The organism is Streptomyces sp. NBC_00316, from assembly GCF_036158715.1.
In the GTDB taxonomy this organism is placed as follows: domain Bacteria; phylum Actinomycetota; class Actinomycetes; order Streptomycetales; family Streptomycetaceae; genus Streptomyces.
The window spans coordinates 5,964,389-6,425,761 of sequence record NZ_CP108023.1; the positions used below are offsets into that span (position 1 = coordinate 5,964,389).

The following is a 461,373-nucleotide window of genomic DNA, read 5'->3' on the forward strand; positions in this document are numbered from 1 at the left end:
CTGTTCCAGCGACTGAGCGTGCACGGGCAGGAGCTCGACGAGGAGCTGAAGAGGCTGGAGCGCGAGCCCGACCGGGCGACGGTTGCCTCGCTGCTGCCGGGCCTGAAGCAGCGCACGGAGCGGATCACGCGCTCGGCGGACTCGCTGCGATGGGCCGCGCGCGACCGGGCCCAGCGGTTCGCCGACGACGACCTGGCGGCGCTGAACGTGCAGATCGATGTGGAGGCGGGGGCGCTGCGGCACTGGACGGTGGAGGAGCCTCCGGGTGCTGCCGGTGCCGGTGCCGGTGCCGGTACCGGGGGTGCGGGGCCTGCGGGTTCGGGCGCCGGCGCGGAGGGGCCGGACGCGCTCACGGCGCGGGACCCACGGACACAGACCGGCTACCCGTGGCAGAAGACCGTCCGGCCCGAGACGACCAACTGAGCGGGCGGGGTGGAGCGAGCGGAGCGCTCGGCTTCTGCGCCGGGCCTCCGTCGGGCGGCTGCCGAAGCGGAGCCAGGCTCGAACCGATGTGATCGGTGGTGGCAGGATGCGGCTTGAAGCGATCGGAACTGATCATTCGGTCGGGGTCGGACTGCCGAGCCGACGCCCAGGCAGGTAACCTCCCGCTCATGTCCCGCCATGTCGCGATCGTCACCGATTCCACGGCCTACCTGCCGCCCCAGGCGATGGAGCGGCATGGCATCACCGCAGTGCCGCTGACCGTCGTCCTCGGTGATCAGGCGCTGGAGGAGGGCACCGAGATCTCGGCCCGCTCCCTCGCGCTGGCGCTCCAGAAGCGCCGTCCCGTGACGACGTCCCGGCCCAGCCCCGAGGTCTTCGCCGGCACGTACCGGGCGGTGGCCGAAGCGGGCGCGGCTGCCATCGTCTCGCTTCACCTCTCGGCCGAATTCTCGGGCACCTTCGACGCGGCGCTGCTCGCCGCGAAGGACGCCCCGGTACCGGTACGGGTGGTGGACACCGGGATGGTCGCCATGGCCCTGGGGTTCTGCGCCCTGGCGGCGGCCGAGACCGCGGAGACGGGCGGCAGTCTGGAAGAGGCGGTCGTGGCCGCGGAGAAGCGGGCCGCGGGCACCGCCACGTACTTCTACGTCGACACACTGGACTACCTGCGCCGCGGCGGACGCATCGGTGCGGCCCAGGCCCTGCTGGGATCGGCACTCGCGGTGAAGCCGCTGCTGCAGCTGGACGGTGGCCGGATCGAGCTGCTGGAAAAGGTGCGGACGGCCTCGAAGGCGATCGCGCGGCTGGAGGAGATCGTCGCCGAGCGGGCGGGCAACGGCCGGGTGGACATCGCCGTGCATCACCTGGCGGCGCCCGAGCGGGCCGAGCGGCTGGCGGAGCGGCTGCGCGAGCGCGTTCCGGGGCTTGTGAATCTGCATGTCAGCGAGGTGGGGGCGGTGATCGGCGCGCACACCGGTCCCGGTCTGCTCGGAGCGGTGGTTTCGCCTCGCTGATCTCACTCGTGGGAGTGAGGGAGTTGTCCACAACTGGCTGGTTGTCCACCGGAATTGGGGCCGCTCAGCGGATCCGGGGCGATGTGCCTAGCGTCGTGAGGCATGGCTCCCCGATCAGATCGTGCACCTCGTGAGCGTCGTGCGACCAGCGTAAGTGGACCCGGCCGCGCTGCGGCCTCGGGCGTGCGCGCCCGGCGTGGACCCGGAACCGGCCCGCGGCCCGGGTCCGGACCCGGGCGGCGACGGGCGTTGCGTGGGCGCGCCGCCGTTGTCGCGGCGGCTTCGCGGCGACGCGCGGACGCGCTCATGGCGGGTGCCTACGGGGAACGCGTCGCCCGGCCGGTGGTGGGCCCGGCACCACCCCCGGTCACGGTGCCGGCCGTGCCCCCGGCAGCCGCCGCGCCGGAGCCTGTCGATCCGGCCGAGGAGAGCGTGCGGAGGGCGGCCACGGATGCGGCGGCGACCGTTCCCGCGGGGGCCGTTCCGGCGGCATCGGTTCCGGTGGCGCCATCTCCGGTCGCGCCAGGGTGGTGGGAGCGGCTGGTTCCGGCAGTGCGGGAGCGGCTGCCGATGTGGTTGCAGCTCAGATGCGGTCTCGAACCGAGAACTCTCGCTGCTCTGGCCGTCCTTCTGGTGGCTGCCGCGGTGTTCGCCGCTGTCCACTTCTGGTCCGCGCGCCCGCAGTCCGTCCGTGCTCCCGATCCGGTCAGCGAGGGCGTGCACCTTCCGGCACCGGAATCGGCCGCGGACCCGGCCATGGATCCGGGCACGGGCCGGGCCCGCACACCCGAGCCGTCGCCCGGTCCGCCGCCCATCGGCGGGCCGGGTGGGCAGATCGTCGTCGATGTGAGCGGCAAGGTGCGGCGGCCCGGCATCTACCCCCTGCCCACGGGTGCGCGGGTCGCCGACGCGCTGCGGGCGGCCGGCGGAGTGCGGCCCGGCGTGGATCTCACGGGGCTCAACCGGGCGCGGGTGCTGATGGACGGGGAACAGGTCGTGGTCGGCGCGCTGCCCGGGTCACCCGTCCCCGGCGGCCCGGGAGGAGCCGCCACGGGCGGCGCGTCCACCGGTGGCTCCGCGGCCGGACCGGTCAGCCTCAACAGCGCGACGGTGGAACAGCTGGACACGTTGCCCGGTGTCGGCCCGGTTCTCGCCCAGCACATCGTCGACTACCGCACGCAGCACGGCGGCTTCCGGTCCGTCGGCGAACTCCGTGAGGTCAATGGGATCGGCGACCGCCGGTTCGCCGATCTCCAGCCGCTGGTGCAGCCATGAGCCGCCCGGAGGACGTGCGACGGGACGTCCATGCGATGCCGGGCCGGAGGCCGGGCGTCTGTGACCCGCAACAGGAGGGCCCGGTCGATCTGCGGCTCGTTCCGCCGGCCCTGGCGACCTGGGCCGCCGCGGCCCTCGCTGTGGGAGCGCAGGGCCGTGGGACGGCCGTGGGGGCGGCGTTCTGTCTCGTCGCCGGCCTGGTGCTCCTGGGCCTGGCACGGTCATCGGCGGCCCGGAGCGGGCCCGCTCGGCCGGCCGACGACGAGAACGGGTCCGGCTACGGGGACGCCCGGGACGCCCGGGAGAGCGCCTCACGGAAGCGGCGGCGGCTCCACACCACCGCTGCAGCCGCCACACTGCTCTGTGCGGCCGCCGGGGCGACGGCCGCCGGGCTGCACACCGCGTACGTACGCCAGCAGCCGGTCCATGGCCTTGCGCAGCGCTTCTCGAAGGTCGAGGCGGAGGTGACCGTCACGTCCGACGTGCGGCAGACCCGGCCCCAGGTCCGCGGGGACCACAGCACCCGGGCCGCCCTTCTTCTGGACGCCGAGATCACCCGGTTGACGGCGCCCGACGGTACGGTCACCAGGCTGCACACGCCGGTACTGGTGATCGTGTCGCCCGGTGGTTCAGTGGCCCGGTGGCAGCAGCTGCTGCCGTCCACCCGGCTGCACCTGCACGGACGCCTCTCGCCACCCCTGCACAGCGGAGAGCGCAACGCCGCCGTCCTGCGACCGGACGGAAAGGGCCCGCCCCGCGTCACCGGGCCTCCCACCCTCCTCCAGCGCACAGCGGGCGGTCTGCGCGCCGGGCTGCGCAGGGCGACCGAGGGGCTGGCCCCCGATGCGCGGGCGCTGCTGCCGGGGCTGGTCGTCGGTGACACCTCACGGGTCACCCCCGAACTGCACGATGCCTTCCGAGCGGCCGACCTGACGCATCTGATGGCCGTATCCGGCGCCAACCTGGCGATCCTGCTCGTGCTGCTCATCGGGCCGCCCGGCACTGCGCTCCGGGCCGAACGCCGCGGTCTCGCGCCCCGGCTGGGCATCCCGCTGCGGATGACGGCGCTGCTCGGCGGCGGGCTCACCCTCGCGTTCGTTGTTGTCTGCCGGCCGGAACCGAGCGTGCTGCGCGCCGCGGTCTGCGGGCTGATCACGCTGCTGGCCATCGGCACGGGGCGCAGGCGGTCCCTGATTCCCGCACTGGCAGCCGCTGTTCTGCTGCTGGTGCTGTACGACCCGTGGCTGTCGCGCAGTCATGGCTTCGCGCTCTCCGTCCTGGCCACCGGGGCGCTGCTCACCGTCGCGCCGCGGTGGAGCGACGCGCTGCAGCGGCGCCGGGTGCCGCCCCGGCTGGCGGAGGCGCTGGGTGCGGCCGCGGCGGCGCAGGCGGTGTGTGCGCCGGTGGTCGTGATGCTCGCCTCCCGGGTCAGCCTGGTGGCGATCCCGTGCAATCTGCTGGCCGAGTTCGCGGTGGCACCCGCCACGGTCCTCGGGTTCGCCGCGCTGGCCCTGGCGCCGGTGGCCATGCCGGTGGCCGAGCTGCTCGCCCGCGTCGCGGGATGGCCGGCCGGGTGGATCGCCTCCGTGGCCCGCGCCGGAGGGTCCCTGCCCGGCGCGGAGGCCGACTGGCCCGGCGGCCGGCGGGGAGCCTTGCTGCTTGCCGCTCTCACGGTACTCGTGGCGCTGTCCGCCCGCCGCGTCGCGCGCCACCCCTGGATCTGTTCGGCCGTGGCCCTACTGCTGATCCTCGCGGTGCTGCGACCGGTGCCGCTGACCCGCATACTGACCCGATGGCCGCCGCCGGACTGGGCGTTCGCGATGTGCGACGTGGGCCAGGGGGACGCCACGGTGCTCGCGGCCGGGGACGGCGAAGGCGTGGTCATCGACACCGGGCCCGACCCGCGGCTCGCCGACCGGTGCCTGCGCGACCTGGGCATCACCCGGGTTCCCCTGCTGCTCCTCACCCACTTCCACGCGGATCATGTCCGGGGCCTGCCCGGCGTGTTGCGAGGCAGAGCGGTGGGCGCGATCCAGACGACGGGTCTGGACGAACCACCGGACCAGGCCGCGTTCGTACGCAGAACGGCCGTCGCGGCCCGGGTCCCCGTGGTGCGGGCGGTCGGTGGAGAGCGGCGCCGTATCGGTCCGCTCGACTGGCGGGTCCTGTGGCCGACGGGCGGTGCGGCCGCCGCGCCCGTACCGCAGGATCCGAACGATGCAAGCGTCACGCTGTTCGTACGGACCGGCGGACTGACCCTGCTGCTCCTGGGGGACCTCGAACCACCGGCCCAGCAGGGGTTGTTGCGGCAGTACCCGGCGCTGCCACGGGTGGATGTCCTCAAGGTCGCGCATCACGGCTCCGCCCACCAGGACCCCGCGTTGCTGCGCAGCGCCCGTCCGCGGCTCGCGCTGGTGAGCGTGGGCAGGGACAACCCGTACGGGCACCCGGCGGCCCGTACCGTCCAGGCGCTCAGATCCGGGGGAGCGGCGGTGCTGCGCACGGACCGGGACGGAGCGATCGCGGTGACCGGCGCCGGGCCGGGGCTGCGGGCGGTGGCGCGCTCATGACCACTGCCCGGCCGGAACGCATCCGTCCCGGACCAGCCACCTGCCGTCGGTCATCAGTTCACGCCGGGTCGGTTCGTTCTCCTCCCGCCACGCCCCGACGGCTGCCGGGTGAAGCGGGAGTACACCCAGGGCGTGCGGCCGCGCGGGCCCCGTTGAGTTCCGTCGCGAGGCGTCGCCCGATTCCACGGAAAGTTCCGCGCCTTCCACCACCTCGGCGGTCGCGTCGATGAGCACCACATGGCGGGTGTGGCCCGGACCGACTGGCGGGTGTGGCCCGGACCGGCCTCGACCCCTGTCCGGTCCGCGTCACGACGTGCGCGGTCGGGCGGTGCGCCGGGCGGCCGGCAGGAGCGTCGGCCGGTCCCACACGAACCCACGGTCCGCAAGACGGACAAGTCAGGCCCGAACGGCTGATGCACACAAGCGGAACGTTCAATTCGGACCTTCGGTAACACCTCTACCCAAGCCACGTCCAGACCCTCCGTTTGCCTCGAACGCCCCAAGGGTGATCGAATGCATGCTCGTCGGCGGGCCGCTGCTCCGACAACGACGTCCAGCCGTCAGGCCCCAAGGTGAATCTCCCCCGGGGGTACTGAAGATGTTCGGCCGTTGGCTCGGAAGCAAGAACGCGACCCGCACGGCAGGCGCCAACCCGCTCACCGGGCTCGCGGTGCCGCGTACTGCGGGAGTGCTGAGCTGTCGTGTGCTCGACCCGGTCAACGTGGCTGTGCAGCAGGCCGAGTTCGTGGTCACGGACAGCGCGGGCCGAAAGGTCGTCGGGGGTGAGACGGACCCCTTCGGCAACGTCCTGGCCACGGTCCCGGCGGGCGACTACCGGCTGGCCGTCACGGCGGACGGCTTCACTCCGTTCCACGGCGCGGCCACGGTCGACGAGGGCGGCCACGCGGGCCTCGGCGACGTGATGCTCCAGGTCTCGCCACCCCCGCAACTGCCCGCCCCCGGGGACTGGGAGATCGAGCCGAACCACTCCCAGATCGGTTTCACGGCCCGTCACATCGGGCTGGCCCGCATCCACGGCCGGTTCAACACGTTCGCCGGTGCAGTACGGATCGCCGACCGCATGGAGGACTCCGCCATGCACGTCATCATCGATGCCGCGTCGATCGACACGAACGTGCAGATGCGCGACGACCATCTGCGTTCCGGTGACTTCCTCGACGTCGGGCGCTACCCGACGCTGGAGTTCTACAGCGACCGCTTCATCCACCGGGGCGGCAGCCGCTGGGGTGTGAGCGGCGCACTCACCCTGCACGGCGTCAGTCGTACCGTGACGCTGGACACCCAGTACCTCGGCCTCGGCAACGGGCTCGAGGGCGAGACCCGGGCCGCCTGCCGGGCCACCACCGAACTGCACCGCGAGGACTTCACCCTCACCTGGCAGACGATGCTGGCCCGCGGTATCGCCGTCGTCGGGCCCAGCATCGAGATCGACATGGACATTCAGATCGTCCCCAAGAGCTGAGTCCGGATGCACCGCCTCCGGAGGCGGTGCATCCGGCGCGGGCGGGGTGGCCCGCGATCGCTACGGCACTTCCAGCCAGCCCTCGTACTCCGCCGCGAACGCATCGAGCGCCGCGGAGTCCAGCCGGCCGGACGGGTCCTCGACGACCACCAGCCACTGGGCGTCCTCGGCGTCGTCCTCGCCTGCCAGTGCGTCACGTACGAGCTGGGGTTCCTCGGCGACCCCGAAACGGTCGGCGAGCTCTCCGGCCACCTCCTCCGCCGTATCGCGGTCGGGCAGCACCAGCACATGTCTCACGTCGCTCACCTGCCCATTCTCCGATACGGGGACAGGTGCGGGGGCAAGCCGTCGAAACCGGGCTGTCAGTGGGCCGTGGGATGCTGGACGGCGATGGCCACCAGAAGGAATTCCACCGACGATCCGCTCGCCCCCCTCACGCTCGCCGTGGGGCAGGAGGACCTGCTCCTCGACCGCGCAGTGCAGCAGGTGGTGGCGGCGGCCCGTGCGTCCGATGCCGACACGGACGTCCGCGACCTCACCTCCGACCAGCTCCAGCCGGGCACGCTTGCCGAGCTGACGAGCCCGTCGCTCTTCGCCGAGCGCAAAGTGGTGATCGTGCGCAATGCGCAGGATCTCTCCGCCGACACGGTGAAGGACGTCAAGGCGTATCTGGACGCACCGGTCGAGGAGATCACGCTTGTGCTGCTCCATGCGGGCGGGGCCAAGGGCAAGGCGCTGCTGGACGCGGCGCGCAAGGCGGGTGCGCGGGAGGTCGCCTGCCCGAAGACGACGAAGGCCGCCGAGCGGCTCTCGTTCGTACGGTCGGAGTTCCGGGCACTGGGGCGCTCCGCGAGCCCCGAGGCGTGCCAGGCGCTGGTCGATTCCATCGGCAGCGATCTGCGCGAGCTGGCGAGTGCGGTGTCGCAGCTGGTCGCGGATGTCGAGGGCACGATCGACGAGGCGGTGGTCGGGCGCTACTACACCGGCCGTGCGGAGGCGTCCAGTTTCACGGTCGCCGACCGGGCGGTGGAAGGGCGAGCGGCGGAGGCGCTGGAGGCGTTGCGCTGGTCGCTGTCGACCGGGGTGGCGCCCGTGCTGATCACCAGCGCGCTTGCGCAGGGCGTCCGGGCGATCGGCAAGCTGTCCTCGGCGCGCGGGGGCCGGCCGGCGGATCTTGCGCGCGAACTGGGGATGCCGCCGTGGAAGATCGACCGGGTGCGGCAGCAGATGCGCGGGTGGACACCGGACGGCGTCGCGATGGCGCTGCGGGCGGTCGCGGAAGCGGATGCGGGGGTGAAGGGGGGCGGCGACGACCCCGAGTACGCCCTCGAGAAGGCCGTCGTCGCTGTTGCGCGGGCTGCACGGGCAGGGCGCGTGCGGTGACCGGGCGCGGGACGGGGACGAGCACCCGGGGCGGCCGGGCACTGCTTCGTCCTCGGTCTCTCCCTTGGCATCGAGGCGGCGGGGGACCCCCTCGAGGGGCTTGAACACGCCGGGTGGACCTTGGAACGGCCACGGCATGCCGAAGGCCCCGCTCGTAGCTCTGGGGAGAGCGACGAGCGGGGCCTCGGTTCATGCTGTGTGCGCCGCACCCGCGTGGCGAACGCAGGTTCGGTGTGCGGCACGGGGGCCGGGCAGGGGCGGGAGAGAGGGCCCGCTGGTCCGTTCCGGCAGTTACATCAGAAAGCTCAGCCCTGGAGGGCGGCAACCTTGGACGACAGCGCCGACTTCTTGTTGGCGGCGGCGTTCTTGTGGATGACGCCCTTCGAGACAGCCTTGTCGAGTGCGCGCGAAGCGTCGCGAACGGCCACGGTGGCCTTCTCGACGTCGCCCGCCACGACGGCCTCGCGGGCCTTGCGGATCGCGGTCTTGAGCGAGGACTTGACGGCCTTGTTGCGCAGGCGCGCCTTCTCGTTCGTCTTGTTCCGCTTGATCTGGGACTTGATGTTCGCCACGAAAGAGCCTTTTCAGGTTCGTTGGATCTTCGATGTGCGCCCCGCCGCCCGTAAGAGCCACGAGGCACAGCTGTCAACGGTACCAGCCGCGCTCGGACCGGCCCAAACCGGTCTCTGCCCCGCAGCCGTGGGACGATGGAAGCTACGTATCGATCCGACCGACCCGACATCGACCCGAGACACGGCGTTCGGCGTCTCAAGAATCAGGACCCTGCGTGCCCGCGACTCCTATCCACGTGCCCGAGCCGAGCCGTACCGACCCGGCGCTGATCCGCAACTTCTGCATCATCGCGCACATCGACCACGGCAAGTCGACCCTTGCCGACCGGATGCTCCAGCTGACGGGCGTGGTCGACCAGCGGCAGATGCGCGCTCAGTACCTCGACCGGATGGACATCGAGCGCGAGCGCGGCATCACCATCAAGTCCCAGGCGGTCCGTCTGCCCTGGGCGCCCACCACGGGCGAGGGCCAGGGCAGCACCCATGTCCTCAACATGATCGACACCCCGGGCCACGTGGACTTCACGTACGAGGTTTCCCGCTCGCTCGCCGCCTGCGAGGGCACGGTGCTGCTGGTGGACGCGGCGCAGGGCATCGAGGCCCAGACGCTGGCCAACCTCTACCTGGCGATGGAGAACGACCTCACCATCGTCCCGGTGCTCAACAAGATCGACCTGCCGGCCGCGCAGCCGGAGAAGTTCTCCGAGGAGCTGGCCAACCTCATCGGCTGCCAGCCCGAGGACGTGCTCAAGGTCTCCGCGAAGACCGGCATCGGCGTGGACGCCCTGCTGGACCGGGTGGTCAGGGACGTTCCGTCGCCGGTCGGCAAGGCCGACGCCCCCGCCCGCGCGATGATCTTCGACTCGGTCTACGACTCGTACCGTGGTGTCGTCACCTACGTCCGTGTCGTCGACGGCCAGCTCAACAAGCGCGAGCGCATCAAGATGATGTCCACCGGCGCCACCCACGAGCTGCTGGAGATCGGTGTCTCCTCCCCGGAGATGACCCCGGCGGACGGCCTCGGTGTGGGCGAAGTGGGCTACATCATCACCGGTGTGAAGGACGTCCGGCAGTCCAAGGTCGGTGACACGATCACCTCCCTCAGCAAGGGTGCGACCGAGGCGCTGGGGGGCTACAAGGACCCCAAGCCGATGGTGTTCTCGGGTCTGTACCCGCTGGACGGCTCGGACTACCCGGACCTGCGCGAGGCCCTCGACAAGCTCCAGCTCAACGACGCCGCCCTGGTGTACGAGCCGGAGACCTCCGCGGCCCTCGGCTTCGGCTTCCGGGTCGGCTTCCTCGGTCTGCTGCACCTCGACGTGATCCGTGAGCGGCTGGAGCGCGAGTTCGGCCTGGAGCTCATCGCCACCGCCCCCAACGTGGTCTACCGCGTCGAGATGGAGGACGGCAGCGAGCACACCGTCACCAACCCGAGCGAGTTCCCCGAGGGCAAGATCGACAAGGTGCACGAGCCGGTCGTGCGTGCCACCGTCCTCGCCCCCAGCGAGTTCATCGGCGCGATCATGGAGCTCTGCCAGAACCGGCGCGGCACCCTGCTCGGCATGGACTACCTCTCCGAGGACCGGGTCGAGATCCGGTACACCCTGCCCCTCGCCGAGATCGTCTTCGACTTCTTCGACCAGTTGAAGTCCAAGACCCGTGGCTACGCCTCGCTCGACTACGAGCCCACCGGCGAGCAGTCCGCCCAGCTCGTCAAGGTCGACATCCTGCTGCACGGCGACAAGGTCGACGCGTTCTCCGCCGTCACGCACAAGGACAAGGCGTACGCGTACGGCGTGCGGCTCGTCGCCAAGCTGCGCGAGCTCATCCCGCGGCAGAACTTCGAGGTGCCGATCCAGGCGGCCATCGGCTCCCGGGTCATCGCGCGTGAGACCGTCCGCGCCATCCGCAAGGACGTCCTCGCCAAGTGCTACGGCGGTGACATCTCCCGTAAGCGGAAGCTGCTGGAGAAGCAGAAGGAAGGCAAGAAGCGGATGAAGATGGTCGGCAATGTGGAGGTTCCGCAGGAGGCCTTCATCGCCGTGCTGTCGACGGACGAGTCGGGCGGGGAAAGCAAGGGCAAGAAGTAGCTCCCGGTGGATCCCCGTTCCGGACCCGGCTCTGCCCGCGGCCTCCGGTCCGCCGCTCCACCAGCCGGTAGTCCGGCCGACCCCTGCGTCGCAGCAACCCTGCGGCGTGGGGGTCCGTTCGTTATGAAGCGGCGTCCGATTCCCTCTTACGCGGCGGACGCGGGCGCTCTACCCTGATCACGGCTTCGTAGTTACTCGCCAGTTAAACAAGCGGGATCAAGCACGCAGACGGACGCACGTAAGCAGGAACAAGCAGCAGCACGCAGCAACCAAAAAACAACCGGTCGTGAAGCACTGCCGCAGGCCCGGAGGATGTCGTGAGCGACACACAAACCCTGATCGATAACCGGCCGCCCTCCGTGGCGACCCTCTTCATCGACCGCGTTGCGGCCACTCCGGACGGGGAGGCCTACCGCTACCCGGTCCCCTCGGCCACCGGACAGGGCGCCGACGAATGGAAGTCGCTGAGCTGGGCACAGGCCGCGGAGCGCGTGTACGCGATCGCCGCAGGGCTCATCGGTCTGGGGGTGGAGCCGGAGGAGCGGGTCGCGCTCTCCTCCGCCACCCGCGTCGAGTGGATCATCGCCGACCTCGGCGTGATGTGCGCCGGCGCCGCGACCACCACGATCTACCCGTCGACCAACGCCGAGGAATCGTCGTTCATCCTCGCCGACTCCGAGAGCCGTGTGCTGATCGCCGAGGACGCCGCCCAGCTGGCCAAGGCCCGCGAGCGCCGCGCCGATCTGCCGAACCTCACCCATGTCATCGTCATCGACCCGGATGGCGTCGAGCCCGACGCAGCCGACCCCGAGGGCTGGGTCCTCTCGCTGGCCGATGTGGAGGCCCGGGGCGCCGAGCTCCTGGCGAAGAACCCGGGCGCGGTCAAGGAGCGGGTCGACGCGATCACCGCCGAGCAGCTGGCCACCCTGATCTACACCTCGGGCACGACCGGCCGCCCCAAGGGCGTACGGCTGCCGCACGACAACTGGTCGTACATGGCCAAGGCCACCGTGGCGACCGGGCTGATCACCAAGGACGACGTCCAGTACCTCTGGCTGCCGCTCGCGCACGTCTTCGGCAAGGTCCTCACCTCGGGCCAGATCGAGGTCGGCCATGTCACCGCCGTCGACGGCCGGATCGACAAGATCATCGAGAATCTGCCGGTGGTCCAGCCGACGTACATGGCCGCGGTGCCCCGTATCTTCGAGAAGGTCTACAACGGGGTCGCGTCCAAGGCGCGGGCCGGTGGCGGCGCCAAGTACAAGATCTTCCAGTGGGCGGCCGGGGTCGCCCGCGAGTACGCGAAGGTGTCCCAGGACAACTTCCGGCGCACCGGCACGGCCTCCGTCCCGTTCGGCCTCGGCGCCAAGCACAAGGTCGCCGACGCCCTCGTCTTCGCCAAGATCCGTGAGGCCTTCGGCGGCCGGCTGCGCGCCTGCGTCTCCGGCTCCGCGGCGCTCGCCCCCGACATCGGCTACTTCTTCGCCGGCGCCGGCATCCACATCCTGGAGGGCTACGGACTCACCGAGTCCAGCGCCGCATCCTTCGTCAACCCGGGCGAGGCGTACCGCACGGGCACGGTCGGCAAGCCGCTCCCCGGCACCGAGGTACGGATCGCCGACGACGGCGAGATCCTGCTGCGCGGCCCCGGCATCATGCAGGGCTACCACCGGCAGCCGGAGAAGACGGCCGAGGTGCTGGAGGCCGACGGCTGGCTGCACAGCGGCGACATCGGCGAGCTGTCCGTGGACGGCTACCTGCGGATCACCGACCGCAAGAAGGACCTGATCAAGACGTCGGGCGGCAAGTACGTCGCCCCGGCGGAGGTCGAGGGGCAGTTCAAGGCGGTGTGCCCGTTCGTCTCCAACATCCTGGTGCACGGCGCGGACCGCAATTTCTGCTCCGCCCTGATCGCCCTCGACGAGCCGACCATCCTCGGCTGGGCCGCCGAGAACGGACTGGCGGGCAGGCCGTATGCCGAGGTGGTCGCGTCCCCGCAGGTCGTGGAGCTCATCAACGGCTATGTGAAGCGGCTCAACGAGGGCCTGCAGCGCTGGCAGACCATCAAGCAGTTCCGGCTGCTGCCGCGCGACCTCGACGTCGAGCACGGCGAACTCACGCCGAGCCTCAAGCTCAAGCGGCCGGTCGTCGAGCGCGCGTACAAGGGCCTCATCGACGAGATGTACGCAGGCGCCCGCGAGGCGTAGGCACGGCCATGGTGCGGACGGGGCGGACCGCCCCGTCCGCACCGCTGTTCCTGATGCCCGTTCCTGCTCGTCGTTCCTGTGTCTTCTCCTCCCACTTCGGTAACTCGGTGCTTCTGGGGAGGGCCGGTCTGTCACTCTGTCCGTGTCGTCAGCGGCACACGGCGCAAACAGGCCGTGCGAGAACAGGTCAGGAGCGGCGCCATGGGGCCCATTCCCTTGCAGCGGGACACCGTTCAGCATCCCGGTAACCACGTCGGGCGGACGGACGCACAGCCGGTCGCCCGGACGAGCCTGCCGGGGAACCTCCTCGCCCCGGCCGCCGCGCGCCGGTTCGTCCGGGTCGCCCTCGCCGAGTGGACCGGGCTCGGGCTGCCCGCGGCGGTGGGCTTCAGCGACCGGCTGGCCGACGACGCGGTGACCGTCGCCGACGAGCTCGTCACCAACGCCGTCGTGCACGCCGGAACCACCGTCGAGCTGCTCTTCCGGCTGGAGGAGGCGGCCGGGGACGAGGCCGCAGCCCTGGTGCTGGAGGTCGCCGACCACCACCCCGCCCGGTCCGTACGCAACGAACGCCCCGACCTGGTGCTCGAGGCCGACCCGTACGACCCGGCCGAGGCCGGGCGCGGGCTGCAGGTCGTCGCCGCACTCGCCGAGCGCTGGGGCATCACGTACCGCACCGGCCTCAAGACCGTCTGGGCCCGGCTGCCCGTCGACGACTGGACCGTGCTGCCCGGGGCGGCCGCGGAGCCGGAACTCCGCAGCGGCCTGCGCACCGCCGAGCTGCTCGCCCCCACCGCCCGGCGCGCTCTGCGCGACGACGCGGACTGGGCGGGCCGCGGTGCGCTCTCGTTCCTCGCCGAGGCATCCGATCTGCTCGCCGGCCAGCTCGACGAGGACATCGTGGCGGCGCTCGCCGGGCAGTTACTCGTGCCCAGACTCGCCGACTGGTGCGCGATCTGGCTGGAGCCGGAGAACGGCGGGCCCGCAGCCGTCCCCCGGCTCGCGAGCGTCTGGCACCGTGACGAGGCCGAGACCGGGCAGCTGCGTACGGTGCTGGAGCAGGACCCGATCCGGCTGCCGGAGCGGGTGGGCACCGGACCCGTCTCCATGCCGTGGCCCGGGGCCGACGAGGACGGGGCAGGACCGGGCGCCGACGGGCGCTCCAACGGCCGTGCGGGGGCCGCGCTCGCCTATCGGATAACCGCCGGCGGCCGCACGCTCGGAGCCGTACTTCTGGGACGGGAGGGCATCGCCCGCGTCCCGCACGAGGTGACCGCGCTGGTCGAGGACTTCGTACGCCGGGTGGGACTCGCCGTCGGCGCCGCCCGCGCGTACACCCGGCAGGCCACCATCAGCCGCGTCCTGCAGCGCGGACTGCTTCCCAGCAAGGTCGCCGACATACCCGGAGTCACCAGCTCACTGGTGTACGAGCCCAGCGACGACGGGGTCGTCGGCGGTGACTTCTACGACATTTTCTCGTGCCCCGGCGATCGCTGGTGCTTCATTCTCGGCGACGTCCAGGGCAGCGGCCCCGAGGCCGCCGTCGTCACCGGCCTCGCCCGGCCGTGGCTGCGGCTGCTGGCCCGGGAGGGCTTCCGCGTCGGCGAGGTGCTCGACCGGCTCAACCGGTTGCTCCTCGACGACGCGATGGAGACCGCCGAGGCCGCCGCCCTGATGGTCGCGGCGGCGGGCGGGCAGCCCCTGCCGGACGGCGGCCAGCACCTGCGGGAAGGCGCCCAGCAGCTGACGGACGGCGGGCAGCCCCGGTTCCTCTCCCTGCTGTACGGGGAGATGGTGCCGCTCCCCGGCGGCGGCGTGCGCTGCACGCTGGCCAGCGCGGGCCACCCGCTGCCGCTGCTGCTGCACCCGGACGGCACCGTGCGCGCAGCCGCCGAGTCGCAGGTGCTGCTCGGGGTCGTCGAGGACGTCGCCTACGAGAGCCAGAGCTTCGACCTGGCGCCGGGCGACAGCCTGCTCTGCGTCACGGACGGGGTGACGGAACGGCGCTCCGGGCCGCTGATGTTCGACGACGGGGACGGTCTGGCCCGGGCGCTGGCCGGCTGCGCCGGGCTGACCGCGGAAGGGATCGCGGACCGGATCAAACGGGCCGTCCACGAGTTCGCGGAGCGGCCGCCGGACGACGATCTGGCGCTGGTCGTGCTGCAGGCCCAGTGAGTGTGGGCCGGGAACATCCGGCGGCGAGTGACAATGGACGGTATGCCTTCCGTACTGCCCGATGGTGAACCCGTGCCCGACGACGGGGCGCTGCCCCGCCATGCCCTGGAAGGCGCCGCCGACCGGCCGCTCGGCTTCTACCTGCATGTGCCGTACTGCGCGACCCGCTGCGGCTACTGCGACTTCAACACGTACACCGCGACCGAGCTCCGTGGCTCCGGCGGTGCGCTGGCCTCCCGGGACAACTACGCCGCCCACCTGATCGGCGAGGTCCGGCAGGCCCGCAAGGTGCTCGGCGACGACCCGCGGCCGGTCCGCACGGTGTTCGTCGGTGGCGGCACGCCCACGTTGCTGGCCGCGGGGGATCTCGTACGGATGCTGGCGGCGATCCGTGACGAGTTCGGTCTCGCCGACGACGCGGAGATCACGACCGAGGCCAATCCGGAGTCCGTCGGCCCGGCGTATCTGGCGGAACTGCGGGAAGGCGGCTTCAACCGCATCTCGTTCGGGATGCAGAGTGCGCGTCAGCACGTGCTGAAGATCCTCGACCGCACGCATACGCCGGGGCGGCCCGAGGCGTGTGTCGCGGAGGCGCGGGCGGCGGGCTTCGAGCACGTCAACCTCGACCTGATCTACGGCACCCCCGGGGAGTCCGACGACGACTGGCGGGCGTCGCTGGACGCGGCGATCGGGGCGGGCCCGGACCATGTGTCCGCGTACGCGCTGATCGTCGAGGAGGGGACGCAGCTGGCGCGGCGGATCCGGCGCGGCGAGGTTCCGATGACGGACGACGACGTCCACGCGGACCGCTATCTGATCGCCGACGAGGCGATGGCTGCGGCGGGCTTCTCCTGGTACGAGGTGTCGAACTGGGCCCGGACGCCGGAGGGCCGCTGCCTGCACAACGAGCTGTACTGGCGCGGCGCCGACTGGTGGGGCGCCGGGCCGGGAGCGCACAGCCATGTGGGCGGTGTGCGGTGGTGGAACGTGAAGCATCCCGGTGCCTATGCACAGGCGCTGGCGGAAGGACGGTCTCCGGGGGCGGGCCGGGAGATTCTGTCGGCGGAGGACCGGCGGGTCGAGCGGATTCTGCTGGAGCTGCGGCTGGTGGACGGGTGTCCGCTGTCGTTGCTCGCTCCTGCGGGGCTGGCGGCGGCGGGGCGCGCGGTGCAGGACGGGTTGCTGGAGGCGCTGCCCTATGCGAAGGGGCGGGCTGTGCTGACTCTGCGGGGGCGGCTGCTCGCGGATGCGGTGGTCAGGGACCTGGTGGACTGAGGGGGCGGGGCGCGGTTGCGCCGGCGGTGTGCCTGTTCCCCTGCCCGCCCCTTTCCCGGACCGGGGCCTCGCGACCCCGGTCCTCGAAACGCCGGACGGGCGGGCAGGTGCCCGGCGCCGGCGGGAAGGCCGGGCACCTCCGGCGAGTGCGGAGCGGCGTCCGGTGCGGCCCCGGACAGCCGCCGTACAGCCCCGCCTACCCCCTCGGTGCCGTGACGAAGTCGATCAGCTCCTCCACCCGGCCCAGCAGCGCCGGCTCCAGGTCCCGGTAGGAGCGGACCGTGGACAGGATGCGCTGCCACGCCGCCCCCGTGTTCTCCGGCCAGCCCAGTGACCGGCACACGCCCGTCTTCCAGTCCTGGCCGCGTGGCACCACCGGCCAGCCCGCGATGCCCACCGACGACGGCTTCACCGCCTCCCACACGTCGATGTACGGGTGGCCCACCACCAGCACGTTCGCGTCCGTGACCTCGCTCGCGATCCTCGACTCCTTGGAGCCGGGGACCAGGTGGTCGACCAGGACGCCCAGCCGCGCGTCCGGACCGGGGGAGAAGTCGCGGACGATGGCCGGGAGGTCGTCGATGCCCGCCAGGTACTCGACGACCACACCCTCGATGCGCAGGTCGTCGCCCCAGACCCGTTCGACCAGTTCCGCGTCGTGCCGGCCCTCCACATAGATGCGGCCCGCGCGTGCCACCCGTGCCCGCGCCCCGGGGACCGCCACCGAGCCGGAGGCCGTGCGGGTGGGGCGGACCGGGCCGGGCGCCGACGGGCGTACGAGGGTGACCACCCGGCCCTCCAGCAGGAAGCCGCGCGGCTCCATCGGGAACACGCGGTGCTTGCCGAAACGGTCCTCCAGGGTCACGGTCGGCCCCTGGGCCGTCTTCTCGCAGCGGATCACCGCACCGCAGAAGCCGGTGGAGACCTCCTCCACGACCAGATCGGGTTCGGCGGGGACCTCGGGGACGGGGGCGGACTTCTTCCACGGTGGGGTCAGGTCCGGGTGGTAGCTGCGCATCGCACGACGATAGGACGGGAACGCGTCACGACACGCCGAAGGCGCCGGACAGTTGATCGCGCTGCGCACGTACGAACGCGGCGTCCACGACCGCGCCGTGCCCCGGTACGTACGCCGCGGACTCACCGCCCAGTGCCAGCAGCCGGTCCAGCGCGGCCGGCCAGCGTGACGGGATCGCGTCCGGGCCCGCCTGGGGCTCGCCGGACTCCTCGACCAGGTCGCCGCAGAGCACGACGGCGGGGGAGCCGGGCACCAGGACCGCGAGATCGTGGCCGGTGTGACCGGGACCCACGTTCGCCAGCAGCACCTGGCGGCCACCACCCAGGTCGAGCGTCCACTCACCGCACACCTCGTGGTGCGGCGCCACCAGCACGTCTACGGCCTGCGCCGCGTCCTCCCTGCACATGCCATGGCGCACCGCGTCGGCGCGCAGCCCGTCCGCCCCGCGGGCGAGGAGATCCGCCATCCCGACCGCGCCGTACACCTCCGCCCCGGCGAAGGCCGCGGTGCCGAGCACATGGTCGAAGTGCGGGTGGCTGAGTGCGATATGCGTCACCCTGCGGCCGATCAAGGACTGCACCTGGGCCCTTGTCTCCGCGCCTTCGCGCAGCGTCGATCCGGTGTCGAAGAGCAGCGCCCCGTCCGCTCCGACCACCAGTGCGACCGTCGCGTCCCAGCGGGGAAGGCGCCGCCGGCCCACACCGTTGCCGAGTCGCTCCCAGCTGAACTCTTCCCAAGAGGCGTCCATACGGCGACGCTATCGGCAACGACCTGCGCAGTCTCGCGGTAGCGTGGCCGGTCGCCCTTGCTTGGGCCCCACCCGGCCGCCGTACACTTGCGGGGGATCGCTGGCACTCGTACGCATCGAGTGCCAGGGCCCTTCGAGGGACGACCGGAATCCGCCGAGGAACACAGCTGGAGGTGTGCGCCATGCTCAGCGAACGCAGACTCGAAGTGCTGCGCGCCATCGTCCAGGACTATGTCGGCACCGAGGAACCCGTCGGTTCCAAGGCGCTCACCGAGCGGCACAAGCTGGGGGTCTCCCCGGCCACCGTCCGCAACGACATGGCGGTGCTGGAGGACGAGGGCTTCATCGCCCAGCCCCACACCAGCGCCGGACGCATCCCGACGGACAAGGGCTACCGGCTCTTCGTCGACAAGCTGGCAGGGGTCAAGCCCCTGTCGTCGCCGGAGCGCAGGGCCATTCAGAACTTCCTCGACGGCGCGGTCGACCTCGACGACGTCGTGGGCCGCACCGTACGGCTGCTCGCGCAGCTGACCCGGCAGGTCGCCATCGTGCAGTACCCCTCGCTGACCCGGTCGACGGTGCGGCATGTGGAGCTGCTGTCGCTGGCGCCCGCCCGGCTGATGCTCGTGCTGATCACGGACACCGGCCGGGTCGAGCAGCGCATGATCGACTGTCCCGCGCCGTTCGGTGAGACCTCTCTCGCCGATCTGCGGGCCCGGCTCAACAGCCGGGTCGTCGGACGCCGTTTCTCGGACGTCCCGCAGCTGGTGCAGGACCTGCCGGATTCCTTCGAGAGCGAGGACCGGGGAACCGTGTCCACCGTGCTCTCCACCCTGCTCGAAACCCTCGTCGAGGAGACGGAGGAGCGGCTGATGATCGGCGGCACCTCCAACCTCACCCGCTTCGGGCACGACTTCCCTGTGATGATCCGGCCGGTGCTGGAGGCATTGGAGGAGCACGTCGTGCTGCTGAAGCTGCTCGGCGAGGCCAAGGACTCGGGCATGACCGTACGTATCGGGCACGAGAACGCCCACGAGGGGCTCAACTCCACGTCCGTCGTCGCGGTCGGCTACGGTTCGGGCGACGAGGCAGTCGCCAAACTCGGCGTGGTCGGACCGACCCGCATGGACTACCCCGGAACGATGGGAGCGGTACGCGCAGTGGCACGTTACGTCGGACAGATCCTGGCGGAGTCGTAAGTGGCCACGGACTACTACGCCGTACTCGGCGTGCGCCGCGACGCATCTCAGGACGAGATCAAGAAGGCCTTCCGGCGGCTCGCACGCGAGCTGCATCCGGATGTCAACCCGGATCCGAAGACCCAGGAGCGGTTCAAGGAGATCAACGCCGCCTACGAGGTGTTGTCGGACCCGCAGAAGAAGCAGGTCTACGACCTCGGCGGCGACCCGCTGTCCGCCTCCGGCGGCGGTGGCGCGGGCGGATTCGGACAGGGTGGCTTCGGCAACTTCTCCGACATCATGGACGCGTTCTTCGGTACGGCGTCGCAGCGCGGACCCCGTTCGCGCACCCGGCGCGGCCAGGACGCGATGATCCGGCTGGAGATCGATCTCGCCGAGGCGGCGTTCGGTACCACCAAGGACATCCAGGTCGACACGGCCGTCGTCTGTACGACCTGCAGTGGTGAGGGCGCCGCGCCCGGCACCTCCGCCCAGACCTGTGACATGTGCCGCGGCCGCGGTGAGGTCTCCCAGGTCACCCGGTCGTTCCTCGGCCAGGTCATGACGTCGCGGCCCTGCCCGCAGTGCCAGGGCTTCGGCACGGTCGTGCCGACCCCGTGCCCGGAGTGCGCCGGCGACGGCCGCATCCGCTCGCGGCGGACGCTGACCGTGAAGATCCCCGCCGGTGTCGACAACGGCACCCGCATCCAGCTCGCGGGCGAGGGCGAGGTCGGCCCCGGCGGCGGACCGGCCGGCGACCTGTACGTCGAGATCCATGAGCTGCAGCACGCGGTGTTCCAGCGCCGCGGTGACGATCTGCACTGCACGGTCACGATCCCCATGACGGCGGGTGCGCTCGGCACCAAGGTGCCGCTGGAGACGCTCGACGGCCTGGAGGAGGTCGACATCCGGCCGGGCACCCAGTCCGGCCAGTCGGTCCCGCTGCACGGCCGCGGCATCACCCACCTGCGCGGTGGCGGGCGCGGCGATCTGATCGTGCACGTCGAGGTGATGACCCCGTCGAAGCTGGACCCGGAGCAGGAGCGACTGCTGCGGGAGCTGGCGAAGCTGCGTGGCGAGGAGCGGCCCACCGGTCAGTTCCAGCCGGGGCAGCAGGGGCTGTTCTCCCGGCTGAAGGACGCGTTCAACGGCCGCTGAGGCCGACCCGTCCTGTCAGCGCCCTCTGCATGGCCCCCGCCCGCCGGTCCCGGACCGGCGGGCGGTCGGCTGGAGAGGTGCCTCCTCCGGTTCCCTCGGACGGCTTTCTGGCCACCCCTGGCTGATTCGGCGCGGTGCACCGGACGTGACACGATGCGCTCATGTCATCCGCGTTGACCGATCTCTGCCGGTATCCGATTGTGCAGGCCCCGATGGCGGGCGGTGTGTCCTGTCCGCAGCTCGTCGCGGCCGTCGCCGAAGCGGGCGGGCTCGGCTTCCTGGCGGCCGGGTACAAGACGGCGGACGGCATGTACAACGAGATCAAACAGCTGCGCCGGCTGACTGGTCAGCCGTTCGGCGTCAACCTCTTCATGCCGCAGCCCGACCTTGCCGACCCGAGCGCCGTCGAGGTGTACCGGCACCAGCTCGCCGGTGAGGCCGCCTGGTACGAAACCCCGCTCGGCGACCCGGACCCCCACGGAGACGACGGCTACGAAGCCAAGCTCGCCATCCTTCTGGAGGACCCGGTTCCGGTGGTCTCCTTCACGTTCGGCTGCCCCACCCGGGACACCCTCGACGCGCTCGCCGGCGTCGGTACGTACACCGTCGTCACGGTCACCACGCCCGAGGAGGCGCAGGCTGCGCAGTGGGCGGGCACCGACGCGGTCTGTGTCCAGGGCATCGAGGCGGGCGGCCACCAGTCCGCCTTCCGCGACGACCCGCAGACCGACGGCAGCGGCACGGGTCTGCTCGCCCTGGTGGCGCAGGTCCGCGAGACCGTCCAGGTGCCGGTCATCGCGGCGGGCGGGATCATGCGCGGCTCCCAGATCGGGGCGGTGCTCGCGGCGGGCGCGGAGGCGGCGCAGCTCGGCACGGCGTTCCTGATCTGCCCCGAGTCCGGCGCCCATCTGCTGCACAAACAGGCGCTGACGAACCCCTTGTTCGCGCGGACGGCACTGACCCGGGCGTTCTCCGGGCGTCCGGCGCGCGGCCTCGTCAACCGCTTTGTGCGCGAGCACGGCCCGTACGCCCCCGCCGCCTACCCGCAGGTGCACCATGTCACCAGCGGGCTGCGCAAGGCCGCCGCCAAGGCCGGTGACGCCCAGGGCATGGCCCTGTGGGCGGGCCAGGGCCACCGGATGGCCCGCGAGCTGCCGGCCGGCCGGCTGACCGTGCTGCTCGCCGAAGAGCTGGATGCCGCGCGCGCGGCCGTGAGCACAAGGAGCAAGCAGTGACCGCACCGGTCTTCGTCGTCGAACAGGTCCCCAGCGGGCCCGGGTTCGTTCTGGAAGGGCCCGAGGGGCGGCACGCCGTATCGGTGAAGCGGCTGCACGCCGGTGAGGGGGTCGTCCTGACGGACGGGCACGGCCGCTGGGCGGAAGGCGTCGTGCAGACCACCGAGGGCAAGGACCGGCTCGTCCTGACGGGCCTCGGCACGGTCCACGAGGAACCGCGGCCCGCGCCCCGGATCACCGTGGTCCAGGCGCTTCCCAAGGGCGACCGGGGCGAGGTGGCCGTCGAGACGCTGACGGAGACCGGCGTCGACGCGATCGTGCCGTGGCAGGCCTCGCGCTGCATCACCCAGTGGAAGGGCGACCGCGGTCTCAAGTCCCTGGCGAAATGGCGGAACACGGCCCGCGAGGCCGGCAAGCAGTCGCGCCGGGTGCTGTTCCCGGAAGTCACGGACGCCATGACGACCAAACAGGTTGCCGCTCTTCTGGCCACAGCGGACTTCGCGGCCGTCCTGCACGAGGAACGGGAGTACGACAGCGAGCCGCTGGCCACCGTCGGACTCCCCGCCGTGGGCGAGATCATGCTGGTCGTGGGCCCCGAAGGCGGCGTCTCGCCGGACGAGTTGGCTGCCTTCGCGGACGCGGGCGCCCGGACCTGCCGGCTCGGCCGGAGCGTCCTGCGCACCTCCACGGCGGGCACCGCGGCAACGGCGCTGCTGCTGGGACGCACCGGCCGCTGGGCGTGACCACCGCATACCGCATGCCGGGTGTGGCCGTAGGCGGTCTACCGCACCGCGGGGGTGTGGTGGGACGCTGTCACGTATGGGGACATTGAGGGCATCAAGTCCAGGGGGTCACGGCCGGACCCGTCGTATTCCGGCCGTACTCTGCCTCGTCGGTGCGGCGGTCGCGGGCGCAGTCGCCTGTGAGCCGGTATACGGGATGAACTCCGCGTCCGTCGCTCTGACCACCGATCAGACCGGCACCCGGGCGCTGGAGCGCGCAGGTGTCGACGTGCAGTGGCTCAACTGCGCGGCCGATGTCGAGGGTGGCGCCACGAGGCCGTATCCGGCCTCGCCCGCGCCCTCCGCGTCCGTGCGGCAGGTGGCACGGGTCGACTGCCGTGGCCGGACCGCGGGCGGCAAGGAGATCACGCTCACCGGCAAGGTCACGAAGGAGGTCAACGGGCAGTGTGTCCGGGGAGACCTGACCGGGAAGGCCGGCGACAAGGTCGTCCTGCGGGCCGATGTGCTCGGCGACTGCGACGCCGCCCCCACGGCCGTTGGCGTGACACCGCCGACGGACGTGGGCAACGGCGGCGGTGGCGGTGTCCGGCCGACCGTGACCGTGACCGTCACGGTGACCGGCTATCCCCGGGGCAAGTGAGTGTATTCGCCACCCGGTTGTGCGGCGGACTCCGGCCAACCCCGTTCCCCGAAGTGTGACCGGGGCCTAGGGTGATCGATGTGACACAGCCTGCCTATCTCCGGTACCCCCATGTCCAGGGCGAGTTGATCGCCTTCACCGCCGAGGACGATGTCTGGCTGGCGCCGCTCGACGGCGGCCGCGCCTGGCGGGTCAGCGCCGACAACCGACCCGTCAGCCAGCCACGCATATCGCCCGACGGCGCTCACGTCGCCTGGACGTCCACCCGGGACGGCGCCCCCGAGGTGCACCTCGCACCCGTCGACGGCGGACCTTCGAAGCGGCTGACGTACTGGGGGGACGCCCGGACCTCCGTACGCGGCTGGACCCCCGACGGCGACGTCCTGGTCATCAGCACCCAGGGACAGGTGTCGCTGCGCCGCAGCTGGGCCCGGGCCGTCCCGGTCGACGGCGGGCCCGCGCGGACCCTGCCGTACGGACCGGTCGGGTCCCTCGCGTACGGGCCCGCCGGACGGATCCTGCTGCTCTCGGCCACCATGGGGCGCGAGGCCGCCACCTGGAAGCGCTACCGCGGCGGCACGGCGGGCAAGCTGTGGCTCGAGCAGGCACCCGGGGAAGGCCAGGGACCGGAAGGCGCCGCGGAGTTCGTACGGATCCACGAGGACCTCGACGGCAACATCGAATGCCCGATGTGGGTCGGCGACCGGCTCGCCTTCCTCTCCGACCACGAAGGCGTCGGCGCGCTGTACTCCTCGCTTCCCGACGGCTCCGACCTGCGCCGGCACACCGCAGTCGACGGCTTCTACGCCCGCCACGCCACGACCGACGGCATCCGCGTCGGCTACGCCTCGGCCGGTGAGCTGTGGCTGCTCGACGACCTGGAAGGCGCCGCACCGCGCCGCCTCGACATCCGCCTCGGAGGCCAGCGCGCCGACCTCCAGCCGCACTCCGTCCACGCCGGGAGCCACCTCGACTCGGCGTCCCCGGACCGTACCGGCCGCGGCAGCGCCGTCGGGACGCGCGGCGCCGTCCACTGGGTCACCCACCGCGAGGGCCCGGCCCGCGCGCTGGCCGTCGAACCCGGCGTACGGGCCAGGCTGCCCCGTACCTTCCAGGCCGACGGCGAGCAGTACGTCGTCTGGGTGACCGACGCGGAGGGCGACGACGCCCTGGAGTGCGCACCCGCCACCGGGACCGCGCCCGGCACCGCACCGCGCCGGCTCGCCGCCGGCCGGCTCGGCAGGGTGCTCGACCTGGCGGCGGCCCCCGACGGCAGCCGGTTCGCCGTCGCCTCGCACGACGGCCGGATCATGATCGTCGAGCAGGAGAGCGGCGAGGTCCACGAGGTCGACCGCAGCGGCCACGGCGACGCCTCCGGACTCGTCTTCTCGCCCGACTCGGCCTGGCTCGCCTGGTCGCACCCCGGGCCCGACCCGCTGCGCCAGCTCAAGCTCGCGCACCTCGCCGATCTGTCGGTCGCCGAGGCCACCCCGCTCCGTTTCCGCGACTACGCCCCGGCGTTCACCGTCGACGGCAAGCACCTCGCCTTCCTCTCCGAGCGGGCCTTCGACCCGGTCTACGACGCGCACGTCTTCGACCTGGCCTTCGTCGGTGCCTGCCGCCCGCACCTGCTGACGCTCGCGGCCACCACACCGTCCCCGTTCGGGCCGCAGCGCCACGGCCGCCCGGCCGAGAAGGAGAAGGGCTCCGGCGACGGCGACCAGGACAACCCGACCGCGCTGCCCGTCACCCGTATCGACCTCGAGGGGCTCGCCGACCGGATCGTGCCGCTGCCCGTCGAAGCCGCCCGCTATTCCATGCTGCGCGCGGCGAAGGACGGACTGCTGTGGCTGCGGCACCCGGTGACCGGGGTGCTCGGTACGGCAGCGGCGACGCCGGACGACCGGGGGCCGGAGACCGTCCTGGAGCGGTACGACCTGGAGAAGCTGCGCGGCGAGGAACTCGCCTCCGACGTCAGCCGGTTCGCCGTCAGCGGGGACGGCAGGCGGCTGGTCCTGCACACCCGGGGCAAGCTGCGCGTCGTACCCGCCGACAGCCGTGTTTCGGCGGGCTCCGACGACGACCACGACGGAGGCAGCGACACCAACGTCACCGTCGACCTCTCCCGGATCCGCCGGACCGTCGAACCTGCCGCCGAATGGCGCCAGATGTACGACGAGGCCGGCCGCATCATGCGCGACAACTTCTGGCGGCCCGACATGGGCGGCGTCGACTGGGACGCGGTCCTCGACCGCTACCGGCCGGTGCTGGCGCGCGTCGCCACCCATGACGACCTCGTCGACCTGCTCTGGGAGGTGCAGGGAGAGCTCGGCACCTCGCACGCGTATGTGACGCCGCCGGGCGGCCGGCACGACGACGCGACCCGGCAGGGGCTGCTGGGGGCCGACATCTCCCGTACGGACGAAGGTGATTGGTGCATCGACCGGATCCTGCCGTCCGAGACGTCCGACCCGGCGGCCCGTTCGCCGCTCGCCGCGCCCGGCGTCGCGGTCCGCGTCGGGGACGCGATCCTCGCCGTCGACGGACGGGAGATCGACCCCCTCACCGGGCCCGGCCCGCTGCTCACCGGCTCGGCCGGGAAGCCGGTCGAGCTGACCGTCGCACCGGCGGACGGCGGCAACCTGCGTCATGTCGTCGTCGTACCGACCGCGGACGAGGAGGCGCTGCGCTACCACGCGTGGGTGGCGGACCGGCGGGCGTACGTGCACGAGCAGTCCGGCGGCCGTCTCGGCTACCTCCACGTCCCCGACATGGTCGGCTCCGGCTGGGCGCAGCTCCACCGGGATCTGCGGGTCGAAGTGGCCCGTGAGGGGCTGCTGGTGGACGTACGGGAGAACCGCGGCGGCCACACGTCGCAGCTGGTGGTGGAGAAGCTGGCGCGCCGCATCGTCGGCTGGGACCTGCCGCGCGGCATGCAGCCGTACAGCTACCCCGGAGACGCGCCGCGCGGACCGGTGGTGGCCGTGGCGAACGAGTTCTCCGGCTCGGACGGCGACATCGTGAACGCGGCGATCAAGGCGCTCGGGATCGGGCCGGTGGTCGGTACGCGGACCTGGGGCGGTGTGGTCGGCATCGACAGCCGGTACCGGCTGGTCGACGGCACGTCGGTCACGCAGCCCAAGTACGCGTTCTGGCTGGAGGGGTACGGCTGGGGTGTGGAGAACCACGGGGTGGATCCGGACGTGGAGGTCGTGACGGCGCCGCAGGACCATGCGGCGGGGCGTGATCCGCAGCTGGACACGGCGATCCGGATCGCGCTGGAGGAGCTGGCCCGGACCCCGGCGAAGACTGCACCGGGGCTGCCGGAGTAGGTGGGCGGGGCGGGGCGCCGACGGCGCGCCCGCCCCGCCCACCACAGCCTCGCCGACCGTGCACCCCTGCCGGATAGCATGCCGGTGTAGAAGATCGACCACGCGACCGAGGAGCCCGGCCATGGCGGGAGAACCGCAGTCCGACTGCCTGTTCTGCAAGATCGTCTCGGGAGACATCCCGGCAACCATCGTCCGCGAGACCGAGACGACCGTCGCCTTCCGCGACATCAACCCCCAGGCCCCCACCCACATTCTCGTCATCCCCCGCGTCCACCACCGGGACGCCGCCACCCTTGCCGCCGCCGAACCGCAGATCGCCGCCGACATACTGCGTGAGGCCGGGCACGTGGCCGCCGACGAGAAGATCACCGACACCGGATACCGGGTCGTCTTCAACACCGGCAGCGGCGCCGGACAGACCGTCTTCCACGCGCACGCCCACGTCCTGGGCGGCCGCGGGATGCAGTGGCCCCCCGGATAACGGGCTGCCGCACCATGTCCGTACGCGAACTCGTCGTCCTCGGCACCGCCAGTCAGGTGCCCACCCGGCACCGCAACCACAACGGCTATCTGCTGCGCTGGGACGGAGAGGGCATCCTCTTCGACCCGGGCGAGGGCACCCAGCGCCAGATGCTGCGGGCCGGCGTCGCCGCGCACGACATCAACCGGATCTGCGTCACGCACTTCCACGGTGACCACTCCCTCGGTCTGGCGGGCGTGATCCAGCGGATCAACCTCGACCAGGTCCCGCACCCCGTGACCGCGCACTACCCGGCGAGCGGCCGGCACTTCTTCGAGCGGCTGCGGTACGCGACCGCCTACCGCGAGTCCGTCGAGCTGGCCGAGGCCCCGGTCGCCGCCGACGGGATCATCGCCGAGACGGACGCGTACACCCTGTACGCCCACAAGCTCTCGCACCCCGTCGAGTCGTTCGGCTACCGCCTCGTCGAGCCCGACCGGCAGCGCATGCTTCCCGCCAGGCTCGCCGAGCACGGCATCAGCGGGCCGGACGTCGGACGGATCCAGCGCGAGGGCTCGCTGCGAGGGGTCGGTCTCGACGAGGTCTCCGAGCGCAGGCGCGGACAGCGCTTCGCGTTCATCATGGACACGAGAATCTGCGACGGCGTGTACACGCTGGCCGAGGGGTGCGACATGCTGGTCATCGAGTCGACCTTCCTCGACGAGGACGAACGGCTCGCCACCGACCACGGTCATCTCACCGCGGGCCAGGCCGCCCGGGTGGCCCGGGCCGCGGGCGTACGGCATCTCGTACTGACGCACTTCTCGCAGCGGTACGCGGAACCGGACGACTTCGCGGACCAGGCGCGCGCCGCCGGGTTCGAGGGCGAACTGACCATCGCCCAGGACCTGATAAGCGTTCCCGTCCCCACCCGCCATCAACAGCAGTGACCGCACCACCATCCGTGAGTGAGAAGACCGTGCACATCCCCAAGGCCGAACTCCACCTCCACATCGAAGGAACCCTCGAACCCGAGCTGGCCTTCGCCCTCGCCGCACGCAACGGCGTGCAGCTGCCGTACGCGAACACCGAAGAGCTGCGCACCGCCTACCTCTTCGACGATCTGCAGACCTTCCTCGACCTGTACTACGCGCTGATGGCCGTCCTGCGCACCGAGGACGACTTCGAGCAGCTCGCCGACGCCTACCTCACCCGCGCCGCCGCCCAGGGCGTCCGCCACGCGGAGATCTTCTTCGACCCGCAGGCGCACACCGCCCGCGACGTCCCGATCGGCACCGTCGTCGAAGGACTCGGCCGGGCGCTCGACCGCAGCGAGGAGGAGCACGGCATCTCCACCCAGTTGATCATGTGCTTCCTGCGCGACCAGTCCGCTGCATCGGCCCTGGAGACCCTCGACGCCGCCAAGCCGTATCTGCACCGGATCAGCGCCGTGGGTCTCGACTCGGCGGAGGTCGGGCACCCGCCCGCGAAGTTCCGCGAGGTGTACGAGGCGGCCGCGGCACTCGGGTTGCGGAAGGTCGCCCACGCCGGCGAGGAGGGGCCGCCCGAGTACATCCGGGAGGCACTCGACGTCCTCGGCGTCGAACGCATCGACCACGGGCTGCGCTGCATGGAGGATCCGCAGCTGGTGAAGCGACTCGTCGCCGAGCGGGTGCCGCTCACCCTCTGCCCGCTGTCCAACGTACGGCTGCGCGCTGTCGACACCCTGGAGCAGCATCCGCTGAGGGCCATGCTGGACGCCGGACTGCACTGCACGGTGAACTCCGACGACCCCGCCTACTTCGGCGGATACGTCGGAGACACCTTCCACGCCGTCCACGAGGCGCTCGGCCTGGAGCGCGAACAGCTGCGCACGCTGGCCAGGAACTCCTTCGAGGCGGCCTTCCTCGACCACGACGAGGAGCGCAGGGCGCGCTATCTGTCCGAGGTCGAGGCGTACGCGTTCGACTGACCGCCCGCACCCGAGGGACCGGCCGTCCGGAACGCGTTCCTGCCCAGGCGCCTGCGGCGCAGGGCGGGCATGCTGATCTCCGCGACGGCCTGTTCGGGCGCACCCAGCTTCGGCACCGCACCGGGCAGCGTGCCGGTGGTGGCGGCGAGCAGGGCCGCGGGTGCGCCACCGCGGCGGCGGACCGAGCCGGGCACCAGCGGACGGCCACCGGCGTGCAGCGCGACGGCCGTGACCGGGGCGGCGACCAGCAGCGTCACGGCGCCCAGGACCAGCCCCATCGCCGGATAGCCGGCCAGCTCGGACAGCACACTGCCGAGGACCGGGCCGCAGGCCACGCCGACGGACGACGCGGAGCCCGCAAGGACCGCCCAGCGTCCGCGTACGTCCAGGGCCGCGGCCAGACCGATCAGATACGACAGGACCACCGGGTAGACGGTGTTCCACGTGATCTCGCCGGTGGCGAACGAACCGAGCCCGTCCGCCGACGAGCTGAGCACGATGCTGGCCGCGATGACCACCGTGCCGAGACCGATCGGAACGGCCCGGCCGAGCCGTGCGCCCAGCACCCCGGCGCCCATCACGCCGAGCAGCGCGGCGCCGAGGGCGGCCGCGAACACCGCGCCGACGGTGACCTCGGAGAGCCCGGCCTGGACCACCCCGATCCGGCTGCTGACCCCCCACAGCGCGTTCTGTGCCATGGACCAGACGAGCATGCCGCCCGCCAGCACCAGACCGGAGCGGCGGTGCGGCAGCCGGCCGGAGGCGGGCGCGCCGGCACCGGTGTGCGCCGAGCCGCCGAGCCGCGCGGTGGCGGGCCAGACGAGCAGGGCGACCAGCGCGATCGAGGCGAACGGCAGCCGGTGACCGCCGCCCAGGTGCGGCATCGTCAGGTAGAGGGCGCCCGCGGTCGCGGAGACGCTGAGCAGTCCCAGGGACGAGGTGCGGTGCGGATCGCGTTGTGCGGCGATACCGGCCGCGGCCACCGCCGTCGCCGTACCGGAGCCCAGACCGCCGATCATCGCGCCCAGGACGACCAGCGGCACGGAGCCCGCCAGCGCGGCGCAGCCGTACCCCAGGATGGCCAGGGCCAGCCCGATCCGTGCCGGTCCTCGCAGCCCGTACACCTCGACCCGGCCCGCCAGCGAGAACCCGGCCGTGGCCGAACTCAGCAACAGCGCACTGCCGACCAGGCCGGCCTGGGCCGGGCTGAGCCCCAGATGGGTGGAGAGACGGCCGACGAGGGTGGGGAGCAGATAGGCAGCGAGGTAACCGGCGGTGAACACGGCGACCAGGGGCCATGCGGCGCGAGGGCGCGAGGACATGGGCGTTCCTGAAGACATGCCGAAGAAGGCAGGGGAGGGCGACGAGGGAAAATGCGGGGGAGGCGGCGCACACGTCGGTGACGTCGACGGCGGCGCTCGCGCGCCAATTTGTATCAAGTGCGCACGGCTGACCGAAAGGCGCCTCTGTGTGATCTGAGTCACTTATGCGTTTACAGGCTTATGGGTCGGGTAAAAGCGCATGTTTACGCAGGTCAGCGCCCTTGCACACAGACCCGGCGCACGCCCTTCCGGCACGGCGGCGCGAACCCCCCGGATGCGTACGCACATCGGGCACACTGGCCGGATCTGCCACGACCGGGGAGTGCAAGGTGAGCACAGACATTCCAGACATCGACCCACTGGACGGGCTGCGCGCCCCGCAGGACCCCGACTGCGATGTGTTCCTCACCGGCACGGTCTTCCTCGACATCGTCTTCACCGGCCTGGACAGCGCCCCGGTGCGCGGTACCGAGTCCTGGGCGCGCGGCATGGGGTCCAGCCCCGGCGGCGTTGCCAACATGGCCACCGCACTGGCCCGGCTCGGACTGCACACCTCGCTCGCCGCGGCGTTCGGCGACGACCACTACGGGGAGTACTGCTGGGACGCCCTCGAACAGGGCGAGGGCATCGACCTCTCCATGTCGCACACCGTCCGGGGCTGGCACTCGCCGGTGACCGTCTCGATGGCGTACGAGGGCGAACGGACGATGGTCTCGCACGGGCACGAGGCCCCGCCCCCCGCCACCCCCGCGAACCGGACCTTCCCGCACTGTCCGCCGCGCGCTCGCGCGGCCATCGCCTCCCTGGTCCCCGGCCGCAGCGAACCGTGGGTCGCCACCGCCGCCCGGCACGGCGCCCGGATCTTCGCCGACGTCGGCTGGGACGAGACCGGCCGCTGGGACCTGGACGCGCTTCCCGACCTGGAGCACTGCCAGGCCTTCCTGCCCAACGCGGAGGAGGCGATGCGCTACACCCGCACCGACTGCCCGCGCGCCGCCGCCCACGCCCTGGCCGAACGGGTACCGCTCGCTGTCGTCACGCTCGGCGCTGAGGGTGCGTACGCGGTGGACGCCGCCACCGGTGTCACCGCCGAGGTGCCCGCGATCGAGGTCGAGGCGCTCGATCCGACCGGAGCGGGTGACGTCTTCGTCGCCGGATTCGTCACCGGGACCCTGGCGGACTGGCCGCTGGCCGACCGGCTGGCCTTCGCCGGACTGACCGCGGCGCTGTCCGTCCAGGAGTTCGGCGGGTCCCTTTCGGCGCCGGGCTGGGCGGAGATCGCCGCCTGGTGGCAGCAGGTGCGCACCTGCGACAGCCAGGAACCGGCGGCGCTGCAGCGGTACGCGTTCCTGGAGAGCCTGCTGCCCGCGGCCGCCCGGCCCTGGCCGCTGCGCCGGGCCGTACCGACGATCGGCTTCCGCCGCCCGGCGTGACAGCCGGACGGATGGGCGTCGGGCGGGTCGGGCGTACGCGCGCAGTGGTGTACGTGCGTGCGAAAAAGCTCTCGGTGTTGTCGGTGCGGAGTCGTACGCTTGGTAATCCAGAGGTTGTCGAGCAGCGAGAACCCTGCAACGGGAGGTATGTGCAGGCCTGAAGGCCGGCCCATGACTCAGACACCCACACAGCCGCAGGCCAGTGCCCAGATCAGGATCCCTGCCGCACACCCCATGGTGATGCTCCTGGGATCGGGCGACTCGCTGTTGCGCGTGATCGAAACGGCGTTCCCGGCGGCCGATATCCATGTCCGGGGCAACGAGATCAGGGCTACGGGCGCCGCAGCCGATGTCGCTCTGATCCAGCGCTTGTTCGACGAGATGATGCTCGTGCTCCGCACCGGGCAGCCGATGACGGAGGACGCAGTGGAACGCTCGATCGCCATGCTCCGGGCGAGCGGCAACGGTCAGGGGGAGCCGCAGGGCGAGACCCCCGCCGAGGTGCTCACCCAGAACATCCTCTCCAGCCGCGGCCGCACGATCCGCCCCAAGACGCTCAACCAGAAGCGGTACGTCGACGCCATCGACAAGCACACGATCGTCTTCGGCATCGGACCCGCGGGCACCGGCAAGACGTATCTCGCCATGGCGAAGGCGGTCCAGGCCCTGCAGTCCAAGCAGGTCAACCGCATCATTCTGACCAGGCCCGCCGTCGAGGCCGGCGAGCGGCTCGGCTTCCTGCCCGGCACGCTCTTCGACAAGATCGACCCGTACCTGCGGCCGCTCTACGACGCGCTGCACGACATGCTCGACCCCGACTCGATCCCGCGGCTGATGGCGGCGGGCACGATCGAGGTGGCGCCGCTGGCCTACATGCGTGGCCGCACGCTCAATGACGCGTTCATCATCCTCGACGAGGCGCAGAACACCAGCGCCGAGCAGATGAAGATGTTCCTGACCCGCCTCGGCTTCGACTCGAAGATCGTCGTCACCGGTGACGTCACCCAGGTCGACCTGCCGAACGGGACGAAGAGCGGTCTGCGTCAGGTCCAGGACATCCTCGAGGGCGTCCAGGACGTGCACTTCTCCCGGCTCACCTCCCAGGATGTCGTCCGGCACAAGCTGGTCGGCCGTATCGTCGACGCGTACGAGAAGTACGACAACCGAGACAGCCACAACGGGAAGTAGTCGCAGCGCACCATGTCGATCGACGTCAACAACGAGTCCGGAACCGAGGTCGACGAGCAGGCGATCCTCGACATCGCCCGCTATGCGCTCGCGCGGATGCGGATCCACCCGCTCTCCGAACTCTCGGTGATCGTGGTGGACGCCGACGCCATGGAGCAGCTCCACATCCAGTGGATGGACCTGCCGGGTCCCACGGATGTCATGTCCTTCCCGATGGACGAGCTGCGTCCGCCGGCCAAGGACGACGAGGAGCCCCCTCAGGGGCTCCTCGGCGACATCGTGCTCTGCCCGGAGGTGGCGAAGAAGCAGGGCGAGGACGCGCCGACGCAGCACTCCATGGACGAGGAGCTCCAGCTCCTCACCGTCCACGGCGTGCTGCACCTGCTGGGGTACGACCACGAGGAGCCGGACGAGAAGGCCGAGATGTTCGGTCTCCAGGCGGCGATCGTCGACGGCTGGCGCGCCGAACACGGCCTGACCGGTCCGTCGCCCGCCCCGACCGTGTCGTGAGCGTCGCCCTCATCACCGGAGCCGGCCTGCTGATCGTCGTCGGCTGGCTGGCGGCGTGCGCCGAGGCGGGCATCGCCCGGACGTCGAGCTTCCGGGCCGCCGAGGCGGTCCGGTCCGGGCGGCGTGGCAGCGACAAGCTGGAGCAGGTCGCGGCGGACCCGACCCGCTATCTCAACGTCGCCCTGCTGGTGCGGGTCGCCTGCGAGATGGCGGCGGGGGTGCTCGTCACATACGCCTGCCTGCAGGAGTTCCCGGAGACCTGGGAGGCGCTGGCCGTCGCGATGGGCGTGATGGTCCTCGTCTCGTACGTCGCCATCGGGGTCTCGCCGAGGACCATCGGCCGGCAGCACCCGCTGAACACGGCGACGGCGGCGGCGTACGTGCTGCTGCCGCTGGCCAGGATCATGGGCCCGATCCCGCAGCTGCTGATCCTGCTGGGCAACGCACTCACACCCGGCAAGGGGTTCCGCAAGGGCCCGTTCGCGAGCGAGGCCGAACTGCGGGCGATGGTCGACCTCGCCGAGCAGGAGTCGCTGATCGAGGACGATGAACGGCGCATGGTGCACTCCGTCTTCGAGCTCGGCGACACGCTCGTACGCGAGGTGATGGTGCCGCGGACGGACCTGGTCTGCATCGAGCGGTACAAGACGATCCGGCAGGCCCTGACCCTGGCCCTGCGCTCGGGGTTCTCGCGGATCCCGGTCACCGGGGAGAACGAGGACGACATCGTCGGGATCGTCTACCTGAAGGACCTCGTCCGCAAGACGCACATCAACCGGGAGTCGGAAGCGGATCTGGTGTCCACGGCGATGCGGCCGGCGGCGTTCGTGCCGGACACGAAGAACGCCGGAGATCTGCTGCGCGAGATGCAGCAGGACCGAAGCCATGTCGCCGTCGTCATCGACGAGTACGGCGGTACGGCGGGGATCGTCACGATCGAGGACATCCTGGAGGAGATCGTCGGTGAGATCACCGACGAGTACGACCGCGAACTGCCGCCCGTGCAGGAGCTGGAGAACGGCTGCTTCCGGGTGACCGCCCGACTCGACATCGGCGACCTCGGGGAGCTGTTCGGCTTCGACGAGTACGACGACGAGGACGTGGAAACGGTCGGCGGGCTGCTCGCGAAGTCGCTGGGACGGGTACCGATCGCCGGGGCGTCAGCGGTCGTGGACCTTCCCGACGGACGCCGGCTGCGGCTCACCGCGGAGTCTCCGGCGGGACGCCGGAACAAGATCGTCACGGTGCTGGTGGAGCCGGAGGAACCGCGGGAGCCCCAGGGGCCGGAGGGGGCGAAGACGGAGTGACTCCCCAGGAGCTGAGGGCGTTCTGTCTGGACTTCAACGCGAGCGTCGAGGAGTTTCCGTTCGGACCGGAGGCCTCGGTGTTCAAGGTGCTCGGCAAGATGTTCGCCCTGAGCGCGCTGGATGCGCGGCCGCTGACGGTCAATCTGAAGTGCGATCCGGATGACGCGGTGCGGTTGCGGGAGGAGTACACGGCGATCGTGCCGGGCTGGCACATGAACAAGCGGCACTGGAACACGGTGACGGTGTCCGGGGTGCCGGGGCGGGTGCTGCGGGAGCTGATCGAGGACTCGTACGACCTGGTGGTGGCGGGGTTGCCGCGGACGGAGCGGCTGCGGCTGGACCGGGGGTAGCTGCCCTGCCCGCCCCGTCCCGGAACCGGGGCCGGGTCGCGGACCCTCGTGGTCCTCACACGCCGGACGGGCAGGATTCTCGGGGCTCGTCCCCGGACCCCGGTGTTCGATCGCCGGGCGGGGCCCCGTCGTGCCCCGGGCGTCGGGCGTGAGCGGGTCGGGGCACGGCCCCGGTCGGCAGGTGCCGGGCGGGCTGCGTCAGGGCCGGGGACCGCCCGCGTGCCCTTCCCGTCCGGCCGGTTCGTATGCTCGGCACATGACTGAGAGCACCGACCTCGGCCCCGAGGACCGCAAGATCGTCACCCTGGCGCGCAGCGCCCGCGCCCGCAACGGTGTGCCGGAGGGTGCGGCCGTGCGGGACGAGACCGGACGTACGTATGTCGCGGGCACCGTTCAGCTGGAGTCGCTGAAGCTCAGCGCCCTGCAGACCGCCGTTGCGATGGCGGTGGCCAGCGGTGCCACCTCTCTGGAGGCGGCGGCGATCGTCTCCGAGGCCGAGACCCCGTCGGATGCGGACCGGGCGGCGGTACGGGACCTGGGCGGGCCGGCCACCCCGGTGCTGCTGGCCGGGCCGGACGGTGTGCTACGGGTCAGCGTGACGGCCGGCTGACATCGGGCGGGAGGGTGAGGCCCCCTCCCGTGCACCGTGCACATCCGTGGATTCGTGCCCGCCGGAGCCGTGCCCGTGCGGCCCGGGACGACGCCCGGCGAGCCGTCCCGGCGGCCCGCTGTGCGGCGGGGGCCCCGGGATCGGGGACAATGGGCGCCATGAGCGCTCGACCGAACCCAGAAGCTGCTGCGCAGCAGGCTGAGAACAACGCCCCCCACCGGGCCGGCTTCGCCTGCTTCGTGGGCCGCCCCAACGCGGGCAAGTCCACCCTTACGAACGCTCTGGTCGGCCAGAAGGTGGCAATCACCTCCAACCGGCCCCAGACCACCCGGCACACGGTGCGTGGCATCGTGCACCGCGAAGACGCGCAGCTGATCCTGGTCGACACCCCAGGTCTCCACAAGCCGCGCACCCTGCTGGGCGAGCGGCTCAACGACATCGTCCGCACCACCTGGGCCGAGGTCGACGTCATCGGCTTCTGCCTGCCCGCCGACCAGAAGCTGGGTCCCGGCGACAAGTTCATCGCCAAGGAACTCGCGGGCATCAAGAAGACCCCGAAGATCGCGATCATCACCAAGACCGACCTGGTCGACTCGAAGCAGCTCGCCGAACAGCTGCTCGCCGTCTCCCGCCTCGGCGAGGAGCTCGGCTTCGAGTGGGCCGAGATCATTCCGGTCTCCGCCGTGAAGGACGAGCAGGTCGACCTGCTCGCCGATCTGATCGCCCCGCTGCTGCCGGAGAGCCCTCCGCTCTACCCGGAGGGCGACCTCACCGACGAGCCCGAGATGGTCATGGTCGCGGAGCTGATCCGTGAGGCCGCGCTCGAAGGCGTACGCGACGAGCTGCCGCACTCCATCGCGGTCGTCGTCGAGGAGATGCTGCCGCGCGAGGACCGGCCCGCGGACAAGCCGCTGCTCGACATCCACGCGAACGTCTACATCGAGCGGCCCAGCCAGAAGGGCATCATCATCGGCCCGAAGGGCAAGCGGCTGAAGGAGGTCGGCACGAAGTCGCGCAAGCACATCGAGGCGCTGCTCGGTACGCCGGTCTTCCTGGACCTGCATGTGAAGGTCGCCAAGGACTGGCAGCGCGACCCCAAGCAGTTGCGCAAACTCGGGTTCTGAGCGCTGCCACGGTCCGGTGGCCGGAGGCCGGCGCAGCTGCCCGAAGCCGCTGAGGCCCCTGGGGCCGAGGGGTGCGAGGGCGGCCGTGTGGACGGGCCCCCAAGCAGTGCGCAAGCTCGGGTTCTGATCCGGCGTCTCTCTGATCCGGACGCCACTGGCCCGTTCAGTCGTGCACCCGTCTCACGCGCCCTCCTTGAGGACGCGTGAGATCAGGGCGCGCTGGGCGTCGGTCAGGTGCGGATCCGCGCAGTGGACCGTGCGGTCACCGACCGTGATCCGGTACTGGAAGCCGTCCGGCACCCCGGTCGGCGCGGTGGCCCGGCCGTCCGCGAGCGCCGCGTGGGCCAGGGCCTCCCACTCGGCCGCGTCGGCCCGGCCCGCGGTGTCGATCTCGCAGTGGCGTGCGATGCCGGCGAATCCGCCGGTGCGACGTACCTGGATCCGCATGGTTCCTCCTCCGCCGGGGGTACGCAGCCTACGGCCGAGGCCGCAAGGGGCCTACGCGGACGGCACGCCGACCTCCGACCATGCCTTCCGGACCGCTTCCCGTTCGTCGCCCTCGCCGTAGCGGTCCCTGGCCGCCTCGACCGTCAGGCGGGCGAAGTCCGAGAAGTCCGCGTCCCCGGCCAGCCTGTCGCCCGTGAGCACGTCGAACCAGAGCTGGCCCGCCCGCTCCCACGCGTTGCCGCCGAGCGCCGCGGCCAGCAGGTAGAAGGCGCGGTTCGGGATGCCGGAGTTGAGGTGTACACCGCCGTTGTCCTCGGTGGTGTGGATGTAGTCCTCCATCGACGCGGGCTGCGGGTCCTTGCCGAGCACATCGTCGTCGTACGCCGTTCCCGGTGCCTTCATCGAGCGCAGCGCCTCGCCCTGTACCCGGGGGGCCAGCAGTCCGGCGCCGATCAGCCAGTCCGCCTGGTCGGCGGCCTGGCCCAGCGAGTACTGCTTGACCAGGGAGCCGAAGACGTCCGACATGGACTCGTTGAGCGCGCCGGACTGGCCGAAGTAGCTCAGGTTGGCCGTGTACTGGGTCAGCCCGTGTGTCAGTTCGTGGGCGATCACGTCGATGGCGACGGTGAAGTCGAGAAAGATCTCGCCGTCCCCGTCGCCGAAGACCATCTGCTGGCCGTCGAAGAAGGCGTTGTTGTACTTCTCGTCGTAGTGCACGGAGCCGATCAGCGGCAGTCCGTTGCCGTCGATCGAACGACGGTCGTATGCCTTGAGCAACAGTTCGAAGGTGGCGCCGAGCCCCGCGTACGCGCGGTTGACGCTCGCGTCCTGCGTCGGCTGCTCTCCCTCGGAGCGGACCTTGAAGCCCGGCAGCTGCGTGCCGTTCCGGCAGTCGTACAGCGTGCGCTCGGGCTTGTCGGACTCCGTCCCCACGGGCACGGTGCGCACGGACGGGACGAGGGTGGTCATCTGGCGGCGCGTGCGCCGCGCGGCGTCGCCCTCCAGTGTGCGGCGGGCCGGACCGGCGAGATCGGGGTCGTCGGACTGCGACAGCTTGTCGAGAACATGGGGCGGCACGATCGTGCAGAAGACGGGACGGAACCCGTGCTGAGGTCGAGGCTGCATGGGTTCGACTGTGGCATTGCGTCACCGTCATGTCACTGGCTGGCAGCAGGATTGACGAAATGGAGTGATTGATCACTCTTTACCCGTTACCGGTCTTCGGTCCCGCATACTGATACGGACCGACGTCCCAGGCGCCTCTCGGTTAGTCTCATCGCATCATGCGTTTCGGGCTGCTTCTTCTTAGCTGCCGCGGCGAGGGCCTGTAGTCGTAGGCCGACCCCCTCCCCGCGGAGTCTGGCGTTGCAGCGACACAGTCGGCCGTCCCGTTGCTGGACCCCGAGGAGCCCTACGTCATGACCGCCGTGAATCCCGCTCGGATCGCCGCTGAGAACTCCGTCGGCCGCCCCACGCCGATCACCAACGCCACCGCGATGCAGAAGCCGTCCGGGATGCCGATCCACAAGTACGGCCGCTACGAGGCCGTCGAGATCCCCGACCGCACCTGGCCGGACAACCGGATCACCGTGGCACCCCGCTGGCTGTCCACCGATCTGCGCGACGGCAACCAGGCACTGATCGACCCGATGTCGCCGGCCCGCAAGCGCGAGATGTTCGACCTGCTGGTACGCATGGGCTACAAGGAGATCGAGGTCGGTTTCCCGTCCTCCGGCGAGACCGACTTCGCGTTCGTCCGTTCCATCATCGAAGAGGGCGCGATCCCCGAGGACGTGACGATCTCCGTCCTCACCCAGGCCCGCGAGGAACTGATCGAGCGGACCGTCGAGTCGCTGCGCGGCGCCCACCGCGCCACCGTGCACCTGTACAACGCCACCGCCCCCACCTTCCGCCGCGTGGTCTTCCGCGGTTCGCGGGAGGAGGTCAAGCAGATCGCGGTGGACGGCACCCGCCTGGTGATGGAGTACGCGGAGAAGATCCTGGGCGACGAGACGATCTTCGGCTACCAGTACAGCCCGGAGATCTTCACCGACACCGAGCTGGACTTCGCCCTGGAGGTCTGCGAGGCGGTATGTGACGTCTGGCAGCCCGAGGAGGGCCGCGAGATCATTCTCAACCTGCCCGCCACCGTGGAGCGTTCGACGCCGTCCACGCATGCGGACCGGTTCGAGTGGATGTCGCGCAACCTGTCGCGCCGCGAGTACGTCTGCCTGTCGGTACACCCGCACAACGACCGCGGCACCGCCGTCGCCGCCGCCGAGCTGGCGATCATGGCCGGCGCCGACCGGATCGAGGGCTGCCTGTTCGGCCAGGGCGAGCGCACCGGCAACGTCGACCTGGTGACTCTGGGCATGAACCTGTTCTCGCAGGGCGTCGACCCTCAGATCGACTTCTCGCAGATCGACGAGATCCGCCGCACCAGTGAGTACTGCAACCAGATGGAGGTCCACCCGCGCCACCCCTACGCGGGCGACCTGGTCTACACCGCCTTCTCCGGCTCCCACCAGGACGCCATCAAGAAGGGCTTCGACGCCATGGAGGCCGACGCGGCCGCCCAGGGCAAGACCGTCGACGAGATCGAGTGGGCGGTGCCGTACCTGCCGATCGACCCGAAGGACGTCGGCCGCTCGTACGAGGCCGTCATCCGGGTCAACTCGCAGTCCGGCAAGGGCGGAATCGCCTACGTCCTGAAGAACGACCACAAGCTGGACCTGCCGCGCCGGATGCAGATCGAGTTCTCCCGGATCATTCAGGCCAAGACCGATGCCGAAGGCGGCGAGGTCACGCCGACCCAGATCTGGTCCACGTTCCAGGACGAGTACCTGCCCAACCCGGAGAACGCCTGGGGCCGCGTACAGATCCGCTCGGGTCAGACGACGACCGATTCCGACGGCCGGGACACGATCACCGTCGACGCGACCGTGGACGGCGCGGAGACCGTGCTGTCCGGTACCGGCAACGGTCCGATCTCCGCGTTCTTCGAAGCGCTGCAGGCCATCGGCATTGACGCCCGTCTGCTGGACTACACCGAGCACACGATGAGTGAGGGTGCCAGCGCCCAGGCCGCCTCGTACATCGAGTGCGCGATCGACGGAAAGGTCCTGTGGGGCATCGGCATCGACGCCAACACCACCCGGGCCTCGCTGAAGGCGGTCGTCTCCGCGGTCAACCGCGCGACCCGCTGACCGGACGCCCGTCAGGGCGCAGTGTCACATGATCGACGAACCCCGTCCCCCGGCTCATGGGGGGCGGGGTTCGGCCATCTCCGGGCGGTTGTGACGATCGAGGTGCTGACGTGACATCACGACTGTGGTTAACATCACGTCAACACGGCAATGTTGCCGGAGCGTTACGGAGGTGTACGACGTGCGGTCAGCCCTGGGACAACGCGCCACAAAGCTGCGTATCTGCGGCATCCGCACCGTTTGGGACACCGTCGCCGACGGCGAGTTCTTCTGCCCCGGCTGCGGCGGCGACCGCAACTACCGCCGTCTCACCGGCCGTCGCCGTTTCGCCGTGCTCGGCGTGCCGGTGCTGCGCCGCGGCACCGTGGGGCCCGTCGTGGAATGTGCCGCCTGCCGGACCCACTTCGACACCGACGCGCTCGACCACCCCACCACCACCCGCTTCTCGGCGATGCTCCGGGACGCCGTCCACACCGTCACGCTCGGCGTCCTCGCCGCCGGTGGCGCCACCTCCCGCACGGTGCTGGAGACCGCGGTGGCCACCGTGCGCGGCGCCGGGTTCGACGACTGCACGGAGGACCAGCTCTCCACCGTCGTCGAGGTCCTCGCCGCCGACATCGGGCACGGCTCCGCCTTCGACGCCGCGGCCGAGGCGTGCGGTGCCGCGCTCGCCATCGAACTCCACGAGGCGCTGGAACCCCTCGCCCCGCATCTGGCGTCCACCGGACGTGAATCGATCCTGCTGCAGGGCGCCAGGATCGCGCTCGCCGACGGGCCGTACAGCCAGGCCGAGCGCGAGGTGCTGACGACGGTCGGTGCGGCGCTCCAGCTCTGCGCGGGCGACACGGCCCGGCTGCTCGCCGCGGCGGCGCGCATGCCGTCCTGAGCGACTGCTCGCGGCGGCCCGGCGCGCCGGTGTGAGCGGCTGCTCCCCGTGGCCCGGGCGCCCGTGATGGAAGCCGTGACGCACCACGGCGGCACCCGGCCGTGACCGGGTGGCCTCAGGCGTGTGGCTGCCCCGGGCGGCCGGACAGGAAGGCTGCCACGGCCGCCGCGGCAGCCACACCCCGCTCCCGGTCCGAGAGACGGTCCGGACCGCCCTGCGCCGCCCCGCAGCGGTGCCGCGGGCCGGCGCAGGACCATGGGCGAGCCGGGTGCCCGGGACCGGGCGCAGCCGGTCATCGAGGCGTACGGGCCGGGGCTCGCGGTACCGGCGGGCGGAACCCGAACCGAACGGTCTTCGGGGGCGGGCCCGCCGCGGTGGCCGCGTACAGGAGAATGGACGCATGAGCTTGTTCCGGGACGACGGCGTGGTGCTGCGCACGCAGAAACTGGGCGAGGCCGACCGGATCATCACGATCCTGACCCGCGGCCACGGCCGGGTACGGGCCGTCGCACGCGGTGTACGGCGCACGAAGTCGAAGTTCGGCGCCCGCCTCGAACCGTTCTCCCATGTGGACGTGCAGTTCTTCGCCCGCGGCAGCGAGCTGATCGGCCGCGGGCTGCCGCTCTGCACCCAGAGCGAGACGATCGCGCCGTACGGCGGCGGCATCGTGGCCGACTACGCCCGGTACACCGCGGGCACCGCGATGCTGGAGACCGCCGAGCGCTTCACCGACCACGAGGGCGAGCCCGCGGTCCAGCAGTATCTGCTGCTCGTCGGCGGGCTGCGCACCCTGGCCCGCGGGGAGCACGCGCCGCACCTGATCCTCGACGCCTTTCTGCTGCGTTCCCTCGCCGTCAACGGCTACGCACCCAGTTTCGAGGACTGCGCGAAGTGCGGAATGCCCGGACCGAACCGTTTCTTCTCCATGGCGGCGGGCGGCATCATATGCGGCGACTGCCGGGTGCCCGGCAGCGTCGTACCCTCGGCTGAGGCCGTCGGCCTGCTGAGCGCGCTGCTCACCGGTGACTGGGAGACGGCGGACGCGTGCGAGGCACGGCATGTCAGGGAGGCGAGCGGGCTGGTGTCCGCCTATCTGCACTGGCATCTGGAGCGCGGACTGCGCTCGCTGCGATACGTGGAGAAGTAGCAACGGCACGGCACAGGCTCGCTCAGCACGCACAGGCACCACACGCACAGGCACAGCACGCACAGGGAGACGAGACAGCTCATGGCAGTACGCGGGATCCTCGGTGGCCGTAACCGGCGCGACTACAAGACCCCCGAGCCGCACCCGTCCGGTGCCACGCCGCCGAAGATCCCCGGCGAGCTGGTGCCCAAGCACGTCGCCGTCGTGATGGACGGCAACGGCCGCTGGGCCAAGGAGCGCGGCCTCCCGCGCACCGAGGGCCACAAGGTCGGCGAGGGCGTCGTCATGGACGTGCTCAAGGGCTGCATCGAGATGGGCGTCAAGAACCTCTCGCTGTACGCCTTCTCCACCGAGAACTGGAAGCGCTCGCCGGAAGAAGTGAAGTTCCTGATGAACTTCAACCGGGACGTCATCCGCCGCCGCCGCGACGAGATGGACGAACTGGGCATCCGCATCCGCTGGGTGGGCCGGATGCCGAAGCTGTGGAAGTCCGTCGTCCAGGAGCTCCAGGTCGCCCAGGAGCAGACGAAGGACAACGACAAGATGACGCTGTACTTCTGCGTCAACTACGGCGGCCGGGCCGAGATCGCCGACGCGGCGCAGCGCATCGCCGAGGACGTTGCGGCCGGAAGGCTGGACCCCGCGAAGGTCAACGAGAAGACCTTCGCGAAGTACATCTACTACCCGGACATGCCCGACGTCGACCTCTTCGTCCGCCCCAGTGGCGAACAGCGCACCTCCAACTACCTGATCTGGCAGAGCGCGTACGCCGAGATGGTCTTCCAGGACGTGCTGTGGCCGGACTTCGACCGCCGCGACCTGTGGCGGGCCTGCCTGGAGTACGCCCAGCGCGACCGACGGTTCGGCGGTGCGGTGGAAGCGACGGGAAACACGGAACCGACGGCCTGATCCGCCGGTGATGTCACTGCTCCTCGCGCCGGTTCCGGACCGCCGGCGTCGAGGAGCAGGGCCGGCGGCGGAGCCCGCGCAGGGTCAGCCCGCCGCCGTCGCGCACTCCGCGCACGTACCGAAGATCTCGACCGTGTGCGCCACATTCACGAAGCCGTGCTGCGAGGCGATCGTCGTCGCCCACTGCTCCACGGCCGGGCCCTCGACCTCGACGGCCTTGCCGCAGACCCGGCACACCAGATGGTGGTGGTGCTCGCCGGTCGAGCAGCGCCGGTACACGGACTCCCCGTCGGTGGTGCGCAGGACGTCGACCTCGCCCGCGTCGGCGAGTGACTGCAGGGTGCGGTAGACGGTGGTCAGCCCGACCGAGTCACCGCGGTGCTTGAGTACGTCGTGCAGCTCCTGGGCGCTCCGGAACTCGTCCACCTCGTCGAGCGCCGCCGCCACCGCGGCGCGCTGCCGGGTCGACCGGCCGCGTACCGGGGATGCGTTCGTTCCACTGATCGGCGCCGTCGCCACAGGTGCCTCCTCATGTCGCCCGTACATGTGTCGCGCCATTGTGCCAGCCCGCCCCGGCGCCGGGGTCAAACCCGGACGTCATCGGTGGCAGGGTGGGCAGCGGGTGCCTCCGGCGTCGTCGCTTCCGGGGCCGCCCCTTCCAGGGTGCACTGCGCCGATCCCGATTCGCCCCGGCGTGCGCGCCGTGCGGCCAGCGGTGCGGCGAGCAGGGTCAGGGCCACGAAGACGCCGATGGCCAGCAGCACGATCGTCGCGCCGGGCGGTACGTCCTGGTAGTACGAGGTGACGGTGCCGGCCAGGGTCACCGCCGTACCGATGACGACGGACAGCACGAACGTCACCTTGAACGACTTCGAGATCTGCTGCGCGGCAGCGACCGGCACCACCATCAACGCGCTGACCAGCAGCAGACCGACGACGCGCATGGCGACGGTGACGGTGACCGCCGCCGTGACCGCGATCAGCAGATTCAGCGCGCGCACCGGCAGTCCGGTGACCCGGGCGAACTCCTCGTCCTGGCTGACCGCGAACAGCTGCCGCCGCAGTCCCAGGGTCACCAGCAGCACGAAGGCGGCCAGCACACAGATCGCGGTGATGTCCTCGGACGAGACCGTGGACAGCGAGCCGAAGAGGTACGAGGTGAGGTTGGCGTTGGAGCCGGTGTCGGAGAGGTTGATCAGCAGCACACCGCCCGCCATACCGCCGTAGAACAGCATGGCCAGCGCGATGTCGCCGCGGGTGCGCCCGTACCAGCGGACCAGTTCCATGATCACCGAACCCACGACGGCGACGGCCGTGGCCATCCAGACGGGGCTGGTGGACAGCAGGAAGCCGAGGCCGACACCGGTCATCGCGATATGGCCGATTCCGTCGCCCATCAGGGCCTGGCGGCGCTGCACGAGGTAGATGCCGACGGCGGGGGCGATGACGCCGACGAGTACGGCGGCGAGCAGGGCCCGCTGCATGAAGGGGGGCTGGAGGAATTCCGTCATCAGGTCAGCAGTCCCGTCCGGGCGGGCTCGGAAGCCGCGTGGGGGTGTACGTGGTCGTGGCCGGGCAGCGCGTGCTGGCCCAGGGCCTTCGGGGGCGGTCCGTCATGCATCACGCAGCCGTCGCGGAGCACGATCGCACGGTCGATGAGGGGCTCCAGGGGGCCCAGCTCGTGCAGCACGAGCAGCACGGTGGTGCCGGAGGCGACCTGCTCGCGCAGCGTCTCGGCGAGAATCTCCTGGCTGGCCAGGTCGACGCCCGCCATCGGCTCGTCCATGATCAGCAGCTCGGGTTCGGCGGCGAGGGCCCGGGCGATCAGCACGCGCTGGTGCTGGCCGCCGGAGAGGGCGCTCACCGAGTCCTTGGCCCGGTCGGTGAGGCCGACGAGCGCGATGGCCCGGTCGACGGCGTCCCGGTCCGCCCTGCGCAGCAGGCCCAGCCTCGCACGGGACAGCCGCCCGGCGGAGACGACCTCGCGGATCGTGGCGGGCACTCCGCTCGCCGCCGTGGTGCGCTGCGGTACGTAGCCGATCCGCGCCCAGGTGCGGAAGCGGCGCAGGGGGGTGCCGAACAGCTCGACCGAGCCGTCGGTGAGCGGGACCTGGCCGATGACGGACCGGACGGCGGTCGACTTGCCGGAGCCGTTGGCGCCGAGCAGCGCGACGACCTCACCGCGGTGCACGGTGAGGTCGATGCCGCGCAGTACCGGGCGCGCGCCGAGCGTGGCCGTGGCTCCGCGCAGGGTGATCACGGGGTCGGGCTTGGTGCTCCGGGGCTCGGGCATGAGCGCCTCCGATGCTGCTGTGGCGAGTGTTGCGTGGGTCACTTCGCGCCGAGCGCCTTCTGGAGCGCGGCGAGGTTGGACTGCATGACCTCGATGTAGTCAGCGCCCTTGGACTTGGCGGTGATTCCCTCGAGGGGGTCGAGGACGTCGGTCGTCAGTCCGGTGTCCGCGGCGACGGTCTTCGCGGTCTTGTCGCTGGCGAGCGTCTCGAAGAAGACGGTGGTGGCGTGGTTCTTCTCCGCGATGGTGTGGATCTCGTTGATCCGGGCGGGGCTGGGCTCGGCCTCGGGGTCGATGCCGGCGATGCCCTCCTGGATGAGCCCGTAGCGCTCGGCGAGGTATCCGAAGGCGGAGTGGGTGGTGAGGAACGTCTTGGTGGCGGTGCCGCTCAGGCCCTTGCGGTACGACGTGTTCAGCGCGTCGAGCTTCTTGACCAGGGCGTCCGTGTTGTTGCGGTAGTCCGCGGCGTGGTTCGGGTCGGCCTTCTCCAGGGACTTTCCGACACCCTTGGCGACCTCGGCGTACTTCACCGGGTCCAGCCAGATGTGCGGGTCGGCCCCGGCCCCCTCGCCCTTGTGCACATGACCGTGCTCGTCGCCGCCGGTCTCGGTGCCGTGGTCCTCCAGCGTGGTGAGCGTCGCCGCGTCGACGGTGTTCCTGACACCGGACTGCGCGATCGCGTCGTCGACGGCGGGCTGGATACCCTTGAGATACAGGACGTAGTCCGCGTCGCTGAGCCCGCCGATCTGCCGCGGGCTGAGTTCCAGATCGTGCGGCTCGACACCCGGCTTGGTCAGCGTGGTGACCGAGACATGGGCCCCGCCGATCTCCTCGGCCAGGAACTGCATGGGATAGAACGACGCCACCACATCCAGTTTGTCGCCGTTCTTGCCGTCGGCGGCGTTGGAGGCTGAGCAGGCGGAGAGCGCGGTGAGACCGAGGGCGACTGCTCCGGCGACTGCGGCGGTGGGTATGAGACGGCGTACGTTCATGACAGTCATTTTCAACAAAAGTGGAAACGATTGTCAACAAGCCTGATGGGATGCCCCTCGGACCAACTGTCCGCCCACCGATTTGATCCCAGGGGCGTGCCCGCCGGTAATCTGAAGCATTCGCCGTTCGTCGTCGTCGTAATGAAGAGAGCACCGTGGCCGCCGACAAGATCGACTCCATCGTCAGCCTCAGCAAGCGCCGTGGCTTCGTATTCCCCTGCAGCGAGATCTACGGTGGCCAGAAGGCCGCCTGGGACTACGGGCCGCTGGGCGTGGAGATGAAGGAGAACCTCAAGCGCCAGTGGTGGCGCTACATGGTCACCGCGCGCGAGGACGTGGTCGGTCTCGACTCGTCGGTCATCCTGGCCCCCGAGGTGTGGGTCGCCTCCGGCCACGTCGCCACGTTCACCGATCCGCTGACCGAGTGCACCTCCTGCCACAAGCGCTTCCGCGCGGACCACCTGGAGGAGGCGTACGAGGAGAAGCACGGCAAGCCGCCCGTCAACGGCCTCGCCGACCTCAACTGCCCCAACTGCGGCAACAAGGGCACCTTCACCGAGCCCAAGCAGTTCTCGGGTCTGCTCTCCACGCACCTCGGCCCGACCCAGGACTCCGGCTCGGTCGCCTACCTGCGTCCCGAGACCGCGCAGGGCATCTTCACCAACTTCGGTCAGGTGCAGCAGACCTCGCGCAAGAAGCCGCCGTTCGGCATCGCGCAGATGGGCAAGTCCTTCCGGAACGAGATCACTCCGGGCAACTTCATCTTCCGCACCCGCGAGTTCGAGCAGATGGAGATGGAGTTCTTCGTCAAGCCGGGCGAGGACGAGCAGTGGCACGAGTACTGGATGGAGCAGCGCTGGAACTGGTACACGGACCTGGGCATGCGCGAGGAGAACATGCGGTGGTACGAGCACCCGAAGGAGAAGCTCTCCCACTACGCCAAGCGCACCGCTGACATCGAGTACCGCTTCCGCTTCGGCGGCAGCGAGTGGGGCGAGCTGGAGGGCGTCGCCAACCGCACGGACTACGACCTCAAGGCCCACTCCGCCGCTTCCGGCACGGACCTGTCGTTCTTCGACCAGGAGGCCGGCGAGCGCTGGACTCCTTACGTCATCGAGCCCGCGGCCGGTGTCGGCCGCTCGATGCTCGCCTTCCTCCTCGACGCCTACATCGAGGACGAGGCGCCCAACGCCAAGGGCGTCATGGAGAAGCGCACCGTGATGCGTCTTGACCCGCGCCTCGCGCCGGTCAAGGTCGCGGTGCTGCCGCTCTCCCGCAACCCGCAGCTGTCGCCGAAGGCCAAGGGCCTCGCCACCGACCTGCGGAAGAACTGGAACATCGAATTCGACGACGCGGGCGCCATCGGCCGCCGCTACCGTCGTCAGGACGAGATCGGTACGCCGTTCTGCGTCACCGTCGACTTCGACACCCTCGACGACAACGCGGTGACGGTGCGCGAGCGCGACTCCATGAAGCAGGAGCGCGTCTCGCTGGACCAGATCCAGGCGTACCTCGGCGCCCGGCTGCTGGGCTGCTGACGCACCACGGTTCCACGGCGAAGCCCCCGGTTCCTTGTACGGAACCGGGGGCTTCGTTGCACACTGGGCGCACACGCGACCATGCGTCGACAGGAGGCTCGGATGCCGTCCATGACCACCAGCAAGGTCAGCAGATGGGATCAGCACGGCCGTGAACACGTCGTCCACGTACGGAAGTCGGGCATTCAGCGGCAACTGAGCTGCGACACCTGCGACTGGCGCAAGGGTGTGCAGTTCCTGCCGTGGCTCAAGGCCGAGGAACACCTCGCCGAGGCCCACCAGGCCACGGTCGACCCGACCGCCTGACGGCTGCCCGGCGGCTGCCACGTCCGAGCGAGGGCCCGGACGCCCCAAGGTGTCCTGCGCGTCGGGGTGCTACGCGCGCAGGCCGCGCAGCAGCAGGTCCGAGACGGCGGTGAACTCGGCGCCGATGGTGGGGTTCTGCCACTCCGCGGCGTACGCCGGGTCGTGGAAGCGTGCCGTCGCGTCGAAGACCGCCTGCGCGGTGACCGCCGGATCGTCCACCGCGAACTGCCCGCTGCGCACGCCTTCCTCGACGATCTCCCGCAGCTGGCCGACCAGTTCACGGATGTGCGCCTCGACGACCGTGCTCTCACCCATCAGCACGATGTAGGTGGCGAACAGCTCGGGGTCGTCACCCGCCTTGTGGCGCTTGGCCTCGAACAGCGCTTCCAGCCAGTGCTGCAGCTTGGTCGGGGCGGGGTCCTCCGAAGCGTTGATGATCTCCGTGAGGGCCACCTCGGTCCGGGTCAGCCAGCGACCGGTCACCGCCTCGCGCAGCGCCGCCTTCGTGCGGAAGTGGCGGTAGACGCTGCCGTGGCTGACGCCGAGCACGCGGGCCACGTCGACCACCGTCGCCTTGGCGGGGCCGTAGCGGCGCAGCACGTCCTCGGTGGCTTCGAGAATGCGCTCGGGGGTCAGCGGGTCGGCTGGCGTCATGGTGTCTCTGCTGCCTTTCGGGGGGCGCCGTTCGGGGCGCTGCCCGGCAAGGGGCGCCCCGACGACCGTACCCGGAGCTCAGCGCTCGCTGTCGAGGTGGGCCATCTGGTTCTCCGGGTAGCGCGGACCGGCGGCCGCGCCTGCCGGGACGGCCTCCTCGATGGCGGCGAGATCGGCGGCGTCCAGCGTGACATCCAGGGCGCCGAGGGCCTCGGCGAGCCGGTCACGACGGCGGGCGCCGACCAGCGGCACGATGTCCGTCCCCCGGCTGAGCACCCAGGCGATGGCGATCTGGGCGACCGACGCGCCCTTCTGCTCGGCGATCTTGCGCAGGGCGTCGACCAGGTCGAGGTTGTGCCGGAGGTTCTCACCCTGGAAACGGGGACTCATGGCACGGAAGTCGCCCGGACCCAGCTCGCGGTCACGGGTGAAGTGTCCGCTGATCAGGCCGCGCGAGAGCACCCCGTACGCCGTGACGCCCACGCCCAGCTCGCGGCAGACCGGCAGGATCGCGTCCTCGATGGACCGGGAGATCAGCGAGTACTCGATCTGCAGATCGGAGATCGGGGCCACGGCGGCCGCCCGCCGGATCGTTTCGGGGCCGACCTCGGACAGGCCGATGTGGCGGACGTGGCCGGCCTCGACCAGCTCGGCGATGGCGCCGATGGTCTCCTCGATCGGGACATCGGGATCGAGGCGGGCGATCCGGTAGATGTCGATGTGGTCGGTGCCGAGCCGCTGGAGCGAGTACGCGGCGAAATTCTTCACGGCGGCCGGGCGGCCGTCGTACCCCGTGAAGGCGCCTTCGACCGTACGCAGCGCGCCGAACTTCACGCTGGTCAGTGCCTGTTCGCGAGCGGCGGCGGGGGCGGTGCGCAGCGCCTCGTTGATCAGCAGTTCGTTGTGGCCCATGCCGTAGAAATCGCCGGTGTCCAGCAGCGTGATGCCGGCGTCGAGCGCCGCGTGGATGGTGGCGATCGACTCCGTGCGGTCGCTCTCGCCGTACAGCGCGGACATGCCCATGCAGCCGAGGCCGAGTGCGGAGACCTGCGGGCCGGTGGAGCCGAGGGTGCGGATGGCGGTCATTGAAGAACTCCCGTGGTGGTGGGGGAACGGCTCTGGTGCAGCCATGGCAGAACTATGGCATACGAGATGACAGATTTCAATATCTGTCAGTCCACTGTTGTGAGGCCTTGCCCGGCCGGGCCGAAAAGCGCGTGCCGCGCCCGGTCCGGCCGGGTACGGTTCCCGCATGTCTTCGTTCTTCCAGATCTACGAGTGAGAGCGCGGCGGGTCCGGATCGTTGCCGCCCGCCGCCCATCGGATCGAACTCAGGTCGCTCACGACCTTCACGACTCACCACGCATGGGAGAACCCCGTGGCCAAGAGCCGCAACAACCTTCTCGGTGTCGGTGGACAGCGCAAGAAGCTGTCCCGCGCCGATCAGCAGGGCGAAGGCCCTGCCCGTAACGCCGACCGCAAGACCGTGGCCGACCAGAAGCAGGAGCTGCTGCGCAAGATGCGGGAGCGCGCCCGGTCGGCCGAGTCCGCTCGGTCCGAGCAGCCGGCGGCCGAGGGCGACACCGCCCCGCAGGGCTGACGCCTCCTCGCGCGCGCCGAAGCATCCGGGAGGACGTGGAGGCCCGGAAGTACTCGGACGCATCCGTACGACCGTGGGCCCGGATCACCAGTCGGTGATCCGGGCCCACGCACGTTCCCGTACCCCGTCCGCCCTTTCCCGCTCACGCCGTGCGTACGGCAATCAGAGGGATCCGCCCGCACGCGCCGGCTCGCTGCCCGATCCGGTGGAACGCGAGCGTGGCGTACGGGAACGGCCCCGGCGAGACCCGCGCGCGGCACACCGGCCGGCCCGCGGGCCGCCCCTCCGCCGGCAGCGTCATCAGGGACACGGCGAGTGGCAGCGCGCCCGATGGGAGCGCATCACCCCCGAGCGGGTCGGACTCTCGCGCGGCCGCCGCAGGCGCACCCCCGGGCCACGCCACGAGGAGGTCGCCCGGCTCCGCCGGCGTACGTCCCCGTCGTCCCCTGCGGCGAGGAGTCCCGGGAACGGCTCGAACCCCTCACGCCTTGGCGCTCGCCGAAGCCTGGCCCCCGGCCCCGGTCCGGCCGCGGTCACCCGTATGGCTCGGCGCCTCCAGCCGTGCGGCGGTCCTGCGTGCCGTCTCGCGGGCCCAGTGTCCGCTGGTCAGCGCCCCCATCAGGAGAACCGCCAGACCGCAGCCGGTCATGATCCACCACGCGGGTTTGCTCGCGTCGGCGAAGGCGGTGGCGTACCCGGCGCCGCGCGGGGAACCTGCACCCGCCACGCCTGCCGCCAGCACCGCACCGATCACCGCGACGCCCAGCGTTCCGCCGATCTGCCGGCTGGTCGAGGCGACCGCCGCCGCCACGCCCGCCTGCGAGCGCGGCATCCCGGAGACGGCGGTGTTGGTGATCGGCGCGTTCACCATGCCGAAGCCGACACCGAACAGCACATAGCCGGTGAACAGCAGCACATTCCGTGTCTCTGCGTCGAAAGCGGCGAACAGCAGCCCGCACGCCGTCATGGCCGCACCCGCCACGAGCAGCGAGAGCCGAGGCCCCCGGCTGCCGACGAGCCGCCCCGACAGGGGGGCGCAGGCAAAGGTCATCGCCGCCATCGGCAGCATGTAGAGACCGGCGTGCAGCGCGCTCAGGCCGCGCACGTTCTGCAGATACAGCGTGTTGAGGAAGAGGAAGCCGCTCAGCGCGGCGAAGGCGCAGACCGCGATGGCGGTGGCGCCGCTGAAGGGGGCGCTGCGGAAGAACCGCAGGTCGATGAGGGGTTCGGTGCGCCGCGGCTCGTACAGCAGCAGTCCGGTCAAGGAACAGGCGGCGAGCGCCGCGAAGGCCAGGATCCGCGGCGAGGTCCAGCCCGCCGAGGAAGCCTCGATGATCGCGTACGTCAGTGAACCGAGGAGCGCGATCACCAGGAGCTGTCCCACCGGATCGGGTCGGCGGGGCTTCGGGGCGCGGGACTCGGGGACGTACCGCCAGGTGAGCAGCAGCGCGGCGAGGCCGACCGGCAGATTGATCCAGAAGATGGACCGCCAGCCGACCGAGTCCACGAGCAGACCGCCGACCACCGGTCCCGCCGCCATGGAGATGCCGACGACACCACCCCACACACCGATGGCGCGGGCGCGCTCGCGCGGGTCGGTGAACGTGTTGGTGATGATCGACATCGCGACGGGGTTGAGCATCGAGCCGCCCACCGCCTGCACCATCCGGAACGCGACCAGCGACTCCAGATTCGGCGCCAGGGAGCAGAGCACCGAGCCGAGAGTGAACAGGACGAGGCCGATCTTGAAGACCTTCGCCCGTCCGATCCGGTCGGCGGTGGAGCCCGACAGCATCAGCAGCGAGGCGAGGACGAGCGTGTAGGCATCGATGGTCCACTGCATGCCGGCGACGGTGGCGTGCAGTTCCCGCTGCATGGCGGGCAGGGCGACATTGAGGACCGTGTTGTCGAGACTGACGATCAGCAGACTCATGCAGCAGATCGCCAGAACCAACTGCCGACGGCGGTGGCTGAGCTCGGGCATACATAGATAGTACGGTTAACTAATGACTTGCGCTCCGAGGAAGACCGGCCGTGCCGCGGAAAGGCCCCGGACGCCGCCCGAAGCGATACCGCCCAGGGTCTTTCGTCCGGATCCGGGCCGCGCGCGCCCCATGTGATCCGAACGGGGCCCGAAGCCGCTTCCGCCGTACGCGACAATGGAGCAATGACCACGCTCGCCCCCTCGCTCCCCCTGCTCCGGATCGGCCCGCACACCGTGCAGCCTCCCGTGGTGCTCGCACCCATGGCCGGTATCACCAACGCGCCGTTCCGCACCCTGTGCCGGGAGTTCTCCGGCGGCAAGGGGCTGTTCGTCAGCGAAATGATCACGACGCGGGCGCTGGTCGAGCGCAACGAGAAGACCATGCAGCTCGTCCACTTCGACGCGAGCGAGACTCCGCGCTCGATCCAGCTGTACGGAGTGGACCCGGTCACGGTCGGCAAGGCCGTCCGCATGATCGTCGACGAGAACCTCGCCGACCACATCGACCTGAACTTCGGCTGCCCGGTACCCAAGGTGACGCGCAAGGGCGGTGGCTCGGCGCTTCCGTTCAAGCGCCCGCTGCTGCGCGCGATCCTCAACCAGGCGGTCTCCAACGCCGGTGACCTGCCGGTCACCATCAAGATGCGGAAGGGCATCAACGACGACCACCTCACCTACCTCGACGCGGGGCGGATAGCGGTGGAGGAGGGCGTCACGGCCGTCGCCCTGCACGGCAGGACCGCCGCCCAGCACTACGGCGGCACCGCCGACTGGGACGCCATCGCCCGTCTCAAGGAACACGTTCCCGAGATCCCCGTCCTCGGCAACGGCGACATCTGGTGCGCGGACGACGCCCGCCGGATGATGCGCGAGACGGGATGTGACGGCGTGGTCGTGGGCCGCGGCTGCCTGGGACGGCCCTGGCTCTTCGGTGACCTCGTGAGCGCCTTCGAGGGTACGGAGACGAGGCAGGCGCCGTCGCTCCGGGAGGTCGCCACCGTCATGCTGCGGCACGCGACGCTGCTGGGGGAGTGGATCGGCGACGAGACCCGTGGCGTGATCGACTTCCGCAAGCACGTGGCGTGGTACCTCAAGGGCTTCTCGGTCGGCTCCGAGATGCGCAAGAAGCTCGCGGTCACCTCGTCACTCGAGGAGCTGGGCGCGCAGCTGCACGAGCTCGACCTGGACCAGGCGTGGCCTGACGGTGCGGACGGACCGCGCGGGCGCACCTCGGGCAACAACCGTGTCGTGCTGCCGGACGGCTGGCTGAAGGACCCCTACGACTGCTCGGGCGTGAGCGCGGAGGCGGAGCTCGACACATCGGGCGGCTGAGGCGGCGGCGCCGGTTCGGACAGGGCCCTGCGGAGGGTGGCACTCCACCCCCGCGGGGCCCTTTCGCGTCTCCGGCCCCGGGCACCGGGTGCCCTCATTCCAGCCTCGCTCATTTGAGCGCCCGCGAGGCATGGATTCGAGGTCAACCGGTCGACTGGGGGTGCATCGGAGGGCGCCGGCCGCAGCTTGGTGGCAATTCATTCGCCCCCTGCGGTCGTCGAGTGACCGTACGTAGCTCTTGGGTCGTCCGGATGGTGACATCTGAGCGCCCTTCGCGGCGTGATTCTCGCCACCTTGAGACATCCATCGCTCAGATGAGCGGGTTTTCGAGGGATGCATTTCTCAAATGATGGCACTGGGTGCCACGGGGCTTTACTTTGATCGATCGATGCATCTGTTACCCAGCGTGCGGGATCTATGACAGGTAGGGCACGCTATGTAGTAATGAGTTCATAAGTTGAACGAATGTCCTTTGAGGGGTGGACTCGTACGCAACTTTCGATCTGCTGGCGGACGAGTGGTTAAGGCCGCATGACGCGCAAGTGGACGTACCCAGGCACCTTCGATCTGGGTATGTTCCTGGCCGTCAGGGCAGCCACCCGCGTCCTCGAGGAGTCGAGACCCGTGTCGGAAAACAAAGATCTCCACGTATCCACCCCGGAGCTCCAGGGTCAGAAGTTCGTTTATGACTTCACCGAGGGCAACAAGGATCTGAAGGACCTGCTCGGCGGGAAGGGCGCCAACCTCGCCGAGATGACCAACCTCGGGCTGCCCGTCCCTCCGGGCTTCACGATCACCACCGAGGCGTGCAAGGTCTACCTCGACAGCGGCAACGAGCCGACGGAGCTGCGCGACGAGGTCAGTGCACACCTCGACGCCCTCGAGAAGCAGATGGGCAAGAAGCTCGGCCAGTCCGACGACCCGCTGCTGGTCTCGGTCCGCTCCGGCGCGAAGTTCTCGATGCCCGGCATGATGGACACGGTTCTCAACATCGGCCTTTCCGACGAGTCCGTCGTCGGACTCGCCGCCCAGGCCGGCGACGAGCGGTTCGCCTGGGACTCGTACCGCCGCCTCATCCAGATGTTCGGCAAGACGGTCCTCGGTGTCGACGGCGACCTCTTCGAGGAGGCGCTGGAGGCCGCGAAGGAGGCCAAGGGCGTCACCGTCGACGTGGATCTCGACGCGGCCGACCTGAAGAAGATCGTCAAGCAGTTCAAGAAGATCGTCACGCGCGACGCCGGGCGTGACTTCCCGCAGGACCCGCGTGAGCAGATGGACCTGGCCATAAAGGCCGTCTTCGACTCGTGGAACACCGACCGGGCCAAGCTCTACCGCCGCCAGGAGCGCATCCCCGGCGACCTCGGCACGGCCGTCAACATCTGTTCGATGGTCTTCGGCAACCTCGGACCGGACTCCGGTACGGGTGTCGCGTTCACCCGCGACCCGGCCAGCGGCCACGCCGGTGTGTACGGCGACTACCTGCAGAACGCGCAGGGCGAGGACGTCGTCGCCGGTATCCGCAACACCGTTCCGCTCGCCGAGCTCGAGTCGATCGACAAGAAGTCGTACGACCAGCTGATCCAGATCATGCAGACCCTCGAAACGCACTACAAGGACCTGTGCGACATCGAGTTCACCATCGAGCGCGGCCAGCTGTGGATGCTCCAGACCCGGGTCGGCAAGCGCACCGCCGGTGCCGCGTTCCGGATCGCCACGCAGCTGGTCGACCAGGGGCTCATCGACGAGGCCGAGGCGCTGCAGCGGGTCAGCGGGGCGCAGCTGGCGCAGCTGATGTTCCCGCGCTTCGACGAGAACGCCAAGACGCAGCTGCTCGGCCGTGGCATCGCCGCGTCGCCGGGTGCCGCGGTCGGCAAGGCGGTCTTCGACTCGTACACCGCCGTCAAGTGGTCCCGTTCCGGCGAGAAGGTCATCCTGATCCGCCGGGAGACCAACCCCGACGACCTCGACGGCATGATCGCCGCCGAGGGCATCCTGACCTCGCGCGGCGGCAAGACCTCGCACGCCGCCGTCGTCGCCCGCGGCATGGGCAAGACCTGTGTCTGCGGCGCCGAGGAGATCGAGGTCGACACCAAGCGGCGTCGGCTCACCGTCGGCGGGACCGTCGTCGAGGAGGGCGACATCGTCTCCGTGGACGGTTCGACCGGCAAGGTGTACCTCGGTGAGGTCCCCGTCGTCCCGTCCCCGGTCGTCGAGTACTTCGAGGGCCGGATGCACGCGGGTGCCGACGACGCCGACGAACTGGTCGCCGCCGTGCACCGGATCATGGCGTACGCGGACCGGGTCCGCCGACTGCGGGTGCGGGCCAACGCCGACAACGCCGAGGACGCGCTGCGGGCCCGCCGCTTCGGCGCCCAGGGCATCGGTCTGTGCCGCACGGAGCACATGTTCCTCGGTGAGCGCCGCGAGATGGTCGAGAAGCTGATCCTCGCGGACACGGACGACGAGCGCGAGAGCGCGCTGGCCGCGCTGATGCCGCTGCAGAAGGCCGACTTCATCGAGCTCTTCGAGTCGATGGACGGGCTGCCCGTCACCGTACGGCTGCTCGACCCGCCGCTGCACGAGTTCCTGCCGGACATCACCGAGCTGTCGGTGCGGGTCGCGCTCGCCGAGTCCCGCAAGGACGCCAACGAGAACGATCTGCGCCTCCTGCAGGCCGTGCACAAGCTGCACGAGCAGAACCCGATGCTCGGCCTGCGTGGGGTACGGCTCGGTCTGGTCATCCCCGGCCTGTTCGCGATGCAGGTCCGGGCGATCGCCGAGGCCGCCGCGCACCGCAAGAACGCCAAGGGCGACCCGCGCCCCGAGATCATGATTCCGCTGGTCGGCACGGTCCAGGAGCTGGAGATCGTCCGCGAGGAGGCCGACCGGGTCATCGCCGAGGTCGAGGCGGCCACCGGCACCGAGCTGAAGCTGTCCATCGGCACGATGATCGAGCTGCCGCGTGCAGCGCTGACCGCCGGTCAGATCGCCGAGGCCGCGCAGTTCTTCTCCTTCGGCACGAACGACCTGACCCAGACGGTGTGGGGCTTCTCCCGTGACGACGTGGAGGCCTCGTTCTTCACCGCGTACCTGGAGAAGGGCATCTTCGGGGTGTCGCCGTTCGAGACGATCGACAAGGACGGCGTCGGCTCCCTGGTCCGCAGCGCCGTCGCGGCCGGCCGGGCCACCCGCCCGGACCTCAAGCTCGGCGTCTGCGGCGAGCACGGCGGCGACCCGGAGTCGGTGCACTTCTTCCACGAGGTGGGACTCGACTACGTCTCCTGCTCGCCGTTCCGGATCCCGGTCGCGCGCCTCGAAGCGGGCCGCGCCGCCGCGGAGTCGAAGGGCAGCGACAGCCGCTGACCTGAACCCACCCCCGGCCTCCGGGGCCGTCGTCGGCCCACTCGACCCTCATCGACCCGACGGCGGCTCCGGACTACCTGGAAGCGGCGGCACCCTGTGCGGGGGTGCCGCCGCTTCCTGCATCATCTGCGGAGCCTGTCAAGCTACGTCGCTGACCAGGCCAAACGGTGTTTGCTGGCGTTGGTTGCCGTTGAACCCGCGTGACGCCGTTGTGCCCTCCATGGCGGCATGGCTGGGTCCGTCACGCGTCAGCGGGGCAACTTGCGCTGGCGTCGAAGCCGGCCGCCTTAGCGTGGTTTCACAGTCGGATCGGTCATCGTCGAGCCAAGCGTCTGTTTCCGGGGACGATGATCGCCGTCATTGCTCTGGCGTGGCCAGCCGTGCCGATTGAACGTGCTCCTAGCCTGTCCACGCCGGAATCAGAGCTCTAAGAGGTCGCACAGATAGGCGCGGTGGGGGAGCCCAGCGGCAGAACGGGCACAGACCCTGGTGATCATGGAGCTGCGACGCTCTGTGATCACTGGGCAGACCTGTGCTCGCGCTGTCCTCATGGTGACAGAACTGCTCTGGGACCATTCGCGGCCCTGCTGCCCAAGCGGCCGGTATACCACCCGGACCATCCGCTCGGCTGCCACTGCCCGCGCATCAGCGACCCGACATCTTCGACAAACTCCTGCAACTCCTGCGCAGAAATCTCTCGACGGCTGCAAGACAGCTCACTCAACAGCGTCCAATGCCGGGGCAATTGTGGCGAAGGCCCGATCGGTCAGTTCGGCGGGGTCCTCCGCACCGTCGCTGCCGCTCCACCGTTGCAGCACGGTGTCGAAGGCGGTGAGCGCCATCCCGGCGGCTAGCTGCGGGTACAGATCGGTGTCGGGGCCGAGCCCGAGGCGCTGCGCCAACTCTGCTGCCAGGTCGTCGCGCCACTGGTCCTGGCGCTCCAGGAAGCGTGCGCGCAGTGCGGGCGTGCGCAGAATCAGCTGAACCACGCGCAGCGTCCTGTCGGAATGGTCGGCGCAGGCGGCCATGGAGACCCAGACGGTGTGCTGCAGGGCCACAGAAGGCTGCTCCTCGATGGGGCGAGACGCCAGCGTTGCGCGCATGCCGGTGCCCATGTCGGCCAGGAACTGGACGACCACGTCCTCCTTGGAAGCGAAGTACCGGAAGAACGTTCGCTTGGACACGCCGGCGGTGGCCGCAATCTCGTCGATGGTGACCGCTTCGAACCCCTTCAGCGCCAGTAGCTGCAGCGCCGCTTCGCTCAGCTCGTTGGAGACGAGCTGGCGTTTGCGCTGGGCCATGGTGACTTCAGGGTGGGGGCTCACCGGGCAATCCTATCGCTTTGCCATCCATGGCACTCGGTAACTGCTTGACATCAAGTGTCATGGACGGCAACGTATGCCGCATGACGGAGAACCAGCGCTGGACTGCCGATCAGATCCCGGACCAGGCCAAGCGGATGTTTGTCGTCACCGGAGCCAACAGCGGCCTCGGCCTGGCGACCACCCGGGCACTCGCCCGCAAGGGCGGGCACGTGATCCTCGCGGTACGCGACGAGGCCAAAGGCCACCTGGCCGCCGCAGAGATCACCGCTGAGCAGCCTGGCGCCGCCCTTGAGGTGCGCCGCCTCGACCTGGCCGATCTCGATTCGGTCCGAGCGTTCGCCGATCAGTTGCGCGCCGATCATCCGCGGCTGGACGTGCTCGTCAACAACGCCGGCGTGATGGCGCCGCCCCGCTCACTGAGCGCCCAGGGCCACGAGTTGCAGTTCGCCTGCAACCACCTCGGCCACTTCGCGCTCACTGGTCTACTGCTCGACTTGCTGACCGACGGCAATGACCCCCGCGTGGTCACAGTAAGTTCGACCAACCACCGGCAGGGGCACCTCTACTTCGACGACCTTTCCGGCCAGCGCAAGTACTCGCCCATGGGGTTCTACAACCAGTCGAAGTTCGCCAACGCCGTCTTCGGATGGGAACTCCACCGGAGGCTGACCGCGGCCCACAGCTCGGTGCGCAGCCTGCTCGCCCACCCCGGCTACACCTCCACCAACCTCCAAACAAGCGCGCCGGTCGGCATGGTGAAGGTGCTGTTCGGCCGCGTCCTCACCCCGCTCGCACAGTCCCCGGAGCAGGGTGCATTGCCCCAGCTGTACGCGGCCACCGCCCCGGACGTGAAGGGCGGTGAGTTCATCGGGCCGGACGGCTTTGCCGAGCTGCGAGGCGGCCCCACGCAAGTGAAGTTGTCCACCGCGGCAGCCGATCCCCAGACCGGCCGCCGTCTGTGGGAACTGTCAGAACAACTCACCGACGTGCGGTTCCTGTTTGCCACTTCCTAACGAACAGCTCGCGCGGACGAGCGTGAGGTCATGGCCGGCGATTCGGGCGTTCGGCCCAGCGGTGGGTTGTCCACGCCTGTCGGATCAGACTCCGCACGGTGATGATCGTGTCGGCGAGATCGAAAAAGGCGTTGATGACGATGGCCCGGCGCTCATAGCAGCGGGCGTGCCGCTGCGGCTCGTACAGGCTGTGGCAGCCGAGCAGTACGTGGGGCTCGTGCTCGACGACTCGGCAGCGAGCGAATAGCTGAGCGTTCGGCTACGCCGCTTCGTACCGGTGGGCTCGTCCGCCGCGCCATTCGATCCAGTGCGGGTCGTCGAGGATGTCCCAGGCGTCGTCGAGGCCGGCCCGCCGCAGAAATTCGACGAGGTCGCGATCGTCGTGGGCAAGCCCGACGATCTGCCCGTTGATGGTGACCCTTCGCCCACCGGTGGCGGAGAGGCCATGGACGACTATCGGCGCGCTCATGCCTCCAGGGTGCGACTGGTGGCAGGTCACCGCATGCGCGTCACGGTTAGCGTCCCGTGCCGGCCTGATCCGGCAAGCACCTTCGTCGAACTGGCGGCGGCAGCACAGCTGCGGCACACGTGTGACGTGAGCGCGGCGATCAGGTGATGCGGCGACCGCACCCGTGATCCGGCAGCACCCCGGCTTGTTCCCGGGTGTGCACATATCCGTCGCGACGGATTTTCACCTGAAGGGGAAGGCCACCATGAGCATCCACATGTTGAAGCGGCGTATCGCCGCGCTCGGCACCGTCCTGGGGCTGGGCGTCGCGCTGCCGTTCACCCTCGGGGTCACCCCCGCCCAGGCGCAGGCCCAGCTGGACATCACCAAGACCCATGTCGGGGACTTCTCCCGCGGTGGGGAGGGGATCTACCGCATCACCGTCATCAACAGCGGCACCGAGGCGACCCCGTCCGGGACTCGGATGACGGACGTCCTCCCCACCGGGCTCACTTCCCCGGGGGTGCGGTTCCTCAGCAACTCGGCCCCGGTTAACTGCACAAGCCCCGGCGGAGACCGGTTGGTCTGCGACACCGGCGTGCTGCAGCCCGGTGACAACTACACGCTGGAACTCGTCACCGACGTCGCCGCCGACGCTCCCTGCACCATCACCAACATCGCCACTGTCGTCGGCGCCACCGGTGGCATCAGCGACTCGGCCAGCGACTCGACCAACATCCCCGGCTCCAACTGCAACGGCGGAGGCGGCGGAGGCGGGTCGCTGCTCCCCATCAGCCTCAGCGGCGTGATCCCGATGTTCAACAACATCAGCACGAACACCAACATCAACAGCCCCGGCGCCACCAACACCAGCAAGCAGCACTTCAAGGAGACCGCGCCGACGGATCAGTAGGCCTCCACCACCTTGACCTCCTACTCCGTGACCTCCCCTTCCAAGACCCGGAACGAGCGGAACTGGCACGCGCGGTACGTGCAGTTGAGGCACCGCACTCTCCTGGCACAGGAGTAGGGCGAGAGCGGCGGCCGTACATGCCAGCATCGGTGGATCGTGCGCGGGCACTGGCGCAACCACTACTACTCCTCGCGCAAGGCCAACCGGCCCATCTGGATCGACCAGCACATCAAGGGCCCGGACGGTGCGCCAATCCTGGACCCGGAAAAGCTCGTCAACCTCCTGCGCCGCTGGCACCCACCAGACGCACCGGTGCCCGCCTCTCCGTGCAGGGGACGCGGGCACCTTGCGAAATCCCCGGACCCGCGCGTGCCGGGCACGCGCTACTGCTCCTCATGAACGTAGCCACTTGCCCATCACCGCATCCGCGTCACGGTCAGCGTCCCGTGTCGGCCCGACCCGGCAAGCACCTCGACCACCAGGCCGGTGTCGAGCCGGGTATAGATCTCCTGGTCGGCTCTCCCGGCGCCGGCCTCGGGAGCGTCTGCGAGTACCTGGCCGATGTGGGCGGCGAGGCCAGCCGTGAGCCTGGCGGTCAACCGCACCCGGTTCTCCCCTGCGGCTACTACCGCCAAGTTACGCGGCCGATGCCTCGGCCCGGTGTGCCCGACGACCTGGGCGTTGATGGTGTCTGCGTGCCTGACCTTCACCCATCCGCGGCGCCCGAACGGATACCCGCCCTCGGCCCGCTTCGCGACGATCCCCTCAATGCCTTGCGCTTGCAGCGCCCGGTACCAGTGCTCTGCCGTCTCGTAGTCGTCCGTGGCCGGCGCAGCCTGAATCGGCGGGTCGACATCGGCGAGCAGGTCCAGGAGCAGCGCGCGCCGCTCTGTGTACGGGCGTCTGGCGACGGCGCCGTGCACGGGGTGCTGCAGGACATCCCAGACCACATACGAAGCCGGATACTGGGCGGCCAGCTGGCGGGCCCGCATCAGGGATGATGCTGCTCTCGACTGTGCAGCCCCGAAGTCGATTCGGCCGTCCCGCCACACCACCGCCTCCCCGTCCAGGACCGTCCCCCGCAGCAGGGCGGTCATCCCGGCGGTGGCCAGGTCCATCCAGTGCGTGGTGACGACCCGACCGGACCGGGCGTACAGGGTGACGGTGTCCTCGGTGCGCGCCATGACGGTCCGGTGCCCGTCGAACTTGGGCTCGTACCACCACCCGGGCCCGTGCGGCACGGTCGGGACGGGGTAGGCCAGTGCCACCTTGCGCTGACGTCCACGGGTGTTCGCGGTTTTGCGCCGTGGGTGTCACGCAGTTAGACACTCAGTGTGCCTAGCTCGCATCGCTCTAGAGGTGGGCTACGCGAGCAGTGGCACGGCCGCTGGCAGCCCGTCAGCCAAGCGTGTATGCGGTTGGCAGTGCCCTCATCTAGGCACCTCAACCCCACGCCGGAACCGCTCCGTAGTAGAGAAGCAGGAAGCGAGCCACAAGGCCTCCGGCATGTTCAGGATCACGCCACTGATGACCGGGATTGGCGAGCTCCGCCGCAACTCCTCGGGGAAGTCTTCGCCGAAATCAAGTCCCTGAGCCCGTGCGCCCGGCAGGAGCAACCCGCTAGGCATGATAGGGATCGGATCCCAATCGAGGTCACTGTGCAGAAGCGTGGCGTAAAATTCCCCGGGGCGCTGCCAGAAGATCAACTGCTCATCGAACTCATTGACCCAGTGCAGTACGTGGTCTGAGCGATCGAAGACGACGCCCGCCATCTCTCCGAGGTGACTCAGGACAGCGTTCCGCCCCCGATACCCGCCGACGTACGCACGGGCTTCATTCACGAAGTCCGTCACGGTGTTGGTGTCCAGCACCGATGTCCCAGACAGCTTGATGGTGCGGGGCCGGCGGCCCTTCTGCCCTCCAACACGGAGTTGCTTCGTAGCGTTCGCCCAGTACAGTTTCTCTGTTTCCGGGTCAAAGACGACACAGAACACGGGTACGTTGCCGTTTGCCCAGGTCTCGGAGTGCTGCCGCACCGGTACTGCGTAGCCGTACGAACGTCTCCATGAGACACCACCCTTCACCTGAATCTTGATGACGTCGTTGGTCACCCGCCCGGAGTCGGCGAAGGTGACATACAGGTCCTCGCCATAGTCGTTCTGCCCAGAGATTTCCTCTACGACGTGATCGTGACTTTGCAGGAGAGTGCGCAGAGCGTTCACTGCCGCCTGTTCCACCCGTCGCCCACTCGGAATAACCGTCATGTCCCACCCCCATCAGCATGGTTGTCCGTCTACCGTGCCATCCGGGTCTGACACTGGGGCGTTGAGAGAGCTGCATGCGGAAGCTCGCACCTGCGCCATGAGCTTGGGTATCACAGCTCTTCGGGCATCGATTGTGGCTCCGACTAGCTCCGACAGTCAGCTGCCGCCCCTGTGGCCTCTGTTGTGGGACACCCATGTTGACTGTGGTTCACCGTTCGATCTGGCACGTACCTGGCACGCCGACACCTGCTTTGCAGGTTTGATCAAGCAGCTCGCTGGACGGTCGCCGCGCAGCCAGCGTTGGCACCGTTGCCCGCCCGAAGTTGCTCACCTTCAGCGCCGTTGATGTCAGCCGATGGCCCCATTCGGTTGCGCCGGTGGTGGACAGTGCGGTCGGTTTCGGGCCCCCGGGCCGGTCCCGAGACCTACATCAGATCCGGTAGATGCTTTTAAGATAGGCCTTGGCGACGCCTGACACGCTCGGCCTCCATCCGAGCACCCCAGCCAATCGCTCACATTCCGTCGCAGCCCTGTCTCGTAGGTGCTCATCGGCCCGCACATTCAACACGAGTTCTCCGTTGAGGTTGTCGTGGAGATGGGCGCTGTGGTCCTTCAGCCCGAGGATCTCGACTTCCGTGCCGCGCTCGAGGGGCATAGGCGCCTCCATGGGGACGGACGCTCCTCTTCAACCATCTCTCCAATGTGCCGGGTTCACGCCTGACCAGATCGAACCAACGGATCACGTGCGGAAATCGGCTGGCTTCTCAGTCGCCAGGATGATGAAGCGTTGACGCCTGCCCATTTCACAGCAGGCAGAACTGGTCGCCACCTCGCCGTCTCGGACCCCCACTGACTATCTGCATGTCCATGCCACTTATACTTCCAGTTCTGTACATCGTCACGGAACTAAGGAGCCACCAGCCCATGCGTAAATCCCGGATCGCCGTCACCCTCGGCGGTGCAGTCGCCGCCACCGTCCTCACCATCAGCACGGCCTCCGCCATCACCTTGGAGGTGGATGTGGCTGGAACCACCCCATGGCCCGGTGGCGCCGTTACCGCCAGGTGTGCGTCAACCGAGGAGGCCGTGGGCTGTTTCCGTAGCGATGGCGACTGGTTCAGTCTCGTGGACCAGAAGTCCGACGGACACTCCGTCGTCATCCGTTGGGCCACATATGACCCCAAGAGCAACGTGATGCAACGCGAGGGCATCATCTGGAACACGGCTGGCCTCAACGCATACCGCTACATGAACAAGAACCTCGCCGAAGGCGACTTCCTTGAGTTTTCGATGTGTGCCGCCGAGTGGTCCACCAAGCACATCATTGAGAACACCTGTGCTGGTACGACCAGCGCGACTGCCTAACCTCGATCGTTCATGACGGGCCGAGCGGCTTGCTGACGGGCCCTTTGTGGTGTGACTGATGGTGGTTTCGGGATCCAGGCAGGAGGACGCCCCGGCTGCAGCGTCGGGTGGGCTCCGGGTTCCACGGCTCCGGTGGGGTTGTCCAGGCTCGTCGGGACGGTTGGGTCCGCTGGTCAGCCGGGGTTCGGCAGGATCTGGAGCCGGTCGAGGGCGTCGGTGATCACATTGGTCCAGGGCCAGGTGCGGGCGAGCCTGAGTCGGCGGCGCCGGCCGGTGGTGACCAGCTGGCCGGCGGTGGAGAACAGCCGCAGACGGAGCTTTTTGACCTCCCAGCGGCGGGTGGCACCAGTCAGCGCGAGCATCGGCATCCAGGCGAGCAGGTCCAAGGCGAGCGAGACAATCTCCAGCCAGAGCTGGTTCTGCGCGAAGTCGTGCAGCGGCAGGTTGCGCAGGCCGGTCGCGCGGGCGGTCCTGATGCGGTCCTCGCAGCGAGCCCGGCGGCGGTGCCACAACTCCAACTCGGCCATCACGCCCGCGGCGGTGTTGGTGGCGAAACAGGTGAGCCGGTTGCCGTCGACGTCAGTGAAGCGCAACTGGGCTCCGGGATGAGGCCGTTCCTTGCGGACGATCAGCCTCATCCCGGACGGCCATCCCTTGAGAACGTCCCCGGCGAGTTCAGCGACCCAGGCACCGTCACGGACTTGACCGTCCGGCTCGATGGCTGGCGTCCACGCCGATGCCGGGATCGTCAGCACCGCCTGGTGGATGGCATCGGTGATCGTCATCCCGACGGAATACGACAGCCATCTCCCTGGCGTGGAGAGCCAGTTGACGAACTCGTGGGTGCCACCGCCGGAGTCGGTACGGATCAGTGTCTGCCGGCCGCGCCGTAGCGGTTTCGGCAGCTGGGCCAGGGCGATCCAGGCGGCTTCGATGTGATCGGCAGCGGTGTTGGAGCCGGCGTTGCCCGCCCGCAGCAGCGCGGCCACTGGCTCCCCGGAACCGTCCTGGCCGTGGTCGACGAACGCCAGCAGCGGATGGTGCCCGAAGGACTTCTTCCAGGTCGGCGCCGTGTCCTGCTTCTCCGAGTGCGCGATGACGAGCACGCCGTCGATATCCACCGTCGCCTGCCCGTCTGCAGCCGGGCTTCTCGCCCCGGCCAACTGCCACACGTGTTCGCGGACTTCAGCCCGGGCGGAACGGATCGCGGCAAGGGCCTTCGGCCCGGACCTGGCGAGCGTGGCGATCAGCCGGGAGACGGTGGGGTCGGAGGCCACCGTCCCGAACACGTCCGGCTCGGACCTCAGCATCCCGACATCGGACAGGCAGTCCCCGCCGAGTGCCACCGCGAGCGCGACATCGAGCAGGATCTTGCCCGGATCGTGGACCGCCCGCGGCTTGCGCCACGGCGCGAGCGCCGCCGATATCGCGGTGTCAAGGCCGCACCTGCGGACCGTCTCCACCAGCAGCACGGCCCCGGCCTGGGAGACCACCCCGCGACTGCAGCCCTCGACGCGGACACGCGGATAGCACCCGATACGCTTCTTCACCCGAGAAGTGCTTCTTTCCTCGCGACTGACTGGACCCTAGACAAGTCCCATCGTTGCAGGTCAGGAGCACTTCTTGCTTTTCTGATCAAGCCTCGGACAGCTCGTGCGGTGAACCGAGGCCAAGTCGTTGCCGGTCACGCGCGCAGCCAATCACGTCGCCGTGAGGGAGCACATCGGGGGAGCTGCTTCACGCCTGGGCGAGGGGAGCGACGGGCACGGTGGCACCGAGCGCAGAGCTCTGCAGCGCCGTGATGCGCTCGATGACGAGTCCCATCAGCACGGCCGCCGCGATCATGAGCGCCTCCGCCACCACGAGGAGGGCCACCGACCCCGGGGCCACCTGGCCCGCCACCACGACCACCAGCGCGTGCGTGATCCAGGCGACCCACCACAGGTTCACCAGTGTCGTGTCTCGCTTCTGCTCCCACGACGCGGAGCTGGCGCGCCCGATGTCGAGGACGAACCGGCGAGGGATAAAGAGGTTGACCACCGGTATGAACCACGCGCCGATCGTCCAGCCCCGACTCGGGAGCGAGGCCTGGGGGGACAGCTCCTGGGCGTTGTGCCGGGACCGGGCGAGCCACACGAGGAACAGCACGATCGCAAGAGTCATCAGATAGCCGAAGATCATGGAGGTGAAGCCCGACTTGTGTAGGGACGCATCCGTGTGGTGCAGGTAGTGATCCCGGACTGCCGCCGTGCGGAACGCGTCCGCCACGGCGGCCACCGCTATCGCCACCTGCGCAGAGCGGGCGAGGATCCAGGGAGCTTTGCGGGCGGTGCTCGTCATCGTCTTGGCCTGTCTCGGAGGCGTGTGCGGCCCAGCGGACGCTGGGGCGCAGTGATCATAGGGTCTGCTCGCCGCACGCGCGTACGACTTTCGAGTCCTCGGTCGCGGGATGCGCATCCCCGACAGCAGATGGCCGTAAGTGCACGGGGACCGGCTGCGGGCAGCATGCCGATCAGGCGGGATGCGGTCGAATCGGAGGCAACCGGCCCACCGCACGCCGCTGTCCGCAAGGCAGTCCCCCCAGAGCACCGCCCTGCGAAACCACTCCACGGCCGTCACCCTCGACGCGGACACGCGGGTACAACCCGACACTCTTCTTCACCTGAGGAGTGCAGCTTTCCTGACGACGAACAAGACCCTGGACAAGTCCCGTTGCCCCAGGTCAGAGGTACTCCTCGCTTATTCGATCACGCCTCGGATACCCCTGCTGGTGAAAGCGCGAGGCTAACCCCCACCCCACGTGCTACAGCTTCTGAGGACCGACGGTGTCCAACGAAGCGTCGGCGGCCGTCTGCCTTGGCTGAGCACGTCGAGGTAGTCGCTGCTTGACGAGGCGTCAGCGGACATGGTCGAGCAGGTCGGCGACGTCCGCGATGACCCTTTCTCCCGCCTCCGTGACGGCCCGGAATGGCCCTTCGGGACGACGTTGAGCCGACCTCCGCCGAACAGGACGTCGCCCCGGATGCCGATCGCAGCTACCTGGCACCGCTCGAACCCGCGTAGCGGGTGCGGATTGACGGGCGGGAGGGGCGCGCGGCGGCGCTGCAGCGCCGCGACTACTTTGACGGGCGGAGCGTCTTCCGGCTCGGCCTGTGGTCGAGCCGGAGCTCTGTGGTTCCGGGTGGCACTGTGTGGGTGTGGGGCGATAGCCGGGCGATGCGCCTCAGGGCGCTGGGGTCTGACCCGGATGAGCCACGACCGCAGCCCGGCGACGCGCTGCCCGGACGGCATGCACCCCGCCCGGGTGGACCGCAGCCCACACTGTGCCGCCGTGCCGCCCGGTTGGGTGTCCGGGTGGGCGGCCGTTGGAATCCTGCGGAGGCCACTCTGCTCGTCCAGTACCGCGAGGGTGCTGCCGTGGTCGTCCGGACCGAACTCACCGAGGCTAGCCCCAATACCGGTAACTTAGGGCGTTTTTATCCGCTTGACCCGTTTGGGTTTGGTGGCATTGACAATGGTGATGGCCGGGGCGGGCGGGTGTTCTGCACCATGGTGGGCTGCGCGTTTGAGGGGCCAGTTGGCCATTTTGCGTTTGATGACACGGGGGTTGGCTCGGCGGCGTCGTGGTGGCAGGAGTCGTTCGAGGAGTTCAGCGTGGGTTGCTTTGACCGCACGGGCGAGTCTGCCGGGGGGAAAACGCCGCCTGGTCGGTGACCTGGCGGCGCACGACGCGCAGTGAGCGAGTGAAGGAGATCCGGTCGGGATCGTGGTCGGCTTGTCGAGCGGCCTGGTGCATCAGACGCCTGATGGCGTGGTGGACGAGCAGGAAGCCATAGAGTTCCTGCTCGGCTCCGTCGGGGTGCTGCGAACGCAGCACCAGGTGGGAACCGCCGAGGTGGGTCTTGATCTCGTCGAGAGTGGACTCGAACTCCCATCGCTGGGCGTAGAGTCCGGCCAGTTCCGCGGCTGGGGCCTCGTCCGGGTCGAGGACCGTGGTGAGGAGCCGGTAGACGCCCTCGTGGCCGGCGATGGCGTACTCCACCGCGCGTGCCGGGACCCCGCGACGGACGTGATGGATGTCGCTGCGGTCGAAAATCTCCGTGAGATAAGAACCGTCCGGGAACTGCTCGACCACGGGCAGCACGAGGTCCTTGCGGACTCTCCACAGCAGGTCGGCTCCGGTCGCAGCGGCTTTGCACCACAGGTCCACGCTGTAGAAGCCACGGTCAGCCAGCAGCAGTATCCCCGGCCGCAGGGACGGCAGGACCGCCCGGGCCAGGGCCTGCTCTCCGGTCCGCAGAGGGCCGATCGCGGCGTCGCAAACGGCGTGGGTGCCGCACTCCACCAGGCCGACCATGCGGATCTGCGGGTAGCCGACGTTCTGCTCGCCCCGCCCGGAACGCGGTGGACGGCCGAACGCCTCCACGTTCGCCTTCGTGTCGGGCAGATCGAACGTGGTGCCGTCGATCGCGGTCAGCCGCCAGTCTCGGTAGAAGGCACCCTGAGTACCCGGTGTGGCAACCGGACGGCACACCCGCGCGAACAACTGCCGCAGCGGCGCCACCCCCAACCGTGACCTGGCTTTCCAGATCGCCGCCGTACTCGGCACCGCCCACGACGCACGCCAGCGCCGCTCACCCTGCAAACCCATGGTCAGCAGCCGGGCGACCTCCTCGTAGCTCTGCCCCGAGAAAAGGCACATCGCCAGCACGAAGTAGACCACCAGCCGGGCCGGCAACAGCCGGTTTCGCTGCTGCACCCGGCCCGTCTCCGCCAACACCTCGTCCACGAGCCGCGCAGGAAACGCCTGCGTCAGCACCCCGACCGCGACCCGGTCCGACAGACGCTCACCAGATGACTTCAGCTGACCCGCTCTCGGCATACCACCAGCAACGACCAGATTGCACCTAAGTTACTGGTATTGAGGCTAGCCCATGACTGACCTACCGCTGCTCCCATGGGTCGGCCGGCAGTACCTGACCGTTCGCGGCGAGTGCGCGACGCGGAATAACCGGTGGGCAGCCAACGGGCAGGGTCGGGTTAAGTGCCCTGAGAGTGCCCTCGGGCACGAGGGAAGTGCTGACTTCCCAGCTCAGGAAGTCAGCCGTACACCCTGTGCGGGGGTGCCGCCGCTTCGCCGTGTCCGGAAGTCGTGCCAGGTGCCGTGTGCCCGGCGCCGGATGCTGTGCGGATACGGTTGGTCATGGGTGGCCATGAGCGACCGCGGACGTATGGGTCACCCGGCACATACAAAGAAAAGGGGCGCGTAAGCGCTTTCGGCGTTCACCGTCCGTTCGCCGGCCCATTGCTTCGTTCAATACGCAAAGATATAGGCGGTGAACGGACCGGGGTGCGGCCCATGGATCCCCATCCATGGGCCGCACCCGGCTTACCCCCGTCGGGCGCGGAGCCGCACCGTCCGCCGACCGCCGCCGAACGAGCAAAACCCCCCACGGCCTTCACTCGTTCATCCGGTCGGCGTCGGTTTCGTGCCCGACGCCGTACAGTTTTTCGGCTGCCGATGGGGTGCGGCGAGACGTTTCACCTCTGGCCGAAACCCCGTGGTGACGTCCTGTGACCGTGCGCATACCCTTGGGCGGGGGGAATTGCGGATGCAACAGGTGGGGGTTCGGTGCTGCGTATCCATGTGTCAGGAATGGACCTTTCCCAGGTGCGGATGGCCACCCGGCCGGATGCATTGTGGGAAACCATTCTGAGTTTTCACCGGCTGAGGGACCGGCGTGCCTCCACGGTGTTCGGCAAATGGCGTGCGGAAACCCGGCCCCGGCTGAATGGGGAGACGCGCCTGCTGGCTGCGCTGGTGCCACCCCGCGGCTATTTCCCGGACTTCCTGACGCCCTCCCGGGCCGGCAGCGAGCCCCATGGCTTCGACGCCGGAATGGAGGCGCTGCGCGACACACCGCCCGAGCGGCTCCACGCCGAACTCGGCCTGCTGCGCGCCGACCGCCGCGAGCCCGGCCGGCCGTCGTCGCTGGGCGGGCGGCACGGTGGCGGGCATGCGGGCGGGCGCCCGGGGCGGACCGGTGGTGTACGGCCCGCGGGCGGTCGGCCGGGGGACGCGCGGCCGGTGCCACCCGTCCGGCTGGACGCACTCGGCGAAGGGCGCGCCGAACCTCTCGGGCGGCTCATCTCCGCCCTGCGCGGCTACCACCGTGCTGCCGTCGAACCGTACTGGCCGCACATCCGGGCCAGCATCGAGGCCGACCGCGCCGTCCGTGGCCGCGCACTCCTCGACGGCGGCGCCGAGGAACTCCTCGCCTCCCTCCCGCCCATGATCCGCTGGCGGGCCCCGGTGCTGGAGGCGGACTACCCCGTCGACCGCGAACTGCATCTGGACGGGCGGGGGCTGCTGCTCCAGCCGTCGTTCTTCTGCCGCTCCACCCCGGTGGTCTACCGCGACCCGACGCTCCCGCCCGTGCTCGTGTACCCGGTCACCCACTCCGCCGCCCCGGTCTTCGCCGAGCCGGGCCCGGGCCCCTGGCTGGGCCGGCTCCTCGGCAACACCCGGTCGACGGTCCTCCAGGCCATCGGCGCGGGCTGCACGACCAGCGAGCTCGCCCGCAGGGCCGGAGTGTCCCTGGCCTCCGCCAGCCAGCACGCCTGTGTGCTGCGCGAGGCGGGGCTCGTACGCACCCTGCGGCACGGCAGCTCGGTCCTGCACACGCTCACCCCGCTGGGCGGTTCGCTGCTCAGGGGAGGCGCGCCGCTCGCGCTCTCCTGAGGGACCGTGACACTCTCCTGACGGGCCGGAACGGGCCGCTCCGGAAGATTGTGCCGGCGCCGGCGATGAGTTCCGGGACGCCTCACCGTCTACCCCTCGAAGGCGCTCGGACCGGGCGCCACCGAAGAGAAGAGAGAGACGCACATGCCTCAGATGATCTTTGTGAATCTGCCGGTCAAGGACCTCGAGACGACCAAGGGCTTCTTCGGCAAGCTCGGCTTCTCGTTCAACCCGCAGTTCTCCGACGAGACCACCGCGTGCCTGGTCATCAGCGACACGATCTTCGCCATGCTCATCACCGAGCCGCGCTTCAAGGAGTTCACCAAGAAGGAGATCGCCGACGCCTCGAAGACCACCGAGGCGATCATCGCGCTCAGCGCCGAGAGCCGCGAGGAGGTCGACGTGCTGGCCGATACGGCGCTCGCCTCCGGAGGATCGCCCGCCAACGAGCCCATGGACCACGGATTCATGTACGGCCGGTCCTTCCAGGACCCCGACCACCACATCTGGGAGGTCGTGTGGATGGACCCGGCCGCCGTCCAGGCCCAGGGCTGAGCGCCCGGTGAGCCCGGGGCCTCACCCGGAGGTGAGGCCCGGCCAGGTCACGCCCGTGAGCTGCTCGGACGCCACCCACAGCCGTTCGCCCGCCGCGTCGCTGCGCGTCCAGCCCGCCCGCCAGGACGGGGCGGGCGCGCCTCGCCAGCCCAGCAGCTTCGGGCCGGTGAACGAGTCGGGGCGTACGCCGGGGGCGGTGGCCGCGTACAGCGTCGGCAGCGCCCCGGACGACGCGGGCTGGGCGACGATCCGGTTGCCGATGTCGAAGATCCGCTCCGCGGCCCTGCGGTTCTCCATCCGGGCCGCCACGGTCTGCAGATTGGTCGCCGCGTAGCCGGGGTGCGCGGCGGCGGCCACGAGACCGGATCCGGAGGCGGTGACCCGGCGCGCCAGCTCATGGATGAAGAGCAGGTTCGCGGTCTTCGAGCGGCCGTACGCGATCCAGCGGCGGTAGTTGCGCTCGCTGTTGAGATCACCGATGTCGATGTTGGACGCGGCGTGCATCGCGCTGGACACACTCACCACGCGGGCCCCGGGGGTGTCGAGGAGCTTCGGCAGCAGCAGGTTGGTGAGGGCGAAGTGTCCGAGGTGGTTGACGCCGAACTGGGTCTCGAAGCCGTCGGCCGTCCGCCCGTACGGAAGGGCCATCACCCCTGCGTTGTTGATCAGCAGATCCAGCCGGTCGTACGGGTATGCCGCGGCGAACTCCCGTACGGACGACAGGTCGGCCAGGTCCAGGGGCGCGCACTCCACCTCCGCGCCCGGCGCGGCCGCCCGGATGTGCGCCTCGGCCTCCTTGCCGCGGCTCGCGTCGCGACAGGCGAGCAGCACCCGTGCGCCGCTGCGCGCCAACTCCTGTGCCGTGACCAGCCCGATGCCGCTGTTGGCTCCGGTGACCACCGCCGTACGGCCGCTCTGGTCGGGGATGTCGCTCGCGTTCCAGACCTTGGTCATGGATCAAGCGTACGGCCGGAACGGGTTGGCCGGAATCGGCTGGGAGGCGGTTCCGTCGCCCCGGCCGGGGCGACGGTCCTGCCGCCCCGGCCGAGAAGCGACCCTGTCACACCGTCAGACGGCGCGCACCGCGAAGACCTGGACCGATACCTCGTCGTCGTCCAGGCAGACGCCTGTCGCCAGGTCGAAACGCTGTTTCAGCAGCGGCGAGGCGACGAACGGCCGCCCGCCGTCCGATCCGACCAGGCCGCGGGAGAGGACGTACGCCCCCGTGAACGGGTCGCGGTTGTCGATCGCGTACACCTGCCGCGCCCGGTCGACGAAGAGTGCCACCTGCCTGCCGTCCGGGAGTAGGGCGGCCACACCGCGCCCCGGTGTCAGGAGTGACAGCTTGCAGACCGTGAACCACGCTTCCCCGCAGGCGAGTTGGACTGACAGGTGCTGCGCTGTCGTCACTGTTGTCGCGGTCATCGGGAAACGCTCCCTTCGAGAGTGCGGACGGCGAGCACCGGTCCGGCGAGGATCTCCAGGTCGGGCCTGACCTGGTCGCGCTCCGGAACGAACCGCACCGACGGGTCCGGTGCGTCCGGTGCGTTGACGAACGTGACGAACCGGCGCAGCCGCTCCGGGTCGTTGATGGTCTCGGCCCATTCGTCGCGGTAGCCGGCGACGTGGTCGGCCATCAGCCGCTCCAGCTCGTCGCAGAGCCCGAGCGAGTCGTGGACGACGACGTCCCGTACGTGGGCGAGGCCGCCCTCGATGCGGTCCAGCCAGGTCGACGTGCGTTCCAGACGGTCCGCGGTACGGATGTAGAACATCAGGAACCGGTCGATGAGCCGCACGAGTTCGGCATCGGACAGATCCTGGGCGAGCAGGTCCGCGTGGCGCGGTGTGGCGCCGCCGTTGCCGCCCACGTACAGGTTCCAGCCGCTCGCCGTGGCGATGATCCCGAAGTCCTTGCCGCGCGCCTCCGCGCACTCGCGGGCGCAGCCCGAGACCGCCGACTTCAGCTTGTGCGGCGAGCGCAGCCCGCGGTAGCGCAGCTCCAGGTCGATCGCCATCTTCACCGAGTCCTGCACGCCGTACCGGCACCAGGTCTGCCCCACACAGGATTTGACCGTGCGCAGCGACTTTCCGTACGCGTGCCCGGACTCGAACCCGGCGTCCACGAGGCGCGTCCAGATCAGCGGCAGCTGTTCGACGCGGGCGCCGAACAGGTCGATCCGCTGCCCCCCGGTGATCTTCGTGTACAGGCCGAAGTCGCGGGCGACCTCGCCGATCACGATCAGCTTCTCCGGAGTGATCTCCCCGCCGGGGATGCGCGGCACGATCGAATAGGAGCCGTTGCGCTGGAGGTTGGCGAGGAAGTGGTCGTTGGTGTCCTGCAGGGCGGCCTGTTCGCCGTCCAGCACGTAGCCGCTCGCGCCGAGCGTCGGGGCCAGCGAGGCGATGATGGAGCCGACCGCCGGCTTGCAGATCTCGCAGCCGTCCCCGCCGCGCGCCGCCTCCCGGCCGTGCGAGTCGAGCAGTCGCGCGTACGACGTGACGCCGAGGGTGCGGACGATCTCGTACAGCTCGCTGCGGGAGTACGGGAAGCAGCCGCACACACCCTTGTCGGTGCTCTGCGGCAGCAGCTGCCCGATCACCTTCACGCAACTTCCGCAGCCGGTACCGGCCTTGGTGCACTTCTTCACCTCGGGCAGCGCGGTGTGTGCACAGATCGCGCCCTTGGTGACGTTGTGGCAGGAGCAGATCACCGCCTCGTCAGGCAGCGCGGACGGGCCGAGTGCGACCGGGCCGCCCGCACCGGCCGGCAGCACCAGCTGCTCGGGGGCGACCGGCAGGACCGTCCCCGTCATCGGCCGCAGCGTGCCGTACTGCTCGGCGTCCCCGACCAGCACCCCGCCGAGCAGGGTGCCGTCCTGCCCGATCACCAGCTTCTTGTACACGCCGGAGCGGGAGTCCGCATACACCACGTCGAGGCAGCCCTCGGCCGTACCGTGCGCGTCACCGAACGACGCCACGTCCACCCCGAGGAGCTTCAGTTTCGTCGACAGATCGGCGCCGGTGAATGCCGCCTCCTTGCCGGCGATCACCTCGGCGGCCGTCTGCGCCATCTCGTAGCCGGGCGCGACGAGCCCGTACACCCGGCCGTCCGAGGCCAACGCGCATTCGCCGATCGCGAAGACCGACGGATCGGAGGTGCGGCACTCCTCGTCGACGATGACGCCGCCGCGCGGGCCGACCGCCAGACCGCAGTCGCGGGCCAGCTGGTCGCGGGGGCGTACGCCCGCCGAGAAGACCACCAGGTCGGTGGCGAGCGAGGAGCCGTCGGACAGCGACATGCCGTTCACCGCGCCGTCCTCGCCCGTGGTGACCGCCTGCGTACCGACGCCCGTGTGCACGGTGAGGCCCATCGACTCGATGGTGCGCAGCAGTGCCGCGCCGCCGCCCTCGTCGACCTGCACCGGCATCAACCGGGGCGCGAACTCCACGACGTGCGTGTCGAGTCCGAGTCCCTTCAATGCGCCCGCCGCCTCCAGCCCGAGCAGCCCTCCGCCGACCACCGCGCCGGTCCGTGCCGTCCTTGCGTACTCCTCGATCGCGAGGAGGTCCTCGATGGTGCGGTAGACGAAGCACCCCTCGGCGTCCTTGCCGGGGACCGGCGGGACGAACGGGTACGAGCCGGTGGCCAGCACCAGCGTGTCGTACGTGAAGGTCTCCCCGGAGCGTGCGGTGACGGTACGGGCCTCGCGGTCGAGGGACTCGGCGGGGTCGCCGAGGTGCAGCTCGAAGCCGTGCTGCTGCATGAATCCGGGCTCGACGAGCGAGAGATCTTCCGGGGTCCTCCCGGCGAAGTACGAGGTCAGCTGGACCCGGTCGTAGGCGGCGCGCGGCTCCTCGCAGAGCACGACGACCCTGGCCGTGCCCGCGGTCGTGGTCAGGCCGCGGTCGGCGAGCGCCTCCAGGAACCGCTGGCCGACCATGCCGTGTCCGACGACCACAATCGTCGGGAGGGCGGAGGTACGGTCGGTCGGGAGAGTGGACACCGGCATCTCAGAAGCCTCCGTCGTGGGTGAGGAGATGGAGCAGGGACGTTTCGGCGGGGAGCGGTTCGTCGTCCTCCCAGGTCCGGGCGAGCGTGCCGACCGCGGCGAGATCGCCGAGCAGCACACCGCCCGCCAGCCGGTCGCCACGCACGACGACCGAGCGGTACGCGCCACGGGTGGCGTCGGCCAGCCGGACGACGTCGTCGCCGGGCAGCGGCCGGGAGTCCCCGAACGCGGCCAGGTCGAACGGGCCCGTGGGCCCGGCCGCCGGACCGTGCAGCGTGAGACGGGTCAGGGCGCGGGTCCCCTCGTAGCGGGCGGGCCGCCCGGCCAGCACATCGACGAGCACATCGGCCTGCTCCAGCGCCGGGCCCGCCAGCCCATACACGGCGCCGCGGTGCTCGGCGCAGTCGCCGACCGCGTGGATGTACGGATCGGAGGTACGCAGCTCGTCGTCGACGACGATCCCGTTGCGCACCTCCAGGCCGGCTGCCCGCGCGAGCCCGGTCCTGGGACGTACGCCGCAGGCCAGCACCGTGATCTCGGCCGCCAGCTCGTAGCCGTCGGCGAGCTCCACCGCCCGCACCGCTCCGTCGGCGCAGCGCAGCCCGCGGACCCGGCACTCGGTGTGCACCTCCACGCCGAGGCTCTCCAGATGGCGCCGGAGCAGCCCGGCCGATTCGGCGTCCAGCTGCCGCTCCATGAGGTGCTCGCCCTGCTGGGCCAGCACCACCTGGGCGCCGGACGCGGCGAGGGCGCGGGCTGCGGACACGCCGAGCAGGCCGCCGCCGATGACGACGGCGCGCACGCCTGCAGCGGTGTGCTGCCGCACGGCCTCCCGCAGAGCGAGGCAGTCGTCGAGCGTGCGGAACGCATGCACCCCCTCCGGCATCGTGTCGCCGAGCCCGCGCAGCGGCGGCAGCACCGGGTTGGACCCGGTGGCCAGCACCAGCCGCTCGTACCGGACGACGCCTCCGTCGTCGCAGTGCACCAGCCGGTCCGCCCGGTCGATCCGCACCACCCGCACCCCGCGCCGCACCTCGGCCGGGGGCAGCGCGATGACCTCGGCCGCGTACCGCCCGGCCAGTACCTCGGCCAGCAGCACCCGGTTGTAGGGGGCGTGCGTCTCCTCGCCGACGACGGTGACGCCGGGCACCCGGGCGGCGAGCCGTGCGCCCGCCATCCCGGCGCCGATCACCACCACACGCGCCGCGTTCTCCGTCTTCGTCCTCATGGTGAGCAGCTTGTGCGGTGGGTGTTACCCGACCGGATCCCCGCTGTTTCCCGGGCGGAACCTTGCGCTCAGCGCCTGCGGACGCGCTCTGTGAGGGCGCCGTGCCACGGGAACCTCAGAGTTGGCTCAACTTTCCCGCGATCCGGACGAGACAGTTGGACGGGACACGTATCTCGTCCATACAGTCGCGACCATGCCCGACATCACGCTCACCACCCTGGTCGTCCTCTGCCTCGCCGCTGCCGCCGCGGGCTGGATCGACGCGGTGGTCGGCGGCGGCGGGCTGCTTCTGCTGCCCGCGCTGCTGCTCGGCCTGCCGCACGTCCCCGCCGCGCACGTCCTCGGCACCAACAAGGCGGTCGCGATCGTCGGCACGTCGGGCGCGGCCGTGACGTACGTACGCAAGGCGCCGGTGAAGGTCGGGACGGCCGTCCGGATCGGGCTCGTCGCGCTGGCCGGATCGATGACCGGGGCCTTCTTCGCCGCCGGGATCAGCAGTGACGTACTGCGCCCGGTGATCATGGTGGTGCTGCTGGCGGTCGCGGCGTTCGTGATGCTGCGTCCCCAGTTCGGCAGGGAGGCCGCCGGGGACACGGACCGCAAGGTCACCCTGGCCCGTACCGCCACCGCGATCGTGCTGGTCGGCGGCGGCATCGGCTTCTACGACGGGCTGTTCGGGCCGGGCACCGGCACGTTCCTGGTACTCGCCCTGACCGCCGTGCTCCACCTCGACCTGGTGACGGCGTCCGCGACCGCAAAGATCGTGAACGTCTGCACCAACGGTGGCGCCCTCGCGATGTTCGCCTACCAGGGCAGCGTGATGTGGCAGCTGGCCGCTCTGATGGCGGTGTTCAACCTGGCGGGCGGGCTGCTCGGCGCGCGGATGGCGCTGCGCAAGGGCAGCGAGTTCGTCCGGGGCGTGCTGCTGGTCGTGGTGTTCTCGCTGGTCGCGAAGCTGGGCTTCGACCAGTGGGCGTGAGGGTGCGGGTCACCGCACGCCGGTGAGGTGTGCGTAGGCCACCACATTGCCCTGGTAGCCGGTGGTCGGCGAGAAGCCGCCGCCGCAGGTGATCAGACGCAGCGAGGCATGCGGCGAGGCGCCGTACACCCGCTGGTCGGGGAAGTTCTTGTTCTCGTACACCTCGATGCCGTCGAGCGAGAAGACGGCGGTGTGCCCGTCCTGGCGGTCGACCTCGATGGTGCTGCCCTTCTGGAGGGACCCCAGGTCGTAGAAGACGGACCGCCCCTGCGCGTTGTCGACATGACCGGCGACGAGCGCGGTGCCCTTGGCACCGGGCGGGGTGCCGTCCTTGTACCAGCCGACGACGTTACGGTTCTCGGCCGGCGGCACGTCGAGACTGCCGTCGGAGCCGAGCCCGAGCCCGATCATCGGGGCGCTTACCCGGATGCTGGGGATACGGAGGCGGACGGGCGCCGAGGGACGCAGCGGTTCGGCGACGGGTGAACCGGGCTGCGGTTCGGGCCCGGCGGCGAAGGCCTGGGCCGCGGTCGGCTGCGGCGGCACCAGCTGGGTGTCGGCGCCGTTCTGGATCATCCAGATGCCGGTCAGCGCGGCGACGGCGACCAGCCAGCCCTTGGCCTTCTGGAACACGGTCATCCTCCGGTGGGGGGAAGGTGGGGGTGGGTCCCGTCCCGGTGGCACGAGGCCACCGGGACGGGATCCTGGCGGTGACGGGGGACGTGGATACGTCCCCGTCAGTTGCCGGCCTGCGTGCCGCTCGCCCGACGACGCAGGAGCCAGGCTCCGCCGACGGCGGACACGGCGAGAACGCCGGCGCCCGCCGCGATCTGGGTGGTGTCAGGACGGACGCTGCCGCCTACACCAGTTTTGACGTGCCCGGAGGGCTCGAGGGGGGAGTCGGAGCCGTCGCCTCCGTTGTCACGGCCGCCTTCGTCGCCCCCGTTGTCGCGGCCGCCGTCGTCGTTCCCGCCGTTGTCGCGTCCGGAGCCGTTGCCGTTGTCGCGTCCGTTCCCGTTTCCGTTTCCGTTCCCGTTGTCGCGTCCGGACTCGTTTCCGTTGTCGCGTCCGGAGCCGTTGCCGTTGTCCCGTCCGTTCCCGTTCCCGTTCCCGTTCCCGTTGTCGCGTCCGGACCCGTTGCCGTTCTCCCGCCCGGACCCGCTCCCGCTGTCGCGCCCCGTAGGGGAGTCGTCTTCGGGGGAGGACTGACGACCGAGGATCGTGTCGTCCGTGGAGAGTGCGTCCAGTGGGCTCTCGTTCCCGAAGAGGTCCCCGTTCCCGGTGAGCAGCGAGTCGAGGGAAGGAATCTTGCCCCCGCCGCCCCGGTCGTCGCCGGGGGCGTCGTCCTGTCCGCCGACCTTCTCGGTGGCCTGACCTCCGGCCTGCCCGGTGTCCGCAGCTCTCACCGCGAGAGCTCCTGTGGCCTCCTTTCCGTTCTCACAGGACACACCGATGCTGTACGGCCCCGCATCGGCTGCCTCGGGCACCTTGAACGTGCCCACGAGTACCTGCTTGCCGGTGGCCGGCGCCAGCGTGAACTGCCCTGCCTCCAGGGAGTTCGCATCCCCGACGGCCCTTGCGCCACTTCCACAGGCGGCGGTGTTCACCACCACCGTGGTGCCCGGAGCCGCGGTCGCCGGGGATATCTCCAGCGCGCCGAGGTCGCCTGCATACGCCGGCGATGCGGCGGTGGAGAGGCCGAGCGCGGCAACGGCGAGTGCCGCAGCGGCGGTGCCGTTCACGAGGCGGGCAGGACTGCGCATGGGGGATTCCTTTGAGCGACGGCGCTGGCTGGTGTGTCCTGACTCCGAGCTAACGGTCGGCCTGCCCCCCATGCCTGCTGACGTCGAGTCAGCTTTCACTCGATCGGTCCGGTCCCGCTTCCTTGCCGATCGGTGTTTGTGCAGGTCAGTGCCCCGTTGAAAGGGGTTCGTCCCGCCTTGCGACACGCCGTGCCGATTGGGTGACGAGTTCTGGGGTGCGAGTGGTGTACGTCACACGCATGACTTCGCCGGCCCCGGGCACACGACATCACACCCCCCCACGGGTCGGCTCTCCCCCCTGCCGCCCGGCCGCTGCCCTCGCCGGGCCCCGGGGGCCGGCGAGGGCGGCTCCCTCTGTACTCCGGGGCGGGGGTGAGCGGCCTCAGACGGTGTCCCGGGGTGCGCCCTCGTATGCCAGCCCCACTCGCTTCATCAGCTCCTCATCGACGGTGAACTCCGTGTCGTCGATCCGCCGGACCGGGGCGATGCCCTGGGAGTTGGTGAGGAACGCCGACCGGAAGGCGCCGATCCCGTCCAGCGTCACCGGCCGCCGTACCGACGTCAGTCCGGCGCCCGGCAGTTCCTGCTCCAGCAGGGCCATGGTGATACCGAGAAGTGATGGCGCGGCGGGCCAGACCACCGAAGTGCCGTCCCAGAAGGCGATGTTGGTGATCGCGCCCTCGGTCACGGCCCCGTCCGGAGCGGTCAGCAGTGCCTCGTCGAAGCCCGAGCGCTCGGCGAGCCGGCCGTAGTAGGTCTGGCCGAATTCGCCCGGACGCTTGATGTGCGGCACGGTGCGGACGTACGGGACGGACATCAGGCTGTGGGGCGCGGGGGACTTCCGGGCCGGCTCGCGCACGGTGACCATGACCGTCGTCTCCGTGTCGCCCGGCGGCAGGAAGGCGTACACCCGGGTCGAGGCGTCCTGCGTCTCCGCACCGGCCAGCGCGTGCCGGATCAGTCCGCGCACCCGGTCTCCGTCCAGGCCGTGGCCGAACAGCTCCCGGTTCGCGGCGGCGAGCCGGTTCAGGTGCAGGGTGAGGCCCCGTACCCTCCCGTCCCTGACCTGCATGGCCGTGAAATGGCCGAAGCCGGAGAAGGCGGGGATCCGGAGATCCGCTTCCGTGGCTGCGTGTCCGTTGAACTCGACGTACGGCGGCGGCTGCGGTGCAGGGGTCGTCATGTGCTCCACCGTATGCCGGAGGGTGTGCGGAAAGGCAGGCGGAGAGCTTGACCTCAACTTTGGTTGAGATACGAGTCTCGGTGCATGGACCTCATCACGTCTCCCGTATCCGACGCATCCGTCACCACTGCGCCCCTGAAGGTCGCGGTCATCCTCGCCAGCAATCGCGAGGGCCGGTTCGCCCCGGTGGTCGCCGACTGGTTCCTCTCCCGCACGGCGGACCACCCGGACGTCGAGACCGACCTCGTCGACGTCGCCGCACTCGATCTCCCGACGGCTCTCGGCCACCGCCCCGGCCCCGACGCACAGGCGCAACTGGCCGAGGTGTCAATTCGGTTGGCTGCCGCCGACGCCTTCGTCGTCGTCACTCCCGAGTACAACCACTCCTACCCGGCCCCGCTGAAGAACCTCATCGACGGGTATCGCGCCGAATGGCAGGCCAAGCCCGTCGCCTTCGTCTCGTACGGGGGAGTGTCCGGCGGTCTGCGGGCCGTCGAGCACCTTCGCCAGGTCTTCGCCGAGCTGCACGCCGTCTCCATCCGCGACACCGTGTCGTTCCACAACGCGGGCGCCCTGTTCGACGACGAGGGCAGGCACCGGGACCCGGCGGGTGCCGATGCGGCGGCGAAGACGCTGCTCGACCAGCTCGTCTGGTGGGGGCGGACGTTGCGGGACGCCAAGGCGGTACGTCCGTACGGTGGCTGACGGGCCGCCCTGTGGCTGCAGGTCCCGGAGCGATCACCCGCTCCGGGACCTGCTCCGGGTCAGGCGACCGAGACGGCCGACCAGGCCGCGGCCACCGCGTTCTGCTCGGCGCTGCCCGCGCCGTACAGGTCCTTCGCCGCGTTGAGCGTCGCCGTACGGGCGCCCGCGTACTTCGTCGAGGACGTCATGTAGACGGTCAGTGCCCGGTACCAGATCTTGCCGAGCCTGTCCTTTCCGATGCCGCTCAGCGTTGCGCCGTTGCACGTGGTGCCGTTGTGCTGGACGCCGCCGATGACCTTCGGGCCGCTGCCCTCGGCGAGCAGATACGCGAAGTGGTTGGCCACACCGGACGAGTAGTGCACATCGAGATTGCCGACCGAGGAGCTCCAGCAGTCCGCCGAGTTGCCGTCCTTGGAGGGCTGGTCCATGAACCGCAGCGCGGCCTTCCCGAAGCCGGGCTTCACGATCTTCTCGCCGATGAGGTAGTCGCCCGGGTCCTGCGGGTTGTTCGCGTGGAACTCCACCAGCGTGCCGAAGATGTCGGAGGTGGCCTCGTTGAGACCGCCCGACTCACCGGAGTAGGTGAGGCCCGCCGTCGTGGACGTCACGCCGTGCGACATCTCGTGCCCGGCCACGTCCAGCGCGACCAGGGGACCGAAGGTCGAGCCGTCGCCGTCGCCGTACGTCATGCAGAAGCAGCTGTCGTCCCAGAAGGCGTTGTTGTAGTTCTTCCCGTAGTGCACGCGGTTGTAGGAGCCCTTGCCGTCCCCGGCTATGCCGTTCCGGCCGTGCACGTTCTTGTAGTAGTCCCAGGTGCTGTCCGTGCCGTACTGGGCGTCGACCGCCGCCGATGCGCGGTCGGAGGTGGTGCCGGTGCCCCAGTGGTTGTCGGCGTCGGTGAACAGCACCGCGGGCGCCCGGCTCCAGCAGATGGTGAGGATGCAGCCGTCGGTCTTGTTCTGCGCGTCCCCGGAGTACGTGTTGCCCCGCGTCGCGTCCTTGAGCTGGTACGTCGCCCCGGACAGGGTCGTCTCCAGTGCGACCGTGCCGCTGTACAGCGAACGGCCGTCGCCGGACGCCGTCTCCACGCTGTCCCAGGCGTCGATCTGGCGGCCCGTCCGCGCGTCGGTGAGCACGACGCGGGCGACCGGGTTGCCCAGCGAGTCCTTGCCCGCCGCCTCGGTGCGCCAGGCCAGCTTGGGTGCGCCGTGCAGGGCGTCCACGACGAGCTGCGGCCGGGCGGCGACCTTGGTGAGCTGCTCGCCGCGGTGGGCTGTGCGCAGGGCGGCCGCGCCCAGGTCGGCGGCGCCCGAGGCGGACAGTGACGGTGTCACGGTGGGGACGGCGAGATCACCGCCGACGGCCCGGTCGGCGCTGCGGTACGCCCCGCCGGGTGCGAGATGGACGATGAAGTCGCCGCCGAGGACGGGGAGATGGCGATAGGTGCGGTCATAACGCACATGCTGGCTGCCGTCCCTGTCGACGACCACATCGCGCACCGCGGTGTCCTGGGAGCCGGTGAGGCCCAGGGCGGTGGCGTGCCCGATGAGCGCGGCCGCGGCGTGTTGGATGGCGGTGTCGCGGCTCGGGGCCGGGTGACCGGCCGCGGCTGCGCCCGCGGTGGCGGTGAGGGTGGAGGCCAGCAGAGTGGCGGCGGCCGCGGCTGCGCCGAGCAGGGTGAGGCGCGATGCATGCCGAATCGATCTCATCGGACTCCTCGGAGTGCGTGGGGGGACGAAGGCTGGTCCGGGCTGCGGTTCTGAGCCCGCCTCAGATTTAAGGGTGCATGACATGTCATGTCCATACCGCGACGCTGGTGGAGGGCGACACGGCACCGAACCGCCCCGACAATCGACGAGAAGGACACGCCACAGGCACAAGATCCGAAGAAACAAGAGCCGAAGAGCTGAGGAGATCCGACGGTGACGACGCCGGCATGGCTGACAGTGATGACCACCACGGACAGCGAGGAGAAGGCCCACGACCTCGCCCAGGGCGCGGTGGAGGCGCGGCTCGCGGCATGCGCGCAGATCTCCGCGCCCGTCACCTCCGTCTACCGGTGGCGGAACGCCATCGAGACCACGGAGGAGTGGCAGGTGCTGTTCAAGACGGTGGCCGAGCGCTACGACGAGCTGGAGGAACACCTTCTGGCGGTGCACGACTACGAGACCCCGGAGATCATCGCGACGCCGGTGGTGCGGGGAAGCGAGCGCTACCTCGCCTGGGTGACCGCGGAGACGGTCCCGGTCACGGCCCTCTGACCATGCCGCCGACCGACCCCGAACTGCCCTTCTTCGTCTACGGCACGCTGCTCCCCGGCGAACGCAACCACGACCTGCTCCTCCGCGACCGCGCGGTCGCCGAACAGCCGGCGGTGCTGCCGGGTGCCCTGCTGTACGACGGCCCCGGCTACCCGTACGCGATCGACGGCCCCGGCGCCGTGCGCGGCACGCTCGTCACGGCCGCGCCCGCCGTGTACGCGGAACTGCTCGTCCTCCTCGACCGGCTGGAGGAGTACGGCGGACCGGGGCACCCGCGCAATCTCTACGAGCGGGTCGCCCGCGAGGTCCGCCTCCCGGGCGCGGTCCCGCCCGCCCCCGCAACCGCCCGCGCCTGGGTCTACCTCGCCGCCGCCCCCGTCACCCGCTCCCTGCGCACCGGCGGCATCCCCATCCCCGGAGGCGATTGGCTCACCCGGCGGCCGCCTCCACACGCACCGCGCACACCTTGAACTCCGGCATCCGCGACACCGGGTCCAGGGCCGGGTTCGTCAGTGTGTTGGCCCGGCCCTCACCCGCCCAGTGGAACGGCATGAAGACGGTGTCCTGCCGGATCGTCCCGGTGATCCGGGCCGGCGCCACCGCCCGCCCCCGCCGCGAGGTCACCGCCACCGGATCGCCCTCGGCCACCCCGATCCGCTCGGCGAGCCGCGGATGCAGCTCGACGAACGGCCCGGGGGCGGCGGCGTTGAGCTCGTCGACCCGGCGGGTCTGCGCCCCCGACTGGTACTGGGCGACCACCCGTCCGGTCGTCAGCACCACCGGATACTCCCTGTCCGTCTCCTCGGCCGCCGGACGGTGCGTCACGGGTACGAACCTCGCCCGCCCGTCGCCCGTCGCGAACCGGTCCAGGAACAGCCGCGGCGTACCGGCGTGTCCCTCGTCCGGACACGGCCAGAACACCCCGTCCTCCGCCGCGATCCGCTCGTAGGTGATCCCCGCATAGTCGGCGGGACCGCCCGCCGAGGCTCGCCGCAGCTCGCCGAAGACCTCCTCCGGGTCGGTGGGGAACCCCTTGCCGTGCCCGAGGAGCGCGGCCAGCCCGTGCAGGACCTCCAGATCGCTGCGGACGCCGTCCGGCGCGGTGACCGCCCGCTGCCGCAGCAGCACCCGGCCCTCCAGATTGGTCGTCGTCCCGGTCTCCTCCGCCCACTGCGTCACCGGCAGCACCACATCGGCCAGCGCCGCCGTCTCCGACAGCACCACGTCCGCGACCGCGAGGAAGTCCAGCGACCGCAGCCGCCCTTCCACATGCGCGGCGTGCGGCGCCGACACCACCGGATTGGACCCCATCACCAGCAGCGCCCGCACGTCCGTCCCCAGCGCGTCGAGGAGTTCGTACGCACTGCGTCCCGGCCCCGGCAGCGAGTCCGGGTCGACCCCCCACACCCCGGCCACATGGCGGCGCGCGGCCGGGTCGGTGAGCTTGCGGTAACCGGGCAACTGATCGGCCTTCTGGCCGTGTTCACGGCCGCCCTGGCCGTTGCCCTGCCCGGTCAGGCAGCCGTATCCGGACAGTGGTCTGCCCGCCCGGCCGGTGGCCAGGCAGAGGTTGATCCAGGCGCCCACCGTGTCCGTCCCCTTGGACTGCTGCTCCGGTCCGCGCGCGGTCAGCACCATCGCGTTCCGCGCATCGCAGAACATCTCGACGGCCTCCCGCAGCTGTGGCACCGGCACTCCGGTCAGCCGCTCCACGAGCTCCGGCCACTGCGCCATCACGGCGGTCCTGGCCTCGTCCCAGCCACGCGTCCGGTCGCGTACGAACTCCTCGTCCACCCGCCCTGTCGCGACCACCAGATGCAGCATCCCGAGCGCCAGCGCCAGGTCGGTGCCTGGCCGGGGTGCCAGATGCAGATCGGCCTGCTCGGCGGTCCGGGTCCGGCGCGGGTCGATGACGATCAACCGGCCTCCGTTCTCCCGCAGTTCGGTCAGATAACGCAGTGCGGGAGGCATCGTCTCGGCGAGGTTCGACCCGACGAGAATCACGCAGCCGGTGCGCGCGATGTCCTCCAGGGGGAACGGCAGCCCGCGGTCGAGGCCGAAGGACCGCTGGTGCGCGGCGGCCGCCGACGACATGCAGAAGCGCCCGTTGTAGTCGATCTGCGAGGTACCGAGCACCACCCGGGCGAACTTCCCGAGCGCGTACGCCTTCTCGTTGGTGAGGCCGCCACCGCCGAACACCCCCACCGCGTCGGGCCCGTGCACGGATCGGGTACGGCCGAGTCCGCCGGCGATCCGTTCCAGCGCCTCGTCCCAGCCGGCCGGCTCCAGCTCGCCACTGCCGGGATTGCGTACCAGCGGTCCGGTCAGCCGTACGCGTGAGGACAGCACGGCGGGCGCGGTCCGGCCCTTGCCGCACAGGGCGCCGCGGTTGACGGGGAAGTCGGGGCGCTCGAGGACCTCGGCCACCGCACCGCCGTCGGCCGGTCGCAGATTCATCCCGCACTGCAGCGAGCAGTAGGGGCAGTGGGTGGCGGTGGGAGCGGTCTCGGTGCGGGTCATGGGACCCAGCGTGCGAGCCGGGTGTTACGGAGGCGCCCGCGACCGGTTACGCCACCGGAACGTGCACCTCAGCCTGCGTGCACGGGCCCGGTGAGGTCGGCGCCCACCGGCCCGTGGGGCCGGCCCGCACCGAAGCGGCGAGGCGGGCCGCGGCTCCCCGCCCGCCGGCCGCCCGGTGCCTCATCGCCCGCCCGTCGCCAGCGCCTCCCCGACCCCGGGCTCCCGGGGCCCCAGGAAGTGCGGATCCGGCTTGAACACCGCGTCCAGCGCCGCCTTTCCCGCCGCGAACACCTCCCGCGTCCCGCCGTAGTACCAGGTCGCATCGTGCTTGGCGTCGACCCCGACCCCGTACGCATCGATCCCCGCGGCCCGGCACAGCGCGATCGCCCGCCGGATGTGGAACCCCTGGCTCACCAGCAAGGCCCGGTCCACCCCGAAGATCTTCTTGGCCCGCACACAGGAGTCCCAGGTGTCGAACCCGGCGAAGTCGCTGACGATCCGCTTGTCCGGCACCCCGCGCACCACGAGATACGTCCGCATGGCATCCGGCTCGTCGTACTCCTTCCGGCTGTTGTCACCGGTCACCAGCACGACCCTCACCTTGCCGTCGCGGTACAGCCCGGCGGCCGCGTTCAGCCGGTTCGCGAGATACGGCGACGGCTTCCCGTCCCACAACCCGGCCCCGAACACCACGGCGACCTGCTGCGCGGGCGCGTCCGCGGCCGTTCGGACCCGGGCGCCGGCCACGGAGTACATCCACGTGGCCGGTGCCAGCCCCAGCACACACGCGGCCATCACCCCCTGTACGAGGCGGCGTTGCCCACGCCGCGTGCGCGGCAGCCGGGGCCGCAGCCGTCCGGGCCGGCCCATCCATCGCGGCCACTTACCTCGCATCGGAGCCCCTTGGTCGGTGTCATCGCGTCACCTGGTCGGACGAGTACCGGGGCAGAAGGGTTCTCCGCCCCGCGCCTTTTTCCGCCGGCGCCGTCTGCCGTGCTGCCGGGCATCATGGGCCCATGAACCGTCCGAGTTCCCCCGCAAGCACCGGCACCGGCACCGACGGCCGGGTGACCGTCGCCTCGTACGTGAACACGAAGGGCTGCCCGCGCCCGGCGGCCGCCGTCCGCGCCTGACTGCGGGACCGGGGCATCGACCGGATGCCGTTCCCCCTCGACGACGTGCGCTGCGACCTGGCCTGCGGCCCCGGACCGGACGGGCGTTGGCGTGGCTGGATCACGGTCCGCGTCCGGGCAGCCGCGCTGCGACCGCTGGGGCTCCACCCGGACCAACCCGGGTCACAGCCGAGAGCGCCGTCGCCGCCGCGCCGGTGGCATGCGGCGGCGGAGCGCGTCGTACGCCCACCGGGTGCGGACCGCGCCCAGTAGCATCGGCCGATGCTGCTACCCCGGCTGATCGCCTCCGATCTCGACGGCACTCTTCTGCGCCGCGACGGCTCCCTCTCGCCCCGCACCCTCCGCGCCCTGCGCTCGGCCGAGAGCGCCGGCGCGGAGGTCGTCCTCGTCACCGCCAGGCCCCCCAGGTTCGTCGACCGGATCGCCGAGGCGACCGGGCTGACGGGGACGGCGGTGTGCAGCAACGGCGCCCTCGTCTACGACATCGGGACGCGTACGGTCGTCTCCTGGCGTGCCCTGGCCGTCAGCGTCGCCCAGCGCGTGGCCACCGCACTCGCCGTCGTTCTGCCCGAGGTGGGTTTCGCGCTGGAGACCGGAAACCACATCCTGTACGAACCGGCGTACCGGCTGCGCATGTCCGAGGACATCGATGCCGAACGGCCCGTGCCGTCCCTGGCGGATCTGTGGCTGACCGACGTACCCGTCACCAAGCTCCTCGCCTGGTCGGCCCGGCTCGACGCGGACACCCTGCTGGCCACGGCCCGGCAGGGGGCCGGCCCGGCGGGCAGTGACGTGCAGTTCACCCACTCCGGCGGGCGCGGGCTCCTGGAGATCAGCGCATCCGGTGTCACCAAGGCGGGCACCCTCGCCGAACTCTGCGCCGGACGCGGCATCGACGCCACGGAGGTCATCGCCTTCGGGGACATGCCCAACGACCTGACGGTCCTCGACTGGGCGGGCACCGGCTACGCCATGGGCAACGCCCACCCGGACGTGCTCGCCGCCGTACCGTCGCACACGGTGTCCAACGAGGAGGACGGCGTCGCCCTCGTCCTGGAGCGGTTCTTCGGACCGCCCACCGCGCCGTGAGCGCACAGCAAACACCCGTCACCCGTGCGCAACGACCCGGCAACCTGCGCCCGTCACCATCGGTCCATGACGGAGTCGGCATCGGCACAGCCCCGTGAATCCCTGCCTCTCGACAGCACAGCGCAACTGTTGACCCGCATCACCGCACAGCTCGGCACCCAGCTCAGCCATGTCTCCCTGAACGGAACGCGCAGACCCATGCACCACCGCACCGGCCGGCCCGCACCGAGCACCACCCCGCCCCCGGCACCCGCGCTCGTCGCCGTGGCCCACGGCAGCCGGAACCCGCAGGCGCTGCGCACGGTCACGGAACTGCTGGAACGGGTACGGGAGCTGCGCCCCGGCCTGGACGTCCGGCTCGGCCACATCGAGCTGAACGAACCGCTCCTGCCGTCGGCCCTGGCCGGCCTGGGCTCCGGTGACGCCGTCCTCGTGCCGCTGCTGCTCGGCCGCGGCCACCACGTCAAGCGCGACATACCCGCGGCGGCGGCCGCCGCCGCACCCGCCCTGCGGGCCACGATCGCCGCGCCGCTCGGCCCGCACCCGCTGCTCGTCGAGGCGCTGTACGGGCGGCTCGTCGAAGCCGGCTGGCCGGCCGGGGAGACCGGCGGCCGCAGCTCCGCCGTGGTCCTCGCCGCCGCCGGATCGCGCGATCCCGACTCGGCCGCCGACACCCGCCGTACCGCGCGGATGCTCAGCGAACGGCTCGGCGGGGTGCCCGTCGTCCCGGCGTACGCCTCCGCCGCCACACCCACCGTCCCCGTCGCGGTGCGCGCCCTCGCCGCCCGCGGCCGCAGCCAGGTCGCCGTCGCCTCGTACTTCACCGCGCCCGGCCGCTTCGCGGCGGCCGCCGCCGCTGCCGCCCCCGGTGCCGCGGCGGCCCCGCTCGGCGCGCATCCGGCGATGGCACGGCTGCTCCTGCGCCGGTACGACCAGGCGCTGGCCGGTGTGCTTCCGGCATCTGAAGCAGGGAGGAACAACCATCTCCTGGCGTCCGCCTGAGCCGTCCTGTCGGTCCGGCCGTTTACTGTCGGGACCATGGACGGTACGCGGGGCACACAGGAAAACGGCACCGCGCCCTATGGCGCGGCCGACACCGAGCGCTGGGACACCGAACCCGACAAACGGCCGGGCCGCACCGCGTTCCAGCGGGACCGCGCCCGCGTGCTGCACTCCGCCGCGTTGCGCCGGCTCGCCGGGAAGACCCAGGTCGTTACGCCGGGCACCCGCAGCCTCGCCTGGGACGCCAGCCCCCGGACCAGGCTCACCCACTCCCTGGAGTGCGCCCAGGTCGGCCGGGAGCTCGGCGCCGCGCTCGGCTGCGATCCCGACCTGGTCGAGACGGCCTGTCTGGCGCATGACATGGGCCACCCGCCGTTCGGGCACAACGGCGAGCAGGCGCTCAACGACTTCGCCTCGGACTGCGGCGGCTTCGAGGGCAACGCGCAGTCGCTGCGGCTGCTGACCCGGCTGGAGCCGAAGCGGTTCGTGCGCGACGTACAGAGCGGTGAGCTGGCCAGCGTCGGGCTCAACCTGACCCGGGCGGCGCTCGACGCCGCCACCAAGTACCCGTGGCCGCGCGGCGGCCACCCCAACGGGCCCGGCTCCCCGAAATTCGGGGTGTACGAGGACGACCTGCCGGTCTTCGAGTGGGCCCGCACGGGCGCCCCGCGACACGGCAAGTGCTTCGAGGCCCAGGTGATGGACTGGTCCGACGACGTCGCGTACTCGGTGCACGATTTCGAGGACGGGCTGCACGCCGGTCACATCGATCCCAACTGCCTCTTCGCCGAGCCGGAGCGCCGCGACATCTGGGAGGTGGCGATCGGGCGGTACGTGCCGCCCGACACCGACCCGCAGGAGCTGGCCGAAGCCCTCGACCGGCTCATCGGCCAGGAGTGGTGGCCGCACGGCTACGACGGGTCCGCCGTCGCCCAGGCCCGGCTGAAGGATGCGACGAGCCAGCTGATCGGCCGGTTCTGTCTCGCCGCCGAGACCGCGACCCGGGAGGCGTACGGCTACGGCCGCCTCGGGAGGTACAGGGCCGAACTCGTCGTCCCGCGCGAGGCGCGCAACGAATGCGCGGTGCTGAAGGCGGTCGCCGACCGCTATGTGATGCAGCGCGCCGAACAGGAAGCGATCCGCGCCGATCAGCGGATCGTCATCGCGGAGCTGGCCGCCGCGCTGACCGCGCGTGCCCCGGAAGGGCTGGAACCGCAGTTCCGCGCGCTGTACGACCACGCCCGCGACGACCGGGCCCGCAAGCGCGTCCTGGTCGACCAGATCGCTGCCCTCACGGACGCCTCGGCCCGCTCACTGCACGCCTCCCTCACGTCGCGGGGCAAGTGAGGGGCGCTCCACCGCGACCGCCTCGGACCACCGCCGGGGTGAGCCCCGCCGTCGCGTCCCCTTGTCCGGCCGCCGGACAAGTCCTGGCGCCGTGGGGCGCGGCGGGGGCGGCCCCGCACGGACACAGGTGATGTGCTGGGAGCACATGCCGCGCCGGGCGGGTCCGCGGCTGCGTCCGCGGCCCTGCTCATCGCGGCGCCGGCCACGGTCGGCACCCCGGTCTCCGGCCACCCCGGGTGACCTGATCGGGGTACACCCTCTTTCGCCATCACGCTGCGTGCGGGACGCTCGCAGTTGGCGGCGCCGCGCAGCAAGCACCGAGGAGGCATCAAGTGGTCGACGCACATCGGACGTTCGTCATCGTCGGCGGGGGACTGGCAGGAGCCAAGGCGGCCGAAACGCTCCGTTCGGAGGGTTTCAGCGGCCGGGTGATCCTGGTCGGCGATGAGCGTGACCATCCGTACGAACGGCCTCCCCTCTCCAAGGGCTATCTGGCCGGCAAGGAGGCCCGGGACAGCGTCTTCGTCCATGAGACGGCCTGGTACGCGGGCGCGGACGTGGAGCTCCACCTCGGCCAGCCCGTCGTCGGTATCGACCGGGGCGCCCGCTCCGTGGAGCTCGGCGACGGCACCGTCATCCACTACGACAAGCTGCTGCTCACCACCGGCGCCGAACCGCGCCGCCTGGACATCCCCGGAACGGACCTGGCAGGTGTCCACCATCTGCGCCGCCTCGCCCACGCCGACCGTCTGAAGAACGTGCTGTCCGCGCTCGGCCGCGACAACGGCCATCTGGTGATCGCCGGAGCCGGCTGGATCGGTCTGGAGGTCGCGGCGGCGGCCCGTGGATACGGCGCCGAGGTCACCGTCGTCGAACCGGAGGCGACCCCGCTGCTCCGGGTCGTGGGCCCCGAGCTCGGCCAGATCTTCACCGAGCTCCACAGCGACCACGGCGTCCGCTTCCGCTTCGGTGTCAGGCTCACCGAGATCGTCGGCCAGGACGGCATGGTCCTCGCCGCCCGCACCGACGACGGCGAGGAGCACCCCGCCCACGACGTCCTCGCCGCGATCGGTGCCGCCCCGCGCGCCGCCCTCGCCGAAGCCGCCGGTCTCACGCTCGCCGCCCGCACCGACGGCGGCGGCATCGCCGTCGACGCCTCGCTGCGCACCTCCGACCCGGACATCTACGCGGCCGGGGACGTGGCCAATATGCAGCACCCCCTGTTCGGTACCCGGCTGCGGGTCGAGCACTGGGCGAACGCGCTGAACAGCGGCCCGGCCGCGGCCCGCGCCATGCTCGGCCAGGACGTCGGCTACGACCGTGTGCCGTACTTCTTCTCCGACCAGTACGACCTGGGGCTGGAGTACTCGGGCTGGGCGCCGCCGGGCTCGTACGACCAGGTCGTCATCCGCGGCGACGCGGGCAAGCGGGAGTTCATCGCGTTCTGGCTGAAGGACCGCAGGGTGCTGGCCGGGATGAACGTCAATGTGTGGGACGTCACCGAGACCGTGCAGGAACTGATCCGGACAGGCGGACAGGTCGACCCGGACGTGCTCGCGGATCCGTCGGTACCGCTGGAGTCCCTGATCTGAGCCGCCCGCCGGACGGCGTTCGCACCGCGTTCCCCGCCGCCGGACGGTCGTGATCATGGTCCCGTCCGGCGTCCGCGTCGCCGACCGTGCCCCCGCGCCGCTCGTCCTCCCCCGTAGACTTCACCCGTGGCAGGCAGGATCAATGACGACGATGTGAAGGCGGTACGGGACGCGGTCCCGATCGACGCCGTCGTTTCCGAGTACCTCCAGCTGCGGAACGCGGGCGGAGGCAACCTCAAGGGTCTCTGCCCGTTCCACGACGAGAAGTCGCCCTCCTTCCAGGTCAGCCCGAGCAAGGGACTCTTCCACTGCTTCGGCTGCCAGGAGGGCGGCGACACCATCGCGTTCGTGATGAAGATCGACCATCTCTCCTTCTCCGAGACGGTCGAGCGGCTCGCCGCCAAGGCGGGCATCACCCTGCGTTACGAGGAGGGCGGCTACAACCCCTCCCATCAGCGCGGCGAACGCATCCGGCTGGTCGAGGCGCACAAGATCGCGGCTCAGTTCTACGTCGAGCAGCTGGACGGCCCCGAGGCGGAGATCGGCCGGAAGTTCCTCGCCGAGCGCGGCTTCGACCAGGCGGCGGCCGCCCACTTCGGCGTCGGCTACAGCCCGGCCGGCTGGGACCACCTCACCCGCTACCTCCGCGGCAAGGGATTCAGCGACCGGGAGCTCATCACCTCCGGACTCTCCCAGGACGGCCGTCGCGGCCCCATCGACCGCTTCCGCGGCCGGCTGATGTGGCCGATCAGCGACACGTCCGGCGAGGTCGTCGGCTTCGGCGCCCGCAAGCTCCGCGACGACGACAACGGGCCGAAGTACCTCAACACCCCCGAGACCGCGATCTACAAGAAGTCGCAGGTGCTCTACGGCATCGACCTCGCGAAGAAGGACATCGCGAAGGCCAGCCGCGCCGTCGTCGTCGAGGGCTACACCGACGTCATGGCCTGTCACCTCGCCGGCGTCACCACCGCCATCGCCACCTGCGGCACGGCCTTCGGCGGCGACCACATCAAGATCCTGCGCCGGCTCCTGATGGACAACGGCAGCGCCCGCGTGATCTTCACGTTCGACGGTGACGCGGCCGGCCAGAAGGCCGCCCTGCGCGCCTTCGAGGACGACCAGAAGTTCGCCGCGGAGACGTACATCGCGATCGCCCCGGACAACATGGACCCGTGCGATCTGCGCCTGGTCAAGGGCGACGAAGCCGTCCGCGACCTGGTCGAGCCCCGCACGCCGCTCTTCGAGTTCGCGCTCCGCCAGATCGTCGGGCGGTACGACCTGGAGACCCCGGCGGGCCGCGGCGCCGCACTCGACGAGGCCGCCCCCGTCGTCGCCCGGATCAAGAACAGCTCCTCGCAGCACGAGGTCGCCGTCCAGCTGGCCGGGATGCTCGGCATCCTCGACACCCAGTTCGTCGTCAAGCGGGTCGCCCAGCTCGCCCGCTGGGCCCGCGACCGCGGCGACCGGGGCCCCGCGCCCGCCTCCTCCCGCACCGGCCCCCCGCAGCACCAGCAGGTCCGGCCCACCGCCGGCCCCTCGGGCCCCGCACTCAATCTCCGCAGCCCGGCCCACCGCACCGAGCGCGAACTGCTCAAGCTCGCCCTACAGCGGCCCGCCCTGGTCTCCCCGGCCTTCGACGCCTACGGGGCCGACGAGTTCACCGCCCCGCCGTACGCGGCGGTGCGCCAGTGCATCGCGGAGTCGGGGGGCGCCGAGCAAGGCCTCGCCGACACCCGCGAGTATCTGGTCGGCATCCTCGACGCCGCCCCCAACGACACGGTGCGCAAGCTGGTCACCGAGCTCGCCGTCGAGGTCTTCCACGGCAAGTCCATCGACGAGGCGTACGCGGGCGAGCATCTGGTCAAGGTGCGGCTGCGCGCCGTCGACCGCCGCATCAACGACGTCCAGGGCAGCCTCACCCGCCTCGGCAGCAATGTGGCCCCCGACCATCTGGCGGCCGCGCAGAACGAGGTCTGGGTCCTCCAGCAGTACGCCCAGTCCCTGCGGAACAACGGCGCCGACGCGCTCTGACGCGCCCGCGCCCCTCACGGACCCCGCTCCGGGCCCGCGGACCCGGTCCCCATGCGTAACGGCCTCCCGTAACCGACCGGTCACGGAACGGACTCAGAAAGTCCGCGCACGCCCCTCGTGGCGGCGATGTGTCTTCCCCCACACTGGGTGGCGGTGCCTGAGTCATCGGAGCGCGGTCGGCCCACCGGACGGTGGGCCTCCCATCCCCGCGATCCGGCAGCGATCACCTGGAGGTCGCCCCCGTGCAGACCCGGACCGTGACCACAACCGAGCGTGTCTCGGCCGTCCCCGCGCAGAACCGGGCCACGCGTCATCCGGAGGCGGCGGTGGACCCACCGACACCCCACGAGCCCGAACCGCCCGAGGCGGCCGTCCCGGAAGACGCCCTCGTGGAGGAGCAGGCGGAGGTGCCCGAACTTCCGGAGCCCCGTGGCCGCCCCGACACCGGCGGCCCGTCCTCCGACCTCTTCCGTCAGTACCTGCGGGAGATCGGACGGGTCCCGCTCCTCACCGCCGCCGACGAGGTGGAGCTCGCCCGCCGCGTCGAAGCCGGCCTGTTCGCCGAGGAGCGGCTCGCGTCCACCCCGGACCCCGACTCCCAACTCGCCGTTGATCTCGACCGGTTGGTGGTCATGGGGCGGATGGCGAAGCGCCGCCTGATCGAGGCGAACCTGCGGCTCGTCGTCTCCGTCGCCAAACGCTACGTCGGCCGCGGCCTGACCATGCTCGATCTGGTCCAGGAGGGAAACCTCGGACTGATCAGGGCCGTCGAGAAGTTCGACTACGCCCGGGGCTACAAGTTCTCGACGTACGCGACCTGGTGGATCCGGCAGGCCATGTCCCGCGCCCTCGCCGACCAGGCACGCACCATAAGGGTCCCGGTCCACGTCGTCGAGCTGATCAACCGCGTCGTGCGGGTCCAGCGCCGGATGCTCCAGGAGCGCGGCTACGAGCCGACGCCCGAAGAGGTCGCCGCCCAGCTCGATCTGACGCCGGAACGGGTCGGCGAAGTGCTGCGGCTCGCCCAGGAACCCGTCTCGCTGCACGCGCCGGTCGGCGAGGAGGACGACGTCGCGCTCGGCGACCTGATCGAGGACGGGGACGCGGCGTCCCCCGTGGAGTCCGCCGCGTTCCTGCTGCTGCGCGAGCACCTCGAAGCGGTGCTCTCCACCCTGAACGAGCGCGAGCGGAAAGTGGTCCAGCTGCGCTACGGGCTGGCCGACGGGCGGCCCCGCACACTCGAAGAGATTGGCCGGATCTTCGGCGTGACACGCGAACGCATCCGCCAGATCGAATCCAAGACCCTCAACAAGCTGCGGGACCACGCCTTCGCCGACCAGCTCCGCGGCTACCTGGACTGAGGACGTACCGAAGCGGTCAGTCGACCTCGGCGACCGCCTGCGCGAACTGCGCCGTGTACAGCCGGGAGTACGCCCCCTGCGCATCCAACAGCTCGTCGTGCGTGCCCTGTTCGACGATCGCCCCGTTCTCCATCACCAGGATGACGTCCGCATCCCGGATGGTGGAGAGCCGGTGCGCGATCACAAAGCTCGTACGGCCGTGCGCGAGGCGGGCCATCGCCTTCTGGATCAGCACCTCGGTACGGGTGTCGACGGAGCTCGTCGCCTCGTCGAGGACCAGGATCACCGGGTCGGACAGGAACGCCCGCGCAATGGTGATCAGCTGCTTCTCGCCCGCGCTGACCCCGGTCCCCTCGTCGTCGATCACCGTGTCGTAACCGTCCGGCAGCGTACGGATGAAGCGGTCGGCGTGGGCCGCCCGGGCCGCCTCCTCGATCTCCTCCCGGGTGACCTCGCGCGCAGCGCCGTACGCGATGTTGTCCGCGATCGACCCGCCGAACAGCCAGGTGTCCTGCAGGACCATGCCGATTCCCGACCGCAGCTCGTCGCGCGACATCTTCGCCACGTCGACCCCGTCGAGAGCGATCCGGCCGCCCGTCACGTCGTAGAACCGCATCAGCAGGTTGACCAGCGTCGTCTTGCCGGCACCGGTCGGGCCGACGATGGCGACCGTGTGGCCCGGCTCGACGTTCAGCGACAGGTTCTCGATGAGCGGCTTGTCCGGGTCGTAGCGGAACGACACCTTCTCCAACGAGACGCTGCCGAGCAGCTCCGCCGGGCGCGTACCCGTCTCGGGGTCGGGATCCTGCTCCTCGGCGTCCAGCAGCTGGAAGATCCGCTCGGCCGAGGCGATACCCGACTGCACCAGGTTCGCCATCGAGGCGACCTGCGTCAGCGGCATCGAGAACTGCCGCGAGTACTGGATGAACGCCTGCACGTCACCGATCGACAGCGCACCCGACGCCACCCGCAGCCCACCGACGACGGCGATCAGTACATAGTTCAGGTTCGACACGAACATCATCAGCGGCTGCATGACCCCGCTGTTGAACTGCGCCCGGAAGCTCGCCTCGTACAGTGCGTCGTTCTGCTCGGCGAAGTCCTTCGCGGACTCCTCCTGCCGCCCGAAGACCTTCACCAGGGTGTGCCCGGTGTACATCTCCTCGATGTGGGCGTTGAGCTTGCCCGTCACCTTCCACTGCTGCACGAACTGCGGCTGCGACCGCTTGCCGACCTTCGTCGCCACGACCACCGACAGCGGCACCGTCACCAGCGCGACCAGCGCCAGCAGCGGCGAGATCCAGAACATCATGATCAGCACGCCGACGATGGTCAGCGCCGAGTTGATGAGCTGCCCCATCGTCTGCTGCAGCGTCTGCGAGATGTTGTCGATGTCGTTCGTCGCCCGGCTGAGCACCTCGCCGCGCTTGGCCCGGTCGAAGTAGGACAGCGGCAGCCGCGAAAGCTTCGACTGGATGTCCTCGCGCAGCTGGAACACGATCCGGTTGATCACCCGGATCGACAGCCGCGTCGACACCAGCATCAGCAGACCGGCACCGACGTAGACCGCCAGTGCCGTCAGCAGGACGTTGCCCACCGCATCGAAGTCGATGCCCTGGCCGGGGGTGAAGTCGACCCCGGAGAGCAGGTCGGCCAGGCCGCCGTTGGTCTTGCGCAGGCCCTCGACGGCCTGCTCCTTCGTCGTCCCCTCCGGCAGTCGCCGGCCGATGACCCCGGCGAACACCAGGTCGGTGGCCTTGCCGAGGATCTTCGGCCCCACGACCGAGAGCGCGACGCTCAGCACGCCGGCCGTCAGCATCACGTACAGCGTGGTCTTCTCCGCCGCGAAGCGCCGCAGCAGCCGCTTCGACGACCCCTTGAAGTCCATGGACCGGTCGGTCGGCGCCCCGCCCGCCATCATGCGTCCGCCAGGCCCGGCCATTACGCGGCCTCCGCTTCCGTCAGCTGGGAGAGCACGATCTCCCGGTATGTTTCGTTGCCGTCCATCAGCTCGTGATGGGTGCCGGATCCGACGACCCGCCCCTCGTCGAGCACCAGGATCCGGTCCGCGTCACGGATGGTGGACACCCGCTGCGCCACTATCACCACGGTCGACTCGGCCGTCTCCTGCGCCAGCGCCCCGCGCAGTGCGGCATCCGTCGCGTAGTCGAGCGCGGAGAACGAGTCGTCGAAGAGATAGATCTCCGGCCGCTGCACCAGCGTCCTCGCGATCGCGAGGCGCTGCCGCTGTCCGCCGGAGACATTGGTGCCGCCCTGCGCGATCGGTGCGTGCAGGCCGTGCTCCAGCTCCTCGACGAACTCCTTGGCCTGCGCGACCTCCAGCGCGTGCCAGAGCTCCTCGTCGGTCGCGTCCGGGTTCCCGTACCGCAGGTTCGTCGCGACCGTCCCGGAGAACAGATAGGGCTTCTGCGGAACCAGGCTCACCGTCTTCGCCAGCAATGCCGGCTCCAGCGTCCGCACGTCCGTGCCGTCGACCAGCACCTGGCCGTCGGTCACGTCGAAGAGCCGCGGCACGAGCCCGAGCAGCGTCGACTTCCCGCTGCCTGTCGACCCGATGATCGCCGTCGTCTCGCCGGGCCGCGCCACCAGATCCACCGACCGCAGCACCGGCTCCTCGGCGCCCGGGTAGCGGAAGTCCGCACCCCGCACCTCCAGATGACCGTGGGCGCGCAGCTCCCGCACCGGTGCGACCGGCGGCACCACGCTCGAATCGGTCTCCAGGACCTCCTGGATGCGCTCGGCGCACACCTCGGCACGCGGCACCATCATGAACATGAAGGTCGCCATCATCACCGACATGACGATCTGCATCAGATAGGAGAGGAACGCGGTCAGCGCGCCGATCTGCATCCCGCCGCTGTCGATCCGGTGCGCTCCGAACCAGACCACGGCGATCGACGACACGTTCACGACCGTCATCACGGTCGGGAACATCAGCGCCATCAGGCGCCCGGTGGAGAGCGCCACATCGGTCAACTCGGTGTTGGCGCCGTGGAACCGCTTCTCCTCGTACCCGTCGCGGACGAAGGCGCGGATGACCCGGTTGCCGGTGATCTGCTCGCGCAGCACCCGGTTCACCGTGTCGAGCCGCTCCTGCATCGTGCGGAACAGCGGCCGCATCCTCCTCACGATGAGGCTCACCGCGATGCCGAGCACCGGCACCACCGCGAGCAGCACCGCCGACAGCGGAACGTCCTGGCCGAGCGCCAGGATGATGCCGCCGACACACATGATCGGCGCCGAGACCATCATGGTGAACGTCATCAAAACCAGCATCTGGATCTGCTGGACGTCATTGGTCGTACGGGTGATCAGCGTCGGTGCGCCGAAGCGCCCGATCTCGCGTGCCGAGAACGACTGCACCCGGTCGAAGACCGACGCCCGGACGTCGCGGCCCAGGGCGGCGGCGGTGCGTGCGCCGTAGAAGACGGCCCCCATGTTGCAGACGACCTGGGCGATGGAGACGGCGATCATGATGCCGCCGTACTCCAGGATGTAGCCCGTGTCCCCCTCGACGACACCGTTGTCAATGATGTCGGCGTTCAAGGAGGGGAGATAGAGGGTGGCGCAGGTCTGCAGCAGCTGGAGCGCCACCAGCAGCACGATCGGTTTCTTGTACGGACCGAGATAGGCCCGCAGGAGTTTTATGAGCACGCGTGTCTCTCGGAGTCGGCAGGTGGGTCGGGAACCGACTTATTTTCCGGCACGGCACACCGCGGTCGCGAACGATTTTCCTCAAGCCCAGGTCAAAATCGTGACCCGGTCATCCACGGCCGCGCTCCATGTCACCGAGAGCGCCGGGCTCAGAGCGCGGAGCCGAACGCCCCAGGGTGGATCTGGTCCCGCGTCGCCCTGTACTGCTGCCGCACCGCCTGGCCGACCGGCAGATCCTCACCGGGCTCCAGCACCTGCGCCGCCGCACCCTGCCAGGCCGGCGGAGTGTGCGGGTCGAGCCGCCCCTGCGAGACCCCGAGCGCCCAGGCCGCCTGCCGGGCCGCACCCAGCGCCGCGTACTCGGCCGGCTGCGGCACGACGACCTGCGCACCGAACAGCGCGGGCGCAATCGCCTGCACCGCCGGCAGCTCGGCGGCCGCCCCCAGCAGGAACATCCGCCGCACCTCGACCCCACGGCCGCGCAGCACGTCGAGCGCGTCGGCCAGCGAGCACAGCATCCCCTCGAACGCCGCCCGCGCCAGGTGTTCCGGCTTCATCGACTCGCGCCGCAGTCCGCTCAGCGTGCCCGCCGTGTGCGGCAGCTGCGGGGTGCGCTCGCCCTCCAGATACGGCAGGAGCACGAGTCCGGAGGAGCCCGGCGTCGACTTCAGAGCCAGCGCGGACAGCTCCTCCAGATTCTCCAGACCCAGCATCTCGGCGGTGCCCCGCAGCGCCCGTACCGCATTGAGCGTGTGCACGACCGGCAGATGCATCCCGGTGGCATCCGCGAACGAGGTGATCGTCCCGGACGGATCGGCCAGCGCCTCGTGGTGCACCGCCATCACCGACCCCGAGGCCCCCAGCGACACCACCGCGTCGCCGGCCCCGACCCCGAGCCCGAACGCCGCGGCCATCGTCTCGCCGGTACCTGCCGAGATCAGCAGGCCCTCGGGCGTCGTCCCGGCAGCCTCGGCGGGACCCAGCACCTCCGGCAGCGCGGCCTGCTGCCCGAGGGCGAGCTCCACCAGATCGGGCCGGTACGCACCGGTCCCCGCCGACCAGTACCCCGTCCCGGACGCGGCGCCCCGGTCGGTGGTCCGCCGGTTCGGCCGGCCCAGCAGCTGCCACACCAGCCAGTCGTGCGGCTGCAGCACCGAAGCGACCCGCTGAGCCGCCTCCGGCTCGGTCCGCGCCAGCCACCGCAGCTTGGCCACCGGCTGGGCGGCCTGCGGTACGGACCCGACCGCCTCGGCCCAGGCCTGCCGCCCGCCGAGCCCGTCGATCAGGTCGGCCGCGGCGACCTGCGCCCGCTTGTCGTTGCCGAGCAGCGCCGGACGTACGAGGTTGCCCTGCCGGTCCAGCGGCACCAGACCGTGCTGCTGCGCGGACACCCCGATGGCCTGCACACCTTCGAGCAGCCCGCCGGTGGCCGCCTCACCGAGTGAGAGCAGCCACACCTGCGGGTCGGCCTCGGTGGCCTTCGCCTCGACGGGATGCGCCGCGTACCCCTGCCGGAGTACGGCACCCGTGTCCGCATCGCAGACGACGATGTGTGTGAAGGCCGAGGAACTGTCCAAGCCGGCGACTATGCCCATGATGAAGATTCTGCCGCACCGGCGGAGCTTTCCCGTACGGACGGCGGGCCGTCGCCCCTGTCACGTGTTGCTGGTGCCCCAGTCGTCCTCGAGGCCCTGACCCCGTTCCCGCACCGACCGCACCCGGGCGGCCACCGACGCGGGCACCTTGTCACCGACCTTCACGCTCACCGCGTGGTACGCCTTGCCGGCGAACTCGCGGCTGCTCTGCGCCGCGGACTCGGCGGTATTGCGCACAGCCGGGTTCTGGGCGAACTGGCGTGCGGACTTCTTCAGCTGTTCGTAGCGCTCGCGTCCGGCCCGTGTGCCGAGTACGTAACCGAGGGCCAGTCCGGCGATGAACGTGAGCCGGTACCGCATGGCTGCCACCCTTCTCCTGCTCCCGTGCTTGCTGCGGAATGCTGCGTGCGACGTGTGCTGCCCGCCTACCCGTCGGCACCCGAGATCACCCGGGGAGATACCGATTGGCGGAGCACCCCCCTGCTTGCGCTAATGTATGTGTCGCAGCGAACGCGCGCCGCCCGGCAGCAGCCAGGCAGGTAGGGTTCGGTGCAAACGCAGCAATCCCCTGTAGCTCAATTGGCAGAGCAGCCGGCTGTTAACCGGCAGGTTACTGGTTCGAGTCCAGTCGGGGGAGCGCGATCCCCTGTAGCTCAATTGGCAGAGCATTCGGCTGTTAACCGGAGGGTTACTGGTTCGAGTCCAGTCGGGGGAGCAGAACGGAAGAGGACCCTTCGGGGTCCTTTTTCGTGTGCCGGGCCGGAGGCCGGTTCGCAGGCCGTTCCGGACTCTTTTGCATCTTCTTCGCGGTGTCCGGAACCGGGCGGCGAGCAGCGAAGTCCTCATGGTCAGGCGAAGCCGACCATCCGGAGCGGGAGATCGTATGACCGGCTATGCTGCGGCAGACGGCGCGCACACATGTACGCGCCACGCCGAAAAGGGGCGGTAGCTCAGCCGGTTAGAGCAGCGGACTCATAATCCGTCGGCCGTGGGTTCGAGTCCCACCCGCCCCACCACGACGGCCGCAGTGCAGGATCGTTCCAGCCTCTTGGGACAAGGATGCACGTGCGGCCGCGTCAGGCGTGCAGGACACGCCAGGGAGTGTGCGCAAGCCCCCCGTCGGCCCCCGAGTTGATCGATCAGAGCGTGGCGGAGCTGCGTTCGCAGGGGTGTGGTGTGCCGGGTCGGTCCCGGCGTTGATCGATCAGAGCGTGGCGGAGCTGCCTTGGCAGGGGTGTGGTGTGCCCGGTGGGTCCCGGCGTTGATCGATCAGAGTGTGGTGGAGCCGCGTTCGTAGGGGTGCGGTGTGCCCGGTCGGTCTCAGAGTTGATCGATCAGAGGTGCGGAGCTGCGGTCGCAGCGGAGCGGAGCGCCCGGTCGCAGCGATACGGCAGCCCGAGAGCGAACCGGTCTTCGCGGGGGTGGTCGCCACCGTCAGCCCCGGTACGGATGTGCCCAGTTGTGCCTGTGAGCTGCACAGACAGCCGTTTCGCGGCTGAGAGTCACCCCGTACGAAGCTCCGGAAATTTACGGTGTTCTACGACTTTTGCCCGAATTCGTACGCGTACGACTTGTTGGTCCCGTTGAGGCGTCGTAGTGTCGATAGTGCCGCGGCAGAAACAGGGAGCGGCATACCAAACTTCCCAAAGGAGGCGAAGATGAACGTTCGTGACATCTTCCGCCATGGGGGTGGCAGGGATCGCTGGGGCGGCTGGGGCGGCTACGGCGGTTACGGTTACGGCTACGGACGCGGCTTCGGACGCGGCTTCGGACGTGGCTACGGACGCGGCTACGGACGTGGCTACGGACGCGGCTTCGGACGCGGCTTCGGCCGTGGCGGCTACGGCTACTGACCCGCCCACCCAGAATCCCGAAAACCCCAAAACCCCTACACGAGGCTGGCCCGCGCAATCGCGCGGGTCCGCTTCGTGGTTTTGGGGCCCGCGCCCCAGAGGCCTCCCGTTCGGACCATGTCGGCCTGCGGCCTCTGGCGGGCGCTCCTCAAGGCTTGAATCACGACGGCATCACAGTTCGCGCCGCGATCCGGCCCGATCCGGGAAGAGGCTCTGGCGGCGGTCCGCATTCCGCACTTCTCAGTGATGTGAGGCCCATGCGTCTTCTCGGCCCCCTTGCGCGCCCCGACGAGCCGCCCCCGGAATCGGTGACGGACGTTCCGATCCGTACCGACCCCATCAGCGTGGTGCGGTCGTTCCGGCGGTTCTGGCCGCTCACCTACGGCGACCGGCGCTGGCTGCTGCTCATCTGCGTCCTGGCCATGGTCTCCGCGGTCGCGGAGACCATCACCATCCTTCTCTTCGCGGACCTGACCGACAACGCTCTGCAGCAGGGATCCGTCAGTGCCTTCTGGAAACCTGCTGGTCAGTGGCTCACCGTGGCCGTCATCGGTGGGATCGTGGGGTATCTGTGCAGCTCGCTCGCGGTCTGGACCGCCGAACGCTTCGTGATGCGGCTGCGGGCCAAGGTCTTCAGTCATCTGCAGACGCTGCCGCCCCACTTCTACCAGCGCAATCGCCGCGGTGACCTGGTCGAGCGGCTCACCGGCGATGTCGAAGCCATCGAAGCCCTCGTGGTCTCCGGCATCGTCGGGGCTGCGACCGCTCTCTTCAACGCCGTCTTCTACGCTGCCGCAGCTGTGTGGCTGAGCTGGAGGCTGGCCCTCGCCACCTTTGCCATGGTCCCCCTCTTCTACCTCACCACCCGCCTGTTCACGGGGCCGCTGCGCGCGGTGTCCCGGCGCGGACGTGCGGCGGACGGTGCCATCACCGCCGTGGTCGAGGAGACGTTGGTCAACGTCGTCATGACCCAGGCGTACAACAGGCAGCAGGACGAGGAGGAGCGGCTCCTCGGCAAGGCGCGTGCCCGGTTCAAGGCGGCGGTGACCGGCACCCGGCTCGCCGAGCTCTACGAGCAACTCGTAGAGGTTCTCGAAACCGTGTGCGTCCTGGCGATCATCGGCCTGGGTGCGTGGCAGATCTCCACGGGACGGATGACGATCGGGCAGCTCCTCGCCTTCGCCGCCTTCGTCGGTTCCCTCTACCCGCCGATCCGCTCGCTGGGCCAGCTCGGTCTGACGGCCACCGCCGCGACCGCCGGAGCCGAGCGGCTTCTTGAGATCCTCGACACCCGGCCCACCGTCACCGACCCGGGCGCGTCCGTCGCGACGCCCGCCCGGCCGCGCGCGATCGGTCAGGTCGAGGCGCGGCAGGTCGACTTCCGCTACCCCGGCAACCATGAGCCCGTTCTCCGGGAACTCTCGTTCACCACAGTCCCCGGCGAACTGCTGGTCATCACCGGTCCCAGCGGCGCCGGCAAGTCGACGCTGGCCGCTCTGCTGCTCAGGTTCTACGACCCGGACTCCGGCAGCATCCGGCTGGACGGCGTGTCCGTGGACCAACTGCCGCTGACGTATCTGCGCCAGAACATCACGCTGCTGCCGCAGGACACCCTCGTCCTGCACGACACCATCGAGGAGAACATCGCGTGCGGGCGCACCGATGCGACCCACAGCGATGTCGTGGAAGCCGCTCGCGCGGCCGACGCGCACACCTTCATCCGTGCCCTCCCCGACGGCTACGACACCGTGGTCTCCCCGGGCACATCCCGGCTCTCCGGAGGCCAGCTGCAGCGCATCGCCATCGCCCGTGCCATGCTCCGCGACGCGCCCGTGCTCCTTCTCGACGAGCCCACCACGGGCCTCGACGCCCTGGCGGCGCAGCGCATCCTCGGCCCGCTGCGACGCCTCGCCGAAGGGCGCACCACCATCGTCATCACGCACGACCTGGCGCTCGCCGCCGACGCCGACCGCATCCTGGTGCTGGACGAGGGCCGTCTGGTGGAGTCGGGCACGCACGCCCAACTGCTCGGCCGAAGCGGTCTGTACGCCACGCTGTTCGACGCCAAGCCCAGCCGGAACGGCACCGTCAATTCCAAAGCCCGGCATGCCCGCCCGTCCGGAATCCACTGGCGGTAGGTGCGGCAGCAGCTGCTCACGCGCGGGCCGTTACCATCCGTTGTGACCGAAACGACCGAAGAACCTGTACACCGCACACGCATACTCGTCGATCTGACCCCGCTGCGGACCTCGCCCGACTACCGGCGGCTCTGGTTCGGGAACATGGTCTCCTGGATCGGGCAGGGGATGACGGCCCTCGCCGTCTCGCTCCAGGTGTACGACATCACCGGGTCCGCCTTCTCGGTCGGACTCATCGGGTTCTGTTCGCTCCTGCCGCTGGTCGTCTTCGGGCTGTACGGCGGGGCCGTCGCGGACACCTTCGACCGGCGCAAACTGGGTCTGGCCAGCTCCTCCGGTTCGTTCGTGCTCTCCGTCGTGCTGGTCGTCGCCACCGTCGCCGGGGTGGAGCAGGTGGGGCTGCTGTACGCGGTCGTCGCCCTGCAAGCCGTCTGCTTCGCGCTCAACTCACCGGCCCGCAGTTCGATGATCGCCCGGCTGCTGCCGGCCGATCAGCTGCCCGCTGCCAACGCCCTCAACTCCATGACCAGCACCACCGGTGCGCTGGTCGGGCCGATGCTCGGCGGACTCATGGTCGGCTGGTGGGGGTACCGGTCCGCGTACACCGTCGATGTCATCACCTTCACCGCCTCGCTGTACGCGATGTGGCGGCTGCCCGCGATGCTTCCCGACCGTGGCGACGACGTGAAGAGCGAGAAGGAGGGCGCGAAGAGCGGGGAGGACGGCGAGAAGCGCGAGAAGCGGGCGTCCGTGGTGGACGGGCTGCGGTTCCTGGCGGGCCGGCCCAATCTCCGGATGACCTTCTTCACCGACCTGTGCGCCATGGTCCTGGCCCAGCCGCGGGCGCTCTTCCCGGTCGTCGCCGTGGTCTGGTACGGCGGGGACGCGAAGACCGCCGGGCTGCTGGTCGCCGCTCCGGGGCTGGGAGCTCTGCTGGGCAGTGTGTTCTCCGGCTGGCTGGGCCGGGTCAGACGGCACGGGCTCGCGGTGATCGTCGCCGTCAGCTGCTGGGGCGGTGCCATCGCCGTCTTCGGGCTGACCCGTCAGCTCTGGCTCGGGCTGACCCTGCTGGCGCTGGCCGGGTGCGCGGACACCGTCTCGATGGTCTTCCGGAACACCATGCTCCAGACGGCGGTGCCGGACGCGATGCGCGGGCGGCTGCAAGGCGTGTTCATCGTGGTGGTGGCCGGCGGGCCGCGGCTCGGGGACTTCCTGGCGGGTTCTGTCGCCGATCTGGCGTCCCCGTCCGTCGCGGCCACCGGCGGCGGCATCGCGTGCGTGGTCGCGGTGTCGCTGCTCGCGCTGCGCTGGCGGGGGTTCGCCCGGTACGACGCCCAGAACCCGCAGCCATGACCGAGGAACAGGGCCGGGGCCGACCGCCTGCGGGCGAGTGACTCCGGCCCCCTGCAGTTCAGGCGGACGGGTCCGAGAACTTCGGCATCTCGCCCCCGGTCGTCTTGACGTCGATCACCGAGAACGCCGCGCCCTGCGGGTCGCTCAGCGCCGCGAACCGGCCGAACGGGCTGGTCATCGGACCGAACCGGAGGATCGCCCCGCGCTCCGCCGCCTTCGCCACAGCCGCGTCGCAGTCCTCGACGGTGAAGTACACGTTGAGGTAGGACGGAACCTCGGGCGGGAAGTCGTCCGTCATCTTCATCCGCCCCAGCACCGGGTCGGCGCCCAGGTCGTAGAGCGCGAAGTCGATCGCGTCGTCCTGCATCTGCTTCACGCGGTACGGGAAGACGGCGGGGAAGAAGGCGTCCGACTTCGCCGGGTCCCGGGTGAACACCTCGGCCCAGCAGTATGCGCCCGGCGTGGCCCTGGCCTCGAACCCTTCGTGCTGCCCCGCCTGCCACACCCCGAAGACCACCCCCGCCGGATCGCGCGCCAGCGCCATCGAGCCGAAGTCGCCGACCTGCATCGGCTCCATCAGCACCTCACCGCCGTTGTCACGGATCTTCGCGGCGGTGGCGGCGGCGTCCGGCGACGCGAGGTACAGACACCAGGCCGACTGGCCTTCCTGGCCGGGCATCGGAGGTACGACGGCGGCCACCGCCCTGCCGTTCGCGTATGCCTGCGTGTAGTAGCCGAACTCCGACGACGCCTCGCCGAACGTCCACCCCAGCACGTCACCGTAGAAGCTCTTCGCCCCCTCGACGTCGGTGAACATCGCATCCGCCCAGCACGGGGTGCCCTCTGGTTCCACAGCCATGACTCTGCGCTCCCGGTTCGGTGATCGGTCCGGTTCCTCACGCTAACCAGCGCTCTCGCACCCCGCGCGCCGAACCGTCACGTCGTCGTGAACCCCGCCTCGCCCCGGAGCGGCTACCGTCCGAGCGACCGCTTCATGATCTTGCCCATGTCGTTGCGGGGCAGCTCCGCCAGGTGACGGACCGTGCGGGGGCGTTTGTGCGGGGCCAGCAGGGCGGCCACATGGTCCGCGAGCTCGGCCTCCGTGGGCGGCGCCGCCGGGTCGGCCGGCACCACCCACGCGACGATCCGCTCGCCCAGGTCAGGGTCCGGCTCCCCGGTGACGGCGGCCTCGCGGACGCCCGGGTGGTCCAGCAGCGCGTTCTCGATCTCACCCGTGCCGATCTTGTGGCCGCCGCTCTTGATCAGATCGGTGGCCTTGCGTCCGACGATCCGTACATAGCCGTCGGTGTCGAGCGTGGCCATGTCGCCCGTACGGAACCAGCCGTCCTCGGTGAAGGCGGCCGCCGTCGCATCGGGGCGGTTCAGATAGCCGGTGAAGAGGTTCGGGCCGCGCACCTGGATCTCACCCACCGCGCCCTCGGCCGCCGGGTCGGCGAGCGGCGTGCCGTCCTCCTCGACGAGCCGGAGGCCGACGCCCCGCAGCGGTGCGCCGACCGTCCCCGGGCGGGGGTCGCCGTCCGCCCGGACGGCCGTGTTCATCAGGGTCTCCGTCATGCCGTACCGCTCGATGACCCGGCGGCCGGTCGCCGCCGCGATGCGCTCGTGGTCATGGACCGGAAGGGCGGCCGACCCCGACACCAGCAACCGGGCCCCCGCGAGCGCCTTCGCCAGGTCGGCCGCGTCCGGTGAATCCGTACCGAGCGTCTCCGCCAGCCGGTGGTACATCGTCGGTACGCCGAACAGCATCGTGGAGCCCGACGACAGCTCCCGGGCCACCCCCTCGGTGGAGAACCGGCCCAGATGGCGCACGGAGCCGCCCCGGCGCAGCGGCCCGAGGACGCCCAGGATCAGGCCGTGCACATGGAACAGCGGCAGGGCGTGCACGAGGACGTCGTCGCCGGTCCACTGCCAGGCGTCCGCCAGCGCGTCCAGGGAGGCGGCGATCGCCCGGCGGGGCAGGACGGCGCCCTTGGGCGGGCCGGTGGTGCCGGAGGTGTAGACGATCAGCGCGGGGGACTCGGGGGAGGGTTCGGGGAGGACGGAGCCGTTCGCCGCCGCCGAGGTGCCGACATCCGTACGGTCCAGCGCGGCGAGTTCCGGCGGGAGCACGTCGCCCGCTGCGGCCAGCACCGCCGACGGCGCGCTGTCGGCCACGATGTGTGCCAGCTCGCGGGTGCCCGTCCTCGGGTTGAGAGGGACGGCGGGCACTCCGGCCCGCAGTGCCGCCACCACCGCGACCACCGTCTCCACGGTCGGCGTGGCCCAGACGGCGACCCGCCCGGCGCCCGCGAGCTGCGTGGCGAGCGCGCCCGAGGCCGCGGCCAACTGTGCGTACGTCAGGGTGTGTTCACCGAACCGGACGGCTTCGCGGGAGGCCGCGGGGCCGGATCTGTCATGCAGCGCAGGCAGAAGAGAAGTCACCCTCCGACCATAAGGGCTGTCCCGTAGTCCCTGGCGGGCGCACGACAATAACTGCGGCACCTCGCTGCGTTGTCGGAACGCTCGCATACGCCCCTCGAGGACGTCCCTCCGCCCTGCGATGCACCGCATCCGACGCCGCGCGCCGATCCGCCAGGGATCACGGGACAGCCCGTGGACGAGCGAGTCCGGAGTCCCGCCTTCCCGCGACGTCCGGCAGGACTTCCGGGCCTACCGGTCCGACGCTGCCGGTTCGGCCTCGCCCGTGGTCCCCCGAATGTTCCGCATCCGGCCGTACGCGTACACGCATCCGGCCAGCGCGAGATCCGACAGCAGCATGAAGCCGATCGAGTACGAGCCCTTCGCGCTGTAGATCGCGCCCATGATCAGGGGCGGTACGAAGCCGCCGAGTCCGCCCATCGCGCCGACGATTCCGGTGACGCTGCCCACCTTCGGCTGCGGTGTCACCTGCGAGACGAGGGCGAAGATGCTGCCGCTCGACGTGCCCAGACCGGCCGCCATGCACAGCAGCGCGATCGTGCCGCCCGGTGACAGCTGTGGGTCGAAGGCCTGGACGATCGCCATCAGCGCGGCCAGCCCCAGCGCCGCCGAGGTGACCAGTGCCGGGTGCATGTGGTCCGAGAGCCAGCCGCCGATCGGCCGGAAGACGACGGTGACCAGCGCGAACCCGGCGGCCTTCGTGCCGGCGTCGGTCGGTGAGAGGTCGTACCAGGTCTTCAGATACGTGGGCAGATAGACACCGAACGCCACGATGCCGCCGAAGCCGATCGCGTACAGCGCGGAGAGCTCCCAGGTGACCCGCAGCCGACCGGCCTCGCCCAGCCGGCGTGCGAGTGACGCGGTCGGCACCTTCCGGTCCGGATGGTCGCTGATCAGCGCCGCGGCCAGGGCCGCGTACACCACCAGTGCGGCGGCGACGACGAGGAACGGGAGGTTGTCACCGTGCTTGGCGATCCGTGGCGTGAAGTATCCGGAGAGCGCGACACCGCCCATGCCCATCCCGAACACACCGAGTGCGAGCCCTCGGTCGGAGGGCGGGAACCACGAGTTGACCAGCGGGATGCCGATCGCGAACGTGGTGCCGCCGAGCCCCAGCAGGAAGCCGACGACGAGCATCGCACCGTACGAGTTCCGCGCCGGGATCAGCAGCAGGACAGGAATGACGGTCAGCGCCGAGACCAGCGGGAACATCAGCCGGGCGCCGTACTTGTCGGTGAACGCCCCCGCCGCGATCCGGCCCAGCGAACCGACCAGCACCGGCACGGCGACCAGCAGCGACTGCTCGAACGAACTCAGCCCGAGCCGTTCCTTGTAGTCCCCGGACAGCGGCGCGATCAGATTCCATGCCCAGAAGGTCAGTCCGAAACCGATCGTGGCCACCACGAGGTTGCGGTATGCGGCCGCGGGCTGCCGCTCCGCGGGTGCGGGGGACTGCTTGACGGCTGTTTCCACCCTGTAAGTCAAGGCCGGACGGTGTCTGCGGGCCCCTCAGGTTACGCCATGCGCGGTACGGGTCCCGGGGCGGGCCGACGCGGTCTTCGCAGTCATCATCCGGCACAAGCTGCGACAATCGCAGTATGGACCGTCTGGACAGGGAAATCCTCAGCGTCCTTCAGGAGGACGCGCGGATCTCGTACCGAGATCTGGGCGTACGGGTCGGCCTCAGTGCCAACGCCGCGGCCGACCGGGTGCGCAGGCTGCGCCGTGACGGTGTCATCCGCGGCTTCACCGTGATCATCGACCCGGCTGCCGACACCCGAACGGGTCTGGTGGTCTTCATCGATGTGACGCTGCGTATCGACACCACCAACGAGGTGTTCGAACGGGCGGTGCTCTCGCTGCCCGGCATCACCGAAGTGGTGCATGTGACCGGCGGACACGACTATCTCGTACGGGCCACGGTCGCGGACACCGCCGCCCTGGACGGGCTGCTGCGCCGGCTCAAACGGGAGGCGGGCGTCGCCCACTCCAGCACCAGGGTCGCGCTCAGAGCGGCGCCTGCCAGGTGAACGTCGTGGAGCGCGAGCCGTCGTCGTTCCTCCCGTCGTCGGCGACCGCCAGCCGGACCGATGCCCGCCCGTCCGGCAGCCGCGCCGTCGCGTCCACCTCCACCTCGATGGCCGACACCCCGGTCCGCCGGTGCGCCGCCGCGAGGGCGCCGCGCAGCGCCGCAAGGAGCTGAGCGTCCGCAGGCTGCCGCACGAGCGAGTCGACCGCTCCGGTGAACTGCACCGACGGCTGGAAGCCCAGCACGGCGGCCGCGCCCCGGGTCTCCCGGAGCACCCGGCCCCGGAAGGTGGCGGGTGCCTCGGCGGGCGGCTGCTGGAGTGCGAAGATCGCGGTCCGCACTTCCTGAATGGTCGAGTCCAGCTCGTCGACGGCCCGGGTGAGCAGCTCGTCGGTGTCCGGGGCGGCGGCCCGGCGGCGGGTCGACTCCAGCATCATCTCGGTCGCGAAGAGCCGCTGGACGACGAGATCGTGCAGATCACGGGCGATCCGGTCACGGTCCTCGTACACCGCGAGCTGTTCCCTGTTGTACTGGGCGTCCGCCATCACCAGGGCGAGCGCGGCCTGCGAGGCGAACTGGGAGGCCAGCAGCCGTTCCACGGCCGTGTACGGGCGGCCGCCGCGCCGGCGGGGCAGAGCGAGCGTGCCGATGAGCCTGCCGCCGCTCTGCAACGGCAGCATCATGCTGGGGCCGAACCGGGTCCGTACATGCGTCGTCATCCGCGGGTCGGTCGCCGAGTCGTTGAGGAAGACCGGCTCACCGCCCAGCAGCTGCACCAGCACGGGCGCGCCCGCCTCGATGACGGTGCCGACGAGGCCGGCCGGGTCGTCCAGGGTGGACGCGGTGACGATCTCCATGCCGCCGTCCTCGGTCGGCTGGAGGATCACCCCGGCCGCGGCGTCGGCGAGCATGCGGGCCTGCTCGGCGACGGTCATCAGCGCGTCCGTCGCGCCCGTCCCGCTCAGCAGGGCCGTGGTGACGGCCGCCGCGCCCTCGATCCAGCGCTCCCGCTGCTGGGCCGTCTCGTGCAGCCGGGCGTTGCCGATCGCGCTCCCGGCCTGCGAGGCGAGGACCCGCAGCAGCGCCATGTCCGTGTCGGTGAAGTGACCGGTGTGCTTCTCGGCGAGATAGATGTTGCCGAACACCTCGCGGTGCACCCGGATCGGCGCCCCCAGGAAGGATCGCATCCGCGGATGGCCGGGCGGCTCTCCACTGGAGCGCGGATCGGCGGTCAGGTCGTCGCAGCGCAGTGGTTCCGGCTCCTCGACGAGCACGCCGAGCAGCCCCGCGTGCCCGTCCGGGAAGCCGCGGATGCGCTGCCGCTCGGTGTCGGTCAGGCCGGAGGTGAACAGCTCGGTGATGGTGTTGCGCTCGGGGTCGAGCACGCCGAGTGCCCCGTACCGGGCCCCGGCGAGCGCGGTGGCGGTGTCCACGATCTGCTGCAGGGTGGCCCGCAGCCCGAGATCGGTACCGACGCTGAGCACCGCCTCCAGCAGCATCGGCAGTCTGGGGGGTTTGCTGCTCGGCGGGCCGTCCGCGGCGCCCGGGCCCTCCTCCGTCATCCGCCGTTTCCCCCGTGGTCGTCAGGCGGCCAGCGGGTTGAGGACCATCGGCTGGACCTTTCCGTCCAGCATGGCGCCGAGCCCCAGGACGGAGCAGACATCGGGGCGCTCCGCGATCTGGACCGGCATGCCCGTCGCATCGCGCAGCATCTGGTCGAGACCGGGCAGCAGCGCGCTGCCGCCGACCATCATGATCCCGCTGTCCACGAGGTCGGCGACCAGATCGGGCGGGCAGTCGCGCAGCACCTTGCCGAGGCCGTCGAGGACCGCGGTCAGCGGGGTGTGGATGGCGCGCCGTACGGCGGCGGTGTCGACCTGCACGGAGCGGGCCAGTCCGGTCGCCACGTCACGGCCGTGGATCTCCGTCACCGCGGGTCCGTACGGGGTCAGGCCGTTGCCGCTGAGCGCCACCTGCAAGGGCCGTACGGACTGGCTCCGCATCATCAGCTCGTGGTGCTGGCGCAGATGCTGGATCACCGCGTGGTCGATGGCGTCGCCGCCGATCGGGATGCGGGTGGCGGTCACGATCGAACCTAGCGAGAGCACCGCGATCTGCGTGGTGGCGGCCCCGCACACCATGATCATGCTCCCGATCGGCTGCTCGACCGGGAGCCCGCAGCCGACGGCCGCCGCGAGCAGGGTGTCGACCAGCTCGACCCGCCGGGCGCCGAGCCCGACCAGGGTCTCGACGGCGGCACGCTGGGCGAGCGGATCGCTGTCGTGCGGGGTGCAGGCGGCCGCGCGCAGCCGCGGCTTGCGGCGCAGCTGGCGGCGGAGCTTCTCGCCGAGCAGATGGCGGAGCATCCGCTGGGCCATCTCGATGTCGATGACGGTTCCGCCGGATACCGGACGGGTCACCCGGATGTAGTCGGGGGTGCGGCCCGTCATCTGCTCGGCCAGCTCGCCGACGGCGATGAGCGAGCCGGTACGGGTGTTGATGGCGGCGACACTCGGCTCGTCGACGACGACCCCGAGTCCCTTCACGTACACGCGGGTCCGGGCGGCCCCGAGGTCGACGGCGACGTGGCAGCGGCGCAACTGCTCAAGACTGACGGTCACGGCAGGTTCTCCCGGGAGCGCTGATGTGGGGGTGCCGGCGGGAGCCGGTCCTCCTCTGCATCGTGCGGTGCGCGGGGGCCCGCCGCGCGCTGGGCTGGGCCGTAGGAGGGTACGGAGGTGACGACCTGCCAGGTCACGGCGTCAGCAGTCGCTGGAACAGTCCCCACGTGAATTCGGCGACGTACGGCGCTCCCGTTCCGGGGTCGATGATCGCCAGCGCCCACCGGGTCGGCGCGGTGCCCTCCATCGGGCGGGCAGGTGCGAAGGCCCGGGCGACCTCGTCGACGGTGCACGACCAGGGGACCAGATCACCGATGGCGCGCAACTCGGGGCCGGCTGCTCCCGGGGCCCTGACCAGCCATTCGTTCCATACGGCACCGCCCGGCGCGACCATCACCTCGAACCGCAGATCCGGCCAGAGCGGTACGGGCCAGAGCAGCGCGTCGCACTCCAGGTCGCCGATTCTGCGATGTGCGGAGGACTCGGGTTCGCCCAGCACCGACCGGTAGCGGCGCAGCGATCCCCGCCCGCGCGGTGCCCGCACCATCGCCTGCCACCGCCGGTTGGCCTCCCGCATCTCGGCGAGCGAGGCGCTGAGTTCGTGACGGGCGTCCTCGACGAGGTCGGGCTGATGGTCGGCCATCCGGCGCAGCAGGACAAGTTGAAATTCGAGTGGGCCAAAAGGGGCGACGGTCATGGAATCAACGTTTCCACACAAGATCCTCACCTGAGCGGGTTTCTCTGTTGTCCCACCGGCACATAATCTGCGGGCGCCATGGACTACTGCCACCCGTGTCAGCGGCACCTCAACGGCGCGCTCGCCTGTGCCGGGTGCGGAACCCCCGCAGAGGCGCTGAGCCACTACGCAACGCCCGCCTTCTCCGGCCACGAACCGGACGCGGAGCGCGAGAAGACAATGCCGCCCCCGCCGGGCGGACGCCGCCGCAGGTCCCGCGGCGCCGCCGAGCCGGACCGGGGCGGGCGCGGTGCGCGCGGATCCGGGAGCAGGCGCGGGGCCGCGGATGCGCGCGCCTCGGCCGGCTCACGCCGGGCGCGCAGGGACGAACGCGGCGCACCGGACGAACGAGGCGGCCGGGGAGGGCGTGGCCGTCGTGCGCACCGCCGTCGTGGCCGCACCGCTCTGCTCGCCGTCCTCGGTGTCGTGCTCGCCGCCGGTGCGCTGAGCCTTGCCGAGCTGGCCATCGAGCCGAAGGGTGACGACGGCGCCTCGGACTACGTACGCGAGGCCACCGGCGTCACGACCCCGCCGGCGCCGGAGCCCTCGTCGAGCCATGACATCGACAGCCCCGGACCGGTGGACAGCCCCTCCGTCGTCCCCGCCACCGATGCGCACGCCTCGAGCACCGGCCGGCCGGCCGGTTCGGCCGGCAGCGGAGCCCCCAGGGGTGTGGGTTCCGTATCGCCCGGGGTCTCCGTCTCGCCGTCGGACGGCGTCACGTCCCCCGCGGATCCGGGTCCCTCGGGATCGCCCGGCGGCCCGTCGGAGTCGGGGCAGCCGAGCGGCGCCCCGTCGACGCCCGGGTATCCGGCATCACCCACGCCGAAGCCCACGCCCAGCCCGACCGAGTCCGATACGTGCCGCTGGGTGATCTTCTGCTGGTGAGCGGCGCCTGCACCACCGCCGGGACCGGGGATCGCAGGACAGCCCTCAGGCCTCCGTGCCGACGTCCATGCCCAGCATCCGTCGCAGCAGATCCCGCAGCACCGCACGGTCCGCGGGCGACAGCTCCGCCAGCGGCTCCCGGGCGAAATTGAGCGACTCGCGCAGCTCGCGCGCGGTCCGGGCACCCTTCTCCGTGGGCGCGGCCAGCTTCACCCGCCGGTCGGCGGGGTCGGGCCGGCGCTCCACCAGGCCGCGCGTCTCCAGCCGGTCGACGATCCCCGTCACGTTCGACGGCTCGCACTTCAGCTTCTGCGCGATCTTGCGCATCGGCATCGGCTCCAGGGAGAGCAGCCCGAGCACCCGGGCCTGTGCGCCGGTGAGCGAGTGCGCGGCCGCGGCCTGGTCGTACTCCTCGTAGTAGCGCGCCACGACCGTGCCGATGAGCTCGACGACTTCGAGGGACAGAGGGTCTGTTCGCGGGGTGGCCATGACACCCAGGATAGCCGGTTACTTGACAACATGAAATATTCAGGCGCATGGTTGTTTCACGTCGTGAAGCTTTTTTCGGCGGGACCGGACGGAACCCGATGGGGCCGACCCGGTGAAACCCGGCGACATGCTTCCTCCATCCGTAGGACATCGAGGAGACCCCGAGCCCATGTCTGCAGCACTTCCCACGTCCGGCCGCGAATGGCACCTTGTCGCCCGCCCCCACGGCTGGCCGAAGGCCGAGGATTTCGCTCTGCGTGAGGCCCCGGTCGCCGCTCCGGCCGAGGGCCGTGTCCTCGTTCGCAACCTGCACTTCTCGGTCGACCCGTACATGCGGGGCCGGATGAACGACGTGAAGTCGTACACCCCGCCCTTCAAGCTGGACCACCCCATGGAAGGCGGCGCGGTCGGCGAGGTGATCGCCTCGAACGCCGAGGGGATCGCGGTCGGTGACCACGTCCTGCACGGTCTGGGCTGGCGCGAGTACGCCGACGTCCCGGCCCAGCATGCGGTGAAGGTCGACCCGGATCTGGCCCCGCTCTCCGCCTACCTCGGCGTGCTCGGCATGACCGGGCTCACCGCTTACGCGGGTCTGTTCGAGGTGGCGTCCTTCAAGGAGGGCGACGCCGTCTTCGTCTCCGGCGCCGCCGGCGCCGTCGGCAGCCAGGTCGGCCAGCTGGCGAAGCTCAAGGGTGCCTCGCGGGTCATCGGCTCGGCCGGTTCCGACGAGAAGGTCAAGCTCCTCGTCGAGGAGTACGGCTTCGACGCGGCCTTCAACTACAAGAACGGCCCGGTCGCCGAGCAGTTGCGTGCGGCCGCCCCCGACGGCATCGACGTCTACTTCGACAACGTCGGCGGCGAGCACCTCGAAGCAGCGATCTCCTCGCTGCATGTGCACGGCCGCGCCACCATCTGCGGAATGATCGCCCAGTACAACGCGACCGAGCCGACCCCCGCCCCGCGCAACCTCGCGCTCGTCATCGGCAAGCGACTGCGCCTGCAGGGCATGCTCGTCGGCGATCATGCCGCTCTGCAGCCGCAGTTCGTCCAGGAGGTCGCCGGCTGGCTGGCCTCCGGCGAGCTCAAGTACCGCGAGACCGTCGTCGAGGGCATCGAGAACGGCTTCGACGCCTTCCTCGGCCTGATGCGTGGCGAGAACACCGGAAAGATGATCGTTTCCCTCGCCTGACAGCTGTTCGGTCACACCCGTCAGTCCCATTCACCGGCCGTCGCGACCGTGGACGCGAGTCGCGGCGCACCAGCAGGAGGAATCCTCAGCATGGCTATTTCGGACATCACCGTCGCCTACACCGCCGTCGCCACCGCGGAGAACGGCCGTGACGGCCGCGTCGCCTCCGACGACGGCAACCTCGACGTCGTCGTCAACCCGCCGAAGGCGCTGGGCGGCAGCGGTGCGGGCACCAACCCGGAGCAGCTCTTCGCGGCCGGCTACAGCGCCTGCTTCCAGAGCGCCCTCGGCGTGGTGGCCCGTCAGGAGAAGGCCGACATCTCCGGCTCCACCGTGACCGCCGCTGTCTCCATCGGCAAGACCGCCGAGGGCGGCTTCGGCCTGGAGGTCGCGATCAGCGCGACCATCCCGAACGTCGACACCGCCACCGCGCAGTCGCTCGTCGAGAAGGCCCACCAGGTGTGCCCGTACTCGAACGCGACGCGCGGCAACATCAAGGTCGAGCTGTCGGTCGTCTGACCGTCCGCACCACCCGCACGACCGGCCCGTCCGGCGTTTGAGGACAAAACGTCCTGCCGGACGGGCTCGGCCCAACTCCCCCCGGATGCTGCGCATACAGCCCCCGTTACGCTGGCGCCATGCGCGATCTAGGGGCGGGTTTCAGCTATTTGATCAAGGGGCAGCGCTGGGTCGCCCAGCACGGACGCTGGTTCGGCTTCGGCCTGATCCCCGGCCTCATCACGCTCGTCGTGTACGCCGGAGCACTCACCGGTCTCGGCTACGGCGCCGACGACCTGGTGACCTGGGCGACGCCGTTCGCCGACGACTGGTCCTCGCCCTGGCTCGGCCTGCTCCGCGGCACGCTCACCGTGCTGGTCTTCGGACTCGGGCTGTTCCTCGCCGTGATCACCTTCACCGCGGTGACCCTGCTCGTCGGCCAGCCGTTCTACGAGTCGCTCTCCGAGCAGGTGGACCGTACCGAGGGCGGGGACGTACCCGGGTCCGGGCTGCCGCTCTGGCGCGAACTGTGGATCTCCGCCCGCGACAGCCTCCGCATCCTGGTGCGTGTCACGCTCTACGCGATCCTGCTCTTCGCCCTCGGGTTCATCCCGGTCGTCGGCCAGACCGTGGTCCCCGCGATCGGCTTCTGCGTCACCGGCTACTTCCTCGCCGAGGAGCTCACCGCGGTCGCACTCCAGCGCCGCGGTCTGGTCCTGGCGGACCGGCTCGCCCTGCTGCGCGGCCGTCGCATGCTGACCCTCGGCTTCGGTGTTCCGCTGGGCCTCGCCTTCCTCGTCCCGTTCGTCGCGGTGTTCCTGATGCCGGGCGCCGTCGCCGGGGCCACCCTGCTCGCGCGGGATCTGGTGGCGCCGTCCACCGACGACGAGGACGCGGTCCCGTCGCCCTCCCCGGCCCCGTACAGCTTCGACAAGCACTGAGGGCCGAGGAGACCCCGAGCCATGACCGAGATCATCGCCGTCGCCGTCATCACCGTCCTCGCCGTCATCAGCCCGGGCGCCGACTTCGCGATGGTCGTGCGCAACAGCTACCTCTACGGCCGGACGACCGGGCTCCTCGCGGCCGCCGGTGTCGCCGCGGGCGTCCTCGTCCATGTCACGTACACGATGCTCGGCGTCGGGCTGCTGATCGCGTCCTCGACCGCCCTGTTCACCGCGATCAAGCTGGCGGGCGCGGCGTATCTCGTCTACATCGGGGTCCGGACGTTCTTCGCCCGCAACGACCTCACCGTCGATCTGGAGTCGAAGCCGGCCCTGACCCGGCTCGGGGCCCTGCGCACCGGCTTCTTCACCAATGCGCTGAACCCCAAGACCACGCTCTTCGTCGTGTCGACCTTCACCCAGGTCGTCGGGCCCGGCACCGGACTGTGGCGGCAGGCCGGCTACGGACTCTTCATGTCCGCCGCCCACCTCGGCTGGTTCGCCCTCGTCGCGCTGTTCTTCTCGCACGCACAGCTGCGCACGGCGATGCTGCGATGGCAGAAGGTCCTCAACCGGTCCATCGGTTCGGTGCTCGTCGGACTGGGTGTCACCCTGGGCCTCGCCCGCTGAGCGACGCCCGGCCCGCTCGTGTCGGCCGCTGTGCCCTCCCGGTGCCGTGCGGACGGCCGACGCCCACGTCCCCCGGCCCGGGCCGCGTGGTCGAGGGCGCCGCGTCAGCGCACCGAGAACCCGTACACCGTCGCCGACACGTACTCCTCGCCCGGCCGCAGCACCGTGCTCGGGAACTGCGGCCGGTTCGGCGAGTCGGGGAAGTGCTGGGTCTCCAGCGCGATGCCGGCGCAGGGCCCGTACGGCCGCCCGTCGAAGTGGTCGGCGGTGTACAGCTGCAGCCCCGGCTCGGTCGTGGTGATCGTCAGGACGCGACCCGACACGGGATCGCACAGCTCGGCCGCGGGGCCGTCGGCGTCCGCATCCAGAACGAAGTTGTGGTCGTACCGGGTGCCGACGGTCCTCGGCTCCCGGAAGTCGAACCGGGTCCCGTCCACGGGCAGGAACTCACCCGTCGGCAGCGACTCGTCGTCCGCCGGGGTGATCCGCCCGGCCGCGATCCGCAGCGTGTGCCCGCTCGCGCTGCCGCTGTCGGCGCCGGCCAGATTCCAGTACGTGTGATTGGTCAGGTTCAGCACGGTCGGCGCGTCCGTCGTCGCCCGGTACGTGATGCGCAGCGCCCCGTCCCCGTCCAGGGTGTACGCGGCCGAGACGGCCAGCCTCCCCGGAAAGCCCTCCTCGCCGTCCTCGGCGACCAGGGAGAGCTCCACGCCACCGGAGACCTCCCGCGCCTGCCACACGCGCTTGTCGAACCCACGGGCCCCACCGTGCACATGGTTGCGGCCCTCGTTCCGGGTCACCCGGTGCGTCCGCCCGTCGAGCACGAAGGAACCGTGCGCGATCCGGTTCGCGTACCGCCCGACCAGCGCCCCGAAGTAGGGTCCTGAGGACGTCGTGTACGCCGCGAGATCCGGCAGCCCGAGCGCCACATCGGCCCGCACGCCGTCCCGGCCCGGCACCTCGACCGACTGGACGACGCCGCCGTAGGTCAGGACGCGTACCCGAGTACCGGCCCGCTCCAGCGTCCAGCGGTGGACGGCGGTGCCGTCCGCGAGGGTGCCGAAGAGTTCCGTGCGTATCGCCGTGCTCAAACCCGTTTCCATGATCACGGACCTTAGACCACGGGACCGCGGCTACGCGGGGGGCCTGCGTGCCGTCACATTGCGGTACGCGATCTCCGCCAGGCGCGCCTGTCCGTTCCGCCCCGGATGGAACCAGTCCCACGGGCTGAGCTGTTCACCGGTGAACCGGTAGTCGAAGACGGCCCCTCCGTCGTACCGGCAGCGCCGATCCTTCGCGCAGACATCCCGCAGCACCTCGTTGTAGGCCACGACCCGCTCCTGCACGGCGGTACGGCGCGCCACGGCTTCGGCACTCATGTCGTCGGCCCGGCCCAGCATCGACTTGCAGATCCCCAGCTTCCAGATCTGCATGCCCAGCGGGTTGCCGCGCCCCGTCGACCAGAGGCGCTTGAGGTCCGGCACGCTCGACACGTACACCTGCGTCTTCGGGGCCCTGCTGCGCAGCTGACGCATCGAAACCTGGAACGACGCCCGGAAGTCCGCCACCGGCGTCATCAGCTTCACCGAGTCCCGGCAGGCGTCGTTGGCGCCGATCATCACCGTCACCAGATCGGGTTTCTGCTCCGCCGCGAGGGCCATCTGCTCCGGCAGCCGGTCGATCCGGGCGCCCGTCTCGGCGTGGTTCCAGCTGCGCGAGGCCGCGCCCGAGGCGCCGAGCAGCCGCATCGCGAGGCTCCGGACCGCGCTGTCCGTACCGGTCGCCCAGGACACCTCCGGGCAGTCGGCCAGAACCGAACAGGCATCGAACCCGCGTGTGATGGAGTCCCCCACGACCGCGACCGACCTGGGACTGCGGTCCCAGATGCGGGCGGGTGCGGCGGGGCGGCGCTGCTGTTCGGCGGCCGGGCCGTTCGTCGTCGCGTCCCGCTCGGCATCACAGCCGGTCAGCGCGGCCACGGCGATGACCGGAAGCACCGTCAGCACGGCGGCAGCGGTGCGCGTGCGATGGCTTGCGGAACGATTCTGCATCCGTGGTTCCCTCCCGTTTATGCCCCCGGCAAAACCCCGAAGCCCCAGGCGACAGGCCTGGGCGCTCCGCCGGGTGAAAGCTGAGCGAATCATGGGTCCAGGACCGACCGTACGTCACACCTCGGGCTCCGCCGCACGGTAGCTTTTCCCCGTCGAACCAGTGCCGCGCTGCGCCGCCCGGCTCCACTCGGGTGGAATCGGAAAATCACATCACGTCACATACTGTCCCTTTTCAGGAGATTCACTCCCGATGCTGTTTACTGACGACAACCTCGGGAACCGGCCGAGAAGAGACGGTACGGGCGCGAGGCCGCTGGGGAAGGCGAAGCTCGTCCCACACTGGAGGTCCCGGTGACGACACGTGGAGTTCTGTACGTTCACTCCGCACCGCGCGCGCTCTGCCCACATGTCGAGTGGGCGGTGGCGGATGTCCTCGGTGCGCGGGTCCAGCTCGACTGGATCAGGCAGCCGGCCGCACCCGGCACCTGGCGGTCCGAATTCTCCTGGAAGGGCGCCCCGGGCACCGCGTCGAAACTCGCCTCCGCGCTGCGGGGCTGGGATCTGCTGCGCTTCGAGGTGACCGCGGAGCCGTGCGCCACGGCGGAGGGCGAGCGCTACAGCTCGACGCCCGGGCTGGGCATCTTCCACGCCGTCACCGGCATGCACGGCGACATCCTGGTGCCGGAGGACCGGCTGCGGGCTGCGCTGGCGCGGTCGGTCCGCGGGGAGACGGAGCTGGAGGCGGAGATCGCGAAGCTGCTCGGCAAGCCGTGGGACGACGAGTTGGAGTCGTTCCGGCACGCGGGGGAGGGGGCCCCCGTGCGGTGGCTCCACCAGGTGGTGTGACGGGGCGGGACGTTCCTCCTCTGCCCGGCCCCGCGCAGCGATGAAGCCCGCCACCCCCAAGGGGTGGCGGGCTTCATCGCGGTGGGGGGTCAGACGCTGCGGAACGCCAGCACCACGTTGTGCCCCCCGAACCCGAACGAGTTGTTGATCGCAGCGATCGAACCCTCCGGCAGCGGCCGCGGCTCATCACGCACGATGTCCGCCTCCACCGCCTCGTCGAGGTTCTCCACGTTGATCGTCGGCGGAGCCATCCGGTGGTGCAGCGCCAGAACCGTCGCGACGGTCTCGATGCCGCCCGCGCCACCGAGCAGGTGACCGGTCATCGACTTCGTCGCCGAGATCGCGACATGGTCGAGGTCGTCGCCCAGGACCTTGCGCAGAGCCTTCAGCTCCGCGACATCGCCCTGCGGCGTCGACGTGGCGTGCGCGTTGAGGTGCACGACCTCGGACGGCTTGAGATCCGTCTGGTCCAGCAGGTTCTGCATCGCGGCAGCGATGCCGCGCCCGGTCGGCTCGGGCTGCGCGATGTGGTGGGCGTCCGCGGACAGCCCCTGTCCCAGCACCTCGCAGTAGACCTTGGCGCCCCGCGCGGCCGCGTGCTCCGCGGACTCGAGCACGACGACACCGGCGCCCTCGCCGAGCACGAAGCCGTCACGGCCCGTGTCGTACGGACGCGAGGCCTTCTCGGGCTCGTCGTTGTTCTTGGACATCGCCATCATGTTGGCGAACGCCGCGATGGGCAGCGGGTGGATGGCAGCCTCGGTGCCGCCGGCGAGAACCACATCGGCACGGCCGGTGCGGATCATCTCGACGGCGTACCCGATGGCCTCGGCACCCGACGCGCAGGCGGAGACCGGCGTGTGGACACCGGCCTGCGCGTTGACCTCCAGGCCGACGTTGGCGGCCGGGCCGTTGGGCATGAGCATGGGCACGGTGTGCGGGGAGACGCGGCGTACGCCCTTCTCCTTCAGCACGTCGTACTGGTCGAGCAGGGTGATCACGCCACCGATACCGGAGGCGATGACCGAACCGAGCCGCTCGGGCTGGATCTTGTCGTCCTCACCGGCCTTGCCGGTGAAGCCGGCGTCCGCCCACGCCTCGCGGGCCGCGATCAGCGCGAACTGCGCCGAGCGGTCCAGCTTGCGGGCGAGCGGGCGGGGCAGGACGTCGCCCGGGTCGACGGCCGCGAGGGCGGCGATCCGGACGGGCAGTTCGGCGAAACGTTCGCCCTCGAGAGGCCTGACACCGGAACGACCGGCCATCAGTCCTTCCCAGGTCGACGCGGAGTCGCCACCCAGCGGAGTGGTTGCGCCGATACCGGTGACGACCACGGTGCGATTGGTCGAGTTCACTGGAAAATCTTCTCCACGTGTAGAGGGTCGTGAATCAGCGGCGCCACCGCCGGGTGGCGACACACGAGCCGGCTGGATCAGGCCTGGTGCTTCAGGATGTAGTCGGCAGCGTCGCCGACCGTCTTGAGGTTCTTGACGTCCTCGTCGGGGATCTTGACGTCGAAGCGCTCTTCGGCGGCGACGACGACCTCGACCATGGACAGCGAGTCGACGTCCAGGTCATCGGTGAAGGACTTGTCCAGCTGGACGTCCTCGACCGGGATACCGGCGATCTCGTTGACGATCTCGGCGAGACCGCTGACGATCTCTTCCTGGGTGGCGGCCATGTGGCGCTCCTTCGATGTGTTTCTGCAGGGTTCTGACGTCCGGACCGGAAGGTCCGGTGTGCCTAGGGGAGAGTAACGACCGTCGCGGCGTAGACGAGACCCGCCCCGAAGCCGATGACGAGCGCGGTGTCGCCGCTCTTCGCCTGACCGGTCGCCAGGAGCCGCTCCATAGCGAGCGGAATCGAGGCGGCGGACGTGTTGCCGGTGGTCTCCACGTCACGGGCGACCGTGACGTGCTCCGGCAGCTTCAGGGTCTTCACCATCGAGTCGATGATCCGCATGTTGGCCTGGTGCGGGATGAAGACGTCCAGGTCTTCCGGGGCGATCCCGGCCGCGTCCAGCGCCTGCTGGGCGACCTTCGCCATCTCGAAGACGGCCCAGCGGAAGACCGCCTGACCCTCCTGCGTGATGGCCGGGAACTTCTCCGGACGCTCGGCGTGGAACTCGTCCCACGCCACGGTCTGCTTGATCGTGTCGGACTTGTCGCCCTCGGAGCCCCAGACCGTCGGGCCTATGGCAGGCACGTTGGAGGGGCCGACGATGACCGCACCGGCGCCGTCACCGAAGAGGAAGGCCGTTGCCCGGTCCTCCAGGTCGGTCAGGTCGCTGAGCCGCTCCACGCCGATGACCAGCACGTACTCGGCCGAACCCTCGACGATCATGCCCTTGGCGAGGGTCAGGCCGTAGCCGAACCCGGCGCAGCCGGCGGAGATGTCGAAGGCGGCGGGCCTGCCCGCGCCGACCTTGTGGGCGATCTCGGTCGCGATGGCCGGAGTCTGCTTGAAGTGCGAGACGGTCGAGACGACGACCGCGCCGATCTGCTCGGGCCCGATCCCGGCGTCGGCGATGGCCTTGCCGGCCGCCTCGACGGACATCGCGGCCACGGTCTCCTCCTCGGAGGCCCAGTGGCGACTGGCGATGCCGGACCGGGAGCGGATCCACTCGTCGGACGAGTCGATCGTCTCGAGAATCACCTCGTTGGGCACGACACGGGTCGGGCGGTAGCCGCCGACACCCATGATCCGTGCGTACGGGGCGCCCTGGCTGGGCTTGATCTTCGACATGCTCTCGGGCTCCTTAGGCGGCTGCGTGCTCGGAGATGAGCGCGCGAGCGGCATCGAGGTCGTCGGGGGTCTTCAGCGCGAGGGTCTGCACACCGGGTAGCGCGCGCTTGGCGAGGCCGGTGAGAGTCCCGCCCGGGCACGCCTCGATGAGTGCCGTGACGCCCAGTGCCTTGAAGGTCTCCATGCACAGGTCCCAGCGGACCGGGTTGGCGACCTGGCCGACGAGCCGGGAGATGACCTCGTCGCCGGTGGCGACCGTCTTTCCGTCGGCGTTCGAGACATACGTCACGGTCGGGTCGGAGACCGCGAGCGCCGAAGCGGCCTCGCGGAGACGGTCGACCGCGGGAGCCATGTGATGCGTGTGGAAGGCGCCGGCGACCTTGAGCGGCACGACACGGCGCACGCCCTCGGGCATGTCCTTGGTCAGCGCGGCGATCTGCGCGGCGGTGCCGGCGGCGACGATCTGGCCGCCCCCGTTGACGTTCGCCGGGGTCAGCCCGAGCATCTCCAGGTGCGGGACCGTCACCTCGGGGTCGCCGCCGAGCAGCGCCGCCATACCGGTCTCGGTGACCGCTGCGGCGTCAGCCATGGCGAGCCCACGGGTGCGGACCAGGCGGAGCGCGGCCTCGTCGTCGATCACCCCGGCGAGAGCGGCAGCAGTGATCTCACCAACGCTGTGACCTGCGACGACAGCGGGCGACGCGGCAAGCGCGGAGGCGGACAGCAGACCCGCGGCGACCAGCAGCGGCTGCGCCACCGCGGTGTCGCGGATCTCGTCCGCATCGGCCTTCGTGCCGTAGTGGGCAAGGTCGAGCCCGATGGCGTCGGACCAGGCCGCGATGCGGTCGGTGGCACCGGGGAGGTCGAGCCAGGGAGTCAGGAAGCCGGGCGTCTGAGCGCCTTGGCCGGGAGCGACGAGTACGAGCACCCTCACACTCTCTCTTGTGAACGGTCCTGAACGCCCGTGGGGACAGGGACGAAGAACCGTAGGGGGAATTGTTGATGTCCGACAAAAGTCTAGGACTGGGTATCTCTGTCGGCCAGACGCCCCAGAATCAGGGCGATCCGCAGCGTGAACGCGGAGCGGACATCGGAGGGCGACCATCCGGTGACGTCCGTCACACGTCGGAGCCGGTAGCGCACGGTGTTGGGGTGGACGAACAACATCCGGGCTGCGCCCTCCAGGCTGCTCGCCTGCTCCAGATACACACTCAGCGTTTCCAGCAGCGCGGAGCCCGCCTCTTCGAGCGGTCTGTAGATCTCCTCCACCAACTGGTCCCGTGCGGCGGGGTCGCCCGCGATGGCGCGCTCCGGCAGCAGATCGTCCGCCAGGACCGGCCGCGGGGCGTCCTGCCAGGCGCTGCACGCCTTGAGCCCGGCGGCTGCGGCCTGCGCGGACCGGGTGGCCGCCAGCAGGTCGGGCACCACCGGTCCGGCCACCACGGGACCGGCCGCATACGGGCCGATCAGGGCCTTCGCGACGTGCAGCGGGTTGTCGCTGCCGCCCGCGACGACGACCAGCCGGTTGCCGAGCACCCCGGTGAGCACCTGGAGCTTGGCGTGCCGGGCGGCCCGCCGGATCGCCTCGACGGTCAGTTCGCTGTCGCCGTCCGGGGCCGTACCGAGCACCACACAGACATGCTCGGGGGAGTTCCAGCCGAGCGCGGCGGCCCGTGACACGGCGCCCTCGTCGGCCTCGCCGGACAGCACCGCGTTCACCACGAGCGATTCGAGCCGGGCGTCCCAGGCGCCGCGCGCCTCGGCGGCCTGCGCGTACACCTGGGCGGTCGCGAAGGCGATCTCCCGCGCATAGACGAGCAGCGCCTCGCGCAGCACGGACTCGTCGCCGGGGGCGGCGACCTCCTCGATCGCGGCCTCCATCACCTCGATCGTCGTACGCACCATCTCGACGGTCTGGCGCAGCGTGATCGCCCGGGTCAGCTCGCGCGGAGCCGTACCGAACACATCGGTGGAGATGGCCTGCGGCGTCTCCGGGTGCCGGAACCACTCGGTGAAGGCGGCGATCCCGGCCTGGGCCACCAGACCGATCCAGGACCGGTTCTCCGGGGGCATCGCCCGGTACCACGGCAGCGACTCGTCCATGCGGGCGATCGCGTTCGCGGCCAGCCGGCCGGAGGACTGCTCCAGTCGCTTCAGGGTCGCGGCATGCAGGTGGGCGTCATTCGCAGCGGGCTGCTCAGGATCGGGTCGGGGCACGGACACAAGACTGCCTTATCGGGGCACGAGCACGGAGGGCCGGGGCGGCCGCGGGTCGTACTGCCCGGTAGAAGGCGGACATCTTCTGCCCGGCCGCACGTGCGCCGCGCCGGGATACCGTGGAGCCGTGATTTCCGTACAGCGCGCGGACGACCGGTATCCGGGCGGGGACGAGGCCGCGGGCATCGTGTCCCGGCACGCCTTCTCCTTCGGCTCCTTCTACGACCCGGACAATCTGCGCTTCGGCGCGATCCTGGCCTGCAACGAGGAGCGGCTGGCGCCCGGTGCGGGCTTCGACGAGCATCCGCACAGTCACACGGAGATCGTGACCTGGGTCGTCGAGGGCGAGCTGACCCACCGGGACTCGGCCGGTCATGCCACGCGCGTACGGGCCGGGGACGTCCAGCACCTCAGCGCGGCGGCTGGTGTGCGTCACGTCGAACGCAACGACGGGGACGTGCCGCTGACGTTCCTTCAGATGTGGCTGGCGCCGCTCGAACCGGGCGGCGAACCCTCGTACACGACCGTCGCCGGCATCGCCGACTCCACCCCGTACGCCCTCCCGGAAGCCGCCGCGATGCTGCACGTGCGCAGGCTGGCCGCGGGGGAGCGCACGGCGGTGCCGGACGCGGCGCGGGCGTATGTGCATGTGGTGGCCGGAGAGGTGCGCCTCGACGGCGAGACGCTCGGCCCGGGGGACGCGGCGCGGATCACGGGGGCGGTGGGGCTGGAACTGGCGGCGGAGATACCGGCGCAGGTGCTGGTGTGGGAGCTGTCCAGCTGACCGGGGCCGCGCGCCGTCACCCCCGGTCGCTCCACCGCCGTCGCCCTGCGGGCACTACCGCGCCGAACGTCCGAGCTCCGAGAGCACCGCGTCCGTGAAAGGCGACCACACCTCGGCCGCCCACGGCCCGAAGGCCCGGTCCGTCAACGCGACGCAGGCCGCACCGGCGGCGGGGTCGATCCACAGGAACGTACCGGACTGGCCGAAGTGCCCGAAGGTCGCCGGGGACGAGGAAGCGCCCGTCCAATGCGGCGACTTGTGGTCGCGGATCTCGAAACCGAGCCCCCAGTCGTTGGGGTTCTGGTGACCGTAGCCCGGCAGGACGCCCTTCAGGCCGGGGTGCACGACGGTCTGCGCGGCGAGCACTGTCCGCGGGTCGAGCAGCCGCGGAGCCTGCACCTCCGCCGCGAACCGCACCAGGTCGTCGACGGTCGAGACGCCGTCCCGGGCGGGCGAGCCGTCCAGCGTGGTCGACACCATGCCGAGCGGCTCCAGGACCGCCTGGCGCACATACTCGGGGAACGGGATGTCGGTGGCCTTGGCGATGTGGTCGCCGAGCACCTCGAAGCCCGCGTTGGAGTACAGGCGCCGGGTGCCGGGAGCGGCCGTCACCCGGTGCTCGTCGTAGGCCAGCCCGCTGGTGTGGGCGAGCAGGTGCCGGACGGTGGAACCCTCCGGTCCGGCCGGTTCGTCGAGGTCGACCGCACCTTCCTCGTACGCCACGAGCGCGGCATAGGCGGCGATCGGCTTGGTCACGGAGGCGAGCGGGAAGCGGTGCGCGGTCGGCCCGTGGGTACCGACGACGGTGCCGTCCGCTCGCAGTACGGCGGCCGCCGCGGTGGGGACGGGCCAGTTCTCGATCATCGCCAGGCTCTGCATGCCTACGAGACTAAGACCTGCCGCCGAAGCCCCGGCATCCGGCCGGTGGCCGGAAAGCCTGCCACCGATTGTGCTTGCTTCGAGTGCACTCCAAGGTTCTAGCGTGGAGGTCATGACGGTGATGGAGAGCACTTCCGCAGCGACGGACAACTGTGCATCGGCCCCGCGGGCGCATCCGCGCCCCGAGGGCCAGGACCGCTACACCATCAGCGAGGTCGTCGCCTTCACCGGGCTCACCGCGCACACCCTGCGCTGGTACGAGCGGATCGGACTGATGCCGCACGTCGACCGGTCGCACACCGGACAGCGCCGCTTCACCAACCGGGATCTGGACTGGCTGGCCTTCGTCGGCAAGCTGCGGCTGACCGGGATGCCGGTCGCCGACATGGTCAGGTACGCGGAGCTGCTGCGTGAGGGCGAGCACACCTTCGAGGAGCGGCAGGAGCTGCTGGAGGCGACCCGCCGCGATGTGATGACGCGGATCGCGGAGCTCCAGGACACCCTCGCCGTTCTCGACTACAAGATCGACTTCTATGCGAGCGCCCGCCGGGCGCCGGAAAGGCCTTGCGGCTGATGACTGACAACAAGATCGCCACCGTGGAGCTCGGCGACGGCGGCCCGCAGGTGGGCGTGCAGGGGCTCGGCTGCATGGGCATGAGCGAGTTCTACGGGGACACCGACGAAGCCGCCGCCCGGGACACCCTGGAGGCCGCGCTGGAGGCGGGCGTCACGCTCTTCGACACCGCGGACATCTACGGGAACGGCGCCAACGAGACGTTCCTCGCCCCGTTCGTCGGGGCGCACCGGGACGAGATCACGCTCGCCACGAAGTTCGCCATCGAGCGGAAGGCCGACGACCCGCAGTACCGGGCCGTGCGCAACGACCCCGCGTACATCCGGCAGGCCGTCGAGGACAGCCTGCGCCGGCTCGGCACCGACGTCATCGACCTGTACTACATGCACCGCCGCGACCCCGCCGTCCCGCTGGCCGAGTCCGTCGGCGCGATGGCCGAACTGGTGCAGCAGGGCAAGGTCAGGCAGCTGGGTCTGAGCGAGGTGACCGGGGCGGAGCTGCGCGAGGCGTACGCCGTGCACCCGATCGCCGCCCTGCAGTCCGAGTGGTCCCTCTTCAGCCGGGACGTCGAGCGCAGCGCCGTGCCCGCGGCGGTCGAACTCGGGGTGACCTTCGTGCCCTACTCGCCGCTCGGCCGCGGCTTCCTGACCGGGGCGTTCGCCGACGCCGCCAAGGACCTGTCGAAGGGCGACTTCCGCCAGTACCAGCCCCGCTTCACCGGCGACAACGCAAGGACGAACGCCGCCCTCCTGGAGCCCGTCCACAAGATCGCGGCGGCACACGGGGCGACGGCCGCGCAGGTGGCGCTCGCCTGGGTGCAGCAGCGCGCCGAGGTGCACGGCCTGACCGTGGTCCCGATCCCCGGCACCCGTAAGCGCAGCCGGCTGCTGGAGAACGTCGGGGCGACCCGGCTCACCCTCACGCCGCAGGAGCTGGCCGTGCTGGAGCCGATCGCGGGCCAGGTGGCGGGCGACCGCTACCCGGACATGAGCTCGACGTCCGCAGCGCGCGAATAGGGCCTGCGCACGCCGCCTACAGTTCCGCGAGGAGCTCGGCCTTCTTCGCGCTGAACTCGTCGTCCGTCACCAGACCGGCCTGGTGCAGTTCCCCGAGGTGCCGGATCCGCTCCGCGATGTCCGCCGGATCGCGCCGCCCCGCAAGCGCCAGTGCGGTGGCCGGTGCGCCGGCCGCGGAGTGTTTCCGGCGTACGGACTCCAGTACGGCAGCGGCGAACGGCAGTGACTCGTGCACCGGGCCGTAGCCGAGACCGAAGATCACCGCGGCCGGGTCCTGATCGGCCTGGGTGGGCCGGGGGGCCACCGCCTGCGGACCGGGCGGCACGGCGTCGGTACGGAGTGCCGCACCCGGCTCCGTGACCCCGCCGGCTCCCGTGCCCACGCTCTCCGCGCCCCGTGGCACCAGCCGCAGATAGCCGTCGAAGGCCTCCGGCGAGCGCCACTCGATCCCGCTCAGCTCGCTGACCGGAAAGGTCTGGTCGCCCGCCTTCCACTTCGCCGTCGAGGCGCCCGTCCAGAACCACCGGAACGAGATCCGGTCCCCGTCGAAGCTGGCCCTGCCGTCGTACGCCTTGAACTGCATCGGTGCCACGGGCGCCGCGACCAGGAAGCGTTCGGCGGGCTCCGCCGCGTCCGGCCCGAGCAGGGCGCGCAGCTCGTCCGCGTAGTACTCGGCGAGCGTCTCGCGTTCGGCCGGCAGGACCAGCCGGTAGGGATCGCAGCCGTCCTTCAGCTGCCCGGCCGCCGCCTCCAGCAGCGGATCGGCGCCGGGTCTCGGCACCGCGTGCAGCACCACCGTGCCGCGCTTGCCCGGGGTCAGCGTCACCGACGACAGCGCCGCGTGCGGAATGCGGCGTTCACGCAGACTGTGGAACAGCTTCGGCGTGCGGATCCCCCGTTCGAAGCGGATGAGCACGGAGTCGGTGTCGAACTCCCAGGTGGCATGAATTCCGGCCAGCACATCACCCATGTGCCTCATCGTATGCGGCACTTGCCCGCACGTCCCCCCTCGGAGTACGCCGCAGTTCATGGTCCGTTGCGGCTTTCTACGCGCGTCAGACGTCTCAGGCGCCGGAAATTCCCTCGCGACAGGCGCTGTCGGCGCTCGCACAGGTCACCGAACCGTAGGCGCCGACACCGATGGCCGCGAAGTTGCTGAGGCTCTCGGTGCCCGGCTCGAAATAGCCGCTGTGCCCTCGCGCGTCGCCCGCCGAGGCGACGCGCGCGCCGAACCCCCGGTCCACCGGATCGGCCCCGTGGCCGAGCCCGCCGACCTCCATGTTCGGTACGTCCTCGATCCAGTCGTCGCGGTCCCGCATCGCCCAGACATCGGCTGTGGTGTGCAGCTGCGCGGCGTTCTGCACCCGCATGCCGGGGCTGCCCGCGACCGCGATGTCGGTGACCCGGGAGGGCAGTTCGTGCGCGGCGACACCGCACAGCACGGAGCCGTAGCTGTGGCAGAACAGCGAGACCTTCGACGTGCCGGGCAGCGCGCCGACGAGCGCGCGCAGCCGGACCGCACCGCGCTCGGCGAGGTTTCCGAGGACGGCGTCCATCCCGATGCCGGCGGGCGCGGTGTAGTCGGCCCAGGCGATGACCGCGGTCCGGGTGGCGGGCCTCGCGGTGCGCTCCGCCGCGTACAGCGATTTCGCCATGCCGACGGGGGCGGCGTTGGTCTTCGCCCCGGACCGCTCCAGCGTCATCAGGTTCGTGTCGACGCCGGGCACGACCAACGAGACCCGCTGGGCCCTGTCGAGATCGCCGAAGACCTCGGCGGCGTGGCCCCTCCCGGACGGGTCGAAGGCCAGGAAGTGCCGGCCGTGGGCGAGCATCGACTCGAAGCGCTGCATCCGCCGGAACGCGTCGTCGCGGCCCTCGGGGGAGAGCCGGGCGTCGTGCATGCGCTCCTGTTCGACCGTCCGTGCCTGCTTCAGAGCCCGCCGGTTGGCGTGGTAGCGCAGGGTGACCGGGGCGCCGTTCAGGTTGCCGACGACCAGGGGGTAGGTGTCGGCGAGCGCGGTGCGCTGCGCAGCGGTGAGCGACGCGAAGAACGTGGCCAGCCGGCGCGGCGGCGCATCGACGTCCGGCAGGGCGTGACCCGCTATCCGGCCCCGCGCCCAGGAGGTGAGCGCGATGTCGCGTGGCTCGTCGGAGCGTTGGTGACGCACGGCGGTCCAGCCCGTGGTCGCCAGCATCACGAACACGACCGCGACGGCGAGGAGTGCGCGCCATGCGGTCAGCGTGGGGGAGGAGTCGAAGGAAGTCACTGCCGCCCACCCTAGGAGACGCACGGCGACTGCTGTGAAGCGGGTGACGCACGTCACCCGACAATCGGGAATCGAGGGGGAGTTTCCTTACGCTCCGTGCGCGCGCCGCGCACGCTCCGCCGCACTTCCACGCCTCGTGGGTACTCCATGTGGCGGTCGTGGCACGGCTGTTGTGAAGTCCGTCATGCTCGCTTGTGAGGCATTCGGCACACGGGTGCACGGAATTGGACTAATTGTCAGGTTTGTTCGTTGTGGGTCGTCGGCCTCTCGGCGGTCCGTTCGACCGGCGTGCGCCAGTTCTCCGCAAGTGCTGGTCCGAGATGGTCCAGGTAGCGCTCGGTCAGTGCGCGCAGCGACTCGATACCGGTGTCCTGCCCCTGTCCCCACAGCTGCCCGGTCACCCGCATCACTGCGGAGAACGCGGCGACGGCGACCCGCGGCCGCGGGTCCGTCGCGACGTCGAGACCCTCGCGTGCGGCCACCACCTCGGCGATCTGGTTCTCCAGGTCGATGCTGCGTCGCAGGTGGGCGGCGAGCAGTGGGGGCGTCGACTCGATCATCCGGTACGTGCGCATGTGGAGTTCGACCGTGACGAGCTCCTCGATCGCCTCTCCGATGCTGTTCCAGGCGCACAGCACTGCGCTGCGCATGGCCGTGAACGGATTCTCCGCGGCGGGCCGTCGGCGCAGTTCCGAGAGGAAGCGCGACTCCACCATCTCCTGGACGGCGAAGGTGACCTCCTCCTTGCTGGCGAAGTAGCGGAAGAAGGTGCGCTGCGAAACACCCACGGCGTCGACGATCTCGTCGACGGTGGTCTCTTCGTACCCCTGGGTGGTGAAGAGTTCCAGGGCGGCGTGCAACAGGGCGTCCCGGGTGTGCCGCTTCTTGCGCTCGCGCAGTCCGGTGGGGTGCACCACGGCTCGCTGCCCCTCGGTCACTGAACTGGTCCTCTTTTCTGCTGTTTTGTTCCGCTCAGCGTACCTGTGGGCTACATGTGGGTTACCGACTCGTGAAATGGTTTGTCAACTGTCAGTGGCTGACACTAATCTCCCCCGCATGACTAGTCAGACCACCGTAGAAAAGGCGTCGCGGGAGCCGCAGGACACCCTCGCTCCCGCCCCGGCCAAGGGGCTGCGCGGCCACCCCTGGCTGACGCTCTTCTCCGTGGCCATCGGCGTGATGATGGTCGCGCTCGACGGCACGATCGTCGCGATCGCCAACCCCGCCATCCAGCAGGATCTCGGTGCTTCGCTCGCCGAAGTCCAGTGGATCACCAACGGCTACATGCTGGCCCTCGCGGTCTCCCTGATCACCGCGGGCAAGCTCGGTGACCGGTTCGGTCACCGCCAGACCTTCCTGATCGGTGTCGTCGGCTTCGCCGCGGCATCCGGGGCCATCGGCCTCTCCGACAGCGTGGCCCTGGTCATCACCTTCCGGGTGCTGCAGGGCCTCTTCGGCGCCCTGCTGATGCCCGCCGCGCTCGGCCTGCTGCGCGCCACCTTCCCGGCCGAGAAGCTGAACATGGCGATCGGTATCTGGGGCATGGTCATCGGCGCCTCGACCGCGGGCGGCCCGATCCTCGGCGGTGTGCTCGTCGAGCACGTCAGCTGGCAGTCCGTCTTCTTCATCAACGTGCCGGTCGGTGTGGTCGCGCTCCTGCTCGGCGTGGTGATCCTCAGGGACCACCGGGCGGACAACGCGCCGCGCTCCTTCGACATCGGCGGCATCGTGCTGCTGTCGCAGGCGATGTTCTGCCTGATCTGGGCACTCATCAAGGGCGCCGAGTGGGGCTGGGGCGACTTCAAGACGGTCGGCTTCCTGGCGGCCGCCGTCGGCCTGTTCGTGGTGTTCGCGTTCTCGCAGAAGAACGTCAGGGAGCCGCTGATCCCGCTGGCGATGTTCCGCTCGGTGCCGCTGTCCGCGGGTGTGATCCTGATGGTGCTGATGGCGTTCGCCTTCATGGGCGGACTGTTCTTCGTCACCTTCTACCTGCAGAACGTGCACGGCATGAAGGCCGTCGACGCGGGTCTGCACCTGCTGCCGCTGACCGGCATGATGATCGTCGGATCGCCGCTCGCGGGTCTGCTGATCACCAAGCTCGGCCCGCGCGTCCCGCTCGTCGGCGGCATGGTGTGCACGGCGGTCGCCATGTTCGGCATGTCCCAGCTGAACACCGGCACCGGCACCCTGGCCATGTCCATCTGGTTCGGTCTGCTCGGCCTCGGCCTCGCGCCGGTGATGGTCGGCGCCACCGAGGTCATCGTGGGCAACGCCCCGATGGAGCTCTCCGGCGTCGCGGGCGGTCTGCAGCAGGCCGCCATGCAGGTCGGCGGCAGCCTCGGTACGGCGGTGCTGGGCGCGGTGATGGCCTCGCAGGTCGACTCCCACCTGGCCGACAACTGGGCGGCCGCCGAGCTTCCGCCGCTCTCGCCCCAGCAGCTGGACCAGGCATCGTCGGCCGTCGAGGTCGGCATCCCGCCGGTGGCATCCGACCTGCCTGCGCCGGTCGTGGAGAAGATCACGAGTGTCGCGCATGACACGTTCGTGTCCGGCATGAGCACCGCGTTCATGGTCGCCGGCATCGTCGCGGTGGTCGCGGCACTGGTCGCCACGCTCACCAAGCGTGGTGCGAACGCCGAGGCAGGCGCGGGCGCGGGCCACATCTGATCCCGTCACCGGCCTTCGCCGGCCCTCGCGCGCCGACGGCGCCCGAGCGTCAACATCGTGCATACGACAGCCCCGCCGGACCTCTCCGGCGGGGCTGTCGCCTATCCGGGTGGTCTCGCCCGGGACCTCTTCCGGTGGCTCTGCGCCGCAGGTCAAGGTCGGTGCAACTGATCCACATCACCACGGGGGTTGATTGACATGCGTACGACCGTGCTTGCCGCCGCACTGGCCGCCACCGCCCTGATCCCACCGGCCGCGTCCGGGGCCGCCGCACCGGCCGCGCACGCCGCGCCCGTCCGCCTCGGCACCTGCGAGAGCGGTCAGCTCTGCCTCTGGGAGAAGCCGGACTTCACCGGCGCCCGGCAGATCCACGAACTGTCCGGCACCGACATCGACAGCTGTGTCCCGCTGCCGCCGGGCAGGAAGGTGCAGGCGCTCGCCAACCGCACCGGCCGCCCCGTCACCACCTATCAGTCGGCGGAGTGCGCCGAGACCGGCGAGTTCGAGACGTATCCGGGCGGTGGGACCTGGGTGCCGCAGTCCCCGTACCAGGTCAGGGCGTTCAAGATCTGGGAGAGCTGACCGGAGGAGCGGCCGCAGGACCGGCCGGAGACCGGCGAAGGGCGGCGGACCAGGAGGTCCGCCGCCCTTCGGCTCACCCGTCGGTCGTTCTTACGGGGCGGTCGTGCTTACGCGTCGCCGCCGGCCGCGCCGGGATCGGCCGCGGCCACATCCAGCAGGTCGTACCGGTCGATCGCCGTCTTCAGCACCGAACGGTCGATCCTGCCCGCCTTGGCGAGCTCGGTGAGCACCGCGAGGACGATCGACTGCGCGTCGATGTGGAAGTACCGGCGGGCCGCTCCCCGCGTGTCGGCGAAGCCGAAGCCGTCCGCACCCAGCGACTGGTACGCGCCGGGCACCCAGCGTGCGATCTGGTCCGGTACGGAACGCATCCAGTCCGAGACCGCCACGAACGGGCCCTCGGAGCCGGAGAGCTTCTGCGTGACGTACGGGACGCGCTGCTCCTCCTCCGGGTGCAGAAGGTTGTACCGCTCCGTCTCCACCGCCTCGCGGCGCAGCTCGTTCCAGGAGGTCGCCGACCAGACGTCGGCCCTGACGTTCCACTCGTCGGCGAGGATCTGCTGCGCCTCGACCGCCCACGGGACCGCCACACCGGACGCCATGATCTGCGCCGGGATCGCGCCCTTCTCGCCGCTCCTGAAGCGGTGGACGCCCTTGAGGATGCCCTCGACGTCCACGTTCTCCGGCTCGGCCGGGTGCTGGATCGGCTCGTTGTAGACGGTGAGGTAGTAGAAGACGTCCTCGCTGTTCTCGCCGTACATCCGGCGCAGGCCGTCCTTGACGATGTGCGCGATCTCGTACCCGAAGGCCGGGTCGTACGCGACACAGGCCGGGTTCGTCGAGGCGAGCAGCTGCGAGTGGCCGTCCGCGTGCTGGAGGCCCTCACCGGTCAGCGTCGTCCGGCCGGCGGTCGCGCCCAGCACAAAGCCGCGCGCGAGCTGGTCGGCCATCTGCCAGAACTGGTCACCGGTGCGCTGGAAACCGAACATCGAGTAGAAGACGTACACCGGGATCAGCGGCTCGCCGTGCGTGGCGTACGCGGAACCGGCGGCGATCAGTGACGCCGTGCAGCCGGCCTCGGAGATGCCGTCGTGCAGCATCTGACCGGTCGGCGACTCCTTGTACGCGAGCAGCAGATCGCGGTCCACCGCCTCGTACTGCTGGCCCAGCGGGTTGTAGATCTTCGCGCTCGGGAAGAACGCGTCCATGCCGAAGGTGCGGTACTCGTCGGGCGCGATCAGCACGAAACGCTTGCCGATCTCCTTGTCCCGCATGAGGTCCTTCAGGATGCGGACGAACGCCATGGTCGTGGCGATCGACTGCTGACCCGAACCCTTCTTCGCGGTCGCGTACGTCTTGTCCTCGGGGAGGACCAGCGGCTTCGCGCGCACCACACGGGTCGGGACATAGCCGCCCAGACCCTTGCGGCGGTCGTGCATGTACTGGATCTCTTCCGAGTTGCGGCCCGGGTGGTAGTACGGCGGGTAGCCCTCGTCGAGCTGCTTGTCCGTGATCGGGATGTGCAGCCGGTCGCGGAACCGCTTGAGGTCCTCGACCGTGAGCTTCTTCATCTGGTGGGTCGCGTTGCGGCCCTCGAAGTTCGGTCCGAGCGTCCAGCCCTTGACCGTCTGGGCGAGGACCACCGTCGGCTGGCCCTTGTGCGCCTTGGCCGCCGAGTACGCCGCGTAGACCTTCCTGTGGTCGTGGCCGCCTCGGCCCAGGTGCAGGATCTGATGGTCGGACATGTCCTTGACCATCTCGCGCAGCCGCGGGTCGTCGCCGAAGAAGTGCTCACGGATGTACGCGCCCGTCTCGGTGGCGTACGTCTGGAACTGGCCGTCCGGAGTGGTGTTCAGCTTGTTGACCAGGATGCCCGTGCGGTCCTGCGCGAGCAGCGGGTCCCAGGTGCGGTCCCAGACCAGTTTGATGACGTTCCAGCCGGCACCGCGGAACTGCGACTCCAGCTCCTGGATGATCTTGCCGTTGCCGCGCACCGGGCCGTCGAGGCGCTGCAGGTTGCAGTTGACCACGAAGGTCAGGTTGTCCAGGCCCTCACGGGCGGCGATGGAGAGCTGGCCGAGCGACTCGGGCTCGTCCATCTCGCCGTCGCCGAGGTACGCCCAGACGTGCGACTGGGAGGTGTCGGCGATGCCGCGCGCCTCCATGTACCGGTTCATCCGCGCCTGGTAGATCGCACCCAGCGGGCCGAGGCCCATCGAGACCGTCGGGAACTCCCAGAAGTCCGGCATCAGCCGCGGGTGCGGGTAGCTGGACAGACCGTTCGGGGCCTTCGACTTCTCCTGGCGGAAGGCGTCGAGCTGCGCCTCGCTCAGCCGGTCCAGGAGGAACGCGCGGGCGTAGATGCCGGGGGAGGCGTGCCCCTGGAAGAAGATCTGGTCGCCGCCACGGCCGTCGTCCTTGCCGCGGAAGAAGTGGTTGAAGCCCACGTCGTACAGCGAGGCGGAGGAGGCGAACGTGGCGATGTGGCCGCCGACGCCGATCCCCGGACGCTGTGCGCGGGACACCATCACGGCCGCGTTCCAGCGCGTCGCGTTGAGGATCCTGCGCTCGATCTCCTCGTCGCCGGGGAAGAACGGCTCGTCCTTCGTGGCGATCGTGTTCACGTAGTCCGTGCTGCGCATCTCCGGCACGGCGACACGCTTCTCACGTGCGCGTTCGATGAGTCGGAGCATCAGATAGCGGGCCCGCTCACGGCCGCGCTCGTCGACGGCGGCGTCGAGGGAGTCGAGCCATTCCTGGGTCTCTTCAGGATCGAAGTCCGGGACCTGGCTGGGAAGGCCGCCAATGATGATCGGGTTGCGATCGGATCCGGAAGCCACGCTGTTCCTTCGCTGTTCGGTGGTGCTCTACGGGGCCTGGTAACGGGAGGCATGCCCCCGGGATGTATGCACGTACGCCCTCACCATCGTGTACCGCGAGGACGCAAACGTCACCTCTACCGAGGGGTAACCCTCAGGTCGTGAGACATCACGTCCGGTGCACGGGGAAGGTCCGGCAGGCGGGGCGGGACCAAACCGCAACCATACGCCCAAGCCGTCCAAGCGTTCCCAAAGGCTGTTCGACTCCGATTGGCGGACCGAAACGGCATAAGCTGTTCAAGGACGTAAAGGGTGTGGACGGGCGGCGCCGATGCCCGCAGCGAGACATGCCGATCGTGCGGCGACGTGGCAGGGAACGTCACCGTTTAGGCGGTCTCGCACGCTGGGTACTTGCGCGATCCGCCGCGCCCGTGTGGACTACGGCCAACGCCCCGCGCACGCGCGTGGCTGAAGCATTTTCCGAAACATGATCAGGAGGCAACCCGTGAGCGCGACCGCGGACCACGCGGAGGAACGGACCAACTCGGCTGCACGGCTGGGGTTCGAGCCCGGACAGGTGGTCCAGGAGATCGGCTACGACGACGACGTCGAGCAGGAGCTCCGTGAGGGCATTGAGGCCACTACCGGCCAGGAACTCGTCGATGAGGACTACGACGACGTCGCTGACGTCGTTCTGCTGTGGTTCCGCGACGAGGACGGCGACCTTACGGACGCGCTGGTGGATGCCATTGGTCTGATCGAGGACGGCGGTGCGGTCTGGCTGATGACGCCGAAGACCGGCCGCGAGGGATACGTCGAACCGAGCGACATCAACGAGGCTGCTCAGACAGCCGGTCTTTCCCAGACCAAGAGCATCAATGCGGGCAAGGACTGGACGGGCAGCCGTCTGGTCACCCCGAAGTCGGCCAAAGCCAAGCGCTGAACCGCACTCATCACGAGGCCCCCGCCGGTCGTGCACCGGCGGGGGCCTTCGTATGCCTTCGTGTCCCTGTGCCGGGGTCCCCCCGCGCCGTCTTCGTGCGCTCCCCGGGTGCCGCGCGGGCCGCCGACGGCTCCGCACAAGGGCTCTGCGTAGGGTGGGAGTCCACCCGGACAGCCCAGCCCGGTGAAGCAGTGAAGGGACGCGTTTTCATGGCGATCGAGGTCGGTACCAAGGCCCCGGATTTCGAGCTCAAGGACAACCACGGCCGGACCGTGAAGCTCTCCGACTTCCGCGGCGAGAAGAATGTCGTGCTGCTCTTCTACCCGTTCGCCTTCACCGGCGTGTGCACGGGTGAGCTCTGCGCGCTCCGCGACGAGCTGCCGAAGTTCGAGAACGACGACACGCAGCTGCTCGCCGTCTCCAACGACTCCATCCACACCCTGCGCGTCTTCGCCGAGCAGGAAGGCCTCGAGTACCCGCTGGTCTCGGACTTCTGGCCGCACGGCGAGACCTCGCGGGCGTACGGCGTCTTCGACGAGGAGAAGGGCTGCGCGGTGCGCGGCACCTTCATCATCGACAAGGAGGGCGTGGTGCGCTGGACCGTCGTCAACGGCCTGCCCGACGCGCGGGACCTGAACGACTACATCAAGGCCCTCGACGCGATCTGATCCGGCTGAGGCGGGTTCTTCGGCGACGGCCGGAGACATTCCCGGCGGCGATTCGGGCGATCTCCCGGCGCCCCGGCCAAAAGCCTGTTTTGGCCGGGAACCGGTCACTAGGATCCACTCGTTGATCCGATGCCAACGCACGATGCAGGCGCCGGCACCTGTCGGCCTCTAATGAAACCAATGGGAGGACTCGTGGGAGTCAGCCTCAGCAAGGGCGGCAACGTCTCGCTGACCAAGGCCGCGCCCAACCTGACCGCGGTCATCGTCGGTCTGGGCTGGGATGCTCGTACCACCACCGGCGGAGACTTCGACCTCGACGCCAGTGCCCTGCTGACGAATGCGGCGGGTAAGGTCGGCAGCGACGGGAATTTCGTTTTCTTCAACAACCTCAAGAGCCCCGACGGCTCCGTCGAGCACACCGGTGACAACCTCACCGGTGAGGGCGAGGGCGACGACGAGGTCATCAAGGTGAACCTGGCCGGCGTTCCGGCCGATGTCGACAAGATCGTCTTCCCGGTCTCGATCTACGAGGCCGAGTCCCGCCAGCAGAGCTTCGGCCAGGTGCGCAACGCGTACATCCGCGTGGTCAACCAGGCCGACAACAGCGAGCTGGCGCGGTACGACCTGAGCGAGGACGCCTCGACGGAGACCGCCATGGTCTTCGGCGAGCTGTACCGCAACGGCGCGGAGTGGAAGTTCCGTGCCATCGGCCAGGGCTACGCCTCGGGTCTGCGCGGCATCGCGCAGGACTTCGGCGTCAACGTCTGACCACAGCCCACAGGGCGTGCCCGGGCCGTGCCTGCGAAGGCGCCACGGCGCGGGCCGCGCCCCGCACGTCCTTGTCCGGCGCCGCACCCAGTGCGGCGCCGGACGCGCACCGCAGACGGTTCACCGGCAGACCGTTCACCGGCGGACCGTTCATCGACACACGGTTCATCGACTCGGGGAGGACACACACCATGGGCGTCACGCTCGCCAAGGGAGGCAATGTCTCCCTCTCCAAGGCCGCACCCAACCTCACCCAGGTGCTCGTCGGCCTCGGCTGGGACGCACGATCCACCACGGGGGCCGACTTCGACCTCGACGCCAGCGCACTGCTGTGCCAGTCGGGCCGGGTGCTCGGAGACGAATGGTTCATCTTCTACAACAACCTCACGAGCCCAGACGGCTCCGTGGAACACACGGGCGACAATCTCACCGGTGAGGGTGAGGGCGACGACGAGTCGGTCATCGTGAACCTCGTACAGGTGCCCGCCCACTGCGACAAGATCGTTTTTCCGGTCTCGATCCATGAGGCCGACGCCCGCGGTCAGACGTTCGGTCAGGTCAGCAATGCGTTCATTCGCGTGGTGAACCAGGCCGACGGACAGGAACTCGCCCGCTACGACCTGAGCGAGGACGCCTCGACGGAGACCGCGATGATCTTCGGCGAGCTCTACCGGTACAACGGCGAGTGGAAGTTCCGTGCAGTGGGACAGGGGTACGCGTCGGGTCTTCGCGGCATCGCTCTAGACTTCGGGGTCAACGTTTCGTAAAGCCGCGCACGGCGCGGGGGAGCCCCGCACACACCCGGGGGAGACCCGTTACATACACGATGGGGTAGCCAGTGCTTCTGAAAACCTTCGGCTGGTCGTTCGCGATTACCGCGCTCGGCCTGGTCGCAGCGGTGTTCTACGGGGGGTGGGAAGCCTTCGGTGTCGTCGCGATCCTTTCCGTCCTGGAGATCTCGCTGTCCTTCGACAATGCGGTGGTCAACGCCGGAATCCTGAAGAAGATGAATGCCTTCTGGCAGAAGATCTTCCTCACGGTCGGTGTGCTCATCGCGGTCTTCGGTATGCGGCTGGTCTTCCCTGTCGTGATCGTGGCCATCACCGCCAAGATCGGGCCCATCGAGGCAGTCGATCTCTCCTTCAACCAGCCCGAGCGCTACCAGGAACTGGTCACGGACGCCCACCCGGCGATCGCCGCCTTCGGTGGCATGTTCCTGCTGATGATCTTCCTCGACTTCATCTTCGAGGACCGGGACATCCAGTGGCTGCGCTGGATCGAGCGTCCGCTCGCCAAGCTCGGCAAGGTCGACATGCTGTCGGTCTGCATCGCGCTCATCGTCCTGCTGGTCTCGGCCATGACCTTCGCGACCCAGGCGCACCAGCACGGCGGCGCGCACGCGAACAAGGCGGAGACCGTCCTGCTCGCGGGTGTCGCGGGTCTGATCACGTACCTCATCGTCGGCGGTCTCTCCGGCTACTTCGAGAACAAGCTCGAGGAAGAGGAGGAGCGCGAGCACGAGGCCGAGGAGGAGGCCAAGAAGACCGGCAAGAACGTCTCCGCGGTGGTGCTCTCCGGCAAGGCCGCGTTCTTCATGTTCCTGTACCTCGAGGTGCTCGACGCGTCCTTCTCGTTCGACGGTGTCATCGGCGCCTTCGCCATCACCAACGAGATCGTGCTGATGGCCCTCGGCCTCGGTATCGGCGCGATGTACGTCCGTTCGCTCACGGTCTACCTGGTCCGCCAGGGCACCCTGGACGACTACGTCTACCTGGAGCACGGCGCGCACTACGCCATCGGCGCGCTGGCCGTCATTCTGCTCGTCACCATTCAGTACGAGATCAACGAGATCATCACCGGTCTCGTCGGCGTCGTGCTGATCGGCTGGTCCTTCTGGTCGTCGGTCCGGCGCAACAAGGCGCTGGAGGCCGGCGGCGACGACAGCTCGGGTTCCAAGGCGGAAGTCCCGTCCGGGGTGTGACCCGGTAGGGATTGAGGAACGCTCTCAGCGGGGCGGTCCGTACGGCGACGGTTGTCCGGGAACACCCGGATCCGGCCCGGCGGCCGCCCCGCTGTGATGTGTGCGGGGCCCGGACAGTACCGAGACGTGTGGGGGTTGGGGATGGCGTTCTGGGACGGCCTGTGGCCGAGGCGGGAAGCGCAGTTCGAGGCGGGCAACGCGGCGACCAACTCCATCGTGCTCTCCAAGCGGCACGCCACGGTCTCCCTGACCAAGCAGGGCGCGCTGACCGGCAACCTCCGGGTCAACCTCTCCTGGCGGATGCGTACGTCCGACATCGAGGGCAGATCGCGGCAGAGCGGGCGGCTGCTGCGGCCCTTCAAGCTCTTCCAGCCCGATGTGGTCCAGGCGCACACCCAGGGCGTGGTCAACGTCGACCTGGACCTGGGCTGCATGTACGAGCTGAAGGACGGCACCAAGGGGGTGGTGCAGCCGCTGGGCAACCTGATCGGCGACCTGAACGGGCCGCCGTACGTCAGGCTCAGCGGGGACGACCGCTTCGGGGCGCCGTCGGGGGAGACCGTGTACGTCAACCTCGACCAGCGGGACCAGATCAAGCGGCTGCTGTTCTTCGTGTACATCTACGACCAGACGCCGGCTTTCGACCGTACGCACGCCAAGGTGACGCTCTACCCGGGCAACGGGCCACGGATCGAGATCGAGCTCGACGAGAGAGCCCCCCAGGCCCGCTCGTGCGCCGTGTTCACGGTGGAGAACATCAAGGACGAGCTGATCGTGCGGCGCGAGGTGAAGTTCGTCTACGGCTTCCAGTCGGAGCTGGACCGGCTGTACGGCTGGGGGATGCAGTGGGGGCGCGGCTACAAGTCCCGGGCCTGAGCGCCTGCCCCGGCTCCGGGCCGGGCGCGCGGCGCCTGAGCGCCCGCTCCCGTCCCCCGGCCGGGCGCGCGGCGCCGGTGCGGTCAGGAACGGACGAACTGCGGGCCCTGCGGCGGCAGGACGAAATTCGGGTCGGGGGCGGGCGCCGCGGCGGCCGCGGGCTGCGGATAGCCGTACGCGGGCTGCGCGGCGGCCGGCTGCGGGTAGCCGTACGCGGGCTGCGGAGCCGGGGCGGGTGCGGCGGCCGTCGCGGCCTGCGGATAGCCGTACGCGGGCTGCTGGTGCTGGACCGTGGCCTGTATGTCGGGGGCGGGCGCCGGTGCGGGAGGGAACGCCGGGGCGGGGGCCGGATCGGGCTCGGCCGCGGCTTCCGCCTCGTCCACCGAGATGCCGAACGCGGTCGCGAGGCCGACCAGACCGGTCGGGTAGCCCTGGCCGACCGCCCTGAATTTCCAGCCATCGCCGCGCCGGTAGAGCTCACCGCAGATGATCGCGGTCTCCTCGCCGGTCTCCGGCCGCACATCGAACACCGCGAGCGGATCCCCGCCCGCCGACGCCGCGTCGTACAGCAGGATGCGCAGATCACGGACCTGCTCGAAGGCGGCTCCGTCCGAGGACGCGGCGATGACCACCTGTTCGACCGAGGGGTCGAGTGCGCCCAGGTCGGCCTCGATGGTGTCGGTCAGGCCCTCGGCGACGCTGCGCTTGGGCAGCCGTCGTACCAGGCCGGAGGGGTGCCGGGGCTGGTTGTAGAAGACGAAGTCCTCGTCGGAGCGCACCCGGCCACCGGTGCCGAGAAGCAGGGCCGAGGCGTCCACATCGGGGATCCCGGCGCCCGGGGTCCAGCGCAGCACGGCCCGTACGGCCGTGGCATCGAGGGGGACGTTCGAGCCCTTCAGCATCGCGTGCGTCATGGCGGTCATCCTGCCTGCTGGCTGCCCGTGCAGACAACGTGGGGGCGCATCCCCTGTCTCCGACGTGCGTCGGAACCGTGGCCTCCGGGCCTCGGGAACCGTCGGGAAATGGACGAGTTACCCGAAATTCACGCACGCGGGGAACTGTCGACACCGGTCCGTACGTACTATTACCGGCCACACGTTGTCCGGCCTGTCAGGCAGTACGGGGGAATCACATGCGTCATTTCGGGCACATCTCGCCCGCTGCGCGGAAGGGCCTGTTCCACCGGGAGCCGATCGAATTCGATGCCGGCTCACCCGCCCGCACACTTTCGGCCGCTCTGGGAGCCACCCTGTACTCCCCGGCCACCCGGCCGCGGCTCGCGGACGACATCATCAAGCAGGCCGGTCGCGGCGTCGTCTCGATGGTGCTGTGCCTGGAGGATTCGATCAACGACTCCGAAGTGGCGGCGGCCGAGGAGAACCTGGTCAGGCAGTTCGCCGACCTCGCGGCGCGCGGCGTCGAGCTGCCGCTGCTCTTCATCCGGGTCCGTGAACCGGAGCAGATCACGGACCTGGTGAACCGGCTCGGCAGCTCCGCCTCATTGTTGTCCGGTTTTGTACTTCCCAAGTTCACCGAAGAGCGTGGTGTGCCGTTCATGGAGGCACTCACCAAGGCCGAGACGGCCAAGGGGCTGCGGCTTTTCGCCATGCCCGTCCTCGAATCCCCGGAACTCCTTCATCTCGAGTCCCGCCGCGAAACGCTGCAGGGAATCGCCCGCACCGTCGACACGTACCGGCACCAGGTGCTGGCACTGCGCCTCGGGGTCACCGACTTCTGCTCGGCGTACGGACTGCGCCGGGCGCCCGACATGACGGCGTACGACGTCCAGCTCGTCGCCGCGGTCATTGCGGACGTGGTGAACATGCTGGGCCGGGCGGACGGCACGGGCTTCACCATCACCGGACCCGTGTGGGAGTACTTCCGCCTCCAGGAGCGCATGTTCAAGCCGCAGCTGCGCCGCAGCCCCTTCATGGAGGGCAGGGCCGAGGAACTGCGCACCGAACTGATCGAGCACGACCTGGACGGGCTGCTGCGGGAGATCGAGCTCGACCGGGCCAACGGGCTGCTGGGCAAGACCTGTATCCACCCGTCGCACGTCGCGCCCGTGCACGCCCTGTCCGTGGTCAGCCACGAGGAGTACAGCGACGCGCAGGACATCCTGCGGCCGGAGCGGGGCGGCGGCGGTGTCATGCGCTCCGCATATACGAACAAAATGAATGAAGTGAAGCCGCACCGCGCGTGGGCCGAGCGCACGCTGCTGCGGGCCGAGGTCTTCGGTGTGACGAAGGAAGACGTCGGGTTCGTGGAGCTGCTGACCGCGGGCGTCGCGGAATGAGCGTGTCTCGATGAGCGAGCGCGCAGCGAGGAAAGAGACGGCGAACGTGGTGTGGTCGGGTAGCTGGGTGTCGGAGCGACTGGGAGTCGAGCTCGTCGGCAACGGGGAGCCCGAAGGCGACGGCGAGCTCCGGGAGCTGCTGGGCCTCGCTCTGCGCCGCAACCCCAAGCGGGCCCATCTGCTGGTCTCGAATGTGCTGGGCAAGCATGTGCCGCAGCGCCCCTCCGTGGTGTACGGCACGGGATTCGAGCTCGGCCGGCGGGTGCGTGAGCTCCTCGGGGACGACGCGGCGCGCCGGGCGGTGGTCCTCGGGTACGCGGAGACCGCCACCGGTCTCGGCCACGCGGTCGCCGACGGGCTGGGCGTGGCGCCCTACCTCCACTCGACGCGGCGCCCGGTCGAGGGCGTGGCCCGGGCGGGCGGCTTCGAGGAGTCGCACTCGCACGCGACCTCGCATCTGCTCCTGCCGGAGGACCCGACGCTGCTGGGCGGCGTCGGTGACGGCGGGTGTGCCGGGGAACCGCTCGTTCTGGTGGACGACGAGTTCTCCACGGGCAACACCGTGCTCAACACGATCCGCGCGCTGCACGAGCTGTACCCGCGCGACCGGTACGTCATCGTGGCCCTGGTCGACATGCGGTCGGCGGCCGACCGCGGACGCCTGGCCGAGCTCGCCGAGGAGATCGGCGCACGCGTCGACCTGGTGGCGCGGGGAACGGGCACGATCCGCCTGCCGGACGACGTCCTGGAGAAGGGGCAGGCGTTGGTCGCGGCCCATGAGCCGACGCAGGCCGCCGCCGAGGCCGGTGCCGGAGCGCCGGTGCCGCAGCGGCCGGCCGACGGCCCCTGCACCAGGGTCGAGCTGGAGTGGCCCGCGGATGTACCCGACGGCGGGCGGCACGGCTTCACCCCCGCACACCGCGCGGCCCTGGAATCGGCCCTGCCCGCCATGGCCACCCGCATGGCCGAGGCCCTGGGAGCCGACACCCGTCGCGTACTGGTCCTCGGCTTCGAGGAGCTGATGTACGCACCGCTCCGGCTGGGCACGGCCCTGGAGGAGCGCACCGACGCCGAGGTGCGGTACTCGACCACCACGCGTTCCCCCGTCCTCGCCGTCGACGACCCCGGGTACGCGATCCGCAGCCGCCTCGTCTTCCCGGCCCACGACAACCCCGCCGACGGCCCCGGTGACCGCTTCGCCTACAACGTCGCGGGCGCCGGCTTCGACGCCGTGGTGGTGGTCGTCGACTCCGTCGCCGACACCCCGGAGCTGCACGCACCCGGCGGACTGCTGGTGGAGCTCGCCGCGCACACCTCCCACGTCCTGCTGGCCGTCGTCCCCTCGTACGTCCCGTCGTACGCCCCCACGCCCGCCCCCGAACGGCAGGAAACCCCCATGCTGCCCGAGCCCCTCCGCGGCCCCGCCTTCTCCTCGTACGCCCCGGACGAGGTCGGCTGGCTGCTCCAGGACCTTTCGGACACCGAGCTGGAGGCGCCGACCGAAGAGCGCGAGGAGGCGATACAGAGCGGTGGCGCGCACTACGCCGAATCGCTGCCTGTCGAATACCAGCCGTCCGCCCAGTACCAGGAGCTGTTCAAGGCGGCCCTGGACCTGTCGGCCGCCCGCATCGCACGGGCCGTCGGCGTCGTCACCGAGACGGTCCTCGCCGAGCGCACCCCCCGCCCCGTACTCGTCTCCCTCGCCCGGGCCGGAACGCCGGTCGGTGTGCTGATGCGCCGCTGGGCCCAGCACCGGCACGGACTCGATCTGCCGCACTACGCGGTCTCCATCGTGCGCGGACGCGGCATCGACGCCAACGCCCTGCGCTGGCTGGCCGCCCACCACGACCCGGCGGACGTCGTCTTCGTCGACGGCTGGACCGGGAAGGGGGCGATCACCCGCGAACTGTCCGCGGCACTCGCCGAGTTCGAGGGGTTCGATCCCGAGATCGCGGTCCTGGCCGACCCGGGCGGCTGCGTTCGGACCTACGGCACCCGCGAGGACTTCCTCATACCGTCGGCCTGCCTCAACTCCACGGCATCCGGACTGATTTCGCGTACCGTCCTCCGCTCCGACCTGGTCGGCCCGGATGACTACCACGGCGCGAAGTTCTACCGGGAGCTCGCGGACTCCGATGTGTCCGGCCACTTCCTCGACACCGTCGCCGCGTACTTCGACGAAGTCGTCGACGCGGTGGACGCCGAGGTCAAGGAGCTGCTCACCGCCGACCGTGCCCCCACCTGGGACGGCTGGGCGGCCGTCGAGCGCATCAGCGAGGAGTACGGCATCCACGATGTGAACCTGGTCAAGCCGGGCGTCGGCGAGACGACACGCGTACTGCTGCGACGCGTCCCATGGAAGATCCTCGCCAAGCGGGGCGCGGGCGCCGACCTCGAACACATCCGGCTGCTGGCCGAACAGCGCGGCGTGCCGGTCGAGGAGGTCGACGGACTCCCGTACACCTGCGTCGGACTGATCCACCCGAAGTACACCCGGGGAGCGACGGGCGCGGACGGCAAGTCGGTGGCGTCGCAGTGACCGTTTCGAGGCCCACGACGACGCTGGTCGCCAGCGACCTCGACCGCACCCTCATCTACTCGAGGGCGGCGCTCCAGCTCCTCATGCCGGACGCCGAATCACCCCGGCTGCTCTGCGTCGAGACGTACGACCGCAAGCCGCTCTCCTATCTCACGGAGACGGCCGCCGCACTTCTCGAGGAGCTGGCCCGCACCACGGTCTTCGTGCCCACGACCACCCGCAGCCGTGAGCAGTACGAGCGCATCCATCTCCCGGGCCCCGCACCGAAGTTCGCCATCTGTGCCAATGGAGGGCACCTCCTGGTCGACGGCGTCTCCGACCCCGGCTGGCAGACGCAGGTGGCCCGCCGGCTCGCCGACGAGTGCGCCTCGCTCGAGGAGGTCCGCACCCACCTGGTGGCCGCCGCGGACCCCGCCTGGCTGCTCAAGGAGCGGGTCGCCGAGGATCTCTTCGCGTATCTCGTCGTCGAACGCTCGCTGCTGCCCGCGGACTGGGTGAGGGAGCTGGCCGCGTGGGCGGAGCCCCGCGGCTGGACCGTGTCCCTCCAGGGCCGCAAGATCTATGCCGTTCCCATGCCGCTCACCAAGAGCGCCGCGATGAAGGAAGTCGCCCGCCGCGCCGGTGCCACGCTCACCCTCGCTGCAGGTGACTCGCTCCTCGACGCCGATCTGCTGCTCGCCGCCGACCGCGGCTGGCGTCCCGGCCACGGCGAACTCGCCGACACCGGCTGGAGCGCCCCGCACATCGACGTACTGACCCAACGGGGTGTCGTGGCGGGCGAGGAGATCCTCCGGCGTTTTCTGCGGGCCGCCGCCCCGCAGCCGGCCCTCTGACGGGGGAGAGTGGAACCCGACGACGCGACGGGTCTGCCCGGCAGGCCGGAGAGAGTGGGCCATGAGCAAGGGAAACGAAACCAAGATCACGGACGAGCTGTACGCGTACATGCTGGCGCACAACCCGCCGCTCGACGCGGTACAGCGCGACCTCGTCGAGACCACGTACACACGCCTTCCCGAGCAGGCCGGGATGCAGTCCGCCGAGGAGCAGGGCCCGCTGCTCGCCTTCCTGGTACGGCTGACGGGCGCCCGGCACATCGTCGAGGTCGGGACGTTCACCGGGTTCTCGGCGCTGGCCATGGCGCAGGCACTGCCCGCCGACGGGCGGCTGATCGCCTGCGACATCTCCGAGGAGTGGACCGCCTACGGTCGACAGGCGTGGGAGAAAGCAGGCGTCGCCGACCGGATCGAGCTGCGCATCGCCCGCGCACTCGACACCCTGCGGGCGATGCCGTCCGAGCCGCACATCGACCTGGCCTATCTGGACGCGGACAAGGGCAACTACATCCCGTACTGGGAGGAGCTGGTGCCCCGGATGCGGCAGGGCGGGCTGATCGTCACCGACAACGTGCTGTTCCACGGCGGCGTGACCGATCCGGGGGCGACCGGGGGAGCAGCGGCGATCAAGGAGTTCAACGACCATGTGGCCGCCGATCAGCGGATGGACAGCGTGATGCTCACGGTGGCGGACGGGCTGACCCTGTCCCGCAAGCGGTGACGACCGGGCGGCCTTTGCCGGGCACCGGCCGCCCGGCCCGGGTCAGCCGCAGCAGCCCCCACCGCAACAGCCGCCCCCGCCGCCACCCGACGGTGCGGCGGGCGCGGACTTGGCCGACCCCCCGCCCACGGCCACGGTGGAGAGGAGCTTCACGGTGTCCTCGTGCCCGGCGGGGCAGGAGGCAGGGGCCGAGGACTCGGCCATCGGACGGCTGAGTTCGAACGTGTCTCCGCAGGAGCGGCAGCGGTATTCGTAACGAGGCATGCGCCCAGGCTATCCGGCAGCCGTGACGGCCACCGCGCACTACGGCTCCTGCCGGGCGACCGGCATCGACGAACCCCGGTCGCGGTGCAGTTCCCTGGCGGCCTCTTCGGGATGGCGGGCGCGCCAGTACGGATTGTCGTGCGGGAGCCCGCCGCTGACCCTTCCGTACATCCCGAACATCATCAGCATCAGCCCGACGACAAAGCTGAACAGGACGTTCTGCATACGGAACGCAAGGAAGTTGAAGTCGGTGTCGAGCAGCGCGAGATTGACGAAGCCGCTGAGGATGAACGCGATACCCAGAACCATGTTGAGCGTCGAGGCGAAGTTGCCGCCGATCACCATCCCGACGAACAGGAGCAGGCCGACGCAGATGGAGAGGACGCTGAGCGACCCGTTGGTGTTCAGGCCCGCGACGGTGGCGTCGCCCGTGTCGAAGAAGCCGATCTTGTTGATCAGTCCCAGGATGCCGAAGGCCAGCAGCACCAGCCCCATCAGCCCCGCCCCTACGCGGTAGACGCTGCTGAGCCGGTGATCGACCGGGAGATGATCGTCGAGCCGGGCGGCTCTGCTGCGCGGTGCGGGCTTCCGTACACGTCGCCGCGGGGGATGCACTGCATGGGTGGCCATGGTGTTCTCCTTCGCGATACCACCAGGATCCGCCCCGCGCACGGCGGCGACAACTCGGCTCAGCCGCCCGAGCCCCGCTCCTCCCGGATCTCGGAGACCACCCGCGCCGCCGTCCGCCGCACGGCTTCGGTCTCGGTCAGAAAGTGCCAGTAGTCGGGGTGGCGCCCCTCCAGTCCGGCGATCGCGCGCTCCAGCCGGGCCACGGCGTCGTCCAGCGGCCGGGCATGACGCGGCTCGGGCGTATTGCGCCCCGCCATGGCCAGGCGCTGGGCGTCCCGGATGGCGAACCGGGTCCGCTGGATCTCCTGCTGGGGGTCCTTGGCCACGTCGTCGAGACGGCGCAGCCTGTCACCGGCCGCGGACACGGCCTCGTCCGTCGCGTTCAGCAGGGCCCGTACGGTGGACAGCCGCGACGTCGCATCGGCCCAGCGCTGCTCGTCCCGCGCCTTCGCGGCCTCCTTGAGCTTTTCCTCGGCCTGCCGCACATTGACCGCGGCCTGCTCCGGCACGGACTGGAGGTCCTGCCAGCACGCGGCCGTGAAGCGCCGCCGCAGCTCGCTCAGCACCGGTTCCACCGAGCCCGCGCGGGTCGTCAGCGCCTCGGCCCGGGTACGCAGCGACACCAGCCGGTGGTCGATCTCGGCAGCGCGCCCGGGAAGCTGCGCCGCCTCGGCCCGCAGGGCTTCGCCGGCGCGCAGCACCTGGTCGGCGCGTTGCAGCGTCTCCGGTACGCCGTGCTGTCCGGCGCCCTGGTTGAGCTTGGTCAGTTCGGGGGCGAGCGCCGCCAGACGCGCGGCGAGATCGTCCGCCCGCAGTCCGGACGCGCGCACCGCATCGAGAGCATTGCTCGCGCCGAGGAGCGCCTGCCGGGCCCGCTCGACGGCGGGCGCGAGCCGGGCCAGCTGCGTCTCGGCGTTCCCCAGCAGCGGGCCGAGTCCCTGCGCGAACCGATCCAGCTCGGCCTTGACCCGCACGAGCTCGTCCTTGGCGCCGGTCAGCTCCGTGCGGGCACGCGAAGCGGCCGCCGACTCAAGATCGTCCCGGTCGAGGTCATGGGCGTCGACCGCCGTAATGTACGCATGGCTGGCCTCGTCGATCCGGCGCCCCAGCGCGGCGAAATCGTCCGCGGCCTTCCGCGCGGCGGGCGAACTGTCCACCGCGGTGATCGTCTCGATGGAGATCCGCAGATCACGCTGAGCCGAGTCCAGCTCGTAGAAGGCCTCCGCGGCCGCGTCCTTCGCCGCCTGCGCGTCGGCGCGCTGGCTCTCCCCGCGCCCGCCGAACCAGCGCCGCGTACCACCACCGGCGAAGGCGGCCGGCAGCGCGGCCGCGAGCAGCGGCACCGGAAGCAGCATCAACCCGAGGACATCCCTGACGGCGGTTCTGCCACCCGCTCCTGCCTGCGGCCGCGCGTGTGTCGCCGTCACATCCCTCTCCCGTGCCGTATCGCCCTGCCCGGTTCATTCTCCCACCAGGTAAGGACGAACACACGGGCCGGTTAGTTCACACTTCGCGCTGTGATTTCCCCGTTGTCGCCGCGCGTCCGCAGCACATGCGGACTGCTGCCGCTGCTTGCAGGCACGGCGCCGGGCGGGGACGGGGACGGACCGCCCGGCGCCGGGGCAGGGGAGTCACTCCCGTACCGGCATCGGGTACCTGCTGAAGGACGGGGTCGGACAGGCCGAGGAGTTCGTGGACACGCCGTGCGAGGTCGCGGACGGCGGTACGGTCATCGACGCCGAGGCCGTACGCCAGTTGCTGCGCCGCCGCCGCGACCCGCCGGAGCGGCTCACCCCGCGGGAGCGGGAGATCCTGGCCCTGATCGCGGACGGCAGGTCGAACGGGGCGATCGCCTGGTGAACCGGTGGTGTCCGAGGAAGCCGTGGGCAAGCACATCAGCAGCATCCTCACCAAACTGGACCTGCCGCCGGCGGACGACACCCATCGCAGGGTGCCGGCGGTCCTCGCCCACCTGCGGGCCTGACCCGGAGAAGCCGCTCCCTTCCCGGGTGTTTCGGGGAGTTGCGGGGACGGGCTTCGCGTGCCGGCCCGGGTATCACAGGGCGCTCCGGGGAAGGGCCCGGCGTGCCCGCGCCCGCTTCGACGCGCACACGGGCCGGTCAGTTCGCGCTGCGCACCGTGATGCGACCGTTGTCGCTGCGCGCCTTCACCACATGAGGGCTGCTGTCGCTGCGCGGCACCTGCACCGAAACGTCCCCGTTCCCGGAGGCGGCAGTCACCGCGTACGCCGCCGCCCCCTTCGGCAACTCGACCGTCACCTCGCCGTTGTCGGTGATGCTGTCCACCAGATCCGGCACAACGGTGAACCCGAGCCGGATGGCTCCGTTGTCCGACTGCGCGGAGACGGACCTGCTGGAGATCCGCTCCGCGACGACGGCCCCGTTGTCGGTCTCCAGCTTGAGCCGCCCGCTTGAGTCACGTACGGTCACCTGCCCGTTGTCGGACTGGACGGTCAGAGGAGCGTCGAACCCGGAAGCGACGACGTTGCCGTTGTCACCGTCCACCGTCACCGCGACCCCACGCGGCACCTTCACCTGATGCCGGGCGGCGCAGTTGCTGATCATCGCCGAGCACTTCACCCGGAGCGTGAGCGTGCCGTCCCGCATCGTCCACCGGGCATCGGGCCCGCTTCCGAGGACCACCCATCCGTCGACGCGGCGGGTCACCTCGATGCTGTGCACATCGGCCGGTACGAGCTCCACATCCGTATCACCGGCATCGATCCTCAGGGACTTCCCCCCGAACGCGAACGACTTGTGCTCGACCGGGGCACTGCCCACGTCCGTACCACCGCAACCGGAGAGACAGAGGCCCACGACCACAGCCCCGACGGACGCGACGAGCGCGCGCGCGGGCGTGCGGGTGGCAGTGCTGGTGCTGGTGTGGAGTGCCACGGCGATCGATCCCCCGTCCGGCCCGGGGGGGCTCTCCCACCGGTGTGCGTCCACCGTAGGGAAAGCGGCGCCGGGCGAGAATCCGGGCGGCCACCGGATGCGGGGTGGGGATATCCCCCGGTGTCCCACAGGCCCGAGGAACCGTTTGTGAGCATGGGCCATGGGCCATGTAGGCTGTTCCTTCATCCACGGGTGCGTAGCTCAGGGGTAGAGCGCTGCTCTTACAAAGCAGATGTCGGCGGTTCGAAACCGTCCGCGCCCACCAGCAGGAAGCACGACAAAGGCCCAGGTCACCGGCATCGAACCGGGAGCCTGGGCCTTGATCGTTCCTCCGCCATTCCGGCGGGGGAGCGGCGTCGTGCCACTCACGTGCCAGATGCCTCCTCCGGACCATCACCGGCGGGCTCAGCCGAGCGGACCTTTTTGATCTGCTCATCGACATGAGCGGCGATCGCATGGTCCCGTCCCTTGACCAGGTGCTGATGGGTCAGCGCGGCCGGCTTCTGCTGATCGTGGCCGGGCTGGCAGTGTTGGCGACCAACCCGGCCCGACAGCGAGCCGCTTCCCACTTGGTAACGCAATCAATTCCAGGACGTGCTGTGGAGCGGACGCCCCGGACCGTGGCCCGGTGCCACGGTCCGTACCGGCGGTGCAGCGCTCCGGTGGTCAGCGGGATGGTTCACCGTCCCCCAGGCGTGCGCGAGTCCGGCGGCCCACAGTTGGTCGACACTCGAGCGCTCGGTGGCGTTCGGATAGCGGTTGGTGCAGGACGGGCCGGGGCCGCCGCCCGACATCAGCTCACTGCACGGCCCGCTGTAGTCGTCCGGCAGGCCCAGCACGTGCCCGGTCTCGTGGGTGACGACGCGGACCGAGTCGTTCTGCTGGTTCTGGGCGTAGTCAAGGAAGATGTTGCCGCCTCCGTGGCCGTTGGTGGTGGCGTAGGAACCGCGCGGGTAATTGCCCTCGTGGTAGGAGAAGTCGGCACCGCTCGAAGCCTCCTGGAGCTTGACGTTGGACTCGGAGCTGTTCCAGATCGAGGCCGCGCTCGATATCTGCGATCGGAAGCTCGGTGCCTGGGAGGCGTTGTAGTAGACGGTCACCGCCTGCGCGTTGGGCTGGGCGGCGCGCTTTTCGGCGACCGACTTGAGCACAGCCTCGAAGAACGCCTTGTTGTTCGCGGCCTCCTCAACCGACCCGTTGTAACGCGCCACGGAGGTACCGGAAGCGGACGGGGTGGCGGCCGTCTGGGCGCTCGCCGGCACCGCCGCGCCCACCGCGCTGGAGGCCAGACCCAGGCCGAGAGCGAGGGCGAGGAGTCTCGCGGACGTTCGGGACGACTTCATGTGGGGGCTCCTACTCACTCGGTGACGCCGAGCGCCCGGTGCGCGGTCGACCTGCGTGAACACCGGTTCCGAACTGCAGCGACGTCCTGTGGGTCGTCATTCTTAGGACGGCTCGACAGGGAGCGCAATGAGTCCCGCCACTACGTCGCCTCGTAGCTCCCAGGGCCTCGCCAGGGCAGTGCGCGGGCCTCCAGTCCGCACATGGCGGCGGGAGGAAAAGCTGTCGCGACGTCAGAAGCCTTACATCACAGGGCAGCGGCCGGGCGGGTCGAACGGGCAGAAGTCCGGGACGCGCGGCAAAATCACCATCTAGGTCAAAACGGGCAAATAGTCAGATATCTGCCACACCGCGTCTACTAAGTACGTCGGTTGGTTGCCGGAGCGCTGTGACCGACGTCATAAAATATGGGCTTCCGTCTCTTTCGCGCTCCACCGGCCCCGAGTCGCCCCCCCCAGGGAGTCACCCTCGGCGCTGGGCAGCACCCCTCACCGCTGAGTTGCGGCCGCTCAGTCCTGATCAGGATGGAAGCCGGGCCCGCCGTGCAGCCCGGCGAGCGGCGTGGGGGAGAAGAGGTCAAGCGCAGGGCATTGAGGGGATTTTGCAGCCAGGGTTTGGTATTGACCGATTGGCCACCATGTGGCCGGTCCGCAGTTCTACCTGTCACGACCGCCTCTGTTCCTGAACCCTGCGCAGGTCACGCCGAATCCTGTAGCAACGGCTGCATTCGGTCTCTACAGTCGCCACATGGCCACCGAGGACGAGAGCCCAAGTCCGCCCGACATCACCGTGATGCTCAAAGAGCAACCACTGCCTGCAAGGCAGCACGCGACGCCATCGCCGCCGGCGGCGAGGTGGTGCTCTACGACGGACAGCCGCCACAGTGGATGGTCGTCGGCATCGCTGCGACAAGGCTGAAGCGGTCGTTGAAGATCGGCCTGACGGCCCTCGGCCTCGACGAGACCGTTGAGATCCTCCGCGCTCGGCACCGCGACGAGCAATTGCGCACCGGCAACATCGTCGCAGCAGACCGATCTTGGTTCTTCACCCTGTACTTCGACTCCACCGGGACCGAGCTCTTGGCATGCAGTGGCCTCAAACGAGCGTCCCTCGCAGGAGAATGGTCAGGAGCTCCAGCTGTAGAGGCCGCCACCCGTGTCCATCGCAGACGCCGCAAGCCGGGCAACTCCCTGCAGGACCGCCAGTAGATCATCGTCGGTCATGTCGTCCCCGTCCTCAGACCGGACCCGCGTGGTCCAGCGGCCTGCAAGCTCTTCCAGCTCGGTGGAGCTCGCGTTGGCCAGCGCCCCGGTCCACCGCTGCGGCAGAGCGAACACCTCAACGCCGTCGTTCAAGGCTCCTCGCTCCGCTCGTCGCGCGCTCCCCGGCTCACCGCCGGGGCCCTGCGCTCCTAATGGCGTCGTAAGACGTTGGTCTTGATTCTGCTGGCGAACGTCTTGAGTGAGCTGGCATGCGGTGATCCGTAGCCGCTCCTGAGGCCTGACCTCCCGAGACAGAGTCGGCCCCGCGTGCCGGTTCGTTCGTTCTTCATCGTGCGGAGGGGGCAGGGACGACCCGCGCGCCTGCCTTCGTCCCGCGCGGACCGCCCCGGCCCCGATGTAGCGTGCTCGCAAGGGCGGCACAGGGGGGAGCACAACGTGAGCCGCAGACGGTACGTGGCCAGAGGGGTCCCAGGCGGCTTCCGCATCTGGGACAACAAGGGGCGCCGGCGGTGGGGCGACCACTGCGAACTCTCCCCTGATGATCTCCTCACTGAACTGGACGGCGGCGCCAACTACACGCAGATCACGGCTCTCCTCGAGCGGTACAGGGCCCAGAAGCGCTGAACCGCCGTGCCCAGCACGTGCCCGATCAGTACGAAGCTTCGAACACCTAGCCCGCTAGGGATCACGGAACTAGTCCACCCCCGACGACCGGGACGCTTTGACTCTGCTCAGGCGACTGCGGCACCGAAACGTTCCGGGTGTGCCACCTATCGGACCTTATCTTTGTGATAGACCAATATTTGGCTGGATACACCACGAGGAACATCATCAACGTGTACAGGGGCGCAAACAATGGTGCCGCGAAACGTTCGATGAGACTGAGCCCTGGCCTAAGAATTCACGACAGGGATGGCGCCGCTCCACTGGCCGCCGGCACCACGCGGGTCAGTCTTCGGCTTCGGCCACTGGCTTCTGCCATGGCCACCGCCCGGTGATCTCGAGCTCGAGAGAAAAGCTGAGGAAGGTCCGGATGCCCACGATCACGGCCAGCACTCCGACGCTTGCGTACGTCGGTGCGACGGCGACTGTACGGATGATATCGCCGGCTACGAGGAACTCCAGCCCCAGCAGGATCGACCGCCCGACGCGACGGCGATAGCCGCGGTACACACCCGCCTGTCGGCGACTGAGCCGGATAGCCGCGAGAACGGTCGCAAAGAGCGTTCCCACGACTATGATGGCTACGCCGGCGGCGTCAACGGCTCGACCGACCAGCTCCACGATGTCCTGGAACTCCACAGTATTCCCTCTCGCGCCGACCCGAATCCGCTCGTTTGTGGTCCACAACCTCTGTTGCTACCGACACGTCGTTCCGAGCACCGGCTACAGTCGGGCTAGACGTGTTTCCACGGCACTCTCCGCGCAGTAGACCGGCGACCGTCGACGGCGCCTGTTGAAGGCGTAACTATCGGACGGACGCGAGCGCTATTTCCCGGCTGCGAGCTCCTCAGTGCATTCGATCGAGTACTTCGTCAGTCGACAGCAACGCATGGGCGAAGAAGCGGTAGTTGATGATGGCCGCCTGATAGCCGTCGCCCCAGACCGGGTGCCGGGGTCCAGCTGTTGCATCCCTGACCACGGCGACCTCAAATCCCTCCTCGATTAGGTGACGCATGTGGGACTCGACGCACATGTTCGCCAGCATCCCTCCAAGAATAATCCTTTGTATTCCCCGCTTGCGCAGTTGCAGTACCAAATCGTTGGTTTCCGGTCCGAATACCTTGTGCGGGCTGGCGACCACCGTTCTGCCGTCTTCGATATAGGGCTTGAAGCGGTCCAGCCAGTCTGCCCCGGAGTTTCGGAACCCGGTCAGATCGAGCTGTCCCGTCCGTGCGAACGTGTGGGTCTCGAGCTCGCTTGTCTCGAGCGGCCCGTTCATCCGCCATCCGTTGTCGGTCGGGTAGAAGTAATGGGGCGAGATGAAGACCTCGTATCCGCCCGCCTTAGCCGCCTCGAAGATTCTCTCCATATTCTCGACGGTCCTGTTCTCTGTGACGCTCGCTCCCACCGCGTCCCAGTTCGCTCCGCCCTCGCTCAGCACGTCGTTCTGGGGGTCAATGAACACAACCGCCGTGTCGGTCTTCTTGATTTCCACCTGGCGCTCCTCACGCGATAACAAACCACTGGCGTGACAAGTATTCGGTACAGCGGATGTCCTTCCGAATCACATTCCGGTCCGGTGACGCGAGCTCTCTTCCTGAGCCGGTGTGGATTGTTCCGACACCAAGCAACATCACTCGAGTGCCGTGCTCACCTTCGGGGTGTGTGCCTTGAGGAGGCGCTGTCCCGGTCATTCGGCCCTCCGCTCCACTGTGCCCCATCGCGGGGCGTTCTGCAGCGGTGGTCAGGCCGGACCAGTAGCCTGTGACCAGCGGCCACGAACGGCCCGCGCAGACGGCCGAGGACCCCTAGAAACCGCCCTGATGGGGGCGGGGCCTTTGTCGCCCCCAAGGGCGTGAGTGACATCCACGGCTGACATCAACGTCGAGGAACATCAGTGGTCCGGGGCAGTCAGACGTGACCGTTCCCTTCCGCGGGGAAGCGCCTCCAGGCGACCCGCGATCGAACTCCTGAAGCGGATGTCGAGCAGGCTGGGTCGCCACTTGCTGGATGGACTCCATGATTGTGGGCCAGGGCAGCTCTCGAACTTCTGGTCCCTGGCGAGGTTCATACAGTGGCCAGACGTCAGGGCCGTAGACAAGGTCCACGTTCGCCTTCCGCAGTGTCTCGAGGTGCCACTGCCATGCCGGATGTCTCGCGTGAGCTGCGTTGACCCGGGGGAACACCACGACGCGGACGCCGGTCGTGCCGAGCGCCTCGTTCACCTGTGTAAGGGCTTGGTTGTCCGAGACACCCGTTGCGAGCTTGGCGATGTAGTTCGCGCTTGCCGGGGCCACTACGTAGCAGTCGGCAACAGGGTGCGGGCGAGGCTCAGTCGGCAGGCGAGGCGTATCCCGTACTGGCAAGCCGGTCAGTTTCTCCAGCCGGTCCGGCTCGCCGTTCGCCTCAGCCATCGGCCGGCATTCGGCGTGAGGGTCACGGCCACCTGCCAGTCGAGGGCGATGGCTGGCTCCACCGGTCCGGTGCGCAGCGTCTCGATTCCATCGGCTGCCGTACCCACGACTGCCAGCACGCCGCGACTGCCTATGCTCACCGTTCCACCGCCCCGTATTGCTCCGCCCCCAGGGCCAGCAGTACAGCGGAGAAGTACAGCAACCACACCGACTGCCACCAACCTTGGCTGATCCCTACCACCCGTGTTGTCGGGCCGACAGGTCTCAGTGACCGTGGTGCCGATAGTTCCGGCCCCGGGGAACAACCGAACAACCGTTGGCGCTAGAGCACGTTCATTGACCGGCGTGCGTGCGGATGAGGAGCAGGGCGATGTCGTCATAGCGGGGCGCGGATTGTTCGGCGTGGTGGAGGAGGACATCGGCGAGGGCGTCGAGGTTCTCGGGTTCCGCTGCTGCCAGGTGGCTGGCGAGCGTGTCGGTGGAGACGTCGATGTCGGTGCCGGGGGTTTCGACGAGTCCGTCGGTGTACAGGGCGAGGACGGCGCCGGGAGGGAGGGGGATCTCGGTGGTGGGGTAGTCGGCGTCCGGGTCGATGCCCAGCAGCAGCCCTGGCGGCACGCGGAGGGTGTCGGTGTGCCCGTCGGGGTGGCGGAGCAGGGCAGGGGGGTGTCCGGCTGTGGCGAGAAGCGCACGGTGGTGGGTGTGGTCGAGGTGGGCGATGAGGCAGCTGGCGAACAGGCCGGGGTCGAGGTCGACCAGGAGGCGGTTGGTGGAGGCGAGGACCTCGCCGGGGGAGGCGCCGGTGGTGGCGTAGGCGTGGACGGCGGTGCGGACCTGTCCCATGAGGGCGGCGGCGGTGGTGTTGTGGCCTTGCACGTCGCCGATCACCGCGGCGGCCGTTGTAGGTGTGCAGATGATGAGGTCGTAGAAGTCGCCGCCGATGTCTATGCCGTGACCGGCTGGGCGGTAGCGGGCGACGACGTCAAAGCCGGGCAGGCGCGGCAGGGTGTGGGGCAGCAGTCCGGTCTGCAATGAGCGGACGAGAGTGTAGTTGGCGTCATAGAGGCGGGCGCGGTCCAGGGCCTGGGCAATGAGTCCGGTCAGCGACATCAGCATGGCCCGTTCGGCGGGCGGGAACGGGCGGGGCAGGTCGTAGGCGAGGACCAGGGAGCCGACCGAGCACCCTGACACGATCAGGGGGAGGAAGGCCCAGGCTGCCATCCCGTCCTGGTGCACGGCAGGAGGGTAGGCCCTCTTGAGGTCGGCGAAGGTGGTGAAGAAGCTGGCCACACCGGTGGTGATGACACGCGCGGCGGGGGTGTCGGAGGTCAGGGGCGCCGCGTCGAAGCGGTCCATCAGTTCCAGGCTGTAGCCGCGGTAGCCGGTGATCCGCAGCCGTCCGTCCTTCACGGCGAGAAGAGCCAGCGCCTTCGGGCCGAAGGCCGGCACGATCTGGTCGGAGGCAAGCTCGACCACGTCCTGCACGCTGGCGGCCTCGGCAAGGGCGGTGGCGAGGTGCGTGAGGTGGTACAGCCCCGTCGCGCCGACGAGCCCAACGGGGGAAGGGGCCGCGGCCTCTTCCGTCGTGGCAGTCGGGTCCCCGCCGGTGAGGGTGATGTGGACGCTGATGCCGCTGTCGTGCGGATAGAGCCGGAAGGACAGCCGGATGTCGGGTGGACGGCTGGCGGTGAAGGAGGTGGTCTGCTGGCAGACCACCGCCTCCCGGTATCGATCTTCGAACACCGGGTCGTACAGCCACCAAAGTACCTCCCATGGGCGCTTGCCCAGCAGGGAGGCGGCATCGGCACCGACCAGTTCGGCGCCGGCGGGGTTGATGTAGATGAGCCGGCCGTCCAGGTCGAGCGCGCAGCAGCCCACCGGCAGCCGCTCAGTACAGTCCAGGGCGGCCATGGCCTGGGCCCAGTCGGCCTCGGGGGAGTGCAGCGCAGGCAGCAGACGGGGCTCGTCGGCGGGCCCCAGCGGACGGCCGCTGGCGGCGGCCTGTTGCAGGAGCGGGGCCGCGCGCCGGCAGCAGGCGGTGATCGTCTCCTGCTCGGCCGCACTGAGCTGCGCCGGGTGCGAGACGGGCCACAGCAACACGATGCCGCCCCACACGGTGGTGCCGTCGGTGACCGGGGCTGCGGCGACCCTGAAGTCATACGGCAGGACGATGCTGATCCGGGGGTAGCGGCAGGCGATCTCCTCCTGGCTGCCCAGCCAGACCAGGCGCCGCTGGCGCACGGCGTCCGCCACCGGGATCGCCGCATCAACGGGAACACGGGCCCAGGGAGCGGCGATCTCCCGGGACATCCCGGAAGCCAGCACCAGCCGCAGCACCCGCTCCCCCGGCGGCAGCAGAAACACCAGCCCCACCGATGCGCCGGTATCCCGCATGACGTCGGCCAGGACCGCATCCAGCAGCCCCTCTCCGGAGCCATTGGCATCTGCGGGGACCGCGGGACCCGGCACGGCCGTCACCCGCCCCGGCCGGCAGGCGCGGCACTGCGGTTGCGCCCGAAGCGGCTGCGGGCCGCCTCGGCGCTTATCCCCAGCCCCGCACCGATCTGCGCCCAGCTCGCCCCGGCCTGCCGATCCGCCAGCACCGCCGCGCGGACCAGCTGTCCAGCCAGATCAGACACCTGGGCCACGGCAGCGCAGTTCCATCCCACAGGCGAACCCGGTGGTGGCGGCACTACGGGCAGCCGCACGACGCGTGAGACCTGCAGCAGCAAGACCTCACCGACCGCGGCCACCCCTTTCCGCGCGGGCGCTGCCTCCCGCCAACGGCGCCGGGCCCGCCAGGCCGCCTGCCGGTGCGCCGGCCCGCAGTACCGGCGCCCGCGGCCCGCAGCCTCCGGCAGCCCCGCACCGCACCAGTCGCACCTCACGTCACCCATATACGGACAATATGCCCGTCCTCCTGTGACGGCACCCCGTCCCGACCCCAGGGGAGGGACGTAGCAGCGCGCAAGAGCGTGGGCGGCCGACAGCCCCCAGCGACCGTCATGCAGGTAGTTCGCATCGAGTGGCTTCTGGCGCTCTACATGTACTCGGCGAGGAACTGCGGCCGGTACTGCTGCTGATGCTGGTCTAGTGCCTGTCGGAGCATGGTGGCCCCGTGCGGGACACGGGTGCTGAGCTGGTTCCAGCCTTCGAAGCGTAGATGGTCTGGGATCTGGACCAAGCCGGTGATCGCATCCCAGAAGGCGGCCCAGTTGAGACCGTAAAAGCCAGGGAAGCGGAGTGCCTGCGCAAGTACTGCATGCAGTTCGCGCTCGTCGGTCGCAGTACTGACGTCGATGGTGAGCATGCTTGCGATCCTTGCAGGTGTCAGCAGAGGCGTGCGTGCCAGATCCGTGCCAGGTAGAGCGGTCAGCCACGGACAACGGGAGCGAATGACAGTGCGGTCGCATGGCTGCCGGGCAGCACAGTCATACGCGCGGTGACCAGCAGCGACACTGCGGTGGTCGGCGCCAGGCTTACAAAGCAGATGCCGGCGGTTCGAAACCGTCCGCGCCCACCAGCAGGAAGCACGACCCGAGCGGTGCCATGACCAATCCTCACAGTCGGTCGTACAGTGGCGCGCTCCACCTTGACGCCCTGAACCACGCCCGCTCCACAGTGTGTGGGCCGAAGGCGGACGGGATGGGAGCTGGGGTGAGTGGTGGGTTGAGGAAGCGATGCGGCGTCCGCCGACCGCGCGGTAACCTCCCGGCGGAGGAGTGTCATGACAGCGTGGATCATGTTGGCCTGCGGATGCTTGATTGCAGCCGGGGGAACGTTGACCTTGAGCGGTTGGAGAGCAGCGCAGTACCGGCATCCCCGGAAGGCTGGTTGGGGTGCCATCGCGATGGGCGGCGGCCTGGCCTTGAACGGAGTACCAAGGCTGGTCGGATGGTCCTATGAAGCGGCCGCGGACCTCGCCACGGTAGCCCTGATTCTCGTCGTGCTCGGCGCGGTGCTTCAGGTCCTCGGCAGGCCCGTGAGAGCCCGAAGCACTACAAACGGGGATACGGACGGAGGTCGAGGGAAGCCCGATTCCTGACAACAGCGCCTGACACCAACCGGCACGAACGGCGCTGGTGAACGCCGAACCTCAGCAGCCCGCCGGCCGAAGTACGGAACGGGCTGACCGACATCGACAAGCCCCCACGATCGACCTGATCAGAATGAGGCCAGGCCTCGAGGCTGTGTTCCAGCGACGATGAAGTCGCTTGCGGTGGCTGCCCGACTTGCTCACCACCAGTGCTGGGCATTCGCCCCTACGGCGACAGAGTCGGCCTCCGTCGCCGCGCGGCCCGACGTCGGGCCACCGAGAGGGTATTCAAGATCAGCGCCGCTGTTCCTGCGATGAGCCAACCCACAGATCCGCCGTCGCGATGCATCTTGATTCCAACCGCCAGCACCATTGCGCCAGCCGCCAGGCCCATCAAGTCGTCGATGAGTGCGTTGACCTGCCTCGCGACCTTCGGAAGGTTGGCCATGGGTTGATCGTGACAGGTGAGCGCACTCGCTGCCAAGGGTGGCCTCTCTGCCACGACCAGCACCTTGAAGGCGTGGCCGGCGTAGCGACTATGTCCGGGAGCTGTTGGCGCAAGGAAGTTCCGCGTGCCACAACCGCGCCAGGCGTTGCACTTCTTCGGCTACTGATCAAACCTGAGTGGCTATTGAGGTTTTCTGAGTGGCGCGATTCTTCCCATCCCGTTTGGCGCTGATCGTCGCGATGACAGCTCCGTCGCTGACTGGGAGCGACATGTCAACGAGCAGCGCCTCTGCCATCGGGCAGGACGTTGCGCGAGACGGTCTGTTTCAGGATGCCTTTTGGTCGGCGGGCTTCTTGATCTCGGTGGTCACCCGTGCCCCTCGGAAGAGCACCGGGAGCCACAGGAGACATGCCAGCAGGGGGACTGCGGCGTAGGTGGCCATGCCCACACTGGAGCCCATCCCGTCCATGAGCGCGCCGACGACGAGATAGCCGATGCCGATGAGCGCCGACTCCACGAATGCGATCATCGACAGCAGGCTCGCCCGGTGGCGCGACGGCACGGCCTCGTTGAACACGTTGTCCACGATCACGGCGGTGATCTCGGGAATTCCGACCAGGGCCAGGAACGCGGCGATGGTGACCCAGACAAGGCCGAGGCCGCTCAGGGCGAGTGCCGCGGCGAGCGTCAGGAGAGACACCGGGACTATGACCCGATACCCGATGCGCCGGTTCGCGCGGTCCGACAGCAAGGGAGTGAGTCCGCCGACGAAGAATCCCGCCGATATGACCACGCTGACCAATGCGGTGCCCGCTCCCTGATCGGAGAGGGTCTTCTGCGTAAAAATGATGTACGGCGTCAAAGTCGCATGCATCAATCCGGACACCACGACAAGCGTCACGAGCGCCGGCGTGGCGACCCGAAGCATCGCCCGCCATGCTGTGACGTCGCCGGGATCCTCCTCGGCTCCCTCCTGCTCGTCCACCGCGTCCGCGCCGCGGATCTCGGGCACCCGTGACATCAGCACCACCACGGCCAGGACGAGGCACGCCGCCGAACCGACGTAGACGACTCCCCAGGAAATCTGCTGCAGTTGGCCGCCGAGGACGATGGCGGCTCCCGAGGTGACCGTCCCGAGCATGGTGAACCGGGACTTGATCTTGACGTAGCTGGCCGTTGCACCACGACGCACGAGCAGGTCGTACAGCAGGGCGGTGTCCGAACCGGATACACATGCCATGCCCACGCCCTGGCCGATGAACAGCGTCAGGAACACCCAGTAGTTGGAGGACGTCACCTGACCGAGCAGGCATCCGGCTATCAGCACCTGGCCGATCACGATGCTGGCACGCCTGCCGATTCGGTCAGCGATGACTCCCGTCGGCAACTCCGCAAGTCCACTGACCAGGTAGAGCAGTGTCTGAAGGATGGCCACTTGCCCGGCGGAGAAGCCTCTCTGCTGAAGGAAGAGGACGAATACGCCACGCTGGAACAGCGAGTTGGCGAGCACGGCGTATACGTAGAACGGGCGCGTGACACTTGGTGCTGCATTGTCGACTGCAGCCGACCCGCTAAGGGCCTCCGTGGTGCCGGTCATGCTGCGGGCTCCCCCTGGTGACTCCGGTGATCATTGGTGTTGGGCCTCCGCCGCCGACCGGAACCTCCAGTCCATACTTCGCGCAGGATATTGGGCCGGCCATCCGGGAACCGTTGCCAGCGCCGCGGCCACCTTCGGCGGTGGTGTCAAATGCTGGAAACAGTAGCGTGCATCTTCTGGAAAGGGTCTGCTGCACGATCGGGTGACATCTGAACTGGCCTGCCCTGTGGGGCGGGTGGGAAGGATGTCGCTGTGCCCAAGCCTTATCCGGAAGAGTTCCGCGAGGATGTCGTGCGGGTCGCGAGGAACCGCGGCCCGGGCGTGACACTCGAGCAGGCGGCCGCCGGCTTCGGTGTCCACGTGATGACGCTGTCGAAGTGGATGCGCCGCGCGGACATCGACGACGGGGCGAAACCCGGAACGACCAGCCAGGACAACGCGGAACTACGGGAAGCGCGTCGGCGGATCAAGCTGCTGGAGCAGGAGAACGCGGTCCTGCGCAGGGCCGCGGCCTTCCTGTCCCAGGCGAACCTGCCGGGAAAAGGATCTACCCGCTCGTGAAAGAGCTGGCCGGAGACGGTGTTCCCGTCACGGTCACGTGCCGGGTCCTCAAGCTCGCCCGCCAGCCCTGCTACCGCTGGCTCGAACGGCCTGTGACCGATGCCGAGTTCGAGCAGGCCGCTCGCGCAAACGCATTGTTCGATGCCCATCGTGAGGACCCGGAGTTCGGCTACCGGTTCCTGGCCGATGAAGCCCGCAGCGCGGGAGCCGGCATGGCTGACCGGACCGCGTGGCGGATCTGCCGTGACAACAGGTGGTGGAGCGTGTTCGGCAAGAAGCGGGGCAGAACCAAGGAGGCCGGCCCGCCGGTGCACGATGACCTCGTCCGCCGCACCTTCACCGCGAATGCCCCGAACCGGCTGTGGCTCACCGACATCCGAACACGCCACCAGATGAACGGCCCCTGACCGAGTCACTTGAGTTCTAGTAGTCGTCGCAACACCCCAGTTCGGGGGATGCGATGGACTTCGAGGTCCGGGGCTGTTCATCTGCGGTGGGTATGGGATTTGAGCCCACGGTGACATCGCTGCCACGACGGTTTTCAAGATTGTCCGCCGGTAGCAGTCAGCAGCTCAGGCCGTGCTTGACCTGATCGAGCCTCGCTGCTGAGAAGGCTCACACCCTGCGCGGCCGTCGCCCGCAGCTCCCTCACCGCGGCGCGCACGACAGCAGATCGGGCCAGCTCGGAGGTGGTGACATAACCGATCTGGCGGGACGGGCGCTCGGGGCCGAGATCGGTGATCCCCACCGAGTTCGGTGCTCCGACCAAGGAGAGCGCGGGCATGATCGCCATTCCGTGGCCTCCGCTCACCAAGGAGAGCACCGCTCCGTCGTCCTCGGCCTCGATGGTCGCCTTCGGAATCCAGTCCTGTGCAGCCCACCAGTCGCGGGTGTACGAGCCACAGTTTTCGGCCCAGTCGACCAGCGGCAGTGAGCGCGGGGCGGCGTGACCCGTCGCGTGCACCAGGGCATACGGCTCTTCAAGGAGTCCGCTCGCGACCAGACCCGGTGGAAGCGGTTCCGAGTCGCCCAGTGTGGCGATGGCTATGTCGGCTTTCCCGTCGGCCACTTCGCCCGCAGTGCCGCGCCCCACCTCGCGTACGATCCGCACCCGAGGCTCGATCCTGGGGTGTCGGGCGCGTAGCCGCTGCAGGACGGGCGGCAGCAGGTGGAGAGCCGCGCTACGGAAAGCCGTGATCCGCAGCGGCCCCTCCGCAGCATCGGGCCGGGCCGCACCGCGCGCCTCGGCGGTCAGGACGTCCAGCAGGCGAAGGATGCGGCGGGCGTGCACGATGGCCTTCTCCCCGGCAGGGGTGGGGCGGGTGCCGGTGCGGCCGCGTTCGAAGAGGACTGCACCGATCTTGCGCTCGCTGCCGCGAACCGAGTGGGAGACCGCGGACTGGGTCAGACCGAGTGCGTCGGCCGCGGCCGAGAAGCCACCGGTGTCCGCGACCGCCACCAGGACGCGCAGTTCCTGCGGAGCGAGATCGGAGTCGGTCGTGCGGGCCACAGGGCGCTCACCTCAATGTATGAGAACTGCTCATGGAACGGTGTGTCGCATGAGCCCAACCGGCTGCCCAGTTGGCGCATTCCCGCCTTACGGTCCGGGCATGAACGAGACCGCGCTCACCGTGCACCAGACCGCCCGCCCTCACGGCTTTCCCACCGCCGAGCACTTCGCCTTCGTTGAGTCCACGCTTCCCGACCCCGCAGCGGGCAGCGCGCTCGTGGAAAACCTCTACTGGTCCGTCGACCCCTACCACCGCGAGATGATGGACGACGTGCCCGGCGGCTTCGCGCTCGACGCACCGCTGGAGGGCCGCACCATCGGGCGGGTGATCGCCTCGCGCACGCCTCGGCTGGCCGAAGGCGAGATTGTGCTCCACCGGCAAGGCTGGCGCACGCACGCGGTGGTCTCGCCCGAGGAGATCCGGCAGCTGCCCCGCTTCGATGGGGTGCCCCTGACCGCATACTTGAGCACCCTCGGCGGCACCGGCCTGACCGCCTATGTGGGCCTGACCCGGATCGCCCGGCTCCAGGAGGGGGAGGACCTGTTCGTGTCGGCCGCCGCAGGCGGGGTCGGCACGGCCACCGGGCGGTTCGCCAGACTGCTCGGCGCCGGACGGCTCGTGGGCAGCGCAGGCTCGGCGGCGAAGGCCGGCCACCTCACACGGGAGGTGGGCTACGACGCCGTCTTCGACTACCACGACGGGCCCGCCGCCGACCTGCTCGGCAAGGCCGCGCCGGGCGGCATCGACGTGTTCGTCGACAACGTCGGCGGCGAGCAGCTGGCCGCGGCGGTGGGAGCGCTGCGCGAGTTCGGGCGCATCGTCCGCATCGGCACGATCAGCCAGTACAACACCCCCGACACGCCATCACCGCGCTTCAACTACGCGGACATCGTGGAGAAGAGCATCCGCATGGAGGGCTTCTTGGTCAGCAACTACCGTGACACTCAGGAGGAGTTGTACGAGTTCGCGGTGCCGCATCTGCAGAGCGGTCGGCTCGCTCTGGACGAGACAGTGGTTGACGGTTTCGAGCGCATCGTGGACGCATTTCTGGGAATGTTGCACGGCGAGAATACCGGCAAGATCATCGTGCGAGACCCCAGGCAAGCCAGTCCCCGAACTGACACCCAACCTCCGGTGTCATGAGGGGAATCCGTGCCCATCGAACGCTGCATCAATCGCCTTAGGAGTCATCTCATTTGGTGGGGTCGGTAGGCTGCCGTTCATGGTGGGGATCGTTGAGCGGCTGGTGCCGGATGAGTTGTGGGAGCTGTTCCAGCGGGTGGTGCCGGAGGCGCCGTCGCGGCCGCAGGGTGGCGGTCGGCGCCGGCACGGCGACCGGGAGCCTGCACCCTCATCTGCTACCGCAGACTCACCAAATGAGATGACTTCTGAATCGGTTGCTGTACAACAGCGAAGTACAGCAACCGGCATGACCACAGCCGAACGTCACCAACGCTCGGTGACCGGTTCACCAGCCCGGCAGACCTCAACAACCGTCCCGCCCATAGTTCGCATCGAGGGGGTGATCGCCGGTGCGATCACGAAGGCCACGCACGATCAGTGGGCACTGGCCCGCCGTTGCCACGCGGCACACATCCAGAGCCTGGCAGCCGGGATCAAGACGCTGCGGCACCGCCTGCCCCTCCCGATCGGGGAACGCGGAACGAAACGTGCCGCGGGTGGTTACCGGTCGAAGAACGAGTGGTTCCGCAAGTCCCGCCGGCCCGCGGCACTGGAAGACCGGCACGCCGCTGCTGTTGCCGACTGGCAGGCCGGACGAAGCGGATGTCGGCGGTTCGAAACCGTCCGCGCCCACCAGTGCGAGGGCCCCCAACCGATCATGGTTGGGGGCTTTCACATCAACCGGGGCGGTCACTCACGGTCGGGACGCTGCCGTGTGGTTGCCCTGTTGCACGCTGGACGACGGTGTGTGACATGCCGCTGGTGGCGTAATGGGGCCTTGCACTCTCTGGCCAGGTAACCCTGTATTGCATCGGTCACGGGTGCGGCTCATCGGTGCTGCCGTGAGAGTGGATCTTTGAGCGGATCCGGCGAGAGGAACCGGAGATGTCTGAAAGGTCTGCGGGGCTGGCCGGACTGCTCGCTGCGGCAGAGGACCGGATGCCTGTCGAGTCGGCCGAGGTGATCGCCTTCGAGCTGGCGAGGCGCCTGGAGGCCCGGTCCGTCTCCTTTTTGATCACCGACTTCACCGGCAACGCCGTTGTGCGCCTGAGCAACGCCGACGCCGGTGAGGAGCGGGAGCGCATCACGTTGCCCGGCACCGTCTACGGGCAGGTACTGCGCGATCAGCGGGTGTCCGTCCGCCGAGGCGGGCACCCCGACGGGCAGGTCCAGATCGTTGCCCCGGTGACCAATCGGGGGGATGCCATCGGGCTTCTTGAAGTCCTCCTCCCACAAGCCCCCGAAACTGCAACCGTGCAGACGATCGTCGAATCGGCCCATGCCCTGGCTTACATCCTCATCGCCAACCGCCGCTTCACCGACCTGTACCAGTGGGGCCGCCGCACCCTCCCCATGAACCTGGCCGCTGAGATCCAGAACACTCTCCTTCCCGACAGCCTCACCTGTGAAGCACCGCAGTTCACGGTCTCCGGCGAGCTGATCCCGACCGAAGAGATCGCCGGCGATACCTTCGATCACTCCCTCGACCGCCGCACGCTGCATGTGTCCATCACCGACGCCATGGGCCACGATGTCCGTGCCGCCCTCATCGCCACCCTGCTCGTTGGTGCTCTGCGCAGCGCGCGGCGCGGAGGAGCAGACCTGGCCGACCAGGCCCATCAGGCTCATCAGGCCTTGCTCGACCACGGCCTGCATGGCCCGTTGGTCACCGGCCAGCTCTTGCGCATCGATCTGCAGACGGGAAGTGCCGGCTTCGTCAATGCCGGTCACCCCTGGCCCTGGCTTCTGCGCGGGGGACGTCTCGAGCGCATCATTCCCGAGATCGATCCGCCCTTCGGTGCCCCCTTGCCGCACCCGCACCGCGTCCAGTCGCTCCAACTGCGACCAGGTGACCGCCTCATCCTGGTTACCGATGGCATGCTCGAGCGCAACGCCGCTGCCGAGGACCTTCCGGCTCTGATCGAGGGCACGCGCGACCTGCACCCTCGCGAGACCGTTCACACGCTTACCCAGGCCGTCCTGCGTGCCCAGAAAGGTGTCCTGCATGACGACGCGACCGTGGTCTGCCTGGACTGGCAAGGCTCCCGGGACTAGGCACGGGGTCTGATGCAGGGTTGGGTGGCAGGTTCGGTCGCGCGGCCTGGAGGGCCGGTGTGGTCATGACGGTTTCGTATTCGATGGGGGTCAGCCGGCCGAGCGAGGCTTGTCTGCGGCGTCGGTGGTAGGTCCTCTCGATCCAGGTCACGATCGCGATCCGCAGTTCCTGACGGGTGGCCCACGTCCGGCGGTCGAGGACATGCTTCTGCAGCAGACTGAAGAAGGACTCCATGGCCGCGTTGTCGCCTGCCGTCCCGACCCTTCCTGTCGAGCCCACGATCCGATGCCGGTCGAGCGCCCGGACGAACTTGCGAGACCGGAACTGCGACCCGCGATCGCTGTGCAGAATGCACCCGGCGACGTTTTCACGTCGGGCAACAGCGTTGTTCAGGGCTGCGACGGCCAGGCGGGACTTCATCCGCGCGTCGATCGAGTAGCCCACGATCCTCGTACTGAAGACGTGCTTGATCGCGCAGAGACACAGCTTCCCTTCGCTGGTGGCGTGTTCGGTGATGTCGGTGAGCCACAGCCGGTTCGGGGCTGGTCCGCCTTGGCGTGCGGGCTACGTCAACAGCGTGGCCACACATGATTGGGGACAGGAGGTCTTCGCGCTGTCCGGGGGGCGTGGCCAAGGTGGTCGACAGCGTCGGCGTGTCCATCCTGTCCCATGCCCTGGCCGCCCTTGCGCCGGGCGGCGAGGTCGCCACCCTCGGTCTGTTCGATGCGGCCGGGGGGCCGCTGGACGGGTACGCCCTGCTCGGCAAGCAGGCCCGCATCCGCGGTGTCGCGGTCGGCAGCGAGGCCATGCACCGCGATCTTGTGAGCTACGTCGAGTCCCACGGCATCCACCCGGTGATCGACCGCCGGATCGACTTCCTGGACGCCCCAGCTGCGTACACGGCCCAGACTTCCCGAGGATTGTTCGGCAAGATCGTCATCGAGTTCGGCTGAGCCGGCCGGCGCCTGCATGGCAGAGCCGGACGCCGACGACCGGCGCGGATCGCAGGCCGTGTCGGTCGGGCGCCGGTCTCCGCGGACGCCTGTTGACCGACGACCGGGTGGAGCCGTCGGAGGCTGGATTGCAGGGCCTGTCCGTGGCGCTTAGCGTGATGTCGGGGACCCCAGGGGCTCTCCGGTGCAGTGCGTGCGGCGGACTTCGCAGGGCATGGGCCAGGGGTTCAGTCCATCGAGGTGATCAACGATGACCGACAGCACACAGATGCTCCTCAAGAATCTCGCCGACACCTTCGGGCATCCGATCCGTTCGCTGATACTCCACTCTGAACTCAGATCAGTGCGCTGCGGCGAGCGGTCCCGATCACGGATCTCAGTAGGCCGCACGAAACCCAGCTCGCTCACATGATCATGCTGGGCGAGTCGGTGAAGGTCAGGATGGGACCCGACGCCGATGACACTCTGCGCACGGGCCTGCGCCGTCGAGTAGGAGAGGTCCGGAACCTGGTCGCCGACGAGGATGCCGCCACCGGCATTGTTCCTGTCCAGAACGCCCGCCGAGTTCGCCGGGCGCTGAGAGACGAGGTCACTCATGCCACAGTCCATGCGCGCGCTCGTAGCCGGAAAGGTTGGCGAACCGGCCGATGTCCTGCGGCTGGAATCCCGACCCGTTCCCACGCCGGAAGCCGGTCAGGCGTTGATCCGCGTGAAGGCGACTCCGATTCACGCCAGCGATCTGCATGTGCTGCGTGGCCGCTACGGTTTCTCCCCCGAGTTTCCCGCCGTCGGGGGTCACATGGAATGCGTAGGCCGTATTGAGGCCCTGGGCCCGGATACCGAGGGACTGGAGATCGGCGAGCGCGTGGTGGCCGTTGCTGTCCCGGCGGTACCCGGGCCGCATGTGGCCGGCACTTGGCAGGAATACCTTGTTGCCGATACACGAAGGCTCCTGCCGGTCCCCGATCATCTGAGCGACTCCAGCGCCTGTCAGCTCGCCGTCAACCCGTTGACCGCGCTGCTCCTGGTGACTCGCGAACTCGACGTACAGCCGGGTGAATGGTTGTTGCAGACGGCCGCGGGCTCCACCGTCGGCCGGCTCGTCATCCAGCTGGCCAGGCATCTGGGTATTCGCACGATCAATGTCGTGCGGCGGCGCGCTGCCGTCGAGGAGATCAAAGCGCTCGGTGGTGACGAGGTCATTTGCACCGAGGACGAGGACCTGTCGCGGCGTGTGGCCGAGATTGCAGGACCGGCCGGCGTGCGCAAGGCCACCGACTGTGTCGCGGGCGACGTGGGTGCCCAGGTATCCCAGGCATTGGCTCCGGGAGGAGAGGTCGTGGTCTACGGCGCGCTCTCCACCCATCGGCAGACAGACCCGGCAGCGCTGACGATCCCGCTGCAGGCACGCTCGGTCATCTACGAGACCAAAGCAGTCCGTGGCTTCTGGCTGAACCGCTGGTTCGGCACCACCTCACCTGCGGATGCGCTGCGCGCGCTGTCCGAGGTTCGCAGTCTCGTCGCTGATGAAGTGCTGAGCATCCCCCCAGGCCAGCCTTTCCCGCTCGAACGCTTCAGTGAAGCCATCTCGTTCGCCGAAGCACCCGCACATGGCGCCAAACCGCTCTTCGTCTTCGAAGACGGCCGGGACGAAGACGACAGGTAGGACGCGGCCCGGCCGGTGCTGGAGACGGTGCGGCTGGGGCGGAGCAGGGCCGCCGACACCCGCGGCGCCGCCCAGCTCGGGCGATTCGCATGACATGGTCTCTCGGGGCCGCGGCGAACCAGGCGTCCCATTCGGGTTGCTGCCAGTCCTGCCACCCGCCTTCGAGCCAGCGCTGACCGACACCGAGTTCTGTCTCGACGCCGGTGGGTTCGCCGATGTGGAGCGGAACTTCGCCGCGCTCGACGGTGTAGCAGTAGGCACGGGTCAGCCCGCCGGATTCAATCTTGGCCCAGGCGTGATGGTTGCCGATGCGGTCGGTGGCGAAGTACGGGACAGCCCTCAGCGTCTGGAGCCAGGCGGTGGCTTTGTTCACGAGAACTGGCTCTGGTCCACTTCGTGTGGTCGCGTACACAGGGTGACTGTTGATCTTCGCCTCATGGTGGTTCCAGTGGTCGTAGGCGGTCAGTGCGCGCATGGCCGGCCGCCCGCGCATGAACCCGGCTCACCTCATCAGGCCCCTTGGAATCGATCATCTAGGCTGGCGCGGTGACTGATGAGCAGGAGCGGGTGCAGCCGTCGGGAGTGTGGGCCACGGCGGTGGGGGTGGCCAGGGTGCGGGCGCTGGAGACCGAGCGGGAGAACGCGCTGTTCCGCGACCCACTGGCACAGGCCTTCGCCACCGCCGGCGGCCTGTGGCCCTCCTCGCCGCCGCTGCCCGATGACGAGGCCGCGCGACGCCGCCGACTGGCCGTTTCGTACTCCATCGTCATCAGGACGAAGTTCCTCGACGACCTGTTGCAGCAGGCCTCCGCGTCCGGGGTCCGGCAGGTCGTGCTGCTCGGCGCGGGCATGGACAGCCGGGCTTTCCGGATCGACTGGCCCGAGGGCACCCGGCTGTTCGAGGTCGACACCGCCGCACCACTGGACTTCAAGGCGTCGGTGCTGCGCCAGGAGCGGGCCGTCGCACGCTGCGAGCGGATCACCGTCCCGGTGGATCTGCGTGAGGACTGGCCGGGCGCGCTGGCCGCCGCAGGGCACGACCCGACCGTGCCGACCGCGTGGATCGCCGAAGGGCTACTGATCTATCTGCCCGAGGATGCGGTGGAGCTCCTGCTGGCCCGGATCAGCACGCAGTCGGCGGCAGGCAGCCGGATGGGGCTGACATTGGGCTCGCACGGCGTGATCGAGCGCTTCGGCGCGGACGCCGCGCCGGGATCGGCGGCATCCATGTGGGTCTCGGAGATGCCCGACGACCCGGTGGGCTGGCTGGCCGGGCATGGCTGGGAGGCCGACAGCCACACCCTGCGCGAGCGCGCTGCCGCCTACGGCCGTGCGATCAGCACCCCGCCGCAGCGCGAGGAGCGGCCCGGCGGACTGATCTCGGCGGTGCGCCGGTAGAGCGCCTCGCGGTTCCCTGGTGCTGTGACCGGAAGGGTTTGCCGGGAGACGCGAGCCGGTGAACCTTTCCGGTCACAGCAGAAGAGGCGGAGCCAGCTGCGTCGCCCTGGCCGACAGGGCACCGGTTCGCCGAACGCACCCGCGCCAAGCACGCCACCATCCACGCTCTCCTCGCCGCCGGGCACAGCAAGCGGTCCGTCGCCCGGCGGCCCGGGATGACACTCAACACGATCTTGCGTTTCTCCCGTGCCGCTACTGCGGAGGAGATGTCACCAGGCAGTGGCAAAGCCGTGCGACCAGGCTCGATGCTTCGGGCACCACGGGCCCCTGCCGAGTTGGCAGGGGCCCGTGGTGCAGAGAGCTGAGGAGGGCCGGGACCTGTCCTCGATGGGCGGCAACCTGGCCGCCGCCTACCGTCTGCTGCCCGCCGGACCTCCCGGCCTCACTTCAGGTGTCGGTCCAAGAACCGGCACCCGTCCTCCAGCTCGAACCACGGGGTGCCGGTGTGCCCTCCCAGATTGGCGTGCAGCGTCTTCTCCTTGCTGCCGAAGGCGTCGAACAGGTCCAGGGCCCGTTGCCGGGGGTTCCCTTGGTCGTCCCACTGCAGCAGGAACAGAAGCGGAATGGTGACCTGCCGGGCCTCCTCGCGCTGGGCACGGGGCACGTACCCCCCGGCGAAGAAGCCTGCGGCCGCGATGCGCGGCTCGACCACCGCCAGCCGAATGCCGAGGGCGGTCCACCCCCCGGAGTACCCGACCGGGCCGCCGATCTCGGGCAGCTCAAGGAGGGCGTCCAGAGTGGTCTGCCATTCAGGGACCGCGTTTTCGACCAGCGGGCCGATGAAGGACTCGAAGATCTCGTCGACCGGCTCGCCGGCCTGCATCGCCCGCCGGAGGTCGGCACGGGCCTGCTCGTCGGCGGCGGAACGGGGACGGTCACCGCACCCGGCGGCGTCGATGGTGGCCACTGCGTAGCCGCGCGCCGCGGTGTACCGGGCCCGGGCCACCAGCCGGGGTTCCGCCTTGGGCAGGCCGTTGTTGTGGGCCATCAGGACCAGCGGTGCCGGTGCGGATCCAGGCGTCCACAGGGTGCCGGGGATCTCGCCGAGGGTGAATTCGCGCTCGAGGACGCCGTCGTCGAGGAGCTGTTCAGAAGTGAATTGCACGGTCGTGCCTTTCGGAGGGCTCTTGAACGGCGCTCCCGGACGACCTATCGCCCGACCGTGACCCCGGAGGGGAGCACCCATGTCGATACTGCGTTCACGGGTACCACCTCCTCGTTCTCTCGCACGGCCTCCGGAAAAGTAGCAGCGGTCGCCGTGGTCCGCCAAACGGGTTTTTGCGGAGGCTCCGTGGCCGGATGCCGCGCATTAGGAACACTACGCAGAGCTACTTGGGCTCTCGTCGCGGCTTCCCGAGTGGAGGGCCCGCGACGGCGGGGTGCACTGGGGACGCTGTGCTTCTCATGAACATCGAACACGACGCGCCGCCGACGCCTCCCGAACTCGTGCACAGGTGCTGTCGGCTCTCGTGGGTAGAGCCAGTTTGATTCAGACAGTGGTGTCCGCCGCCGACGTGCCCGCGTAGGCGGCTACGTGGCCGGTCGGCTGGGCTGGAGCCAGCCGTCAGGTTGTGCGCCAGCCGGGTTCCAGGCGGTCGAGGAGGGTGCGGAAGGCCGCGTCGGCCCGGCGCCAGTCGCCATCGGCCAGGGGTGCGAGGAGCAGACCGAAAGACGCGTTGACCAGGAGAGAAGCCTCCGTTCGCGCGCGCGCCTCCGACATGCCCATGTCTCGGAAGACGGAGCCGAGCAGACCCGCCCACTCGCTGACCAGGTCACGCATGAGGGGCCCGTACCGCTCGGGATGGAGCAGGCTGGCGGCCACGATCTCCAGGTAGAGGGGGAGGGCGGCGCGCAGGTCGGGGTCGCTGAGCCGCTGCCAGATCTCCTCCATGAAGCGGCGCAGCCACGCCGGGTCCTTGGGGGGACCGGTGGTGTCGAGCAGGGTCCGGGCGCGCAGGAGCGGTCGCCGCTCGTCCAGGGCGAGCGCCTCGGCGACCATGCGTTCCTTGCTGCCGAAGTAGTACAGGAGCATGCGGTCGCTGGTACCCAGGGACCGGGCCAGCGGGCGGAGGGACAGGTCTGCCAGGCCGTTGCGGATCAGGTACTGACGGACCTGATCCAGCAGAGCGCGTCGTTTGGCCGGGTCGGGCGGGCGCGGCATGAAGGCTCCCAGCGGTGGTTACGGCGCGGATGTGATCGCTTGATTGTGCGAGTGGACCGGCTTCCACGTTGCGGTTCTCATGTGCCTCATTGGTCCGTTTTTGTGTTTTCGTGAAGGTATTTACTGTAGCGTCCGCTACGTGTATATTTAAGTGTAGCGAGTGCTACGTGAATGCATCTGCCGACGACTCCGAGGGACTGATTTCCATGGCTTCCCAGGCCATCGGCCCCACCGCGACCCCTCGCCGGGGCCATCCCGATCGGCCTCACAGGCGCCGCCTGGGAGACCTGTTGCGGAAGTCCGTCTCGGAACGCGCTGAGGGGGAGGACCGGTCGCCCAAGGCCGCCCCCATGTCGCGGATCGCCCGGTTCGGGACCCTGTGGTCTCGCACCCTGGAACCCCTGCGACCGCTCGACGCCCCCCGCGCCTGCGCCACCGCTTGGGACGCCTCCTGGCCCCTGCGGCGGGATCCGGCTTCGGTCCCCCGGGCCCGGCGACTGGTGACCGCCCAGCTGCGTCACTGGAATCTGGCGGAGTCGGCCGACATCGCCGAGCTCCTGGTGAGTGAAGTGGTGACCAATGCCCTGCACCACACGCGCGGGTCGCTGCGGCTCAACCTGCAGGTGTGCGGCTCCCGTCTGCGGTGCGAGGTCGAGGACACCGAACGGGCCGGCCCCGTACGCCGCTTCGTCGACGTCGACTCGGAGGGCGGCCGCGGGATCGAACTACTCGATCAGCTCAGCGAGGCCTGGGGCAGCACCAGTACGGCCACTGGCAAGACCATGTGGTTCGAGCTGCCGGCGCACGCGGAGGCGGCGATGGAGTCACCCCCGCCGGAGGAGCAGACAGCCTCCGCCTGAGCCGGCCCATCCGTAGCAATCACCGGATGGGAGAAGTCGCAGCACGTCAGGAACTAATGACGGCAAGGGGGTTGGAGCCAGCGGGCGAGCCGGAAGCGCGCATCGAAGTGCGCGGCCGTTGCTTCGTCGGGCGACGCCGCCTCCGCCTCGTCGCGGGGGGTGGCATGACGATCTCAGCCGTTGACGCCGTCCTGACACAACACCTTGAGCAACGCGAGACGGACCTGGTCATCGGCTGCGGCGGAGATCTCGGGCCGGACGGTCTCAACATGTACGAACGGACCACCGGAGCCGGGAACACCGCGGTCAGCGAGGCCCGGTTCCGCAAGGCGAAGTGGGAAGACCACGGCCGAACCGCAGGACGACTCGATCGCTTCGATGCGATGCGCACCCTGCGGCTGACACTCTCAGACCTGGCGGCCATCGGATCGGACGCGGGCCGTCCTCTTGGTCGAAGCCTGAAACCAAGTGGGGCGGTGAGCACCGGTGGGGATGTTCTGCGAGTCCAGCAGCCCGGGCCGTTCCACCGCCTCCTTCTGCAGGAGCAGGCGGCCCTTCGACCGTGTCGGTACAGCACTAGCCGTCCCCAACGTCCCCATCAATGGTTCGAGCCCTTGTTCCGATGATGAGAGACCTGCTCCTTTGCCGTGCGCCACCGTGACCGAGTCTGCTCGACCACGCTGTCCCACTGCCGGCGGACCTCATGGTCGGAAGGGCGATGGCCCTGGCGGATCCGGCTGAGCTCGTCTCGTACTTCTCGTCCCAGTGCCGCCGATGCAACCAGGACGAGCATGGCTGTGAAGAGGGCGGAGATCAGCGCGAAGACAGCACCGACCACCCCGTAGCGTGCTGCGGAGGAATTGAAGAGATGCGGCATGTAGATGGTTGCGCCCACTGAATAGGCCATCGTCAGGACGGCGCCGGTGACGCCGAAGGGAAGCAGGTCCAGCCAGCTGATCCGCTTCGCCGACAGGATTCGGCCGCTCCAGACGAGGAATGCAGCGGTCACCAGTACCCGGCACACCGCGGCGGCCAGCCTCAGCACGCCCTCGCTGAGGAGCGCGGAGAGTAACGCGTTGACCACAACGAAGCCACCGAGAGTGAGGGTCCACCACAAGCCGTTGCGCGTGTTGCGCACACTGAGGGGCTTGAGTTCCCATGCCTGCTCGAAGAGCCGCTGTGCGGCTCGCGAGAAACTCAGCACCGAGATCGTCAGAAACACGACCCCGAAGATGCCTACGCTCGCGCTGGTCGCTTCGGTGGGAGAGAACAGCGCACTGACTGCCGTGGCGCCCGCTCCGGTGAGGTTGTAGCGCTTGATGATCCGCTCTGCGGCGTCGTAGTCCACGAAGTTGCTCGAGGCGGCGCCAAGGAGGACGGAGAGCGGGATCAACGCTGTCAGGGCGCTGGACGCCAGGGCCATCGAGCGGTCGAAACCCACGATCTTCTGAAACCGGTTGATGACCCGCAACGCGAAGGCAGGCCGCAGCCAGAACGTCAGCGTCCTGACGAGGCGCTCTCGATTGATCCCCGTCGCCCTGCCCTCCGTGAAGATCGGGACCTTTGTGGCGACGCGAGCCTAACGGTCGGTCGCCCGACCGATGAAGGGCGACACGAGAAGCAGCCTGCCGGCCGCACGGAGTTCCGATGCCTCGCATCGTCACGTAGTCCGCTGCATTTCGGGATGGAGGCTGAAACGGCTGTGAACGATCCTTGACCTGGATCAAGCCGTCGTACCTGTTGAGATGTACCGCTGAGGGTGGGGCACCAAGGAAGACCAGGAGACCGTCCTCGCCGTCGAAATCTCCCGTGAAGGCTTCGAGCGGACGCTGGGACAAGCGTGCTGACGGCGCTACGGAGCCGCTGATGACCAACCGCCCTGTGGGCTGCGTGAGTAGAAACCTTCTCCACGGGTTCAAGGCTCGTCGCACGCTCACCGCCGGGGCCTTGCGCTCCTGTCGCCGCCCCGCGCTGGGTCCCGGCTACGCCAGCCGGGCCGCCGGCCTGCCCCGCTCCGAAGAGGACACACCACACAGGCCCGGAGCCCTCGTCAAGAATTCGACGAGGGCTCGTGAACGATCGATGCCAGCGATCAACCGTGGGCGCAGGACCCTGGCTGAGGGCTCACAACTGAGTGGGCGGCTGGTTCCCCGACATGTTCTCAGCGCCGGGGTTCATGGCGGTGCCGCCGGGGTTCATGGTGGCGGTGTCGGGATTTGTGGTGGTGCCGCCGGGGGTCGTGGTGGTGCCGCCCGGGGTAGTCGTGCCACCGGGGGTCGTGGTTCCGCCCGGGGTTGTGGTAGTTCCGCCGGGGGTTGTGGTGGTGCCGCCCGGGGTCGTGGTTCCGCCCGGGGTTGTGGTGGTTCCGCCGGGGGTTGTGGTGGTGCCGCCTGGGGTCGTGGTTCCGCCCGGGGTTGTGGTGGTGCCGCCGGGGGTTGTGGTGCCGCCTGGGGTCGTGGTTCCGCCCGGGGTTGTGGTGGTGCCGCCGGGGGTTGTGGTTCCGCCGGGGGTTGTGGTGGTGCCGCCGGGGGTTGTGGTGGTTCCGCCCGGGGTCGTGGTGGTGCCGCCGGGGGTCGTGGTTCCGCCGGGGGTCGTGGTTCCGCCCGGGGTTGTGGTGGTTCCGCCGGGGGTCGTGGTGCCGCCCGGGGTTGTGGTGGTGCCCGGGGTCGTGGTGGTCGTCGTGTTGCCGGTCCCCGTGATGACGGAGCCACCGATGGTGGAACCAATAATTTGGTTCAGGTTGTTGGTTGTCTGATTGATGACTTGGGTGATCAGCGTTTGCGACAGGCCAAGGGTCCTCCCCGCGGCCTGTGCCGCTGCTATGCCCTCCGCCTTCGCCGCTTGCGGGGAGGCGCCCCTCATCGTCGCCGCTTGCGCTGCTCTCGTTCCGGCAGCCGTGGCAGCGGCTGCGCCGGTTCCGCTTCCTGCCGATGTCGCCGGCGCACCATTGCAGAGCACAGGGCCTACCGAGAAGTTGCCCGCGCCCGTAACGACGGTCGGTCCGATGCGACCGTCAGAGGAAGAGCGCACCATCATCCCGGCAGGCGACACTGCGAACGTCCCATTGGGAGCGAACCCCTCTCCAGTCAGGCTATTTGCCACTACCTGACACTTCTGGCCGGGGGCAGCGGATGCTGGCTCGGCAGTGAGCGCAGCCATCCCTCCGACAAGCGCAACTGTCGCGGCGGCGCTCAGGGCGATCTTTCCTCTCATGGTTTTCTCCTTTTCGGCGCTGTGCTTGCTATCCCTCACGTGCCGACGTGAACGGCGGGCCATCACCATCGTGGCTTCGGCGTGACGCTGACGTAGTGGCGGGTCTGGCAAGCAAGTCCGTGCAACTCGAGGTGAACTCCCGCTCTTACACCTTGCGCGTTCTCTCTGAGGATGTCGCGCGGAAGGATTTCCCGGATTCAACCAGTAACGGCTGAGGAGTTGCCTCCAGCGACCACTCGCCGGACACCGGTACATGGGTGTCCGATGGGAAACAAGTGAGGAGCAGCCGAAGCCTGAGAAGGTGCACGCGAAGGCGCTGCGGGAGCTGGGGCCGGTGCCGTACGATCTGATGGTTGCCAAAGCGCAGTGCTCCTACGTGATTCGTCCCCGCAGAGTCACATCGTGCGTGGGGCCTCTGAAGCCCCGGAGCGCCGATGACGGGACAGTTCAGTTCACTCCCTAGCCTTTGGGCTGATGAACATGAAGATGACAACCTTGCGGAGCATCGGTGTCGCAGCGGCAGCCTCCTTCTGTCTGGAGGCCGGCATATTGGGCACATCAGCGAGTGACTCCGTTGCCTCACCGCAGAATTATCAGGTCGCACCATCAGTGCTTGAGTGCTACACAACCATTGGTGATCCAAACACGATTGTGTGCTATCGGGTTTCGAAGCGACTCCTGAACAGGGGCGGTAAACTTACCTTTGTCCCCTTCCTCATTCAGGTGCCCACGTCTTCGAATCCCCCACCCCCGGCCGTCGTGAATGTTTTGCCCCCACCCCCGCCCCCACTCGATCCGCCAGGGGAACTTCGACCTGAATCCTCCAGTGGCACCGAACACTCAGCAGAGCCATCAGCCGGCTGAGATCACCTTCACCGGGTACCGCTGGGCTCCCCGCGGGCCGCGGGGCCCGAAAGGGCAACCCTTGGGTACGGCTCGCAGGTGCCCTCTGAGTCCTCGCCCAGATGCCCCGACTGCGACGCGCTGATGCGGTCCGGTGGCTTCGTCATCTTCCAGAGGGATGGCGACAGCAAGCGAGCCTGCCGATTTCTGTGGCGGTGCGCCGGCCGACACGTTTGGTGGAAGTGGGCGGACCGTCCTGACGATCCCCTGGAGCCCTGCCCGTACCCGCAGTTGTTCCGATTCTGACATCGATGGCTGATCAACAACGGGGCAGAGGGACACCCCTGAGCGACCTGGAACAGAGTAGAACGGCGTCGGTCGGAGCCGTGAGGGCGTTCAACTCGCGCGGTGCCGTCGACTCGGTGCTGCAGCGCAGACGTGCCGTCTTGGAGTGGAAAGCGCAGCGGTCGGGCGACTTGAACTTTGTGGGCGACGATGTGATCGGCCCCTTGTTCTCCCCGATCACCAGGAAACTTCGTCGCTTTGGCGAGCCTTCTGATACTGGCGCTCACTCGCCCGCTCGCCGTATGCCAGTGCCGGCCACCAGTGTGCCGCCGTCTTCGGTGAGGAAGAGCATGAAGCTCCATGCCCCATCGGCAGCTGTGACCTGCCCGAGGCGCACCAGTTGGTGAGGTCGGCCGAGGAGCTGCCAAACGCTTTTGATGATGGGTGGCTTGCCCCCGGGCTTTGCCCGACGCGGACTCATCCGAACGAGCTCTGCCCGACGCGGACTCATTCGAAGACGATGACCTGTCGTCCGAGGATGTCGCCGCGGCCCAGGGCCTCCAGGTTCTCGTTGACGTCTTCGAGCTTCACTTTGGTGACGTTGTGTTTGACGAGGCCGGCCTCGGCGAGAGAGAGCACCTCGACGAGGTCCATGTGGTTGCCCCAGAAGGAACCGAGGTAGGACAGCTCCGTGCCGACGAAGGGGAACTGGCGGTGCTCGACACTGTGGCTCATGAGGCCGACGGCTGCCAGTGCGCCTTCGGGGCCGAGCAGGTCGAACCCCATTGAGATGGATGCCTCGCTGCCGACGCAGTCCAGGATGGCGTCGATTGTTCTCCGGCCGGTCAGCCTTTCCAGTTCGTCCTGGATGGCCTCGGTGGACTTGTCCCTGACGTTGATCCCGTGGTCCGCGCCGTTCTCCTTCGCCACGTCCAGTTTGCTGTCCCTGCGGGCGAACGCCACCACGGTCGCGCCGCCTCCGAGCAGCTTCGCGTATTGGACCGCGTAGCTTCCCAGCCCGCCGATGCCCGTGACTGCGACGGTGCGGCCGGCTCCGAGCTTGCCTGCGTCCCGGAGCTTCCTCATCCCTCGGTACGGGGTCATGCCCGCGTCGGTCATCGGGGCGAGGAGCTCAGGCGCTTTCGCGGCGTCCTCCGAGACCGGTATCGCATGGCGGTACTCCACAGCCATGTACTCGGCGAAGCCTCCGGGAGGGCCGAAGCCCACCCACCGGCCGTTGCCGCTGCACAGCTGCTCGTTGCCTTCGCGACACTGCCGGCACGTGCCGTCTCCCCAGCTGGGGTTGACCACCACCATGTCGCCCTCTGAGTAGCCCACCGTTTTCGGTACGCCGCTGCCCAGTCCCGCCACTCGGCCTGTGACCTCATGACCGGGAATGTAGGGGAACTCCACAGGAAACGGGCCCTTGAAGTAACCGTCGACGAGCTGGTAGTCGCTTCGGCACATGCCCGTCGCGGCGACCTTCAGGAGAATTTCGTCCGGACCGGGCTCGGGCACGGGAACCTCGTCGATTCGAAGGGGCTCCTGATATCCGTACATCCGAGCTGCTCGCATCTGCATGGGGTGTGCCTCGCTTTCGTCGGAAAGCTGCGGTTCGATCCGTGCAACGTGGCGGGATTCGGATTCTGTCGTCGGTCTCTGCGCCATCCGCTTCCGATATCACCATGTTCGTGTGTCTGCTCTTGCTGCGCATCCGGTGCTGTGCCGGGTGATCGGCAGCGGGTGTGGTGGCCGCGTGGCGGGTCGCTCGCTGTTGAACCGTGGGGTTCCGGACCGGCTGCGGAGGTCAAGTCAGGGCCTCGACCAGCTCTTTGGCGAGAGGGCCCGAGGAAGCGGGGTTCTGCCCGGTGAAGAGACTGCGGTCCACGACCGTGTAGGGCTCCCAGGCAGGACCCCGCGAATACTGGGCAGGCAGCTTCTTCAGCTCGTCCTCCAGCAGCCACTTGGCCTTGTCGGCGAAGCCGACGCCGACCTCTTCTTCGTTGCAGAAGCCCGTCATACGGTAGTTCGCGAAGGGTGTGCTGCCGTCTGCGTCACGGGTCGCGAGGAGAGCAGCCGGGGCGTGGCAGACGATGCCGAGCGGTCTGCCGGAAGCGAGCGCCTTCCGCAGCAGTGACCCGGAGTCGAGGTCGACCGAGAGGTCTTCCATCGGACCGTGCCCGCCGGGGTAGTAGACCGCGTCATAGTCCTCGACTCGCACGTCGTTGAGGGAGACGGGATGCCGCAGCTCATCCGCCGACTCGATGACGGCCTCCTCCTGGAGGGCGTTCTCCTCGCCGCCCGCCATGCGGGGTTCGAGGCTCATCGTGTCCACAACGGGCACGACACCACCGGGAGTTGCCACGGTGATCTCGTGTCCGGCGTCGGTAAACACGTTGTACGGCGCCACGAACTCCTCGGCCCAGTACCCGGTGGGGTGTCGGTGTCCGTCCTTCAGAGTCCAGTAGCTCGCACCGGTCAGCACGCACAGGATCTTGGCCATGGGGCGCTCCTCCGGAAGATGTTTCTTCAGAATGGGCCTGGTGCGTTTAAATGCATATACCAGTGTGAGTGGGCGCCTTGGGGGCTGCAACTCGCGGCCGGTCTGGACATGTGAATATCGGCATCATAAAGCTTTTTGAATTTCGATGTCGCCGTACAGAAATTACACGCCAAGAACGCGTTTGATTTTCGGCGACGAGTCGTCTTGAGGTGAGCAAAATGATTGAGTGGTTCACTGGGTGGGTTTTGATCGGGATCCGATCGCTACCGACCTGAGGGTTGCCCCGAAATCCCTGGTGGATCAGCGCGCGACGTCGGATGTGGCGCATCGCAAGGCGGAGGAGCGTCCTCGTACGGGGCGTATTCGGGCGTTCCGGCAACGCGGCGAGGTGCCGCAGCTGTCGTCGTGCGTCCGCCAGGGATGACGGGACAGCCCTGAGCGACATCGGCGTGGTTTGAGTTCCTACAGGGCACGAAAACAACTTCGTCGTCATTTCCGCGGGAACGGAAACGGGCGGTGAGAGACGTGGACGGTATAGACGGCGCAGGCGTGACCGGCGTGCGGCAACACAAAGTGGCCGCGGGGGGCCTGGGGCCGTTGGCGTCCACGCTGGTGCCGCTCGGGCTTGCGCTGTCACTGGCTGCGATGTCGCTGCTGGTGATGCTTCCGGCAGCCCGGCATCTGCGCTCCTTCCAGGACGGCGAACGAGCTTCCGGCACACTGCATACGAGCGGCTCGTGCATGTTGGGCCAATGCAAGGTCGAATTCGAGACCGCCGGACGGACCGTGGTGGCGGAACTGCCCGTGGGCAGCGGTGGCGGCAAGAACTCTGCCGGGACCCAGATGATCGTCCGGTACCACGCTGACAAACCGCAGGTGGCTGCCGGCGAAGACGATGTCGGAGGCGGCGGGGCAGCCCTGCTCTTCCTGGTGCTGTCGGTCGTGGCACGGGTCTTCGTGGTGCGGCAGCGGCGCGTCCGCCCCGTGCCCGGCAGGACTCCGCAGGACGGGTAGCGGCATAGCGGCAACGGGGAGTCACCGCGCCGTGCCCGAGCCGGTGGGCGTGGACCATCTGGGGACGGATCGCCGCCGACCCACGGTTCGCAATGCCGCGACCTGTGCTGTCGCGAAGGACCGACTCACACGCGGGTCCTCGGACCGTGGGCCGGCGAAGGCGGGGGATGCCACAACGGCAGGCAAGGGGCGCTCGTGCCGCAGCTGTCGTCGTGCGCCCGTCAGGGATTACGGGACAGCCCTCAGCATCGCCTTTCGATCGTGAGGTAGGGGCCGAAGCAGAGGGGCGGGGGTAGATGTCAGACCCTCGACGTATCGTGCCCGCGTGATTCGAGACGTGTTCGAGCAACGAACTCTTGAGGCAGCCGCTGCGGATGCCGGATCGGCTGTGTTCGAGTTCGACGGCGCCCGTGCGTGGCTGTCGCGGGCCTCCGCGATGGCGATGGAACCACTGGCGGCAGAGGTGTGGGTCTTCGACGAGGACCTCGCACAGGTGTTGCTGGTGAAGCACCGATGGAGGGCATGGGTTCCGCCGGGCGGGAAGGTCGAGGCCGGTGAGAGTCCTCGTGAGGCCGCAGGACGTGAGCTCTTCGAGGAGACCGGCATCAGGACGGAACTGCTCCCGGAGCCGGCGGCTGTGGCGGTTCGGTCGTTCAGCCCTGACTGGCCGGTGACGCTCGGTCTGTCGTATGCGGCGGTTGTCGACGCGTCGAATCCGCTCGCGCCGGAGGACGGCCAGCCGGCAGCTTGGATGCGCCTGGATCGAGAATGGGAGAGCTACTTTCCCGATGATCGGCCCCGGATGCGCCAGCACGTCGAGTGGCTCGTCCGCCGTGGTCACGGCCGCAGTCGGTAAGGAGCCACCGATCCTAGGGCCGGCGACTCCTGGTGATCGGTGAGGGTCAGTCGGGGGCGACTGCATCGCTGCGGCTGCGGGCGATCCTGTTCTGCAGGCAGTCAAGGTTGAATGGGTTGGTCACGGGGTTCCCCGCAGCGGGGTGATGTCCGGGACCCGGTTGGTGATCGCCGGGCGGCGACCGGAGTGGCCCAACAGGGCGACGAGGGTGATTGGCGGTTGCAGCGCGGGTAGTTGCGGATCGCGACGTGTTTCAACGGATCGCTTTTCTGGGCTGTCCGATGCTGCGTTGGCCTGGCCGTGCGCAAGTCCACGCCCGGGCGCGGCTTGGAGCCGTCCGGCTTCCTCTGCTCAGGCCGGCGGTCGCGGTAGAGATGCCGGTGCAGGTGAACTGCCCCAGTGCCGATCCTGGTCACGATGCACGTCAACCCGCCCAAGACCTGGGGCAAGTACGCCGGGACCGTGCTCGGTTCCGACGGAAAGGGCGGCACCGCACCGCTCGCCGGGGTCACCGTCCTCCTGACCGACGACGATCCGGTACGAAGTCCGGGCCGTGCAAGGCCGGCCGACATCGACCGGCAACGGCAGAGGCCCGCGGCGTCTGAACCGGGCACGTCTGTCGGCCTGTTCTGCCCTCCTGGTCAGCCGGACGGCCGACTGGTACGCCGGCCACCGGTTTTCGGGCCAGGCCCGAAGTGCCCGACGTCTCGGTGACACCGGCGCCCCAGGTGCGGTGTGAAGCCGGGGCGACAAGGATGGGTGGCGGTTCCCGGAAGTCAGATCCCCGTGGGAGGCGTAGCGCCATGACCGCCATCCGTGACGACCGCGTCGCTCTGTTCGGCCGTCTGCGGGACCCGACCGCCCAGCCGGAATTCTGGGCCCGCGTGGCCGACGACGTCGACTGGACCGTGGAGGGCACTCACCCACTGGCCGGCCGCTACCACAGTAAAAAGGAATTCGTGGCCGCTACATTCACACGGCTCGCGGGCCTGCTCCAGGGCGGAGTCAAGCTGAAGGTGGAGCACCTTTACGTCGATGGCGACACGACGATCGCCGAGCTGCTGTCCACGTCGACCAGCAACGAAGGGGCCCCCTTCGCGAACCGCTACTGCTGGGTCTGCCGATTTGAGGGTGACACCATCGTGGAGGTGCGCGCCTATCTGGACTCCGCGATGGTCGACTACACCGTCCTGCGCAATGAGATTTCCTGGGAATGACCTGATGGAACTTCATTCCGGAGATGAGCGTCCTTCGCATCGAGGGGTGGATGACGCTCATCTCGGTGGTTCTGTGGGCGACCACGGCACCCAAGGAAGAGCTTCACGCCAACGGGGTCGCCCGTAGGCCCAGTCCTGAAGCACCTCCGCCACGGGTTCCACGGCGAACACCTCGTGCCCGCGGGGGACCGAGGCCTGGAAGTGCTTGTCCGGCCCTCCCTCGCGGTATTCCACCTGATAGCTCAGGTCGTCGTTGAGGTAGACCTGCATGTAGTGCTGGTCGGCAGGTTCCAGATCAAGCCGCTTCACGATGACGAACCGCCAGGTGAGGCTCATATCGGCCAGCAAATCGTGCAGCTGTTCCTCGGACGGGTCGTCCCAGGATGTCCCGTCCCACTCAATCGCCCGCAGTACCGGTGTCGCCATGCAGGTGACCGTACTGGCCGGTCACACCCGCGACGTCGTCGGGCGATCAGCTGCGTTGTCCGAAGGGCTGTGGCCCGACAGGCGGCCATGAGCACCGCCGTTCTCAGGGGCGTCGAGGGAATCGGGGGAGGAGTTTCTGGCGGTGGTCGGCAGGGAGTGCGGCGGTCTCGCGTTCGACGGACGTGAGGTACTACCGGATCCCGGTGTCGTCAGTGGTCTCCAAGCACGCTCTCCTCCCCTGTGCGTGTCACGTGCGTCGCGGGCGGCGGCCTCCCGCTCCGCCGGAGCCGGCACGAGCCCGAGCAGACCGTCGTCGCCCGCATCCGTCGGCACGGCACGGTGCTCGAACTCAGCTTGTTGCCGCGTGAGTACTACTGCGTGACGAAATCCGGAGCAGCCGGCCCGTGACGGCCGTCCGCCGGTGGTCGACCCGGCGGTGCCATCGGGTGATGACCGCTCTTTCGGCGCGCCGGCGACCGGTCGTCCGTCACTCGAACGGAGGCGTACAGGTGGTCGGCCGGGAGCGTGCCGCGCAGGGTCGGTTCTGTCCGCTCGACTCACTCCGGTCTAGGAGTTCCCATGGCACAGACAGCTCCCACGCCTGGCACGTCTCCTTCTCCCGGCCGGGGGGCCGCCCCCCGGTCCGGAGGCGGCCGGAATCCCTGGGCGGCCGGTGGAGTCATGTTCGCCGGTGTGCTGCTGATGGTCGACGGCGTCATGGCGGTGATCAAGGGCATTGCGGGTATCGCGTCCGACGACGTTTATGCGCGCATCAGCAACTACACGTTCAAGTTCGACGTGACGGCCTGGGGATGGATCCATCTCGTCCTCGGCGTGGTGCTCCTGGTGATCGGCTGGGGCATTCTCAAGGGCGCCGGCTGGGCCCGGGGGCTGGGTATCGGGCTGGCGGCGCTCAGCATGATCGTCAACTTCATGTGGCTGCCGTACGAGCCGATCTGGGCGGTCATTTCCATCGCCATCGACGCGTTCGTCATCTGGGCCCTGTGCACGGACCGTTCCGAGGCCGTCATCTGAACCGTCGCCGCGCCGGTCCGGCCTCGGGCCGGACCCCGCTTTCCGGTGGACCGAAGCGAGCATGGAGGGCGTGCACTCATGGCTGCTGGATCCGAGCCGTCGGAGGAGCTCGTCGCTCTTGCCGCCGAAGCGTATGTCTACGGGTATCCGCTGGTCCGCGGCCTGTCGACGGTCGAGGACTTCATGCAGGAGGGCGTCGGCTCCCTGGCGCCCGCCCCGTTCAACCACTTCGCGCACGACGGCGGACTCGCGGCCCCCGGTACCCACCTGGGTGACGTCAGCAACGACACGGTCCTCTCGGTCGCCCAGCTCGACCTCTCCGGCGGGCCGATCCGGCTGCACGTGCCCGACACCGACGGGGCGTACTACGTGCTGCAGTTCGTGGACGCCTGGACCAACAACTTCGCGTATCTGGGCCGCCGTGCCACCGGTACCGGCGAGGGCGACTGGATCGTCGCACCGCCCGGCTGGGCGGGCAGTGAACCCGCCGGGGTGCACGGGGTGATCGACGCGCCGACCTCCGTCGTCTCGGTCGTCGGGCGCATCGCCTGCGACGGTCCGGACGACATGGCGCGGGTCCGGGCGCTTCAGGAGCAGTTCACGCTCACCCACCTCGAACCCGGGACGCACCGCACGGGGCTGCCCGCGCCCGACAACGGCGTACCGGAGCAGGTGCGGTTCTTCGAGCGGCTGCGGGTGTGGATGGCCGACTTCCCGCCGGCCGTCGCCGACTGTGCGTACCAGGACCGGTTCCAGCCGCTGGAGTTGCTGGAGGAGGGCCCCTCGCCGTACGTCCGCGCCGATCCGGCCCTGGTGGGCGCGCTCGTCGAGGGGATGGCGCAGGGCAGGGCGCGCGTGGAGGCGGCCGGACGGGGCGGCGGGGCGAACGGTGGGGGATGGCGGACGGATACCCATCTCTTCGACTACAACCTCGACCGGTTCGGGGTGGGGACGATCGACTCACCGGAGTGGAAGATCGCCGACCGGGAGGCGTCCTACCTGGTCAGGGCGGTGGCCGCGAGTGGTGCGCTGTGGGGGAGCCACGGGTACGAGGCGGTGCACGCACACACGTTCCGCGACGCGGACGGCCATAGGCTCAACGGTGCCCACGCGTATGTGCTGCGCTTCGAGCAGCCGCCGCCGGTCGGGGCGTTCTGGTCCGTGACCATGTACGACGTCCCGGACCACCGGCTGGTCGAGAACGCGGCGGACCGGTACGCGATCGGTGACCGTACGCCCGGACTGGTGCGTGCGGACGACGGGTCGCTGACCCTTCACCTCAGCAGGGAACGGCCCGCGGATCCCGCGGCGGCGGCGAACTGGCTGCCCGCGCCCGACGGGGACTTCCGGCCCGTGCTCAGGCTCTACCAGCCGGGGCGCGCGGTGCTCGACGGCAGCTATGAGATCCCCGCTGTCGAACGGGGCTGACGGCGGGGCGGTCACCGGGCGGGGGACCGGGCGTTGTCAGTGGGGCGGTCCACACTGGAGACATGTGCCGCAGCATCAAGACCCTTCGCCCGCCCGTCCTCCCCGAAGAGGCCACCGAGGAGGACATCCGGGCCGCCGCCCTGCAGTTCGTCCGCAAGGTGTCCGGCTTCCGGGCCCCGGCCGCGCACAACCGCGAGGTGTTCGACCGGGCCGTCGACGAGATCGCAGAGGCGACCGCCAGATTGCTGGACGGACTGGAGGTGCGGGGGACTGCCGTCAGGACGTCGTAGTCGCCGAGGCCGTCGGGGACACGGAGGCGGTGGCCGTCGTGGCCGCGGCGCTGGCTGCTGCCGCGGCGGGGCGTCGCATCAGGCACGCGGCCAGCGCGCCGGCCACGAACAGGGCCAGGACGGAGACCGCCGTGCCCAGCCACGTCGTGCCGAGCCACTGGCCGCCGAAGTAGCCGAGCCCCACGCTGTAGCCCGCCCAGGCCACGCCCGCCAGGGCCGACCAGGGCAGGAATTCCTTCACCTTGCGGTGCGCCGCGCCCGCGCCCAGGGAGACGACGGAGCGACCCGCCGGGGCGAAGCGGGCGATGACGACGAGGATGCCGCCGCCGCGGCTGAGGGCGGCGCCGAGACGTTCCTGTGCGGTGGTGAGGCGGCGGGAGCGGGCGATGGCGCGGTCCAGCCGATCGCCGCCGCGCCAGGCCAGCCGGTACGCGACGAGGTCGCCGAGGACCGAGGCGGTGGCCGCGCTGAGAATCAGTGCGAGGAGCGACGGAACCTGGGGGACCTCTGCGGCGGAACCGCCCGCGACCGAGGTCGTGCCGGCGGCGGCCGCCGTGGCCGCCGCGATCACCAGGACGCCGCTGGGCAGCACGGGCAGGAAGACGTCCAGGAGCACCGAGAGGGCGACCACTGCGTAGATCCATGGGCTGCCGGTCAGCGCGCCCACACTCTCCAGCACCTTCTCGTACTCCCCGGTTCGTCTTCACGCCGCGACGTCGCAGGGGAGCGGCAGGGGCGGCAGGATCAGCTTTACAGCGTACGCCTGCCGTTTACCTGTGGATCATTCTGAACAGGGGATGTTGTGTACCTCACGTGTCTCGTGCGACACGCCTGCCCCACAGGCCTCGAGGCAGTGGGCCAGGTGCGGCAGCACGGGACGCGCCGCGGTTCAGGCGGCGACCGCCTGCGCCTGCTCGCGGGTGCGGTCCTTGCTCCGCTCCGCGTCGCCACGGCGGGTGAACAGCCGGTCCAGGGCCAGGGCGCCCGGACCGGTGAAGACCAGCAGCAGGAAGACCCAGCAGAAGACCGCCGACGGCTCGCCGCCGTTCTGCAGCGGGAAGAGCGCCTCGGGCTGGTGGACCTTGAAGTACGCGTACGCCATGGAGCCGGAGGAGAGGAAGGCGGCGATGCGGGTGCCGAGCCCCAGCACGATCAGGATGCCGCCGACGAGCTGGATGAGCGCCGCGTACCAGCCGGGCCGGCTTCCCGCGGGTAGGGAGCCGCCGCCCATCGCGCCGCCGAGGACGCCGAAGAGCGAGGCGGCGCCGTGGCAGGCGAAAGGCCGACGACGATCCGGAACAGGGCGAGGGCGTAGGGCTGGGCCCGGTTCAGACGTGTGTACATGGGGGGAGGGCTCCTTCGGTCGGTGGGGGACGTGAACCGATTGAGCGCCACAGGTCAGGGAACCCTCACTAGTGCTTGCAAGTTCAACATTCTGTCGACTGGCTGAAAGTTTCCTGCTCGTCGGCGGTCAGGCGCTGCTCCAGAACCGTCTCCAGCTGCGCACCCGCGGCCCCTTCCTTGGCCTGAACCAATGTCAGCGCAGCTTTCCGGCCATGCAGCGTCAGTGTCATCAGCTGGTTGCCGAACCACGGCCCGCCGGTCTTCCGCCACCGGTCCGGTGCCGGGTCCGTCCGCCCGTGCCGTGCCAGCAGCCGGCCGAGCAGCCGCCCCGCCCCGCTCCAGCCGAAACGGAACCCCGCCCTGAGCGGTCCGGGGACCGAATTGTGGACGGGAGAGCAGGTCAGCTGCAGGATCCGCGACCCCGGGGCGCCGTCCGGCGCGTCGGCGGGCCAGGAGGGCTCCGCGATGTACGCATGGTGCACATCGCCCGACAGCACGCAAACCGTCGCCGGGGCGTCCGGACCGCTCCCCGCCGTCCGGATCAGCTCCGTCAGGCGACGGAAGGAGCCGGGGAAAGCGGCCCAATGCTCCAGGTCGGAGCGGCGCCGCAGATTCTCGCCGAACCGCGCCCACCGCCCGTCGGGGCCGCCGCGCTCGCCCCGGCACAGCGCGGCGTTCCACGCCTCCGCGTCATGGACGAGCGGCGGCAGCAGCCACGGCAGCGAGGTGCCGATCAGGAGATGGTCGTACGAACCCGGGTCGGCGAGGGCCTCCTCGCGCATCCAGCGCTCCCCTTCGGCGTCCAGCATCGAGCGGCGCTGCTCGTCGAGTACGCGGGCCGCCCGGGTGTCCACCATCAGCAGCCGTACTCGGCCGAAAGCACGCCGGTAGCTCCACCGGGCGCGCGTGGGGTCGGCGTCCGCCTCGGCGGCGAAACGCCGCAGCGTCTCCGTACCGTCCGGGTCGGCGCGCACGGCGGCGTACAGCGGGTCGGCGGCCAGGGCGGCCGGGGAGAGGTTGCCGAGGTGCTGATAGACCCAGTACGACGCCAGCCCGCTGACGATCCGCTCGTGCCACCAGGGGGTGGCCCGGACGGCGGCGAGCCAGGCGGCGCTGATGTTCCAGTCGTCCACGACGTCGTGGTCGTCGAAGATCATGCAGCTGGGCACGGTGGAGAGCAGCCAGCGCACCTCGGGGTCGCGCCAGGACTCGTCGTAGAGGCAGGTGTACTCCTCGTAGTCCGCGACCTCGGCGCCCGGCGGCTCGCTCAGGTCCCGGCGCACGGCGAGGCGGCGGCGGGTCGCCTTCGATATCTCGTCCGCGTACACCTGGTCGCCGAGGAGAAGCAGTACGTCGGGGCGTGCGGCACCGGGGTCGGCGGCGAGCCGGGCGGCCAGGGTGTCGAGGGCGTCGGGGCCGGCGGCGTCCCGCTCACCGGGCGGAGGGGCGGCCCAGCGGCAGGAGCCGAAGGCGATCCGGACGGGTGCGGGCCCAGGGTCCTCCCCGGTCCCGCCCGGGGCCGTCGACGGTGTGGTGATCGTGCTCGCGGGGAAGGAGGAGTCCTCGAGCGGCCAGACCCGCCGGCCGCCGAGCAGCACCTCGTACGTGGTGGTCGAGCCCGGCGTCAGTCCGGTGACCACCACCAGCGCATAGTGGTGACCGGCGATCGCGAAGGTCGGGGACGAGCCCGACGCGCCGTCCGCGCAACGGACTTCGGCCGTGGTCGGCCGGTCGGCCTCCACCCAGACGGTCGCGGTGGAACCCGTCTCCCAGTCGACGTACCGCAGCAGTGGTCCCAGGCGCAGCCCGGCCATGAGGTGCCCTCCTCGCGTCGTTCCGTACGGATGGAGTCCCCGTCCGCGCGGGGGAGACCCCCGTTCCGTACGAGCGGGGGCTCCGTACCGTACGGAACGGCGGGGGAGGGCCCGGTGGTTCCGGTCAGCAGCCGTTCAGGACCGACTGGAGGGCGCTCTTCTCCGCGGAGTCCACGGTCAGGCCGTAGTAGTGCTTCACATGCACCCAGGCGCGCGCGTAGGTGCAGCGGTACGCGGTGCGCGACGGCAGCCACTCCGCGGGGTCCTGGTCGCCCTTGGACTGGTTGACGTTGTCCGTGACGGCTATGAGCTGAGGACGCGTCAGGTCGTTGGCGAACGACTGGCGCTTGGCGGTGGTCCAGCCGCTCGCGCCCGACCGCCAGGCCTCGGCGAGCGGGACCATGTGGTCGATGTCCAGATCCGAGGCGGCGGTCCAGGTGGCGCCGTCGTACTGCGAGTACCAACTGCCGCTGACGGCCGAGCAGCTGGAGTTCTGCGTCACGTTCGTACCGTCCCGCTTCAGGACGACCTCACGGGTGTCGCAGGCGCCCGACTGGGTGATCCAGTGCGGGAACAGGTCACGGCTGTAGCCGGACGACGAGCCTTCCGCCGAGACGGTCAGCTCGCTCAGGTAGGTGCGCGCGGTGGACGCGGCGACGGGGGTGGGCATGGCGGCCTGGGCGGTGGGTGCGGTGAGCAGTCCACTGGTTGCCGCAAGTGCGGCGGATGCGACGGCAATGCCCATGCGACGCGCGTAGACACCTGACATGCGAACTCCCTTGATGTGGGGGGACTTGGACGGGGGACGGTGAGGCCCGGCCATCGTGGCGGCGCAGGGTTTCCGGGGGGTGGGCGCCAGGTAACAGAGTGGCGACATGCGCACGTCACATCAAGGGGTACGACCAACAGGACTGACACTTCGACAATTCGGCTGCCCGGAAGCCCTGTTCGCCCCGGATGTCGGGGCAGGACCGGTTTATGGTGGCGGCGTGCTGCTACCGGTCACCATCACGCTCGGGGTCGTCCTCGCCCTGCTGCTCACGGCGGCGGCCGCCGTTGCCGCCCTGGCCTCGCTCGGCCGGTCGCGCGAGATCGTCCTGGCCGGGCTGCGCGCCGCGGTCCAACTTGCCGCCGTCTCCATGCTCATCGGCTGGGTGGTCCGCTCGCTGCCTGCACTGCTCGGGTTCGTGGTGCTGATGTATGCGGTCGCGGTACGGACCGCAGGGCGCCGGATCACCAGGAATCGCACGTGGCGGTGGGCGGCCCTGCCGATCGCGGCGGGCGTCGCACCGGTGGTCGCCGTCCTCCTGCTCACCGGACTTCTGCCGTTCCGTGGCATCGCGTTGATCCCGGTGGCGGGCATTCTCATCGGAGGTGCGCTCACCGCGACCGTGCTCGGCGGACGGCGCGCGCTGGACGAACTCACCATGCGGCACGGGGAGGTGGAGGCGGGCATGGCGCTCGGTCTGCTCGACCGCGACGCGCGGCTGGAGATCGCGCGGCCCGCGGCGGCGGACGCACTGCTGCCGGGCCTGGACCAGACGCGCACGGTGGGGCTCGTCACGCTGCCGGGGGCGTACGTGGGCATGCTGCTGGGCGGCGCCTCACCGGTTCAGGCGGGCGCCGTGCAGCTGTTCGTGCTGGTCGCGCTGATGGCCGCACAGGCGGTGGCCGTGGCGACGGTCCTCGAACTCGTGGCGCGAGGAAGGATGTACCGGGACTGAGTCCCGGGAGCGGACGGGAGTGTGGCAGGCGATCTTCAGAGCGCGCTGATGTGCAGGTGGATCGAGCCGTCGGCCGATGCCTCCACCCGGATCTGCGTCAGATCCTCGACGTGCGCGTCCGGCGCCAGCGCGGCGGCGCGCGGGCCGACACCCACGACGCGCATCCCGGCCGCCTTGCCCGCCGTGATGCCCGCCTCCGAGTCCTCGAACACGATGCAGTCGGCCGGCGCGAAGCCCAGCTCGGCCGCTCCCTTGAGGAAGCCCTCGGGGTCGGGCTTGCTGGCGCCGACGGACTCCGCCGTGACGCGGACGTCCGGCATCCGCAGGCCGGCTGCCGTCATCCGGGCCCCGGCCAGCGCCGTGTCCGCCGAGGTCACCAGGGCGTGCGGGAGGGCGGCGATCGCGTCCATGAAGGCGGAGGCGCCGCCGATCGGGACCACGCCGTCGGTGTCGGCGGTCTCCTCGGCGAGCATCACCCGGTTGTCCGCGTAGTTCTGCTCCATCGGGCGGTGGGGGAGGAGCACGGCCATCGTGGCGTATCCCTGGCGCCCGTGGACCACCTTGAGTGCAGCCTCGGGGTCCAGGCCCTCCCGCAGGGCCCACCGGCGCCAGCAGCGTTCGACCACGGCGTCGGAGTTCACGAGGGTGCCGTCCATGTCGAGCAGGAGGGCACGGGCAGTGAGGACGATGGCCGGCATCGGCGGGCTCCAGAGCGCGGGGGAAGAGAACAAGTAGCCCCGCCCGCCGGTCAGGGAGTGCGGGCGGGGGCTACTTTGTTCCATCACGATACAAAAACCTGTCCGGGAAAGCCAATCGTCGGAAGTGCGCCCGTGCCGGCAGGCTGTGTCATCAGGAGCGGCCGCGGCCCGTTGTCTCCGCCTCCAGAGCCAGCCGGGTGTTCGGGCCGTAGACGCCGTTCGGATCGCCCTCGATCGGCTTGCGCGACTGGTAGGAGCTCACGGCGCGCTCGACCTGGTCCGAGTAGATGCCGTCGTCCGGCCCCCAGTACTGCCACACCTCCTGCAGCCGCCGCTGCAGCTCGGCCACCGCGGGGCCGTGATCGCCGAGCTGCAGCGTGCGGCCGTGCGCCTTCGGGGTCGAGGTGGCCGACGGCGTCCCGGCGGATTCCCCGGCGGAGGGCGTGGCCGACGGAGCGGCCGGACTCGACGAGGTGGCGGATGCGGAGGGAGAGGACGGGGCGTCCGTCGACGGCGAGGCGGAGGCCGACGGCGAGGCGGAGGCCGACGCCGATGCGGACCGGGATGCGGACGCCGACGGCGACGCGCCGGGCCCGGAGGGAGTGTCGGCGGCGGTCGGCGCCATGGTGCCCGGGAGACCCTGCTCGCGGCCGGTGTCCGCGTCCCCGTCCCCGCTGAACAGTCCGCCGGCGAACGCCGCAGTGCCCACCACCGCGACCACGGCCGCGGCCACGGCGAGCGCCGCGAAGGGGCGACGACGGCGTGGCTGCACCGGATCGACCGCGCCCACGGCGTCCAGGGGGTTCGTGGCGCTCGTGGCAGCCATGGCGTCCGTACGGGGCTCGCTCACCCCGGTTCCCTCCGCCGGCGCAGGCGGTGGGCCCGTCATCGCCGCCGGGTCGAGGAACAGCGGCATCGTCATGGCCGCGTCGCTCCCCGGCGGTGTGCCGGCCGCCGCCTCGTCGTCCCCCAGCGTCACGTACGGCCGGACCCGCAGCGGATCGAAATCCTCCGCCGCCGCTGCCTCCGCCTGCTCCGCGGCCCTTCGTGCCGCCCGCTGCGCGCACCCGCAGCCGGGCCCTGCGGCGAGTCCTGCGTCCGGTCCTCCGTCCGGTCTCTTTGCCGATCCGCTGTCTCTACCGCACTCCGGGCAGATGTGTCCGGTCATCGTGGGTCCCCTCCCCTTGAACTGCCTGCGATTATGCAGCCCGCCGACGTGACGCCCCAACAGGCCATAACCGTCCACTACGTCCAGGATGGGGATGTAGCGGACCCGAGGAGAGTTTCATGGCCAACCAGCTGAGCAGCGCCCCGGCCCTGGCCCCCGGCGAAGGCCGCTCCCAGCGGACGATCCTGGTCGCCATCGGCGCCCTGCTCCTCGGCATGCTGCTCGCCGCACTCGATCAGACCATCGTCTCGACCGCCCTGCCGACCATCGTCAGCGAACTCGGCGGCCTGGAGCATCTGTCCTGGGTGGTCACCGCGTATCTGCTCGCGTCGACCGCCGCGACCCCGCTCTGGGGCAAGCTCGGTGACCAGTACGGGCGCAAGAAGCTCTTCCAGATCGCGATCGTCATCTTCCTCATCGGCTCCGCGCTCTGCGGCGTCGCCCAGAACATGCCGCAGCTGATCGGATTCCGAGCCCTCCAGGGCCTCGGCGGCGGCGGTCTGATCGTGCTGTCGATGGCGATCGTCGGCGATATCGTCGCACCCCGCGAACGCGGCAAGTACCAGGGCCTGTTCGGCGCGGTCTTCGGCATGACGAGCGTCCTGGGACCGCTGCTCGGCGGATTCTTCACCGAGCAGCTCAGCTGGCGCTGGGTGTTCTACATCAACCTGCCGATCGGCGTCGTCGCACTCCTCGTCATCGCCTCCGTGCTGCACATCCCGGTCCGCCGGACCAAGCACACCATCGACTACCTGGGCACCTTCCTCATCGCCGCGGTCGCCACCTGTCTGGTTCTCGTCGCCTCCCTGGGCGGCACCACCTGGGCGTGGGGTTCGGCGCAGATCATCGGCCTCGCCGTCCTCAGCGTGCTGCTGCTGATCGCCTTCGTGCTCGTCGAGCGGCGCGCCCCCGAGCCCGTACTGCCGCTGAAGCTGTTCCGGATCCGGACGTTCAGCCTCGTCGCCGTCATCAGCTTCGTCATCGGGTTCGCGATGTTCGGCGCGATGACCTACCTGCCGACGTTCCTGCAGGTCGTGCACAACATCACGCCGACCCTGTCCGGTGTGCACATGCTGCCCATGGTCGTCGGCCTGCTCCTCACCTCGACCGTGTCCGGACAGATCGTCAGCCGTACCGGCCGCTGGAAGGTCTTCCCGATCCTGGGAACCGGCATCACCGCGATCGGTCTGATGCTCCTGCACCGGCTCACGGAGTTCAGCGGCACCTGGCAGATGAGCGCCGTCTTCTTCGTCTTCGGCGCCGGGCTCGGCCTGGTGATGCAGGTTCTCGTGCTGGTCGTGCAGAACGCCGTCACGTACGAGGACCTCGGCGTCGCCACCTCGGGTGCCACGTTCTTCCGCTCCATCGGCGCCTCGTTCGGTGTCGCGGTCTTCGGCACGATCTTCACCAACCGGCTCACCGACAAACTCGCCGCGGCGCTCTCCGGCATCGCCCTGCCCCCCGGCGTGGACGCCGGCCGGCTGGCCGCCGATCCGCGCGCCCTCTCCCAACTGCCTCCCGCACTGCGGCCGCCGGTGCTCCACGCGTTCTCGACGTCGATCACCGATGTCTTCCTGTACGCCGCCCCCGTCGTCCTGATCGCCTTCGTCTTCGCCTGGTTCCTCAAGGAGGACAAGCTGCGCGGCTCGGTCACGGCCCCCGACAGCACCGAGACCCTGGCGTCGAACCCGGTCGAGCGTTCCTCGTACGACGAATGCGCACGGGCGCTGTCGGTGCTCGCCACCCGCGAGGGGCGACGCGATGTCTACGTGAAGATCACCGAGCGTGCGGGGTACGACCTGCTGCCCGCGGCGAGCTGGATGCTGCTGCGGATCAAACGGCACGGGGCCGTCGAACCCGGGCTGCTCGCCGACACCGTCCCGGTGCCGCTGCGGGTGATCAGCGATGCGGCGCGGCAGCTGGAGGAGCGGGGGCTGGCCCGGCGCGAAGGGATCCAGCTGGTACTCACCGACAAGGGCTCGGAGGCCGTCGTGAAGCTCTCGGAGGCCCGCGAGGCGTCGCTGGCCGAGCTGCTGGGCGACTGGTGGGGGCCCGAGCGCCCGAGCGACCTGGTCAAACTCGTGGCCGAGCTGACTGCCGAGACGTGCGGATCGCGCGAGGAGCAGCCGCACGGCCCGGGGCCGAAACGGGATCACGCGGCCTGATCCGCGGGGGCCGCCCGGGGCGTCCCGACCGGGGAGTCCGGGGCCGGCTCACAGCTCCTTGGCGAACCAGTGCTCCGCGTACTGCCGCCGGTGGAACGCGGGCACCTCCCGGTAGCCGTGCTTGGCGTACAGCCCGCGCGCCTCCACCAGGTCGTTGCGGGTGTCGAGCCGGATCCGCCGTATGCCGAAGGCGCGTGCCGCGCTCTCGACGGCCGTCAGCAGCAGCCCGCCGCCGCCCGTGCCGCGGTACTCCGGGCGTACGAACACCCGGGTCAGCTCGGCCACGTCCGCGTCGACCAGCAGCAGCCCGGCGCAGGCCGCCGGCTTTCCGCCGAACCTGCCGACGACGAACGCGCCGGTCGGCGGGGCCAGCCGGTCGGCGCCGTCGTCGGTGAGTCCCTCGTCGATCTCCTCGGAGGTCGCGGGCCGCTTCCAGTAACGGCTGGCGACCTCGTCGTAGTAGTCGCGGCGCAGCGCGGTCGAGTCGGGCGCATCGAAGCGCTCCGGGGTCACGGTCCAGGTCATGCGGTCATTGTGACTTGTGCATGATCGGAAGCCGAATGGATTGACCGGCGGTGGATCCCCGTACCGGGCGTCACCCTGCGTGCGGCTGTTCGAGATCCCTGCCTTTACCGGTTCTCATGTCTTACCGGATCTCACGCAACGGCGGCGGGACGGTGACCGGCGGCGGGGGCACCACCGGCCGCCGGCGCCGCGCACGAGCCATCAGGAGTGCCACCGCGGCCGCCGACAGCGCGGCGCCGAGGACGGTCAGCGTCCAGGCGGGGATGCCGGCCACGGTCAGCAGCTCGTTCCGGTACGTCACGGTCCGATACGGGGTATCGGCGGCGGTCGCGAGCAGTTCGTGATCGCCGTTGATCAGCTCCGGGCGCGGGAACGACTGCTCGATCGCGGTGATGAACACCGGTTCGCCGCCCGTCAGCTTCCCGATCGCCTCCGTCGGTGTGGCGGACGCCCGGGACGCGGAAGACGCGGAGCCCGGTGGGGCGAACCTCTGCGCGTACGTCACCCGGGGCGCCTCCCCGCCGATCGGGCTGCTCGGTTCCATCCGGTGTTCGGCCAGCACGTACAGGCCCAGCGACTGGGGCGTCGAGGCGAGTTTCGACAGCCGCATCGGATAGACGATCCGGTCGCTGGCGAAACGCAGCCGCAGCGGGTCGAGCCGGCCCCTCAGCAGCGTGTCCTCGTCCCGGGGTGCGAGGCGCACCGCCACGTACTCCCACTTCCGGTCGACGTACGGCTGCAGTGCGCTCGCCAGCCTGCCGGGCAGCTCGAAGCCGTTCTGCTGCAGCCAGTTCTGCAGCGCCCCGGGGTCGGTCGCCGTCAGGCGTGCCACATCGAACGGGCCGAGCCGTTCCCGGCCGACGACCTCCACCGGCGGTGCACCGGCCGCGGACGGCCCGGCGCCGCTGCTCGCGCCGTCGCCCGGACCGGCGAACGGCCAGTCCCCGGAGCGTGGCCAGAAGTAGTGCCGGGTGGCCCGGACCGGCGCGGTGAGGGTTTCGAGCTCGGAGAAGAGCGCCGGGTCGCCGAGCTCGACGGATGCGCGGTGCGGCACGGGCATGATCCAGGCCGCGTCGGGCGCGTTCCCGCGGACGGTCAGGCGCATGACGATCTGTTCGGTGCGGCCGTCCCAGTCGACCACCGAGGTCTCCCGGTCGACCGAGACGTGCGTCTGCCGGCCCGGGATCATCGCCCCGCAGCCGCAGGCGTACGCCGGGCTGATCAGCGATCCCAGCTGGAGCGACACCAGCATCAGCAGCACGGACAGTGCACGGGCCCCCCACGCATCCCGTTGCCTCCACGCGTACCGCATGACTGCATTCCTCCCCCGAGACCGTCGTGACCCTGCGCCCGCGATCACGGGGACAGACGTGCGCGCGAAGAATCCGGTTCCGCTCGCTGTGCGGGGCGATCGGCGAGCGGTCATTCCTTCGGACAAAAGCACCGGAATGACGGCCAGGCGAAGAAAGGGTTGATTGTGTCTATCTCGTGGCGCAATGCGAAGGTTTCACAGCGCGTCCTGGGACGAGGACAGCGGGTGAACAGTGGGAGGTTCGGCGCAGCGTGGCGAATGCGGAGCACAGCGTGCACGGAAACGCGGCAACGGAGGCGAGGACCGGGGCTGCCCGGGCCGTGCTCTGGCTGGTTGTCGCCCTGCTGGCGGGACGGCAGATGGCGGTGGTGCTGCGGCAGCCGCCCGGGGAACGGCTCACCGATCTGGAGACCTGGATCGGTGAGCACGGCGTCCTGCACGTGACGGGGTCGCTCTACGACAGCGACCGCTTCACCGGCACCCCCTTCGCCGGACTCGTGCTGAAGCCACTGACCCGTACGGCCGAGCAGAGCCTCGGCGTCGCCTGGACCTTCGGTTCGCTGCTGCTCGTCGCCGCACTCGGCCTCGTCGCGGCCCGCGCCCTGCCGGGGCCCGTCTCCCGGCGTACGGCCCTGCTGGCCGCCCCTGTCGCGATCAGCCTGCTGATGCTGTCCCTGCCGGTCCGCAACGCCTTCCAGCTCGGGCAGACCAGCATTCTGCCGGTCCTGCTGGTGCTCCTCGCCTGTTTCGCGACCCGTGGGGAACGTGCGTCCGGCGTCCTGATCGGGATCGCGGCCGCGCTCCAGCCGACCGTGCTGCTCTTCGCCGTCCTGCTCCGGCTGACCGGCCGCCGCCGGGCAGCGGCGACCGGTGGTGGCGCCTTCGCCGCCTGCACCGCGCTGGCCTGGGCCGCGATGCCGCAGGACTCGTGGACGTACTGGGTGCACCATGTCGCGGGCGCCGGGCTCGGCGACGGGGAGGACGGCCTCGCCAACCAGTCCCTGCACGGCGCGCTCCTGCGCCTCGGCCTGGCGGGTCCGGCCGAGATCGTGCTGTTCCTGCTGCTGGCGGCCGCGGTCTGCTGTGTCGGGCTGCGGCGCGCCGTGCGGTACGCGAACGACGGCCAGCTGCTCCTCGCCGTCGCGGTGACCGGCTGTGTCGCCGTTGTGGTCTCTCCGACGGCCTGGCAGCACCAGCTGCTGTGGGTGCTCCTCGCGGTGGTCGGCCGGGCCGGCGAGCGGGCCTCCGACCGGCTGGTGTGGCCGGCCATCGTGGTGCTCGTGATCACGCTGCCCGGGAAAGTGCTGCTGCCGAACACCGCGGTCGCCGTGCCGGTACGGGACAACGTGCTGCTCATCGCGGCGCTCGGCGCGGCCTGTGCCGCCCCGTTCCTGCCGCGCAGCTCGCCGCACTGGCAGCGGCCGATCCCCACGGACTACGCCACCCCGGTCCCGGCCCGCTGGGGCCGCGTACCGCTGCTGCCGTTCTGGCGGCGGGTGCCCAGCCGCCCCGACCTGCTGCTCGAACTCCTGCTGATCCGGGTCGTGTACTCCGCCTATGCGCAGGTCAGGCTGGCGGCAACGGCCGGCCGCCCCACCGCTGAGAAGCACGGCAGGCAGATCCACTCGTTCGAACAGTGGCTGCACATCGACATCGAGCAGTGGGCCAACCACGCGGTCGTCCGCATCGGCTGGCTGAAGGCCTTCTTCGACTACTACTACGCGACGTTCCACTTCATCGTGCCGCTGGCGATCCTCGGTGTGCTGTACGTGCGACGCCCCCCGGACTACCGCTGGGCCCGCTCCACCCTCGGCTTCGCCACGCTGGCCGCGCTGCTCGGCTTCTGGCTCTATCCGCTGGCCCCGCCGCGGCTGATGCCGGGTCTCGGCTTCATCGACACGGTCCACGGTGTGCAGGACTTCGCGAAGCCGGACTACGGCACGCTCACTTCGCTGACCAACCAGTACGCCGCGATGCCCTCGCTGCACTTCGGCTGGTCGCTCTGGTGCGGCGTCATGTTCGTGCTGATGGCGCCGAAGCCGTGGATGAAGGCGCTGGGGCTGCTGCACCCGCTGTTCACGGTCTCCGCGATCGTGGCCACGGCCAACCACTGGGTGCTCGACGCGGTGGGCGGGGCGCTGGTCGTCGGGCTCGGCTTCGCGCTCACGTACGTCCTGGCGGGGCCGCGCACGCTGCAACCGGTGGTGGCGGCGGGGGCGACGGCAGAAGGAGAACGCGGTGTGACTGCGGCGGGGGCGGCCGGGGAGAGGACCGGCGAGACAGTGGGCAGTACCGGCTGATTCCCGCGGTCGGCCGTACACGTGCCGAAGGGGTGCCGGACGACACTTTTTTCGTCCTGGCACCCCTTCGGCGTGGATCGCCGCTTTCCCAGCATCCGCCTGTCCCGGGCGGCCCGCCACTCGAACAGCTCAGAGGCGGTCAGTGGGACGGTCCGAGCGCCCAGGTGGCGAAGGTGAGCGTGCCCATGGACACGAACGTCGAGGCGACGACGGAGTTGCGGGCGAGCCCGGCGTCCAGGCCGTACTGACGGGCGTAGATGAACGCGTTCTGGGCCGTCGGCAACGCGGAGCACAGCACCACGGCCAGCAGCTGATGGTCCCGCAGGTGCAGCAGCGGGCCACCGAAGAGGAAGGCGATCAGGGGCTGGACCAGCGTCTTCAGTACGACGGTGACCCCGACCTCCGCCCGTTCCCCGGACGGCGTCCGTTCCGCAGCCCCTGTCGACGCTTCGTCCGCCGCCTCTGATGACGGCTCCGCCACCGCCGGGCGGCCGTTCAGTGACAGACCGAGGGTGATCAGGGCGGTGGGCACGGCGGCCGCACCGAGCAGGTCGCAGGAGTGCGCGAGGGCGGCCGGCAGATGCAGCCCGAGCGCGGAGAAGGCGACGCCGAGCATCGAGGCCATGATGATCGGGTTGCGGACCGGCATGGTCAGCATCCGCCGGAGCGTGACGCCCTTTCCGGATCCGGCCCGCGTTCCCGTGTCGAGGAGTGTCAGGATCACGGGGGAGACCAGAAGCACCTGGAACAGGATGATCTCGGCGACGAACGACGCGTCGCCGAGCACCTGGACCGCCACCGGGATGCCGAGATTGGCGGAGTTGACGTAGCCGGACGCCATGCTGCTGATCGCCTGGTCGGCCGTCCTGCGGCCGAAGAAGCGCCTGGCCAGCACGAAGCCGAGGGTGCTGACGAGCGCCGTGCCCGCGCCGAAGGCCACCATCGAGACGTTGGCGAACGCGTCCAGCCGCGCCCCCGAGACCATGGTGAACAGGGCGGCGGGCATGGCCACATGGAAGACGAACCGGCCGAGCACGGCCTCCGCCTGCGCTCCCAGGAGACGGCTGCGGCCGACCACGTAACCGATGGCGGTGAGCGTCCAGATGGGGGCGAAGCCGGAGAGCAGGGCGTGCATGGACGCCATGATCCCCGTACGGCGGCGTGCTTCCGCGGCCGGGGTGCCGGGTGCGCGGACGGGCGGCGGGGGCCGGGGCATGGGAGGGACGTCCCCCACCGCCCGTGGATCCGCGGGCCGGTCAGCCGGCGGGTGTACGAGCCTTCCGGTCCGTGCTGACCTGGAGTTGTTTGATCCCGTTGAGCCAGGCGGAGCGCAGCCGCCGCGGGTCGCCGACCAGCCGCAGATCCGGCAGCACGTCGGCGATCGCGTTGAAGATGAGGTTGATCTCCATGACCGCGAGGGACTTGCCGAGGCAGAAGTGCGGCCCGCCGCCTCCGAAGCCCAGATGGGGGTTGGGGTCCCGCGAGATGGTGAAGGCCTCCGGGTTCTCGAAGACCTCGGGGTCGTTGTTGGCGGAGGAGTAGAACAGCCCGACCCGGTCCCCCTTGCGGATCCGCTGCCCGCCCAGCTCGACGTCCTGGGTGGCGGTCCGCTGGAAGGAGACCACCGGGGTGGACCAGCGCACGATCTCCTCGGCGGTCGTCTCCGGGCGCTCGCGCTTGTACAGCTCCCATTCGTTGGGGTGGGTGAGGAAGGCGTGCATGCCGTGGCTGATGGCGTTACGGGTGGTCTCGTTGCCGGCGACGGCGAGGAGGATCACGAAGAAGCCGAACTCGTCGGAGGAGAGGTTGCCTTCGCCCTCCGCGGCGACCAGCTGGGAGACGATGTCCTTGGCCGGGCACTCCTTGCGTGCCGCCGCCAGGTTCATCGCGTACGAGACGATCTCCATCGCCGCCTCGGTGCCGACCTCCTCGGTGATCGCGTACTCGGGATCGTCGTACGCGGCCATCTTGTTGGACCAGTCGAAGATCTTGGAGCGGTCCTCCTGCGGGACGCCGATGAGCTCGGCGATGGCCTGGAGCGGCAGTTCGACGGCGATGTTGGTGACGAAGTCGAAGGATCCGTCGTCGCCGGCGGAGGCGAGGGCGGTCTCGACGATCGAGCGGGCGCGACTGCGCAGCGCCTCCTCCAGGGACCGGATGGCGCGGGGTGTGAAGCCGCGCTGGACGATCTGGCGGACCCGGGTGTGCTCGGGCGGGTCCATGTTGAGCATGATCAGCTTCTGGACGTCGATCTGGTCGCGGCTGATCGACTCGTTGAAGCGGATGACGGCCGTGTTGGTGTGGGACGAGAACAGTTCGGGGTGTGTGGAGGCGTACTTGACGTCCGCGTGCCGGGTGACCACCCAGTAGCCCTCGTCGTCGAATCCGGAGATACCGGCCGGCTGGGTGCACCACCAGACCGGGGTGGTCTCCCGCATCCGGGCGAACTCCGGGTGCGGGACGCGTGATTGGAGCAGGTCGGGGTCGGTGAAGTCGAACCCTTCGGGCAGATGAGGGCAGGGCATCGGCAACTCCAGGTCGGACCGAGGGCCGCCGAAGCCATGTCTGACGACCCATCAGAAGGTGCCCGAAAGGTAATAACGAGTTCTACAACTGGCAAGAGCCATGGTCGGATCCATTGTGTGAAGAGTCGGTGTGCCCGGCCGAAAACGGGCGCACGGTGCGTGCACGGCTCTTGCGTACCCGGGGTAAGTCTCACCAGACTGCTGGCAGAACTAGAACGCGTACTAGTTCCTTCCGTGGGCTCCGGGACGCCCCTGCGGAAGTGCGAGGAGAGGACGAGCTCATGGCCGCGGAACCCGTCATCGTCGAAGCCGTACGCACCCCCATCGGCAAGCGCGGAGGCGCGCTCGCCAATCTCCACCCCGCCTATCTGCTGGGCGAGACCTACCGTGAACTCCTCGGCCGCACCGGCATCCATGCCGACTGCGTCGAGCAGATCGTCGGCGGCACGGTCACCCACGCCGGTGAGCAGTCCATGAACCCGGCACGCAACGCCTGGCTCACCGTGGGACTTCCGTACGAGACCGCCGCCACCACCGTGGACTGTCAGTGCGGCTCTTCGCAGCAGGCCTCCCACATGGTCGCCAACATGGTCGCGGCCGGCGTCATCGACGTCGGTATCAGCTGCGGTGTGGAGGCCATGTCGCGCGTACCGCTCGGCAGCGGCTCCAAGCACGGCCCCGGCAAGCCCTGGCCGGACGAGTGGAACGTCGATCTGCCCAACCAGTTCGAGGCCGCCGAGCGCATCGCCCGCAAGCGCGGCCTCACCCGCGAGAACGTCGACTCGCTCGGCCTGATCTCGCAGGAGCGGGCGGCCGTCGCCTGGGCCGAGGAGCGGTTCAAACGGGAGACGTACGCGGTCCAGGTGCCGACCACCGAGGAGGAGCAGGCGGCCGGACAGGGCATGTGGCGTCTCGTCGACCGTGACGAAGGGCTGCGGGACACCACCATGGAGGGGCTCGCCCGGCTCAAGCCGGTCATGCCCACGGCGATCCACACCGCGGGGAACTCCTCGCAGATATCGGACGGCGCCTGCGCGATCATGTGGGCGTCCAAGCGCATGGCGCGGGCACTCAAGCTCAGGCCGCGCGCCCGGATCGTCGCCCAGGCGCTGGTCGGATCCGACCCGCACTTCCACCTCGACGGGCCGATCGACGCCACCCGTGCGGTGCTCGGCAAGGCCGGCATGTCACTCCGCGACATCGACCTCGTGGAGATAAACGAGGCGTTCGCCTCCGTAGTGCTGAGCTGGGCGCAGGTCTTCGAGCGGGACATCGACGGACTCGAGAAGGTCAACGTCAACGGAGGGGCCATCGCGCTCGGTCACCCGGTGGGTGCCACCGGGGCCCGGCTGATCACCACGGCGCTGCACGAACTGGAGCGCAGGGACAAGGAGTTCGCGCTCATCACCATGTGCGCGGGTGGGGCGCTGGCCGCCGGCACGATCATCCAGCGGCTGTAGGGCGGCATGCCGGCCGGGTTCCGGGCAGGGCGAAGGCCCCGACCGGAACCGGTCGGGGCCTTCGCGTGAAGCCGCTTGCTGCCGGCTCAGTACCAGTGGTTGGCCTGCCAGAACGACCAGGCGGCACACGGGCTGCCGTAGCGGGAGTTCATGTAGTCCAGGCCCCACTTGATCTGGGTCTTGGGGTTGGTCTTCCAGTCGGCGCCGGCCGAGGCCATCTTCGAGCCGGGCAGCGCCTGGACCAGGCCGTAGGCGCCCGAGGACGCGTTGGTCGCGGTGTGGTTCCAGCCGCTCTCGTGCGACACGATGTTGCTGAAGCACTGGAACTGGGCCTCGTTGCCGATCATCGACTTCGCCATGCCCTGAGCACTGGAGGGCGCAGCCATGGCCGGGGAGACGCCGAGGGCCAGGCCGGTGGCGCCGAGGAGCACAGCGGCGCCGGCGACGGTGGCCTTGCGGCGGGCGGTGCGGGGCTGGGCGAGGAAGGTGCGGGCAAACGACACAGAAGAGCCTCACTGTCGGGTACAGGGGAGTCGCGGACCGGGCCCAAAGGTGCGGGGACCAGTGCTCGTTGACCGCGAGATGTTCCGGGGAACGCTGCGGTGCTCGGCGACGTGACCAGTGTTAGCCGTGGAGTTCAACCAACGCAATGACCCCCAAAACGGCCTCACCTAGCACTCCGGGTCAAAGGTCCTGAACCGCCACAAAAGACTCCACAGCAGGTCAGAGGGGGTGAAGCGGGCTCCAGGTGCGGGGAGAACATCTACTATCCCCGTTGGTGGAGGACTAAGGTCCTGTGGGACCCTTCACGCCCTCGGGACCCTCGAATGTGACCTGGGCCTCGAAGGATGCGCGGCGCGTGGCCCGGCGCAGCGCCTTCAGCAGGGTCGGGCCGATGGTCAGGGTCAGGACCGTCGTGAGCACCGCCCGGCCCAGGTCCCAGCCCAGCGATGTGGCCAGGCAGTAGGCGAAGAAACGGACCAGGTTCTCGGACAGCGGGTCACCGGGGTGGAACGAGACGCCCGAGCTGGGGCCCGGCACGATCGTCCAGCCGGCCAGGTTCATCACCGTGCCGTACGCGAACGCTGCGACGCCCCCGTACGCACCGAGCATCAGCAGCTCGGCCCGCCCGCGAAGCCGGTCCGGGCCGGGCAGCAGCCCGGCGCCCATCGTGAACCAGCCCATCGACAGCATCTGGAACGGCATCCACGGGCCCACCCCGCCGGTGAGCAGGGCCGACGCGAACATCGTCACCGAGCCGAGCACGAAGCCGAAGCCGGGACCGAGCACCCGGCCGCTCAGCACCATCAGGAAGAACATCGGCTCCAGCCCTGCCGTGCCCGCGCCCAGCGGGCGCAGCGCTGCGCCGACCGCGGCGAGGACCCCCAGCATCGCCACGGCCTTCGCATCCATGCCGGAGTCCGCGACAGTGGCGACGACCACACCGACCAGGAGCAGAAGCAGCGCGGCGAACAGCCAGGGGGCGCCCTGGGACTGGGTGAGGCCGGAATCCGGGCCGGCGAGCAGCGGCCAGCCGACGGCGACGACACCGATCGCGCCGATGAGGAGGAGCGCGGCGATCGCCCGGGGGCCCAGCCGCACGGGACGGCTCCGGCGGCCGCTCATACGGCAGCCTCCAGCGCCCCGCGCACCTGCGCCACGGTCAGCCACTCCTGCGGCGCGAGGATCTTCGCGGTCTGCGGCGAGAACGCCGGCGACGAGACCACCACCTGCCCGGTCGGCCCGTCCGCGACGATCTCCCCGTCGGCGAGGATCACCACCCGGTGGGCCAGCTCGGCGGCGAGCTCCACGTCGTGCGTGGCCAGCACGATCGCATGGCCCCCGGCCGCCAGGGCGCGCAGCACACCGACCAGCCGGGCCTTCGCCGCATAGTCCAGACCGCGGGTCGGCTCGTCGAGCAGCAGCAGCGGGGGCCGCGCGGTCAGCACGATCGCCAGCGCCAGCGCGAGCCGCTGCCCCTCGGAGAGGTCGCGCGGGTGGGTGGCGTCCGGTACGTCCGGCAGCAGCTCGGAGACCAGGGCCCGGCAGCTGCCCGGCGCCGCGCCCGCATCGGTGTCGGCCGCCGCGCACTCGGCGGCGACCGTGTCCGCGTACAGCAGATCGCGCGGCTCCTGCGGTACGAGCCCGACCCGGCGCACCATGTCGCGCGGATGCGTACGGTGCGGGGCCAGGCCGCCGACGCGGACCGTGCCGCTGGTGGGTTCGACCATCCCGACGAGGGCGGCGAGCAGGGTGGACTTGCCCGCGCCGTTGCGGCCCATCAGGGCGACGGTCTCGCCGGGCGCGACGCGGAGCGTCACCCGGCGCAGCGCCTCGACGCGTCCGCGCCGTACACCCAGGCCCTCGACCAGGGCGGTCGCCTCCACGACGGGCTCCGCAGTCGGCTCGCGCCGACGCCGGAAGAGCCCACGGCGCACCGGGGCTGCGTCGGGCAGCGGTGCCGCGGCGACGGGCGCCGAGGGGACGGTGGGGGCTGCTGCGGACGGGGCGGGCGCCGGTGCGGGGGCGGTGGACGCCGGCGGTCCGGCCGAGGCCAGCCGCTGCCGCAGAGCCGCCGCCCGGCGCCGTGCGTCGCGCACCGACAGCGGCAGCGGATCCCAGCCCGCCAGCCGCCCCAGGGCGACCACCGGCGGATGGACCGGGGACACGGCCATGACGTCGGCGGGCGCACCCATCACCGGCGCCGCGCCCGGCGAGGGCAGCAGGACGACCTGGTCCGCGTACTGGACCACACGCTCCAGACGGTGCTCCGCCATCAGGACCGTCGTGCCCAGGTCGTGCACCAGCCGCTGGAGCACCGCGAGGACCTCCTCGGCCGCCGCCGGGTCCAGTGCGGACGTCGGCTCGTCGAGGACCAGGACCTTGGGGTGCGGGGTCAGCACCGAACCGATCGCGACCCGCTGCTGCTGGCCGCCGGAGAGCGTGGCGATCGGCCGGTCGCGCAGCCCGGCGAGACCCAGCAGATCGAGGGTCTCCTCGACGCGCCGCCGCATCACGTCGGGGGCGAGACCCAGCGACTCCATGCCGTACGCCAGCTCGTCCTCGACGGTGTCGGTGACGAAGTGGGAGAGCGGGTCCTGCCCCACCGTGCCGACCAGATCGGCGAGTTCCCGTGGTTTGTGGGTACGGGTGTCGCGGCCGTCGACCGTCACCCGGCCGCGCAGCGTGCCGCCGGTGAAGTGCGGTACGAGACCGGAGACGGCGCCCAGCAGCGTCGACTTGCCGACCCCCGACGGGCCGACGAGCAGCACCAACTCACCCTCGGGGACGGTCAGATCGACCCCGGACAGGGTCGGCCGTGCGGCCCCCTCGTACTGCACCGAGACCTGCTCGAACCGGATCACTGGTCCTCCTCCGAGTCCGCGACGGCCACCGCGGACGGCGCGGGCGCCACCACCGCGGGCAGCAGCCCGATCAGTACCGCCGCCGCGGGCCACAGCGGGAAGACCGGCGCGGTCGGCGGTACGACGCCGGGGTGCAGCGCCGCCGTGTCCGCACTGCCCGCCCAGATCATCGCCGCCGCGACCGTCGCACCCGACCCCGCCACCAGCCACGCCCTCGCCCCCCACCGGTCGGGCCGGTAGCGGGTACGGACCGAGCGGGCACCGCCCAGCCGCAGCCCGGTCATCGCGGCGACGAGCCCGGCGAGCAGCAGCGGCAGCCCGTACACCGCACCCTGCGTGGCCAGCAGGCCGTACGTGCCGGCGCAGACCCCCAGCAGCCCGCCGAGCACAAGGACGTTCGTGGTGCGCCGGACGGCGGGCGGAACCTGGGCCGTACGCCCGTATCCGCGCGCGTCCATCGACGCCGCCACCGCTACCGAGCGCTCCAACGCGCCCTCCAGCACCGGCAGTCCGATCTGCAGGACGGCCTTGATGCCACCGGTCGGGCGGCCCCGCAGTCTGCGTGCGGTGCGCAATCTCACCACGTCGGCGACCATGTTCGGCGCGAACGTCATGGCGACGACGACGGCGACCCCCGCCTCGTACAGTGCACCCGGCAGCGACTTGAGCAGCCGGGCCGGATTGGCCAGCGAGTTCGCCGCGCCGATGCAGATCAGCAGGGTGGCCAGCTTCGCCCCGTCGTACAGCGCGAACAGCATCTGTTCGGCGGTGACCCGGCCGCCGATCCTGACGCCCTGCGCCCAGTCGGGCAGCGGGACTTCGGGGAGGGTGAACACCGTGTGCGTACCGGGGATCGGCGAGCCGAGGAAGACGGAGAACAGCAGCCGCACGCCGACGACGAACAGCCCGATCCTGATGAACGCCCCGTACGAACGGGCCCATGGCGCATCCGTCCGGCGCACCGCGACCACATAACCGGCCACCCCCACCAGCAGTCCGAGCAGCAGCGGATTGCTGGTCCGGGACGCGGCGGTGGCCAGCCCCAGCGCCCACAGCCACCACGCCCCGGCAGGCAGGGCGTTGCTGCGGGTCGCCACGGGGGCGCGCAGGGCACGGCCCGGCCGGGCCGTGCGGGGGGAGGCGGTCATCCGCGGCGGCGGCGGGCCTGCACGACCGCGGCGATGCCGAGAAGAAGGACGGCGGCGACCCCGGCGAGCACCCCGGCGGACGGACCGCCGCCGCTGCTTCCCCGGTGGGCCGAGGCGGACGGGCTCGCGGGCGGCTGCGACGTACGGCCGGCGTCCCCGCTGCCGGATATCTGCTCGCCGCAGCCCGACGCCGGATAGCCGGAGATCGCGCAGAGCAGTGCGTTGCTGTCGTAGCGCAGCGGCTTGGCCACCGAGGCGAGGGCCTCCGCGGTGCTCGCGTCCTCGGCGACCCGGGCGCATGCGGTGCGCAGGGCGGGCGGTGTCTCCCCGTCCGGGGCGTCCGCCGCGGTGCCCGGGTCGATGACGAGCGCGACCCGCTTGGTGCCGTCCTGGGCGGGGGTGTCCGCGCAGATCTCCGCGAAGCCGGGGGCGCGGCGCGGCTTCGCCGAGTCCTGGGAGTCCTCGCTGACCGAGAACCGGAAACCCTGCACCGCGCCGTCGTCGGGCCGGATCAGCGAGGGGCCCTGGGTGGCGTACGCCCAGGCCGTCCCCCGGCCCTCCCAGAACGACCAGTAGCGGTAGCCGGCCGCGTGGGCGGTGCCCGCGCCGAGCACGGTCAGGGCGACGCCGAGGACGAGCAGCAGGGCCGTGGCCGCCCGCCCGCCGATCGCACTTCCCACTCGGCTCACAGCTGCGGGTTCTTCCGGCGGCTGCTGATGAGGAAACCGATGCCGGCACCGGCGGCGAGACCGATACCGACGAGCCACCACACCCCGAGACCGGCGTCGTCGCTCGTGCCGTCCTGCGCCGCGTAGTCGCTCGCGGCGGGCGACGGCGTGTGGACGGCGGCCGGCGCGGGGCCGGTCGCGTTCAGCCGCGCGACCAGGTCGACACCACCGAAGTCGCGGGCGTCGGCGCCCGTTGCGTGCGCGGCCACGATCAACTGGGCGTAGGCGGCCGGGCCGTTCTCCGCGGCCCAGGGCGCGGCGTGCTTCTTCAGCCAGCCGAGCGCGCCGGACGCCGCGTCCTTGTGGCCCGAGGAGGCCAGGGCGACGACCGCGTCCGCGGTGTTGCCGAAGTCGGGCTGCTCGGTGGTGTCGGTGGCGCCCGGCATCGGCGGCTGGTTCAGATGTCCGGTCCCGGCGAGGGCGCCCGCGAGGTAGTGGGCGCCGTTCTGGGCGGCCTGCTCGGGCTTCTCGACGGCACCCGTGCGGCAGGTGGTCGGCTTGGTCGCGGCCGCGGAATTGTTCCAGGCGGACAGCCCCTTGCCCATCGAGCCGAGTACGGCGGCCGCGGTGGCGTCCGCGTTGGCGACGAGCTTCCCGGCCTTGTCGGGCTGGTACGCGAACGCGCCACCGTCCTTGCCGCCGCACGGGATCGCCAGCTTGAGCAGCACGTCGTACGGCGTCCGGCCGCCCGCGGTCGTCATGTCGGCGAGCCGCTGCTTCCGCCTGGCCAGGGCGCCGATCACGATCGAGGTGGAGTTGGCGTCGCTGGGCGAGCCCGCGTTGTAGCCCCAGCCGCCGTCCTCGTTCTGGACGGACTTCAGCCAGGCGATCGCCTTGTCGGCGGCGGCACCGTGCCCGCCGATCTCGGCCAGGGCCTGGATCGCGGCCGCGGTGGCATTGGTGTCCGTCATCGTCTTCGCGTCGCACGGCTTGCCGGTGTCGGCGCGGTACGAGGCGTACGCGCCGCTGTCGCACTGCTGGGCGACCAGCCAGTCCACGGACTCGGCCGCGGGCGTGACTCCTTCGAGCTCCTGGGCGATGAAGGCCAGCGACTGCCGCCAGACCCCGTCGTACGTCGGGTCCTTGGTGCCGTACAGCCCGGCCGGCAGCGAGACGGACGGAGTGGGGGAGGGCGACGGCGCCGCGACCGCGGCCGGGGCAGCGGCCGCACAGAGCACGGTGGCGGTGGCGGCGAGCAGTGCTGCGCTGCGGCGAACGGTCATGGCTGACTGGGCCTCTCCTGCGGTGGGAACCGGGCACAGGCACACGGAGGCACCAGGCTCCGGCCCCGTATGCCTCGACGGTGCCGGCCACCGGGGTTCCGATGGCACGAGCCGGTCACGACCACGGACAGGGCATTCCGGCTCGCCACCGGGGACGGCGGCTCACGGCTGCGGGATCAGCGCCGGATTCGCACCGGCTTCCCCCCGAACGGGCATGATGACGACCCGCATACTGTACCGGGCCGTATCCCGCCGATTCCGGGCGGAGGGGCGCCTCCGGCAGCGATCTGCGTCACCGTGCCCCGGGGCATGTGGCGTCCCTCGATCAGGTGGCGGGTGGCGGTGGACCAGGCCCTGGCATCCGTGCGGCTGAGGCACGCACCGCTTTCGTCGCCGTCGTCGGCCGATTGCGACGCCGCGCAGGGTGGCCATGCTCTCCATGCCGCGCGCGGGACGGATCCCGGAGGCATTCTTGCGATCCTGTGCCGCCCGCGCCCGCTGCGTACCGTGCCCGTCACACCGCGATGTACGTCACGGGCTCGCTCCCCGGTACCGCCTCCGCGCGTCCCAGCTTCACCAGGCGGCGCAGATGCGCCTCCGCCTCGGAGACGGCGATGTTCCGGGAGCCGTACGGGATCCGGTCCCACGGCCGGTTCCACTCCATCCGCTCGGCCAGTTGCCACGGTGTCAGCGGGGTGGCGAGCAGGGCGAGCAGGCCGGTGAGGCGCTCCTCGTGGTGGCTGAGGAGTTCCCGTACGCGTCCCGCGGCGTCCGGGAACGCGTGCTGGTGGGCGGGGAGCACTTCGGCGACGCCGAGTCGGCCGATGCGCTCCAGGGAGTCGAGGTAGTCGCCCAGGGGATCGGTGACCGTGCCGTCGTCCGGGTCCTCGTACAGGCCGATGTGCGGGCTGATCCCGGGCAGCAGGTGGTCGCCGGAGAAGAGGCGTCCGTGGCCGGGGAGACCGGCCGGGTGGTTCTCCTCCAGGTGGAGGCAGACATGGCCGGGGGTGTGGCCGGGGGTCCAGATCGCCCGGAGCCGGCGGCCCGCCAGGGGGAGCAGGTCGCCGGGGACGATGTCGCGGTCCGGGAGGGCGGCGCGCAGGCCGGGCAGGGTGCGCATCCGTCCGCCGGTGCGGGCGGCGCGCAGCGGGGCTAGGTGTTCCTCGGGGGCGCCGACCGCGGTGAGTTTCGTGGCCAGGTACGTCAGCCAGGTGCCCGGTTCGGCCTCGCGGGTGCGGCGCACGATGGCGGTGTCCGCCGCATGCATCGCGATCCAGGCCCCGGAGGCCTCGCGGACCTGGCCGGAGAGGCCGTGGTGGTCGGGGTGGTGGTGGGTGACGACCACGCCGTGGATGCCGGTGAGGGCGACACCGATGGCCGTGAGGCCGTCGACCAGGGTGTCCCGGGCCTCCGGGTCGTCCCAGCCGGTGTCGATCAGGACCGGGCCGCGGTCGGTGTCGACGACGTGCACCAGGGTGTGGCCGAGCGGGTTGTCCGGGATGGGGACCTTGATGGACCACACGCCGCCGCCGTGCTCGGTCACTTGTGTCATGGAGTCCCCAACTCTCGTTCGGCATGCGGCTGTACTGCACCGGACCCACTGTAACGAGAACTCGTTCCAGTAGTAGCCCCGGTCGACTATTCATCGTCCGTCGATCGATGTCGGATCAGTGGACTCCTGAAACTGGAACTGGTATCAGTTCTGACACATAGTCAGGTGTGAAGTCAGGTATGGAGTCAGTGCGGAGCCGGCGCATGCCGGGTCGCGGGAGGCAGCAGCCATGACCGAGCTTGTCGAACACGGAAAACTGTTCATCGGCGGGGAGTTGGTCGATCCGCTCGGCCGGGACGTCATCGAGGTGATATCGCCCCACACCGAACAGGTCATCGGCCGGGTGCCGCACGCCGCCGAGGCGGATGTGGACCGGGCCGTCGCCGCCGCCCGCCGGGCCTTCGACGAAGGGCCCTGGCCGCGGGCCTCCCTCGACGAGCGGATCGAGGTGGTCTCGCGGATCAAGGACGCCTTCGCCGTGCGGTACGAGGAGATCGCCCGCGTCATCAGCTCCGAGAACGGAACGCCGTACAGCTCCAGCGTGATGGTGCAGGCGCTCGCCGCGATGATGGTGTGGGACGCGGCGATCACCGTCGCCCGCACCTTCCCGTACGAGGAACGGCGTGACGGCGTCCTGGGGCCGCTGCTGGTGCGCCGGGAGCCGGCCGGGGTCGTCGCGGCCGTCGTGCCGTGGAACGTCCCGCAGTTCACCGCCGCCGCCAAGCTCGCGCCCGCGCTGCTGGCCGGCTGCACCGCCGTGCTCAAGGTCTCGCCCGAATCGCCCCTGGACGCTTACATCCTGGCTGAGATCGCAGCCGAGGCCGGGCTCCCCGAAGGGGTGCTGTCGATCCTTCCGGCGGACCGCGAGGTCAGCGAGTACCTGGTCGGGCACCCGGGCGTCGACAAGGTGTCGTTCACCGGGTCCGTGGCGGCCGGCCGCAGGGTCATGGAGGTCGCCTCGCGCAACCTCACCCGCGTCACCCTGGAGCTGGGCGGCAAGTCCGCCGCCGTCATCCTCCCGGACGCCGACCTCGACGCGGCCGTCGCCGGCATCGTCCCGTTCGCCTGGATGATCAACGGCCAGGCGTGCGTCGCCCAGACCCGCATTCTCGTCCCGCACTCCCGCTACGACGAGATCGCCGAGGCGTTCGCCGCGGCGGCGGGCGCACTCAAGGTCGGCGACCCGCTCGACCCCGCCACCGAACTCGGCCCGCTGGTCGCACGGCGTCAGCAGCAGCGCTCCCTGGACTACATCCGGATCGGCCAGGAGGAGGGCGCCAAAATCCTTACGGGCGGCGGCCGTCCGGCCTCCCAGGAGCGCGGCTGGTACGTCGAGCCGACCCTCTTCGGCTCCGTCGACAACTCCATGCGCATCGCTCGCGAGGAGATCTTCGGGCCGGTCGTCTGCCTGCTGCCGTACGGCGACGAGGCGGAGGCGGTGAAGATCGCCAACGACTCGGAGTACGGGCTCAGCGGCAGCGTCTGGACCGCCGACACCGAGCGCGGGATCGACGTCGCCCGCCGGGTCAGGACCGGCACGTACAGCGTCAACACGTTCAGTCTCGACATGCTCGGCCCGTTCGGCGGCTACAAGAACTCCGGCCTGGGGCGGGAGTTCGGGCCCGAGGGGTACGGCGAGTACTTCGAGCACAAGATGATCCATCTGCCCGCCGGGTACCGGCCCGCGCAGCCCGGACCTCAGGAGGCGTGATGGGGGACCGCTGGCATGTGGAGGTCGACCGGAGCGTCTGCATCGGCTCCGGGATGTGCGTGAACCACGCCCCGGACGGCTTCCGGCTGGACACGGCCAGGCAGTCCCGCCCGGCCGCCGCGGAGACCGACGCCAACGAGGAGGTGCTCGCGGCGGCGGAAGGGTGTCCGGTCGAGGCGATCACGCTGACGCTGCCCGACACGGGCGAGGTGGTCTTCCCGCCGGAAGAGTAGGGCCGTGTCCTCGGCGCGCTGCCGAGGAATCGGGCCGGCGGGCGGGCCGGGACACCGGGCCCGTCCGCCGGCCCTCCGCTACGCCGTGCAGCCCGTGTCGGCGATCACGAAGTAGCCCGCCGGCGACTCCTTCAGCGTGTGGGTCACGAACACGTTGTACAGACCCATGTTCTGGTTCGACCCGTTGGCGTAGACGTAACCGCCCGTGGTGTGCGCCCTGCCCGCCACGACGTGCGCGTAGTTGGTCGCCGTGTAGCAGGCGCCGCCGCCCGACCCTCCGGTCGTCGTCGCCGTCACCGCCGACGAGACCGTACCGGCCGCGCCCGATCCGTCGACCGCCGCCACCGTGTAGCGGTAGGAGCCGCCTGCGGACAGGCCCGTGTCGGTGAACGACGTGGACGTGGGCCGGCCGACCTCGGCGCCGTCGCGGTAGACGGCGTACGAGGCGGCTCCCGCCACGGCGCCCCAGGAGAGCGAGGCACTGGTGCCCGTCACGCCGGTGACCGCGAGGCCGGACGGCGCCGGGAGCGGGTTCTCGCCACCGCCGGGCGCGCCCTGGTCCAGTCCCCAGAAGACGCCGGTGTAGTACGACGAGCAGATCGAGTTCAGGAAGTACGCGGCCGTGGTCCCGCACTGCGTGGCGCCCGAGCCGGGGGAGACGGCCAGACCGTGGCCCATGCCGGAGATGGAGTACGTCTCCACCGCGGGCTTGCCGGAGGCGTCGTTGTAGATGCTGCGGGTGGTGTTGCCCGGCAGGGTGTCGGTGCTCGACGGGGTCTGGCCGATGCCCCAGACGTCGGTCCACTGGTCGCGCAGGGCCGTGGCGTTCGCGGGGTACACCGTGAAGTCGGAGGTGCCCTGCCAGATGGCGACCCGCGGCCACGGTCCGGTGTAACCGGGGAAGCCGCTGCGGACCTTGTCACCCCACTGGGCGGGCGTCAGATTCTGCGGACCCGTCTGGCAGCCGGACGCGGCGGCCTGGCTGGTGGCGCACTGCGCGGGCAGCCCGGACGCCACGGAACCGCCCGCGAACACGTCCGGGTAGGCGGCCAGCAGGTCGGCCGTCATCCCGCCGCCCGCCGAGAGCCCCGTGACGTACACCCGGCGCCCGTCGGAGCCGTACTGCTGCTTCGCGTGCTCCACCATCTGCACGACGGAGGCGGCCTCGCCCTTGCCCCGGGTGTCCTCGGCCGGATCGAACCAGCCGAAGCAGGAGAGCGCGTTGTTGGCGGACGTGGTCTGCGGGAAGACCACGGCGAACTTCCACAGGTCGGCGAATTTCGGCCAGCCCGAGTTGGTGTAGTAGTCGTTGGCCGTCTGCGTGCAGCCGTGCAGGGCGATCACCAGGGGTGCGCCCGCGGGCAGATCGGCGGGGGCGTACTCGTACATCTGGAGGTTGCCGGGGTTGGTGCCGAAGCCGGTGACCTGCTGCAGGCCACCGGCGGCAGCGGCCGGCTGCGCGGCGCCCACGGTGCTCAGCGTCGCCGCGACGACGCCGAGTACGGCCGTGGACGCGACGCGCCGGAACAGGCGTCGCAGGATCGATGGGCGCACGGGGGGCCTCCCTGTTCGGAACGTGCGGGCGTACGGACATGGGAACTGCTGCCGGAACCTACGAGCCGGGGCCGCCCCGGCCCATGGGGCGGGCTGACATCCCTCGGGCCCGGCTGTGTGCGGCACCGCCCTTGCGCCGCGAGCGCCGACGGGGAGCGGACGTTGACATCGAGCGCACTCGAAGATGCAGACTCGCCGCCGGCAACGCCCGCACGGAGACGGGCTGTCAGAAGGGGGACGACATGAGGTACCGCACGATCGGCACGGACCCGAAGACCCGCCGCGAGGTCAGTGTTCTCAGCCTCGGTGCCATGCTGATGGGCACGGTCACCGACGAGGCGACGTCGTTCGCGATCCTCGACCGTTACGCCGAGGCCGGCGGAAACTTCATCGACACGTCGAACAACTACGCCTACTGGGTCGACGGCAGCCAGGGCGGAGAGAGCGAGCGGCTGCTCGGCCGCTGGCGCCGCAGCCGTGGAGTCGGTGACGAGATCGTCGTCGCCACCAAGCTCGGGGCCCGGCCGAACGTCCCCAGCACCGGATTCACCCTCGACATCGAGGGGCTCTCGCCCAAGGCGATCCGGGAGTCCGCGGAGCGGAGCCGGGAACACCTCGGCGTCGAGAAGCTGGACCTGCTGTATGCACACGTGCAGGACCGGAGCGTGCCGGTGCGCGAAACCGTCGAGGCGTTCGGTGAACTGGTGACCGAAGGGGCCGTCGGGCTGCTGGGTGTGAGCAACCACTGGGCGTGGCAGGTGGAGCGGGCCCGGACCCTCGCCGTGGCCGCCGGGCTGCCGGGGTACGAGGTCCTCCAGTACCACCACAGCTATCTGCGGCAGCGCACCGACCGGCCGAGCCTGCGCTCATCGGACGGGCAGGAGGGCGTGGCCGCCGGGGACCTCCTCAGCTATCTGCGGGCCGAACCCGCCCTCGTGCCGGTCGCCTATTCGCCCCTCCTGGCCGGGGCCTACAGCCGGGCGGACAAGCCGCTCGGCCCGGAGTTCGATCACCCGGGCACGCGAGCACGGCAGGCGGCGCTGCGGGCGGTGGCCGACGAGACCGGGGCGACCGTCAACCAGGTGGTCCTGGCGTGGCTCATCGGCGGCGAGGTCCCGTTCGTCCCGCTGGTCGGCGCCTCCTCGGTGGCGCAGCTGGAGGAGAGCCTGGCCGCGGTGGACCTCGAGCTGACGGCGGAGCAGCGGGCGACGCTGGACGCCGCCCACTGACCGTCCCGCACCATGTACGCCGCCACCATGGCGGCGTACGACGGTGTGTGCACCGACCCCGTGTGACGTGGGCTTCCACCTCCTTACGGTGACGACCATGCAGACTCCCCAGAGCCCGGAACCCGGGCCCGCGCCGCTCACCGTTCCCCCGCCCCGCGCCGCCGCTGCCCCGGCGGCGCCTGCAGACCCGTTCCTGGCCGGCCGCACCGCCCTGGTGACCGGTGCGGCCAGCGGCATCGGTCAGGCCTGCGCCGAGGCGCTCGCCGCCGCGGGCGCCCATGTGTACGTGGTGGACAAGGCCGCCGACGCGGCCAAGAGCCTGGCCGAGCGGATCGACGGAACGGCCTGGGTGGTCGACCTGTCCGTGCCCGAGGCGGTGGACACGCTGCCGGACGATGCCGACCTGGTGGTCAACAACGCCGGCCTGCAGCACGTCGCCCCCGTGCACGAGTTTCCGCCGGACCGCTTCGCCCTGATCCAGCGCGTCATGGTGGAAGCGCCGTTCCGCATCTTGCGCCGCACCCTGCCCGGCATGTACGAACGCGGCTGGGGGCGCGTCGTCAACATCTCGTCCGTCCACGGGCTGCGCGCCAGCCCGTACAAATCGGCGTACGTAACGGCCAAGCACGCACTGGAGGGGCTCAGCAAGGTGGTCGCTCTCGAAGCAGCGCCCCACGGGGTGACCAGCAACTGCGTCAACCCCGGCTACGTACGCACGCCGCTGGTCGAGAACCAGATCGCCGACCAGGCCCGTACGCACGGCATCTCGGAGGAGGAAGTGGTGAGCAAGGTGATGCTGGAACGCAGCGCCATCAAGCGCCTCATCGAACCCCGGGAGGTGGCCGAGGCGGTGCTCTGGCTGTGCGGGCCGCACACCGGGCACATCACCGGTACGTCGATCGCGATGGACGGCGGCTGGACCTCTCACTGACACTCTCCAGGTACACCCCCACGTCCCGACGAACGATGGCCGCACATGTCTGCACCGACCCCCTCCGCCGCGCCCCACCTGCGCCGGCTCCTCGACCTGCTGTCCGAGGACGCCCCCGCCGAGGCGCTGGGAGCCGTCTCCTCCCAGGCGCGGGCCGCCGGTGTGCCCGCGGGCGACCTGGCCGAAGTGGAGCGGGCCACCGCCACCGCGCTGCGGATCCGGGGCGCCCTGCGCCAGCACCGGCGCCGCGAGCTCCAGCTCACCGCGCTCTTCGACACCGCGGGCGACCTGGCCGCCTCCCGCGACCTGGACGACGTGCTGAAGGCGATCGTCCGGCGGGCCAGGATGCTGCTCGGCACGGACACGGCGTACCTCACGCTCCCCGACGAGGAGGCGGGGGACACCTACATGCGGGTCACCGACGGCTCGGTGTCGGTGCTCTTCCAGCGGCTGCGGCTGGAGCTCGGCGAAGGGCTCGGCGGCCTGGTCGCACAGACCGCGAGCCCGTACGCCACCCCGGACTACCGTACCGATGACCGCTTCCGCCACACCCACAACATCAACGCCGGCGTCCTGGACGAGGGGCTCGTCGCCATTCTCGGCGTGCCCCTGCTCCTCGGCTCCAGCCGCGGCGGTACGGGGAAGGTCATCGGCGTCCTCTTCGCCGCCGACCGCGCACCCCGCGTCTTCAGCCCCGACGAGGTCGCCCTGCTCTGCTCGCTCGCCGCACACGCCGCGATCGCGATCGACACCGCCCGCGCCCTCGCCGACACGCGCACGGCCCTCGCCGAACTCGCCGGTGCGAACGCCGAGCTGGCCGAGGCCAACGCGGCGGTACGGGAGCACTCGTCCGCCATGCAGCGTGCCGAGGAGGCGCACGACCGGCTGACCGACCTGGTGCTGCGCGGCGGTGACGTCAAGGACGTCGCGGCGGCCGTGGCGGGGCTGCTGGACGCGCCGCTCACCATCCACGACCCGGGCGGACGCCCGCTGGCGGCCGTCCGGCCCGACGGCGCGGTCCTCGCCGCCGACAGCATGGACGCCGCATGGCTGGCCGAGTCCGCCGAGGAGTCCCGCACCGGAGCGCGTGCCGTGCACCGCGACGGCCGGTGGATCTGTGCGGTGCTCGCCGGGCAGGAACTCCTGGCCAGTCTCGTCCTGCACCAGCGGCAGCGCCTCGACGACTCCGACCGGCGGCTCTTCGAACGCGCCGCCGTGGTCACCGGCCTCCTCCTGCTGCTGCGGCGCAGGGTCGCCGAGACCGAGAACCGGATACGCGGCGAGCTGATCACCGATCTGCTGACCGATGCGGAACGCGACCCGGCCGGACTCGCCGAGCGCGGCCGCCGTCTCGGCGTCGACCTGGACGCCCCGCATCTGCTGCTGGTGGCCGAAGCCGGCGCCCGGGAGAAGCTGGGCGCCGCTGTCCTGCGCTACCTGTTCGGCGGGGACATCCACGGGGTGAGTGCCGAACACGCGGGCACGGTGGTGCTGATGATCGCGTGGGGTGACGGGGACGCGGGCGCCGGTGACGCGGCGCGGGCGGCCGCCGCGCAGCTCGGCCAGCTAGTCCAGGCCCCTGTCACCGTGGCCGCCACCGGGCCGGCCCGGGGTCCGCGCGAGCTGGCTGCCGGCTACCGGGAGGCCGCGCGGTGCCTGCGCGCCATGCGCGTCCTGGGGCGTACGGGTGAAGGCGCCTGCGTCGACGAACTCGGCTTCCTCGGCGTGGTGCTGGGCAATGCGCAGGACGTCGACGGCTTCGTCGACGCGACGCTGGGACCACTGCTGCGGTACGACGCCCGGCGCGGCACACATCTGGTGCGCACGCTGAGCGCGTACTTCGGCTGCGGCGGCAGCCTCATCCGGGCCAAGGACGAGCTGCACGTGCACGTCAACACGGTGGTGCAGCGGCTGGACCGGATCCAGGTGCTGCTGGGGCGGGACTGGAACGAGCCGGACCGGGCGCTGGAGCTCCAACTCGCCTTGCGGTTGAACCTGCTGGCGGGCGGGCGGGAGCGGTAGCGACCGGGGCGGCCGGATGCCGCCGGTCCGCCCGCAGTCGCCGGATCAGGCCCGGAACGCACTCAACCGCCCGACGGAACAGGTGTGTTCGCGAGTACCACCAGACGTGCGGCGATCTCCTGCGCGCCCTCGTGGCCCGTGAGCACCGTGTAGTGGTTGACGTCCCGCACCGCCACCGGCTCCACCCGGGTGTCCCCCAGGTCGGCCGCCGCCAGGCGCTTCTCGTCGTACAGGCCCTGCTCCTCGTCCATCAGGCCGCGCGCGGCCCACAGCAGCGTCGTCGGCGCCGGCAACTTCCCTATCGCCGACAGCACTTCCTCGTCGAACAGCCCGATCCCGTCCGTGCGCACCGCCTCGATCCGGCAGGTGGAGTGCATCGCCGGCTCGTCACCCGTCAGATCGCGCTGGATGTACGCGTCCACCTCCGGCGACCACGCGTCCCCGGCGAACGCGGGGTGCGCCTGCCAGAACGCCCGGTAGGCGGCGCGGTCCGCGAACGTCATCGACAGCCGGTCCATGGCCGGGCCGATCACCGCCTTCATGAGTTCGTCCGGTGACAGATGGGTGGGGGCCGGGAAGCCGACCCCGCCGTCGACGAGCAGCAGCGGACCGAAGCGGTCCGGATGCCGTACGGCGGCCAGGGCCGCCACGAACGCGCCCATCGAGTGACCGGTCAGCACCACCCCGTCCAGGCCGAGCGCGCCCGCCAGCGCGGCGACGTCATCGGCGTGCGTCGCGATCCCGTACGGGCCGGGCAGCCCGGCGCTCGCCGCGCGGCCGCGCAGGTCCGGGGCGATCAGGGTGACGCGCCCGGCCAGCTCCCTGGCCACCACGCCCCAGGAGAGCGCGTTGGCCGTGATGCCGTGCAGGGCCACGACCACCGGCGCACCGGGCTCCCGGGCCGGCCAGTGCAGCGCGGCAAGTTCGCCGCCCGGGACCGGGACGCGGATCTCGTCATACGGGGTCATGAGTGGTGGTTCTCCTTCCGGGCGGTTGCGCCCGCTCTGGTTGTTCCTCCGGCCGCACGGAACGCGGAACCCACCCGGGACGGCAACCGTGCCAGTCCGCCCGGCAGCAGATGCACCACGGCCACGAACAGCACGCCGAGCAGGAACAGCGGCTGGGAGAGCGGCACACGCAGCACCGCCGGCAGTTCGGCGACCGCACCCGACCCGGCGAGATCACCGAGCCGGTGATCGGCCCAGGTGTAGAGGATGCCACCGACCATCGGCCCCCAGCGGGTGCCCGATCCGCCCAGCACCACCATCACCAGCAGCGACAGCGTGAAGTCCGAGGTCGTCGTCTGGGGTGTGGAGCCGCCGGTGAGCAGCAGATGGACGAGCCCGCCGAGCGCGGCCAGCGCACCGGCCAGGACGAAGGCCGTCAGCTTGAACCCGTACGGCTTCAGCCCCAGCACCTCCACCCGGCGCTCGTTCTCCTTGATGCCCTCCCAGACCCGGCCGGTCGGGGAGCGCACCGCCCAGTGGACGACGGCCAGGGTGAGGACCAGATAGCCGAGCGCGACCCAGTACAGATTCGCCGTGTTCTCGATGCCCACGAGCCCGGACGGCAGCAGCTCGGCGGGCGCCGCCCGGCCCTCCTCGCCGCCGGTGAAGCCACCTGGGTTGCGGGAGACCAGGATCGAGCCCGCCTGGGCGAACGCCAGCGTCACCATGGAGAAGCCGATGCCGGTGACCCGCAGGCTCACCGATCCCAGCACCAGGGCGAGCGCGATCCCGAAGCAGACGCCGACCAGCGCCGAGACGGCGAACGGCAGACCGGCCTCCAGCATGATCGTGTTGGTGGCGTAGCTGCCCGCCGCGAAGTACAGCGCATGCCCGAAGGAGAGCAGTCCGGTACGGCCGAGCAGCAGGTCGTACCCGGTGGCCAGGGCGCCGAACAGCAGGCAGGTGGCGAGGAGTTGCAGACTTCCCGCGCTGCCCACCGGGCCGTCGAGCAGCCCGGGCAGCGGCAGTGCGCTGTACGGTGCGACGACCAGCGCCACCAGCACGGCGGCGGGCCACCAGCGCAGCAGCCGGGCCGGGTGCGCGCCGTGGACCGGTGCGGATGCCGTCACCGGTGCTCCACCGGTGCGGTCGGGTGTCTCGGTTGCGGCGCTCACGCGAGCCTCCCGGTCAGTCCGCGCGGCCGAACGAGCAGCAGCGCGGCGAGCAGGACGACGACGGCCAGGTCGCCGAGGCCCGCTGCGGTGTAGTAGTTGGCGAACTGCTGGACCAGGCCGATCACGACGGACGCCACGGCGGCGCCGGTCACCGAGCCCATCCCGCCGGTGACCACCACGACGAACGCGAAGATCAGCAGCGAGGTGCCCTGCCGGGGGTCGACCGAGCCGAAGTACAGCCCGCCGAGCGCCCCGCCGAGTGCGGCGGCAGCGCCGCCGATCGCGAAGACGAGGGTGAACGCCTTCCGCACGTCGATACCGAGCGCGGTCACCATCGCCCGGTCCTCGACGCCCGCCCGCACGACCAGCCCGTGCCGGGTCCGGCCGAGGAAGAGCCGCAGCGCCACCAGCACCACGACCGCGGCCGCGACCAGCACCAGGCGGTTGACCGGAACCTCCGCGCCCAGCAGCGAGAACGTGCCGGACAGCGCCTGCGGCCCGGGGAACCGCAGGGCGTCCGAACCCCAGATGCCCGACAGCAGCGCCGGGACGGCGAGCCCCACCCCGACGGTGGCGAGCACCTGCTCGCGCGGCCGGGTGTACAGCGGGCGGACGACGGCGAGTTCCAGCAGTACGGCGGCGACGGTGCCCACCGCTGTACCGAAGAGGACCGCGAGGACGAAACCGGCGCCGCCGGAGCCCGCGCCCGGCAGATGACCGGACGCCGCCCACCAGGTGCCGTACGCGCCGATGGAGAGCAGCGCGCCGTGCGCGAAGTTGAGCACGTCCATCAGACCGAAGATCAGCGAGAGCCCGGAGGCGATCAGGAAGTAGAGCGCTCCCAGACCGAGTCCGGTCATGGTGAGCAGAACGACGGTGGACATCAGGAATCCGCCTCCACGGAAGGGACTTCGGTGGCCGGGCCGTGCCCCACGCCCAGCAGCCGGCGCGCCGCTTCCGCGTCGCCGAGCAGCTCACCGGCCGGGCCCTGGTGGGCGGTCCGTCCGTCGGCGAGCACGGTGCAGTGCGCGGCCAGGCGCCGTACGACGGCGAGGTTCTGTTCGACGAGCAGCACCGGCACCGCCTCGGCCACCCGCTCCAGCACCTCGGCGACCTCGGTGACCACCTTCGGCGCCAGGCCCTTGGTGGGTTCGTCGGCGATGATCAGGCGGTTGCCGCCCAGCAGGGTGCGGCCGATGGCCACCATCTGCTGCTGGCCGCCGGACAGAGTCCCCGCCAATTGCCGTTCCCGGCGCTTGAGTTCGGGAAAGAGTTCATGGACGAGCGGGTATGCCGGCTCGCCGGCCCCGCGCCGCTCGGCCAGCCGCAGGTTCTCCGCCACGGTCAGCCCGGCGAAGACGCCGCGGTCCTCGGGGGCGTAACCGATGCCCCGCCGGACCAGTGTGTGCGTGGGCAGGTCCACGGTCTCGTCGCCGTCGAGCCGGACGCTGCCGATGCGCGGGACGAGGCCGAGGATGCCGCGTACGGTCGTGGTCTTCCCGGCGCCGTTGCGGCCGAGGAGTGCGGTCACCCCGTGGCGGGCGACGTCCAGGTCCACCCCGTGCAGGATGTGCCGGCCGCCGATGAGGACCCGCAGGTCCCGTACGGCGAGCAGGGTTCCGGTCGTCACAGCCCCTCCCCGAGGTAGGCCTGCTGCACGGTCGGGTCGGCCGTCACGGCCTCGGGGGTGTCCAGTGCCAGCAGCCGGCCGTGGTGCATCACGGCCAGCCGGTCGGCCAGTCCCAGCAGGACGTCCATGTGGTGCTCGACCATGAGAACGGTGCGGCCCTCGTCCCGGTGCAGGGTGCGGATCAGTTCGGTGAGCGCAGGGACCTCCTCCGCGCTCACTCCTGCCATCGGCTCGTCGAGCAGCATCAGCCGCGGCTCGCCCACCAGCAGCACCGCCAGCTCCAGCTTCCGCTTCTCGCCGTGCGACAGCTCGGACGCCAGGGCCCCGGCGCGGCGGCCGAGCCCGGTGCGCTCCAGTACGCCGTGCACGTCGCCGGTGTACGGGGAAGCGCGCCGCCAGATGCGGTACGAGCCGCCCCGGGCCGCCTGCGCGGCCAGCCGGACGTGGTCCGCGACGCTCATTCCCGGCCAGAGGCTGGACGTCTGGAACGTCCGGCCGATCCCGCGCCGGGCCCGCGCGTGCGCGGGTCGTCCCGTCATGTCCGTGCCGTCCAGCTCGATGGTGCCCGAGGTGGCCGTGGTCAACCCGCTGATCAGGTTGAACAGGGAGGTCTTGCCCGCCCCGTTGGGGCCGATGAAGGCGAGGAACTCGCCCTCGCGGACGTCCAGCGTGATGTCCTCGACGATGGTCGCCCCGCCGACGCCCCAGCCGAGGCCGGTCAGCCGGAGCACGGGCGCGGTGGCGTGCGCCCCGCTCCCGTGCTCCGCGGTGATGCCCGGTGCGGCCATCGGTCAGCCCGCCGAGGGCTTCGCGGGCGGCGCCACCTTGTCCATCGGCTCGGTGGTCACCAGCTCCGGCTTCGCGGCGGCGCCCTTGCCGGTCAGCTTCGCCACGAACATCGGCTGCACCAGCGCGTGGTCCTCGGCCCGGATCTGCTCCTTGCCCTTCACCCCGTCGAAGCTCCAGCCCTCCAGGGCCTTCACCATGGCGGCGGGATCGGTGGCACTGCCCTCCTCCACCGCGTGCACGATCATCTGCGCGGCGGTGAAGCCGTCGGGGGTGAACAGGTCGGGGGTGCCGCCCGCCCCGGTCACCGAGTCCAGCATCGACTTCTCCACGGCGTTGCCGCCGCCCGCACCGGGGAAGTAGTGCGCGAGGAACGAGACCTTGGAACCCGCGGTGCCGAAGATCGGGTACGAGGCCGTGCCGGCCAGCCCGGTGACGACCTTGGACGCGCCCAGCACTCCCTGCTGGTCCAGCGCGGTCCACAGCGCAGGGGCGGTGGAACCGGCCCAGGCGACGAAGACCAGATCGGGACCGCCGGCCTTGACCTGCCGGGCGAACGGGGTCAGGTCCGTCGCGCTCGGCGGAGCCAGTACGGAGCCCACCTTCGCGCCCTTGCCGCCGAGGACGGCCTTCACCGCGGCGACGTTGGCCTGGCCGAAGGTGGAGTCCTGCGCCAGCACGGTGACCTTCTTGCCCTTGGCCTCGCCGAGCATCGTCCCGGCGGTGAGGATGTCCTGGTAGGACTGCCGGCCGGAGCGGAACGTGTAGTCGTTGATCCCGGTCACGGCGTCGGTCGCGGCGGGCCCGCTGACGTACAGGACCTTGTTCTGCGCGGCGAGCGGCGCCATCTGCAGGGCGACCCCGGAGTCCGTGGTCCCGGCCAGCACCTTGTAGCCCTTGCCGATCAGGTTCTTCGCCGCGGAGACCGCCTTGCCCGGGTCGCCCGCGTCGTCCTGCTCGGTGACCTCGATACGGTGCCCGGCGACCTTGCCGGTGCCGTGAGTCGCGTAGTCCAGGCCCGCCATGAAACCGTCGCGGTACTGCTTGCCGTAGTCCGCGAGCAGACCGGTCCGGGAGTAGACCAGACCCACCTTGACGGTCTGGTCCTTCGCGCCCTTGCCGGACGCGGAGTCCGCCTCGCCCGCCTTTCCGGCGGCGGTGCAGCCGACCAGCAGCAGACCTGCGGCGGCGAGGGTGACGACGGTGGTGAGAGATCTGTGGTGCTGGGCGGTGCCTGTGGCTCTGCGACGCATGACCGGCTCCTCGGCGGGATTCCTGTGATGTCGCCGAACCGTATGAACACCGCGCCGCCGTCGACATGGTGCAGGGCACCCCACCTGAGGAGGTGCGCATGTGGCGGTCGCACATGGGGCGCAGAGGCCCGCGGGCGACCAGGACTCAGGAGGCGTCCCGGGGTGTCGTCACGTCGATCAGCCGGCACACCGTCTCGATGTCTGTCTTCACCTGGGCGATCGACGCCCGCCCCGACAGCCAGGTGATCAGCGCCGAGTGCCAGGTGTGCTCGATGACCCGGACCGCGGAGAGCTGCTCGGGCGTCGGGTGCTCCAGCCCCATCGAGTCCAGGATGATCGCCGTGGTGAGCCGTGAGACGGTGTCCACCTCCGGGCTGACACTGCGGTCCGCGAAGGTCAGCGCCCGCACCATCGCATCCGCCAGATGCGGTTCGCGCTGCAGCGCGCGGAACGCCCGCATCAGCGTGTCGGCGACCCGCTGCGCCGCGTCGTCCCCGACCGGGGGATGCTTGCGCAGGGTGCCGTGCATGTGCTGGAGCTGGTCCTGCATGGTGGCGACCAGCAGATGGATCTTGGAGGGGAAGTAGCGGTACAGCGTGCCGAGGGCGACCCCGGCGGCCTCCGCCACCTCGCGCATCTGCACCGCCTCGAATCCGCCCCTGCTGGCGAGCTGGGCGCTGGCGTGCAGGATGCGGCCGCGACGGGCCTCCTGCCGCTCCGTCAGGGGTGGCGATGCCGGCTTGGCTTCCGCTGTCATGTGTCCCCCTCCATGGCTTCTGTCCGGCTTGGGTCCGGCTTCGGTCCGCGACCGGAGGGAGGCGCGTGGGCTCCCGGCGGCGCACAGCATGCCAGGGTGCCCGGTCGTGGCGCGAATCACCTGATCCGGCCGTCACACCGACGCTACCTGCCGGTAGATTCGTAGCTCGTTGAACGATCCGGTCTGAAACTTGTTCTAGATTAGCGCCAGCGGTTACGCTCCGGCGCAAACGCAGTGAGAAGGGGGCCGAGTGTGACCGCTGAGGCCATAGAGACGGGCCCCCGCACGGGCAGCGACACATCGGACGCCGCCGGCGGCCGACCGTTGCGCATCGCACTCCTCACCTACAAGGGCAATCCGTTCTGCGGCGGCCAGGGCGTGTACGTGCGCCACCTCGGCCGCGAACTCGCCCGCCTCGGCCACAGTGTCGAAGTGATCGGCGCCCAGCCCTATCCCGTGCTCGACGAGGGCGTCCCGCTCACCGAGCTGCCGAGTCTGGACCTCTACCGCCAGCCCGACCCGTTCCGCACCCCGAAGCGCGGCGAGTACCGGGACTGGATCGACGTCGCCGAGGTCGCCACCATGTGGACCGGCGGCTTCCCGGAACCCCTCACCTTCAGCCTCCGCGCCCGTCGTCATCTCGCCGCCCGCCGTGGCGAGTTCGACGTCATCCACGACAACCAGACCCTCGGGTACGGGCTGTTGGCGGACCTCGGCGCCCCGCTCGTCACCACCATCCACCACCCCATCACCGTCGACCGGCAGCTGGAGCTGGACGCCGCCGACAGCCGTCGCCGCCGCGCGTCCGTGCGCCGCTGGTACGCCTTCACCCGCATGCAGAAGCGGGTCGCGCGCCGGCTGCCTTCGGTGCTCACCGTCTCCGGCTCCTCCCAGCAGGAGATCGTCGACCATCTCGGGGTGCGGCAGGACCGGATCCATGTGGTGCACATCGGTGCGGACACCGACCTGTGGTCGCCCGACCCGTCGGTCGCCGAGGTGCCCGGCCGGATCGTCACCACCTCCAGCGCCGACGTCCCGCTGAAGGGCCTCGTGCACCTCGTCGAGGCGCTCGCCAAGCTCCGTACCGAGAACCCGCAGGCGCACCTCGTGGTCGTCGGCAAGCGGGCCGAGGACGGACCCGTCGCACAGGCCATCGAGCGGTACGGACTCGAGGACGCCGTCCGGTTCGTCAAGGGCATCAGCGACGCCGAACTCGTCGACCTGGTGCGCAGCGCCGAGGTCGCCTGCGTCCCCTCGCTGTACGAGGGGTTCTCGCTGCCCGCCGCCGAGGCGATGGCCACCGGCACCCCGCTCGTCGCCACCACCGGCGGTGCGATCCCCGAGGTCGCGGGCCGGGACGGCGAAACCTGTCTGGCCGTGGAACCCGCCGACGCCGGCGCCCTGGCCGCCGCGCTCGCCCGGCTGCTCGGCGACCCGCAGCTGCGGGCCCGGCTGGGCGCCGCGGGCCGGGCCCGGGTGCTGGCCCGGTTCACCTGGAAGCAGGCCGCCATCGGCACCGCGGAGCTCTACCGGCAGGCGATCGCCGCCCGCACCGCCACCCTGCAACCCGGCGGCCGGCGGTGACCCCGCAGCCCGCCCGCGCAGTCCCCGCCGTCCTCGCCCCCTGAACCCCCTCGACCGCGAAAGCAGGCACTTGTGCTGACCGTGGACTTCACCCGCTTCCCGCTCGCCGCAGGCGACCGAGTGCTCGACCTGGGCTGCGGCGCCGGCCGCCACGCCTTCGAGTGTTACCGGCGAGGCGCCCAGGTCGTGGCGCTCGACCGGAACGGCGAGGAGATCCGCGAGGTCGCGAAGTGGTTCGCCGCGATGAAGGAGGCCGGAGAGGCCCCCGCGGGCGCCACCGCCACCGCGATGGAGGGCGACGCGCTGAACCTGCCGTTCCCCGACGAGTCCTTCGACGTCGTCATCATCTCCGAGGTGATGGAGCACATCCCCGACGACAAGGGGGTGCTCGCCGAGATGGTCCGGGTCCTCAAGCCGGGCGGCCGGATCGCCGTCACCGTGCCGCGGTACGGCCCCGAGAAGGTCTGCTGGACCCTGTCCGACGCGTACCACGAGGTCGAGGGCGGCCACATCCGCATCTACAGGGCCGACGAACTCCTCGGCAAGATGCGCGGCGCCGGCCTCAAGCCCTACGGCACCCACCACGCGCACGCCCTGCACTCGCCGTACTGGTGGCTCAAGTGCGCGTTCGGCGTCGACAACGACAAGGCGCTGCCCGTCCGCGCGTACCACAAGCTGCTGGTCTGGGACATCATGAAGAAGCCCGCCGTCACCCGGGTCGCCGAGCAGTTGCTCAACCCGGTCGTCGGCAAGAGCTTCGTCGCATATGCCACCAAGCCGCACCTGCCCACGGCCGCTGCCGCTGCCACGCATGACCCTTCGAAGGCCGAGGCGTGACCACTCCCGAGCAGACCGAACACCTCGTGCTGCCCGGGGTGCTCACCGCCGAGCAGGCCACGGAGACCGTTGCCGCGCTGCTCGCCGTACAGTGCGAGGACGGCGCGCTGCCCTGGTTCCGCGGCCACCACCTCGACCCGTGGGACCACACCGAGGCCGCCATGGCCCTCGACGCCGCGGGCGAGCACGCCGCCGCGGAACGCGCGTACGACTGGCTGGCCCGGCACCAGAACGCGGACGGCTCCTGGTACGCCGCCTACCACGACGGCGACCCCGACCGGCCGACCGATCTGGGCCTGGAGTCCAACTTCTGCGCGTACGTCGCCGTCGGCGTCTGGCACCACTACCTCGCCACCGGCGACGACGGGTTCATCGACCGGATGTGGCCGACCGTCTACGCGGCCGTCGAATTCGTCCTGCGGCTCCAGCAGCCCGGCGGCCAGATCGGCTGGAAGCGCGAACCCGACGGCACGCCCGTCCACGACGCCCTGCTGACCGGCTGCTCCTCCATCCACCAGGCGCTGCGCTGCGCACTCGCCATCGCCGAGCAGCGCGAGGAGCCGCAGCCCGACTGGGAACTGGCGACCGGTGCGCTCGCACACGCCATCCGCAACCACCCCGAGCGCTTCCTCGACAAGAGCCACTACTCGATGGACTGGTACTACCCGGTCCTCGGCGGCGCGCTCACCGGAACGGCCGCCAAGGAACGGATAGAAGAGGCCTGGGACCGCTTCGTCGTTCCCGGCCTCGGCGTGCGCTGTGTGCTGCCCAACCCCTGGGTGACCGGCGGGGAGAGCTGCGAACTCGCCCTGGCGCTCTGGGTGATGGGGGAGTCCGACCGGGCGCTGGAGATCCTCCAGTCCATTCAGCATCTGCGCGCCGAGGGCGGGATGTACTGGACGGGGTACGTCTTCGAGGGCAACCGGGCGTTCTGGCCGGAGGAGCACACCACCTGGACCGCCGGATCGCTGCTGCTCGCCGTGGCCGCGCTGGGGGGCGACGAGGCGACCACCGCGGTCTTCGGCGGCGAGCGGCTGCCGACGGGCCTGGAACCCGACTGCTGCGCCTCCTAGGAGGCGCAGCAGTCGGGCCGGCAGGTCAGAGACGGCGGATTCGGCCCGCCACCGCATGTCCGACGAAGAGATAGACGGCGGCGGCGAGGCCATATCCGGAGACGACCCGCGCCCACTCCTCGTCGAACGTGAACAGGTCGTAGGACCAGCCGGCCAGCCAGCGGGCGGCGTCCTTGACGAAGCCCACGAGGTCGTTGGCCCGGTTGGCTTCCAGCAGGTACATCAGGATCCACAGGCCGATGATGACGGCCATGACGTCGGCCACCACGGCTATGACACGTGCGGCTGTGCTGCTTCTCGTTCCTGTTCCGGGAGACATGGATATCAGGTTGCCGTTTTCGGCGGTCCGAAACCCGGCCGGCGCCTCTTGAGTGGCGTGGCACCCGGAGCGAGGTGAGCCTGGCAGCAGGTGCCGCACTGCGTCACCCGCCGTCGAACCCACTGCTGATGTGCCCCGTCAGGGAGGCCCGCTGTGCCCAGTTCCCTACCGCTCCGCCGTCTGTTCGTGGCGCTGGTGCTGTCCTGCACCGTGCTGGTGACCGCCACGGCGTGCGGCAACGACTCAGGCACCGGCGCGAGCGCGTCCGCGTCACCGAGCGGTACGGCGTCGGCGGAGAAACAGAAGCTGGCCAAGACGCGGTTCGTCGCCAATGCGGGGCTCGCGGCGGGGGCGACGTACCAGTGGATCATCAAGCCGTACCGCGCGGGCAAGTTCAAGAAGGGTGCGGACGGACGCACGTTCGCCCTCGTCAAGGCGGGGCTCGCGGGAGGTTTCGCCTACAACCGGCTCAAGGCCGCGGCGGTCAACGCCAAGGGCGACCCGCTGCTGTCGAAGGCGATCGCGCCACTGACGGCGGGCATCGAGTCGCTCAAGGGGCTCGGCACGAAGCTCCGCAACGGCGAAGCGGGCGCGGGGGACGTCGGCGCCTTCGAGTCCGTCATCAACAGCGTCAAGGACGCGGGCAAGAGCGCGGGCGCCGAGGTGAAGGACAAGGTGCCGACCACCTCTCAGCTCGGCGGATGACCCTAGGGGCGTCACACCGGCGCATTAGGGTGCTGCCATGACGCTTCTGGCACACGACCACTACTGCGAAGAGATCCTCCGTCAGACCGACGGGTTGAGGGCGCTGATCAGTGGCAGGGACCTCGACGCGAAGGTTCCGACCTGCCCCGAGTGGACGCTGCGCGACCTCGCCGTGCATGTCGGCGGCGCCCAGCGCTGGGCCGGTGAGATCGTCCGCACCCGTGCGACCGAGGCGCTCCCGGACGAGCGGGTGCCGCAGTTCACGCCGGACGGCGACGACGCCGCGGTGCTCGACGCCTGGCTGGCCGACGGGGCCGCGCGGACCGTCGCCGCCCTGCGCGAGGCCGGTGCCGGGCAGCCGGTCTGGACCTGGTCGTGGGACCGGAGCAGCGGATTCTGGGCGCGGCGCATGGCCCACGAGACGGTCGTCCACCGCGCCGACGCGGCCGTCGCGGTGAACGCCGGCTACGAGGTGGCGCCCGAACTGGCTGCCGACACGATCGACGAATGGCTGGAGATCGTCGCCTTCGCCCAGTCCGAGGGGGACCCGGAGGCCGCGGAACTCCGGGGAGCCGGACGGTCCCTCCATCTGCATGCCACGGATGCGCCCGGGGCGGAGTGGCTGATCGAGTTCGGTGCGGACGGGTTCACCTGGCGGCGGGCGCACGAGAAGGCGACGGTCGCGGTGCGCGGGCCGCTGACGGATCTGATGCTGGTGTTCAACCGGCGGCAGGGCGTGGACGGCGGGCGGGTGGAGGTGCTGGGGGAGCGGGAGCTGCTGGACTTCTGGCTGGAGCGTGCGACGTTCCGCTGAGGCGGACGCTCAGGCCTTGACGAGGTCGGCCAGAACGCGCAGGGTGTGCGGGTCCGGTGCCGTGACCAGCAGGTCGGTCACCGGGCCCTTGCGCCACAACTCCAGCCGCTGCGCGATCCGTTCACGCGGACCGACGAGCGAGATCTCGTCGGCGAACGCGTCCGGCACGGCCAGCACTGCCTCCTCCTTGCGGCCCTCCAGGAACAGCCGCTGGATGCGCCGCGCCTCCTCCTCGAACCCCATCCGCGCCATCAGGTCGGCATGGAAGTTACGGGCGGCGTGCCCCATCCCCCCGATGTAGAAGCCGAGCATCGCCTTCACCGGCAGCAGCCCCTCCGCGACATCGTCACAGACGTGTGCGCGGGCCATCGGCGCGATCATGAAGCCGTCGGGGAGGCCGGCCAGCGACGCCTCGTACACATCGGTGCGCAGCGGCGACCAGTACAGCGGCAGCCAGCCGTCCGCGATCCGCGTCGTCTGTGCGATGTTCTTCGGCCCCTCCGCGCCCAGGAGCACGGGAAGCCCGGCGCGCAGCGGATGGGTGATCGGCTTCAGGGACTTGCCGAGGCCGGTCGCGTCCGGCCCGGTGTACGGGAGCGGGTGGAAACGCCCGGCCAGTTCAACAGGGGCCTCGCGCCTGAGTACTTGGCGCACGATTTCGACGTACTCACGGGTGGCGGTCAGCGGGCTCTTCGGGAACGGACGCCCGTACCAGCCCTCCACCACCTGTGGTCCGGACAGCCCCAGCCCGAGCATCATCCGGCCGCCGGAGAGATGGTCGAGGGTCAGCGCGTGCATGGCGGTCGCGGTCGGGGTGCGCGCCGCCATCTGTGCGATGCCCGTCCCGAGCCGGATGCGGGAGGTGTGGGCGGCGATCCAGGTCAGCGGGGTGAAGGCGTCGGAGCCCCAGGCCTCCGCCGTCCACACCGAGTCGTAGCCCAGCCGCTCCGCCTCGCGGGCGAGCTCCAGATGGGCGGGGTTCGGGCCGCGGCCCCAGTAGCCGAGAGCGAGTCCGAGCCGCATACCGGTCCTCCCACCGTGCCTGACGGAGTGTCAGTCCCATCCGTACGGACGGAGGGTACGACAGCGGCCCCCCGCCCGGAAGGGCGAGGGGCCGGCCGGAAGGGGCTGCGGTCAGCCGCGCTGGATGCCCGTGGTGTCCTGCAGCACACCGCGACGGCCGTCCTGGGTCTGGGCGACGAGGCCCGGACCACGCTGCTCCACCGCGAGATACCAGGTGCCCGGGGCCAGTTCGGCGATCGGGCTCGGCGAACCGTCCTCGCCGTACAGCGGACGGGCCACCGGCACCGCGAACCAGAACGGCGTGAAGTCACCGGCCGGTGCGGCGCCGCCCTGGGGGGCCTGCTGTGCGTGCGCAGGGACGGGGTCGGGCTGACCGGGCTGCGGCTGCGCACCGTACGGCTGGCCCGGCTGGGCGCCGTACGGCTGCTGCTGGGCGCCCGGGTAGCCGTAACCCTGGCCGGGCTGCGGCTGGGCGCCGTACGGCGACTGCACCGCCTGCGGGCGCGGGGCGCTCACCAGCGGGGCCTTGAGGGCCGGGACGAGCGGGGTGGCGATCGCGCCACCGGCCAGTACCAGCGCGGCGATCAGGCCGAGGACAAGGCCCGCCCCGGCGTCGACCTGACCGAGGTCGATGATCGTCCAGAGGATGTTCCACGCGGTGAAGACCGTGGCCGCGACACCGAACGGGCCGAGCTCCAGACCCGCGACCTTGCGGGGCTGCGGCTGCGAACGGGAGAACACGATCAGAGCCGCACCGGCCACCCCGACCATGTACACGCCGATCGCATTGCCCAGCGAATCCCAGGCGCTGGGCGCTCCGCTGAGACCGTTGTAGGAGATGTAATCGAGGAAAGAGGCGATGAACAGCACCACCGCTGCGCCGATCACCACGCCATCGCCTCGAGTGAGGGAGCGGATATTCACGTGAAGGTCCTTAGTCGGTCGTCTCGTCGGGGCGGTCGTCGATGCCGCCGGTACGGCGGGTACGGCGCGAAGCTCAGGGCGGCTCCCCATCGTACGGATGAATCTATCGTCTGACCGGACAGCTTGTGTCCCGGCCCGGCCCATGGGTGGTCATCCCCCGGAATCCACCGCACAACTCCCGCACAACTTCCTCTGCTTACCCGTTGAGGTAGGAGCTGATGCCGTCCGCAATGCCTTGTGCGGCCTTCTGACGCCAGCCCGCGCTGGTGAGCAGAGCGGCGTCCTTCGGATCACGCATATTGCCGCATTCGATGAACACTTTGGGCACGGTCGACAGATTCAGTCCGCCCAGATCGCTTCGGGTGTCCAACCCCGTATGACCGCCCACGTAATTGGAAGGCGCACTTCCGGTGGCGCGGACGAAGAGCCCCGCGATCCGGGTGCCGAGATCGCGCGACGGATCCACGATCTTCGACGTGTCCGCGGCCCCACCGCGCACCCGTGCGGGGAGGATCACATGGAACCCCCGGTTGCCGGCCGCGGACCCGTCCGCATGCACCGAAACGACCGCATCGGCCTTGGCGTTGTTGCCGATCCGCGCCCGCTCGTCGACACACGGCCCGAACGGGCGGTCGTCGTCGTACGTCAGGATCACCTTCGCACCCTGCGCCTGGAGCAGCGCACGCAGCCGGTGCGACACATCGAGGGTGAACCGGGCCTCCGCATAACCGGAGTTGGTGGACGTGCCGGTGGTGTCGCACTCCTTGTGCGTGGTGCCGATGTCCACCTGGCGGCCGATCTCGCGGGTGTGCTCGTGGTTACGGGGGTTGTGCCCGGGGTCGATGACGACGGTCCTTCCCGTGAGCGGGCCGGACCGCGTGCCGTTCGCGGACTTCGCCGGGGCGGGTGAGGACTCGTCGGCCGCCGGGCCGCTCTTCGAGGGCGAAGCCGAACCCGAAGCCGACGGCGACGACGCGGCCCCGCTGCTGCCCGCGCGCGGCTGAGCCGGGCCGCTCCCTCCGCCGTCGCCGGCACCGCCGCAGCCCGCGGTCAGGCACACGGAGGCGAGTGCGGCGGCGGTGAGCAGGCGGCGGACGCGATGCTGGGCGGCGGGGGGAACGCTGTCGTCGTACGGCACGCCGCGATGCTATCCGGGCCGCTCAGATCCCCGTTCCCGTACGGCGCAGGACGCGCAGCGAGTCCGTGACCGACACCTCGGTGAACGCTCCGGACTCCAGGGCCCGCAGATACACCCGGTACGGGGCCTGGCCGCCGTGCGCAGGATCGGGGAACACGTCGTGGATCACGAGCAGGCCGCCCTCGGCGACATGCGGCGCCCAGCCCTCGTAGTCGCCGTTCGCATGCTCGTCGGTGTGCCCGCCGTCGATGAACACGAAGCCGAGCTTTCCGCCCCAGACCGCCGCGACCTGCGGGGACCGGCCGACGAGCGCCACCACGTGGTCCTCGAGCCCGGCCGCGTGCAGGGTGCGGCGGAACGTCGGCAGCGTGTCCATCCGTCCGACCTCCGGGTCCACGACGGTCGGGTCGTGGTACTCCCAGCCCGGCTGCTGCTCCTCACTGCCCCGGTGGTGGTCGACGGTGAGCGCGGTCACACCCGCCGCCCGGGCGGCATCGGCGAGCAGGATCGTGGACCGCCCGCAGTACGTCCCGACCTCCAGCAGCGGCAGACCGAGCGTGGCGGCGTCGGTGGCGGCCGCGTGGAGCGCGAGCCCCTCGACCACCGGCATGAACCCCTTGGCGGCCTGAAAGGCGGCGAGAATCTCGGGCTTGGGCTCGGCGGCCACGGGGTTCCTCCTGGCGGTACGGGGATCGAACGGCGCCCCATGGTGCCGTACGGCCTGGTCGGCGGTGTCGGCGGGGGTCGCAAGCAGGACGGTCCTCCCGGTGGGATCGCTCTCTCAGCCGCTCACGGCGGCACCGCCGCCCGGTCGCCCTTTCAGCCGCTTACGACGGCACTGCCGTCCGGCGCACCGGTGCGTCGGCCGTCAGCACGAGGTCGACCTCGACCGGAGCACCGGTCGCCGGGTACGCCGCCGGCAAGGCATGCGGCGCGTACCCGGTGGCGGAACCGGCGAGTACGAAGGCGCCGGCGGACGGGGCGGCCAGGGCGTACCGGCCGGCGTCGTCCGTGACGGTGAGCCCGGCCTGCCGTCCCTTCCGGTCGATCAGCGTGACGTTGGCGCGGGCCACCGGTGTGCCGTCCGCCTCCAGCACTCTGCCCCGGAAGCCGGCCGGACCGGCGTCCGGACGTGAGGCCTCCTGGGCGGGTGCCGCCTCGTCCGTGCTGCTCGCCAGCAGCACCGGCCGCATCGACTCGCGTTGCGACGGCAGGAACGCGGCCAGTACCAGGCCGATCACCACCGCACCCGTAGCGATCATGAAGGAGGTCCGGAAACCCTCCATCGAGGGAACCGGCACCGGTCCCGTCCGTACCGAGGTGTTGGCGAGCACCATGCCGATCACGGCGCTCGACACCGAGGTCCCGATCGACCGCATCAGTGTGTTCAGACCGTTGGCCGCACCCGTCTCCGACGGGTCGACGGCCCCGATGATCAGCGCGGGCAGCGAGGAGTACGCGAGTCCGATACCGGCCCCGAGCACCACCGCGATGACCACGGTCTGCCAGGCGGCACTCATCAGGCCGAGCCCCGCGCCGTAACCGATCGCGATGATCAGCATGCCGAGCATCAGCGACACCTTGGGTCCGCGGCGGGCGGACAGCCGTGCGTACAGCGGGGCGACGAACATCATCGTCAGACCCAGCGGCGCCACGCACAGCCCCGCCACGACCATCGACTGCCCGAGGCCGTACCCGGTCGACAGCGGAAGCTGCAGCAGTTGCGGCAGGACGAGCGAGACCGCGTAGAACGCGACGCCGACCATCACCGAGGTGAGGTTGGTCAGCAGCACCTCGCGCCGGGCCGAGGTCCGCAGATCGACCAGCGGAGCCGGGCTGCGCAGCTCGAAGAGCCCCCACAGCACCAGGATCACCAGGGACGCGGCGATCAGCCCGAGCGTGGTGGCCGAGGTCCAGCCCCAGTCGCTGCCCTTGGTGATCGGCAGCAGCAGGCAGACCAGTCCGAGCGAGAGCCCGAGGGCACCGGGCAGATCGAAGCGGCCCGGCGCTCGCAGCGAGGTCTCCGGTACGGCGAGGACGGTCAGCGCCATCGACAGCACCCCGAGCCCGGCGGCGCCGAAGAACAGCGTGTGCCAGTCGGCATGCTGGGCGACGAGCGCGGCGGCGGGCAGTGCGAGTCCGCCGCCCACCCCGATCGAGGAGCTCATCAGCGCCATCGCCGAGCCGAGCTTCTCGCGCGGCAGCTCGTCGCGCATGATGCCGATGCCGAGCGGGATGGCGCCCATGGCGAAGCCCTGGAGCGCCCGCCCCACGATCATGACCATGAGTTCATCGGTGAAGGCGCAGATCAGCGAGCCGATCACCATGACGGCGAGGCTGGCGAGCAGCATCTTCCGCTTGCCGTAGAGGTCCCCGAGCCTGCCCATGATCGGCGTGGCGACGGCCCCCGCGAGCAGCGTCGCGGTCAGGACCCAGGTGGCGTTGGACGGATCGGTGTGGAGAAGGGCGGGCAGGTCCTTGATGACGGGGACGAGCAGGGTCTGCATCACCGCGACGGTGATACCCGCGAAGGCGAGAACGGGGACGACACCGCCACCCGCCCGGTCCTTCCGCGGATCGGGGAGCGGCTGCTCCCCGGCGAGCTGATCGTTCGGCGTCTGCGGCATTCGTGCGGCCTCCGGGCAGCGGAAGAAGAGGGGTGGAGGTGGAGTGCGGTCCTGCGGCGGGCAGCAGTGACCGCCAAGTGTGTGCACTCTGAACGCTTCCGGATGTCCGTCGTATTCCGGTGAACGTGGTGCGAACAGGACTGTCCTGTCCGGCTGAACCCTGCGGGAGCGCACGCACCGGTGTGACGCGCACCGCTGACCCCGTGGGTTCGCGCTGAAGGATCTCCGGTCTCCCCGAGCCCGCGGGAATCCCGGCCCGGTGCTCCCGAAGCTACGGCGAAGTGATGAGCAGCCCGCTGTCGCGGCCCCTCTACTCCTTTCCAGGGCTTGTGGAAAGCCCGTTCAGGGTGGCTTGTCCCGGGACAAGGTGACCTTGACCATCCAGCAGGTGCCGGCCCGGCAGGTCCGCCGCGGCAGGTGCGGGTGGCGCCGCCGGGCGCAGACGGTCGTCTGACCTTCCATCAGATTGAAACGTGTTCTACTCTTGCGCCGTTCCAGTGGCCGCGACCGGCGAGGATCCGCAATGGGCATCGCAATCACCCGAGAACAGAGGGAGCTGGCGCAGTCCGTACGGGGGTGGCTGGCGCGCGCCGTACCGCCCGAGGAGGTCCGCGGACTCCTCGACACGAGCGCCCCCGGCCTGCGCCCCGGCTGCTGGGACGGGCTCGCGGAACAGGGCCTGCTCGCCCTCCATCTGCCCGAGGAGTACGGGGGAGGGGGCGGCACGCTCCTCGACCTCGCCGTCGTCCTGGAGGAGGCGGGACGGGCCGCGCTCCCCGGCCCCTACCTGGCGACCGTGCTCGCCTCGGCGGTGCTCGGTGCGGCGGCGCCCGGCGCGGCAGAGGTGAGCGCTCTCGTGCGCGCCCTCGCGGCCGGTACCCGCATCGGTGCCGTCGCCCTCGGCCCCGGCGGCCTCACCGCCGTGGAGAGCGAGGGCGGCCACCGCCTCGACGGCGTCGCCCCGCCCGTGCTCTCCGCCGCCGAAGCCGACCTGCTCCTGCTCCCCGCGGATTCGGCCACCGGCATCCTCTGGTTCGCCGTCGACTCCGCCACCGAAGGGCTGACCGTGCGCCCGCATCCCGGCGCCGACCCCACCCGCCCCACCGCCGAGGTCCGGGCCGACGGCGTCCACGTCCCCGCCGGCCGGGCCGTCCGCACCGATTCCGGGACCGTACGCGATCTCGCCGCCTCCCTGTTCGCCGCCGAAGCCTGCGGCACCGCCGCCTGGGCGCTGGACACCGCCGTCGCGTACGCCAAGGTCCGGGAACAGTTCGGTCGCCCCATCGGCCAGTTCCAGGGCGTCAAGCATCTCTGCGCCGACATGCTCGTGCGCGTCGAGCAGGCCCGCGCGCTCGTATGGGATGCCGCCCGCGCGGCCGACGAGACCTCGCAGATACGCGCACTGGTCGCCGCCCTCGCTGCGGGCGCCGCGCTCGACTCCGCGTACGGCTGCGCCAAGGACTGCATCCAGATCCTCGGCGGCATCGGCTTCACATGGGAGCACGACGCCCACCTCCATCTGCGCCGGGCCCTGGTGGCACGGCAGCTGCTGGGGGCCGGGGACGCCCACCGGCTGCGGGCCGCCCGGCTGGCCGAGCGCGGCGCGCGGCGCGAACTCTCGCTGGAGCTCCCCGCCGAGGCCGTACGCCATCGCGCCGAGGCGCGCCGGGCCGTCGCCGCCGTCCGGGGACTCGACCCGAAGGCGGCCCGCCGCGCCCTCGCCCCGACCGGCTACGCCGCCCCGCACCTGCCCGCCCCGTACGGCCTGGGTGCCGGCCCGGTCCAACAGCTCGCCGTGCAGGAGGAGCTGAAGGAGCAGGGCGTGAAGGTGAGCGATCTCGGCATCGCCACCTGGGTGGTGCCGTCCCTCCTCGCGTACGGGACACCGGAGCAGCAGGACCGCTACCTCCTCCCCACCCTGCGTGGCGAACTCCTCTGGTGCCAGCTGTTCTCCGAACCCGGCGCCGGTTCCGACCTCGCCTCGCTCCGTACGAGGGCCGAGCGGACCGCCGAGGGCTGGCGGATCAACGGCCAGAAGGTGTGGACGAGCGCCGCCCAGTGGGCCGACCACGGCATCCTGCTCGCCAGGACCGACCCGGACGCACCCAAGCACCAGGGGATCGGCTACTTCCTCGTCGACATGAAGAACACCGAAGGCATCGACATCCGTCCGCTGAAGGAGATCACCGGCGACTCCCTCTTCAACGAGGTGTACTTCGACGACGTCCTGCTCCCCACGGACGCCGTCGTCGGCGAGACCGGCGACGGCTGGCGGGTCGCCCGCAACACTCTGGGCAACGAACGTGTCCACATGGCCGACCAGATGACCTTCGACACCGGGCTGGAAGCGCTGATCGCCCGTTCCGGTGAGCTCGACGACACCTGCCGGGCCAGGATCGGCGCCCTGGCCGCCGAGGCGCACGCACTCGCCTGCATCGGGCTGCGGACCACCCTGCAGCAGGTCTCCGGACTGGAGCCGGGCGCCGGGGCGTCCGTACGCAAACTCGTCCGGACCACCCACCAGCAGAAGGTCGCCGAACTCGCCCTGGAACTGCTCGGCCCGGCCGGCGCGACCGCCGAGGGGCCCGCGGCACGGGCCCTGCACGGCTTTCTGATGTCCCGCTGTCTGACCATCGCGGGCGGCACCACCCAGGTCCAGCTCAATGTCGTCGCCGAGCGCATCCTCGGCCTGCCACGGGACCCGTGACCGCCGGCCCGGCCGGGTCCGCCGGGGCCTGGCTGGCATTGCCTGGGGGCGCGGGCATGTTCGCGCTCGCCTACGGACTCGTCTGCCGTGAACTGCACCCATTCGGCCCCGGAAACCCCGTTTCCACCCCCACCAACCCACCGCCAGGTCTCACTCCCGCTCACCACCACTCACTTCAGCTCAGCAAACCGTCAGCAGCTCACAACCCTCGCTCTCGGCCAGGCGCTCACCGGTCACGCAGTCTTCCGCTGACCGGCTTCCGGTGTCACTATCTGACACCGCGTCAGATAAGTCGGCGGTCGGACAGTGGCGGCGGCCCGGGAGGAAGACCATGAAGGCATACATCGTCGGTGTCGGGATGACGAAGTTCGAGAAGCCCGAGACACGCGACTGGCAGTACTGGGACATGGTGAAGGAGGCCGGGACGGCAGCGCTCGCCGACGCCGGGATCTGCTACGAGCAGGTGCAGCAGGTCCCCGTCGGCTACTGCTTCCAGGCCTCCACGGCCGGTCAGCGGTCGGTGTACGAACTCGGGCTGACCGGAGTGCCCGTCTACAACGTCAACAACAACTGCGCGACCGGTTCGACCGCGCTCATGATGGCCCGGCAGTTCGTCGAAGGCGGTATCAGCGACTGCGTCCTCGCGCTCGGCTTCGAGAAGATGGCGCGCGGGGCGCTCGGCGGCGGCTCCGACGGCGGCGACTTCGCGACGTCCCCCGTGGCTCGGCAGTACGGGATCATGGCAGCCGCGCACGGCTTCGAGAGGACCCCTCCCACTGCCCAGATCTTCGGCAACGCGGCCCGCGAACACATGGAGCGGTACGGGACGACCGAGGCACAGCTCGCGGCGGTCGGCGCCAAGAACCACCGGCACTCGGTGAACAACCCGTACGCCCAGTTCCAGGACGCGTACACGGTCGACGAGATACTCGCCGCCAGGACCGTCCGCCGCCCGCTCACCAAGCTCCAGTGCTCGCCCACGTCCGACGGGGCGGCCGCCGCAGTCGTCGTGTCGGAACGGTTCGCCGAGCGACACGCGCTGGGCGACCGCGCCGTCGAGATCGTCGCCCAGGCCATGACGACCGACACCGCCGACTCGTTCGCCTCCGGCACCTGCATCGACGCCGTCGGACAGCCCATGTCGCGGGCCGCCGCCCAGCAGGTGTACGAGAAGTCCGGACTGGGCGCCGCCGACCTCGACGTCATCGAGCTGCACGACTGCTTCTCGGTCAACGAACTCCTCACCTACGAGGCGCTCGGCCTGTGCGGTGAGGGCGAGTCCGGCAAACTCGTGGAGTCGGGGGCCACGACGTACGGCGGCCGCTGGGTCGTCAACCCGTCCGGCGGGCTGATCTCCAAGGGCCACCCGCTCGGCGCCACCGGCATCGCCCAGGCTGCCGAACTCACCTGGCAGCTGCGCGGCGAGGCGGGAGCCCGGCAGGTGCCCGACGCCCGGGTCGGGCTCGCCCACAACATCGGGCTCGGCGGGGCGGCGGTGGTGACGCTGCTGCGTCGGTAGTGCACACACCGGACGGCCCCGCCAGGGCCATTGGGCCGATCCGGCCGCCGGACGAAATACCGATGTACGGGGCGCTGGGCGGCTGCGAATATGACGTCCATGGTTGACGTCACGACGCCCGCACAGCTGCAGATCCTGCGGAAGCCGCGCACCTGGGCGGTGGTGCTCGCTGCCTGCGTCGGTCAGTTCCTCGTCGTCCTCGACGTGTCCGTCGTCAACGTGGCGCTGCCGTCCATGCGGGCCGACCTGGGGTTGAGCGCCGGTCAGCTGCAGTGGGTGCTCAACGCCTACGCGATCGCGTTCGCCGGGTTCATGCTGCTCGGCGGCAGGGCCGCCGACATATACGGCCGCAAGCGGATGTTCCTGGTCGGCCTCGGCCTGTTCACCGCGGCCTCGCTCGTCGGCGGATTCGCGCAGGAGGGCTGGCAGTTGCTGGCCGCTCGCGCGACGCAGGGGCTCGGCGCGGCCGTCCTGTCTCCCGCGACCCTCACTCTCCTCACCGCCGCAGTTCCCGAAGGTCCGGCCAGAACCAGGGCGATCGGCACCTGGATGGCGGTCGGTGCGGGCGGCGGCGCGGCCGGCGGGCTGGTCGGCGGCGTGCTCACCGACCTCCTCTCCTGGCGCTGGGTCCTGCTGATCAACGTGCCGTTCGGGGTGCTCGTCCTGATCGGCGCGACGATCTGGCTCGCCGAGAGCAGGGCGGGTGCACGGCACCGGATCGACCTCCTGGGCGCGGTGCTGGTCACCGTGGGCCTGGCCACGGTCTCGTACGGCATCGTGCAGACCGAGCAGGAGGGCTGGACCACGGCAGCCACCCTGGTTCCACTGCTCGGCGGGCTTGTGCTGCTCGCCCTCTTCGTCCTGGTGGAGGTCCGGACAGCGGTGCCGCTGATGCCGCTGCGGGTGTTGTCGACGCGGGCGGTGGCGTCGGCGAACGTGGCGATGCTCGTGATGGGTTCCGCGACGTTCTCGATGTGGTACTTCATGACTGTGTACGCGCAATCCGTGCTGGGCTACACGCCGGTGGAGGCCGGACTCGCCCTGCTTCCCACCTCGTTGGCCGTCGTGCTCGGATCGACGTTCGCGCCGCGGATCATGGCCGTGACCGGTGCGAAGAACCTGGTTCTGATCGGCCTGGCGATCACTGCCACGGGCCTCGGCTGGCAATCGACGATGGGCGCCGACGGCTCGTACCTCACGTCGATCTGCGGGCCCGGCATCCTGATGATGGCCGGTGCGGGGTTTGCGTCCACCCCGCTCGCTTCCCTCGCCACCTCGGGCGCGGCCCCCGGCGACGCAGGTCTGGTCTCCGGGCTGGTCAACACCTCGCGCACGATGGGCGGTGCGCTGGGTCTCGCCGTGCTCTCCACGGTCGCGGCGGCACGGACCGGCGGCGGCGACGGGGCGCAGGAGCTGACCGCAGGGTTCGCGCTGGCGTTCCGGACAGCCGGCTCGGTACTGCTCGGCGGGCTGCTGCTGATGGCGCTGTGGTTGCCGCGGCACGTCGGCAGTGCCCGGCGCTGACCCGGACCGTCGCTACAACCACCCCTGCTGCCGCGCCGCCCGCACCGCCTCCATGCGATTGCGCGTACCCGTCTTGCCGATCGCCGACGACAGATAGTTGCGTACCGTCGACTCCGACAGATGCAGGGTCGCAGCGATGTCCGCGACCGTCGCTCCGTCCGCCGACGCGTTCAGCGCGTCGCGCTCCCGCACGGTCAGCGGGCTCGGTCCCGCACTGAGGGCGGCCGCGGCAAGAGCGGGATCGATGACCGTTTCACCGGTCAGCACCCGGCGGATGGCCGCCGCGAGTTCCTCGACGGGACCGTCCTTGACGAGGAAGCCCGCCGCCCCGGCCTCCATCGCGCGGCGCAGATAGCCGGGCCGGCCGAAGGTGGTGAGGATCAGTACCCGGCAGTCAGGCACCTCCTCACGCAGATCGGCGGCGGCGTCCAGTCCGCTGCGGCCCGGGAGTTCGATGTCGAGGAGTGCCACATCGGGCCGCGACGCCAGCGCGGCGTCCACGATCTTGTCACCGGCGGCCACCTGGGCCACCACCTCGATGTCGGGTTCCAGGCCGAGCAGCAGGGCGAGCGCGCCGCGCATCATGCCCTGGTCCTCGGCGAGCAGCACGCGCACGGACCTGGTCGGCCGGTGGTCCTGGGACATCTCGTTCACCGGCCCAGCGTAGGGGGTGGGGCAGGGCGTCCGGCGGCATCCGCCGCGTCCGCGGCGTCCGTCGTGTCCACCGGCAGTTCCGCGACGACCACGAAGCCGCCGCCCTGACCGGGGCCCGCCGTCAGCGAGCCGCCGGCCGCGGCAAGGCGTTCGGTGAGGCCTTTGAGGCCGGTGCCGCCGATGCCCGGAGCGGGCGGCTCGGCGGCCTGCCCGCGGCCGTCGTCGGTGACGGTCAGCCGGACCCGTTCGCCCGTGCCGTCGACCACGAACGAGCAGGTGGTCGCATTGCTGTGGCGTACGACGTTGGTCACCGCCTCCCGCACCACCCAGCCCAGCAGTGCCTCTGCCTGCGGGGCGAGCGGCGGTCCCGAGCGGCGGACCACCGGTTCGACCCCGGCGGCCGTCAGCGCGGACCTGGCCCGGTCGAGCTCGGTGGCCAGACTCCCCTCGCGGTAGCCGGTGACCGCCTCCCGGATCTCGGTGAGGGCCTGGCGGCCGACGGACTCGATGTCGGCGACCTGGAGCAGCGCCGCGTCGATGTCGCGCGGGGCCAGCCGGCGCGCGGCCTCCGACTTGACGACGATCACGGAGAGCGTGTGCCCCAGCAGATCGTGCAGATCCCGGGAGAAGCGGAGCCGCTCCTTCTCCACGGCGGTCCTGGCCAGTTCCTGCCGGGTGGCCCGCAGTTCCATCACGGTCTCGGACAGGGTGAGGATCGCGGCGGTCACGGCGCCCGAGATGAAGGTGCCGTACCCGATGGTCCACGGGTCCGAATCGCCGTCCGCGCGCCAGACGGCGATGAGGCTGGCGACGATCGCGAGGCCGAGCAGGCCGAGCGCCAGCTGCCGGTGGCGCAGGATCGTGCCGCAGGCGAGCGAGAGCAGCGGGAAGAACAGCAGCCAGCTGCCGCCGTAGCCGATCGCCAGGCCGCACGTGACCACGGCCATCACGGCGAGCAGCACGTACGACGCCGGGCTTTCACGCTTCTCCCTGACGAACCCACGGAACACCACGGAGATGTACAGGGAGTTGAAGGTGAGCAGTCCGAGACCGCCGATCCAGGGGTTCGGCGTCTCACCCTGGAAGAGGTTGGAGAAGGAGCCCAGCCCTATCAGCAGCCAGGGCAGCAGGGCATACGGGCCGGGCGGCCCGAGGCGCCCTTCCTCCCGGTGCCGCCTGTACCGTTCCTTGCGCGATTCCGATCCGTTCCGGGGCATGCTCGCTCCGCTCATGCCGTCCTCGCGGACCGACGGTACGAGACGACGGCATACGTACCGAACACCAGCAGCCACCCGGCGAGTACGGTGATCGTCCCCGCGGACGGTGCGTGGCCGCCGGTGGCCGCCCAGCCCAGGTCGGCGAACCGGTGGGCGGGGGTGTACGAGCCGATGCTGCGCATCCACGAGGGGAACTCGGAGAGCGGGAACCACAGCCCGCCGACGATCGCGAAGCCCATCAGAGCGGCCACGTTGACCACTCCGGTGGCCTGTGGGGTGAGCCGGTAGCCGTTGCCGATGCCGAGCAGGGTGAACGGCAGGGCGCCGATCCACAGCAGCAGCGTCAGGGCGATCCACTGCCCGGCCTCCAGCCGTACGCCGTTGACCAGCGCCCCTGCGAGCAGCACCGCCAGGACGGTGGGCAGCACGGTCACCGAACCGCTGATCGCGCGGCCCGCGACCACCCGGGACGGGTCGAGCGGGGTGATCCGCAGCTGCTGGAGCCAGCCGAGGGACTTGTCGGAGGCCACGCCCGTACCGATGGACATGGCGGCGCCCAGCGCGCCGTACGCCGCCATACCGACCATGGACATGACCTTCCACTCGGCCGCGTCGTCGCCGCCCCCGCCGAGGTTGGTGAAGAGCAGATACATCAGCACCGGCATCCCGATCCCGAAGATCATGAAGAATCCGTCGCGCAGGGTACGGCGGATCTCGAGCACGATGTAGGGAAACATCAGACGGTCTCCTTCTCCGAGAGGGTGGCGGGGCTGGTCAGCGAGAGGAACGCGTCTTCGAGCGTGGGCCGGGAGACCTGGAGATCGCGGATCCGGCCGAGGCGGGCCAGTTCGATCACCGTGGCGTCCGAGTCGTCCGTACGCAGCAGGGCACGATCCCCGCGGATCTCGACGGCGTTGACGCCGGGCAGCAGTTCCAGGCCCTCGGTCGGTCCGCCCGCCAGGTCGAAGGAGACGTGGCTGCCGCCGACCGACTCCTTGATCCGGTCACCGCTGCCGTCGGCGACGATCCGGCCGTGGTCGATGACGACGATCCGGTCGGCGTTCTCGTCGGCCTCCTCCAGATAGTGCGTGGAGAAGAGGACCGTGTTGCCGCGCCGTGCGTAGGCCCGCATGGAGTCCCAGAACGCGCGCCGGGCCTCGACGTCCAGGGCGGCGGTCGGCTCGTCCAGGACGATCAGCTCCGGGTTGCCGGCCAGCGCGACGGCGAACCGGACACGCTGGATCTGCCCGCCGGAGAGCTTGTCGATGCGCCGGTCGGCGTACGAGGCGACCCCCGCCAGGGCCAGTGACTCGGGGACCGGCATGGGGTTCGGGTAGGTGGAGGCGACGAAGGCGATCAGTTCGCGCACCGTCACCCGGGGGATGGGGCGCCCGTCCTGGAGCATGGCGCCGACCCGGCCGGCCCGTACCGCCTGCTCGGGGGTCCGGCCGAGCAGCTGCACACCGCCGGAGTCCGGCTCGTCGAGCCCGAGCAGAAGGCCGATGGTGGTGGACTTGCCCGCGCCGTTGCGGCCGAGCAGGGCGACGGTCTCGCCGCGTTCGACGGTCAGGTCGATCCCGTCGACGGCCCGCACGGTCCGTTCCGCCCGGCCGAAGGTCTTGACTGCCCCGGTGAAGATCACCGCGGGCCCGCTCCCCGTTGTCTTTTCCATGCCCATGACGCTACGGAACCGGACGCTGTCCCGGCAGAGGCGCATGTACGGACTCCGCGATGACAAATGTCATGGCCGGGACCGGCCGTCGCGCCGTACCGGTCAACGGATCTGACGAGGGGTCAGCAGTCTTCACAACTGTGGGGGGCTGCGTTATACATAGGGCCAACCGGCTAGAACGCGTTCTAGAACGAGCGTTCCGGCCGGCCCCGCACGACCTCGGTGCGGCCGACGGTGCGGACGGCTGCACCGAGGTCTTCCCACCATCAAGGAGCAGCTCTCCCATGCCCATTGATGCCGCAAGGGCGGTCGCCGCCGAACCCCGGACCGCCGAGATCACCTGGGACCACAAGGACGTCCAGCTCTATCACCTGGGACTCGGTGCAGGCGTTCCCGCCACCGACCCCGGCGAACTGCGCTACACCCTCGAGTCGAGGCTCCATGTGCTGCCCAGCTTCGCCACTGTCGCGGGCGGCGGCATGGGCGGCTTCGGCGGACTGTCCTCGCCCGGGATCGACATCGATCTGGCCGCCGTGCTCCACGGCGCCCAGACCGTACAGGTGCACCGGCCGGTGCCGGTGACGGGCAGGGCGGTGCAGACGTCGAAGGTCGCGGCCGTGTACGACAAGGGCAAGGCGGCCGTCGTCGTCCTGCGTACCGAGGCCGCCGACGACGACGGCCCGCTGTGGACCAACGACGCCGAGATCTACGTGCGCGGTGAAGGCGGCTTCGGCGGTGAACGCGGCCCGTCCGGACGGCAGGCCGTCATCGCCGTGGTCCCGGACCGCACGGTCGAGCGGCGCATCCGCGAGGACCAGGCGCTGCTCTACCGGCTCTCCGGGGACTGGAACCCGCTGCACGCCGACCCCGAGTTCGCCGTGAAGGCAGGCTTCGACCGGCCGATCCTGCACGGGCTGTGCACCTACGGCATGACGCTCAAGGCCGTGGCCGACACGCTGCTCGACGGTGATGTGACCCGCATCCGCTCGTACCGCACCCGGTTCGCCGGGGTGGTCTTCCCCGGCGAGACCCTCCGCATCCGGATGTGGGCCGGGGAAGGCCATGTCCGCGTCGTCGTGACCGTCGTCGAGCGCGACGACGCACCGGTCCTGGCCGACACGTTCGTCGAACACTCCTGAATCACGCCACGATCCGAGGGGAGCCGCACCATGCGCGCAGCCGTACTGCACGAGATAGGGCAGGACAAACTGGAGGTCCTCGACGACGTCGAGGCGGTGGGCTTCGGCCCCGGCAAGGTCAGGCTCCGCATCCGGGCCACCGGACTGTGCCACTCCGACGTCTCGGCGATGAACGGTGTGCTGCCGCAGCCCGCCCCCTTCATCCCCGGCCACGAGGGTGCGGGCGAGGTCATCGACATCGGTGACGGTGTCACCGGACTGAGCACGGGGGACCGGGTGGTGGTCTGCTGGCTGCCCGCCTGCGGGGCGTGTCCCGCCTGCAGACGCGGCCAGACGCAGCTGTGCCTGGCCGGCTTCATGAACGCGGGCACACCCAACTTCAAGCGCCCCGGCGGCGATGTGTTCGGCTTCGCCGGCACCGGCACCTTCACCGAGGAGGTGGTCGTCGACGCGGGCTGCGCGGTGCCGATCCCCGACGACGTGCCGTTCGAGATCGCCGCGCTGATCGGATGCGGGGTCACCACCGGGCTCGGCGCCGCGATCAACACAGCGCAGGTGGGGGCCGGTTCGTCGGTCGCCGTGATCGGCTGCGGCGGGGTGGGCATCGCCGCGATCCAGGGCGCCAGGGTCCAGGGCGCAGCCCAGATCGTAGCCGTCGACCCGGTCGCGTCCCGGCGCGAGGCGGCACTGCGGTTCGGCGCGACCGAGACGGTCGCGCCCGAGGGACTCGGCGACGCCAGGCAGCGGATCACCGGCGGCGAGGGCTTCGACTACGTCTTCGAGGTCGTCGGCAAGTCGGCCACGGCCCGCACGGCGTACGAGAACACCCGGCGCGGCGGAACGCTCTGCATCGTCGGCGCGGGCGCCATGGACGACAACTTCCAGGTCAACATGTTCGAGCTGTTCTTCGACGAGAAGCGGATCCTGCCGTCCATGTACGGGGGAGGGGATGTGCTGCGGTCGTACGAACGGGCCATTGCGCTCTGGCGGGCCGGCCGGATCGACCTCGAATCGATGATCACCCACCGGGTGCCGCTCGCCGGGATCAACGACGCCCTCGACCAGATGAGGACCGGCGAGTCGCTCCGCACCTGCATCGAACTCTGACGGACCGCCCATCACCGTGCTCCGAAAGGACTTCGAGGTTCCGATGTCACACCCCCTTCCGCTGGACGGGCTGTCCGCGATCGTCACGGGCGCGGGCCGCGGCCTCGGGCGCGCCGAAGCGCTGGAACTGGCGAGGCTCGGCGCGGCCGTCGTCGTCAACGACTACGGACAGCCGGGCCGCGACGGCTCCGGCGAGGCGTCCGCGGCCCCCGCCGAGGAGGTCGCCGAGGAGATCCGTGCGGCGGGCGGCCGGGCGTTCGCCCACCTCGGCGACGTCTCCGACCACGCGCAGGCCCGCGCCCTGGTCGAGCTGGCCGTCAGCACGTACGGCAAGCTCGACATCCTGGTCAACAACGCGGGGATCCTCCGCGACCGGATGGTCTTCTCCATGACCGAGGACGAGTGGGACTCCGTCATCCGGGTCCACCTCAAGGGCCACTTCAACACCACCCACTTCGCCGCGTCCCACTGGCGTACCCGCTCCAAGGAATCCGGCGGGCCGGTCTACGGCCGGATCGTCAACACCTCGTCCGAGGCGTTCCTCGCAGGCTCGGCGGGCCAGCCGAACTACGCGGCGGCCAAGGGCGGCATCGTCGGCCTCACCACCTCCACGGCCCTCGCCCTCGCCAAGTACGGCGTCACGGCCAACGCGATCTGCCCACGGGCCCGCACGCGGATGACGGAGGACGTCTTCGCGGGCTTCGAGGAGCCGGCCGACGGCCGGCTCGACCCACTGGCCCCCGAGCACGTCTCGCCGTTGGTCGGCTATCTGGCGTCACCGTCGGCGGCCCGGGTCAACGGCCAGCTGCTCGTGGTGCACGGCGGGATGGTCGCGGTCGTCGAACGCCCCAGGGTGGCGGTGAAGTTCGACTCGTCGAAGGAGACGTTCTCGTTCGACGAGCTGGACGAGCTGATCTCTCCGTACTACCAGGACCGCCCGGCGAACCAGACGTTCGCGGCGGCGGAGGTACTCGGTCTGAAGCGGGGGTGAGCCTCCGGGAGGGCGCCGGACAAGGAAGGGCCTCCGCGACGCAGTCATGTGCCGCGGAGGCCCTTCCCTCCCTCGTCGAGTTATTGCGGCCGGGCCGCCCTGCTGCGCTCCCCGGCGGGGCGCCGGTGGCGACCGTGCGGCTGTACGTCCGTGCTCTCCATCGACACACCCCCTCGGTGCTTTCCGGAGCCGCCGGCTTCGGCCCGTTCGGCGTCCGCCCCCGGCGGACGCGTCTGGGTCGTGTCGGTTCGGGCTTCAGACATGTGGGAAGTCACCCCGTTGTGTTCGCTTGCGTGTATGTCACCGGGACCAGCGCGCCACCGCCCGACGCGGTCACCGTCGGCAACCGCCCCGATTGGCTGCGTAGCCCCCAGGCCCGGAATCCTAGACGGGAGCCGTACGCCCCACGAGAGGCGCCTGCCCCAGTGGAACCGGCTTACACACTGCAGGAGGCGCGGCGGCCGCGGACGGTTGCATACCGCTTTCCGTGGCCGCCGCCCACGCCGGCCCGGCGCCGGGTTCCTCGTCCACCGGCGGCGCCATCAGGGCCACCCCGCACGGCACGTCCCCGTTCGCGTACGGCAGCTTGAGCACCCCGTCCCTGGTCCACAGCCCCGACCCGGCCAGCCACCCCTCGGGGACGGGGAGTTGATGCAGCCGACGCCCCGCCGGGCGCCACACCCCGACCCAGCTGCCGGCCGCCCCGTCGATCCGCAGCGCCACCGCACAGCTCTCCGGCATCAGCACCTGCCCCGGCTGGACGGCGAACGGCGTCACCGCCACATCCGCCGGCCGCAGACACTCCGGGAAACGCACCGGCAGGGAACTGCCGAGCACGCCCCACCCGAGCCGGTCGTGTCCCGGCGCGTCGGAGCGGATCAGCAGCAGCCCGCTGTCAGGTTCGGCGAGCAGCAGCCGGTCGTTGCTGTCCGGCGCGATCTGCAGCAGCGGCGTCACCTCGCCGCCCCGCCCCAGGTCCACGGCGACCGCCTTCACCGGCCCGCCGCCCACCGGCTCCCGGTCCAGGGCCAGCATGTGCCCCGTCCGGTCCAGCCACACCCCGCCGGAACACCGCCCCGGCACATCGGCGACGCGCTCCGGCCCGAACCCCCCGCCCGCCACCAGCCAGACGGTGGTCGACCGTTCCCCGACCGAAAGTGCGTACGCATGCGCGCCGTCCGGCGAGGGCGGCAGCAGGGTCAGGGACGCGTCGTTCGCGCATTCGATGGCACCGAGCGGCAGTTCGCCCGTCCCGGGGCCGGTCGGGTAGAGCAGCGAGAAGGTGTGACGGTCCGCCACCCGCCGCCGGATCAGTACGCGGCCGTCGGAGAGCGGCAGTACCTCGGAGTCCGGTTCCTCCGGCTGCCCGAGGGGGAGCGGCACGGCGTACGGCTCGTACCCGTCGAGTGTCCAGCGCTCGGGGAACCAGGAGGCGGCGCCGGCCGCTCCGGAGCGTGTGAGCCGTGCGGCGTACGAACCGTCGGCGGCGATGGTGAACGTGCCGGCCCGTCCGGCGATTCCACCGGCCGTACCCAGGGCGTTCGGCCCACCAGGGGCACCGGGCTCAGCCGTCTCGCCAGGCCCGCCGTCCACTGCGGGCGCCGCCACCCCTGCGGGCACATCCGCCCGTGCGGGCGCACCCACCCCCTCGGGCCTCTCCGCCCCCGCCGGCCCCTGTGGCCCTCCGGCCTTCTCCCGCCCCGCGGATGTCTCCGCCTTCTCCCGCCTCTCGGGTTCTTCCACTTCTCTCGCCTCTTCCGACGTGAGGCTCACCGTCGTGGCGGCCCCGGTGGTCTCGCCCTCGATGGCACAGGCAGTCATGTGCTCGTCACCTCCGGCAACCGAAGCTAGTTTTCGCACTTCCTGCCGAACAACACGGGCACTGCCACTTCACACATAAGGGTGGCGATGCCCGCATTTACCTGAGAGTGAGGGGGCGGTTGTGCTCCCGACCTGGTGGGTAGCTAAGGTTAGGCATCCCTAAGCATTCCCTGTGAGTCCTTCAACTGGAGCAAGTGAGTACGTGATGTCGATACGACGCCGCAGCACCGCAGCAGTCGGCCTGGCAGTTGCCGCCGCCCTCGCCCTCTCGGCATGCGGCAGCGGCGACAGCGGGAAGACGGACGACTCGGCCAAGTCCGGTGGCGACAAGAAGGCGGCCGTCGCGACGGGCGGCAAGGACTTCGGCGACGCGGCGAAGAAGACGGCCGGGTACGGGACGGACGCCGAGGCGGGCCAGTTCCCGCGGACCCTCACCCACGCCATGGGCAAGACCGAGCTCAAGTCCGCGCCGAAGCGGGTCGTCGTGCTGGACGTCGGCGAGTTCGACAACGTCGTCTCGCTCGGTGTGAAGCCGGTCGGTTACGCCCCCTCCGAGGGTGACGCGGCCATCCCCTCGTACCTGAAGAAGGACGCGGGCAACCCGAAGAACGTCGGCACGATCAACAACCTCAACCTCGAGGCGATCGCGGGGCTGAAGCCGGACCTGATCCTCGGCAGCCAGCTGCGTGCCGCCGACAAGTACGACCAGCTCTCCAAGATCGCGCCGACCGTGTTCTCCATCCGTCCGGGCTTCACCTGGAAGGAGAACTACCTCCTCAACGCGGCGGCGCTGGACAAGACCGCCAAGGCGAAGAGCGAGCTCGACGCGTACGAGAAGAAGGCCGCGAAGCTCGGCGAGGACATCGGCCCCGACAAGCCGACCATCTCCATGGTCCGCTACCTGCCGGACCGGATCCGTCTCTACGCCAAGGCGTCGTTCATCGGCACGATCCTCGAGGACGCCGGTCTGCCGCGGCCCAAGAACCAGCAGATCAACGACCTGGCCGCGGAGATCAGTCCGGAGAAGATCGACGAGGCGGACGCCGACTGGATCTTCACCGGTGTCTACGGCGACCCGAAGGCCACCAAGCGCGACACCACCCAGTCCAACCCGCTGTGGAAGAACCTGAAGGCGGTCAAGGAGGGCCGGGCGAAGGACGTCCCGGACGAGACCTGGTACCTCGGCCTCGGTGTCACGGCGGCGAACATGGTCCTCGACGACCTGCGCGCGGACCTGGTCAAGTAACGACCGCACACAACGGTGACCGCCACCGGAACGGTGCGTGACGGCACGTGACCGACCGCGGTCGGCCCGTCGCAGGTCACCCACAGGTATCCACAGGTCATCGCAGTCATGGGCAGCGGGGCACGGACGGAAGGTAGCCTTTCCTCCGTGCCCCGTCTGTCTGAAGTCCTCGCCGCGCTCGACGCCCTGTGGCCCCCCGCGCGGGCCGAGGGGTGGGACGCGGTCGGCACGGTCTGCGGAGACGTCGACAATCCGGCCGCCGAGGTCGACCGCGTGCTCTTCGCCGTCGACCCCGTCCAGGAGGTCGCCGACGAGGCGGTCAAGCTCGGCGCCCAGCTGATCGTCACCCATCACCCGCTCTATCTGCGGGGGACGACGACCGTCGCTGCCGACACCTTCAAGGGCCGGGTCGTGCACACCCTCATCAAGCACGACATCGCCCTGCACGTCGCGCACACCAACGCCGACACCGCCGAGCCCGGAGTCTCCGACGCCCTCGCCGGCGCCCTGGACCTGCGCGTCACCGGCCCCCTGGTCCCGGACCCGACCGACCCCAAGGGCCTTCGCGGCCTCGGCCGGATCTGCGAACTGGACCACCCCGAGACCCTGCGCGAGTTCGCCGCCCGCGCCGCCGCCCGGCTGCCCGCCACCGCGCAGGGCATCCGCATGGCCGGCGACCCGGAGGCCGTCGTCCGTACCGTCGCGGTCAGCGGCGGCTCCGGCGACAGCCTTTTCGACGCGGTGCGCGCCGCGGGCGTCGACGCCTTCCTCACTGCGGATCTGCGCCACCACCCGGCCTCGGAGGCCGTTCAGCAGTCCCCGATCGGCCTGGTCGACGCCGCGCACTGGGCCACCGAATGGCCCTGGTGCGAACAGGCCGCAGCGCAGCTCGACGCGATTTCCGACCGCCACGGATGGGGCCTGCGGGTCCATGTCTCGAAGCAGGTCACCGACCCCTGGACCACCCACCACTCTTCTGGAGCCCCCAACTGAACGCCGCGCCCGCCGACCAGATCCGACTTCTCGACGTCCAGGCCCTCGACGTACGGCTGTCGCAGCTCGCCCACAAGCGCAAGTCGCTGCCCGAGCACACCGAGATCGAGTCGCTCACGGCCGACCTCGCCCAACTCCGAGACCTGCTGGTCGCCTCGCAGACCGAGGAGAGCGACACCGCCCGCGAGCAGACCAAGGCGGAGCAGGACGTCGACCAGGTGCGCCAGCGCGCCGTCCGCGACCAGCAGCGGCTGGACTCCGGCGCGATCACCTCGCCGAAGGACCTGGAGAGCCTGCAGCGCGAGATCGCCTCGCTGGCCAAGCGCCAGGGCGACCTGGAGGACGTCGTCCTCGAGGTCATGGAGCGCCGCGAGTCCGCGCAGGAGCGTGTCACCGAGCTGACCGCACGCGTCTCCGCCGTCCAGGCCAAGGTCGACGACGCGACCGAGCGCCGGGACGTCGCGACGCAGGCGCTCGACGAGGAGACCGCGAGCGTCACGAAGGAGCGCGAGATCGTCGCCGGCTCCGTACCGGCGGACCTGCTCAAGCTGTACGACCGGCTCCGCGCCCAGTCGGGCGGGGTGGGCGCCGCGCGCCTGTACCAGCGCCGCTGCGAGGGCTGCCGGCTGGAGCTGAACATCACCGAGGTCAACGACGTGAAGGCGGCGTCCCCGGACACGGTGCTGCGCTGCGAGAACTGCCACCGCATTCTGGTCCGTACGGCGGAGTCGGGCCTGTAATGACGCAATCCCGCCGGTTCGTCATCGAGGCCGACGGCGGCTCCCGGGGCAACCCGGGGCCCGCCGGTTACGGCGCGGTCGTGATCGACCAGGTGACGGGGGAGACCCTCGCCGAGGCCGCCGAGTACATCGGCGTCGCGACGAACAACGTGGCCGAGTACAAGGGCCTCATCGCCGGCCTGAAGGCCGCGAAGGCACTGGTGCCGGACGCGTCGGCGGACGGTGCGCTGCAGGTGCGCGTCCGGATGGACTCCAAGCTGGTCGTGGAACAGATGTCGGGCCGCTGGAAGATCAAGCACCCCGACATGAAGCCGCTCGCGGCGGAGGCGGCGCGGATTCTTCCGGCGGCCGCGGTCACCTATGAGTGGATCCCGCGCGAGAAGAACAAGCACGCGGACCGGCTCGCCAACGAGGCGATGGACGCGGGCAAGCGGGGCAGGCAGTGGGAACCGTCGGCGTCGACGGCCGCACTCGACACGCCCCGTACGCCTGCCCTCGACCTGCCGCCGGTCGGGGGTCCGCCCGGTGACGCGGCGGCGGGCGCGGCGAAGGCACGGGCGGCGATGTCCATCCGCCGCGAACCCGCGGCCACTCCGCAGGTCGGCTGGAGCGCCGCGGACCTCGGCGCACCGGCCACGTTCGTCCTGCTCCGGCACGGCGAGACGGCCCTCACGCCGGAGAAGCGGTTCTCGGGCAGTGGCGGCAGCGACCCGGAACTCTCGGCAGCCGGCCGCCACCAGGCCGAACGCGTGGCGGAGTCCCTCGCCGCCCGCGGCACCATTCAGGAGATCGTCAGCTCCCCGCTGCGGCGCTGCCGCGAAACAGCGGCGACGGTGGGTGCCCGACTGGGCCTGCCCGTCCAGATCGAGGACGGGCTGCGCGAGACGGACTTCGGGGCCTGGGAGGGCCTGACGTTCGCCGAGGTCCGTGAACGGTACGGCCCCGACCTGGACGCCTGGCTCGCCTCCACGCGAACGCCTCCCACGGGCGGCGGCGAGAGCTTCGCCGAGGTCGCCCGCCGGGTCTCGGCCGCCCGGGACCGCCTGACCACCCGCTGCGCGGGCCGCACGGTGCTCCTGGTCACCCACGTGACCCCGATCAAGACCCTGGTCCGCCTGGCTCTGGGAGCCCCACCGGATTCCCTGTTCCGGATGGAGCTCTCGGCGGCGTCGCTGTCGGCGGTGGCGTACTACGCGGACGGCAACGCCTCCCTGCGTCTGCTGAACGACACGTCGCACCTGCGCTAGAGCTGTGACCGGAAAGGTTTGCCGGGCGGCGCGAGCCGGTGAACCTTTCCGGTCACAGCACTAGGGACCGGGGCTCCCCGGGGAGGGGCGTGAGGCGCTCCGGCCTCCGCCCCGTCGGGGCGCCCCCGGGCCGGAGCGAAGCCGGCGCCCCGGACGGGGGAGGAATCAGCCCCGCAGCGCCGCCGCCTCGCCCGCCAACCGTTCCACCCGCGCCCAGTCCTTCGCCGCCAGTGCATCCCCCGGCACCATCCAACTGCCGCCCACGCAGCCGACGTTCGGCAGTGCCAGGTACGTCGGCGCCGAGGCGGGCGAGATGCCGCCCGTCGGACAGAACCGGGCCTGGGGGAGCGGTGCGGACAGCGCCTTCAGATACGCCGTGCCGCCCGCCGCCTCCGCCGGGAAGAACTTCATCTCGGTGACGCCGCGCTCCAGCAGCGCAACGACCTCGGACGTCGTCGAGACCCCCGGCAGGAACGGCACCCCGGCCGCCTTCATCGCGTCCAGCAGCGGATCTGTCCAGCCGGGACTGACCAGGAACCGTGCCCCGGCCGCCACCGTGTCGGCGACGTTCCGTGCGGAGATCACCGTGCCCGCCCCCACCACCGCGTCCGGCACCTCCGCCGCGATCGCCTCGATCGCGTCCAGCGCCGCAGCGGTCCGCAACGTCACCTCGATGGCCGGGAGCCCACCCGCGACCAGGGCCCGGGCGAGCGGCACCGCGTCGGCGGCGTCCTCCAGGACGACAACGGGGACAACAGGGGCAAGATTCAGCACCGAGGGGGAGGTCATGGGTTCATCTTGCCGTGCCACCGCACCCTACGCAACGAGCGTTGCGCATGTTGCAACAACTCTCGTCTGTGTGTCAGTGAATCTCCGTTACGACCACATCGAGCGACCACGCCCGCCCCGCCCGCCCGGGAGCCTCCGCCTCCACGACGTAACCCAGCTCCCGCAACACGTCCACCAGTTGCGCGGGCCCCTTCGGCTGCGCCCCCGACTGCAGCAGGTCGCGGACCATCCGCCCCTTGGTCGCCTTGTTGAAGTGGCTGACCACGGAACGCTTCTCCACCCCGTCCACCACCTGGGAGTGCAGCACCCGCACACTCGCCGTGCGCTCCGCCACCGCCCCCTTCGGCTTCCACGCCGCCGTGTACGCGGACGACCGCAGGTCCAGTACGAGCCCGTCCCCGGCCACCTCCGGCATGACCTCGGCCATCGACGCACGCCAGTGCGCACCCAGCGCGCCGAGCCCCGGCAGCTTCACCCCCATCGAGCAGCGGTACGACGGAATCCGGTCGCCCACCCGCACGGCGCCCCACAGCCCGGACAGGACCAGCAACGACTTCCCGGCCCGCCGCCGGGCCGCGGTGTCCAGGGACGCCAGGTCCAGTGCGTCGTACAGCACCCCGGTGTAGATCTCCCCGGCCGGCCGGGTCCCCGCCGTGCGCAGCGCGACGTTCTTCGCGATCTCGCCGCGCAGCCCGTCGCTCAGCCCGAGCACCTCGCGGGCCTTCTCCTCGTCCGCCGTGCACAGCTCGACCAGCTCGTCCAGGACCGCCGCCCGCGCCGCCGCGAGCCCCGGCAGGGACAGCGACTCCGGCTTCAGGGGTGCTCCGCGCCCCGAGGCGGCCTTTCCTTCGGAGGGCGGCAACAGCACGAGCACGGCGGTTCTCCTTCGTACGAACGGGGAAGGGCCCAGAACTGCACAGGCCGTCACGCCAGCGTACGGGGGCGGGCACTCCGCACGCCCCGGCCCCCGGCCCCGTACCGGCCGGCACCCGGCCACCCCCGAGCCCCGAGGCGGCGGCCCCCCACCCGGGATGCCGCCCACTCCGCCCCGCCATACGCTCGGTCCATGCCCCGCCGCCATCTCCACATGACCGGCGCAGCCGACACCCCGCTGAGGGCGGCCCTGCGCGAACTGCGCACCGCGCTCGGACTGCCCGCCGACTTCCCGACCGAGGTTCTCGCGGAGGCGGAGCAGGTGGCGAAGTCCCTCGTCCTGACCGGACACCAGGACGTGACGGACGTCCCGTTCTTCACCATCGACCCGCCCACGTCCACCGACCTCGACCAGGCGATGTACCTCGAACGCCGTCCGCACGGCTTCCGCGTGCACTACGCCATCGCCGACGTCGCCGCCTTCGTACGCCCCGGCGGCGCACTCGACACCGAGGCCCACCGCCGGGTGACGACGCTCTACTTCCCCGACGAAAAGGTGCCGCTGCACCCCACCCTCCTCTCCGAAGGCGCCGCCAGCCTCCTCGCCGGGCAGAACCGCCCCGTGCTGCTCTGGCGGATCGACCTCGACGCGGAGGGCGGCGCCGTCGCCACCGACGTACGGCGGGCCATGATCCGGAGCAGGGCCAAGCTGAACTACACGGAGGTCCAGCGGCAGATCGACGCGGGCACCGCCGAGGAACCCCTCGCACTGCTGGAGACCATCGGCCGGCTCCGTGAGGAACAGGAGATCGCCCGCGGCGGCATCTCGCTCGACGTGCCCGAGCAGGAGATCGTCCAGCGTGACGGCACGTACGGGCTGGAGTACCGCGCCCCGCTGCCCGCCGACGGCTGGAACGCCCAGATCTCCCTCCTCACGGGCATGGCCGCGGCCCGGTTGATGGCCGAATCGGGCACCGGCATCCTGCGCACGCTCCCGGTGGCCCCGGACGGCGCCGTCGCCCGTCTGCGCCGCTCGGCCGAGGCGCTCCACATCGACTGGCCGCATCACGTGCCGTACGCCGAGGTCGTCCGCGCACTCGACCCGAAGAAGGCCGGCCACGCCGCCTTCCTCCAGGAATGCACCACGCTGCTGCGCGGCGCGGGCTACACGGTCTTCGACCACGGCGACCTCCCCACCCCCGCCGTCCACGCCGCCGTCGCCGACCTCTACACGCACTGCACGGCACCGCTGCGCCGCCTCGTCGACCGGTACGCGGCCGAGCTGTGTGTCGCGGCGGTCGCCGACCAGCAGCCACCCGAGTGGGTGATGGCCGCCCTTCCCGACCTCCCGAAGGAAATGGGCGAGGGCACCCAGCGCGCCAACGCGGTGGAGCGCGAGTGCGTCGACCTGGTCGAGGCGGCACTCCTCAGCGACCGGGTGGGCGCGGTCTTCGACGGGTACGTGGTCGACGTACAGGACGAGGAACCCACGATCGGCACGGTCCACATCGAGCAGCCCGCCGTCGTCGCGCGCATCAACGGCGGCACGACCGAACTCCCCCTGGGCGAACGCCTCCGGGTCCGTCTCACCCAGGCGGACCCGGGCACGGCGAAGGTCCTGTTCGCCCCCGCATGAGCGCGGCGACGGCGCGGACGGTCGGGCGGCGTGGCGCCGTGCGGCTGCCCCGCCCGCCATCTCGTACGATCACGCCTTCGGCAACGGGCTCCGACAGGCTCCACGGACTCCGGGGCACCCCGGCGGGCTCGTACGAAGGAAGGCTTCCAGCGTGACTGAACGTGTCATGGCCCCCACGGCGGGCCGCGTCCCGGGCCATGCGACGGACCGGTGCCGTCAGATCATCGCCGCCGCGCGCACGCTCCTGGAGGCGGAAGGCCCGGAGGCCCTCACGATGCGCCGGCTCGCCGACAGCATCGGGATCACGGCGCCGTCCCTCTACAAGCACTTCCCGGACAAGTCGTCCGTCCTGACGGCCCTGGCCGGCGAGGTGCTGCGGGAGACGGCCGAGACGCTGGAAGCGGCCGAGTCCGTCGACCCCGGATCGTTCCCGGCCCTCGCCACCGCGTACCGCGCCTACGCCCTGGCCCACCCCCACCTCTACCTCCTCACCACCGCACGCCCCGTGGACGCGACGGCACTCCCGCCCGGTCTGCAGGAACGCGCCGCGGCCCCGCTCTCCCGTGCGGTCGACGGCGACCAGGAGCGGGCACGGGCGGCCTGGGCGTTCGCGCACGGCATGGTGGTCCTGGAGCTCAACGGCCGGTTTCCCCCGGGCGCCGACCTGGCAGCGGCCTGGTCCGCAGGCATCGCAGCGTTCGTCCGAGCAGCTCCGTCCGAGGCGTCCCGCGCATCCGGGTAGCATGGTCGACACGGCAGACGAGCCGGCCGGACGGCCGCGTGAGGATCTTCGGAACCTCCCGAGGAACGTCCGGGCTCCACAGGGCAGGGTGGTGGCTAACGGCCACCCGGGGTGACCCGCGGGACAGTGCCACAGAAAACAGACCGCCGGAGATTTCGATCCCCGGTAAGGGTGAAACGGTGGTGTAAGAGACCACCAGCGCCTGAGGCGACTCAGGCGGCTAGGTAAACCCCACCCGGAGCAAGGTCAAGAGGGGCCGTCGCAAGGCGGCCCTGCGCGAACGACCGAGGGCTGCCCGCCCGAGTTCGCGGGTAGACCGCACGAGACCGGCAGCAATGCCGGTCCTAGATGGATGGCCGTCTCCCCGGCCGCCGCGAGGCGACCGGGCGACAGAACCCGGCGTACAGGCCGACTCGTCTGCCGCCCTGACCTTCCCGGGTCAGGGCATTTTTTCATGCCTGCTCCCCGCTCGGCGACCATGGTGACGCCGTACCTCTCAATGTCGCCGACCGGATCTGACGACGGCTCACAGTTCAGCCCGGTCCGGGACGAGGGCCGCCTCGACCGTCCGGGACTCGCTCGGCCGAGTCCTGTGCCGGTGCCGTGCGGGGCCGCGAAATCCAGGAGAGCGGCAGCAGGACCGTTCGATACGATGACGGAGACCTGCAACGCCCTTTACGTCATGCTCTGTGACGCTTTGCGGCGACCTTGGTGGTCGCGTCGGCGGCAGTCCTCCGACCTGGGTATGCCGTGGCCGCGCCACCGGCGCCGTACGTACGAATGGGAGCATCCGAGGATGGCTCGACACCTGATCACCAGCGCGCTGCCGTACATCAACGGGATCAAGCACCTGGGCAACATGGTCGGGTCGATGCTTCCTGCGGATGTGTACGCCCGGTACCTCCGCCGGCGCGGTCACGACGTCCTCTACATCTGCGCGACGGACGAGCACGGCACCCCCGCGGAGCTGGCGGCCAAGGAGGCCGGGCTGCCGGTCGCCGAGTTCTGCGCGCGGGCGCACGACGCGCAGAAGGCCGTGTACGACGGCTTCGCACTGTCCTTCGATCACTTCGGCCGCAGCTCCTCGCCGCAGAACGCCGAGATCACCCAGCACTTCGCGCGCAGGCTCCACCGGAACGGCTTCATCGAGGAGCGTGCGATCCGGCAGGTCTACTCGCCGGCCGACGGGCGCTTCCTGCCCGACCGCTACGTCGAGGGCACGTGCCCGCACTGCGGCTACGACAAGGCCCGCGGCGACCAGTGCGAGAACTGCACCCGCGTGCTCGACCCCACCGACCTGCTCGACCCGCGCTCGGCGATCAGCGGTTCCACGGACCTGGAGGTCCGCGAGACCAAGCACCTCTTCCTTCTGCAGTCCAAGCTGCAGAAGGAAGTGGAGGAGTGGATCGCCTCCGTCAGCGGGCAGTGGCCGCACCTGTCCACCTCGATCGCCCGCAAGTGGCTGACCGAGGGCCTTCACGACCGTGCCATCACACGTGACCTGGACTGGGGTATCCCGGTGCCGGCGGACACATGGCCGGACCTGGCGGCCGAGGGCAAGGTCTTCTACGTCTGGTTCGACGCCCCGATCGAGTACATCGCCGCAACGAAGGAGTGGGCCGACGCCGCGGAGGACGGCAAGACCCGCGACTGGAAGTCGTGGTGGTACGAGGCCGACGACACGGTCCGGTACACCGAGTTCATGGCGAAGGACAACGTCCCCTTCCACACGGTGATGTTCCCGGCCACCGAGCTGGGTGTGCGCGAGCCGTGGAAGAAGGTCGACGTCGTCAAGGGCTTCAACTGGCTGACGTACTACGGCGGAAAGTTCTCCACCTCACAGAAGCGCGGCATCTTCACCGACGCGGCTCTGGAGATCCTCCCCGCCGACTACTGGCGCTACTTCCTGATCGCCAACGCCCCCGAGTCCGACGACTCGTCGTTCACCTGGGAGCACTTCGCCGCGACGGTCAACAAGGACCTGGCCGACACGCTCGGCAACTTCGTCAACCGCGTGCTGTCCTTCTCCCGCAAGCGGTTCGGCGACGAGGTCCCGGCCGGGCACGCCGCCGGCGAGGCGGAGACGAAGCTCGGCGAGGAGATCGCGCGGCTGCTCGCCGAGTACGAGGAGCAGACGGAGACCCTCCAGCTCCGCAAGGCCGCGAGCAGCCTGCGCGCCCTGTGGTCGGCGGGCAATGCCTACCTCGACGAGAAGGCCCCCTGGCTGGAGATCAAGACCGACCCCGAAGCGGCGGCCCTCACCCTGCGTACGGCGATGAACCTGATCCACCTGTACGCGGTCGTCTCCGAGCCGTTCATCCCGGCGTCCGCCGCCGCGATGCGTGGCTCCTTCATCCTCGCGGACGACACGGCGACATGGGTGACGCCGGAGCGGGCCCGCTCCCTCGACGCCGTCCCCGCGGGCACGGCGTTCACGGTGCCGCCGGTCCTGTTCGCCAAGATCACCGAAGAGGACCTGGACACCTACCGCGACCGCTTCGGCGGAGCCGGGACGGTCTGACCCGAGCAGATCCGGACCCGCGGACATCGCGGGTCCGGCCCATGTGCACTCCTCGGACCGTGGCGGGCCGAGGTGTCCGTCCGCGGTGTCAGCCCGCCATCGGCAGAATCTTCCGCGACGGCACCGCGCCCAGTTCGTCCACGGCCACCGCCTCCCCGCTGTCCGCGTCGACGTAGCTGACACGGACGAGCGGGTCGGGACTGTCGCGGACGGCCGTGGCGTCGAGTGCGAAGACCACCGCGACCGGGCGCGCGTTCTCCTTGTCCCCGTACACACCCGAGTACTGGAGAATGCGCCAGCCGTCGTCCTCCCAGTGGTCCAGCAGGGCGGACCGGACCACTGGTGCGGCGGCCTGCCAGGCAAGGGAGTTCTCCAGGAGCTCGACGCTCGCCGCGACCGGCACCTGGTTCTTGGCGGCGGTGCCGAGGAGCGGGTGCCCGAAGACACGCAGCCTCGTCCGGCGCAGCGGCAGCAGCCACCACCGGTCGAGGTCGGCCGAGAGGGCGACCAGAACCGCCGCCGCCCCGGCCAGGAAGCCGAGGGCGCCGGCCGGCCGCTCGGAGACCGTCGGCCACCAGGTGTCCTGTGCCACCGCCACCGTCGCTCCGCCGACGAGTACGACCGCCGCCCGCGCGAACGCCCGCCAGGTGATGGGGGTGTCCTCACTGGCCGAACAGCCGCAGGAGGACTCCGGTGCCGCGGCCCGGCCGTAGCCGAGGTAGGCGAGGAAGCCCGCGCCGAGAACCGCCGCGGCGGCTCCCGGAACCGGGTTCGCCGGGACCACCAGCAGACCTGCGGCGATCAGGAGTTCACCTGCGCCGGTCACGCGCAGCACCGTCGTGGCCCGCTCACTGCTGCGCAGTATGCGGGCCAGCACCGTCTTCGGTGCCTGTTGTGCGGTGCCCCGGCTGAACGCCTTGACCGCTCCGGTCCACCCGAGCAGGCCCGCAAGGACCAGCGGGGCGAGGCCCGTTGTCAGTGACAGCATCTCTTCCTCTCTCTGCGTCCTGGGCCTGGGTCAGTGCCCGACGGAGATGCGGACGACGTCCACGGAGTCGTCGGACGGCCGCCAGGCGCCGAGGACCTGGGCGCTCTGCCCGATGCGCAGCCGGGACAGGTCGGACGTCAGTGCGCGGCCTGCGTAGGAGGCAGTGGCGTCCGGGGCGACATGGCCGACCAGTTCGTGCTGCCCGTGGGCGAGGTGCAACCGGTTCTTGGCGATGCCGCGGATCTGCGTGTCGAGGTTCACGATGTTCACCCACACCGCGTCGGCGGCCACGGTGCCGTCGGGCATCGGGACGCCGCGCGCGTAGAGCCCGTCGCCGACCTCGATCACCTCGGCCGTGGTGGCGCGTACCTTCCACACGCTGGTGACGTTGGTCATCTGCACCCGGGAGTGGCCGCCGTCGGAGCCCGCCACCTCGAGGATGCTGCCGGTGATTCCCGTGATGCGGCCCTCCACGAAAGTGGACTTGGCGATCGCGGGGTCGAGCGAGGGTTCCGCGGCGAAGGCCGCCTCGGCGTCGAGGCCGCCGAGCGCGGTCGCGCCGATGATGGTCGCGCCGCCGAGGGCGGCATTGGTGAGGAAGCGCCGGCGGCGCATCCCGTCGGCCCGGTCGTTTCGTACGGTCATGTCGGTCCTCCTCACTCGTAGATGTAGACCGGGAGCTTGCCGGAGCTGAGGTTGCCGATCGCCGAGAAGGCGGCCGGGGTCAGGTCGAGGACGCGGTTGGTGCGACAGGTGCCGTTGCAGCAGGTCGCCTCGCCGCACCAGTCCTTGGTGCGCGGGCCGCAGTCGGTGATCGTGATGCACACCGTCGCGCCCGAGCACTGGTGCTTGATGTTCATCACCGCGCCGCAGCCGCGTCTGGGGATGTTCTCGCCGCAGAGGTCGGGCCGGGTGATGTTCCAGCAGGCCTGTGAGGCGTTGGGCCACGCGCCGTGGTTCGCGCTGGACCGGCAGTTGCCGCAGGCGCCGCCGCCGGCGCTGGCGCATGGGCCCCAGGCGTTGCCGCAGCAGAACCAACTGGTTTCACCGGCCCAGAGGCTGGTTGATCCGCAAGCCATCGTGTTGCCCCTCCCAAGGAGTTGACAAGTGCATGACAAGTACAGGCTCGGCCGCCGGCAGGCACAGAGATGAAGCGGGGACGCCCGTGTTGCGGCCGGGGATGGTTGTGCGAGCGAAGCAACTCAATGATGCGCGTAGACAAGCGGGTTGCATAGATGGCCTCGTTCCGCATCGCCGAGGGCCTTCGGCGGCCGTGCGACGCGCCGGTGCTCAGCCTCCTGCCCCTGCGGGACGCCCCAGGTGGTCCGTGAACCATTCTCTGGCCAGCTCCGCCACCTTCTCGAGAGTGCCGGGCTCCTCGAACAGGTGAGTGGCGCCGCGGATCACCTCCAGCCGGCTCTCGCAGCGCAACTGCTCCCGTGCCTGGCGGTTGAGATCCAGCACCACGTCGTCCTCGCCCCCCACGATGAGCAGGGTGGGCGCGGTCACCTCCGGCAGGCGGGGCCCGGCCAGGTCGGGACGGCCGCCGCGGGAGACGACCGCCACGGCCGGCGAGTCCGGCTCTGCCGCCGCCCCCAGAGCGGCTGCCGCACCGGTGCTGGCGCCGAAGTAGCCCACCGCGAGGCCCTGGGCCTCGGGCCGGTCGAGCAGCCAGCGGGTGGCGTCCGTCAGACGGCCCGCCAGCAGGGCGGTGTCGAAGACGTGGGTGCGGTCCAGTTCCTCCGCCGCTGTGAGGAGGTCGAACAGCAGCGTGGCCAGGCCTGCCTCGTTCAGCGAGGCCGCGACGAAGCGATTGCGGGGGCTGTGCCGGCTGCTGCCGCTGCCGTGGGCGAACAGCACGACGCCCGTGGCCCCTTCGGGGACGGCCAGCTGCCCGCCGAGCCGGACCGGTCCGGCGTGCACGACCACGTCCTCGCCAGGGGGCTGCGTCAGCCGCTGCCCCGCGCCGGGGCGGTCGACGAACTGCATGGTCCACCTCCTCGATGCGGCAGGACCCGGCTGCGGTCACCCGTGCGGACACCGGTGCCCGGGTTACTCCCACGGCGGGACGCGTGCCGCTCGCGGTCGCTCCTCGCCGGCGGTGCGGCTCGCCCGCGTCGCCGGCCGCTGCTCAACGCCCCGTGAGGGCGGCCTCCGCCCGACGTCGTCCGAATGGCCAGGACGTCCCGCTGTCTTCACGGTTCTCGGCTCTCGACCGGACCGTCTCGCCGATCCTGCACCCACGCTCCACGCTACTCGCGTTCCGCCGGGCACGAGCCTCGAAGGACGCGCACCGGAGCCCGCCGTGACGGCCTGTGCCGTCCGGTGGACGCGTCGTGCCGGCCGGCCGCCGCTCCACGCGGTCGCCCCGTGCGCACCGCACGCACGGGGCAGCCGCGTCCCACCGGGCCGGTTTCAACCCTTGACGACGCCCAGCGGCACCAGGCGGGCGACCGGGCGGGCGAGCCCGGCCGCCTCGGTGACCGCGGCGACCGCGTCGACGTCCTTGTACGCCTCCGGCGCCTCCTCGGCGAGACCACGCCACGATGAGGGGCGCACCGCGATGCCCTGGGCCTCCAGGTCGTCGCGAAGCCGTTCCCCGCGGACCATGCGCAGCGCGTGGTGGCGGCTCCAGACCCGGCCGGCACCGTGGCAGGCGGAGTGGAAGGCGTCATTGCCGGGCAGGCCGACCATCACGTATGAGGCGGTGCCCATCGTTCCCGGGACCAGTACCGGCTGGCCCGCCCCGACGAGGTCATCGGGCAGGCTCGGGTCGCCGGGCGGCAGCGCCCGCGTCGCGCCCTTGCGGTGGATGCACAGCCGACGTGCCACACCGTCCACCTCGTGGGTCTCGAGTTTGGCGGTGTTGTGCGAGATGTCGTAGACCAGTTCCAGACCGACACCCGCGGCCGTCCCGAAGGCATGGCGGGCTGCTTCGGACAGCAGCTGGCGATTGGCGCGGCCGTAGTTGGCGGCTGCCGCCATCGCTCCCAGATAGGCCCGGCCCCGCGGCGAGTCGACCGGCGTGCAGGCCAGCTGCCGGTCCGGGACCTTGATGCCGTACCGGTGCAGTTCCTGGTCCATCATGCGGACGTGGTCGGTGCACACCTGGTGCCCCAGGCCCCGCGAGCCGCAGTGGATCATGACGCACACCTGGCCCACCCGCAGCCCGAACGCCGCCGCGGTGGCCGGATCGAGGATCTGGTCGACCGCCTGGACCTCCATGAAATGGTTGCCCGAGCCGAGGCTCCCCACCTGGTGGAGGCCCCGCTCGACGGCGCGCTTGCTCACCTGTCCCGGGGCCGCACCGTCCAGGACGCCGTAGTCCTCGCAGCGCGCGAGGTCGCGCGGCACACCATGACCGTGCTCGACCGCGTACCGCGCGCCGCCGACCAGCAGCTCGTCGATCTCCCCGGCCCCCGACAGCTTCCACAGGCCGCCGCGCCCCATGCCGCGCGGGATGGTGCTGTCGAGGATGTTCATCAGCCGCTGCAGCCGGTCGCGGCCGAGCGCGTCGCGGTCGATGCCGGCGGCCAGCAGCCGTACGCCGCAGGAGATGTCGAACCCGACGCCGCCGGGCGAGATGACCCCGCCCCGGGAGATGTCGGTGGCGGCCACCCCGCCGATCGGGAACCCGTAGCCCCAGTGGACGTCGGGCATGGCGAAGGAGGCGCGGACGATGCCGGGCAGCGTCGCCACGTTCGCCACCTGCTCCAGCGCCTTGTCCCCGGCCGCCTGCGGCAGCAGCGCCTGCGAGGCGAACACCACCCCGGGTACGCGCATCGGCTCCCGTTGCTCGATACGGAAGCGGCACGGGCTCTTCTCCACGAGAGCGATGTCCACGTCCCTCACCTCCAGTCGACCGTCAGCCGTCCGGTCCGGTCGGCGACGGCGGTGCCGAACTCGGCGCAGGCGGTGGTGAACCGCTCGCGGATCCACTCCAGGTCCTCTCCGCCGGCCAGGCGGGTGTGGCAGAAGTCGAGGGCCAGTGGCACGGCCTCCACCCGGGCGGGAACCAGGTGTGCGGCATCAGGGCCGTCCAGGGTCACCAGGAAGAGGAGCCCGAGGTCGTTGCGGAGGTCCGGGTCGACGGCGTAGTCGTCGACGAAGTCACCCAGGTCGTAGAGGATGCGGTCGGCGATCCCGTGGAAGACATGGGCGGAGTGCCCGGCGACCAGCGTCGCTCCCGCCGCCAGAAGCTCCGGGGCCGCGGCCGCCACATGGTGCGGTGGCCGGGAGGTCATGTTGGGACCCCAGTGCGGAGTGACCAGCACGACATCCGCCGCCGCAGCGGCCCGGGCCACCAGTTCCGTCAGCCAGCCGGGCACCCCCGAGGGGAGATCGGCCCAGGCCGCACCGGGACGGTCCGCCCCGGCCGCGTACTCCTCCGGGTGGTCCGTGACGCCCACCACCGCCAACCGCACACCGCCCGCCTCCAGCACCGCGAATTCCCGGGCCGCGCGTACGTCCGCCCCGGCGCCGACCGCGCGGACGCCCGCCCCGGCCAGCAGGGTGAGGGTGTCGGCCATGGCATCGAACCCGTAGTCCAGAGCGTGGTTGTTGGCGAGCGTCACACAGTCCACCTCCAGTTCGGCCAGTACCCTCGCGGCGGCGGGCGGAGCGCGGAAGAAGAAGGCTTTCCGCGGGTCGGGCCAGCGGTGCCCGCGGTCGGAGACACAGCACTCCAGGTTGAGCACGAACAGGTCCGCCTCCGTGAGCGCCTCCCTGACCCCTGAGGAGAACAGCGTCCCCGGCGCCGGCGAGCGGCGCAGCGCCTCGGCGACGCCGCGCCCGAGCATGGTGTCGCCGGCCAGTGCCACCGTGAGCGCCATGATCCTGTCCCTTCCCGTCCCGTACTCAGACGTCGAGGGTCACCCGGCAGGTCCAGCCGCCGGGGCCGCCCCGCAGCAGCAGGCCGTGCAGCGCAACGGCCTTCGGTACCGCACCGACCGGCACGGCAGTGTCCGCATCGGCCATCCGGAAGCGGACCGCCAGGCTCCGGCCGTCCCCCACGGACCGGATCGGCCCCATCTCCACGTCGAGCGGGATCTCACCGTCGGCATCCATCCGGTAGACGACCTCCTCCAGGACGGACACCAGCAGGTCCTCGTCGGACTCCGCCGTGACCGCGTACGCGCGTTCTCCGACGACCGCGGCCCCGGACATGTCGGCGAAACTCTCCACCACTGCGCGCACCGCCTCACCGATGCAGCCCTCGGCCGTCGACGACCACGTCTCCACCTGCATGTCCGCGGTGTGCGGCACAGTCCGGTGACCACTCGCGCCGGGCTGCTTCCCCGCAGACTCCCGACCGTCCACGGCCGACGCCTCTCCGTCGTCCCGGATGCACAGCCTGCCGCCATGTCGCGGAGCCGCAGGCCGTGCCTCCTCCAGAGTCGTCCCGGACACCACCCCGGGGCAACCTCCACGCGGCGTCGCACGCCGTCACCGTGCGCAGGGCACGAAGCACCTGGTCAGGATGTGATCGTCGGAACGGTCGACCCGAATCCGGCACACAGGCCGACCGGCCCGGCCCGTTCGTATGCCGCCCCGCCGAACGGTGCCGGCACTCTGGCCCGTGCGGAGTTCCCGCTCACCCGCGTCACTGCGGCCATGCGTAAGCCGTCCGGTCAAAGACGGTCGACGTCGACGACAGCCTCGGCAAAGGCTTCGGGGGCTTCCTGCGGCACGTTGTGACCGATGCCCTTCAGTGTCCGGTGGGCGTATTTTCCCGTGAATCGGTCGCGATACCCGGCGCCGTCGCCGGGAGGAGTGAAGGGGTCCCGCTCACCGTCCAGGGTGATCGTGGGCAGCGAGATGACGGGGCTTCGGGCAAGTTTCTTCTCGATACCGTCGAATCGTGGCTCGCCCTCGGCCAGGCCGAGTCGCCAGCGGTAGTTGTGGATCACGATGGGAACCCAATTCGGATTGTCGAAAGCCGTCGCCGTGCGCTGGAACGTTGCGTCATCGAAACTCCACGTCGGGGAGACGTTCTTCCAGATCAGCTTCGCAAAATCGTGCCTGTACCGGTCGAGGCCGAGTCGGCCCCTTTCCGTCGCGAAGTAGTACTGATACCACCACGCCCACTCGGCCCGCGGCGCCAGCGGCTTCTTGTTGCGCTCACGGTTGGTGATCAGATAGCCGGACACCGAGACCAGCGCCTTGCAGCGTTCCGGCCAGAGTGCCGCGACGATGTCAGCCGTCCGCGATCCCCAGTCGAAGCCGGCGAGAATCGCCTTCTTGATCTTCAGTGCGTCCATCAGCGCGATGAGGTCGAGAGCGAACACCGCCTGCTGAGCATTGAGGAACGTCTTGCTCGAGAGGAAGCGCGTCGTCCCGTAGCCGCGCAGATACGGGACGATCACCCTGTAGCCGTGTCTGGCCAGCAAAGGTGCCACGTCGACGTAGCTGTGAATGTCGTAGGGCCAGCCGTGCAGAAGGACGACCGCGGGACCGTCGGCGGGGCCGGCCTCGGCGTACCCGACGTTCAGGACGCCGGCATCGATCTGCTTCAGCGTGCCGAAAGATGTGTTCCCCGGTTTTCCGATGCCGCTCACCGCGGCCCCTTTCCGGTCGGGGGCCAAGGCCGATGTCACCGAAAGCGCCGACAGCGAGGCCCCGGCTGCCCCCACGGCGAGAATTCTGGAAACCGTTCGCCTGTCGATGACATTCACCTGTCTGTGAAGGTTTCATGCGCTGACACATGCTAAACGAGCGGCCAAAAGGGACGTGGCGGGTGATTTTTATTGAGGCTACGCGCGCTGTTCGGCGACGGTGCGCGCGTTTCTTCCCGGCGCGCACATTCACCCTCCTGTGCCCGCGTCGTCACCTGCAGGCAATCGGCAAGTGGCATACGGTAGTTGGACCGCCATCCCCCTGAAGGAGTGCACGCATGCCGGTCTCGCTCGGTCTCGGCCTTCCGCAGATGAAGCAGTACGACATCGGCCGCGATGTGGCCGCGGTGGCACGTGCGGCGGAAGCAGCCGGGTACGAGAGTCTGTGGGTCTTCGAGCGCGTGCTCTTCCCCGATCCCGCCACCCAGGGGCTGTACGGCGTACCCGGGCTGCCGTGGCCGGATCAGTACCGCAGCGTCGCCGACCCGCTCGTGACGCTCACACTGGCCGCTGCGGCCACCGAACGGGCCAGGCTCGGCACCAGCGTCCTGATCGCCCCGCTGCACGTACCGCTCCAGCTGGCCCGTTCACTCGCGTCGCTCGACGTCGCGAGCAGCGGCCGGGTGATCGCCGGATTCGGAACCGGCTGGTCCCTCGACGAGTACGCGGCCGCCTCGGTCGCCCCGTTCGAGAAGCGTGGTGCGGTCCTGGACGAACTGCTGGACGTCTGCGCGGCCGTCTGGGGCCCGGACCCGGTCTCGTACCAGGGGGAGTTGACCACCATCGCGCCGGCAGAGGTCGGCCCCAAGCCTGTTCGCCCCATTCCGGTCTATCTGCCGGCCAACAGCCCGCGCGCCACCCGGCGGCTGGTGGACCGGGCGGACGGCTGGATGCCCGTCGCCATGGGCGCCGCGACGCTGGCCGGACAGTGGCAGCGCGTACAGGACGTGGCCGCCGAGCGCGGCAGGGCCCAGCAGATCGGCGTCTGCGCCCGCGCCAACGCGACGTACAGCGCCAAGCCGTTCGACGGCACGGACCGGCAGCCGTTCCAGGGCAGTGTGGCCCAGATCGTCGAGGACCTGGTGGAGCATGCGGCAACGGGCGTACCGGAGATCATCCTGGACCTCCAGGCCACGACGCGGGACGCCGCCGAACTGATCGACGTGGCGGCCGAGGTGTACGAGGCGGCGCGAGCGGCGGGCGTCTGAGGACTGTGTACGGGGAGCGTCGGTCCGTCGTCCGGCGGTGACGGAACTCCGACGGCCTGACGGCGCGGCACCTACGCCGTCGCACACCGAGCCGCGTTCCATCTCGGCCTGTCCGGAAGGGGGGTGCGTCTGTGTTCAGTGGTCGACCGTCCACGCCGCATCGGGCGGCGGCGATCCCTCGGCCAGGATGTGGCGGACGATCCGGAACGCCTCGGGGAGAGGCACCGTGTCTTCGTCGGCATACTCGTCGTCCTGCCCGTTCGTCAGGACGAAGCCCCGGCTGCGGCCTTCGGCTCCGGGGCTCACAGCGTGCTCTCCAGGATCACCTTCGTCGTTGAGCAGCGTCACCATCATGCGTTCGGTGTTGGTCACGACGGCAAGCAATTGCCCTGATGAGCCGGCCGGCCACGACTCGAGCCGCCCTTCGGCGATCCTGCGGCACAGCACATCAAGGGCCTCATCGGCCGCCACGGGCGCTTTGCTCTCGTCGAAGCTCCAGGACTCAACCATGGTGTGAGCGGTTCTCGGCCAATGCCATGGACTCCTCCTCTGCCGGGTGGACAGTGATGACCGGCGCCGGGCCTTGTCGTGTCTGTGTGACCAGGATGCGGATGAGCGCGCCGGGCGGGGTTACCGGTTTCCGTCGATCAGCACTGCCACAGGAAGGCGGCCTGGGCGCACGGCGCGCAGGCGAAGGCGAACGCCGTGCCGCAGCCGCCGAAGTTCATGGCCGTCGCGTGGTCCGGCCCCTCCTCGAGCTGCGCGACCAGGTCCATGGGCCGGGTGCATGTGGGACACGTGGGTGTCTCGTCGTCCTGCAGCCACTCGGGCCGTCCGCCGAGCTGACCGAGGACATGTTTCAGGTCGTTTCCACTACGGCCGGCCCATTCCTCGCGCGCGCTGCCGTAGTCGGGGGAAGGCAGGGACACCAGGGTCACGGCGTTGACGGCCCCGAGGTGGAGGACGGCCTCGTCCGGCTCGGGTGCGGGCATGGGCCGCAGCCCGTCGGAGGGGAAAAGTATGGCCCGGTTTCCACCGGCCGTCGGACTCCACTCGTCGCACATGCCGGGATCGTTCTGGCACATGAATATCGCCATGACATGGCCGGCCTGTGGAGGGACCCGGTCGATGGGACCGCCCACGCCGTCCAGGACGATCTGGGCCAGGAACTGCATCGCCCCGCCGCATGTTGCACAACCGGGCCATGCCAGCCCTTCAGGGGCCAGCGGCATTCCCCCCGTGCGCGTGACCAGCGCTTCGGCTTCACCGGGACCCGCATGGGTCATGAGTGTCGTCGTCATGGGATCGGACCCTACGGCAGCTCACCGACATCCCCCGGGCCCGGCGAAAGCCCGGCGCCGCCGCCCATGCACAGCACGCGTCTCGGTGGGGCCGATCGGGCACGAGGCGCGATCCGCATTCGGCCAGTGTCCGATCAGCGACCGGGCTTCAGGCGATCGGTCCAGCGGCCGAGCCCTCGCCGCCGTCGGCGGGAACGGTCGTGCGGACGCCGTCGTGCTCCGGCGCCCGGTCGGCCGGCTCTGTCGGTCCGGGGCCTGCCCCAGTGGCTGTCGGGCGACTCGATCGGCGTCTTGCGGTCTTCTTGCGCCTGGATCTCGTAATGAGCCTCGTGGGCGGTCACGCGGAACGCCTCGTCGTGGGAGGCCAGGGCTGCCGTGATGGCCGCGCCGGCGACACCGCGGCGACGGGCGACGGATGCCAGCCACGCAAAGAGGCCCATCACCGCGGCGAGGGCGCCGGTGACCAGGAGCAGCGGCAGGAAGTCATCCATGGAGCCGAGACTACCCAGTCATGGCGGTGCTGCTCCGTGGGTGGCGGGCCGCCGGTCAGCCGACGTCCTCGAACGTCCCTACGGGCGCCGGTGTGCGTCGGGGACCTCGTTGCGGTCGGTGCACCCCCGACGGTTTTCGGCCAGTGCGCCGCCCCGGCCGCGTCGCGGGTGCCGCCTCAGGATGATCGCGTTCCGGTACGGGTCTCCGAGGGGCGGGAAAGCGGCCCGGACGTGCTGTCACCGGAGAGGGGAATCGCCCGGTCGCTATGCGGTGCAGGCTGCCGTCGCGGCGTGCGTGGCGGGGCCGCATGTGATTCCGGATCGTCCCGCCGCCCGGACCTGCGGTTGTGTGGCGCGGCGGGGTTCTTCGAGTGCGTTCAAGTTAACGAATACGTAAGGCAGTTGTGATTCAACACTTGACAGGTGCGTATCACCACGCCACCTTGGGAGCGCTCCCACCGTCAAGACTTGCACGCTTCCCCACCCTCTGCACCCCACACCTTCGAGACATGAACCGGAGGCATGGGCGCTGTCGCGCACCCATGTGCCGGTCGTTCTCGGCTGAGGAAAGCGAATGTCATGATTCTGGTAAAGCGCTCCATGCCCGGCTGCCCGGGCAGGCTGCCGGGCCTGTTGCTCACGGCGTGCGCCGTCGTCGCATCGCTGGCGGGCGTGCCGGCCGTCGCGGCCGAGCAGGGCAGCCTGCACGATCTGGCCGTCGCGCACGGCAAGTACTTCGGCTCGGCCACCGACAACCCCGAGCTGCCCGACGCCGCGTACGCCGTCACCCTGGGGTCCGAGTTCGGCCAGATCACCCCGGGCAACTCCATGAAGTGGGACACCACGGAGCCGCAGCAGGGGCAGTTCAGCTTCGCCAAGGGTGATGTGATCACCGATTTCGCGCGGGATCACGGCCAGACCGTGCGGGGTCACACGCTCGTCTGGCACAGCCAGCTGCCGGGTTGGGTCGGCTCCCTGCCGGCGGCGCAGGTGGAGGCGGCCATGACGAACCACATCACCGAAGTGGCCGGTCACTACCGGGGTGAGGTCACCGCCTGGGATGTCGTGAACGAGCCGTTCAACGACGACGGGACCTTCCGTACGAGCCCGTTCTACAACGCCATGGGCCGTGACTACATCGCCACCGCGCTGCGAGCCGCGCACGCCGCTGATCCGGACGCCAAGCTCTACATCAACGATTACAACACCGAGGGCCTGGGCGCGAAGAGCAACGCCATGTACGACCTGGTCAGCGAACTCGTCGCCGAGGGCGTGCCGATCGACGGCGTCGGGTTCCAGGGGCATCTGGCCGTCCAGTACGGCTTTCCCGGCGACATGCAGCAGAACCTGCAGCGCTTCGCCGATCTCGGACTCGACGTGGCCGTCACCGAGCTGGACGTACGCATGCAACTGCCCGCCGACGCGACCGAACTGGCCACGCAGGCCACCTACTACCGCAACGTCGTCGAGGCCTGCCTGGCCGTGGCGCGGTGTGTCGGCATCACGGTCTGGGACTACACCGACAAGTACTCCTGGGTTCCCGCCGCATTCCCGGGACAGGGCGCGGCCAACCTCTACGACGAGAACCTCCGGCCGAAGCCCTCGTACGCTGCCGTGCGCGCCGCACTGGGCGGCGACGACGAAGGCGGCGGTGAACCGGGAGCGCTGAAGGCCCAGTACCGCAACAGCGACTCGGCCCCCGGCGACAACCAGATCAAGCCCGCCCTCCAACTGGTGAACACCGGCGGCACCGCCGTCGACCTGTCCACGGTGAAGGTGCGCTACTGGTTCACCGGCGACAACGGAGCTACCACGTACGGCACATGGTGCGACTGGTCCCCGCTCGGCTGCTCCACCATCACCCACCGGGTGGCCGCCGTGAGCTCCCCGAAGGCCGGCGCCGACCGCTATCTGGAGGTCGGCTTCGGCAGCGGAAGCCTGGCCGCGGGCGCATCCACCGGTGAGATCCAGCTGCGGCTCAGCAAGACCGACTGGTCGAACTTCGACGAGACCGACGACTACAGCCGCACCACCGGGACCTCCTACGCCGACGCCCCGAAGGTCGCCGTCTACGTGGGCGGCGAACTCGCCTGGGGCATCGAACCCTGACGATCCGCATCACCTGTACAGCCCTCCCTCCCTCTACTACACCCGCCAATGGAGGATTTGTGTCGATATCACGTAGAACGTTCAGTACCGCCTTGAGTGGCAGCCTGATCGCGATGGGGCTCACCCAGGGCACCGCCGTCGCCAAGGCCGCCGCTCGGGCGGGCGGAGCGGCCCGGGCCGCGGCGGCCGACGATCCGTACACCCAGGCGTTCCTCGCCCAGTACGGCAAGATCAAGGACGCGGCCAACGGCTACTTCAGCCCGGACGGCCTTCCCTACCACTCCGCCGAGACACTGATGGTCGAAGCGCCGGACCATGGTCACGAGACCACCTCCGAGGCCGTCAGTTTCTGGATGTGGCTGGAGGCGGCGTACGGCAGGGTGACAGGCGACTGGGCCCCCTTCAACCAGGCCTGGGCGATCGCCGAGCGCACGATCATTCCGCAGCACGCCGATCAGTCCACCGCCGGGTCGTACAACCCGAGTTCCCCCGCGACCTACGCTCCCGAGTGGCCACTGCCCGACAACTACCCCTCTGCTCTGGACGGTTCGGTGCCGGTCGGCTCGGACCCCATTGCCACGGAACTGGCCTCGTCCTACGGCACGATGGACGTCTACGGCATGCACTGGCTGATGGACCTGGACAACACCTACGGGTACGGCAACAAGCCGGGTACCGGTGGCGAGTCGGGACCGGGGGCGGGCCCCTCGTTCATCAACACCTACCAGCGCGGTGCGCAGGAGTCGGTCTGGGAGACCATCCCGCAGCCGACCACCGATCTCTTCAACTACGGCGGCCCCAACGGCTTTCTCGATCTGTTCGTCGACGACGCGAGCTATGCCAAGCAGTGGAAGTACACCAACGCCCCGGACGCCGACGCCCGTGCGGTGCAGGCCGCCTACTGGGCGTACCGCTGGGCCTCCGCCCAGGGCAAGGAGAGTGAGATCGCGGCGTCGGTTGCCAAGGCCGCCAAGATGGGCGACTACCTCCGTTACGCGATGTTCGACAAGTACTTCAAGCGGATCGGCAGTTGCACGGATCCCAACTCCTGCCCGGCCGCGTCCGGCCGCGACTCCCAGCACTACCTGCTCTCGTGGTACTACGCCTGGGGCGGCGCGGCCGCGGGCAGCGGCGGCGGCTGGGCCTGGCGCATCGGTGACGGCGCCTCCCACCAGGGCTACCAGAACCCGCTTGCCGCATGGGCCCTGTCCAACGTCCCGGCGCTCACCCCAAAGTCGGCGACGGCGCGCACCGACTGGGCGAAGAGCCTGACCAGACAGCTGGAGTTCCTGCAGTGGCTGCAGTCCGCCGAAGGCGCCTTCGCCGGGGGCTGCACCAACAGCTGGGACGGAAAGTACGGTACGCCGCCGGCCGGTACGCCGACGTTCTACGGCATGGCGTACGACTGGCAGCCGGTCTACCACGACCCGCCGAGCAACAACTGGTTCGGCTTCCAGGTATGGGGCATGGAGCGCGTCGCCGCGTACTACTACGTCACCGGCAACGCGACCGCCAAGGCCGTCCTGTCCAAATGGGTCGCCTGGGCCTCCGGGAAGACCACCGTCGGCGCCGACGGCAGCTACCGCTTCCCCTCCACCCTCAACTGGACGGGCAAGCCGGACACCTGGAACCCCACGTCCCCCGGGAACAACGCAGGGCTGCATGTCTCGGTCGTGGACTACTCCAACGACGTCGGGGTGGGCGCGGCCTACGTCAAGACGCTGACCTACTACGCCGCGAAGTCGGGCGACGCGGCCGCCGGCGCGCTGGCCAAGGCCCTGCTCGACGCGATGGCGCTGAACGCCGACGACAAGGGCATCGCGGTGCCGGAGACCAGGGCCGACTACAACCGGTTCGACGACGAGGTGTTCGTACCCGACGGGTGGTCCGGCGAGATGCCGGGCGGTGACACGGTCGAGCCCGGCGTCACCTTCATCGGCCTGCGGTCCTGGTACCGGGACGACCCGGACTGGCCCAAGGTCCAGGCATACCTGGACGGCGGCCCTGCGCCCACCTTCACGTACCACCGGTTCTGGGCCCAGGCGGCCCTCGCGCTGGCCTTCTCGATCTACGCCGAACTGCTGGTGGAGGGCGACGTCGGCGGTGACACCGAACCACCGACGGTGCCCGGCGGGCTGACGGTCACCGCGACGACGAGCAACAGCGCGTCGCTGTCGTGGTCCGCCTCGACCGACAACGTCGCCGTCACCGGCTACGACGTGTACCGCAACGGGGTACTGGCCGGCAACGCGACGGGACGGACGTTCACGGACCAGGGCCTCGCCGCAGCGACCGAGTACAGCTACGCGGTGGCGGCGCGCGACGCGGGCGGCAACACCTCCGCGCTCTCCACCGCCGTGACCGCCACCACGAAGTCGGGCGGCACCGGCACCGGCGCGGTGAAGGTCCAATACAAGAACACGGACTCCTCGGCCACCGACAACCAGATCCGGCTCGGACTGCAGATCGTCAACACGGGCAGCGCCCCGGTCGATCTGTCCACGGTCAAGGTCCGGTACTGGTTCAGCTCCGAGACCGGTGCGAGCACCTTCTCCACGTACTGCGACTACGCCGCGCTCGGGTCGTCGAACATCAGCCACACCGTGGTGACGGTCAGCAGCCCGAAGACCGGGGCCGACCACTACCTGGAGGTCGGTTTCACCGGCGGCGCGGGCAGTCTGGCCGCCGGCGCCTCGACCGGCGAGGTCCAACTGCGGCTGAACAAGTCGGACTGGTCGAACTTCAACGAGGCCGACGACTACAGCCGTGCCACCAACACCGCCTACGCCGACGCCCCCCGGCTCGCCGCCTATGTGGGCTCGGCCCTCGCGTGGGGAGTGGAGCCGTGAGCCGAGCCGGTACGGCCGAGGCGGCCCGGTACCGCGACCGGTGGCTCCCGTCCCTCGCCGCCACCGCGGCGGCCCTGCTGCTCGCGGCAGCATCCATGCTCACCGGCGCCTCGTCGGCCGCGGCCGATCCGGTGACCGACTGCACCGCGTGGGGCACCACCGAGCTGCAGGGCGGCCAGTACATCTACCAGCAGAACGAGTGGAACTCCACGGCCCGGCAGTGTGTGGGCGTCGACCCGGAGACGGGTGCCTGGAGCGTCACCGAATCGTCCTTCGCCCTGCCGACCAACGGTGCCCCGGCCACGTACCCGTCCAGCTACAAGGGCTGTCACTGGGGCGCGTGCACCACGGACAGCGGACTGCCGCTGCGTGTCGACGCACTCGGCAGCGCACGCACCTCGTGGTCCACCACCCAGGTCGCCTCGGGAGCGTACAACGTCTCGATGGACCTCTGGTTCAACTCGACGCCCGTCACGGACGACCAGCCGGACGGCACCGAGGTGATGATCTGGATGAACCACCGCGGCGGGGTCCAGCCGATCGGTTCCCGCACTGGCACGGTGCAGCTCGACGGCAAGGCGTGGGACGTCTGGACGGGGCCCGGCGCCTCGGGCTGGAAGGTCATCTCGTACGTACTGCAGCAGGGCGCCACCGAGTTCGCCGACCTCGATGTGATGGGCCTGATCGACGATGCCGTCACCCGCGGCCAGATCAATCCGGCGCACTATCTGATCGACGCCGAGGCCGGGTTCGAGATCTGGCAGGGTGGCCAGGGGCTCGGCACGAAGAGCTTCTCCTTCGAGGCGGGCACGGAGAGCGGCGGCGGGGGCGACACCGCGGCCCCGTCGGCGCCGGCGGAGGTCCGGGTCACCGCGACGACCAGCAGCACCGCCGCCCTGTCCTGGACGGCGTCGACGGACGACACCGGTGTCACGGCGTACGACATCTACCGGGACGGGGCGCGGGTGGGTTCCACGGCTGGTACGGCGTTCACCGACACGGGGCTCTCTGCGTCGACGGCGTACAGCTACACGGTCAGGGCCCGGGATGCGGCGGGGAATGTCTCGGCGGCTTCTGCTGCGGTCTCGGCGACCACGTCGGCGGGTGGTGGAACGGGTACCGGGAGTCTGAAGGTTCAGTACAAGAACACGGATTCCTCGGCCACGGACAACCAGATCCGGATGGGTCTGCAGCTGGTCAACACCGGGAGCGCCGCGGTGAACCTGTCGACGGTGAAGGTGCGTTACTGGTTCACCCCGGAGGCGGGTGCGAGCACCTTCGGTACCGCTTGTGACTACGCGGTGGTGGGGTGCGGGAGCGTGACGCATGGCGTGACGTCCTCGGGGAGTTCGGCCGCGGGGGCCAGCCACTATCTGGAGGTCGGCTTCGGCAGCGGCACTCTGGCGGCGGGTGCCTCGACCGGTGAGATCCAGTTGCGGCTGAACAAGACCGACTGGTCGAACTTCAGCGAGACCGACGACTACAGCCGTGCCACGAACACCGCCTACGCCGACGCGTCGAAGATCGGCGTGTACGTGAGCGGCACCCTCACCTGGGGCACCGCCCCCTGACCCCCGCCGGTCAGGCATCGCACCACCGCGCACTCCCGATGGCGGGGCTGTTCACCCCGCTCGTCCCGCCATCGGGGCACCACTCCACCCTCCTCCGGACGAAGGGATCCGGACCATGGGGACCCCGACGACCCGCACATCGGGATCCACGTCGGCGGCGACCTGGTGTGGGGCACCGCACCGTGAGTACCGCGGAGCCCGGTAACAACTCTGAACCCGCCCTCGGGGAGTGCCCGGAGGCGTACGCAGGAAAGGAATACGGAGCCGCAATGAGATCACGAAGTTCCACCCGGCACGGGATACGCAGGAAGTTCGCCGCACTCTCCGCCCTGGCGATCGGAGCGGCCCTGGCCGTGGCCGTCCCCACCCCGGCCTCCGCCGCGGCCCGCGTCGACAACCCGTACGCCGGCGCCAAGGCCTATGTGAACCCGCAGTGGTCCGCCAAGGCCGCCGCGGAGCCGGGCGGCAGTGCCATCGCCGACGAACCCTCGTTCGTCTGGATGGACCGCATTGCGGCCATCGAGGGCGCGGGCGACGCGATGAGCCTGCGCGAGCACCTCGACGAGGCGCTCGACCAGGGCGCGAACCTCTTCCAGGTCGTCATCTACGACCTTCCGGGACGCGACTGCGCCGCCCTGGCCTCCAACGGTGAACTCGGTCCCACCGAACTCGACCGGTACAAGACCGAGTACATCAACCCCATTGCCGACATCCTCGACGACCCCGCATACGCGAACCTGCGCATCGTCACGATCATCGAGCCGGACTCGCTGCCCAACCTCGTCACCAACGCGGGCGGCACCGCCGGATCCACCACCCAGTGCGCGACCATGAAGGCGAACGGCAACTACGAGAAGGGCGTGGGCTACGCGCTCCACACCCTGGGGGCCATTCCCAACGTCTACAACTACGTCGACGCCGGGCACCACGGGTGGCTGGGCTGGGACACCAACTTCGTCCCGGCGGCCCAGGAGTTCAAGAAGGCCGCGACCACCGAGGGCGCCACGGTCGCGGACGTCCAGGGCTTCATCGTCAACACGGCCAACTACTCGGCTCTGAAGGAGCCGTACTTCAAGGTCACCGACTCGGTGAACGGCACGACGGTGCGTCAGTCCAAGTGGGTGGACTGGAACTTCTACGTCGACGAGCTCTCCTTCGCGCAGGCCCTGCGCACGGAGCTGGTCAACCAGGGCTTCGCCTCGAACATCGGCATGCTCATCGACACGGCTCGCAACGGCTGGGGCGGCTCCGCCCGGCCCACCGCCGCCGGCCCGTCGACGAACGTCGACACCTATGTCAACGGCGGCCGGATCGACCGCCGTATCCACCTGGGGAACTGGTGCAACCAGTCGGGCGCCGGGATCGGTGAGCGGCCCACCAGCGCCCCGGAAGCCGGCATCGACGCCTACGTCTGGGCCAAGCCCCCGGGCGAGTCGGACGGCAACAGCCAGCCCGTCGAGAACGACGAGGGCAAGGGCTTCGACCAGATGTGCGACCCAACGTACGGAGGCAACGGGCGCAACGGCAACAACCCGACCGGTGCACTGCCCAACTCGCCGCTGGCCGGCCACTGGTTCTCCGCCCAGTTCCAGGAGCTGCTGCGCAACGCGTACCCGCCCCTCGACGGCAGCAGCGGCGGTGACGACGACACCCAGGCGCCCACCGCGCCGACCGGCCTGACAGTCACGGGCAAGACGAGCGGCAGCGTCTCGCTGTCCTGGACGGCGTCGACGGATGACACCGGTGTGACGGCGTACGACGTGTTTCGTGCAGGGGTGAAGGTGGGTTCCACGGCGACCACCTCGTTCACGGACACGGGGCTGTCGGCGTCGACGGCGTACAGCTACACGGTCAGGGCCCGGGATGCGGCGGGGAATGTGTCGGCGGCTTCTGCTGCGGTTTCGGCGACCACGTCGGCGGGTGGTGGAACGGGTACCGGGAGTCTGAAGGTTCAGTACAAGAACACGGATTCCTCGGCCACGGACAACCAGATCCGGATGGGCCTGCAGCTGGTCAACACCGGGAGCGCCGCGGTGAACCTGTCCTCGGTGAAGGTGCGTTACTGGTTCACCCCGGAGGCCGGTGCGAGCACCTTCACCACGTACTGCGACTACGCGGCGCTGGGCAGCGGCAACGTGACCCATGGCGTGACGTCCTCGGGCAGTTCGGCCGCGGGGGCCAGCCACTATCTGGAGGTCGGCTTCGGCAGCGGCACTCTGGCGGCGGGTGCCTCGACCGGTGAGATCCAGTTGCGGCTGAACAAGACCGACTGGTCGAACTTCAGCGAGACTGACGACTACAGCCGTGCCACGAACACCGCCTACGCCGACGCGTCGAAGATCGGCGTGTACGTGAGCGGCACCCTCACCTGGGGCACCGCGCCCTGACCCTGCCCGCCCCCCCATGCGTCACTGTTCCGTCGCTCCCGTTGCCGCTTCTGTGTCGCGGCGACGGGAGCGACGGGCGTCTGGCCGCGGCACGCGTTTCAACTGCGCAGCGTGTCGGGGGCGCGGTGGGGGCGAAGGTCTCTGAGGACCGATTCGACCTCACGGAGAAAGGACTGGTAGGAGGTCAGGCGCTGCCATTCGGAGTCCGGGATGCCGGGCACCGTAGCGTCGCTTGCAGTCCAGCTTGCGACGAGTTCGGCGTACAGCGGTGTCTCGCTCGCCGCCTCTGTGTACGCCGGACCCGCCGCGAAAGCGCCGGCAAGCTGCCGCCGTGATGTGCTTGCTCCATGCGGCGATTCCAGCTGGGGCCGCAGACGTGGTCGGGCATGAGATGCGCGGGGGGCCTGCGAGGGGTGCGGAATGGATGTCGCGGAGCCTCCGCCGGTAGCGGTAGCGGATGTGGGTGCGTTCATGACGATGGTAACGATCAGCACCCATATGGGTAACTAGTGTGCAACACGGAATGATTAGATGGTATTTCACCTTTCCTGGTAGCTTTAGGGAGAATATCGCTTCAAGTTGGGAAAATGGACGTTGCTCCAGGCATGGAACCGAGGGAGATGTGGGAGCGCCATGCCGTGCTGGCGCGGGCATATTTCGGGAATGACGAGGACGTACGCCGTGCCCAGGGGGCCCTTGACGAACGGAATGCGGACCGCATGCGGACGCTGGCGGCGTTCGCAGTGACGCTGGGAAGCGACGGGACCGCCGCGGAACTCCTCGGGCTCCATGAGCGCGAAGTACGCCTCGCCCGCCGCACCGTGGGAAAGGACGATGCCCGGGCCATCGCCAAGGCACTCCTGGACCATCACGCAGCCGATGCGCACAAGCCGCCCCCCGGGGACGCGGACGGATGCCCGTCGTACCTGGAACCGGACGAAAGACGTGTGCCCCAGGAGGCTCCGGCCGCACCTCCTAGGCCCCTTCATGCTCCGGGCACTGACGAACCGGCCCAGACGACGGCTTCGTCGACGGCCGTAGACGCGGTCCTGGTCGGAGCGTGGAGCACCGGGACCGACCTTGCCGTGCTGGCATCCGAGCTCGGTCTCGATCTCCCTCGCCTCGTCGCACGCACCCGGTATCTGGAGGCGCAGGGCCGCCTCACGCATGCCTCGCCGTCGCTGGACCGTTCCGGCCGGCATCGCCGCGTCGACGGCACCGGGGTGCCCACCATGCCCCAGCCCCGGCAGTGGTACTCCCCCAGCCAGCCTCGCCCGCCGCACCAGGAGGCGGTATGGGACCAGCAATCCTCATCCGCCACTTTCGGCTCCGCACCGATGCACGACTGGGACGGCATCCTCGACCAGTGGCAGGTTTCGTCCGCCCCCACGGCCTCCTGGCAGGGATTCGCATGAGAGCGCCCGGCGGCCGCGAGTCCGCCACCGGCGTGGGGATTCCGAGAGCTCGCTGCGGTGCCCGCGATCGTAGTCGCTTGCTGTTCAGGTTCCGGTTGCCGCCCTGTCGTGACGGGGACACGGGTGTTCGGTAGGCGACATCAGTGCGATGCTTCCGCCGCGTACCGCCAGAAGTCCCGCATGGGCGCAGGTGGCGTCGGGCCGGTCATTTCCAGCTGGCTCAGCATGATCGCGACCGTGCCGGTGGACGGGACGATGTGCGCCGTCGTTCCCGTGCCGCCGATCCAGCCGTAGCGGCCCGGCACGTTCCACGGGTCGACGGCCGCGACATCGACGGAGCCGCCGAAGCCCCAGCCCTGGCCCTCGAGGAACAGCCGGCTCGCCTCGCGTTGGGCCGCGGTCAGATGGTCGGAGGTCATGCGGCGCACCGATGCGGGCGACAGCAGCGGGCGTCCGCCGGCCGTGCCGTCCGCGAGCATCATCCGGGCGAAGGCCAGCCAGTCGTCGACGGTCGAGACCAGGCCGCCCCCGCCGGACGCGAACGCGGGCATGCTGGTCCACTGGCCGTCGGGGGAGTCCACCAGCCGGATACCGCCGTTCGGGTCGATGCGGTAGAGGCTCGTGAAGCGGCCCAGAGCGGCGGTCGGCACCATGAATCCGGTGTCCTTCATGCCCAGCGGCTCGAACAGCCGCTCGGCCAGGAACTCGGGCAGCGAGCGGCCCGAGACCCGCGCGATCAGTACACCCTGGATGTCCGAGCACGTGTTGTACAGCCAGGCCTCGCCCGGATGGTTCAGCAGGGGGATACGGGACAGCTTCGCCATCCACTCGTCGGGCGGCGGGACGTCCGCCGGTTCCGGTCCCTGTTTCAGCTCGCTGAACAGCGGTGCGACCCCCGGCAGCGTGAAGTCGGACGGATAGCCATAGCCGGCACGGAAGGTCAGCAGGTCGAACACGGTGAGGGGCCGGGCGGCCGGGACCACGTCGTCGAGCGGACCGGACGGCCTACGGAGCACCTTCGGCGACGCCAGCTCCGGCAGCCACCGGTCGATCCGGTCGTCCAGAGCGATCCGGCCGTCCTCGACCAGCATCATGACCGCCGCGGCGACAATCGGCTTGGTCATCGAAGCGATACGGAAGATCGAGTCCCGCGCCATCGGGACGGTGCCTTCGGCATCGGCCGAGCCGGTTGCCTGCACCTCCACCCGGTCGCCGCGGGCCACCAGGCCCACTGCTCCCGGCACTGGCCCTTTGCTGACGTGTGCGTGCAGGATCTCGTGCAGATCGGTCGTCATCGGTCCACCCTCTCGATCGGTGCGGTCAGAAGGAGGACTTCCGCCGTCCCACGGAATCATCGGGCCGAAGCCGCCGATTCCGCCTGATCGGCCCTCCGGAGGATGCCGCAGGTCCGTACCCGCAGAAGGTGCGGGCGGGTGTCATGTGAAGACCATCCGGTACGGTCCCGGTCTCGAACGGACCGGTTCCGGGTGGTCAGCGGGTGGAGCCGGCCTCGCTCGGTATGTTTTCGAGGGAGAGGAGCAGCCGCTCGCCCCGGTCCTCGGCCATGTCGAGCGTGGCCAGCACGGCGGGTGTCGAGATGCTCGGCAGGAGGTAGTGCAGCAGTACGGAGATCCGGCGCCCCAGGCCCTCGCGCCTGCACAGAACCTGGGACATCACCTGAATCCCGGAGAACGAACCCACCAGCAGCTCGGCGGTCCAGCGGGGGTGGACGTGCGGCAACAGCTCGCCCTGACCCTTCGCGGCGGTCAGCAGATGCTCGAGCCGGTCTATCCAGGCCCGAAACGGGGTGCCCCGGTCGAGACCCTAGACGGCCTGGTCCATCGCCGGGCCCGCACTGGCCCTGACCAGGGTCTCATGGCGGAGCCGGTAGGCGAGCAACCTGCCCTGGTCCACCAGTTCCTGAAACATCGTCAGCTGTGGTGGCAGAGGGACGCTGTCCGGCTGGACGTCCATCATGCCGAGCGCCGGCTCCTCCTTCGAGTTGAAGTGGAAGTACAGCGCACCCTTGGTCACCCCGGCCCGCGCGAGGCGAGTCGAACCATGAAGTTCCCCCCAAGGAGCCATGGATCGAGTACCGAGCCGCGATCGCGCGCCCAGGCGGACCGACACCCAGTTCTCGGTCTCGGCCCGCCGGCCGCGCGCACCGCTTCTTCGCGCCCGTCCGGGGCGGTCACCAGGATCCGCTGCTGATCGCGGAGACCATGCGGCAGACGACGATGCTGCTGGGCCACGCGGAGTTCGGCGTGCCGGTCGGGGACCAGTTCGTGATGTGGGAGCTGGGGTACGCGGCCCCGCCCGAGCGCCTCTGGCTGAGTGAGGGGTTCGAGGAGCGCGCGGAACCCTGGGACATCACCGTCGATGTCTCCTGCTCCCGGATCAAGCGCCGCGGCCGGGGTCTCGGCTCCATGGAGCTCGACCTGCTGGTGCATCGCAGCGGCAGCCGGATCTCGGCCGGCGGCGGGCGGATCAGCTGTATGCCCGCCAGGGTGTACCAACGGCTGCGCGGGGACCGGCAGTCCGTCATCGGCGTCCCCGTTCCGCTCCTTCCGGCCGTCGCACCGCGCACGGCCGGCCGGACCGCGGAGCGGGACGTCGTGCTGTCGCCGACGGCCCGCGAGGGCATGTGGGAGCTGCGGCTCGACGCCGGGCATCCGGCCCTGTTCGGCCGGCCCAACGACCATGTGCCGGGGATCCTGTTGCTGGAGGCGGTCCGGCAGGCCGCCCATGTCATCGATCCCGGTCACGTCTTCCTCCGGTACGTCGAAATCGACCGCCCTTGCTGGGTCGAGGCGCGGACCGCCCCGTCGGACGATCGGTCGACGACCGGGGTGGAGGTCCGGGCCGTCCAGGACGGCGAGACGGCCTTCATCAGCACGTTCGAATCCCCGGCCCGCGCCGAAGAGAACCAGGACGAACGGCCATGACGGCGCCACGCATTCTCATCAGCGGCGCGACCGGCTTCATCGGCAGCCATGTCGTTGCCGCAGCGCGTCACGTCCCCGGCGTCCGCCTGCGCCTGATGCCCCACCGGACCGCGCTCACCGAAGCTCCGGGCACCGGCGCCGGGATCGGCGCCGCCCGTGCCCGGCTGGCAGAGGTCCCGTACGCCCTGCACCACCTCGACATGCTTGCGGTGGACCACTGGTTCGCCGACGAGCGGGTCTGGCAGGACGCCGACTGCGAGCCGGGCGCGGGCTTCGCCACCACCTTTGCCCGGCACGCCTCCCGGCACCGGCAGTTCCTGGGGCGGTAGGCGTCCGCCCGGTCACTCGGCCGCCGGGATCCGCGTCCCCGTCCCGCTCACCCGCACGCGCGCGTCGCCCGGGCGCAGCTCGACCGTGAGCGTGCCGGGGCGGCCCATGTCCTCGCCCTGGTGGAGAGTGACGACCGCGGCGTCCGGGACCAGGGACCGTTCGCGCAGGTACGCCCCGAAGGCGGCGGCCGCGGCGCCCGTCGCCGGGTCCTCGACCACGCCGCCGACCGGGAACGGGTCGCGGACATGGAAGACGGACTGCGACTCGCGCCACACCAGCTGGACCGTGGTCAGGTCGAGCCGGTGCATCAGCGCTTCGAGCCGTGCGAAGTCGTAGTCGAGGTCGGCGAGCCGCTCCCGGCTTCCGGCGGCCAGCACCAGATGGCGATTGCCCGCATAGGCGATGCGGGGCGGCAGGGCCGGGTCCAGGTCGGCGTCCGGCCAGTCCAGGGCGGCCAGCGCCTCGGCCAGGTCGTCCGGGGCGATGTCCGTGACGTGCGGTTCGACGCTCGTCAGAGTGACACGGAGCTCGGCGCCGTCCCGGGTGACGGTGACGGGGACCGTACCCGCCCGCGTGGTGAGGACCAGATCGCCGGGGCCGTTGCGCTCGCCCAGGGCGATGGCCGTTGCGACGGTCGCATGCCCGCAGAACGGAACCTCGGCCTTCGGGCTGAAGTAGCGGATCGTGTAGCCACGACCGGTCGATCCGTCCGTCGCGCCCGGCCCGGTCAGGAACGCCGACTCGCTGTAGCCGAGCTCCGCCGCGATGGCGAGCATCGCCGCGTCGTCGAGACCGGAGGCGTCGAGGACGACACCTGCCGGATTGCCGCCCTCGGGGTCGCCGGAGAACGCGGTGTAGCGCAGGACTTCGGCCTCTGGAATCCGGTTCATGTCGCAGCACAACCGGTCCGTGGTCCGGGGCATTCCCGCTCGCGGGACCGGCATCCCGAACCACGGCAACCGGCCCCGGGCCAGGGGTGGTTCGATGGGGCCTGCGGGTCGTCAGCCGCGGCCCACGTACGGCATCGTCGTCGCCAGGACCGTCGCGAACTGCACGTTCGCCTCCAACGGCAGCTCCGCCATGTGCAGCACCGTCCGGGCCACGTCCGCCGCCGCCATCACCGGCTCCGCCGCCAGTTCACCGTTGGCCTGGAGGATGCCGGTCTGCATCCGCTCGGTCATCTCCGTCGCCGCGTTGCCGATGTCGATCTGACCGCAGGCGATCCGGTACGGACGGCCGTCCAGCGACAGCGACTTCGTCAGCCCCGTCATGGCGTGCTTGGTCGCCGTGTATGCGACCGAGTGGGGGCGCGGCGCATGGGCGGAGATCGAACCGTTGTTGATGATCCGGCCGCCCTGCGGGTCCTGCTCCTTCATCTGCCGGTACGCGGCCTGCGCACACAGGAACGCCCCTGTGAGATTCACGTCCACCACGGTGTGCCAGTCGTCGTACGACAGGTCCTCGACCGGGACGGAGCGGGGGCCGAACGTGCCCGCGTTGTTGAACAGCAGGTCGACCCGGCCGGTCCACTCCCTCACGGAGGAGAAGAGCGCCGTCACCTCCTCGGGGCGGGAGACATCGGCGGGGACGGTGATCACCCGGGCGTGCCCGCCGGCCAGTTCCGCGGTCTCGGCGAGCGGTTCGGTGCGGCGGCCCGTGAGCGCCACCGACCAGCCGGCGCCGGTCAGGGCGAGAGCCACCGCGCGGCCGATCCCGGAACCCGCGCCCGTGACGACGGCGGTCCTCGCGCCGGAGTTCAACCGTTCGTTGCTCATGACGCCGCAGCGTATACGCCTCTGCGGCGTCAAGGCCCTGGCAGGTAGGCCGGTTCGGGGCCCTGCGGGACGGCCGGTCTCCCGCGGGTGATTCCTCGACCGGTCGTCGGCGGTTCCCGCACCGCCGGACCGGCCGGTGATGATCATGATGGCCGCGCCTGCGCGCGTTTCGTCCCCCGAGGGTCATTACCGCCGCACTCATCATCCGCGCGACGCCTTTGCGATGCGAACACGACAGCCGTTCGACGCGCTGGACCGGTGGACTCCCCCCATACACCACCAGTCAGGGGAGGGACAGATGACGCACTCATCTCACCACCAGGAGATGCGCGCCGCCGCACAGCACGTCGGCCGCCGCCGCTTTCTCACCGTCACCGGCGCCGCCGCCGCGCTCGCCTTCTCGGTCAACCTGCCGGCCGCGGGCGCCGCGAGCGCCGCCGAGCTGGATGCCGGGACGATCGGCGAGGACCCGTTCACCCTCGGCGTCGCCTCCGGCGACCCGCTGCCCGACTCCGTCCTGCTGTGGACGAGGCTCGCCCCCCGTCCGTACGAGCCGGACAGCGGGCTGCCGAACGCCCGCTTCCAGGTTCGCTGGGAGCTCGCCCGCGACGAGCACTTCTCCCGGATCGTCCGGCGCGGAACGGCCACCGCCCACCCGGAGTTCGACCACAGCGTCCACGTCGAGGTGAAGGGCCTCGACTCCGACCGCGTCCTCTACTACCGGTTCCGCGCCGGGAAGTGGGTCAGCGGGACCGGCCGGACCCGCACCGCCCCCGCCGGGCACGCCGGCAACAGCGCGCTGAGCCTCGCCGCCGTCTCCTGTCAGGCCTACCACGACGGATACTTCACCGCGTACAAGCACCTCGCCCAGGAGGACGTCGACGTCGTCTTCCACCTCGGGGACTACCTCTACGAATACGCCGTGACCGCGGCCGGTGGAGCCCGCAACTACACCGACCGCACGCTCCCCGCCCACTTCAACCGGGAGACGGTCACGCTGGAGGACTACCGGCTGCGGTACGCCCTCTACAAGTCCGACCCCGACCTGCGTGCCGCGCATGCCGCGCACCCCTTCGTCGTCACCTGGGACGACCACGAGACCGAGAACAACTACGCGGGGGACACCCCGGAGAACGACGTCCCGCCGGAGGAGTTCCTCCTGCGGCGCGCCGCAGCGTACCGCGCGTACTGGGAGAACCAGCCGCTGCGCACCCCGCAGCGGCCGACCGGACCGGACATGAAGCTCTACCGGCGCCTGCAGTTCGGCCGGCTCGCCCAGTTCGACATCCTCGACACCCGCCAGTACCGCAGCGACCAGGCGTACGGGGACGGCTGGCAGAAGCCGGGACCCGAGTCCGAGGACCCGGCGCGCACCCTGACCGGTGCCGCGCAGGAGCGCTGGCTGCTCGACGGCTGGAAGGCCTCACGGGCCACCTGGAACGTCGTGCCGCAGCAGGTCACCTTCGCCCAGCGGCGCGACGTGCCGACCGACGCCTTCAAGCTGTCCATGGATGCCTGGGACGGCTACCCGGCCTCCCGCGACCGGATCCTGAAGGGCGCGGAGGCCGCCGGGATCGACAACCTGATGGTGCTGACCGGCGACGTCCACGTCGCCTACGGCTTCGACCTGAAGAAGGACTTCAACGACCCGTCGTCCCGCACGCTGGGCACGGAGATCGTCGCCACGTCGATCTCGAGCGGCAAGGACGGATCCGACAAGCCGGCCAGCTGGAACAACCAGATGCAGGCCAACCCGCACATGAAGTTCTACAACGGCCGGCGTGGATACACCGTCGTCACGCTGGGCCGGAAGGAGGCGCGCGCCGACTACCGCACGGTGCCGGCCGTCACGACGCCCGGAGCGCCCGTCGCGACGGCCGGATCGTTCGTCACCGAGGTGGGCAACCAGGGCCTCACGCCTGCGTAACGGCGGACCGGACCCCGGTCAGCCGATGTCGTCGGCCGGGTAGCGGACGCCGATGCGGTCCCGTACCGCATCGAGCGTCCGCATCACCGCCAGCGAACCGTCCAGCGGTACCAGCGGGGACTCCGTCTCGCCCGCCAGCAGCGCCCGCACCACCTCGGCCTGTTCGAACTGCATACCGCGCAGCCCGTCGCCCGCGCCCCCTGCGGTGAACTCCTCCGGGTCGTGTCCCTCCCGGTGCAGCACGAACCGCTCCGGATGGAAGAAGCCGCGCGGGAAGTCGATCCGCCCGCGGGTGCCCGTGACCGAGGCGGTCTGCGGGGTGTCCGCGACGACGGAGCAGCTGAGCAGAGCCGTGGCGCCCGACTCCCAGCCCAGCAGCATGCCGGTGTTCAGATCGACGCCCTCCGGGGAGAGCAGCGCATCGGCCTGGATCCGGTCCGGCTCACCCAGCAGCAGCTGTGCGAACGACACCGGGTACACCCCCAGGTCCAGCAGCGCACCGCCGCCCAGTGCCGGGTTCCGCAGCCGGTGGTCCGGGCCGAACGAGCCCGCGAGCCCGAAGTCGGCCTGCACGGTGCGGATGTCGCCGATGGCGCCGTCGGCGACCAGCGAGGTCATCCGCCGGACGACCGGGTTGCAGTACGTCCACATCGCCTCCATCAGGAAGAGGCCCCGGTCCCGGGCGAGCGCCACGAGCTCCTCGGCCTCGCGGGAATTGAGCGTGAACGCCTTCTCGCACAGCACGTGCTTTCCCGCCTCCAGGCAGAGCGCGGCGGCTTCCCGGTGCGCGGAGTGCGGCGTGGCCACGTACACCACGTCGACCTCGTCGTCGGCGGCGAGCTCGGCCCAGCTGCCGTACGCCTTCGGAATCCCGAACCGTTCGGCGAACGCCTTGGCCGACGTGTCCGTGCGCGAGGCCACGGCCACCACTTCCGCACCGGGCACCGCCTGCAGATCGGCGGTGAAGGTCGCGGCGATGCCACCCGTAGCCAGCACGCCCCAACGCACGGTCCTGCTCATGCCTGCTCCCAAAAAGGTCTCGACCACTCCGGCTGAGCTGAGAGCATAGAGTCAGTTTCAACTATTTGGAGATGAGAATGCCGGAGAGCGGCGTGAGCCGAGCCCTGCACACACCCCCATCGAACGACAGGACCGGGCTCGGGCTCGGGACCGGAACAGGGCCGGCGGCCCGTCCGACCGCCACCGAGGCGGCCCGCCGCACCGGACTCCTCGTCACCCTCGTCCTCGGCGGACTCACCGCGCTCCCGCCGCTCTCCATGGACATGTACCTCCCGGCGCTGCCCGCGGTCACCGACGCCCTGCACGCCCCCGCCGCGACCGTCCAGCTCACCCTCACCGCCTGTCTCGGCGGAATGGCGCTCGGCCAGGTCGTCGTCGGACCGATGAGCGACCGCTGGGGCAGGCGCCGCCCGCTCCTGCTCGGCATGGTCGTCTACGTACTCGCCACCGCGCTCTGCGTCCTCGCACCCAGCACGGAGCTCCTCATCGGCTTCCGCCTCCTGCAGGGGCTGGCCGGTGCGGCCGGCATCGTCATCGCCCGAGCCGTGGTCCGTGACCTGTACGACGGTGTGGAGATGGCCAGGTTCTTCTCCACCCTGATGCTGATATCCGGCGTCGCACCGGTCGTCGCGCCGCTGATCGGCGGACAGGTGCTGCGGTTCACGGACTGGCGCGGCATCTTCGCCGTCCTCACCGTCGTGGGCATCCTGCTCACCCTGGTCGTCTGGAAGTGGCTGCACGAGACGCTGGAGCCGGAGGACCGCCACACCGGCGGGGTCGGCGACGCGTTGCGCACCATGCGCGGACTGCTCGGCGACCGGGTCTTCACCGGCTACATGATCGCGGGCAGCCTCGCCTTCGCCGCCCTCTTCGCCTACGTCAGTGCCTCCCCGTTCGTCGTCCAGGAGATCTACGGCGCCTCGCCGCAGACCTTCGGCCTGCTCTTCGGCGTCAACTCGATCGGCCTGATCACCGTCGGTCAGATCAACGGCAAGGTGCTGGTCGGCCGGATCAGTCTGGACAAGGCGCTCGGCTGCGGGCTCGGGATCATCGTGCTGGCCGCGACCGCGCTGCTGCTGATGACGTCCGGGGTGTTCGGCGATGTCGGTCTGGTGCCGGTCGCCGCCGGCCTCTTCGTCCTGATGTCGGCGATGGGGCTCGCGATGCCCAACACCAACGCCCAGGCCCTGATGCGTACCAAGCACGCGGCGGGCTCGGCCTCGGCGCTGCTCGGTACGTCGTCGTTCCTGATCGGCGCCGTCGCCTCACCGCTCGTCGGGATCGCGGGGGAGGCGACCGCGGTACCGATGGCGGTCGTCCAGCTGGTGTGCTCGGTGGGTGCGATGGCGTGCTTCCTGGGCCTGTGCCGGCCCTGGCAGCGGCTGTCGTAAGGCTGCGGGCACCGCTCAACGGCCGGAGCACCGCTCACGGTGCCGACCGCTCGCAGGCATGAGCAGTGCTCACGGTCGGCACCGCTCAGCGGTATGAGCAGTGCTCACGGACGGGCGCGCGGGTAGCCGAGCAGGTGCAGCCGGTCCAGCTCGTCCGTCCACCGGAACACCCCGACGCCCGCAGCGGCCTCCGAGGCCGGCAGCCGCACGTTCGCGGGCAGCGCTTCAGGCACCCCGCTGGTGACCTCGACCTGGGCCGGCCGGCCGTGGCCGGCCAGGACGTCCGCCGCGTTGCGCGCGGGCGTCGCCCCGTACGCGATGCCCTCGTCCGTCACGGAGACCAGGGTCAGCGGCTTCGAGCCGTCCGTCGCCTCCAGACAGAACCCCTTCTTCGTCTCCAGGTCGAAGGCGAGGTTCCCGGCCACCAGAAACGTCCCCGAGGGCGACATGACGGCCTGCGGGTACTGGCCCGGCTTGATCGCCACCTTGTGGCACTCCACCGCCGCCACCGCCTTTCCCGTCCCCGCGTCGTGCACCGCCCACAGGTCATGGGTCGCCGCCTGCTTCTGGCCCTTCGCGAGCTGCCACTTCGCCAGCACCCAGCCGGGCGCCACGGACGTCGGGATCCCGCTGAAGCGGTCGGTGCCCTTCGGGGCGACGTTCCGGCTGAACCAGCCGCCCTCTACCCAGAACTCCCGCGCCCCGCTGACCAGCAGGCCCTTCCCGGTCAGCCCGAACACCTCGGTGAGCTGCCGGCAGGACGGGCAGCCCTTCGGGTACGTGAGCGCCGACGGGGCGATCTTCGAGATCCGGCCGCTCTCCGGGTCGACCAGCACGCTGTTGGTACGGCCGTCGCTGATCAGGATCGCCGGGCCGGTGGTGTCGACGGTCGGCGCGGAGTTCCACGGCACCTCGATGCGCTGCCGGGAGCCGTCCGTCGCGTTGTACACGTCGAGGGAGACGATCGTGTCGGCCGGGGTCAGCGCGTTCACACCGACCTTTCCGTACGCCCACGTGACGAAGTACTCCACGTCGTCCTTGGCGGCCAGGAGCAGTTTCGGGAAGTGCGTCGAGGCCGGCGGCCGCCAGGCCGCGCCCTTCCAGCCGGCCTTCCCGGTCTCCGAGTCGATGGTCTCCAGCCGGTACTGGTTGTCGGAGACACGCAGCAGATAGGCGAGGCGCCCCGTCGTCCGGGAGATCGCGTAGTCGGGCGAGGTGTTGATGAGCTCCCAGCCGCGCGTGGTCGTGTACGCGGGGGGAACGGTGAGCTGCGTGTCCGGACCCGTGCCCGTCGCCGCCGGCTTCTTCGGCGTGGTGTCGCCCTTGCCCGCGCCGCCCTTGTCCCCGTCGCCCCCGGCGCCGCAGGTGGCCGGCAGAAGCAGCAGGGCGAGCACCAGCACACCCGCGACCAGAGTCAGGCGCACGATCTTCTGCCGCATGGTCCCCTCGATGAGCATTCCCGACCTCACGTGAGCCTCCCCCGACCTCGCGCGGTCAGCGTAGCAACTGGCCAACGGGGCCGGTCAGTTCGGATCTTCGTCCGTCCGGCTGTGATCCCGGGGCGGGGGACGGGGCGCCGGACGGGCGGCAGCGGGCGGAGAACGGCCGGGGAACAGCCACTCGTATCCGCCTACAATTCGTCGGTGAACGTCACCCTCCCCACCGCGGAAGCACTGCGCGCGGCGCTGGCCGGACTCCTCGACGGACTGCCGCCCAAGCAGACAGCACAGGCCGTCGACCGGCTCATCGCCAATTACCGGGGGACCACCCCGACCGACGCCCCGGTGCTCCGTGACCGCTCGGACGTCGCCGCGTATGCCGCGTACCGGATGCCCGCGACCTTCGAGGCGGTACGGTCCGCCCTCGCCGCCCTGCGCGAGGCGGCCCCGGAGTGGGCACCCGTCACCCACACCGACATCGGCGGCGGCACCGGCGCGGCGAGCTGGGCCGTCGCCGGGGCCTGGGAGGGACATCGCACGACGGTCCTGGACTGGGCCGAGCCCGCCCTCGCCCTGGGCCGGGAACTGGCCGGTGCCTCCGGCATCGAGGCCCTGCGCACCGCCGACTGGCGGCGGGCCAGGATCGGCGCCGGGCTGGAGCTCGCCCCCGCGGACCTGGTGACCGTCAGCTACGTCCTGGGGGAGCTCACGGCGGACGTCCGCACCGGCCTCGTCGACACGGCCGCGGCCGCCGCGCAGGCCGTGGTGATCGTCGAGCCCGGTACCCCGGACGGGTACGCCCGCATCATCGAGGCCCGCGACCGGCTGATCGCCGCCGGGCTCTCGGTCGCTGCTCCGTGCCCGCACAGCGAGGCGTGCCCCATCGAGCCGGGCACCGACTGGTGCCACTTCTCGGCCCGGGTCAGCCGCTCCTCGCTGCACCGGCAGGTGAAGGGCGGATCGCTGCCGTACGAGGACGAGAAGTTCAGTTACGTTGTGGCGACCCGCTTCGCCACCGAGCCGGTGACCGCGAGGGTCACCCGCAAGCCGCAGATCCGCAAGGGACAGGTGCTGCTGGACCTGTGCACCCGCGACGAGGCGCTGCAGCGCGCCACGGTCACCAAGCGGCACGGCGAGCTGTACCGGGCCGCCCGGGACATCGCATGGGGCGACGCCTGGCCGCCCCCCGCCGACGACTGACGTCAGGGTCCTAGCAGCGCAGCTCCTGGGTGCAGCACTTCACGCTGCCGCCGCCCTTGAGCAGCTCGCTCAGGTCCATCGGGACCGGTTCGAAGCCGCGCGCCCGCAGCGGGTCGAAGAGGCCCGTGGCGCCCTGCGGCACCAGCACATGGAGCCCGTCACTGACCGCGTTCAGTCCGAACGCCGCCGCGTCGGCCTCCTCGGCCATCAGCGCGTCGGGAAAGAGCCGCCGCAGCACGGAGCGGCTGCCCGGCGAGAAGGCGCCCGGGTAGTACATGAGCTCGTCGCCCGCCTCGTCGAGCACACACAGCGCCGTGTCCAGGTGGTAGTAGCGCGGGTCCACCAGATCGAGCCCGATCACCGGCCGCCCGAAGAACTCCTGCGCCTCGTCGTGCGAGAGCGGACTGGACCGGAAACCGCGCCCGGCGAGGAGATACGACGAGGTGACCGCGAAATCGCCCTCACCCTCGTTGACGTGGGCCGGCTCATGGATCTCGGTGAAGCCGTGGTCCCGGAACCAGTCCCGGTGCGCCGCGGCCTCGGCGTACCGCTCCTCGTACGCGAACCGGGCGCCGAGCACCCGGCCGTCGATGACGGTCGCGCCGTTGGCGGCGAAGACCATGTCGGGCAGGTCGGGACGGGGGGTGAGCAGCTCGACGGTGTGGCCGAGCGCGCGGTAGCGGTCGCGCAGGTCCTCCCACTGGGCCTGGGCCAGCGGCAGATCGACCGGCTTGGTCGGGTCCATCCACGGGTTGATGGAGTACGTGACCTTGAAGTGGACCGGAGCGCACATCAGGTAGCGGCGCGCGGTCGCCCTGCGGGGCGATGCGGGTGCGGGGGTGGTCGCTTCACGAAGCGATGAGGGTGTGGCTTCACGACGCAATGGGGGCTCCTCACGGACGGCAGGGGTGGCCTGCGAACAGTCGGGGCTCGCACGGGTGTGTGCGTGAGCTCATGGTGCGCCGTGCGGGGCAACCGCGCAGTGAACCGATCGGGTGGTTCCGCAGGCTGCTCCGTGACGGCTACGGAGAGGCGCCGGGACGGTACGTACCGTCTCGCGCCGCTACCGGCCCCCACTCATGGCCCACACCTACCATTTACCGACAAATGTCGGCCGCGTGCCCAGTCCGGTGGACCGGTGCCGGCACCCCGCTTCGGAACTCTGGCCACCCGGGGCGCAGGATGGTGGGACCATGGGCAGGGGCAACGCTGAGGTAAGGGGATTGATGGGCGCCGATTTCGGCCGTTCTCGCGGCACAGAGAGCAAGTTTTCCCAATGGCTTCGCCGACGACCCAAATCGCAGCACAGCGAGGTCGACGACACCGCCCGGGAGGCGCTGCTCCTGGCTGTCGCCGAAGCCGGAATGCCGATCGCGCCCGCCGCTCACCCGATCGGCTACCGATGTTCGTGCGAACGCATCGGCTGTCCCACCCCCGCCCGGCACCCCATCTCGTTCGCCTGGCAGACGCAGTCCACCACCGACCGCGCCCAGATCGAGCGCTGGGCACGCAGCCAGTCGCAGGCCAACTTCATCACCGCCACCGGCATGATCCACGACGTCCTCGACGTGCCGCTGGCCGCGGGCAACCAGGCCCTGGAGCGGCTCCTCGCCGCGGACATCGACGTCGGCCCGGTGGCCGTCTCCGGCGACGACCGGATGCTCTTCTTCACCGCCACCCGGGGCACCCCCGAGGACGAGGACGAGTGGTGGCCCTGCGAGCTGGACTGCCACCCCGAGACCATGGACGAGCATCCGGGACTGCGCTGGCACTGCCGCGGGAGCTACGTACTCCTGCCGCCCGCGATGCTCCCCGGTGAGCTGGACGTGCACTGGGTCCGCGGCCCGGAGAACCCGCTGCCGGACCCGCTGACCCTGCTGGAGACGCTTACCGACGCCTGCGCGCAGTATGCCGACACAGTGGGCCGGAGCGACCTCGACCACGACTCGGTGAGCTGGCCGCTCAGCCGCTGAGGCCCGGGCGGCCAAGAGCTGTCCCCGGTGGATCCGCGCGCGGCGTCGGATGTGGTGCATCGCACGGCGGAGGGACGTCCTCGTACGGGGTGCATTCGGGCGTTGCGGCAACGCGGCGGGGTGCCTCAGCAGTCGTCGTGCGCCCGCCAGGGATGACGGGAGAGCCCTCAGGAACCCTTCGCCGCCGTGAGCCCCGGCAGCCGGTTCAGCACGATCACCTTGCCGTCGTTCCCGGCGCCCTTCTTCGGGACGTACACCAGCTGGCTGGAGACCCGCTCCTTGGTGAGGGTGCTCTTCACCTCACCGGTCAGCAGCGCCTGCACATCCGCGTTGACCGCCGGGCGCAGCCCCTTCGCCGCGGTCTGCTGCTCGAAGTGCTTGCTGCTGAAGAAGACCAGCGCCCCGCCGTCCTCCGTCTCCAGGCCGAGCGGATCGAATGTACCGCCGTCCAGCGGCTGGTCGATGAACTGGAACGAGAAGCCGGCCCGCCGGGTGTTGCTGCGCTGGTACCGCCAGGCCGAGGTGGCGACGCCGGGAGCGAACACGTCCGGCGTGCCCTTCTGCAGGTACTGCGTGTACTGCGTGCTCAAGTCCCCGGGCGCCACGGTCAGTTCCGCACTGTCCGCGGAGACCGGCCGGGCCCGCCCGCCGCCGTCCTTCGCGAACGCGGGCATCTGGGCCGGGGCCACGACCGCGAGATACGACGCCTTCCAGACCGCGTCGGGACCGGTCCGGACGAAGGCGATCAGCCAGCTGGTGTCCTGCTTCCCGCTGTCCTGGTCGCGGTTGGAGTCGGTTTCGGCGAGGAACCAGCGCGGCCAGCCGGCCTTCTTCGGGATGAAGTACGTGGCGTCGGTCAGCTCCAGCGGCACGTGGTTCGCGTTGCCGTCGGGGTGGTTCTTCTGCCGCGCCCGCAACCCGGCCTGGTTGATCGCACCGAGCGAACCGGTGACCCGGTCCGCGTCCAGCGCCGGATCGTAGGCCTTGTCCGCCGCGTTGTACGCGGTGGTGAAGTCCGCAAGGGCCTTCGCGGCCTCAGACTTCGTCGCTGCCGGAACGACTTCCAGCTCGCCGTGCACCGTCACGCACCCGCTCGCCGTCATGCTCAGCACTGTCGCTGCCGCGAGCCCCGTCGCCAGCCGAATCGGCCTCAGGCTTCTCATCCGCTTTCTGCGCCTTCTGATCCGTCGCCCCCACTGACCGTCCGAACCCTACCGGGGCGAGGAACAGCGCGAGCGTGGGGATCAGATACAGCGCCCACACCGTGACCTGAAGAACGGTCGGATCGGGCTGGAAGTTGAAGGTGCCCTTCAGCAGCGTGCCGTACCAGCTGTCCGGCGGGATCGTGGCGCTGATGTCGAACGCCCGGTTCTGCAGGCCCCCGAGGAACTCGGCCTCCTGGAGGTCGTGCACGCCGTACGCGAGCACGCCCGCCGCGACGACCACCAGCATGCCGCCGGTCCAGGTGAAGAACTTCGCCAGGTTGATCTTCAGCGCGCCGCGGTAGAACAGCCAGCCCAGTACCACGGCCGTGGCGATCCCGAGCAGCGCACCGATCATCGGGTGCCAGCCGTCGTCCGCGGCGTGCACCGCACGCCAGACGAACAGCGAGGTCTCCAGTCCTTCCCGGCCGACGGCGAGGAGAGCCGTCGCGACCAGCGCGCCGGTGCCCATCGCGAGCGCCGCGTCGAGCTTGCCGTGCAGCTCCTTCTTCAGATGCCGCGCGGTGCGCCGCATCCAGAACACCATCCAGGTGACCAGGCCGACGGAGACGATCGACAGCGAACCGCCCAGCGCCTCCTGCGCCTTGAACGTCATCTCCTGCGAGCCGAATTCGAGACCCGCGCCGAAGGCCAGGCTGACGACGACCGCGATGGAGACGCCGACCCAGATGGGCAGCAGCCTGTTCCGGTTGCCGGTCTTCACCAGATAGGCGATCAGGATGCAGACGACCAGGCTGGCCTCGAGGCCTTCGCGCAGGCCGATCAGGAAGTTGCTGAACACGTTTCGGTTCTCCTTTTTTCCGCTTCGAGTCCCGTTACGAGAACAGCGCCCGGCCCCACCAGTCGTCCTTGGAGCGGACGCCCGGCGGGACGGCGAAGTGCGCCGAACCCACGTGCTGGATGTACTCGTTGAGTGCGTCGTGTGCCGCGAGCCGGCGCTGCAGCGGAATGAACGCCTTCCGGACATCGCGCTGGTACGCGAGGAAGAACAGCCCCGCGTCGAGCCGGCCCAGGCCGTCGGTGCCGTCGGTGAAGGAGTAGCCGCGGCGCAGGATCGTCGCACCGTCGTTGCTGTCCGGGTGGGCGAGGCGCACATGGGCGGTGGGCAGCATGGCCTTCAGGAACGGCTCGTCGCGCTCCTTCGACTTGCCGACCGGGGCGCCCTCGCCCTTGTCCCGGCCGAAGACGTCCTCCTGCTCCTGGAGCCCGGTGCGGTCCCAGGTCTCGATGTGCATGCGGATGCGCCGGGCAACCAGGTACGAACCCCCGGTCATCCAGCCCGCGTGGTCCTTCTCGCCGACCCACACGTGCTTGTCGAGGGCCGCGGTGTCGGTGCCGGCGATGTTCCGGGTGCCGTCCTTGAAACCCATCATGTTCCGCGGGGTCTGGGCCTCAGGCGTCGTCGACGACGTCTTGCCGAAGCCCAACTGCGACCAGCGGATCGCCGTGCGGCCCATGCCGATCCTGGCGAGGTTGCGGATGGCGTGCACCGCGACCTGCGGGTCGTCGGCACACGCCTGGACGCACAGGTCGCCGCCGCTGCGGGCCGTGTCGAGGTTGTCACCGGGGAACTTCGGCAGATCGACGAGCGCCTCCGGGCGCCGGTCCTCGAGACCGAACCGGCCCTTGGCGAACAGCGAGGGGCCGAAGCCGATGGTGAGGGTGAGCCGGGACGGCTTGAGCCCCAGCGCCTCGCCCGTGTCGTCCGGCGGGGCTTCGGCGAGACCGCCGTACGCCCCGTCGCCGACCGCATGACCGGCCGTCATCCGCTCGGCCGCCCGCGTCCACTCCTTGAGCAGCGCGATCAGTTCGGACCGGTCCTTCGTCGTCACGTCGAAGGCGGCGAAGTGCAGCCTGTCCTGGACGGCGGTGGCGATCCCGGCCTGGTGCACGCCGTGGAACGGCACCGCGGCGCCGCTGTCCGCGGCCGGCACCGCGTCGTTCACCGTGTGAACCGCGGCGACCGCACCGCCGGCCGCGACCGCGCCGAGCGCCAGCCCGGCACCGCCCCAGCCGAGCAGTGCACGGCGCGACGGGGCGCGGTCTGTGGCTCCGGCGGCAGCGGGCTCGGCGGCTCCGCCTGCCCCGGTGGTGTTCTGGGTTTCCCCGGACATGATCGGCGTCTCCCCGTCTGCTACTTCGTCACCGCGGCGGCGAGCTGCGACAGCGGCTCGGCCAGCGCGTTGACGGCGTCCGACAGCTCCTTGCGGTCCGCCTTGCCGACCTTGTCGTACGAGGTGAACTCGTACGAGCTCTTGTCCTCGCGGTACTTGTCCAGCAGCGTGTTGAGCGCCGCGAACTGCTTGTCCAGGGTGGCGGTCAGGGCGGCGTCGTTCTTCGAGGCGATCGGCTTCAGCAGCTCGTACGACCGCTGCGCGCCTTCGACATTGGCCTTGAAGTCGATCAGGTCGGTGTGGCTGTAGCGCTCCTCCTCACCGGTGACCTTGCCGGTGGCGACCTCGTCGAGGAGCTCCTTGGCGCCGTTGGCCATCGAGGTCGGAGTGATCTCCGCCTTGCCGACCCGCTTCTGCCAGTCGACGAGGTCCTTGTACAGGACCGGGGCGAGGGCCTTCTCCTCGGCGCCGAGCTTCTTGTCCTGCCACAGCGCCTTCTCGAGGCGGTGCCAGCCGGTCCACTTCTGGCCGTCCTCCAGGCCGTCCGCGCGGACGTCGACCTTCGGGTCGATGTCACCGAAGGACTCGGCGACCGGTTCGGTGCGCTCCCAGCCGATGCGGGATTCGGCGTACGCCTTCTTCGCGGCCTCGATGTCACCCGCGGCGACGGCGTCCGTGAAGACCTTGACCTTCGGCAGCGTCTCGTCGGCCTGCGCCTGCACGTAGGTGCGGTAGCCGGCGACGGCCTTGTCCATCTCGGGGCTGCGCTCGGCCACGGTGCCGCCGGTGACCTCGATGTTCTGCCGGAAGCCGGCGCCCTTCATGCCGGGCTTGCAGACGACGTCGTAGGAACCGGCCTTGACCTCGGCGGTGATGGTGGCCTTGGTGCCGGGGCCGATGTTCTCGCGCTCGGCGACGATGCGGTCGTCCGGGAAGAGGACGTAGACCTCGGTGACCTTGGAGCCCTCGTTCGCCACGGCCAGTTCGATGTGGCCGGCCGGGAGCTTCTTCTTCGACACCGCGCAGGAGTCGTCCTTCGCGGTGACCGTCACCGCGCCGTCGCCTTTGCCGTCGCTCTTCTCGGCGCAACCCGTGACGGCGGTCAGAGCTGCCACGGTGGCGACAGCGGTGGCGACGGAGAAACGAATGGCTCGCATGCGGGCTCCACAAAGGCTGAAGAAAGAGGAAACAGAGGCCGGACAAGTGCAGGTGAGGCGGACCTAACTTAACCGAGGCTTACCTCACTGCTACCCACGGGTGCAGTGATTCAGCTCTCACTCGATGCGGTGGAGAACGGGGCAGTTACGGGCGACCCATGAGTAACCCATGAGAAGGTCAAGCGTGTGTCAAGCAGTTCATTCCGGTTCGGCGAGGGGCGTCCCGGCGCCGGCGGTTCGTGGGCGGTGCTTGAATGCGTGTGTGAGTGACTACGAGGTACCCGCAGGCGTCGATGTGCTGCGCGTGTTCTGTGGACCGGACGGACGGCATGGCAACGCCCTCGGGGTCGTACGGGACGGGCGTACGTACCCCGACCAGGCGTCCCGGCAGGCGCTCGCCGGGCAACTCGGCTTCAGCGAGACCGTGTTCGTCGACGATCCCGAGCGCGGGCACGTCGACATCTACACACCGGGGCTCCGGCTTCCGTTCGCCGGGCATCCGCTCGTAGGGGCCGCCTGGCTGCTCGACCTGGAGATCCTGGAACTGCCGGTCGGCGAGATCTTCGCCCGCCAGGACGGCGAGTTCAGCTGGATCACCGCCCGCCCCGAGTGGGTGCCGCCGCGCACGCTGGAGCGGTACGCGTCCGTCGCCGAGGTGGAGGCGCTGACCGGACCGCCGCCCGGCGAGGGCTGGCTGTACGTATGGGCGTGGGAGGACGAAGCGGCGGGCCGCGTCAGGGCGCGGGCGTTCCCGCGCCGCGACGACGGCATCGTCGAGGACGAGGCGACGGGGGCGGCGGCCCTGCTGCTCAGCGCGCAGCTGGGCCGCGCCCTCAACATCACACAGGGTCGTGGTTCCCAGATCCTCACCGCACCCGCACCGGACGGCTCGGTGGAGATCGGCGGCCGCGTCCTGCTGGCGAACGCGCGCCTGTAGCGGGCGCATTCAAGCCCGTTGAGGGAATCCGCACCATCCGGGCACTGGGCGAGGTGGAGGGCGAAGCGGTACGACTGGCCTGGTCCACCGTCAAGTCCCGGCCACTGCGGCCCCCGGCCTCGCCGGAGCCCTACGCGCTGCGCCGGGACACCTCGCCCAGCTCCCGGAACACCGCGGTGTTCAGTACGAACGCGCGCTTGCACTCCTCCACGATCCGCTTCTTCTCCAGTTCGTCCGCGTCCACCGCGTCGAGCAGCTCGCGGTAGCCCCGCTTGAACGAGGCGGGGTTGGCGATCTCCTCGAAGACGTAGAACCGCACCCCGTCGCCCTTGCGCGCGAAGCCCCAGGCCTTCTCCGCCCTGTCGCGGATGATCTGGCCGCCGGAGAGGTCCCCGAGATACCGCGTGTAGTGGTGCGCGATGTATCCGGCGGGCCAGCTGCGCGCGCACTCGGCGACCCGGTCGGCGTACACGGCCGTCGCGGGCAGCGGCCTCAGGCCCTCGTGCCAGCCCGCACCCCGCAGATGCGCCAGGTCGCGCTCCAGCTCCGCCGTGCGCATCAGCTCCGGCCGTATGAACGGGCCGGTGACCGGGTCGCTGCGCAGTTCCTCCGCGCCCTCCTCCAGCGCCCGGTAGACGAACCACAGCTGCTCGGTGTAGCGCGTGTACGCGTCCACTCCGAGCCGCCCTCCGAGCAGGTCGCTCATGAAGGCCGAGGTCTCCGCCTCGGTGTGCTGCTCGTGCGACGCCGTGCGGATCAGTGTCGAGAAGGGGGTGGCGGCGGGTGCGTCCAAGACGGGCCTCCGGTGACCGGGGGAGGGACGGGAAGTCGGAACCAGACAGAAAAGCCGACAGCACCTGCGCTCGGCAGCCACTGTCGACATCTCCGATCGTCCTGCTTAGGCTTACCTAAGTCAACATCTTCCCGACGGTCTGTCGGTAAAGACGATACGCCCGGTTCCGTCCGCGTGCCGGGGGTGCGTATCGCCTGCGGAGGGTTACGGGAGCGTCAGGATCTCGGCACCCGTTTCCGTCACCACCAGCGTGTGCTCGAACTGGGCGGTGCGCTTGCGGTCCTTCGTCACCACGGTCCAGCCGTCGTCCCACATGTCGTACTGGTGCGTCCCGAGCGTCAGCATCGGCTCGATGGTGAACGTCATGCCGGGCTGCATCACGGTCGTCGCGTGCGGGCTGTCGTAGTGCGGAATGATCAGGCCGGAGTGGAACGAGGAATTGATCCCGTGCCCGGTGAAGTCCCGGACCACGCCGTACCCGAAGCGCTTCGCGTACGACTCGATGACCCGTCCGATCACATTGATCTGACGGCCGGGGCGGACCGCCTTGATCGCCCGGTTCAGCGACTCCTCCGTGCGCTCCACGAGCAGGCGGGACTCCTCGTCCACGTCGCCGCAGAGATACGTGGCGTTGTTGTCGCCGTGCACGCCGTTGATGTACGCGGTCACGTCCAGGTTCACGATGTCGCCGTCGCGCAGCACCGTCGAGTCCGGGATGCCGTGACAGATGACCTCGTTGAGCGACGAGCAGAGCGACTTGGGGAAGCCGCGGTAGCCGAGCGTCGACGGATAGGCGCCGTGATCGCACATGAACTCGTGGGCGACCCGGTCGAGTTCGTCCGTCGTCACGCCCGGAGCGATGTGCTTCGCGGCCTCGGCCATCGCCTGCGCGGCGATCCGGCCGGCGATGCGCATGCGCTCGACGGTGTCGGCGTCCTGGATCTCCGGGCCGGTGTACGGCGTCGGAGCCGGCTTGCCCACGTACTCGGGGCGCCGGATGTTTCCGGGTACGGAACGAATGGGAGTGATCTCCCCTGGTACGAGCAGCGACTGGCCAGACATGTCAGCGAGTCTAACCAGCGTGGTTGGGGCAGCATGGCTCAGAGGAAAGGAGCCGACGATGGCCCTGTTCAAGAAGCGCACGGTCGGCAAGCCGGGCGAGTGGTACTACTGCCTGGTGCACCAGAAGGTCGAGGAAGGCCCCGAGTGCCCGGCGAAGGACCGGTTCGGCCCCTACACCTCCCGCGAGGAGGCGCAGCACGCGATGAACACCGCGCAGGAGCGGAATCTGGAGTGGGAGAACGACCCCAAGTGGCACGACCGGGACACGCCACCGGAGGCCGATGCGTAGGGTTCCGGCCCGTCCGGCAGCTGCCCCGGGGCTCCGGCCCCGGACCCTGCTCCTCACACGCCTGAGGGGCTGGACTGCCGGCGCCGCACCGCGTCCGCGTCCGTCTCGGAGTCGTACGTGAGGAGCTTCGGCAGCGCCGCAGCCAGCAGCGCGACCGAAGCCACGCACGCCACCCCGCCCGTCCAGATCGCGGACCGCGTGCCCGTCCAGCCCGCCATCGCGCCCGCCCGCACCTGTCCCAGCTGCGGTCCCACGCTGTACGAGAGCACCTCGATGCCCGCCAGCCGGCCGCGCAGCTCCTCCGGGATGGTCTGGTTCCAGATCGTGGAGCGGCCCAGACCGCTGAGCATGTCGCCCGCGCCCGCCACCGCGAGGCAGACGAGCACCAGCCACACATTGCTGAACCACCCGGCTGCCGCGATCGCCAGCCCCCAGGCCGCCGCCCCGAACACCACGAACAGCCCGTGCCGCCGGACCCGTGACGTCCAACCGCTGGTCAGGCCCAGTACCAGCGAGCCGACCGACCCCGCCGCGTACATCAACCCCAGTGACCACTCGGCGTCGAGCTCGTCCGCCAGGAACGGGAAGATCGTGTTCGGGAAGGCGAAGAACATCGCCGCCAGGTCGATCGCGTACGTCCCCAGCAGCACCGGCCGACTCCAGGCGTACCTCGCCCCCTCGGCAATGCCGCGAAGCGACGGCTTCCGTGCGTGCTCAGCGGGCGGTGCGGGCGCCAGCCGCAGACAGAGGAGCACGGAGACGGTGAACGTGACCACGGTGACCGTGTACGCCGTGGCGTGCCCCGCATAGGCCACCACCAGACCCGCCACCGCCGGGCCGGTGATCGCACCGAACTGCCAGCGCAGCGAGTTCAGCGCGGCGGCCGCGGTGAGCTGGTCGTGCGGCACGATCCGGGCGATCAGGGAGTCCAGTGCGGGCCGCTGGAGCCCGGCGAGCGCGGAGACGCCGCCCGCGACGAGATAGAGCGGCCAGAGCATCGGGTCGGGCAGCGCGGCGTTCACCAGGAGGACGAGCGCGAGCAGCCCCAGCCCCGCCTCGGTGCCCAGGATCACCTTGCGGCGGTCCGCGGAGTCGGCGAGCGCCCCACCGTACAGACCGAAGACGACCAGCGGCACCAGCTCGACCGCACCCATCGCGCCGACGGCGAGCGGCGAACCGGTGAGTTCCTTGATCTGGAGCGGCAGCGCGATCAGCGCCATGAAGCTGCCGAAGTAGGTGACCAGGCCCTGGACCCACAGCAGCCGGAAGTCGGCCGAGGAACGCCATGGCGAGAGGTCGGGCAGGAGTGCGGAGAGCCTGGCGGGCAGGGCGGCGGCAGAGGTCACGAGGGGTCATGGTCCGGCGCCGTACGTGCCCTGTGCAACCGGTTTTGCCGGGGCCTGCGGCGGCCTCCTCCTCGTCACCAGCGCGCGGGCGGCGGAGCCGTCAGCTGATCGGCGAGCCGGGACAGCCTGTCCCGGAAGCGCCGGCGGCCGCGGGGCGCGGGGGCGCTGTTCTCGCCGGCCGCCGCGCTCACCAGATGCTGCACGGTGTCCAGGTCCACGTCGTCGGTGCGGCTCACCGTGAGCGCTTCATGGGCGAGCCCGTGCACCTCCGGATCGCCGTCGTCCAGCGACAGCACCGTCGCCCCGGCCCGGCGCGCGTCGTGCACCCGCTCCAGCAGCCCGTCACCGGGCCGCTCCGGGGCCACCAGCAGCAGCGTCTCGCCCCGCCCGGCTGCCTCGATCCGGCCAGGGCCGACGGACAGATGCGCCGGATCGCCCGGCTCCACCCGGTGTCGTACGAGCGTGGGCACCAGCTCCGGCAGCCCGGCCCAGGTGGACTCGTCGACCAGGTGGGCCGCCATGTGCCACGGCTCGTACCCCTCCGTGCCCACCAGCAGCAGCCCGCCGCCGTGCGGAACGACGGACGACCGGAGGGTTCCCGCGAACCTGCGGGCCGCCGCCGGCCACTCGGTCCCGGCGAGCACTTCACGGAGCAGGGCGACGCGTACGGCATCCATGGCCCGGCATCATGCCGCAGGACCCGTCCTCCGCACCGGCGAACGGCACTGAACCAGCCGAACGGGGGCAGGTGCAGTGACGGATGTCGCAGTGGTGCGACGCTGCGTTGCCCTCCATGGCGCGCAGTAGTGTCGGCGCATGACTACGAATGACAGCGGTACCGCGCCCAAGCCCCCCGCCAAGGATCCGTGGGACCTTCCCGACGTGTCGGGGCTGACCATCGGCGTGCTCGGCGGCACCGGCCCGCAGGGCCGCGGGCTCGCCTACCGGCTCGCCCGCGCCGGGCAGAAGGTGATCATCGGCTCGCGTGCCGCGGACCGCGCCCGGACCGCCGCCGACGAGCTGGGCCTCGGCGTCGAGGGCTGGGACAACGCCGAATGCGCCCGGCGCAGCGACGTCGTGATCGTCGCCGTGCCGTGGGAAGGACACGCCAAAACCCTGGAGTCGCTGCGCGACGAACTCGCCGGCAAGCTCGTCATCGACTGCGTCAACCCGCTCGGCTTCGACAAGCAGGGCGCGTACGCACTGAAGCCCGAGGAGGGCAGCGCGGCCGAGCAGGCCGCCGCCCTGCTGCCCGACTCCCGGGTCACCGCCGCCTTCCACCACCTCTCGGCGGTGCTGCTCCAGGACGAGGCGATCGAGGAGATCGACACCGATGTGCTGGTGCTGGGCGACGCCCGCGCCGACACCGACCTCGTGCAGGCGCTTGCCGGCCGCATCCCCGGCATGCGAGGCATCTTCGCGGGCCGCCTGCGCAACGCCCACCAGGTCGAGTCACTGGTCGCCAACCTGATCTCGGTCAACCGCCGCTACAAGGCGCACGCCGGGCTGCGTACCACCGACGTCTGAGCCGACGGGCGCCCACGGCCGCACCCCGCGGAGAGCGGAACGGGACATGGGGGACACTGGACGGGACCGCGCACCACCCCCGGACAGGAGCTGCCCCCCATGCCCCGCCTCGCTCTCTACGCCCTCGTCGCCTGCGTCCTGACCGTCGGTGCGGCCGTGATCTCGTTCGCCCAGGGCAGCTGGCTCGGGATCATCTGGGTGCTGCTGGCGGGCCTCTCCTCCAACATGGCGTGGTACTACCTGCGCAAGCACCGCGCGGAGACCGAGGCCTGAGGGCTGTCCCGCCAGGGATGACGGGCCGGCCCTCAGGCTCTGGTCCGCCGCCGGACTTCCGGAAGCAAGGCCCTAACCGAGGCTGCAGACCGGATTCGACTTCTGCCAGAACTGGTAGGCGTCGAAGCCGCAGTACGTGTGGAACTCGCTGACGTCCAGCGTCTGCAGCAGGCTGTGGATCGCGTCGAAGAAGACGGTGTTGACCTCGGGGATCCACAGCAGCCCGAACACCGCGAGCAGGCCGAAGGGCGCGAACGGCTCCACCTGGCGGCGGATGCGGTACGAGAGCCAGGGCTCGATCACCCCGTATCCGTCCAGCCCCGGGACCGGTACGAAGTTCAGGATCGCCGCGGTGACCTGGAGCAGCGCCAGGAACGCCAGCGCGTACTGGAACCCGCTCGGCACACCGTCCAGCGCGTGCAGCCAGAACGGCGCCGTGCAGACGACCGCGAACAGCACGTTCGTCAGGGGGCCCGCCGCCGAGATCAGGCTGTGCTTCCAGCGGCCGCTGATCCGGCCGCGCTCGATGAATACCGCGCCGCCGGGCAGCCCGATCCCGCCGAGGATCACGAACAGCACCGGCAGCACGATGCTCAGCAGTGCATGGGTGTACGCGAGAGGGTTCAGGGTCAGATACCCCTTCGCCCCGATGGAGATGTCCCCGCTGTGCAGCGCGGTGCGGGCGTGCGCGTACTCGTGCAGACAGAGCGACACGACCCAGGCCGCGGTGACGAAGAGGAAGACCGCGAACCCGGGCTGCTCCGCGAAGTCCGTCCACACCGCCCAGCCCGAGACGGCCATGACGGCGGCGATCCCGAGGAAGACGGGACTGATCCGCCGGTCGCTGCGGGCTGCTGCTGCGGTGGTCATCGGCGGACTCCAGGTGGCTCGGCGGCAGGGGCGGGCATCGGGGGATGCGAGCCCCGACCGTACAGTCGACACGGCGGAAACGTCTCGCGCCGCGGTGGTGGTTCCGGACAAGGTAGGGGCATGACAAGCAACGCCGGTGAACCTTCGGACAGCGCTGGGGACCAGGTGGGAACGCCGCTGAGGACGCGAGTCCGCGTACCGGTCCCGGTCGCGGAGAATAGGCGCGTGCGCTACAGCATCCTCGGCACCACGCAGGCACTCCACGACGACGGCACGGCCGTCGCCATCGGTGGGGCGCGGCTGCGCGCCCTGCTGACCGTTCTCGCACTGCGCCCCGGCCGCGCGGTCCCGGCCGCGGTGCTGGTCGACGAGGTGTGGGACGGCGAGCCGCCCGCCGACGCGGTGGGCGCCCTGCAGGCGCTCGTCGGCCGGCTCCGTCGGGTTCTCGGGCATGCGGCGATCACCTCCGCCGAGAGCGGCTACCGGCTCGCCGTCGAGCCCGACGCGGTCGACCTGCACCGCTTCGAGCGGCTCACGGGGGAGGGGATGCGCGCCCTGGACGCGGGCGATCCGGCGAAGGCCGCCACCGTCCTCGACGACGCGCTCGCCCTGTGGCGGGGTCCGGCCCTCGCGGATCTGCCCGACCGTGCCGCTGTCGCGGCCCGCTGGACGGCCCGCCGGCTCGACGCGCGCCGCGCCGGGTTCGCCGCCGCGCTCGCGCTCGGCCGCGCCGACGAGGTCCTGCCGGAAGTGGTCGCGCTCTGCGCCGAGCACCCGATGGACGAACCGCTCCAGGCGCTGCGCCTGCGGGCGCTGCGGGACGCCGGACGTGCGGCGCAGGCATTGGTGGCGTACGAGGAGGTACGCACCGTGCTCGCCGACCGTCTCGGCACGGACCCGGGCCAGGAACTGCGGTCCCTGCACGCGGAGTTGCTCCATCAGGAGCCGGGGCTGCCGCCCTCCGGGCCGGCGCAGGCCCCGACGGCCACGCCCGGCCGGGCCCCCGCGCCGGACCGGGTGGCCGGTTCGCCCACGGTGGCCGCACCGGGCCGCACTCCCGCGCCGGAACCGGCTTCCGGGCCGATCCCCGTCCCCCTGGGCAACCTGCGCGCCAGGCTCACCAGTTTTGTCGGGCGGGAGGCCGATATCGCGGTGCTGCGGGACGACCTCGCACAGGTCCGCCTCGTCACCCTCCTCGGACCCGGGGGCGCGGGCAAGACCCGGCTCTCCCAGGAGGCCGCCGAGTCCGTCGCACCCGCCTGGCCGGACGGCGTCTGGCTGGCCGAGCTCGCCCCGGTCGACGACCCGGAGACCGTGCCCGAAGCCGTACTGACCGCGCTCGGCGCCCGCGAGACCGTGCTGCGCGGCGCAGGCGCCGAGGAGCTCCGGGCCGCCGAGCGCAGCGCGGGCGACCCGCTCGTCCGGCTGACCGAGCACTGCTCCCGGCGCCGCATGCTGCTGCTCCTCGACAACTGCGAGCACGTCATCGAGGCCGCCGCCGCGCTCGCCGACCATCTGCTCGTCCGCTGCCCGGACCTCACCGTCCTGGCCACCAGCCGTGAACCCCTCGGTGTACCGGGCGAGTTCGTCCGCCCCGTCGACCCGCTGCCCGACCCGATGGCGCTGCGCCTGCTCGCCGACCGCGGCGGCGCCGCGAAGCCGGGCTTCCGGATCGACGCGGACGAGGAGACCGCGGCGGCCGCCGCCGAGATCTGCCGCCGGCTCGACGGACTGCCGCTCGCCATCGAACTCGCCGCCGCCCGGCTGCGGATGCTCAGCCCGCGCCAGATCGCCGACCGGCTCGACGACCGGTTCCGCCTGCTGACCAGCGGAGCCCGTACCGTGCTGCCGCGCCAGCAGACGCTGCGCGCCGTCGTCGACTGGTCCTGGGACCTCCTCGACGCATCCGAACACGCCGTACTGCGCAGGCTGTCCGTCTTCGCCGGCGGCTGCACGCTGACCGCGGCCGAAGCGGTCTGCGCGGACCGGCCGCAGGACGCGCGCGAGGTCGCCGGGGTGCTCGGTTCGCTCGTCGACAAGTCCCTCGTCGTCGCCGCACCCGCCGACGACGGGGAAATGCGCTACCGGCTGCTGGAGACCGTCGGCGAGTACGCCGCCGAGCGGCTCGACGAGGCCGGGGAACGGGCCACCGTCGAACGGCGCCACCTGGTGCACTTCCGGGAGCTGGCCCGTACCACCGACCCCCTGCTGCGCGGCACCGGGCAGCGGGCAGCCATCGACCTCCTCCAGCGGGAGTACGAGAATCTGCGCACCGCCCTGCGCCACGCCGTCGCCGCCGGCGACGAGCAGGAGGCGGTCTGCCTGGTGCTGTCGCTCGCCTGGTACTGGCAGATGCGCGATCTGCGCGCCGACGCCCTGCACTGGGCCGACGCGGCCGCCGCGCTGGGCCCGGACCCCTTCGCCCCGCCGGCCCGGCCCGCCCCGTCCATCCGGGAACGCTGCACCGACGCGCCGCCGCCGATGGGGCCGGAGCTGCTCCAGGAGGCGCGGCGCGGTGTCGCGCTGATCCAACTGGCCAGCATGAACCATGCGTCGGACGAGTGGACCACCGCGAAGAGCATGGAGCGGCTGCGCGTCATCGCCGCCACCTACCGGGTGGGCCAGCCGCAGACCTGCCGTACCCCTGCGTCGCTCTGGTTCTTCGCGGTCATGCTCACCGGGGGCGCCGCGGACCTGCGCGAACTGGTGGACGAGACGGTCCGTGCCGCCCGCGAGTTCGGCTATGAGTGGGAGCTGGCCGCAGCGCTCCAGATGCGCGCCAATGTGCTGGCCAACCGCCCCGACTGGTCGGGCGAGGCCCGCGCGGACGCCGACGAGAGCCTGGAGATCTTCAGCCGGCTCGGTGACGACTGGGGCGCCGCCGAGTCGCTCTCCTCCCGGGGGGAGGCCAACGAGCGGCAAGGCGATTACACCCGTGCGGCCGACGACTACCAGGCCGCCATCGGCTACGCCGAGCGGCTCGGTGCCCAGTCCCAGGTGGCGGTGCTCCGTACCCGGTACGCCTCCGCGCTCGTCGAACTCGGCCGCGGTGCGGAGGGCGAGGCGATCCTGCGCGAGGTGCTCGCCGAGGGGCGGGCGGCGGGACACGAGGCGATGCCGTTCGCGCGGCTCTTCCTCGCCATGCTGCTGGGCAGCACAGGCCGCACCGCCGAGGCCCGTGAACAGTACGCGGAGCTGGGCGAGGAGTTCAGATCCGAGACCCTGGCGATCTTCGAAGGCTTCGTGCTGGGCGGGCAGGCCTGGCTGGACAACCAGGAGGGGCTGTACACCGACGCCCTGGCCCGGAGCCGGCAGGCGCTGAAGCGGTCCGGGGACCCGCTGGCGCAGATGGTGGCGCCCCAGATGTCCGTCATCAACCTCGTCACCCTCGCGCGGGCCCTGGCCGGACTCGGTGGCGAGCGCAGGGCGGCCCTCGCCGCCCGGCTGCTGGGCGCGGGCAGCGGTCTGCTGCCGAACGGCCATGTGCCGACGACGATAGAGCGAAGGAACTACGCCGAGGCGGAGGCGGCGGCCCGCGCCGTTCTCGGCGAGGCCGGCTACGAGGCCGCCTACGCCGAAGGCGATGGCCTCGCTCTGGAGGAGGCCATCGCCCTGGTCGACGCGTACCGGGAGTGAACCGGAGGGGCCGGGTCAGGTCTTCTTGCGGAACTTCGCGACCGCGAGGGGCGCCGTCACCGCGGTGATGACCGCGGCCCAGCCGAGCGTCAGCCACACCGAGTGTGCGACCGGACCGCCGAGCATCAGCCCACGTGCCGCGTCCGCGAGATTGGACAGCGGGTTGTAGTCGGTGAAGGCCTGGAGCCAGCCCGGCATCGTGGCCGGCGGGGCGAAGATCGACGAACCGAACTGCAGGGGCATCAGCACGAGGAATCCCATCGCCTGAACCGACTGGGACGTCTTCAGGGACAGCCCGAGCAGGATGAAGATCCACATGATGGCGGCGCCGAACACCGCCGACAGTGCGACCGCCTCCAGCAGGCCGAGCACCGAGGTCTTGATCTCCAGGCCGAGGGCGAAGCCCATGGCCAGCAGGATCACCGTGGCGACCATCATCCGGCCGAGCTCGACCACGATCTTCGCGATCAGGACCGAGGAACGGGCGATCGGCATCGTCCGGAACCGGTCCATGACGCCCTTGCGGAAGTCGTCGTTGACGCCGGTGCCGACCGCAGAAGCGATGTTCATGCCCATCATCGCCATCAGGCCGGGGATCAGATAGTTGATGTACTCCTGCCGGCCGCCGCCCAGGCTTCCGCCGACGGAGCCGCCGAAGACGTACACGAACAGCAGCGTGAAGATGACCGGCATCAGGAGCGCGTCGAACATCGACTCCGGGTCCTGCTTGATCTGGAGCAGATTGCGCCGCACCAGCGCGCCGATGTGCCGCAGATTGCCGCGCAGGCCGATCCGGCCCTCGTCGTGGAGCGCCTTCGCCGGTGCGGTGCCGGTCGGGGCGTCGGGCGTCAGAGTCGCCGTGCTCATGCCGCGACCTCCTCGGGGATCGTGTCGGTCACGTACGGCGCGGTCTTCTCGCCGGTGATGGCCAGGAAGACCTCGTCCAGGCTGGGCAGTGCGGTGGCGATGTGCGCGATGGACAGGCCGCGTCCGGCGAACAGGCCGATGACAGCCGTCAGTTGGTCGTCGCTGAGGATCGGGACGTACAGCATTCCCTCGTCCGGGACGGCCTGCGAACCGGCGACCCCGTCGAGACCGGCCTCCGCGAGCGCCTGGGCCATGGCGGGCAGCTGGGCCGGGTCCGTCGGCCGGATCTGCAGGGTGCGGCCGCCGACCTTCGCCTTGAGCTCGTCGACCCGGCCGTTGGCGATGATCCTGCCCTTGTCGATGACCGTGAGCTCGTTGGCGAGCTGCTCGGCCTCTTCCATGTACTGGGTGGTGAGCAGCACGGTCGCCCCCTCCGCGACCATCCGCTGCACCTCGTCCCAGACCTCGTTGCGGGTCCGGGGGTCGAGCCCCGTCGTCGGCTCGTCGAGATACAGCACGGACGGGCTGCCGATCATCGAGGCGGCCAGGTCGAGCCGGCGCCGCATGCCGCCGGAGTAGTTCATCGCGGGCCGCTTGGCGGCGTCGGTGAGCGAGAACCGCTCCAGCAGTTCGTCGGCACGGGCCCGCGCGGTCCTGCGGGGCAGGTCGAGGAGGCGCCCGATCATGTAGAGGTTCTCCCAGCCGGAGAGCTTCTCGTCGACCGAGGCGTACTGGCCGGTCAGGCCGATGATCCGGCGCAGCTGCCGGGGCTGCTTCACCACGTCGTAGCCCGCGACGGTGGCGTGTCCGGCGTCCGGCACGATCAGGGTGGAGAGGCAGCGCACGAGGGTGGTCTTGCCGGCGCCGTTGGGGCCGAGCACACCGAGGACGGTGCCCTCGCGCACGTCGAGGTCCACGCCGTCCAGAGCCTTGGTCTCGCCGTAGTGCTTGACCAGCCCCCGTACCTCGACGGCGTTGCCGCCGGTCCTGGGGTTCTTGTCGATTCGCGTCATGCCCACCATGGGAGCATCCGCCACTGACACTCCACCGACAGCCCGCCGACATGCTGTCGACAGACGCGCCCGCACCCGCCGACGGCGAGAACACGCCGACAGCCCGCCGATGGGGGAAGTCGGCGGGCTGTCGTGGTGCGGGCAGTGGCCAGTGATCCCCTCGGAGGGGACCGGTCCGTTCCTGGGGCCTTCCGTCCGGATCGGGCCCGATCCGGACGCGAGGCCCTAGTGGAAGGTGTGCTCCGGGGCCGGGAACGTGCCGCCGACGACCTCGTTCGCGAACTCCTTCGCCGCGTCGCCGAGGACCTTGCGCATGTTCGCGTACTGCTTGGTGAAGCGCGGCACCTTGCCGCCGGTCAGCCCGACCATGTCGGTGTAGACCAGGACCTGGGCGTCGGTGTCCGGACCCGCGCCGATGCCGACGGTCGGGATGTGCAGGCTGCGGGTGATCTCGGCGGCGACCTCCGCCGGAACGAGCTCCAGCACGACGGCGAACGCGCCGGCTTCCTGGGCGGCCTTGGCGTCCCGGATCAGCCGGTGTGCGGCCTCGTCGTTGCGGCCCTGCACCCGGTAGCCCATGGTGTTGACGGACTGCGGGGTCAGGCCGAGGTGCGACATGACCGGGATGCCGGACGACACGAGCAGCTCGGTCTGGGCGAGCGACCGCTCGCCGCCCTCCAGCTTCACCGCACCCACGCCGGCCTCCTTGACCAGCCGGGTGGCGTTGCGCAGGGCCTGGACGGGCCCTTCCTGGTACGCCCCGAAGGGGAGGTCGCCGACGATGAGGGCGCGCTTGGTGCCCCGTACGACGGCGGCGGAGAGGATGGCGATCTCGTCCATCGTGACGGGCACGGTGGTCTCGTAGCCGAGGTGGCAGTTGCCCATCGAGTCGCCGACGAGCATCACCGGGATGCCGGCCTCGTCGAAGACGGACGCGGTCATCGCGTCGTAGGCGGTGAGCATGGGCCACTTCTCGCCGCGCTCGGTGGCGGCGGCGATGTCGTGGACGGTGATGCGGCGGGTGCTCTTGCCTCCGTACAGCGCCTTGCTGCTGTCGGTGGGGGCTCCCGCCGGTGTTGCGGGCTGGTTCTGCGCAGCCTGAAGCGACATGGCCAACGGCTCCTTCGTCATCTCGAGGCGCCCTGACGGCGTCCCCGGACCGGTTCCATGGTGGCATCCCCCGGCCGTTCCCGGGAAGTGGGCCCACTCGGCAAAGACTTTCCAATACGAGACGGTCTCGTATCGAAAGAGGGATAGGCTCCGTGCCATGTCGATACCGTCCGGCCCTCCTGCGGCCGCGTCCCGTGTTCCCGAAGCGATCCACCGCCGCCGTTGGGCGATCCTCGTCGTCCTGATGTTCAGCCTGCTCATCGTGGTGCTGGACAACTCGATCCTGAACGTCGCGGTCAAGACCATCGCCTCCCCGGCGCCCACCGGCCTGGGAGCCACCCAGAGCGAGCTGGAGTGGGCGATCAACTCCTACACGCTCGTCTTCGCCGGACTGCTCTTCACCGCCGGACTGCTCGGCGACCGCATCGGGCGCAAGAAGATCCTGCTCTTCGGCATTCTGCTGTTCGGTATCGGCTCGGCCCTCGCCGCAATGTCCGGATCGCCCGGCGCACTCATCACCTGGCGCGCCGTGATGGGCTTCGGCGCCGCGTTCGTGATGCCCGCCACCCTCGCCATCCTGATGAACGTCTTCGAGCGCGACGAGCAGCCCAAGGCGATCGGCATCTGGGCCGGCAGCGTCGGCCTGGGCATCGCCATCGGCCCGATCACCGGCGGACTGCTGCTCGAACACTTCTGGTGGGGCTCGATCTTCCTGGTCAACGTGCCCGTGGTGATCATTGCGCTGATCGCCATGGTGGTGCTGGTGCCGGACTCCCGGGACCCGAAGCCGGGCCGGATCGACCCGCTCGGAGTCGTCCTCTCCATCGTCGGCCTGGTCCTGCTCGTGTTCGGCATCATCCGCGGCGGCGAACTCGCCGACTTCGGCGACCCGGTCGTCCTCCTGTCGATCATCGGCGGTCTGCTCGTCCTGACCGGGTTCGTCTGGCACGAGAAGCGCAGCAGCCACCCGGCCATCGACATCACGTACTTCAGGAACGGGGCGTTCTCCGCCGCCGTCGCCGCCGTCGCGCTGGTCTTCTTCGCGCTGATGGGGGTGACCTTCTTCTCCGCCTTCTACCTGCAGAGCGTGCGCGGCTACAGCGCCCTGCAGTCCGGCCTGCTGATCCTGCCGCTGGCCGCCGCGCAGATGATCTTCGCGCCGCGCGCCCGGCTGGTCGTCGCGAGGTTCGGCGCCCGTGCCGTGTGCGCGGCCGGCATGCTGCTCGTCGCGGCCGGGCTGGCGGCCTTCACGCTGTTCGACGCCACCACCCCGGTCTGGGTGATGTGCGTGGTCTTCTTCGTCCAGGGAACCGGCATGGCACACGTCATGCCGCCCGTCACCGTCGCCGTGATGCAGGCGCTGCCGCGCGAGAAGGCCGGCTCCGGCTCGGCCATCAACAACACGTTCCGCCAGGTGGGCGGGGCGCTCGGGATCGCCGTCCTGGGCTCGGTGCTGTCCACCGTCTACCGCGGCGACATCGAGGGCCACCTCGGTACGGTCCCGGCCGCCGCCAGGGACGCGGCGGGGGAGTCGATCGAGGCGACACTCGGCATCGCGGAGAAGCTCGGCCCGGCCGGCCGGCCGCTGGTCGCCGCGGCGAACGATGCCTTCCTCGGCGCCATGCATGTCACCGCAATCGGCTCGGCGGCCGTCGCCCTGATCGGTGCGCTGGTGGTCGGCCTGTTCCTGCCGGGCAAGGCGCCCGACGTGCAGCCGGCCGGCGAGGACGACCGGGCCGTGCCCGCGGGCGCGGGCCGGTGACACCCGGGGCCGCGCGGCCGGTGACACCCACGGCCGCGCGCAACTGAACAGGGCCGCCCCGGGCGCCCCGGGACACTCCGGGGCGCCCGGGGCGCAAGCACGGCACCGTCCGTGTCGGCGAGAATCGGGGCCGGGCCGGACGGGTGCGGCGAAAGGTGGATCCAGGTGCACGTACAGGTACAGGGGCAGGACGAGGAGCCGCGGCGTGGCCGACCCCGCAGCGTGGCTGCCGAACGGGCCATCCTGGACGCGGTCGTCGCACTGCTGGAAGGCGGCGAGCCCCTGGCCGGCCTGTCCATCGAGCGCATCGCCCGGACCGCGGGGGTCGGCAAGGCCACCATCTACCGGCGCTGGTGCGGCAAGGAAGAGCTCTTCGTCGACGTACTGCGCGACATCGAGCCTGCGGAACCGGTCGTCTCCGGCACCGCAGGGCTCGCCGATCTGCGACTGATGCTGGAGTCGCTGCGCAGGCGCGGCCTCGCACAGCGCTCGTCGGTCTTCCTCCACAACGTCTTCGCGCAGATGAAGAGTCACCCCAAGCTCTGGGCCGAGTACCACTCCACCGTGATCGAACCCCGCCGCCGTGCGATGCGGGCGGCCGTGCAGCGGGCGGTCGACGCGGGGGAGCTCCGGTCGGACCTGGACGTGGAACTGATGGACGACCTGTTCGTCGGCCCCATGCTCGTACGGACCATTCACCGGACCGATGCGGAACTGCCCGAGGACCTGGCCGACCGCATCATCCAGACCCTGGTCGAGGGCCTGGCCCCACGCCCGGCCGACCCTGCGCAACCCGTCCCCGCCGCCCATGCGACCGGCAAAGGCGCAGGTCGCAGCTGACGCGCCCGGACCCGGGCGCATGTGAGCGTTCTGTCACAAGGTCACGCAGAGCGCTCCCGGCCGGAACCTGCCGGACCGGGCCCCACGTCCTCGTGGCAGTACGGCCGTCGTCGACGGCAGGAAATGCATGGCTCATCCCCTAGGGTCGGGGGCGCGGCGATGTGCACGGCAAGGCAGTGAGGACAGCGCGATGGTTCAGGCGTACAGGGCGGACACCGAGAACGGCAGCGCGGGACCGCAGCGCACCGGATCGCGGTTCCGGGACCTGCGCGACAGATGGACCGGCGGCAGGGGTATGTGGCGGCGCGGCATCGTGCTCGCCGTCTGTGCCGTGCTGGTCACCTTCGTGATGATCTTCCACGCGGAGATCCCGAACACCATCGGCAACCTCGGCAGCCTCTCCGAGACCTTCCTGCCGTGGTTCGGGCTGTTCGTCCCGTTGTGCTTCGTCCTGGGCCTGGTGCGGCGCTCGGCGACCGCACTGATCGCCCTGCTGCTGCCGGCCGTCGTCTGGCTCAACGTCTTCGGCGGACTGCTCACCGACAAGTCCGGCAGCGGCGGCGACCTCACCGTCGCCACCCACAACGTCAACGCGGACAACCCCGACCCGGCGGGCACCGCCCGGCAGGTCGCGGCCTCGGGCGCGGACGTCATCGCCCTGCAGGAGCTGCCGGCCGACCGGGTCCGGGCGTACGAGTCGGCGCTCGCCGCCCGCTATCCGTACCACGCGGTCGAGGGGACCGTCGGTATGTGGAGCAAGTACCCGATGAGCAGCACCCGGCCCGTGGACATCAGGATGGGCTGGATCCGGGCGATGCGTTCCACGGTGACGACACCGAACGGCGAGGTCGCGGTCTACGTGGCCCACATGCCGTCCGTACGGGTCAAGCTGAACGCCGGATTCACCGCGAACCAGCGCGATGCGAGCGCGGACGCGCTCGGCGAGGCCATCGCCGACGAACACCTCGACCGGGTGATCCTGCTGGGCGACCTCAACGGCACGATGAACGACCGCTCGCTGAACGCGGTGACGTCCCAGATGCGGTCCACCCAGGGCGCGGCCGGAGACGGGTTCGGCTTCAGCTGGCCGGCGTCGTTCCCGATGGCCCGGATCGACCAGATCATGGTCAGGGGCGTCGAACCGATGTCGTCGTGGACGCTCCCGGCGACGGTCAGCGACCATCTCCCGATCGCCGCCCGCGTCGAACTCTGACGAAACGGTCCGTTCACCTCATCGCACAGAGCGTCTGAGAGTATTTGTTCCAATCGGGAACAAGGACCGGCCGGCGAGGGAGCCGGCGGGCCGGGATCCCCTGCGGAAAGGTCTCCCCTCATGCCCTTGGCTCTCCTCGCGCTGGCCATCAGCGCGTTCGGCATCGGGACCACCGAGTTCGTGATGATGGGCCTGCTGCCCAATGTCGCGGACGACCTGGGCACGTCCGTCCCCACCGCCGGCTATCTCGTATCGGCGTACGCGCTCGGCGTCGTCCTCGGCGCCCCGCTGCTCACCGCGGTCGGCTCCCGGATTCCGCGCAAGCGGATGCTCCTGCTGCTGATGGCCCTGTTCACGCTCGGCAACTTCGCCTCCGCGTTCGCCCCCGGCTTCGGCTGGCTGGTCGCCGGCCGCTTCCTGGCAGGACTGCCGCACGGCGCCTTCTTCGGCGTCGGCGCTGTCGTCGCCGCCCGGCTGGTCGACGAGGGGCGGCAGGCGAGGGGCGTGGCGACGATGTTCCTCGGCCTCACCGTCGCCAACATCGTCGGCGTACCGGCGGCCACCCTGCTCGGCCAGCACCTCGGCTGGCGCGCGACCTTCCTGGTCGTCGCCGTGATCGGCCTGGGCTCCATGACCGCGCTGGCCCGGCTCGTCCCGCACATACCGGTCGACGCGCACCAGGGCCTCGGCCGCGAAGTGCGCGCCCTCGCCAACCGGCAGGTACTGCTCGGCCTGCTGACCGCCGTCCTCGGGTTCGCCGGGGTCTTCGCCGTCTACTCGTACCTGTCGGCCATGACGACCGAGGTGATGGGCTTCGGCGAATCCTCGGTGACGCTGGTACTCGCGCTGTTCGGCATCGGCATGACGCTCGGCGCACTCGCCGCCGGACCACTGACGGACCGCGCCCTGCGGCCCACGCTGTACGGCTCGCTGACCGCCCTGGTGGCGGTCCTGGTGGTCTTCCCGTTCGCGGTACAGGCGAAGTGGGCGGCGCTGGTGATGGTCGTCCTGCTCGGCGGGGTCGGGTTCATGACCACGACACCGCTGCAGATGCTCGTCATGAACAAGGCGAAGGACGCCCCGACGCTGGCCTCCGCGTCCAACCACTCGGCCTTCAACCTCGCCAACGCCGGCGGAGCCTGGCTGGGCGGCGCGGCGATCGCGGCGGGCTGGGGCTGGACGTCTCCGGCCCTGGTGGGCGCGGCCCTGACGGTGGCGGGCCTGGCCGTGGCGGCGACGGCGGGAGCGCTGGACCGCGGGGTGCGGGGCGCGTCGCGCGTGGTGGCGGCTGCGCGGGGTGCGCGGGACGGGAACCACGCGGATGTGTGCTGAACGGTGTCGCGCGCCCTGGGGGCACGGCGCGTCCGCAAGAGCCGCACGGGCTTGAACCTGCCCCCTGGCGGACCTGGAGACACGTCGCCATCGGGCACGACTCGGGGGTTCGGCCCGATCAAGCCGTACGGAACGGCTGCCGGGCCGGGCCGGGTCCTTCCGGACCCGGCCCAGCCTCACGGCTCACCCGGACTCGCGCCACCGATTCGTGATCGGCAGCCGGCGGTCCTTGCCGAACCCCTTCGCGGAGATCTTCGTGCCCGGCGGGTACTGCCGCCGCTTGTACTCAGCCGTGTCCACCATCCGCAGCGTCTTCGTCACCAGCGCCTCGTCGAACCCGGCCGCCACGATCGTGTCCAGACCCAGGTCCCGGTCGACATACATCTCCAGGATCCGGTCCAGTACGTCGTAGTCGGGCAGCGAGTCCGTGTCGACCTGGTCCGGCCGCAGCTCGGCGCTGGGCGGCTTGGTGATCGAGGCCTCCGGGATCGGCGGCGTCTGACCGCGTTCCTCCGCGGCCCGGTTGCGCCACTTCGCCAGCCGGAAGATCGACGTCTTGTAGACGTCCTTGATCGGCCCGTACGCGCCGACGGAGTCCCCGTACAGCGTCGAGTAGCCGACTGCCAGCTCCGACTTGTTGCCCGGCGCGAGCACGATCTGGCCCTCCTGGTTGGAGACGGCCATCAGCATCGTGCCGCGCAGCCGCGACTGCAGGTTCTCCTCGGCGAGACCGGTGAGCGCCAGCGACTCCATGTACGCGTCGAACATCGGCTCGATCGGTACGGTGCGGAAGTTCAGCCCGGTACGCCGCGCCAGTTCCGCAGCGTCCCCCTTGGAGTGGTCCGAGGAGTACTTCGACGGCATCGAGATGCCGTACACGTTCTGTGCCCCCAGCGCATCGCACGCGATGGCCGCGACGAGCGCCGAGTCGATCCCGCCGGAGAGCCCGATCAGCACACTGCTGAAACCGTTCTTCGCGGCGTACGCGCGCAACCCCACGACCAGTGCCGAGTACAGCTCCTCGTCGTCGTCGAGCCGCTCCGCATAGCCGCCGGCCAGCTCCGCCTCGTACGCCGGGACGGGCTTGTCGGAGAGGACCACATGGTCGATCCGCAGACCGTCGTTGACCACCCCGGACGGCGCCTCGGGCGCGGCGGCCGGCAGATCGAGGTCGAGAACGACGCTGCCCTCCGCGAACTGCGGGGCCCGGGCGATCACCTCGCCGTCCTTGTCGACGACGATCGAGTCGCCGTCGAAGACGAGCTCGTCCTGGCCGCCGATCATCGCCAGATAGGCGGTGGTGCAGCCGGCCTCCTGGGCCCGCTTGCGGACCAGCGCCAGCCGGGTGTCGTCCTTGTCCCGCTCGTACGGCGAGGCATTGATCGACAGCAGCAGCCCGGCCCCGGCGGCCCGGGCGGCCGGCACACGGCCGCCGTCCTGCCACAGGTCCTCGCAGATCGCGAGGGCCACATCGACCCCATGGACCCGCACGACCGGCATCGAGTCGCCCGGCACGAAGTACCGGAACTCGTCGAAGACGCCGTAGTTGGGCAGGTGGTGCTTGGCGAAAGTCAGCGCGACCTGCCCGCGGTGCAGCACCGCGGCGGCGTTCTGCGGCGACCCGGCGGGCTGGCCGTAGCGCGGCTGGGCCTTCTCGGAACGGTCGAGGTAGCCGACGACGACCGGCAGCTCCCCGAAGCCCTCCGCGTCGAGACGTACGGCGAGCGCACGCAGCGCGTCCCGCGACGCCTCGACGAAGGACGACCGCAGGGCCAGGTCCTCGACGGGATAACCGGTCAGGACCATCTCGGGGAACGCCACCAGGTGGGCGCCCTGTTCGGCGGAGTGCCGGGTCCAGTGGACGATCGCCTCGGCGTTGCCGGCGAGGTCACCGACGGTCGAGTCGATCTGATTCAGAGCGAGGCGTAGTTGAGGCACGCGGCACAGTGTAATCGTCTTTCTGACGCGATGTCCTGGCGGGCCGCCGGTGGCTGCCGCGGTGTGCACACCCCTTGCCGAGGCCCGCCAGGACCGGGTCAGCGGCGGTAGCCGATGACCGTCATCATGTTCATGTTCGAGTGGTAGACGTTGTGGCAGTGGAGCATCCACAGCCCCGGGTTGTCCGCGTCGAACTCCACGGCCACCGAGCTGTTGGGCAGGACGACCGCGGTGTCCTTGCGCGCCCCGGGAGCCCGGTCCAGCACCGAACGCGGTCCCGCGCCTCCGGCGAGCGCGAAGGTGTGCCCGTGCAGGTGGACCGGGTGCCACATCTCCGTGATGTTGTAGAACTCCAGCCGAACCCGCTCGCCCGCCTCGACCGGATGGCGATGAGCGGGGTCGTACATCGTGTGGTCGAAGGCCCAGTCGAACAACCTCATGCCGCCGGTCAGCTTGATCCGGATCGTCCGGTCGGGCGTGCGGGCGGCCAGCGCCACGGCCTTGTCCGCCTTCAGCTCGAAGGCCGACACCAGCTGCCCGTCCAGCTCCTTCGGCCGTACGGAGGCCGCGGGTGCCGCGCCACCGCCGGTACGGAGCAGGGCCAGCGCCGACATGTTCCTCCCCTCGGCGAGTGCGGTCAGCGGGAACACCCCGTTCCCCGCGGTGACCAGCACGTCGTACCGCTCACCCATGCCCAGCAGCAGCGAGTCCGTCGTGGTGTGCTGGACCGGGAAGCCGTCCGCGTGCGTGATGGTCATCCGGTGGCCGCCGAGCGCGACGCGGAAGGGGGTGTCGCCGCCCGCGTTGACGATGCGCAACCGGATCCGGTCGCCGGGCTTCGCCGTGAACGTGGTCGGGGCCTTCGGGATGCGGCCGTTGATCAGGTAGTACGGGTACGCGACGTCGCTCGCGGCCCCGCCGAGCAGCCTGCTCCTGGCGTCCATCAGTACCCGCGAGGGGCCGGTCCCGGACTTGTCGTCGGACCCGTGATCCATGTCCTCCGTGTCGTGGTCCATGGCGCCCATGCCCTTGCTGAGCTCGTTGAGCACCCCATCCGGCGTGGAACCCTCCACCCCGTCGAGCCAGTCGTCGAGCAGGACGACCCACTCCTTGTCGTACGACAGGGGCTCCTTCGGGTCCTCGACGATCAGTGGCGCGTACAGGCCACGGTCCTGCTGGACGCCCTGGTGCGGGTGGAACCAGTACGTTCCCGACTGCTTCACCGTGAAGCGGTACGCGAACTCCGCGCCCGGTTTGATGCCCGGCTGGGTCAGGCCGGGAACGCCGTCCATGTTGTTCCGCACATGCAGGCCGTGCCAGTGCAGGGTGGTCGGCTGCGGCAGGTGGTTGGCGAGCGTGACCGCCAGGGTGTCGCCCGCGGTGATCCGGACCTCCTTGCCGGGCAGCCGGTCACCGTACGCCCAGGAGGGCACGGTGAGACCGCCGCCCAGATCGAGACGGGCCGGGGTGGCGGTGAGCTGGACGTTCCGTACGGGCCCCGAGCCCCGCTTGGCCTCGACCGCCGCGACCTCCTCGCCGTCGGGCGAAACGTACTCTCCGTGACTCTTCGCCGGGGACGACGCCTTCCGGGTCGCGCCGTCGTGGGCCGTATCGTCATGGTTCATCGCGCCTTGGTTCCCGGCGGATCTGGCCTCGTCCGTCCTGCTGGAGCAGGCGGTCAGAACTTTCGTTCCGGCCAAGGCGATTCCGGCGCCGAGCACGGCGCGTCGAGTGTGCTGAGTGTGCATGACTGGCTACACCTCATGGTGTCGTCGGTGTGCTGAGGGAGGGATGCGGAGCGAGCCGCTCCCTATATCCGCAGCACCGACGACCTGGCGAGCACAGTCATTCCGGATGGGCGAGGGGGCCACAGGGCCCGCGACAGCGCAGAGCGGGCCGCCTGCCGGAGACGATCCGTGGGCCGGAGCGCCATCAGCCAGGCGGCGAGGACGACACCCCAGGTCCCCAGCACGGCGAGGCAGGTCGCCATGAGGTCCATGCCGCCGCCCATCGCCGCAGGCAGGACGGAGGCGAGCTCGGGTGCGGCCTCCGACGGGGCCGCCGACAGCTCCGTTGCCTCGGGCGCCTCGGGCACCGAGCTCGTCACGCGAGCCGCATCGGGCCCATGCGCCGTCACGCGAGCACCATCGGCACCATCCGTCGCATGGGCCATGCGAGTTCCGTCGGCCGCATCCGCCCCATGGGCCCGCTGGCCCACCGTCACCACGGCGTCATGGCCGTGGTGTTCGGACGGATGCCCCAGGGTGTGCATGGTGAAGATCCCGAACAGCAGCGCGGTGAACAGCAACAGCTGTCCGTATGTCGCACTGCTCTTCGGGCCCATGCTCAGCACACTACCCCCGCCGGGTATACCCCGCACGGCGGCCCGGCACCCCGTCGTCCCGGGCCGCCGGTCGGTCAGCTGGTGGCGTAGACCTTCTCGACCCAGAGCGCGATCTGGTCCTCGGAGAGGTGCTGTGCCAGATCCGCCTCGCTGATCATGCCGATCAGCTTCTTGTTCTCGACCACCGGAAGCCGGCGGATCCGATGGCTCTGCATTTCCTCCAGAACCTGGTCCAGCCCCGCGCCGGCGTCGATCCAGCGGGGAGTCCCCTGGGCGAGATCACCCGCGGTCACCCTCGACGGATCGTGGCCCAACGCCACGCAGCCGAGCACGATGTCGCGGTCCGTGAGGATGCCGATCATCCGGTCCTGTTCGCCGCTGGCCGAGATGGGCAGGGCGCCCACGTTGTGTTCGCGCATCAGCTGGGCGGCCCGGTCGAGCGTCTCGTGCGCCGGGATCCACTGGGCCCCGGTGTGCATGATGTCCTTGGCAGTGGTCATGGGGATTCCTCCTGGTGCCGGTGGGCATACCGTGACAACCCCGATAGAACCCATCGTCATAGGGCCGTTCGGGTTACGCGACCGCAACCACCCATTCGGGTGCATCCCCCCGGCATGACAGGCGCCGGGGGATGCACCCGTGACTACCTGGGCCGGGCCCCGCGTGCCGCCAGCATCTGCGCCATCGCGTCCAGCTCGGACTGCTGAGCCTCGACCATGCCCTGGGCCAGCCGCCGCTCCGCGTTCACCGTGCAGAGCCGGGCGCAGCCGCGCGCCATGGCGACACCGCCCCTGTGGTGGTCGGTCATCAGCTGGAGGTAGAGGATCTCGGCCTGCTTGCCGTCGGCCTTCCTCAGCCGGTCGAGCTCGGTCCGGGTGGCCATACCGGGCATCAGCGCCCCGTCATGCGCGGTGAAGCCACTGCCCGACCCTGCCGTCGTGTCATCCATGCCGGCCATGTCGTGACCGCCGTGGGCCGTCATCCACGCCATCGGCTCCTGCCCGGGGACCACCTTCGGCAGCTCCCACAGGTCCAGCCAGCCGAGCAGCATGCCCCGCTGGTTGGCCTGCGTATTGGCGATGTCGTACGCGAAACGCCGCACCTCCTCGTCCTGCGTGCGGTCACGCACGAGGAAGGACATCTCCACGGCCTGCTGATGGTGGACCGCCATGTCACGGGCGAACCCGGCGTCGGCCGAATCCGCGGCGGGTGCCCAGGCCACCGCCGACGCGGCTCCGGACTGCTTCCCGTCCGCCGTGTCGCCCCGGGCCACCGTGACCGTCGCCGCCCCCGCGAGGAGCAGCGCGAGCGCGACGGCGGAACCCGCTGCCCACTGGGTGCGGCGCACAGCGGTCACTGGGCCCCCTGCCCGCCCGTGCACGAGGCACCCGGCTCGGGAGTCTGCGCGCCCTGCACGAACTTGGCGAAGAACTGGTCCACCCGCCGGTCGTCCGCGCTGTCCACAGTGACCTGGTTGCCCCAGGCGCTCAGCACGATCGTGCCGGCCTGGTCCTGGTACGGGCTCATCAGCGAGTACGGCGTCCTGCCGACCCGGTCCGCGAGCTTGGCCACGTCGGCGTCCGAGGCCTTGTCCGTGTAGGTCACCCAGACCGACCCGTGCTCCAGCGAGTGCACGGCGCTCATGTCGGGGATCGCCTTCTTGTACACCTCGCCGTCGCAGTTCATCCAGACCGGGTTGTGGTCACCGCCGACCGGGGGCTTCATCGGGTACGTCACGGTCGTGGTGACGTGGTTGCGGGTCAGCTTCTTCGCGTCCCACGTCTTCAGCCCCTTGATCGGCTCGGCGGCCAGCTTCTCCTTGTCCGCAGCGGCCGCCTTCGCGTCCTGTACCGCGGCGGTCTCCTTCTTGTCCGCGGCCTCGGACTTCTCCAGCAGCATGTAGGTACCGAAACCGACCAGACCTGCGACGACGGCGACGCTCAGGCCTATGGCCAGGACGACGTTGCGGCGGTCCCGGGCACGATCGGCCTTGCGCATCTGTTCTATGCGGGTCCTGCGGTCGAGGCTCATGTCGTCGGGTCCTTCTGCGAAGAGGCGGGGAGGGGCAGGAACACGTCAGTAAACCGGCACACACCGGGCAGTTGCGAAGCCGCTCCGCCCCATGGGCACCATGGGCGCAGATCGTAGTGGGTGGCCGAGTGCTCCATGTCACGTCGAGTGCGTAATCTGGGTGAAATCCCGGGTCGTGATACTGGTGTCTGTCCCCTACCCCGGGCGGTGGTGCACAGACCGTCTGAACTGCAAGGATGTGGCTATGGACAAGCAGCAGGAATTCGTCCTCAGGACACTCGAGGAGCGCGACATCCGCTTCGTGCGCCTGTGGTTCACCGACGTGCTCGGCTTCCTCAAGTCGGTTGCCGTGGCCCCTGCCGAGCTGGAGCAGGCGTTCGACGAGGGCATCGGCTTCGACGGTTCGGCCATCGAGGGCTTCGCCCGGGTGTACGAGTCCGACATGATCGCCAAGCCGGACCCCGGCACCTTCCAGATCCTGCCCTGGCGCGCAGAGGCCCCCGGCACCGCGCGCATGTTCTGTGACATCCTGATGCCCGACGGCTCGCCGTCCTTCGCCGACCCGCGCTATGTCCTCAAGCGCATCCTCGCCAAGACCTCCGACCTGGGTTTCACCTTCTACACCCACCCGGAGATCGAGTTCTTCCTGCTGAAGGACAAGCCGGTCGACGGCAGCCGCCCCACCCCCGCCGACAGTTCCGGCTACTTCGACCACACCCCGCAGAACGTCGGCATGGACTTCCGCCGCCAGGCGATCACCATGCTCGAATCCATGGGCATCTCGGTCGAGTTCAGCCACCACGAGGGCGCCCCCGGCCAGCAGGAGATCGACCTGCGGTACGCCGACGCGCTCTCCACCGCCGACAACATCATGACCTTCCGTCTCGTCATGAAGCAGGTCGCGCTGGAGCAGGGTGTGCAGGCGACGTTCATGCCGAAGCCGTTCTCGAACTACCCCGGCTCCGGCATGCACACCCACCTCTCGCTCTTCGAGGGCGACCGCAACGCGTTCTACGAGTCGGGTGCCGAGTACCAGCTCTCCAAGGTCGGCCGCTCCTTCATCGCGGGCCTGCTCAAGCACGCCGCGGAGATCTCCGCCGTGACGAACCAGTGGGTCAACTCGTACAAGCGCATCTGGGGCGGCTCCGCCCGTGCCGCGGGCGCCGGCGGCGAGGCCCCCTCGTACATCTGCTGGGGCCACAACAACCGCTCCGCCCTGATCCGCGTCCCGATGTACAAGCCCGGCAAGACCGGCTCGGCCCGCGTCGAGGTCCGCTCCATCGACTCCGGCGCCAACCCCTACCTGACGTACGCGGTCCTGCTCGCCGCGGGCCTCAAGGGCATCGAGGAGGGGTACGAACTCCCGGCCGGCGCCGACGACGACGTCTGGGCGCTGTCCGACGCCGAGCGCCGCGCGATGGGCATCGAGCCGCTGCCGCAGAACCTGGGCGAGGCGATCGCGCTGATGGAGAAGAGCGAACTGGTCGCCGAGACGCTCGGTGAGCATGTCTTCGACTTCTTCCTGCGCAACAAGAAGCAGGAGTGGGAGGAGTACCGCAGCGAGGTCACGGCCTTCGAGCTGAAGGCCCTGCTGCCGGTGCTGTAAAGACTGTTCAGCGCTGTTTGAGCGAACGGTAAGGGTTCTTAGGGCCGACGGCTTCGCGCCGTCGGCCCTAAGCCGTTTCACCCGCCCCGGGCCGCTTGTGGGCCGTCCGGTGCTGCATCGGCGGCTCCGTACATGCTGTCCACGGCCCTCCGGGTACGGCCGTCGCCGCTCGGCATGAGGTGCGTGCAGACCCGCAGCGTGAACCCTGGATCGCTGTGCCCGAGGTGCTGGCTCAGAGCCTCGATGTTCTCGGCCGTACCGATCCACCGGGTGAGCGAAGCGGCCCGCCAAGGAAGAACTACGGCGGGCCGCTTCAGTCGTACCGCCGTGCTACCAGCCCATGTCCTTGGCCACCGCTTCTTGTGCCTCGGCGATCTCTTCCTCGGTCGACGCCGTGATGTCTACATCACATGCCCACTCGAACCGGCCCAGCAGGTCGGCGAGCGCCTGCTTCTGCGCCGGGTGCGTGATCGGTACAGCGTCCAGATCAGTACTCATCAGCCAGTCGAACAGCACGACGGCATCCGCGCGCCACAGACGGACATTGACGGTCGGCACGGATTCGTATGAGTCCTCGGCCTTCACGAGAGATTGTCCTTCCAGGTCAAAGATCACGGAATCGGTATGTGCCAGTACTGGTCGGCCGGCTTGATGGTCTGGCCGGTCATTGGATTGATGAACTGGCCGGCCTCGTTCGCGTAGGTGATGTACCCGTTGGGATACAGATACTTTCCGCTGGTGACCGGATCCATGACGCGCACATACCTGACGCTCTTGTGGAGTCCGTTAGCCGTGGTCTCGGCTGCCTTGATCTCGTAGAACCAGCCCTTCAGGGTGTTGGCCGTCGCGATGGCCTTGCGTCCCTTGGGAAGCCACAGGGTCTCCCCCTGGGGTCCGAGGACATTGCCGATGAGACACCGGCTGTTGTGGACCAGCACCGGGGTGTCGCCCGCCAGCACATAGTACGAGTGCAGGCCCTCGACGGTGAGGTTGTAGGTCCGCGCGTGCTGACGGAAGAACCGGGTGGCCGACACGGTGACGGTGTCGCCGCCGTCCGTCCGCAGCGTCATGCCCGTCTCGAGGTCGGCCGCCTCGACCCACCGCTTCTCGGATGCCGACCAGAAGGGATGCTCCTCCGTGGCCGTCAACTTCTCCTCGCCGTGGGGCGTGGCGAGAGTGAGTTCAGCGAAGTACTTGTCGTCCTGGGTGACGATCAGGTCCGTGACCGTGTGCGGCCCCGTCTCCTGAGTGACCGGGTCCGTTGCCCGTACCTGGTCCCCGACCTGGACGGACTCGATGTTCTTCGTCGAGCCGTCGGCCATGAGGACCTTCGTGCCCGGGAGGAAGCACTCGGCGCATTTCTGGGCCATACGCGCGGCCCGGCTGCTGTCGATCGCTCCCTCGACGCCCTCGACGCCCTTCTTGAGGAGCTTGAGCTTGCCGACGGGCAGGAAGCTCATCGCCGCCAGGGCGCACTGGCCCAGGGCCGGATTCTCGATGCACTTCTTGGCATCGTTGAGGCCCAGGATCTCCCAGGCGATCTCCTTCATCGTCGGGTCGATCGTGGGGAACACCAGTTCCTGACCGGCCAGGGCGCAGGGCGGGAGGCTGTCCCGGTTCATCGGGATGTAGCACTTGGGCTCGCTCTCCCGCTCCTTCTGGCGCCGTTCCGCGGCGAGGCGATGCGCTTCGGCCTCCTCCGCCTCACGCTTCTCCACCACGTCCTTCCACGCAGCGGAAGCATCCTTGCTCGCCTCCTCGGAGCTCTTGCCCGCGGCGATCGCATCGGCGTGGGCCCGGTCGCTCGCCTCCTTCGCCTCGTACGCCGACGTGCGCGCGTAGTCGGCGGAGAACTCGGCCTGGGCGGCCGACTCCTCGGCGGCGACGGCGTCCTGGTTGGCCCGGTTCGCTGCGGCGCGTGCGGTGGTCGCGGACGTCTTGGCCTGCTGGGCACTGGTCTCGGCCCGGTCGGCGGCCGCGTCGGCGTCGTCCGCGTAGCCCTTGGCCTGCGTGGCGCTGGCCTCCGCGTCCTTCCTGGCCTGCTCGGCCTGCTCCGAGGCGTTCTGCGCCAGGAAGGAGGCCTGCGCGGCCAGCGCGCTGTTCTTGCGGGCCTCGGCGGCGATCTCCTGGCCCTCGGCGATGAGCCGCTGGACCTGCGCGATGTGCGTGTCGGCGAGCCCGTCCTTGCGGGCGGCCATGTACTGGCCCGCCTGGACGAACTTGTGCACCTCGTCGGCAGGTCCGGCCAGGGCGATCTTGGCCGCAGACCTGACCTCGGGGCCGCCGTCGTTGAACAGCGCGGTGGTGGTCACCCGCTCGTCCGCCTGCTGGGCGGCGTACTGCCCCTTGTTGAGAAAGTCGAGCAGCGCCGTGGTGCTGCCGTCCGTCAGGGCCTTCTTGGCGTCCTCCTTGACACCGGGGCCGCCGTCGTTGGCGAGCTTTGTGACGGCGACGCGGTAGTCGGCGTTGGCGGCCTCGTGCTGGCCGGTGGTGTAGAAGTCCAGGATCTGCTGGTCGGTGCCGTTGAGCACCGCCGTCGCGGCGGTGCGCACGGCCTCGTATGGGCTGTCGGAGGCGAGATCGGAAACCTGCTGACGTGTCTCGTCCGCGATCGCCTTGTCGCCTCCGGTCCGCAGGTACGCGATCACGTCGGCGTCGGTGCCCGAAAGGGCCTCGGCGGCAGCGTCCTTGCGCCAGGAGCCGAAGTACTCCATCGACCGCAACGCCACCGCGCGCCCCTTGACGGCGATCGCGGCCTGGTCGGCGTCGGGCTGGTCGGCCTCGGCGGCCAGGGCCTTGGTGTCGTCCACGATCGACTGGCCCTCGACCACCGTCCGGGAGACCTCGACGGTGAAGGTGTCGGCCGTGGCCTTCTGCGTCATGGCGGCCTCGACGCCCGCGTTGGTGCGGGTGTCGAGGTCCTCGGTCTCGGTCTCCCGAGCGAGGTCGAAGGTCTTCTGCGCGGTCGCCACCGCCGCGGTGGCGGTGTCCGCCGCGGTCTTGGCGGCAGCGGCCTGCTTGGCCGCCTCGGCTGCCTGGTCGGCTGCCTCGCCGGCGTGTTTGGCCGCGTCTTCGGCTGCGTCGGCGGCGTTGTCGGCGTGCGTGGCGGCCGAGTTGGCGGCGTCCCGCGCCTCGTTGGCGGCGGTCGCCGACTTGCGGGCCAGTGCCTCGGCGGCGTTGGCGGCGCGGTTGGCCTCGTTGGCGTGGCGGCGGGTCTCCGCGGCGGCGGCCCGGGCTTCGGCGGAGGAACCCCCGGCGGCAGCTGCGTAGTCGGCGGCCTGGTCGGCGGCGTCGGCCGCCTTGTTGGCGTTGCCGGTCGCGCTGCGGGAGGCGGCGGCGGCGTCTGCGGCGGCCAGCGAGGCCTTGCCGGCCTGCTCGGCGGCCTTGGCCGACTTCCTGGCGAGCTCGCCCGCCTCGCGGGCTTCGGCGGCCCGGTCCAGGGCGTCTTGGGCCTTGTTCTTGTCCTGGCCGGCGGCGTATGCCGCGTTCGAGGCGCGGCCGGCGGCTTCGGCCGCCGCGGCGGCCGCGTTCGCGGTCTGCGCTGCGGCCAGCGCTGCGCGGCGGGCGGAGCGGTTGGCCGCGTTGGCGGCGCCGATCGCCTGCTGCGAGGCTTCGGCGGCTGCGCGGGCTGCGTCGGCGGCCTGCTTGGCCTTCACCGACGCACGGTTGGCGTCGTCCTTCGCGGCTTCCGTCTCCTTGGCCGCTTTCTCCGCGGCTTCTTGGGCGAGTGCCGCGGCGGCGATGGCCTTCGCGGACGCCTCCTCCGCCTCGTCGGTTGCTTCCTCGGCCTGCTTGCCGGCCTTCTCCGCCTGTGCGGTCAGCTGCGCGATCGTGGCGTATTCCTGGTCACGGTTGCGCGCGACGAACTGACCGACCTCGAGGAACTCGACGATGTCGTCAGGGGTTCCCTGCAGGGCGAGCTTGGCGGCGGCCTTCATATTGACGCCGCCGGAGCTGTAGAGCTTGGTGACCTCGACCCGGTCGTCGGTCTGCTGCGCCTTGAACTGGTCGGTCTCCAGGAACTGCTTGACGTCCGCGGGGGTGCCCTGCAACGCCGCCTTGCCCGCGTCCTGCACGCCGGGACCGCCGTAGTTCACGACGGAGGTGGCCTCCACCCGCAGGTCCTGCTCGTGCGGGGCCATCCAGCCCGTGTCCAAGAAGGCCTCGATGTCGGAAGGCGTGCCCGCGAGCGCATTCTTCGCTGCCTCCCGCACCGCCGGACCACCGGCATTCACCACACGGGAGAGATCCACCCGGTCATCGATCTGCTCGATGGCGGGTGCGTCCGTGAGGAACTGGCGGATGTCGTCGTCCGTGCCCAGGAGCGCCTTCTCGGCCGCCTCCTTGATGCCGGTACCGCCGTTGAGCCAGTAGCCCACCACCAAGCCGCGGTTCGCTGTCGGTGCGGGGTCCTCCGCGGTCGCGGGGGTGATGCCCAGGAGAGTTGCTGTCAGCGTGGCGGACAGCACGGTCGCACAAGCGACCCGGACTCCCCGCCCACTCGACGACCCGCCTCTTCGAGCTTTGTACATTCGCCCCATGCGTATGGAGCGCGCCGGTCGATTCACCTAACGGTCCTTCGGTAACCAATCGCCACTCAGCCCTGAAATACCCCTATAGAGAAGGACACATTTGAGTATGTCCGTTTCCTGCGGAATCGCGGGAGAGTGGATGCGAAAGCGAAATCTTGGCGAGTCAATCATAATTGACGCACCGTCAGAACTTGACGTTCCCGCAGGTAGCTAGCGATGCGGGAGCGCGATGGCAGGGATGTTACATGTGCTTTACTTTAGCCAACCCTGGTGATTGCCTAGCGATCACATTTGCTCCACATGTCATTCCACTGTGAGGAATCCATGGCGATAACCCCTGCCCGGAAGACCCTTCTGGGCGGTCTCACCGCTGCCCTCGTGCTGGGCCTCGGCGCCACCGCGCTAGCCCTCTCGCAGTCGGCGCCCGCCGTCGCCGCTGCCGACGTGCCGGGCCTGGTCGAGGACTTCAACTACCCCGGCGCCGCCAAGGTGTTGCAGGACCGCGGGGTCACCCTCAAGCGCGGTGACGGGCACATCTGGCTCACCGATGCCACCGCCCTCAACGAGTGCAGCGATGTCTCGAGCATCGCGATCGAGTCCCGCAAGGGCGTCTTCTGCTTCAAGACCAATGCCAAGTCCGGCTACCTGACGCTGGAACTGCCCGACACCTTCAGCATCTGGACCCAGGACCACCCGGTGAAGGCCACGCTGACCGCGGAAGGCGAGCCGGACGCCGTCGTCAACGCCCCCGCCAACGACCTCACGCCGGTCGGCGAGGCGGGCGACACCGGCGTCCGTTCGGTTCTTGTCGAGATCCGCGTCACCGGCTGACCCTGCCGGACAAGTACCACTTCTGCGTGCGCCTGTCAGCGCGCACCACTGACCCACCAGGGAACATCAACGTGTCTCACATACGCCCCCGCGTCGCGCTGACGAGCACCCTGCTCGCCGCCGGCGTCGTGTCCGGTGTGCTTACCGGCACCTCCGCGCAGGCCGTCACCGGCGGCACGGCCGCCACCGACACCACGTACGGCTACACCGCACGCCTCGTCATCGGTGACACCGACCGCGGCTGCTCCGGCACGCTCGTCGACACCGAGTGGCTGCTGACGGCGGCAAGTTGCTTCGCCGATTCCGCGGGCGCCGCCGTGTCGGCCGGTGTGCCGAAGCTGAAGACGACCGCGACCATCGGCCGCTCCACCGACCTGGCCGGCAGCGGGGGTGCGGTGCGTCAGGTCGTGGCGATCGTTCCGCGCACCGACCGTGATGTGGTGTTGGCCCGCCTGAACAGGCCGGTCACCAATGTCACGCCGATCGCCCTCGCGACCACCGCGCCCGCCGCGGGTGAGGAGCTGAAGTTCGCAGGCTTCGGGCGTACGAAGACCGAGTGGGCCCCGATGAACCTGCACACCGGCGCCTACACGGTGGACTCCGCGGACGCCACCACAGCCGCTGTCACCGGCAAGGCCGACCAGGCGGCGTGCGCAGGTGACGCGGGTGGTCCCGTGATCCGCGGCACGGGCACCTCGGCCACCCTCGTCGGGCTCAGCGCCCAGTCCTACCAGGCCGGCTGCTTCGGTATCGACGCGACCGAGACCCGTACGGGCGGTGTCGCCGCGCGCGTGGACGACCTGGCTTCCTGGGTGGACTCCAAGGTCGCTGCGCCGCGCATCACCGACTTCAACTGCGACGGCGTCGAGGACATCGCCGTCTCCGATCCCAAGGGTGTCGTCGGCGGCAACGCCGGCGCGGGTCTCGTCCGGGTTGTGTACGGCGGCGGCAAGGGCACCGCCGAGATCAACCAGGACCTCGACTGGGTCTCCGGTGGCTCCGAGGCCGGCGACTCGTTCGGCGAATCCCTCGCCACCGTCGACTACGACGAGGACGGCTGCACCGACCTGGTCGTCGCCACCCCCGCCGACGACATCGGCACCGTCGCCGACGCCGGCATGGTCGACATCCTGCACGGCGCCCCCGGTGGCATCGGCACGGGCACGAAGAAGGACACCCACTTCGAGCAGGGTGCCGGCACCGGTGTCATCGCCGCCTCCGCCAGCGAGAGCGGCGACCGCATGGGCCAGGCCCTCGCCGCCGGCACCACCGCCGCCGGCGAGCCGTTCCTGGCGATCGGCGTGCCCGGCGAGTCCGTCGGCACCATTGCCAAGGCGGGCGCGTTCTTCTACCTGCGCGGTACCACCAGCGTCGGAGTCCAGCAGGACTCCACGGGCGTCCCCGGGGGCGCGGAGGCGAACGACGGCTTCGGCGCCGTCATCGCGGCCGACGCCAATCACATCGCCGTTGGCGCCCCCAACGAGGCCATCGGCGCCGACGCGGGGGCCGGCAACCTGGCGGTCTTCGACCACAAGCTCAACGCGGACGGCAAGCCCACCCCGCTGTTCGGCCTCGACCAGGACCTGGACACGGTCTCCGGCGGTGCCGAGGCCGGTGACCTGTTCGGCAAGTCCCTGGCCATGGTCCCGTACCGCCCGTCGGGCGCGGCGGCCGCCACGGAGTCGATCCTCGCGGTCGGCTCTCCTGGGGAGGACCTGGCCATCGACGGCGTGGACAAGGCCGACACCGGCTCCGTCTACACCTTCCGCGTCACCGCTGCGGGCACGTACACCCAGCTCGACACGTACACGACGGGCACCGCCGACGACGACGTGTCCGGCACCGCCGAGGCCGGCGACGGGTTCGGCGCGGCCCTGACCGCAGTGAACACCGCGCCGCGTGCAGTGAGCACCACGGCGACGCTGAAGATGGCTGTCGGCGCCCCGAACGAGGTCGTCGGCACGGCGGCGAAGGCGGGCGCGATCAGCGTCTTCTCGCTCCTGGGCGCGCCCGGTGTCAACGACAAGTGGCTCGAGGCGGGCGACGGCGACGGCATCCCCGGCACCCCCGGTGCCAACCAGCAGGTGGGTGCGAGCATCCACTTCACCGGCACCAAGCTGTACGTCGGCATGCCGTACGGCCCGAGCACCTACGGCGCCCTGCACGCCCTGCCGATGTCCAACGTGACCATCGGCGGCACGACCGCCGTGGTCACCACCTACCAGCCCGGTCAGGGCGGCCTCCCGGCCGCCGGTGTCGACTTCGGCTACCTGGCCCGGTGATCACCGCCACCGTGCACCGGGCCCAGGCTCGCTGACACAGGGGATTGCCCCGAGAACCCGACCGGGTTCTCGGGGCAATCCCATTGGTGGAAGCAGGAGTGGGAGGAGTACCGCTGCGAAGCCGTACCGCCCGCTCCGGGCGCGAAACCGGCGGGTTCCGGGATTCTGAGGGGTGTTCTCGCGGGAACCTGTTGGGGCATCACGTGTTCGTGGTGAAACCGGGAGCGGGTTCCGGGCAGGGTGACTCCTCAAGCGCTGTGTCGCTCAGTTGCCCGGCCCGCATACCGGGCCGGTCGATCATGGGGGTTTGATGAATCTCAAAGACGCGTACCTGGACACCGCAGCTCAGGCAGTGACGTTGCTGGGCGCGCCAGAAGTGGCTGCTTCATGGGCGAAGTCCAGCGCGTTGGCGGAGATGACGGTCGGCGGTCTGGCCGGTCATCTCGCGTACCAGGTCTTCAGCGTGACCTCGGCCCTGCAGGAACCCATCTCGAAGGAGGCGCCGATCCCGCTGCTCGAGCACTACGCCCGTGCCGCGTGGATCGACGCACCGCTTGACGGTGAGGTGAACTCCGGCATTCGGGCGAACGGTGAGGACATCGCCTCCGAGGGTCCACAGGCGCTGCTGGAGCGCGCCCGCGCGACCCTTGCCGAGCAGAAGGCCGCCCTTCCGCCGGTCCGGGGTGACCGGGTCGTCTTCATGCCGCAGACAGGGTGGGCGCTGAGCCTCGACGACTTCCTCGTGACGCGGATGATGGAGCTCGCCGTTCACATGGACGACCTGGCCGTCAGCGTGGGAATCGCGGCTCCGGAGCTCTCGGCCACTGCGTTCGATCCCGTGCTCACGTTGCTGGCCGGACTCGCCGCCCGCCGGCACGGCCAAGCGGCATTGCTGCGCGCCCTGGCCCGGGTCGAGCGGGCGCCGGCTGCGATCAACGCGCTCTGAACCACTCGGGCCCCGGTCGGAGTGCTGGAGAAGTGCTGGGGGCGGGCCGTGCGGACGCCGGCCCGCCCCCAGCCCCTGTGGAGCCGTGCGCACCGCCGTCCCCGGGGCTGCCCGGTGAGCAACGTCGGACGGCGCGGGCGCGGGCGGCGGGCCGTACCCGGGGATGCCCTTGAGGCGGTGCCCCTTGCGGGGCGGGCAGTGAAGTGCGTCACGGTGCAGTGAGTGGGCCGCGTCCGCCGTTCGGGGCTTGGTGCAGGCAACGGCCCGCCCCCGTCGGCCGATCCGCGAGTGCGCCGGCGAGAGGGCGGCGGGGGCGTCGTCCCGGGGCGACTTAGGTCACCCTTCCCCGCCGCTGTCGGTGCCTGGTACAGATGGTGGGGATCTGTCCGCACATCGGAAGTCTCGCCATGAACCAGGACAACACCACCGGCCTCATACCCTTCACGATCGACCTGACCTTCGAGGAAGCCCGGCGACGGGCCGAGGTCGTGGCCGCGCTCGGGCCCGACTGGGACCCGGTGGCCGCCCTCAAGGGCGAGGACGAGGCGTACGCCCTCCTCTACTCGGGCCTGGACGCCGAGCAGCAGCGCACCTACGACCTGCTGGTGGCGGCCGGTGTCCTGTCAGGGGAGGAGCCGGGTCGTGCGGCTTCCCATTGATCCGCAGGCGGACGCCGCCCGTCGCGCCTGGGTGGCCTGCCCCGTCTGCGACGACGCCCGCCATTGTGCGACCTGCGCCGACCGCCGCAACTGCGGTGAGCACTGGCGCTATCTGATCTCCAACAAGGGGCCGGTCATCCACCTTCAGTGCCCGCAGTGCACGCACATGTGGTCGGTGAACACCCGCCCCGGCGCTACCCGCCCCGGCGACGGCGCTCCCTGCTCCTGACGGGCCGGGCCGCCCACCCCGCACGTCCTGCTCCACCACGTGGCAGGACATCGTGCAGTTGCTCCTGCCTCTTCGGACCGGTGCGACGGGACCGGATCGACGGAGACGAATGTCCGAACTGGTGCCAGGGCGCCGGAGGGCCGGGCAGTGCGGCGCCGAGCGGCGGTCTCTCGTCGTCGAGCGCAGCCGAAGGCGCGGCGGGCGCCGCACCTGACCCCCTGACGGCGCATGGCAGGCGCCCAGGTGTGCTTCGGGTAGTGTTGCCGACCCCAGCACGGGGACGTACCGAGGAGGTGAGACCCATTACCGCTGTGTCAGTCTGGGTGCTCGCATCTCACGATCGCGTGGTCGAACCGGTATAGGTGACCGCGGAGCGCCCATCGGCATTCCGAAAGGCCCGCTCCATGCCGGACTTCCCGTCACCGCTTCCTTTTTCCGTCATCGTCACCACGCTTCGTGCCGCCGGCTGTGTATTCGCCGAGGACGAGGCCGAGTTGATCCTCTCCACGGCCGGTACGCCGGCCGAGCTCGCGGCCATGGTCGACCGCCGGGCGGCCGGACTGCCCCTTGAACACGTCCTCGGCTGGGCCGAGTTCCGCGGTCTGCGGATAGCGCTGGACCCCGGCGTCTTCGTGCCCCGCCGCCGCACCGAGTTCCTCGTCGACCAGGCCGTCGGCCTCCTGTCCCGTGCGGACGGACCTGCTGTGGTCGTCGATCTGTGCTGCGGTTCCGGTGCGTTGGGTGCCGCGCTGGCCGCCGCCCTGGGCCGGGTCGAACTGCACGCCTGCGACGTCGAACCCGCCGCGGTGCGGTGCGCGCGCCGCAATGTCGCCGGTGCGGGGGAGGTGTACGAGGGCGATCTCTTCGAACCGCTGCCGGCCTCGCTGCGCGGCCGCGTCGGGATTCTGCTCGCCAACGTGCCGTACGTACCCAGCGGGGACGTCGAACTCCTGCCCGCGGAGGCGCGGATCCATGAACCCCGGGTGGCGCTCGACGGCGGCGGGGACGGACTCGACGTGCTGCGCCGGGTGACCGCCGAGGCGCCGCGATGGCTGGCACCGGGCGGGCATCTGCTGGTCGAGACGAGCGAACGCCAGGCGGCCCGGGCCGAGGAGACCGTCGCCCGCAGCGGGCTTACCGCACGGGTGGTCACCTCGGACGAGCTGTACGCGACCGTCGTCATCGGCACGCAACCCGGTACCGCGACCGGTAGCTGAACCGCCCGGCGGCCGGGCTGCCCCGCCCGGCCGCCGGGGTCAGGCGAAGCGCCAGCGGGTCTGGCTGTACGGTTCGCCCTTGCCGAAGCCGAACGCCCTGCGCGGCGCCACCCGGAACACGTCGGCGCGGCCGCCCGCACCGTTGGCGAACGCACCGGCGTGGACCTCGAAGTGCCACTCCGCGCCGTACTTCGCCTCCCAGAGCTCGGCCAGCCGGGTCAGCCGGTTCTCGTCCGTCACCCGGTCCGCCCTGCCCTCGACCACCACGTCGAACCCGTGGGTCAGCGTGTTGTTGCCGGTGGTCACCACGACCTCCGGGTTCTTCGCCAGGTTCCGTGCCTTGCGCTCGGACGGGCCCGTGCAGAAGTGCAGCGCACCGTCCGACCAGAGCCCGATCAGCGGCGTGACATGCGGGCGGCCGTCCGGGCGGACCGTGGACAGCCAGAACAGCTCCGCCCCGGTCAGCACGGCGACCGCCTCCGACCACGGACGGGCGGTCGCGGTCCTGCCGCTGTAGTCGGGGTGCAGCTCGGCGACGGGTGCGTCTGCGGACATGGTGACGCCCTCCTGTGCGGGTTCTGAAAACGATCGTGCCTGCGAAGTGCGGACCACGCACCCGCTCCGAATTCATCGGCGCGGGGCTAGGCTCGAAGGGCTGGAAAGTGATCGGGCGGCGAGCAGGAGAGCACGGAATGACGACGGTGCCGGGGCGCAGGAGCAGTACGTTCACCCGACTGCTGCGGCACGGCTTCACCGATCCCTCCGCCGCGGAACGGCTGCTCGACCTGCCGGCTCTGTCGTCCGTGCGCACCGATCCGGTCCTGCTCGACGCGCTCGGCGCGACCGCGGACCCCGATCTTGCGCTGCAGGGGCTGGTCCGTCTGGTGGAGGCCGAGGACGCCGCCGAGCGGCAGACCCTGCTGGACACGCTCATCACCGCCAAGCCGCTGCGCGACCGGCTGCTCGGGGTGCTCGGGGCATCCGAGGCGCTCGGCGACCATCTGGCGCGGCACCCCCGCGACTGGCATGCGCTCGTCACGTACGAGGCCACCGATCTGCACCCCGGGGTGGCCGAGTTCGAGCACGAACTCGCCGAGGCCGACGACCCGGACTCGCTGCGCGTCGCCTACCGCCGGTGCCTGCTGGCCATAGCGGCCCGCGATGTGTGCGGTACGACGGACGTCGCCGAGACGGCCGCCGAGCTCGCCGATCTGGCGACCGCGACGCTGCGGGCCGCGCTCGCCATCGCCCGCACGGCCGCCCCCGAGGACGCCGCCGTGTGCCGGCTCGCGGTCATCGCGATGGGCAAGTGCGGCGGCCACGAACTGAACTACGTCTCCGACGTCGACGTCATCTTCGTGGCGGAACCGTTGGACGGCGCCGAGGAGAGCAAGGCCGTGCAGGGTGCCACCCGGCTGGCCGCGCACATGATGCGGATCTGTTCGGACACCACCGTCGAGGGCACCATCTGGCCGGTCGACGCCAACCTCCGCCCGGAGGGCCGCAACGGGCCCCTCGTACGGACGCTGTCCTCGCATCTGGCGTACTACCAGCGCTGGGCCAAGACCTGGGAGTTCCAGGCGCTGCTCAAGGCCCGGCCGGTGGCGGGCGACCCCGAGCTGGGTGCCGAGTACGTCGACGCCGTATCGCCGCTGGTGTGGCAGGCCGCGGACCGGGAGAACTTCGTCGGCGACGTACAGAAGATGCGCCGCCGCGTCATCGACAACATCCCGGCGGACCGGGTCGACCGGGAGATCAAGCTGGGTCCCGGTGGACTGCGGGACGTCGAGTTCGCCGTGCAGCTGCTCCAGCTCGTGCACGGCCGCAGCGACGCCTCCCTGCACAGCGGCTCGACCCTGGAGGCCCTGCGGGCGCTCGCCGAAGGCGGTTACGTCGGGCGGGTGGACGCCGCGCAGCTCGACGACGCGTACCGCTTCCTGCGCGCCATGGAGCACCGCATCCAGCTGTACCGGTTGCGCCGCACGCACCTCGTACCCCAGGACGACCCGGGCCTGCGCCGGCTCGGGCGTTCCCTGGGGATGCGTACGGACCCCCTCACCGAGCTCAACCAGGAGTGGAAGCGGCACGCGTCCGTGGTGCGACGGCTGCACGAGAAGCTGTTCTACCGGCCGCTGCTGGATGCCGTCGCCCAGCTCGCGCCCGGCGAGACCCGGCTCAGCGCGAAGGCCGCCGGGGTTCGCCTCGAAGCGCTCGGGTACGCCGATCCGGCCGCCGCGCTCCGGCACCTGGAGGCGCTGTCGTCCGGGGTGTCCCGCAAGGCCGCCATCCAGCGCACCCTGCTGCCGGTGCTGCTCGGCTGGTTCGCGGACTCCGCCGACCCGGACGCCGGGCTCCTCGGCTTCCGCAAGGTGTCCGACGCGCTCGGCAAGACCCCCTGGTACCTGCGGCTGCTGCGCGACGAGGGCGCGGCCGCGGAGAACCTCGCCCGTGTCCTGTCGGCAGGCCGGCTCGCCCCCGACCTGCTGCTGAGGGCCCCCGAAGCGGTGGCGATCCTCGGCGACCCGCAGGGGCTCGCTCCACGCAGCCGCAGCCATCTGGAGCAGGAGGTGCTGGCCGCGGTGGGGCGGGCGGACGACGCCGAGTCCGCGGTCGCGGTGGTCCGCGGGGTGCGCCGGCGCGAACTGTTCCGCACGACGGCCGCAGACCTCATCGGCTCGTACGGCACCGAGGAGAGTCCCGCCGAGACCGACCACGGCGCGCTCGTCGACCAGGTCGGCAACGCGGTCACCGACCTGAACGCCGTCACGATCGCCGGCGCCCTGCGCGCCGCCGTACGCGAACAGTGGGGCGACACCCTCCCCACCCGGTTCGCGGTCATCGGCATGGGCCGCTTCGGCGGTCATGAACTCGGTTACGGTTCCGACGCCGACGTCCTGTTCGTGCACGCACCGCGCGAGGGCGTCGACGAACAGGAGGCCGCCCGGGCCGCCAACACCCTCGTCGCCGAGATGCGCAGGCTGCTGCAGCTGCCCACCGCCGATCCGCCGCTGATCATCGACGCGGATCTGCGGCCCGAGGGCAAGAGCGGGCCGCTGGTGCGCACCTTGAAGTCGTACGAGGCGTACTACCGCCGGTGGTCGCTGGTCTGGGAGAGCCAGGCCCTGCTGCGCGCCGAACCGCTGGCCGGCGACGAGGACCTCGGCCGCGACTTCGTCGCACTGATCGACCCGCTGCGCTACCCCATGGAAGGACTCGGCGAGGACGCGGTCCGCGAGATCCGCCGCCTCAAGGCCCGCATGGAGTCCGAACGGATGCCGCGCGGCGCCGACCCGACGCTCCACACCAAGCTGGGGCGCGGCGGGCTCAGCGACGTCGAGTGGACGGTGCAGCTGATGCAGATGCAGCACGGCTGGGCGGAGCCGGGCCTGCGCACGACCCGCACCAGGGAGGCACTGGCCGCGGCGTGCGCGGCGGAACTGATCCCGACCGAGGACGCGCAGACCCTGGACGAGGCGTGGGTGCTGGCGACCCGGGTCCGCAACGCGGTGATGCTGGTACGCGGCCGCCCCGGCGACACGTTCCCGTCGGGCCCGCGCGAGCTGACGGCCGTGGGCCGCTACCTCGGGTACGAACCGGGGCACGTGGGCGACATGCTCGACGACTACCGGCGGATCACCCGGCGGGCGCGGGCGGTGGTGGAGGAGCGGTTCTACGGGGCGTGACGGCGTGGATCCTGAGCGCGGCGGCCCCGCAGGGGCGACGCAGTCCGGTCCCGGTCCGGTCCGGGGTCTTCGGCGCCCAGCCCCCCGGCGGGGCGCTCACTGACGCGCGGGTGCCTCCGTGGCCGCGGCCGGCCGGCGGACCCGGATCGGCCCGCCCGGGCCGAGAGCCGAGAGCCTGGCCCGCGCGGGCGGTGCGACCCGCTTCTGGAGGTGGTGCGGCAGCGCTCCGTACCAGGCGTACGACACCGCGTACCCGAACGCCAGGCAGGTCATGCCGCCCACCGCGTCCAGCCAGAAGTGGTTCGCGGTCGACACGATCACGACCAGGGTGACCGTCGGGTAGAGCAGTCCGGCGATACGGGCCCAGGGAGCCGAAGCCAGTGCGAAGACGGTCAGACCGCACCAGAGCGACCAGCCGATATGCATCGACGGCATCGCCGCGTACTGGTTCGACATGTTCTTGAAGTTGCCTGAGGCCATCGAACCCCAGGTGTGGTGCACCAGCACGGTGTCGATGAAGTGCCCGCCGTTCATCAGACGCGGCGGCGCCAGCGGAAACAGGTAGTACCCGAGCAGCGCGACGCCGGTGGTCGCGAACAGCACCAGGCGCGCTGCCGCGTAACGGCCGGGATGGAAACGGAACAGCCACACCAGCACACCGATGGTGACGACGAAGTGCAGTGTCGCGTAGTAGTAGTTCATCGAGACGATCAGCCATGTCACGGAGTTCACGGCGTGGTTGACGGACTGCTCGACGGCGATGCCCAGGATCTTCTCCGTCGACCAGAGCCGGTCGGCGTTGCTGAGGGCGGCGGCCTTCTGCTCGGGGACCGCGTTGCGCACCAGCGAGTAGAGCCAGTAACTGACCGCGATCAGCAGGACTTCGAACCACACGCGTGGCCGGCGCGGCGACCGCAGTGAACGCAACCCCGCCAGCCTGTCCCGCTTCGCCTCGGGGTCCGCCTCGTCCTGGATGGGTGACGGGGTGGCCGCCGTTCGGCCTTCCTGTGACTTCACGCTCAACTCACCCATAGGCGTAGATCCTGCCAGATACGTGCCTTTGCCCGATCATCCTCCGATCGGGTGCCGGCTGCACATCATGCACCCTACGGGCGGGCGTGCGACCCTGATTCCGTAGGGATTGCGGTGGCCGGGTCGGGACCGGGACCCGCGGCGGTGGAGCCGCGGACCACCAGCTCCGGCATGAAGACGAACTCGCTGTGCGGGGCCGGTGTGCCGCCGATCTCCTCGAGGAGGGTGCGCACCGCGGCCTGGCCCATCGCCGTCACCGGCTGGCGGATCGTGGTGAGCGGCGGATCGGTGAACGCTATGAGCGGCGAATCGTCGTAGCCGACGACCGACAGATCGCGCGGTACTTCCATCGACAGCCGTCGTGCCGCCCGGATCGCGCCGAGCGCCATCATGTCGCTCGCGCAGACCACCGCCGTGCACCCGCGCTCTATCAGCGCCGAGGCGGCCGCCTGGCCGCCCTCCAGGGTGAACAGCGAGTGCTGGATCAGCACCTCCACCTCGTCCGAGGTGAGGTTCAACTGCTCCTGCACGGTGGAGTGGAAGCCCTCGATCTTGCGGAGCACGGGGACGAAGCGCTTGGGCCCGACCGCGAGACCGATCCGCTGATGGCCGAGCGAGACCAGGTGCGTCACCGCGAGCCGCATCGCCGCCCGGTCGTCGGGGGAGATGAAAGGTGCCTGCACCTTCGGCGAGAAACCGTTGACCAGCACGAAGGGCACGCCCTGGGCGCGCAGTTGCTCGTACCGCTGCATGTCGGCCGAGGTGTCGGCATGCAGCCCGGAGACGAAGATGATGCCGGAGACGCCACGGTCGACGAGCATCTCGGTGAGTTCGTCCTCGGTGGAACCACCGGGCGTCTGCGTCGCCAGCACCGGCGTGTAGCCCTGCCGCGTCAGCGCCTGGCCGATGACCTGGGCGAGCGCCGGGAAGATGGGGTTCTCCAGCTCGGGCGTGATCAGCCCGACCAGCCCCGCGCTGCGCCTGCGCAGCCGTACCGGCCGTTCGTAGCCGAGGACGTCGAGCGCGGCGAGGACGGATTCACGGGTGGCTGCAGCAACACCTGGCTTGCCGTTCAGTACGCGGCTGACCGTAGCTTCGCTGACCCCCGCCTGAATTGCGATATCGGCAAGCCGTGCGGTCATGGGAGTGGACTGTACCGGGCGTATGTCGGATTGCCCACCATGCACGGGAATCGGGCGACTGCTGTGCTCTCCGGGGGGTGGCGGTGACCGGCCGCAGGTACGGGCGCCGGCCTCCCCGGCAGTGCCGCCGCAACATCTTGCAAGTCCTTGCGGGGTCCGATGTGCGCACCGCAATCGGACCGTCGCGCCGTGAAAGCATGGCCTGCGCCTTCCCCTGCCAGGGGCGGGGCGGTTCCGTCAAGAGGCTTGACGGCAACCGTGAGGACACGCAAATGTAACGATCGGCGAAGCTTGCAGAAATCTTCCGCAAACTCTTTCGGTCGTCTTTCATCCTTGTTACGTTCTCGTCGACCCGGCGCCGCGATGGAGCGGTACGGCAGTTGAAGGAGTTCAGATGCGACGTGGCATAACGGCCACCGCCCTGGTCGCGGCCCTGGCGTTCGCGGCGACCGCCTGCGGCAGCGATGACAAGTCCGACGGCTCGAGCAAGAGCTCCGGCGAGCTCTCCGGGACCGTTACGTGGTGGGACACGTCCACCGCGGGCAGCGAGGACAAGGTCTTCAAGAAGATTGCCGAAGGCTTCGAGAAGGAGCACCCGAAGGTCGACGTCAAGTACGTCAACGTGCCCTTCGGTGAGGCGCAGAACAAGTTCAAGAACGCTGCGCAGTCCGGCTCCGGCGCCCCCGACGTGATCCGCTCCGAGGTCGCGTGGACCCCCGAGTTCGCGGACCTCGGCTACCTCGCGCCGCTGGACGGCACCCCCGCCCTGCAGAAGGCCGACGACTTCCTGAAGCAGGCCGCCGCCTCCACCAAGTACAACGGCAAGACGTACGCGGTGCCGCAGGTCATCGACTCCATGGGCATCTTCTACAACAAGAAGATCTTCAAGGAGGCCGGCGTCGAGGTTCCCACCACCGTCGCCGAGCTGAAGACCGTCTCCAAGAAGATCAAGGACAAGACCGGCAAGACCGGCCTGTACCTGCGCGGCGACGACGCGTACTGGTTCCTGTCCTTCCTGTACGGCGAGGGCGGCGACCTCGTCGACGCGTCCACCAAGTCCGTCACCGTCGACAACCCCGAGGGCGTCAAGGCGATGAAGGTCGTCAAGGACCTCGTCGACTCCGGTGCGGCCAAGACCGACGCGACCGACGGCTGGGAGAACATGCAGTCGTCCTTCAAGGACGGCAAGGTCGCCATGATGATCAACGGCCCGTGGGCCGTCGCCGACACCTACGCCGGCAAGGAGTTCCAGGACAAGGCCAACCTGGGCGTCGCCCCGGTCCCGGCCGGCTCCACCGCGCAGGGCGCCCCGCAGGGCGGTCACAACCTGGCCGTCTACGCGGGCTCCAAGAACCTCGAGGCCTCCTACGCCTTCGTCGACTACATGACGTCCACGAAGACCCAGGCCCAGGTCACCAAGGAGCTGAACCTCCTGCCGACCCGTACCTCCGCCTACTCGGAGGAGGCCGTCGTCGACAACGAGATCGTCAGCTTCTTCCAGCCGGTCGTCGAGACCGCCGTCGAGCGTCCCTGGATCCCCGAGACCGGCAGCCTCTTCGCCCCGCTCGTCACCGAGTACACCAAGGTCCTGACCGGCCAGACCACGCCGGAGAAGGCCGCCAAGGCCACCGGTGACTCCTACCGCAAGCTCCTCAAGGGCTGGAAGTAACCAGAAAGGCAGGCCGACTGATGGCTGTCCACACCAGCCAGTCGGTGGCAACGGCCGCGGGCGACGATGTCGCCCGCGGCCGGAGCCGCGGTACTGGTACCCCACCACGAAGCAGGCTCCGGCGCGCTCTGTCGACCCACTGGTACGCGTGGACGATGGTCGCCCCGGTCGTCGTCGTGATCGGCGTCATCATCGGCTACCCGCTGGTCCGCGGCGTCTACCTGTCGCTGACCGACGCCAATGAGCGCAATGTCGAACGGTCCATCGGCGTCAACCACCTGCCCGCGACGTACAAGTTCGTCGGCCTGGACAACTACGCCGACGCGCTCACGGGGAACCAGTTCCTCGGCACGCTCGGGTGGACCCTGGTGTGGACGGTCGCCTGCGTGAGCATCACGTTCGCCCTCGGCATGGCCCTCGCCAACATCCTCAACCGGCGGATCGCCGGCCGCTCCGCCTACCGGATGGCGCTGATCCTGCCCTGGGCCATCCCCGGCTTCGTCTCCGTCTTCGCCTGGCGCTTCCTCTACAACGAGGACCGCGGGCTGCTCAACAAGATCCTTTCCGGTGCGGGCATCGACTCCATACCGTGGCTCAACGACCCCACCTGGGCGAAGTTCTCGGTCATCGCCGTCAACGTGTGGCTCGGCGTGCCGTTCATGATGGTCGCCCTGCTCGGCGGCCTGCAGTCCATCCCCAGCGAGCAGTACGAGGCTGCCGAGATGGACGGCGCCACCGCCTGGCAGCGGTTCCGCCACATCACGCTGCCCGGGCTGCGTCCGGTCTCCACCACGGTGATCCTGCTGTCGACCATCTGGACGTTCAACATGTTCCCGGTGATCTTCCTGCTGACCCGCGGCGGACCCGGTGAGGCCACCCAGATCCTGGTGACCCAGGCGTACAAGTTCTCCTTCGAGATCAGCCCGCGCGACTTCGCGCAGTCCTCCACCTGGGGCGTGCTGATCCTCGTACTCCTGATGCTCTTCGCCGCGGTCTACCGGCGAGTCCTCCGCACGCAGGGAGATAACTGGTGACCACCGCCCCCGCCCGCGCCGCACGCCGCTCCGCCGCTCCGGCAGCGCGCCACTCGGCCCGCAAGGTCCGGCTGCGCGGCGAGCGCTCGCCGCTCGCCTCCGTCGGACTGCACCTCACGCTGATCGTCGCCTCCGTGATCGCCGTGTTCCCTGTGCTCTGGGTCCTGCTGACCTCGCTGAAGCCCGCCGCGTACGCGACGACGACGGACTTCTTCAAGGAAACGACCTTCGAGAACTACACGAACCTGATCAAGGACACCGAGTTCCTGACCTGGTTCGGAAACTCCGTGGTCGTCGCCGGGCTCACCACCGTCCTCGGCGTCTTCGTCTCCGCCACCACCGGCTACGCCGTCAGCCGTTTCCGGTTCCCCGGCAAGCGCGGGCTGATGTGGACGCTGCTGATCACCCAGATGTTCCCGGTCGCCGTCCTCATCGTGCCGATCTACAACATCATGTCGGGCCTGGGTCTGCTCAACCAGCCCGCCGGCCTCGTCATCACCTACCTCACCATCGCGGTGCCGTTCTGCGCCTGGATGATGAAGGGCTTCTTCGACACCATCCCGCGCGAGATCGACGAGTCGGGGCAGGTCGACGGCCTCACCCCGTTCGGCACGTTCTGGCGGCTGATCCTGCCGCTCGCCAAGCCCGGCCTCGCCGTCACCGCGTTCTACTCCTTCATCACCGCCTGGGGCGAAGTGGCGTACGCATCCGCCTTCATGGTCGGCGACGAGAACCTCACCCTCGCCGGCGGACTGCAGAAGTTCGTCAACCAGTACGGAGCCCAGTGGGGGCCGATGACCGCCGCGTCCGTGCTCATTGCGATACCCGCGGCGCTGGTCTTCCTCTTCGCCCAGCGCCACCTGGTCACCGGCATGTCCGCCGGAGCAGTCAAGGGCTGACGCACCCCCCACCCCGCACGACCCGCACGCACCAAGGCTCGGCGGCGCCGGATCCCCGACCCGGTCCCGGCGCCGCTCCCCACCCAGACACCTCAGGGACGACATGACCCAGCACCTCGCTGCCCCCTCCACCGGCACGTCCGGCGACGCCGTGGGCCACCGCACCGGCTGGTGGCAGGACGCGGTGATCTACCAGGTCTATCCACGGAGCTTCGCCGACGGCAACGGCGACGGCATGGGCGATCTCGCAGGCGTACGCGGCAGACTTCCCTACCTCAAGGACCTCGGTGTCGACGCGGTCTGGCTCAGCCCGTTCTACGCCTCGCCGCAGGCCGACGCGGGCTACGACGTCTCCGACTACCGCGCCATCGACCCGATGTTCGGCACCCTGCTGGACGCCGACGCGCTGATCCGGGACGCCCACGACCTGGGCCTGCGGATCATCGTCGACCTGGTGCCCAACCACTCCTCCGACCAGCACGAGTGGTTCAAGCGCGCCCTCGCCGAGGGCCCCGGCTCCGCACTGCGCGAGCGCTACCACTTCCGCCCCGGCAAGGGCACGGACGGCGAGCTGCCGCCCAACGACTGGGAGTCCATCTTCGGCGGCCCCGCCTGGACCCGGACCACCGACCCGGACGGCACCCCCGGCGACTGGTACCTCCACCTGTTCGCGCCCGAGCAGCCCGACTTCAACTGGGAGCACCCGGCCGTCGCCGACGAGTTCCGCTCGATCCTGCGGTTCTGGCTCGACATGGGCGTCGACGGGTTCCGTGTCGACGTCGCCCACGGGCTCGTCAAGGCCGAGGGCCTGCCCGACCTCGGCACCCACGACCAGCTCAAGCTGCTCGGAAACGATGTCATGCCGTTCTTCGACCAGGACGGGGTGCACGAGATCTACCGTTCCTGGCGCACCATCCTCGACGAGTACCCCGGCGACCGCATCGCCGTCGCCGAGGCATGGACCCCGACCGTCGAGCGCACCGCGAACTATGTGCGCCACGACGAGATGCACCAGGCGTTCAACTTCCAGTACCTCTCCACCGACTGGGACGCAGCCGAGCTGCGCAAGGTCATCGACGTCTCGCTCGACGCGATGCGCCCGGTCGGCGCCCCCACCACCTGGGTGCTCTCCAACCACGACGTCACCCGGCACGCCACCCGGTTCGCCAACCCGCCCGGCCTCGGCACCCAGATCCGCACCGCCGGCGACCGCGAGATGGGTCTGCGCCGGGCCCGCGCCGCCAGCCTGCTGATGCTGGCGCTGCCCGGCTCCGCCTACGTCTACCAGGGCGAGGAGCTCGGCCTGCCCGACGTCACGGACCTGCCCGACGAGGCCCGCCAGGACCCGTCGTTCTTCCGCGCCGAAGGCCAGGACGGTTACCGCGACGGCTGCCGGGTGCCGATCCCGTGGACCCGCGACGGCAGCTCGTACGGCTTCGGCACCGGAGGCAGCTGGCTGCCCCAGCCCGACAGCTGGGGCGAGCTGAGCGTCGAGGCCCAGACCGGCACGGCCGGCTCCACCCTGGAGCTGTACCGGTCCGCGCTCACCGCACGGCGGGTGCACCCGGGGCTCGGCGCCGGGACCGACGTGGAGTGGCTGGACGCCCCCGAGGGACTGCTGGCCTTCGCCCGCCCCGGCTTCGTGTGCACCGTCAACACGACCGGCCGGCCGGTCCGTATCCCGGTCCCCGGTCAGGTGATGCTCTCCAGCAACCCCGTCGTCACCGACGGGGCCGAGGCCGAGCTGCCCGCGGACACCACGGTGTGGTGGACGGTGTGACCGTCCCCCTGCCCAGGGGCTCTCGTTCGGATCAGGCCGGATCAGGGAGCGGGGACCGGCGCGCGCAGCTGCAAGGCGGAGGAAGGAGCCCACGCGAAGGGGGCCCCTCCCATGCCTTTCGGGCTATGGGGGAGTCGGCGACCGACGACAACGCCGCAGACGTGCGCGCCAGTACCCGCGAGCCCGGCAAGATCCGAACGAGAGGCCCGGGGAGCGGCGGTGCGCCGAGGCTCTCGGACATCGCCGGTCAGGCCTCGGTCAGCGAGGCGACCGTCAGCCGGGTGCTCAACGGCAAACCGGGCGTCGCGGACACCACGCGTCAGCGGGTGCTCGCGGCGCTCGACATCCTGGGCTACGAGCGCCCGGTACGGCTGCGGCAGCGCAGCGCCGGGCTGATCGGACTGGTGACCCCCGAGCTCACCAACCCGATCTTCCCGGCGTTCGCCCAGTCCGTCGAGCAGGTCCTGGCCGGGCACGGCTACACCCCGGTGCTCTGCACCCAGCTGCCCGGCGGTGCGACCGAGGACGAGCTCGTCGAGCAGCTCGTCGAACGCGGCGTCGGCGGGATCGTCTTCCTCTCCGGGCTGCACGCAGACCTGTCGGCCGACCCCGCCCGGTACGCCGCGCTGACCGACCGCGGCGTGCCGTTCGTCCTGATCAACGGCTACAACGAACGGATCAGCGCCCCCTTCGTCTCGCCCGACGACTCCGCCGCCGTCCGGATGGCCGTCGGACATCTCGCCGAACTCGGCCACCGCAAGGTCGGCCTGGCCATCGGGCCGCAGCGCTATGTGCCGTCCCGCCGCAAACGGGACGGCTTCGTCGATGCCGCCGTGAAGCTGCTCGGCATGACCCGCGCCGAGGCCGAACTCCTCGTCTGCTCCACGCTGTTCAGCGTCGAGGGCGGCCAGGTCGCGGCCGGGGCGCTGCTCGACCAGGGGTGCACCGGCATCGTCTGCGGCAGCGACCTGATGGCCCTCGGCGTGGTGCGCGCCGCCCGGGACCGCGGACTCGACGTGCCGCGCGACGTGTCGGTGGTCGGCTTCGACGACTCGCAGCTGATCGCGTTCACCGATCCGCCCCTGACGACTGTGCGGCAGCCGGTGCAGGCGATGGCGGCCGCCGCGGTCGGCGCGCTGCTGGAGGAGATCGGCGGCAGCCCCGTGCAGCGTACGGAGTACGTGTTCCAGCCGGAGCTGGTGGTACGGGGGTCCACCGCGGCGGTCCGCGCCGTCTGACGGCATGGTGAACGCACAGGAGAGGCACCGGGAGTCGGCCCTGAATGGACCGGCGGGGAGTGAGTGACTCCGGGTGCCTCTCTTGCCGTGACCGGCCCGGCCGGCCGGGCGCGTGGGGCCCCTGAGGTACCGGAGCCCCCGGCCGACCGGGCCGGAGTCGGGATGAACTTAACAGCACCGCAATATCTTGCGTAAGTCCTTGCAGGAAGAAAAATGCAAGATTTCAGGGATGTGTGCGGGATGTAAGCGGGTCATGTCCAGGGGGTTGACCCGGATGGGGCGGACTCGTACGGTCAGCTCCGCGGCAAGCTTTGCATTCTTGCAGCAAGAACCTTCAGGAGCCTTGAGGCAGGGCGCGTTGCCACGTGAGGCTGCACCGTCATCCCCCGCATTTCCCCCACCGCAGGAGGAAAGACATGGCACGCAGACCATTGTCTGCAGCGCTCGCTCTGGCAGCCGGAGCCGCCGCCCTCGTCGTCCCCGCCGCCACCCCCGCCCAGGCGTCCGCGCCCGGCGACAAGGACGTCACCGCCGTGATGTTCGAGTGGAAGTTCGCCTCCGTCGCCAAGGCCTGCACGGACACCCTCGGTCCGGCCGGCTACGGATACGTCCAGGTCTCGCCGCCCCAGGAACACATCCAGGGCAGCCAGTGGTGGACCTCGTACCAGCCGGTCAGCTACAAGATCGCCGGACGGCTCGGTGACCGGACCGCCTTCGCCAGTATGGTCAGCGCCTGCCACAGCGCGGGCGTCAAGGTCGTCGCCGACTCCGTCATCAACCACATGTCGTCCGGGCCGGGCACCGGCACCGGGGGCTCCTCGTACACGAAGTACAACTACCCCGGCCTGTACTCCTCGTCCGACATGGACGACTGCACCGCCCAGATCAGCAACTACCAGGACCGGGCCAACGTCCAGAACTGCGAACTCGTCGGGCTTGCCGACCTCGACACCGGTGAGGACTACGTCCGCGGCAGGATCGCCGGCTATCTCGACGACCTGCGCTCGCTCGGTGTCGACGGCTTCCGCATCGACGCGGCCAAGCACATGCCCGCGAGCGACCTCGCCAACATCAAGTCGCGGCTGGCCGACCCCGGCGTCTACTGGAAGCAGGAGGCCATCTACGGGGCGGGCGAGGCGGTCTCGCCCGAAGAGTACACCGGCACGGGCGACGTCCAGGAGTTCCGTTACGCCCGCAGTCTCAAGCAGGTCTTCAACAACGAGAACCTCGCCGAACTGAAGAACTTCGGGGAGGGCTGGGGCTTCCTGCCGTCCTCGAAGGCCGGGGTCTTCGTCGACAACCACGACACCGAGCGCGGCGGCGACACCCTGAACTACAAGGACGGCGCCAACTACACGCTCGCCAACGTCTTCATGCTTGCCTGGCCGTACGGCTCGCCCGACGTCCACTCCGGCTACGAGTGGTCCGACAAGGACGCGGGGCCGCCGAACGGCGGGACGGTGAACGCCTGTTACAGCGACGGCTGGAAGTGCCAGCACGCCTGGCGCGAGATCGCTTCCATGGTCGGTTTCCGCAACACCGCGCGCGGCGAGGCCGTCACCAACTGGTGGGACAACGGCGGCGACCAGATCGCGTTCGGCCGCGGCTCGAAGGCGTACGTGGCCATCAACCACGAGGGCTCGTCGCTCACCCGTACGTTCCAGACGTCGCTGCCCGCCGGTGACTACTGCGACGTCCAGTCCGGCAACGGGGTGACCGTCAACGGCTCCGGACAGTTCACCGCGACGCTCGGTGCGAACACGGCCGTCGCGCTGCAGGTGGGTGCCCGTACCTGCTCGGGGGGCGGCACCACGGACCCCGGTGCGGGTGCCTCCGGCGCCTCCTTCGGCGTCAACGCCACCACGCAGCTCGGCCAGAACATCTACGTCGTCGGCAACCAGTCCGCGCTCGGCAACTGGAACACCGGCAGCGCGCTGAAGCTGGACCCGGCGACGTACCCGGTCTGGAAGCTCGATGTGAACATGCCCGCCGGGACGTCGTTCGAGTACAAGTACATCCGCAAGGACGCGAGCGGCGCCGTCACGTGGGAGAGCGGGGCCAACCGCACGGCGACGGTGCCGTCGTCGGGCAAGGTGTCGCTGACGAGCGACGTCTGGCGAAGCTGAGGTCCTCCCCGGACCGGGGCGGCGGACCACGTCGTCCCGGTCCGGGGGCTGAACCGGGGTCCGGTGCCGCATCGGGGCGTCTCCTCGGGTGCCGCAGACTCCCCGACACCGTGCGCGAACCGACCACTTACTGCGTCGCCCTGCGGGGATCGCCCCGATACGTCCCCTCCCGGCGCACCGCCGCCGACCGGTGGGCGTCCAGCGCCGGAGGCCCCCGGGTGCCCGGGGCGGGGGTGTACCAGGGCGATCCCCGCAGGACGACGCAGTAAGGGGCACGGCTTCCCTGCGGTGTGGGGGAGTCTGCGGCGTCCGAGGAGACGCCCTGGTGGACCCCCGCCCCCCGGCCCACCCCACTTGTCCGCCCACTCCGAGAACCCCTGCAAGACCGATCAAGGAGACCTCACCCGTGTCCCGTACCACCCTCGGACGGGGAGCCGTCGCCGCTCTGTGCGCGGCGCTCATACCCGTCGTCCCGGCGGCAGCCAGCTCCGCCGCGCCGCGGCCCCCGGGCCCGCCGTCGGACGCGCGGCTCGCCGCCGAACCCGCACGGCACGATCTGACCCGCGAGCAGTTCTACTTCGTCATGCCCGACCGGTTCGCCAACGGCGACCCCTCCAACGACCGCGGCGGGCTGACCGGTTCGCGGCTGGAGACCGGCTACGACCCCACGGACAAGGGGTTCTACCAGGGCGGCGACCTCAAGGGCCTGACGGACAGGCTCGACTACATCAAGGGCCTCGGCACCACCGCCATCTGGCTCGCCCCGATCTTCAAGAACCGCCCCGTCCAGGGCACGGGCAAGGACGCATCGGCCGGCTACCACGGCTACTGGATCACCGACTTCACCCAGGTGGACCCGCACTTCGGCACCAACGCCGACCTGGCGAAGCTGATCGGCAAGGCCCACGGCAAGGGCATGAAGGTCTTCTTCGACGTCATCACCAACCACACCGCGGACACCGTCGACTACGCCGAGAAGAAGTACGGCTACCGGCCCAAGGGCGCCTACCCGTATCTCGACCGGGACGGCCGCCCGTTCGACGACAGCAAGGGCCTCGCGAAGGTCGACGCGGACTCCTTCCCGTACACGCCGCAGAACACCGGCGAGAAGGTCCCGGCCTGGCTCAACGACCCCACGATGTACCACAACCGGGGTGACTCGACGTACGCCGGCGAGTCCACCACGTACGGCGACTTCTCCGGCCTCGACGACCTGTGGACCGAACGGCCCGAGGTCGTCTCCGGCATGGAGAAGATCTACGAGAAGTGGGTCCGCGACTTCGACATCGACGGGTTCCGGATCGACACGGTCAAACACGTCGACCTGGACTTCTGGACCCAGTGGGCGACCGCCCTCGACACCTACGCCGCCCGGCACGGCCGCGAGGACTTCTTCATGTTCGGGGAGGTCTACTCCGCCGACACCGCGATCACCTCCCCCTACGTCACCCAGGGCCGGCTCGACGCGACGCTCGACTTCCCGTTCCAGGAAGCGGCCCGGCAGTACGCCTCGCAGGGCGCCCCGGCCTCGAAGCTCGCCGCTGTCTTCGGCGACGACTACCGGTACACCACCGACAAGGCCAACGCCTATGAGCAGGTGACGTTCCTCGGCAACCACGACATGGGCCGCATCGGCACGTTCCTGAAGCAGGACAACCCGAAGGCCGACGACGCCGAGCTGGTCGACCGGGCCCGCCTCGCCAACGAGGTGATGTTCCTCAGCCGTGGCAACCCCGTCGTCTACTACGGCGACGAGCAGGGCTTCACCGGCGCGGGCGGCGACAAGGACGCCCGGCAGACCATGTTCGCCTCCAGGACCGCCGACTACCTCGACGACGACCAGCTGGGCACCGACCGCACGCACGCCTCGGACGCCTACGACACCGGTCACCCGCTGTACCGCAACATCGCCGAGCTCTCCAAGCTGACCAGGGAGAACCCGGCGCTGCGTGACGGCGTCCAGACCGAGAGGTACGCGGAAGGGGCCGTGTACGCCTTCTCGCGGATCGACCCCGAGCGGTCGAACGAGTACGTCGTCGTCGCCAACAACGGCACGGCCGCGAAGACCGTCGAGCTGCCCACCGCGTCGGCCGCCATGAACTTCCGTGCGCTGTACGGCGGTTCCGGTACGGTCCGCAGCGACACCGACAAGAAGATCACCGTCACCGTGCCCGCGCTCTCCACGCTCGTGCTGCGCGCCGACCACGCGCCGGCCGCGCCGGCCGCCAAGCCCTCGATCACGCTGAAGGCGCCGGCCGCAGGCGCCACCGGCACCGTCGAGATCTCCGCGGACGTCGACGGCGGATCCTTCGACCGGGTCGTCTTCGCCGCCCAGACCGGCAATGGCGCGTGGACCACCCTCGGCTCCGCCGACCACGCCCCGTACAAGGTCACCCAGCACCTGGACGGCAAGGTCGCAGCCGGAACGCCGCTGCGGTACAAGGCCGTTGTGGTCGACCGCGCCGGACGCACCGCGAGCACGCTCGCCTCGACGACCGCGGGCCAGGCGCCGGCGGACGGAAAGCCCGTCGCCGTCCAGCGGGACTACGCCGTCGTCCACTACAAGCGTACGGACGGCGACTACGACGGCTGGAAGCTCACCTCGGGTGATTCGTCGGCCGGGTTCACCGGGCGCGACGCCTACGGTGCGTTCGCCTGGATCAAGCTCGGCGAGGGCGCTTCCTCGGTCCCGTACACCGTCGAGAAGGACGGCGTGGCCGACGGACCGCAGCGCACCGTCGATCTCGCGAGGACCGGGCAGGTCTGGATCGAGCAGGGCAAGGACGGCCAGGCCGACACCGCTCCGGACGGCGCCTACCCGGCGCCGGACACGACCAAGGCCGTCCTGCACTACCACCGGGCGGACGGCAACTACGACGGCTGGGGACTGCACACCTGGACCGGCGCCAAGGACCCCACGGACTGGGCCAAGCCGCTCCAGCCGGTGAAGGAGGACGCGTACGGCGTCACCTTCGAGGTCCCGCTCGCCGACGGAGCGACCTCCCTCAGCTACATCCTGCACAAGGGCGACGAGAAGGACCTCCCCAGCGACCAGTCGCTCGATCTCGCCACCTATGGCCACGAGGTGTGGCTGCTCGCCGGCCGGACCGGCTATCTGCTGCCGCAGACCGGAGGCGTTCCCGCCCCCGACCTGACGAAGGCCGAGGCACAGTGGATCGACTCCGACACCATCGTGTGGAAGGTGAAGGCCACCGAGGCCACCAGCCAGCAGCTCGTCCACGCGAAGGACGGCGGGATCTCCGTCGTCGACGGGGCACTGTCCGACGAGGGGCAGTGGCTGCGGCTCACCCCGTCCGCACTGACCGACGCCCAGAAGGCGAAGTACCCGCATCTCAAGGACTACCCGGCTTTCACCATCGACCCGCGCGACCGGGACAGGGTCCGTGAGGCGCTGCGCGGCCAGCTGATCGCCACCCAGCGTGCCGCCAACGGCGCCCTGCTCGCCGCCACCGGCGTACAGAGCGCGGGTGTCCTCGACGACCTGTACGGGAAGAACGCGAGCACGGCGGCGCTCGGACCGGTCTTCGAGCATGGCCGTCCCACCCTGTCGGTCTGGGCCCCCACCGCCCGTACCGTCGCACTCGAACTCGACGGGAAGAGCGTCCCGATGCGGCGCGACGACCGCACCGGAGTCTGGTCCGTCACCGGCACCGCGAGCTGGACCGGCAAGCCCTACCGGTACGTGGTGGACGTATGGGCGCCCACCGTCCAGAAGATGGTCACCAACAAGGTCACCGACCCCTATTCCACCGCCCTGACCACCGACTCCGCCCGCAGCCTCGTCGTCGACCTCGACGACCCGCGCCTCGCACCCAAGGGCTGGTCCGGACTGAGGAAGCCCGCCGCCGTCCCGCTGCGCGACGCCCAGATCCAGGAGCTGCAGATCCGCGACTTCTCGATCGCGGACCCCACCTCCCGGCACCCCGGTGAGTACCTCGCCTTCACCGACACCCGCTCGGACGGGATGAAGCACCTCAAGGAGCTCGCCGACTCCGGCACCAGCTACGTCCACCTGCTGCCCGCCTTCGACATCGGCACCATCCCCGAGAAGAAGTCGGCCCAGCAGAAGCCCGCCTGCGACCTGTCGGTCTACGCCCCCGACTCCGAGGAGCAGCAGGCGTGCGTGGCGAAGGCCGCCGCGAAGGACGGGTTCAACTGGGGCTACGACCCGCTGCACTACACGGTCCCCGAGGGCTCCTACGCCTCCGACCCGGAAGGCACCAGGCGCACCGTCGAGTTCCGGCAGATGGTGCAGGGGCTGAACGGCGCCGGACTGCGGACCGTCATGGACGTCGTCTACAACCACACCGTCGCCTCCGGCCAGGACGACAAGTCCGTACTCGACCGGATCGTGCCCGGCTACTACCAGCGGCTCCTGGACGACGGCACCGTCGCCACGTCCACCTGCTGTGCCAACACCGCGCCCGAGAACACCATGATGGGCAAGCTCGTCGTGGACTCGATCGTCACCTGGGCCAAGGAGTACAAGGTCGACGGCTTCCGCTTCGACCTGATGGGCCACCACCCGAAGGCCAACATCCTCGCCGTGCGCAAGGCGCTCGACGCGCTGACCGTGGCCGAGGACGGCGTGGACGGCAAGAAGATCATCCTGTACGGGGAGGGCTGGAACTTCGGCGAGATCGCCGACGACGCCCGCTTCGTCCAGGCCACCCAGAAGAACATGGCCGGCACCGGCATCGCCACCTTCTCCGACCGGGCCCGCGACGCCGTCCGCGGCGGCGGCCCGTTCGACGAGGACCCGGGCGTCCAGGGCTTCGCCAGCGGCCTCTACACCGACCCCAACACCTCGACCGCCAACGGCACCCCGGCCGAACAGAAGGCCCGGCTGCTCCACTACCAGGACCTGATCAAGGTCGGCCTGACCGGCAACCTCGCCGGCTTCACCTTCACCGACTCCTCGGGCCGCACGGTCAAGGGTTCGGGCGTCGACTACAACGGGGCCCCCGCCGGTTACGCCGCGGTCCCCGGCGACGCCCTCGCCTACGCCGACGCCCACGACAACGAGACGCTGTACGACGCCCTCGCCTTCAAACTCCCGGCGGGCACCTCGGCGGCCGACCGGGCCAGGATGCAGGTCCTGGCGATGGCGACCGCCACCCTCTCGCAGGGCCCCTCGCTCTCCCAGGCGGGCACGGACCTGCTGCGCTCCAAGTCGCTGGACCGCAACTCGTACGACAGCGGCGACTGGTTCAACGCACTGCACTGGGACTGCCGGGACGGCAACGGCTTCGGCCGCGGACTGCCGCCCGCCGCCGACAACCAGTCCAAGTGGTCGTACGCCAAGCCCCTGCTGACCGCCCCCGCGCTCAGCCCCGGCTGCGCGCAGATCGACGGCGCGTCCGCCGCGTACCAGGACCTGCTCACCATCCGCGCCACGGAGAAGGAGTTCTCGCTGGCCACCACCGAGCAGGTGCAGTCCGCGCTGTCCTTCCCGCTCTCCGGTACGGACGAGACACCCGGGGTCATCACCATGCAGCTGGGAAAGCTGGTGATCGTCCTCAACGCGACCCCCGGGACCCAGCGCCAGCAGATCGCGGGTCTGACCGGGAAGAACTACGCCCTGCACCCCGTCCAGGCCGCGGGCGCGGATCCTACTGTCAAGAAGGCCTCGTACGAGAGGAGTTCGGGAAGCTTCACCGTCCCGGGACGCACGGTGGCCGTGTTCTCCCTGCGGTGACACCGCACAGGACTACGTTGAGGGCAGCCGCCGGGGAATGAGCCGCAGCGCACACTCCCGGGCGCGCCCTCCCACGCCACGGCCTCGTTCCGGCCTCCTTCCCGCGCGTACGCGTGCGGGAAGGAGGCCGGTTCCGCCCACCCCGGCCGTCCGGGCGAAGGAACAGGGCGCCCGGTGCTCCGCCGGCGGAACAGTGCTCGATCGTGCCGCGTGCCGGCCGGTGACAGTGACAGTGACGGTGACCATGGTGGGAAACATTCCCGAGGAGACAACGACCCTTGTCGGACGCACGGCGGAACTCGCCCGGCTCGCACACGCACTTGGCGCCGGCCGGCTGACCACACTGATCGGCCCCGGGGGCGCCGGCAAGACCCGACTCGCGGTCCGCGCCGCCCGGCAGGCGGCACCCGCCCACCGCGACGGGGCTCGATGGGTGGACCTGTCCCCGCTCCAGGACGACGGGCCGCTGGTCGCGACCGTCTCCGACGCGGTCGGGCTCGGCGTCCACACCCCGGGCATGCCTGTCGACGCCCTCTGCGAATGGCTCACCGACAAACAGCTGCTGCTCGTCCTCGACTCCTGCGAACGGCTGCGCCCCTCCTGCGGCCATCTGCTCGGCGAGATCCTCACCACGTCGCCCGGCCTCACCGTCCTCGCCACCAGCAGGCGGCCCCTCGACATCAAGGGCGAGCAGCTCATCGAGGTGGCGCCGCTGCAAGATGCTCTTGCGCGGTCGTGCTGATCACCGTAAGGCTGGGGTCCGACAACCGGCCCGACCCGCATCTTTGGAGCACCTGATGCCGCAGATCACCGTCGACTACTCCGCCGAGCTCGACGACACCTTCGACCGCCGCGGCTTCGCACTCGCCCTGCACCCGCTGGTCGCCGAGACCGTCACCACGAAGATCGCCGCCTGCAAGACCCGCTTCCGGCGGGTCGACGAGTCCGTGGTGGCCGACGCCGCCACCGGCGACGCGATCCTGCACATCTGCATCGGCCTGCTGCCGGGCCGCACCGACGAGATCAAGGCGCAGCTCACCGAGTCCGTACTGGAACTGCTGGCCGCGCACCTCAAGCCCGCCGACGGCCTCACGGTGCACGCCTCGGCCGAAACCCGCGACCTGGACCCGTCCTACCGCAAGCGCTGACCCGTACGACCGTCACGGCATCCGCTGCGCGGGCACGGCCGGTACGGCGGGCGCCAGCGCGGAGAGCCGCGTCAGCAGCTCCCCGAACGGCCCGTCGGCCGGCTCCTGCGCGAAGACCCGCAGCACGATGCCGGCCATCTCCGTGTCGTACGCGGCGCTCACGGCGGCCAGCGCCGCGAAGTCGTGCACCAGCTGCATCTCCAGCTCCTGGCGCGGAATCCGCCGCCCGTCGAGCCAGATCAGGGCCGTCGACTCGGCGAGCGACACCCACGACCGCACGACCAACTCCAGCCGGGTCGACGGTTCTTCCACCCCCAGGTGCGCGAGGATCTGCTCGCAGGCCGCCTGCCGCACCCCGTCGATCATCGCGTTCGCCGTCGACGACCCGACGGCGGGCCCGCCCCGCATCAGTGCGGAGAACCCCGGCCCGTGCTCGTCCACAAAGTCGAAGAACCGTCCCATGACCCGCTGCAGCCGCGCCCCCAGGGGCCCCTCGCGCGGTTCGACGAAGCGCGCCGCCAACTCATCGGCGGCCCGCCGCAGCGCCGCCTCGTAGAGGCTCTGCTTCCCCGGGAAGTAGTGGTAGACGAGCGGCCGGGAGATCCCGGCGGCGGCAGCGATCTCGTCGATGGAGACCTCTTCGGGGGAGCGGCGACTGAACAACTCCAGCGCGACGCCGATCAACTGCTGCCTGCGCTCATCGACGCCCATCCTGCGCCGCACCCCGGTCGTCATGCGAACAGCGTACCGACCGGGCGGGGATGGGGGCTCGGCGGTGTCCGGGCGGACGCGGCGAGGTGCCCCCGGGGACACCGCGATCCGTGTCCGAGGGCCGTCCGTCGGGGGCCCGGTGTGCGGTCCGGCCGCCCGGCTGCGGTTCCGGGACGGCGGGGCCGGCGTCATGGGTTGCTGCCGGAACTCTCACTCCATCTCGCGTTGGCCGCGCACTTCGCCACAGGAAGGGGTGACGGCACGGGCAGCAGGCTGCCCGTGCCGTCGTCGGCTCCTGCTAGGAAAGGTTCACCGGCTCGCGCCGCCCGGCACGGCACCTCGCCGCGTTGTCGCATCACCCGAGTACATCCCGTACGCGGGCGATGCTCCGCCTTGCGATGCACCGCACCGGACGCCGCGAGCTTCCCGGCAAACCCTTCCGGTCACAGCACTAGAGGTCGAGCACCAGCCGCTCGCCCCGGCACCGCGATACACAGATCAGCATCGTGTCGTCGCGTTCCGAGTCCGTCAGGAGTTCGTCGCGGTGGTCGATCTCGCCCTCCACCACGCGCTGTTGGCACGTTCCGCAGAAGCCCTGCTCGCAGGAGTACGAGACGTGCGGGAGTTCCTCGCGGACGGCGGCCAGGATCGACTGGCCCGCCGCGACCCGGACCGTGCGGCCGGTGCGGTGCAGGTCCACCTCGAAGGCGCCGGAGTCGGCCGGCGAGGTGGCCGCTGCCGTGAAGCGCTCCAGATGCAGGGTGCAGTCGGCGGGGAGAGCGGCCGTCACCGCGTCCATCAGGGGTTCCGGGCCGCAGCAGTAGACCGCCGTGCCGGGCGCGAGTCCCATGAGGGCTGCCGGCGCGTCCGGGTGGCCCGACTCGTCCTCCGGTACGACCGTGACGCGGTTGCCGTCCGCGCCGAGCTTCTCGATCTCGTCGAGGAACGGCATCGAGGCGCGCGTACGGCCTCCGTAGAGCAGCCGCCAGTCGGCGCCGGAGGCGGCAACCGCTCGCAGCATCGGAAGGATCGGGGTGATGCCGATGCCACCCGCGACGAAGACGTACGCGGAGGCGCCGGTGATGAGCGGGAAGCGGTTGCGGGGGCCGCGGATCTCGATCTCCTCGCCCTCGTGGAGCTGGGCGTGGACCTCACGCGAGCCGCCCCGGCCGTCCTCCACCAGCCGGGTCGCGACCGTGTACGCGCCGGGCTCGGCCGGGTCGCCGCAGAGCGAGTACTGACGCACCAGGCCCGAGGGGAGGACGAGGTCCAGATGGGCGCCGGGCTGCCAGGCGGGGAGATCCGGGCCCTCCAGGCGGAGCTGGACCACACCGTCCGCAGGCGTGGTCCGTTCAGTGATCAGCAGGCGGCGGGTGGTGGTCGAGCGGCGGCCGGAGTGGCCCGAGACCGGTTCCTCCAGGGCCGGCATCGGCCACAGCGGGGACCGTTCGATGCGGCGGTGCAGCGCGCGCTTGGCGAGCAGCGCGGCGCCGGTGACGAGCAGAACGGTGCGCAGGCGGGGCAGAGCCATGGGTCAGGGGGTTCCCGTCATACGGGCCTCGGCGGCAAGGGCCGCGGGCGAGTGGGCGAGATAGTCGACGGCCTGCGCCGTGCTGCCCTCCTGGGAGGGGTGGTAACTGCGGCTCAGATAGCGCGGGATGGAGCGCAGCAGCGCGGGCGTCGAGGGCAGGGTGCCGCGCTTTCCGCTGTCGTAGAACTCCTTGAACGACGCCTTGCCGTCCAGCAGGCTGGGGTCGTTCTCCATGAAGAAGCGGACACCGCGCTGCCACAGGAAGACAAGGGCGGAGAAGGCCAGTCCCCAGGTGCGCACCCGGCGCCGGTAGCCGCCGTCGACGTGCATGAAGACCTCGAAGGCCACCGAGCGGTGTTCCACCTCCTCCGCGCCGTGCCAGCGCAGCAGGTCCAGCATGGTGGGGTCGGCGCCTTTGCGGTCCAGGGCCTCGGAGTTCAGGATCCAGTCGCCGAGGAACGCCGTGTAGTGCTCGATCGCCGCGATGACCGCGACCCGCTCCATCAACCACCAGGTGCGTGCCCGGCCCGGCGGCAGCGTCCGGTCGCCCAGCAGCTTCTCGAAGAACCAGTCGACCTGTGCGGTGTACGGGGTCGGGTCGAGCCCGAGCTTCTTGAGGTGGGGGAGCACGTCGTCGTGGGCCTGGGAGTGCACGGCCTCCTGGCCGATGAACCCGAGCACGTCGCGTCGCAGCTGCTCGTCATGGATGTACGGCAGCACCTGCCGGTACACATGGATGAACCAGCGCTCCCCGGCCGGGAGGAGCAGATGGAGCACATTCATCGTGTGCGTGCTGAAGGGGTCGCCCGGCACCCAGTGGAGGGGGGTCTTCTCCCAGGCGAAGGAGACCTTGCGGGCCTTCAGCTCGGTCCGCTCCGACGCGACCGCCGCTGGCTGCGTGTTAGACATGCTGTCAATGTACTGACGGGTAAGCGACGGGAACAGAGTCGTGCAGCGAATTCCTGCGGCCGCACGCGTCGGGCCTGTGGCGTTCCTCCTCGGTGGAGGGACGCCACAGGCCCAGGTCATCCTGCGATGTGGATCGGATCAGCGGGAAAGGTGATCCCCGTGCCGGTCCTAGTAGTTGCGGCCCCAGCGGCCGTGGTCGTGGTTGCGGTGGTGGTGGTGGCCCCAGCGGTGGTGCTTGCGGTGCTTGTGGCCCCAGCGGCCGTGGTCGCGGTCCTCGTGTCCCCAGCGGCCGTAGTCCCGGTAGTCGTCATCCCCGTACCGGCCGTTATCGGCCTTCACGGAGTGGACAGCGGGCGCAGCGCCGGGTGCGGCGGCCTGGGCCGCGCCGGCGCCGCCCAGGACGACGACGGCAGCCACGCAGGCCGCGGCAGCCAATCGGGAAACTTGCATAACTATCTCCTGTCACAGCAGGCATCGGAGCGCCTGCTCGGATCGGTCATGGCAACCGTCGTCCCCCGACCGCCCCCGATGACCGCGCCACGCGCACCAGGACACCCGATCTGCTGCAATGCCGCCGAGCGTGGAACCGGGCCCTGTGGGCAATCCGTGGACCTCCCTCCCCGGGCCCCTCCTGCGACGCCATTCGTCCCTCGGCGGCCTGCCCCACCTGCCGGTTTCCCACCGAGGCGCCCCGGGCGCGTACGTCCGGCCGCGACTCCGCGTCCCGATCGGCGGCACGCGCACGGGAGATCCGCGGATCGGCACCATGCACCGTCTGAGCAGGGGACCCCGGCGCGGGAGTACGGGAGGCGGCACGAAAACATGGTCAGCGCAGGGCGCCGACCCGGATGCCGTTCGTCAGTACGCCGTTCAGCCGAGCCCGGTCGCCCGCCCGCGCCCGAATCGCGAGCAGATGCCCACGCGCCCGGCCCCGCACCCCGCCCGACGTGGTCAGCGAGGCGAACTGTTTGCTGCCTGCCGCAAGTACGTACCAGCGGCCGCCGCGCGACTTCCACAGCACGCCCGCCAGCACCCGCGGATCCCGCCCACCGCAGGCCGTCGAGTTCTCGGCACGCGCCGCGACAGCACCCGGCGCCCCCGGCGGTGACGACGGCGCCTGGAACTGGGCGAGGACCCGGCTCCCGGTGCCCCGCCAGGTCTCCGCCCGGGTGCACAGCCACTGCGCAGACCCATTGCCCTCGGGCAGCCACTGCCGGGCGTACGGCCAGGAGTTCACCGACCGAACGCCGTGAGCCCGCACCGCCGGCAGCAGGCAGGCGGTACGCGCCCAGCTCTCCCGCTCCGCCCGCCCCGACACATCGTGCGGCGCCGACGGCGACCCCGACGTCAGCCGGGCCGGGGCCAGTTCGCCGAGGTCCGTCAGCAGCCGCGTCGTCGTACCGTCACGCATCTCGACGGCGGACCAGGAGCGGCAGGTGCGGGCCGTCGCCGGGCTGGACAGCGCCTCGGTCACACCGCTCCGGTCGCGGTGCAGCCGCCGCGCGGCCCGGCCGGGGGCGAGCAGATCCCGTACGGACACCGCCCGCACCCAGGGCGCCGTCAGATAACGGACCCTGCCCTCCCCGCGGCCCACCACCAGGGCATTCGCCGACGTCGCGTCCGCACTGTCGACCCGTGCGAAGTCGAGCGCCGCACCCTGCGCCGGATCTGCGTCGCGGGCCTCCGCGTACCGCACGATGCGCAGGCCGTCGTAGAACAGCACCACCGCGGTCTTGTCCACCTCACCCGCGTACAGCAGCTGCGGCGCACCCATCGGTGGCCCGACCGGGGTGGACGGCGTCGTCGACGACCGCACCCCGCGGCCCGGGCGCGCCCAGACGGCGAGCGCGCGCCGCAGCAGCCGGGTGTCGTCGGTGCGGTCGCCGCGCGTGGGCCAGGCGCTGAAGTCGGTACGGGGAGAACCCCGCCAGTACGTCCGGGGGACGCGCAGCAACGCGGCCGGGTCCAGGGCCTGTTCGGCGGCCGGGTTGCGGGCGTACAGCGGTGCGGCCAGTGGGTCGTGACCCCAGCCGTCGCCCGGCAGCCCCAGCAGGGCCCCGCACACCAGCAGCGCGAGGACGGCGGCCAGCGCTGCCTTCGCATGCCGGCGGCGGCGCAGCAGATCCGGCGGCCGGACCTGAAGGGAACAGGGATCGAACTCCGTGGAGCGCAGGAGCGCATACGGCGCCGCCACTGCGTCCGCCTCCCGCAGCGCCGCACGCGGGTCCGTCACCCCGGCGGCGGCGAGCACCCGTCGCACCTCGGCGTCCGCGAGTCCCTCCAGGCCGCGCAGGACGTGCGCCGCGCGGGCCGGACCGGACAGCGCCGACAGCGCCTGGTCCAGGGCGAGTTCGTCCGCGCCACCGGAGTGCGGGAACAGCCGCAGTCCCCATACCTGGGGCAGCAGCGGCGGCAGCTGGGCCCGGCGCGGCCATGCGAGCCGGCGCAGGGGAAGACCCGCCTGCAGTGCGGAGCGCAGCACCCGCTGCCGGACGTGTGCGTAACCGGGGTCGACAGCCGGCGCACCGGCGGGCCGCCGGGGGAGCGGGATGCCGTGCCCGTCCGCGAACGCCGTCCGGTGTCCCGGCGGCAGGGACCGCTGGGCGAGCGAGTGGGCCGTCAGTACCCGGCGGTTGCGGCCGAGCGAGGGCGGCAGTACGAGGTAGCCGAGCCGGACCAGTCGCGGATAGTGCTCGACGAGCGCTGCCTCGGCCCGTTCCAGGTCGACCTGGTCCACAGCGGCCTGTTCGGCGTCGGCCTGGGCCGCATCGGCCGCGGCGGCGGAGGACGGTACTTCTGGCAGTGGGCGCACATTCAGCAGAACGAGCGAATCGTGCGATGGTCACTCCGGCCTCCCGCCGGTTCGCGCCGATCCGTGCGTTCGGCCGCGCCGACGGGGGTGAAGGGGCACGATGGCCGGATGGTGAAGCAGTTGGAGACGCGACGAGGGCGTGGTTCCGGGGCCGGTGGGTCCAGGGTGGGGGCAGTGGCGGTCGTCCTTGCCGGGCTGGCCCTGCTCACGGCGTGCAGCGGGAGCGGCGACGACAAGCCGGACGTCCCGCCGGCCGCGACCGGCAGCCTGGAGCAACTGGCCGCCAAGGCGCACTGCAAGCCGAACATCCAGACCGACGCACAGGAACTGCGGCAGGCCAACTGCACCACGGACGACGGGCGTTATGTGCTGGCCACCTTTGCGACCGACCGCGGGCAGCGCGAGTGGATCAACGAGGCCAACGACTACGGCGGCTCGTACCTCGTCGGCCGCAAGTGGGTCGCCGTCGGCGATGCCCACGTGGTGGCAGCACTGCGCGGCCGGCTCGGAGGGACGGTGGAGACCGCCTCGCCGCACCACTCGGGGGGTAGTGGCAGTGGGGGGAGCGAGGCAGGGCACTCCGGTCACCATGGGAGCTGACCGCGCAGGCAGAGGGGGCGGGGTGCTGCGAGGGGAAGGGATCAGCGGCACTTGCGCCCGTTGTTGATGCAGCTCACCACCTTCTTCATCAGGTTGTCGTCGAACACATTGATGAAGTCACCGTGATCGGTGACGGGCTTGTGCAGCTGCTCAGGGAACGAGTCGACGGCGAAGCCGGGGCCCGGCGGCACGTCGTACACAATGCGCTGGACCAGCTGCGGAATGGCACGGAAGCCGCTCGGACACCGGCCGCTCTTCTGGGCGAAGGCGACATGGGTGCGGTGATTGGCGGAGTCGGTGTTCTGCCCGTCCCAGCAGCTCTGGAATGCGAACGAGCGGACCACCTTGCTGCCTTCCGGGCAGATCGGGTATTTGTCCTTGAGCTGGCGGTCCTCGAATCCGGTACAGCTCCATGAGGCGTTGGCATTGGCGTCGCCGTTGGTGAGCGCCTTGGCGTCACCGGTGATGATGCGCAGGAAGCGGGGCATCGCTGTGACCCTGCCCGTGGGATTGCCGACGAACTTGAGCGTGACCTGGGACGGAGTCTGGATCTCTCCGACGTTCTGGTCCTTTCCGCCGCCGTCCGCATTCACGTCGTTCTCGGCCGTCCCGTTCTGCAGCCGCAGCACGGGCCAGTAGTACGTGGACTTGTCTCCCTGGTTCCGGCACGTCGTCTGGCCGTTGGCCAGATCGTCGTCGCTGGCGAACGCATCGTTGGCCTGATTGCCGACGTAATCGTGCATATGGTGGGCGCCGTTGCTCACGCCGGGCGCGACAATGACATTGTCCGGGTTGAATTTGCCGTTCTGGTTACGTCCGCAGTCGGTTGTGAAGGTACCGCGCGAGGCGCCGCGGCGTTGGCGTGGCCTGTCGACATTGGGCTCCACGGACTGGATGTCCACGAAGTCGGAGGCCTCGGGGCCGTTGCCCTGCTGCCCCTGGTTCTGGTCCTGCCCCTGGTCCTGGCCGCCGTCGCCGCCCTGGTCCTGGCCGTCGTCCATGCCACTGCCCATGCCGTCGTCCTGGCCTTGGCCCTGGCCCTGATCGGCGCCTTGATTCGCATGGTTGTTGCTGTCGTCGGCGCGCAGACTGCACGGTGCCAGCCCGTCCAGACTTTTCGGACGGTCCGCCGTGCGATCGATGGCCGTGGAAATCCGGCCGAGACTCGCCGTCCGCTTGTCCTTCAGCGGGCCGAGCACGGCATTCTCCGCAAGGGCGGGATCGCGGGAGATCTCGTCCTTCCGTTCGGCGAACTGCTGATATGCGTCGGTGATCTGGGTATCCATGGCCGCCAGTTCGCGGTCCACTTCCCCCCGCGCCTCGCCGGGCACATCGGGAAGTTCGTTTCCCACGTCGGGACAGTCGATGGTGGACATCTGGGTGCCCGCATTCCATGTCCGGTCGGGAGGCGAGCCGGACGATCCCTCTCCCGCCGAAGCGTAGACGTTGACCGCGATCAAGCCACCTCCGCCCAGGATCAATGCGGCCGAGGCGACAATCGCCCGGTTGGCCAGCGTCGAACGTTTACGTGATGTGCGTCCCATGGAACTCCTCATGCTTCGAGGGAGAAGCGTGACGTTCCATACGGGTGTGGTTCGGGGTGTGTTCAGTGAAAGGGGAAGTTCGTAGAAATCTCCATTCGCAAAACGGGTCACATGGGTGCGGGAGCGAACTCGGCCGACTGCGGGTCCATGGGTGCGTTGACCATCCGGTTCGCCGGCGTCGACAGCCCTCAGGGCCACTTCGAGGGCGTTTTGCGGGGTGCATCCGTGCGCCGGAAAGTCCTGCAGTGCGTCGTCGTCGGCCGCACCCGGCGTCGCTATGACGGCAAGGGTGAAACGTCTTACCGCTTCGAGCCGTTCGGCCGTGAGCGGCAGCGGCCGTTCCTCGCGCGGCGCGGCGACCAAGTGGGCGTCGGCGCCGCGCGCGGTGTCGATGTGCTCACCGGCTGCGCGCCGAATGGGCCCGGGCGCTCGGTGTCGAGCGGCTGCGGGCGCTGGAGTCCGACGTGCGCACGATGGCGCGCCCGCCGACGCGTTCCGGCCCGACGCGGCGGCGTGGTTCAACGGCTGAGATGCTCCCCGGCGTCTGGTGATAGATGGGACGTATTTCGTAGGCACCCTTCCCGTGAGCCTCTTTGTGCGGCAGCATGCGCACGTCGGCACCCAATAGATCCGACCAATGAGGTCGAGAATGAGAGGGAACCATGGCACGACGCACCCGTGTGCTCAGTGCGTCCGCACTGGCGGCAGCGGTCGCGCTCGTTCCCGTGCAGGCCACCGCTCAGCAGCCCGGACCCCAGGCCGCCAGGTCACCGGGCACCTCGTGCGCCGCGCCCGTGAAGCCCGCATCGCAGATGACCGTCGAGTCCTGTGACAGCCCCGAGCGGATCATCGAGAAGGCCGCGAACATCGTCCCCACCCCCGGTCAACTCGCCTGGCAGCAGCGGGAGGTCACCGCCTTCACCCACTTCGGCATGAACACCTTCACCAACCGTGAATGGGGCTCCGGCACCGAGGACGAGAAGCTCTTCGCCCCGAAGAGCATCGACGCCGACCAGTGGATGCGCGCCTACAAGGCGGCCGGTGCCGAGCAGGTCATGCTCACCGCCAAGCACCATGACGGGTTCGTGCTCTACCCGTCCCGCTACACCGACCACTCCGTCGAACTCAGCCCCGGCAGTCCCGATGTCGTCGGCGCCTATGTGAAGGCTGCCCGCAAGGCCGGGCTGAAGGTCGGGCTCTACCTCTCGCCCTCGGACGGCGCCGAACTCCCGCACGCCTGGCATGCCCAGTGGGTCGAATCGATCCGCAAGAAGCAGGCGGAGGGCAAACCGCTCAGCCTGCCCGAGCGGATGGCACTGGAGGACGGCGACCGGGCACCCGCGGGCGAGGGCAGGTTCGGCAACGGCAGCGCCGTCACCGAGCGCACCATCCCCACACTCGTCCCCGGCGACGACCGCGCTGCCGCCGTCAAGCGCCATGAGCTCCCCACCTTCACGGTGATGGCCGACGACTACGACGCGTACTACCTCAACCAGCTCTACGAGATCTTCACGCAGTACGGGCCGATCGAAGAGCTCTGGCTGGACGGCGCCAACCCCTGGTCCGGCTCCGGGATCACCCAGAAGTACAACGTCAAGCAGTGGTTCGACATGGTCAAGGCGCTGTCGCCGAACACCGTCGTCTTCCAGGGCCCGCAGGGCGTGCGCTGGGTCGGCAACGAGGGCGGCACCGCCCGCTCGACCGAGTGGAGCGTCACCCCGCACGCCACCGACCCGTGGACAGGACTCGGCAGCCTGCCCAACGACTCGACCGATGCGGACATCGGCTCGCGCGCCAGGCTCCTCGACCCGGCGACCAAGTACCTGCAGTGGTACCCGGCCGAGGCGGACGTCTCCATCCGGCCCGGCTGGTTCTACCACCCGGACCAGCAGCCCAAGACTTCCGCACAGTTGATGAACCTGTACGAGAGGAGCGTCGGCCGGAACGCCTCACTGCTGCTCAACGTGCCGCCCGGCCAGGACGGCCGGATCGCCGACGCGGACGTCGCCTCGCTGACGGCCTTCGGCAAGGCGGTACGCAGCACCTACGGCACCGATGTGCGGCGTACGAAGGGCCCGGGACCGTACACCTTCGACCGGGTCGCCGTCCGCGAGGACATCCGGCAGGGGCAGCGGGTCGAGAAGTTCGCCGTCGAGGCCAGGATCGACGGCAGCTGGCAGCGGATCGCCGAGGGCACCACCATCGGCAACCGGCGCATCCTGCCGCTGGCCTCGCCTGTCACCGCGACGGCGGTACGGGTCAAGGTCCTGGAATCCCGGGCCGCACCGCACCTGGGGGCGACCACCCTGCACCTGAGTTCGACCGGGTGAGCCGTCGGCCGGGGGTGTGGGGGTCACCCCCGGTCGAGATAGGCCAGCACCGCAAGAACGCGGCGGTTGTCGTCGTCGGACGGCGGAAGGCCGAGCTTCCCGAAGATGTTCGAGGTGTGCTTGGCCACCGCCCGCTCCGTGATCACCATCTTCGAGGCGATCGCCACGTTCGAACGGCCCTGGGCCATCAGCTCCATGACCTCCAGCTCGCGCGGCGTCAGCCCGCCCATCGGCTTGTCCTGCGCCCGCCGTGACAGCAGTTGCGAAATCACCTGCGGGTCCATCGCCGTGCCGCCGGCCGCGACCCGGCGGACGGCGTCGATGAACTGGTCGGCGTCGAAGACGCGGTCCTTGAGCAGATACCCGATGGCCCCGTTGCCGTCGGCCAGCAGCTCACGCGCGTACAACTGCTCAACATGCTGGGAGAGCACGAGTACCGGCAGTCCCGGCCGGGCCTTCCTGGCGGCCAGTGCGCACTGCAGGCCCTCGTCCGTGTGGGACGGCGGGAGCCGGACGTCGACGACGGCGACGTCCGGCTCCAACTCGGCGAGTGCCCTGGTCAGTTCAGGCCCGGTCTCGACGGCTGCCGCGATCTCGAAGTCGTACGCCTGCAGCATCCGGACCAGACCGTCGCGCAGCAGGAAGAGATCTTCGGCTAGGACAACTCGCAAGGGATCTCCATGGTCACCATGGTGGGGCCGCCCGCGGGGCTGCTGACGGCCATGATGCCGTCGAATGTACCGAGCCGGCGTTCGATTCCGCTCAGCCCCGAGCCCGATCCGACCGTCGCGCCGCCCCTGCCGTTGTCCGTGACGGAGATCCGCAGCATCGAGTCGGCATGGTGGATGTCGACCCAGAGACGGTCCGCCCCCGAGTGCTTGACGGCGTTCGTCAGGGTCTCGCTGACCGCGAAGTACGCGGCCGACTCGACCGGTGCCTCGGCGCGGCCGGCCAGCTCCACCTCGACCTCGGCCGCGAGGGGCAGTCGCAGCGCCAGTGCCTTGACGGCGTCCCCGAGTCCGCGTTCGGCCAGCACCGGCGGGTGGATGCCCCGTACGAGGTCGCGCAGCTCGGTGAGGGCCTCCGCGGAGGACGCGCGGGCCATCGCGAGGAGCTGCTTGGCCTGCGCCGGGTCCTTCTCGATGAGCGCTTCGATCGTGCCGAGGTTCATGCCCATGGCGACCAGCCGGGCCTGCGCGCCGTCGTGCAGATCGCGCTCGATACGGCGCAGTTCGGACGCGGCGGTGTCCACGGCCTCGTGCCGGGTCTCGGTGAGCCGGTCGATCCGCCGGGCCAGCTCCTGCTCCTGGGTGGGAGCCAGCACCGAGCGGGCGATCACGAAGTGCAGCCGCAGCAAGGGTTCGCTGACCTTCAGGCCGGTCAGGAAGAACACCACACCGAGCGCCGCGGCGGCCAGCGCCGTCGCCTGGCTGTCGACCGGCACGAACGCGTACCAGTACCGGTCGTCGGTGAAGACCCGCCACAGGCCCGCAGCCAGGACGAACCCCTCCACCGGATAGAGCAGCAGCGCCGAGGCGAGGACCGACACGCAGTAGCCGGCCGTCATGTCGACCAGCAGCCACCGCAGATCCCGCCAGGTCGCCGGGTCCTTCAGCATCAGCGCCGTCCGCTCCACCTGCCCCGTGAACCCGCCGCGCAGATCCTTCGGGAAGGGCCGATAGGGCACCGGGATACGGACGTCCGACCAGGTCGCCGCCAGCAGCCGGCGCTGGTTGGCGTGCCCGCGGACCGCATCCAGCACCTGTGGGGTGGTGAACAGGCCCAGACCCAGCGGAATGAAGGCGATCGACAGCACCGCCAGGATGAACAGGGCCATCGACCCGGCGAGACCGGCGATCGACAGTACGAGCCCGCGCCCGGCGGCCAGCAGCGCGGGCCGTACCCGGCTCTGCAACGCGTTCATGATGGTCCCTCTCCCTTGCCGGGCCCCTCCTGGCAGGCCGCGGTCCCAGGACAGTCTCACCCGGCGGTCAGGCGTGACGTCAGCCGTTCCACCACCCGGGAGGGGTGTACCCAGCACCACCATCGCGCCCTCGCCCTACGCCTCGGGAGAGGGGGTTCCGGCGGCTGGGGCGGCAGGCGCCCCGTTCCTAGGTTCATGAGCGAGTCATTCGACGTCAACTTCTGGGGGCGAAACGCCATGAGGCGCAATCTCGCGGCACGCATCGGCGTGTGGAGCGCACACCATCGCAGGACGGCCATCCTCGGCTGGCTGCTCTTCGTCGTGCTCGCCACGGGCATCGGCGGGGTATCCGGCATGGTCGAGATGACCGACGCCGAGAACGCCACGGGCGACTCGGCGCGGGCCGAGCAGATCCTCGACGAAGCCGGCCTCGCCCATCCCGCGGGGGAACTGGTCATGGTGTCCGCCGCGAAGGCGGGAGACTGGCAGGACGCGGCCCGTGAGGTCTCCGCCGCCGTGGAGCGGACCGGCGAGGTCCGCAACCTCGCGGCGCCCATCCCCTCCAAGGACGGCAAGGACGCCCTGATCACCTTTGCCATGAAGGGAGACGCGGCGACGTCCGCCGACCGGGTGCAGCCGGTGCTCGACGCCGTGTCCGGGGTCCGGGAGAAGCGGCCGGACATCACGATCCATCAGTTCGGCGAGGCCAGCGCCGGGAAGTGGCTCGGCGACCTGCTCTCCGAGGACTTCAAGAAGGCCGAGTTCACCGCCGTACCCCTGGCCCTGGGCATCCTGCTGGTCGCCTTCGGCGCCATGGTCGCCGCCCTGCTGCCGGTCGGGCTCGCACTCACCGCCTGCATGGCCGCCTTCGGTCTGCTGTCGCTGGCCAGCCACCAGCTGCACCTCTTCCAGACCACGTACTCCGTGATGTTCCTGATGGGCTTCGCCGTCGGCGTCGACTACTGCCTCTTCTACCTGCGGCGCGAGCGCGACGAGCGGGCCGCGGGGCGCGACGCCGAAACGGCGCTGCGGATCGCGGCGGCGACCAGCGGCCGGGCCGTGCTGGTCTCCGGGCTCACCGTCATGGTCGCGATGGCCGGCATGTTCCTGTCCGGACTGATGCTGTTCAAGGGCTTCGCCCTGGCCACGATCACCGTCGTCCTCATCGCCGTGCTCGGCTCGGTGACCGTGCTTCCCGCGCTGCTGTCCTGGCTCGGGGACCGGGTCGACGCGGGGCGGGTGCCGCTGCTGAACCGGCGCTCCCGGCGGGGCGCGCGGGCCAGTGGCTCCTTTGCAGGCACGATCCTCGGCCCTGTCCTGGCCCGGCCCAAGGTCTTTGCCGTCTCCTCGGTCGTCGTCCTGCTGGCCCTGGCCGCGCCCGCCCTCGGCATGAAGACCGAGTCGCTCGGCCTGGAGAAGCAGTTCGGCTCGGACTCGGAGCTCTCCGTGGCGTACCGGAACATCGAGGAGGCGTTCCCGGGCGGCCCCGCCCCCGCCCTCCTCGTGATCGAGGCGGACGACATCGACTCGCCCGGACTGCGCCAGGCACTGGCCGAGTTCGGCCCCGACAAGGTGACCGTGCACCGGGCGCAGAACGTCGCGGAGATCGAGGTGCCGCTGCCGGACGGCAAGGCCGGCCTGGCCGAGCTGCGCGACAAGCGGGTGCCCGCCGCCTTCGACGGGACGGGTGCGCAGGCGTACGTCACCGGGGAGCTGGCCGGGTCCGTCGACTTCAACGATCAGCTGAAGCGCGGCATCGTCCCCGTCTTCGCGTTCATCACGGCGGTGACCTTCCTGCTGATGCTGTTCTGCTTCCGCTCGTACGTGATCGCGGTGACGTCGATCCTCCTCAACCTGCTCTCCGTGGGCGCCGCGTACGGAGTGATGGCCGCCGTCTTCCAGCACGGCTGGGGCGCTTCGCTGATCGGCTCGGAGGGGGTCGGGGCGATCGAGGCGTGGATGCCGCTGTTCGTCCTGGTGGTGCTCTTCGGCCTCTCGATGGACTACCACGTGTTCGTGGTCTCCCGGATCCGCGAGGCCCGGCAGAGCGGTCTGGACACCCGGGCGGCCATCGACACGGGCATCCGGCGGACGGCGGGCGCGGTGACCGGCGCGGCCGCGATCATGGTGGCGGTGTTTGCGGTCTTCGCGACGCTGTCCATGCAGGACATGCAGCAGATGGGCGTCGGCCTCGCCGTCGCGGTGCTGCTGGACGCCACGATCGTACGGATGGTCCTCTTGCCCTCCGTCATGGCGCTGCTCGGCGAGCGGAACTGGCGGACCCCACGCGGACTCTCCAGGCTGCCGGGTCCGGACCACGGTGAGGCGGAGGCGGCGGGCGCGGTGACCGAGCCGGTGCCTGCCGGACCTGGGATCCACGGCTGACGCCCGTACGAAGAAGCCCTGGCCCACCGGGTACGACCGGTCGGCCAGGGCTTGTCACGTGCGGCCCCCGTCAGGGGGCGTACTTGTAACCGACGCGTCGCACCGTCTGGATGGACCGGCGGTGCTCGGCGCCCAGCTTGCGGCGCAGCCGGGCGATGTGGACGTCGACGGTGCGCCCGTCGCCCACATGCCCGTAGCCCCAGACGGTCGTCACCAACTGGTCGCGGGTGTGCACCCGGTGCGGGTGTGCCACGAGATGGGCGAGCAGCTCGAACTCGAGGAACGTGAGATCGAGCGTGTTCCCGTCCACCGCCGCGGTGCGCTGCACCGTGTCGATGCGCACCGGACCGGCCGAGGCCGGGGTCTCCACCGGCTGCGGCACGATCCGCTGGGCCGCGGCCGCCGCTGCAACGGCGGGCTGCTGATCGGCCGGTACGAGCACCAGGTAGCCGATCATCGGCGGCCGGCCCGGCAGTGCCGGAAGGGTGTGCTGGGGTGCGGGCAGCCAGGTGGCGCCCGGCGGCAGGAAGTCGGCCACGTCGGCCAGGTGGACGACCTCGTCGGGGTCGACGGCGCGCAGCCGGTGACGGTTGGGGGAGACGGGGAGGGCGGTAGGTGGGGCCGCAGCGGTCGCCGGCGACGCCGTGGTGACGGCGGTGGCGGCGGAGAAGGTACGGGTGTTCGCCATGAGGGTCAGCTCTTTCGCGCGAAGGAGTCGTCAAGGACGGACTTGCGTCGTGCGCGCGGACCGAAGACCGGGGTGAGCGGCTTTAGAGGGCCTGCGCGTTCCTCGCGCGACAACACACCCGGTCGAAGTCGTGATGCTGACGGGAAGGCCAGAACGGCTCGAGGTCGCTGCGACCCGGCGCGGTGTACTGGAAGCTGGCCATGCCCCCATTAGACCAGAGAACGTGGCGCCGCAGCAGACCTCTCCCACCCGTCGATACGGCCCCTTTGCGCTGCGCTGCGCACCTCGCCGCTGCGCCGTGCCCGGCCGGCCACTTCGGGGGCCGGACATGCCGAAGGGGCACCCGCCGCTTCCGGCGGGCGCCCCTTCGTGCGGGATCCGGACTGCGGATCCGGACGCGGATCAGACCTGGTCGGCCTTCTCCAGCGCCGTGCAGCAGGTGTCGACGATCAGCCGCGTGACGACGTACGGGTCGACGTTGGCGTTCGGCCGGCGGTCCTCGATGTAACCCTTCTGGTCCTGCTCGACCTGCCACGGGATACGGACCGAGGCGCCGCGGTTGGAGACGCCGTAGCTGTACTCGTTCCACGGGGCGGTCTCGTGCAGACCGGTCAGGCGGTCGTCGATTCCGGCGCCGTAGTTCTTGACGTGGTCCATCGGCTTCGAGCCCTCGCCCAGAGACTCGCACGCGGTGATGATGGCGTCGTAACCCTCGCGCATCGCCTTGGTGGAGAAGTTGGTGTGCGCGCCCGCACCGTTCCAGTCGCCCTTGACCGGCTTCGGGTCCAGGGTCGCGGAGACGTTGAAGTCCTCGGCGGTGCGGTAGAGCAGCCAGCGGGCGACCCACAGCTGGTCGGAGACCTCCAGCGGGGAGAGCGGGCCCACCTGGAACTCCCACTGGCCGGGCATGACCTCGGCGTTGATGCCGGAGATGCCCAGACCCGCCGTCAGGCAGTTCTCGAGGTGCTTCTCGACGATCTCGCGGCCGAAGATCTCGTCGGCGCCGACACCGCAGTAGTAGCCGCCCTGCGCGGCCGGGAAACCGCCCACGGGGAAGCCGAGCGGCCGGTGGCCGTCGAAGAAGGTGTACTCCTGCTCGATACCGAAGATCGGCTCCTGGCCGGCGAACTGCTCGGCGATCGGGCGCAGCGCGGCACGCGTGTTGGACTCGTGCGGCGTCATGTCGATGTTGAGGACCTCGCACAGCACGAGGACGTCGTTGCCGCCGCGGATCGGGTCCGGGCAGGAGAAGACCGGCTTCAGCACGCGGTCGGAGGCGTGACCCTCGGCCTGGTTGGTGCTGGATCCGTCGAAGCCCCAGATGGGCAGCTCCGCGACGCCTTCGGAGGCATCCCCTGCCATGATCTTCGTCTTCGAACGAAGCTTGGCGGTCGGCTCGGTGCCATCGATCCAGATGTACTCAGCCTTGAACGTCACGGATGCCATCCTTTGCGGGTGCTGCGGTGCTGCGGTCCGGTCTCTGAAGCGCAGCTTCGCAAGGCGCGATTTCCCGTCCGTTGCCCCATTGTGAACCCCGTGTTACCGAGGCTTCCTGCGTTATGCATGGGCTGCCGCACATCGAAACCACCCTCTTCGTATACGGGGTTCGGCGCAGCACCGCCGTGTGCCGGTCCGGACCGGTCCTCGTCCGCCACATCCGCAACACTGTTCCTGCGGGCCCGGGAGCGCGCCGCCCCAGCCGTCCGGGACGACGACCGGCCGTCGGGTCCGTGACATCCAGGATCCGGGCGCCGTGCAGGGCCCGGTCCCCTCCGCGGACCGCCGCACGCCGCCGCCCGGGGGCGGACCGGGCAGACTGGCCCCATGACGACACCACCCGCAGCTCCCCTGCGTATCGGCCTTCTCGGTACGGGCCCCTGGGCCCGGATGACCCAGGCCCCCGCCCTCGCCGCCCACCCCGGAGTCGTACTCAGCGGTGTGTGGGGCCGCCGGCCCGAGGCGGCGAACGCCCTCGCCGCCGTCCACGGCACCAAGGCGTACACCGATGACGCGGGCGTCGACGAACTCTTCGCCGCGAGTGACGCCGTCGCGTTCGCCCTGCCGCCGGACGTCCAGGCGCCGCTCGCCGCCCGCGCCGCGGCCGCCGGATGCCACCTGCTGATGGACAAGCCGGTCGCGACGACGGTGGCCGCGGCCCGCGAGGTCGCCGAGGCGGCCGACCGGGCGCAGGTCGCGTCCGTCGTCTTCTGCACGATGCGATTTGCCGAGCCGACCGCGGAGTGGATCGCCGAGCAGGCCGCCCGGGGCGGCTGGTTCACCGCCCGCGCCCAGTGGATCGGCGCGCTGTACGCCCCCGGGGCGGAGAGCGAGTTCGCGAACTCGCCGTGGCGCCGGGAGAAGGGCGGCCTGTGGGACGTCGGCCCGCATGCGCTGTCGGTGCTGCTCCCGGTGCTCGGCGATGTGACGGAACTGACCGCCGTCCGCGGACCCGCGGACACCACCCACCTGATCCTCCGCCACGCCTCCGGTGCGTCCAGCACGGTGACGCTCGCGCTGGACGCGCCGCTCGGAGCGGCGGGCACGGAGGTCGAGTTCAGGGGCGAATCAGGGATCGCCACGCTCCCTGGCGGGGGTGACGCGGTCAGTTCGTTCCGCGCGGCGGTGGACGCGCTGCTCGAAGCGGTGCGTACAGGGGTGCCGCACCCCTGCGACGTACGGTTCGGGCTGCGGCTGACCGAGCTGCTGGCTCAGGCGGAGGCCGCCGTGCGTCCCTGAACCCCGAAGGGCGCCGGGCGTTGCCGTGTCTCGTACTGCACGGCACCGCCCGGCCCGGGCTCGTCAACCCACGCGCTCGATGCGGGCGCGACGGATCAGGAACTTGCCCGGTTCGCGCACCTGCTCGAACGCGGCGTTGTTCAGCAGGGCGCAGCTTCCGGAGGGTGAAGTGACCTGCACCGTGGTGGACTTGTTGTTGTCGAGATTGGTCACCTTGAGCCGGGTTCCGACGGGGAACTGATTGCTGGACGCGGCGGGCGCCCCGCCCTCACCGGAGAGCGTGACGGTGGACCCGGCGCAGACGACATCACCGGTGGCCTGCGCCCCTTCGCCGGGCGAGGCCGGGGCTGCGGTCCCGGGTGCGGATGCGGATGCCGGTGCGGAGGGGGCGGGATTCACGGCCGCCCCCTCCGATGCCTCCCCACCGCACCCCGAGGCGGCCTGCTGACGCCGGATCTGCGCGATCACCGCTTCCCTGTTGGCGATCCGCGCAGCGGACTGGGCATCCGGAGCGGCTCGCTGAGCGGCGATGAACCGCTCGTTGTTGCCGAGTGCCGTGGTCAGCCCGGTGCAGACGACCGACGAGGCCCGGTCCGCCGCTGGCGACTGCGCAGCCTGGCTGGTCCCGGCCAGCACGGCCGCCGTCCCACCGGCGAGTGCGGCGGCCCCGACCAGCAGGGCGAGCTTCTTCTTGCGGCTGAGGGTCTTCTTGCGTGACACGTAGGGCTCCTGTCCCCGGCCGGAACGCCTGGTGCGCTCGGGCCGGATGCGGTGCGTGTGTCCCTACGTACGAGTAACAGGCCCGTTCGTTTCAGCTGCAGCGCCGATCGGATCCGCGAACGCATCGGCCGGGTGGCGGCGCACCCCCGGCGCCCGGCCGCTCAGGGGCCGGCGGTGACCGCCTGGTGCGCGGCGGACAGGAAGCGCCGCACGGCGGCCGTCTCGCTCTCGTCGAAGCCGCGCAGTACAGCCACCGTGTTCTCGATCAGGGGCCCGAAGAAGGACCGGCCCAGCTCCACCGCCCGCGGGTCCACCGCCAGCAGCACCCGCCGCCGGTCGCGCGGGTCGCGGGTACGGGTGAGATGGCCGAGCCGTTCCAGCCGGTCGATGACGGCGGTGGTGCCCGCGGAGTTGAGCCCGAGCTGCGTGCCGAGCCAACCAGCGGTGGCGTCCGTACCGGCCCGCTCGGCGTCCAGCAGGCAGATCAGGGCGCGGACGTCGGTGGGGTGCATGCCATGCAGATTCGCGAACTCGGCCTGACGCAGGCCGAATTCGACGGTCACCTTGCGCAGGAGATGAACGATCTGCATTTCGGGGCTCTGCTCGCTCACGGGCCCTCCTCCCGGTATTGTCTCGCTGAGCGAGATAATATCCGAGGGCACCCACCTGGGAGGCACCCCATCGCAGCCACGTCGTCCGAAGCGGCCGTCAGCGCGTCGTTCCTCGCCGCGTACGACGAGGTTCTGACGGCCAAATGGCCCGCCGGAACGACCCACTCCGAGGCCCTCACCCCGTACGGAACCACCCGTATCAACAGTTACGGCCCCGAGGGCGCCCCGCCCCTGGTGCTACTGGCCGGAGGCGGCTCCACCTCCACCGTCTGGTTCGCCCAGGCGGCCCATCTGGGCCGCACCCGCCGTCTCCACGCCGTCGACCTCATCGGCGACCCGGGCCGCAGCGTGCCGGGGGAGCGCCCGCTGCGAACGGTCGGGGACCTGACGGCCTGGCTGGACGGCGTACTCGACGCACTCGGCGCCGAGGCCACCGCCCTGTGCGGACATTCCTACGGAGCCTGGATCGCGCTCCACCACGCCCTGCACGCACCCCACCGCGTCCGGAAACTGATCCTCCTGGATCCGACCCAGTGCTTCGCCGGCTACCGCCCCGGCTATCTGCTGCGCGCGCTGCCGATGCTGCTCCGGCCCAGCGCGCACCGCACGCGTGCCTTCATGGACTGGGAGACGGCGGGCGCAGCGCTCGACCCGGCCTGGTTGCACCTGCGCGACGAGGCCGCCGGCTTCCCGTCCGCCCGGCCGGTCACCGGCCCCCGCCCCGGCCCCGAGGCGCTGGGGGCCCTGGACGTACCGACCCTGATCCTGCTGGCCGGGAACAGCCGGGCGCACAGCATCGCAGCGGTCACCGCCACCGCGGCCCGGCTGCTCCCGCACGCACGGACGGCGACGATCCCCGGCGCCACGCACCACACACTCCCGCTGCACGCCCCGGACGCTGCCGAAGTCAACCGCAGGATGGAGGAGTTCCTGTCGGCCGGGTGCTGAGCGACGCCGCCCGGCTCAGCGCCCCAAGGCGTCGCGTACCGCTTCCTCCGTGCGCGCCACGACAGCCGTGCCGTCCTCCGCGGTGATGATCGGTCGCTGGATCAGCTTCGGATGCTCGGCGAGCGCCGTGATCCACCGCTCCCGCGAACCGGCCTCGCGGGGCCACTCCTTGAGCCCGAGCTCCTTCGCGTCCGCCTCCTGCGTCCGCGTGATGTCCCACGGCTCCAGCCCGAGACGGTCGAGCACGGTCCGGATCTCGTCCGGCGACGGCACATCCTCCAGATAGCGGCGGACGGTGTATTCGGCTCCCTCCGCATCGAGCAACTGCACCGCGCTGCGGCACTTGGAACACGCGGGATTGATCCAGATCTCCATGGGGCCCACGATACGGGAGGGAGGTCGCGAAAGCCCTTCTGGCCAGGGGCGATTGTCAGTGGTGGGCCGTAAAATAGGGGTAGTTCGTGAGGGTTCCACGACCGTGCCAGGAGGTTGCCCATGGCCGTTGCCGCAGTCACGACCAAGCCGCTCCACAAGCCCCTGCAGAAGAAGCCGCTCCCCGCGGGCCGGCCCCGCGAGTGGTACATCTCGCACAACCGCCGTCTGAAGGCGATGCGCCTGGCGATCGCCCTGCTCGACACGGGCGTCTACTACCCGTCGAGCGCAGACAACGACACGATACGCACGACTGCCGAGCGCATCGGCATCCACCCGCCGTCCGACACGACCTGCCGCATGGTCCGCGCCCTGATCCGCTACGGGCGCTGACGGCCCACGGCTGACGGACCCGAAGTCTGTGCCCCGGGACCCTGCCCGGGGGCACAGACGTGTCCGCACCCCACGACGGCGGCGCTGACCCCGTCCCGGCCCGCGCGGCTCCCGCCGTCACCCGATCGACGTGCGCGGCATGCAGGCCGCCGCGCCTGCGTCTTGACTGGGACGGACCCGTGAGTGCTGGGAGGCGCGATGACAAGACGATCCGTCCGAGGCGTGTGGGCCGTGCTGTTGACGGCGGTCGTGGCCTCGGCTGCCGCCGCCTGCACGGACGACGGCGGCAGCCCGTCCGGCACGGTGTCCGAGGCCGCATCCGCGGTCGCGTCCGTGGCGGCCTCGGCGTCGGCTGCCGCACAGGAGAAGCTCGAAGGCTTCAAGAACGGCGTGAATGCGGGCAAGGACGTCAAGGCGGGTGCGGTGGCCGAGCAGGGCGGCCGCGCCACCACGAAGATCACCGTGACGAACAGCACCGACTCGGCCACGTCGTACATCATCCAGATCAATTTCCGCGACCCCGGCGGCAATCTGCTGGACTCGACCGTGGTGACGGTCGACGACGTACAGCCGGGCACCCCCAAGGACGCCACGGTCCGAAGCAACCGCACGCTCGTCGGCGACGTCACTGCCGAGGTGGGCAGGGCGCTGCGCCACTGACAACGCGCAACGGGAGCGGCGGCCACCGAGTGCCGTCGCTCCCGTTGCGCGTCCCGCGTGGCCAGGGGTGACGCAACCAGGTGGCGGAAAGTGGGGGCGGGATCCCGGGACGAGGGTCGCCCTCCCTCAGGAGCCCGGGGTCGCGATCTCGCGCTTGAGGATCTTGCCGGTCGCGCCCTTGGGAAGGGCGTCCATCAGCCAGACCTCGCGCGGGTACTTGTAGGGGGCGACCTGGGCCCGTACGAACTCCCGCAGGTCGTCGGGGGTGGCCTCGGCGCCCGGAAGCAGGGCCACGGCGGCGGCGACCTCCTGGCCGAGACCTGGGTGGGGGATACCGATCACCGCGGCCTCGGCGACTGCGGGGTGCTCGTAGAGGACCTCTTCGATCTCGCGGGGGTAGACGTTGAAGCCGCCGCGGATGATCAGGTCCTTCTTACGGTCGACGATGAAGTAGTAGCCGTCCTCGTCGACGGTGGCGAGATCGCCGGTGCGCAGCCAGCCGTCGAGGATGGTCTCGGCGGTGGCCTCGGGGCGGCCCCAGTAGCCCTTCATGACGTTGTGGCCGCGGACGCAGAGTTCGCCGACGCCGCCCTTCTCGTCGATCAGGCACAGCTCGACACCCTCGATCGGGGTGCCGATGGAGCCTGCCTTGCGCGGGCGGTCCGGGTGGTTGAAGGAGGCGACCGGTGAGGTCTCGGACATGCCGAAGCCCTCCAGTACGGGACAGCCGAAGGCGGCCTCGAAGCCGTGCAGGACCTCGACCGGCAGCGAGGCGCCGCCGGACGCGCACAGCCGCAGCGAGGAGGCGTCGTAGGCGCCCGGCTGCTGTGCGTGTGCGGCGAGCATGGCCGCGTACATCGTCGGCACGCCCTCGAAGACGGTGACCTGCCGCTGCCGGATGGTCTGCAGGGCCAGGGCGGGGTCGAAGCGGGGCATCAGGGTGAGGCGGGCGCCGGCGGTCACGGCGGCGTTCATGGCGCAGGTCTGGCCGAAGGTGTGGAACAACGGCAGACAGCCCAGCACGACGTCTTCCGGGCTGAACCGGAACAGCGACTGCGTGATGATCTCGGCGTTGCGGACCAGGTTGGCATGGGTGAGCTCGGCGCCCTTGGCAACACCGGTGGTACCGGAGGTGTACAGGATGACCGCGGTGTCGTGCTCCTCGCGGGTCATCGCCTGCATGGGGACCGGGTGGGCGGCGAGCAGGTCGGTGAGCGAACCCGGCCCGACCGGGACCACGGTGGCGGCGGTGTCCGCTGCCCCGGCGGTCGCAGCGTCCACCGCCGACTCGTGGGCGAACAGCAGCACCGCGCCCGAGTCGTTCAGGTAGTGGGCGATCTCGCGTGCCTTGAAGAGCGGGTTCATCGGCACGACGACGGCGCCGGCGCGCAGCGTGCCGTAGTACAGGGCGGGGAACTCCAGCAGGTTGGGCAGCATCACGGCGATCCGGTCGCCGGGGGTGACGCCGCGCGCGGTGAGCAGCGCTGCCACCCGGCCTGCGAGGGTGTCGAGTTCGGCGTAGGTCAGCGACTGGTCGCCGAGCTCGACGGCGGTGCGAGGGCCGTGTGCGGCGGCGGTGCGGCTGAGGAGGTCGGCGAGGTTCACCTGGGGCCTTTCGTTTCTGGGGCCGTGCACGGCCCGGCCGCCCGCCGCGGGCGGTGGCGCCTCGGGGTTGGGCGGCGAGCCGGGCCGTGCACGGCTCGGGTGCGGAATGCGGGACGGTCAGCCGCGCAGTGCGGAGGCGAAGATGGCGGGGAGTTTGGCGATGGCGGGCGCGGCGGTGAAGCGGGTGACGCGTTCGATGGTCGTGAGGGACGTGCGGTTGGTGACGAAGTACGGCGGGCGCGGGGACAGGGACGGCGAACCGGTGAACAGGCCGCGGGGGGCGGGCGCGAAGGGCGCGCGCACCACCGTCTTCTCGATGTCCTCGAGCATGAAGGCGTTGTGGACGAAGCCGATGCCGCTGCCGATGTCCTGGCGGGTGTGGCCGGGGTGGGCGCCCCAGGGGGTGTAGCCGAGCAGGAAACCGATCGCGGACCAGCAGTTGACGCCGAGGGTCCCGTACCGCAGCCCGGCGACTGCCTGCTCGACCGCGGCGTGGTGGTCCTTCTCGGTCCTGGGGTGGACGATGAGCGTCGCGCCGAGGGTGCCGGGCAGTGTGTCGTTGGCGAAGTCGACGGCGTGGCGCAGGAATTCGGCCGGAGTGTCGCCCGGGAGCCGTACGACGCCGAGGGCGCTGCCGAAGACCTCGCCGGTGATCAGCATGTCGTCGTGGTCGGTGATGTCGGGGACCAGGATGCGGCAGTCCTCGTCGCCGTGGGACTCGGCTTGCGGGTGGGCCTCGAGCACGGCGCCGAGGCGCCGGTCGGCGCCGGGGTAGTAGTCGGTGCGCGGCGGCAGTGCGCGCAGCACCCGCCGGATCTCCTCCAGCAGCCGCTCGGTGCCGTCCCACTCCCGGGGCAGGACCAGGATCTGGCTGGCGATGCAGTTGTGGCCGGAGTTGTTCATCTTGCTGGTGACGATGTGCTCGGCCTGGAAGCGGAAGTCCGCCGCGCTCCAGGGGCCGGGGGCCACGATGCAGGGGCTGACCCCGCCCAGCTCGCTGCTGAACGGCTTGCCGATCAGCGGCCTGTCTTCGCGGCGGCGCTCGGCCGCCTGCTCGTCGGTGCCCCACACGATGGCGTCGTGGGTGCGGTCGCTGCCGGTGACGTGGATGGCGTCGACGCCCTCGTGCGCGGCGAGGTAGCCGCCCTCGGCCGCACCACCGTCGACGAAGCGCACCCAGCCGCGCTCGACGAACTCGGCGAAGACGTGCTCGAAGTGCGGGCGGAGATAGGCGTTGACCGGGTTCATCTTCGCGACGACGACCTGGCCCTCGGCGTAGAGCTTGTGGAGGATGTCGAGCGCGGTGATGGCCGCTACGTTGCCCGCACCCAGGACCAGGGCGACGGCCGGGCGTCCGGGCCGGCCGCGGTACTCGCCGGCGGCCCGGTCCCGTACCCGCTGTGCGGTGATGCCCGAGCGCATCCACACCTGGGCGGTGAACCCGTTGAGCAGCAGGGTGTCCCAGCCGGCGGCGGGGAAGACGTCGACCCGGGTGCGGCCGTCGCGCACGTGCACGGCCCCGGCCTCGACCGGCTCTTTGCCCGCCGCGATCCGGCGCAGCACATGCAAGCAGGCACTGACGTTCTGGGCGAGCGCCCACGGGGCGCCGATCCAGTCCTCGGCCGCCCACGGGGAGTCGGGCCCGTATCCCTTGGCGCGGGCGCCGGCTGCGGCCATGTCCGCGGCGCCGTCGACGATCCGCGGCATCAACCGCTCCAGCAGCGCGATCCGTTCGGCGATCGGGGTGGCGGTCCACGAAGCGGCGCCTTCGCGCAGCTCGGAGAGGGCCTGGTCCAGCGGTTGGGTGTCGATGGCAGGGGCGGTCACGGATCGGCTCCTAGGGCAGCAGGGGTGGTCGGGCGGGTACCGGCGGATCAGGCGCCCAGACGAGCGGCGTCGCGGGCCGGGTCGATCAGGGTGAAGGCCGCGAGCGCTCCCACCAGCAGCAGGACGCCGGAGAGCAGGACGGCGGTCTGGTAGCCGGCCACGCCCTGGCTGTCGACCAGCTGTCCGACGACGGCCGGGGCTATCAGACCCGCGGTGGTGACCGTGGCGTTCATCGTGCCCAGGGCGCCGCCGCGCCGTGCGGGCGGGGCCAGCTCGGCGACGGTGGTGACCGCGACGGTCGGGAACGCTCCGCCCAGGCCGAGGCCGACCACCAGCAGCGCGGTCTTCGCCCCGGCACCGTCCACCAGGGGCAGGGCCAGGCAGGCGGCCGCACCGAGCAGCAGCAGGCTGCCGCCGACCCGGCCACGCGCCCAGCGGCTGCTGACTCCGCGGCGCATGAGCCAGCCGGTGAGCGCCGCCTGACCGAGCAGCACCAGGGCGCCCATGGCCCAGGGCAGGGCGACGAGCTTTCCGGAGGCGGCGGCGGAGTGGCCGAGACCGTTGTGCAGGTAGGAGGGCATCCAGACGAGCATCAGCGCCACACACCAGTAGCTGGTGAAGTACGCAGCGGTGGTACCGATCCACGTACGGCTGCCGAGGATCCGACGGTAGGCGGGCTTCGCCGTGGACTGGACGGGCGGCGTTTCCGGGGCGTCGGTGCGGTACGTGCCGTCGGCACCGAGCACCGCCCACAACAGGGCCCACAGCGCACCGGCGGCCGCGACCACCCAGAGGGCGGCGCGCCAGCTGTGGTGGTGGATGACCCAGGTCAGGCCGGGGGCGGCGGTGATCACACCGAGGGTGACGCCCAGGGTGACCAGCGCCCCGGGGAGGTTGCGGCGGTGGTTGGGGAACCAGGACAGCGCGGCCTGCTGGGCGACGGGGAAGGCGGGACCTTCCGCCGCGCCCAGCAGGACCCGTGAGCCGATCAGTACGGCCAGCCCGCCGCCCAGGGCCGCGGGCGTCTGCGCCACCGACCAGAGGACCGCCATGGTGAGCAGCAGCCATTTGGGCCGCACCCGGTCGGACAGCAGACCCACGACGGCGGCGGCCACCGAGAACAGCAGGAAGAAGGCGCTGTTGGCGAGCCCGAACTCGGTGGCGGACAGACCCATGTCCGCACGGATCTCGTCGGCCGCGAGGCCGAACACGGACTTGTCCGCGAAGTTGACCATCATGAAGACCACGAGCAGGCCGGTGACGATCCAGGCGCGGGCGCCGGAGCCGGAGCTGCGGTCCGTCGGGGACTCGGACTGTTTGGGTGCGGTGTCGGCGGCGGTCACGGGGGTCCTCCGGAAAAGGGGCGCGGACGAGGGGGGCACGCGAGGAGGCAGGCGCGGGAGGAGGCGGCGCGGCGGCCCGTGCGTGGGCGGGCCGCCACATACGGGCCTCAGGAGAGCGGGACTCCCGCGATCGCGATGCGCTCCATGACGCGCCGCTGCGGGTAGTAGTCGTTGATCGCGTAGTGCTGGACCGCGATGTTGTCCCAGATCGCGACGGAGTCCGGCTGCCAGCGGAAACGCACCTGGAACTCGGGGATACGGGCCTGGAGGACGAGCTCGTCGAGCAGTTCACGGCTCTCGGTGTCGGACAGGCCGACGATCCGCGTGGTGAAGGGCTCGTTGACGTAGAGCACCTTGCGTCCGGACTGCGGGTGGCGGACGACCACCGGGTGCTCCACGGACGGCAGGGTCTCCCGGAACCGGGCGACCTGCTCCTCGGTCATCAGCGACCCCCAGCTGGGCACCCAGTCGTGCACCGCTGTGAGTCCGTCGATCCGTGCCTTCATCGACTCGGAGAGGTTGTCGTAGGCGACCGCCATGTCCGCCCACATCGTGTCGCCGCCTGCGAGCGGCACCTCGACGGCGCGCAGCACCGAACCCAGGGCGGGCGCGGCCATGAAGGAGTGGTCGCTGTGCCAGATGTTCTCGCTGCCGACAGTCATGGCGTCCTTGGCCAGCCGGGAGACGCCGACGGTGTCGCCCTTGGGGAAGAACGGATTCTCCTCCGGCTCGCCCCACACCGCTGCGAGCGCGACGTGGTGCTCCACCGCGAAACGGTGCTGGTCACGGAAGAAGATCACCTTCCATTCCAGCAGTGCCTGCCGCAGCTCCTCGGCGAGGTCGTCACCGATCGGCTGCGAGAGGTCGACACCACTGATCTCGGCACCGATGTGGGGGGTGAGCGGGCAGATGCCCAGAATCCGGTACTCCGTCTCGGGGCTGCCCGGGGCGTTGCGGTCCAGGACACGATGCCCGTAGTGCATCAGGGGCTTGTCGAGGGCGGGCTGGGGGGTGGCGACGTCTGCGGCCATGGGTGCTTCCTCCACGGTGAGGATTAATTCGATACCGCGAGTATCGATATTGGGACATGCCATGGCAAGGGTCTTCGTCCACCAATTTCATGACCGCGGAGAGATCCGGCTCACGGTCAGCGCTGCACTCCCACAGCACGGGCGACGAGCTCGACCACCGACTCCACCAGGTGGCTGTCCGGCAGCTCCTGCTCCGCCACCAGGCGGAACACCAACGGCGCCGCCACCATGGTGGCGGCGGCCCGGACGTCGGTGTCCGGCCGCACATCCCCGCGCACGATGCCGCGCTCCAGGATGCGGCCGGTCTCGCCCATGACCCGGTTGACGTACGCCCGGTAGGCGCTGCGTCCGGCTCCTGCCTCGGCCGCAGCGCTGAAGACCTCTGCGATCAGACGGTCCATCCCGGGCGTCCGGTACACCTCGACACGAGCGGTGAGTACGGCCCGAAGCTCGGTGCGGAAGTCCCCCAGGTCCGGAATGGACAAGGGGCCGACGCGTGACTCGGCGGCCGCGATGATCAGGTCCTGTTTGGTGGGCCAGCGCCGGTAGATGGCCGGCTTGCTCACCTCGGCCCGCACGGCCACGGCGTCCATCGTGAGCGCGTTCATCCCGTGCTCCGCGACCAGCGCGAGCACCGCGTCGAGCACCGCGCGGGTGACCCGCTCCTCCCGGGGACGCCCCGGCCCCCGTGCTGCGCCCCGCGTCTGCTTTTCGACCATGCCCCGACCCTACGAGTTCGTCCTGCACGCCAACCAGGTCGCTCCCCCTCCGCGCTCCGGGACCGGCACGGAGGCCCCGCGCGCCGCGCCGACCGCCGGACAGCCGGGCTTCGCAGCCCCATCGTCGGGCAGAAGGGCGAGCACCACGGGCTGATGGTCCATGACGAGCAGGGCGGTGTGCGCGGTGTTGAGCGCGGAGGAGTGCTTACGCGAGCGTTCTCCGTTCCCGCGGTGCCTGGTCGGCGCTTTCCTGTGGTGACGTGCGGCCGTGGCGCGGAAGCAGCAGCGGGGTGGAGAGGAGGAGGACGCCGGCGATCGCAATCGCGGTGCGGGGTCCGGTGACGGCGGCCAGCAGACCCCACACGGCGGTCAGGGCCGCGATGGCGGCGCTGCTGCTGACCGACCACGCGGACAGGGTGCGGGCGACCCGGTCGGGGTCGGTGTGGTCGAGCCGGTAGGTGGCCAGCACCGGGTTGAACAGGCCGCAGCAGGTCACCAGGCCGAATTGGACGGCGACGATGAGCACCATGCCGGGGACACCGGGCCCGACGAACGCCAGTCCGACCGGCCAGCACGCACGCAGCGCCCCGGCGGTGAGCATCACCTTGTGCTGCCCGAACCGCGCCGCGAGCCGGTGGGCCAGGCGTGATCCGACGAGGCCACCGACGCAGGGGACCGCGAACACGAGACCGTACTGCCACGGTGCGAAGCCGAGACGGTCCAGCAGGAGCACGGCGAGCAGCGGCTCGGAGGCCATGATCAGGCCGTTGACCACGATCGCGTTGAAGAACAGCGGGCGCAGCGTCCGGTGGGCCAGGATGTAGCGCCATCCTTCGAGCAGATCACCTGCGCGCAGCCGCGGTGCACCGGTCCGCGCGGTGCGTGGTTCCGTCCCGCCGATGGCGCGGATGCCCAGCGCCGAGAGCAGGTAGCTGACCGCATCGGCCACCACGGTCGTCACCGGGCCGAACACCCCGATCGCGGCCCCGCCGAGCGGTGGCCCGACCACGGTCGCGGTCCACGTCGTGGACTCGAACCTGCCGTTCGCGACGAGCAGATCCTCCGACGGCACGAGCGCCTTCAGATACGCACCGCCGGCCGCCTTGAAGGCGATGTCGGCCGCGGCCGCGACGACGGAGACGACGAGGAGCTGGGCGAAGCTGAGCCGGCCGAGCGCGAACGCGGCGGGGATGCTCATCAACGCCGCGAACCGGGTCAGGTCCATCGCCATCATGACCGGCCGCTTGCGGCGGAACTCCATCCACGGACCGAGCGGCACCGCGACCACGGCTCCCACGGCCCGCCCCGCGGCCGCCAGCGCCGCCACCTGGGTCGGCCCGGAGTGCAGCACGAGGACCGCGATCAGGGGAAGCGCACCGAACCCGAACCCCGAGCCGTACGCGCTGACCGCATACGCCGCCCACAACCACCCGAACCGCCGCCCCAGCGCCCGCCCACCTGCCATACCCAACGCAACTCTCGTCGATCCGAACAACCACACGCTGACCTACGGCATCAAAGCGGCCGGCGGATGCCCGGATCAAACAACCGATCCGAGAGGAAAGCACAACCATTCGTTGTGCAGCTACCCTGACCGGCGTGGATCTCGATGCCGTGCGCACCTTCGTGGCCGCCGCGGACGCGGGGCGGTTCCAGGACGCCGCCGCCGCATTGTCGGTCACCCAGCAGGCCGTCTCCAAACGCATCGCCACGCTGGAGAAGGTCCTCGGTGTGCGGCTCTTCATCCGCACCGCGCGAGGAGCGAAGCTCACCATCGACGGGCAGGCGTTCCTGCCCCACGCCCGCGATCTCCTGCGGGCCGAAGAGCGGGCGGTCGCCTCCGTCCGTCCCGGCCGCCGCGCGCTGCGCGTCGACGTGATCGGCCGGCGACTCGCCCCGGCCGCTCTGCTGCGCGACTTCCATCGCGCACACCCCGAGGTCGAGCTCGATGTCGTGACCCTCTTCGACGCGGACGCGGCCGTCGACGCCATCCGGTCCGGCACGATCGATGCGTCCTTCCGCGCCGTCCCCATGCCCGGCCGGCAGCTCCCCGACGACATCGGGGCCGCCCGGGCCTTCGACGAGCCCGTCCAGCTGCTGACCGGACCGGCCCACGAGTTCGCCGCCGCCCGCACGGTTGCGCCCGCCGATCTCGTCGGGCACCGGATCTGGATGCCCGGCATCGTTCCCGGGACCGAGTGGGCCGCGTACTACGGTGACCTCGCCGCAGCGTTCGGGCTCACCATCGAGATCACCGGCCCCGACTTCGGCACCGAACCCCTGCTGGACACCATCGCCGACTCCCGCTCGCTGGCGACCTTCGTCGGCGAGCGGACACGCCTCGTCTGGCCCGCCGACCACGGCCTGCGGCGGATTGCCGTGCGGGATCCGACACCGGTCTACCCGCACTCACTGGTATGGCACCGCGACAACCTGCACCCGGTGCTCGCCGCGCTCCGCGACCACTTCTGCTCCGGGCGGTTCGACCACTCCGACGCCGGGACCTGGACACCGGCCTGGGCATGAGGGTCAGGACCCCTGCACGGGGGCATCGACGCCGTGTGCGGCCCCAACGACGGCGGCGACGGCGGGGCGCTGTCCGTCGCAGCCCGAGCGGCACCCACGGAAAAGGCCGTCGGCCGCGCCTTCCGATGAGGGAAGAGCACGACCGACGGCCCACGGACGGCCCAGGCGAGCGGAAACCGCTCCGACCTGCGGTGTCCTTAGATGTCGAAGTACAGCTCGAACTCGTGCGGGTGCGGGCGCAGCTGGATCGGGGCGATCTCGTTCGTCCGCTTGTAGTCGATCCACGTCTCGATCAGGTCGGACGTGAAGACGCCACCGGCGAGCAGGTACTCGTGGTCCGCCTCCAGCGCGTCCAGGACGGCCGGGAGCGAGGTCGGGACCTGCTGGACGTTCGCGTGCTCCTCGGGAGCCAGCTCGTAGAGGTCCTTGTCGATCGGCTCGGCCGGCTCGATCTTGTTCTTCACGCCGTCGAGGCCGGCCATCAGCAGCGCCGAGAAGGCGAGGTACGGGTTGGACGACGGGTCCGGGGCGCGGAACTCGACGCGCTTGGCCTTCGGGTTCGAGCCCGTGATCGGGATGCGCATCGCGGCCGAGCGGTTGCGCTGCGAGTAGACCATGTTGACCGGGGCCTCGAAGCCGGGGACCAGGCGGTGGTACGAGTTCACCGTCGGGTTCGTGAAGGCGAGGAGCGACGGGGCGTGCTTGAGGATGCCGCCGATGTAGTAGCGGGCGATGTCCGAGAGGCCCGCGTAACCCTGCTCGTCGTAGAACAGCGGGTCGCCGCCGGCCCACAGGGACTGGTGGACGTGCATGCCCGAGCCGTTGTCACCGAAGATCGGCTTCGGCATGAAGGTCGCGGTCTTGCCGTTGCGCCAGGCGACGTTCTTCACGATGTACTTGAAGAGCATCAGGTCGTCGGCCGCGGCGAGCAGCGTGTTGAACTTGTAGTTGATCTCGGCCTGGCCGGCGGTGCCGACCTCGTGGTGCTGGCGCTCGACCTGGAGGCCGTTCTTGTCCAGCTCCAGGGAGATCTCGGCACGCAGGTCGGCGAAGTGGTCGACCGGCGGAACCGGGAAGTAGCCGCCCTTGTAGCGGACCTTGTAACCACGGTTGTTCTCCTCGGAACCGGTGTTCCAGGCGCCGGCCTCGGAGTCGATGTGGTAGAAGCTCTCGTTCGCCGACGTCTGGAAGCGGACGTTGTCGAAGACGTAGAACTCGGCCTCGGGACCGAAGTACGCGGTGTCGGCGATACCGGTGGAGGCGAGGTACGCCTCGGCCTTCTTGGCCACGTTGCGCGGGTCACGGCTGTACTGCTCGCCGGTGATCGGGTCGTGGATGAAGAAGTTGATGTTGACGGTCTTGTCGCGGCGGAAGGGGTCGACACGGGCGGTCGACAGGTCCGCGCGGAGCGCCATGTCGGACTCGTGGATGGCCTGGAAGCCGCGGATCGACGAGCCGTCGAACGCCAGTTCCTCGGTCGGGTCGAAGGCCGCTGCCGGGATGGTGAAGTGCTGCATCACACCAGGCAGGTCACAGAACCGGACATCGATGAACTTGACGTCTTCGTCGGCGATGTACTTCTTCGCGTCGTCGGCGTTCTGGAACATCCAACTCCTCCTACTCCCGGCCCGGGAAGGGCGGGATTGCAGCTCGTGGTGCGGCCAGTGCGGTGGCACACGCTGGACCCGACCATAGGCAGACCGGATTTCTCAAGCATGACCCATTTGTTTCGCCGAAGTTAACCGGGCCGGGTGCGGGTGACATCCGGGAACCGCGCCCAGGTCACGGGAGTGTGCCGATCCGGGCTGTGGCGGGGGTCGTGACGCGTAGTGGCCACGGGCCCCACCCCACAAGGCGTGCAGGCGGGCGCAGTACCGTGGTCGGGTGGACAACAGGCAAGCAATCGGATCGTGGCTCTCCGGGCCGCGCGCGGCGGCCGAGGACATGGGCGTCGACTTCGGGTACCGCGGCAAGCGGCTCGGTCTGCCCGAGGAGGGCCCGGGTTCCATCGCGCCGCTCGGCCGGCGCTTCGGCGCCCTCTTCATCGACTGGGCGCTCTGCATGCTGATCGCATACGGACTGTTCGCGCGCGGTGACCAGCAGGCGGCGGGGAACTGGGCGCTCGGCATCTTCCTCGTGCTGAGTGTGCTCACCGTCGGAACCATCGGCTGCACGCCGGGCAAGCGGATCCTGGGCATCCGGGTCGTCGCCGAGGGCGGTGGCCGGCTCGGTACCGTGCGGGTGGTCGTCCGGAGCGTGCTGCTCTGCCTGGCGATCCCGGCCCTGGTCTGGGACCGCGACGGCCGGGGGCTTCACGACCGGCTCGCCCGCGCTGTTCAGGTGCGGATCTGAGCCGGGTGTGACGTAGCGGGGAAGAGCGGGAAGACGACGAAGAGGGCGGGTCCCTGAACCGGAGTGGTTCAGGGACCCGCCCTCTTCGTCTCGTCGAGTCCGTGCGGTGAAGGCCGTCAGCGCATCTTGCCGCGCGGCATCCGCATGCCCTTCGGCATCGGGCCCTTCGGCAGCGGCATATTGCTCATCAGGTCGCCCATGGCCCGGAGCCGGTCGTTGGCCGCCGTCACCTGCGGGCCGGCCAGGACCCGCGGCAGCTTCAGCATCTTGGTGCGGACCTTCTTCAGCGGCACCTGGCCCTGGCTCTCGTCGTTGCCGACGATGATGTCGTGCACCGGTACGTCCACGACGATGCGGGCCATCCGCTTCTTCTCGGCCGCCAGCAGGGTCTTCACCCGGTTCGGGTTGCCCTCGCCGACCAGCACGATGCCCGCCTTGCCGACGGCCCGGTGGACGACGTCCTGGTTGCGGTTCATCGCGACCGCCGGCGTCGTGGTCCAGCCACGGCCCACCCGGTCCAGCACCGCCGCCGCAGCGCCCGGCTGTCCCTCCATCTGCCCGAAGGCCGCCCGCTCGGCACGTCGTCCGAAGACGATCGCCATCGCGAGGAGGGCCAGCACGAAGCCCAGAATGCCCAGGTAGATCGGGTGCTTGATCAAGAAGCCGATGGCGAGGAGGACACCGAAGGTGACGATTCCCACACCCGCGACGACAAGACCGATCTTCGGGTCGGTCCGCCGGGTCATCTTGTAGGTCAGGGCGATCTGCTTGAGTCGCCCCGCGTTCTCGGCGCTGTCCGCGCCGTCAGTGTTTGCCTTCCTCGCCATGTACTGAAGTTTACGTGGCCTACGACCGGTGGTCGGCCACGGCCTCCAGTACGTAGGCGGTCTCCACCCGGTCCTTGGCCCGGCGGCGGTCCTCCAGGACCGCCGTCCAGGCGTTACGGCGAGCGGTGCGCTGGCCACTGCTCAGCAGCAGCGACTCGACAGCGCGAAGAGCATCGGTGACGGACGGAATGGCGTTGGCGCGTACCGGCACGGCCTGCATCGTGGAAGTCCCCTCAAAACGGATGCGCGAAGTGGATCTGTTGCGGAAACGAATTGCGCGGCTGGACACGGGGAGCAGCGACGGCGGCAGGTGTGCGAACCACTGCGCTGCGTGAATCCAGGGTCACTGCTCGGTGTTACCAGCGCATGACCGGTCGGTCAAACACCAATGAAACCTTGATACGGGCGTCGCGCACGTTGAGGCGGCCCATACGCGTCCCCGACCTGCGGGGAGCGTATGGGCCGCGTCCATTCAGCCACTACCGCTCGGTAGCTTCTTGTGCTCGGTTTCACACGGTCAGGATCACGCCGCGGGCGTCGGGGCGGCGGCGCCGCGACGCTCGATCGCCTGCTGGAAGAGCCGGCCGGCGCGGTACGAGGAACGGACCAGCGGCCCGGACATCACACCGGAGTAGCCGATCTCGTCGGCCTCCTCCTTGAGCTCCACGAACTCGTGCGGCTTCACCCAGCGCTCGACGGGGTGGTGGCGCACGGAAGGCCGCAGATACTGCGTGATCGTGATGAGCTCGCACCCCGCGTCGTACAGGTCCTGGAGCGCCTCGCTCACCTCCTCGCGGGTCTCGCCCATGCCGAGGATGAGGTTGGACTTGGTCACCAGACCCGCCTCGCGGGCCCGTGTGATGACCTCGAGGGAGCGCTCGTAACGGAAGCCGGGGCGGATCCGCTTGAAGATCCGGGGCACCGTCTCGACGTTGTGCGCCAGCACCTCGGGGCGAGAGGAGAAGACCTCGGCAAGCTGCGAGGGCTCCGCGTTGAAGTCGGGGATCAGCAGCTCCACCTTGGTGGCGCCGGCCTCGCGTCCCGCCGTCAGCGCATGGATCTGGCGAACGGTCTCCGCGTACAGCCAGGCGCCGCCGTCCTCGAGGTCGTCGCGGGCGACGCCGGTGATGGTGGCGTAGTTCAGGTCCATCGCCACGACGGACTCGCCGACGCGGCGGGGCTCGTCCCGGTCCAGCGCCTGCGGCTTGCCCGTGTCGATCTGACAGAAGTCACAGCGACGGGTGCACTGGTCGCCACCGATGAGGAAGGTGGCCTCCCGGTCCTCCCAGCATTCGAAGATGTTGGGGCAGCCGGCCTCCTGGCACACCGTGTGCAGACCCTCGCTCTTCACGAGCTTCTGCAGCTGGTTGTACTCGGGGCCCATCTTCGCCCGGGTTTTGATCCACTCGGGCTTGCGCTCGATGGGGGTCTGGCTGTTCCGGACCTCCAGGCGCAACATCTTGCGCCCGTCGGGTGCGACAGCGGACACGTCCGGCTCCCTACGACTTCGATTCTTCGGCGAACACCAGGGTACGCCCGCTATTTGCACGGCCGGGGTGCGGCCCTCACCCCTGGGCAACCAGGGAGCGGACCGGGCCATTCCCGGGGCGGCCGGGTCCGTGGCAACGGTATCGGGGGCTCTGCCCCCCGGGCCCACGCTCCTCACCTGCCGAAGGAGCCGGAGGCGGGTCGGGTCAGGCCGAGGCGCGGTCGATCTCGCGAGGGGCGAGCTGCGCGTTCTCCAGGACGTCCCGGAGGTGCTTCTCGGCGACCGGGAGCACTTCGGCGATGGTGATCTCGCGCCCCAGCTCGTACGAGAGGGACGTCACACCGGCGTCGCGGATGCCGCACGGCACGATCCGGTCGAACCAGGTGTTGTCCGGGTTCACATTCAGGGCGAAGCCGTGCATGGTCACGCCCTTGGCGACCCGGATGCCGATCGCCGCCAGCTTGCGGTCCTCGCGGCGCTGGCCGGCATTGGAGGGGGCGTACTCGGGGCCGTTCAGCCGCGGGTCGAACTCCTCGTCGTGCAGCCGCGGGTCGAAGTCGAGCGACAGGCCGCCGATGGCCGGACGCTCCTCGATCGGGTCGCCCAGCACCCAGACCCCGCTGCGGCCCTCGACCCGGCTGGTCTCCAGGCCGAACTCGGCAGCGGTGCGGATCAGCGCGTCCTCCAGGCGGCGGACGTGCGCCACGACGTCCACCGGCCGCGGCAGCTTCTGGATCGGGTAGCCGACGAGCTGTCCGGGACCGTGCCAGGTGATCTTGCCGCCGCGGTCCACATCGATGACCGGAGTGCCGTCCAGCGGGCGCTCGCTGTCGGTCGTGCGGCGTCCGGCCGTGTAGACCGGCGGGTGCTCCAGCAGCAGGCAGGTGTCGGGAACCGTGTCCTCGAACCGGGCCGCGTGCACCTCGCGCTGCTTCTGCCAGGCTTCCTGGTAGTCGACGGCTTCCTCGCCGAATCCCAGCCGGACGAACCGAAGCTCACTCACGACAGATGCCTTCCTACTTACGGCGCCGGGAGGCCGGGGGGTGTCCCCGACGCCTGGTCACCATGCAGTGATTCGCGCCCCGTGCCACTGTACGACCGCCGTGGGAGCGAAGAGCCGGCAGGTTGTTCCCGTCAGCGCCGCCCTCAATCCTCACACGATCGGATGAATGTGAAGCCAACGAGGCTGCGGCCGCCGTAGGTGCCGCTAAATTCGCGCCGTTCCATAAGGGCCGCCCGCGCGGCCCCGAAGGCAGGAGACCGTACAGCTGATGTCGGAACGACCTCCGCAGCGCACCCCCAACCGCCAGCTCGCCTCGCTCATCACCGAAGCGGGATTCTCGAACGCCGGTCTCGCCCGCCGGGTCGACCAGCTCGGCCTGGAGCACGGCCTCGATCTGCGGTACGACAAGACCTCTGTGACCCGCTGGCTGCGGGGCCAGCAGCCGCGCGGGACCACCCCCGCCCTGATCGCCGAGGTCTTCACCCGGCGGCTCGGGCGCAGGCTCTCCGCGCAGGATCTGGGCCTCGACGCCTGCGCGCCCGTCTACGCCGGTCTGGAGTTCGCCGCGACGCCCGGCGAGGCGGTGGACATCGTCAGCGGGCTGTGGCGGAAGGACTCGGGCAGCCAGGCGGAGCTGCGGAAGATCGCCTTCACTCCGGCCGGGCTCGTGGTGCCCAGCCGGGACTGGCTGATCGGACGGGCCGACGAGTGGGTGGCCCGGGGAAACGGTGAGGCCGCTGCGCCCGGCGGCGGAGCCGGTGAGCACGCTGGGGGCGCGGGTGCCCGCGGGATGCAGGGGGCGCCCGTGGTCGGCGGGCCTCGCGGGCCGGCCGGGCTCAACGGCGCCCGCGGTGCCAAGGGTGCGCACGGATGGCACGGGGCGAACGGGCAGAACGGGGCCGTGACGCCCGGCGGCAGGCCCGGGACCCGCGGGCCCGCACCGGTCAGGCCCGCCGGACCGCTCGCCTCGTCCGGTCCGTACCCCCCGCCCCTGGTCCACCTCGTGCCTCCGACGCCCGGCGCCCCGACCGTTCCCCGGCAGCGCCAGGCCGGCCGCGGCTCCGGCCAGAAGGTCGGCAGCGGCGATGTCGCCGCCCTGCGCTCGGTCGGTGAACTCTTCCGCACCCTCGACCACACCTACGGCGGCGGCCACGCCCGCCAGGCCCTCGTCCGCTATCTGGAGCACGAGGCCGAGCCGATGCTCCGCGGGACGTACGGGGAGGTCATCGGGCGGCAGCTCTTCTCGGCGGCCGCCGGTCTGACCCGGCTGGCGGGCTGGACCTCGTACGACATCGCGGCGCACGGCCTCGCCCAGCGCTACTTCGTCCAGGCACTGCGGCTCGCGCAGGCCGCGGGGGACCGGGCGTACGGCAGCTATGTCCTGATCACCATGAGCCGGCAGGCGGTGTATCTCGGCCACGGCAGGGAGGCCGTGCAGCTGGCGCGCGTCGCCCAGCAGGGCATCGGCTCCTCGGCGCCGCCCGTCGTCATGGCCCTGCTGCACGCCGTCGAGGCGCGCGGGCACGGGGTGCTCGGGGAGGCCAGGACGTGCGCCGCCTCGCTGGCACGGGCCGAGCACGCGCTGGAGACCGCCCGGCCCGGTGACGACGTGCCCTCCTGGGCGCGCTACTTCGACGAGGCGCAGCTCGCCGACGAGTTCGGGCACTGCCACCGCGATCTGCAGCAGTACCGGGCCGCCGCGCAGCACGCAGAGCGCTCGCTCCAGCTGCGCGCCCCGGTGTACGCCCGGAGCAGGCTGTTCTGCCGGGTGGTGCTGGCGTCCGCCCGGCTCGGGCTCGGCGAGCTCGACCAGGCGTGTCTGCTCGGCGCGGAGGCGGCCCACCAGGCGGCCGAGATGCGGTCGGTGCGGGCGACGGAGTACGTGAGGGAGTTCGAGCGCCGGCTCGAGCCGTACAAGGACGCCGCTGCGGTGCGCGGGTACCGCGAGCGGGTCGCGGCCCTCGGATGACCTCTTCGGGATGACCGGGGAGCGCCGCGCGGCACGGGCCGGTGCGGGAGCGGCCCGGGCCGCTCCCGTACCCGGCGTTCTCAGGCCGCCTCGCGCAACCCGGCCACCACGTCGGTCGCGCGCCGGATGCCCAGGTCGTTCAGAACGGCGTGCGCGGCGCGGCGGCCCGAGAACAGGGCGCCCTGCACCGTGCTCGTGTCCCGGTGGTCGCCGCACACGTACAGCCCGGCGAGCAGCCGCACCGGGCGGCGCAGATCGTGCGGGGGCGGCATGGCGGGTACCGCCTCCGGGTCGTGGTGGGCGTCCAGGAGCTCCCAGTCGTCCGTGGGCGTGCCGTAGAGCGTGGCGAGATGGGTGCGGACCGACCGGTCGAGGTCCGGCGGCGGGGCGCCGAGCACGGTCGATGTGATCAGCGTGCGCCCGTCCGGGGCGCGTGACGGGTCGACCTCGCTCATCACACAGGTGTGGGCGACCGGGCCCGACCGGTCGGCGTCGAGCAGCAGGGAGGCGCCGGCCGGCGGGGGAGCGGGGGCGGTGTGGTGCAGGACCGTCACCGGGTGGAAGGACGGCACCCGCAGGCCGGGCAGCAGTTCGGCGGCGGCGCCCGCGCCGGTGGCCAGCAGCAGGGAACGGCAGCCCAGTTCGCCGTGCTCCTTGGTGCGGACCGACGTGATGTCGGCTCCGGTGACATGCACCCCGGTCCGCACGGTTCCGGGCGGCAGGGCAGCCGCCAGCAGTTCGGGCAGTGTGGCCGAACCACCGGACGGTACGCACAGCCGGCCGCGCGCATAGCTGCGCAGAGCGAGATCCGCGCACCGGCTGGATGTGGCGAGTGCGGGGTCGCTCAGCAGCGAGGTGAGCAGCGGGCGCAGAAAGCCGTTGACGGTACGGGACGGCAGACCGCGGGTGGACAGCGAGGCGAGGGCGGTCCGTTCCGGCCGGGCCAGGATGCGGGCGGCCGGGGTGGCGGCGAGCCGGGCCAGGGCAGCCCCGAGCCGGGCCTGGTCGATCGGCCCGCCCATCGGCGGACGGGGGGCGCTCGCAAGGGCGCGCGCCGCCTTGAGTGCGCCCCGCGCGCGCCGTGTGCTCCGTCCGCGCCGGACATCGCCCGTCCGGTACTGGCGGCCCTCGCTGTGGACGAGCACCCCCGGAGCGAAGTTCCGCAGCACGAGCCCTTCGAGACCGGGCGTCGTGCCCAGTTCCGGATACGAGGTGCTGAGAAGCGGGCCGATGTGGTCGAGCCGGAACCCGTCCACGTCCGCAGTGGCCATCCGGCCGCCGACCCGTGGGCCGGCCTCCAGGACACTGACGCTCACCCCTGCACTGATCAGTTGATGGGCGGCTGACAGGCCGGCGATCCCGGCCCCGATGATGACGACGTCCGCGTGGTGTGCCGTGCTGAGCACGTGCCCCTCCCCGAGTCGGCGCGACTGCTGGGAGGCTCCTGCCCCCAACAGGCCCCCGGAATGCCCGAGTTCGCCATGAGGCTAGGGGTGGTGCGGTGCGGGCGCAGACGCGCGCGGCCCGGGGCACCGGTGCATGGGGTCGCACATCCGTGTGACTCGCCCGGCTGGATTCAGCGCAGCGCCGCGCGAATGGCGGCGTCGATCCCGGGGAAGGCGAACGTGAACCCCGACTCCAGCAGCCGCCTGGGCAGCACCCGCTGACTGCCCAGCACATCCTCCGCGAAGTCCCCGAGGGCGATCCGGAGCGCGGGCGCCGGGACCGAGAACAGCGTCGGGCGGCGCAGCACCCGCCCCATCGCGGCCGTCACCTCACCATTGGTCACGGGGTCAGGACCCGTCAGATTCACCGGTCCCGACAGCGACGGTGTGTCGAGGACGTGCCGCAGGGCGGCGATGTGGTCGTGCAGCGCGATGAAGCTCCAGTACTGGTGCCCGTTGCCGAGCCGCCCGCCGAGCCCCGCCCGGAACAACGGGAACAGCCGCCCCCAGGCCCCGCCCGACCCGGCGACCACCAGCCCGGTGCGCGCGAACACCGTCCGTACGCCCGCCTCCTGTGCCGGGGCCGCGGCCGCCTCCCACTCCACGCAGACGGACGGCAGGAACCCCGTGCCGTGCGGCGCGCTCTCGTCGACCGAGCGGTCCCCGGTGTCGCCGTAGTAGCCGATCGCCGACCCGGACAGCAGAACCTTCGGCGGCACGTCGAGAGAGACCACCGCCTCCGCGATCGCAGCCGTCCCCAGCACCCGGCTGTCCCGGATCTCCTCCTTGTACTTCTCCGTCCACCGGTGGTCGCCGACCCCGGCACCGGCGAGATGGACGACGGCGTCGCAGCCGACCAGGCCCGCCACGTCGACGTAACCCCGCTTCGGGTTCCATTCGACCTCGTCCCCGGCGCGCGCCGGGCGCCGGACCAGGCGTACGACCTCGTGCCCGTCGGCCCGCAGCGAGCGCACCAGCGCCGCTCCGATGAGTCCGGTGGATCCGGTGACAGCAATACGGGAGTGCACCATGGGCCCATCCTGCCGCAGGGGCGGGTGAGGCGCCTCACCTCCGACGGCTCCGGTCCCCGGCCCGGGCCCGTCAGATATACGGTGACGGCACCGGAGGGGTCATGGCACAGTGACGCGCATGGCCGAACTCAGCACCCGCCCCGTCCGCCCCGCGCTTCTCAGCGACGACACCGCACTCGGCGAACTCGACCGGGCCACCTGGTCGACCCTGCACTCGGTACAGTCGCGGCAGCAGCCGCCGTACGAGCCGTTCTTCAGCGACCGCAACCGGCCCGAGCAACTGCTCGTCACCGAGGCGCAGGACGCGGCGGGCGAGGTGCGCATCGCCGGGTACATCAGGGTCGTCCCGCCGACTCCGCTGGCCTGCCACACCCATGTGCGCCAGATACAGGGCCTGGCGGTGGCCGACTGGGCGCGTGGCCGCGGTGTCGCCAGGGGACTGCTGCGCGCCGCGCTCGCGGCGGCGCGCGGCGAGGGCGCGAGCCGGATGACGCTGCGGGTGCTCGGGCACAATGTGCCCGCGCGTGCGCTGTACGAGTCGGAGGGGTTCGTCGTCGAGGGTGTACTGCCCGGTGAGTTCCTCCTCGCGGGACGTTACGTCGACGACGTACTGATGGGCCGTTCGCTCACGCCGTGAGCAGGAATCCCGGGTGACCGGGCACCGGACGGTGCGCAGTGCGGGCGGGGCGGGTCACGCGGTGCCGAACCGCTCCCAGAGCAGCGGGAACCGCTGCGCCAGAGCCGTGTCGTCCTCGAAGGCGAACGGGGTGCCCTCCGGCTCGGCGGGCTGCGGCGGAAGGCCGAGGTCCGGCGTGACGATGCCGGTGAGCTGTTCGTACGCCTCGTCGGCGGAGTAGCCGAGCTCCTCGGCATCGCCGTCGACCTCCTCGTCGAAGTCGCCGATGAGATCGGCGAGGCTGTCCGGATCGTGCACCGCCCCCTCGAAGATCTCCCGCCCCTGGCCGATCAGCCAGCAGCGGAAGAAGTCGAAGGCGTCGTCGCTCGCGCCGCCGAGCAGCACGGCGGCGGCGCCCCACACGTCCCAGCGGTACGCGCGGTTGTAGCGCGCCTCGAAGTGCCGGGCGAAGTCCAGCACGGATTCGGGATCGAGTTGCACCAGCCGTTCGACGAGCAGGTCGGCATGGTCCTCGGGGTCGCCCTCGGCGGCCTCGCGGGTGCTGTCGATGATCTCCCAGAACTCCGTCTCGTCCATCACGGGACAAGCATCGGCCTTGACGGCAGGCGACGCACGCTCAGACACCGAAAAGAAGCCCTCAGCGATAGAGGTCGCTCAGCCGTTCGGCGGTAGCGCCGAACCGGCTCCGCAGAGCGGCCGGTTCGAGCACCTCCAACTCCGGCCCCAGGGACAGCAGCTGGCTGTACGCGACATCCAGCGACTCGACCGGCAGGACGACCGTGCGCCATCCGTCGTCGTCGGGCGGGCCGGCGGCGTCCAGCGCCTCGAGGGCGGCGGCGCGGTCCACCACATGCGGCAGCCGGCCCACGCCCGCCTCCGACACCTTTGCCGTCACCTCGGTCCGCAGGATCGACCGGGCGAACTGCGCGGCCCGCTCGTCCCAGAACCCCGGCAGGTCGAATTCCTCGTCCCGGACGAACCGTTCACCGGACACGGCCACCGCCGTGAAGCGGTCGATCCGGTACACCCGGAAGTCGGTTCCGGCGCGGGCGCAGAGATACCAGACGCCGGCCTTGAGAACGAGCCCGTACGGCTCCAGTTCGCGTTCCGCCTCGCCGCCGGTCGCACCGCGCCGGTAGCGGGCCCGGACGATCCGGTCGTCCCAGACGGCCTCCGCGACAGCGGGCAGCGGATCGGGCGTCACGGGCTCCTGGTACCAGCCGGGCGCGTCCAGATGGAATCGCTGGGCCGCCGTGGCGGAGGCGTTCCGCAGTGAGGGAAGCAGCGCGGCGGACACCTTGAGCCGGGCAGCCGACGCGGCGTCCTCCAGCCCCATCTCGCGCAGCGCGGACGGCAGCCCGGAGAGGAAGAGCGCCTCGGCCTCGTTGCGGGCGAGCCCGGTGAGCCCGGTCCGGTACCCGCCGACCAGCCGGTACCCGCCGGCCCGCCCCCGTTCCGCGTACACCGGAACGCCCGCCTCCGAGAGCGCCTGGGCGTCGCGGGTGACGGTCCGCTCGGACACCTCCAGCTCCCGGGCGAGCTCGGCGGCGGTCATGGCGGGCCGGGACTGGAGGAGCAGCACCATCTTGATGAGCCGGGCAGCACGCATGGGGCAAGTGTGCCGTGCCCCTCATCCCTCCACGCCTGCCTCGGCGGGCCTGCAAAAACGCCCCCGACCGCCGGGCCCGCTCGAAGACCAAGCCTGCCCGGCGATCGAGGGCGGGGCGGCGGCCGGGCTCACCCGGCCGCCCTCACCTCACAGCCCGTACCGGTCCCGTGCCTCCTTGACCACCGACGCGGGCACCTCGCCGCGCCGTGCCAGCTGGGCCAGCGCCGCGACCGTGACCGACTGGGGGTCGACACCGAAGTGGCGGCGGGCCGCGTCACGGGTGTCGGACAGACCGAAGCCGTCCGTGCCGAGCGAGGACCAGTCCTGCTCCACCCACTGGCTGATCTGGTCCGGGACCTGACGCATCCAGTCGCTGACGGCGAGGACCGGGCCCGGCGCACCGGACAGGGCCTGCGTCACGTACGGCACCCGCTGCTCACCGCGGAGCAGCGCCTCGTCGCATTCCAGCGCCTCGCGGCGCAGCTCGCCCCAGGACGTGGCGGACCAGACGTCGGCCGTGACACCCCAGTCCGCGGCCAGCAGCTCCTGGGCCTCCAGGGCCCAGTGGATCGCCGTACCGGAGGCCAGCAGCTGCAGGCGAGGCGCGTCCGCCGCGGCGGGCGTGCCCTCCTTGAAGCGGTAGAGACCCTTGACGATGCCGTCCTCGACGCCCTCCGGCATCGCCGGCTGCGGCTTCGGCTCGTTGTAGACCGTCAGGTAGTAGAAGACGTTCTCGGCCTCGGGGCCGTACATCCTGCGCAGACCGTCCTTGACGATCACCGCGATCTCGTACGCGAACGCCGGGTCGTAGTTGAGCGACGCCGGGTTCGTGGCCGCGATCAGGTGCGAGTGGCCGTCCGCGTGCTGGAGGCCCTCACCCGTCAGCGTCGTACGGCCCGCCGTGGCGCCGACGATGAAGCCCTTGCCGAGCTGGTCGGCGAGCTGCCACATCTGGTCGCCGGTCCGCTGCCAGCCGAACATCGAGTAGAAGATGTAGAAGGGGATCATCGTCTCGCCGTGCGTCGCGTACGACGTCGACGCGGCGATGAAGTCGGCCATGGCCCCGGCCTCGGTGATCCCCTCGTTGAGGATCTGGCCGTCCTTGGCCTCCTTGTAGTACATCAGCTGGTCGCGGTCGACCGGCTCGTACGTCTGGCCCAGCGGCGAGTAGATACCGGCCGACGGGAACAGCGACTCCATGCCGAAGGTGCGGGCCTCGTCCGGGACGATCGGAACCCAGCGCCTGCCGGTCTCCTTGTCCCGCATCAGGTCCTTGACCAGGCGCACGAAGGCCATGGTGGTGGCCATCTCCTGCTTGCCGGACCCCTTCTTCAGCGCGGCGAACGCCCGCTCCTCGGGCTGCGGCAGCGCCACCGCGTGCACCCGGCGGGCCGGGGCGGGGCCGCCGAGGGCGGCGCGGCGCTCCTGGAGATAGCGGACCTCGGGGGAGTCCGCACCCGGGTGGCCGTAGGGCACCTGGCCGTCGGCGAAGGCGCTGTCCGGGATCGGGAGTCCGAGCAGCTCGCGCATGCCCTTGAACTCGTCGATCGACAGCTTCTTCATCTGGTGGTTGGCGTTCTTGGACTCGAAGCCCTTGCCGAGCGTGTAGCCCTTCACCGTCTGCGCGAGGATCACGGTCGGCGCGCCCTTGTGCTCGACGGCCGCCCGGTACGCCGCGTACACCTTGCGCGCCTCGTGGCCGCCGCGGGAGGTGTAGAAGCACTCGGCGATCTTCGCGTCGGTGAGCAGCTTCGCCAGCTCGGCGAGCGCGGGCTCGGCGCCGAAGAAGTGCTCACGGATGTACGCGACGTCGCGGGTGGCGTACGTCTGGAACTGGGCGTCCGGTACCTGCCGCAGCCGGCGGACCAGCGCACCGGTGGTGTCCAGCTGGAACAGCTCGTCCCAGGCGCTGCCCCAGAGCGTCTTGATGACGTTCCAGCCGGCTCCGCGGAACGCGCCCTCCAGCTCCTGGACCACCCGGAAGTTGGCGCGGACCGGGCCGTCGAGGCGCTGCAGGTTGCAGTTGATGACGAACGTCAGGTTGTCGAGCTTCTCACGCGCCGCGAGGGCGAGGGCTGCGGTCGACTCGGGCTCGTCCATCTCGCCGTCGCCCAGGAACGCCCAGACGTGCGAGTTCGACGTGTCCTTGATGTTGCGGTTGGCCAGATAGCGGTTGAAGCGCGCCTGGTAGATGGCCGAGAGCGGGCCGAGGCCCATCGACACGGTGGGGAACTCCCACAGCCAGGGCAGCCGCCGCGGGTGCGGGTAGGACGGCAGACCGTCGCCGCCCGCCTCCTGGCGGAAGTTGTCGAGCTGCTGCTCGCTGAGCCGGCCGTCGAGGAAGGCGCGGGCGTAGATGCCGGGGGAGGCGTGGCCCTGGATGTAGAGCTGGTCGCCGGAGCCGTCCCCCTCCTTGCCGCGGAAGAAGTGGTTGAAGCCGGTCTCGTACAGCCAGGCCGCCGAGGCGAAGGTCGCTATGTGGCCGCCCACGCCGAGCTTGGCGCCACGGGTGACCATCGCGGCCGCGTTCCAGCGGTTCCAGGCGGTGATCCGGGACTCCATCTCCAGGTCGCCGTCGAACGCGGGCTCGGCGGCGGTCGGGATGGAGTTGACGTAATCGGTCTCCAGCAGCTTGGGCAGCGCGAGACCGGCACCCTCGGCGTGCTGGAGCGAGCGGCGCATCAGGTACGCAGCGCGGTGCGGGCCCGCGGCCCTGGTGACGGCATCGAGGGAGGCCGCCCATTCAGCGGTCTCCTCCGGGTCACGGTCCGGGAGCTGGTCGAGCTCGCTCGGAAGCTTTCCTACGGGGTCGGTCATGATCGCCGCCTTCCGGAGAGGAGGGGGGTGGAGAAAGGCTCTATCTGGCAGGACAGAGCGATGGGGCCGGTGGGCCCGCGAAGTGAACTGTAAATCGCTGATCGATGATCGATCAAAGGGTGGAGGGCAAAACTTCTCGATATGAAGAAATTGGCATCCGGTGCCCCGATTGGCGGCACGGAGTGACGCCGAAAATATGATCAAATCGGGCGGTCGGCTGCCCGGTCGAGCGCCTGTCCGCCCATCTGTGCGCCGGCTTCAGGCGCGCGGCGCACACCCCAGGACGTGCGCCTTCACCAGCACACCGATGTCCGGGTCCTTCCGCAGAAACGCGTCGATGAGCGCCTCGTGCTCCTCCGCGTACGACTTCTGCACCGTCCCCAGCCAGCGGATCGAGAGTGCCGTGAACACCTCGATGCCCAGCCCCTCCCAGGTGTGCAGCAGTACGGCGTTCCCGGCGGCCCGTACCAGCTCACGGTGGAACGCCACCGTGTGCCGCACCTGTGCCTCGCCGTCGGCCAGCCGGTCGGCCTCGTACAGCGCCGCCACATGCGGCGACAGCCGCGAGCAGTCCTCACCGAGTACCGGGGCCGCCAGCTCCGCCGCGATCTGCTCCAGACCGGCCCGTACGGGGTAGGACTCCTCCAGGTCGGCCGCGGTCAGATTCCGTACCCGTACGCCCTTGTTGGGCGCCGACTCGATCAGCCGGAGGGTCTCCAGCTCCCGCAGCGCCTCGCGCACGGGTGTCTGACTGACCTCCAGCTCGGTGGCGATCCGCCGCTCCACGATCCGCTCGCCCGGCTTCCAGCGCCCGCTGACGATCCCGTCCACGATGTGCTCGCGGATCTGTTCGCGCAGCGAGTGGACGACGGGCGGGGTCATGAGGGGCTCCTTCGGGGAAACCGACGCTGCCTGTCCGGTCGGCGTCGCAGCGACGACCGGTGGTGTCTAGTGCTGTGACCGGAAAGGATCACCGGCTCGCGCCGCCCGGCACGGCACCTCGCCGCGTTGTCGCATCACCCGAGTACATCCCGTACGCGGGCGATGCTCCGCCTTGCGTTGCACCGCACCGGACGCCGCGAGCTTCCCGGCGAACTTTTCCGGTCACAGCACAAGACAATACGGCGGCGCCCCCACCCGGAAGGGTTCCGGACGGGGGCGCCGCTGGTGAGGCTGGTTACAACGAGCCACGCTCCGCCTTACAGGCCGAGCTCCATCTCGAACTCGCCGGCCTCGAGGATCGCCTTGACCGCGGTCAGGTAACGGGCGGCGTCCGCGCCGTCCACCAGCCGGTGGTCGTAGGAGAGCGAGAGGTACGTCATGTCGCGCACCGCGATCGTCTCGCCGAGGTCCGGGTGGTCGATGACCACCGGGCGGCGGACCGTGGCACCGATGCCCAGGATGGCGGCCTGGTTCGGGGGCACGATGACGGTGTCGAACAGCGCACCGCGCGAACCGGTGTTGCTGATGGTGAAGGTGGCACCGGACATGTCGTCCGGGGTCAGGCCGCCACCGCGGGCCTTGCCGGCCAGCTCGGCGGTCTTCTTCGAGATACCGGCGATGTTCAGGTCGCCCGCACCCTTGATGACCGGCGTCATCAGACCCTTCTCGGCGTCCACGGCGATGCCGATGTTCTCCGAGTCGAAGTACGTGATGGTGCCCTCGTCCTCGTTGATCCGGGCGTTGATGACCGGGTGGGCCTTCAGCGCCTGGGCCGCCGCCTTCACGAAGAACGGCATCGGGGACAGCTTGACGCCCTCACGGGCGGCGAAGGCGGCCTTCGCCTGGTTGCGCAGCTTCATCAGCTTGGTGATGTCGACCTCGAGGACCGAGGTCAGCTGGGCCTGCGAGTGCAGCGCCTTCATCATGTTGTCGCCGATGACCTTGCGCATGCGGGTCATCTTGACCGTCTGACCGCGCAGCGGGGACGCCTCCAGCTTCGGCGCCTTCGCGGCAGCCGGGGCAGCCGCGACGGGGGCCGGAGCAGCTGCGGCGGCCTTGGCGGCTTCGGCAGCGGCGACGACGTCCTGCTTGCGGATACGGCCACCGACGCCGGTGCCCTTGACCGCGGCGAGGTCGACACCGTTCTCGGCGGCGAGCTTGCGGACCAGCGGCGTGACGTACGCGCCGTCGTCACCGGCGGGCGCGGCCGGGGCGACCGGGGTGACCGGAGCCGGGGCGGCGACCGGAGCAGCGGCCACGGGCGCCGGAGCGGCGACCGGGGCGGCGGGCGCCACCGGGGCCGGAGCCGGAGCGGGGGCGGCCGGAGCGACCGGGGCGGGGGCGGCGGCAACCGGGGCCGGAGCGGCTACGGGGGCCGGAGCGGCCGGAGCCGGGGCGGCGGCCGGGGCGGCGCCCGCGACACCGATGACGGCGAGCTTGGCGCCGACCTCGGCGGTCTCGTCCTCGGCGACCACGATCTCCAGCAGCACGCCGGAGACCGGGGCAGGGATCTCGGTGTCGACCTTGTCCGTGGAGACCTCGAGCAGCGGCTCGTCCTCCGTGACCTCCTCGCCGACCTCCTTCAGCCAGCGGGTGACGGTGCCCTCGGTGACGCTCTCGCCGAGCGCCGGAAGGGTGACGTCGGTACCGGCGGCGCCACCGGCCGGGGCGGCGGCCGCGGGGGCCGGGGCAGCGGCAGGGGCCTCGGCGACCGGGGCCGGAGCGGCAGCGGCAGGCGCGGCCACGGGCTCGGCGGCCGGGGCGGCGGCCGGGACGGCTGCGCCCGTGCCGTCGTCGATGATGGCCAGCTCGGCGCCGACCTCGACGGTCTCGTCCTCGGCGACCTTGATGGACGCGAGGATGCCGGCCGCGGGGGCCGGGATCTCGGTGTCGACCTTGTCGGTCGAGACCTCGAGCAGCGGCTCGTCGGCCTCGACGCGCTCGCCCTCGGCCTTCAGCCAGCGGGTGACAGTTCCCTCGGTGACGCTCTCGCCGAGCGCCGGAAGGGTTACGGAAACCGACATGGTTTCAGTTGCTCCTAAGGATGTGGTCTCCCCGGCTCGCGAGCGGGCTTGCGAGCCCGGGGAAGTGCGGAAGTGTCGGTCGTCGCGCCCTGACCTGATCAGTCGTGGGAGTGCAGGGGCTTGCCGGCCAGAGCCAGGTGGGCCTCGCCGAGCGCCTCGTTCTGCGTCGGGTGCGCGTGGACGAGCTGCGCGACCTCGGCCGGCAGCGCCTCCCAGTTGTAGATCAGCTGGGCTTCGCCGACCTGCTCACCCATACGGTCACCGACCATGTGGACGCCGACCACGGCACCGTCCTTGACCTGGACGAGCTTGATCTCGCCCGCGGTCTTGAGGATCTTGCTCTTGCCGTTGCCCGCGAGGTTGTACTTCAGAGCGACGACCTTGTCCGCGCCGTAGAGCTCCTTGGCCTTGGCCTCGGTGATGCCCACGGAGGCGACCTCGGGGTGGCAGTACGTCACCCGCGGGACACCGTCGTAGTCGATCGGAACGACCTTCTGGCCGGCCAGCCGCTCCGCCACCAGCATGCCCTCGGCGAAGCCGACGTGCGCGAGCTGGAGCGTCGGGGCCAGGTCGCCCACGGCCGAGATGGTCGGGACGTTGGTCTGCATGTACTCGTCGACGAGGACATAGCCGCGGTCCATCGCGACGCCGGCCTCCTCGTACCCCAGACCCTGCGAGACCGGGCCGCGGCCGATGGCGACGAGCAGCACCTCCGCCTCGAAGGTCTTGCCGTCGGCGAGAGTGACCCGCACACCGTTCTCGGTGTACTCGGCCTTCTGGAAGAAGGTGCCGAGGTTGAACTTGATGCCGCGCTTGCGGAAAGCGCGCTCAAGAAGCTTCGAGCTGTTCTCGTCCTCGACCGGGACGAGGTGCTTCAGGCCCTCGACGATGGTGACGTCGGTGCCGAAGGACTTCCACGCCGAGGCGAACTCGACGCCGATGACGCCGCCGCCGAGCACGATCGCGGACTGCGGGACGCGGTCCAGCTTCAGCGCGTGGTCCGAGGAGATGATGCGGTTGCCGTCGATCTCCAGGCCCGGCAGCGACTTCGGCACGGAGCCGGTCGCCAGGAGCACGTGGCGGCCCTGGATGCGCCGGCCGTTCACGTCCACGGAGGTGGGGGAGGAGAGCCGCCCCTCGCCCTCGATGTACGTCACCTTGCGCGAGGCGATCAGACCCTGCAGGCCCTTGTACAGGCCGGTGATCACTTCGTCCTTGTACTTGTGGACGGCCTCGATGTCGATGCCCTCGAAGGTGGCCTTGACACCGAACTGGCCGGCTTCGCGTGCCTGGTCGGCGATCTCGCCGGCGTGCAGCAGCGCCTTTGTCGGGATGCAGCCGTTGTGCAGGCAGGTGCCGCCGACCTTGCCCTTCTCGATCAGAGCGACGTCCAGGCCCAGCTGCGCTCCGCGCAGGGCCGCGGCATAACCGCCGCTACCACCGCCGAGGATCACTAGGTCGAAAACGGTGCTGGCGTCGTTCGCCACGTCACGTCCTCCATGCATGTGCGCCGTACGCCGGGCCCCGTCGCTGGGGTGTGACCGGCCGGTCGGCTGGTGTTCGGCCGCTTTTGTTGTTCGGCCCTGTGGTGGGGGCCCTGTCCTGCCGAGAACCCATCTTCGCACTTGTTGACGGCGGGCGGGACGCGGGGCCCGGGTCCGGGACGGACGATCGTCCGTCCCGGCCGGTTACCAGTGCGTAGAGACATCCTGATTTCGTCCAGAGCGAAACCCCGGGTGAGTCGGCGCAACGGTGCCGGCAGAAGAACACGTGCGGCCCCGGACATATGCCCGGGGCCGCACGCCGAACTGTCTCAGCCGAGGTCCCCGGCGGCGGTGCGCTCCGCCAGCTTCACCAGCGTGCGGATCGCGGAACCGGTGCCGCCCTTCGGTGTGTAACCGTACGGGGCACCCTCGTGGAAGGCCGGGCCCGCGATGTCCAGGTGCGCCCAGGCGATGCCCTCGCCCACGAACTCCTGCAGGAACAGACCGGCCACCAGGCCGCCGCCCATCCGCTCGCCCATGTTGGCGATGTCGGCGGTCGGGGAGTCCATGCCCTTGCGCAGGTCGGCCGGGAGCGGCATCGGCCAGGAGGCCTCGCCGACCTCCTCGGCGATCTCGTGGATGGAGGTACGGAAGGCGTCGTCGTTCGCCATGATGCCGAACGTGCGGTGGCCCAGCGCCAGGACCATCGCGCCGGTCAGGGTCGCCACGTCGACGATCGCGTCCGGGTTCTCCTCGCAGGCGCGGGTCAGCGCGTCGGCGAGGACGAGCCGGCCCTCCGCGTCCGTGTTGAGGACCTCGACGGTCTTGCCGCTGTACATGTGCAGCACGTCGCCCGGGCGGGTCGCGTTGCCGGACGGCATGTTCTCGGCGAGCGCCAGCCAGCCGGTGACGTTGACCTGGAGACCCAGACGGGCGGCCGCGACGACGGCGGCGAACACGGCGGCGGCGCCGCTCATGTCGCACTTCATCGTCTCGTTGTGACCGGCCGGCTTCAGCGAGATGCCGCCCGAGTCGTAGGTGATGCCCTTGCCGACCAGGGCCAGGGTCTTCTCCGCCTTCGGGTGCGTGTAGGCGAGCTTCACCAGGCGGGGGCCGTGGGTGGAGCCCTGGCCGACGCCCAGCAGACCGCCGTAGCCGCCCTTGACGAGCGCCTTCTCGTCGAGGACCTGCACCTTGATGCCGTGCTCCTTGCCGACGGCCGTGGCCACGGCGGCGAAGGACTCGGGGTACAGGTCGTTCGGCGGGGTGTTGATCAGGTCGCGGGCGCGGTTGATCTCCTCGACGAGCGCGACGGCGCGCTCGGCGGACGCCTTGAAGGCCTTGTCGCGCGGCTTGGCGCCGAGCAGGGCGACCTCGGCGAGCGGCAGCTTCGCGCCGTTGCCGTTCTGCTTGTTCTTCGGGGCGAGCTTGTTCTCGCCGCCCTGGTACGCGGTGAAGGCGTACGCGCCCAGGAGCGCGCCCTCGGCGATGGCCTCGGCGTCCTCGACCGAGACGATCGGCAGCGCGAAGCCGGCCTTCTTCGAACCGGTCAGCGCACGCGCGGCGGAGCCGGCGGCACGGCGCAGCGCCTCGCCGTCGAATGCCGCGTCCTTCTCCGGGACCGGACCGAGTCCGACCGCGATGACGACCGGGACCTTGAGGCCGGCCGGCGCGGGCAGCTTGGTCACTTCGCCCTCGGCACCGGAGGCACCCAGGGTCTCCAGGACGGTGGCGAGCTTTCCGTCGAACGCCTTGTCCACGGCCTCGGCACCCGGTGCGACGACCAGGCCCTTGGCTCCCTTGGCGACGCCGACGACGAGTGCGTCGGCGCGCAGCGTCGCCGCACCGGCAGTGCTGAGAGTGAGAGCAGTCACGGTGGTGAAATCTCGCTTCCGTTGAGTTCGTTGTCGGTCGAGGGGTGGGCCGACCGTGCCCGGCGCATCGTAGACGCCGCCGCAATGTGCCGGGAACGAGCCTACGCGCGCCTCCGCCGTCCGATCGCGGCGGCGGGCCGTCTGCGGTCTGTTCGTGCGCACGGCCGCGTCTTCCGCCGCTCCGGACCGGGGGGGCGCGGAGCCGGAACCGGCCTTGTCGGCGGGCCGGTTGGAGGCGCACGGGCGAGCAGGGGGCCCGACGCGCGTATCGGGCCCGTCCGGTGGCGGAGGGCGCAACGGCCACCGGTGGCCCCTCACCCCACGGCCAGCGCCACCAGCGCCCCCGTCGCCGCCACTTCCGCGACCGCCCCGAACACATCCCCCGTCACCCCGCCGAACCTGCGCACGCAGTGCCGCAGCACCACCTGGGCGCCCACCAGCCCACCCATCACCGCAAGCCCGTGGTGCAGTGCCCCGTACCCCCCGAACACCGCCCCCGCCCCCGCGCACGCGGCCAGCACCAGCACGGCCGCACCCGCCGCCCACGGCACCGGAACCGTGCCCGCCACCGCAGCGCCCAGCCCCTCCGGCCGGGCCGGCGGCACGCCCTGACGGGACGCCAGCGTGAGCCCCAGCCGGGCGGTGACCCCGGCGACGACCGCGGCCACCGCGCCGTGCGCCCAGCCCTGCGCGTACAACTGCTGGAGGACGGCGACCTGGGCCAGCAGCACGAACAGCAGGGTGATCACACCGAATGGCCCAATGTCCGACTGTTTCATGATGCGCAGCGCGTCCTCGGCGGGTCTGCCGCTGCCGAGCCCGTCCGCCGTGTCCGCGAGGCCGTCGAGATGCAGCCCCCGGGTGAGGACCGCGGGTACCGCGGCCGAGGCCACCGCGGCGAGCAGCGGCCCCGAGCCGGACAGCAGCAACAGCCCGCCGGCCACCGCCGCCGGCACTCCCACCACCAGACCGGCGAGCGGGGCGCACAGCATCCCGGCGCGGGCCGCTTCGCGGTCCCAGCGGGTGACGCGGACGGGGAGCACGGTCAGGGTGCCGATGGCGAAACGTATGCCGTGGCTGTTCGGGGAGGTCACGGCGCGCAGGCTAATCGCTGCGCCCGGTCGATAGATTGGCCGAAACACTGCAGAACGCCACGAAAGCGGATTCATCGGGAGTGAGTGGCATGGGTCACTGGTTCGATCAGAACTTTGTCGAGCCGGGCAAGCTGCCCCTGCTCCTTGCGCTGGCTGCGTTCGTGCTGACCTTCGCCGTCACCCGCCTCATCACCCGCCTGATCCGTGCCGGGAAGGGGCCGTTCCGCAACATCACACCAGGCGGACTGCACGTCCACCATGTGGTGCCCGGTGTGGTGCTGACCGTGATCGGCGGCTTCGGCGCGGTCTCCAGCGGGCGGCAGGGCTTCACGGCGGGCCTCTGTGCGGTGATCTTCGGGACGGGTGCGGGGCTGGTGCTGGACGAGTTCGCCCTGATCCTCCATCTCGACGATGTGTACTGGACCGAGGAGGGCCGCCAGAGCGTCGAGGTCGTCGTCCTCACCGCGGCGCTGGTCCTGCTGATTCTCGCCGGCTTCTCGCCGCTCGGGGTCAACGAGCTGAGCAGCGATCAGCAACAGGGCCGGCTGGGCATCGTCCTGACGCTGGTGGTCAACTTCTGCTTCGTGCTGATCGCGCTGTTCAAGGGCAAGGCACGGATGGCGGTGATCGGCACCCTGGTGCCCTTCGTGGCCCTGTTCGGCGCGGTGCGGCTGGCCCGGCCGACGTCGATGTGGGCGAAGCGGTTCTACCGCAACCGGCACCGTGCCCGGTCCAGGGCCGTGCTGCGCGCGTACCACCACGACCGCCGCTGGGCCGGCCCGCGCCGCAGATTCCAGGACCTGATCGGCGGCGCACCGGACCGGACCCCGGTCCCGGTGCGCAAACCCTGACCGCGGCGGGCGTGCAGCCGGCGGCGTCGGTCGCACCGGGCCGTGAAGCAGCACAGGGCCAGCACCGCGGCGATCGCGGCGAGATGTTCCTTGCCCGCCAGGTTGTTCTTGAAGAGCACCTCGACGGCCATCGCCACGATCACCACCGCCCCGGTCAGCCAGGCCCGGTAGGCGTGGCACACATAGACCGCGAGCCCGACCACCGCCGCCGACGGGCCGGTGTCGACGACCTGCGCGTCCGAGGCGGGCAGCCCCAACAGCCCGTCGGGGCCGATCGCGACGCCGATCCGGGCGTACAGCGTCCCGGCCAGCGTCGCGGCGTACGCGATGAGCAGGGTGCGCCACCGGCCCAGACAGATCTCGGCGATCCCGAACACCACCAGCACCTGGGCCAGTGCACCCCACACGGGCAGATCCAGCGCGGGTACGAAAAGCGACAGCGGGGTACGCAGCAGGGTGGTCCACAGCGGATCCTCGGCCTGCACCGATCCGAGGTCCTGTACCGGCCCGAAGCCCCACGGCTCGTTCTGCACGAGCTGGAGCAGCGCCGTCAGACAGACCGCTGCCAGCGTCATCGGGACGGCCCGCAGCCGGGAGGCGGTGAGCGTGCCGCGTACGGCCGACAGCGGCGGCCCCCACTCGCGGCGGACTGCCGTGCGCAGGGCGGTCACCGGTCTCATCTACGGGTCCCCAGATGTGAGCGGTGCATCCATTTGGGCAGGCCGGGAGCCTCCAGGAACCCTTCGGCGCGGGCGGCGGCGATGCCGATCCGCAGCAGGTCGGAGCTCTTCTCGAAGAGCATGAAACGCGGCTCCCAGATCGGTCGGTACTTGGCGTTGGCGCGGTAGAGCGACTCGATCTGCCACCAGCGCGAGAAGAAGCTGAGCAACGAGCGCCACAGCCTCAGCACCGGTCCGGCGCCGAGCCGCGATCCCCTCTCGAAGACCGACCGGAACATCGCGAAGTTCAGCGACACCTGAGTGATCCCGATTTCGTGGGCGCGCTGCAGGAGTTCGATGACCATGAACTCCATCAGGCCGTTCTCGGCGTTCCGGTCACGGCGCATCAGGTCCAGCGACAGACCGTTCGGACCCCAGGGCACGAAGCTCAGTACGGCGCGCAACTCGCCCTGGCCCGGGGCCTCGCCGCTGTCCCGGCACTCCAGCATCATGCACTGCCCGTCCGCGGGGTCGCCGAGCCGTCCGAGTGCCATCGAGAAGCCGCGCTCGGTCTCCCCGTCGCGCCAGTCGTCGGCACGGCGCAGCAGTTCGGCCATCTCGTCGTCGGGGATGTCCGCGTGGCGGCGGACGGTCACCTCGTACCCGGCGCGCTTGACCCGGTTGTACGCCTGACGGACGGTCCGCATCGCCCGCCCGTCGAGGGTGAACTCGGCCGTCTCCACGATCGCTTCGTCGCCGATCTCCAGGGCGTCGAGACCGTGCCGGGCGTAGACGGTGCCGCCCTCCTCGCTCACCCCCATCACCGCGGGGATCCAGCCGTGTTCGCGGGCCTCGGCCAGCCACGGCTCGATCGCGCCGGGCCAGGCCTCCGGATCGCCGATCGGGTCACCGGAGGCGAGCGAGACCCCGCCGACCACCCGGTAGACGACGGCGGCCTTCCCGGTCGGCGACCAGATGACGCTCTTCTCCCGGCGCAGCGCGAAGTAGCCGAGCGAGTCGCGGTCGCCGTTCTTGTCGAGCAGGACACGGAGCCGGTCCTCGTCCCCGGGGGTGATCGGGTCGACGGCCCGGCGGGAGCGGAAGGCCGCGTACACGACGGCGATGAGCAGCAGGGTGGAGAGGATGTTGATGACGACATTGACCCGGCCGGGCACAGTGATGCCGGGGAAGCGGGAGTTGTCGGCGGCGACCGAGATCAGCCGCAGCGCGCCGTAGCGCCAGCGGTCGAGGAAGGTCGAGCGGTATGCGTCGTGCGCGGTGTTGGTGACGGTGACGAGCGCGGTGGCGATCAGCGAGGTGATCAGCAGCCCGCCGACCGCGACCGCGGCCGCCAGCTTCGGATTGGAGCGGTCTCCCTTTGCGTAGAACTCCCGCCGGCCCAGAACCAGCGCCAGCACGAACATCGCGGTCAGGACCAGGGAGATCCAGTTCTGCGGATACTGCCGGACTTCGGGGAAGGAGATCACGAAGGCGAAGAGCAGGAGCAGCAGGCCGCTCAGCACCATGTTCACGATCCAGGCGGCCCGCTTGCGGCGGCGCATGGTGACGGCCAGGAAGAGGGCGACCACTCCGGAGGAGAAGCCCGCGGTGAGCAGATAGGGCGTGAAGTAGTTCTCGGTGTTGTGCCGGCGGAGGTCCTGGCCGAGCGTGACCCAGACGGCGCTCAGGAAATTGATGAACGACACGACGCGCAGGTACCAGATGGCGAATGCCGCGCCGCGTCGTGAGCGGACGGTGCTCCGCCGGGCACCCCCACCGGTCAATCGGACCTCTCCCATGAAACGCGATCATATGGGGCATCGCGTGTCATGAAGGGTCGTGCTGCGGCCGGTGTCCGATGCCGGCGGCCGCAGCACGACCGGGGTCGTCAGTCGCCGTCCGCCCCGGTCCCCCGCGCACCGGCACCGGCGCCCTCGCCGTCCTGTCCGTCGCCGTCCTTCCCGTCCTTCTCCACGCCCTCATCGTCGTCGGCCGGTGCGCGCTCGGGCAGTTCCGCGGCCAGCGCGGCCGCAGCCTGCACCAGCGGAAGGGCCAGCAGCGCCCCGCTCCCCTCGCCCACCACGACGCCCTGGTCGAGCAGCGGGTTGAGCGCCATCCGGTCCAGCGCCTTCGTCTGCGCCGGCTCGCCGCTCACCTGGCCCGCCAGCCACCAGTCCGGGGCGCGGAAGGCGGCCCGCTGGGCGACCAGCGCACACGCCGACGAGACCACGCCGTCCAGGATCACCGGCAGCCTGCGCACCGCGCACTGCAGCAGGAACCCGGTCATCGCCGCCAGGTCCGCACCGCCGGCCGTCGCCAGCAGCTGCAGCTGGTCACCGAGGACCGGCCGGGCACGCCGCAGCGAGTCCCGGATCGCCGCGCACTTGCGCATCCAGGCGAGATCGTCGATGCCTGCGCCGCCACGCCCGGTGACCACCGAGGCGTCCGTGCCGCACAGCGCCGCGATCAGCGCGGACGCCGCCGTCGTACCGCCGACGCTCAGATCGCCGAGCACCACCAGATCGGTGCCCGAGTCGGCCTCCTCGTCGGCGATCGCGATCCCGAGACGTACCGCCTGCTCGGCCTCCTCGGCCGTCGTCGCGTCCTCGATGTCGATCCGGCCGCTGCCGCGCCGCACGCGGTGACGTACGACCGGCTCGGGCAGCAGCTCCGGCTCGCAGTCCAGGGAGACGTCGATGACCCGGACCGGTACGGAGAAGCGGCGGGCCAGCACGGCGAGCGGGCTCGCACCGTCCAGCGTCGCCCGCACCAGTTCGTGCGCGGTCCCCGCCGCACGGCCAGAGACACCCAGCCCGGCCACCCCGTGATCACCGGCGAAGAGAACCACGCGCGGCTGCTCGATCGGCTTGACCGGTACGGACTGCTGAGCGGCCGAGAGCCATTCGCCCAGCTCGTCGAGGCGACCGAGGGCGCCCGGAGGCACGGTCAGCCGCTCCCGGCGTTCCTCGGCGTCACGCCGTACGCCGCCGTCGGGGCGTTCGATCAGGTCGGAGAAGTCGTCCAGGTTCACGGGGGTCTGCCTCGCGGGTCGATACGTGGAGTGGGCCGGCGAGCCCGGCGGCGGGCTCACTGCGGAACAGTACCCGCCACATTTCTGACACGCCGTCAGTCAGTGGCGGAGCTCAGGCACCGAACCGCAGCAGCGTCATCGCGGGCGTCAGCGTCCGCAGGCCCGGCGTCAGATGCTGGAGCCGGATCAGCTCGCCCATCGCACCCCGCCCCCGCGGCAGTCCCAGCGCGTGCACCTCGGTGATGTTCGGGTGCGCGGTGCGCAGTTTCCTGCGCTCGCCCGGGTTCATCGCCCAGCGCATCGGCGGAATGGTCATGGAGCCGACCTTCGACGTCCCGGCCACCGTCCCCTTGGCCAGCCAGCGCGCCATCGAGTCCAGGACGAGCATTCCGCCCGGCAGCCGTTCGGCGCAGGCCGCCAGGATCCTCCGTACGTCGGCAGGGTCCAGGTACATCAGCAGCCCCTGCGTCGTGACGGCCACGCCCCGGCCGGCCGGGTCCTCGATCTCGTCCAGCCAGGACAGGTCGGTCACCGAACGGGACAGCGTCCGCAGCCGGTCCGAAGCGGGCAGCAGCGTCCGCCGCAACGCGGCGACCTGCGGCAGCTCCACACTCAGCCAGTCGAGCCGGCCGTTGTCGACCCGCCAGAATCCGGTTTCCAGACCGTCGCCGAGCGCGACCACGGTGGCCTGCGGGCGGCCGCGCAGATAGCCCTGCACCGCCAGGTCGAAACAGCGCGAGCGCAGCCCCTGCGCCTGCGAGTGGAACGCGTTCGGCCGCCCGAACCGCTCCTCGAAGGGGTAGTCCAGGTCCGCCATCAGCTGCAGCGCCATCGGATCGTCGATGACGGGATAGGGCTGCCCCGCCTCGTACGCCCTGTTGTAGAGCGTCCACAACAGAGTCTCCGGAACACCTTCCAGCATCGGTCGTACGCGCGCCATGTCCGGTCCTTCCCGCTCCGTCGTCCTGTCGCTCAGCCGCGCAGTGTCACGGTCTGCCCGGCCACCACCAGCAGGACGTGCTCGCACTCGTCGGCGAACGCCGCGTTCAGCCGTCCCAGCTCGTCCCGGAAGCGCCGCCCGGACGCCGTCGCGGGCACCACGCCGGAGCCGACCTCATTGGTCACGGCGACGACCGTACGGCGCGTGCCGCGCACCGCGCCGACCAGCTCGGCGACCCGCTTGCGCAGCGCCGTCTCACCGCCGTTCGCCCATGCCCCGTCGGACCAGGCGTCCACCCGGTCCATCGCGTCCGTCAGCCACAGGGACAGGCAGTCGATCAGCAGCGGCGGCCCGTCCGACTCCAGCAGCTCCGCCAGCTCGCACGTCTCCTCGGTGCGCCAGGCGGCCGGCCTGCGCTCCCGGTGCAGCCCGATCCTGGCCGCCCACTCCTCGTCGCCGTCCCGGCCACCGCCGGTCGCCACGTACACCACCTCCGGGAACGTCTCGAGACGCCGCTCGGCCTCCACCGACTTCCCGGACCGAGCACCGCCCGTCACCAGTGTGCGCCGCGGCACGTCCGGTACGGCGTGGTACTCGCCGACCACCAGCGTCGTCCCGTCCGGCACGGTCCGGGCGCCGGACGCGGCGAGTCGCCGGTCCAGCTCGGGGCCGGGCGGTGCGTCGTGGTCGATATGGACGGCGATCACCTCGGTGGCGGGCCCGATCGCCTCGACGGCCCGCAGCCGGGCCACCGCGTCCGGCCGCCCGGTCACATCGCCGACCACCATGTCGTACGGGACGGCCACCCGGTCCGCGAGACCGGCGGGAGCGGCCCCCGGCGGCATGTACAGCAGCCGTTCGCCCTCCGGGGCCGTCACCTCGTATCCCGTTCCCGGGGCGTCCATCGGCACCGCCCGGATCCGGTGCCCGCTGATCAGCGTCAGCTCCTGCCCGTCCGGCACCCGTCCGGCCGCGGGCAGACCGGCGGGCAGCTCCACGGCCGGCCCGTCGTGCGGATGGGTGAGCAGGACCTGCCGTACGCCGGTCAGCGAATGTCCCGCACGGGCGGCGGCGAACACGGCCCCCGGGGTGAGATCGAGCAGCAGCGCATCGTCGACCAGCAACGCGGTCGCGGCCCGCGCCCGCGCCCCGCGGGCGGCGGCGCAGGCGGCGCACGGACAATCGGGACGAGGCAGCCCGTCGGGGGCTCCGGTGCCGAGCAGAGTCAGTTCCACGCTCCTGATACTCCCGCGTCCCCGCGCCGACTGCGCGACCAACCCTGCCCTTTCAGCTACTAGGCTGCGGGCAGCAACGGGACTCAGGAGGCGGACATGGCGTGGACGTGGCGGTTCGAGAAGTCCGACGGTACGGAGACGGAGCCGGCCCTGCAGCCGGAGGAATTCACGACCCAGGGCGATGCGGAGTCGTGGATCGGTGAGTTCTGGAAGGAGCTCCTCGACGGTGGTGCGGACCAGGTGACGCTGTTCGAGGACACGACGAAGATCTACGGTCCGATGAGCCTCCAGGCCGACCAGGGCTGACCCGTCACATGCCGAGACCCCGGGTGCCGTTCACCGGCACCCGGGGTCTCGTGCGTACGCGTCGGGACGGTCAGATCTCGCCCAGGGTGACCTGCGCCTTCTTCTGCACGCCGTCGCGCAGGAACGTCAGCGTGACCTTCTGGCCCGGCTTGTCGACGGCCAGTGCCTCCGACAGCGAGGTGATCGTCGTGACCTGCGTGTCGTCGATCTTCGTGATGATGTCGCCGGCCCGCAGCCCCGCGTCGTCCGCGGCGCCGCCTGTGGTGACGGTGACCAGGGCGACCCCGGCCGGCTGGTAGTTGTCGTCGACGACCGTGCGGCCGGTGATGTCCAGGGCCGCCCGGCCCGAGTCGGTGACCCTGCCGTTCTTGACGATCTGGTCGGCCACCGTGGTCACCATCGAGGCGGGGATCGCGAAGCCGATGCCCGGCGCCGCCGTGTCACCCATCTGCGGGTCCACCGCACCCAGCGTCGGGATGCCGATCACCTCACTGTTCAGGTTGACCAGCGCGCCGCCGCTGTTGCCCGGGTTGATCGCCGCCGAGGTCTGCACCATGTTGGCGATGGTCGCCCCGGTGCCGCCGCCCGCGCGGCTCTCGCTCACGGTTCTGCCGACCGCCGACACGATGCCCTGGGTGACGCTGCTGGAGAGCCCGAGCGGCGAGCCCATCGCCAGTACGATCTGGCCGACCTCGACCTTCTCCGAGTCGCCGAACTTGGCCGGCTCCAGGCCGCTCGGCACCTCGTCGAGCTTGATGACGGCCAGGTCCTGCGGCGGATAGGCGGCGACCAGCGACGCGTTCAGTACCTTCTCGCCGGTGGCGACGGTGACCTTGAAGGTGGTCTCGTCGCCGATCACATGGGCATTGGTGACGATATGACCCTTGTCGTCGTAGACGATGCCCGAGCCGAGACTGTTGGAGGCGTCGATCTGTACGACCGACGGCAGCACGTCCCTGATGACGGACTGGTACTCGGCCTGGAGATCCCCGGCGGCCCGGGTGTTCGCCCTCTGCTGCGTGCTCGACTTCGTGGCCGGCGACGTCTTCGATGTCGAGCCGGAGCAGCCGCTCATGAGCGCGGTTGCGCAGAGACCTGCGGCCAGAGCCAGCAGCAACCGGTACTTACGACGGCGGGAGTGAGATGCATCCATGTCTGGATTGTTGCTTTTAATCCTATTGGGGACCTGTTGGGCGCCGCCGATCGGGTGGACTGCCCTGCGGCCTGCAGCCTCCGGTCCTGCGGACTAGCCGCGCACCCCGCACAGATGGAGCAGTGCAGCCACCCGGCGGTACGGATCCGTCCGGCCGGCCCGGTCCTCCGCCGCCAGCACCCGGTCGAGCTCCGCCGCGGCCGGCAGTTCCACGTCGTTGCTCACCTGGTCGGTGAAGATCCGCACCCCGTACCAGGCGTGCAGCGGCGCGGCGATTCCCGCCAGCGTCGCGGTGAGGGCGTCCAGCCGGTCGGCCCGGACGGTCAGTCCCAGCCGGTTGGTGTACGTGTCCGTGTCGAACGCGGCCAGCGCCGCGTCCCAGTCCCCGGCGACACCGGCCCGCATGGCCAGTGCGTCCCCGTTCCGTACGAGCAGGGACAGCAGACCGCCGGGCGCCAGCATCCGGGCCAGGCCCGCCAGCATCGCGTCCGGCTCCGCGACGTACATCAGCACGCCGTGGCAGAGCACCACATCGAAGCTGCCCGGCAGGAAGTGCACCCCGGTCTCCAGGCCTTCGCCCTCGACCAGCCGGACCCGCTCGCGGATGCCCGCGGGCTCACCGGCGAGCGCCTCGCGGGCGACGCGCAGCATCTCGGGGTCGGACTCCAGGCCGGTCACCGTGTGACCGGCCCGGGCCAGCCGCAGCGCCTGGGTGCCCTGCCCCATGCCCACATCGAGCACCCGCAGCCGCTGCCCGACCGGGAAGCGTGCGGCTATCTGCTCGTCGAGCTGCCGGGCGACCAGCTCCTGGCGGACGACGTTGCGCAGTCCGCCGAGCCCCCTGATCCACACGGGAGCGGCCCCGGAGAATCCGGTGGTGCCCCGGGCCGACAGACCGCCGGAGGGGATGCCGGTCAAGCCGGAGAGTTCCGTGCTCAGGGCCGCTCTCCGCGCTTGACCTGCGGCTTCGGCAGACGGAGGCGACGCATCTGAAGCGTGCGCATCAGGCCGTAGGCGATCGCGCCGCGCTTCGGCGTATCGGGGAAGCGCTCGTTCAGCTGCTTCCTCAGCCGGAACGTGAGACCGACCGAGTCGATGACGATCAGCACGATCACGCCGAGCCAGAGCAGCAGCGAGATGTTCTGGATGTTCTGCACCTGGATCACGCTGAGGATCAGGATGATCACCGCGAGGGGCAGGAAGAACTCCGCGATGCAGAAGCGCGAGTCCACGAAGTCGCGGACGAAGCGCCGCACCGGACCCTTGTCACGGGCCGGCAGATAGCGCTCGTCGCCACTGGCGAGCGCCTCGCGCTGCTTGGCCATGTCCACGCGGCGCGCTTCGCGCTGGCGCTTCATGGCCTCCTTGCGGTCGAGCGGCGCACCACTGGAGGCACGACGGCGCTGCGACTGGGCGTCGCTGCGCTTGGGGGTGGGGCGACCTTTGGGGGCCTGCGGGTCGCGGGGCTGCGTGGAGAGGTCGGCCGTCACCTTGGAGGTGGACGCCTTCTCTTCCTTCGAACGGCTACGGAACACAAAACCCAAGGGTACGGGGTTCGTCGCGAGGACCCCAGGCCGGTCGGGAACGATCCGGCAACGGCCTGCGTCCTCACACGTGTACCGACAGGGGCAGAACGGACGTTGCCACCGGTTTCCCCGACGGCCACCTACTCCCTGGGCCGGAGCTGTGACCGGCGGCAGTCGTCCTTGGGGAGGACCCCATCCTTGCTCGGACAGTGCGGTAATGGAGACAGGGCCCGTACTGTGGGTTCTGTTGGAGTGCTGGAGCCCAGTTCCGTCAGAAGGGGGCGCGCGAAGCCCATGAGCGGTGTCATGAAGCGTATGGGGATGATCTTCCGCGCGAAGGCAAACAAGGCCCTTGACCGGGCCGAGGATCCGCGCGAGACCCTCGATTACTCGTACCAGAAGCAGCTGGAGCTGCTTCAGAAGGTGCGCCGCGGTGTTGCCGACGTGGCGACCTCGCGCAAGCGCCTGGAGCTGCAGCTGAACCAGCTGCAGGGCCAGACGTCCAAGCTGGAGGACCAGGGCCGCAAGGCGCTCGCGCTCGGCCGCGAGGACCTGGCCCGCGAGGCGCTGTCCCGGCGGGCCGCCCTCCAGCAGCAGGTCACCGACCTGGAGACGCAGCACTCGACGCTGCAGGGCGAGGAGGAGAAGCTCACTCTCGCGGCCCAGCGGCTGCAGGCCAAGGTCGATGCCTTCCGCACCAAGAAGGAGACCATCAAGGCCACCTACACCGCCGCCCAGGCGCAGACCCGGATCGGCGAGGCGTTCTCCGGGATCTCCGAGGAGATGGGCGACGTCGGCCTGGCGATCCAGCGGGCCGAGGACAAGACCCAGCAGCTGCAGGCACGCGCCGGTGCGATCGACGAGCTGCTCGCCTCCGGCGCGCTCGACGACCCGACGGGCACGGCCAAGGACGACATCGCCGCAGAGCTGGACCGGATCTCCGGTGGTACGGATGTGGAGCTGGAGCTGCAGCGCATGAAGGCCGAACTGGCCGGCGGCTCCGCCCCGCAGCAGGCCATCGAGGGCGGTTCGCAGGACGCCGCCCAGCAGCAGTCGTCGCAGTCCCCGCACAAGTTCGACAAGCAGTGAGGCGGACGTCATGATCGTTCGGATCATGGGGGAGGGCCAGCTGGCGCTGGCCGACAGTCATCTTGCCGAGCTGAACAAGCTCGACAACGAGCTGCTCGCCGAGATGGAGAGCGGTGACGGCGCAGGTTTCCGCACCACGTTCCACGCGCTCCTCGCCAGGGTGCGCGAGCTCGGCACGCCCTTGCCGGACGACTCCCTGGAGCCGTCCGAACTGATCCTGCCGTCGCCCGACGCCACCCTCGAAGAAGTACGCGACATGCTCCGCGACGACGGTCTGATCCCCGGCTGACGCCGGCTGCTCCAGCATCCGCACCCCCGTGCCCCGTGTCCGGTCCGCCGGCCGCGGGGCACAGTGCTGTCCGGGCCGGCACACCATCCGGAACGCCGGGTCCGGAACCCCGGACCCGCCATCGCGGGCCCGGAGCCCCGGGAACCGGAACGTCCGGATCGGAACGTCCGGATCGGTGCGTTATGCGTGGGGCCCATGGGACGGCGGGACCGTTCCCGTGCGCGACACGCCGTACCGTTGCTTGACGTGACCACCCTCGGAACCGGGCTCCAGCGCGTGCGGCGCTGGCTTCGCGAGCATCCCCTCGCGTTCGACGGCGCGCTCGCCGTGGCCGTACTCGCAGCGATGATCGCCGCGTCGTTCACCGACCCGAAGGCGCCGGACGGGCCCAGCTTCGGCACCCGCACGCCGGAGGTGAGCAGTGTGGTCCTGATGGTGCTGGGCGCTGCCGTGCTCGTCGTGCGGCGGCGCAACCCCATGGCGGTGCTGGCGGCCACCGGTGCGCTCTCCGTCCTCGAGTTCGTGCTGGTCGACCCGCCCGCCCCGGTGGTCATGAGCGTGGTCATCGCGCTGTACACGGTCGCTGCCAGCACCGACCGGCCCACCACCTGGCGGGTCGGCCTGCTGACCATGGGCGCGCTGACGGCGTCCGCGATGTTCTTCGGGGAGTCCCCCTGGTACCGCCAGGAGAACCTGGGGGTCTTCGCCTGGACCGGCATGGCGGGCGCGGCCGGGGACGCCGTCCGCTCCCGGCGGGCCTTCATCGACGCCATCAGGGAACGGGCCGAACGGGCCGAGCGCACCCGCGAGGAGGAGGCCCGCCGCCGGGTCGCCGAGGAGCGGTTGCGGATCGCCCGCGATCTGCACGATGTCGTCGCCCACCACATCGCCCTGGTCAATGTGCAGGCCGGGGTCGCCGCCCACGTCATGGACAAGCGCCCCGACCAGGCCAAGGAGGCGCTCGCCCACGTCCGGGAGGCCAGCCGCTCCGCGCTGAACGAGCTCCGCGCCACCGTGGGGCTGCTGCGCCAGTCCGGCGACCCGGAGGCGCCGACCGAGCCGGCCCCCGGACTCGCGGTCCTCGGTGAACTGGTGGACAAGGTCCGGCGCGCGGGCCTTCCGGTCGAGGTGGCCTGCGCCGACCGTCTGGCCCCGCTGCCCGCGGCCGTCGACCTGGCCGCGTACCGGGTGATCCAGGAGGCGCTGACCAATGTGCAGAAGCACGCCGGCCCCGGGGCCAAGGCCGAGGTGAGTGTCATACGGGTCGGGGCGACCGCCGAGGTCACGGTTCTCGACAACGGCACGGGCCGGACCGAGGGCGCGGGCGCCGACGGCGGTGGGGGCCACGGACTGCTCGGGATGCGTGAACGCGTCACCGCCCTCGGCGGCACCCTCACCGCAGGGCCCCGGTACGGCGGCGGATTCAGGGTTCATGCCATCCTGCCGGTCAAGGACCGCCCGGGAGAGCCGGAGACGCCGGATGCGGCGGGCCGGACGGGGGAACGCCCATGACGCCACCACCCATCAGGGTCCTGCTCGCCGACGACCAGGCGCTGTTGCGCAGCGCATTCCGGGTACTGGTCGACTCGGAGCCGGACATGCAGGTGGTCGGCGAGGCCGCGGACGGCGCCGAAGCCGTGGCCCTGGCCCGCTCGACGTGCGCCGATGTGGTGCTGATGGACATCCGGATGCCGGGCACGGACGGGCTCGCCGCGACCCGGATGATCAGCGCCGACCCCGAGCTGGCGCTCGTACGCGTCGTCATGCTCACGACCTTCGAGGTCGACGAGTACGTGGTGCAGGCGCTACGGGCCGGTGCGTCCGGCTTCCTCGGCAAGGGTGCGGAACCGGATGAACTACTCAATGCCATCCGTATCGCCGCGGGTGGCGAGGCGCTGCTCTCGCCGGCCGCGACCAAGGGTCTGATCGCCACCTTCCTTGCGCAGGGCGGCAGTTCGGACCCCGAAGGGCCGAGCGCCGCCGAGTACTCCGCACGGCTGGGCGCGCTCACCGTGCGGGAACGCGAAGTGCTGGTCCTGGTCGCGGGCGGTCACTCCAACGACGAGATCGCCGAGCGCCTCGTGGTGAGTCCGCTCACTGTCAAGACCCATGTGAACCGGGCGATGGCGAAACTGGGCGCCCGCGACCGGGCGCAATTGGTGGTCACTGCGTACGAATCGGGCCTGGTGCGACCCCGGGTGGAGTAACGGGTGGAGATGCGGCGTACTCCAGCCGCGGTACGTGCGGCAGAAGAATGCAACCCTGGGACGGACGTTTTCGCCCCGGCGGATGAGCGATCGTATATCTGGGCCGGGTCTGTCCCCGAGTCACCCGCCCACCTGCCGCGTAAGCCACAGAAGAGAGACCCACCCATGTCCTGGCTGTCCAGATTCAGCCTCGCGCAAAGGGCCCTGATCGGGCTGATCTCGATCGTCGCGCTCGTCTTCGGAGCGATCGCGATCCCGCAGCTCAAGCAGCAGTTGCTGCCCACCATCGAGCTCCCGATGGTCTCGGTGCTCGCGCCCTACCAGGGTGCGTCGCCCGACGTGGTCGAGAAGCAGGTCGTCGAACCGCTCGAGAACACCATCAAGGCCGTCGACGGCGTCACCGGCGTCACCTCGACCGCGAGCGAGGGCAACGCCGTCATCATGGCGTCCTTCGACTTCGGCGACGAGGGCACGAAGCAGCTGGTCGCCGACATCCAGCAGGCGGTCAACCGCGCCCGCATCCAGCTGCCCGACGATGTCGACCCGCAGGTCATCGCCGGTTCGACGGACGACATCCCGACCGTCGTCCTCGCCGTCACCTCCGACAAGGACCAGCAGGCGCTCGCCGACCAGCTGGACCGCACCGTCGTCCCCGCTCTCGAGGACATCGACGGCGTCGGCCAGGTCAACATCAACGGTGTCCAGGACCTCCAGGTCTCCGTCACCCCGGACGACAAGAAGCTCGCGGCCGCCGGTCTGAACGCCGGATCCCTTGCCCAGGCCCTCCAGGCGGGCGGCGCCACGGTCCCGGCCGGTTCCTTCTCCGAGCAGGGCAAGAGCCGTACCGTCCAGGTCGGCGGAGCCTTCACCTCGCTGCAGCAGATCGAGGACCTGCGGGTCGCCGGTCAGAACCCGGCCACCGGCAAGCCCGGCAAGCCGGTCCGCGTCGGCGACATCGCCACGGTGAAGCAGGAGCCCGCCTCGGCGGTCTCCATCACCCGGACGAACGGCAAGCCGAGCCTCGCCGTGATGGCCACGATGGACAAGGACGGCAGCGCCGTCGCCATCTCGAACGCGGTCAAGGACAAGCTCCCGGACCTCCGCAAGGACCTCGGCTCCGGCGCCGAACTGACTGTCGTCTCCGACCAGGGCCCCGCCGTCTCCAAGGCGATCTCCGGTCTGACCACCGAGGGCGCGCTCGGCCTGCTCTTCGCGGTCATCGTGATCCTGGTCTTCCTCGCGTCGCTCCGCTCGACGCTGGTCACCGCGGTCTCCATCCCGCTCTCCGTGGTTCTCGCGCTGATCGTGCTCTGGACCCGCGACCTGTCGCTCAACATGCTCACGCTCGGCGCGCTGACCATCGCGATCGGCCGCGTCGTCGACGACTCGATCGTCGTGCTGGAGAACATCAAGCGTCACCTCGGCTACGGCGAGGAGCGCCAGTCCGCGATCATCACCGCGGTGAAGGAAGTGGCCGGCGCGGTCACCTCCTCGACCCTCACCACGGTCGCCGTCTTCCTGCCGATCGGTCTGGTCGGCGGCATGGTCGGCGAGCTGTTCGGTTCGTTCTCCCTCACCGTCACCGCGGCCCTGCTGGCCTCGCTGCTGGTCTCGCTGACCGTGGTCCCCGTCCTGTCGTTCTGGTTCCTGCGCGCCCCCAAGGGCAGCACGGAGAACCCGGAGGAGGCCCGTCGCAAGGCCGAGGAGAAGGAAGCAGCCAGCCGGCTCCAGCGGCTGTACGTCCCGGTGCTGCGCTTCGCGACCCGGCGCCGTGTCACCAGCATCGTCATCGCCGTCGCGGTGCTCTTCGGCACCTTCGGCATGGCACCGCTGCTGAAGACCAACTTCTTCGACCAGGGCGAGCAGGAAGTCCTCTCCATCAAGCAGGAGCTGGCCCCCGGCACCAGCCTGGCGGCCGCGGACGAGGCGGCCCGGAAGGTCGAGAAGCTCCTCGACGGCGACCAGGGCGTCAAGGACTACCAGGTCACCGTCGGCTCCTCCGGCTTCATGGCGGCCTTCGGCGGCGGTACGGGCGCCAACCAGGCCTCCTATCAGGTCACCCTGAAGGACTCGGCCGACTTCGACGCCACCCAGAAGCGCATCGACGAGGGCCTCGGCAAGCTCGACGGCATCGGTGAGACCACCATTGCCGCGGGCGACGGTTTCGGCAGCCAGGACCTCAGCGTCGTGGTCAAGTCCGCGGACGCCGCGACTCTGAAGAAGGCCTCCGAAGAGGTACGGGCCGAGGTGGCGAGGCTCAAGGACGTCACCGACGTCCAGAGCGACCTGGCGCAGTCGGTCCCGCGCATCTCGGTCAAGGCCAACTCCAAGGCCGCGGCCGCAGGATTCAACGAGGCCACGCTCGGCGCCGCCGTCGCCGGAGCGGTGCGCGGCACCCCGTCCGGCAAGGCGATGATGGACGACACCGAGCGCGACGTCGTCATCAAGTCCGCCCACCCGGCCACCACGATGGACGAGTTGAAGAACCTCTCGCTCGGCCCGGTCAAGCTGGGGCAGATCGCCGATGTGAAGCTGGTCCCCGGCCCGGTCTCGATGACGCGGATCGACGGCCAGCGCGCCGCCACGATCACCGCCAGGCCCACCGGTGACAACACCGGCGCGGTGAGCGCCTCGCTCCAGTCGAAGATCAACGCCCTGGACCTGCCGGACGGCGCCACGGCCACCATCGGCGGTGTCTCCCAGGACCAGAACGACGCGTTCGTGAACCTCGGTCTGGCGATGCTGGCCGCGATCGCGATCGTCTTCATGCTGCTGGTCGCGACCTTCCGGTCCCTGGTCCAGCCGCTGATCCTGCTGGTCTCCATCCCGTTCGCGGCAACGGGTGCCATCGGCCTCCTGGTCGTCACCGGCACTCCGATGGGCGTACCGGCGATGATCGGCATGCTGATGCTGATCGGCATCGTCGTCACCAACGCGATCGTGCTGATCGACCTGATCAACCAGTACCGGGCGCAGGGCCTGGGCATCGTCGAAGCAGTCATCGAGGGTGGCCGCCACCGGCTCCGTCCGATCCTGATGACCGCGCTCGCGACCATCTTCGCCCTGCTCCCGATGGCACTCGGCGTCACCGGCGAGGGCGGGTTCATCTCGCAGCCGCTCGCGGTCGTGGTGATCGGCGGCCTGGTCACGTCCACGCTGCTGACGCTGCTGCTGGTGCCGACGCTCTACGCGCTGGTGGAGCTCCGCAAGGAGCGCCGCGCGAAGAAGAAGGCGGTCAAGCGAGCGAAGAAGGCGGGCCTGTCCGCCCCGGCGGAGGAGACCATCTCCGAGGAGCCGGAGCCCGCGAAGGCGTAACGCGGCACATGCGAAGGCCCCGGCACCGTCCAACGGTGCCGGGGCCTTCGTGCGTCGCCGGCCGATCCGGGCAGGGGAGAACCCCCGCCGCAGACGCAGAGCCCTACGGCAGCGCCAGCATCCGCTCCAGCGCCAGCTTCGCGTACTTCTCCGTCTCCGGGTCGACCTCGATCCGGTTGATCAGGTTCCCCTCGGCCAGGGACTCCAGCGTCCACACCAGGTGCGGCAGGTCGATCCGGTTCATCGTGGAGCAGAAGCACACCGTCTTGTCGAGGAAGACGACCTCCTTGTCCTCCGACGCGAACCGGTCGGCCAGCCGCCGCACCAGGTTCAGTTCGGTGCCGATCGCCCACTTCGAGCCGGCCGGGGCCGCCTCCAGGGCCTTGATGATGTACTCCGTCGAGCCGACGTAGTCCGCCGCCGCCACGACCTCGTGCTTGCACTCCGGGTGCACCAGCACATTGACGCCCGGGATGCGCTCGCGCACATCGTTGACGGACTCGACCGAGAAGCGCCCGTGCACCGAGCAGTGCCCGCGCCACAGGATCATCTTCGCGTTCCGCAACTCCTCGGCGGTGAGGCCGCCGTTGGGCTTGTGCGGGTTGTAGAGGACGCAGTCCTCCAGCGTCATCCCCATGTCCCGGACCGCGGTGTTGCGGCCCAGGTGCTGATCGGGGAGGAAGAGCACCTTCTCGCCCTGCTCGAAGGCCCACTCCAGGGCCCGCTTCGCATTGGACGAGGTGCAGATCGTGCCGCCGTGCCGGCCGGTGAAGGCCTTGATGTCGGCGGAGGAGTTCATGTACGAGACGGGCACGACCTGCTCGGCGACTCCGGCCTCGGTCAGCACGTCCCAGCACTCGGCGACCTGCTCGGCGGTGGCCATGTCGGCCATCGAGCAGCCCGCGGCCAGGTCCGGCAGCACGACCTTCTGGTCGTCGGTGGTCAGGATGTCCGCAGATTCGGCCATGAAGTGCACACCGCAGAAGACGATGTACTCGGCCTCCGGCCGGGCGGCCGCGTCGCGGGCGAGCTTGAACGAGTCACCGGTCACGTCCGCGAACTGGATGACCTCGTCGCGCTGGTAGTGGTGGCCGAGCACGAAGACCTTGTCCCCGAGCTTCTCCTTGGCCGCGCGGGCGCGCTCCACCAGGTCCGGGTCGGACGGGGAGGGCAGATCGCCAGGACACTCGACGCCGCGCTCGCTCTTCGGGTCGGCCTCACGGCCGAGGAGCAGCAGGGCGAGGGGCGTCGGCTGGACATCCAGCGGTTGGGCGGTGGTCACGTCACGCACCCTTTCTGTTCTGCGGTCAGCGCGGTCCGCTCCAGTGGAGCAGGGCTTGCGCCGGTGAGCCTTTTCGTCTATTTGACGCTATCTATCATATCTGCTTTACGTCACTTTGACGACACCGATAGCGTCGATGTGACGCATCCCCTCGCCGGTGCGATGTGCGAGCATGAAAGGAACAGACGAGCGCCTGGTCCGGAATGAATCCGCGGCCCGCACGGTTGCAACGTCGGCAAGCAGTCCGTACAACCCGGGAGAGAAGCAGATGTCCGTATCGGACGAGACCACCACCGTGAGCGACGGCATCCTCCTGTCCGACGCCGCCGCAGCCAAGGTCAAGGGCCTGCTGGAGCAGGAAGGCCGTGACGACCTGGCGCTGCGCGTCGCCGTCCAGCCCGGCGGTTGCTCGGGCCTGCGCTACCAGCTCTTCTTCGACGAGCGTTCGCTCGACGGCGATGTCGTGAAGGACTTCGGCGGTGTGAAGGTCGTCACCGACCGGATGAGCGCTCCGTACCTGGGCGGCGCCTCCATCGACTTCGTCGACACCATCGAGAAGCAGGGCTTCACGATCGACAACCCGAACGCCACGGGCTCCTGCGCCTGTGGCGACTCCTTCAGCTGAGTCGCGAAGGCTGTTTCGGGCAGCAGTGCCTGAAGAAGGCGGCGGCCCCCGGGACTCCCGGGGGCCGCCGCCTTTCGTCGTGCGTGCGGCCTGGGGCCTCTCGTTTGAATCATGCTGGGCTCGCGGGGTCGGGCACGCGCATCTGCCGCGTTGTCGTCGGTCCTCCCCCAGCTCTCGGCTTCGCTCGAGCAGGGGATACCGCATGCGCTCCGCGTGGGCTCCTTCCTCCGCCTTGCAGCTGCACGCACCACGATGACATCAGCCGTTCCGCGGCGGGCCGCTCCCTGATCCAGCCTGATCCGAACGAAAGGCCCTAGCCGCGCGGCACCACGCCGCCCGCCGAGTCGAGCACCTTCCGGTCGCCCAGCGGCGCGTCCAGCGTCACCGTCCGCGTCAGCTTCTTGGCGATCATGATGCAGACCTTCTTCGGCTCGGGGAGCGACTCGGTGATCGTCACCCGCACCGCGTCAGCGCTCTCGGTCGCGCTCGCCGCGTACGTGCTGCACACCCCGCCCCAGAACGTGACGTCCAGTGTCCGACCGTCGGCGCTGTACGACAGGAGCGGCCGCTGGGACCGTGCGGCGTCGCCCGGGCCCGGCGTCCTCTCCGGATCCGGGGTCCTCGAGGGGTTCGCCAGCGAGTCCGGGTCCACCGCGAGCTGAGCGATCGTGCTGCCGGTCCCGCCTGCGGCCGGATGCACCGAGAACAGCCACGACGGTACGAGTGTCTGCTCGCCGTCCACGTATCGCATCGCGAGGCCGAACACCGCCTTGTCGACCATCACGGTCGTTGTCGCGGGCTCCGCCCCGGTCCGCGCACCGCAGCTGTTGCCCGGCGACTTCAACTCGCCCTCCTCCAGCGGTACGGGTGTGGCGCACCCGCCGACATTGCTCCGCGCGGTGGCCGCCCGGGCGGCCTTGTTCAGCTGGTTCAGCGCGTCGCCCGCGCTGACCACCGGATACTCGGCGCCCTTCGTCAACCCCTTCAACTGCCCGCTGCCGCCGGTCACTTCACCGTCGGCCCCTACCTGGATCCCGGTCGCCCAGCCGTATGTGGGCAGCCCGTCGACCACGGGGTCCGCGTTCACCACCCGTACCGAGCCCATCAGTTGGCGGGCGTCGAGGGCCGCGTCGTCCTGGCCGACCGCCTTCAGTACGGGCGCTGCGGCGGCCTTCGCCGCCTTCTCGCCGACCGGCGACCGCGTGCCGCCCGGCGCCATGTCCTTGCTCGAACACACCGTCGCACTCTCGCAGCTGTCCGTCCCGCCGGAGCCGTACCGGGCGAAGGTCCAGGTGCCTGGTGCCTGCTTGTTCACCCGCAGGACCGGGCCCGTGCCGTCCCCGTCGGATCCCACCTTCCAGGTCGTGCCCTCGGCCTGTGGTGTGCCTGCCACGCCCAGCGCCTTCGCCAGCCGGGCCACCTCCGCCGCCGAGACGGTGCCGTGCGCGCGGTGGACCGCGGCCTCGGCCGGTCCGTCGGGCAGCTTGCCGGCCGCGCGGTAGAAGACGCTGCCACCACTGGGATCGGGCTCGCCCACGGCGATGCCCTCGGGGGGTGTCGTCCGGCTGTCCGGGCCGCCGGGTGTCTCGTCGAGTACGAGCAGCGGAGGGGCGTCGCCCCTGCCGCCCGGCGGGCTGCTCTCACCGTCCGCCGCGGTGGCCGCCCAGTACGCGCCGCCACCCCCGGCCAGCAGCACGGCCGCCGCCACAGAGGCCACGGCCAGCGGCGACCGCCGACGCCGGGGGCGGGTCACGTCGTTGTCGGGTCGCTCGGTGTCCACCGGATCGCTCCTTCGACTGCGTAGCCGTCACCGTGACCGTCGCACGGTCATCGCCTCTCCCGCGAGCGGGGGCGACGGTGATGGGACGGGGTGCGGCAGCAGTCGGTTCCCCCATGGGGCATCCGGGGGACATCCGGGGCGAGCGGCCGCCCGTCTCAGTCGCCGTACTCCGCCATGGCGTCGATCAGCCGTGCGGACGCCGCCGGCACGGTCACGCCGTGAATCAGCGACGGCGCCACAGGGATGGGAGCGTCCTTGGCGGGTACCACCCAGTGCGGAGCCATCCGCGCGCAGTCGCCGCGCAGCTCGGCCAGGCTGATCTCGGACTCACGGGGAGCGATGTTGTTCGGCATACCGCACCGTAAGCACCGCAAGCCTCAGGAGAAAAGCCCTACTATCGGGTAGTTTTTACCCTTCAGGGCGCGTGCGACGAACGGGTAGCGTGGAATGTCACGCCGTCCCGGGAGCGCAGCCATCCGTTCCCCTCGACTTCCGCAGGAGCAGTCTCCCCGTGCGCATCGCAGTCACCGGCTCCATCGCCACCGATCACCTCATGACCTTCCCGGGCCGTTTCGCCGACCAGCTGGTCGCCGATCAGCTGCACACGGTCTCGCTCTCCTTCCTGGTCGACAACCTCGATGTACGCCGGGGCGGTGTCGCCGCCAACATCTGCTTCGGCATGGGCATGCTCGGCACCGGCCCGATCCTGGTCGGCGCCGCCGGTGCCGACTTCGATGAGTACCGCGCCTGGCTCGACCGCCACGGCGTCGACACCGGCTCGGTCCGGATCTCCGAGGTCCTGCACACCGCCCGTTTCGTCTGCACGACGGACGCCGACCACAACCAGATCGGCTCCTTCTACACGGGTGCGATGAGTGAGGCCCGGCTGATCGAGCTGAAGGCCGTCGCCGACCGTGTGGGCGGGCTCGACCTCGTCTCGATCGGCGCCGACGACCCCGAGGCGATGCTCCGCCACACCGAGGAGTGCCGCTCCCGGGGCATCCCGTTCGCCGCCGACTTCTCGCAGCAGATCGCCCGGATGGACGGCGACGAGATCCGCATCCTCCTCGACGGTGCCACGTACCTCTTCTCCAACGAGTACGAGAAGGGGCTCATCGAGTCCAAGACCGGCTGGACCGACGAGGAGATCCTCGCCAGGGTCGGCCACCGCGTCACCACACTCGGTGCCCGCGGCGTGCGGATCGAGCGGGCCGGCCAGGAGCCGATCGAGGTCGGCTGCCCGGAGGAGGAGCTGAAGGCCGATCCGACCGGCGTGGGCGACGCCTTCCGGGCCGGATTCCTCTCCGGTCTCGTCTGGGGCGTCGGCCTGGAGCGGGCCGCCCAGGTCGGCTGCATGCTCGCCACGCTGGTCATCGAGACGGTCGGCACGCAGGAGTACACCCTGCGCCGCGCCCACTTCATGGACCGCTTCACCAAGGCGTACGGCCACGACGCCGCCACCGAGGTCCGCGCGCACCTGTCGTAGGTCAGGACAGCCGGCGGACCACATAGGCCGAGCCCCGGTCCGCCGGCTCCTCACCCACGTACTCCTGCCCGCGCATCGTGCACCACGCCGGGATGTCCAGCCGTGCCGCCTCGTCGTCGGAGAGCACGGTCACCGTCCCGCCCACCGGTACCTCTCCGATCACCTTGGCGAGTTCGATCACCGGGATCGGGCACCGCCTGCCCAGTGCGTCGACCACCAGCGAGGCGCCGACGGCGGGGGAGGGGGAGGCGGCGGCGGGCGCGCCCAGCTTCTCCCGCACCCCTGCCACCGAGCCCGGCAGCACCCGGAGGAAACGTTCGACGTCCTCCTGCGTGGTGCCGGCCGGCAGGGACACCCGGACGTTCCCCTCCGACAGCACCCCCATCGCCTTGAGCACATGGCTCGGCGTCAGCGTGCTGCTCGTGCAGGACGAACCGGACGATACGGCGAATCCCTCGCGGTCCAGTTCATGGAGCAGGGTCTCCCCGTCCACATAGAGACAGGAGAAGGTCACCAGGTGCGGCAGCCGCCGCACCGGATCACCGACCACCTCCACCTCGGGCACCAGCGCCGGAACCTGCGCCCGGATCAGCTCCACCAGCCCCCGCAGCCGTGCGGACTCCGCCTCCGCCTCGGCCCGGACCGCCCGCAGCGACGCCGCCGCGGCCACGATCGCGGGGATGTTCTCGAAACCGGCCGCCCGCCCCGACTCCCTTTCGTCCGCGGGGCCTTGGGGCGCGAAACGGACCCCCTTGCGCACGGCGAGCACCCCCACCCCCGACGGCCCGCCCCACTTGTGGGCGCTCGCCGCCAGCAGCGACCAGCCGCTCGGCACCGGACCCCAGCCCAGCGACTGCGCGGCGTCCACCAGCAGCGGTACGCCCGCCGCCCGGCAGAGCTCCGCGACCTCGGGAACCGGCTGCACCGTGCCGACCTCGTGGTTGGCGGACTGGAGGCAGGCCAGCGCGGTGTCCGCGCGCAGGGCCTCGCCGTACGCCGCCGGGCTCACCGCCCCCGCCCGGTCCACCGGCACCTCGGTGAACGTGCCGCCCTGCGTCTCGTGGGCGGCGGCCGAATGGAGCACCGACGAGTGTTCGACCGCGGAGACCACCAGATGACGGCCGACACGCCGACGCCCGGCGAGCGCCCCGGAGATGCCCGAATGCACCGCCGCGGTCCCCGAAGGAGTGAAAGTGAGTTCGTCGGGGCGGCACCCCACGGTCTCGGCGGCGGCCTCCCGGGCCGCGTCCAGCAGCAGCCGGGCCCGCCGTCCCTCGCGGTACAGCCGGGCCGGGTCAGCCCAGCCCTCGTCCAGTGCGGCAAGCAGCGCCTGGCGGGCCACGGGGTGCAGGGGGGCGGAGGATGCGGTGTCGAAGTAGGGCACACCGCCACGCTAACGCGCGCCCGCCGCCGCCCCGGGACCGGTGGCCCGCCCACCCGGGCGAGGGCCCGTCAGATGGCGGTCGGAGGCCCGGATTCCACCCCTTCGGGGAGTCGGGCGGCGCGTTGGGCACCCTCCCCGCGCGACCCCAAATAGCGTCCAGTAGGGTTTGGTCCGCATAAACATCCAAACCCCTGCCCGCGTCAGGGCGGCGACCGACCAGCGAGACGGCCGCGCCGACCGCGCGGGCGAGACTCTCGGGAAGGCGCTACGTGAGTCCCAACGGCTCCGACCGCTCGTCGCGGCGCCCGATGCGGCGGAAGCTGCCGCAGGTGCTGACTGCGGGCCTGATCCTGGCGACCGCCACCGGTTGCACATACAAGGACTTTCCCCGCCTTGGTATGCCCACACCGGTAACGGAAGAGGCACCACGGATCCTTTCCCTCTGGCAGGGCTCGTGGGCGGCAGCGCTCGCCACGGGTGTGCTGGTCTGGGGCCTGATCCTGTGGAGCATCATCTTCCACCGGCGCAGCCGCACCAAGGTGGAGGTTCCTCCGCAGACCCGGTACAACATGCCCATCGAGGCGCTGTACACCGTGGTCCCCCTCATCATCGTCTCGGTGTTGTTCTACTTCACCGCGCGCGATGAATCGAAGCTCCTCTCGCTCTCGGCGAAGCCCACCCACACCGTCAACGTGGTCGGCTACCAGTGGAGCTGGGGCTTCAACTACATCGAGAACGTGGACGGCTCGACCGCCACGGGCAACGAGATCCCCAAGGAGCTCGACGCCATCCCCGACCGGTTCCGTAAGCAGTTCCCCAAGGGTGCGGACGGCGTCTACGACGTCGGCATCCCGGGCACCAGGAACCCGCAGACCGGCAACCCGGGTCCCACTCTGTGGCTGCCCAAGGGTGAGAAGGTCCGCTTCATCCTGACTTCGCGTGACGTCATCCACTCCTTCTGGGTGGTGCCGTTCCTCATGAAGCAGGACGTCATTCCGGGCCACACCAACTCCTTCGAGGTGACTCCCAATCAGGAGGGCACCTTCCTGGGCAAGTGCGCCGAGCTCTGCGGCGTCGACCACTCCCGGATGCTCTTCAACGTCAAGGTCGTCTCCCCGGAGCGCTACCAGGCGCACCTCAAGGAGCTGGCCAAGAAGGGCCAGACGGGCTACGTGCCGGCCGGTATCGAGCAGACGAACCCGGCCAGGAATGCGGAGACGAACAAACTGTGAGCATCCTCAACGAACCTCAGGGTGCCGCGGCAGCAGACGACTCGTACGAGGACGAGCTGCCGGTCCGGCGCAATCAGCCGGGAAACGTCGTCATCAAGTGGCTGACCACCACTGACCACAAGACGATCGGCACGATGTACCTGGTCACGTCGTTCGCGTTCTTCTGCATCGGCGGTCTGCTGGCGCTCTTCATGCGCGCCGAGCTGGCCCGTCCCGGCACGCAGATCATGTCGAACGAGCAGTTCAACCAGGCGTTCACGATGCACGGCACGATCATGCTGCTGATGTTCGCGACGCCGCTGTTCGCCGGATTCGCGAACTGGATCATGCCGCTGCAGATCGGCGCGCCCGATGTGGCGTTCCCGCGGCTGAACATGTTCGCGTACTGGCTGTACCTCTTCGGCTCGATCATCGCGGTGGCCGGCTTCCTCACCCCGCAGGGTGCGGCCGACTTCGGCTGGTTCGCCTACTCCCCGCTCTCGGACGCGGTCCGTTCGCCGGGTGTCGGCGCCGACATGTGGATCATGGGTCTGGCCTTCTCCGGCTTCGGCACGATCCTCGGTTCGGTCAACTTCATCACCACGATCATCTGCATGCGCGCACCCGGCATGACGATGTTCCGGATGCCGATCTTCGTGTGGAACGTCCTGCTGACCGGTGTGCTGGTCCTGCTGGCCTTCCCGGTGCTCGCCGCCGCGCTCTTCGCGCTGGAGGCGGACCGCAAGTTCGGGGCGCATGTCTTCGACGCGGCCAACGGCGGCGCACTGCTCTGGCAACACCTCTTCTGGTTCTTCGGCCATCCAGAGGTGTACATCATCGCGTTGCCATTCTTCGGAATCATCTCCGAAGTGATCCCCGTGTTCAGCCGGAAGCCGATGTTCGGGTACATCGGTCTGATCAGCGCGACGATCGCCATCGCGGGCCTCTCGGTGACCGTGTGGGCGCACCACATGTACGTCACCGGCGGTGTGCTGCTGCCGTTCTTCTCGTTCATGACGTTCCTCATCGCGGTCCCGACCGGTGTGAAGTTCTTCAACTGGATCGGCACCATGTGGAAGGGATCGCTGTCCTTCGAGACACCGATGCTGTGGACGATCGGCTTCCTGGTCACCTTCACCTTCGGTGGTCTGACCGGTGTCATCCTGGCGTCGCCCCCGCTGGACTTCCACGTCTCGGACTCGTACTTCGTCGTCGCGCACTTCCACTACGTCGTCTTCGGCACCGTGGTCTTCGCGATGTTCGCCGGATTCCACTTCTGGTGGCCGAAGTTCACCGGCAAGATGCTGGACGAGCGCCTCGGCAAGATCACCTTCTGGACGCTGTTCATCGGCTTCCACGGCACGTTCCTCGTCCAGCACTGGCTGGGTGCGGAGGGCATGCCGCGTCGTTACGCGGACTACCTCGCCGCCGACGGCTTCACCGCGCTGAACACGATCTCGACGATCTCCTCGTTCCTGCTCGGCCTGTCGATCCTGCCGTTCCTCTACAACGTGTGGAAGACGGCCAAGTACGGCAAGAAGGTCGAGGTCGACGACCCGTGGGGCTACGGCCGTTCACTGGAGTGGGCGACCTCCTGCCCGCCGCCGCGGCACAACTTCCTCACCCTGCCGCGGATCCGTTCCGAATCCCCGGCGTTCGACCTGCACCACCCGGAGATCGCGGCGCTCGAGCAGCTGGAGCACCACTCCGAGGCTGACAAGGCCCTCGCAGGTGGCAAGGAGGCCGGCAAGTGAAGATCCAGGGCAAGATGTTCCTCTGGCTGAGCGTCTTCATCCTCGCCATGGCGGTGACCTATGGCGTGTGGTCGAAGGAGCCGGCCGGTACCACCGCGCTCGTCCTGGCCTTCGGCCTGAGCGTCATGATCGGCTTCTACCTGGCCTTCACGGCGCAGCGGGTCGACGCGATGGCTCAGGACAACAAGGAAGCCGATGTCGCGGACGAGGCCGGCGAGGTGGGGTTCTTCTCCCCGCACAGCTGGCAGCCGCTCTCGCTGGCCGTCGGCGGCGCCCTCGCCTTCATGGGCGTCATCTTCGGATGGTGGCTGCTCTACTTCTCGGTCCCGGTCATCCTGATCGGTCTGTTCGGCTGGGTCTTCGAGTACTACCGCGGTGAGAACCGCACCCAGTGACACCGCTCCACACGTAGCACCGCTCCACCTGACGGGGGGCCCGCACTTCTCACCCGAGAAGCGGGGGTCCCCCGTTTGGCGTCATCCCGCGCGCTGAAACTGATGAATCTTCTTAGCGTTGGGATCATGAACACGCCGCGCATCCGCCCCGTAGTGAGCTGCACGCTGCTGGCCATGACCCTGGTTGCAGGGGCGGCCGCCTGTGGCGGGCCAGATGGCCATCCGCTCGCCGAGCAGCCGTACGACGCGGCGGACGAGATCTCCTCCAACGTCCCCAAGGGCAACGAGAAGGCCGACCCGGACAAGCCCCTCGAAGTCACCGCAACGGGTGACGACGGCAGGATCACCGACGTGACCGCCGTGGACACCGCCGGGCATCATCTCCAGGGCGAGCTCGCGGCCGACGGCCTGCGTTGGCACTCCACCGTCCCGCTCGCGGCCGGTACCCGCTACAACGTGAAGGTCAGCGTCGAGGACGACGACGGCGCCCCAGGCAGCCGTACGCTCTCCTTCGAGACGGCCCCGGCAAAGAAGCTCCTGACGGTCACCTTCGGCCCGCACGCGGGCACCTACGGCGTCGGACAGCCCATCACGGCCGAACTCAGCGCCCCGGTCAAGGACAAGGCGGCCCGGGCCACCGTGGAACGCTCCCTGCGGGTCCGCTCCACGCCCGCCGTGACCGGCTCCTGGTACTGGGTCGACGACAAGATCCTGCACTACCGCCCGCAGGAGTACTGGCCCGCCCGGGCCAGCATCGAGGTCAGCAGCAACATGGCGGGCATCAGGGTCGCCAAGGGGTTGTACGGGGGCCCCACGAAAGCGTTGAAGATCACCACCGGGGACCGCGTCGAGGCCATCACCGACGCCGCCGCGCACACCATGACGGTCAAGCGCAACGGGAAAGTGATCAACACCATTCCGGTGACCACCGGAAAGCCCGGCTTCGACACCCGCAACGGCGTCAAGGTCGTGCTGAGCAAGGAGTACTCCGTACGCATGCGCGGGGAGACCATCGGTATCTCGAGCGACTCCAGCGACGGGTACGACCTGCTGGTCTACTACGCGACCCGCGTCACCTGGAGCGGTGAGTACGTGCACGCGGCCCCCTGGTCCGTCGGCTCACAGGGGTACGAGAACGTCAGCCACGGCTGTACGGGCATGAGCAACACCCAGGCCCAGTGGTTCTTCAACACCGTGCGCGAGGGCGACATCGTCGACGTGGTGGGCAGTCATGGCCCGACGATGACGCCGTTCGACAACGGCTACGGCGACTGGAACCTGTCCTGGGCGAAATGGCAGCAGGGCAGCGCGCTCAACGCCACCGCGGCGCCCACGGACACCGTCCAGGCGGCGCGGCTGCGCCCCGAGGTCTGACCGGCCGGGGGAGTGCACCGCCCCTCGGAGGGACGTGACGCGGCCCGGTCCGCGGCGCAGCCGCGGACCGGGCCGCGGCAGGACTCAGGACTGCACGCAGAGCCTGCTGCGCAGCAGGGCGGCCAGGGCGTCCGCGAACTCGACCGGCTCGACCGGCAGGGTCACCGCGGCGTCCGCGCGGCTCCAGGTGGCGAGCCAGGCGTCCTGCGGGCGCCCGATGAGCAGCAGCACCGGCGGGCAGTGGAAGATCTCGTCCTTGATCTGCCGGCAGACGCCCATGCCGCCCGCAGGGGCCGTCTCGCCGTCCAGCACGCAGACATCGATGCCTCCGTTGTCCAGCGCCGTCAGGACGGCCGGCAGCGTGGCGCACTCCACGAACTCCACCGGTGGCACGTCCGCCGCAGGCCTGCGACCGGCGGCCAGCCTCACCTGCTCGCGGGTGTTGGCGTCGTCGCTGTAGACCAGGACCGTGGCGGTCGGCTGCATTGTTCCTCCGTGACATCTGTGTCTTCGGGGCTCTCGGGGCATGAACCGATGCGCGGATCGTACTCCGACCGACAGCCTGTCAGCACCGGTAATGACAGCGATTCGATGGGCCGTTCGGGCAGGACACACCCTGCTGACACACCGAACGGCACCCCCCGGAGTGAGGGCGGGATAAGCGACCGACATAATGTCGGTCGTGGCGACAGCAACGACAGTAGAAACCGGGCACGCGCACCCGTCGGTCAATCGACCGAACCTCACCAGCGTCGGAACCATCATCTGGTTGAGTTCCGAGCTGATGTTCTTCGCGGCCCTCTTCGCGATGTACTTCACCCTCCGATCGGTGATGGGACCCGACCACTGGAAGGAAATGGCTTCGGCCCTGAACTTCCCGTTCTCGGCGACGAACACCACGATCCTGGTGCTCTCCTCCCTCACCTGCCAGCTCGGCGTCTTCGCCGCGGAGCGGGGCGATGTGAAGAAGCTCCGTGCCTGGTTCGTGATCACTTTCGTGATGGGTGCGATCTTCATCGGAGGCCAGGTCTTCGAGTACACCGAGCTGGTGAAGAAGGACGGCCTCTCGCTGTCCTCCGACCCGTACGGCTCGGTGTTCTACCTGACCACCGGCTTCCACGGTCTGCACGTGACAGGCGGTCTCATCGCCTTCCTGCTCGTACTGGGCAGGACATACGCGGCCAAGAGGTTCACCCACGAACAGGCGACCGCTGCCATCGTCGTGTCCTATTACTGGCACTTCGTCGATGTCGTGTGGATCGGCCTCTTCGCCACGATCTACATGATCAAGTAACCGGGCTCGAACCCGAACCACATCCAGCATCGACGCAGAAGATCCTGACACCGGGGTAATCCGTGAAAAAGCTCTCCGCACGACGACGCCATCCGTTGGCGGCGGTCGTCGTACTACTCCTCGCGCTGGCGGCCACTGGGGGGCTGTACGCCGCGTTTGCGCCCGCGAGCAAGGCGCAGGCCGACGACACCGCCCAGTCCCTCGCCATCGATGAGGGCAAGAAGCTGTACTCCGTCGGTTGCGCCAGCTGCCACGGAACCGGCGGTCAGGGCACGTCCGACGGGCCGAGCCTGGTCGGCGTGGGCTCCGCCGCCGTCGACTTCCAGGTCGGCACGGGCCGTATGCCCGCCCAGCAGCCGGGTGCCCAGGTACCCAAGAAGAAGGTCATCTACACCCAGGCCGAGATCGACCAGCTCGCGGCCTACGTCGCGTCGCTCGGCGCCGGCCCGGTCGTGCCGACCGAGGCGCAGGTCAACCCCGAGGGCGCCGACATCGCCAGGGGTGGCGACCTGTTCCGTACCAACTGCGCGCAGTGCCACAACTTCACCGGTGAGGGCGGTGCCCTGACGAAGGGCAAGTACGCCCCCAGCCTTGAGGGTGTGGACCCGAAGCACGTCTACGAGGCCATGCAGACCGGCCCGCAGAGCATGCCGTCCTTCCCCGACTCGACGATGCCCGAGCAGCAGAAGCGGGACATCATCGCGTACATCAAGACCGTCAACAGCGCCGAGTCCGAGACCCCTGGTGGCCTCAAGCTGGGCGGGCTCGGTCCGGTCAGCGAGGGTCTGTTTGCCTGGATCTTCGGTCTGGGCGCACTCATCGCAGTTGCCGTCTGGGTCGCAGCCCACACCGCTAAGGCCAAGAAGTCATGAGTAGCCAAGAGATTCCAGAAGAGAACCTGCCCGCAGAGCAGGCCGCCGCGCACGGCGCGGTGAAGGTTGCGGACGACCCGTTCGCCGACCCGGGGCTGCCGGCCCACCGGCCGCGCATCCAGGACATCGACGAACGGGCCGCGAAGCGGTCCGAGCGCACGGTCGCGCTCCTGTTCGTGCTGTCCATGCTGGCGACGATCGGCTTCATCGCCTCGTACGTCATCTTCCCGGTGGACAAGATCGTGTTCATCTGGCCGTTCGGCCACGTGAGTGCGCTCAACTTCTCCCTCGGGCTGACCCTGGGCGTGGCTCTCTTCACGATCGGCGCGGGCGCCGTCCACTGGGCGCGCACCCTGATGTCCGACGTGGAGGTCGCCGACGACCGGCACGCCATCGAGGCGGAGCCCGAGGTCAAGGCGAAGGTTCTCGCCGACTTCGCGGCCGGTGCGGAGGAGTCCGCCTTCGGCCGGCGCAAGCTGATCCGCAACACCCTGTTCGGCGCGCTGGCCCTGGTGCCGCTCTCCGGCGTGATGCTGCTGCGCGACCTCGGTCCGCTGCCGGAGAAGAAGCTCCGTCAGACCCTGTGGGCCAAGGGCAAGCAGCTCATCAACATGAACACGATGGAGCCGCTGCGTCCCGAGGACGTCGCCGTCGGTTCGCTCACCTTCGCCATGCCCGAGGGCCTGAAGGAGGAGGACCACGACTTCCAGACGCAGATCGCCAAGGCCGCGCTGATGATCATCCGTATCCAGCCGGAGAACATCAAGGACAAGCGCGAGCGCGAGTGGGCCCACGAGGGCATCGTGGCGTTCTCGAAGATCTGCACCCACGTCGGCTGCCCGATCAGCCTGTACGAGCAGCAGACGCACCACGTGCTCTGCCCGTGCCACCAGTCCACCTTCGACCTCTCCGACGGCGCCCGCGTCATCTTCGGTCCGGCCGGTCACTCTCTCCCGCAGCTGCGGATCGGCGTGAACAGCGAGGGCAACCTCGAGGCGCTCGGTGACTTCGAAGAGCCCGTCGGTCCTGCATTCTGGGAGCGCGGATGAGTACTGCGACCGACACGAACCGCAAGGCGCCCGCCGGTGAGCGGGTGGCCGACTGGGCGGACGGCCGGCTCGGGATCTACTCCCTGGCCAAGGCCAACATGCGCAAGATCTTCCCGGACCACTGGTCCTTCATGCTCGGTGAAGTCGCGCTGTACAGCTTCATCATCATCATCCTCACGGGTGTGTATCTGACGCTGTTCTTCCACCCGAGCATGAACGAGGTCGTGTACCACGGCCCGTACGAGCCGATGCAGGGCATCCGGATGTCCGAGGCCTACGCCTCGACGCTGAACATCAGCTTCGACGTCCGCGGTGGTCTGCTGGTCCGTCAGATCCACCACTGGGCCGCGCTGATCTTCCTGGCCGCCATGTTCGTGCACATGATGCGCGTGTTCTTCACGGGTGCGTTCCGCAAGCCGCGCGAGATCAACTGGCTGTTCGGCTTCCTGCTGTTCGTGCTGGGCATGTTCACCGGCTTCACGGGCTACTCGCTCCCGGACGACCTGCTCTCGGGTACGGGTGTCCGCTTCACCCAGGGCGCGATCCTGTCCACGCCGATCGTCGGCACGTACATCTCGATGTTCCTGTTCGGCGGAGAGTTCCCCGGCGGCGACTTCGTCGCCAGGTTCTACTCGATCCACATCCTGCTGCTGCCGGGCATCATGCTCGGCCTGGTGGTCGGCCACCTGATCCTGGTCTTCTACCACAAGCACACGCAGTTCGCGGGTCCCGGCCGCACCAACAAGAACGTCGTCGGCATGCCGCTGCTGCCGATCTACATGGCGAAGGCCGGAGGCTTCTTCTTCCTGGTCTTCGGTGTCATCGCGGTCATCGCGGCGATCGCCTCGATCAACCCGATCTGGGCCATCGGCCCGTACCGGCCGGACCAGGTGTCCACCGGCGCCCAGCCCGACTGGTACATGGGCTTCGCCGAGGGCCTGATCCGTGTGATGCCGGGCTGGGAGATCAACCTGTGGGGTCACACGCTCGTCCTGGGTGTGTTCATCCCGCTGATGGCCTTCGGCCTGGTGCTCGCCGTGATCGCGGTCTACCCGTTCGTCGAGTCCTGGGTCACCGGGGACAAGCGTGAGCACCACATCCTGGACCGCCCGCGCAACGCCCCGACCCGGACGGCCTTCGGCGTCGCCTGGATCACGGAGTACATCATCGTCTTCATCGGCGGTGGCAACGACCTCTGGGCCACGCACTTCCATCTCTCGCTGAACTCCATCTCGTGGTTCGTCCGGATCTTCATCTTCGTGGGCCCGGTCCTGGCGTTCCTCGTCACGAAGCGGATCTGCCTCGGCCTCCAGCGCCGCGACAAGGAGAAGGTGCTGCACGGGCGCGAGTCCGGCATCATCAAGCGCCTGCCGCACGGTGAGTTCGTCGAGATCCACGAGCCGCTCGGTCCGGAGCAGCTGCACACGCTCACCGCGCACGAGCAGTACAAGCCGGTCGAGATCGGCCCGACGGTCGACGAGAACGGTGTCGAGCGCAAGGTGCCCGCGATGCAGAAGCTGCGCGCCAAGCTCAGCAAGGGCTACTACGGCGAGTTCAACCAGATCGCCAAGCCCACTGTCGAGGAGTACAAGGAGATCACCAGCGGCCACGGCCACCACTGATCATCCTGACTGATCGCCACAGCGGGAGCCCCGTCCATTCGATGGACGGGGCTCTTCGCTGTCCCGGGCGCTCGATAGGGTGGAGTCCGTACCCTTATCGGCTGTGGACCCCCAGGAGCGGACCATGAACGTTGTGACCCCGGTCGGCGGCGACAGCGTGGCGGCTCGTTCCTGGCCCGGCGTGCTGAACCCCCTGCTGCGCGGCGAGGACCTGACCGCCGACGACACCGCGTGGGCGATGGACCACATCATGAGCGGCGAGGCGACCGACGCCCAGATCGCCGGTTTCGCGGTGGCGCTGCGCGCCAAGGGTGAGACGGTCGACGAGGTGTCCGGCCTGGTGCGGGCGATGTACGCGCACGCGAACATCATCGAGGTGCCGGGCCGCACGGTCGACATCGTCGGCACCGGCGGCGATCTGGCCAAGACGGTCAACATCTCCACGATGGCGGCGATCGTCATCGCCGGTACGGGGGCCCGGGTCGTCAAGCACGGCAACCGCGCCGCCTCCTCGGCCAGCGGCTCCTCCGACGTGCTGGAGAAGCTCGGCGTCAATCTGGACCTCACCCCGCGCCGGGTCGTCGAGGTCGCCGAGGAGGCGGGCATCACCTTCTGCTTCGCCGTGAAGTTCCACCCCGCCCTGCGGTACGCGGCCAAGGCCCGCAAGGAACTCGGCGCGCAGACCACGTTCAACATCCTCGGCCCGCTGACCAACCCGGCCCGGGTGCGCTCCCAGGCGATCGGCGTGGCCGACCTGCGGATGGCGCCCATCGTCGCGGGCGTGCTCGCCGAGCGGGGCAACTCGGCGCTGGTCTTCCGCGGTGACGACGGATTGGACGAGCTGACCACCACCGCGACGTCCCGGGTCTGGGTGGTCCGCGACGGTGCGGTGCGCGAGGAGACGTTCGACCCGCGCGACGTCGGCCTGGAGATCGTGCCGGTCGAGGCGCTGCGCGGCGCCGACGCCTCGTACAACGCGGACGTGGCCCGGCGGGTGCTGGCCGGCGAGACCGGCCCGGTGCGCGACGCGGTGCTGCTCAACGCGGCGGCGGCGCTGGTCGCGCTGGACCCCGCCGAGCGCACGCTGAACGAGCAGCTGGCCGCCGGGATCGCGAAGGCCGCCGAGTCCATCGACTCGGGGGCGGCCCGGGCGGCGCTGGAGCGCTGGGTGACGGCCAGCAACGCCTGAACGAACGGTGATACGGCCCGCAAGGCGCAGTCCAGATCTCGGACTGCGCCTTGCGGGCCGACGCACGTATGGCAAGATGCTGCACAGGTCATGAGTGACAGCGACTACGGCCCCGGCCCGCTGTCCGGCAACCCTCCGTCCGTGGCGGGGTGCCCCGGGTGAAGACCAGGCCGTAGGCAGCGAGGTCTGCGGCAAGCGCGGACCCCGTGACATCTGTGTATGTCGCATCCCCGGGGTCCTGGTCCTCGAGGAGCCTCTTGTGAGCAAGCGAATGCGATAGGGCCCGTTCCGGCCCTCCTCCGCACACCCCTTTTCTTCTCCTGCGCTGCCGCGTACCCGCCGGCGCAGTGAATTCGCCTGCCTGTTACGGGAGTTCGCCATGTCCGTCATCACCGCTGCCGCCGACCAGTCCGTTTGTGCCACGCTGCCCGTTCTGGGCAAGGATGTGACCGTTCCGCTCGTGACCGGCGGAGAGGTCACGTACGCCGCCCTGGACTATGCGGCCAGCGCCCCGGCGCTGCAGCGGGTGTGGGACGACGTCGCCGCGTACGCCCCGTACTACGGCAGTGTCCACCGCGGCGCCGGCTACCTCTCGCAGCTCTCCACGGACCTCTTCGAGAACAGCCGGAAGACCGTCGCCGAGTTCCTCGGCTGCCGCGCCGACGACCAGGTGATCTTCACCCGCTCGACCACCGACTCGCTGAACCTGCTGGCCGCGGTGGTCCCCGCCGACTGCCAGGTCTTCGTGTACGAGACCGAGCACCACGCCTCGCTGCTGCCCTGGCGCGACGCCCGCGTGACCTACCTCAACGCCCCGCGCACCCCGGCCCAGGCCGTCGAGACGCTGGAGCGCGCGCTCGCCGACCGTGACCCCTACGGCCCCGCGCTGGTCTGCGTCACGGGCGCCTCGAACGTCACCGGTGAGCTGTGGCCGGTGAAGGAGCTGGCGGCCGCCGCGCATGCGCACGGTGCCCGGATCGTGCTGGACGCCGCGCAGCTCGCGCCCCACCACCCGGTCGACATCGACGACCTCGACGTCGACTGGGTCGCCCTCTCCGGGCACAAGCTGTACGCGCCGTTCGGCTCCGGTGTGCTCGCCGGCCGCGCGGACTGGCTGCAGGACGCCGAGCCCTACCTGGCCGGTGGCGGCGCCTCACGGAAGGTGGCCCGGCGCACCGACGGGGGCGTGGACGTGGAATGGCACTCCACCGCCGCCCGGCACGAGGCCGGTTCCCCCAACGTCATCGGCGTCTACTCCATCGCCTCCGCCTGCAAGGCCCTCACCGAGGCCGGCTTCGACCGCCTGGTCGCCCGTGAGCAGCAGCTCGTCACCCGGGTCCGCGCAGGCCTCGCCGAGGTCCCGGAGGTCAAGGTGCTGTCACTGTTCGGCGAGGACGCCCCGCGGGTCGGCGTCATCTCCTTCGTCGTGGAGGGCTGGAACAGCTCGCACTTCGCCGCGGCGCTCTCCGCCGAGTACGGCATCGGGGTGCGGGACGGACTGTTCTGCGCCCACCCGCTGGTGCGGACCCTGCTCGACAGCGACCCGCAGGACCCGGGCGTGTGCGGTGCGCCGGAGGCCGAGCCGGGCGAACGCTCGCTGAACGCGATCCGGGTCAGCTTCGGCGCCGGTACGCCGGACGAGCACATCGAGCGCTTCGTCCGCGCGGTCAAGGAACTGGTGAGCAAGGGCGCGCAGTGGAAGTACCGCACCGAGGACGGCCGTTGCGTCCCGGACCGTGGCGCGGCGCAGGTCTGACCGGTCCTGAACGGGGACCGTCGTGACGTGGGCCGGGGACGGGCAGCTGCCCGTCCCCGGCCCACGTCACGATGTCGTCTTGCGCGTCCTACGCGTCCAGACCGATGGCGAAGGCCGCCTCCAGGTCGTGCTGCGAGTACGTACGGAACGCGACATGCGTGTCGGTGGCCTCGACGCCCGGGATCTTGCTGATCCGGCCGGGGATGACGTCGGCGAGATCGTCGTGCTTGGCCACCCGGACCATGGCGATCAGGTCGTACGTACCGGTGACCGAGAAGACCTCGCTGACGCTGTCCAGCGCCGCGATGGACTCGGCGATCTCGGGAATCCGGTCCACGCTGGTTTTGATGAGCACGATCGCGGTGATCACGGCTGGCTTTCTCCCTCGGTGGCCGTGGCTGGAGTCTTCACTCTAGCCCCACAGCGGTAACGCCCCCAGGCGTAGAGGAAGCCGGTGGCGAAGCCGACCACATGGGCGAGATAGGCCACCCCCGGACCGCTGCCCGCACCCTGCGCGGCCATCCACTGCAGGGCGAACCAGAAGATCAGCACGATCCAGGCGGGAAAGCGCAGCGGCAGGAAGAACAGGAACGGGAAGAGGCTGGTCACCCGGGCCCGGGGGAACAGGTAGAGGAACGCCCCCAGCACCGCGGAGATCGCCCCCGACGCTCCGACGAGGGTCTGGTCGGAGTCGGCGTGCGCCGCCGCGTACGCCAGCAGTGCGAGGTAGCCGCAGCCGAGATAGAAGAAGACGAACTCGGTGTGGCCCATCCGCTCCTCCGCCATGGCCCCGAAGACGTACAGAAAGAGCATGTTGCCGAGCAGATGCAGCCAGCTGCCGTGCACGAAGAGCGCGGTGAGCGGCGTGAGCAGGGCATGTGCGGAGCCGTTCCACAGGTCGGTGGGGATCACCCCCCAGCGTTCGAAGTATCCGGCCTGGGCGGCGAGCAGGGTGTCGGCGGTGCCGTGCGTCGGATTGAACCCCGAGAGCGGGCTGATCACGAAGATGGCGCAGCACAGACCGATGAGGGCATACGTCGCCTGGGCTCCGCCCGCGGTGGCGGCACGCACCAGTCTGCCGGTCAGTCCGCCCACCACAGCACGCCGTTCGATCATGAACAGAGCATGACGCAAGGGGAGGGAACGGGGCAGACCGCCTCGCCGTGTCGATGGGTATGCGCAAGGCCGTAGGGTTGCAGCAGGGCATCCGCAGTTCGACGGCGCACCGCGAGATCCTTGGCAGGTTGCAGCACGACGCTCGACGAAAAGAGGACGCAACGATGACGACGGTTCCCCAGCCGACCGATGGGACCCGCTGGCGCTGCACGCTCTGCGGGAATCTCACGCGCTTCGATGTGACGCGCTCCTCCAAGGTCGTCGAGTACGTGCATCTGGACCTGGCCGGAGAGGCGACCGTCGAGGAACGCGAGGTGGTCAGTGAGACCATCGAGTCGGTCCGCTGCCGCTGGTGCAATGCGGTGGACCAGATCGAACTAGTCGACAGGCCAGGTGCCGACTCCTGACGGGGCCGTGCGGACAGACAATTTTGGGGTGACGGATCGTGGAGCAGCCCGCTAGCGGCGCCGAGCCGGCCGATGGGGCCGGTGACGCCGTCGAGGTGCTCGACCGCCCGCTGCCCGAAGGCGTACGGCGACGGGTCGTCGCGCTGGTCTCGGACGCGTTCGGTGGCCTCACGGTCACCGAACTCCCCGCCCAGCTGAGGCAGTACGCCCGCTTCACTCCGACCCGGCGCGCCAAGTTCGCCGGGAATGCGATGGCGGCCGCCCTGGAGGGCGACACCCTGTTCCGCCAGCGCATCGGTGAGCGGCTCCGGGAGTCGCAGCCCGAGCTGGCCGCCGCCGTGGAGGCGGGATCGCCGCCCGCCGCCGCCGACCCCGTCGATGTGGCCGCAGCGGCCTACGTGCTGCGGCCGGCCGGCTGGGTGAAGCTGGTCGCCGCGGCCGGCGAGGAGGTCCAGCGGGCCGACGCCGAACGCGCCGACGAGGAGAGCCGACGCGAACTGGAACGGCTGCGCGAGGAGCTCGCGCAGGCCCGGACCCAGACGAAGAGCGAGACCGAACGGCTCCGCGCCGAGCTGGACGCGGCCCGCAAGGAGGCCGACGCGCTGCAGCGCAAACTGCGCTCCGCGCTCAACGAGGTCAAGCGCGGCGAGGCCGCTGTCCGCCGGGGCAAGGCCGAGACCGAGACCGTACGGACCGAGGCGGCCGCCCGGATCTCCGCGGCGGAGAGCGAGACCCGGCGGCTGCGGGCCCGGCTCGGGGAGGCCGAGGCGTCCGTCGAGGCGGGCCGCCGGGCCGCCCGGGAGGGCCGCTCGGTCGAGGACATGCGGCTGCGGCTGCTGCTCGACACGGTGCTCGACGCGGCCCGCGGGCTGCGCCGCGAACTGGCTCTGCCGCCCTCCTCGATCCGTCCCGCGGACAGCGTCGACGCGGTCCAGCCCGGTGCGATGTCACCCAAGGACATTGCGACCAGGGCGCTTTCGGAGACCGATCCGGCCCTGCTCGACCAGTTGCTGGCACTGCCGCAGGCGCATCTGATCGTGGACGGCTACAACGTCACGAAGACCGGTTATCCGCAGCTGCCGCTGGAGAAGCAGCGGCTTCGGCTGCTGGGCGGTCTCGCGGTGCTCGCGGCACAGTCCGGCGCCGAGATGACCTGTGTCTTCGACGGGGCCGAACTGGCCGCTCCGGTACTGCTCGCACCGCCGCGAGGAGTACGGGTGCTGTTCAGCAAGCCGGGCGTGACCGCCGACGAGCTCATCCGTCAACTGGCCCGTGCCGAACCTCCGGGCAGGCCGGTCGTGGTGGTCTCCACCGACCGCGAAGTGGCGGACGGTGTGGCGAAGGTGGGAGCCAGGCCCGTTGCGTCCGTCTTGCTCCTGAAGCGGCTTTCGCGCGTCTAGTGAACCTTGTGGTGTCTTGCCGGAATTTATGGAACGGTCCGTCAAGTCACCGCTACACGCCGTGTGATGTGAGCAAAGAAGTGACTTCTGGGGCGAGATTTTTCTTGTGAGGATTTGAACTGATCACAAGATGGTCACTAGGGTCGGGCTTCGAACCTTCGCACGGTTGATCACCCACCCGGGGTGGCAGCGAAGGAACCGCCGAGTCCGTGACGTGCACGGAGCCGGGGAGTTCATTCCCCACAGCCCGGTAGGCGGCTCGAGGAAGAAGGAGCTCGCCTTCGTGGCGTCCCACCGTCGTCCCAAGCAGCCGAGCCGCACCCGCGTGACCGTGCTCACCGCGACCGCCGCTGCGGCCGTGGCCCTGACCTCCCAGGCCGCCCACGCCGACCCCAAGCCGACCAAGAGCGAGGTCAAGGCGAAGGTCGACAAGCTCTACCACGAGGCGGAGACGGCCACCGAGAAGTACAACGGGGCCAAGGAGCAGCAGCAGAAGCTCGAGAAGCAGGTCGACGCGCTGCAGGACAAGGTGGCCCGCGGCCAGCAGGATCTCAACACGCTGCGCAGCGGCATCGGTTCGCTCGCCGCCGCGCAGTACCGCTCCGGTGGCATCGACCCGTCCGTGCAGCTCTTCCTCGCTTCGGACCCGGACAGCTTCCTCGACGAGGCCTCGGCCCTCGACCAGCTGACGGCCAAGCAGACCGAGTCCCTGGAGAAGATCCAGGAGAAGCAGCGCTCCCTCGCGCAGCAGCGCAAGGAGGCCCAGGACAAGCTGGCCGACCTTGCGGACGTCCGCAAGACGCTCGGTGAGAACAAGAAGAAGTTCCAGGGCAAGCTCGCCGAGGCGCAGCGCCTGCTCAATACCCTGACCGCCGCCGAGCGCGAGAAGATGCGCCAGGACGACCTGCGCGCCAGCCGCGCCGCGGGGAGCCGGGTCGACCTGGGCAACGAGGTCCCCGCCTCGGCCCGTGGCGCCGCCGCCCTCAACGCTGCCGCCACGCAGCTGGGCAAGCCGTACGTCTCCGGCGGCACCGGCCCCAACTCCTTCGACTGCTCGGGTCTGACCCAGTGGGCGTACGCCCAGGCCGGCGTCTCCATCACCCGCACCACGTACACCCAGATCAACGACGGCGTCCGGATAGGCCGCAGCGCCCTCAAGCCGGGCGACCTGGTCTTCTTCAACAGCACGTCGCACGTGGCCCTTTACGCGGGCAACAACACCGTCATCCACGCCCCGAAGCCGGGCGCCGTGGTCCGCTACGAATCGATGAACACCATCGGCAGCTTCCAGGTCGGCGTACGCATCTGACGGCGCCCGAACGGGCGAATTCCCGCGCCCCGCACTGAGAGTCCGCCCCGCCGGAGACCACAGGTCACCGGCGGGGCGTTCGGTTTCTGTACCCCTCGGACGACCGGCGCGGCCGGTCGTCCGCCCCGTGGCCGCCCGACTACTGTCTGCCTGCTGTGCAGCTCCCGACCGTCGGTCCGCCCGCCCCGGGTGGCAGGAAGCTGCACACATCTGCGTACAGCGGAAGGGAGTGCGGCGTCCTGTGGTGTCCCATCGCCGTTCCACACAGCCCGGCACCGGCCGGAGTGTCCGGGTCACAGTCCTGTCGGCGGCAGCGGCCACCGCTGCCGCCGCACTCGGCGCGGCCACCGCGAACGCCGACCCGAAGGACACACCCCGGACCACGAGGGCCGAGGTCGACCGGTTGTACAGCGAGGCCGAGCGAGCCACCGAGCTGTTCAACAGGGCGGGGGAGAACGCCGACCGGCTGCGCGCCGAGGTGAACCGGACCCAGGAGCTGGCGGCCCGCAGCCAGGATCAGATCAACCGGCTGCGCACGGCGGTCGGTTCGGCCGCCGCCGCGCAGTACCGCTCGGGCACCGTCGACCCCACGCTCGCCCTGCTGCTCTCCTCCGACCCGGACAGCTACCTCGACCGGGCGGCCACCCTCGACCGGCTGAACGCCCGCCGGGTGAGCACCCTGCACAAACTCCGGCAGGCCCAGCGCGGGCTCGCCCAGATCCGGGCGCAGGCGACCCGCTCGCTGGCCGGCCTGGAGCGTAACCGGACCGCAGCCACCCGCCACAAACAGACCGTCGAGCAGAAGCTCCAGCAGGCCCAGCTGCTGCTGAACTCGCTGCCGGCCGCCGAGCGGGCTGCCTTCGGCCGGGCCTCGCGCTCCGTCCGCGGCGATGTGTTCCCCGGCCTGACCGATCTGGCGCCGGCCTCGTCCCGGGCGGCGGCCGCTGTGATGGCGGCCCGGACGGCCGTCGGACGCCCGTACATCTGGGGTGCCAACGGACCTGCCGGATTCGACTGCTCCGGACTGATGCAGTGGTCGTACGCCCAGGCCGGCGTCAGCCTGCCGCGGACCTCGCAGGCCCAGCGGTACGCCGGACGCATGGTGCCGCTCTCCCTGGCCCGCCCCGGAGATCTGGTCGCCTACCGGTCGGACGCCAGCCACATCGCCATGTACGTCGGCAACGGTCAGGTGATCCACGCCCCCTACCCGGGCGCGCCGGTCCGCTACGACCCGGTCGGCATGATGCCCGTCTCCTCGGTCACCCGCATCTGACCCGTACCCTCGGTCGGGTGGCTGACCAGGGACGTACCGCAGGCCGGGGACGTGACGGACGACGACGGCGCGCGGTGGGCGCGGCGCTCGCCGGGCTGCTGCTCGCCTCCGGCTGCACGACGGCCCCTGCCGGCACCGCCCCCTCCGGCACCGCCCCCTCCGGCACCGCCCCCGCCACCCCGGGCGCCACCGTCCGCGCCGTCGGCGCCACCCTGGACCGGCGCGCCGCCGCCGTCCTGGACCACGACGCGGACGGCTATCTGGCCGCGATCGCGCCCGGGGCCACCGGACTGCGGACGGCCCAGCGCCGCGAACTGGCGAACCTCGCCGATGTCCCGCTGAGCTCGTGGACGTACCGGGTGACCCGGGTGCGCGAGCACGGCGCGGACCGGGCCACCGCCGACGTCGAACTGCGCTACCGGATCGCCGGCTACGACAGCGCCCCGGTCACCGCGGACCGGGTCATCGACCTGGAGCGGCACGGGGCGGACGGCCGCTGGTACATCGCGGCCGACCGGGCCGGGAAGGACAGCGCCCCCCAGCTCTGGCAGCAGGGGGACGTGCGGGTGGTACGCGGCAGCCACAGCCTCGTCCTCGGAGTCGGCCGCACCCGGCAGGAGCTGCGCCGGATCGCGGACGCGGAGGACCGCGCGGTGCTCGCGGTCTCCGCGGCCTGGCCCGACCGCTGGGCCGGCCGCGTGGTGGTGCTGGTGCCGGCGACCGTCGAGGCGATGGCGGGGCTGCTCGGGGCGCCGGCGGCGAACTACCGGGACATCGCGGCCGTCACCACCGCGCAGACCGGCGGCCGGGCGCCGGCGGACCGGGTGATCGTCAACCCGCAGGCGTACGCGGTGCTCGGCGCGTTCGGGCAGCAGGTCGTCCTCACCCACGAGACCACCCATGTCGCCACCCGTGCCCACACCTCCGCCGCCACGCCGACCTGGCTCTCCGAGGGCTTCGCCGACTGGGCGGCCTACCGCGGCGAGGACCGGACCGCCGTGCAGCTGGCACCGGAGCTGGCCGAGGCCGTCCGGGCCGGCGAGCTGCCCGCCGCGCTCCCCACGGACGAGGAGTTCGCCTTCGGTGGCGACTCCGCGCGGCTGGCGAGGGCGTACGAGGGCGGCTGGCTGGCCTGCGCACTGATTGCCGACCACTGGGGCGAGAAGAAGCTGTTCGCCCTCTACCGGGCCGTCGGAGGGCACTCAGGGCGGGACGGAGCGGTGGAGCAGGCTCTGCAGGAGGTGCTCGGCACCACCCCGCAGGACTTCACGGCGCGCTGGCGGGAGTTTCTGCGGTCCCGTCTCGGCTGACGTCCCGGAGCGGTGCGGGCTCC

General features: G+C 70.4%; 399 protein-coding genes, 4 tRNA genes, 1 other RNA gene, 14 pseudogenes and 2 riboswitches (2 of these 420 only partly in view). Of the genes and pseudogenes, 203 read left to right on the forward strand and 215 right to left on the reverse strand.

Annotation, left to right across the window (positions count from 1 at the left end; translation table 11 throughout):
* The 5 genes from OG878_RS26460 to OG878_RS26480 all read left to right on the forward strand — a co-directional run.
* Positions 1–423: the 3' portion of a hypothetical protein gene (locus tag OG878_RS26460; RefSeq protein ID WP_328889085.1), read on the forward strand. It extends 291 nt beyond the left edge of the window; 423 of the gene's 714 nt are visible here — the last part of the coding sequence; its start codon lies off the left edge, out of view; it ends in the stop codon at positions 421–423.
* Positions 424–611: 188 nt separating this feature from the next.
* Entirely contained in the window at positions 612–1,457 is an 846-nt protein-coding gene (locus tag OG878_RS26465) for a DegV family protein (protein ID WP_328889086.1), read from the forward strand.
* Between the two features lie 306 nt (positions 1,458–1,763).
* Positions 1,764–2,732, forward strand: coding sequence for a ComEA family DNA-binding protein (locus tag OG878_RS26470; protein ID WP_328889087.1), 969 nt, complete (start codon positions 1,764–1,766; stop codon positions 2,730–2,732).
* A complete protein-coding gene (locus OG878_RS26475) occupies positions 2,729–5,302 on the forward strand; it encodes a ComEC/Rec2 family competence protein (RefSeq protein WP_443049170.1) in 2,574 nt (857 codons plus the stop codon). Before OG878_RS26470 ends, OG878_RS26475 begins: the two co-directional genes overlap by 4 nt.
* Before the next feature lie 598 nt (positions 5,303–5,900).
* On the forward strand, positions 5,901–6,785 hold the full coding sequence (locus tag OG878_RS26480; RefSeq protein ID WP_328889088.1) for a YceI family protein: 885 nt from the start codon (positions 5,901–5,903) through the stop codon (positions 6,783–6,785).
* A 60-nt stretch (positions 6,786–6,845) separates the two neighbouring features.
* On the opposite strand, the gene OG878_RS26485 is transcribed toward OG878_RS26480, so the two are convergent.
* Positions 6,846–7,091, reverse strand: coding sequence for a hypothetical protein (locus OG878_RS26485; RefSeq protein WP_328889089.1), 246 nt, complete (start codon positions 7,089–7,091; stop codon positions 6,846–6,848).
* Positions 7,092–7,175: 84 nt separating this feature from the next.
* Between OG878_RS26485 and holA the strand changes: the two genes are divergently transcribed.
* Positions 7,176–8,168, forward strand: coding sequence for a DNA polymerase III subunit delta (gene holA / locus OG878_RS26490; RefSeq protein ID WP_328889090.1), 993 nt, complete (start codon positions 7,176–7,178; stop codon positions 8,166–8,168).
* A gap of 305 nt (positions 8,169–8,473) precedes the next feature.
* On the opposite strand, the gene rpsT is transcribed toward holA, so the two are convergent.
* Positions 8,474–8,740 carry a 30S ribosomal protein S20 gene (gene rpsT, locus OG878_RS26495; protein WP_277326134.1) on the reverse strand — a complete coding sequence of 89 codons (267 nt, stop codon included), beginning with the start codon at positions 8,738–8,740 and terminating at the stop codon, positions 8,474–8,476.
* Positions 8,741–8,955: 215 nt separating this feature from the next.
* Between rpsT and lepA the strand changes: the two genes are divergently transcribed.
* The 4 genes from lepA (at position 8,956) to hemW (ending at position 16,487) form a co-directional block, all read left to right on the forward strand.
* The gene (gene lepA / locus OG878_RS26500) at positions 8,956–10,830 is read left to right on the forward strand and encodes a translation elongation factor 4 (protein ID WP_328889091.1); all 1,875 of its coding nucleotides are present in this window, start codon (positions 8,956–8,958) and stop codon (positions 10,828–10,830) included.
* A 317-nt stretch (positions 10,831–11,147) separates the two neighbouring features.
* A complete protein-coding gene (locus OG878_RS26505; protein WP_328889092.1) occupies positions 11,148–13,037 on the forward strand; it encodes an AMP-dependent synthetase/ligase in 1,890 nt (629 codons plus the stop codon).
* A gap of 201 nt (positions 13,038–13,238) precedes the next feature.
* Positions 13,239–15,212 (forward strand): ATP-binding SpoIIE family protein phosphatase, encoded by a 1,974-nt coding sequence (locus tag OG878_RS26510; protein WP_328889093.1) that lies wholly within the window; start codon positions 13,239–13,241, stop codon positions 15,210–15,212.
* Between the two features lie 42 nt (positions 15,213–15,254).
* Positions 15,255–16,487 (forward strand): radical SAM family heme chaperone HemW, encoded by a 1,233-nt coding sequence (gene hemW / locus OG878_RS26515; RefSeq protein ID WP_328889094.1) that lies wholly within the window; start codon positions 15,255–15,257, stop codon positions 16,485–16,487.
* Positions 16,488–16,683: 196 nt separating this feature from the next.
* Here hemW and OG878_RS26520 read toward each other — a convergent pair whose 3' ends face one another.
* Positions 16,684–17,505, reverse strand: coding sequence for a DUF3097 domain-containing protein (locus OG878_RS26520; RefSeq protein WP_328889095.1), 822 nt, complete (start codon positions 17,503–17,505; stop codon positions 16,684–16,686).
* Between the two features lie 25 nt (positions 17,506–17,530).
* Positions 17,531–18,253: an MBL fold metallo-hydrolase gene (locus tag OG878_RS26525; protein WP_328889096.1), complete on the reverse strand. Its 723-nt coding sequence runs from the start codon at positions 18,251–18,253 to the stop codon at positions 17,531–17,533.
* A gap of 182 nt (positions 18,254–18,435) precedes the next feature.
* Between OG878_RS26525 and hrcA the strand changes: the two genes are divergently transcribed.
* The 9 genes from hrcA to OG878_RS26570 all read left to right on the forward strand — a co-directional run bounded on the left by hrcA (position 18,436) and on the right by OG878_RS26570 (position 28,971).
* Positions 18,436–19,452 carry a heat-inducible transcriptional repressor HrcA gene (hrcA, locus tag OG878_RS26530; protein ID WP_277326127.1) on the forward strand — a complete coding sequence of 339 codons (1,017 nt, stop codon included), beginning with the start codon at positions 18,436–18,438 and terminating at the stop codon, positions 19,450–19,452.
* Complete coding sequence (gene dnaJ / locus OG878_RS26535) at positions 19,453–20,589, forward strand: molecular chaperone DnaJ (protein WP_277326126.1); 1,137 nt, start codon at positions 19,453–19,455, stop codon at positions 20,587–20,589.
* 161 nt (positions 20,590–20,750) lie between these two features.
* Positions 20,751–21,824, forward strand: coding sequence for a nitronate monooxygenase (locus OG878_RS26540; protein ID WP_328889097.1), 1,074 nt, complete (start codon positions 20,751–20,753; stop codon positions 21,822–21,824).
* The gene (locus OG878_RS26545) at positions 21,821–22,567 is read left to right on the forward strand and encodes a 16S rRNA (uracil(1498)-N(3))-methyltransferase (protein ID WP_328889098.1); all 747 of its coding nucleotides are present in this window, start codon (positions 21,821–21,823) and stop codon (positions 22,565–22,567) included. Before OG878_RS26540 ends, OG878_RS26545 begins: the two co-directional genes overlap by 4 nt.
* Before the next feature lie 196 nt (positions 22,568–22,763).
* On the forward strand, positions 22,764–23,207 hold the full coding sequence (locus OG878_RS26550) for a hypothetical protein (protein ID WP_328889099.1): 444 nt from the start codon (positions 22,764–22,766) through the stop codon (positions 23,205–23,207).
* A gap of 80 nt (positions 23,208–23,287) precedes the next feature.
* On the forward strand, positions 23,288–26,539 hold the full coding sequence (locus OG878_RS26555; RefSeq protein WP_328889100.1) for a S41 family peptidase: 3,252 nt from the start codon (positions 23,288–23,290) through the stop codon (positions 26,537–26,539).
* A 121-nt stretch (positions 26,540–26,660) separates the two neighbouring features.
* Positions 26,661–27,020 carry a histidine triad nucleotide-binding protein gene (locus OG878_RS26560; protein WP_328889101.1) on the forward strand — a complete coding sequence of 120 codons (360 nt, stop codon included), beginning with the start codon at positions 26,661–26,663 and terminating at the stop codon, positions 27,018–27,020.
* Between the two features lie 14 nt (positions 27,021–27,034).
* A complete protein-coding gene (locus OG878_RS26565) occupies positions 27,035–27,949 on the forward strand; it encodes a ribonuclease Z (RefSeq protein WP_328889102.1) in 915 nt (304 codons plus the stop codon).
* Positions 27,950–27,978: 29 nt separating this feature from the next.
* Positions 27,979–28,971 (forward strand): adenosine deaminase, encoded by a 993-nt coding sequence (locus tag OG878_RS26570; RefSeq protein WP_328891388.1) that lies wholly within the window; start codon positions 27,979–27,981, stop codon positions 28,969–28,971.
* Here OG878_RS26570 and OG878_RS26575 read toward each other — a convergent pair.
* A complete protein-coding gene (locus tag OG878_RS26575) occupies positions 28,935–30,293 on the reverse strand; it encodes an MFS transporter (protein WP_328889103.1) in 1,359 nt (452 codons plus the stop codon). The two genes, OG878_RS26570 and OG878_RS26575, sit on opposite strands and share 37 nt — an antisense overlap.
* Positions 30,294–30,622: 329 nt before the next feature.
* Here OG878_RS26575 and OG878_RS26580 point away from each other — a divergent pair, with 329 nt between their 5' ends.
* The 7 genes from OG878_RS26580 to era all read left to right on the forward strand — a co-directional run bounded on the left by OG878_RS26580 (position 30,623) and on the right by era (position 36,815).
* Entirely contained in the window at positions 30,623–31,726 is a 1,104-nt protein-coding gene (locus OG878_RS26580; RefSeq protein ID WP_328889104.1) for a carbohydrate kinase family protein, read from the forward strand.
* Between the two features lie 171 nt (positions 31,727–31,897).
* A complete protein-coding gene (locus tag OG878_RS26585) occupies positions 31,898–32,914 on the forward strand; it encodes a PhoH family protein (RefSeq protein WP_328889105.1) in 1,017 nt (338 codons plus the stop codon).
* Between the two features lie 12 nt (positions 32,915–32,926).
* The gene (ybeY, locus tag OG878_RS26590; protein WP_328889106.1) at positions 32,927–33,424 is read left to right on the forward strand and encodes an rRNA maturation RNase YbeY; all 498 of its coding nucleotides are present in this window, start codon (positions 32,927–32,929) and stop codon (positions 33,422–33,424) included.
* Positions 33,421–34,731, forward strand: a complete 1,311-nt coding sequence (locus tag OG878_RS26595; protein ID WP_328889107.1) for a hemolysin family protein — start codon at positions 33,421–33,423, stop codon at positions 34,729–34,731. Before ybeY ends, OG878_RS26595 begins: the two co-directional genes overlap by 4 nt.
* Entirely contained in the window at positions 34,728–35,081 is a 354-nt protein-coding gene (locus OG878_RS26600) for an MmcQ/YjbR family DNA-binding protein (protein ID WP_328889108.1), read from the forward strand. Before OG878_RS26595 ends, OG878_RS26600 begins: the two co-directional genes overlap by 4 nt.
* A 256-nt stretch (positions 35,082–35,337) precedes the next feature.
* Entirely contained in the window at positions 35,338–35,691 is a 354-nt protein-coding gene (locus tag OG878_RS26605; protein WP_328889109.1) for a cytidine deaminase, read from the forward strand.
* A 149-nt stretch (positions 35,692–35,840) separates the two neighbouring features.
* Positions 35,841–36,815 (forward strand): GTPase Era, encoded by a 975-nt coding sequence (gene era, locus OG878_RS26610; RefSeq protein WP_328889110.1) that lies wholly within the window; start codon positions 35,841–35,843, stop codon positions 36,813–36,815.
* A gap of 180 nt (positions 36,816–36,995) precedes the next feature.
* On the opposite strand, the gene OG878_RS26615 is transcribed toward era, so the two are convergent.
* Together OG878_RS26615 and OG878_RS26620 are read right to left on the reverse strand one after the other, a co-directional pair.
* Positions 36,996–37,262, reverse strand: coding sequence for a protealysin inhibitor emfourin (locus OG878_RS26615; protein WP_328889111.1), 267 nt, complete (start codon positions 37,260–37,262; stop codon positions 36,996–36,998).
* A gap of 51 nt (positions 37,263–37,313) precedes the next feature.
* Complete coding sequence (locus OG878_RS26620) at positions 37,314–38,387, reverse strand: M4 family metallopeptidase (protein ID WP_328889112.1); 1,074 nt, start codon at positions 38,385–38,387, stop codon at positions 37,314–37,316.
* 293 nt (positions 38,388–38,680) lie between these two features.
* Between OG878_RS26620 and leuA the strand changes: the two genes are divergently transcribed.
* The 4 genes from leuA to OG878_RS26640 all read left to right on the forward strand — a co-directional run bounded on the left by leuA (position 38,681) and on the right by OG878_RS26640 (position 43,410).
* Positions 38,681–40,468, forward strand: a complete 1,788-nt coding sequence (gene leuA, locus OG878_RS26625) for a 2-isopropylmalate synthase (RefSeq protein ID WP_328889113.1) — start codon at positions 38,681–38,683, stop codon at positions 40,466–40,468.
* A 181-nt stretch (positions 40,469–40,649) separates the two neighbouring features.
* Positions 40,650–41,354: a TerB family tellurite resistance protein gene (locus OG878_RS26630; protein ID WP_328889114.1), complete on the forward strand. Its 705-nt coding sequence runs from the start codon at positions 40,650–40,652 to the stop codon at positions 41,352–41,354.
* A gap of 400 nt (positions 41,355–41,754) precedes the next feature.
* A complete protein-coding gene (gene recO / locus OG878_RS26635; RefSeq protein ID WP_328889115.1) occupies positions 41,755–42,501 on the forward strand; it encodes a DNA repair protein RecO in 747 nt (248 codons plus the stop codon).
* 81 nt (positions 42,502–42,582) lie between these two features.
* On the forward strand, positions 42,583–43,410 hold the full coding sequence (locus OG878_RS26640) for an isoprenyl transferase (protein WP_328889116.1): 828 nt from the start codon (positions 42,583–42,585) through the stop codon (positions 43,408–43,410).
* 84 nt (positions 43,411–43,494) lie between these two features.
* Here OG878_RS26640 and OG878_RS26645 read toward each other — a convergent pair whose 3' ends face one another.
* The 4 genes from OG878_RS26645 to OG878_RS26660 form a co-directional block, all read right to left on the reverse strand.
* Complete coding sequence (locus tag OG878_RS26645; protein WP_328889117.1) at positions 43,495–43,929, reverse strand: Fur family transcriptional regulator; 435 nt, start codon at positions 43,927–43,929, stop codon at positions 43,495–43,497.
* 65 nt (positions 43,930–43,994) lie between these two features.
* Positions 43,995–44,924, reverse strand: coding sequence for a metal ABC transporter permease (locus OG878_RS26650; RefSeq protein ID WP_328891389.1), 930 nt, complete (start codon positions 44,922–44,924; stop codon positions 43,995–43,997).
* Positions 44,921–45,703 carry a metal ABC transporter ATP-binding protein gene (locus OG878_RS26655; RefSeq protein ID WP_328889118.1) on the reverse strand — a complete coding sequence of 261 codons (783 nt, stop codon included), beginning with the start codon at positions 45,701–45,703 and terminating at the stop codon, positions 44,921–44,923. The genes OG878_RS26650 and OG878_RS26655 overlap by 4 nt, the downstream gene beginning before the upstream one ends.
* 38 nt (positions 45,704–45,741) lie before the next feature.
* Positions 45,742–46,695, reverse strand: coding sequence for a metal ABC transporter substrate-binding protein (locus OG878_RS26660; protein ID WP_328889119.1), 954 nt, complete (start codon positions 46,693–46,695; stop codon positions 45,742–45,744).
* A 155-nt stretch (positions 46,696–46,850) separates the two neighbouring features.
* Here OG878_RS26660 and OG878_RS26665 point away from each other — a divergent pair, with 155 nt between their 5' ends.
* Positions 46,851–48,233, forward strand: a complete 1,383-nt coding sequence (locus tag OG878_RS26665; protein WP_277326102.1) for a glycine--tRNA ligase — start codon at positions 46,851–46,853, stop codon at positions 48,231–48,233.
* 102 nt (positions 48,234–48,335) lie between these two features.
* Positions 48,336–48,539 (forward strand): hypothetical protein, encoded by a 204-nt coding sequence (locus tag OG878_RS26670; RefSeq protein ID WP_030921017.1) that lies wholly within the window; start codon positions 48,336–48,338, stop codon positions 48,537–48,539.
* A 69-nt stretch (positions 48,540–48,608) separates the two neighbouring features.
* On the opposite strand, the gene OG878_RS26675 is transcribed toward OG878_RS26670, so the two are convergent.
* Positions 48,609–49,193, reverse strand: coding sequence for a TetR family transcriptional regulator (locus OG878_RS26675; RefSeq protein WP_328889120.1), 585 nt, complete (start codon positions 49,191–49,193; stop codon positions 48,609–48,611).
* A gap of 78 nt (positions 49,194–49,271) precedes the next feature.
* A complete protein-coding gene (locus OG878_RS26680) occupies positions 49,272–50,279 on the reverse strand; it encodes an aldo/keto reductase (RefSeq protein WP_328889121.1) in 1,008 nt (335 codons plus the stop codon).
* Between the two features lie 292 nt (positions 50,280–50,571).
* On the opposite strand from OG878_RS26680, the gene OG878_RS26685 reads away from it, so the two are divergent.
* A complete protein-coding gene (locus OG878_RS26685; RefSeq protein WP_328889122.1) occupies positions 50,572–50,793 on the forward strand; it encodes a DUF6243 family protein in 222 nt (73 codons plus the stop codon).
* 481 nt (positions 50,794–51,274) lie between these two features.
* On the opposite strand, the gene OG878_RS26690 is transcribed toward OG878_RS26685, so the two are convergent.
* Positions 51,275–52,777, reverse strand: coding sequence for an MFS transporter (locus tag OG878_RS26690; protein ID WP_328889123.1), 1,503 nt, complete (start codon positions 52,775–52,777; stop codon positions 51,275–51,277).
* 183 nt (positions 52,778–52,960) lie between these two features.
* Between OG878_RS26690 and dusB the strand changes: the two genes are divergently transcribed.
* The 3 genes and pseudogenes from dusB to OG878_RS26705 all read left to right on the forward strand — a co-directional run.
* Positions 52,961–54,109 (forward strand): tRNA dihydrouridine synthase DusB, encoded by a 1,149-nt coding sequence (gene dusB, locus OG878_RS26695; protein WP_328889124.1) that lies wholly within the window; start codon positions 52,961–52,963, stop codon positions 54,107–54,109.
* A 624-nt stretch (positions 54,110–54,733) separates the two neighbouring features.
* Positions 54,734–57,472 carry a pyruvate, phosphate dikinase gene (ppdK, locus tag OG878_RS26700; RefSeq protein ID WP_443049171.1) on the forward strand — a complete coding sequence of 913 codons (2,739 nt, stop codon included), beginning with the start codon at positions 54,734–54,736 and terminating at the stop codon, positions 57,470–57,472.
* A 549-nt stretch (positions 57,473–58,021) separates the two neighbouring features.
* Positions 58,022–58,181, forward strand: a pseudogene (locus OG878_RS26705) (IS5/IS1182 family transposase); the annotation flags it as partial.
* Positions 58,182–58,188: 7 nt separating this feature from the next.
* Here OG878_RS26705 and OG878_RS26710 read toward each other — a convergent pair.
* Positions 58,189–58,773, reverse strand: coding sequence for a TetR family transcriptional regulator (locus tag OG878_RS26710; RefSeq protein ID WP_328889126.1), 585 nt, complete (start codon positions 58,771–58,773; stop codon positions 58,189–58,191).
* Between the two features lie 104 nt (positions 58,774–58,877).
* Here OG878_RS26710 and OG878_RS26715 point away from each other — a divergent pair, with 104 nt between their 5' ends.
* The gene (locus OG878_RS26715) at positions 58,878–59,810 is read left to right on the forward strand and encodes an oxidoreductase (RefSeq protein WP_328889127.1); all 933 of its coding nucleotides are present in this window, start codon (positions 58,878–58,880) and stop codon (positions 59,808–59,810) included.
* A gap of 28 nt (positions 59,811–59,838) precedes the next feature.
* Here OG878_RS26715 and OG878_RS26720 read toward each other — a convergent pair.
* Both OG878_RS26720 and OG878_RS26725 read right to left on the reverse strand, forming a co-directional pair.
* A pseudogene (locus tag OG878_RS26720) lies at positions 59,839–59,982 on the reverse strand (IS5/IS1182 family transposase); the annotation flags it as partial.
* 87 nt (positions 59,983–60,069) lie between these two features.
* The gene (locus OG878_RS26725) at positions 60,070–60,279 is read right to left on the reverse strand and encodes a hypothetical protein (RefSeq protein WP_328889128.1); all 210 of its coding nucleotides are present in this window, start codon (positions 60,277–60,279) and stop codon (positions 60,070–60,072) included.
* 244 nt (positions 60,280–60,523) lie between these two features.
* Between OG878_RS26725 and OG878_RS26730 the strand changes: the two genes are divergently transcribed.
* On the forward strand, positions 60,524–61,171 hold the full coding sequence (locus OG878_RS26730; RefSeq protein ID WP_328889129.1) for a hypothetical protein: 648 nt from the start codon (positions 60,524–60,526) through the stop codon (positions 61,169–61,171).
* A 416-nt stretch (positions 61,172–61,587) separates the two neighbouring features.
* Here the strand turns inward: OG878_RS26730 and OG878_RS26735 are convergent, their stop codons facing one another.
* The 3 genes from OG878_RS26735 to OG878_RS26745 form a co-directional block, all read right to left on the reverse strand.
* A complete protein-coding gene (locus OG878_RS26735) occupies positions 61,588–62,439 on the reverse strand; it encodes an ATP-dependent DNA ligase (RefSeq protein ID WP_328889130.1) in 852 nt (283 codons plus the stop codon).
* A gap of 162 nt (positions 62,440–62,601) precedes the next feature.
* Complete coding sequence (locus tag OG878_RS26740; protein ID WP_328889131.1) at positions 62,602–63,435, reverse strand: DUF4365 domain-containing protein; 834 nt, start codon at positions 63,433–63,435, stop codon at positions 62,602–62,604.
* Between the two features lie 430 nt (positions 63,436–63,865).
* The gene (locus tag OG878_RS26745) at positions 63,866–64,090 is read right to left on the reverse strand and encodes a hypothetical protein (RefSeq protein ID WP_328889132.1); all 225 of its coding nucleotides are present in this window, start codon (positions 64,088–64,090) and stop codon (positions 63,866–63,868) included.
* 269 nt (positions 64,091–64,359) lie between these two features.
* Between OG878_RS26745 and OG878_RS26750 the strand changes: the two genes are divergently transcribed.
* Positions 64,360–64,800 (forward strand): hypothetical protein, encoded by a 441-nt coding sequence (locus OG878_RS26750; RefSeq protein ID WP_328889133.1) that lies wholly within the window; start codon positions 64,360–64,362, stop codon positions 64,798–64,800.
* Positions 64,801–64,973: 173 nt separating this feature from the next.
* Here OG878_RS26750 and OG878_RS26755 read toward each other — a convergent pair whose 3' ends face one another.
* The 4 genes and pseudogenes from OG878_RS26755 to OG878_RS26765 form a co-directional block, all read right to left on the reverse strand.
* Positions 64,974–66,350, reverse strand: coding sequence for an IS1380 family transposase (locus tag OG878_RS26755; protein ID WP_328889134.1), 1,377 nt, complete (start codon positions 66,348–66,350; stop codon positions 64,974–64,976).
* A gap of 187 nt (positions 66,351–66,537) precedes the next feature.
* Positions 66,538–67,140: a DUF4328 domain-containing protein gene (locus OG878_RS26760; RefSeq protein ID WP_328889135.1), complete on the reverse strand. Its 603-nt coding sequence runs from the start codon at positions 67,138–67,140 to the stop codon at positions 66,538–66,540.
* 128 nt (positions 67,141–67,268) lie between these two features.
* Positions 67,269–67,462, reverse strand: a pseudogene (locus OG878_RS42350) (IS1380 family transposase); the annotation flags it as partial.
* 987 nt (positions 67,463–68,449) lie between these two features.
* The gene (locus tag OG878_RS26765; RefSeq protein ID WP_326601096.1) at positions 68,450–69,682 is read right to left on the reverse strand and encodes an IS4 family transposase; all 1,233 of its coding nucleotides are present in this window, start codon (positions 69,680–69,682) and stop codon (positions 68,450–68,452) included.
* A 750-nt stretch (positions 69,683–70,432) separates the two neighbouring features.
* Between OG878_RS26765 and OG878_RS26770 the strand changes: the two genes are divergently transcribed.
* Positions 70,433–71,542, forward strand: a complete 1,110-nt coding sequence (locus tag OG878_RS26770) for an ArsR/SmtB family transcription factor (RefSeq protein ID WP_328889136.1) — start codon at positions 70,433–70,435, stop codon at positions 71,540–71,542.
* Positions 71,543–71,686: 144 nt separating this feature from the next.
* Positions 71,687–72,097, forward strand: coding sequence for a VOC family protein (locus OG878_RS26775; protein ID WP_328889137.1), 411 nt, complete (start codon positions 71,687–71,689; stop codon positions 72,095–72,097).
* Between the two features lie 21 nt (positions 72,098–72,118).
* On the opposite strand, the gene OG878_RS26780 is transcribed toward OG878_RS26775, so the two are convergent.
* The 4 genes from OG878_RS26780 to OG878_RS26795 form a co-directional block, all read right to left on the reverse strand.
* Entirely contained in the window at positions 72,119–73,051 is a 933-nt protein-coding gene (locus OG878_RS26780) for an oxidoreductase (protein WP_328889138.1), read from the reverse strand.
* Between the two features lie 114 nt (positions 73,052–73,165).
* Positions 73,166–73,522 (reverse strand): nitrite reductase small subunit NirD, encoded by a 357-nt coding sequence (gene nirD / locus OG878_RS26785; protein ID WP_328889139.1) that lies wholly within the window; start codon positions 73,520–73,522, stop codon positions 73,166–73,168.
* Positions 73,519–76,107, reverse strand: a complete 2,589-nt coding sequence (nirB, locus tag OG878_RS26790; protein ID WP_328889140.1) for a nitrite reductase large subunit NirB — start codon at positions 76,105–76,107, stop codon at positions 73,519–73,521. Before nirB ends, nirD begins: the two co-directional genes overlap by 4 nt.
* Position 76,108: 1 nt before the next feature.
* Positions 76,109–77,335, reverse strand: coding sequence for an NAD(P)/FAD-dependent oxidoreductase (locus tag OG878_RS26795; RefSeq protein ID WP_328889141.1), 1,227 nt, complete (start codon positions 77,333–77,335; stop codon positions 76,109–76,111).
* 193 nt (positions 77,336–77,528) lie between these two features.
* Here OG878_RS26795 and OG878_RS26800 point away from each other — a divergent pair, with 193 nt between their 5' ends.
* Positions 77,529–78,314: a sulfite exporter TauE/SafE family protein gene (locus OG878_RS26800; protein WP_328889142.1), complete on the forward strand. Its 786-nt coding sequence runs from the start codon at positions 77,529–77,531 to the stop codon at positions 78,312–78,314.
* Positions 78,315–78,323: 9 nt separating this feature from the next.
* Here OG878_RS26800 and OG878_RS26805 read toward each other — a convergent pair whose 3' ends face one another.
* The 3 genes from OG878_RS26805 to OG878_RS26815 form a co-directional block, all read right to left on the reverse strand.
* Positions 78,324–78,953, reverse strand: a complete 630-nt coding sequence (locus OG878_RS26805; protein WP_328889143.1) for a class F sortase — start codon at positions 78,951–78,953, stop codon at positions 78,324–78,326.
* A 98-nt stretch (positions 78,954–79,051) separates the two neighbouring features.
* Positions 79,052–80,077, reverse strand: coding sequence for a hypothetical protein (locus OG878_RS26810; RefSeq protein WP_328891541.1), 1,026 nt, complete (start codon positions 80,075–80,077; stop codon positions 79,052–79,054).
* 382 nt (positions 80,078–80,459) lie between these two features.
* Complete coding sequence (locus tag OG878_RS26815; RefSeq protein WP_328889144.1) at positions 80,460–81,260, reverse strand: aminotransferase class IV family protein; 801 nt, start codon at positions 81,258–81,260, stop codon at positions 80,460–80,462.
* Between the two features lie 84 nt (positions 81,261–81,344).
* On the opposite strand from OG878_RS26815, the gene OG878_RS26820 reads away from it, so the two are divergent.
* Entirely contained in the window at positions 81,345–81,965 is a 621-nt protein-coding gene (locus OG878_RS26820) for an NADPH-dependent FMN reductase (protein ID WP_328889145.1), read from the forward strand.
* A gap of 59 nt (positions 81,966–82,024) precedes the next feature.
* Here OG878_RS26820 and OG878_RS26825 read toward each other — a convergent pair whose 3' ends face one another.
* On the reverse strand, positions 82,025–83,674 hold the full coding sequence (locus OG878_RS26825) for a M4 family metallopeptidase (protein WP_328889146.1): 1,650 nt from the start codon (positions 83,672–83,674) through the stop codon (positions 82,025–82,027).
* A gap of 240 nt (positions 83,675–83,914) precedes the next feature.
* Here OG878_RS26825 and cutA point away from each other — a divergent pair, with 240 nt between their 5' ends.
* Positions 83,915–84,226 carry a divalent-cation tolerance protein CutA gene (gene cutA / locus OG878_RS26830; RefSeq protein ID WP_328891390.1) on the forward strand — a complete coding sequence of 104 codons (312 nt, stop codon included), beginning with the start codon at positions 83,915–83,917 and terminating at the stop codon, positions 84,224–84,226.
* A gap of 2 nt (positions 84,227–84,228) precedes the next feature.
* Entirely contained in the window at positions 84,229–84,696 is a 468-nt protein-coding gene (locus OG878_RS26835) for a gamma-glutamylcyclotransferase family protein (RefSeq protein ID WP_328889147.1), read from the forward strand.
* On the opposite strand, the gene OG878_RS26840 is transcribed toward OG878_RS26835, so the two are convergent.
* Positions 84,656–86,746, reverse strand: coding sequence for a molybdopterin oxidoreductase family protein (locus tag OG878_RS26840; protein ID WP_328889148.1), 2,091 nt, complete (start codon positions 86,744–86,746; stop codon positions 84,656–84,658). The two genes, OG878_RS26835 and OG878_RS26840, sit on opposite strands and share 41 nt — an antisense overlap.
* Before the next feature lie 180 nt (positions 86,747–86,926).
* Positions 86,927–87,640 carry a SanA/YdcF family protein gene (locus tag OG878_RS26845; RefSeq protein WP_328889149.1) on the reverse strand — a complete coding sequence of 238 codons (714 nt, stop codon included), beginning with the start codon at positions 87,638–87,640 and terminating at the stop codon, positions 86,927–86,929.
* A gap of 515 nt (positions 87,641–88,155) precedes the next feature.
* Here OG878_RS26845 and OG878_RS26850 point away from each other — a divergent pair.
* From OG878_RS26850 to OG878_RS26875, 6 genes are all read left to right on the forward strand, one after another.
* Positions 88,156–88,968 (forward strand): Cof-type HAD-IIB family hydrolase, encoded by an 813-nt coding sequence (locus OG878_RS26850; RefSeq protein ID WP_443049270.1) that lies wholly within the window; start codon positions 88,156–88,158, stop codon positions 88,966–88,968.
* A 66-nt stretch (positions 88,969–89,034) separates the two neighbouring features.
* A complete protein-coding gene (locus OG878_RS26855; protein WP_328889151.1) occupies positions 89,035–89,970 on the forward strand; it encodes a sirohydrochlorin chelatase in 936 nt (311 codons plus the stop codon).
* 36 nt (positions 89,971–90,006) lie between these two features.
* Positions 90,007–91,317 carry a deoxyguanosinetriphosphate triphosphohydrolase gene (locus tag OG878_RS26860; RefSeq protein ID WP_328889152.1) on the forward strand — a complete coding sequence of 437 codons (1,311 nt, stop codon included), beginning with the start codon at positions 90,007–90,009 and terminating at the stop codon, positions 91,315–91,317.
* 332 nt (positions 91,318–91,649) lie between these two features.
* Complete coding sequence (locus tag OG878_RS26865; RefSeq protein WP_328889153.1) at positions 91,650–92,909, forward strand: NAD(P)/FAD-dependent oxidoreductase; 1,260 nt, start codon at positions 91,650–91,652, stop codon at positions 92,907–92,909.
* A gap of 126 nt (positions 92,910–93,035) precedes the next feature.
* Positions 93,036–94,943 (forward strand): DNA primase, encoded by a 1,908-nt coding sequence (gene dnaG / locus OG878_RS26870; RefSeq protein ID WP_328889154.1) that lies wholly within the window; start codon positions 93,036–93,038, stop codon positions 94,941–94,943.
* 227 nt (positions 94,944–95,170) lie between these two features.
* Entirely contained in the window at positions 95,171–96,304 is a 1,134-nt protein-coding gene (locus OG878_RS26875; protein WP_328891391.1) for an RNA polymerase sigma factor, read from the forward strand.
* Between the two features lie 16 nt (positions 96,305–96,320).
* Here the strand turns inward: OG878_RS26875 and OG878_RS26880 are convergent, their stop codons facing one another.
* From OG878_RS26880 to OG878_RS26895, 4 genes are all read right to left on the reverse strand, one after another.
* Entirely contained in the window at positions 96,321–98,246 is a 1,926-nt protein-coding gene (locus tag OG878_RS26880) for an ABC transporter ATP-binding protein (protein ID WP_328889155.1), read from the reverse strand.
* Positions 98,246–99,979, reverse strand: a complete 1,734-nt coding sequence (locus OG878_RS26885; RefSeq protein ID WP_328889156.1) for an ABC transporter ATP-binding protein — start codon at positions 99,977–99,979, stop codon at positions 98,246–98,248. Before OG878_RS26885 ends, OG878_RS26880 begins: the two co-directional genes overlap by 1 nt.
* 149 nt (positions 99,980–100,128) lie before the next feature.
* Positions 100,129–101,574 carry an FGGY family carbohydrate kinase gene (locus OG878_RS26890; RefSeq protein ID WP_328889157.1) on the reverse strand — a complete coding sequence of 482 codons (1,446 nt, stop codon included), beginning with the start codon at positions 101,572–101,574 and terminating at the stop codon, positions 100,129–100,131.
* A 60-nt stretch (positions 101,575–101,634) separates the two neighbouring features.
* On the reverse strand, positions 101,635–101,934 hold the full coding sequence (locus tag OG878_RS26895; RefSeq protein ID WP_328891392.1) for a YtxH domain-containing protein: 300 nt from the start codon (positions 101,932–101,934) through the stop codon (positions 101,635–101,637).
* Between the two features lie 204 nt (positions 101,935–102,138).
* Here OG878_RS26895 and OG878_RS26900 point away from each other — a divergent pair.
* From OG878_RS26900 to OG878_RS26925, 6 genes are all read left to right on the forward strand, one after another.
* Positions 102,139–102,211, forward strand: a tRNA-Asn gene (locus tag OG878_RS26900).
* Positions 102,212–102,216: 5 nt separating this feature from the next.
* Positions 102,217–102,289 (forward strand) — tRNA-Asn (locus tag OG878_RS26905).
* Positions 102,290–102,513: 224 nt separating this feature from the next.
* Positions 102,514–102,590: transfer RNA gene (locus OG878_RS26910), tRNA-Ile, on the forward strand.
* Between the two features lie 642 nt (positions 102,591–103,232).
* Entirely contained in the window at positions 103,233–103,427 is a 195-nt protein-coding gene (locus tag OG878_RS26915) for a hypothetical protein (RefSeq protein WP_328889158.1), read from the forward strand.
* 257 nt (positions 103,428–103,684) lie between these two features.
* The gene (locus OG878_RS26920) at positions 103,685–105,565 is read left to right on the forward strand and encodes an ABC transporter ATP-binding protein (RefSeq protein ID WP_328889159.1); all 1,881 of its coding nucleotides are present in this window, start codon (positions 103,685–103,687) and stop codon (positions 105,563–105,565) included.
* A 42-nt stretch (positions 105,566–105,607) separates the two neighbouring features.
* The gene (locus tag OG878_RS26925) at positions 105,608–106,918 is read left to right on the forward strand and encodes an MFS transporter (RefSeq protein WP_328889160.1); all 1,311 of its coding nucleotides are present in this window, start codon (positions 105,608–105,610) and stop codon (positions 106,916–106,918) included.
* Between the two features lie 58 nt (positions 106,919–106,976).
* Here the strand turns inward: OG878_RS26925 and OG878_RS26930 are convergent, their stop codons facing one another.
* The 3 genes from OG878_RS26930 to OG878_RS26940 all read right to left on the reverse strand — a co-directional run bounded on the left by OG878_RS26930 (position 106,977) and on the right by OG878_RS26940 (position 110,830).
* A complete protein-coding gene (locus OG878_RS26930) occupies positions 106,977–107,777 on the reverse strand; it encodes a VOC family protein (RefSeq protein ID WP_328889161.1) in 801 nt (266 codons plus the stop codon).
* Positions 107,778–107,890: 113 nt separating this feature from the next.
* Positions 107,891–109,360, reverse strand: coding sequence for an acyl-CoA synthetase (locus tag OG878_RS26935; RefSeq protein ID WP_328889162.1), 1,470 nt, complete (start codon positions 109,358–109,360; stop codon positions 107,891–107,893).
* A gap of 228 nt (positions 109,361–109,588) precedes the next feature.
* Positions 109,589–110,830 (reverse strand): MFS transporter, encoded by a 1,242-nt coding sequence (locus OG878_RS26940; RefSeq protein ID WP_328891393.1) that lies wholly within the window; start codon positions 110,828–110,830, stop codon positions 109,589–109,591.
* Positions 110,831–110,955: 125 nt separating this feature from the next.
* Here OG878_RS26940 and OG878_RS26945 point away from each other — a divergent pair, with 125 nt between their 5' ends.
* A complete protein-coding gene (locus OG878_RS26945; protein WP_277326066.1) occupies positions 110,956–111,387 on the forward strand; it encodes an Lrp/AsnC family transcriptional regulator in 432 nt (143 codons plus the stop codon).
* On the opposite strand, the gene OG878_RS26950 is transcribed toward OG878_RS26945, so the two are convergent.
* The 3 genes from OG878_RS26950 to OG878_RS26960 form a co-directional block, all read right to left on the reverse strand.
* On the reverse strand, positions 111,365–112,948 hold the full coding sequence (locus tag OG878_RS26950) for a GAF domain-containing protein (RefSeq protein ID WP_328889163.1): 1,584 nt from the start codon (positions 112,946–112,948) through the stop codon (positions 111,365–111,367). The genes OG878_RS26945 and OG878_RS26950 overlap by 23 nt on opposite strands.
* A gap of 21 nt (positions 112,949–112,969) precedes the next feature.
* Entirely contained in the window at positions 112,970–114,007 is a 1,038-nt protein-coding gene (locus OG878_RS26955) for a rod shape-determining protein (RefSeq protein ID WP_328889164.1), read from the reverse strand.
* 133 nt (positions 114,008–114,140) lie between these two features.
* Positions 114,141–114,704: a hypothetical protein gene (locus tag OG878_RS26960; protein WP_328889165.1), complete on the reverse strand. Its 564-nt coding sequence runs from the start codon at positions 114,702–114,704 to the stop codon at positions 114,141–114,143.
* 78 nt (positions 114,705–114,782) lie between these two features.
* On the opposite strand from OG878_RS26960, the gene OG878_RS26965 reads away from it, so the two are divergent.
* Positions 114,783–115,631 carry an SCO2400 family protein gene (locus OG878_RS26965; protein ID WP_328889166.1) on the forward strand — a complete coding sequence of 283 codons (849 nt, stop codon included), beginning with the start codon at positions 114,783–114,785 and terminating at the stop codon, positions 115,629–115,631.
* A 45-nt stretch (positions 115,632–115,676) separates the two neighbouring features.
* Here the strand turns inward: OG878_RS26965 and OG878_RS26970 are convergent, their stop codons facing one another.
* A complete protein-coding gene (locus tag OG878_RS26970; RefSeq protein ID WP_328889167.1) occupies positions 115,677–116,120 on the reverse strand; it encodes a MarR family winged helix-turn-helix transcriptional regulator in 444 nt (147 codons plus the stop codon).
* Between the two features lie 169 nt (positions 116,121–116,289).
* Here OG878_RS26970 and OG878_RS26975 point away from each other — a divergent pair, with 169 nt between their 5' ends.
* The 4 genes from OG878_RS26975 to OG878_RS26990 all read left to right on the forward strand — a co-directional run bounded on the left by OG878_RS26975 (position 116,290) and on the right by OG878_RS26990 (position 119,378).
* Positions 116,290–117,309, forward strand: coding sequence for an NADP-dependent oxidoreductase (locus OG878_RS26975; RefSeq protein WP_328889168.1), 1,020 nt, complete (start codon positions 116,290–116,292; stop codon positions 117,307–117,309).
* Between the two features lie 90 nt (positions 117,310–117,399).
* Complete coding sequence (locus tag OG878_RS26980; RefSeq protein WP_328889169.1) at positions 117,400–117,828, forward strand: organic hydroperoxide resistance protein; 429 nt, start codon at positions 117,400–117,402, stop codon at positions 117,826–117,828.
* Between the two features lie 119 nt (positions 117,829–117,947).
* Entirely contained in the window at positions 117,948–118,748 is an 801-nt protein-coding gene (locus tag OG878_RS26985) for an EI24 domain-containing protein (protein ID WP_328889170.1), read from the forward strand.
* 21 nt (positions 118,749–118,769) lie between these two features.
* Entirely contained in the window at positions 118,770–119,378 is a 609-nt protein-coding gene (locus tag OG878_RS26990) for a LysE family translocator (RefSeq protein WP_328889171.1), read from the forward strand.
* A gap of 104 nt (positions 119,379–119,482) precedes the next feature.
* Here OG878_RS26990 and OG878_RS26995 read toward each other — a convergent pair whose 3' ends face one another.
* Positions 119,483–120,481 (reverse strand): aldose epimerase family protein, encoded by a 999-nt coding sequence (locus tag OG878_RS26995; protein WP_328889172.1) that lies wholly within the window; start codon positions 120,479–120,481, stop codon positions 119,483–119,485.
* Positions 120,482–120,511: 30 nt separating this feature from the next.
* Positions 120,512–121,429, reverse strand: a complete 918-nt coding sequence (locus tag OG878_RS27000) for an SGNH/GDSL hydrolase family protein (RefSeq protein ID WP_328889173.1) — start codon at positions 121,427–121,429, stop codon at positions 120,512–120,514.
* A gap of 351 nt (positions 121,430–121,780) precedes the next feature.
* On the opposite strand from OG878_RS27000, the gene OG878_RS27005 reads away from it, so the two are divergent.
* Positions 121,781–122,275, forward strand: a complete 495-nt coding sequence (locus OG878_RS27005; RefSeq protein WP_328889174.1) for a DUF3145 domain-containing protein — start codon at positions 121,781–121,783, stop codon at positions 122,273–122,275.
* 89 nt (positions 122,276–122,364) lie between these two features.
* Here the strand turns inward: OG878_RS27005 and fabF are convergent, their stop codons facing one another.
* From fabF to OG878_RS27030, 5 genes are all read right to left on the reverse strand, one after another.
* Positions 122,365–123,627: a beta-ketoacyl-ACP synthase II gene (gene fabF / locus OG878_RS27010; protein WP_277326053.1), complete on the reverse strand. Its 1,263-nt coding sequence runs from the start codon at positions 123,625–123,627 to the stop codon at positions 122,365–122,367.
* Between the two features lie 77 nt (positions 123,628–123,704).
* On the reverse strand, positions 123,705–123,953 hold the full coding sequence (locus OG878_RS27015) for an acyl carrier protein (RefSeq protein WP_266986003.1): 249 nt from the start codon (positions 123,951–123,953) through the stop codon (positions 123,705–123,707).
* A gap of 62 nt (positions 123,954–124,015) precedes the next feature.
* Positions 124,016–125,017, reverse strand: coding sequence for a ketoacyl-ACP synthase III (locus OG878_RS27020; protein WP_328889175.1), 1,002 nt, complete (start codon positions 125,015–125,017; stop codon positions 124,016–124,018).
* Positions 125,018–125,030: 13 nt separating this feature from the next.
* Entirely contained in the window at positions 125,031–125,945 is a 915-nt protein-coding gene (locus tag OG878_RS27025; protein WP_328891394.1) for an ACP S-malonyltransferase, read from the reverse strand.
* Between the two features lie 89 nt (positions 125,946–126,034).
* Entirely contained in the window at positions 126,035–127,234 is a 1,200-nt protein-coding gene (locus tag OG878_RS27030; protein WP_328889176.1) for a PucR family transcriptional regulator, read from the reverse strand.
* A gap of 127 nt (positions 127,235–127,361) precedes the next feature.
* Here OG878_RS27030 and OG878_RS27035 point away from each other — a divergent pair, with 127 nt between their 5' ends.
* The gene (locus OG878_RS27035; RefSeq protein ID WP_328889177.1) at positions 127,362–128,018 is read left to right on the forward strand and encodes a pirin family protein; all 657 of its coding nucleotides are present in this window, start codon (positions 127,362–127,364) and stop codon (positions 128,016–128,018) included.
* A gap of 54 nt (positions 128,019–128,072) precedes the next feature.
* Here OG878_RS27035 and OG878_RS27040 read toward each other — a convergent pair whose 3' ends face one another.
* Positions 128,073–128,897, reverse strand: a complete 825-nt coding sequence (locus OG878_RS27040) for a serine hydrolase domain-containing protein (protein ID WP_328889178.1) — start codon at positions 128,895–128,897, stop codon at positions 128,073–128,075.
* Between the two features lie 112 nt (positions 128,898–129,009).
* Between OG878_RS27040 and OG878_RS27045 the strand changes: the two genes are divergently transcribed.
* The gene (locus OG878_RS27045; RefSeq protein ID WP_328889179.1) at positions 129,010–129,471 is read left to right on the forward strand and encodes a MerR family transcriptional regulator; all 462 of its coding nucleotides are present in this window, start codon (positions 129,010–129,012) and stop codon (positions 129,469–129,471) included.
* On the forward strand, positions 129,471–130,487 hold the full coding sequence (locus OG878_RS27050) for an aldo/keto reductase (RefSeq protein ID WP_328889180.1): 1,017 nt from the start codon (positions 129,471–129,473) through the stop codon (positions 130,485–130,487). The genes OG878_RS27045 and OG878_RS27050 overlap by 1 nt, the downstream gene beginning before the upstream one ends.
* Positions 130,488–130,503: 16 nt before the next feature.
* Here the strand turns inward: OG878_RS27050 and OG878_RS27055 are convergent, their stop codons facing one another.
* The 3 genes from OG878_RS27055 to OG878_RS27065 all read right to left on the reverse strand — a co-directional run bounded on the left by OG878_RS27055 (position 130,504) and on the right by OG878_RS27065 (position 133,692).
* Complete coding sequence (locus OG878_RS27055; protein WP_328889181.1) at positions 130,504–131,457, reverse strand: DUF4429 domain-containing protein; 954 nt, start codon at positions 131,455–131,457, stop codon at positions 130,504–130,506.
* A gap of 94 nt (positions 131,458–131,551) precedes the next feature.
* Positions 131,552–132,754, reverse strand: a complete 1,203-nt coding sequence (locus OG878_RS27060; protein ID WP_328889182.1) for an alpha/beta hydrolase — start codon at positions 132,752–132,754, stop codon at positions 131,552–131,554.
* A 236-nt stretch (positions 132,755–132,990) separates the two neighbouring features.
* Positions 132,991–133,692, reverse strand: a complete 702-nt coding sequence (locus tag OG878_RS27065; protein ID WP_328889183.1) for a TetR family transcriptional regulator — start codon at positions 133,690–133,692, stop codon at positions 132,991–132,993.
* Positions 133,693–133,810: 118 nt separating this feature from the next.
* Between OG878_RS27065 and OG878_RS27070 the strand changes: the two genes are divergently transcribed.
* Both OG878_RS27070 and OG878_RS27075 read left to right on the forward strand, forming a co-directional pair.
* A complete protein-coding gene (locus tag OG878_RS27070) occupies positions 133,811–135,421 on the forward strand; it encodes an MFS transporter (protein ID WP_328889184.1) in 1,611 nt (536 codons plus the stop codon).
* 198 nt (positions 135,422–135,619) lie between these two features.
* Positions 135,620–136,003 carry a peptidase inhibitor family I36 protein gene (locus OG878_RS27075; RefSeq protein ID WP_328889185.1) on the forward strand — a complete coding sequence of 128 codons (384 nt, stop codon included), beginning with the start codon at positions 135,620–135,622 and terminating at the stop codon, positions 136,001–136,003.
* Between the two features lie 107 nt (positions 136,004–136,110).
* Here OG878_RS27075 and aceE (OG878_RS27080) read toward each other — a convergent pair whose 3' ends face one another.
* Entirely contained in the window at positions 136,111–138,843 is a 2,733-nt protein-coding gene (gene aceE, locus OG878_RS27080; RefSeq protein ID WP_328889186.1) for a pyruvate dehydrogenase (acetyl-transferring), homodimeric type, read from the reverse strand.
* A 484-nt stretch (positions 138,844–139,327) separates the two neighbouring features.
* Between aceE (OG878_RS27080) and OG878_RS27085 the strand changes: the two genes are divergently transcribed.
* The 3 genes from OG878_RS27085 to OG878_RS27095 all read left to right on the forward strand — a co-directional run bounded on the left by OG878_RS27085 (position 139,328) and on the right by OG878_RS27095 (position 141,201).
* The gene (locus tag OG878_RS27085; RefSeq protein WP_030925917.1) at positions 139,328–139,765 is read left to right on the forward strand and encodes a DUF3052 domain-containing protein; all 438 of its coding nucleotides are present in this window, start codon (positions 139,328–139,330) and stop codon (positions 139,763–139,765) included.
* A 209-nt stretch (positions 139,766–139,974) separates the two neighbouring features.
* Positions 139,975–140,433 (forward strand): peroxiredoxin, encoded by a 459-nt coding sequence (locus tag OG878_RS27090; RefSeq protein ID WP_277326039.1) that lies wholly within the window; start codon positions 139,975–139,977, stop codon positions 140,431–140,433.
* Between the two features lie 192 nt (positions 140,434–140,625).
* A complete protein-coding gene (locus OG878_RS27095; RefSeq protein ID WP_277326038.1) occupies positions 140,626–141,201 on the forward strand; it encodes a TerD family protein in 576 nt (191 codons plus the stop codon).
* Here OG878_RS27095 and OG878_RS27100 read toward each other — a convergent pair.
* Entirely contained in the window at positions 141,191–141,394 is a 204-nt protein-coding gene (locus tag OG878_RS27100) for a hypothetical protein (protein ID WP_328889187.1), read from the reverse strand. The genes OG878_RS27095 and OG878_RS27100 overlap by 11 nt on opposite strands.
* On the opposite strand from OG878_RS27100, the gene OG878_RS27105 reads away from it, so the two are divergent.
* From OG878_RS27105 to OG878_RS27115, 3 genes are all read left to right on the forward strand, one after another.
* A complete protein-coding gene (locus OG878_RS27105) occupies positions 141,393–141,968 on the forward strand; it encodes a TerD family protein (RefSeq protein WP_277326037.1) in 576 nt (191 codons plus the stop codon). The genes OG878_RS27100 and OG878_RS27105 overlap by 2 nt on opposite strands.
* 71 nt (positions 141,969–142,039) lie before the next feature.
* Complete coding sequence (locus tag OG878_RS27110; RefSeq protein WP_328889188.1) at positions 142,040–143,182, forward strand: DUF475 domain-containing protein; 1,143 nt, start codon at positions 142,040–142,042, stop codon at positions 143,180–143,182.
* A gap of 141 nt (positions 143,183–143,323) precedes the next feature.
* The gene (locus tag OG878_RS27115; RefSeq protein WP_328889189.1) at positions 143,324–144,058 is read left to right on the forward strand and encodes a TerD family protein; all 735 of its coding nucleotides are present in this window, start codon (positions 143,324–143,326) and stop codon (positions 144,056–144,058) included.
* An 83-nt stretch (positions 144,059–144,141) separates the two neighbouring features.
* Here OG878_RS27115 and OG878_RS27120 read toward each other — a convergent pair whose 3' ends face one another.
* Positions 144,142–144,972, reverse strand: a complete 831-nt coding sequence (locus OG878_RS27120) for a TerD family protein (RefSeq protein WP_328889190.1) — start codon at positions 144,970–144,972, stop codon at positions 144,142–144,144.
* A gap of 218 nt (positions 144,973–145,190) precedes the next feature.
* Here OG878_RS27120 and OG878_RS27125 point away from each other — a divergent pair, with 218 nt between their 5' ends.
* From OG878_RS27125 to OG878_RS27140, 4 genes are all read left to right on the forward strand, one after another.
* The gene (locus OG878_RS27125) at positions 145,191–146,354 is read left to right on the forward strand and encodes an HpcH/HpaI aldolase/citrate lyase family protein (protein ID WP_328889191.1); all 1,164 of its coding nucleotides are present in this window, start codon (positions 145,191–145,193) and stop codon (positions 146,352–146,354) included.
* Positions 146,355–146,364: 10 nt separating this feature from the next.
* A complete protein-coding gene (locus OG878_RS27130) occupies positions 146,365–148,893 on the forward strand; it encodes a phosphoribosyltransferase (RefSeq protein WP_328889192.1) in 2,529 nt (842 codons plus the stop codon).
* Positions 148,890–149,726, forward strand: coding sequence for an HAD family hydrolase (locus tag OG878_RS27135; RefSeq protein ID WP_328889193.1), 837 nt, complete (start codon positions 148,890–148,892; stop codon positions 149,724–149,726). Before OG878_RS27130 ends, OG878_RS27135 begins: the two co-directional genes overlap by 4 nt.
* A gap of 61 nt (positions 149,727–149,787) precedes the next feature.
* Positions 149,788–150,447 (forward strand): O-methyltransferase, encoded by a 660-nt coding sequence (locus OG878_RS27140; protein ID WP_328889194.1) that lies wholly within the window; start codon positions 149,788–149,790, stop codon positions 150,445–150,447.
* A 42-nt stretch (positions 150,448–150,489) separates the two neighbouring features.
* Here OG878_RS27140 and OG878_RS27145 read toward each other — a convergent pair whose 3' ends face one another.
* From OG878_RS27145 to OG878_RS27155, 3 genes are read right to left on the reverse strand one after another with little or no spacing between them, the layout of a single operon-like run.
* Positions 150,490–150,711 (reverse strand): FmdB family zinc ribbon protein, encoded by a 222-nt coding sequence (locus tag OG878_RS27145; RefSeq protein WP_328889195.1) that lies wholly within the window; start codon positions 150,709–150,711, stop codon positions 150,490–150,492.
* Positions 150,712–150,750: 39 nt separating this feature from the next.
* Complete coding sequence (locus OG878_RS27150; protein WP_328889196.1) at positions 150,751–151,341, reverse strand: DUF4383 domain-containing protein; 591 nt, start codon at positions 151,339–151,341, stop codon at positions 150,751–150,753.
* Between the two features lie 59 nt (positions 151,342–151,400).
* On the reverse strand, positions 151,401–152,768 hold the full coding sequence (locus OG878_RS27155) for a hypothetical protein (protein WP_328889197.1): 1,368 nt from the start codon (positions 152,766–152,768) through the stop codon (positions 151,401–151,403).
* A 214-nt stretch (positions 152,769–152,982) separates the two neighbouring features.
* On the opposite strand from OG878_RS27155, the pseudogene OG878_RS27160 reads away from it, so the two are divergent.
* Positions 152,983–153,325 (forward strand): annotated as a pseudogene (locus tag OG878_RS27160) (LuxR C-terminal-related transcriptional regulator); the annotation flags it as partial.
* A 136-nt stretch (positions 153,326–153,461) separates the two neighbouring features.
* Here the strand turns inward: OG878_RS27160 and OG878_RS27165 are convergent.
* Entirely contained in the window at positions 153,462–154,256 is a 795-nt protein-coding gene (locus OG878_RS27165) for a DUF4097 family beta strand repeat-containing protein (RefSeq protein WP_328889198.1), read from the reverse strand.
* A gap of 190 nt (positions 154,257–154,446) precedes the next feature.
* Between OG878_RS27165 and OG878_RS27170 the strand changes: the two genes are divergently transcribed.
* A tRNA-Val gene (locus OG878_RS27170) sits at positions 154,447–154,521 on the forward strand.
* Positions 154,522–154,621: 100 nt separating this feature from the next.
* On the opposite strand, the gene OG878_RS27175 is transcribed toward OG878_RS27170, so the two are convergent.
* The 4 genes from OG878_RS27175 to OG878_RS27190 form a co-directional block, all read right to left on the reverse strand.
* Positions 154,622–154,825 (reverse strand): hypothetical protein, encoded by a 204-nt coding sequence (locus OG878_RS27175; protein ID WP_328889199.1) that lies wholly within the window; start codon positions 154,823–154,825, stop codon positions 154,622–154,624.
* A 12-nt stretch (positions 154,826–154,837) separates the two neighbouring features.
* Positions 154,838–155,599 (reverse strand): snapalysin, encoded by a 762-nt coding sequence (snpA, locus tag OG878_RS27180; RefSeq protein ID WP_328889200.1) that lies wholly within the window; start codon positions 155,597–155,599, stop codon positions 154,838–154,840.
* 732 nt (positions 155,600–156,331) lie between these two features.
* Positions 156,332–156,598: a hypothetical protein gene (locus OG878_RS27185; protein ID WP_328889201.1), complete on the reverse strand. Its 267-nt coding sequence runs from the start codon at positions 156,596–156,598 to the stop codon at positions 156,332–156,334.
* A gap of 123 nt (positions 156,599–156,721) precedes the next feature.
* On the reverse strand, positions 156,722–156,952 hold the full coding sequence (locus tag OG878_RS27190) for a hypothetical protein (protein ID WP_328889202.1): 231 nt from the start codon (positions 156,950–156,952) through the stop codon (positions 156,722–156,724).
* Positions 156,953–157,255: 303 nt separating this feature from the next.
* On the opposite strand from OG878_RS27190, the gene OG878_RS27195 reads away from it, so the two are divergent.
* Complete coding sequence (locus tag OG878_RS27195; protein WP_328889203.1) at positions 157,256–157,444, forward strand: hypothetical protein; 189 nt, start codon at positions 157,256–157,258, stop codon at positions 157,442–157,444.
* Positions 157,445–157,768: 324 nt separating this feature from the next.
* Here the strand turns inward: OG878_RS27195 and OG878_RS27200 are convergent, their stop codons facing one another.
* The 8 genes from OG878_RS27200 to OG878_RS27235 form a co-directional block, all read right to left on the reverse strand.
* Positions 157,769–158,122 carry a DUF1622 domain-containing protein gene (locus OG878_RS27200; protein ID WP_328889204.1) on the reverse strand — a complete coding sequence of 118 codons (354 nt, stop codon included), beginning with the start codon at positions 158,120–158,122 and terminating at the stop codon, positions 157,769–157,771.
* Between the two features lie 208 nt (positions 158,123–158,330).
* Complete coding sequence (locus OG878_RS27205) at positions 158,331–158,978, reverse strand: cysteine hydrolase (protein ID WP_326601879.1); 648 nt, start codon at positions 158,976–158,978, stop codon at positions 158,331–158,333.
* Between the two features lie 313 nt (positions 158,979–159,291).
* The gene (locus tag OG878_RS27210) at positions 159,292–159,897 is read right to left on the reverse strand and encodes a flavoprotein (protein ID WP_328889205.1); all 606 of its coding nucleotides are present in this window, start codon (positions 159,895–159,897) and stop codon (positions 159,292–159,294) included.
* Positions 159,898–160,230: 333 nt separating this feature from the next.
* On the reverse strand, positions 160,231–162,366 hold the full coding sequence (locus OG878_RS27215) for a SpoIIE family protein phosphatase (protein ID WP_328889206.1): 2,136 nt from the start codon (positions 162,364–162,366) through the stop codon (positions 160,231–160,233).
* A gap of 5 nt (positions 162,367–162,371) precedes the next feature.
* On the reverse strand, positions 162,372–162,536 hold the full coding sequence (locus OG878_RS27220) for a hypothetical protein (protein WP_328889207.1): 165 nt from the start codon (positions 162,534–162,536) through the stop codon (positions 162,372–162,374).
* 401 nt (positions 162,537–162,937) lie between these two features.
* Entirely contained in the window at positions 162,938–163,207 is a 270-nt protein-coding gene (locus OG878_RS27225; protein ID WP_328889208.1) for a barstar family protein, read from the reverse strand.
* 952 nt (positions 163,208–164,159) lie between these two features.
* Positions 164,160–164,381 carry a hypothetical protein gene (locus tag OG878_RS27230; protein WP_328889209.1) on the reverse strand — a complete coding sequence of 74 codons (222 nt, stop codon included), beginning with the start codon at positions 164,379–164,381 and terminating at the stop codon, positions 164,160–164,162.
* 325 nt (positions 164,382–164,706) lie between these two features.
* The gene (locus OG878_RS27235; RefSeq protein ID WP_328889210.1) at positions 164,707–165,978 is read right to left on the reverse strand and encodes an MFS transporter; all 1,272 of its coding nucleotides are present in this window, start codon (positions 165,976–165,978) and stop codon (positions 164,707–164,709) included.
* A 252-nt stretch (positions 165,979–166,230) separates the two neighbouring features.
* On the opposite strand from OG878_RS27235, the gene OG878_RS27240 reads away from it, so the two are divergent.
* Both OG878_RS27240 and OG878_RS27245 read left to right on the forward strand, forming a co-directional pair.
* Complete coding sequence (locus tag OG878_RS27240; protein WP_328889211.1) at positions 166,231–166,539, forward strand: transposase; 309 nt, start codon at positions 166,231–166,233, stop codon at positions 166,537–166,539.
* Positions 166,536–166,946 carry a hypothetical protein gene (locus OG878_RS27245; protein ID WP_328889212.1) on the forward strand — a complete coding sequence of 137 codons (411 nt, stop codon included), beginning with the start codon at positions 166,536–166,538 and terminating at the stop codon, positions 166,944–166,946. The genes OG878_RS27240 and OG878_RS27245 overlap by 4 nt, the downstream gene beginning before the upstream one ends.
* Before the next feature lie 134 nt (positions 166,947–167,080).
* Here OG878_RS27245 and OG878_RS27250 read toward each other — a convergent pair whose 3' ends face one another.
* Positions 167,081–168,049 carry a LysR family transcriptional regulator gene (locus OG878_RS27250; RefSeq protein ID WP_328889213.1) on the reverse strand — a complete coding sequence of 323 codons (969 nt, stop codon included), beginning with the start codon at positions 168,047–168,049 and terminating at the stop codon, positions 167,081–167,083.
* A 100-nt stretch (positions 168,050–168,149) separates the two neighbouring features.
* Between OG878_RS27250 and OG878_RS27255 the strand changes: the two genes are divergently transcribed.
* The 3 genes and pseudogenes from OG878_RS27255 (at position 168,150) to OG878_RS27270 (ending at position 171,287) form a co-directional block, all read left to right on the forward strand.
* Positions 168,150–169,193 (forward strand): NADP-dependent oxidoreductase, encoded by a 1,044-nt coding sequence (locus OG878_RS27255; protein ID WP_328889214.1) that lies wholly within the window; start codon positions 168,150–168,152, stop codon positions 169,191–169,193.
* Between the two features lie 385 nt (positions 169,194–169,578).
* Positions 169,579–169,866, forward strand: a pseudogene (locus tag OG878_RS27265) (IS200/IS605 family accessory protein TnpB-related protein); the annotation flags it as partial.
* 305 nt (positions 169,867–170,171) lie between these two features.
* A complete protein-coding gene (locus OG878_RS27270) occupies positions 170,172–171,287 on the forward strand; it encodes a PP2C family protein-serine/threonine phosphatase (RefSeq protein ID WP_328889215.1) in 1,116 nt (371 codons plus the stop codon).
* A 40-nt stretch (positions 171,288–171,327) separates the two neighbouring features.
* Here OG878_RS27270 and OG878_RS27275 read toward each other — a convergent pair.
* Positions 171,328–171,831, reverse strand: a pseudogene (locus tag OG878_RS27275) (IS3 family transposase); the annotation flags it as partial.
* A gap of 44 nt (positions 171,832–171,875) precedes the next feature.
* Here OG878_RS27275 and OG878_RS27280 point away from each other — a divergent pair.
* Positions 171,876–172,241, forward strand: a complete 366-nt coding sequence (locus tag OG878_RS27280) for a zinc-binding dehydrogenase (RefSeq protein WP_443049172.1) — start codon at positions 171,876–171,878, stop codon at positions 172,239–172,241.
* A 150-nt stretch (positions 172,242–172,391) separates the two neighbouring features.
* Here OG878_RS27280 and OG878_RS27285 read toward each other — a convergent pair whose 3' ends face one another.
* Positions 172,392–172,838, reverse strand: a complete 447-nt coding sequence (locus tag OG878_RS27285; protein ID WP_328889217.1) for a hypothetical protein — start codon at positions 172,836–172,838, stop codon at positions 172,392–172,394.
* Positions 172,839–172,848: 10 nt separating this feature from the next.
* On the opposite strand from OG878_RS27285, the gene OG878_RS27290 reads away from it, so the two are divergent.
* A complete protein-coding gene (locus OG878_RS27290) occupies positions 172,849–173,907 on the forward strand; it encodes a zinc-dependent alcohol dehydrogenase family protein (RefSeq protein ID WP_328889218.1) in 1,059 nt (352 codons plus the stop codon).
* A 546-nt stretch (positions 173,908–174,453) separates the two neighbouring features.
* Positions 174,454–175,305: a class I SAM-dependent methyltransferase gene (locus tag OG878_RS27295; RefSeq protein ID WP_328889219.1), complete on the forward strand. Its 852-nt coding sequence runs from the start codon at positions 174,454–174,456 to the stop codon at positions 175,303–175,305.
* Positions 175,306–175,747: 442 nt separating this feature from the next.
* Here OG878_RS27295 and OG878_RS27300 read toward each other — a convergent pair whose 3' ends face one another.
* Together OG878_RS27300 and OG878_RS27305 are read right to left on the reverse strand one after the other, a co-directional pair.
* The gene (locus OG878_RS27300; protein ID WP_328889220.1) at positions 175,748–176,470 is read right to left on the reverse strand and encodes a dienelactone hydrolase family protein; all 723 of its coding nucleotides are present in this window, start codon (positions 176,468–176,470) and stop codon (positions 175,748–175,750) included.
* A gap of 459 nt (positions 176,471–176,929) precedes the next feature.
* The gene (locus OG878_RS27305) at positions 176,930–177,526 is read right to left on the reverse strand and encodes a TetR/AcrR family transcriptional regulator (RefSeq protein WP_328889221.1); all 597 of its coding nucleotides are present in this window, start codon (positions 177,524–177,526) and stop codon (positions 176,930–176,932) included.
* Between the two features lie 206 nt (positions 177,527–177,732).
* On the opposite strand from OG878_RS27305, the gene OG878_RS27310 reads away from it, so the two are divergent.
* Positions 177,733–178,386, forward strand: a complete 654-nt coding sequence (locus OG878_RS27310) for an ATP-binding protein (RefSeq protein WP_443049173.1) — start codon at positions 177,733–177,735, stop codon at positions 178,384–178,386.
* 598 nt (positions 178,387–178,984) lie between these two features.
* Here the strand turns inward: OG878_RS27310 and OG878_RS27315 are convergent.
* The gene (locus OG878_RS27315) at positions 178,985–179,857 is read right to left on the reverse strand and encodes a YhjD/YihY/BrkB family envelope integrity protein (RefSeq protein ID WP_328889223.1); all 873 of its coding nucleotides are present in this window, start codon (positions 179,855–179,857) and stop codon (positions 178,985–178,987) included.
* Between the two features lie 242 nt (positions 179,858–180,099).
* On the opposite strand from OG878_RS27315, the pseudogene OG878_RS27320 reads away from it, so the two are divergent.
* A pseudogene (locus tag OG878_RS27320) lies at positions 180,100–180,230 on the forward strand (DUF4291 family protein); the annotation flags it as partial.
* 311 nt (positions 180,231–180,541) lie between these two features.
* Positions 180,542–181,141: a hypothetical protein gene (locus OG878_RS27325; RefSeq protein WP_328889224.1), complete on the forward strand. Its 600-nt coding sequence runs from the start codon at positions 180,542–180,544 to the stop codon at positions 181,139–181,141.
* A gap of 2,093 nt (positions 181,142–183,234) precedes the next feature.
* Here the strand turns inward: OG878_RS27325 and OG878_RS27330 are convergent.
* Entirely contained in the window at positions 183,235–184,245 is a 1,011-nt protein-coding gene (locus OG878_RS27330; protein WP_328889225.1) for an NAD(P)-dependent alcohol dehydrogenase, read from the reverse strand.
* Between the two features lie 289 nt (positions 184,246–184,534).
* Complete coding sequence (locus tag OG878_RS27335; RefSeq protein WP_328889226.1) at positions 184,535–185,230, reverse strand: type 1 glutamine amidotransferase domain-containing protein; 696 nt, start codon at positions 185,228–185,230, stop codon at positions 184,535–184,537.
* 558 nt (positions 185,231–185,788) lie between these two features.
* Between OG878_RS27335 and OG878_RS27340 the strand changes: the two genes are divergently transcribed.
* The 3 genes from OG878_RS27340 to OG878_RS27350 all read left to right on the forward strand — a co-directional run bounded on the left by OG878_RS27340 (position 185,789) and on the right by OG878_RS27350 (position 188,317).
* On the forward strand, positions 185,789–186,244 hold the full coding sequence (locus OG878_RS27340) for a hypothetical protein (protein WP_328889227.1): 456 nt from the start codon (positions 185,789–185,791) through the stop codon (positions 186,242–186,244).
* 325 nt (positions 186,245–186,569) lie between these two features.
* Positions 186,570–187,100, forward strand: a complete 531-nt coding sequence (locus OG878_RS27345) for an NUDIX hydrolase (RefSeq protein WP_328889228.1) — start codon at positions 186,570–186,572, stop codon at positions 187,098–187,100.
* An 803-nt stretch (positions 187,101–187,903) separates the two neighbouring features.
* Entirely contained in the window at positions 187,904–188,317 is a 414-nt protein-coding gene (locus OG878_RS27350; protein WP_328889229.1) for a nuclear transport factor 2 family protein, read from the forward strand.
* Positions 188,318–188,374: 57 nt separating this feature from the next.
* Here OG878_RS27350 and OG878_RS27355 read toward each other — a convergent pair whose 3' ends face one another.
* Positions 188,375–188,743, reverse strand: coding sequence for a hypothetical protein (locus OG878_RS27355; RefSeq protein ID WP_328889230.1), 369 nt, complete (start codon positions 188,741–188,743; stop codon positions 188,375–188,377).
* A 240-nt stretch (positions 188,744–188,983) separates the two neighbouring features.
* On the opposite strand from OG878_RS27355, the gene OG878_RS27360 reads away from it, so the two are divergent.
* The 4 genes from OG878_RS27360 (at position 188,984) to OG878_RS27375 (ending at position 191,496) form a co-directional block, all read left to right on the forward strand.
* Positions 188,984–189,151 (forward strand): hypothetical protein, encoded by a 168-nt coding sequence (locus OG878_RS27360; RefSeq protein WP_328889231.1) that lies wholly within the window; start codon positions 188,984–188,986, stop codon positions 189,149–189,151.
* A gap of 171 nt (positions 189,152–189,322) precedes the next feature.
* Complete coding sequence (locus OG878_RS27365; RefSeq protein ID WP_328889232.1) at positions 189,323–189,778, forward strand: DUF7144 family membrane protein; 456 nt, start codon at positions 189,323–189,325, stop codon at positions 189,776–189,778.
* Positions 189,779–189,856: 78 nt separating this feature from the next.
* Complete coding sequence (locus OG878_RS27370) at positions 189,857–191,206, forward strand: DUF1254 domain-containing protein (RefSeq protein WP_328889233.1); 1,350 nt, start codon at positions 189,857–189,859, stop codon at positions 191,204–191,206.
* Positions 191,207–191,268: 62 nt separating this feature from the next.
* Positions 191,269–191,496, forward strand: a complete 228-nt coding sequence (locus OG878_RS27375; protein ID WP_328889234.1) for a DUF2277 domain-containing protein — start codon at positions 191,269–191,271, stop codon at positions 191,494–191,496.
* Here OG878_RS27375 and OG878_RS27380 read toward each other — a convergent pair.
* From OG878_RS27380 to OG878_RS27395, 4 genes and pseudogenes are all read right to left on the reverse strand, one after another.
* On the reverse strand, positions 191,483–192,175 hold the full coding sequence (locus OG878_RS27380) for a DedA family protein (protein WP_328889235.1): 693 nt from the start codon (positions 192,173–192,175) through the stop codon (positions 191,483–191,485). The two genes, OG878_RS27375 and OG878_RS27380, sit on opposite strands and share 14 nt — an antisense overlap.
* A 210-nt stretch (positions 192,176–192,385) precedes the next feature.
* A pseudogene (locus OG878_RS27385) lies at positions 192,386–192,840 on the reverse strand (DoxX family protein).
* An 83-nt stretch (positions 192,841–192,923) separates the two neighbouring features.
* The gene (locus OG878_RS27390) at positions 192,924–194,654 is read right to left on the reverse strand and encodes an alkaline phosphatase D family protein (RefSeq protein ID WP_328889236.1); all 1,731 of its coding nucleotides are present in this window, start codon (positions 194,652–194,654) and stop codon (positions 192,924–192,926) included.
* A gap of 124 nt (positions 194,655–194,778) precedes the next feature.
* Positions 194,779–195,423: an HNH endonuclease family protein gene (locus OG878_RS27395; RefSeq protein WP_328889237.1), complete on the reverse strand. Its 645-nt coding sequence runs from the start codon at positions 195,421–195,423 to the stop codon at positions 194,779–194,781.
* A gap of 220 nt (positions 195,424–195,643) precedes the next feature.
* Between OG878_RS27395 and OG878_RS27400 the strand changes: the two genes are divergently transcribed.
* Positions 195,644–196,378, forward strand: coding sequence for an ABC transporter permease (locus OG878_RS27400; RefSeq protein WP_328889238.1), 735 nt, complete (start codon positions 195,644–195,646; stop codon positions 196,376–196,378).
* Between the two features lie 35 nt (positions 196,379–196,413).
* Here OG878_RS27400 and OG878_RS27405 read toward each other — a convergent pair whose 3' ends face one another.
* Positions 196,414–197,076, reverse strand: a complete 663-nt coding sequence (locus OG878_RS27405) for an HAD-IA family hydrolase (protein WP_328889239.1) — start codon at positions 197,074–197,076, stop codon at positions 196,414–196,416.
* A gap of 151 nt (positions 197,077–197,227) precedes the next feature.
* Positions 197,228–198,244, reverse strand: a complete 1,017-nt coding sequence (locus tag OG878_RS27410) for a peptidoglycan-binding domain-containing protein (protein WP_328889240.1) — start codon at positions 198,242–198,244, stop codon at positions 197,228–197,230.
* 116 nt (positions 198,245–198,360) lie between these two features.
* On the opposite strand from OG878_RS27410, the pseudogene OG878_RS27415 reads away from it, so the two are divergent.
* Positions 198,361–200,409, forward strand: a pseudogene (locus OG878_RS27415) (DHA2 family efflux MFS transporter permease subunit); the annotation flags it as partial.
* Positions 200,410–200,457: 48 nt separating this feature from the next.
* Here the strand turns inward: OG878_RS27415 and OG878_RS27420 are convergent.
* Both OG878_RS27420 and OG878_RS27425 read right to left on the reverse strand, forming a co-directional pair.
* Positions 200,458–200,934 (reverse strand): GNAT family N-acetyltransferase, encoded by a 477-nt coding sequence (locus tag OG878_RS27420; RefSeq protein ID WP_328889241.1) that lies wholly within the window; start codon positions 200,932–200,934, stop codon positions 200,458–200,460.
* Positions 200,935–201,055: 121 nt separating this feature from the next.
* Positions 201,056–202,246, reverse strand: a complete 1,191-nt coding sequence (locus tag OG878_RS27425) for a DUF2330 domain-containing protein (RefSeq protein WP_328889242.1) — start codon at positions 202,244–202,246, stop codon at positions 201,056–201,058.
* A gap of 320 nt (positions 202,247–202,566) precedes the next feature.
* Here OG878_RS27425 and OG878_RS27430 point away from each other — a divergent pair, with 320 nt between their 5' ends.
* Positions 202,567–204,546: a bifunctional glycosyltransferase 87/phosphatase PAP2 family protein gene (locus OG878_RS27430; RefSeq protein ID WP_328891395.1), complete on the forward strand. Its 1,980-nt coding sequence runs from the start codon at positions 202,567–202,569 to the stop codon at positions 204,544–204,546.
* Between the two features lie 139 nt (positions 204,547–204,685).
* Here OG878_RS27430 and OG878_RS27435 read toward each other — a convergent pair whose 3' ends face one another.
* Both OG878_RS27435 and OG878_RS27440 read right to left on the reverse strand, forming a co-directional pair.
* The gene (locus tag OG878_RS27435) at positions 204,686–205,762 is read right to left on the reverse strand and encodes an AEC family transporter (protein ID WP_328889243.1); all 1,077 of its coding nucleotides are present in this window, start codon (positions 205,760–205,762) and stop codon (positions 204,686–204,688) included.
* A gap of 40 nt (positions 205,763–205,802) precedes the next feature.
* A complete protein-coding gene (locus OG878_RS27440) occupies positions 205,803–207,071 on the reverse strand; it encodes a cytochrome P450 (protein ID WP_328889244.1) in 1,269 nt (422 codons plus the stop codon).
* 281 nt (positions 207,072–207,352) lie between these two features.
* Here OG878_RS27440 and OG878_RS27445 point away from each other — a divergent pair, with 281 nt between their 5' ends.
* Positions 207,353–208,531 carry a steroid 3-ketoacyl-CoA thiolase gene (locus OG878_RS27445; RefSeq protein ID WP_328889245.1) on the forward strand — a complete coding sequence of 393 codons (1,179 nt, stop codon included), beginning with the start codon at positions 207,353–207,355 and terminating at the stop codon, positions 208,529–208,531.
* A gap of 86 nt (positions 208,532–208,617) precedes the next feature.
* On the opposite strand, the gene OG878_RS27450 is transcribed toward OG878_RS27445, so the two are convergent.
* The 7 genes from OG878_RS27450 to OG878_RS27485 form a co-directional block, all read right to left on the reverse strand.
* Positions 208,618–209,034 carry a transglycosylase SLT domain-containing protein gene (locus tag OG878_RS27450; protein WP_328889246.1) on the reverse strand — a complete coding sequence of 139 codons (417 nt, stop codon included), beginning with the start codon at positions 209,032–209,034 and terminating at the stop codon, positions 208,618–208,620.
* A 283-nt stretch (positions 209,035–209,317) separates the two neighbouring features.
* Positions 209,318–210,157 (reverse strand): ECF transporter S component, encoded by an 840-nt coding sequence (locus OG878_RS27455; RefSeq protein WP_328889247.1) that lies wholly within the window; start codon positions 210,155–210,157, stop codon positions 209,318–209,320.
* Positions 210,154–211,896 (reverse strand): ABC transporter ATP-binding protein, encoded by a 1,743-nt coding sequence (locus OG878_RS27460; RefSeq protein ID WP_328889248.1) that lies wholly within the window; start codon positions 211,894–211,896, stop codon positions 210,154–210,156. Before OG878_RS27460 ends, OG878_RS27455 begins: the two co-directional genes overlap by 4 nt.
* Positions 211,893–213,044: an energy-coupling factor transporter transmembrane component T gene (locus OG878_RS27465; RefSeq protein ID WP_328891396.1), complete on the reverse strand. Its 1,152-nt coding sequence runs from the start codon at positions 213,042–213,044 to the stop codon at positions 211,893–211,895. The genes OG878_RS27460 and OG878_RS27465 overlap by 4 nt, the downstream gene beginning before the upstream one ends.
* The gene (locus OG878_RS27475; protein ID WP_356117355.1) at positions 213,041–213,712 is read right to left on the reverse strand and encodes an SCO2322 family protein; all 672 of its coding nucleotides are present in this window, start codon (positions 213,710–213,712) and stop codon (positions 213,041–213,043) included. The genes OG878_RS27465 and OG878_RS27475 overlap by 4 nt, the downstream gene beginning before the upstream one ends.
* Positions 213,713–213,729: 17 nt before the next feature.
* On the reverse strand, positions 213,730–214,995 hold the full coding sequence (locus OG878_RS27480) for a prenyltransferase/squalene oxidase repeat-containing protein (protein WP_328889249.1): 1,266 nt from the start codon (positions 214,993–214,995) through the stop codon (positions 213,730–213,732).
* 130 nt (positions 214,996–215,125) lie between these two features.
* Positions 215,126–215,199: riboswitch (cobalamin riboswitch) on the reverse strand.
* Between the two features lie 310 nt (positions 215,200–215,509).
* Positions 215,510–216,547: an MBL fold metallo-hydrolase gene (locus OG878_RS27485; protein WP_328889250.1), complete on the reverse strand. Its 1,038-nt coding sequence runs from the start codon at positions 216,545–216,547 to the stop codon at positions 215,510–215,512.
* Between the two features lie 229 nt (positions 216,548–216,776).
* Here OG878_RS27485 and OG878_RS27490 point away from each other — a divergent pair, with 229 nt between their 5' ends.
* Both OG878_RS27490 and OG878_RS27495 read left to right on the forward strand, forming a co-directional pair.
* Entirely contained in the window at positions 216,777–218,258 is a 1,482-nt protein-coding gene (locus OG878_RS27490) for an aldehyde dehydrogenase (RefSeq protein ID WP_328889251.1), read from the forward strand.
* A complete protein-coding gene (locus OG878_RS27495) occupies positions 218,258–218,491 on the forward strand; it encodes a ferredoxin (protein ID WP_328889252.1) in 234 nt (77 codons plus the stop codon). The genes OG878_RS27490 and OG878_RS27495 overlap by 1 nt, the downstream gene beginning before the upstream one ends.
* A gap of 78 nt (positions 218,492–218,569) precedes the next feature.
* On the opposite strand, the gene OG878_RS27500 is transcribed toward OG878_RS27495, so the two are convergent.
* Positions 218,570–220,045, reverse strand: coding sequence for an extracellular catalytic domain type 1 short-chain-length polyhydroxyalkanoate depolymerase (locus OG878_RS27500; protein ID WP_328889253.1), 1,476 nt, complete (start codon positions 220,043–220,045; stop codon positions 218,570–218,572).
* Between the two features lie 242 nt (positions 220,046–220,287).
* On the opposite strand from OG878_RS27500, the gene OG878_RS27505 reads away from it, so the two are divergent.
* The 3 genes from OG878_RS27505 (at position 220,288) to OG878_RS27515 (ending at position 224,227) form a co-directional block, all read left to right on the forward strand.
* Complete coding sequence (locus OG878_RS27505; RefSeq protein ID WP_328889254.1) at positions 220,288–221,274, forward strand: aldo/keto reductase; 987 nt, start codon at positions 220,288–220,290, stop codon at positions 221,272–221,274.
* Between the two features lie 97 nt (positions 221,275–221,371).
* On the forward strand, positions 221,372–222,205 hold the full coding sequence (locus OG878_RS27510) for a 3-hydroxybutyrate dehydrogenase (RefSeq protein ID WP_328889255.1): 834 nt from the start codon (positions 221,372–221,374) through the stop codon (positions 222,203–222,205).
* A gap of 45 nt (positions 222,206–222,250) precedes the next feature.
* A complete protein-coding gene (locus OG878_RS27515; protein ID WP_328889256.1) occupies positions 222,251–224,227 on the forward strand; it encodes a helix-turn-helix domain-containing protein in 1,977 nt (658 codons plus the stop codon).
* A gap of 62 nt (positions 224,228–224,289) precedes the next feature.
* Here the strand turns inward: OG878_RS27515 and OG878_RS27520 are convergent, their stop codons facing one another.
* The 7 genes from OG878_RS27520 to OG878_RS27550 all read right to left on the reverse strand — a co-directional run bounded on the left by OG878_RS27520 (position 224,290) and on the right by OG878_RS27550 (position 230,775).
* Entirely contained in the window at positions 224,290–225,195 is a 906-nt protein-coding gene (locus OG878_RS27520; RefSeq protein ID WP_328889257.1) for an alpha/beta fold hydrolase, read from the reverse strand.
* A complete protein-coding gene (locus OG878_RS27525; RefSeq protein ID WP_328889258.1) occupies positions 225,192–226,349 on the reverse strand; it encodes a branched-chain amino acid ABC transporter permease in 1,158 nt (385 codons plus the stop codon). Before OG878_RS27525 ends, OG878_RS27520 begins: the two co-directional genes overlap by 4 nt.
* Complete coding sequence (locus OG878_RS27530; RefSeq protein WP_328889259.1) at positions 226,346–227,233, reverse strand: branched-chain amino acid ABC transporter permease; 888 nt, start codon at positions 227,231–227,233, stop codon at positions 226,346–226,348. The genes OG878_RS27525 and OG878_RS27530 overlap by 4 nt, the downstream gene beginning before the upstream one ends.
* The gene (locus OG878_RS27535) at positions 227,233–227,979 is read right to left on the reverse strand and encodes an ABC transporter ATP-binding protein (RefSeq protein WP_328889260.1); all 747 of its coding nucleotides are present in this window, start codon (positions 227,977–227,979) and stop codon (positions 227,233–227,235) included. Before OG878_RS27535 ends, OG878_RS27530 begins: the two co-directional genes overlap by 1 nt.
* Positions 227,976–228,767 carry an ABC transporter ATP-binding protein gene (locus tag OG878_RS27540; protein WP_328889261.1) on the reverse strand — a complete coding sequence of 264 codons (792 nt, stop codon included), beginning with the start codon at positions 228,765–228,767 and terminating at the stop codon, positions 227,976–227,978. Before OG878_RS27540 ends, OG878_RS27535 begins: the two co-directional genes overlap by 4 nt.
* 3 nt (positions 228,768–228,770) lie before the next feature.
* A complete protein-coding gene (locus tag OG878_RS27545; RefSeq protein WP_328889262.1) occupies positions 228,771–230,018 on the reverse strand; it encodes a substrate-binding domain-containing protein in 1,248 nt (415 codons plus the stop codon).
* 145 nt (positions 230,019–230,163) lie between these two features.
* Positions 230,164–230,775 carry a TetR family transcriptional regulator gene (locus OG878_RS27550; protein WP_328889263.1) on the reverse strand — a complete coding sequence of 204 codons (612 nt, stop codon included), beginning with the start codon at positions 230,773–230,775 and terminating at the stop codon, positions 230,164–230,166.
* A gap of 252 nt (positions 230,776–231,027) precedes the next feature.
* On the opposite strand from OG878_RS27550, the gene OG878_RS27555 reads away from it, so the two are divergent.
* The 3 genes from OG878_RS27555 to OG878_RS27565 all read left to right on the forward strand — a co-directional run bounded on the left by OG878_RS27555 (position 231,028) and on the right by OG878_RS27565 (position 234,269).
* On the forward strand, positions 231,028–232,359 hold the full coding sequence (locus OG878_RS27555; RefSeq protein ID WP_328889264.1) for a glycosyltransferase family 4 protein: 1,332 nt from the start codon (positions 231,028–231,030) through the stop codon (positions 232,357–232,359).
* Between the two features lie 72 nt (positions 232,360–232,431).
* Positions 232,432–233,196, forward strand: a complete 765-nt coding sequence (locus tag OG878_RS27560; RefSeq protein WP_328889265.1) for a class I SAM-dependent methyltransferase — start codon at positions 232,432–232,434, stop codon at positions 233,194–233,196.
* The gene (locus OG878_RS27565) at positions 233,193–234,269 is read left to right on the forward strand and encodes a prenyltransferase (RefSeq protein ID WP_328889266.1); all 1,077 of its coding nucleotides are present in this window, start codon (positions 233,193–233,195) and stop codon (positions 234,267–234,269) included. The genes OG878_RS27560 and OG878_RS27565 overlap by 4 nt, the downstream gene beginning before the upstream one ends.
* A gap of 25 nt (positions 234,270–234,294) precedes the next feature.
* On the opposite strand, the gene OG878_RS27570 is transcribed toward OG878_RS27565, so the two are convergent.
* A complete protein-coding gene (locus OG878_RS27570) occupies positions 234,295–234,588 on the reverse strand; it encodes a hypothetical protein (protein ID WP_328889267.1) in 294 nt (97 codons plus the stop codon).
* Between the two features lie 153 nt (positions 234,589–234,741).
* Between OG878_RS27570 and OG878_RS27575 the strand changes: the two genes are divergently transcribed.
* Positions 234,742–235,293, forward strand: a complete 552-nt coding sequence (locus OG878_RS27575; RefSeq protein ID WP_328889268.1) for a hypothetical protein — start codon at positions 234,742–234,744, stop codon at positions 235,291–235,293.
* A gap of 37 nt (positions 235,294–235,330) precedes the next feature.
* A complete protein-coding gene (locus OG878_RS27580; protein ID WP_328889269.1) occupies positions 235,331–236,107 on the forward strand; it encodes a maleylpyruvate isomerase family mycothiol-dependent enzyme in 777 nt (258 codons plus the stop codon).
* Positions 236,108–236,116: 9 nt separating this feature from the next.
* On the opposite strand, the gene OG878_RS27585 is transcribed toward OG878_RS27580, so the two are convergent.
* The 5 genes from OG878_RS27585 to OG878_RS27605 all read right to left on the reverse strand — a co-directional run bounded on the left by OG878_RS27585 (position 236,117) and on the right by OG878_RS27605 (position 241,819).
* Positions 236,117–237,130 (reverse strand): LLM class F420-dependent oxidoreductase, encoded by a 1,014-nt coding sequence (locus OG878_RS27585; protein WP_328889270.1) that lies wholly within the window; start codon positions 237,128–237,130, stop codon positions 236,117–236,119.
* Positions 237,131–237,241: 111 nt separating this feature from the next.
* The gene (locus OG878_RS27590) at positions 237,242–238,021 is read right to left on the reverse strand and encodes a hypothetical protein (protein WP_328891397.1); all 780 of its coding nucleotides are present in this window, start codon (positions 238,019–238,021) and stop codon (positions 237,242–237,244) included.
* 229 nt (positions 238,022–238,250) lie between these two features.
* On the reverse strand, positions 238,251–239,192 hold the full coding sequence (locus tag OG878_RS27595) for an N-acetylmuramoyl-L-alanine amidase (RefSeq protein WP_328889271.1): 942 nt from the start codon (positions 239,190–239,192) through the stop codon (positions 238,251–238,253).
* Between the two features lie 22 nt (positions 239,193–239,214).
* Positions 239,215–239,802: a class I SAM-dependent methyltransferase gene (locus OG878_RS27600; RefSeq protein ID WP_443049271.1), complete on the reverse strand. Its 588-nt coding sequence runs from the start codon at positions 239,800–239,802 to the stop codon at positions 239,215–239,217.
* Between the two features lie 217 nt (positions 239,803–240,019).
* Positions 240,020–241,819 carry an MFS transporter gene (locus OG878_RS27605; protein ID WP_328889273.1) on the reverse strand — a complete coding sequence of 600 codons (1,800 nt, stop codon included), beginning with the start codon at positions 241,817–241,819 and terminating at the stop codon, positions 240,020–240,022.
* 523 nt (positions 241,820–242,342) lie between these two features.
* Here OG878_RS27605 and OG878_RS27610 point away from each other — a divergent pair.
* The 3 genes from OG878_RS27610 to OG878_RS27620 all read left to right on the forward strand — a co-directional run bounded on the left by OG878_RS27610 (position 242,343) and on the right by OG878_RS27620 (position 247,569).
* Positions 242,343–244,526 (forward strand): acyl-CoA dehydrogenase, encoded by a 2,184-nt coding sequence (locus OG878_RS27610; RefSeq protein WP_328889274.1) that lies wholly within the window; start codon positions 242,343–242,345, stop codon positions 244,524–244,526.
* A gap of 331 nt (positions 244,527–244,857) precedes the next feature.
* Entirely contained in the window at positions 244,858–246,045 is a 1,188-nt protein-coding gene (locus OG878_RS27615; RefSeq protein ID WP_328889275.1) for a lipid-transfer protein, read from the forward strand.
* 90 nt (positions 246,046–246,135) lie between these two features.
* The gene (locus OG878_RS27620) at positions 246,136–247,569 is read left to right on the forward strand and encodes an MFS transporter (protein WP_328889276.1); all 1,434 of its coding nucleotides are present in this window, start codon (positions 246,136–246,138) and stop codon (positions 247,567–247,569) included.
* 12 nt (positions 247,570–247,581) lie between these two features.
* Here OG878_RS27620 and OG878_RS27625 read toward each other — a convergent pair whose 3' ends face one another.
* From OG878_RS27625 to OG878_RS27640, 4 genes are read right to left on the reverse strand one after another with little or no spacing between them, the layout of a single operon-like run.
* Positions 247,582–248,214 (reverse strand): response regulator transcription factor, encoded by a 633-nt coding sequence (locus OG878_RS27625; RefSeq protein WP_328891398.1) that lies wholly within the window; start codon positions 248,212–248,214, stop codon positions 247,582–247,584.
* A 5-nt stretch (positions 248,215–248,219) separates the two neighbouring features.
* Complete coding sequence (locus OG878_RS27630; RefSeq protein ID WP_328889277.1) at positions 248,220–249,440, reverse strand: sensor histidine kinase; 1,221 nt, start codon at positions 249,438–249,440, stop codon at positions 248,220–248,222.
* A gap of 11 nt (positions 249,441–249,451) precedes the next feature.
* Positions 249,452–250,177: an ABC transporter permease gene (locus tag OG878_RS27635; RefSeq protein ID WP_328889278.1), complete on the reverse strand. Its 726-nt coding sequence runs from the start codon at positions 250,175–250,177 to the stop codon at positions 249,452–249,454.
* Entirely contained in the window at positions 250,177–251,112 is a 936-nt protein-coding gene (locus tag OG878_RS27640) for an ABC transporter ATP-binding protein (protein ID WP_328889279.1), read from the reverse strand. The genes OG878_RS27635 and OG878_RS27640 overlap by 1 nt, the downstream gene beginning before the upstream one ends.
* Before the next feature lie 284 nt (positions 251,113–251,396).
* Here OG878_RS27640 and OG878_RS27645 point away from each other — a divergent pair, with 284 nt between their 5' ends.
* From OG878_RS27645 to OG878_RS27655, 3 genes are read left to right on the forward strand one after another with little or no spacing between them, the layout of a single operon-like run.
* Complete coding sequence (locus OG878_RS27645; RefSeq protein WP_328889280.1) at positions 251,397–252,251, forward strand: MaoC/PaaZ C-terminal domain-containing protein; 855 nt, start codon at positions 251,397–251,399, stop codon at positions 252,249–252,251.
* 30 nt (positions 252,252–252,281) lie between these two features.
* Positions 252,282–253,358: a Zn-dependent alcohol dehydrogenase gene (locus OG878_RS27650; protein ID WP_328889281.1), complete on the forward strand. Its 1,077-nt coding sequence runs from the start codon at positions 252,282–252,284 to the stop codon at positions 253,356–253,358.
* A 43-nt stretch (positions 253,359–253,401) separates the two neighbouring features.
* Entirely contained in the window at positions 253,402–254,349 is a 948-nt protein-coding gene (locus OG878_RS27655) for a 3-oxoacyl-ACP reductase (RefSeq protein ID WP_328889282.1), read from the forward strand.
* 80 nt (positions 254,350–254,429) lie between these two features.
* Here the strand turns inward: OG878_RS27655 and OG878_RS27660 are convergent, their stop codons facing one another.
* Positions 254,430–254,612 (reverse strand): hypothetical protein, encoded by a 183-nt coding sequence (locus OG878_RS27660; RefSeq protein WP_328889283.1) that lies wholly within the window; start codon positions 254,610–254,612, stop codon positions 254,430–254,432.
* A gap of 121 nt (positions 254,613–254,733) precedes the next feature.
* Complete coding sequence (locus OG878_RS27665; protein WP_328889284.1) at positions 254,734–256,170, reverse strand: hypothetical protein; 1,437 nt, start codon at positions 256,168–256,170, stop codon at positions 254,734–254,736.
* Between the two features lie 205 nt (positions 256,171–256,375).
* Between OG878_RS27665 and OG878_RS27670 the strand changes: the two genes are divergently transcribed.
* The 4 genes from OG878_RS27670 (at position 256,376) to OG878_RS27685 (ending at position 260,396) form a co-directional block, all read left to right on the forward strand.
* Positions 256,376–257,416 carry an ABC transporter substrate-binding protein gene (locus OG878_RS27670; RefSeq protein ID WP_328889285.1) on the forward strand — a complete coding sequence of 347 codons (1,041 nt, stop codon included), beginning with the start codon at positions 256,376–256,378 and terminating at the stop codon, positions 257,414–257,416.
* A gap of 147 nt (positions 257,417–257,563) precedes the next feature.
* Positions 257,564–258,409 (forward strand): Nif3-like dinuclear metal center hexameric protein, encoded by an 846-nt coding sequence (locus OG878_RS27675; RefSeq protein ID WP_328889286.1) that lies wholly within the window; start codon positions 257,564–257,566, stop codon positions 258,407–258,409.
* Positions 258,406–259,149: a zinc ribbon domain-containing protein gene (locus tag OG878_RS27680; protein ID WP_328891399.1), complete on the forward strand. Its 744-nt coding sequence runs from the start codon at positions 258,406–258,408 to the stop codon at positions 259,147–259,149. Before OG878_RS27675 ends, OG878_RS27680 begins: the two co-directional genes overlap by 4 nt.
* A complete protein-coding gene (locus tag OG878_RS27685) occupies positions 259,149–260,396 on the forward strand; it encodes a bifunctional RNase H/acid phosphatase (RefSeq protein ID WP_328889287.1) in 1,248 nt (415 codons plus the stop codon). Before OG878_RS27680 ends, OG878_RS27685 begins: the two co-directional genes overlap by 1 nt.
* A 165-nt stretch (positions 260,397–260,561) precedes the next feature.
* Here the strand turns inward: OG878_RS27685 and eda are convergent, their stop codons facing one another.
* Positions 260,562–261,185, reverse strand: coding sequence for a bifunctional 4-hydroxy-2-oxoglutarate aldolase/2-dehydro-3-deoxy-phosphogluconate aldolase (eda, locus tag OG878_RS27690; protein ID WP_328889288.1), 624 nt, complete (start codon positions 261,183–261,185; stop codon positions 260,562–260,564).
* A gap of 73 nt (positions 261,186–261,258) precedes the next feature.
* The gene (yaaA, locus tag OG878_RS27695) at positions 261,259–262,059 is read right to left on the reverse strand and encodes a peroxide stress protein YaaA (RefSeq protein WP_328889289.1); all 801 of its coding nucleotides are present in this window, start codon (positions 262,057–262,059) and stop codon (positions 261,259–261,261) included.
* Between the two features lie 192 nt (positions 262,060–262,251).
* On the opposite strand from yaaA, the gene OG878_RS27700 reads away from it, so the two are divergent.
* From OG878_RS27700 to metG, 4 genes are all read left to right on the forward strand, one after another.
* Complete coding sequence (locus tag OG878_RS27700) at positions 262,252–263,694, forward strand: RNB domain-containing ribonuclease (protein ID WP_328889290.1); 1,443 nt, start codon at positions 262,252–262,254, stop codon at positions 263,692–263,694.
* A 166-nt stretch (positions 263,695–263,860) separates the two neighbouring features.
* Positions 263,861–264,436 (forward strand): TetR/AcrR family transcriptional regulator, encoded by a 576-nt coding sequence (locus OG878_RS27705; protein WP_328891400.1) that lies wholly within the window; start codon positions 263,861–263,863, stop codon positions 264,434–264,436.
* A gap of 18 nt (positions 264,437–264,454) precedes the next feature.
* Positions 264,455–264,856: RNase P RNA component class A (rnpB, locus tag OG878_RS27710), an RNA gene on the forward strand.
* Positions 264,857–265,232: 376 nt separating this feature from the next.
* Positions 265,233–266,957 (forward strand): methionine--tRNA ligase, encoded by a 1,725-nt coding sequence (metG, locus tag OG878_RS27715; protein ID WP_328889291.1) that lies wholly within the window; start codon positions 265,233–265,235, stop codon positions 266,955–266,957.
* Between the two features lie 88 nt (positions 266,958–267,045).
* Here the strand turns inward: metG and OG878_RS27720 are convergent, their stop codons facing one another.
* Genes OG878_RS27720 through OG878_RS27730 form a run of 3 tightly spaced genes read right to left on the reverse strand, consistent with a single transcriptional unit; the run spans position 267,046 to position 268,805 of the window.
* A complete protein-coding gene (locus OG878_RS27720; RefSeq protein WP_328889292.1) occupies positions 267,046–267,945 on the reverse strand; it encodes a MauE/DoxX family redox-associated membrane protein in 900 nt (299 codons plus the stop codon).
* 30 nt (positions 267,946–267,975) lie between these two features.
* The gene (locus OG878_RS27725) at positions 267,976–268,590 is read right to left on the reverse strand and encodes a cell wall protein (RefSeq protein WP_328889293.1); all 615 of its coding nucleotides are present in this window, start codon (positions 268,588–268,590) and stop codon (positions 267,976–267,978) included.
* Positions 268,591–268,601: 11 nt separating this feature from the next.
* Positions 268,602–268,805, reverse strand: coding sequence for an RlpA-like double-psi beta-barrel domain-containing protein (locus OG878_RS27730; protein WP_328889294.1), 204 nt, complete (start codon positions 268,803–268,805; stop codon positions 268,602–268,604).
* On the opposite strand from OG878_RS27730, the gene OG878_RS27735 reads away from it, so the two are divergent.
* Complete coding sequence (locus OG878_RS27735; protein WP_328889295.1) at positions 268,798–269,049, forward strand: hypothetical protein; 252 nt, start codon at positions 268,798–268,800, stop codon at positions 269,047–269,049. The two genes, OG878_RS27730 and OG878_RS27735, sit on opposite strands and share 8 nt — an antisense overlap.
* 186 nt (positions 269,050–269,235) lie before the next feature.
* Here the strand turns inward: OG878_RS27735 and OG878_RS27740 are convergent.
* The 5 genes and pseudogenes from OG878_RS27740 to OG878_RS27760 all read right to left on the reverse strand — a co-directional run.
* Positions 269,236–269,880 (reverse strand): annotated as a pseudogene (locus OG878_RS27740) (dienelactone hydrolase family protein); the annotation flags it as partial.
* Positions 269,881–270,360: 480 nt separating this feature from the next.
* Complete coding sequence (locus OG878_RS27745) at positions 270,361–271,788, reverse strand: RtcB family protein (protein ID WP_328889296.1); 1,428 nt, start codon at positions 271,786–271,788, stop codon at positions 270,361–270,363.
* A 5-nt stretch (positions 271,789–271,793) separates the two neighbouring features.
* The gene (locus OG878_RS27750; RefSeq protein WP_328889297.1) at positions 271,794–272,777 is read right to left on the reverse strand and encodes a CapA family protein; all 984 of its coding nucleotides are present in this window, start codon (positions 272,775–272,777) and stop codon (positions 271,794–271,796) included.
* Between the two features lie 25 nt (positions 272,778–272,802).
* Positions 272,803–273,264, reverse strand: a complete 462-nt coding sequence (locus tag OG878_RS27755) for an archease (protein ID WP_328889298.1) — start codon at positions 273,262–273,264, stop codon at positions 272,803–272,805.
* A 311-nt stretch (positions 273,265–273,575) separates the two neighbouring features.
* Positions 273,576–274,619 carry an alpha/beta fold hydrolase gene (locus OG878_RS27760; protein ID WP_328889299.1) on the reverse strand — a complete coding sequence of 348 codons (1,044 nt, stop codon included), beginning with the start codon at positions 274,617–274,619 and terminating at the stop codon, positions 273,576–273,578.
* A 218-nt stretch (positions 274,620–274,837) separates the two neighbouring features.
* On the opposite strand from OG878_RS27760, the gene OG878_RS27765 reads away from it, so the two are divergent.
* Positions 274,838–275,767 carry an LLM class F420-dependent oxidoreductase gene (locus OG878_RS27765; RefSeq protein ID WP_328889300.1) on the forward strand — a complete coding sequence of 310 codons (930 nt, stop codon included), beginning with the start codon at positions 274,838–274,840 and terminating at the stop codon, positions 275,765–275,767.
* A 135-nt stretch (positions 275,768–275,902) separates the two neighbouring features.
* Here the strand turns inward: OG878_RS27765 and OG878_RS27770 are convergent, their stop codons facing one another.
* The 3 genes from OG878_RS27770 to OG878_RS27780 form a co-directional block, all read right to left on the reverse strand.
* Positions 275,903–276,277 carry a hypothetical protein gene (locus OG878_RS27770; RefSeq protein WP_328889301.1) on the reverse strand — a complete coding sequence of 125 codons (375 nt, stop codon included), beginning with the start codon at positions 276,275–276,277 and terminating at the stop codon, positions 275,903–275,905.
* Positions 276,278–276,414: 137 nt separating this feature from the next.
* Positions 276,415–277,068 carry a DUF1963 domain-containing protein gene (locus tag OG878_RS27775; RefSeq protein WP_328889302.1) on the reverse strand — a complete coding sequence of 218 codons (654 nt, stop codon included), beginning with the start codon at positions 277,066–277,068 and terminating at the stop codon, positions 276,415–276,417.
* A 134-nt stretch (positions 277,069–277,202) separates the two neighbouring features.
* Positions 277,203–277,559, reverse strand: coding sequence for a hypothetical protein (locus OG878_RS27780; RefSeq protein ID WP_328889303.1), 357 nt, complete (start codon positions 277,557–277,559; stop codon positions 277,203–277,205).
* A gap of 579 nt (positions 277,560–278,138) precedes the next feature.
* Between OG878_RS27780 and OG878_RS27785 the strand changes: the two genes are divergently transcribed.
* From OG878_RS27785 to OG878_RS27810, 6 genes and pseudogenes are all read left to right on the forward strand, one after another.
* On the forward strand, positions 278,139–279,668 hold the full coding sequence (locus tag OG878_RS27785; protein WP_328889304.1) for an endo-1,4-beta-xylanase: 1,530 nt from the start codon (positions 278,139–278,141) through the stop codon (positions 279,666–279,668).
* 104 nt (positions 279,669–279,772) lie between these two features.
* Complete coding sequence (locus OG878_RS27790) at positions 279,773–282,517, forward strand: glycoside hydrolase family 48 protein (RefSeq protein ID WP_328891401.1); 2,745 nt, start codon at positions 279,773–279,775, stop codon at positions 282,515–282,517.
* A gap of 95 nt (positions 282,518–282,612) precedes the next feature.
* Positions 282,613–283,305 (forward strand): annotated as a pseudogene (locus OG878_RS27795) (GH12 family glycosyl hydrolase domain-containing protein); the annotation flags it as partial.
* 27 nt (positions 283,306–283,332) lie between these two features.
* Positions 283,333–284,088, forward strand: a pseudogene (locus OG878_RS27800) (cellulose binding domain-containing protein); the annotation flags it as partial.
* A 269-nt stretch (positions 284,089–284,357) separates the two neighbouring features.
* Positions 284,358–286,475: a glycoside hydrolase family 6 protein gene (locus OG878_RS27805; protein WP_328889305.1), complete on the forward strand. Its 2,118-nt coding sequence runs from the start codon at positions 284,358–284,360 to the stop codon at positions 286,473–286,475.
* Positions 286,476–287,062: 587 nt separating this feature from the next.
* Positions 287,063–287,890, forward strand: coding sequence for a hypothetical protein (locus OG878_RS27810; RefSeq protein WP_328889306.1), 828 nt, complete (start codon positions 287,063–287,065; stop codon positions 287,888–287,890).
* Positions 287,891–288,030: 140 nt separating this feature from the next.
* On the opposite strand, the gene OG878_RS27815 is transcribed toward OG878_RS27810, so the two are convergent.
* The 3 genes from OG878_RS27815 to OG878_RS27825 all read right to left on the reverse strand — a co-directional run bounded on the left by OG878_RS27815 (position 288,031) and on the right by OG878_RS27825 (position 289,975).
* Positions 288,031–289,185 (reverse strand): serine hydrolase domain-containing protein, encoded by a 1,155-nt coding sequence (locus tag OG878_RS27815; protein WP_328889307.1) that lies wholly within the window; start codon positions 289,183–289,185, stop codon positions 288,031–288,033.
* Positions 289,186–289,381: 196 nt separating this feature from the next.
* Positions 289,382–289,630: a hypothetical protein gene (locus OG878_RS27820; protein WP_328889308.1), complete on the reverse strand. Its 249-nt coding sequence runs from the start codon at positions 289,628–289,630 to the stop codon at positions 289,382–289,384.
* Positions 289,631–289,714: 84 nt separating this feature from the next.
* Positions 289,715–289,975: a helix-turn-helix domain-containing protein gene (locus OG878_RS27825; protein WP_328889309.1), complete on the reverse strand. Its 261-nt coding sequence runs from the start codon at positions 289,973–289,975 to the stop codon at positions 289,715–289,717.
* A 125-nt stretch (positions 289,976–290,100) separates the two neighbouring features.
* Here OG878_RS27825 and OG878_RS27830 point away from each other — a divergent pair, with 125 nt between their 5' ends.
* Both OG878_RS27830 and OG878_RS27835 read left to right on the forward strand, forming a co-directional pair.
* On the forward strand, positions 290,101–290,835 hold the full coding sequence (locus tag OG878_RS27830; protein ID WP_443049272.1) for a ScbA/BarX family gamma-butyrolactone biosynthesis protein: 735 nt from the start codon (positions 290,101–290,103) through the stop codon (positions 290,833–290,835).
* Positions 290,832–291,164, forward strand: coding sequence for a hypothetical protein (locus OG878_RS27835; protein ID WP_328889310.1), 333 nt, complete (start codon positions 290,832–290,834; stop codon positions 291,162–291,164). Before OG878_RS27830 ends, OG878_RS27835 begins: the two co-directional genes overlap by 4 nt.
* 12 nt (positions 291,165–291,176) lie before the next feature.
* On the opposite strand, the gene OG878_RS27840 is transcribed toward OG878_RS27835, so the two are convergent.
* Entirely contained in the window at positions 291,177–292,055 is an 879-nt protein-coding gene (locus OG878_RS27840; RefSeq protein WP_328889311.1) for a PhzF family phenazine biosynthesis protein, read from the reverse strand.
* 111 nt (positions 292,056–292,166) lie between these two features.
* Positions 292,167–292,940 (reverse strand): SDR family oxidoreductase, encoded by a 774-nt coding sequence (locus OG878_RS27845; RefSeq protein ID WP_328889312.1) that lies wholly within the window; start codon positions 292,938–292,940, stop codon positions 292,167–292,169.
* Between the two features lie 298 nt (positions 292,941–293,238).
* Between OG878_RS27845 and OG878_RS27850 the strand changes: the two genes are divergently transcribed.
* On the forward strand, positions 293,239–294,867 hold the full coding sequence (locus OG878_RS27850; protein WP_328889313.1) for an alkaline phosphatase D family protein: 1,629 nt from the start codon (positions 293,239–293,241) through the stop codon (positions 294,865–294,867).
* 18 nt (positions 294,868–294,885) lie between these two features.
* Here the strand turns inward: OG878_RS27850 and OG878_RS27855 are convergent, their stop codons facing one another.
* Positions 294,886–295,887 carry a Gfo/Idh/MocA family protein gene (locus OG878_RS27855; protein WP_328889314.1) on the reverse strand — a complete coding sequence of 334 codons (1,002 nt, stop codon included), beginning with the start codon at positions 295,885–295,887 and terminating at the stop codon, positions 294,886–294,888.
* Between the two features lie 77 nt (positions 295,888–295,964).
* Between OG878_RS27855 and OG878_RS27860 the strand changes: the two genes are divergently transcribed.
* A complete protein-coding gene (locus OG878_RS27860) occupies positions 295,965–297,278 on the forward strand; it encodes a multidrug effflux MFS transporter (protein ID WP_328891403.1) in 1,314 nt (437 codons plus the stop codon).
* Between the two features lie 104 nt (positions 297,279–297,382).
* Here OG878_RS27860 and OG878_RS27865 read toward each other — a convergent pair whose 3' ends face one another.
* Complete coding sequence (locus OG878_RS27865; protein WP_328891404.1) at positions 297,383–298,717, reverse strand: hypothetical protein; 1,335 nt, start codon at positions 298,715–298,717, stop codon at positions 297,383–297,385.
* Positions 298,718–298,921: 204 nt separating this feature from the next.
* On the opposite strand from OG878_RS27865, the gene OG878_RS27870 reads away from it, so the two are divergent.
* Positions 298,922–299,917, forward strand: a complete 996-nt coding sequence (locus OG878_RS27870; RefSeq protein ID WP_328889315.1) for a small ribosomal subunit Rsm22 family protein — start codon at positions 298,922–298,924, stop codon at positions 299,915–299,917.
* A gap of 10 nt (positions 299,918–299,927) precedes the next feature.
* Here OG878_RS27870 and ddaH read toward each other — a convergent pair whose 3' ends face one another.
* Positions 299,928–300,800 (reverse strand): dimethylargininase, encoded by an 873-nt coding sequence (gene ddaH, locus OG878_RS27875; protein ID WP_356116220.1) that lies wholly within the window; start codon positions 300,798–300,800, stop codon positions 299,928–299,930.
* Positions 300,801–301,143: 343 nt separating this feature from the next.
* Here ddaH and OG878_RS27880 point away from each other — a divergent pair, with 343 nt between their 5' ends.
* A complete protein-coding gene (locus tag OG878_RS27880; RefSeq protein ID WP_328889316.1) occupies positions 301,144–301,890 on the forward strand; it encodes a bifunctional DNA primase/polymerase in 747 nt (248 codons plus the stop codon).
* Between the two features lie 167 nt (positions 301,891–302,057).
* Here the strand turns inward: OG878_RS27880 and OG878_RS27885 are convergent, their stop codons facing one another.
* Genes OG878_RS27885 through efeO form a run of 4 tightly spaced genes read right to left on the reverse strand, consistent with a single transcriptional unit; the run spans position 302,058 to position 306,384 of the window.
* On the reverse strand, positions 302,058–302,993 hold the full coding sequence (locus OG878_RS27885) for a hypothetical protein (RefSeq protein ID WP_328889317.1): 936 nt from the start codon (positions 302,991–302,993) through the stop codon (positions 302,058–302,060).
* On the reverse strand, positions 302,926–303,894 hold the full coding sequence (gene efeU / locus OG878_RS27890; protein ID WP_328889318.1) for an iron uptake transporter permease EfeU: 969 nt from the start codon (positions 303,892–303,894) through the stop codon (positions 302,926–302,928). Before efeU ends, OG878_RS27885 begins: the two co-directional genes overlap by 68 nt.
* Before the next feature lie 34 nt (positions 303,895–303,928).
* Positions 303,929–305,227, reverse strand: a complete 1,299-nt coding sequence (gene efeB, locus OG878_RS27895; RefSeq protein WP_328889319.1) for an iron uptake transporter deferrochelatase/peroxidase subunit — start codon at positions 305,225–305,227, stop codon at positions 303,929–303,931.
* A 20-nt stretch (positions 305,228–305,247) separates the two neighbouring features.
* On the reverse strand, positions 305,248–306,384 hold the full coding sequence (gene efeO, locus OG878_RS27900; protein ID WP_328889320.1) for an iron uptake system protein EfeO: 1,137 nt from the start codon (positions 306,382–306,384) through the stop codon (positions 305,248–305,250).
* A gap of 262 nt (positions 306,385–306,646) precedes the next feature.
* On the opposite strand from efeO, the gene OG878_RS27905 reads away from it, so the two are divergent.
* Complete coding sequence (locus OG878_RS27905) at positions 306,647–307,321, forward strand: PhzF family phenazine biosynthesis protein (protein ID WP_328889321.1); 675 nt, start codon at positions 306,647–306,649, stop codon at positions 307,319–307,321.
* 130 nt (positions 307,322–307,451) lie between these two features.
* Here the strand turns inward: OG878_RS27905 and OG878_RS27910 are convergent, their stop codons facing one another.
* Together OG878_RS27910 and map are read right to left on the reverse strand one after the other, a co-directional pair.
* Positions 307,452–308,114 (reverse strand): biliverdin-producing heme oxygenase, encoded by a 663-nt coding sequence (locus OG878_RS27910; protein WP_328889322.1) that lies wholly within the window; start codon positions 308,112–308,114, stop codon positions 307,452–307,454.
* Positions 308,115–308,318: 204 nt separating this feature from the next.
* Entirely contained in the window at positions 308,319–309,176 is an 858-nt protein-coding gene (gene map, locus OG878_RS27915) for a type I methionyl aminopeptidase (RefSeq protein ID WP_266986302.1), read from the reverse strand.
* A 58-nt stretch (positions 309,177–309,234) separates the two neighbouring features.
* Between map and OG878_RS27920 the strand changes: the two genes are divergently transcribed.
* On the forward strand, positions 309,235–309,465 hold the full coding sequence (locus OG878_RS27920) for a hypothetical protein (protein WP_328889323.1): 231 nt from the start codon (positions 309,235–309,237) through the stop codon (positions 309,463–309,465).
* A 53-nt stretch (positions 309,466–309,518) separates the two neighbouring features.
* Here OG878_RS27920 and OG878_RS27925 read toward each other — a convergent pair whose 3' ends face one another.
* Both OG878_RS27925 and OG878_RS27930 read right to left on the reverse strand, forming a co-directional pair.
* Positions 309,519–310,811, reverse strand: coding sequence for an MFS transporter (locus OG878_RS27925; RefSeq protein WP_328889324.1), 1,293 nt, complete (start codon positions 310,809–310,811; stop codon positions 309,519–309,521).
* A gap of 74 nt (positions 310,812–310,885) precedes the next feature.
* Positions 310,886–311,488, reverse strand: coding sequence for a hypothetical protein (locus OG878_RS27930; protein ID WP_328889325.1), 603 nt, complete (start codon positions 311,486–311,488; stop codon positions 310,886–310,888).
* 139 nt (positions 311,489–311,627) lie between these two features.
* On the opposite strand from OG878_RS27930, the gene npdG reads away from it, so the two are divergent.
* Both npdG and OG878_RS27940 read left to right on the forward strand, forming a co-directional pair.
* Positions 311,628–312,338 (forward strand): NADPH-dependent F420 reductase, encoded by a 711-nt coding sequence (npdG, locus tag OG878_RS27935; RefSeq protein WP_277325905.1) that lies wholly within the window; start codon positions 311,628–311,630, stop codon positions 312,336–312,338.
* Between the two features lie 99 nt (positions 312,339–312,437).
* A complete protein-coding gene (locus tag OG878_RS27940) occupies positions 312,438–312,611 on the forward strand; it encodes a hypothetical protein (RefSeq protein WP_328889326.1) in 174 nt (57 codons plus the stop codon).
* Positions 312,612–312,683: 72 nt separating this feature from the next.
* On the opposite strand, the gene OG878_RS27945 is transcribed toward OG878_RS27940, so the two are convergent.
* Positions 312,684–313,481, reverse strand: coding sequence for a site-2 protease family protein (locus OG878_RS27945; RefSeq protein WP_328889327.1), 798 nt, complete (start codon positions 313,479–313,481; stop codon positions 312,684–312,686).
* A 225-nt stretch (positions 313,482–313,706) separates the two neighbouring features.
* Here OG878_RS27945 and OG878_RS27950 point away from each other — a divergent pair, with 225 nt between their 5' ends.
* Positions 313,707–317,117: an AfsR/SARP family transcriptional regulator gene (locus tag OG878_RS27950; RefSeq protein ID WP_328889328.1), complete on the forward strand. Its 3,411-nt coding sequence runs from the start codon at positions 313,707–313,709 to the stop codon at positions 317,115–317,117.
* Positions 317,118–317,132: 15 nt separating this feature from the next.
* On the opposite strand, the gene OG878_RS27955 is transcribed toward OG878_RS27950, so the two are convergent.
* The 3 genes from OG878_RS27955 to panB form a co-directional block, all read right to left on the reverse strand.
* Positions 317,133–317,984, reverse strand: a complete 852-nt coding sequence (locus tag OG878_RS27955) for an ABC transporter permease (RefSeq protein ID WP_093774743.1) — start codon at positions 317,982–317,984, stop codon at positions 317,133–317,135.
* Complete coding sequence (locus OG878_RS27960) at positions 317,981–319,006, reverse strand: ATP-binding cassette domain-containing protein (RefSeq protein WP_328889329.1); 1,026 nt, start codon at positions 319,004–319,006, stop codon at positions 317,981–317,983. Before OG878_RS27960 ends, OG878_RS27955 begins: the two co-directional genes overlap by 4 nt.
* Before the next feature lie 216 nt (positions 319,007–319,222).
* On the reverse strand, positions 319,223–320,107 hold the full coding sequence (panB, locus tag OG878_RS27965; protein ID WP_277325900.1) for a 3-methyl-2-oxobutanoate hydroxymethyltransferase: 885 nt from the start codon (positions 320,105–320,107) through the stop codon (positions 319,223–319,225).
* A gap of 157 nt (positions 320,108–320,264) precedes the next feature.
* Between panB and OG878_RS27970 the strand changes: the two genes are divergently transcribed.
* From OG878_RS27970 to OG878_RS27985, 4 genes are all read left to right on the forward strand, one after another.
* Complete coding sequence (locus OG878_RS27970; RefSeq protein ID WP_328889330.1) at positions 320,265–321,869, forward strand: DHA2 family efflux MFS transporter permease subunit; 1,605 nt, start codon at positions 320,265–320,267, stop codon at positions 321,867–321,869.
* A gap of 159 nt (positions 321,870–322,028) precedes the next feature.
* Entirely contained in the window at positions 322,029–322,709 is a 681-nt protein-coding gene (locus OG878_RS27975) for a TetR/AcrR family transcriptional regulator (protein ID WP_443049273.1), read from the forward strand.
* Positions 322,710–323,004: 295 nt separating this feature from the next.
* The gene (locus tag OG878_RS27980; protein WP_443049274.1) at positions 323,005–323,922 is read left to right on the forward strand and encodes an endonuclease/exonuclease/phosphatase family protein; all 918 of its coding nucleotides are present in this window, start codon (positions 323,005–323,007) and stop codon (positions 323,920–323,922) included.
* Between the two features lie 120 nt (positions 323,923–324,042).
* Positions 324,043–325,254 (forward strand): MFS transporter, encoded by a 1,212-nt coding sequence (locus OG878_RS27985; protein WP_328889333.1) that lies wholly within the window; start codon positions 324,043–324,045, stop codon positions 325,252–325,254.
* Between the two features lie 183 nt (positions 325,255–325,437).
* Here OG878_RS27985 and OG878_RS27990 read toward each other — a convergent pair whose 3' ends face one another.
* From OG878_RS27990 to OG878_RS28015, 6 genes are all read right to left on the reverse strand, one after another.
* On the reverse strand, positions 325,438–327,192 hold the full coding sequence (locus OG878_RS27990; protein WP_328889334.1) for an NAD+ synthase: 1,755 nt from the start codon (positions 327,190–327,192) through the stop codon (positions 325,438–325,440).
* Positions 327,193–327,290: 98 nt separating this feature from the next.
* Positions 327,291–328,940, reverse strand: coding sequence for a multicopper oxidase family protein (locus tag OG878_RS27995; protein WP_328889335.1), 1,650 nt, complete (start codon positions 328,938–328,940; stop codon positions 327,291–327,293).
* 62 nt (positions 328,941–329,002) lie between these two features.
* Entirely contained in the window at positions 329,003–329,536 is a 534-nt protein-coding gene (locus OG878_RS28000) for a hypothetical protein (RefSeq protein ID WP_328889336.1), read from the reverse strand.
* 74 nt (positions 329,537–329,610) lie between these two features.
* Positions 329,611–330,036, reverse strand: a complete 426-nt coding sequence (locus tag OG878_RS28005; RefSeq protein ID WP_328889337.1) for a CBS domain-containing protein — start codon at positions 330,034–330,036, stop codon at positions 329,611–329,613.
* Positions 330,037–330,179: 143 nt separating this feature from the next.
* A complete protein-coding gene (locus OG878_RS28010; protein WP_328889338.1) occupies positions 330,180–330,893 on the reverse strand; it encodes a DUF305 domain-containing protein in 714 nt (237 codons plus the stop codon).
* Positions 330,890–331,567, reverse strand: coding sequence for a DUF3105 domain-containing protein (locus OG878_RS28015; protein WP_328889339.1), 678 nt, complete (start codon positions 331,565–331,567; stop codon positions 330,890–330,892). The genes OG878_RS28010 and OG878_RS28015 overlap by 4 nt, the downstream gene beginning before the upstream one ends.
* A gap of 244 nt (positions 331,568–331,811) precedes the next feature.
* Between OG878_RS28015 and glnA (OG878_RS28020) the strand changes: the two genes are divergently transcribed.
* Entirely contained in the window at positions 331,812–333,173 is a 1,362-nt protein-coding gene (gene glnA / locus OG878_RS28020) for a type I glutamate--ammonia ligase (RefSeq protein WP_328889340.1), read from the forward strand.
* A 330-nt stretch (positions 333,174–333,503) separates the two neighbouring features.
* Here the strand turns inward: glnA (OG878_RS28020) and OG878_RS28030 are convergent, their stop codons facing one another.
* Both OG878_RS28030 and OG878_RS28035 read right to left on the reverse strand, forming a co-directional pair.
* Positions 333,504–333,788: a hypothetical protein gene (locus tag OG878_RS28030; RefSeq protein ID WP_328889341.1), complete on the reverse strand. Its 285-nt coding sequence runs from the start codon at positions 333,786–333,788 to the stop codon at positions 333,504–333,506.
* On the reverse strand, positions 333,785–337,642 hold the full coding sequence (locus OG878_RS28035; protein ID WP_328889342.1) for a polymorphic toxin-type HINT domain-containing protein: 3,858 nt from the start codon (positions 337,640–337,642) through the stop codon (positions 333,785–333,787). The genes OG878_RS28030 and OG878_RS28035 overlap by 4 nt, the downstream gene beginning before the upstream one ends.
* Positions 337,643–338,029: 387 nt before the next feature.
* Here OG878_RS28035 and OG878_RS28040 point away from each other — a divergent pair, with 387 nt between their 5' ends.
* The 6 genes from OG878_RS28040 to OG878_RS28065 all read left to right on the forward strand — a co-directional run bounded on the left by OG878_RS28040 (position 338,030) and on the right by OG878_RS28065 (position 343,869).
* A complete protein-coding gene (locus OG878_RS28040; protein WP_328889343.1) occupies positions 338,030–338,536 on the forward strand; it encodes a hypothetical protein in 507 nt (168 codons plus the stop codon).
* A gap of 71 nt (positions 338,537–338,607) precedes the next feature.
* A complete protein-coding gene (locus OG878_RS28045) occupies positions 338,608–340,818 on the forward strand; it encodes a S1 family peptidase (RefSeq protein ID WP_328889344.1) in 2,211 nt (736 codons plus the stop codon).
* Positions 340,819–341,128: 310 nt separating this feature from the next.
* The gene (locus tag OG878_RS28050) at positions 341,129–341,764 is read left to right on the forward strand and encodes a maleylpyruvate isomerase N-terminal domain-containing protein (RefSeq protein ID WP_328889345.1); all 636 of its coding nucleotides are present in this window, start codon (positions 341,129–341,131) and stop codon (positions 341,762–341,764) included.
* A 407-nt stretch (positions 341,765–342,171) separates the two neighbouring features.
* The gene (locus tag OG878_RS28055) at positions 342,172–342,423 is read left to right on the forward strand and encodes a DUF6400 family protein (protein WP_328889346.1); all 252 of its coding nucleotides are present in this window, start codon (positions 342,172–342,174) and stop codon (positions 342,421–342,423) included.
* Positions 342,407–342,652 carry a hypothetical protein gene (locus tag OG878_RS28060; protein WP_328889347.1) on the forward strand — a complete coding sequence of 82 codons (246 nt, stop codon included), beginning with the start codon at positions 342,407–342,409 and terminating at the stop codon, positions 342,650–342,652. Before OG878_RS28055 ends, OG878_RS28060 begins: the two co-directional genes overlap by 17 nt.
* 404 nt (positions 342,653–343,056) lie before the next feature.
* Positions 343,057–343,869, forward strand: coding sequence for a putative protein N(5)-glutamine methyltransferase (locus tag OG878_RS28065; RefSeq protein ID WP_328889348.1), 813 nt, complete (start codon positions 343,057–343,059; stop codon positions 343,867–343,869).
* A 39-nt stretch (positions 343,870–343,908) separates the two neighbouring features.
* Here the strand turns inward: OG878_RS28065 and OG878_RS28070 are convergent, their stop codons facing one another.
* Entirely contained in the window at positions 343,909–344,424 is a 516-nt protein-coding gene (locus tag OG878_RS28070) for a pyridoxamine 5'-phosphate oxidase family protein (RefSeq protein ID WP_328889349.1), read from the reverse strand.
* Between the two features lie 137 nt (positions 344,425–344,561).
* Between OG878_RS28070 and OG878_RS28075 the strand changes: the two genes are divergently transcribed.
* On the forward strand, positions 344,562–347,552 hold the full coding sequence (locus OG878_RS28075; protein WP_328889350.1) for a bifunctional [glutamine synthetase] adenylyltransferase/[glutamine synthetase]-adenylyl-L-tyrosine phosphorylase: 2,991 nt from the start codon (positions 344,562–344,564) through the stop codon (positions 347,550–347,552).
* Positions 347,553–347,648: 96 nt separating this feature from the next.
* On the opposite strand, the gene OG878_RS28080 is transcribed toward OG878_RS28075, so the two are convergent.
* Both OG878_RS28080 and OG878_RS28085 read right to left on the reverse strand, forming a co-directional pair.
* Positions 347,649–348,584: a phosphatase PAP2 family protein gene (locus OG878_RS28080; RefSeq protein ID WP_328889351.1), complete on the reverse strand. Its 936-nt coding sequence runs from the start codon at positions 348,582–348,584 to the stop codon at positions 347,649–347,651.
* A 74-nt stretch (positions 348,585–348,658) separates the two neighbouring features.
* A complete protein-coding gene (locus OG878_RS28085) occupies positions 348,659–349,726 on the reverse strand; it encodes a LacI family DNA-binding transcriptional regulator (RefSeq protein WP_328889352.1) in 1,068 nt (355 codons plus the stop codon).
* 394 nt (positions 349,727–350,120) lie between these two features.
* Between OG878_RS28085 and OG878_RS28090 the strand changes: the two genes are divergently transcribed.
* From OG878_RS28090 to OG878_RS28130, 9 genes and pseudogenes are all read left to right on the forward strand, one after another.
* Positions 350,121–351,395: an extracellular solute-binding protein gene (locus tag OG878_RS28090; RefSeq protein ID WP_328889353.1), complete on the forward strand. Its 1,275-nt coding sequence runs from the start codon at positions 350,121–350,123 to the stop codon at positions 351,393–351,395.
* 20 nt (positions 351,396–351,415) lie between these two features.
* Positions 351,416–352,429 carry a carbohydrate ABC transporter permease gene (locus OG878_RS28095; RefSeq protein ID WP_328889354.1) on the forward strand — a complete coding sequence of 338 codons (1,014 nt, stop codon included), beginning with the start codon at positions 351,416–351,418 and terminating at the stop codon, positions 352,427–352,429.
* On the forward strand, positions 352,423–353,328 hold the full coding sequence (locus OG878_RS28100; RefSeq protein ID WP_443049275.1) for a sugar ABC transporter permease: 906 nt from the start codon (positions 352,423–352,425) through the stop codon (positions 353,326–353,328). The genes OG878_RS28095 and OG878_RS28100 overlap by 7 nt, the downstream gene beginning before the upstream one ends.
* 103 nt (positions 353,329–353,431) lie before the next feature.
* Positions 353,432–355,108, forward strand: a complete 1,677-nt coding sequence (locus OG878_RS28105; RefSeq protein ID WP_328889355.1) for a glycoside hydrolase family 13 protein — start codon at positions 353,432–353,434, stop codon at positions 355,106–355,108.
* Positions 355,109–355,233: 125 nt separating this feature from the next.
* The gene (locus tag OG878_RS28110; protein ID WP_328889356.1) at positions 355,234–356,346 is read left to right on the forward strand and encodes a LacI family DNA-binding transcriptional regulator; all 1,113 of its coding nucleotides are present in this window, start codon (positions 355,234–355,236) and stop codon (positions 356,344–356,346) included.
* 416 nt (positions 356,347–356,762) lie between these two features.
* Positions 356,763–358,472 carry a carbohydrate-binding module family 20 domain-containing protein gene (locus OG878_RS28115; RefSeq protein ID WP_328889357.1) on the forward strand — a complete coding sequence of 570 codons (1,710 nt, stop codon included), beginning with the start codon at positions 356,763–356,765 and terminating at the stop codon, positions 358,470–358,472.
* Positions 358,473–358,878: 406 nt separating this feature from the next.
* A complete protein-coding gene (gene pulA / locus OG878_RS28120) occupies positions 358,879–364,191 on the forward strand; it encodes a pullulanase-type alpha-1,6-glucosidase (RefSeq protein WP_328889358.1) in 5,313 nt (1,770 codons plus the stop codon).
* Between the two features lie 244 nt (positions 364,192–364,435).
* Positions 364,436–364,906, forward strand: a pseudogene (locus tag OG878_RS28125) (regulator); the annotation flags it as partial.
* Positions 364,907–364,988: 82 nt separating this feature from the next.
* Complete coding sequence (locus tag OG878_RS28130; RefSeq protein ID WP_328889359.1) at positions 364,989–365,339, forward strand: 5-carboxymethyl-2-hydroxymuconate Delta-isomerase; 351 nt, start codon at positions 364,989–364,991, stop codon at positions 365,337–365,339.
* Between the two features lie 12 nt (positions 365,340–365,351).
* Here the strand turns inward: OG878_RS28130 and OG878_RS28135 are convergent, their stop codons facing one another.
* From OG878_RS28135 to OG878_RS28155, 5 genes are all read right to left on the reverse strand, one after another.
* The gene (locus OG878_RS28135) at positions 365,352–366,074 is read right to left on the reverse strand and encodes a TetR/AcrR family transcriptional regulator (protein WP_328889360.1); all 723 of its coding nucleotides are present in this window, start codon (positions 366,072–366,074) and stop codon (positions 365,352–365,354) included.
* 427 nt (positions 366,075–366,501) lie between these two features.
* Positions 366,502–367,581: a PDR/VanB family oxidoreductase gene (locus tag OG878_RS28140; protein WP_328889361.1), complete on the reverse strand. Its 1,080-nt coding sequence runs from the start codon at positions 367,579–367,581 to the stop codon at positions 366,502–366,504.
* Positions 367,582–367,584: 3 nt separating this feature from the next.
* Positions 367,585–368,490: a metal-dependent hydrolase gene (locus OG878_RS28145; protein ID WP_328889362.1), complete on the reverse strand. Its 906-nt coding sequence runs from the start codon at positions 368,488–368,490 to the stop codon at positions 367,585–367,587.
* Between the two features lie 168 nt (positions 368,491–368,658).
* On the reverse strand, positions 368,659–368,940 hold the full coding sequence (locus tag OG878_RS28150) for a hypothetical protein (RefSeq protein WP_328889363.1): 282 nt from the start codon (positions 368,938–368,940) through the stop codon (positions 368,659–368,661).
* A gap of 376 nt (positions 368,941–369,316) precedes the next feature.
* A complete protein-coding gene (locus OG878_RS28155) occupies positions 369,317–371,302 on the reverse strand; it encodes a hypothetical protein (RefSeq protein ID WP_328889364.1) in 1,986 nt (661 codons plus the stop codon).
* 108 nt (positions 371,303–371,410) lie between these two features.
* On the opposite strand from OG878_RS28155, the gene OG878_RS28160 reads away from it, so the two are divergent.
* Positions 371,411–371,902: a hypothetical protein gene (locus tag OG878_RS28160; protein ID WP_328889365.1), complete on the forward strand. Its 492-nt coding sequence runs from the start codon at positions 371,411–371,413 to the stop codon at positions 371,900–371,902.
* Between the two features lie 41 nt (positions 371,903–371,943).
* Here the strand turns inward: OG878_RS28160 and OG878_RS28165 are convergent, their stop codons facing one another.
* A complete protein-coding gene (locus OG878_RS28165; protein WP_328889366.1) occupies positions 371,944–373,446 on the reverse strand; it encodes a DUF1996 domain-containing protein in 1,503 nt (500 codons plus the stop codon).
* Positions 373,447–374,108: 662 nt separating this feature from the next.
* On the opposite strand from OG878_RS28165, the gene OG878_RS28170 reads away from it, so the two are divergent.
* Entirely contained in the window at positions 374,109–375,776 is a 1,668-nt protein-coding gene (locus OG878_RS28170; protein WP_328889367.1) for an alpha-L-fucosidase, read from the forward strand.
* 23 nt (positions 375,777–375,799) lie between these two features.
* Here OG878_RS28170 and OG878_RS28175 read toward each other — a convergent pair whose 3' ends face one another.
* Positions 375,800–376,447, reverse strand: a complete 648-nt coding sequence (locus OG878_RS28175; RefSeq protein ID WP_030926226.1) for a response regulator transcription factor — start codon at positions 376,445–376,447, stop codon at positions 375,800–375,802.
* Positions 376,432–377,700 carry a sensor histidine kinase gene (locus OG878_RS28180; protein WP_328889368.1) on the reverse strand — a complete coding sequence of 423 codons (1,269 nt, stop codon included), beginning with the start codon at positions 377,698–377,700 and terminating at the stop codon, positions 376,432–376,434. The genes OG878_RS28175 and OG878_RS28180 overlap by 16 nt, the downstream gene beginning before the upstream one ends.
* Before the next feature lie 237 nt (positions 377,701–377,937).
* On the opposite strand from OG878_RS28180, the gene OG878_RS28185 reads away from it, so the two are divergent.
* On the forward strand, positions 377,938–380,085 hold the full coding sequence (locus OG878_RS28185) for an MMPL family transporter (RefSeq protein ID WP_328891407.1): 2,148 nt from the start codon (positions 377,938–377,940) through the stop codon (positions 380,083–380,085).
* Between the two features lie 70 nt (positions 380,086–380,155).
* On the opposite strand, the gene OG878_RS28190 is transcribed toward OG878_RS28185, so the two are convergent.
* Positions 380,156–380,773 (reverse strand): winged helix-turn-helix domain-containing protein, encoded by a 618-nt coding sequence (locus OG878_RS28190; protein WP_328889369.1) that lies wholly within the window; start codon positions 380,771–380,773, stop codon positions 380,156–380,158.
* 402 nt (positions 380,774–381,175) lie between these two features.
* Positions 381,176–382,210, reverse strand: coding sequence for a glutamine synthetase (gene glnII, locus OG878_RS28195; protein WP_328889370.1), 1,035 nt, complete (start codon positions 382,208–382,210; stop codon positions 381,176–381,178).
* 387 nt (positions 382,211–382,597) lie between these two features.
* Between glnII and OG878_RS28200 the strand changes: the two genes are divergently transcribed.
* Positions 382,598–383,509: a Gfo/Idh/MocA family protein gene (locus OG878_RS28200; RefSeq protein ID WP_328889371.1), complete on the forward strand. Its 912-nt coding sequence runs from the start codon at positions 382,598–382,600 to the stop codon at positions 383,507–383,509.
* A gap of 63 nt (positions 383,510–383,572) precedes the next feature.
* On the opposite strand, the gene OG878_RS28205 is transcribed toward OG878_RS28200, so the two are convergent.
* On the reverse strand, positions 383,573–384,229 hold the full coding sequence (locus OG878_RS28205) for a hypothetical protein (RefSeq protein ID WP_328889372.1): 657 nt from the start codon (positions 384,227–384,229) through the stop codon (positions 383,573–383,575).
* Between the two features lie 161 nt (positions 384,230–384,390).
* Positions 384,391–384,840, reverse strand: a complete 450-nt coding sequence (locus OG878_RS28210) for a MarR family transcriptional regulator (protein ID WP_443049175.1) — start codon at positions 384,838–384,840, stop codon at positions 384,391–384,393.
* On the opposite strand from OG878_RS28210, the gene OG878_RS28215 reads away from it, so the two are divergent.
* Entirely contained in the window at positions 384,805–385,788 is a 984-nt protein-coding gene (locus OG878_RS28215; protein ID WP_328889373.1) for an alpha/beta fold hydrolase, read from the forward strand. The genes OG878_RS28210 and OG878_RS28215 overlap by 36 nt on opposite strands.
* A 15-nt stretch (positions 385,789–385,803) precedes the next feature.
* Here OG878_RS28215 and OG878_RS28220 read toward each other — a convergent pair whose 3' ends face one another.
* Complete coding sequence (locus OG878_RS28220; RefSeq protein WP_328889374.1) at positions 385,804–386,163, reverse strand: arsenate reductase family protein; 360 nt, start codon at positions 386,161–386,163, stop codon at positions 385,804–385,806.
* Between the two features lie 120 nt (positions 386,164–386,283).
* On the opposite strand from OG878_RS28220, the gene OG878_RS28225 reads away from it, so the two are divergent.
* Positions 386,284–386,553 (forward strand): hypothetical protein, encoded by a 270-nt coding sequence (locus OG878_RS28225; RefSeq protein ID WP_328889375.1) that lies wholly within the window; start codon positions 386,284–386,286, stop codon positions 386,551–386,553.
* A gap of 198 nt (positions 386,554–386,751) precedes the next feature.
* The gene (locus OG878_RS28230; protein ID WP_328889376.1) at positions 386,752–387,213 is read left to right on the forward strand and encodes a hypothetical protein; all 462 of its coding nucleotides are present in this window, start codon (positions 386,752–386,754) and stop codon (positions 387,211–387,213) included.
* A gap of 126 nt (positions 387,214–387,339) precedes the next feature.
* Here the strand turns inward: OG878_RS28230 and OG878_RS28235 are convergent, their stop codons facing one another.
* The 6 genes from OG878_RS28235 to OG878_RS28260 form a co-directional block, all read right to left on the reverse strand.
* Positions 387,340–388,818 (reverse strand): long-chain-fatty-acid--CoA ligase, encoded by a 1,479-nt coding sequence (locus OG878_RS28235; RefSeq protein WP_328889377.1) that lies wholly within the window; start codon positions 388,816–388,818, stop codon positions 387,340–387,342.
* A 117-nt stretch (positions 388,819–388,935) separates the two neighbouring features.
* Positions 388,936–390,645, reverse strand: coding sequence for an aldehyde dehydrogenase family protein (locus OG878_RS28240; protein ID WP_328889378.1), 1,710 nt, complete (start codon positions 390,643–390,645; stop codon positions 388,936–388,938).
* A gap of 47 nt (positions 390,646–390,692) precedes the next feature.
* Positions 390,693–391,988 carry an MFS transporter gene (locus tag OG878_RS28245; RefSeq protein WP_328889379.1) on the reverse strand — a complete coding sequence of 432 codons (1,296 nt, stop codon included), beginning with the start codon at positions 391,986–391,988 and terminating at the stop codon, positions 390,693–390,695.
* 107 nt (positions 391,989–392,095) lie between these two features.
* A complete protein-coding gene (locus OG878_RS28250) occupies positions 392,096–393,019 on the reverse strand; it encodes a TauD/TfdA dioxygenase family protein (protein WP_328889380.1) in 924 nt (307 codons plus the stop codon).
* A 116-nt stretch (positions 393,020–393,135) separates the two neighbouring features.
* A complete protein-coding gene (locus OG878_RS28255; protein ID WP_328889381.1) occupies positions 393,136–393,738 on the reverse strand; it encodes a TetR/AcrR family transcriptional regulator in 603 nt (200 codons plus the stop codon).
* Positions 393,739–393,943: 205 nt separating this feature from the next.
* The gene (locus tag OG878_RS28260) at positions 393,944–395,203 is read right to left on the reverse strand and encodes an MFS transporter (RefSeq protein ID WP_328889382.1); all 1,260 of its coding nucleotides are present in this window, start codon (positions 395,201–395,203) and stop codon (positions 393,944–393,946) included.
* A 134-nt stretch (positions 395,204–395,337) separates the two neighbouring features.
* On the opposite strand from OG878_RS28260, the gene OG878_RS28265 reads away from it, so the two are divergent.
* The gene (locus OG878_RS28265) at positions 395,338–396,264 is read left to right on the forward strand and encodes a LysR family transcriptional regulator (RefSeq protein ID WP_328889383.1); all 927 of its coding nucleotides are present in this window, start codon (positions 395,338–395,340) and stop codon (positions 396,262–396,264) included.
* 197 nt (positions 396,265–396,461) lie between these two features.
* On the opposite strand, the gene glnA (OG878_RS28270) is transcribed toward OG878_RS28265, so the two are convergent.
* On the reverse strand, positions 396,462–397,871 hold the full coding sequence (gene glnA / locus OG878_RS28270; RefSeq protein ID WP_328889384.1) for a type I glutamate--ammonia ligase: 1,410 nt from the start codon (positions 397,869–397,871) through the stop codon (positions 396,462–396,464).
* A 277-nt stretch (positions 397,872–398,148) separates the two neighbouring features.
* On the opposite strand from glnA (OG878_RS28270), the gene OG878_RS28275 reads away from it, so the two are divergent.
* Positions 398,149–398,616, forward strand: coding sequence for an RDD family protein (locus OG878_RS28275; protein WP_328889385.1), 468 nt, complete (start codon positions 398,149–398,151; stop codon positions 398,614–398,616).
* A 116-nt stretch (positions 398,617–398,732) separates the two neighbouring features.
* On the opposite strand, the gene OG878_RS28280 is transcribed toward OG878_RS28275, so the two are convergent.
* From OG878_RS28280 to lipB, 4 genes are all read right to left on the reverse strand, one after another.
* Positions 398,733–399,443, reverse strand: coding sequence for a DUF4191 domain-containing protein (locus tag OG878_RS28280; RefSeq protein ID WP_328889386.1), 711 nt, complete (start codon positions 399,441–399,443; stop codon positions 398,733–398,735).
* 19 nt (positions 399,444–399,462) lie between these two features.
* Positions 399,463–399,663 (reverse strand): SCO2195 family GlnR-regulated protein, encoded by a 201-nt coding sequence (locus OG878_RS28285; protein ID WP_328889387.1) that lies wholly within the window; start codon positions 399,661–399,663, stop codon positions 399,463–399,465.
* Positions 399,664–399,966: 303 nt separating this feature from the next.
* Positions 399,967–400,932: a lipoyl synthase gene (lipA, locus tag OG878_RS28290; RefSeq protein ID WP_328889388.1), complete on the reverse strand. Its 966-nt coding sequence runs from the start codon at positions 400,930–400,932 to the stop codon at positions 399,967–399,969.
* Between the two features lie 205 nt (positions 400,933–401,137).
* Complete coding sequence (lipB, locus tag OG878_RS28295; protein ID WP_328889389.1) at positions 401,138–401,935, reverse strand: lipoyl(octanoyl) transferase LipB; 798 nt, start codon at positions 401,933–401,935, stop codon at positions 401,138–401,140.
* A gap of 268 nt (positions 401,936–402,203) precedes the next feature.
* Here lipB and OG878_RS28300 point away from each other — a divergent pair, with 268 nt between their 5' ends.
* Entirely contained in the window at positions 402,204–403,904 is a 1,701-nt protein-coding gene (locus OG878_RS28300; protein ID WP_328889390.1) for a regulator, read from the forward strand.
* 80 nt (positions 403,905–403,984) lie between these two features.
* On the opposite strand, the gene OG878_RS28305 is transcribed toward OG878_RS28300, so the two are convergent.
* Both OG878_RS28305 and OG878_RS28310 read right to left on the reverse strand, forming a co-directional pair.
* Complete coding sequence (locus tag OG878_RS28305; RefSeq protein ID WP_328889391.1) at positions 403,985–405,310, reverse strand: NAD(P)/FAD-dependent oxidoreductase; 1,326 nt, start codon at positions 405,308–405,310, stop codon at positions 403,985–403,987.
* Positions 405,311–405,480: 170 nt separating this feature from the next.
* Positions 405,481–406,380, reverse strand: coding sequence for a TIGR01777 family oxidoreductase (locus OG878_RS28310; RefSeq protein WP_328889392.1), 900 nt, complete (start codon positions 406,378–406,380; stop codon positions 405,481–405,483).
* Positions 406,381–406,498: 118 nt separating this feature from the next.
* Between OG878_RS28310 and OG878_RS28315 the strand changes: the two genes are divergently transcribed.
* A complete protein-coding gene (locus OG878_RS28315; protein WP_328889393.1) occupies positions 406,499–407,017 on the forward strand; it encodes a GNAT family N-acetyltransferase in 519 nt (172 codons plus the stop codon).
* Between the two features lie 54 nt (positions 407,018–407,071).
* On the opposite strand, the gene OG878_RS28320 is transcribed toward OG878_RS28315, so the two are convergent.
* From OG878_RS28320 to OG878_RS28355, 8 genes are all read right to left on the reverse strand, one after another.
* Positions 407,072–407,593, reverse strand: a complete 522-nt coding sequence (locus OG878_RS28320) for a DUF4240 domain-containing protein (RefSeq protein WP_328891409.1) — start codon at positions 407,591–407,593, stop codon at positions 407,072–407,074.
* Positions 407,594–407,654: 61 nt separating this feature from the next.
* Positions 407,655–408,626, reverse strand: coding sequence for a helix-turn-helix transcriptional regulator (locus OG878_RS28325; protein WP_328889394.1), 972 nt, complete (start codon positions 408,624–408,626; stop codon positions 407,655–407,657).
* A gap of 147 nt (positions 408,627–408,773) precedes the next feature.
* A complete protein-coding gene (gene aceE / locus OG878_RS28330; RefSeq protein WP_328889395.1) occupies positions 408,774–411,443 on the reverse strand; it encodes a pyruvate dehydrogenase (acetyl-transferring), homodimeric type in 2,670 nt (889 codons plus the stop codon).
* Positions 411,444–411,701: 258 nt separating this feature from the next.
* Positions 411,702–412,325 carry a GntR family transcriptional regulator gene (locus OG878_RS28335; protein ID WP_277325801.1) on the reverse strand — a complete coding sequence of 208 codons (624 nt, stop codon included), beginning with the start codon at positions 412,323–412,325 and terminating at the stop codon, positions 411,702–411,704.
* A 317-nt stretch (positions 412,326–412,642) separates the two neighbouring features.
* Positions 412,643–414,409, reverse strand: coding sequence for a 2-oxoglutarate dehydrogenase, E2 component, dihydrolipoamide succinyltransferase (gene sucB, locus OG878_RS28340; RefSeq protein ID WP_328889396.1), 1,767 nt, complete (start codon positions 414,407–414,409; stop codon positions 412,643–412,645).
* Positions 414,410–414,507: 98 nt separating this feature from the next.
* Positions 414,508–415,896, reverse strand: a complete 1,389-nt coding sequence (lpdA, locus tag OG878_RS28345; RefSeq protein WP_328889397.1) for a dihydrolipoyl dehydrogenase — start codon at positions 415,894–415,896, stop codon at positions 414,508–414,510.
* Between the two features lie 326 nt (positions 415,897–416,222).
* Positions 416,223–417,767: a leucyl aminopeptidase gene (locus tag OG878_RS28350; RefSeq protein WP_328889398.1), complete on the reverse strand. Its 1,545-nt coding sequence runs from the start codon at positions 417,765–417,767 to the stop codon at positions 416,223–416,225.
* 314 nt (positions 417,768–418,081) lie between these two features.
* Positions 418,082–418,861, reverse strand: a complete 780-nt coding sequence (locus OG878_RS28355; protein ID WP_328889399.1) for an adenosylcobinamide-GDP ribazoletransferase — start codon at positions 418,859–418,861, stop codon at positions 418,082–418,084.
* 89 nt (positions 418,862–418,950) lie between these two features.
* Here OG878_RS28355 and OG878_RS28360 point away from each other — a divergent pair, with 89 nt between their 5' ends.
* A complete protein-coding gene (locus OG878_RS28360; protein WP_328889400.1) occupies positions 418,951–419,712 on the forward strand; it encodes a hypothetical protein in 762 nt (253 codons plus the stop codon).
* Here OG878_RS28360 and OG878_RS28365 read toward each other — a convergent pair.
* The 5 genes and pseudogenes from OG878_RS28365 to OG878_RS28385 all read right to left on the reverse strand — a co-directional run.
* Positions 419,658–420,392 (reverse strand): annotated as a pseudogene (locus OG878_RS28365) (hypothetical protein); the annotation flags it as partial. The gene OG878_RS28360 and the pseudogene OG878_RS28365 sit on opposite strands and share 55 nt — an antisense overlap.
* Complete coding sequence (locus OG878_RS28370) at positions 420,389–422,170, reverse strand: phosphatidylglycerol lysyltransferase domain-containing protein (RefSeq protein ID WP_328889401.1); 1,782 nt, start codon at positions 422,168–422,170, stop codon at positions 420,389–420,391. The pseudogene OG878_RS28365 and the gene OG878_RS28370, both read right to left, overlap by 4 nt.
* A gap of 89 nt (positions 422,171–422,259) precedes the next feature.
* The gene (gene cobT / locus OG878_RS28375; protein WP_328889402.1) at positions 422,260–423,402 is read right to left on the reverse strand and encodes a nicotinate-nucleotide--dimethylbenzimidazole phosphoribosyltransferase; all 1,143 of its coding nucleotides are present in this window, start codon (positions 423,400–423,402) and stop codon (positions 422,260–422,262) included.
* Between the two features lie 112 nt (positions 423,403–423,514).
* Positions 423,515–424,342 (reverse strand): class I SAM-dependent methyltransferase, encoded by an 828-nt coding sequence (locus tag OG878_RS28380; protein ID WP_328889403.1) that lies wholly within the window; start codon positions 424,340–424,342, stop codon positions 423,515–423,517.
* Positions 424,343–424,374: 32 nt separating this feature from the next.
* Complete coding sequence (locus tag OG878_RS28385) at positions 424,375–425,577, reverse strand: bifunctional adenosylcobinamide kinase/adenosylcobinamide-phosphate guanylyltransferase (RefSeq protein WP_328889404.1); 1,203 nt, start codon at positions 425,575–425,577, stop codon at positions 424,375–424,377.
* Between the two features lie 96 nt (positions 425,578–425,673).
* Here OG878_RS28385 and OG878_RS28390 point away from each other — a divergent pair, with 96 nt between their 5' ends.
* Complete coding sequence (locus OG878_RS28390) at positions 425,674–425,883, forward strand: hypothetical protein (protein ID WP_267005548.1); 210 nt, start codon at positions 425,674–425,676, stop codon at positions 425,881–425,883.
* Positions 425,884–425,953: 70 nt separating this feature from the next.
* Here the strand turns inward: OG878_RS28390 and OG878_RS28395 are convergent, their stop codons facing one another.
* From OG878_RS28395 to OG878_RS28405, 3 genes are all read right to left on the reverse strand, one after another.
* On the reverse strand, positions 425,954–427,036 hold the full coding sequence (locus tag OG878_RS28395; protein ID WP_328889405.1) for a S1C family serine protease: 1,083 nt from the start codon (positions 427,034–427,036) through the stop codon (positions 425,954–425,956).
* Between the two features lie 93 nt (positions 427,037–427,129).
* The gene (locus OG878_RS28400; RefSeq protein ID WP_328891410.1) at positions 427,130–427,882 is read right to left on the reverse strand and encodes a class I SAM-dependent methyltransferase; all 753 of its coding nucleotides are present in this window, start codon (positions 427,880–427,882) and stop codon (positions 427,130–427,132) included.
* A gap of 89 nt (positions 427,883–427,971) precedes the next feature.
* Positions 427,972–428,571 (reverse strand): DUF3043 domain-containing protein, encoded by a 600-nt coding sequence (locus OG878_RS28405; protein ID WP_328889406.1) that lies wholly within the window; start codon positions 428,569–428,571, stop codon positions 427,972–427,974.
* 297 nt (positions 428,572–428,868) lie between these two features.
* Between OG878_RS28405 and OG878_RS28410 the strand changes: the two genes are divergently transcribed.
* From OG878_RS28410 to OG878_RS28430, 5 genes are all read left to right on the forward strand, one after another.
* Positions 428,869–429,651 carry a PspA/IM30 family protein gene (locus tag OG878_RS28410; RefSeq protein WP_030933623.1) on the forward strand — a complete coding sequence of 261 codons (783 nt, stop codon included), beginning with the start codon at positions 428,869–428,871 and terminating at the stop codon, positions 429,649–429,651.
* A 10-nt stretch (positions 429,652–429,661) separates the two neighbouring features.
* On the forward strand, positions 429,662–429,940 hold the full coding sequence (pspAA, locus tag OG878_RS28415) for a PspA-associated protein PspAA (protein WP_277325790.1): 279 nt from the start codon (positions 429,662–429,664) through the stop codon (positions 429,938–429,940).
* A 246-nt stretch (positions 429,941–430,186) separates the two neighbouring features.
* Positions 430,187–431,452, forward strand: a complete 1,266-nt coding sequence (locus tag OG878_RS28420; RefSeq protein ID WP_328889407.1) for a sensor histidine kinase — start codon at positions 430,187–430,189, stop codon at positions 431,450–431,452.
* Positions 431,449–432,147, forward strand: a complete 699-nt coding sequence (locus OG878_RS28425; RefSeq protein ID WP_328889408.1) for a response regulator transcription factor — start codon at positions 431,449–431,451, stop codon at positions 432,145–432,147. The genes OG878_RS28420 and OG878_RS28425 overlap by 4 nt, the downstream gene beginning before the upstream one ends.
* Positions 432,148–432,312: 165 nt before the next feature.
* Positions 432,313–435,462, forward strand: coding sequence for an efflux RND transporter permease subunit (locus OG878_RS28430; RefSeq protein WP_328889409.1), 3,150 nt, complete (start codon positions 432,313–432,315; stop codon positions 435,460–435,462).
* 103 nt (positions 435,463–435,565) lie between these two features.
* Here OG878_RS28430 and nadA read toward each other — a convergent pair whose 3' ends face one another.
* Positions 435,566–436,753: a quinolinate synthase NadA gene (gene nadA, locus OG878_RS28435; RefSeq protein WP_328889410.1), complete on the reverse strand. Its 1,188-nt coding sequence runs from the start codon at positions 436,751–436,753 to the stop codon at positions 435,566–435,568.
* A 259-nt stretch (positions 436,754–437,012) separates the two neighbouring features.
* On the opposite strand from nadA, the gene OG878_RS28440 reads away from it, so the two are divergent.
* Complete coding sequence (locus OG878_RS28440; RefSeq protein WP_107018256.1) at positions 437,013–437,369, forward strand: HesB/IscA family protein; 357 nt, start codon at positions 437,013–437,015, stop codon at positions 437,367–437,369.
* A 313-nt stretch (positions 437,370–437,682) separates the two neighbouring features.
* On the opposite strand, the gene OG878_RS28445 is transcribed toward OG878_RS28440, so the two are convergent.
* Positions 437,683–439,149 (reverse strand): hypothetical protein, encoded by a 1,467-nt coding sequence (locus OG878_RS28445; RefSeq protein WP_328889411.1) that lies wholly within the window; start codon positions 439,147–439,149, stop codon positions 437,683–437,685.
* 155 nt (positions 439,150–439,304) lie between these two features.
* A complete protein-coding gene (locus OG878_RS28450; protein ID WP_328889412.1) occupies positions 439,305–439,502 on the reverse strand; it encodes a hypothetical protein in 198 nt (65 codons plus the stop codon).
* A 158-nt stretch (positions 439,503–439,660) separates the two neighbouring features.
* Between OG878_RS28450 and OG878_RS28455 the strand changes: the two genes are divergently transcribed.
* Positions 439,661–440,635: a carbohydrate kinase family protein gene (locus OG878_RS28455; RefSeq protein ID WP_328889413.1), complete on the forward strand. Its 975-nt coding sequence runs from the start codon at positions 439,661–439,663 to the stop codon at positions 440,633–440,635.
* A gap of 1 nt (position 440,636) precedes the next feature.
* Here OG878_RS28455 and OG878_RS28460 read toward each other — a convergent pair whose 3' ends face one another.
* The gene (locus OG878_RS28460) at positions 440,637–442,019 is read right to left on the reverse strand and encodes a cysteine desulfurase/sulfurtransferase TusA family protein (protein WP_328889414.1); all 1,383 of its coding nucleotides are present in this window, start codon (positions 442,017–442,019) and stop codon (positions 440,637–440,639) included.
* Between the two features lie 269 nt (positions 442,020–442,288).
* Between OG878_RS28460 and ctaC the strand changes: the two genes are divergently transcribed.
* The 4 genes from ctaC (at position 442,289) to OG878_RS28480 (ending at position 446,753) form a co-directional block, all read left to right on the forward strand.
* Positions 442,289–443,251, forward strand: coding sequence for an aa3-type cytochrome oxidase subunit II (gene ctaC, locus OG878_RS28465; RefSeq protein ID WP_328889415.1), 963 nt, complete (start codon positions 442,289–442,291; stop codon positions 443,249–443,251).
* Complete coding sequence (ctaD, locus tag OG878_RS28470; RefSeq protein ID WP_328889416.1) at positions 443,248–444,984, forward strand: aa3-type cytochrome oxidase subunit I; 1,737 nt, start codon at positions 443,248–443,250, stop codon at positions 444,982–444,984. The genes ctaC and ctaD overlap by 4 nt, the downstream gene beginning before the upstream one ends.
* A complete protein-coding gene (locus OG878_RS28475; RefSeq protein WP_328889417.1) occupies positions 444,981–445,379 on the forward strand; it encodes a cytochrome c oxidase subunit 4 in 399 nt (132 codons plus the stop codon). The genes ctaD and OG878_RS28475 overlap by 4 nt, the downstream gene beginning before the upstream one ends.
* A gap of 123 nt (positions 445,380–445,502) precedes the next feature.
* Positions 445,503–446,753, forward strand: coding sequence for a L,D-transpeptidase (locus OG878_RS28480; RefSeq protein WP_328891411.1), 1,251 nt, complete (start codon positions 445,503–445,505; stop codon positions 446,751–446,753).
* A gap of 84 nt (positions 446,754–446,837) precedes the next feature.
* On the opposite strand, the gene OG878_RS28485 is transcribed toward OG878_RS28480, so the two are convergent.
* Complete coding sequence (locus OG878_RS28485) at positions 446,838–447,239, reverse strand: response regulator transcription factor (RefSeq protein ID WP_030933587.1); 402 nt, start codon at positions 447,237–447,239, stop codon at positions 446,838–446,840.
* A gap of 187 nt (positions 447,240–447,426) precedes the next feature.
* On the opposite strand from OG878_RS28485, the gene ctaE reads away from it, so the two are divergent.
* The 6 genes from ctaE (at position 447,427) to OG878_RS28515 (ending at position 454,535) form a co-directional block, all read left to right on the forward strand.
* Positions 447,427–448,047, forward strand: coding sequence for an aa3-type cytochrome oxidase subunit III (ctaE, locus tag OG878_RS28490; protein ID WP_030933584.1), 621 nt, complete (start codon positions 447,427–447,429; stop codon positions 448,045–448,047).
* Positions 448,048–448,109: 62 nt separating this feature from the next.
* A complete protein-coding gene (gene qcrC, locus OG878_RS28495; protein ID WP_328889418.1) occupies positions 448,110–448,919 on the forward strand; it encodes a cytochrome bc1 complex diheme cytochrome c subunit in 810 nt (269 codons plus the stop codon).
* A complete protein-coding gene (gene qcrA / locus OG878_RS28500; RefSeq protein ID WP_328889419.1) occupies positions 448,916–449,968 on the forward strand; it encodes a cytochrome bc1 complex Rieske iron-sulfur subunit in 1,053 nt (350 codons plus the stop codon). The genes qcrC and qcrA overlap by 4 nt, the downstream gene beginning before the upstream one ends.
* Entirely contained in the window at positions 449,965–451,590 is a 1,626-nt protein-coding gene (gene qcrB / locus OG878_RS28505; protein ID WP_328889420.1) for a cytochrome bc1 complex cytochrome b subunit, read from the forward strand. Before qcrA ends, qcrB begins: the two co-directional genes overlap by 4 nt.
* Before the next feature lie 124 nt (positions 451,591–451,714).
* Positions 451,715–452,779, forward strand: a complete 1,065-nt coding sequence (gene trpD / locus OG878_RS28510) for an anthranilate phosphoribosyltransferase (RefSeq protein WP_328889421.1) — start codon at positions 451,715–451,717, stop codon at positions 452,777–452,779.
* Positions 452,780–452,865: 86 nt separating this feature from the next.
* A riboswitch (SAM riboswitch) is annotated at positions 452,866–452,983 on the forward strand.
* Positions 452,984–453,158: 175 nt separating this feature from the next.
* On the forward strand, positions 453,159–454,535 hold the full coding sequence (locus tag OG878_RS28515; protein ID WP_328889422.1) for an aminotransferase class V-fold PLP-dependent enzyme: 1,377 nt from the start codon (positions 453,159–453,161) through the stop codon (positions 454,533–454,535).
* A gap of 88 nt (positions 454,536–454,623) precedes the next feature.
* On the opposite strand, the gene OG878_RS28520 is transcribed toward OG878_RS28515, so the two are convergent.
* Positions 454,624–454,905, reverse strand: a complete 282-nt coding sequence (locus tag OG878_RS28520) for an Lrp/AsnC family transcriptional regulator (RefSeq protein WP_031069742.1) — start codon at positions 454,903–454,905, stop codon at positions 454,624–454,626.
* Positions 454,902–455,651 carry a rhomboid family intramembrane serine protease gene (locus OG878_RS28525; protein ID WP_328889423.1) on the reverse strand — a complete coding sequence of 250 codons (750 nt, stop codon included), beginning with the start codon at positions 455,649–455,651 and terminating at the stop codon, positions 454,902–454,904. Before OG878_RS28525 ends, OG878_RS28520 begins: the two co-directional genes overlap by 4 nt.
* Positions 455,652–455,815: 164 nt before the next feature.
* Between OG878_RS28525 and OG878_RS28530 the strand changes: the two genes are divergently transcribed.
* From OG878_RS28530 to OG878_RS28550, 5 genes are all read left to right on the forward strand, one after another.
* Entirely contained in the window at positions 455,816–456,058 is a 243-nt protein-coding gene (locus OG878_RS28530) for a hypothetical protein (RefSeq protein WP_030933560.1), read from the forward strand.
* Between the two features lie 38 nt (positions 456,059–456,096).
* Entirely contained in the window at positions 456,097–457,458 is a 1,362-nt protein-coding gene (locus OG878_RS28535; RefSeq protein ID WP_328889424.1) for an NYN domain-containing protein, read from the forward strand.
* 283 nt (positions 457,459–457,741) lie between these two features.
* Positions 457,742–458,767 (forward strand): C40 family peptidase, encoded by a 1,026-nt coding sequence (locus OG878_RS28540; RefSeq protein WP_328889425.1) that lies wholly within the window; start codon positions 457,742–457,744, stop codon positions 458,765–458,767.
* A gap of 241 nt (positions 458,768–459,008) precedes the next feature.
* Positions 459,009–460,040 carry a C40 family peptidase gene (locus tag OG878_RS28545; RefSeq protein ID WP_328889426.1) on the forward strand — a complete coding sequence of 344 codons (1,032 nt, stop codon included), beginning with the start codon at positions 459,009–459,011 and terminating at the stop codon, positions 460,038–460,040.
* Between the two features lie 17 nt (positions 460,041–460,057).
* Complete coding sequence (locus OG878_RS28550; protein ID WP_328889427.1) at positions 460,058–461,350, forward strand: hypothetical protein; 1,293 nt, start codon at positions 460,058–460,060, stop codon at positions 461,348–461,350.
* Here the strand turns inward: OG878_RS28550 and OG878_RS28555 are convergent.
* On the reverse strand, positions 461,307–461,373 hold the 3' portion of the coding sequence (locus OG878_RS28555; RefSeq protein WP_328889428.1) for a glycosyltransferase family 87 protein. Its footprint extends 1,232 nt past the window's final position; 67 of the gene's 1,299 nt are visible here — the last part of the coding sequence; its start codon lies off the right edge, out of view; it ends in the stop codon at positions 461,307–461,309. The genes OG878_RS28550 and OG878_RS28555 overlap by 44 nt on opposite strands.

What these genes read in the sequence shown, in the direction of transcription:
- OG878_RS26965 (WP_328889166.1), top strand. Translation starts at nt 114,783, where the DNA reads ATGGACTACTGCCACCCGTGTCAGCGGCACCTCAACGGCGCGCTCGCC.
- OG878_RS28250 (WP_328889380.1), bottom strand. Translation starts at nt 393,019, where the DNA reads ATGGCCGCAGACGTCGCCACCCCCCAGCCCGCCCTCGACAAGCCCCTG.
- OG878_RS26540 (WP_328889097.1), top strand. Translation starts at nt 20,751, where the DNA reads ATGTCATCCGCGTTGACCGATCTCTGCCGGTATCCGATTGTGCAGGCC.
- OG878_RS27210 (WP_328889205.1), bottom strand. Translation starts at nt 159,897, where the DNA reads ATGGCTGAGGCGAACGGCGAGCCGGACCGGCTGGAGAAACTGACCGGC.
- OG878_RS26765 (WP_326601096.1), bottom strand. Translation starts at nt 69,682, where the DNA reads ATGCCGAGAGCGGGTCAGCTGAAGTCATCTGGTGAGCGTCTGTCGGAC.
- OG878_RS27570 (WP_328889267.1), bottom strand. Translation starts at nt 234,588, where the DNA reads ATGTCTCCCGGAACAGGAACGAGAAGCAGCACAGCCGCACGTGTCATA.
- OG878_RS26845 (WP_328889149.1), bottom strand. Translation starts at nt 87,640, where the DNA reads ATGCGAGGTAAGTGGCCGCGATGGATGGGCCGGCCCGGACGGCTGCGG.
- OG878_RS27335 (WP_328889226.1), bottom strand. Translation starts at nt 185,230, where the DNA reads ATGGCCAAGATCCTGTGCGTGCTGACCGGTGCGAGCTACTGGACTCTG.
- OG878_RS27960 (WP_328889329.1), bottom strand. Translation starts at nt 319,006, where the DNA reads ATGGTGGGCATGACGCGAATCGACAAGAACCCCAGGACCGGCGGCAAC.
- OG878_RS27305 (WP_328889221.1), bottom strand. Translation starts at nt 177,526, where the DNA reads ATGCCGCGCCCGCCCGACCCGGCCAAACGACGCGCTCTGCTGGATCAG.
- OG878_RS28530 (WP_030933560.1), top strand. Translation starts at nt 455,816, where the DNA reads ATGACGACGGTTCCCCAGCCGACCGATGGGACCCGCTGGCGCTGCACG.
- OG878_RS26520 (WP_328889095.1), bottom strand. Translation starts at nt 17,505, where the DNA reads ATGCGCAGCTACCACCCGGACCTGACCCCACCGTGGAAGAAGTCCGCC.
- OG878_RS27485 (WP_328889250.1), bottom strand. Translation starts at nt 216,547, where the DNA reads ATGACACAAGTGACCGAGCACGGCGGCGGCGTGTGGTCCATCAAGGTC.
- OG878_RS27775 (WP_328889302.1), bottom strand. Translation starts at nt 277,068, where the DNA reads ATGACGACGACACTCATGACCCATGCGGGTCCCGGTGAAGCCGAAGCG.
- OG878_RS27120 (WP_328889190.1), bottom strand. Translation starts at nt 144,972, where the DNA reads ATGACGCACGCGATGCTGAAGGGCTCGAACGTCCCCCTCGATGCCACG.
- OG878_RS26620 (WP_328889112.1), bottom strand. Translation starts at nt 38,387, where the DNA reads ATGCAGCCTCGACCTCAGCACGGGTTCCGTCCCGTCTTCTGCACGATC.
- OG878_RS27140 (WP_328889194.1), top strand. Translation starts at nt 149,788, where the DNA reads ATGAGCAAGGGAAACGAAACCAAGATCACGGACGAGCTGTACGCGTAC.
- OG878_RS27655 (WP_328889282.1), top strand. Translation starts at nt 253,402, where the DNA reads ATGTCACACCCCCTTCCGCTGGACGGGCTGTCCGCGATCGTCACGGGC.
- OG878_RS28050 (WP_328889345.1), top strand. Translation starts at nt 341,129, where the DNA reads ATGAATCTCAAAGACGCGTACCTGGACACCGCAGCTCAGGCAGTGACG.
- OG878_RS27845 (WP_328889312.1), bottom strand. Translation starts at nt 292,940, where the DNA reads ATGAGCAACGAACGGTTGAACTCCGGCGCGAGGACCGCCGTCGTCACG.
- OG878_RS27225 (WP_328889208.1), bottom strand. Translation starts at nt 163,207, where the DNA reads ATGCTCACCATCGACGTCAGTACTGCGACCGACGAGCGCGAACTGCAT.
- OG878_RS27040 (WP_328889178.1), bottom strand. Translation starts at nt 128,897, where the DNA reads ATGCAGAGCCTGGCGATGATCGAGAACTGGCCCGTCCCCACCGCGGCG.
- OG878_RS27650 (WP_328889281.1), top strand. Translation starts at nt 252,282, where the DNA reads ATGCGCGCAGCCGTACTGCACGAGATAGGGCAGGACAAACTGGAGGTC.
- OG878_RS26745 (WP_328889132.1), bottom strand. Translation starts at nt 64,090, where the DNA reads ATGCCCCTCGAGCGCGGCACGGAAGTCGAGATCCTCGGGCTGAAGGAC.
- OG878_RS27730 (WP_328889294.1), bottom strand. Translation starts at nt 268,805, where the DNA reads ATGAACATCAAGCACCAGTGCTCGGGCGCGACGGTGTGCATCACGATC.
- pspAA (WP_277325790.1), top strand. Translation starts at nt 429,662, where the DNA reads ATGATCGTTCGGATCATGGGGGAGGGCCAGCTGGCGCTGGCCGACAGT.
- OG878_RS27615 (WP_328889275.1), top strand. Translation starts at nt 244,858, where the DNA reads ATGAAGGCATACATCGTCGGTGTCGGGATGACGAAGTTCGAGAAGCCC.
- efeB (WP_328889319.1), bottom strand. Translation starts at nt 305,227, where the DNA reads ATGTCCGGGGAAACCCAGAACACCACCGGGGCAGGCGGAGCCGCCGAG.
- OG878_RS26465 (WP_328889086.1), top strand. Translation starts at nt 612, where the DNA reads ATGTCCCGCCATGTCGCGATCGTCACCGATTCCACGGCCTACCTGCCG.
- OG878_RS26890 (WP_328889157.1), bottom strand. Translation starts at nt 101,574, where the DNA reads ATGGGCATAGTCGCCGGCTTGGACAGTTCCTCGGCCTTCACACACATC.
- OG878_RS26565 (WP_328889102.1), top strand. Translation starts at nt 27,035, where the DNA reads ATGTCCGTACGCGAACTCGTCGTCCTCGGCACCGCCAGTCAGGTGCCC.
- OG878_RS28170 (WP_328889367.1), top strand. Translation starts at nt 374,109, where the DNA reads ATGGCACGACGCACCCGTGTGCTCAGTGCGTCCGCACTGGCGGCAGCG.
- OG878_RS28085 (WP_328889352.1), bottom strand. Translation starts at nt 349,726, where the DNA reads ATGACCGCACGGCTTGCCGATATCGCAATTCAGGCGGGGGTCAGCGAA.
- glnA (WP_328889340.1), top strand. Translation starts at nt 331,812, where the DNA reads ATGGACAAGCAGCAGGAATTCGTCCTCAGGACACTCGAGGAGCGCGAC.
- OG878_RS27825 (WP_328889309.1), bottom strand. Translation starts at nt 289,975, where the DNA reads ATGGCTCCTTGGGGGGAACTTCATGGTTCGACTCGCCTCGCGCGGGCC.
- OG878_RS27270 (WP_328889215.1), top strand. Translation starts at nt 170,172, where the DNA reads ATGCCTGTCGAGTCGGCCGAGGTGATCGCCTTCGAGCTGGCGAGGCGC.
- OG878_RS27930 (WP_328889325.1), bottom strand. Translation starts at nt 311,488, where the DNA reads ATGGATGCCGTACGCGTCGCCCTGCTCCGTGAAGTGCTCGCCGGGACC.
- OG878_RS27090 (WP_277326039.1), top strand. Translation starts at nt 139,975, where the DNA reads ATGGCGATCGAGGTCGGTACCAAGGCCCCGGATTTCGAGCTCAAGGAC.
- OG878_RS26950 (WP_328889163.1), bottom strand. Translation starts at nt 112,948, where the DNA reads ATGACGGAGGAGGGCCCGGGCGCCGCGGACGGCCCGCCGAGCAGCAAA.
- OG878_RS27435 (WP_328889243.1), bottom strand. Translation starts at nt 205,762, where the DNA reads ATGCCCCGGCCCCCGCCGCCCGTCCGCGCACCCGGCACCCCGGCCGCG.
- OG878_RS26470 (WP_328889087.1), top strand. Translation starts at nt 1,764, where the DNA reads ATGGCGGGTGCCTACGGGGAACGCGTCGCCCGGCCGGTGGTGGGCCCG.
- OG878_RS28315 (WP_328889393.1), top strand. Translation starts at nt 406,499, where the DNA reads ATGGCCGAACTCAGCACCCGCCCCGTCCGCCCCGCGCTTCTCAGCGAC.
- OG878_RS26585 (WP_328889105.1), top strand. Translation starts at nt 31,898, where the DNA reads ATGACTCAGACACCCACACAGCCGCAGGCCAGTGCCCAGATCAGGATC.
- OG878_RS28260 (WP_328889382.1), bottom strand. Translation starts at nt 395,203, where the DNA reads ATGGCAGGTGGGCGGGCGCTGGGGCGGCGGTTCGGGTGGTTGTGGGCG.
- OG878_RS26575 (WP_328889103.1), bottom strand. Translation starts at nt 30,293, where the DNA reads ATGTCCTCGCGCCCTCGCGCCGCATGGCCCCTGGTCGCCGTGTTCACC.
- sucB (WP_328889396.1), bottom strand. Translation starts at nt 414,409, where the DNA reads ATGTCGGTTTCCGTAACCCTTCCGGCGCTCGGCGAGAGCGTCACCGAG.
- OG878_RS28395 (WP_328889405.1), bottom strand. Translation starts at nt 427,036, where the DNA reads ATGGATGCATCTCACTCCCGCCGTCGTAAGTACCGGTTGCTGCTGGCT.
- qcrB (WP_328889420.1), top strand. Translation starts at nt 449,965, where the DNA reads ATGAGTACTGCGACCGACACGAACCGCAAGGCGCCCGCCGGTGAGCGG.
- OG878_RS28190 (WP_328889369.1), bottom strand. Translation starts at nt 380,773, where the DNA reads ATGGCGAACACCCGTACCTTCTCCGCCGCCACCGCCGTCACCACGGCG.
- nirD (WP_328889139.1), bottom strand. Translation starts at nt 73,522, where the DNA reads ATGACCGCGACAACAGTGACGACAGCGCAGCACCTGTCAGTCCAACTC.
- OG878_RS28075 (WP_328889350.1), top strand. Translation starts at nt 344,562, where the DNA reads ATGACGACGGTGCCGGGGCGCAGGAGCAGTACGTTCACCCGACTGCTG.
- OG878_RS28230 (WP_328889376.1), top strand. Translation starts at nt 386,752, where the DNA reads ATGACAAGACGATCCGTCCGAGGCGTGTGGGCCGTGCTGTTGACGGCG.
- OG878_RS28525 (WP_328889423.1), bottom strand. Translation starts at nt 455,651, where the DNA reads ATGATCGAACGGCGTGCTGTGGTGGGCGGACTGACCGGCAGACTGGTG.
- OG878_RS27465 (WP_328891396.1), bottom strand. Translation starts at nt 213,044, where the DNA reads ATGACCGCCTCCCCCCGCACGGCCCGGCCGGGCCGTGCCCTGCGCGCC.
- OG878_RS27685 (WP_328889287.1), top strand. Translation starts at nt 259,149, where the DNA reads ATGACGCAATCCCGCCGGTTCGTCATCGAGGCCGACGGCGGCTCCCGG.
- OG878_RS27840 (WP_328889311.1), bottom strand. Translation starts at nt 292,055, where the DNA reads ATGAACCGGATTCCAGAGGCCGAAGTCCTGCGCTACACCGCGTTCTCC.
- OG878_RS27625 (WP_328891398.1), bottom strand. Translation starts at nt 248,214, where the DNA reads ATGTCCCAGGACCACCGGCCGACCAGGTCCGTGCGCGTGCTGCTCGCC.
- OG878_RS27735 (WP_328889295.1), top strand. Translation starts at nt 268,798, where the DNA reads ATGTTCATCACCGCGCCGCAGCCGCGTCTGGGGATGTTCTCGCCGCAG.
- OG878_RS27865 (WP_328891404.1), bottom strand. Translation starts at nt 298,717, where the DNA reads ATGCGGCAGAAGATCGTGCGCCTGACTCTGGTCGCGGGTGTGCTGGTG.
- OG878_RS27630 (WP_328889277.1), bottom strand. Translation starts at nt 249,440, where the DNA reads ATGCCCCGGAACGGATCGGAATCGCGCAAGGAACGGTACAGGCGGCAC.
- OG878_RS26640 (WP_328889116.1), top strand. Translation starts at nt 42,583, where the DNA reads ATGGCAGTACGCGGGATCCTCGGTGGCCGTAACCGGCGCGACTACAAG.
- OG878_RS26970 (WP_328889167.1), bottom strand. Translation starts at nt 116,120, where the DNA reads ATGGCCACCCCGCGAACAGACCCTCTGTCCCTCGAAGTCGTCGAGCTC.
- OG878_RS28040 (WP_328889343.1), top strand. Translation starts at nt 338,030, where the DNA reads ATGGCGATAACCCCTGCCCGGAAGACCCTTCTGGGCGGTCTCACCGCT.
- glnA (WP_328889384.1), bottom strand. Translation starts at nt 397,871, where the DNA reads ATGTTCCAGAACGCCGACGACGCGAAGAAGTACATCGCCGACGAAGAC.
- OG878_RS27835 (WP_328889310.1), top strand. Translation starts at nt 290,832, where the DNA reads ATGACGGCGCCACGCATTCTCATCAGCGGCGCGACCGGCTTCATCGGC.
- OG878_RS27520 (WP_328889257.1), bottom strand. Translation starts at nt 225,195, where the DNA reads ATGACCCCGTATGACGAGATCCGCGTCCCGGTCCCGGGCGGCGAACTT.
- OG878_RS26730 (WP_328889129.1), top strand. Translation starts at nt 60,524, where the DNA reads ATGAGCATCCACATGTTGAAGCGGCGTATCGCCGCGCTCGGCACCGTC.
- panB (WP_277325900.1), bottom strand. Translation starts at nt 320,107, where the DNA reads ATGTCGCTTCAGGCTGCGCAGAACCAGCCCGCAACACCGGCGGGAGCC.
- OG878_RS28360 (WP_328889400.1), top strand. Translation starts at nt 418,951, where the DNA reads ATGGGTCACTGGTTCGATCAGAACTTTGTCGAGCCGGGCAAGCTGCCC.
- OG878_RS27540 (WP_328889261.1), bottom strand. Translation starts at nt 228,767, where the DNA reads ATGGCCGCACCGGGCATCACCGCGGAGCACGGGAGCGGGGCGCACGCC.
- OG878_RS27860 (WP_328891403.1), top strand. Translation starts at nt 295,965, where the DNA reads ATGCCGGAGAGCGGCGTGAGCCGAGCCCTGCACACACCCCCATCGAAC.
- OG878_RS27635 (WP_328889278.1), bottom strand. Translation starts at nt 250,177, where the DNA reads ATGTTTCCCTACATCGTGCTCGAGATCCGCCGTACCCTGCGCGACGGA.
- OG878_RS28070 (WP_328889349.1), bottom strand. Translation starts at nt 344,424, where the DNA reads ATGTCCGCAGACGCACCCGTCGCCGAGCTGCACCCCGACTACAGCGGC.
- cutA (WP_328891390.1), top strand. Translation starts at nt 83,915, where the DNA reads ATGACCACCACGGACAGCGAGGAGAAGGCCCACGACCTCGCCCAGGGC.
- OG878_RS27785 (WP_328889304.1), top strand. Translation starts at nt 278,139, where the DNA reads ATGATTCTGGTAAAGCGCTCCATGCCCGGCTGCCCGGGCAGGCTGCCG.
- OG878_RS28135 (WP_328889360.1), bottom strand. Translation starts at nt 366,074, where the DNA reads ATGACGACCGGGGTGCGGCGCAGGATGGGCGTCGATGAGCGCAGGCAG.
- OG878_RS26860 (WP_328889152.1), top strand. Translation starts at nt 90,007, where the DNA reads ATGGACGGTACGCGGGGCACACAGGAAAACGGCACCGCGCCCTATGGC.
- OG878_RS26615 (WP_328889111.1), bottom strand. Translation starts at nt 37,262, where the DNA reads ATGCGGATCCAGGTACGTCGCACCGGCGGATTCGCCGGCATCGCACGC.
- holA (WP_328889090.1), top strand. Translation starts at nt 7,176, where the DNA reads ATGGCCACCAGAAGGAATTCCACCGACGATCCGCTCGCCCCCCTCACG.
- OG878_RS26525 (WP_328889096.1), bottom strand. Translation starts at nt 18,253, where the DNA reads ATGGACGCCTCTTGGGAAGAGTTCAGCTGGGAGCGACTCGGCAACGGT.
- OG878_RS27810 (WP_328889306.1), top strand. Translation starts at nt 287,063, where the DNA reads ATGGACGTTGCTCCAGGCATGGAACCGAGGGAGATGTGGGAGCGCCAT.
- OG878_RS27620 (WP_328889276.1), top strand. Translation starts at nt 246,136, where the DNA reads ATGACGTCCATGGTTGACGTCACGACGCCCGCACAGCTGCAGATCCTG.
- OG878_RS26960 (WP_328889165.1), bottom strand. Translation starts at nt 114,704, where the DNA reads ATGACCGTCGCCCCTTTTGGCCCACTCGAATTTCAACTTGTCCTGCTG.
- OG878_RS28255 (WP_328889381.1), bottom strand. Translation starts at nt 393,738, where the DNA reads ATGGTCGAAAAGCAGACGCGGGGCGCAGCACGGGGGCCGGGGCGTCCC.
- OG878_RS26820 (WP_328889145.1), top strand. Translation starts at nt 81,345, where the DNA reads ATGGACCTCATCACGTCTCCCGTATCCGACGCATCCGTCACCACTGCG.
- OG878_RS26655 (WP_328889118.1), bottom strand. Translation starts at nt 45,703, where the DNA reads ATGCCCGAGCCCCGGAGCACCAAGCCCGACCCCGTGATCACCCTGCGC.
- OG878_RS26775 (WP_328889137.1), top strand. Translation starts at nt 71,687, where the DNA reads ATGCCTCAGATGATCTTTGTGAATCTGCCGGTCAAGGACCTCGAGACG.
- OG878_RS27425 (WP_328889242.1), bottom strand. Translation starts at nt 202,246, where the DNA reads ATGCGGTACGCGTGGAGGCAACGGGATGCGTGGGGGGCCCGTGCACTG.
- OG878_RS26985 (WP_328889170.1), top strand. Translation starts at nt 117,948, where the DNA reads ATGCGCGATCTAGGGGCGGGTTTCAGCTATTTGATCAAGGGGCAGCGC.
- OG878_RS27780 (WP_328889303.1), bottom strand. Translation starts at nt 277,559, where the DNA reads ATGGATGACTTCCTGCCGCTGCTCCTGGTCACCGGCGCCCTCGCCGCG.
- OG878_RS26855 (WP_328889151.1), top strand. Translation starts at nt 89,035, where the DNA reads ATGACGGAGTCGGCATCGGCACAGCCCCGTGAATCCCTGCCTCTCGAC.
- OG878_RS27015 (WP_266986003.1), bottom strand. Translation starts at nt 123,953, where the DNA reads ATGGCCGCCACCCAGGAAGAGATCGTCAGCGGTCTCGCCGAGATCGTC.
- OG878_RS28430 (WP_328889409.1), top strand. Translation starts at nt 432,313, where the DNA reads ATGTCCTGGCTGTCCAGATTCAGCCTCGCGCAAAGGGCCCTGATCGGG.
- nirB (WP_328889140.1), bottom strand. Translation starts at nt 76,107, where the DNA reads ATGCCGGTGTCCACTCTCCCGACCGACCGTACCTCCGCCCTCCCGACG.
- OG878_RS27455 (WP_328889247.1), bottom strand. Translation starts at nt 210,157, where the DNA reads ATGAGCGGCCGCCGGAGCCGTCCCGTGCGGCTGGGCCCCCGGGCGATC.
- OG878_RS26930 (WP_328889161.1), bottom strand. Translation starts at nt 107,777, where the DNA reads ATGGCTGTGGAACCAGAGGGCACCCCGTGCTGGGCGGATGCGATGTTC.
- OG878_RS27510 (WP_328889255.1), top strand. Translation starts at nt 221,372, where the DNA reads ATGCAGACTCCCCAGAGCCCGGAACCCGGGCCCGCGCCGCTCACCGTT.
- OG878_RS26805 (WP_328889143.1), bottom strand. Translation starts at nt 78,953, where the DNA reads ATGACCGTGTTCCAGAAGGCCAAGGGCTGGCTGGTCGCCGTCGCCGCG.
- OG878_RS27355 (WP_328889230.1), bottom strand. Translation starts at nt 188,743, where the DNA reads ATGGCGACACCGGTACTGCGGGCGATTGAGTGGGACGGGACATCCTGG.
- OG878_RS27545 (WP_328889262.1), bottom strand. Translation starts at nt 230,018, where the DNA reads ATGCGTCGCAGAGCCACAGGCACCGCCCAGCACCACAGATCTCTCACC.
- OG878_RS27855 (WP_328889314.1), bottom strand. Translation starts at nt 295,887, where the DNA reads ATGAGCAGGACCGTGCGTTGGGGCGTGCTGGCTACGGGTGGCATCGCC.
- OG878_RS27640 (WP_328889279.1), bottom strand. Translation starts at nt 251,112, where the DNA reads ATGGAAAAGACAACGGGGAGCGGGCCCGCGGTGATCTTCACCGGGGCA.
- OG878_RS28220 (WP_328889374.1), bottom strand. Translation starts at nt 386,163, where the DNA reads ATGGAGATCTGGATCAATCCCGCGTGTTCCAAGTGCCGCAGCGCGGTG.
- OG878_RS28065 (WP_328889348.1), top strand. Translation starts at nt 343,057, where the DNA reads ATGCCGGACTTCCCGTCACCGCTTCCTTTTTCCGTCATCGTCACCACG.
- OG878_RS26795 (WP_328889141.1), bottom strand. Translation starts at nt 77,335, where the DNA reads ATGAGGACGAAGACGGAGAACGCGGCGCGTGTGGTGGTGATCGGCGCC.
- ctaE (WP_030933584.1), top strand. Translation starts at nt 447,427, where the DNA reads ATGTCGGTCGTGGCGACAGCAACGACAGTAGAAACCGGGCACGCGCAC.
- hrcA (WP_277326127.1), top strand. Translation starts at nt 18,436, where the DNA reads ATGCTCAGCGAACGCAGACTCGAAGTGCTGCGCGCCATCGTCCAGGAC.
- OG878_RS26995 (WP_328889172.1), bottom strand. Translation starts at nt 120,481, where the DNA reads ATGGAAACGGGTTTGAGCACGGCGATACGCACGGAACTCTTCGGCACC.
- OG878_RS28130 (WP_328889359.1), top strand. Translation starts at nt 364,989, where the DNA reads ATGCCGCAGATCACCGTCGACTACTCCGCCGAGCTCGACGACACCTTC.
- OG878_RS27125 (WP_328889191.1), top strand. Translation starts at nt 145,191, where the DNA reads ATGCGTCATTTCGGGCACATCTCGCCCGCTGCGCGGAAGGGCCTGTTC.
- OG878_RS27115 (WP_328889189.1), top strand. Translation starts at nt 143,324, where the DNA reads ATGGCGTTCTGGGACGGCCTGTGGCCGAGGCGGGAAGCGCAGTTCGAG.
- OG878_RS28450 (WP_328889412.1), bottom strand. Translation starts at nt 439,502, where the DNA reads ATGCCGAACAACATCGCTCCCCGTGAGTCCGAGATCAGCCTGGCCGAG.
- OG878_RS26975 (WP_328889168.1), top strand. Translation starts at nt 116,290, where the DNA reads ATGTCTGCAGCACTTCCCACGTCCGGCCGCGAATGGCACCTTGTCGCC.
- OG878_RS27020 (WP_328889175.1), bottom strand. Translation starts at nt 125,017, where the DNA reads ATGTCGAAGATCAAGCCCAGCCAGGGCGCCCCGTACGCACGGATCATG.
- OG878_RS27130 (WP_328889192.1), top strand. Translation starts at nt 146,365, where the DNA reads ATGAGCGAGCGCGCAGCGAGGAAAGAGACGGCGAACGTGGTGTGGTCG.
- snpA (WP_328889200.1), bottom strand. Translation starts at nt 155,599, where the DNA reads ATGAAGTCGTCCCGAACGTCCGCGAGACTCCTCGCCCTCGCTCTCGGC.
- OG878_RS28300 (WP_328889390.1), top strand. Translation starts at nt 402,204, where the DNA reads ATGTCGGAACGACCTCCGCAGCGCACCCCCAACCGCCAGCTCGCCTCG.
- OG878_RS28335 (WP_277325801.1), bottom strand. Translation starts at nt 412,325, where the DNA reads ATGACCCCGCCCGTCGTCCACTCGCTGCGCGAACAGATCCGCGAGCAC.
- OG878_RS26895 (WP_328891392.1), bottom strand. Translation starts at nt 101,934, where the DNA reads ATGCGGTACCGGCTCACGTTCATCGCCGGACTGGCCCTCGGTTACGTA.
- OG878_RS28285 (WP_328889387.1), bottom strand. Translation starts at nt 399,663, where the DNA reads ATGCAGGCCGTGCCGGTACGCGCCAACGCCATTCCGTCCGTCACCGAT.
- OG878_RS27285 (WP_328889217.1), bottom strand. Translation starts at nt 172,838, where the DNA reads ATGAGTGACCTCGTCTCTCAGCGCCCGGCGAACTCGGCGGGCGTTCTG.
- OG878_RS26825 (WP_328889146.1), bottom strand. Translation starts at nt 83,674, where the DNA reads ATGAGATCGATTCGGCATGCATCGCGCCTCACCCTGCTCGGCGCAGCC.
- OG878_RS28005 (WP_328889337.1), bottom strand. Translation starts at nt 330,036, where the DNA reads ATGACCACTGCCAAGGACATCATGCACACCGGGGCCCAGTGGATCCCG.
- OG878_RS27235 (WP_328889210.1), bottom strand. Translation starts at nt 165,978, where the DNA reads ATGACCGGCACCACGGAGGCCCTTAGCGGGTCGGCTGCAGTCGACAAT.
- OG878_RS27050 (WP_328889180.1), top strand. Translation starts at nt 129,471, where the DNA reads ATGACTGACAACAAGATCGCCACCGTGGAGCTCGGCGACGGCGGCCCG.
- qcrA (WP_328889419.1), top strand. Translation starts at nt 448,916, where the DNA reads ATGAGTAGCCAAGAGATTCCAGAAGAGAACCTGCCCGCAGAGCAGGCC.
- OG878_RS26945 (WP_277326066.1), top strand. Translation starts at nt 110,956, where the DNA reads ATGGACCGTCTGGACAGGGAAATCCTCAGCGTCCTTCAGGAGGACGCG.
- OG878_RS27705 (WP_328891400.1), top strand. Translation starts at nt 263,861, where the DNA reads ATGGCCCCCACGGCGGGCCGCGTCCCGGGCCATGCGACGGACCGGTGC.
- OG878_RS27390 (WP_328889236.1), bottom strand. Translation starts at nt 194,654, where the DNA reads ATGGCCGGGCTGCGCCTGGGACCACTGCTGCGGTACGTCGACTGGGAG.
- OG878_RS27365 (WP_328889232.1), top strand. Translation starts at nt 189,323, where the DNA reads ATGGCACAGACAGCTCCCACGCCTGGCACGTCTCCTTCTCCCGGCCGG.
- OG878_RS28080 (WP_328889351.1), bottom strand. Translation starts at nt 348,584, where the DNA reads ATGGGTGAGTTGAGCGTGAAGTCACAGGAAGGCCGAACGGCGGCCACC.
- OG878_RS26815 (WP_328889144.1), bottom strand. Translation starts at nt 81,260, where the DNA reads ATGACGACCCCTGCACCGCAGCCGCCGCCGTACGTCGAGTTCAACGGA.
- OG878_RS28140 (WP_328889361.1), bottom strand. Translation starts at nt 367,581, where the DNA reads ATGGCTCTGCCCCGCCTGCGCACCGTTCTGCTCGTCACCGGCGCCGCG.
- OG878_RS28090 (WP_328889353.1), top strand. Translation starts at nt 350,121, where the DNA reads ATGCGACGTGGCATAACGGCCACCGCCCTGGTCGCGGCCCTGGCGTTC.
- OG878_RS28425 (WP_328889408.1), top strand. Translation starts at nt 431,449, where the DNA reads ATGACGCCACCACCCATCAGGGTCCTGCTCGCCGACGACCAGGCGCTG.
- OG878_RS27955 (WP_093774743.1), bottom strand. Translation starts at nt 317,984, where the DNA reads ATGAGCACGGCGACTCTGACGCCCGACGCCCCGACCGGCACCGCACCG.
- OG878_RS28145 (WP_328889362.1), bottom strand. Translation starts at nt 368,490, where the DNA reads ATGTCTAACACGCAGCCAGCGGCGGTCGCGTCGGAGCGGACCGAGCTG.
- OG878_RS28160 (WP_328889365.1), top strand. Translation starts at nt 371,411, where the DNA reads ATGGTGAAGCAGTTGGAGACGCGACGAGGGCGTGGTTCCGGGGCCGGT.
- OG878_RS27850 (WP_328889313.1), top strand. Translation starts at nt 293,239, where the DNA reads ATGACGCACTCATCTCACCACCAGGAGATGCGCGCCGCCGCACAGCAC.
- OG878_RS27885 (WP_328889317.1), bottom strand. Translation starts at nt 302,993, where the DNA reads ATGACGGCGAGCGGGTGCGTGACGGTGCACGGCGAGCTGGAAGTCGTT.
- OG878_RS27255 (WP_328889214.1), top strand. Translation starts at nt 168,150, where the DNA reads ATGAACGAGACCGCGCTCACCGTGCACCAGACCGCCCGCCCTCACGGC.
- leuA (WP_328889113.1), top strand. Translation starts at nt 38,681, where the DNA reads ATGACCGCCGTGAATCCCGCTCGGATCGCCGCTGAGAACTCCGTCGGC.
- OG878_RS28370 (WP_328889401.1), bottom strand. Translation starts at nt 422,170, where the DNA reads ATGGGAGAGGTCCGATTGACCGGTGGGGGTGCCCGGCGGAGCACCGTC.
- OG878_RS26920 (WP_328889159.1), top strand. Translation starts at nt 103,685, where the DNA reads ATGCGTCTTCTCGGCCCCCTTGCGCGCCCCGACGAGCCGCCCCCGGAA.
- OG878_RS26680 (WP_328889121.1), bottom strand. Translation starts at nt 50,279, where the DNA reads ATGACCGCCATCCGCACCCTCGGCTCCACCGGCCCGCAGGTCTCCGCA.
- OG878_RS28000 (WP_328889336.1), bottom strand. Translation starts at nt 329,536, where the DNA reads ATGGGCCCGAAGAGCAGTGCGACATACGGACAGCTGTTGCTGTTCACC.
- OG878_RS27750 (WP_328889297.1), bottom strand. Translation starts at nt 272,777, where the DNA reads ATGGCGCTCACGGTGGCACTGGCCGGCGACACCATGCTCGGGCGCGGC.
- OG878_RS26740 (WP_328889131.1), bottom strand. Translation starts at nt 63,435, where the DNA reads ATGACGGTTATTCCGAGTGGGCGACGGGTGGAACAGGCGGCAGTGAAC.
- OG878_RS27000 (WP_328889173.1), bottom strand. Translation starts at nt 121,429, where the DNA reads ATGCAGAATCGTTCCGCAAGCCATCGCACGCGCACCGCTGCCGCCGTG.
- OG878_RS27440 (WP_328889244.1), bottom strand. Translation starts at nt 207,071, where the DNA reads ATGCCCTGCCCTCATCTGCCCGAAGGGTTCGACTTCACCGACCCCGAC.
- OG878_RS27395 (WP_328889237.1), bottom strand. Translation starts at nt 195,423, where the DNA reads ATGTCAGGTGTCTACGCGCGTCGCATGGGCATTGCCGTCGCATCCGCC.
- OG878_RS27605 (WP_328889273.1), bottom strand. Translation starts at nt 241,819, where the DNA reads ATGCCGCAGACGCCGAACGATCAGCTCGCCGGGGAGCAGCCGCTCCCC.
- OG878_RS26660 (WP_328889119.1), bottom strand. Translation starts at nt 46,695, where the DNA reads ATGAACGTACGCCGTCTCATACCCACCGCCGCAGTCGCCGGAGCAGTC.
- OG878_RS27105 (WP_277326037.1), top strand. Translation starts at nt 141,393, where the DNA reads ATGGGCGTCACGCTCGCCAAGGGAGGCAATGTCTCCCTCTCCAAGGCC.
- OG878_RS28015 (WP_328889339.1), bottom strand. Translation starts at nt 331,567, where the DNA reads ATGAGCCTCGACCGCAGGACCCGCATAGAACAGATGCGCAAGGCCGAT.
- OG878_RS27445 (WP_328889245.1), top strand. Translation starts at nt 207,353, where the DNA reads ATGGCCGCGGAACCCGTCATCGTCGAAGCCGTACGCACCCCCATCGGC.
- OG878_RS27230 (WP_328889209.1), bottom strand. Translation starts at nt 164,381, where the DNA reads ATGGCCAACCTTCCGAAGGTCGCGAGGCAGGTCAACGCACTCATCGAC.
- OG878_RS27420 (WP_328889241.1), bottom strand. Translation starts at nt 200,934, where the DNA reads ATGACCTGGACCGTGACCCCGGAGCGCTTCGATGCGCCCGACTCGACC.
- OG878_RS27045 (WP_328889179.1), top strand. Translation starts at nt 129,010, where the DNA reads ATGACGGTGATGGAGAGCACTTCCGCAGCGACGGACAACTGTGCATCG.
- OG878_RS26715 (WP_328889127.1), top strand. Translation starts at nt 58,878, where the DNA reads ATGACGGAGAACCAGCGCTGGACTGCCGATCAGATCCCGGACCAGGCC.
- OG878_RS27995 (WP_328889335.1), bottom strand. Translation starts at nt 328,940, where the DNA reads ATGCACACTCAGCACACTCGACGCGCCGTGCTCGGCGCCGGAATCGCC.
- OG878_RS28115 (WP_328889357.1), top strand. Translation starts at nt 356,763, where the DNA reads ATGGCACGCAGACCATTGTCTGCAGCGCTCGCTCTGGCAGCCGGAGCC.
- OG878_RS27075 (WP_328889185.1), top strand. Translation starts at nt 135,620, where the DNA reads ATGCGTACGACCGTGCTTGCCGCCGCACTGGCCGCCACCGCCCTGATC.
- OG878_RS28165 (WP_328889366.1), bottom strand. Translation starts at nt 373,446, where the DNA reads ATGGGACGCACATCACGTAAACGTTCGACGCTGGCCAACCGGGCGATT.
- OG878_RS26725 (WP_328889128.1), bottom strand. Translation starts at nt 60,279, where the DNA reads ATGAGCGCGCCGATAGTCGTCCATGGCCTCTCCGCCACCGGTGGGCGA.
- OG878_RS27280 (WP_443049172.1), top strand. Translation starts at nt 171,876, where the DNA reads ATGATTGGGGACAGGAGGTCTTCGCGCTGTCCGGGGGGCGTGGCCAAG.
- OG878_RS27670 (WP_328889285.1), top strand. Translation starts at nt 256,376, where the DNA reads ATGTCGATACGACGCCGCAGCACCGCAGCAGTCGGCCTGGCAGTTGCC.
- map (WP_266986302.1), bottom strand. Translation starts at nt 309,176, where the DNA reads ATGTCTGGCCAGTCGCTGCTCGTACCAGGGGAGATCACTCCCATTCGT.
- OG878_RS27350 (WP_328889229.1), top strand. Translation starts at nt 187,904, where the DNA reads ATGACCGCCATCCGTGACGACCGCGTCGCTCTGTTCGGCCGTCTGCGG.
- eda (WP_328889288.1), bottom strand. Translation starts at nt 261,185, where the DNA reads ATGACCTCCCCCTCGGTGCTGAATCTTGCCCCTGTTGTCCCCGTTGTC.
- OG878_RS27645 (WP_328889280.1), top strand. Translation starts at nt 251,397, where the DNA reads ATGCCCATTGATGCCGCAAGGGCGGTCGCCGCCGAACCCCGGACCGCC.
- OG878_RS28110 (WP_328889356.1), top strand. Translation starts at nt 355,234, where the DNA reads ATGGGGGAGTCGGCGACCGACGACAACGCCGCAGACGTGCGCGCCAGT.
- OG878_RS27325 (WP_328889224.1), top strand. Translation starts at nt 180,542, where the DNA reads ATGTTCTCAGCGCCGGGGTTCATGGCGGTGCCGCCGGGGTTCATGGTG.
- OG878_RS28390 (WP_267005548.1), top strand. Translation starts at nt 425,674, where the DNA reads ATGGCGTGGACGTGGCGGTTCGAGAAGTCCGACGGTACGGAGACGGAG.
- OG878_RS28310 (WP_328889392.1), bottom strand. Translation starts at nt 406,380, where the DNA reads ATGGTGCACTCCCGTATTGCTGTCACCGGATCCACCGGACTCATCGGA.
- OG878_RS28225 (WP_328889375.1), top strand. Translation starts at nt 386,284, where the DNA reads ATGGCCGTTGCCGCAGTCACGACCAAGCCGCTCCACAAGCCCCTGCAG.
- OG878_RS27290 (WP_328889218.1), top strand. Translation starts at nt 172,849, where the DNA reads ATGCGCGCGCTCGTAGCCGGAAAGGTTGGCGAACCGGCCGATGTCCTG.
- OG878_RS27945 (WP_328889327.1), bottom strand. Translation starts at nt 313,481, where the DNA reads ATGACCACCGCAGCAGCAGCCCGCAGCGACCGGCGGATCAGTCCCGTC.
- OG878_RS26800 (WP_328889142.1), top strand. Translation starts at nt 77,529, where the DNA reads ATGCCCGACATCACGCTCACCACCCTGGTCGTCCTCTGCCTCGCCGCT.
- OG878_RS27665 (WP_328889284.1), bottom strand. Translation starts at nt 256,170, where the DNA reads ATGACTGCCTGTGCCATCGAGGGCGAGACCACCGGGGCCGCCACGACG.
- OG878_RS26675 (WP_328889120.1), bottom strand. Translation starts at nt 49,193, where the DNA reads ATGACGCCAGCCGACCCGCTGACCCCCGAGCGCATTCTCGAAGCCACC.
- OG878_RS28320 (WP_328891409.1), bottom strand. Translation starts at nt 407,593, where the DNA reads ATGGACGAGACGGAGTTCTGGGAGATCATCGACAGCACCCGCGAGGCC.
- npdG (WP_277325905.1), top strand. Translation starts at nt 311,628, where the DNA reads ATGACTACGAATGACAGCGGTACCGCGCCCAAGCCCCCCGCCAAGGAT.
- aceE (WP_328889395.1), bottom strand. Translation starts at nt 411,443, where the DNA reads ATGACCGACCCCGTAGGAAAGCTTCCGAGCGAGCTCGACCAGCTCCCG.
- OG878_RS26990 (WP_328889171.1), top strand. Translation starts at nt 118,770, where the DNA reads ATGACCGAGATCATCGCCGTCGCCGTCATCACCGTCCTCGCCGTCATC.
- OG878_RS27970 (WP_328889330.1), top strand. Translation starts at nt 320,265, where the DNA reads ATGTCGATACCGTCCGGCCCTCCTGCGGCCGCGTCCCGTGTTCCCGAA.
- OG878_RS26840 (WP_328889148.1), bottom strand. Translation starts at nt 86,746, where the DNA reads ATGACCCGCACCGAGACCGCTCCCACCGCCACCCACTGCCCCTACTGC.
- OG878_RS27490 (WP_328889251.1), top strand. Translation starts at nt 216,777, where the DNA reads ATGACCGAGCTTGTCGAACACGGAAAACTGTTCATCGGCGGGGAGTTG.
- OG878_RS28325 (WP_328889394.1), bottom strand. Translation starts at nt 408,626, where the DNA reads ATGCGTGCTGCCCGGCTCATCAAGATGGTGCTGCTCCTCCAGTCCCGG.
- OG878_RS27480 (WP_328889249.1), bottom strand. Translation starts at nt 214,995, where the DNA reads ATGACCGTTCGCCGCAGCGCAGCACTGCTCGCCGCCACCGCCACCGTG.
- OG878_RS27100 (WP_328889187.1), bottom strand. Translation starts at nt 141,394, where the DNA reads ATGGTGTGTGTCCTCCCCGAGTCGATGAACCGTGTGTCGATGAACGGT.
- OG878_RS27660 (WP_328889283.1), bottom strand. Translation starts at nt 254,612, where the DNA reads ATGTCTGAAGCCCGAACCGACACGACCCAGACGCGTCCGCCGGGGGCG.
- OG878_RS27495 (WP_328889252.1), top strand. Translation starts at nt 218,258, where the DNA reads ATGGGGGACCGCTGGCATGTGGAGGTCGACCGGAGCGTCTGCATCGGC.
- OG878_RS28515 (WP_328889422.1), top strand. Translation starts at nt 453,159, where the DNA reads ATGTCCGTCATCACCGCTGCCGCCGACCAGTCCGTTTGTGCCACGCTG.
- dusB (WP_328889124.1), top strand. Translation starts at nt 52,961, where the DNA reads ATGACCACGCTCGCCCCCTCGCTCCCCCTGCTCCGGATCGGCCCGCAC.
- OG878_RS28180 (WP_328889368.1), bottom strand. Translation starts at nt 377,700, where the DNA reads ATGAACGCGTTGCAGAGCCGGGTACGGCCCGCGCTGCTGGCCGCCGGG.
- OG878_RS27700 (WP_328889290.1), top strand. Translation starts at nt 262,252, where the DNA reads ATGCCCCGCCGCCATCTCCACATGACCGGCGCAGCCGACACCCCGCTG.
- OG878_RS28380 (WP_328889403.1), bottom strand. Translation starts at nt 424,342, where the DNA reads ATGGCGCGCGTACGACCGATGCTGGAAGGTGTTCCGGAGACTCTGTTG.
- OG878_RS27505 (WP_328889254.1), top strand. Translation starts at nt 220,288, where the DNA reads ATGAGGTACCGCACGATCGGCACGGACCCGAAGACCCGCCGCGAGGTC.
- hemW (WP_328889094.1), top strand. Translation starts at nt 15,255, where the DNA reads ATGCCTTCCGTACTGCCCGATGGTGAACCCGTGCCCGACGACGGGGCG.
- OG878_RS26550 (WP_328889099.1), top strand. Translation starts at nt 22,764, where the DNA reads ATGAACTCCGCGTCCGTCGCTCTGACCACCGATCAGACCGGCACCCGG.
- OG878_RS26980 (WP_328889169.1), top strand. Translation starts at nt 117,400, where the DNA reads ATGGCTATTTCGGACATCACCGTCGCCTACACCGCCGTCGCCACCGCG.
- OG878_RS27940 (WP_328889326.1), top strand. Translation starts at nt 312,438, where the DNA reads ATGCCCCGCCTCGCTCTCTACGCCCTCGTCGCCTGCGTCCTGACCGTC.
- OG878_RS28150 (WP_328889363.1), bottom strand. Translation starts at nt 368,940, where the DNA reads ATGCAAGTTTCCCGATTGGCTGCCGCGGCCTGCGTGGCTGCCGTCGTC.
- OG878_RS27055 (WP_328889181.1), bottom strand. Translation starts at nt 131,457, where the DNA reads ATGGGTGATGTGCTGGCCGGAATTCATGCCACCTGGGAGTTCGACACC.
- era (WP_328889110.1), top strand. Translation starts at nt 35,841, where the DNA reads ATGGGCGCCATGAGCGCTCGACCGAACCCAGAAGCTGCTGCGCAGCAG.
- ybeY (WP_328889106.1), top strand. Translation starts at nt 32,927, where the DNA reads ATGTCGATCGACGTCAACAACGAGTCCGGAACCGAGGTCGACGAGCAG.
- OG878_RS26915 (WP_328889158.1), top strand. Translation starts at nt 103,233, where the DNA reads ATGAACGTTCGTGACATCTTCCGCCATGGGGGTGGCAGGGATCGCTGG.
- OG878_RS26710 (WP_328889126.1), bottom strand. Translation starts at nt 58,773, where the DNA reads ATGGCCCAGCGCAAACGCCAGCTCGTCTCCAACGAGCTGAGCGAAGCG.
- OG878_RS26475 (WP_443049170.1), top strand. Translation starts at nt 2,729, where the DNA reads ATGAGCCGCCCGGAGGACGTGCGACGGGACGTCCATGCGATGCCGGGC.
- OG878_RS27145 (WP_328889195.1), bottom strand. Translation starts at nt 150,711, where the DNA reads ATGCCTCGTTACGAATACCGCTGCCGCTCCTGCGGAGACACGTTCGAA.
- OG878_RS28055 (WP_328889346.1), top strand. Translation starts at nt 342,172, where the DNA reads ATGAACCAGGACAACACCACCGGCCTCATACCCTTCACGATCGACCTG.
- OG878_RS28095 (WP_328889354.1), top strand. Translation starts at nt 351,416, where the DNA reads ATGGCTGTCCACACCAGCCAGTCGGTGGCAACGGCCGCGGGCGACGAT.
- OG878_RS26760 (WP_328889135.1), bottom strand. Translation starts at nt 67,140, where the DNA reads ATGACGAGCACCGCCCGCAAAGCTCCCTGGATCCTCGCCCGCTCTGCG.
- OG878_RS28440 (WP_107018256.1), top strand. Translation starts at nt 437,013, where the DNA reads ATGTCCGTATCGGACGAGACCACCACCGTGAGCGACGGCATCCTCCTG.
- OG878_RS28485 (WP_030933587.1), bottom strand. Translation starts at nt 447,239, where the DNA reads ATGCAGCCGACCGCCACGGTCCTGGTCTACAGCGACGACGCCAACACC.
- OG878_RS26670 (WP_030921017.1), top strand. Translation starts at nt 48,336, where the DNA reads ATGCCGTCCATGACCACCAGCAAGGTCAGCAGATGGGATCAGCACGGC.
- OG878_RS26690 (WP_328889123.1), bottom strand. Translation starts at nt 52,777, where the DNA reads ATGCCCGAGCTCAGCCACCGCCGTCGGCAGTTGGTTCTGGCGATCTGC.
- OG878_RS27150 (WP_328889196.1), bottom strand. Translation starts at nt 151,341, where the DNA reads ATGGCCACCCATGCAGTGCATCCCCCGCGGCGACGTGTACGGAAGCCC.
- OG878_RS27815 (WP_328889307.1), bottom strand. Translation starts at nt 289,185, where the DNA reads ATGACGACCGATCTGCACGAGATCCTGCACGCACACGTCAGCAAAGGG.
- OG878_RS28215 (WP_328889373.1), top strand. Translation starts at nt 384,805, where the DNA reads ATGAACGATCTGCATTTCGGGGCTCTGCTCGCTCACGGGCCCTCCTCC.
- OG878_RS26880 (WP_328889155.1), bottom strand. Translation starts at nt 98,246, where the DNA reads ATGGCCGGGCCTGGCGGACGCATGATGGCGGGCGGGGCGCCGACCGAC.
- OG878_RS27805 (WP_328889305.1), top strand. Translation starts at nt 284,358, where the DNA reads ATGAGATCACGAAGTTCCACCCGGCACGGGATACGCAGGAAGTTCGCC.
- OG878_RS27880 (WP_328889316.1), top strand. Translation starts at nt 301,144, where the DNA reads ATGGGCGCCGATTTCGGCCGTTCTCGCGGCACAGAGAGCAAGTTTTCC.
- OG878_RS26810 (WP_328891541.1), bottom strand. Translation starts at nt 80,077, where the DNA reads ATGCGCAGTCCTGCCCGCCTCGTGAACGGCACCGCCGCTGCGGCACTC.
- OG878_RS27530 (WP_328889259.1), bottom strand. Translation starts at nt 227,233, where the DNA reads ATGTCCACCGTCGTTCTGCTCACCATGACCGGACTCGGTCTGGGAGCG.
- OG878_RS27720 (WP_328889292.1), bottom strand. Translation starts at nt 267,945, where the DNA reads ATGCTGTCACTGACAACGGGCCTCGCCCCGCTGGTCCTTGCGGGCCTG.
- OG878_RS27600 (WP_443049271.1), bottom strand. Translation starts at nt 239,802, where the DNA reads ATGCCGGTGGTCGAGGGGCTCGCGCTCCACGCGGCCGCCACCGACGCC.
- OG878_RS27585 (WP_328889270.1), bottom strand. Translation starts at nt 237,130, where the DNA reads ATGCGGCTCGGACTCGCTCTCGGCTACTGGGGCCGCGGCCCGAACCCC.
- OG878_RS27610 (WP_328889274.1), top strand. Translation starts at nt 242,343, where the DNA reads ATGGGCATCGCAATCACCCGAGAACAGAGGGAGCTGGCGCAGTCCGTA.
- OG878_RS27765 (WP_328889300.1), top strand. Translation starts at nt 274,838, where the DNA reads ATGCCGGTCTCGCTCGGTCTCGGCCTTCCGCAGATGAAGCAGTACGAC.
- OG878_RS27985 (WP_328889333.1), top strand. Translation starts at nt 324,043, where the DNA reads ATGCCCTTGGCTCTCCTCGCGCTGGCCATCAGCGCGTTCGGCATCGGG.
- OG878_RS28200 (WP_328889371.1), top strand. Translation starts at nt 382,598, where the DNA reads ATGACGACACCACCCGCAGCTCCCCTGCGTATCGGCCTTCTCGGTACG.
- OG878_RS27310 (WP_443049173.1), top strand. Translation starts at nt 177,733, where the DNA reads ATGGCTTCCCAGGCCATCGGCCCCACCGCGACCCCTCGCCGGGGCCAT.
- OG878_RS26835 (WP_328889147.1), top strand. Translation starts at nt 84,229, where the DNA reads ATGCCGCCGACCGACCCCGAACTGCCCTTCTTCGTCTACGGCACGCTG.
- OG878_RS27410 (WP_328889240.1), bottom strand. Translation starts at nt 198,244, where the DNA reads ATGACCGGACACATCTGCCCGGAGTGCGGTAGAGACAGCGGATCGGCA.
- OG878_RS27920 (WP_328889323.1), top strand. Translation starts at nt 309,235, where the DNA reads ATGGCCCTGTTCAAGAAGCGCACGGTCGGCAAGCCGGGCGAGTGGTAC.
- OG878_RS27370 (WP_328889233.1), top strand. Translation starts at nt 189,857, where the DNA reads ATGGCTGCTGGATCCGAGCCGTCGGAGGAGCTCGTCGCTCTTGCCGCC.
- OG878_RS26605 (WP_328889109.1), top strand. Translation starts at nt 35,338, where the DNA reads ATGACTGAGAGCACCGACCTCGGCCCCGAGGACCGCAAGATCGTCACC.
- OG878_RS26750 (WP_328889133.1), top strand. Translation starts at nt 64,360, where the DNA reads ATGCGTAAATCCCGGATCGCCGTCACCCTCGGCGGTGCAGTCGCCGCC.
- OG878_RS28185 (WP_328891407.1), top strand. Translation starts at nt 377,938, where the DNA reads ATGAGGCGCAATCTCGCGGCACGCATCGGCGTGTGGAGCGCACACCAT.
- OG878_RS27070 (WP_328889184.1), top strand. Translation starts at nt 133,811, where the DNA reads ATGACTAGTCAGACCACCGTAGAAAAGGCGTCGCGGGAGCCGCAGGAC.
- recO (WP_328889115.1), top strand. Translation starts at nt 41,755, where the DNA reads ATGAGCTTGTTCCGGGACGACGGCGTGGTGCTGCGCACGCAGAAACTG.
- OG878_RS26560 (WP_328889101.1), top strand. Translation starts at nt 26,661, where the DNA reads ATGGCGGGAGAACCGCAGTCCGACTGCCTGTTCTGCAAGATCGTCTCG.
- OG878_RS28410 (WP_030933623.1), top strand. Translation starts at nt 428,869, where the DNA reads ATGAAGCGTATGGGGATGATCTTCCGCGCGAAGGCAAACAAGGCCCTT.
- OG878_RS28280 (WP_328889386.1), bottom strand. Translation starts at nt 399,443, where the DNA reads ATGGCGAGGAAGGCAAACACTGACGGCGCGGACAGCGCCGAGAACGCG.
- OG878_RS27980 (WP_443049274.1), top strand. Translation starts at nt 323,005, where the DNA reads ATGTGGCGGCGCGGCATCGTGCTCGCCGTCTGTGCCGTGCTGGTCACC.
- OG878_RS28105 (WP_328889355.1), top strand. Translation starts at nt 353,432, where the DNA reads ATGACCCAGCACCTCGCTGCCCCCTCCACCGGCACGTCCGGCGACGCC.
- OG878_RS27550 (WP_328889263.1), bottom strand. Translation starts at nt 230,775, where the DNA reads ATGACAGCGGAAGCCAAGCCGGCATCGCCACCCCTGACGGAGCGGCAG.
- trpD (WP_328889421.1), top strand. Translation starts at nt 451,715, where the DNA reads ATGAACGTTGTGACCCCGGTCGGCGGCGACAGCGTGGCGGCTCGTTCC.
- OG878_RS26480 (WP_328889088.1), top strand. Translation starts at nt 5,901, where the DNA reads ATGTTCGGCCGTTGGCTCGGAAGCAAGAACGCGACCCGCACGGCAGGC.
- OG878_RS27770 (WP_328889301.1), bottom strand. Translation starts at nt 276,277, where the DNA reads ATGGTTGAGTCCTGGAGCTTCGACGAGAGCAAAGCGCCCGTGGCGGCC.
- OG878_RS26510 (WP_328889093.1), top strand. Translation starts at nt 13,239, where the DNA reads ATGGGGCCCATTCCCTTGCAGCGGGACACCGTTCAGCATCCCGGTAAC.
- OG878_RS27580 (WP_328889269.1), top strand. Translation starts at nt 235,331, where the DNA reads ATGACGCTTCTGGCACACGACCACTACTGCGAAGAGATCCTCCGTCAG.
- OG878_RS27375 (WP_328889234.1), top strand. Translation starts at nt 191,269, where the DNA reads ATGTGCCGCAGCATCAAGACCCTTCGCCCGCCCGTCCTCCCCGAAGAG.
- OG878_RS27405 (WP_328889239.1), bottom strand. Translation starts at nt 197,076, where the DNA reads ATGCCGGCCATCGTCCTCACTGCCCGTGCCCTCCTGCTCGACATGGAC.
- OG878_RS26780 (WP_328889138.1), bottom strand. Translation starts at nt 73,051, where the DNA reads ATGACCAAGGTCTGGAACGCGAGCGACATCCCCGACCAGAGCGGCCGT.
- OG878_RS27725 (WP_328889293.1), bottom strand. Translation starts at nt 268,590, where the DNA reads ATGACCGTACGAAACGACCGGGCCGACGGGATGCGCCGCCGGCGCTTC.
- metG (WP_328889291.1), top strand. Translation starts at nt 265,233, where the DNA reads ATGGCTCGACACCTGATCACCAGCGCGCTGCCGTACATCAACGGGATC.
- efeO (WP_328889320.1), bottom strand. Translation starts at nt 306,384, where the DNA reads ATGCGAGCCATTCGTTTCTCCGTCGCCACCGCTGTCGCCACCGTGGCA.
- OG878_RS27515 (WP_328889256.1), top strand. Translation starts at nt 222,251, where the DNA reads ATGTCTGCACCGACCCCCTCCGCCGCGCCCCACCTGCGCCGGCTCCTC.